We start from the raw sequence: 324779 nt of genomic DNA on the forward strand, positions 1-324779 counted from the left end.
GAGGTCGCCCCCGACCCCGCGGCCGTACGGGCCTGGGCCCAGGCCAACAAGCTGGAGGTGCCGGCGCGCGGCCGCATCCCCAAGAAGGTCTACGAGGCATTCGCCGAAGCGCAGTGAGCCGCACGCGCTGACCGGCTCTCCGTGAGCCGCGGGCCGACGGCCGGTCACCGCCCCCTCGAACGCACCGACTTGCGCTGCACCCCTCCTGGTCAGCTAGAGTCTGGAGCACGCCGAGGGGCAAGGCCGAAAAGCCCAGCTCACGGAGTACACGCGGGTGTAGTTCAGTAGTAGAACATCCCCCTTCCAGGGGGAAGGCGCAGTGTGCGATCCCTGTCACCCGCTCTGCATCACCTGCCTGACCACTGTTGTGGATCAGGTAGGGTAGTGCTCGCGCCGATCGGTGAAAGCCGGTCGGAGGCAATGCGGACGTAGCTCAGTTGGTAGAGCGCAACCTTGCCAAGGTTGAGGTCGCGAGTTCGAGCCTCGTCGTCCGCTCAGGAATCAGACCCCGGTCCACTGGACCGGGGTCTTTTCGTGGGCCCGAGCGAGTCCCTTGCGTGGGCGCGACGCGAGCGTCCGTCTGACATTTGTCATGCGGAGTGGTGACACCTCGCACTGCTGCCGGCCTCTGCCCGCGGGGAGGCTTGAGGCATGGACACGAATGAACACGTGATTGAGGTCACCGGCCTCCGGCGTGTGTACGGGGGCGGGTTCGAAGCGGTCCGTGGGATCTCCTTCCACGTCGACCGCGGTGAGATCTTCGCGCTGCTCGGCACGAACGGCGCCGGAAAGACATCGACGGTCGAGTTGCTGGAAGGGCTCACGCGCCCCGACGGCGGGCGGATCAGAGTGCTGGGCCACGATCCGCACACCGAGCGGGCCGCCGTGCGGCCGCGCACCGGCGTGATGCTCCAGGAGGGCGGCTTCCCCTCCGAGCTGACCGTCGCCGAGACCACGCGCATGTGGGCCGGCTGTGTGAGCGGCGCCCGCCCGATCAGGGAGGCGCTGGCCCTGGTCGGGCTCGCCGGGCGGGCCGAAGTCCGGGTCAAGCAGCTGTCAGGCGGCGAGCGGCGGCGCCTGGACCTGGCGCTCGCGGTCCTCGGAGAACCCGAGGTGCTGTTCCTGGACGAGCCGACCACCGGCCTGGACGCCGAGGGCCGCCGGGACACCTGGGACCTGGTGCGCGCACTGCGCGACGCCGGTACGACGGTGCTGCTGACCACGCACTACCTGGAGGAGGCGGAGAACCTCGCCGACCGGCTGGCCATCCTGCACGAGGGCCGTATCGCGGCCGCCGGGACCCCCGCCGAGGTGACCGGCGCCCAGCCGTCCCGGATCACCTTCGAACTGCCCGAGGGGTACTTCGTGGGCGACCTCCCTCCGCTCGGCGAGCTGGGTGTGTGCGGTCACGAGGTCGACGGGCGCCTCATACGGCTGCGCACCCGGGAACTGCAACGGGCGGCGACCGGGCTCCTGGTGTGGGCCGAACGGGCCCAGGTCGCGCTGCGCAGGCTGGATGTGCGGTCGGCCTCGCTGGAGGAGGCGTTCCTGGGGATCGCCCGGGAGGCGTCGGAGCGCGACGAGACCGAGGAGGTCGCGGCATGAGCGGGGCAACGGTGAAGGACTCGGCCACCCACGCGGTCGGCCGTGCGGTCACGACTCCCGCGAGCCGGATGGCCGCCCTCGCACGCGCCGAGCTGACCCTCCTCGGGCGAAGCAGGACCACGATCATCACGGCTGTGTTCATGCCGCTCGTGCTGCCGGTGAGCCTGACGCCGGTGGTCGAGGACATGAAGGTGGAGGACGCCGGGCTCAGCGCCGGCCTGGTGCTGCTGCCCTCCGCGATCGGCTTCTCGCTGCTGTTCGGGGTGTACACGGCGCTGGCGGCCATCTACACCGCCCGGCGTGAGGAACTGGTGCTGAAGCGGCTGCGTACCGGTGAGCTGCGGGACCCGGAGATCCTCGCCGGGTCGGCGCTACCCGTCCTCGCCACGGCGCTGGTGCAGTCCCTGGTGCTGGTGGCCGGCTCGGCGGTCCTGCTCGACCTACCGGCCCCCGAAGCGCCCCACCTCGCCGTCCTGGGGCTGCTGTTGGGCCTGGTGATGTGCGCGGCGCTCGCCGCCGTCACGGCGGTGGTGACCCGGAACGTGGAGAGCGCACAGGTCACCACGATGCCCATGGTGCTCGTGTCGATGAGCGGCTCCGGCGTGACCGTCCCCCTGGAACTGCTGCCCGACCGGCTCGCCTCCTTCTGCGAACTGCTGCCGCTGACCCCGGTGATCACGCTGATACGTGGCGGCTGGACCGGGAACCTGTCGGCGTACGAGACCCTGGGCGCCCTGGCGACCGCACTGGCCTGGACCCTGCTGGCGGTGTTTGCTGTACGGCGGTGGTTCCGTTGGGAACCCCGGCGCTGACCACGTGCGGATCAGGGCGGGAGCGGGAGCGGGCCCGGGTCGGGGCGGGACCGGGTAGGGCGGGAGCGGGCCCGGGTAGGGCGGCACCATGCCGGGACCGGGGTGCGGTCGGGCGGGCTGAACGATGGGGGAGAGCAACGATGTTGGGCCGCATTCGGGGGTGGCATCGGCGCCACTGGCGGGACCGCAGCAAGGCCGAGCGGGTCGAGTTGCAGACCGTGGGCACCTGGTACTTCACCACCTGGTTCTTCTCCTTCGCCTGGCTCGCGCTGCCTCTGGTGGGCGGACTCGAACAGCGTCCCGGGCCGCAGCTCGTCGGCGGGCTGCTGCTGCTGGCGAGCGCCCTTCAGTGCGCAGAGGCGAACCGGCTCACGCGGCCCGTCCTCGACCACTACCTGGGCCGCGCCCAGCTTCCGCCGCGTGCCCTGTATCCCGCGGCCGGGCTGCTGGTCCTCGGCCTGTCGCTGGCCCTGGCGCTCACCGTGGTGGGCGGCGCCGACCCGGTGACGACCAGGCTCTGCATAGGAGCCGCGCTGCTGCCCTTCGTGATGCTGTACGGGCTCGTGGTGTCCATCCGGCGGTTCCTGCGGCACTCCGCCCTGCTCGCCGTGGTCCTGATGGCCGCGTTCGGCTGGGCCGAACCGGATGTGACGGGGATCTTCATGGTGGGGTGCCTGACCGCCTTCGCGACCTGCTTCTCGCTGTTCGCCTGTCGTTGCAGCGCCTGGAACCTGGCGGTGCTGTGGGAGGCGGACCGGGCCGGGGAGGTCGAGGCCCGGCTCGCCGTCGCCGAGGAGCGGCTGCGGTTCGGACGGGACCTGCACGACGTGATGGGGCGAAATCTGGCGGTGATCGCCCTGAAGAGCGAGCTGGCCGTGCAGCTGGCCAGGCGCGGGCGGCCGGAGGCCGTGGAGCAGATGATCGAGGTCCAGCGGATAGCGCAGGATTCGCAGCGGGAGGTGCGCGCCGTCGTGCGGGGATACCGGGAGGCCGACCTCGGGATCGAACTCGCCGGGGCACAAGGGGTGTTGAGAGCGGCCGGAATCGCCTGCGAGGTGAGCGGGGAGGCCGGCGGGCTGCCCGCGGAGGTGCAGTCGGCGCTCGGCTGGGTGGTGCGGGAGACCACCACCAATGTGCTGCGGCACGGTGACGCCGGGCGGTGCTCGGTGGCGTTGCGGATGCCGGAGGGACGCGTGGTGCTGACGGTGGAGAACGACGGCGCCGGATCCTCCGCCACCGAAAACGGCGACGGGTCGGGGTTGACCGGGCTGCGGGAGCGGCTGCGGGGCGTCGACGGGACGCTGGAGGCCGGGTTCGTCGGGGCGGGCGTCTTCCGGGTCGTCGCCGAGGTTCCGTTGAGCGGAAAGGCTGCTGTGAGAGAGGTCGCTTCATGACCGTGCGGGTACTGCTCGCCGACGACGAACATCTCATCCGGGGTGCGCTGGCCGCGCTGCTCTCCCTGGAGGACGACCTGGTGATCGTCGCCGAGGCGGCCACCGGACCGGAGGCGCTGGCGATGGCGATGGCGCACCGGCCCGACGTCGCCGTCCTGGATCTGCAGATGCCGGGCACCGACGGTGTGAACGTCGCCACATCGCTGCGCGCCGAACTGCCCGACTGCCAGGCACTGATCGTCACCAGCCACGGCCGGCCCGGGCATCTCAAGCGGGCGCTCGCGGCGGGTGTGCGGGGGTTCGTCCCGAAGACGGTGAGCGCACAGCGGCTCGCGGAGATCATCCGTACCGTGCACGCCGGGAACCGGTACGTCGACCCGGAGTTGGCCGCCGACGCCATCGCCGCCGGTGACTCGCCGCTGACCTCGCGTGAGACGGAGGTGCTCGAACTCGCCGCCGACGGGGCGCCCGTCGCGGAGATCGCCGAGCGGGCCGCGCTCTCCCAGGGGACCGTGCGGAACTACCTGTCGTCGGCCGTTTCCAAGCTCGGGGCGGAGAACCGGCACGCGGCGGTGCGGCTCGCCCGGGAGCGGGGTTGGGTATAGTTGGCCTCGCGCCACGGCGCAGTGCGGACGTAGCTCAGTTGGTAGAGCGCAACCTTGCCAAGGTTGAGGTCGCGAGTTCGAGCCTCGTCGTCCGCTCCATCGCAAAGGCCCCGGTCATCGACCGGGGCCTTTCGCGTCAGGACCAGCTGATGCCCGTCAGGCGCTCGTAGGCCTCGATGTACTTCGCGCGGGTCGCGTCCACGATGTGCTGCGGCAGGGGCGGCGGGGTCTGCTCGCTCGCGCGGTCCCAGCCGGACTCGGCCGAGGTCAGCCAGTCGCGCACGAACTGCTTGTCGTACGAGGGCTGCGCGCGGCCGGGCTGCCACTGGTCGGCCGGCCAGAAGCGGGAGGAGTCCGGGGTGAGGACCTCGTCGGCGATGACCAGGTTCTCGCCCTCGAAGCCGAACTCGAACTTGGTGTCGGCGAGGATGATGCCCCGGTCGCGGGCGATGTCGCGGGCGCGGCCGTAGACGGCGAGGGTCGCCTGGCGGAGCTGGGCGGCGGTGTCGGCGCCGACCTGACGGGCCACCTCCTCGTAGGAGACGTTCTCGTCGTGCTCGCCGACGGCGGCCTTGGTGGCCGGGGTGAAGATCGGCGCGGGGAGTTCGCTGCCGTCGACCAGGCCCTCGGGAAGGGCGAGGCCGCAGACCGTGCGGGACTCCTTGTACTCGGCGAGGCCCGAGCCGGTGAGGTAGCCGCGGGCCACGCACTCGACGGGGACCATCTGGAGCGACTTGCAGACCAGGGTGCGGCCGGCCCAGTCGGCGGGGGCGCCGGCGGGCAGTTCCGTGCTCAGGACGTGGTTGGGGACCAGGTCGCGGAGCTGGTCGAACCACCACAGGGAGAGCTGGGTGAGGACACGGCCCTTGTCTGGGATCTCGGTCGGCAGCACCCAGTCGAAGGCGGAGGTGCGGTCGCTGGCGACCATCACGAGGTCGCCCGCCTCGTTCTGGTACAGCTCGCGCACCTTGCCGGTGTGCAGATGCACCAGGCCCGGCACCTGAAGGGGCTCGGGCTTTTCTACGAATCCGGACACGGTTCCTCCCCGTGGTTCTGTCCTAGTGGGTTGATTGTCCCGTACATCGGGATCGATCAAGGACAGCGGGTGGGGCGAGCGGGCGTACGGGTGTCAGTCGCGTTTGCAGATGCGGTCCAGGAGGTTGGCCGTGGCCCGTTGGACGCGGGGGTCCACATGGCCCGGACGGTCCAGGGCCGGGGACCAGGCGAAGGTGCCGGAGGCGAAGACCAGCGCGCCGGAGGGCGCCCGGTAGAGGGAGGTCTCCTGGTGGCGGAGGACGCCCTCGCTGTCGGGATACGGGGAGTGGGCGAGGAGTATGCGGTCCTCGTGCGGCGGAAGGGGGGTACGCGGGAAGTAGCGGTCGGCCTCGCCCGCGACCAGGTCCTCGATGCCGTCGCCGTCGGACGCGCCGGTCGCCTCCCACAGCCAGTGGTCGGCGTTGCGGACGATCAGCGGATGCGGCTCGGGCACCCGGCCCGCGTACTGGATGCCGACCAACTGCTGCTCGGCGCGGTCGATCTCCCGCCAGAGGACGGGCTTGCCGGGCCCCTTGCGCTTGCGGCAGGTCAGCAGGCGGCTGGGGACACCGGACGGGGAGGGGCCCAACTCCACCTGCCAGTACAGGGAGTTGGCGGACAGGAAGACCAGTGAGGTGCCGCTGTCGCGGGCGAGTTCGACGGTGCGGCGCATGCTCGTCGACCAGTACTCGTCGTGGCCGGGGAAGACCAGGCCGCGGTAGCGGGTGGGGTCGATGTGACCGGCGTGCAGGTCGCGGGCGTCGGCGTAGGCGAGGTCGTAGCCGTAGCGCTCGGCCCAGCGGATGAAGTCGTAGGCGTGGCCGACATGGAGGGGCAGGCCGGCGCCGGCGTACGGGCGGTCGAAGGAGACCGTGGTCGCGGCGTCGGCCTCGCCGAGGAGACGGCCGTCGTCGTCCCACGCGTGGTAGAGGCTGGCGCCGCTGCGACCGTCCTCGGGGTAGAGGTTGTAGGCCTGCCAGGTGACGTCGGGGAGCAGCAGGAGCAGATCGGCCGGCTGGTGGTCGCGGACCGTGAAGGGGACGTGGGAGCGGTAGCCGTCGACGGTGGTGAGGACGGCGACGTACGCGCCGACGTTCCAGTACGACGGAACCTGTAAGCGCCAGGAGAGCCACCAGTGGTGGCAGGAGACCGTGCGGTCGGCGGTCAGCGGCGGGGGCTGGACGATTCCGGAGAGGCGCGGGCTGGTGGTGATCTTGGCGGCGCCGTCGCCGTCGTAATGGCCGATGCGGTAGACGTCGACGCTGAATTCCTGGGGCGGGTCGACCGTGATGTGGAAGTCGACGGCGTCGCCGGGGGCGACCGCGCCGGTGGAGACGAAGCCCTTGATCTGGCGGCGCACGTCGTCGGCCGAGCGGGGGCCGCCGATCGAGGGCGCGGTGCGGGGGGTCGGGATGCGGGGGCCGCTCCGGGCGGGGGCGGCGTCCACGTACCAGGGGACGACCTGGCCGGTGTCGTCGAAGTACGTCTCACTGCCGCGCAGCCAGGGGACGGGGCCCTGTCCGAAGGGGTCCGTCACGGCGTGGGCCAGTGCTCCTGACTCCCACCGGCGGATGTGTTCCGGTCCTGGTCCGCGTCCCATGGTGCTCCCCTCCCGTGTGCCCCCGTGGTGGCTCGTGCGTACGCCGTACGTGACCGCCCTGCGCGTTTGTCCTATGTCGCCAGCCCTTGCCATGGGCTCGATCGGTCCCAGCACATCACATAACGCGCGCAGGTAGTCACTATTCGTTGCGAATTGGCCGAAAGTGGAATATAGAGCTCCGTTCAGGCTTGGCCGACGGGTGGGCGGGGGCCGCCGAGGGCTGCCGGGGCCGACTGGGGGCCGCCTGGGGGCCGCCGGGGATGGACCGGGACGGACGGCGCGGGCGGCGGCGGTGTTCGCCGCGCTCAGCCGAGCCGTACCGGCTTCTCCGGGCGTATCCCGAGCTCCACCAGCCAGGTGCGCAGGGGGACGGCGTCGCCGTCCTCCACGAGGCTGAGCACCCGGGAGGCCAGATCGGCCACGCGCTCACCGTCCACCAGGAGGGTCGGGCCGTCGAGCCAGTCGAGACCCGGAACGGCGCCGACGGTGTCCATCGCGGCGCAGCAGACCATCGCCGTGACGTGATCGGCCAACAGCTCGCGGTCGGTGCGCGGCGGCTGGAGCGGGAACAGGGGGAGCGCGCCCTCGTCCCAGAGGGCCATGTCGGGGCCCTGTCCGGGCGCCGGGGCGCCGGCCGGAGCGGGGGGCGCGGCCGCCGCGGCCGCGGCTTCCTCCCGCCCCAGCTCGGCACCGAGCCCGGCGGCGAGGGCCGCGCTGCGGGGGTTCGGGGGCTGGAGTTCCTCGTCATCGGCGAGGAAGCCGGACTCGACGGCTGGGACGGGCTCGACGGCTGGGACGGGCTCGACGGCTGGTACGGGGGCCGGGGCGGCGGGGGCGGGGGCTGCTGCGGGATACCCGGCGAGAGCCGGTGAGGCCGGTGATGTCGGAAGGCCGGTCGGGTCAGCGAAGCCGTCCGAGCCAGTCGGGTCGGTGAGGCCGGTGGAACCGGCGAGGCCGGTGGAACCAGCGGGGCTCTCGGAGCCGGTGGAGCCGGTGAGGCCGGTAGAGCCAGCAGGGCTCTCGGAGCCAGCCAGGCCGGTGGGGCCGGCGAGGCTCTCGGGGTCCGTGGGGTCCGTGGGGGACGGGGATGGGGTCGGGCTGGGTGCGGGGGCTGCGGGCGGGCTCGGCTCGGGCGCCGGGGTGCGGGTGGGGGCCGGGGGAGCCTGGTCGGCGGTCGGGCTCGTCGGGTGGGGTCCGTCCGCGTCGTCGGGCCTGTCCGTCGGCCTGTCCGTCAGGTGGTCCAGGACGCGGGCCAGCGTGGGGCCGCTGTGGGGGGCGCCGGACAGGGAGCCGCCGGAGAGAGGGCCGCCGGAGTGGGGGGTGCGGGTCGGGTCGCAGGTGCGGCGGACGCCGAGGGCGTCGAGGACCCGGTGGAGCCGGGCGGCGTCGGTACGCCACTTGCGGTCGACCACCTCGTCCGGGTAGTCCTCCCAGGCCACCGGCGACCAGTCCGGGCCCGGGTCCGCGGGGCCGCCGTGGAAGAGGCGGGCGGCGAGCAGCGAGGCGGCCTCGTCGATCGTGCCGGGCTCTTCGAGCAGGTCGCAGGCGGGGCGCTCGCCGAGGCGGGAGGTGAACCCCTCGGCCAGTCGGTCGCGCCGGGACAGCTCGGTGAGGGCGGCGACGACGCCCGCGTCCAGCCGGGAGGGCCAGCGCCCCATCCGCCAGGCGGGCAGCGCCACCCTCGTCAGAAGACGGTCCCAGCCGGCGTAGGCCAGGCCCACCTGCTCCTGGGCGACGATGCGCAGCCCGTAATCCACGGCCTGTGCCCGCTCGGAGGCCGCGGCGGCGACGCCCCGCTCCATCTCGCCTGCGTGGATCTGACAGCCGCGCAGCATCAGGCGCGCGACCCAGCCGATGCCCGAGCAGGCCGGGCGCAGCACGGGATACCGGTCACCGCGGTAGGCGCAGACGGCCACCGCGGCGTCCAGCCCGCGCACGAAGCGCCGGGCCGCGGCTATGTCGGGGTGCGCCGAGGGGCCCGTACCGGCGACGACGGGGGCCAGCACGGCCCGCAGCTCGCCGACGCGCATCCACCACAGGAACGGGGAACCGATGACGAGGACGGGTGCCGCCGCCGTACGGCGGTGGAGGGGGCCCTGGGAGCCGCCCGGGCCGGCTATCTCGTCACCGCCGCGGGACGGGGCCGGGCCGTGGGCCCGGTGGGTGCGGTCCTCCAGCCAGCTGTCGCAGTCCGGAGTGAGCGCTATCGCGGAGGGCGCGGGGACGTCGAGGCGGTCGGCGAGGTCGCGGACCAGCCGGTACAGATCGGGGGCCGCCTCCTCGGCGATGCCGACGGTGGGGCTGACCGCGGGGCGGGCGCGGGCGACGACCAGGGCGATGACACCGGCGGCCAGCAGTACGACGGCCGCGACGACGGACACGGCCCAGCGGGCGGCGTCCCACCCCGGGCCCACGAAGTGCCCGGTGGAACCGCCCGCCAGCAGGATCACCGCGGCGGCCGCGGGCAGCAGCGCGACGGCGAGCGCCCGGCTGCGGATGCGTAGCACCGCCATTGCCCTGGCCCGCGCGGCCTGCGCGCCCATCTCCACTCCCATACCGGTCACGACCGGACCTCACCCCCTCCCTACGGTCCCGTTTCCCCCGGCTGTCTTCGCAGTGGTCACTCCCCCACTGTGGCACCGACCACCGACATCGCAATGCCGGTGGGCCAAGTGCCGGAACGAGTACCGGAACGCTTGCGCCGCACCCTAGTTGGCGCTCCGGCCCACGTCAGCCGGATAGCTCAGCGCTCACACGATGGAATGGCTTTGGGGAAAGGTGGATGACGGTGGGCAACGATCAGGCCCCGGGTTCCATGGGTCCTCCGTACGGAGTTCCATGGTGGCCCGGGGCCTGGGAGATCCCTGCTGACGCCTGTCGTAGGCGCGCGCCTACGCGCCTGCCGCCGCCTTCGCGGCGATGTCGGTGCGGTACTGCGAACCGTCGAGCCCGATGCGCTCGACCGCCTTGTAGGCGCGCTCGCGGGCCTCGGTGAGGTTCGAGCCGGTCGCCGTGACGGACAGGACGCGCCCGCCGGCGCTGACGACCGTGTCACGGTCGGCGCCGTCGTACTTCGTCCCGGCGTGCAGGACGTACGCGTGCGGGGCGTCCTCGGCGGCCACCTCGGCCAGGCCGGAGATCGGGTCGCCGGTGCGCGGGGTGTCGGGGTAGTTGTGCGAGGCGATGACGACGGTGACGGCCGCGTCGTCGCTCCAGCGCAGGGGCGGCAGGTCGGCGAGGTCGCCGGTGGCGGCCGCCTTCAGGACGCCGGCCAGCGGGGTCTTCAGACGGGCCAGGACGACCTGCGTCTCGGGGTCGCCGAAGCGGGCGTTGAACTCGATGACCCGGACACCGCGGCTGGTGATCGCGAGGCCCGCGTAGAGCAGCCCGGAGAAGGGGGTGCCGCGGTGACGCATCTCGTCGACGGTCGGCTGCAGAACGGTCTCCAGGACCTCCTCCACCAGCTTCGGGTCGGCCCAGGGCAGCGGCGAGTAGGCGCCCATGCCGCCCGTGTTGGGGCCCTCGTCGCCGTCGAGCGCGCGCTTGAAGTCCTGGGCGGGCTGGAGCGGGACGACGCTCACCCCGTCGGTGATCGCGAAGAGGGAGACCTCCGGGCCGTCGAGGAACTCCTCGATGACGACCCTCCCCCGCTGCCCGGACGGCGCGGAAGGCGACCCCAGACAGCCGGCCGCGTGCGCCACGGCGGCCTCCAGGTCGTCGGTGACGACGACGCCCTTGCCGGCGGCCAGACCGTCGTCCTTGACGACGTACGGCGCACCGAAGGCGTCGAGGGCCTCGGCGACCTCCTCGGGGGTCGTGCAGAGGTAGGAGCGGGCCGTCGGTACGCCGGCCGCGGCCATCACGTCCTTGGCGAACGCCTTGGAGCCCTCGAGCTGCGCGGCCTCCTTCGAGGGGCCGAACACCGGGATGTCCACGGCGCGCACGGCGTCGGCGACCCCGGCGACCAGCGGCGCCTCCGGGCCTACGACGACCAGCTCGGCGCCGAGCTCGACGGCCAGCGCGGACACGGCCGCGCCGTCCAGGGCGTCGACCTGGTGCAGCTGGGCGACCTCGGCGATGCCGGCGTTGCCCGGGGCGCAGTGCAGCGCGGTGACTGCGGGGTCGAGGGACAGGGAGTGGCACAGGGCGTGTTCGCGGGCGCCGCTGCCGATGACGAGGACGTTCACGGGGGTCAGCCTAACGGGCGGGGGCGGGGGCGTTTGTGCGGGCTTCCGAAAGCCGGGAGGCGGGGATGTCGTGCGTTCCTACAGGCGACGGGCGCGGGGGACGGCTTCGCCGAGGGGACCTCCGGGTCTCCCCCTACTCGTTGGTGATCTCCTCGACCACCGTCGCTCCGAGCTCGCGCACGATCAGTTCGTAGCCGGAGAGGGCCGACTCGTTGAGGTCGGGGTCGTCGTCCTCGGGGGTGTCGTCCTCGGGGGACACCGGTTCCGGGGCGGGCGGGCGGGGCGGTGCCGGGGCGGGGGCCGCGTGGGCGGGGGCCGACGCCGACGGGGAGGCGTACTGGGCGGGGGCGCCGGGTGCGGGCGGCGCCTGGGGCGCAGGCGTGCCCGACGGGGCCGCCGCACCGCCGCCACCGCCGTAGCCACCGGGGCCGCTGTGACCCCCGGGGCCGCCGTAGCCGCTTGGCGCACCGCCGCCACCGAAGCCGCCGGTCGGCGGGGGCGCCGAGCCGCCGGACGGGTCGACGATCGCGTCGATCTTCCACTGGACGCTGAACTGCTCGGCCAGCGCCTGCCGCAGCACGTCCTCGCTGCCGCTGCTCGTGAAGTTGTCGCGGGCGCCGGCGTTGACGAAGCCGAGCTGGAGGGTCGTGCCGTCGAAGCCCGCCACGTGGGCGTTCTGGCTGAGCAGGATCCAGGTGAAGCGACGGCGGTTCTTGACCGCCTCCAGGATGTTCGGCCAGAGCATGCGGGGGTCGAGGCCACCGGCGGGGGGCGCGTACCCGCCGGGCGCGGGCGGCGCGGGGGTGGCTGCCGGGGCCGGGGCCGGGGGAGCGGCCGAGGCGGCCGGAGCGGAGACGGGGGCCGACGCCGCGGGGGGCCGGCCGCCGCCGCCCGCGGGCGCGGCCGTGGGCCAGCCGCCGGGGCGGCGCCCGCTGCCCGCCGCGGTGGCGGTGGGCCAGGCGCCGGGGGCGGGCTGGGCAGGAGCCTGCGGGCTCGTGGCCGGCGCCTCCTCCACCGGCGGGGCGGAGGCCGCGGCGACCGGAGCGGGAGCGGGTGTGTGGACCGGGGCGGCCGGAGGCTGAGCCGGCGCAGCCGCGGAGTGCGCAGGCGCGGGCGCGGGCGCGGCAGGCTCGGCTGACCGGCCCGGCGCCTGGCCGGGACCGGGACCCTGCCCCGGACCTGGACCTGGACCTGGACCCGGGCCCCGCACCGCAGCGCGGGCGGCGGCCGCACCGCTACCGGGCGGGATCGGCGCGCCCCCGGTCGTGGCGGCAACGCCGTGCGCCTCGGGCCCGGGCACGTAACCCATCGTCGGCATCGCGGGCCCGCCGGGCACCGCCCCCTGCGCACCGCCGCCCGGCGTGAAGTTCACGCCGCGCTCGATGCGGTCGAGGCGGGCCATGACGGAGCGTTCGTCGCCGTAGGCGGCGGGCAGCATCACACGCGCGCAGATCAGCTCGAGCTGCAGACGGGGCGAGGTGGCGCCCCGCATCTCGGTGAGCCCCTGGTTGACGAGGTCGGCGGCGCGGCTCAGTTCCGCGGCGCCGAAGACGCCGGCCTGGGCCTGCATGCGCTCGATCACGTCGGCGGGGGCGTCGATGAGCCCCTTGTCGGCCGCGTCCGGGACGGCGGCGAGGATGACGAGGTCCCGGAGCCGCTCCAGCAGGTCGGCGACGAAGCGGCGGGGGTCGTTGCCCCCCTCGATGATCCGGTCGACCACCTCGAAGGCGGCGGCGCCGTCACCGGTGGCGAAGGCCTCGACGACGGAGTCGAGCAGCGAGCTGTCCGTGTACCCGAGCAGTGAGGTGGCCATGGCGTACGTCACACCCGCGTCGGTCGCTCCGGCGAGCAGCTGGTCCATGACGGACATGGAGTCACGCACGGAACCGGCGCCGGAGCGCACGACGAGCGGCAGCACGCCCTCCTCGACGGGGATGGCCTCCTGCCCGCACACCTGGCCGAGGTAGTCCCGCAGCGTTCCCGGCGGCACGAGCCGGAACGGATAGTGGTGGGTCCGCGACCGGATGGTCCCGATGACCTTCTCCGGCTCCGTGGTCGCGAAGATGAACTTCAGATGCTCCGGCGGCTCCTCGACGACCTTCAGGAGCGCGTTGAAGCCGGCCGGCGTGACCATGTGGGCCTCGTCGATGATGTAGATCTTGTAGCGGCTGCGGGCGGGCCCGAAGAAGGCCTTCTCGCGCAGGTCACGGGCGTCGTCCACACCACCGTGCGAAGCCGCGTCGATCTCGATGACGTCGATGGACCCCGGGCCGTTCCGGGCGAGGTCCTTGCACGACTCGCACTCCCCGCACGGGGTCGGTGTGGGGCCCTGCTCGCAGTTCAGGCACCTGGCCAGGATCCGCGCGCTGGTGGTCTTCCCGCACCCGCGCGGCCCGCTGAACAGGTACGCGTGATTCACCCGGTTGTTCCGTAGCGCCTGCTGCAACGGACCGGTGACATGCTCCTGCCCGATGACCTCGGCGAACGACTCCGGGCGATAGCGGCGGTACAGCGCGAGAGACGACACGCATACGAGGTTATAGGCGACCGCTGACATCGGGTCCCACGCGCGGACCCGCCGCCCGGCCCCCGCCGCGAACGCAAGCGCCCCCCACGCACCCGCCAGAGCCGACCTACCCTTGCTGCCTTCCGGCCCTGGGGGAGTTCAGTCAGATAGCGCCGCGTGAGGGGCTGCGCACAGGCTACAGGATCTGAGCGGGGGGAACGAGTTCGCGAGCACTCCTCAACGTCTTGTATTGTTTGCCGCGGAGGATTCGCCTAGTGGCCTAGGGCGCACGCTTGGAAAGCGTGTTGGGGGCAACCCCTCACGAGTTCGAATCTCGTATCCTCCGCCAGTGCCTCACCGGGCACGATGTCGAAGGGCCCCACCGCAAGGTGGGGCCCTTCGTCGTTGTCCTCAGTCCTCGTTGTCCTGGTTTTTGTCCACAGCAGGTCCCGGGGTTCCCCAGATCGCATCGGCGATCTTCCGAGCGACGTCCTTGAGCATCACGTCCGGGACGTGGAGGTATCGCGCCCGCATGCGGGCCGAGGTGCCCGGTTCCCATCCCATGATCTGGTCGATGACCCGGGCCGGGACCCCGAGCAGCATGAGCACGGTGGCGGCGGTGTGCCGTGCGTCGTGAAGCCGACCGTCCCGGACCCCCGCGTCTTCCAGCAGTCGCTTCCAGTCGTGATAGTCCGTGTTCGGGCTGAGCGGGCCACCGAGCCTCTTGGTGAACACGTAGTCCGACTCGGTCCACAGGTCACCGGCGGTCTTGCGCTCACGCGCCTGGGCTTCGGCATGGGCACGGAGCATGGCGACCAGCGGGCCCGGCAGGGGCACCGCACGCCGTCCCGCCCTGGACTTGGTGTTCTTGGTCTCACGCCGGACCTGTTCCTTGTCCGGGCAGTACCCCGCCGCCGCCCGGCCGCACGGTGAGGCTTCCGGGCACCCGTGCTTGTACCTGGGACGCAGACGGTTCCGGCGCAGCTTGAGGTACTCGTTGTCCAGGTCGACGTCAGACCAGCGCAGTCCGAGCGTCTCGCCCTGCCGCAGACCGAGGGCGAGTGCCAGCATCCAGCGCGCGCTGTTCCGTCGCTTGTTGACCTCGATCAGCAGGCTCTGAACCTCTTCCAGCGAGTAGGGATCAACCTCGTCTTCCGCTTCTTCCATCCGTGGGGGCTTGGCCAGCGCGGCAGCGTTCTTCGCCGCATGGCCCCGCCGCGCGGCCTCTCCGAGGGCGGTGCGCGCGGTGCGGTGTGCCTGATGAGCCGTGGCGGGCTTGCTGCCGTTCTTCTGCATTCGGCGGTAGAGGCTTTCCAGGTGCTCGGGCTCCAAGCGATCGAGCCTGTGCTTACCGATACCGGGCACCAGGTGGACGCGAACCGCGACCTCGTAGCCGTCGTAGGTGTTCTCACTGACGGCAGGCTTGGCGATGTTCTCGACCCAGTGCAACAGCCACTTCTCGACCGCCCACGGCTTGCCAGGCTGCTGCGCCGAACCCTCGTCGCGCTGCTTCTCCAGCTTCCGGACCTCGTCCACCAATTCCTTGCGCGTCGGGCGCGTCAGGTGCCGGCGGTAGGGCGTCCCGTCGTCCTTGTAGCCCATGGGCACACGGGCGTGCCAGCGTTCGTCCTTCCCGAAGTAGATGGCCGATTCGCCGTTGGCCCGACGGGTGCGCTTCTGTTCTTCTGCCACCGGCAGACTCCTGTTTCTCGGTGTCGGGATGGGGACCGGGGCGGCGGGCTGTCCTGTCCGGGAGTGCCGCCGCCCCGGACGTCGTTAAGCGGCTCGTTTGGCCGCGCGTCGGCGAGCGACGTATTCGGCAGGCGCATCCGCGGGGACGCGCCGGAGACGACCGACGTCGATGGACTCCAGCTCTCCCGTGCGGATGAGCGCGAAGCACGTGGTCCGGCCGATGCGGAGTCGGCGGGCGGCCTCTTCGACAGTGAGGAGTACAAGCGTTGGGTCGTCGGGGGCGGTGAGGGTGCCGTGTTCGTCCAAGGCTCACTCCGATGGGGCTGAGTTCATGGGCGGATGCCGCCGCACAAACCGCAGAATCCGCAGAAAAGCCGGGAATGGGTTCTGACCTGCGGTGACGCGGTGTGCGGGTGGTGCTGGACGGTGCCCCGCAGAAACCCGCTATATTCCGCAAAAATCAGGGGCGGCCGTTGACCGGTCCCGGTGGCGAGGACGGTGCTCGGCTTTTTTGCGGAATATCGCGGGATTGTGCGGCGGGCCCTCTGGCCGGTGTGGGTCGGGGGCCCGCCGCAGGTCAGCGGGGTGTTCAGGGTTTTCTGCGGATTTTGCGGTTTGTGCGGGAGGGGTTGAGGGCGCGGCCGAGGGTCACCGGCCGCCGTCGTGCAGGGCGGGGTGTGCGCGTAGGCGGGGCGCGGGGGGCCTGCCTCGCTTTCCGGTGCGCTCGGGTTGGTAAGAGCGCAGGTATCCGTGGTCCTCCAGCAGCGCGAGGGCGGGTTCCAGGTCGGCGACGGTAGGCACCTCGCTGCGAGACAAGACGGTGAAGACGTCCCGCCGACTGACGTCCTGCCACCGGTTGTCCCTCATGGCGTCCAGCACGCTGCGGGCACGGGCCACGGTGGGGTCGGCGCCCATGGCGTCGAACACGGCGAGGGCGTGGGTGGTGTAGTACTCCCCCAGCTCGATCGCCGCCGTCATGGTGGCGGCGGTGACGGGGTGGGCGTAGCCGTTGCCGCCGTGTTCGGCGAGGTGCAGTAGCGCGGCCATGCGGGCGGTCGCGCCGGCGAGTTTCCCGGCCCAGTCGGTGATGTCGCCCAGCTTCCCGCCGCGTGCCTGGAGCTGGGGTTCGACCCGGTCCTGATAGGCAATCAGGACGGTGTCGGCTTCGGGGCTGAGCTGGATGAGTGCCGGGTCCGTCCATCCGGCGAGGGACAGGGTCAAGTCGATGACCCGTGCCTTGTATGTGGCGGCCGTCTGTTCGGGGACCGGGTCGGTGATGGTCTTGCGGTAGCCGACCGTCGACTTGGGCAGGGAGTACAGGAAGCGGCCCAGCAGTCCGCGCCCCTTGGCTCCCTTGATCTTCCCGATGGCCTGGAGCACCTCGGGTTGCACGGCCAGTCCCATGGTCAGCGCCGGGGCGTCGATGTACTCGCGGCGGGTCTGCCGGTTGACCCGGAGACGGCCCCCGGCGTGCCCTTTCAGGAAGACTTCCATGTTGGGGCTTCCCGAGTAGCGGCCGGCGATGATGTCGAAGATGCCTCCCTCGTCGCTCATCACCGACAGCCGGCCGCCCTGCTCGGCCATGAGCGAGGTGACCGTCTCGGGTGTGGAGTCGTCGGCCAGCAGCACGGGTTCGGCGGGGACGGTGAGGGTGTCGGCGGTCTGCGCGAGACCGACGGCGGTGGCCACCATCTCCTGCCGCTTGTCCGCGTCGGCGGACGCGGCCTTGGCGGCGGCCTTGTCCGCCGTCTCCTGGGCCAGCCGCGCCGTCAGCTCCGCTTCCACGATGACCGGCCGCATCGCCGCCTTGAGCTGTTCCTCGGCCTCGTACAGGGGATCCGTCAGCAGTGTGAAGACGGCTGTCTTGCGGTTGCCGGGCGGGAGCGCCACCACGGTGTAGAGGTTGGTGGGCTCACGCCAGTTGCCGCGCACCTGGACCACGGACCGGCCGCCGGCGGCCGTGGCGAGCACAGCGAGGGCGACCGATCCGGCGAGATCCACCGGGGTCTGCGTCTCTTCCGCGACGGCCGCCACGAACTCCTCCAGCCAGGTGGGGAAGACGTGGGCGGGGAACGGCGGAAGCTCGCGGCGGCCGGTGAGGGGAATGGGGTCATCCCACACGTCCGGCGTCGCGCCGTCCTCGCCGGGCGGTTCTTCCAGGGTGGGCAGTCCGGCCCACAGTTCGGCATTGTCCACAGGCTGTGCATTCATGCGGCTGCCCTCCCTTCGCTGGTGGTGTGGGGGCAGATGCCGACGATGACGCGGGCTTGCAGGGCGATGACGGCGGCACGGCCCCGGGCCCTCTCGTGGTGCCCGCACGCGCAGAGCCAGTCCGCGACGGCCACGCCCTCGCACCGGATCTCAAGGCCCGGTTGGATGCCGGTGACGGTGACCGTGCCCGGGTCAGAGCGAACAGCGATTCGGACGCCCTGACGGGCGGCATCCTTCGGTTCGCCCCCGGACGGCCATGGCGGGCCCTGGGCGGCGCCCTGACGGCCGTTTGCGGGGTTATCAGATGCATTGCTCATGCTGCACGACCTGAGACAGCCTCAAGCCCGTTGGCGACCGCGCGGCGGCCGTAGCTCTCCGGGACGCCCACCGAGACGGCGGCAGCCACGATCTCCTCCCCGATCACGTCCAGTCCGCACGGGCCCGGGCACCGGGCGTGCTGGGCGGCAAGGAAGCGGGCGACGCCGAACGCCTGTGATCCGGCACCGGATTCGGTACGGGCCCGCACCAGGGCGAGGCCGCGCTCCAGGCCGGTGCGCACGTAGCGCTCGGTGTGGCGGCACCCGGCGGCCACCGTCCGGTCCCAGGTGGCGCATGCCGGGAGAGAAGAGACCAACTCGCTGCGCGCGGGATTGGTGTCTTCCTTCACCGCAAGGGCGCGCACGGCCGTCGGCAGGTCGACCATGCGGCCGGCCCCGGGCCCGAGCCAACGGGCGTACTGCATCAGGGATTTGACGTCCACGCCCGGCCGGACGGCGTTGGACGAGCGCATGGTGCCCCGATAGATCCAGTGCTGCCCCCGGGTCGTCTGCACTGTGCGCGTGGCGGGCAGGGTCGCGCGGGCCCAGGCGACCGCCGCTGCGTTGTCCAGGTCGACCACGGTCACCCCGGCCCCGCCGGGGTGGTAGGCGACCGCCACGGCGTGACGCCATGCCGGGGCCCATGCGGGCGAGGTGAGCACGTGCGGGTCTGTGGTCGCGGCGGCCCATCCGTGGCAGGGCGCAGGGCACCGGCAGGCGCCCGCGGCTTTCATGTTGGGCCGGTCACCGCAGGCACTCTCCTTGCAGGCGCGGCAGTTCCCAAACGGAGCCTTGCCCTGCCTCAGGGGCAGTGCCGGGACGCTGGCCGCCGCGAGGGCGAGGGCCACGTGCAGGGGTTCGGGTGTGATGGTCATGCGGCGGCCCTCCCTTGCTGGGCAAGGAACTGAGTGGCGATCCATTCGGTGTAGGCGGGCGGGATGCACTCGCGGATGCCGTCACGGTTCATCCACGGCACTCCCAGCACCCGCCTGGCCAGGGCGACGCCGGAGAAGTTCCCGACGAACTGGCCGTAGTGGCCGGGCGGGACGGGTCGGCCCATCTTGGCCTGCGGCACCAGGTGCGCCGCGTGGACGGGCTGGGCGAGGGTGAAGCCGCCGCCCGGCTCGAAGAACCGGTGACGGTAGTTCTCCAGGCCGAAGATGGTGCCGCACAGCATCACCGGGCTGTTCAGCTTTGGCACCGCACCCCGCACGTTCTCCATCACCCACGGCCGCCCGGTCGACTCCAGTGCGGTGCGGGTTGGGGCAATCAGGTCCGGGTGGGCGTTGCCCTGGATGCGCTGGCACTCACTGTCGTGCTGGCACGGCGGGGACGCGTGGATGAAGTCGAACCCGGCGCCGTGTTCGCGGATGAAGGCGACCGCGTCCGCCTGAACGAAGGTGAAGGGGTAGCGGGGCTGCGGGGTGATGTCGACGCCCACGACGTCGAACCCGGCGAGGTGGTAGCCCATGGCGGCCCCGCCCTGGCAGCAGTACAGATCCAGCAGTCGCGGCCGGGGCAGCCCCCGCCCCGATCGGGTGGCCAGGGTTAAAGGACCCTCGCCGATAGTGCGCTGTTCGGTCATGCTGTAGGTCTCCTGTTCTGCTACGTCGGGATCGGAGACCGTGGGCGGCGGGCTGTCCTTGTCCGGGAGTGCTGCCGCCCACGGGCGTAACTACTGGTAGAAGCGGTTGCGCTTGATCACGGCCTTGCGGATGTTGACCGTCGTCCCGCCACCGTGACCGCGCCCGCTGAAGATCTGCACGGCGACCCATCCGCCGAAGATGACGGCGGCCAGCGTGATGAGCTGGGTGACGAGCGTGGCCAGCGCGGTGATGAACGTGGTCAGCATCAGCAGCCCCCCGCACACGGCGAGGAACCCGACGCCTCCGAGGGCGACGTTCACCGCCGTCCGGGACACGGCCGGCTTGGCGGCGAGCGGTTCGGGCTGCACGGGGTTGACGGCGTAGCCGGTGACAACCCGCCCGTCCGGCAGGACCACGGACGCGACCGCCGGGACCGTGCCGGGCTGCACCGGCACGAGAGGCGCCGCGTACGGCACGGCGGGGGCGAGGGGGGTGGGCCGGTGGACGTCCACAGCCGCCCGGACGGCGGGGTGGTGCTGGTGGTTGGTCATGGTGGGTGTGGGTCCTTCCTCAGGTCAGCGGATGCCGGCGCGACGGGTGCGGGTCCAGACGTTCCAGAGGTGGCGGCCGACCCGTATGCGGATGCCGTGGCCGTGGCAGCGGCGGCAGTCCTTGCCGCGCTTGGGCTTGCCCTTGCGGTCGTAGGTGAGGGCGTGGCCCATGCCGTCGCACTTGCGGCAGGGCCCGAACGGCTGGAGCCAGCACCGAACGCTGTAACACAACGTGACGGCGAGTAGGCAGGCGCTAGCGAGGAGCGAGAGGGCCATGAAGGGGCTCCGGGAGGGGTTTGGAGGGTTTCCGCAGGTCACCCGCTAGGTGCTAGCAGGCTGATCAGGGGCGGTTTTGGTCGCTAGCGAGGTTGCTAGGTCTAGCGACGCGGCTTGCTAGACCTAGCGACGTTTCGCGGCTACTTCTCGGCCCGCTTCTTGTTGCGCTCCGTGACGGCGTCGATGATGTGCTGACGCTCGATGCCGCGCCGGTTGGCGCCCTTGCCCGTGTCGGTCTTGCCCCACACCTGGTCCGTCTTGACGCCGTAGGGCTTGAGCGCGGCGGCCAGCTGGTCGGCCTTGGCGCGGCCCTCCAGCGCGGCCCACTCCCCGTAGACGTCCGCGTTGAGTTCGGCGAGGCGGTCGACGATGGTCTCGGACCACACCTTGTCCTCACGCCGGCCGAGGACGGCGGCGACGTCGCCGAGGATCGCGTCGGCGCCGCGCTTGCTGGTGGTCTCGCCGGCCGCGTCACCGGTCAGCGTTCCTTCCTTCTCGCGCAGGGTGCGGGCGCGGGTGAGGACGGTGTCGGCGTCGCGGCCGTCGGCGAGGTAGGTGCGCACGATCCCGGAGTCGTCCGACATGCCCTTGAGGATGCCGACGCCCTTGTGGGACTTCAGCAGCTTGGAGGCGTCCAGGCCCTCGCTGTAGGAGCCGGCGCCGAGGACGACATCGGAGACCTGCCAGGAGCCGACCCGCAGGGAGAACCGGCCCTGGTGCTGGTCACGCAGCACCGACGGGCAGGCGGTGTCGTCCGGCTTCTGCGTGGAGTTCATGACCGAGACACCGACCGCGGGCGCGACGCGGGTGAGATAGACGAGCAGCTCCAGCACCGTCTTGCCGTGCACGGGGTGCTGCAAGTACTCCTGCACCTCGTCCACGACGACCAGCGTGAGGGGCATGTTCAGCTTCCGGTCCCGGCTGATCTCCGGGGTCAGCTTGCCCTCGGGACAGATGTGCAGGGGGAGTTCGGACAGCCGGTGGTAGCGGTCCTCGACGTCCGCCTTGAGTTCCATCAGGGCGTTGATGAGGTGCTCGACGGGGTCGACGCCGTTGCGGGGCACGATGCCGAACCCGATGCGGTGCGCGACCTTGGTGAACGCGCGCCAGTCCGGCGACGCCTTCCCGTCGAACACGATCAGCCGCACGTGCGGGTCCAGCGCGGCGGCGAGCGCGATCGTGCGGGCGGAGAACGTCTTGCCCTGCCGGGGCACGGCACCGACCAGCAGCGACAGCCACAGCATCGACGCCATGACCGGGTTGCCGCGCTCGTCGACACCCCACGGGAACGGCTTCCAGAAGTCCACCCGGGTCGCCCCGAGCAGCGGCGTGCGGCCGGCCGGGACGGCGAGCGGGTCACGGTCGGCGATCCAGTACGACACCCGCCGCCCGCTCGTCTCGTCCTTGTCCAGGAAGAGTTGGGTGGGGGCGATGTCCATGCCGGAGGCGAGGCGGGAGTGCGCCTTGACGGCGTCCTCGAACGTCTTGCCGTACGGGAGGTCGACCACCACTCGCCACCCGTCGCCGTCCCGCCCGATCGGACGCGGGAAGGCAATGGACTGGCTCTTGGTGGTGAGGCTTGCCGCGTCGTGCGCGCGGACCACGATGTCGGAGGACAGCTTGCGCTTGCGGAACGTCACCTTCGCACGGTCGATGAGCGGCCGGTCCGCCGGCGCCCCGGACAGTCCGAGGGCGGTGGTCAGTGCGGCCACGGACAGCAGGACCACCCACGAGGGCGCCATGAAGTACACGACGAGCACGGCCACCAGCCCGACGAACCCGCCCACCGCCGCGATGATGCCGCGCAGGCGGACGCGGTCGTTGCGCTGCCGGGACAGCTTCAGGTACCCGCCGGCGTCCTCGGCGGCCACGGCCGCGAGGCGCAGGCCCTTGCCCTCGCTGTCGAACACCCACCGGCCGACGGCCGTCGACCAGCGCCAGGCGCCGCGGGGGCTGTAGGCGAGCAGCTTGGGCGTGTACACGCACGGCAGGCGCACGGCGTGGTAGCCGGCCACGGTGGAGTAGTGGCGGACGGCCCACTTGCGGACAGCCGTGCGCTGGTCGGGAAGCTTCACCCAGTCCGGCAGCACCGGCAGGCGGGCCTTGTCCCGCTCCTGCATCCACTCCGTCACCGACGGCGGATACACCTCGCGGGGCGGGTCGACCGGGGCGCCCTCGGCCAGTCCCTCGGCTTCCGGGTCGTCGGTGTCGGGGAGTTCGGCCTCCCACGCACCGGCCTTCACCTCTGCGGGTGCGGCCGGCGCCGGAATCACCGGGGCGGCGGGCGGGGTGGTCTTTTCCAGCGGGAACGGCAGGACGTCGGCCGTCCGCTCCTCAGGCTTGTTGTCCGGGTCGTTCGGGGGCGGGAACGTCGGGTTCTCGGTCACGATGTACTGCGCTCCTTCAAGGGAGTGGAAGGGCCCGGCCGGTTGCTGTGGAGGCGGGCGGCCGGGCCCGGCGGCGAGGTGTTCAGGGGTGGCGCTGTTCTTCGGGGTAGGCGCAGGGCACGCACATGCCGAGGGACGGCGGGATGACGTATCCGGCGTCGGTGCGGCACTCGGGGCAGGTGCGGCGGGCGGTGTTGGCCTTGGCCAGAGCCGCCCGCCGGGCGGGCGTCATCGGGCGTACCGGCTTGGCCAGGTCGACGCGGTACAGGTAGGCGACCAGCGGCCCGCGTCGGCGGCGCGGCCGTTCGAGCTGAGCGGCCACCCCTTGCCCGCCGGGACGCAGGTCACGGGCCCTCAGTTGGCGGCGGGTGGCGTAGCCGTCCGGGGCGAGGTGCCACCGGAAGACCGGCAGCGTGCTCATGCCGCGCCGCGCCGTCCGGAACGGCGACCGGCCACCGACCCCAGCAGCCGCCCGAGACGGGCCCGCCGGGGCCCGGACCGGCCGGACCGCTTGGCCGCGTACATGGCCTCATCAGCACGGCGCAGCAGCGCGGACAGGTCCTCGCCCGAGTGGTCGGCGGCCCGTACCCATCCCAGCGACACCGTGGTGTGCACGTCGGGGGCGGTGTCGACGGGGCGGGCGAGGACGCGGGCGAGGATGTGAAGCCGGTCGGGCATCGAGCCGTCGCGGTCGACGACCACGGCGGCGAACTCATCCCCACCGAGCCGCCCCACGACCCCGCCGGGGGTGGTGCCGTGGGCGAGGCGGGCGGCGACCGTGGCGAGCAGCACGTCACCGGCCGCGTGGCCGTGGGTGTCGTTGATCTGCTTGAAGTGGTCGACGTCCGCGAGCACGACCACGGCACGCGGGTCGCGCAGCAGACGGCGGGCCCGCCGGGTGAACGCATCCCGCGTCCACAGCCCGGTGAGCGGGTCACGGCGAGCGACGGTCAGCCGACTGTGCAGCCACCGGGCGTGCACCGCCCACCCGAGGGCAGGCAGGGCCGGTAAGAGCGCGGCGAGGCTGCTCACGGCGTCACCGCCGTGGCGGCGCGTTCGGCGAGCACGGCGTCACGCAGCATGCGGGCGTTCGCCGGCGAGGTGCGCAGGGCCCGGCGGATGCCCTCCCCCGTCACCTCCCCGTCCGGAAGTCCCGCCGTCGCCTTCCGTGCTTCCGCCATGAGCTGTTCGGGAGTGCGGCGGGTGCGGGTCGACTTCGCGGCGACCGGGACACGGCCCGTCGCCCGACGCGATCCGCTCGACGCGGCCGGCAGCGACCGGGCCGGGGCGATGGGGACGGGCTTCACCGCCGGCGCGACAGCGGGCATCGGCTTCATGCCGACGCCTGCCTTGCCAAGGTCGACCGGTACCGGATCGGGCACCGCAAGCCGCGTCAGCACGACCGTGGGCCCGCTCGATACGGGCAGGTCAGCGGTAGACCGTTCTCGACTGCTTGCAGTCGATTCCTCCGCATTTGTGACCGGAGTAGAGTCGAGTGCGGCCGGGGTGAACATCGACGCGAGCGCGGCATCCGCGCCGTCGGTGATCCGGTCGCGCTGGACGTCCAGCAGCCTCGATCCGAGCGCCGTGTCCCCGACCCCGACCTTGCGGGCCAGGCGCCACGACTTGCGCTCCGACCACTTCTTGACCCGATCGCTCGGGTGGTGAGCGGCACGCGCCCGGTGGTAGGCGAGGGCCTGGACGATGTCGGCGGTGCGCCGCTCGTTCTCCGCGTCGCGGCCGTCGGTGTGCACGACGATCCGGCGGGCGAGGAACGCCATGCCCTCGGCCGAGACGGACATGCCCATCGGGGTCAGCGCGTAGACGACCGTGCGGCCCGGGTCCGGGGCGGCCATCGCTCCCATGACGGCGGCGGCGGCCGGCAGCACCCACAACCCGGCCCGCACGACGCGCGGCGAGGACTGGCCCAGCATGGTCAAGCCCAGCAGGACCAGGGCGAGCACGGCCGTTGCGCCCTCACCGGCACCGAGGGCACCGAGCGCGGTCCCCTTGCCATAGGCGTGACCGATGTTGCTGTAGGTGCCGATACCGCCGACCACGCCGGTGGCGAGCATTGGTACGAACGCGGCAGCCAGCACACCGATCTGAACCCGGGTCAGGGGCTTGCGGGTCGCGTTCATGCCGCTTCCCCCGCCTCGGTGCGGTGACCGCGAGCGGCGCGCAGGAACGGCACCGTGCGGGTCAACGCGTCCGCATACAGGGCGTCCCAACCAGCGATCTCGTCACCGGCCTCCGCCTGATCCCGCAGGTCGGCGAGGACGTCACGGGCCGCGTCCTCGCGGGCGGCCCGCTCGTCGTCCGTCTCGGACTCCAACGGGCCCCGGAACAGGTCCACGTCGATGCCGATCGCCAGTTCCGCGAACTCGAAGTCGCCGTGCGCTTCCTGGCCGGCGACAAAGTTGCGCATGCGCATGGTGGATGTCTCCTCTTGCTACGTCGGGAGAGAGACCGGGCGGTGGGCTGTCCTGTCCGGGAGTGCCGCCGCACCGGAATGAGGGCCCCGCGTAATGCGGTGGGCCCAGCGCCCCGGGCGGGATTCGATCCCGCGCCCTCACGGCTAGATGCCGGGGCCGACGGTCGTCACCCGGCCGCCACGGGGACGGGGTCAACCCCCGTCAAAAAACACGCTGTTGAGTTCTCAATCAATGCGCGCTCACTTCGTACTCACCCCCTTGCGGGGGCTTTCCTCCGGGCACATCCATAGACTGGACCGGTGGACCGGTCCAGTCAAGCCCCAAGTTCGCGTGCAGATTGGCGAGTTGACTATTTGCGCTGCTCAAGCGGGATGTAAGGGAACAAAAAAGCTGGACCGGCGGACCGGTCCAGCTTCCCTAAGAGACTCTCTGGCCTACATCGCATAGGTCTCCACCTGTTCGAAGTGAGGGGAGGGTGTGACGCCTTCCTCACACACCAGCGGGCGACCCTCTTGGTCGTAAGCGGTGTGCAGGATCACGGCAACCGCCGTCGGTTCGGACAATCCAAGGTGGTGAGCTTCGGACTCATTGGCCAAGCGAACCGTAGTCACATCCGTTCCCTCGGCGGGGAAACGGCCAGTCTGACGCCGCACGTACCGAGTCGTACCCTCCGGGATCGGTGCGGTCTGAGCGAGTCGCGGCGAGGCTTCTGCGATGTCTGGCGGGAACCACGCTTCCGCATAGCTGTGCGGACTCCCGTCGGGAAGTTGGAGGACCCGGATACGTCGCAGCGTAGAGACGCCCGGGTCCATGCCGAGCACGGCCGCCACACGCGGAGGCGGTTCTGCCCAGTCCGGCTCACCCACACGCAGGAACGGCATGCCGCCGGCAATCCGGGCGGATCCTGCTCGCCGCGCCCCCGCAGGCCGCGCAACAGGCGTCTCCGCGACGACGAAGCCCGTCCCCTGCTTGGCGATGACAACGCCGTCGTTCCGCAGCACATCCAGAGCCTTGACGGTTGTCGCGCGCGACACCGACCACTGTTCGGCCAGGTCGCGCCCAGACGGCAGGGTCTCGCCGGGGCCGAACTCGCCGGCGGCAATCCGGGAACGCAGCGACTCCGCGATCTCCTCGTACTTCAGTAGCGCCATGGCTTCCCCTCTAGGGTGCTGGACTGGTCCACCGGTACACAGGATACTGCCGTTATGTCGAATCCCGAATTGGCACCCTCTGTCCTGCAGTTTTACGGCGAGACCGTTGACGAGAGCAGGCGCCTGCACCGCTCGGCGGATGGTCGCCTGGAGCTGGCTCGAACCAAGGAACTCCTGCGCCGCTTCTTGCCGCCGGCACCCGCTCGTGTGCTCGACGTAGGCGGCGGGACTGGAGTGCACGCCGAATGGCTGGTCAAGGACGGGTACGCGGTGTCTCTAGTGGACCCTGTCGCTCGCCATGTTGAGCAGGCATCCGCCATCTGCTCAGCGTCACTCGGAGACGCTCGCGCGTTGGAGGCGGGTGATGGCAGTTACGACGTCGTCCAACTACTTGGCCCGCTGTATCACCTGCCCGATGCGGATGACCGCCGCACGGCGCTCGCTGAAGCACGGCGCGTGGTCAGGCCAGGTGGACTCGTGGTCGCAGCAGCGATCAACCGCTACGCCTCCCTGTTCGAGCACGTCACGTACGCGCACTTGCACACAGAGCGCATGCAGGGGCCGGTGTCGAAAATCCTTCGCACAGCTGTACACGACGGCGATCACTTCACCCTCGCCTACTTCCACCGCGCCGAGGAACTGGCGGATGAGCTGCGGGAAGCAGGTCTCACTGAAGTGGAGGTTTTCGGCATCGAGGGTCCTGCGTGGTCACTCGTCAAGGCTGTCGAGCAGCAGCCAGGCGACGGGCCCACCGACGATTTGATCGCTTCCGCCATGGCAGCCGCGCGGATGGCTGAGCCGTACCCGGAACTGCTCGCCGCTAGCTCCCATCTACTCGCGGTGGGGCGCGCCCCGGCTAACGCCTCCGTCTAACCCGCTTGGCGGCTTGAGCACCGCCGCACAGGCGCCGGTCATGTGAGATACGTCACTTGCTAGCGGACCCGGGCCGCATCAGGGACCGCCGGGACCTCTATGCGCGGGCAACTCACCGCGCCCCGGGAAGGACACCCGCTCGTTGCAGCGTTCAGGGCTTCCCGTGCGTAACCCATATCCCATTGCGCAGCAATGGGCCCCCGACCAAGGCAGCCTCGGCACTACCAAGCACGTCGCGCCACTACGCGCCCATATCCCATTGCAACGCCATGGAATATGGGTTACGCCAGAGACGGCATCCTGTTCAGGGGTTTCCCGAACAACCCCGTTTTACAGAGAGGTTTACAATCGAAAAGGAATAGATGCCATTCCGGTTACACGACCTGAGTTCCGTGAGGCCGGTGGGGTGAACTGTCAAGGCACACTGATGCTGTGCCCGCCCTCGCTCACGGTTGCCCCTTGAGCGCGAGGGCGGGCTGACCTAGTCCCTTGGCAGAGAAAGGTCAGTAATGACATTACCCATCGAACGGGAATACCTCAGAGGCGACCCCGGACCTGCGACTCAGTCGCGACTTGTGCGACCAGGCACGTCATGGAGGAACCGCCGAACTGTGGCAGTTTTCTTCGTCGCTGGATTGGCGTCCATGGCGGGCGCGGTGGTCTTCGTGATCCCAGATCTTGCTGCTCCGATTGGAACAGCCATGGGTGTTGCGGCGACAGTCGTGCCGCTTACCCAGAGGGCCGCGAAGACGACAACACCTGCCGAGAGGTCAGCGGGGCCCGAGGCTCCATAAGACCCCTCAAACGCCTGGTGCGAAGTGTTGCGGGCGGGACACCCGCAAGCCGACTGCGGATGTCCCGCCCTACGCACAGTCCCTTGCCGCCTCTCACGGCGCACCCACCCGGCGGCGACGCGCTCAACCGCGACGTCAAGACCAGTGGAGGACTCCCGCCGGCACCCGCCCCGCCAACTGTCCGTAAGGCGGCTGGCGGGGCTGACTTAGCCGAGCACGCTAGCGATGGCCGTCCCACCACCCCACAAGAAGGCCAACCGTAATGACACCAACGTGCTGCGCGACACCTCGCGCCAGGCAACCAATGAGTGTTAGCGACCGGCGCTGCCACGCTCGAGACGTCGAAGCTTCACCCGTCTCCTCCTGGGATGCCTTCGGCTGTGTAACCGAGGAGGGTTTAGACTCGTTCACTGGAGTTCCTTGCTGTTGGCACGCAAATACCATCCAATTCGCTCTACTGAACCCTCGCCTCATCAGGTGAGCGATTTGCGTGCATCAAATAAGCGTCTCGATGCCGCAGAAGTACGTGGTGCTCAGCGATGGCTGTAAGCACCTCCGAGGCAACCGAGCTATCAGCGCATTGGGCGAGGTGATCGCCGCTGCTCGATGGGTTCTCCGAGGTTGGCCTTCGTTGTCCAGATTCGTGTCCAGTGCGCTGACGGTCACCCCCGTTCGCCAACGTACGTCTAGCGCCTCTGACCTGCGGTGCGAACGTCTACGAACGTCACCGAACGCAAAGACGCACAGTTGGCGAGCGAGCACTACAGGGTGACCGGCAGTCCGTCCCGTCCCTCATCATGACGAGCCGAGAACTCGCGGCCGTCATGAGGCAGCGCTATAGCAAGGAACCGGCAGCGCAGGACTACCTGAACCACCTGCAAGAGCTGGGCAGGGAGAAGCCGGAATTCCTCCCTCCCTAGGAGACGTGGATCCGGGAGATCATGTCACTGAAAATCAACCCATACGCCGCCCCGATTGCAGCAACCTTTAGATAGAAAAGCACCCATAGGGTAGGGAGGATAAAGTCAGGGGCGTCTCCGATATCCTCCTTGTCGACATTCTTCCCCTTATCGTTCCCCCTCTTCTCAACTTCCTTGACGCGGACCCAAATGGCGAACGTGGCTGTCTTGAAGACGAAATGAAGGAGGTCCAGGGCCAGGGCAGAGATCAGGCAGATTCCAGCCGCCAGCAGTGTGTCGTTGAGGTTGATCTTTGACGATTGCAGTCCGCCAGCCAGAAGCCACACAACGGCAATTCCAGCCAGTGCCAATTGGCGCACCTGCTGGTTTACGGCGTCGGCGGCCTTATAGTACGCATCGCGTCCCGTTTCAAGGTTCATGCCACCTACCTCCAGCCGCTTCTGGGTTTCTACCTAGGGTCCCGTTCCGCCACCATTTCCCTTTTTTGTTGTGGCGCTCTTCCTGGCCGTAGTCTTCCTGGCCGTGGATTTCTTCGCTGCAGCCTTCTTGGAGGTCGCCTTCTTGGCAGTCGTCTTTTTGGCAGTCGTCTTCTTGGCGGCAGTGCTCGTCTTCTTCGCAGCCGCCTTGGTGGTCTTCTTCGCTGGCGCCGCCTTCCTCGCCGTGGTCTTCTTCGCGGCCGCCTTGGTGGTCTTCTTGGCGGCGGCCGTCTTGACCGTCGTCGCGGCACCACCGGTCAGACTGCCCTTGGGCGCCTTCTTGACAGCGACCTCGCCACCACGCGGCAGCTTCTTCGACCCGCTCACCAGGTCCTTGAAGCCCTGGCCCGCACGGAAGCGCGGAACGGAGGTCTTCTTGACCCGAACCCGCTCGCCCGTCTGGGGGTTGCGGGCGTAACGGGCCGGCCGGTCGACCTTCTCGAACGAACCGAAACCGGTGACCGAAACCCGCTCCCCGGCGACCGTCGCGCGGACGATCGCGTCCAGAACCGCGTCGACAGCGTCAGCGGCCTGCTGACGGCCACCCAGCTTGTCGGCAATCGCTTCTACGAGCTGAGCCTTGTTCATGGCGATCCCGAGTGTTGGAAATAGGGGGATGATCTGTGGAGATGTTTCTCCGTGCGAGCCCATGCGGCGGCAAGGGGGCCCAGCAATTCCCCCTATTGGCCTATGCGGCACCAACAGAAGACGGGCGCGGCCTCCAAGCGAGGCCGCGCCCGTCTCGGCTTCCGCCCTCCTCGTTCCGTTCGACACCCTTCGTTGTCCTGGTCTTTGTCCAGTGCACTGACGGCCGCCACCGTTCACCGTCGTACGCGCACCCCATCTGACCTGCCGATTGAACCCCCACGAACGCCCCCGTACGGCCGAGCGGACAGTTGGAAAGCGTGTTGGGGGCAACCCCTCACGAGTTCGAATCTCGTATCCTCCGCCAGTGCCTCACCGGGCACGATGTCGAAGGGCCCCACCGCAAGGTGGGGCCCTTCGTCGTTGTCGAGAGGGCGGCCCCCCGCGGGAGGCCGCCCTCTTCGTTCTGCGGCGCAGACGCACAGGGGCGCTTCCGCCCCCGCGGAAGCGCCCCTGTGCGTCCCGCGCCGGCTAGTGGTCGTTGAGGTAGTAGTGCGTGGTCCCGTTGGCGTAGTCCGGGCCCAGCCAGACCGCGACGCTGATCGAGGTGTCCTCGGGGAGGTCGTAGATGCCCCCCTGCGAAGCACGTGCCGAGGCGCATGCGCCCTCTCCGCCCGAGGCGGTGAGCGTGTAGCGGATGTGATACGCGCCGCTCGGGTACTGGACGGCGATCTGGACCCGGGGTGAAAGTCCGTCGGCGTCCGTGTCGCAGACCGAGACGATGTCGCCGTACTCGGCGATGTAGGCCGTGCCACCCGGGTTGGAGTCCGAGGTGGTCCACGTGTGGTCCCAACCACCGCTGGGCGGATCGACGGTCGCCGACGCCGACGTCGCGTTGGCGAGTGCCCCGGCGGCGAGAAGAACCGTCGCGGCCAAGGCCGCAGTCTTGTGGCGCATCGTTACCCCTGTGTGTACCTGCTCGGGCAGTCCGGCGAGCCGCAGTGACGCTACGTCAGGGGGTCATACTTTTCGATCATATTTTTCACCGCGCCATCACGGGCCATCACGCCTCCGCCAGATGAGACCCACATCACAGCGCGGGGTCGGCCACCGCTCCCGCCTCCCGTCCCGGAGCACCCCGAAGACACGGTGCCCGCCTGCGTCCGCACGGGCGGGCACTGAGCCGGACGGGAAATCCGGGCCTCGCCGACCCGCCACGCACCGGATGTCGTCGCGCGCCGGAGATCCAGGGGCCGCGAAGTGCGGATCCGAAGGTAACGGTCTGTGCTGGGGTGCCGGGGGCGCTTCGCTGGGCTTGGCGGCGAAGCCCCAGGTCAGAGGCGCATGGCTGCCCGCGTTCCGGCCGAAGCGGTGATCGCCGTGCGGGTCTGTGACGAACAGCGGAGAAAGACGGCCGCTACGAGCGGCGCATCCAGGCCCATACTGGAGGCAATGACAAAGCCATCGGCACCGAAGCGTTACTTGCCCACCAGTCCCTTCAAGGCCCCGGCCGCGCCGTCCCCCAAGCACTTCGAGGTGGGCGACCAGGTCACGCACGACATGTACGGCCTCGGGCGTGTGATCGGCATCGAGGACGGAATCGCGGCACTCGTGGATTTCGGTTCGGCGCAAATGCGGATCCTGAGCCCGTACACCAAGATGAGCAAGCTGTAGGACCGCCGCTGTGCCCGGTAACGGCACGCCAGGTCCCTCCACGGCCCTGTAACGAATGGGAGACCTCTCATCGAACCGACCTCGCTGTTCTCCGCTCCGGAAGGGGCGACTCGCTATGCCACCGCGGCATCGCCGCCTCCGACGACCAACCCCTTCCAGGCCCCGGACTTCGGGGAGGACGAGATCTTCCTGATCGAGGATGCCCAGGCATCCCTCTCGGGCACGGGTGCGGCTCGGCGCCAGGCGGGCTAGTCGGCGGTCGCGCGCCGTCCCGGTTCCGCGCATGTCGAAGGGCCCCACCGTTCACTGTGGGGCCCTTCGACATGCGCGGAACCGGCGGGTCAGCGGGCGCCCTCGGCGAGCTGCGTCAGCTCGTCGAGGAACGCCTCCGCCAGCAGGCCCGCGTCCTGGCTGCCCGAGTTGGTGGCGACGCTCAGCGTGTGGCCCTTGGTGCAGCCGCCCAGCGCGAAGGTGGCCGTGTCGGCCGGGGGCACCATGGGGACGATGGTGAGGTGGCGCAGCGGTCGTCCGGCCAGGGTCTGGCCCTGCTCGCGCAGATGGACGTAGGAGCAGGCCGCCGGCGCGTACGCGGGCGCGAAGATCTTTCCGCCGGCCAGCGCCAGGGCCGCTCCGGGGATCGCCGAGAGCGTGCCCTCGACCAGCTTCTCGGCGGTGCGCCGGGGCCGGGTGACCGTGGTCAGCAGACCGGTGCACGCGGTCAGCCGGGCCGCCGGGTCGGCGAGCGTCACCGGGGCGGGGACCCGCACGTTGGCGAACGCGTTGCCGAGGAACTCGGCGCAGTCGTCGGGCCGTTCGTCGACCGGGACCGACAGCCACACCTGCCTCGCATCCGGGTCCCGGTCACCGCCGACGGAGGCGGGCGGGGAGGCAGGCGGGGAGGCGGAATCGGGATCTGAGGCCGCCAGACAGGCGCGCAGGACTCCGGAGACCGTCGCCAGGAACACCTCGTTGGTGGTCGCCGGGCGCGCGGAACCCCCCGCTCCCACGGAGACGGCCGCGCGCGCGGCCCGCAGCAGGTCGGCGCGCAGCCGTACGACGGTGTACGCGGGCTCCCGCGGGCCCCGGTGCGGCAGGGGCACCGCGCGGCCCGTGGTGAGCAGACCCGGCGGGCCGCCCCCCGTGGGGCCGGGGCGGACCGTCCGGCGCCGGGGGCCGGGCACCGCCAGGGACGCGGCGCCGTCCAGCGGCCCGCCGTCGTCGAAGAGGGCGCGCAGCAGGGTCGTCAGGGAACGGCCGTCGAGCAGGCTGTGGTGCATCCGGAACAGCAGGGAGAACTCCCCGTCCGTCGCCCCGCGCAGCAGGTGGAGGCTCCATGGCGGCCGGTCGGCCGGGAACGGGGTGTGGAACCACTGGCGGACCGCGTCCCGGAGGGTGAGGTCCGCGCTGTCGATCTGCTGGGCCAGGTCGTGGCCGTCCCGCCGCGCCCAGCGGTGCCGGCCGGTCCACCAGCCCAGGCCCGTCCGGGCGCCGCCGGGAGCTACCAGGGTCTGGGTGAGCCTGGGCAGCGCCTTCCAGCGTTCCTCGACCAACGCCCGCAGCTCGTCCAACGACGGCGGGGCGCCCGCGAGGTCCAGGGCGATCCCGGCGTTGGGCGGGCCGAACGGCCAGCGGGCCATCCCCTCTTCCATCAAGGGCAGATGCGATCCGGGCATGAGACTGCTCCTGTCGTGGGCCGTCCGTGTCGTGGGCCGGTCCTGTCGTGGGCCGGCTGCTGGGGGACGACGTCCTGTACCCCCAACGGCCGATCGGACCGGCGGTCACGTCCGCCGCGTCACCGGTCGTCCCGCCAGGTACCTCTCAGGTGTTCCGCAGGTGTCAACGCGCGGCCGTGGAGGCTCCCTGATGGGGTGACACTGCCGCAGGTTTGCGGTCACGAACGGTGTCGGTGCGCCTTTAATCGGGACTCCGCGTCCGCCGTTCGGGCGCCCCGTTCCCGAGTCCCCCGCCCCGGCTCCGTGCCGGACAGGAGTTGTGTGTCGTGCCTGGTACTCATCCGAATCCCGCGCACATCGCCGTGTTCAACGTTCCGATGCACGGGCACGTGAATCCGACCCTGGGGGTCGTCGAGGAGCTCGTCCGGCGGGGGCACCGGGTCAGCTACGCCGTCACCGAGGACTTCATGCACCAGGTGAAGGCGGCCGGTGCCGAGCCCGTGCTCTACCCGGACGCGGGGGACGGCTCGGACGCGCCGGAGGACATGGGCGAGGGGTTCGCGCGGGTCGTCGAGGTGGCGCTGGCGGCCCTGCCCGCCCTGACCCGGGCGTTCGGCAAGGACCGTCCGGACCTGGTGCTGTGCGACATCTACGCCTTCGCGGGCCTGCTGCTGGGGGCACGGTGGCAGGTGCCGACCGTCGTGGCGTCGCCCACCCACCTCGCCTACGACGGCATCGTCCCCGAGTTCTTCGGCGTGCCCGGCCTCCCGCAGCTGCCGGGCTTCGCGCGACTGGCGGCCGCCTTCGCGGACCACGGGATCGAAGCCGCGCGGATCCAGGACCTCGTACGGCCCGAACACGCCGTCGCGTTCTTCCCCCGGGCCTTCCAGCGCAGGGCGGACACCGTCGCGGCACAGCGCGTCGCGTACGTCGGACCGGCGCTCGGGGACCGCTCCTACCAGGGTTCCTGGCAGCCGCCGCGGCCCGACCTGCCCGTCCTGCTGGTCTCGCTGGGCTCCCAGTTCACCCGGCGGCCGGAGTTCTACCGGTCCTGCGTCCAGGCGTTCGCCGAGCTGCCCTGGCATGTGGTCATGTCCGTCGGCGCCGTCCCGACGGACGGGCTGGGGCCGCTGCCCGCCAACGTCGAGGTCCACTCCCACGTTCCCCAGCTGGCGGTGCTCGCGCACGCGGACGCCTTCGTCACCCACGCCGGAATGGGCGGCACGATGGAGGCCCTGCACTACGGCGTCCCGCTGGTGGCGGTCCCGCAGATGGCCGAGCAGCGGGTGAACGCCGCCCAGATCGAACGCCTCCGGCTGGGCGTCCACCTGCCGCGCGAGAGCGTCACCCCCGAGGCGCTGCGCGAGGCCGTCCTGCGCGTCTCGTCCGACCGGGACATCCGCGCGGGCCTGTCCGCCATGCGCCGGGAGATCGCGGCGGCCGGCGGGGCGGGGGCCGCGGCCGACCTGATCGAGCGGGCCCTGTAGGCCCGCAGTCCCTGTAGCCCCGGCACCGGTACCGCGTACCGGCCAGGAGGCCGGGACCCCTGTTCCGATGTTCCGAGGAGTGACATCTTGACCCTGACCCACGCCCTGGCGTCCGACATCCGCCGCCCCAGCACAGGGCGCCCGCCCCTCGAGGTGCCCGACTGCCGGCCGCACCTCTATCTCCGCCAGGTACGCATGAGCGACCTGGACTCCATGAACCATGTGAACAACGTCCGGCTGCTGGAGATGATCCAGGACGCCCACATGGACATGTTCTATCTGCGCCCCGGACTGCCCGGGCAGGAGATCCGCCCGAGGTTCGTCTACGCACGCCACGAACTCGACTACACGGAACCCCTCGTCCTGCAGCCGGAGCCGGTCACCATCACCACGACCATCGGTGACCTGCGCCGCTCGACCTTCCGCGTCACCAGCCGCGTCACCCGCGACGCCCGGGTGTTCTGCACCTGTGTGAGCACGGCCGTCGCCTACGATCCGGACGCCCGGTGCTCCCGCCGGCTCGAGGAGGAGGAACGTGCCCTCGCGGCCCGTCACGCCACTCCCGACCCGATCCGCTGACCGGCCGCCCGGCGAAGGGCGGCCCCTGTCTCAGCGCACGATCTCCACCGGCTTCGACTCGCTCACCTGGTCGGTCTCCGACACTCGTACCGTCACCTTCATCTCCCAGGTGCCGGGCATCGGCAGGTTGACCGCGTCGGCGGCCCAGTAGCCGCCCCGGTCGGTGACCTTGGCGTCGAGAGGGCCGATGTCCTGGCCGGGCAGGCTGAAGGAGATGCGCAGCTCGGGGATGCTGACGAAGCCGCCGTCGGGGCCGTAGACCACGGCCTGGAGTCCGCTGTCGCCGACCCGGCCCGGATCCAGGGTGACCTGCACCTGGCCGCTGACGCCGCGAACGCCGGGATCGCCGGAGCCGATGACGAAGGGGACGGTGGTCACGGAGGCCACGGGCAGCCCGGCGGTCTGCTCCGCCGTCGCCGCCTCGGCCGCCGCCCGGCCGGGCAGGGTGCCCGTCAGAACGGTCGTGAAGACGAGGACGACGACGGAGACGACGACCTCGGCCAGCACGGAGCGGCGCAGCGCCCGGCGTTGGGCGTCCTCGGCCGGGGTGAGGGTCGCGCCGGCCGGCGGCCGGGGCTTCTCGGGCAGCCGCGGGCCGCCCACCGGGGCGTCGACCGGGCCACCCACCGGGGCATCGACGGGGGCGTCGACGGGGGCGTCGACCGAGCCGTCCGACCGGGCTCCCGCCAGGGCCTCCGCCGCGCTTTCGGCCCGGGCGCCCACCGGCTCCGGCACCCGCGCCTCCCGTGTCTCCTGTGCCTCCCGTGTCTCCTGTGCCTCCTGCTTTTCGGCGGTCTCCACCGTCATGCTCCTCGCCGTCCTTTCCCTGGTCACCGTCCGCCGCGACCGGGCCCCCGCCAGCAGCAGCAGCGTCACCGCGGCCAGCTTGGCCAGCAGGACCCGCCCGTATGTGGTGTCCGTCAGCGCGGACACGGAGCCGAGGCCACGCCAGGACTGGTAGACGCCCGTCACCACCAGGACGGTCACCGAGAGGCCCGCCAGCTGCGAGAAACGGCCGACCACGCGCGAGGGGACGGACGCGCGGTAGAACAGGGTGAGCAGGGCCGCGAGGCCGCCCAGCCACACCGCCATCGCCAGCAGGTGCAGCACCGTGGACGTCATCGCCGCCGGGACCTGGATGCCTGCCGACGCGTGTTCGGCGGCGGCCCAGGTCAGGGCCAGGCCCACGGCCAGCGCGGCGCCGACCGCCGGCGCCACGCGGGAGGGCTGCTCCCGCTCCCCCTCGCGGAGGACCTTCCGCTGCCACAGGAGAAAGGCCGCGGCCGCCGCGAGCAGCGCGAGACGCGCCACCAGGGCCAGGCCCGGCCGGGTGCCCAGAGTGCGGGTCAGACCCGACGGGTCCAGGGCCTGCGCGGGGCCGGTGCCGGCCTCGTAGGGGCCGCGGAGCAGCAGCAGGAAGACCGTCGATCCGGCCAGCGCCCACCCGCCGGCCAGCAGCAGCCTGCGCAGCGGCCGGACGTCCGGCGGGCGGCAGACGGCGATGAAGGCGGCCGTGCCGATGAGGAGCGCCGCGGCGAGGTAGGCGAGGTAGCGGCCGATGTTGAAGAGGCCTTCGGTGGCCGGGTTCTCCACGGAGGTGCCGGGCAGGGCGGGCGGGGTCGCGGAGGGTGTGCCCACCGAGAAGGTGAAGGCGCCGGCGATCGGGTGGCTGTCCGCCGACACCACGCGCCAGGCCACCGTGAACGTGCCGGTGCCGAGCTTCGCGGGGAGCTTGATCCGCGCGGTGTCGGCGCGGCCGTCCGCGTGGCCCGCCTCGCCCGTGTCGACCCGCCGGTTGTCGGGGTCGAAGACGCGGAAGGAGTCGTCGAGCAGGCCTACGGACTCGGTGAAGGTGAGAGTGATGGCGTCGGGGGCCGTCTTGACGACGCTTCCGTCGGCGGGATCGGCACCGCGGAGGGCCGCGTGCGCCGAGGCCGGCCCGCCGCCGAGGAGGAGCAGGACCAGCACGGCGCCCAGCAGCACCAGCCCTTGAAGTCCCCTTCGGCCGCCGCCGGGTCCCCGGCTGCCGTACCGCCCACCACCGTGTCGCCCGTCATCGCGCCCTTCGCTCACGTCACCGCTCCGCCTTGCCTGAGACTCGACACTCGTGTGCTCGCAGATACGTACGCATGCACGGGGCATCCGGTTCACCACGTCGGCCGCGCCGACACCCCGCCGTCCACCACCAGGTCGTGTCCGGTGATCCAGGACGCGAGCGGCGAGGCCAGGAAGACGCAGGCGTCGCCGACGTCCTCCGGTCGGCCCAGCCGGCCGACCGCGACCGCCTCCCGCCACCGCCGCACCCCCTCGGGCCACGCCTCGGCCAGCCCCTCCCGGTCGATCAGCCCGGGCGAGACCGTGTTCACGCGGATGCCGGCCGCCCCGTACTCCTGTGCCGCCGCCCGCGCGTGCATCACGACGGCGGCTTTGGAGGCGGCGTAGTGGGCGTGGCCGGGAGCCGGCATCCCCGCCTCGACGGAGGCGATGTGCGTGATGCTTCCGCCGCGCTCCCGCATCACCTCCGCCGCCGCCTGTGTGCAGGCGAACACGCTGGTCAGGTTGGTGTCCACGACCGCCCGCCAGTCGGCCGCCGACATCCCGGGCAGGTCCTGCACCGGCTGTACGCCCGCGTTGTTCACCAGCGCGTCGAGCCGTCCGCCGCCCCACTCGGCGGCCTGGGCCACCACCCTGCGGCACTCGTCCTCGACGGTCAGGTCGGCGCCGGCCAGGACGACGGCCCGCGCCCCGGTCCCGTCGGCGATCGCCTCGGCGAGCGCGTGGGCCGCCTCCGTCCCCGTACGACAGTGCAGCGCCACCGCCGCGCCCTCCTGGGCGAACCGCAGCGCGATGCCGCGTCCGATACCGCCGCCCGCACCCGTGATCAGGGCCACCCGGCCCGCCAGCAACGTCATGGACGGCACAGTCGCGCGATGAGGGCGGCCCGGTCCGGGTGACGCGCCGTGAGGTCGGCCGCGTCGCCGTGTTCGTAGTCCCCGTAGGTGAAGCCGGGGGCCATCGTGCAGCCGAAGAAGGTCCAGGCGCCCCCGGCGGCCACCCGCGCGCCCATCCAGGTGCCGGCGTCCACGGTGAGCTGCGGCTGCTGGCCGCCGAGGAGGTCCGGGCCGAGCACCGCCGTACGGGAGGTGCCGTCGGGGGCGAGGAGCAGCAGCACGAGCGGGTCGCCGAGGTAGAAGTGCCAGACCTCGTCGGTGGGCAGGCGGTGCAGGGCCGAGAAGTCGTCGGCCGTGAGCAGCGCGACGATCGCGGAGCCTGCGGGGCGGCCGTCCGGCCCCTGCGGACCCTCCCAGGTACGGCGGAACAGGCCTCCCTCGCGGGGGATCGGCTCCAGGTCGTAGTGCGCGACGAGGTCTTCGGCGGTGAGCGGGTCTGCTTTTACCGGGTCTGTCACCCAGGGAACGCTACCTCCCGGCGCAGGAACGCCAGTTGCGCCTTCTTCTTCGGCAGGTACACGTCCGGCAGGTCGATCTCCGGCAGCGTGACGACCGGCCCCTCCTCGAAGCCCTGCCGGAGGAAGCGGGCGACCGCCTTCTCGTTGCGCACATCGGGGTCCACCACGACGCGCGGCCGGTCCAGGCCGACCAGCACGTACGACGTGAACACCCTCAGCAGCGCCGCCGACCAGCCGGGCCGCGCCCCTCGCCCGCCGGCCGGCGCGATGAGCACGTGGACGCCGATGTCCCCGGGCTCGACCGGGTAGCACTCGCCGACCCGGTCCTCGGTGGGCTCGTAGGTCTGGAGGAGGGCGACCGGGTCGCCGTCCAGCTCGGCCAGGAAGGCGTGATGGGTGTCGAGGCCGGCCATGTGGGCGTAGATCTCGGCGACCTGGTCCCGCGTCAGTCCGTTCATGCCCCAGAACGCGGCCCGCTCCTCGCTCACCCAGCCGTGGACGACGTCCGCGTCGCGCTCGGCGTCGAGGGGACGGATGCCGTAGGCGCCGAACCCGTCGATCACCTGCTCGTGCACGTGGGCGTCCCGGCTGTCCCGGACGTCGCGGCGGTCCCGGCGGTCCCGGTGGTCACTCATCGTCGCTCTCCTTCGTCAGCTGTGCCCAGTCGGTGACGACCGGGGCCAGTTCGCCCTTGAGCCACAGGGGGAGCTGGTCGTGGTGGTGGGGGTGGTCGGGCAGGCCGGACGCGCCGTACGGGACGATCCACAGGCTGTCCTCGCGGCGGGCCAGGTCCCACACGTAACGGGCGGCCGGGCCGCGCGCGGCGAGGTCGGTCCAGCCGGGCACGGCCGAGGTGCACAGCACGCAGTCGTGGTCGCCGGCGAGGGCGGGGGCCTGCCGACCGGGGTCGGGCAGTGCCTGCCAGGGGGCCAGGCGGTGGGTGTCGCCCCAGCGGGCGGCGGGCTGACCGGCGACCTCCTCGACGGCCTCCCGCACGAGTGCCGCCCGGTCGACGCCGTACAGCTCCTCGGCGCGCAGGAGGTGTTCGAGGGCGAAGCCGATGCGCGGGAGGAGCGCCAGCCAGGGGAGGAAGACCTCCGGGTAGGCGGGCGGGGTCGTGAGGGCCGCGAACGCCGGGTGGGCGGCGAGACGGCGGACCAGGGAGCTGCGCAGGGCCGCGAACCGCGCCGCGTCCTGGCTGTCGGCTTCCATCCGGCGGTCCCAGCGCAGCAGGCGGTCGCGGAGCTCGGCGGCCGGGCCGGTCAGCCCGTCGAGGGCGGACACCTGGTCCAGCACGGGCGCGGCCGAGGCCAGGTAGGTGTCCGTGTGGAGGGCCGGCATGTCGGACGCGGACCACTGCCGACGCTCGGCCAGCAGCGCCCGGATGCGGTCGGCGCGGTGCGGCGGGGCGAACTCGACGCCCAGCCCCCCGGCGGGGCCCCGCTGGTTGGCCATCACCGCGATGCCGTCGGCCAGTCCCGCGCGGGGCATCTCGTGCCAGCCGGTCCACTCGTGGCCGGGCTCCCAGGCGGGCACCAGCCGGGTTCCGTTCGCCTCGGCGCGCAGCGGCACCCGGCCCGCGACCCGGTGCAGCAGGCCGCCCTCGGTGTCGGCGGCCTGGACGACGTTGACGGGCTCGACCCAGCGGTCGAAGGCACGGTCCACGTCGGCGACCCGGCGGGCCCGGAGCAGCGGGAGGAGCGCCTGGAAGCCCAGGTCGGCGGTGACGCGGGGCGGGTGGCGCAGGGTCAGGGCGAGCGGGGTGCCGTCGTCGAGGCCTTCCGGGCCGCCCGCGATCACCGGGCCCCGCTCGGTCTCCAGCACCTCCACCTCGACGGTCTCCTCGCCCGCCACCCGTACGAGTTCGGTGTGCCGGGCGACCCGCCGCCAGGTGCCGTCCGGGCCGAGCGCCTCGACGCCCGCGCCGGTGCGCCGCAGCCGTTCGCGGTAGAGGTCCTGGTAGTCGGCCATGGCGTTGGTGATGGCCCAGGCGACCGTGCCGGTGTGACCGAAGTGGGCGATGCCGGGGACACCGGGGACGGCGAGCCCGACGACGTCGAACTCGTCGCAGGCCAGGCGGATCTGCTGGTAGACGCCGGGGTCCTCGATGAAGCGGTGCGGGTCGCCGGCGATGACCGCCTGCCCGGTGACCGTCCGCGCCCCGTCCACCAGCCAGCCGTTGCTGCCGGAGGTGCCGGGGCCGTCGGTGGCGAACAGGCCGACCGCCTCGGGGCCGAGGTGGCGGGCGGCCTCCTCGCGCCACAGCTTGGCGGGGAACCCGGCGAACAGGATGTGCGTGGCCAGCCAGACGGCGAGCGGGGTCCAGGGTTCCCAGCGGCCGGGCGCGAGGCCGACCCGGGTGAACTCGGGGGCGTCGCAGGAGGCCAGCCCCTCGTTGACACCGTCGACGTACGCCCGGACCCAGTCCGCCGTCTCCGGGTCCCGTCTCTCGAGCTCGTCGAAGCAGCGCCTGGCCGTGTCGTCGAGGCGGGCGCGGCGCACGAAGCGGTCCCAGGGGAGGGCCTCGGCGCCGAGGAAGGACGCCGAGGTGCCGCGCGCCCGGTGCCGTTCGACCTCCAGTTGCCAGGCGCGGTCGCGGGCGGTGACCGATCCCTGGAGCCGGGCGAGGGCGTGGGCGCTGTCGGCGCGCAGATGCGGGACGCCCCAGGCGTCACGGTAGATCTCGGTGGTCACCCTCTGGCCCCTTTTGGCTTTAGGTTAGGCTTGCCTAAGTAGTTGTCCCGAAATCGTACGCGAGGGGTTCAGAGGTCATGGCGCAGGGGCGGGGCTGGGAGGGCACGGTCCTCAGACTGATGCGAGCCAAGGACTTCACGCTCACCGTCACGGGCGTGGAGGAGGTCACCGGCGACTACCGCCGGCTGCGCCTCTCGGACGGCGGACTCCTCGCCGCCACCGGCGTCCACCCGACGATCTGGATCCGGCTCTGGTTCGAGAACGCGGGCCGGCCGCACCAGCGGGCCTACACCCTGGTCGACCCCGACCCGACGACCGGCGCCTTCGCCCTGGAGTTCGCGCTGCACGAGGGCGCGGCCAGCGACTGGGCACGGGCGGCCGAGGCCGGCGACACCATCGAGGCGACCGTCCAGGGCACCGGCTTCGAACCGCCCGCCCCCGCCCCCTCGCACGTCCTCGTGATCGGCGACCCGGCCTCCCTGCCCGCCATCAACTCGCTGCTCGGCGAGGGCGAGGGGGCGCTCGGCTCCGCCCCGGCGACCGTCTGGTTCGAGGGCCCGCCCGACGGCCTCGGCGGCCTCCCCTTCCGGACCGACCCCGCCCGCCACGAGATACGCCACGTGCCCCGGGCGGACTCGGGCGCCCACCTCGTCGAGCGGGTGAAGGCCGAGCTGCCCGCCCTCCTGACGGCCACCCCCGACCCGTACGTCTGGATCGCCTGCGACACCCGCACCACCAGGACGCTGTCGACCTATCTGCGCAAGGACCTGGGCGTGCCCAAGGAACGGCTGCACGCGCTGGGGTACTGGCGCGCGAGCTGACGGCCCAGGCGGGATCATCGACGCATGGACGTCACCCTTCACCTCTCCCAGGACCCCGAGGCCGACGAGCTCCTCGGGCGGTCCCCGCTCGCCGCGCTGGTCGGGATGCTGCTCGACCAGCAGGTTCCGATGGAGTGGGCGTTCAAGGGACCCCGGACGATCGCCGACCGGCTCGGCGCCGACGACCTGGACGCGCACGACATCGCCGCCCAGGACCCGGAGGCCTTCGCCGCGCTGCTCTCCGAGAAGCCGGCCGTGCACCGCTACCCCGGGTCCATGGCCAAGCGCATCCAGCAGCTCTGCCAGTACCTCGTCGAGCACTACGACGGGGACGCCGGTGCCGTCTGGAAGGACGTGAACAGCGGCGAGGAGCTGCTCGGGCGGCTCCAGGAACTGCCCGGCTTCGGCAGGCAGAAGGCACAGATCTTCCTCGCGCTGCTGGGCAAGCAGCTCGGCGTACGGCCCACCGGCTGGCGGGAGGCGGCCGGCGCCTACGGCGAGCCGAAGTCCTTCCGGTCCGTCGCCGACATCACCGGCCCGGAGTCGCTGACGAAGGTGCGCGCACACAAGCAGGAGATGAAGGCGGCCGCGAAGGCGGCGGCAAAGACGGAGAAGGCGGGCAAGGCGGCGGGCAAGGCCGCGAAGAAGTAGCGCAGCGGTCGAGGGCCCGCCGGGCCGAGTCGGCGGGCCAGCGATCGACGACCCGCCCGGCCGGGTCGCCGGGACAGCGGTCAAGGGCCCGCCCGCTCCAGTCAGCGGGACAGCGGTCGACGACCCGCCCGCTCCAGTCGGCGGGCCAGGTCGCCGGGGCAGCGGTCGAGGGCCCGCCCGGTCGGGTCGGCGGGCCAGCGCGCCTGCCCTGCGCGCCGGTCGGCGTCCTCGCCCCCGTCGGCGGCATCCGGCGGGGGCGGTCGGCGCCGTCGAGATCGTCACCGCGCCGCGCTTCCGCAGCCGGGCCTGCCTGGCGCCGCACAGGGTGGGAGCCGGTTGTCCGCCGAACGGGCGGATCCGACCCCCGGCATGCTGAATCCAGGGCGTGTCGCGGGGAGATGACCTCTCATGAGCCCCGCAGCACGCCTCCCCCGCAGCCGCACCTGGCTGCGGACGCTCGTGCTGCTGCTCGCCCTGCTGGTGCCGGGCGCGGCCATCGAGGTCTCCACGGCACCCGTCGCCGCCGCCGAGTTCGCCGAGTACGACGTCCTCGACACGGCGCTGCGACCGGCCCCCTGCGCCCACCGCCCCGCCGCCCTGCGACGCCCCGCGCCCCTGCCGGCCCCCGCGCCCGGTGTCCCCGCGGACCGGCCGCGCCGCGCGCCGCACCGGCCGTCGTACGCCCTGCACGCCCTGCGCACCGTGGTCCTGCGCTGCTGACGGACGCCGTTCCCAGGCCCGCGGCCGATCAGCCGCTCGGCGATCACGCTCACGCAAGGAACAGGCGAGGGAAAGAGTCATGCCCACAGACCCGTACGCGATCCTGCGCGCCCTGCTGCGCGCGGAGGCCGCGCGCAGCGCACCGAAACCGCAGGCGAAGGAAGCGAAACCGCGGCAGGCCCCGGAGCACCGGGACCGCTGACCGGTCGGCGGAGGCGGGCTACCGCCTCCGCCGGGCCGTGCCGAAGAGCGAGCGGGTGATCTCCCGGCCGATCTGCGTGCCGACGGAACGGGCCAGGGACTTGAACATGCCGCTGCCGACGACCTGCTCGACGACGGAGCGATCCTCCTCGGGCCGCCGCGGCTCGGATCCCCGGACCCGAGAACCCTTCGGTGACTCCGGGCGCCCGGCAGGCCGGGCCGCCAGCTTCTCGAACGCGGACTCTCTGTCCACAGCCTGTGCATACCGCTCGTGGAGCGGGGACTCCCGCACCGCCCGGTCGAGAGCGGGGCCGTCGACCGGCCCCATCAGGGACTCCGGGGCGCGCAGCCGGGTCGCGGCCACCGGCGTCGGAGCGCCCTTCTCGCTGAGGACGGTGACGACGGCCTCGCCGGTACCGAGCCCGGTGAGCAGCTCCTCCAGGTCGTAGGAGGAGTTGGGGAACGTCTTCACCGTGGCCTTGAGGGCCTTCTGGTCGTCCGGCGTGAAGGCCCGCAGCGCGTGCTGGACACGGTTGCCGAGCTGGGCGAGGACGTCACCGGGTACGTCCTTCGGGGTCTGCGTGACGAAGAACACGCCGACCCCTTTCGAGCGAATCAGCCGGACGGTCTGCGTGATGGAGTCGAGGAACGCCTTCGAGGCGTCGTTGAAGAGCAGGTGCGCCTCGTCGAAGAAGAAGACGAGCTTGGGCCGGTCGACGTCGCCGACCTCGGGCAGGTCGTGGAAGAGGTCGGCCAGCAGCCACATGAGGAAGGTCGAGAAGAGCTGCGGCTTCTCCTGGACGGCCGGCAGTTCCAGGACCGAGACGACCCCCCGGCCGTCGGAGGCCGTGCGCAGGAACTCGGCCGTGTCGAACTCCGGCTCACCGAAGAAGCTCGCCATGCCCTGGGCCTCGAAGGCGGTCAGGGAGCGCAGGATCACCCCGGCCGTGGCCGTCGACAGCCCGCCGATGCCCTTCAGCTCCGCCTTGCCCTCGTCCGAGGTGAGGAAGGCGACGACCGACCGGAGATCCTTGAGGTCGAGCAGCTCGAGGCCCTTCTGGTCGGCGTAGTGGAAGATCAGGCCGAGGGACTGTTCCTGGGTGCGGTTGAGCTGGAGCACCTTGGCGAGGAGCACCGGGCCGAAGCTGGTGATCGTGGCCCGCAGCGGGATGCCGTGGCCGAGGCCGCCGAGGGCGTAGAACTCGGCCGGGAAGCCGGTCGCCGTCCAGTTCTGGCCGACTTCCGCCGCCCGCCCGCGCACCCGGTCGTTCGCCGCTCCCGGCGCCGAGACCCCGGACAGGTCGCCCTTGACGTCGGCGAGGAAGACCGGCACGCCCTGCGCCGAGAGCTGCTCGGCGATCAGCTGGAGCGTCTTGGTCTTTCCGGTGCCGGTGGCGCCCGCGACCAGTCCGTGCCTGTTCAGCATGGGGAAGGGGATGCGGACGGGGGCCTCGGGCAGACACTTCCCGTCCCACAGCAGCGCGCCCAGGTCGAGGGCGGGCCCGGTGAACGCGTACCCGGCGGCGATGTCAGCGGCGCTCGTCGACCCACTCATCGGCAGACCCTCGTTCCGTTTTACCCCCGTTCATCACATCTTTTCCAGCGTCGCACTCCGTCTCCATGGCTGCGCCCGGAACGTATGGACCGGTAGGCTTTCCGTGTGATCTTCAAGCGCATCGGAAACGGCCGGCCGTACCCCGACCACGGCCGGGAAAGCACCCGGCAGTGGGCGGACGTCGCGCCGCGCCCGGTCCGCCTCGATCAGCTGGTGACCACCAAGCAGCAGCTCGACCTGGAAACCCTGCTCGCGGAGGACTCCACGTTCTACGGCGACCTCTTCGCGCATGTCGTGAAGTGGCAGGGCGACCTGTACCTGGAGGACGGGCTGCACCGCGCGGTGCGGGCGGCGCTCCAGCAGCGACAGGTACTGCACGCACGCGTGCTCGAGCTGGACTGACCCTCCGCCAGGAGCCCCGCACCCGCCCCGGCCGACCCTGTGGGTTGACCCTTTCGGGTGCTTTCCCGCGCCTCGATCGGTGTCGGATGATCGTTTATTCGTCACGGCCGCCCCGGCGCACTACGCTGCGCCCATGAGCATGCTGACTCCCCCCGGCATGGGTGGCAAGTACCGGATCACGGGGGACAAATATCCCCGCATGCGCCCCCATCGACGACGCGGCAGGCTTGCTGTCGGCGTCGCCGCCTGCGGCGCCGTGCTCGGCGTGGCCGGCTGGGGCACCCTTCAGCTCATCGACGTCTTCACCGGCGGCGGAGGGACGGCCACGGCCGCCGGTTCCGGCTGCTCGACGAAGACGACCAAGGCGAGCCCCGCAGCCTCCGCGTCCGCCGCCGCTGCCGTCGCGGGCTCGGCGCCCAAGCCCGCGCAGATCACCGTGAACGTCTTCAACGCCACCACCCGCAGCGGCCTCGCCAAGACCACCGCGGACGAGCTGAAGAAGCGCGGCTTCAAGATCGGCGAGGTGGGCAACGCCACCAAGCAGTACGACAAGAAGGTCGCCGGCACCGGGATACTGCTGGGCCCCGCGGCCTCGCTGAACACCTCGCTGCCGGTGCTCGCCACCCAGCTCACCACCGCCGAACGGCGCACCGACGCCGCCCGCACGGGCACGACCCTCGACCTGATCATCGGCAACCAGTTCAAGGCGCTGACCAGCCAGGCGGCCTCGGTCAAGGCGCTGACGGCCCTGGCCGCGCCGCTGCCGACGGCGACCACGAAAAAGGGCTGCTAGCAGCAGCCCTCCCCGCGGTCCGGTCGTTCTCGAGATCCACGAGCGTTCCGGCTTGCCCGACTTGCCTGGCTTGCTCAGGTCATTCGGCTCGCTCGGGTTATTCGGCCGCGCCGTACAGCCGGTCGCCCGCGTCGCCCAGGCCCGGGACGATGTAGCCGTGCTCGTTGAGGTGGTCGTCGACCGCCGCCGTGACGACGGTGACCGGGGCGCCCGCGAGCTCGCGCTCCATGAGCTCCACGCCCTCCGGGGCCGCGAGCAGCACCACGGCCGTCACGTCGTCGGCACCGCGCCGGATCAGCTCGCGGATCGCGGCGACCAGCGTGCCGCCGGTGGCCAGCATCGGGTCCAGGACGTACACCTGACGGCCGAGGAGGTTCTCCGGCATGCGCGTGGCGTACGTGGACGCCTCGAGCGTCTCCTCGTTGCGGATCATGCCCAGGAAGCCCACCTCGGCGGTCGGCAGCAGCCGGACCATGCCGTCCAGCATGCCGAGGCCCGCGCGCAGGATCGGCACGACCAGCGGGCGCGGGTGGGAGAGCTTCACGCCGGTGGTCGGGGAGACCGGCGTCTTGATGTCGACCTGTTCGGTGCGCACGTCACGCGTGGCTTCGTAGGCGAGCAGGGTGACCAGTTCGTCGGCCAGCCGGCGGAAGGTCGCGGAGTCCGTGCGCTGGTCGCGCAGCGTGGTGAGCTTGTGGGCGACCAGAGGGTGGTCGACGACGTGGAGACGCATGTCCACAACAGTAACCGGGCCGAACCCACCCGGCGTCCGCACTCACAGTGAACCTCTCCCCCTCGACTTGCCCCCGGGTTGGGCCGGTGGCTGGCGCCAAACCGCCCGTCGGAGGGAAAGTGGGAGACAGGTAAGGAGACGGACCGGGGTACCCGAAGTGGTGTGCTGATGCCTGAGCTGCCCAACCTGCCCGACAACGACTCGCCGAAAAAGGCGCGGCCGGACGAGACCGACGCCGAGCGTCGTCGGCGCCGCGCCCGGTTCCTGCGCGAGCTCGCCGAGGCCCGCGAACTGCGCGACCGGGTCCAGCCGCGCCGCGCCAAGACCGCCCGCCTGCGCCACGCGATGCGCATGCGCACCTTCCGCTGGTAGCCGCAGCCGTACGGGACTTGGGGCATACGGGGAAGATCGCCACCGTCACGGGTGTCACGTGGGGCGGGCGTGCGTGGGCGCACGGCAAAGCCGCGTACGATCCGCTGGTGGCGGCAACGAGAGCGCTGGTGAGTCACTCCCGGACGTCTTCCGGACGTGCTCATGGACGTACTCGTGGGCGTGCGATCAAAACCACCGGACACAGGGAGCCGAAGACGTCCCCTGGACGCCTTGTTTCTGCCACGATTCCGAGTGGGTGGGGCTCGGAGCCTGAGCTCTCTCCACCCGCAACCTCCGCCGGGGGGACCCCCAACCGGCACGCCTAAGACCAGTGGGAGAGTCACGGTGTACTTCGCCGCACTGCTCGCGCGCACCGAAGACGGGTGGGAAGCGAGCGACACAGAGCTCGACGATGTGGAGACCCTGTCGGATCTGGCCGAGCTGGCCCGGGAGGCCTCTCCCGACGACGACACGGTGCTCGTGCTGATCGAGCAGGAGGACTCCTGGTTCGGGGTCGTCCGCATCGACGGCGAGGAGGACCCTCGCATCTTCGTCTCCGACGCCGCCGCCGCCGCCCGCAGCTCGTACGGCGAGATCCTGCTCACCGACGAACTGCTCGGAAGGGACCCGGGTGACGACGTCGACCTGGACGCCCTCGACCTCGACGGCACCGAGGACGGTGAGAACGAGGACGCCGACGAGGACGAGGACCAGGGTGCCGTCAGCACCGTGAACGGCTCGGCCGAGGCCGTGCCGCACGGCCCGGTCGGCGACGCCGGCATCCTCGACGACCTCGGCGTCGGCGAGAAGGAGCTGAGGTCGCTGTCCGCGGACGCGGTCACCGAGATCGCCGACGCCCTGGGCGCCTCGGAGGTCCTGGAGACCGTCCGCTGACCGCACCGGGAACGGCGCCGGATCCCGTACGCGACCACTGGCGGGCCGCGATGCGGCTCGCCCTGGACGAGGCACGGCTGGCCGCCCAGGGCGGAGACGTCCCGGTCGGCGCCGTCGTGCTGGCTCCGGACGGTACGACGGTCCTCGCCAGGGGCCACAACGAACGTGAGGCAGGCGGCGATCCGACGGCCCACGCGGAGGTGCTCGCCGTCCGGCGGGCGGCCGCCGCGCTGGGCGAGTGGCGGCTGTCCGGCTGCACGCTCGTCGTGACCCTCGAACCGTGCACGATGTGCGCGGGCGCGCTCGTGCAGTCCCGGGTCGACCGGGTCGTCTACGGCGCCCGCGACGACAAGGCGGGCGCGGCCGGCTCCCTCTGGGACGTCGTCCGCGACCGACGGCTCAACCATCGCCCCGAGGTCGTCGAAGGCGTCCTCGCCGAGGAGTGCGCGGGACTTCTCACGGAGTTCTTCCGCGACCGTTGATCCACCCCCGAATACCGATTTCAAACCAGGGCCGGCCTTGCTGTAAGGTCTCCCTCGGTAGCGTGTCCGAGCGGCCGAAGGAGCTCGCCTCGAAAGCGAGTGTGGCGCAAGTCACCGAGGGTTCAAATCCCTCCGCTACCGCTGGTAGGAGAGGCGCCCGGTTCATCGAACCGGGCGCCTCTTCGGCTTCCGTCTCAGTTCCCGTCTCAGTTGGGCAGTGTAAGCGGCACTGCATCTGAGTTCACAGGAGTGGACATCGCTTCGTTGGCCGCTCTAACGAACGCGCTGTACCCATCCTTCATCTGCCTTCTAGCTTCCGCCGCTTCGGCCTGTGCGGCATCAGCTTCTGAATCGTGGCCGTCTAAGAGAGCTCTGCTCCAGTCACGCAGGTACCGCACGTGGTCCTGGTAGCCGTGCCGGACGTTCGATGCCTCGCGACGCACTTCTTCAGGCCCAAGCATCCTGATCAAAAAGTAGATTCGGTATAGGGCCAGCGTGCACGGGTCTAGAACCGCAAAATCTGGCAGGTCGGAGGGATCGGGTTCCCCGGCGAGTTGCTTCAAGATGGCGTTCATAACCTCAGCGCACTGTTCGTACGCCTTCAGGAACTCTTGGTACGCCTCCAGGCGGCGTTCCCGAAGCCAGTGCGTGTGATCAACGGCAGCCTGGTCCTGTACCTGCCTGGCAGTCGCTCTAGCTGCGGTTTCCGCACCGATGCGAGCGCCTCTCGCCGCCGCGTATCCACCGATGGCGGCCCCCCCAATCGCACCAGCAAGCCCCACGCCAGCAGCAATCAATGCCACAAGTCCTTCATCCATGGAGGCAGGATGCACATGAACGACTACGCCTCGTTACTACTTTAAGAAAACCGAGGGGGCGCCGCCCCTTGGCGGACTGCCCCCTCGTCACCTGATCTCAGTTTGTTGAAGCAGGGCTGTCAGCGAATCCGTCGCCATCGCCCCTGGGGCCCGCAGCGTCCGGTTTCCAGATCAGCCCGTCAACCTGGCGGGCAACGTCGCTCCGGACGGAGTCGACCATGTGTTGATACCTCGCGGCCATGGCGGTGGTGGACCAACCCATGAGCCCCATGACGGCCCGCTCCGAGACTCCGAGGATCAGCAGGACCGTGGCGGCGGTGTGCCGGGCGTCGTGGAGTCGGCCGTCTCGTACCTTCGCGTCGTCAAGCAGGTCCTTCCACTCGTCGTAGTCCGTCCGGGGTGATGTGCCCCGCCCGGTCGGCGTAGCGAAGAGCCATCCTTCGTCCACCCAGCCGGCGCCGGCCGCCGCGCGTTCGGTCTGCTGCTTGGCCTGGTGGGTGCGCAGCAGGTCTACTAGCTGGGAGGGCACTCCCACGGCTCGCCGTCCGGCGCGAGACTTCGTGTCGGCCGTCTCAGGGTTGGTTCGTTGACGCTGCGGGCAATACCCGGCTTTCCTGCCGCAGGTGTCCCCACACCCGTGGGCGTAGCGCGGCCGGCGGCGGCTCCGTCGGACCATGAGGACGCCCCGGTCAAGGCTCACGTCCGACCACTTGAGCCCGAGTGCTTCACCCTGGCGGAGACCGAGGGCGAGCGCGACGGCCCACCGTGCGGAGTTCCGACGATCGTCCGCCGCGTGCAACAGCCTCTGCACCTCTTCGACGGTGTACGGCTCGATCTCCTCTTCGCTGAGCCGGGGGGCCTTGGCGAGTTGGACAGGGTTCCGGGCGAGATGGCCACGCCGTACCGCCTCGTTCAGGGCGGTACGGAAGGTTCGGTGAATCTGGTGGATCGTCCCCGCCTTACGGCCGTCGGCCACCATCCGCCCGTAGAAGGTCTCGATGTACTCCGGCTTGAGCTTGTCCAACCGGTGAGCACCGAGGGCGGGGACCAGGTGCTTCCGCACGGCCACGCCGTACCCGACCATGGTGTTCTCGTTCACGGCGAGCGGGGCGATGTTCTCGACCCAGTGGGTCAGCCACGTCTTGACCGTCCAGGGTCGCCCCGCCTTCCGAATGCTCTTGGCGTCGCGCTGCTGCTCCAACTCACGGACGGCGGCGGTCACCTCGGCGCGGGTCTTGCGTTCGACGTGGCGGCGGTCCGGCTTCCCGTCGTCCCGGATGCCGACGGTCACGCGGCCGTGCCACTTGCCATCCGCGCCCTGATAGATGGACGAACGGCCGTTCGGCTGTCGGGTGCGCTTCTGTCCGCTCTTGTCTTCTGCCATGCGTGCGTACTCCTCAGGCGGCCGTGGCGGTGGTGATGGCGAGGGTGGGGTGCTGCTTCTTGCGGCGGCGGGTGACGAACTCAGGGACCGCGTCGGCGGGGACCCTGCGGAGGTGGCCGACGGTGATGGACTCAAGCTCTCCGGAGCTGACGAACCGGTAGCAGAGGGTTCGGCCGATGCGGAGGCGGCGGGCGGCCTCTTCGACGGTCAGCAGCACGAGGGTGGGGTCGAATGCGTCAGTGGGGTGGGCCGTGGCCATGGGTATGGTGCTCCTTCGGCTGCGGGAGGGAGCGGGGGCCGTCGGCCCCCTTCTGGGAAGTCCGCTACATCCGCTACGCCGCTACATCGCAGGTCAGCGGCGTGATTTGTGTAGCGGAGAGGTGTGATGTAGCGGCTACGGCCGTTTCGGGGCGTGGGGCCGTAGCCGCTACATCGGGAGTTGCCGCTACAGATTCAGGGGCTCTGAGCTGGGATGTAGCGGTGTAGCGGATGTAGCGGCGCTGGGGGGCGGGCAGTAGCGGGCCCATGCGTCTTCGAGGTCTTTGGCGAAGAAGCCTTTGAGGATTCCGCCGGCGGTGCGGATGTTGCGGGAGACGACGGGGTCGCCGTCGGCGGTGACGTAGTCGTTGAGCATCCGGGAGAGTCGTCGGTTGTCGAGCGGCTTGCCGTTGAGGTCGGCCCATGGGGCGTCGTCGAGGGCGTTGAGCCGGTCGAGGATGGCGACGGTGGGCAGGCGGTCGATGCCGATGAGGACGTGGTCGCGCAGGTCCGTGAGCAGGCGGATGCCGATGCTGCCTTTGTCGTTGGCTCGGGAGGCTTTGACCAGGGTCAGGCAGGCTTCGCGGGCCCGGCGGGGCCAGTCGCCCCCGGCGGCGTCCGCGACGGCGAGCAGGGGTTCCCACACGTCGGCCGGCCGGTCGGTGACCCCGTCGGGCATCTCCGGGAAGGCACCCGTGATGCGTTCCTGTACGGTCTCGGCCCACTTGGCGAGCCGGTCCCGGAGCTGGTTGCCTTCCCGCACGTGGATGCGGGTGCGGAAGGGTTCCACGTGCTCGTTCCGGGCCCGGCGGCGCATGCGGATGATGACCGAGCGGGTCAGGATCGTGTCGGGCAGGGAGCCGAGACCGGCGACCGCGACCGCGCAGAACGAGGGGAAGCCCTGTACTTGCTGGTTGGAGCCGTCCCCGACGCACCGGTACATCGGGCGCCCGCGTGCGTGACCGGCGTTGATGAACCCTCGGAGCTGTTCGTTGTCCCCGGCTTTGGGGCCGAAGATCGTGTCGATCTCGTCGAAGAGGATCGTGGGCCGGCCGCCGTCGATGCCGGACACGGATCGGAACAGTGCTGCGGCGGAGGCGTCCGCTGCCGCCATGGAACGCGGTACGAGGGTTTCGACCACGTCCAGCGCGCGGGACTTCCCCGAGCCCGGCTCGGGCGAGAGGAACGCGAGTCGGGGGGTGGAGTCGAACGCGTCGAGCAGGTGGGCGTGCGCGTCCCACAGGGTGACGGCGACGAACGCGGCTTCGGTGGGGAAGACGTTGAAGCGCTGGTGGAAGGCTTCCACCTCGTTGAGCAGGTCGGCGCCGTCGATGGCGTCGGTTGCGGTCATGCGGCGGTCTTCCCTTCGGTGAGCGAGGCGGGCGCCCCGGTGCAGGCGGCTTTGTGGTCGTCGTGGTCGGCGATCAGGGCAGTCACGGCGCGGGGGCCGGTGGCGGTGCGGGTGCGTCCGCACGGGCAGGCGTAGGCGGCGGTGGGGGTGTCGCCGGTCCGTTTGGACCAGCGGGCCCCGTCGTCGTGGTCGCGGTAGATGGGCGGGGCGTAGACGCGGATTCCGGGCCGCTCCGGCGTCGGGTTCTCCGCGTCGTGGCGCGCGGCGGTACCGGGGAACGGGTTCGGGCGTTGAAGGGCTGAAATGACGCCCTGCCGGGCGGCGACCTTCGGCCCGCCCACGGCCGTCGTGTCCACAGGTTGTGGAGCGGCAGACGGCGGGCGGGTGGCGGGGAGGCTCTTAGTAGGCGGTGGTGTGGTCATGCCGTCCGCCTGCTGGCCGGGTTGCGGGCGATGGACCAGTCCAGTCCGCGGGTGATGACGTCGTCGTAGTAGCGCTGCGACTGGGTGGCGTTGCCCGATGCCGCCCTACTAAGAGCCTCCTCGACCTCCCCGCGCTCGAGGTCGCCGGACGCGATCAGCCGACCAAGAGCACGCGCGGCCCGCAGCACGGTGGCGTTGCGTGTGCCGTCCGCGGCATGTGCCACGTTGTGCACCTCCCCCCGCAGTGCTGCCGCGGCGTACCCGCTCGTGCGGGTCGTGAGCGGTACCGACGCGTCCCGTGCGGGGCGCTGAGGGGGTTTCAGGGCGTCGTGCAGCCAAGCGGGCAGGACGGCGGGCGGCCGGTCGTCCAGGAGCGTGTATGAGCCGTCGGGGGTGGTGCTGCCGACGGCGACGACGTACCCGCCCCACCCCCGGGTGTCGATCTTCCTGGCCAGACGGCCCGCGGTGCTGTGGAGGCGGGTGCCAGGGGGCTGGGTGAAGTACAGGTGCTCGCCGCCGCGCGCGGTCCGCACCCGATAGGTGGCAGGCACGTCCTGTCCGGCGCGCTCGCAGAGCGCTTGGAAGTTGGCGGCGCCGTCAGGCGTTCCTTTCAGCTCTTCAGGCTTGAGGGTGTCGAGGTCGACCACGAGCAGCCCGGACGGGCCGGTTGCGATGCCGACGTTGTAGGGCTGCTGTGCCCACGCCGCGGCGAGCAGGTCCCGGTCGGTGGTGGCGCGTTCCTCCGGGGTCCGGTGTCCGTCGGTGCAGTAGCCGGTGCCGGGGCAGTACTTGTCCGCGTGGCCGGCCGGGCGCTTGTCCCGGGGCCGCAGGCAGATGATGTGCCAGTCCCGGCGTGCGGCTTCCAGCGCGCAGGCGAGCAGGCCCGGCCGGGACGGGACGGTGTCGGGGATGCCGCTCATGCAGCCACCCCCAGCGCCGTGGGGGCGAGCAGGGTGAGTGCGGTGCGGCCGATGTGTTCGGCGTAGGCGGGCGGGATGCACTCGCTGATCCCGTCCCGGCTCATCCACGGCACCCCGAGCACGCGGCGGGCGTGCGGGACGCCGGAGAAGTGCCCGACGAACTGGCCGTACCAGCCGGGCGGGACAGGGCGCCCCATCTTGGCTTGGGGCACGGTGTGGGCGGGGTGGTCCGGCTGGTCGAGGAGGAAGCCGCCGCCGGTCTCGAAGAACCGGTGCCGGTAGTTCTCAAGCCCGAACATCGTCGCGCACAGCATCACCGGGGCACGGAGCTTCGGGACGGCGCCGCCCACGTTCTCCATGACCCACGGCCGCCCGGTCGTCTCCAGCGCGGCGCGGGTGGGGCCGATCAGGTCGGGGTGGTTGTTGTTCTGAATGCGCTGGCAGTCGCTGTCGTGCTGGCACGGCGGTGAAGCGTGGATGAAGTCGAACTCAGCGCCGTGTTCGAGGACGAACGCGATCGCGTCCGCCTGCACGAACCGGAACGGGTAGCGCGGCTGAGGGTCCTTGTCCACGCCGGTCACGTCGAACCCGGCGTCGGTGTAGCCCTTTGCGGCGCCGCCCTGCTTGCAGTACAGATCCAGTAAGCGCGGCCTGCGGCCGGGCACTCGCCGGATGTCGCAGTGTTGGGTCATGCTGGGTGGTCTCCAGTCCTGTTGAAGGTGCTGGTTGGCAAGGGCGGTCCCGCTTCTTTGGCGAGAGGGAGGGACCGCCCTTGGCGTAGCTACTGGTCGGCGTTGCGATGCCAGGGTTCGCGCTGACGCGAGCAGGCGGTGAGGCCTGCGGCGTGGAGCGCTTCGGAGCCGAGACCGGTGCAGGGGCGCCGCTGCTCACTGCCATCGGGCAGCAGCCACAGAGCGATGCCGTCTCCGGGGCAGGCAGTGCATTCGTCGTGGCTGCCGCGCTGTTCGGCCGTGACGTACACGCGCGTCCTGGTGTGGTCGCGGGCGGGGAAGCGGCGGACGGATACGGCGTCGACGGAGCCGAGGACGGCTTGGGCGACGCGCGGCAGGTCCTGGGTGGCGCAGATGATGCGGATCTCGAACACGGTGCTCCTTCTTTGGGATCAGCCCTTGGAGCGGGCGAGTTTGAGGGTGATTCCGCCGAGGCCGATGGGTCCGGCGGCGCCAGCGATGACGGTGAAGGTGTGGGCGGCGGCGTCGAGCAGGAAGCAGAGGGCGGCGACCAGTCCCCAGCCGCCGGCGACGGTGGCGCCGGCGATCGCGAACGGCAGCAGTAACCGGCGCCACTCGGTGCCGTGCGGGGTCCGGTCGTTGACGACGATCACGACCGGCTGGCCGGTCGCCTGTGCGCGCTGGTAGGCGTCGGCGGGGATGTGGGGGGCGATCTGGCCGGGCGGGGTGTGCTGGCTCATTTCTGGCTCCCTCGGGGTGTGCCGCGGGCCCGCGCCGACAGGTGGCGCGGGCCCGTGCGGTGGGTGGGTGTGCTTGTCGCGTTGCTTGTCGTCCCTCTTGTCGTGCGGCTTGTCGTCTTGCTTGTCTTGTCGCTTGTCTTGTCGCTTGTCGCCTCCCAGGTCACAAGCCGGTTTTGGGGCTCCAGACCCCGGAAAGCGGCATGCCGGGAAGCGCAGGCGACAAGCGACAAGTGATCAGGCGTCGGAGGCGTGGGAGCGGTGGACGTAGCGGGCTTTGGTGCCCTCCCCGACCCGCACGCAGGTCCCGTCCTGCATCCACGTTTTCAGCCACCCCACGACCGTCTGACGGGTCGTGCCGTACGCGTCCGCGAGAGCGCGGGCGATCGCCGACGCCCCGGTGCCGGCGGGTCCGGCGGCGAGCAGCGCGGCCAGCGCGGCCTGCTGTGCGGGGCTGTCCTGCTCGCCCCGCAGCGCGGACAGGTTCAACCCGGCCGACGGGTCCGGCCCGGCGCCCTGGTCGGCTGTGTGGGGGTCGGGTGCGGTGCCGAACTGTGCGTCGATCTCCTGCCGGAAGCGGCGCAGCATCTCGTCCTCGGGCGAGCTTTGCCCGCCGCCGTCCTGGCCGCGCAGGGCGGATAGGTTCAGCCCGCCCTGCCCGGCCGGGCCTTCCTCGCTCCGGTCGTCGTCGGTGGGGGTGAGGTCGAGCATCCAGGCGGTGCGGTCGGCATCCCACCGTCGGGCGTAGGCCGGTCCGGCTGCCTTCGCGGACACGTCGTCGAGGCGGGGGTGTCGGTCGGAGGTGGCGACGGTGATCTCGCGGATCTGGTTCGGGAGGATCCGCCACGCCTTGAACAGCGCGGCAGGCGACTCCGGGGTGCCCATGAACCCGGCCCCCTTGTACGGGGCCTGCTCGACGCGCAGGCCGCGGCGGCCGGGGAACATCTTGCCCAGGTCCATGCCCTCGGTCTCGCCGCCGGTGAGGGCGACGCGTACCTTGCCTTCTCGGCGGATCATCAGGTTGCCCAGCACGCTGCCGGTGGCTCCGAGGGCGGTGAGGACGGTGCGGATGCCCATGGCGCGCAGCATCCGGATGACTTCCAGGATCTTCTTGGCGAGTTCCTTCATCTGCCGGTCGGTGCTGACCAGGATCTCGGCGCCCTCGTCGATGACCAGCAGGATCTGAGGGATCTTCGCGCTGATCGGCAGCAGGTCCGTGTTCGCCTTGGACAGCAGGTCCTGGTACGCCTTCTTGCGGTGCAGCCCGATATCCAGCGCGGCATCGAGCATCAGCACGGCCTCTTCGTGGGAGGAGGCGAGCCAGTCGATACCGGGCCGCACAGGCTTGCCGTCCTCACGGGTGATCTCCCCGTTCAGCGCGGGCAGCACCCACGGCAGGCCAGCACTGCCGGCGTTCAGGTCGATCACCCACGTGAGGACGTCTTCGGCGCGGGCGAACCCGGCCAGAATCGTGTGGACCATGTTCGTCTTGCCCGATCCGGTCGGGCCGACGACCAGCGCGCACTGCTCGCGCAGGTAGGCGGAGACGGTCTCCCCGTTGGTCCGCACCCCCCACGGCAGCCCGGTCAGCACCGACAGCGGCCCGTACTCGCTGGGGTAGGGGCAGTCCTCCTTGAGGACGTTGACGGTGGTGACGTCCAGGATGGTGCGTCCCTGGTGGATGCCGGCAGTCGCGGCGGCGGTGCAGCCGTGCGGCAGCTTGGCATCCGCAGACAGAGCAACGGAGTACTGCGCGATGCGGTCGTAGGTAATCCCGCCCTGCGGCTCCAGGTCGAGCGAGTAGCCGGCCCCGGTGGACCACATCTCCACCGCGAGGACGCGTACGGAGATCGAGCAGATCCGTTGGATCCGCTCCACCCACTCCGCGGCGATCGCCCGCCGCTCCGCGGAGAGCTCCGCAGCAATGGCCCGCCGCTCGGCTGCGATCGCCTCGTCTTCCCGCGCTTCCTCGTACAGGGCACTCGAGCGGGCGGCGGCGCCCATGCCGACGCCGATAGCAGCGAGGGAGCCGAGGGCGGCCCAGGTGAGGGGGCCGGTGGTCATGGCCCAGGTGGTCCAGCCCGCTCCGACGAGCCATGAGGCGGCGCGGGTGGCGAGGGTGCGGCCGGCGTTGCGCACCCGCAGGCCGGCGACGGTGTGACCGAGGGCCCCGGCCGCGCCGACGGCGAGTGCCCAGCCGGGGGGCATGGCGGTTGCGGCGCCGGTGGTGGCGACAGCGAACGCTCCGGTGGTGGCGGACAGGGCGCCGGTCACGGGTCCGTGACCGGCCGCCCAGTCCAGCACCGGACCACTGCTGACGTGCTGCTTCTTCGCGGTAGCGGTGGCGGTGCTGCTCATCTCAGACGTTCCAACCCTTCTCAGCTTCCGGCCCGTTGCGGGGGTCCTCGTGCCGGGCAATGTCCTGCTCATGGGCCTGCCGGAACAGCGGCCCCATGTCCTCCGCCACGGCGACGGCGCTCATCAGGGCGCCGAAGATGTCGTTGAAGCCGTCCGCGACTTCCTTCTCCAGCGGGAACTCGGAGTCGGAGCGCTCCGCGAGGATCTTCATCACGTTCGCCACCGACGTGAGGGCGGCGGGCAGGCTCTCGACCATGGCGAGGATCTCCATGGCGTTCTCGGGGTCGTACTGGTTGGCGGCCTGCTCCATCTCGGAGGCGGCCTCTTCGAACCGGAAACCGGACACGTGTTCTCCTTCACTCACCGCGGATGTGCTGGGGGTGGGAATGTCGGCGGCCGGGCGCTCCACCTGCTCGCCCAAACCGTCCGTGCCGTCCTGTGCGGCCTCCGCATCGGCGGCGGCCTCCTGCTCACGCAGGTTCTTGCGGGCGGTCTCGTCACGGGCGGCACGCTGCTCGCCCGCGGTCTGCACCATCCGCCGGTACAGGCGGCGGCCGGGGTGGACCAGGGCGGGGATGCCGAGCTTGCGACCAAGCCACGTCGACACGCAGCCCAGCAGCCCGACCGGCAGAGACAGCAGCGCAGCCAGCAGCCGACGCCCGTGGAAACGGGCCGCGGACCTGCGCAGCGCCTTGCGCGCCGCCTTGCGGGCCGGGGCCTTACGGACCTGCGCCCGCTGCGCCGTGACCGTGGCGCCGGTCTTGGCGTCCCGCTTGTTGCGCTGCTTGGTGACCGCCGCATCACGGGCCGCACGTACCTTGCGGACCGCGCCACCTGTCAGGCGGCCTGCCAGAGCAGGACGCTTGCCCAACCGGGCGGTGCCGGCCGCGGCTTTGGCGTTGCGGCGAGCGTCGGCGACCGCGCGTCGGGCGCTGGTGGTCTGCGCCCGCTGCCCGCCGCGCGAACCTGCCGCGGTCTTCTGTGCGGCCCGCAGCGCCTTGACCTGCCCGGCCCGACCCGCAGCCCCCTTGCCCGCGCTCGTCGCGTGCTTGGACGGGCTGCTGTGACCGGTCTTGCTGGGGGTCTTCGCGCTGGTCGTCATGCCGGTGCTGCGGCGGTGCTGGCCGGGCACCTTGCCCGACCGGCCACCGGAACCACCGGCACGCGAATCACCCGAACGACTCCCGGAGCTCCCGCGGGCGCCCGCTCCGTTGCTGCGCAGGCCCGTGGAGCGTGCAGCTGCACGACCGGCCGCGCGCGCCGCGGACCGGCGAGCCTCCTGGCGCGGGCTCGCCTTGCGGGAGCGGGCGGCGGCGACCGTGCCGAGCACGACCATGCCGGTCGCGGCGACGGCCGCGGCGATCGGACCGCCAGCCAGCGAGGCGGCGGCGACAGCACCGACGGTGCTGTTCGCCCCGGACAGGGCGAGCGGGCCGATGGGCCACCCGCCGGGCGTGTGATCCACCTCCTTCACGTCCTTGCCCTTGACCGCAGCGGGCGGGGTGGCGGGCGGCGGGGGCGGTGCGGCCGGGACTACTACCGGCTCAGTGCTGAGTTCCGTCATGCTGTGAGCACTCCTTCAGGGGAGTAGGGCCCGACCGGGGCCGTGAGAAGTTGCCGGTCGGGCCTGCTGAAGTGGGGTTACGCGGCGCGCTGTTCGTCAGTGGCCAGGCATGGGCCGCAGATGCCGTGTCGGGTCGACAGGCAGTAGCTGTAGGTGATGCGGCAGCGTGGGCAGGTGCGGCGGGCGAGCATTGCCAGCGCAAGCGCACCCCATTTGCGGGACGTCATCGGCCGGACCGGCTTGGCCAGGTCAAGGCGGTAGAGGTAGGCGACACGGGGCGAGCCCGCACGGCGGTTGATCACCAGCACTTGTGCGGCGACCGGCTGCCCGCCGGGCCGTAACCCGCGGGTGCGCAACTGGCGGCGGGTGGCGTATCCGTCGGGTGCCATCTGCCACGGGTAGGTGGGTATGCCGTAGCGGGCGCCGTTCGGGTCGAAGCAGCGGCTGTAGGCGGTCGGCATCAGACACCGGCCTCAACCGGTTCGCCCGCAGTGTCCTGCTCGCGGGTTTCCTGGACACGTGCGGCGACCCATCCGATCGACCAGCCGGTCTCTTCCGCGAGTTGCCGCACCGACTTCTCGCCCTCCCGGAAGGACCGGATGTACGCGCGGGCGTCGCTCTCACGCATCTTCTTGTCCAGGGTCGGAGCACTGTTCACGGCGGTGTTCACGAGACCCTTCACCGCGTTCACGGCCGGCCGCTCACCGTCCTCGCGGGCAGTCTGGGTGGCGTGCTCGCGGGCCTGCTGTTCACGCCATGAACGCTCTGCCTGCTCGCGCTGTTCACGGCGAAGTGCGTCTTCGCGCTGCTGCTCCTCGCGGCGGACGCGCTCCTCGTATTCGCGCTGCTCACGCCGTGTCTCGGCCTCGCGGTCGAGGCGTTCACGCTCCATGCGGGCGGTGTGCTCGCGCTCCGCGGCCCGCTCGGAAGCCTCCCGTTCGGCCCGCTCACGGTCCAGCTTTTCGGCGTGGTCGCGGGCCTGCTGTTCACGGTGTTCACGGGCCTGCTGTTCGCGTTCGCGCTCCGCACGCTGCTGCTGTTCACGGTCCTTGGCTTCGGCAGCCCGTGAACGCTCAATCGCCTCCACGGCCCGGTTGATCGCACGCCGGTAGGCAAGGCCTGCTTCGGCGGTGGCGATCAGCAGCAGCGGCGCTACGGAGTGCACCGCGACCCCGACCGCGTCACCATTGAGGGCGCTGTCGCCGATGTTGAGCAGCAGGGTCATGAGGCCGGTCATCCACCGCAGCACGGCCGGCCACGCGCCAGAGTTCCCGCCCAGGCGGGCCACGGTCGCATCGAGGCGGACCACGATGACCACCGCGGTATCCACCACGAGCGGCAGGATCGGCGCGGTGCGGTCCCAGCCGTCCGGGGTGACGCGCTCGACCAGGGGCGTGACGGTGAGGACGGAGAACAGCACCGCGCCGGCGGTGATGGCCCACGTCCCGGCAGAGAGTGTCTTCTCCGCAGAACGGATCTGATCCGGGGAGAGGGAGTCAAGCATTCCCGCCCCCGTCCCCCGTGCTCGCTCGCAGACTGTCGAGGGAGGGCCCGTAGGCGATCAGCTCGATCTCGGCGCCGACGTACGGGGCGAACGCTTTCAGCGTCCACGTGCTGCCGGGCTGCTTGCTGAACTGCACCTGGTCCGGATTGATGCCCAGGGCTACGCGCCAGACCTCGAACTCTCCGAGCCCCTTGTGGAGGGAGAGTTCCAGGCGCTCGGGGTAGATCGTGGAGACGCTCACGGCGGGTGCGGGCAGGTCTCCGTATTCGGCGGCCAGGGTGCGCAGCGCCCGCATCGGGACGGACAGACCGGCCAGGGTCAGCCGCTCGCTCACGCCCCGACCTCCAGGGCCGTGGCGGACTGGCGGGTCAGCTCCACTCGCGCGGTCAGCGCCCGGCGCCGGGCCCGGCGCAGCCGGCGCGCGTCCAGCTCGGACGGAACCCGGTCCAAGGTGGTGATGTAAGCGTCGATCAGCTCGATGTTCGCGAGGATGACCGGCATCTCGGTCTCGATCGCGTCCAGCTCTGCGTCCGTCGGCTCCATGAAGTCGGCGAACGCGGTAACAGCGTCCTGAACAGTAACGATGTGTTCCATGGGTCGTGTGTCCTTCCACAGGTGGACGGCCCGAACAGCGGCCCCGGTGTTCCAGCACCGGGGCCGCGCGCCGTTGAAGTCGGTAGATCCGGCTCCCCTCAGCGCTGCTCGTACGAGACGAGCAGCGGAGGCAACCGGCCCGCAGCGAAGCGCTGCGGAGGCTGGTCGTGCACTCGCATACGGGGCGCACCCGTACGCATCCGTCCTCTTACTGGCAGGGGAGGGACGGCCTCCCCGGGCACGCTGTTGAGTTCTCAATCAATCGGCACTCCCTTCGTACTCACCCCCCTCGTGCAGGGGGCTTTCCTCCGGTGCGCCTGTCCGGAGCAGCCCAAAGAGGGCCCCTCCTGTCGCACCGCTGAACTAGTTCTGCGATGCGCTGTGATGATTAAGGCACGCAGTGGAGTGGGCGTCAATAGAACTAGTTCAGAGAGTCTGAGACGCGACCAGTCGACCGTGAAACGGTCTCGGCTATCCTTCTAGGACTAGTTCTGTAACACTGGGGGCGCGTGAGTCGCACATCGAGGGAGTCAGGCATGGAGGAGACCAAGGTTCCGAAGGTTCAGCGGCTCGCCGCTGAGCTTCGGGCGAAGATTCGAGAGGGGGCGTACCCCCCGGGTTCTGCACTGCCGAAGGTCCGGGAGCTCCAGGAATCCGAAGGTGTCGCCTACCAGACCGTCCGCGACGTGTACCGGGTGCTGGAAGACGAAGGGCTGATCATTTCTCGCAGGGGTGAGGGCACCTTCGTGTCTCCCATCCTCGGGAAGATCCACCGGGACGGAACGGGTCGCTACATCAAGTCGGCCCGGGAAGAGGCCGGCGCGCGCGGTGCGTTCGCGGCTGAGATTGCCAGGCTCGGGATGACGTCGAGCGCGTCAACCGTGATCAGCCGGGAACGACCGCCGAAGCGAGTTGCTCAGATCCTGGGTATCCATCACGCCGCGAAAGCCGTCGTCAGGGCACGGGTCATGCGTGCCGATGCCACCGTTGTGCAGGTGGCAACCTCCTACTTCCCTGGCGATGCGGCGTTTGATACGCAACTCGAACAGCAGGACACCGGGGACGGTGGAAGCAAGTCTCGTCTTGCTGAGCTCGGGTACCAGCAGACCCGTATCCGGGAGTCGGTGGACGTGCGGCCTCCGAGCAAGGAAGAAGCCGAGTCGCTTGGCGTCTCAGCCGACAGGCTGGTCTACGAGATCACCCATGTCGGCCTGACCGAGAGCGGCAGGGCCGTGGAAGTCTGCGTCCACGTCATGCCCATCACGCTCTGGTCGCTCAGCTATGAGTGGCCTATCGACCAGCCCGCCGTCTGAGAGGAAAGACCGAAGTGAGCAGCAACACCGCGATCGTCCGCGACGCCACGGAGCGCTACCGCACAGCGCGTCGCGAGGCCAGCGAAAGCCGTGGGGCGTTCGAGACCGAGATCAAGCGACTCGGTGGGACTCCCCGTGTGGACACCGCGATCCGTCGGGACACTGCGCCCTCTCAGGTCGTCGAACTCCTCGGCATCGCGAGCACGGACCAGACTGTGATCCGTGCCAGGCACATGTACGACGGTGACCGCCTGGTCCAGCTTGCCGACTCGTACGTCCCTGTAGACGTGGCTGAAGCCGCAAGCATCGAGAACCCTGACCCGGGTCTTGGCGGAATCATCAGCCGGATGCGCGACGCGGGGTACGAACAGACCGAAGCAATCGAGGAGATCACGCTGTACGCGGCGACCTCGGTCGAAGCTAAGGCGTTCGGTGTCGAGGTCGGCAGCAACCTGCTTCAGATCACGCACACCGGTTACACGAAGGCCGGTCGTGCCGTTGAGGTCACCGTCCACCGCCCCAGCCCCGGTTGGGTTCTGCGCTACAGCCCGCCCATCAGCTGATCGCCAGTGCATCCGATGGCCCGTACGACAATGTGCGGGCCATCGTTGTTCCTGCGGCGCTTTCGGTTCCGCTGATTTCCGGCAGATCTTCCCCGGTGGGGCACTAGACTCGTTCGCATGGAGTCTGAGGGGAGGTGACCGTGAGCCACGAAGAGCTGCTTACAAACTCCCATGCGTTGATCGTTGCGGTGGGTTCTTACAGGCACGCAACTGAGTTGAGCTGGGCCCTAGAGACTGGGGCTGAGGACGTCGACTTTCTGACCCAGCTGTCGACGGGATCCGGCAAGTCATTCAACTACGTTGCTCTGGACTGCGTACGAGACGAAGTCCACAATAGGTTCCTCGCAGCTGGCGAGGGGCTCCGGAACGCCGCTACGCGGACCGAAAAGCGCGGTGCGGTGCGCGAATTCCTTGCAGCATTGGCAGACCTGATCTTGTGTCTGCTGCGTTTTCTGCTAAGCGCTGTGTGGCTTCTGCTGTCGCTCTCGATGAGTCGTACTGACTCAGGCTTGACGAATATTTGGAAGCCGCCGCCAATCGATGCAGCACCGCAAATCACGCCACGCGGCCCCAACTCTGCCTTCCCCGTGCTTACTCACCGGGGCGGGCATCACCGCAGCGCGCTAGGGAGCGCCGTACTAGCTGCCTGATCTACCCGCCGACCGTTTCCAGGTCGGAAGGCTCAACATCGTGTTCCAACTTCCGGACGGTACCCCGTGGGGTGCCGTGCTGGTTCTCGCCGTGCTCGGGCTGTTCGTGTTCGGGATCCGGACCATTGTGCGGGCCATGTGGCCTCAAAAGTCTGAGCACAGGAAAGAGTTGCTGCAAGAGTGGCAGCGGCAACGTGCTCGCCGCCGACGCGAGATCAACAGGCGGAGGTGACAGCCGCATCCGTCGTGGCGTGACCGGAAGGTTGTCGAACCGGCGAGCCTTCCGGTCACGTCAGCAGCGAGGGCGCAGGGGCCCGCGAGGTCTATTCGAATCCGCGCTGCTCAGCACCGTCCGTTGTCCTGGTCTTTGTCCAGTGCGCTGACGGGCGGCACCGTTCACTTTCGTACGCTCACCCCGTCTGATCTGCCCCGTGAGCCCCCACGGACGCCCCTGTACGGCCACGCGGACAGTTGAGAACCGTCGCGACGTAGGTCGCTCCGCTCACCGCGCGGGCCCGTCCCCGGACGGGCCCGCGTTCCTGTTTCTGCCCCACTCCAGCCTGGCCGGCGCCCGTGTCGCGCGCACAGCAATCAGCCACCTGATGCCAGAGGCGGGGGGCGTCGTGGCTGGGGCGGTTTACGCCAGCTTTAATGAAATGCGTCGAACCTGATAAGCGACGCTTCAGTTGCGCGATCCTGGAACTTGTTGGCTCAGGCGCGGTGCGAGTGGCTTACAGGTCGCTGCTACAGGAGAGGTAAACCAAGAGGGCTCGAATACTATGGTGGAGGCTATGGAGGAGTACCCTCAGCAGCTCTTGAAATGCATCAGGGTGACCTGGGTGTAGCCCTGCCCCTCAGGGATAACGCATTAGGAATTAAGAGCCCAGATTGGCGGCCTCCTCAGCGATCAGCAAATAGCTGCGCGCGCTACCCCGCCCTTGTGCGGCAGAAATTAATCATCCCAGCTAGAGGGCATACACAGGATCAGGCAACTCCGTAATATCTTCCGCACCCGCATCCTTAAAAGCCCTGCGTAGCTCCGCGCCGAAGATAGTGCGCGCTTCGTCCCCTGTGTCGGCTTCTACCGCCGCTGAAGCATCGAATGTGCGATCGTGCAGGGAAATTGCCAGGTGTAGTGTACTTTCACTGGAGGAGTTGAAGAATTGAAGTACGGAGTGTGCGAAACCTTGAAACTCTTCATCCGATCCACATGACGGAATGCTACCGGTTACCGCCAAGTGAAAAGTGGTCATGGATCTTCCTACTCCCCTACCCAAAGCAAGTCTGCCTGATGAGTTGCGCTCGCATATGCATGCTGTAGTAGTGGTTTTTCCCCTCATCCACCCATGACACGCATTGCTTATGGCACACGCACTTAATTGTGTATTGGCTGCATTGTTCGTCCCACTGGACGCTCCAGTCTTCGTGCTCCAGCTCCACGAGGAGGGCCTCGACGGTCAGATCAGAGTGAGGACGTGACACCGAAACCTCGCATTCGGCGTCACCGCTGGACGGTAACACCGTTCAGGCTTGGAACCAACGTGAACATTTCGCCCCAACTGCTACTATATCGGAAGCGGTTCGATTCAGCGAGCCGGCCGAACGGCCAGCTGACGGTAAGGATGCGGGTCATGGGCATGCCGAGTCCGGTCGTGGGGGAACCTGCTAAGAGGTGGAACTCGATCAAGAGACGTGGGCAACGCCTGAGGGGGCACGCATCTGTCTCTAATGCTCGAATAAGACGAGCGGCGCGGCGGATATTGCTCTATCTGATTACTCGACGGTCCAGGCGTTGGCGTCGGGCAGCAGTAACATTGCTGGCCCTGACGGTTCTGTGGACGGCTTACGCCTATCTGTCAGATGTCTGGTCTCATCGACCCGTCCAACTCGATGTCTGGAATAGCCTTACAGGCAGTGAAAAGGCGACGACTGTAGGCCAATGGCATACCTTGCTTATTCAAGCATTCTTGGCCCTAGCTGCCGTCTGCACGCTCATTTTTACTGCATCTACCTATGCACTTTCCCGTCGAGTGCAGACAACCGCGCTATTGATGCAGGCAATCGAAAGGCTGGAATCCCCAGTGGATCACGTGAAAGAGGGGGGCGTACGCAATATAGAGCAAGTTATGCGTGACTCGCGCGCCCACCATGGTCTGACTGTTGATCTCTTGGTTTCCTTCATTCAAAACGAGATACCGGAAGCTCGACGTGAGACAGGAGGAGTAAATCCCGATTCCTACTATTGGCACACCACGAGATCTGGCCAAGCTGCCCTAGAAGCAATCGCAAGGCGACCACGAGGCCGCCAGGAGGTCGAAATAGACCTAAGCAACTTGCATCTTGGGGACGCCAACCTGGAAAACGCACGACTGAATTTTGCCAACCTTGCAAAATCCCGCTTGCGGTTCCTAAAACACTCTAAACTTAAATTCGCTAATCTTATTCAAGCAAATATGTATCGAGCCAATTTGATGGAGGCGAATCTTTACAGGGCGCGCATGGATCACACTACTCTAATCGATGCGAGGCTTAAGAGAGCCTACATGCGTTGCGCCAGCCTTCACAATGCCCATCTTGAGGGTGCGAGATTGCAAGAAGTGAACCTCAAGCATGCTGCATTGCGACGTGCCCACCTGCAGGGTGCAGACATAACTGGTGCTCGATTGGCAAAGGCAGATCTACGTGGGGCGGATCTTACCGGAGTGGTCGGGGCGGAACTTAAACAGCTCAAAAAAGCGCGGATCGATGAAAGTACCATACTTCCTGACGGGTTTTCGTGGGGCGTTATGGATGGTCTTCTTCGCATCGAGTAGAGGGCCACAGCATTGAGCACGGTGTTACCTGGTTCCAACCGGAGCAGTGTTCTGCCTCTTCGCGGATCTGATGCTTCAACGGCAACGACCGCAGATCGTCCATCCGGCATGGAGGTCTGGGCCGTCCGAGGGTGGCCAGTAACGACTGACAACAACCTCGAATCCTGGCGCAGTCACTTGCACGAAGCGACCTCCTCTGGTCTGCGGAAACGTGGACCAGAGGGAGCGAGGGCGATCATTTGTCGGCGGTCATGCCGTCCCGATGTCATCCACCTGCTCGCCCTCAGCCTGGGAGGGTGAGTGAGAGTACAGGCACGGTTCGCAGGCCGCGTCTCCGGTTTTCATGGCGGGCCTCCTTGGTCGCTTGCCTTCCATGCTCCTCTCCTCCTGGGCGGACCGCAGCAGAGCTAGGGCGGTAGTTGGCTCTGGACGAGACGTGGACGAGAAGAAGGATGACTGCTCAGGCTTCTGACTGTTTTGCATAGACGGCGATTGCATGAGGTCGCTTCGGGTCCGCACAACCTCCTGCGCAACAAGTAACAGGAGCGGGAGGAGTACAGCTCGGAGGTTACTGCGTTCGAGCCGTGTGGAATGCGATGTCTGTGGGCTATGTGTGGGCCAACGGGCCAGAAGATCGGCCCGCTTGACGCATCGGTACAGGTCAGAGTGGGAATCGAACGCGACATCACGACGCTCTTGAAAAACGTCGTGGCACGAGTCGTCGTGGGCTCAAATCCCGCGCCCGCCACCCCAAGAGCGGTCCTGAGCAGGCCATATAGTCAAGGGCCGCTTTGGTGGGTGGGGGGCGATACACCGTGATTGCCCCACGTGCGCTAGGGGTACGACGACCTCATCCCTGCTTCGCTCGACTCGGGCTCCTGTTGCGAGGGGAGCCATACCCCGCCCTGGTTCTTTGTCTGCTGGATGAGGTCTCGGAGCCCGTCGGGCGTAGGTCACGGCGCGCGGCGGTGGATCATCCGGTGGCAGTTGGCGCAGATCAGAGCGAGATCGCTGAGCTTGGTTCGCCCCTCGCCGGCCTCGTGCAGGGGTACGACGTGATGGCACTCGATGTATCCGGCGCCTCGCGGGCCGTAGATCGCCTCGAAGTCGAAGCCGCATGCCTCGCAGGCGAGCCGCCGGCCTTGACGCAACACGGCATCGATCTTCCTCTTGCGCAGCCCCTTGTCCCGCTCACGGCTCCTGTGGCGACGGATCAGCAGCCTGCCTTCGGGTGCGCTGTAGTCGTCTTCCTCCTCGGCCTCCGGGGGCAGGGTCTGAAAGTCACCCGTGAGGAGGCCGTCCCGGATGCGCTGGGCCACCTCCGCCATCTCGGCCGGTCGGGTGAGGAAGTCGTTCATGACTTCGACATCGAGCGCGTTGCCGTTCGTGGGCTTGCCCCGGTAATCCGGGTGCCGGGACGTGATGTCGACCGTTTTGCGAGCTACGCCATTGGGATTCCGGAACAGCTCGTTACGTAGTTCTTCAGGGTGGATAGGCATAGTTTGCAGCAGTTCGGACAGCTCGATCACCCGCGAGTCGTTGAACTCCAACCGCTTCCAACCGTTGGCCATCGCCAGGTCGCAGGCAAGGATGATCTCGTCACGTGTCCAGTCGGGACTCCGGGACGAACGGATCACGAAGCCGAGCCGGGCGAGCCACCTGGCGGCGTGCGACCTTCCCCCGCTCAACTCATCCGACTCCAGCGCTCGGCCTTGATCGAACTTGTGAGCCACTCCGGCGATGGCCTTCGAGTCGTACGTCCGGCCGTCGTGCACGAGGAGGTATCCGGTCGCCGGCTTGTACCCGTACTCGGAGAGGAATCTGTCACGACCCCACTCCTCGTACTCCGCTATGGCCTTGAGGACACCGTCTCGGCTGATCGCACCTTTGCGCATGACGGAAGGTTAGGTGTCACCACTGACAGCCCGTTAGGTGTCCGCTCTCCTCAACCACCACCCTCGCCTGCTCCTCGGAGCCGGCCGAAGGTTGAAGCCGCACCAGCGGCGCAGCCGGGGCTTGATGGGGCAAGGAAGGTTCTGCCGTGCTTCCTCTAATGCTCGTTCACTGCCACCGCGCCAGTCAGGGCGGACTGGCGCCGTCTCAGTTTCCGTCTCATTCACCCCCGTTCCGAACCGTCCGCAGCGGTTCACGCACTGGGCGGGAGTACAGGAATGAACGAGGTTGAACAGCCTCGGATCGCGCTGTGACCAGCACGAACAGACCTCGAAAGCGAGTGTGGCGCAAGTCACCGAGGGTTCAAATCCCTCCGCTACCGCTTCTGGATGAAGGGTTCGGCTCTGTGAGCCGGGCCCTTCGTCGTGTTCTCGGCGGACTCCGGGCTTTCGCGCGGCTCGGGTCGCTTGCCCAGGTATATCCAGGCGAGGCCGCCGACGACGGGGGCGCTGAGCATGAAGCACAGCCAGAGCAGCTTCGGCACGTGCCGGACGCGCTCCCCGGGGGTGCGGACGCAGTCGAGCAGCGCTCCCAAGCACAGCACCGCTACGAGGACCATCGGGGCGACGGTCAGCGGTTCCAGGAGTCCCAGCATTTTCCTCCCCTTCCCTTCTCTTCCACTCCGTCCGGCACGCACCGGCGTTCACCTCCTCATCGGACGAGGACCCGCGAACGGTTCACGAACGCGCCGTGGACGCTCAAAAAGCGGTGTGAAAATCGCACTTACGGTTACACTCGCCGCCGTCAACAAGGCCCAGGTGGGCTCATACAGGGGAGGCCAGGTGGCGGTGAACGCCAAGAAGATCGCCGTCTACGTACTCGTGGTCTTCGTGCTCTACGTGATCATCACGGACCCGGCGAAGGCGGCGGACTACGTCCAGATAGGCTTCCAGGGCATATCGGACGCCGCCAAGGCCGTCGGCGACTTCTTCACCTGGCTCGCCGACGGGGCCGAGTAGCACGCACGGGAGTGCCCATGATCCGCCACCTGGTCCTTTTCAAGCTCAACGAGGGCGTCGAGCGCGACGACCCCCGGGTCGTGCAGGGCGAAGCGGCCTTCCGGGCACTCGGCGGCCGGATCGAGGAGCTGCGCTTCTGGGAGCTGGGCTGGAACATCAGCGACCGGCCCATCGCCTACGACTTCGCGATCAACTCGGCGGTCGAGGACGCGGACGCCCTGAAGCGGTACATCGAGCACCCGGCCCACCAGGCGGGCGTCGCCCTGTGGCGCGAGTTCGCCACCTGGGTGGTCGCCGACTACGAGTTCTGAGCCGTCCTTTCGGCAGTCCTTCTCGGCCGTACGGAGCCCTCCGCCGGAACAGCGGGGGGCTTTCGCACGTCCGGAGTAGCGGTGATCGGCTGAACTTCTCCCTCAACACGGCGTAATGGGGTGCTTGCACACAGTGCACATGTCTTGTGATGCTATGACCGCTTTTGACGGATGAGTTGACCGATGTTGACCTGACGAAGAGGTGGCGTTGACCGTGTCGGCCAGTACTGCGCCGCCTCAGGAAGAGGCACCCCCGGCACCCGCCTCCGCGCCTGCCCTGGAAGCCATCCCGGAGACCATTCCGGAGACCGTCCCGGGGGTCATTCCGGGGGGCGTTCCGGAAGCCGTCCGGGAAATCGTCCCGGGGACCGTCCCGGAGATCGTTCAGGAAGCCCCTCCGGAAGCCGCCCAGCCGCCCGAGCGGCGCCGGGGCGCCGACACCCGGGCGCTGACCCAACTGCTCTTCGGCGAGCTCAAGGAGCTCCAGCCGGGCACGCCGGAGCACAACCGGGTGCGTGGGGCGCTCATCGAGGCCAACCTCCCGCTCGTGCGCTACGCGGCCGCCCGCTTCCGCTCCCGCAACGAACCGATGGAGGACGTCGTCCAGGTCGGCACCATCGGCCTGATCAACGCCATCGACCGCTTCGACCCGGACCGGGGCGTGCAGTTCCCGACGTTCGCCATGCCGACCGTCATCGGCGAGATCAAGCGGTACTTCCGCGACAACGTCCGCACGGTCCACGTACCGCGCCGGCTGCACGAGTTGTGGGTGCAGGTCAACAGCGCGACCGAGGACCTGACGACCGCGTTCGGCCGCACTCCGACGACGGCCGAGATCGCCGAGCGGCTGCGCATCGGCGAGGACGAGGTGCTCTCCTGCATCGAGGCGGGCCGCTCGTACCACGCCACCTCGCTGGAGGCGGCCCAGGAGGGCGACGGCCTGCCGGGCCTGCTGGACCGCCTCGGCTACGAGGATCCGGCGCTGGACGGCGTGGAGCACCGCGACCTCGTGCGCCATCTGCTGGTCCAACTCCCCGAGCGCGAGCAGCGCATCCTCCTCCTGCGCTACTACAGCAACCTCACGCAGTCTCAGATCAGTGCGGAACTCGGCGTCTCCCAGATGCACGTGTCCCGGCTACTCGCGCGTAGCTTCCAGCGGCTCCGCTCGGCGAACCGCATCGAGGCGTGACGCGGAAGCCGACCGACACGTCACTCGATCAGGGCTCGGAAGCCTGAGCGAGTCGTCACCGCTGGGAGCGAATCGCTCATCCGGACCTTTCCCGACGGATCTGCGCTGAAAAACCGTCAGACCCCCTCTTTCCAGGGCTGATTCGTCACTCACATGTCGACATGTCACTACAGCGTGTTGCCGACATGTGACATTCTGCCGGAAGCGCGTTTGCCGGGGCTTCGGCGCCGGTATTCAGGTGAAGGCTGACGTTCCTCAAGCGGGAATGTTCGCCGCGACCGTCCCGCGACCCAAAGGGGGTGGCATGTCCGCAGATCAGGGCAGCTCGAAGGTGCTCACGCTCACTATGAGCGAGTCAGCGCCCAACGCGCCCGTCGAGCCCGCCGTGCTCGACGTGCTCGACGACGTCACGGCCCCCGAGGCCGCTCCGGCCCCGGTTCCCACGACCCCAGGGGCCATCGACACCCGCACCCTGTCCCGCTCCCTGTTCCTGCGACTGGCCACCCTCGCCGAGGACAGCCCCGAGCGCATGTACGTCCGGGACACCCTCATCGAGCTCAACCTCCCCCTCGTGCGCTACGCGGCGGCCCGCTTCCGCTCGCGCAACGAACCGATGGAGGACATCGTCCAGGTCGGCACCATCGGCCTGATCAAGGCGATCGACCGCTTCGACTGCGAACGGGGCGTGGAGTTCCCGACGTTCGCCATGCCGACGGTCGTGGGCGAGATCAAGCGCTTCTTCCGCGACACCTCGTGGTCGGTGCGCGTGCCCCGCCGCCTCCAGGAACTGCGCCTGGCCCTCACCAAGGCCAGCGACGAGCTGTCCCAGAAGCTGGACCGCTCCCCGACGGTCGCCGAACTCGCCGCGGTACTGGGCGTGTCCGAGGAGGACGTCGTCGACGGCCTCGCGGTCGGCAACGCCTACACGGCCTCCTCGCTGGACTCCCCGGCTCCGGAGGACGACGGCGGCGAGGGCTCCCTGGCCGACCGCCTCGGCTACGAGGACACGGCGCTGGAGGGCGTGGAGTACCGCGAGTCGCTGAAGCCGCTGCTGGCCAAGCTCCCGCCCCGCGAGCGCCGCATCATCATGCTGCGCTTCTTCGCCAACATGACCCAGTCCCAGATCGGCGAGGAGGTCGGCATCTCCCAGATGCACGTCTCCCGCCTCCTGACCCGGACCCTGGCGCAGCTGCGCGAGGGCCTGATCTCCGACTGACCGGACTCGGGCAGAGGACTTCCCTCCTGACGGAGCGTCAGTGACACTGGCGCGATGCGAAGTCCGACACGGGCACGTGGCCGCCGGGGCGCCTTATGGGGCGCGTCGGCGGCCGCCGTCGTGGTGGCGGCGGGTCTGCTGGCCGGCTGCGGGGGAGACGGGCACCCGGGCGGCTACGTCGCCATCGGCGGAGCGGGCGACACGGCGGTCCCGGATACGCGTACGGGCGACTCGACGGATCCGACGGGCGGTGTGCGGCTCGTCCCGCTGGACGACGAGAGCGGCTCTCCCGCGAACCAGACCGGCCCGGGGGCCTCGGCCGGCGAAACGGCCGGAAACGGCTCGAGGGGCACAGCGGGAGGCGGCGCCGGGTCCGGCACCCCGTCTACCGCCGCCCCGGGTGTCACAGGCGTCACGGGGGTTCCTGGCGCCTCGGAATCGCCGGGCGCCGAGGACGGCTCCTCCGCGGGCGGCACACCCCCGGACACCCCCTCACCGGCACCCACGGCCCCGCCGAGCACGGCGCCCGCCGGACCGGCCTCGCTCGCCGTGAGCGATCCCGTCCGCGCAGGTACGGATCAGCGGTGGTGCGAGGAGGTGACCCTCACGTTCCTCAACTCCGGTGGCACCGCGGTGGGTTCCGGCACGGTCACCTTCGGGACCCATGTCGTCGACACGCTCGGCATCGACTGGGCGACCCGTGAGTCGACGGCCGCGCTCCCGACGCCGATCGCCGCGGGAGCGCGCAGGGAGAAGACCTGGACGGTCTGCGTCGACGCGTGGCGGGTGCCGCTGGGCATGCACATCGAGACGCGGGACGTGTCGGTTCGGTGGGAGTGAGCGGGCGGCACCGGGCATCCATGGACCGGGCACACGAAGAGACGGGGGCGTGCGCGCCGAGCCCGCCGTGACGCACGGCGGCTGACGCGCTCGGTCACCCCGTCACCCCGTCCGGTGCGGGCGGGCGGTTACTTCAGCGCCAGCCAGGCGACCGCCGCGACGATCACGACCGCGGCGACGATGCCGACGATCAGGCCGATGCGAGGCCCGGACTGCGTGGGAGCCGGCTGGGCGGCCCGGGGGGCGCCGTCGTCGACGAACGCGCGGAACATCTGGGTGCTGCCGGCGGGGTCGTGGTTGCCCTGGGGGCCCTGCGTGTTAGCCATGGGCCGAGACACTAGCGAAAATGCGCGGGGCGGCCCAAGTGGGGGTGGAAGTCCGGACGACCGGCACCCTCCGCGCGCGACCGGCCACTTGAGGCCCGAGGCCCACCCGCCGCCCTCGTCGGCCGCCTTGCCGGGCACATCGTCGTCCATCCCGACGGCTGTCCCGCCAGCCATCCCGACGGGCACCTCGCCGGCTGCCTTGCCGGGCATCCGGAGGTCACGTCGCGGGTCGTCGGCCGGGGGAATCGCCGTGCACCCGAAGCGGCTCGGGCCCGTACCGGCCGCCCGCATGCCCGTGCCCCTGCGCCCCTGCGCCCCGGCGGTACCGACCCCGTCCGACAGCGACCGATCGCGCCCCGGACGGTGACCGCCCCGCCCTAGCGGCGACCGCCCCGCCCGGACCTGGTCTCGCAATGCCCTCACCTGCATATTTACCACCGCAATACTTGCCTTTGCCAACTTTTTGCGGGCCTCACCGGTCTTTTATTTGCCTGCAGCAACCAACCGCTCCTATGGTTGCCCTAAGCAACAACTTGGGAGGTGTGATGGCAGGGCAGGCGCAGTACGAGGAGCTGGCGCGTCAGCTCAGTGCCGTCGGGGCCGTGAAGCGTGACCTCGGGCGGATTCTGCCGCCCGACTGTTCCGCGGGCTCGGCCGGCGTGCTGGCACTCCTCGGCCGCCATGGCGACATGCGCATGAGCGCTCTCTCCGAGCTGCTCGCCGTCGACATGTCCGTGACCAGCCGACACGCCGCGCACCTCGCCGACCGGGGCTGGATCGAACGCTCCCCCGACCCGGCGGACAAGCGCTCCCGCATCCTGCACCTCACGCCCGAGGGCCACGCGATGCTCGTCGAGCTGTCCCGCCGGAGCACCGAGCTGCTGGCGGAACGGCTCGGCGACTGGACCGACGCGGAGGTCGGCCGGCTGATCGCCCTGCTGACCCGACTGCGCGCCAGCTTCGGCGAGTGCCGGACGGTCACGCACCGGCCGCCGGCCCCGCCCGCGCCGCCGCCTCCCGTTCCCGTAAGCGAACAGACACAGACCACCCGTACACCCGCACAAGCAACATAGGAAAAGGAAGCCCATGGCAACGACCACACCAGCCGGTGTGCGGGCTCACGCGAAGCACGGCGGAGGGTCCCACGGCTCCGCCGAGGCCACTCCGATGACCCACCGGCAGATCATGGAGGCCCTCTCCGGGCTGCTGCTCGGGATGTTCGTGGCGATCCTCTCGTCCACGATCGTCTCGAACGCCCTGCCGGAGATCATCGGCGACCTCGGCGGCGGCCAGTCCGCCTACACCTGGGTCGTGACCGCCACCCTGCTGTCGATGACGGCGACCACCCCGCTCTGGGGCAAGCTCGCCGACCTGTACCCCAAGAAGGCGCTCGTCCAGATAGCGCTCGTCATCTATGTGCTCGGGTCCGCGGCCGCCGGTCTCTCGCAGAACCCCGGCATGCTGATCGCCTGCCGTGTCGTGCAGGGCGTCGGCGTCGGCGGTCTGTCCGCCCTCGCGCAGATCGTCATGGCGGCGATGATCTCCCCGCGTGAGCGCGGCCGTTACTCCGGCTACCTCGGCGCGACCTTCGCCGTCGCCACCGTCGGCGGTCCGCTGCTCGGCGGTGTCATCACCGACACCAGCTGGCTCGGCTGGCGCTGGTGCTTCTACGTCGGGGTCCCCTTCGCCGTCATCGCGCTGATCGTGCTCCAGAAGACCCTGCATCTGCCCACGGTGAAGCGGGACGTGAAGGTCGACTGGGCCGGCGCGTTCTTCATCTCCGCCGCGGTGTCGCTGCTGCTGGTCTGGGTCACCTTCGCCGGTGACAAGTACGACTGGCTGTCGTGGCAGACGTACGCGATGGTCGCGGGCTCGATCGCGCTCGGGCTGATCTTCGTGCTCGTCGAGTCGAAGGCCACCGAGCCGATCATCCCGCTGCGACTCTTCCGCAACCGCACCATCACCCTGTCCTCCATCGCCTCGATGTTCGTCGGCGTCGCGATGTTCTCCGGCACGGTGTTCTTCGCCCAGTACTTCCAGCTGGCCCGGGACAAGTCCCCGACCATGTCGGGTGTCATGACGATCCCGATGATCGGCGGACTGTTCATCTCCTCCACCGTCTCCGGGCAGTTCATCACCAAGACCGGCAAGTGGAAGGTCTGGCTGGTCAGCGGTGGTGTGCTCATCACGGCGGGCCTCGGTCTGCTGGGCACCATCCGCTACGACACGGACTACTGGAAGACCGCTGTCTTCATGGCCCTGCTGGGCCTCGGCGTCGGCATGATGATGCAGAACCTGGTGCTCTCGACGCAGAACCAGGTCGAGCCGAAGGACCTCGGTTCCGCCAGCTCCACGGTCACCTTCTTCCGGTCCCTGGGCGGTGCGATGGGCGTCTCGGCGCTGGGCGCCGTCATGGCCAACCGGATCACCGACTACGCCAAGGACGGCATCACCGACCTCGGCCCCAAGTACGCCTCCCTCGCCTCCGGTTCGGACTCCTCCAGCATCCCGGACATGGACAAGCTGCCCGCGCCGCTGCGCACGGTCATGGAGAGCGCGTACGGCCACGGCATCGCGGACGTCTTCCTGATCGCGTCCGTCCTGGCGCTGCTCGCCTTCCTGATCACCCTGTTCATCAAGGAGGTCCCGCTGCGGACCAAGGGCGCGCTGGCGCAGGCGGCCTCGACGGAGGCGGAGACCGGGGCCACGGCCACGGCGTCCTCTACGGCTGCGGGTGTGGCTGCGGGTGCGGCTGCGGCTACGGCCGCGGTCACGGCTCCCGCCGAGGAGCACGTCCCCAGCTGGGCGGTCGCCGACTCGGCTGCCGAGCCCGGCCGGGAGGCCGGACCCCAGGGCACGCAGCGGCTCGCCGCCGTCGCCACGGCCGAACCCCTCCAGGCGCCCTCGGGCGGCATCCCGGTGCACGGCTTCGTCCGCGGCGCGGAGAGCGCGCCCGTCCCGCAGGCCGCCGTCACGCTGATCTCGCTCGCCGGACGCCAGCTCGGCCGTTCGGTCGCGCAGGCCGACGGCTCCTACGGGCTGGACGCGCCGGGCACGGGTTCGTACGTGCTGATCGCCTCCGCCGACGGTTTCCAGCCGCAGGCCTCCACGATCGTCGTGAACGGCGAGCCGGTCGCGTACGACATCCTGCTCAGCGGGACCAGCGGACTCAGCGGTGTCGTACGCGCCGCCGAGTCGGGTGAGGTCGTCAAGGACGCGATGGTGATCGTCACCGATGTGCGCGGCGATCTGCTGGCCACCGCGGCCACCGGTGAGCAGGGCGAGTTCTCCTTCGCCGAGCTGGTGCCGGGCGCCGTGACCGTCGCGGTGAACGCCGTCGGGTTCCGGCCGCGCGCCCTGCCCGTCGAGATCGGCGCGACGGGCGTGACCCGCGCGGAGGTCGTCCTCGACGCGGGCGCCCAGCTCCAGGGAGTCGTCCGGGCGCCGTACGGTCCGCTGGCCGACGCGCGCGTGACGCTCGTGGACGCGGCGGGCAACGTGGTCGGCACCGCCACCACCGGGGTGGACGGGGCGTACGCCTTCGCCGACCTCGACGGCGGCGAGTACACGGTCATCGCGACCGGCTACCCGCCGGTGGCCACCGCGCTGACCGTGGCGGGCGCCGGAGTCGACGGCCACGACATCGAACTCGCCCACCCCGGCGAGTAGTTCCGACTAGTTATGAATAGTTCCAACTAGTTCGGCTAGTTCCGACAGTTATCGGCTCCGGCCCGGTGCGGGCGTTCGCCCCGCACCGGGCCGGTTCCAGTTCGAGGAGTACATGAGATGGGACTGACCGCGAAGATCCGTACGCGGGACGGGTGGGCCGTGTCGCACGCGGTCGTCACGGTGACCGACACGGCGGGCGGCCAGGTGCTGCGCGCCGAGGCCGACGCGGAAGGAGCCGTACGGGACACGACCGTGCTCGCGCCGGGGGCGTACACCGTCATCGTCACGGCCGTCGGGTACGCGCCCGCGGCCGCCAGCGCGATCGTGACGGCGAGCGGCCGCGCCGAGGTGGGGACCGTGACCCTGGCCCGGCAGGGCGGCACGGAGCTGCCCCCGCCCGGGCCCTGGACCGTCGACCCGGCGCACTCCGCCGTCGGCGCGGTCGCCCAGCACCTGGGCATCTCCAGCGTGCGCGGGCGGTTCACGGAGTTCTCCGCGGCGATCGAGGTCGCCCCGGACGACATCGCCAAGTCCCGCGTCGAGGCGGTGATCCGGGCGGCCTCCATCGACACCGGCAACGCCATGCGCGACACCCACCTGCGCTCGGCGGACTTCCTGGACGTCGAGACGTACCCGGAGATCACCTACCGCTCCAGCGGTCTGACCCCGGCGGGCCCGGACCACTGGACCGTGCACGGCGAACTGTCCCTGCACGGTGTCGCCCGCCCCGTCGAACTGGACCTCGCCTACCTGGGCACCGGCTCCGACCCCTGGGGCGGCACCCGGGCGGCCTTCCGGGCCACGGCGGAGCTGCACCGTGAGGACTTCGCGATGAACTACAACCAGGTCGTCCAGGCGGGCATCGCGGCCATCGGCACGACCCTGAAGGTGGAGCTGGACGTCCAGGCGGTGCAGGGCGACGCGCTGCCCCAGGCGTAGGCACGGCAGGGTCAGCCGGAACGGGCACCGCTGCGCCTAGGCTGACTCCATGGCACCGAACATCGCGACGAACACCAAGGTCTCCCTGGACGAGTTGCTGGACTTCGTACGGCCCCGGCACCGCGCGATCCTGCTGACCCGGCGCGCCGACGGCAGCTCCCAGGCCTCGCCGCTGACCTGCGGGGTCGACGACTCGGGGCGGATCGTCGTCTCCACCTATCCCGAGCGGGCCAAGACCCGCAACGCCAAGCGGGACGACCGGGTCGGCGTCCTCGTGCTCAGCGACGACTGGAACGGGCCGTGGGTCCAGATCGACGGCACGGCCGAGGTGATCGACACGCCCGACTCCGTCGAGCCGCTCGTGGAGTACTACCGCAACATCGCCGGTGAACACCCGGACTGGGACGAGTACCGCCAGGCCATGCTGAAGCAGGGCAAGTCGATCATCCGGGTCACACCGGACCGCTGGGGCCCGATCGCCACCGGCGGCTTCCCGGCCCGCCTGGTCACCGACCAGTAGCACCTGGGCCGCCGGGCAGGAGCCTGGAACTCGTGCCAAGGACCCCACGGGGCTGCCGGGCAACGGCCCCGGGGCCGGGGAGGCGGAGCCGTGCGGTTGGCGGGCCGGAGCCCTGCGGCTGGCGGGCCGGAGCCCTGGAGCCGGCGGACCGGAGCCCTGTGGCTGCCGGATCGTTGGTGCCCTGGGGCCGACGGGCTGGGAAGTCCGGGGGTCAGCCGCGTTTCACCATGGCCTCGATGCCTGCGATCAGCAGGTCCAGCGCGAAGGTGAAGTCGCGGCTCATCATCTCCTCGACCGTGTCGCCGCCGCGGGCCGCCATGAGGGCCTTCGACTGCTCGATGATCTCGGCGGTCTGCGGGGCGCCCGCGGTCGCGGTCATCGCCTGCCGGAAATACTCGTCCGGGGTCAGACCGGTGTCGGCGACCCGCGCGAAGAAGTGGCCCTCGATCGTGCCGTAGCCGTACACGAACTGGAAGACGGCCGAGATCGCGCCGGTGATGCCGCGCGCGGGCAGGCCGGTGCGGCAGACGACCTGCTGGACCGTACGGGAGAAGACGATCGAGTTCGGGCCGATGTTGAGGTAGTTGCCGGCCAGCGGCGACAGCCACGGGTGGCGGACCAGCAGCCCCCGGTACTCCGTGGCCAGCGTGCGCAGCTGTTCACGCCAGTCCGCGTCCTCGTCCGTCGGGTCGGGCAGCGCCGTCAGCTCGCCGAACGCGGCGTCCAGGGCGAGTTCGAGCAGGTCGTCCTTGGTGTCGACGTACCAGTACACGGACATCGCCGTCACGTTCAGCTCGGCCGCCAGCCGCCGCATGGAGAACTTGGCCAGCCCCTCCGCGTCCAGCAGCCGCACGGTGGCCTGCGTGATCCGGTCCCGGTCCAGTCCGGAGGGCTGCCCCCCGCCACGGCCGCGCCGACGCGCCTTGCCTTCCAGCCACACACTGTGATGCGCGGCGCCCCTGGCGGTCTCGGCCATGGCAAGGCACCTTCCTTCCGGTAACTGGGGAAGATGCTAGGCCGCGGCCTGCCGTGGTGGCGCGGGGGACCGTCCTGACATGCGGCTCCGCCGCCCCGGCGAGCCGCTCGGGCCCGGCGCGACGGAGCCCGCTCCTCACGGGGCGGCCGCCACCGACGGCTCCTCGTCGCGCTCCGCCCGGGTCAACAGCACCGCTGCCACCACCCCGCCCAGCAGCACGGCGGCCGCCCCTATCAGGAGGCTGACCTCCAACCCGGACGAGAACGAGTCGATCACCCGGGCCTTCTCCGCCACCGAGTTCGCCGCCGCCAGCGCGACCGGCAGGGACACCGCCGCGAACCGCGCGTTCAGCACGGCGCCGAGCACGGCGACCCCCAGCCCGGTGCCGAACTCGGCCAGCGTCCCGTTGACCCCCGCGCCCACCCCCGCCTTCGCCGGCGGGATCGAACTCATGATCGCGTACGCCATCGCCGGGCTGGCGACCGATGTCCCCGCGCCGATGAGCAGCAGCCCGATCAGCATCCCCGAGTAGCCACCGGAGGCGAGCGTGGCGATGGCCGTCAGGCCCCCCGCCACCAGCGCCATCCCCACCAGCACCGACACCGGCCCACCGAGCCTGGCCATCGCCTTCGCCGACAGTCCGGTGAAGTTGAGGGCCACCACGGTCAGCGCCAGCGGCGCGGTCCGCAGGCCGGCCTCCAACGGGCCGTAGCCGAGGACGAACTGAAGCTGCTGGGTGAGCAGGAACAGCGCGCCCCCCATGCCGAAGGTGACCAGCACCGCGCCGGCGACCGCGCCCGTGAACCGTCGGTCGCGGAAGAACGCCAGGTCGAGCATGGGATACGGGATCCTCGACTCCCAGTAGGCGAACAGGGTGAGGACGACGACCGCCAGCCCCGCGCTCACCAGGACCCGCGACGACGTCCAGCCATGCGAGGGGCCGGAGATGATCGCGAAGACCAGCGAGGTCATGCCGACGGTGGACAGGAACGCGCCGAGCAGGTCGGGACGGTCACCCCGCGGGTTCTTCGTCTCGGGGACCAGGGCGACGACGGCCACCAGGCCCAGCGCCGCCACCGGCAGGTTGATCAGGAAGATCGCGCCCCACCAGAAGTGGTTGAGCACGAAGCCGCCGATGAGCGGACCGGTCGCGAAGCCCAGCGAGTTCACCGCGGCCCAGATGCCGATCGCCTTCGGCTGCTCCTCGGACACGAAGACCTGCATCACCACGGCGAGGGTGGTGGTGAACAGCAGCGCCCCGCCCACCCCCATGCCGGCCCGCGCCGCGATCAGCTGGGCGGTGGTGTCCGAGAGGCCGGCCGCCAGGGAACCGGCGCCGAACAGCGCCAGGCCCGCGACCAGCATCTTCTTGCGGCCGTAGCGGTCGGCGGCGCTGCCGGCGGTGAGCAGCAGACCGGACTGCACCAGCGAGTACGCGTTGATCATCCACTGGATGTCGGCGGTGGTCGCGTCCAGCTCCCGGGTGAGCGAGGGGATCGCGACGTTCAGGACGGTGTTGTCGAGCAGCACGGTGAGCTGCGCGAGGCAGATGACGCCGAGGATCAGCCAGCGTTGGGGGTGTCCTTGGGAGCTGCCCTGGAGGGCCTGGAGGGACGGGGACGTAGTCATGTTCTACACCGTAGAACTACCCCCATACGCTGTACAACAGAGTTGTTCGGGACATGATCGAGTCATGAGGCGGGGAGGGATACGAGGAGCGGACACGGGGAGCGGAATCGGAGAGCCGACACGGGGAGCGGACACGAGGAAGGGCGGCGACCGTGGTCACCGCCCTTGCTCACCTGCGAAACCCGCGAAGCGTCAGCCGCTCGCCTTCTGCGTCAGGTCGTAGAAGGTGGCCGAACCGACCGTCACCTTCTTGAAGTTGGCCTCGACCCAGGTGCTGATCTGCGAGGACGTGCCGCTGCTGCTGCCGCTCATGCCGCCGCCGGAGCCACTGCTGATGAAGTAGTGGATCTTGCCGTCGGTCACGTACTGCTTGAACTGCGCCAGCGTCGGGGACGGGTCGGTGCCGTTGAAGCCGCCGATCGCCATCACCGCGTCACCCGTGGCGAGCTGGTAGCTCGCGGCGTTCTGGGAGCCGATCGCGGCCGCCGCCCAGGTGTACTCGCCGGAGTCGGCCTCCAGCAGCTTCTTGGCCTCGTCGGTGACCGAGGCGCCGTTGAGCAGGCCGCCGGCGCCGCCACCGCCGCCCATGCCGCCGTCGCCGGTCTGGCCGCCGGGGCCGCCCTGCTGGTTCTGACCCTGGCCCTGCGTGCCGCCGTTGCCGTTCTGGGTGCCGCCGTTGCCGTTCTGCTGGTTCTGGCCGGGCATGCCCCCGCCGGGGAAGCCGCCGGTGCCGCCGCCCTGCTGGTTCTGGCCCTGACCCTGGTTCTGCGTGTTGCCGTTCTGGCCGCCGCCGAAGCCGCCTCGGCCACCGCCACCGCCGCCACCCGGGCCGCCGCCGCCCATCATGCTCGCGCCGGACGGACCGGCGGTCACGATGGAACCGGTGTGGCCCTCCTGGAGCGTGCTGATGGTGTACGCCGTCGGTCCGGCCAGCGCGGCCACCAGGCCCACGGAGGCCGCCGCGAGGGCGAGCTGACGGTTGATCCGGCCCGCGAAGGTCAGGCCGAGCGCGGCGGCCAGGCCGCCGATCAGCACCAGCCACTTCAGCCAGGGCAGGTAGTCGGAGGTGCGGTTGAGCAGGACGTACGACCAGGACGCCGCCGCGACGACCGACGCCGCGAGGGTGATCGAGGCCCACAGCTCGGACCGCTTCTCCCACAGCAGACCCGCGCCCATGCCGATCACGGCCGCCAGGTAGGGAGCGAGGGCCACCGTGTAGTACTGGTGGAAGATGCCCGCCATGTAGCTGAAGACGACCATGGTGATGAGCAGCGAGCCGCCCCACACCAGGAACAGACCGCGGGTCGTCGACGTCCGCTTCAGCTTCCGCGTGGCCACCAGACCACCGGCCAGCAGGATCAGCGCGGCCGGCAGCAGCCAGGAGATCTGGCCGCCGATCTCCGAGTTGAACATCCGGTCCCAGCCGGTCTCGCCCCACTGGCCGGTGCCTCCGCCGCCACCGCCGCCGCCGACGCTGCCGGTCTCCTCGCCGTTCAGACGGCCGAGACCGTTGTAGCCGAAGGTCAGCTCCAGGAAGGAGTTGTTCTGAGAGCCGCCGATGTACGGACGGGAGGAGGCCGGCCACAGCTCGACGATCGCCACCCACCAGCCGCCGGACACGATCAGCGCGCCGGTGGCGACGGCCAGCTGGCCGAACCGCTTCTTCAGGCCCACCGGGGCGCACACCGCGTACACGATCGCCAGCGGCGGCAGGATCAGGAAGGCCTGGAGGGTCTTGGCGAGGAACGCGAATCCGATCGCGACCCCGGCCCACACGAGCCACTTCGTCCGGCCGTCCTCCAGCGCGCGGGCCACCATGTAGCAGGCCACGGCCATCAGCAGGGCCAGCATCGCGTCCGGGTTGTTGAACCGGAACATCAGCGCGGCGACCGGCGTCAGCGCCAGCACGGCGCCCGCGATCAGACCGGCCACGGCACTGAACCGGCGGCGCACCGAGGCGTACACGACGGCGACCGAGCCGACGCCCATCAGCACCTCGGGAACGAGGATCGCCCACGAGTTCAGGCCGAAGAGCCTGACCGACAGCGCCATCGGCCACAGCGAGGCCGGGGGCTTGTCGACGGTGATGGCGTTGCCCGCGTCCAGCGAGCCGAAGAACAGGGCCTTCCAGCTCTGGCTGCCGGCCTGGACGGCCGCGGAGTAGAAGGAGTTGGCGTAGCCGGAGGCGCTCAGGTTGTACAGGTAGAGCAGCAGGGTGGCGGCCAGCAGGCCGAGGAAGGCCGGGCGCGCCCAGCGGGGGTCCTCGGGGCGGCCGCGCCACAGTCTGCGATGCCAGGGCTGCTTCGGCTCACCCGATTCGGGGGCCGGGACGGCCGTCTCCCGGGCGTCGGGCTCCGTGCCGGCCGGCGCCGCGGTCGGCGGCGGATCCCAGGTCGTCGTCTGGTCGAGGTCGGTGGTCATCGGGCGTCCCCCGGGTCGGTGTCATGGGGGCGGCGCACCGGCTGCATCTGCATGGTCGCGTCCCTCCAGGTGCCGTCCGCGGCTTCGCCGGCGCGGAACTGGGTGGTCGTGTCGTGGTCGTGCGGGTGCACGACGTGCCGCTGCGGCAGCGGCTGCGTCTGGTGGTGCGCCTGGGACTGTGTCTGGGGGTGGGTCTGAGGGTGCGCCTGCGGGTGGATCTGGGGGTGCGGCACGGACGGGCCGCCGGCCTGCGGAGCGCCGGTCGGGTACGTCGGTGCGGAGGCGTGGGGGAAGGAGGCGCCGGGGGCGGAGGCACGGGGGTCGGCCGTCACGCCGTTCGTCGGCTCGTCGCCCTCGCGCCGGTCGGAGAACACCCAGACGCGGAAGAGCAGGAAGCGCAGCACGGTCGCCGCGAGGTTGGCGGCGATGAGCACCGCCAGCTCGGTGGAGTGCGCGGGACTGGACGTCGCCGTGTTCAGGGCGAAGAGCGAGCCGCTGGTCAGCGCGAGGCCGATGCCGAAGACGACCAGGCCCTGGGCCTGGTGCTTGACGGCCCCGCCGCGGCCGCGGACCCCGAAGGTGAGCCGGCGGTTGGCGGCCGTGTTGGCGACGGCCGACACCAGCAGCGCCAGCGCGTTGGCGAGCTGCGATCCGCCGAACTGCCGGAACACGGTGTAGAGCAGCAGGTAGAAGAGGGTGGAGAGGCCACCCACGACACAGAAGCCGACAAGCTGGCGGGCCAGGCCCTTGGGTACGTCCATGATGTCGCGGTCGCGGGGGTCGTCGCCGAACGGCCTGGTCAGCCGGTCCAGGGAGAGCGAACCGGTGGCCAGCGCCCGGCCCACGCGCCATACCCCCTTCAGGTCGTCCGTCGCCGTCTTCACGATGTGCACCGTGGAGTTCGGGTCGTCGACCCAGTCGACCGGCACCTCGTGGATACGGAGGCCGGCACGTTCGGCAAGCACCAGCATCTCAGTGTCGAAGAACCAGCCGGTGTCTTCCACCAGGGGGAGCAGAATCTGTGCGACATCACGCCGGATCGCCTTGAAGCCGCACTGCGCGTCCGAGAAGCGGGCCTGGAGCGAGCCGCGCAGGATGAGGTTGTAGGCGCGGCTGATGAACTCCCGCTTCGGCCCGCGCACCACGCGGGAGCTACGGGCCAGCCGGGAGCCGATGGCCAGGTCCGAGTGGCCGGAGATCAGCGGTGCCACCAGCGGCAGCAGCGCGTTGAGGTCGGTGGACAGGTCCACGTCCATGTACGCGAGGATCGGGGCGTCCGAGGCCGACCAGACGGTCCGCAGCGCACGGCCGCGGCCCTTCTGCTCGAGCCGGAAGTTCCTGACCTCCGGGATGCGCGCCTCCAGCCGCTGCGCCACCAGGGGGGTGGTGTCCGTCGACGCGTTGTCCGCGATCGTGATGCGGAAGGAGTACGGGAACGTACGCGTCAGATGGTCGTGCAGTCTCCGGACGCACGGCTGGAGGTCCTTCTCCTCGTTGTAGACGGGGATCACTACGTCCAGGACAGGCGTACCGGCTGTGGCGGCCGGGAGGTGCTCCCGCGCCGGCAGGGTGCCGGGAGAAGAGTCGGTTCGCATGGCATCGACTTTCGTCAGGCGCCCTGTTGCACCCATGTGGTGGCACTGTGGTCGACCTGTGAGTCGAGTTGCCAGTTCGTTTCGGGGGAGGGCTGGGGAACGGCGGGGGCAAGAGCAGGCAAATGCACCGTAAAGACGGTCTGACCGGGCACGCTGTCCACTGTCACGGCGCCGCCGTGCGCGGTCGCCACGGCCTGCACGATGGCGAGCCCGAGACCGGTCGAACCGGTGGTGCGGGAGCGCGCCGAATCGCCGCGGGCGAAGCGTTCGAACACATGCGGGAGCAGATCGGCCGGGATGCCCTGACCGTTGTCCTGGACGTCCACGCACAGCCACGGCCCGCGCTGCTGCACGCGTGCGGTGACGGTCGTGCCGGGCGCGGTGTGCGTCCGGGCGTTGGCGAGCAGGTTGACGAGGACCTGCTGAAGCCGGGCCGCGTCGGCGGAGACGAGCGCGGGCTCGTCGGGAAGTTCGAGGCGCCAGACGTGGTCGCGTCCGGCGGCGCGGGCGTCGCTGATGGTGTCGATGACCAGGGGGACCAGGTCGGTCTGCTCGAACTGCAAGGGGCGGCCCGCGTCGAGCCGGGCGAGCAGGAGCAGGTCCTCGACGAGGAAGGTCATCCGGCCGGCCTCGGACTCGATACGCCCGAGGGCGTGCCGCGTGTCGGGCCCGACCTCTTCCCGGCCGCGCCGGGTCAGCTCGGCGTATCCCCTGATGGAGGCCAGCGGCGTACGGAGCTCGTGGCTGGCGTCCGCGACGAACTGGCGGACCCTCATCTCGCTCTCCTGGCGGGCGTGCAGGGCGCCGTGGACGTGGTTCAGCATCCGGTTGAGCGCTGCCCCGACCTGCCCGACCTCGGTGTGCGGATCGGTCTCGGACTCCGCGACACGCTCGCTGAGGTTGACCTCGCCGGTGTGCAGGGGGAGTTCGGAGACCCGGGTGGCCGTGGCGGCGACCCGGCGGAGGGGGCGGGTGGCGACATTGACCATGACGGTGCCCGCGAGGGTGGCGGCGATGAGGCCGGCGACGGTGAGGCTGATCTCGACGAGGATCAGTGTGTCGATGGTGTTGTCGACCTCCGCCGTGGGGATCGCCACGTAGAAGCCGGAGGCGTCGTTGCTGGCGTACTTGACGCGGTAGTCGCCCAGACCGGGGATCTCCACGGTGTGCATCTTTCCGTCCTGGGAGACGGAGTTGAGTACCTTGATCTGGGCTTCCGTGAGCGCCTTGTTGCCCATCGAGAAGTCCTGCGACTTCACGCCGCGCTCGGCCTCGGTGATGGTTCCGTTCACGACCTTGGCCGCGATGGTGCTGTCCGACTGGGGGCCCTTGACCAACTGCGCGAGGTCGGCCACCTGTGCGTTGCCCTGCTGGCTGGGCGTGCCGGTGCCGTTCTTCTGCTGGTCGAGCGGTCCTCCGAAGTCGCGCGGCGCCGCACGCGCCGCGACCTCACCGAGCCGGCCGTTGAGCTGGCCGTACAGGTGGTCCCGCAGCACCAGGGTCGTGACGGTGCCGATCACCGCACAGACCACGGCGATCAGGGTGACGGACACGACGACGAGCCGCGTCCGCAGGGTGCGCGGCTGTCCCGCTCGTCTCTTCTGCGCACGCGGCCGTCGTCGTCCGCTCATGACACTGCGGGCTTGATCAGGTAACCGGCCCCACGCCGGGTGTGGATCATCGGCTCGCGTCCCGCGTCGATCTTCCGGCGCAGGTAGGAGATGTACAGCTCGACGACGTTGGCCTGGCCGCCGAAGTCGTACGACCAGACGCGGTCGAGTATCTGGGCCTTGCTGAGCACGCGCCGCGGGTTGCGCATGAGGAAGCGCAGCAGCTCGAACTCGGTGGCGGTCAGATGGATGTTGTCCCCGGCCCGCGACACCTCGTGGCTGTCCTCGTCGAGGGTGAGGTCCCCGACGACGAGCACCGAGTCGGAGCGCCGGTCGGCGGCACCGGAGCGCCGGATGAGCCCACGCAGCCGCGCCACGACCTCTTCGAGGCTGAACGGCTTGGTGACGTAGTCGTCGCCGCCCGCGGTGAGACCGGCGATACGGTCCTCGACCGCGTCCTTGGCCGTCAGGAACAGCACCGGCACCTCGGGCAGTTCACGACGCAACCGCCCCAGGACGGTCAGCCCGTCCATGTCGGGGAGCATCATGTCCAGAACGACGGCGTCGGGGCGGAACTCCCGCGCGGTCTGGATGGCGCCCGTGCCGTCTCCCGCACTCCGGATCTGCCATCCCTCATAGCGCAGGGCCATGGACAGCAGTTCGGTGATCGACAGCTCGTCGTCCACCACCAGCACTCGGACGGGGCTCCCGTCCGGCCTCAGCAGTTCGGTGCGCCCCTGGGGCGAGGTCGTGGTCATGGTGAACACCTTGGCCGGGTCCCCTGAGAGCACTCTTTCACTAATCTGTGATTTCCCTGAGAAACGCACAGGCGCCTCTCAGGCAACACCTGGGAAGCCCTTGCTTTGTATCGACTTCGAAGAGCCTTATGTCCGGTACGACATGCTGTGCGGCCCTCAGGACGCGGGCTCCGTGAGAAGCGCATGGGGCGTCCGCTCGAAGCCGTGGCTGTGTTCCACCTTGGCGATGTGCAGGCAGTACCGCTCGTACCAGTGCGCCCGTCCGTACTCCTTGGCCGCCCGGTGCTCGGCCTGCTCCCGCCACTGCTCGATCCCGTCGAGATCGCGGAAGTACGCGACGGTGATCGCGAGTCCGCCGGGAGTGCGGGCCGAGTCCTCCCCCAGGAACCCCGGGATCTCCTTCACCAGTTCGCCCAGCCGCTCGGCGGTCTCGCCGTACCCGGCGTCCCCCTCGGTGCGCAGGGAGGTGAAGACCACGGCGTAGTAAGGAGGTTGGAGTGGGGCAACAGGTGCTACACGCTGTTCGCTCATGTCACCCACGATCGGCCGGGCGCCCCGCCCGGGTCCAGCCTCCTTGCCGAAAGGGATCCCACCGGGATCCAACTCTTTACCCGGCCGGCCCCTTCACCCGCCCGCGCGGCCCCTCAGAACAGCCCGTCCTGACGATGGTCCGCCTCGACCGCGAAGTGCCGTACGGGAAAGGCGGGTTCACCGCCCGCCACCGGCACCAGCCGCCACCCCCTCATCAACCTCGTGTCGAGCACGACCACCCCGTCCGACGTGGCGAGATGCAGATCGGGCCCGGCGGCCGCCACGAGCTCCCCGCTCACCGCTCCCCCGGGGACGAGCTCGCCGATCTCCCCGAGGGCCGCCGGCGCCCCGGCCAGCCCGAACGCCCCTACGTGATCGACCGGCCGGAAGGGCGCGCGCTCCAACGACTCGGGCCAGCCGCCCAGTTCCACGGCGCGCGCGTACACCTCGCGTATCTCTTCGGCCCGTTCCTCCCGCGCTACCGGCAGCGCGGCCCGCACGGCCCGCTTCTCGGCGTACGGAATCCGGTCCGGCACCCGCAGCGCGGCCCGCAGCAGTTCCTCGGTGCGCCGGGCGGCCATCAGCGGCCCGCTGCCGAGCCAGCCGAAGCAGACGGCACCCTGCTCCAGCAGCCGTACCGAGCCCCGCTCGACCGCCGTGATCCCGACCTTGACCAGACCGGGGCCGAACCAGGCGAGGTACACGCGGTACGGGCGCGGGTCGTCGGCGACCCGGTCCGCGGCGACGGAGTGCGCCCGGTCCAGCCGCGCACACTCCTCGCACCGCCCGCCCGTGCTCCTCGCCGGCACGACCACCCGCCGGGGGCAGGCGTGCCCGCGAGCCCCCGCACACTCCCGCACGCCCCCTTCCACCACCGCGAAGGAGACCCGCTTCCCCCAGGACAACGGGCTACGACGCCCCCCGTCCCACCTCAGCTCCGGCCCCTCCGCCGACCACCGCAGCCCCGCGCACTTCCATGCCTGTGCCATCACCCACCACGGTAGGCCCAGGCACTGACACCACGGACAGACCCTTGGGCGCGCGCCCCGCGAGCCGGCATCCGGCACACCCCGGATGCCCGTCCCCAGCCCACGGATCCCGGACCCGCATCCCCCACTCCGCCCTCGGCCGCACCCCCGGCGGCTTGCCCCACCCGGCGAGATGCAGCCCCCAGGTGACCAGCGCGCCCAGCCCCACGATCACGAGCCCGCCGACGAGGAGGACCCCGGAGACGGCACACACCCCCACCCCCACCACGGCGGTCCCGACGGTCGCGATGCCGACGCCGGTCCAGCCGGCGACCGTATGCCCCTCGTCGTACAGATGACCCGCCACGCTTCCCTCACCTTCTAAGAAGTTGCAGTACTGAACCTCTTAGAGGGTAAGAGAAATCGAAAGCGGATAACAAGGACCCAGCAGAAACCGACGCCCGCCAGACCTGTAGTCCCGCAGACCTCCCGTCCCGCAAACGTCCAGTCCCGCAGCACGCAGACCCGCAGCCCGCAGACCCGCAGACCCGCAGACCCGCAGACCCGCAGACCGCTGCGCCAGGAAACAAGAGAGCCCCGAGATGCCAGCCGAGCCGACACCGCCGCACAACGGCCGCCCCGCCGCCACCCCCGCGCAAGCGCTCGCGGCGATGGACGACCTCATCGCGGCCAGCATGGTCGGCCAGCAGGAGATGGCCCAGCGCCTGAGCCTGAACGTCACCGACCTGACCTGCTTCGCCTACGTCATCCAGGCCGGCGAGAACCTCCTCACCGCCGGCGACCTCGCGACCCGCGTCCACGTCACGACGGGCGCCGTGACCGGCATCCTCAACCGCCTGGAACGCGCCGGCTATGTCACCCGCCGCCCCGACCCCGAGGACCGTCGCCGGGTCCGCGTCGCCGCGATCCCCTCCGCGGTCGCCCGCGTCCACGCCCTCTACGAGCCGTACTACGCCCGCCTCGGCGCCCTCTTCGCGGACTACTCCCCCCAGGAGACCGCCGTCCTGACGGACTGGTTCACCCGCGCCACCGCCCTGGCCAACGCCTACCGGGAGGAACTCCGCCTCCACGACAGCTGATGGCGATCAGGAGGCGCGCATACGTGCGCGGCGCGGGCGGCGCGTGGCCGCTATGGGTCGAGCGCCGGAGAGTCGGCGTCTACTGCACGAGGTTCTTCTTCGGGCGGACCACGCAGAACTCGTTCCCCTCCGGATCGGCCAGCACGGTCCACGACTCGTCGCCGCTCTGCCCCACGTCCGCCCTACGAGCGCCGAGCGCGAGGATGCGCTCGATCTCGGCCTCCCGGTCCTCCGCCGCGGAGGTCAGATCCAGGTGCAGCCGGTTCTTGACGACCTTGCGATCCGACACCGGCATGAAGCAGATCCCCACCGGGGCCGTCTCATCCGCCCCGATCACCACCTCCCGCTTTCGCTCGGACAGAATCCGCCACCCCAGCACCCCAGCCCAGAACCGGGCCAGGCCGGGCAGATCATGAGCGTCGATCACGATGTGATGCAACGAAAGAGGCATGCCGGACAGTGTCCCTCTTCTCGAACCCCACGAACAGATACGAACGGAACGAGCAGATTCGAGCAGAAACGAGAGCGCAGCGGGCAAGACGCCGATCGGCCGGACTCGGTCGCTACTGACAATGACGGCGCGTGCCCTGTTTCGGTGGCAGGGTCAAGGTGATTTGCCGGACGAGTTGCTGGAAGCACGCGAGGGACGCGAGAGCGGGCAGGGAAGCCCCGGCGATACCGGTGAAGGTCTTGTCCGCCTGTGCGACGCACAGCATTATCGCGACGGAGGAGAAGAGCAGAACGATGAACCAGGAGTGCACAGCCCGGCGCTGATGCAGAGCAGTCCGGAGGATGGAGAGAGAGGCCACCATCCAGGGGCCGTACACGAGAAGAGGCCACGACGAGACCATTCCACCTCCCGTTCCGGAGGTGATGTTCTGCAGAGGCGTGTAGGCCACCATGCCGCCGAAGACGCTGACCATCGCCACGATGACGGCAACGAGTGCGACGATGACGAAGCTGCCGGTCTGCAACCACTTTCGTCGGAATTTCCCACCTCGCATCTTCCGATGCCCCGCGGAAGAGCGTGGGGTGGGCGGCAGTTGGGCGCTGATCTGCGCCAGGCTCTCCATCGGGTCGGTGAAGTCGACGCCGGATGAGGGCTCACTGCGAGGGGGCGGCACCCTGGCCGTCTGCTCGGCCGGAACCGCAGCCTCCTGCATGAGATAGGCAAGTTCCTCGACCGGGTCCCAGCCCGCGTCGGGCGGGGTCAGGGGAACCCCTGCGTGCACGCTGTCGGCAGGTCCGCCGTTCCAGCCGGTGCCCGGCCCGTAGGAGTATGCGTCGGAATACCATTCACGCCGCACAAAAGAAGGATCTACATAGTCATGATTCATAGGAATGCGCCCGTCGGGCGTGATCCACGTGACGGCCGAAGTTCTCCTGGCCGTTCCATCGCGAATCGAGATCCTCCTGGATCGCCTCCAACAGCGCAAGGAACTCGCGAAGCAGTGGCTCGGTGGTCTGATGTTCGACCCACGCGCCGCCCCCGATCGCGGCTCCCTCTACCGCAAGCCCCGAGCTTGCCGCACCGGGCGGGAAGATGTATTTCCCTACTGCCAGATCATGGACCGCAGGCAGATTATCCGTCCTCGCGTTGCGTCGAGGCAGGCCCTGAGACCTTGCTTTCGTCATATCCCCCTAACGCCGTTCCCTCTCCTCCAGATGCGCAGCAAATGAGTGACCCTGCCGTGGTGAAATACGAGGAGAGCGTTTATTAATTAATTTCTGCGTATCCCACTCCGCACTTTATGGGCCGAGCAGGTTTTCGTCTCGAGTCCTCTCGAGTAATACATAGGATTCGCCACCGGTGGACAGGGACGGCGACGGCCCGGCCCGGGCCCGCGCGTCTACACCCCGAGCACGCGTCGCACGGCGGCCAACCGCTCTCGGGCCGCGTCGAGCCACTCGGCCCGGAGGTCGATCGGACCCCGGACGGAGATCTGGGTGCCGGGCGCGTCGTGCGCCTCGACCACGTACGGGTCCTCGACGACGAAGGTGAGGTAGGCCGTGCGTCCTTCGCTCGGCCAGTCGCCGGCGAATCCGGCTCCGCTCCCACCGACTTCCGCACCGACTTCCGCATCGGCTTCCGCATCGGCTAGTAGCCGTGCTGCGGAGCAGGAGACAGCAGTCGGACGGTGACGCTCTGCCCGCCGTCGTCCAGGACGATCAGGGCGAGCGGTTCGACGTTCTCGATCACGACTCTCCCGACAGCTGCCATCAACCGCTGCTGTACTTCACTGCTGTACGCCCCGAAACGCCGAAGGCCCCGGATCTCTCCGGGGCCTTCGGTCTGTGTGCACTCGGCAGGATTCGAACCTGCGACCGGTTGTCGCCGATGGACGTGCGCCGGTTCCTGGCGGAGGTCACGTGCGCCTCACTTCTGCTCGCGCAGGGCGTGGACGCTCGCACGATCATGGGAAACCCTCGGGCACAGCACGATCACGATGACGCTCGACACTTGTGCGCACGTGATGGGGACGACCTTGCGCGCGGCATCGGATCGGATGGACGACGTGCTTGGCCCCGACGATCTCGACAATGACGAAGTGGATGAGGCCATCGGTTGAAAGCCCGGAGTAACTCCTGGCGTGCCGCACCGTTGTGGGGTTGATCAAGTCGGGTGGACGGAATCCGATGACCCGCGACAACATGGAGGCACAGATGACCACTCCTAGCGCCGCTTGGCGGACCACTGTACGTACGACGACGGTCGCCGCATTCGCAGCGGGAATCTTCATCGTGGGTGTTGCCAGCGCCCACGCTGCCGCCGCTCCGTCCCCGGCTCCCAGCTCCGATTTTCTCGGCAGCTTGACTCAGCAGCTCGGCAACATCCTGTCGGGGATCACCAGCGGAAACGCCACCAAGACGATCCTGCCTACCGGCATCCTCGGCGGCTGAGATGGTCCATCCGGGGCCTGCTCTCAATGGGGGAAGGCCCCGGACCCTCGGAATGAGACGTGATCACCCAGCGACTTCCAAGGCGCGTTGATGTCACCCGTTGATGTCAGAGGCCCCTCAGGATCTACCGGAGGGGCCTTTGGCCTGTGTGCCCTCGGCAGGATTCGAACCTGCAACCTTCTGATCCGTAGGATCGGGCGCCGCTGCGTGAGCCGCGCCCGCCGCCCCCTGCCCCCTGCCCCCTGCCCCCTGCCCCCTGCCCCCTGCCCCCTGCCCCCTGCCCCCTGCCCCCATGCTCAGGTTAGCCAGCATGCGCGTCTGTGTGCCGACGTTGCCGTCAGAACCGCCGTCAGATCTACGGCAACTCCCTGAGGTGGCCTGACACTCGCTCCGAAGCCACCGCGGATGCGGGCTCCAGAGCTTGCGTGACGGTGTGGCACGCCTGGTCGAGCTTCCCTTGGTCCAGCTGCGTACGAGCCAGCAGAACGCGTGAAACGCCCGGCCGCGCTGGTTGGTGTGGGCTTCCCTGCGCAAGGCGTCCGCGATCAACGGTTCGGCTGTCGCTGCCTCGCCCCGTCGGCCGTGAGCAATGCCGGTGTCCACGATGAGCTTCGGCTCGTCGAAGTAGGCCACCCACGACGGGTCCGGGTCGCTCGCCTGGATCTGCTCGAACTGGCGGTGCGTAGGTCGTGGAAGCGGACCTTGCGGACGCCGGCCCGGATGGACAGCGCCTCGAAGGCTCGGCGTTCGACCGCGTCGGTGATGCCCTGAGGGGTGACGGCAGCGATCCGGACGATGACGACGGCTCGGCCGCTGCCTTCGAGGCTGTCTAGCCGCTGCTAACCAATGGATCAGGCAGGAAGCGCGCGGTCAGCTGGTGTCCGAAATGCGATCACTCGTTCGCGGGACTTCGGCATATAGGGACGATTTGGCGACAAGCCTCCCGTCGGCCGCCGAGAACGGCCAGACAATCGCACCCCTCACACTAAGGAATTCGACCATGAGCTTCATCCAGACCGGCAAGGTCGATCTGAGGTCCGACGACCCCATCGAGACGAGCGGCGGTAACACCTCGACCTTCACCCGCGTCACGTTCCCCAGCCCGTTCCCGCCAGGTTCCAACGTCGTCGTCTTCCCGCTGACCCAGACCTTCAACGGTCCGGAGACGCCGGGCATCCGCGTCCACGACGTCACCAACACGGGCTTCCTCATCCGCCTGAACGAGGTGTACGCCGGCGCCGCCAAGAGCGACGGCAAGCACACCACCGAAACCATCGGCTGGCTGGCCGCGACCGTCTGACGCACACGCTCCGGCCGGGCGCGAGCATCCCCGCTTCTGCAAGCAGACCCGGCCAGAGCACTACACGCCGACTGAGACGGTTGCCGTCAATCACTGCCGTCAACGCAAAAGCCAGAGGCCCTAAGGAGTGATCCTTAGGGCCTCTGGGCACCTGTGCACTCGGCAGGATTCGAACCTGCAACCTTCTGATCCGTAGTCAGATGCTCTATCCGTTAAGCTACGAGTGCTTGTTATTCGGTTTTTCTGTCTTCGCTCCCGGCCCTTGCGGCCCGCTCGCGGCGACAGGAAGAACATTACATGACTGCCGCCGACATGTGAAATCCGTTAGCCATACCGCTTGTGAGCTGCGAAAACGCCCTTCTGGGGGGCTTCTGGGGCTCCTGGGAAACAACGAAGCCCCGGTCGGGTGGACCGGGGCTTCGGTGATCGCGCGGAGGCGGAGGGATTTGAACCCTCGATGGGATTGAAGTCCCAAACCGCATTAGCAGTGCGGCGCCATAGACCGGACTAGGCGACGCCTCCAGCACAACCGCTCGCGTATGTGCGAGTGGTGCGTGCAGATGATGACACAGTCGAGCGGCGTGTCACCAATCGGCGTCCACGGTACTAGGCAGGTGGGCCGCAGGGCAAAGCGCTTGCCGGGCGCAACGTCGTCGAGGGCGTGGCGTTAGTCCTGTCATGTTTCAGGTCACCCCGCTCCGACGGCTCGCCGTCGCCGCCGCCGCCTGTGCCGTCGTGATCGCCTCGTCCGCCACCGGGCCGGTGACCGCGTACGCCGCCGGGACGGCCGAGGCCGTCACCGCCGTCACCCCGCACACCCCGCTCACCCCCCTCTCGCCTCCGCCCGTCCGGGAGGAGGACCAGGTCTCCGGCGATCACCTCACGGTCACCGTCCGGCACACGGGCGGCCGGGCGGACGGGACGTTCGATCTGTACTGCCACCCCGACGGCGGCAGTCACCCGGACGTGGCAAGCGCCTGTAGCGCCGTGGACCGCGACACCCGGTGGGGCAGGGACGCCTTCGCGCCCGTGCCGGACGGCGGCGTCTGCACCATGCGGTACGGCGGACCGGCCACCGCCCACGTCACGGGCCGCTGGGCCGGGCGCCCAGTCGACGCGACGTACGACCGCAGCAACGGTTGCCAGATCGAGCGGTGGGACCGGCTCGTCCCGCTGCTGCCCGACCTGCGCCCGGCCGCCCGCTGACGCCTCCGGGGGCCGGGGGCCGGTGGGTGCCCGATGCCGAGGTCGAGGTCAAGGTCGAGGCGCGTTGGGGACCGACGATGTCCCTCGCGTGTTCGTGGTCGTGCGCGTACAGGTGACACGCGGCGGAAGCACCGGTTCCGTAAAGGTCGCGCGAAGGTCCCGCGAAGTCCGGGCAGGTGGCGGGGCGGGCGAGGGAGCGGTCCGTCGTGCCCTGGGACGGGCCACGACGGGTGAGGACACACGTTCTGGGTCACTTCGTCGTGCGAGCTCCCTCTCATCCGGCGCCGCCGACGGGACCCCAGCCCTTAGACTCCCTCGCGTGACACGGTGCGGGCCGGTTGGCAAGATGGCCCGAACGGTCGGCAAGGTGCGGTAACAGGGAGGAAGCGACTCGTGAGCAGCAGGCCATCCCGAGGCGCTGCTCGCCTCGCAGCCATACTCGACGCGCTCCCCGATGCGTTGGTGCTGGTCAACGCCAACGGGACAGTCGTCAACGCGAACACCATCGCGCTCGAGGCGTTCGAGACGCCGGGTACGGCTCTGGTGGGGCGCGGGCTGCTCGATCTGCTGCCGCAGTTCGACTCCAAGCTCATCCCGGGGTCCATGCGGCGGCCCGATCACATGGACCCGCGCGGGCGGACCAAGCCGACCCGGATGGTCGCGCGCCGCACCGACGGCAGCGAGTTCCCGGTCGAGGTCACCAGCGCCAACCTCGAGAACGGCCAGCAGGCCTACGACGGCTACGGCTACTCCTCCGCCTCCGACGAACTGTTGATGCTCGTCGTACGCGACCTGTCCGGGACCGTCGACACCGAGGCCGAGCTGGCGCGTTCGCAGCGGCAGACCGAGATGATCCTGCGGGCCGCGTCCGAGGGCGTCGTGGGCACCGACACCGACGGGCGGATCGTCCTCGTCAACCCGGCCGCCGCCCAGATACTGGGATACCGGGCCAGTGATCTCGGCGCCAAGGAGCTGCACACCCTCGTACTGCACTCCCGCGCCGACGGCTCGCCGTTCCCGTACGACGAGTCGCCGCTCGCCGACACCCTGCGCTCCGGGCGCAAGCACCGGGTGCGCGGGCAGGTGCTGTGGTCCAAGAGCGGGGACCGGGTCGCGGTCGATCTGACGACCGCGCCCGTGCGCGACGGCGATCAGCTCGTCGGCGCCGTCATGACCTTCACCGACCGGCGGCCCTACGACGCCCTCGCCGACGAGAAGGACGGCGTCGAGAAGCGGCACGCGGAGGAGTTGGAGAAGCTCTCCGAGGAGCACGCCTCCGACCTCACCGCGCTGCGCCAGCAGCATGTGAACGAGCTCGAGGAGCTGCGCGAGCGGCACGAGGAGGAGCTCGCGGCCGGCGAGGAGCGCTACGCCTCGCTCGGCGAGCGCGAGAAGGACCGGTACGAGGCGCTCGCCGGACGGCACGAGCAGCTGCTCACCCTGCTCGGGGCGTCCCTGCGCGGGCCCCTGGACGAACTGCGCCGCGAGCTGGCGGCACTCGCCGCGGACGACGCCGGGCAGCTCTGGCCCGAGGCCAACCAGGTGCTCCATCACTTGTCGGCCGGTTACTCGCGGATCACCACACTCATCGACAACGTGCTCGGCTACCAGCGTCTCGACACCGGGTCGGAGGTCATCGCCCGGACGAAGGTGATGCTCGACGCCGTCGTCGCCGCCGGTGTCGACGGCGCGGTGGATCTCATCGGGCCGGGACGGGTGCAGTTCGCCGTGCACGCGCCGCCCATCGAGGCCGAGGTCGACGCGCGGCTCCTCGCGACCGCGCTCGCGCACCTGGTGGCCGACGTCGCGGGCGTCGACGCCACCGGCAACGCGCCCGTCTCGGCGGGCGGTTACATGGACAACACGGTCGTGGTGGCGGCCGCCCAGCGCGGCGAGGTCGTACGCATCGAGGTGCGCGGGCCGTACGCCGGCGGCGACCCCGTGCACGAACCGATCGTGCGGGGGATCGTGCGGGCGCACGGTGGCGTCCTCCAGACGCACGAGGTGCCGGGCATGAGCGGCAGCGCGTACGTGCTGGAGGTGCCGTTGGGCGGTGGTGCGGGGGCCATGGCGGCTCCGGCGGCCATGGCTCTGCCCGCTCTCGCGGCCGGTGACGGCGCCGCCTCGGCGGCCCCCGCGGCCGCCATGGCCTCGGAGGAGGACGTTCCGGGCGAGTACGGCGCCGGTGGGCGTCGGCGGGCTCGGCGGTCCTCCGTGGACGCCTTCCTGGAGGGCGACGTCCCGGGCCCGGAGAGCGGCGCCGACGCGGATGCCGCGGTTCCGACCGGACGGCGGCGCAGGCGGGCCGGAGCTCCGGCCGCGGAGGAGACGCCGGGTGAGGTGTCGCCCGCGATGGACGAGACCGAGGGCCCCGAGGGCTCCGGCGGCACCGGACGACGGCGTGGCCGATCGGCCGAGGTCGCCGTCCTGGGCGCCGACGCGGGGATGGCCGTAGGAGTCGACGGCGGGGTGAGCGAGGGCGCCGTCGTCACCGCCGCGGAGCACGCGGCCGGGACCGCGGCCTCGGGTACGGGACTCGGCGGCACCGTTCCGCCGCAGGGCGTACCCGCGCCGGGCGGACAGCGGGCAGCACACGCGCCGGACGGCCGGCAGCCGCAGAACGCGTTGCCGCCCGCGCTGCCGGCCATCGCGGGCGCACCGGCCGGGGCCCCGTTGACGGGTCCGGGAGGCACGGCGCAGGCGGAGACGGAGGACGGTCAGCCGACGGGCAGGCGCCGGCGCGCCCTGGCCGCCGCGAACGAGCGCGCCGCAGCGCAGGAGGCGGGGCCCCGCGCGGTGTTCGCCCTGCCGCCCGCGGAGGCCGACCGCGTGCCGGACGGTTCCGTCGACATGAGTGCGGTCGCCCAGAACTCCCAAGCCGCCCAAGACGCCCAGAACTCCCAAGCCGCCCAGGTAGCCCGAGCAGTGGGGCCGATTCCGGCTCCCGGTTCGGTTCCGGGCCCGGTTCCGGTTCCGGTTCCGGGTTCCGTGCCCGGTTCGGTTCCGGCTCAGGCTCCGGCTCCGGGAGTCGTGCAGGCGCTGGGAGCGGTCCAGGTGCCCGCACAAGCACCGGTCCCCGCGCAGGCTCAGACGCCCGCGCAGGCTCAGGCGCCCCTTCACGCCCAGGCCGCCGAGGATTCCGCGATCGACCACGGGCGGCACGACGCCGTTCCGCACGACCAGGCCGACGACCACACCCCGCCCCAGCCGCACCCGACGAACGCGCCCACGGGTCGCCGTCGTCGGGCCGTCGCTCAGGCTGCGGAGGTCGCCGCCCCGGCACAGGTCCAGCCGCAGCCGCAGCCGCAGCCGCAGCAAGTAGGACAGCCCCTCGCCGCCGCGCAGCCGGGCACGGCCGCCGTGCCCCCCGTCCCTGGGCAGCAACTGCCCGGGCAGCCGACCGCAGGTCAGCCGCTCCCCGCGCCGGCGGCCCCCGGCCAAGCGGCCCCCGCCCCCGTGCCGAACGTGGCCGGACAGGGGCAGCCGCTCCCGGCCGAAGCGACCCCCGCCCCCGCGGCGACGCAGCCCGCACCGGCGGCGACGCCCAGCGGTGGCACCCCGCTGCCGCCCGAGGCCGCCGTCGGGCAGCCGCGGGCGGCGCAGCCGTTGCCCGCCGAGGCCGCGGCAGGCCGACCCATGGATCCCAACTCGACGCAGGGTCGGGCGATCAGCGTGCGGACCCTGGGGCAGGGCGTGCCCTTCACCCGGCAGGCCGCGCAGGTGCAGCAGGCCCAGCAGTTGCAGCACGCGCAGCAGGCTCAGCAGTTGCAGCAGGCTCAGCACGCACAGCAGGCTCAGGCGATGCGTCACCCGCAGCCGGGGCTGCCGTCCGCGCAGTCCACGGCCACCCCCGCGCCGCACACCCCCGGTGGTTCCGGACGGCGTCGCAAGCTGGGGACTCCGCCCGACCCGACGACGCGCCCGGAGCAGACGGCACGGCCGCACCCGTCGGCCGAGCAGCCCGTCGTGGCGCAGGTCCCGGCGCAGGCGCAGGCCGTCGTGGCCCCGGTGCCGCCGCCCGGCGCGACGCCCGCTGCCGCACCCGTGCCGAACCCCTCCCTCGCGGGTCAGTCGCGGCTCGTGCCCGGTGGGCCGGGGACCGAGGGCGCCGGACGGTCGTACGCCATAGGGGCCCCGGACGAGAACGCCGCCGAGGGGCCCGAGCCGTTGGACGGCCCGGGTGGGGCCGTCGAGGTGGCGGATCCGCCGCGGCCGCAGCCACTGGACGACGAGCTGCCGCCGGAGCCGCTGGACAACCCGCGTCGGCTGCTCGTGTGGCCGGCGCCGGACGTCAGTACGCAGCAGGCGCTCAGCGACCGCGGCTACCGGCCGGTGATCGTGCACTCGCGCGAGGAGGTCGACGCGCAGATCGCCGCCTTCCCGGCCGCGCTGTTCGTGGACCCGCTGACCGGGCCGATCACCCGTACCGCGTTGCAGTCGCTGCGCACGGCCGCGGTGGCCGCCGAGGTTCCGGTGCTGGTCACGGCCGGTCTCGGGCAGGCGACGCGCGAGGCGGCGTACGGCGCCGATCCCGCCGTCCTGCTGAAGGCGCTCGCGCCCCGTGACAGCGAGCAGCATCCGCCCCGGGTGCTGCTCATCGAGGAGCACGCCGAGATCGCCCTCGCCCTGACCTCGACGCTGGAGCGGCGCGGGATGCAGGTGGCGCGGGCGGCGAGCGACGCGGACGCCGTCACGCTCGCCGGGCAGCTGCGGCCGAACCTGGTCGTGATGGACCTGATGCAGGTGCACCGCCGCCAGTCCGGGATCCTGGACTGGCTGCGGGCGAACGGCCAGCTCAACCGCACTCCGCTGGTCGTCTACACGGCCGCCGTCGACCAGGCGGACCTGCCGCGGCTGGCGTCGGGGGAGACGGTCCTCTTCCTCGCCGAGCGGTCGACGAGTGCCGAGGTGCAGAGCAGGATCGTGGATCTGCTGGCCCGGATCGGCACCAACTAGGCCCGGATCGGCACCAACCAGGAGCCGCCCGAGCCGGACCCGACCCGTCCTACCGGGCGACCATCCGCCGCGCCGCCTCCTTGATGGAGGCGCGCAGGCGGTCGCGGTCGGCGTCCTCGGAGCCCGCCAGGATGCGGCTCATCTGCGGGACGAAGGCGGCCCAGTTGGCCATCGCGATCAGCAGGAAGAAGAGGTCGCGGGCCGGGATCGCGTCGGAGATCACTCCCCGGTCCTGTCCGTCCTGTACGGCGGCGACCTTGAGCGCGTAGTGCTTCTGGCGTTGCGCCTCGTCGGGCAGCAGTTCGGTGCTGCCGTACTCGATGCCCTCCCAGTACAGCAGGCGCAGGAGCTGGGGGTGGGCGGCGTGGTAGTCCATCAGCCGGTCGAGCCAGCCCTCGATGTCGTCCGGGTCGACCGGGACGGCGGAGGCGAGGTCCACCATGGAGCGGCCCAGGACCTGGGAGAACAGCTCGGCCTTGTTGCCGAAGTAGGCGTAGATCAACTGCTTGTTCGCCTTGGCTTCGGCGGCGATGCGGTCGATGCGGGCGCCCGCGATGCCGTAGCGGGCGAACTCCGCGACGGCGGCGTCGAAGATCCGGGCCCGGGTGGCCTCGGGATCCCTGGTGGTTGCCATGGGGCCATCGTAGCGAGGACACCTAACCAACTAGTTGGTTGACAGGGAATTGCCGCTCGCTCCAGACTGTTCCCCTGCCATTCCAACCAACTGGTTGGTTGCTAGAGACGCTCGAAGGAGCACCTCCGCCATGCCGTCCGAAGTCACAGAAGCCCGAGCAGCGGGAGAGGAAGTCGTCCCCTCGGCGGTCGCGCCCCGCCGCAAGGAGCTTCTGCTCGTCCTGATCGCGCTCTGCACCGCCGTCACGGCCGCCAACATCTACCTCGCGGCTCCGCTGCTCCCCCTCATCGCCCACGACTTCGGCTCGGCGCCCTCGGCCGTGGCCTGGATCGCCTCGGTCGCCCAGTTCGGCTACGCGGCCGGCCTGCTCGTCTTCGCCCCGCTCGGCGACCGCGTGAACCGGCGCCGACTGGTCGCCGTCCTCTCCGTGGTCACCGCGGCGGCCCTGGTCGCCGCGGCCACGGCCGCCGGGACCGGCGCGCTCGCGGCCGCCGTGCTCGTCGCCTCGGCCGCGACCGTCGTCCCGCAGCTCCTCGTGCCGCTGGTCGCCGCCCGCGCCCCCGCCGACCGGCGCGCCCGGCACGTGGCCGCCGTCATCGCCGGGCTGTTCACCGGCATCGTCGCGGCCCGCGTCCTCGGCGGGCTCGCCGGGCAGGCCTTCGGCTGGCGGGCGGTGTTCGTGGGCGCGGCCGTCCTCACCGCGGTCCTGGGCCTGCTGACCGCCGCCGCCCTCCCCTCCGAACGCCACCACCCCCGCGAGGGCCACCTGTTCACCGGTCTCACCACGATGCCGGGCCTGGTGCGGCGCTCGCCCGACCTGTGGCGGGCCTGCGTGCGGCAGGCCGGGATGTACGGGGCCTGGAGCGCCCTGTGGACCTCGCTGGCCCTGCTGCTGACGGGCGAGGAGACCTACGGCCTGTCGACCGCGACCGCCGGCCTCTTCGGCCTCTTCGGACTGGCCGCCAGCGTCGTCGCACCGCTGGCGGGCGGCCTGGTCGACCGGTTCGGCGCCGCGAAGGTCGTGCGGAACGCGTATCTGCTCGCCGCTGCCTCGGTCCCGCTGTTCTGGCTGGGCGGGCAGGTGCTCGGGGCGCTCTTCGTGGCCGCGATCGTGATCCACGCGGCGCTCGTCGCCTCCCACGTCGCCAACCAGACCCTCGCCCTGACGACGACCGCCGCCCCGGCCACCGCGAACAGCGCCTATGTCGTCGCGGGGTTCGCCGGCGGCGCGACCGCCTCGGCCCTGGCCGGCCTCGCATTCGCCCAGTTCGGCTGGGGCGGCGTCGTCACGGTGGCGGGCGCGTGGCTGGCCCTGGGCTGGACGACCACGGCCGTACGCCGGTGACGGTCGACGCCCTCTGGCGGCCGTACGACGGACGGTGACGGCCGTACGACGCTGAAGCCGGCCTGCGCCCGTGATTCCGGGCTACGACGGTGGTTCCGGCCCACGACGGTGAAAACGGCCTGCGACGGTGAAAACGGCGTACGCCGGGCAGGGGCCGCGAGGTGCCCTGCCCGGCGTACACGACACGCGTGACGCAGCCCCACGGCTGCGGCGTCCGCAGCACGGCGGGTTCAGAGTCGGGTGACGTCCAGCTCGCCCTCCGCGTACTGCCTGCGCAGCACCTTCTTGTCGAACTTGCCCACGCTCGTCTTCGGAACCGCCCCGATGATCGTCCAGCGCTCCGGGAGCTGCCACTTGGCGATCTGGCCCTCGGCGGCGAGGAAGGTGCGCAGGGCCTCGAAGTCCGTGGTGGCGCCCTCCCTGAGGACGACCGTGGCCAGCGGGCGCTCGCCCCACTTGTCGTCCGGGACGGCCACGACGGCTGCCTCGGCGACGTCGGGGTGGGACATCAGCGCGTTCTCCAGGTCCACCGACGAGATCCACTCGCCGCCGGACTTGATGACGTCCTTGGCGCGGTCGGTGAGGGTGAGGAAGCCGTCGGGGGAGATGGTGCCGACGTCGCCCGTCTTCAGCCAGCCGTCCTCGCTGAACTTGTCGGCGGGACGCAGGGGCTCGCCGTCGGGGCCGTTGTAGTAGGCGCCGGCGATCCACGCGCCGCGCACCTCCAGCTCGCCCGCGGACTCGCCGTCCCAGGGGAGGCGTTCGCCGCCGGGGCCGGTGAGGCGGCCCTCGACGCCGGCCGGGAAGCGGCCCTGGGTGAGGCGGTAGCCGAATTCCTCGTCGGTGCCGACCGCGTGGGCCGGCGGACGGGCGATGGTCCCGAGCGGGGAGGTCTCCGTCATGCCCCAGGCGTGGCAGACCCGCATGCCCAGCTCGTCGAAGGCGGTCATGAGGGAGGGCGGACAGGCCGATCCGCCGATGGTGACCTGGGTGAGGGAGGAGACGTCGCGCGGCTTGGCGGTGAGCTCGGCCAGTAGACCCTGCCAGATGGTGGGGACGGCGGCCGCGTGGGTCGGCTTCTCGCTCTCGATCATCTCGGCGAGCGGCGCGGGCTGGAGGAAGCGGTCCGGCATCAGCATGTTGACGCCGGTCATGAAGGTGGCGTGCGGCAGTCCCCAGGCGTTGACGTGGAACTGCGGGACGACGACGAGCGAGGTGTCCTGGTCGGTCAGGCCCATCGACTCGGCCATGTTCACCTGCATGGAGTGCAGGTAGATCGAACGGTGGCTGTAGACCACGCCCTTGGGGTCGCCCGTGGTCCCGGAGGTGTAACACATGGCGGCGGCCTGGCGTTCGTCCAGCTCGGGCCAGTCGAAGGTCTTCGGCTTGTCCGCGATCAGCTCCTCGTACTCGTGCACGCGCGCGTGGGCGCCATCGAGGAGCGAGCGGTCACCCGGACCCGAGACGACGATGTGCTCGATCGTGGGCAGCTTCGGCAGCAGGGGCGCGAGCAGCGGGAGCAGCGAGCCGTTGACTATGACGACCTTGTCGGCGGCGTGGTTGACGATCCACACCAGCTGCTCGGCCGGGAGGCGCAGGTTGAGGGTGTGCAGCACCGCGCCCATGGAGGGGATCGCGAAGTACGCCTCGACGTGCTCGGCGTTGTTCCACATGAGCGTCGCCACCCGGTCGTCGCCGCGGACGCCGAGGTCGTCGCGCAGGGCGTTCGCCAGCTGCACCGCCCGGGTGCCCGCCTCGGCGAAGCTGCGCCGCTGCGGCTCGCTCTCACCTGTCCAGGTGGTGATCTGGGACCGGCCGTGCACCAGCACACCGTGCTCGAGAATGCGGGTGACGGTCAGCGGTACGTCCTGCATGGTGCTCAGCACGGCGTGTCCTCCCAGGCGGCGACATTGCCTACGCGGTGGTAACGGTTGTGCTGATTCTGCGCACATACCGCGCGGTATGTCACTAGGGAGCGGTGATCGATCAGGTGACATCGGGGCCCTGATGCCCGAGCGGGCCGCGAGACCGGCCCTCGTCAGCGAGCAAGCACCAGCTCAGGGTCCTCGCGCAGCTTGCCGAGTGCCCGTGACACCGCCGACTTCACCGTGCCGACCGAGACACCGAGCACCTCGGCCGTCTGCACCTCACTGAGGTCCTCGTAGTACCTGAGGACGACCATCGCCCGCTGCCGCGCGGGCAGCTTCATGATCGCCCGCCACATGGCGTCGTGCAGCGCCTGCCGCTCCGCCGGGTCCTCCGCGCAGACGACCGAATCCGGCTCCGGCAGCTCGTCGCACACGAACTCGTCGACCTTGCGCTTGCGCCACTGCGACGTACGGGTGTTCAGCAGGGCCCGGCGGACATAGCCGTCGAGCGCCCGGTGGTCCTCGATCCGCTCCCACGCGACGTACGTCTTGGTGAGCGCGGTCTGCAGCAGGTCCTCCGCGTCGCTCGGGTTCGCGGTCAGCGACCGTGCGGTGCGCAGCAGCACCGGCTGACGGGCCCTGACGTACGACGCGAAGGACGGGTACGGAGAAGGCCGCGTCATGCCGTTCGAAGCGCTGGTGCAGACGGGTGTGGTCATGGCTCCACGCTAGGTTCGCGGCCCGCCCGGGCGGATCGGCCGCAGGTCCCGAAGCCGGATCCGTCTCAGGTTGTACGGGTGGTGCCCGCCCCACCTCCTGAAGGTGGACGAGACGGCGGCGACTACTACGGGATGACCCCTGGGTGCTCATCCTTCCGTGGCCCAGCCCGCGCCTCGGTCCACGGCTCGGTCCACGCCTCAGCCCGCGCCTCGGTCCACGGCTCACTTCACGGCTCCGTCCGTGGTCAGGACCAGGCCCGAGGTCGGCACCCCGGTCCCCGCCGTCACCAGGGTCCGGGCGGCCCCCGGCACCTGGTTCACGGACGTGCCGCGCAGTTGCCGTACGGCTTCCGCCACGCCGTTCATCCCGTGGAGGTAGGCCTCCCCGAGCTGACCGCCGTGGGTGTTCAGCGGCAGCCGGTCCTCCGCGACGAAGGCCGGCGCCTCGCCCGGGGCGCAGAAGCCGAACTCCTCCAGCTGCATCAGCACGAACGGCGTGAAATGGTCGTACAGGATCCCCACGTCGATGTCGGTCGGCGCCATTCCGGAGCTGCGCCACAGCTGGCGGGCGACCACGGACATCTCCGGCAGGCCCGTCAGGTCGTCGCGGTAGAAGCTGGTCATCTGCTCCTGGGACCGGCCGGCGCCCTGGGCGGCCGCGGTGACCACGGCAGGCGGCTGCGGCAGGTCACGGGCCCGCTCCACCGAGGTGACGACCAGCGCCTGGCCGCCGTCCGTCTCCTGGCAACAGTCCAGCAGCCTGAGCGGCTCGGCGATCCAGCGCGAGGCCGCGTGGTCGGCGCGGGTGATCGGGCGGCCGTGGAAGTACGCCGCCGGGTTCGCCGCCGCGTGCCGGCGGGCCGTGACGGCGACCGGCCCGAACGCATCCTCCGGGGTCAGCCCGTACGCGTACAGATAGCGCTGCGCCGCCATCGCCACCCAGGAGGCGGGGGTGAGCAGCCCGAACGGCAGCGACCAGCCGAGGGCCGTCCCCTCCGCCGACGGCTCGCGGTGTCGCACACCCGAGCCGAAGCGGCGCCCCGACCGCTCGTTGAAGGCGCGGTAGCAGACCACGACCTCGGCCACCCCGGCCGCGACGGCGAGCGCCGCCTGCTGCACGGTCGCGCAGGCCGCCCCGCCGCCGTAGTGGACCCGGGAGAAGAAGGACAGCTCGCCCATGCCGCAGGCCTGCGCGACGGTGATCTCCGGGCTGGTGTCCATCGTGAACGTCACCAGCCCGTCCACGTCGGCGGGCGTGAGTCCCGCGTCGGCGAGAGCCGCCCGCACCGACTCCACCGCCAGCCGCAGTTCACTGCGTCCCGAGTCCTTGGAGAACTCCGTGGCCCCGATGCCGACGATCGCCGCCCGGCCGCCGAGGGAGTCCCTCGTCCGCACGCTCACCCCGCGCCTCCCGGCGGGATCGTGGCATCGGCGGCGACGGTGAGCGTCACCGTGCCGGTGACATGCCTGCCGATCCCGTTGTCCCCGGTGACCCGCACCACGGCGGTCTCTCCGTCGACCTCCTCGACCCTGCCCCTCAACACCATGGTGTCTCCCGGGTGGTTGGGCGCCCCGAGCCGGATGGCGACCTTGCGGAGCACGGCCGTCGGGCCGAAGTGATCGGTGAGGTACCGGCCGACCAGGCCGTTGGTGGTGAGGATGTTCATGAAGATGTCGGGGGACCCCTTCAGCCGGGCCAGTTCGGGGTCGTGGTGGACGTCCTGGTAGTCCCGCGAGGCGAGGGCGCCGGCGACGATCAGGGTGCGGGTGATCGCGATCTCCAGCGGCGGCAGTTCGTCACCGGCCCTCACGCGGCCGCCTCCCCCGCGCGCGGGCGGAACACGGGCAGCACCAGATCGTCGTCGTAGGCCCGGAACTCCAGCTCCACCGGCATGCCGATCCGCACCTTGTCGTAGGGCACGTCGACCACGTTGCTGATGATGCGGACGCCCTCGGCGAGTTCGATCAGGCCGATCGCGTAGGGCGGGGAGAAGACCGGGAAGGACGGGTGGTGCATCACCACGTACGAGAAGACCGTGCCCTCGCCGCCCGCCTCGACGGCGTCCCACTCCGCCGAGCCGCAGGCGTTGCAGCCGGGGAGCCAGGGGAAGCGGAGCGTGTCACAGGCGGTGCAGCGCTGGACGAGGAGGCGGTGGCGCCGGACGCCCTCCCAGAAGCCGGCATTGTCCCGGTTGACGACGGGACGCGGCCGCAACGGTGCCTCCTGCCGGTCCAGCGCTTTCCGTTCCTGCGCCTGCCGGTCCTGCGCTCGCTGGTCCTGCGCTTTCTGGTCCTGCGGCGCCCGCCCGTCCAGCGCCCGCCGGTCCCGCGCCTTCGGTGCCCGTTCGGCCGGTGCGTACTTGAGGATGCGGAAGCGATGGGTGCCGACCAGTGCCTTCCCCACGCGTACGTCCGTCCGGGTCGTGACGAAGTAGCCGGTGCCCAGCCTGGTGGTCTTCCGCTGCGAGACCGACTCGATCACCGTGTCGAAGCCGACCTCGTCCCCGGGCCGCAGCGGGCGCAGGTACTCCTGTTCGCAGTCGGTGGCGACGACCGAGGTGCAGCCCGCCTCGTCGAGGAGGGAGAGCAGTTCGTCATAGCCCCGCGCACGCCCCTCGTGGCCGCTCAGGCCGCCCATGATCCACGCCTGGAGCATGGTCGGCGGGGCGATCGCGTCGGGGCCGGTGTACGCGGGGTTCCGGTCGCCCATCGCCTCGCACCAGTGCCGGATCATGGGCGCGTTGACGGGGTCCCGTCCGGTGCCCGCGACCGTCGCTGGGCGGCCCTCGTAGGCCTTGAGCCGCGCGTGGAGTTCGTCGTCCACGGCCGTACTCCTTCCGCGGGAAAGGCTTGCCAGGACTTACCGGGAACAGTTTCTGACTGTCCGTCAGCCAGCAGCCCCTGTCAAGGTCACTTCCGCGTACGAGAACGCCTGCGCGGCGGTACCGAAGTACCGCCGCGCGGACGCGCTGCCACCCCCAACACCCCCCACACCCCCCACAGATCCCCCCCCACCCCCCCCGGGGCCGGCGCCGGACGCCGGTCCGCTCAGGTCACCACCACAGCGGGGTGAAGGCGACCGCGACATTGCTGTTGCCCTGGTTGACCGCGGTGAACGCGGACCCGTTGACCTGCGCGGTGTTGCTCTGGTTCGAGGCGCCCGAGCCGACGGCGTTCTGCTGTGTGGTGGCCGAGTTGCCGCTGTTGTCGCGCCCGACACCGCTGCCGGTGACGCTCGCGACACCCGCGTTCGATCCGTCGTCCGCGAAGCCGCCGTTGTCCGCCACCGCGACGCCGGTGAAGAGGGCGGCTGCCAGCGGGAGGGCGGAGACGGCGGCGATGACACGGGCGGTACGGATGCTTGCCATGTTGTTCCTCCAGAACGGAAGTACGTGAGTACCCGAGGTGCTTGAAGTACGGGTTTCATCTGGGCGGTTGGCCGACCGCCCCGGCTGTTGTGACGACGTCGCGAGACCAGAGTTGCCCACCGAATCCCCGGCGAACCACCCCGGAAGCCGTGATTCGCACTCAAGCGTGATGACAAGTCGATAAACCCCTAGCACCACTTTTCCTGCCTGTGCCGCCATAACCCCCGGCAAGTCGGACACCCACCCTCCAGGCCTCACAAGAGACGAAGCGTTCCGGCACTTTTCCGCCCGATCCGGCCGCCCTCGGGCGCGTCGAAGCCCGCCCTCTTCCCTTTATCGAACATACGTACGACACTCTTTTCATGGCCACCACCGACCGGTACTCCCGGCAGGCCACCACGCTGGCCCTCGCCCACGCCCTGTCGGCCGCCGAACGCGGCCTGGCCGTCATCCCCCTGTCCCGGACGAAACTCCCGGCCCTGCGCTCCCCCCACCGCGACGCCCCCGAGCCGGCGGGGCCGCCCTGCCACGGCGAGTGCGGCCGCTCCGGTCACGGCGTGTACGACGCCTCGACCGACCCGGCCCGCATCCGCGAACTGTTCGCCGCCGCACCCTGGGCCACCGGCTACGGCATCGCCTGCGGCCTGCCCCCGCACCACCTCATCGGCGTCGACCTGGACACCAAGTCGGACACGGACTCCACCGCCGCCCTGCGCGAACTGGCCCTGCGCCACCTCTTCACCATCCCGCCCACGATCGTCGTCCTCACCCCGTCCGGCGGCCGGCACCTGTGGCTCACCGGCCCACCGGACGTCGTCGTCCCCAACTCGGCCGGCCGCCTCGCCCCCGGCATCGACATCCGGGGCGCCGGCGGCTACCTGGTCGGCCCCGGCTCCCGCACCGCCCACGGCGTCTACGCCACCGCCCCCGGCACCGCCCACCTCACCCCCGCCCCCTGCCCGCGCTCCCTCCTGCGCCTGCTGCTGCCACCGCCGCGCCCACCCCACCCGGGCCCCGGCTCGACGGCGGGCGGCGCACACGGCCGGGGCCTGGTCCAGTTCGTCCTGGCCGCCCAGGAAGGACAACGCAACACGCGGCTGTTCTGGGCGGCCTGCCGGGCCTACGAGGACGGCATCGGCCCGGAGCTGACGGAGGACCTGGTCGACGCCGCCGTACGAACCGGCCTGACGGCACGGGAGGCACGGGGGACGATCACGTCGGCGGCCCGCATGACCGCACACCGCCCCGGCCCGTGACGTCCCCCCCCCAGCGCTCCCCTGTCAGTGCGAGCGCGTCGCCGTCCGACGGCGCAGCCCGAGGACGATGCCGCAACCGGCCAGCACCAGCGCGGCGGCGACACCGCCGACGACCGGCGTACGGCTGGACCCCCCGGTCTCGGCGAGCACGGTGCCACCACCCGCGGCCGACGGCGCACCACCGCCCTGCGCAGGCGTCGGCCGCGCACTCGACGAGGCGGAGGACGATGGGGACAAGGTTGACGGTCGGTCGGACGGCGAGGCGGACGCCTCCGACGAGGCCGAGGACGAGGGCGAGGCCGAGGGACCGGCGGCCGCACAGGTCTCGTCCTGGATGACGACCAGGGGTTGGATGTCGTCGTCGACCAGGTCGCCTGCCTCGACGTGCACCCTGAACGTCACCCCGGCGTGCCACGTCTGGGGATTGAGATCGACGGTGACTCCCTGCGCCGTCGGGTGCTCGATCTTCTGGGTGTCGACGAGCCGTTGGTTGTTGATCGGCTGGTTCAGCTGGAGGTACAGGGAGACGGTGGCCGGCGTGCCGGAGGCGTCCTTGTCGGTGACTTGGATGACGCCGTGACCTTCGGCGTCACACACGGCGGCTGCGGAGAAGTCCGCGATGCTGCACGCGAGCGCCGTGTGGGCGGCACCGACGGCGAGTGCGGCCGAAGCCGCCAGAGTGCCCATGACGCGGGCCGCCCGGGCGGCGCGGGGTGAACGAGACACGCTTGTCCTTCACGGTCGATCAGAATGTGACGGGACGGCCCCTCGCGCGCCGTCCGGTCGAACCACCGAACAAGCCCCGGAGCCGCAAACCCTTGGGGCTCGCGAGCCCTTGGAGTTCCCTGTCAAAGACACATCGCCGCAGACCAAGGCGGGTTGAAGAGACAGCAATGATCGACAGTGGGGCCGGCCAAGAAACGGTCATGCCCACTGAGCCACGAGTCACCTTCACCAAAGAACCCGAAAAAAGGCGGGCCAGTGGTCAGCCCAACCACCAAGCTACCCAGACAAACTCCGCTGCTCCGGCTGCTCCGGCCGCTAGGTGCTACCGGGTGGGCCGCGGATCCGGCGGCCACCAGGGGTAGGGGTGGCCTGCCCGTCCGTTCGAAGCCCCCTGGAGGCTCCCTGTGCACACCACCGTCTTCCTGCTGCGGAGCGCGCTGGGCCTCGGTGGCGGTCTGGTGGGCCTCTGGGAACTGACCCGCCAGGCTTCGGGACCGGGCTGGAGGAAGCCGCGACTCCTCTCCGCGCTGGCGGCTCTGACACTCGCCGGACTGCTCGCCGTCTAGGGCCGGGAAACAGCGGGGCCAAAGATCGCCGGCGAACGACACCCACGAGAACGTCCCCTGACCGAGCCATCCGGTCAAGGGACGTTCACCTGCGGTGGGTGTGGGATTTGAACCCACGGTGACATCGCTGCCACGACGGTTTTCAAGATCTCTCGCCGGTCGGGGAGGCGGGACGCTCCGCAGCAGGTCAGACCGGTACGAGCACGCCTGCGGACCCGTCATCATCGTCATCGTGCCCGCTACGTGCCCCAGGCTCATGGTCGTGCCCGCTCAGCCAGGAGTCGGCCGCTTCGGCGACCTGGTCGTCGCGACCGGCGACCGGCCGGGCGTAGTGCCGGGTCGTGACGCTCGCGTTCGAATGGCCGAGGCGGTGAGCGGCGGTCATCACGCCGTACCGGTCGGCGACCCAAGTCCCGTGCGAGGCACGGAGGTCATGCGGGGTCACGTCGGTGAGTCCGGCCGCCGACACGGCCGGGTCGAAGTAGGCCTTGCGCCACTGGTTGTAGCGCATCGGCTTGCCGCCCGGGGTCGTGAACAGGAGCGCGTCATCCCCGCCGGGCAGAGTCTCCAGGTGCCGGCCGAGCCGCTTCGCCAGCGAGGGGCCGACGCGAAGCAGCCTCTTCTGATGGGACTTCGGGGTGTCGAAGACCAGGGTGCCGTTGGCTTCGGCAAGGTTCTCGTCGACCAGGACGAAGCCGCCGGACACATCGATGTCCGAGCGCCGAAGCGCGAACGCCTCTCCAACTCGCAGGCCTGCATAAGCGAGAAGCGCGATCAGATGGTCATGTGGCTTGGCTGCACTCCGCACGATCCGGGACGCTTCGAGGGGAGTGAGGATGTGCGGCTCGGTCTGCGGCATCCGGGGCAGCTTCACGCCCCGGCATGGCGTCTGCGGGATCATGTCGTTGTCGACGGCGGCCCTCATGATCTGCGACAGGACGCGGTACGCCTGCCGGATCCTGGAAGCGCTGAGCCCCTTGGTCTTCATCCCTCCGACCCACTCGGCAACAGTGATCGGCCGCAAGCTGGACAGCTCGCGGTCCCCGAGGGCGGGGTCGATCAGCGAGTTGATCAGAGACCGGTACGACGCCTGTGTCTTGTGCTTGAGCTGCGGGGACACGGCTGCGAGCCACCGGGCCGCCCAGTCGCGTACGGTCGTCTGCCCCTCGGCGGGGTCGAGCCAGTGCCCTTCCTCGATCTCGATGCGCTTGCGGGCAAGCCAGCGGTCGGCGTCCGTCGTGGTGGCGAACGTGCGATCGGCCGGGCGGAGCACTCCATCGGGCCCCGGGTATCGAGCTTGGAAGCGGCCTGAGGGGAGCTTGCGGATCCGGCCGAAGGCACGGCGGGACTTGCGCTTGCCAGCCATCAGGCAGCCCTCCTGAGCGCGTTGGGACGAAGAGTGATCGGCTGCACGGTGTTCTCGGCCACGTACGCCTCAAGAGCCCATTCCGGGATCCGCACGTGTCGGCCGATCTTCACGAAGGTGATGCGACGCTCTTCAACAAGCCGACGGGGGAACCTCACGCCGGTACCGAGCCGATCGGCGACTTCCTGCACGCTCAGCAGTCGATCCACGCTCACCACTCCCCCGCAGCCTCAAGATCGCTTATGTCAGCAAGGGCCTCACGGGCCGTCTCTCGGTTCAGTCGGATCTCCTTCGCGATCGATGCGGCGAGCCAGGATTCGCCGGGGGTGTGCCCGTGCCCGGCGTAGGACCAGTGGGCGAGCACGAGCGTGGAGCCCTCCGCATCGTCCGGGTCCTCGGGCAGCCCTCGCTCCCGACGCTCTTGCCGCGCGCGGAAGTCGGCGCGGACCTGACGCCGTTCGGCGAAGGTCGAGGAGTAGCGGCGGGACTTGGTGAGGAAGTGCCCGCGGAAGCCGAGCATGTGGGCCCAGGCCCAGAGCTTGCGGTCCGGGTAGTGCTGGTCAAGGGCATGACAGGCTCGAATCAGACGCCGAGTGTGGTCGGGCAGGTCGGGCCGCTTGTCGAGTTCGGAGAGCTCCCCGACGCGGCGGTCGACCGTGCCGGTGGACTCGGCTGCCTTGGTGGCGTACTTCGCGACGTAGGCGGCCACGGCCTGCTCGTTCAGCTCCTGGCCGTCGGTGCCTATGGCCCGTACGTCGACCTGGGCACCCCAGCGCAGGACGCGCGCCGGGTGGTCATCGGCAGGTGCCAACGGGACGGAGACCCGGGCGGCGGCATCGCGGATCGCATCCCCGAGCAGTGCCGTACTGGCCCACTCGGGCGGGGTGTCGTCGGGACCGGCCGGGCCGTCCAGCCGGACGATGGCGTGGAAGTGGATCGCCCCGCGCTTCTGGAACTCGGCGACCTTACCGAAGGAGATCCGGCAGACCTCCCGCAGCGTGGCCTGAGTGATGCCAGCGCGAGCGGCGATCTCCCGGCGGAGGTAGATCGTGAAGCGTCGCCAGAGGTCCCCGGCGTGGTTGTTCCAGAGAACGGCCCCGGCGTAGTCGTACGTGTCAGCGTCGAGCGCCGTGCCGAGTTCGGCGGCGTCCTCTGAGTGGGCGACACCGCAGCGGCAGCGACCGTTCTCGGGACGGCTGTGGACCGGCCCGAAGGAGGGCGCGGTCAGGGTGGCGAACACGCCGGGGTGGATGCGTACTCCGTCGGGGATACCCATGCGCGGGTCACCGGTGAGTCCGGCGCGTATGAGGTGGTAGGCGTCGCCCGCATACGTCCAGGCACAGGAGGGGCAGCGGGAGGCCCGCCGGTTGCCACAGGCGACCCGGAGGCGTCCGCCCGGCTCCTCGGCCGTGGAGTAGGAGTAGAGGACATCCCCGGTCCGGGCGTCACGGGTGACCGTCGTACCGGACAGGTGGATCGGGTCCGAGCATCCACCCGTACGGCGTACCTGATCGCGCCATCGGTCGAACCCGGGAGCCGAGGCGACTCGCAGCAGATCAGCCAGGGTCACGGGGTCGGTCCCCATGGAGGCCGCAGCACCGGCCACGGCCTCAGGGGCGACGGGGAACACCGTCACTCGACCACCCCCGGAGCGTCGATGATCTCGACCTCCAGGACCTTCGCGCCGCCGCAGTCGGGGCAGTAGAGCTGAAATCCGGTGGTGTCGTAGCCGCTGCCCGCGCAGGCCGGGCACTCCAGCCACTCGGTGGTGCCGAAGGCCGTGCGGCAGACGTTCGCGTCCTGGCAACGCGTCTTGCCGCACACCGCGCAGCTACGGACCGTGCGGCGAATGATCCTCAGCGCTAAGACCCCGGTCGGCCGACAGGGGTGGATCAGCGAGACAGGCATGATGGAGGCTCCCTTGGAAGAGGGGTAGGGCGGCGCATCTGCTTGGCGGTAGGGGTGCCGCCCTTCTTCAGGGAGTGTTCACCTCCCTAGGGAGATTGAAACCAAACCTCCCTAGGGATGTCAATGAGACCTGCGGAGGGACGTGGGTTCGGGAAGTGATCGGGTACGCGTTCGTGCGTCCGGAAGGGGGTGGCGGGTAGGCTGACCACCCTAGGGAGCATCGACGAGTGGAGAGAGACATGCCCGAGACTGCGCGGCAGATTGCCGACGATCTCCGGGCGCGGATCGAGTCCGGTGAGCTGGTGCCGGGCGATCGGTTGCCCGGTGAACCCTCGCTGGTGAAGACGTACGGCGTCGCCAAGATGACCGCCAACCAGGCACTCAAGATCCTCGTGAGCGAGGGTCTGGCGGTCGCACGCCCCGGATCCGGTACCTACGTCCGGGAGTTCAGGCCGATCCGCCGGGTGGCCAACGACCGTCTCTCCAAGTCCCGCCGCGAGGCCGGTCAGTCCATCTGGTCTGCCGACGTGGCCCAGCGCCCCCTGGTCACCGACGTCCGGGTCTACGAGGCCGAAGCCCCGCGCCAGATCGGACGGTTGCTGAACCTCGAGCCCGGGGCGGCTGTCATCGTGCGGAGCCGGAAGTTCGTCGTCGAGGACCGCCCGGTACAGATCGCGACCTCGTACCTCCCCGCGGATCTGGTCCGAGACACGGCGATCGCCCAGCCGAACACTGGCCCAGGAGGCAGTTACGCCCGCCTGGCCGAGCTGGGAGCGGAACCGGTCACCTTCTCCGAGGAGCTGCGGGCGAGGATGCCGAGCGAGGAAGAGCGCACCGCCCTGGCACTCGCGGCCGGCACTCCGGTCCTGGAGATCTGCCGCACCGCCTTCACCGAGGACGAGCGCCCCGTGGAGGTCAACCAGATGCTCCTGGACGCCGGTTCGTACGTCCTGGAGTACCGCCTGAGCAGCTGAGCTGTTACAGGAATCTCTACCTCATCAAGCACCCGTCGTCGCTTCGCTCCTCCGGGCGGGCGCGGGCCGCCGTCCGCGCCCGCGCTCATGTCTCCGCCCCGCTCGGCACGGCCGACGGCCCCCGCCCGCCCAAGAGGCAGGCATACGGAGCACGAGGTCAGAACAGTCGTGGCTGGGGCGGTCGGCTCCACGGCTTTAGGCAGCCACTTTGGGGGGAGCCTCGAAGATCATGGCCCCAACGTCGTGCTTTAACGGGCAGGTCCACAGACTGCCCGACGCGCCGGAAGCTTACGGGGCCATGATCACTCCCCCCAAAGCAGCTCCAGCCCAAAGCCGCTCCGCCGACCTCTCGTCCTCCGTAGGCTCGCGTTGTGATCACAGCCGAGCAAGCCAGAGAGATCTTCGACGCATTTCTTGCCCAAGCAGCGCCCTACCCCCCGGAACCGGGCGTTACTGCTGTGTCCATCAGCGCGCAGGAGCACCGCTTCGGGTGGGAGTTCCGGTATCAAAGCTCGACGTACGCGCAGACAGGCAATCTGCGAGACATGTGGCTCGGGACCGGGCCCGTCGTCGTAGACCGCCGCGACGGCCGCCTACAGGAACTTGGTGGCAGGCAGTTTGGTGACACGGTCGCTGAGTACCAGCGCATGTACGACCAAGAGACGATCACTGACGGGACGCCGTGATCCGTGCCCCTTCCGTGCCCGATCAGGCGGGGAACCACGGACAACACCGGGCGATGACGGTGTGCACAGACGACAACGGCCCCCGACCATTCATCCTGGCCAGGGGCCGTTCACCTGCGGTGGGTGTGGGATTTGAACCCACGGTGACATCGCTGCCACGACGGTTTTCAAGACCGTTCCCTTAGGCCGCTCGGGCAACCCACCCCGCGCCGTTCGTGATCGGCGGCGCGGGGACAAGAGTAACGGGTGAGCACGCGCGCGTGCGGGTCAGGCGGTGCTGAACCGGGGAGGTACGCGCGCGTGGCTCGGGTCGGCGTGGGCGTCAGCTGTCGCCCTTGCGGGAGCCGAGGGTGAGGTCGACGGTGTGGGACTTGCCGTCGCGCTCGTAGGTGATCGTGACCTTGTCGCCGGGCTGGTGCGTCCAGATCTCGCCGATGAGGGTCGGGCCGCTGTCGATCACCATGTCGTCGAGCTTGACGATGACGTCGCCGGGCTTGAGGCCGGCCTGGGCAGCCGGGCCGCCCGACTCGACCGCGGAGGCTCCGCCCTCGGCCGTGTCGGTGATCTTCGCGCCCTCGGTGGAGTCCGCCAGGGAGACGGACGCGCCGATCTTGGCGTACACCGGCTCGCCGGTCTTGATCAGCTGCTGGGCGACGTACCTGGCCTGGTTGATCGGGATGGCGAAGCCGAGGCCGATCGAGCCGGACTGGGTGGTGCCGCCGAGGCCGCCGCTGCCGGTGGACTGGATCGCGGAGTTGATGCCGATGACGTTGCCCGAGGCGTCCAGCAGCGGGCCGCCGGAGTTGCCCGGGTTGATCGAGGCGTCCGTCTGGAGGGCGCTCATGTAGGAGGCGGCGCTGCTGGTGCCGTCGCTGGAGGCCACCGGGCGGTTCTTCGCGCTGATGATGCCCGTCGTGACCGTGTTGGACAGGCCGAAGGGGGCGCCGATCGCGATCGTCGAGTCGCCGACCGCCACCTTGTCGGAGTCGCCGAGGGTGAGCGGCTTCAGGTCCGAGGGGGCGTTCTTGAGCTTGATGACGGCGACGTCGTAGCCCTGGGCGTGTCCGACGACCTCGGCGTCGTACTTCTTGCCGTCCGGGAAGGTGGCTGTCACCTTGCCGCCGTCGACCGCGTCCGCGACGACGTGGTTGTTGGTGACGATGTGGCCCTGGGTGTCGAAGACGAAGCCGGTGCCGGTGCCGCCCTCGCCGCTGCTGGACTCGGCCTCGATGGTGACCGTGCTGGGCAGCGCCTTGGCGGCCACCCCGGCGACCGTGCCCGGATCGCGCTTGACGTCGCCGCTGTTGGTGGAGGCGGAGACGGTCGTCGAGCCGGTGTCGTCGTCGTTCTTGGCCAGCGTGTAGCCGAGTCCGCCGCCCAGGCCGCCCGCGACCAGCGCGGCGACCAGGATCGCGGCGACGAGCCCGCCGCGGCCGCGGCCGGACTTGGGCGCGGGCTGCTGGTAGGAGGCGCCCCAGACGGTTCCCTCGGGGCCACCGGGGCCACCGGGGCCGCCCGGTCCACCGACTCCGCCGACTCCACCGGCGGCGACGTCGCCGTAGCCGGGGGTGCCGTACGCGTGCGTGCTCGCGCCGGCGTCGGCGTAGAGGGGCGTTGCCGGGGCCGGGTTCGGCCAGTCGTCGGCGGCGGCCGGGGCTCCCTGCGGGGCCGGGGACGCCTGCGGAGCGGCCGGCGGCGGCCAGTCGCCGTCGACCGGGGCCGACGCACCCTGGGGTGCGGTGGGCGGCGGCCAGTGGCCCTCGGGCGCGCCCGCTGGGGCGTGACCGGCTTCCGGTGCCTGCGCGGGCGCCGCCGGGAGCGGAGTCGTGGGCGCGCCGGCGTCGGGCGCGGGCGCCTGCGGGGAGGCCGAGGGAGATTCCACCGGCACGGGGGGTGCGGACGGGGCCGGGGGTACCTGGGTGCCCTCGCTCTTGCCCTCGTTCTCGGTGCTCACAGCTCTACTCCTCGATCCACGGCTGTTGTCGTCGGTCGCACTAGGTCGCACTCGGTCACGCTCGTCAACGCTTGTCGCGCTTTCGCGCGCTTTGTCGTCGACCCGGCGCGCTGAAGCTGTGCATGTGCTTTTGTACATCTCAGCTTTTCCCACGGGCCGTCAGAGCACCATAAGCGGTGGCTGTGGATCCTTGACCACTCCTTATATGGGTCATTACGCATAATAAGTGCGCATCATCGAAACATCTCAGAGGGTTCTCAGACGACAGGGCGCCGATGGCACCATGACGCGGTGACCCACGCACGGCAGCACCACATTCAAGTCGTCGCCCACCGCGGGGCTTCCGAGGAGGCCCCCGAGCACACCCTGGCCGCGTACAAGAAGGCGATCGAGGACGGTGCGGACGCCCTCGAGTGCGATGTGCGGCTGACCGCGGACGGCCATCTCGTCTGCGTGCACGACCGCCGCGTCAACCGTACGTCCAACGGCCGCGGGGCGGTCTCCGCCCTGGAGCTCGCCGACCTCGCGGCGCTGGACTTCGGCTCCTGGAAGACACGGGAGGCCCGCGAGGCCTGGCACGCGCGCGAGGAGGACCCCGACTGGGAGGTCCGGCCCGAGGACCGTGAGGAGACCTCCGTCCTGACCCTGGAGCGGCTGCTGGAGCTCGTCTCCGACGCGGGGCGCCGGGTGGAACTGGCCATCGAGACCAAGCATCCGACGCGCTGGGCCGGACAGGTGGAGGAGCGGCTGCTGGCGCTGCTGAAGCGGTTCGACCTGGACGCTCCGGCCACGGCGGCCGAGTCCCCGGTACGGATCATGAGTTTCTCGGCCCGCTCGCTGCATCGCGTGCGTGCCGCCGCGCCCACGGTACCGACGGTCTACCTGATGCAGTTCGTCTCGCCCCGGCTGCGCGACGGGCGGCTGCCCGCCGGGGTCGGGATCGCCGGCCCCTCGATGCGGATCGTGCGCAACCATCCGGCGTACATCGAGCGCCTGAAGGGGGCCGGCCACCAGGTGCACGTGTGGACCGTGAACGAGCCGGATGACGTCGATCTCTGCGTCGAGCTGGGCGTCGACGCCATCATCACCAACCGCCCGCGCGAGGTGCTGCGCCGACTGGGTCGCTGAGCCCCGACCGCCGGAGTAACAGAAGTCTCAGAAGTAACAGAAGTAACAGAAGGCGCTGACGTCACAGAAGCCCCGTCCATAACTCTTGACCTCACAGCGCCGTTACAGCATCCTCCGTTCTCAGCCATACCGTCCAAAATTAGCCACTCGCTGACAGGCCCTTCACAGGGAGTGCTCCGGCGCGTTCGGTCCGTGTTCGATCATGACGAATGCGTCGCCGGGGCCGCATTGGCCGGTTTCCGGTACAGGCCAATGGGGCATTCACACCGTGGCGTGGGGCGAAGGAGGTCTCGGGGGTGGCGTTGGTGGTGGCACAGGAGGTGCCCGCGTCGTCGAGCATGGCCGTACCCCATGGCCCTGCGGGCGTGGGGAACGCGAGACACCGCATGCGCGATCAGTTGCGCACGGGCGGGGTGTCGGAATCGGTCATCGACGACGCTGTACTGATCCTTTCCGAACTCTTGAGCAATGCGTGCAAGCACGGCAGGCCACTGGGCGACGCCCTCGCCGGGGACGGCGACGTCCGGGCCGCGTGGCGTGTCGATCCGGGTGGCCGGCTGGTGGTCGAGGTGACCGACGGCGGCGGCCCGACCCGTCCGGCCCCGGCCACCCCCTCCGTCACCGCGCACGGCGGCCGCGGGCTCAACATCATCACGGCGCTGGCCGACGACTGGGGCGTCCGGGACGACGCCCGCGGCGAGGTCACGGTGTGGGTCGTCGTCCACGCGGACGTCTACGACCCCGACGCGGGCTGCCGACGCGACGACTTCGCGTCCCGGGTCGCGGCCCCTTCGGTGGCGTCGATGCCCGGCCTGAACTTCGCGGACGCGTTCGACGACCTGGACTAGACCGGCGACGGCTCCGGAGACCGTCGGAGACGGCCTGGACCAGACCGGAGACGGCCGGAGACGGCCGGAGACGGGAACGGGGAGATCCGCAGGGCGGAGCGCGGTGATCCGTTGTCCACAGTCCCCGCGTCGTCCACAGGTTCCCGTGACGGAGCGTACGAACGGCTAGGCTCCCGCCGTACCAGACGAGCCGTACCCGGGAGACACCCAGATGGCCAAGAAGCGACCTCAGACGAAGGCCAAGCGGCCACAGCTCACCGACGCGGACATCCCGGTCGTCGGCGCGCGGGAGCCCTGCCCGTGCGGCAGCGGCCGCCGCTACAAGGCCTGTCACGGCCGGGCCGCCGCACACGCCGTGACCGAGCTGGTCCAGCGCCCCTTCGAAGGCCTGCCGGGCGAGGGCGACTGGGTGGCGCTGCGTGAGCTGGTGCCGGCCGCCACGGTCGAGCTGACGCTGAAGGGCGGTCTGCCCGAGGGCGTCCCGTCCGTCACGCTGGCCACCGTGCTGCCGATGGCCTGGCCCGCCCTGCGCCGCGACGACGGCTCCGTGCTGCTCGGCCTGCAGAACGACACGCCGTCGGGCGACATCAGCCGCGACCTGGCCGACACCCTGCGGCGGGCCCTGGAGGCGGACCCCGGCACTCCGGTACAGGCGCGCCGGGCCCCGGCCGACGGCCCGCGGATGCAGGATCTGCTCGACTCCGAAGGCGTGTTCGAGCCAGTTGTGCACAGCGGCTTCGAGTTCTGGGTCCCGGACCCGGAGAACGCCGCGCCGGAGGTGGCCGCCTCCCTGGAGCGGGCCAACGCGGCGGCGATCCCGACCGTGAAGCTGACCGGTGCGGACGCCGCGTACTGGTGCGAGACGCCGGACAAGAACCACCTGCGCTGGGTCATGCCGCACCCGGAGGAACGGCTTTTGGACGCCCTCGCGCGGCTGCACGCGGCGGGCCGTTCGAGCCTCGGGGAGGGCACGCGCCTGGTCGGCTCCTTCCGGGCGCACGGCCTGACCGTGCCGGTCTGGGACCTGCCGAGCGCGGTCACGGCGGACGACGTGGAGAAGCCGGCCGCCGAGTTCGCCGAGCGGCTCGCCACCGCCCTGGCCTCGGACGAACCGCTCTCCGCCGACGAGCGTCGCGCGCGGGGCGGCCTGACCAACCGACAGGTGACGCTCAGCTGACGCACAGGTACGAACCCCGGCCGAACTGACCGACCGGTCAGCATCCCCTGCGTCGGCGTGCGGCGTGACTCCACTCACAACTACCGTCCGCGCAGGGTGAGTCGGCGCGAGAAGCGCCGATTCGCCGGTGTCCGGAATACCGATGAAAACAAGAGATCGAATTTGCTTGGAGCAGATCTCTTGTTACCGTTCGAAGTGCCCGGTTGCTGATGCATCCCCCGTCGTCAGCAACCGGGTCTTTTCATGTCCGGCTCCGTTTACAGTGCGCAGTCGCACGTCAACTCCCCGCGTTCGCGCGGGAGTTGCTCCCGGAGCGCAGCAGCAGCGGCCTGTCGTCGGTCACTCGCGCGAACTCCGCGACCGCCGTGTACGCCGCCAGTTCGCCCCGGGTCCGCTCATGGGGTGTCTCGCAGGATTCCGGCTCGTCCTCGGCGCCCACCGCGCAGCGCGTCCGCACGGTGCGCCCCTCGGGCCCCATGAGGCTCAGGAAGGCGTCCAGGGCGCGTCCGGTGGCGTTGCGGTAGTAGGTGCGCGCCCAGCTGTCCTCACCCTGGGACAGCACGCAGGTCTGCGCCTCCACGCCGTCGGGGGAGGTGAGTTCGGGGCCGCAGCGGGCGGCGGTGGCCAGCCCCAGACCGAGCAGCAGCGGGGACCGGGAGGGCTCGACGGGCGGCGCCTTCGGATCCCTGCCGCCGGGGGCACGTGTATCGGCCACTTCGACCGCGCCGGCCGTACGCCCTTCGTCGCCGACCGGCCCCGCGGACGCCATGGCGAGGGGCAGCGCGATCACGCCTGCCACGGCGCCCCCGAGAGCGAGGAGACGAAGGTTCATGTAGCGGAAGATAGAGGGCGAACGCCGGTGTCCTGTCCGGCGCGCGCCCGACACCCCTACAACTCGGGTGCGCTCACACCCGTACGAGTGAGGGCGTCGACGACGGCGTCCACCACGGCCTCGACGTCGGGCACCCAGGGCGAGGCCGAACCGGGCAGCGGCGCGCGCTCCCACCGGATGTCGCCGCGGCCCGTCTCGGACGGGGGCAGGGCGATGTAGCCGCCCTCGCCGTGGAAGCGCAGCGAGCCGGGCACGAAGTCCTTGGCGTAGAGCAGCTCACCCAGCTGCTCCATCGTGTACGGCCGGACGAGGATCGACCAGCGGGTGGGCGAGGCGACGACCGGGCCGAGGCGGATGCCCTGCCGGTCGAGCGCCACGAGCGCGCGCGAGGCCGGGAGGGCGGGGAGGCTGACCGCGCAGGGGGCTGTGCCCCCGGTGGCCAGGACGATCGGTGCGGTCGGCCGGTTGGTCCACCACCAGCGCACCATGCGCGCTTCGGTGGTGGCCGCGAGAAGGCCGGGGTCGAAGGGGTGAGCACCGGGGACCGTGCACTCCGGGTCGGGACAGCCGCAGCGGGAACGCCCCTGCGGGTCCGCCGGCACGCCCGGGAGGACGGGCCACTGCCATTCCGTCGCGAAGGTCAGGGCCGAGTCGATCAACTCAGGTCCTCTGTCGCTGGACTGGGACAGGAGCCTGCGTCGCTTTCCGAGGATCTCGCGCATGAGCGCTCGTTCCTTTCCGTTGCACCGCTGGCAACACCGTGGGCCACATCACATCATGTGTCGATCACTTCACTGTGCGTACCTGTTGGCGCATCACACCCCTGTACGGGACAGGGGGAACCCCTCAGGGTCGAGCGGTGGCTGCTTCCGCGGCCACTCCGTCCGACTTGCATCCATCTAATGCCTGGGCGTGGCGTGGGGTGGCGAAGTCTGGCGTTTACCGTCGCGCGTATTTCTCTCCGCCTCCGCCACGGGAGGATGGGGCACGGTCGTCGATGACTATGACGCCCGGGCCGGTCACCAGGTTCCGGAAGGCTCCCTACGAGCTCCCAACGACACCTGGCCCTTACCGAGTACGTACCCATCACGACCGCTGTGACGCTCCGTGGAGCAAGCCCAGTCGACCGCAATCACCCGTTACCCGAGGCATTTTTAAGCCAACTTTACAATTACGCAAGGGAGCCGGAAGAACTGTGCCCGATTCTCCCGAAGACCCCACGGACACCAGCAATCCCAGCAGGACAATGCTGGACATCCCCTCACGAGTGCGTGTACATGTGGAGACACCGCTAGCGGCGCAGAATGACATGGGGGTTTGCGATGCTTTTGAGCAATACGCTCCGGTCCGAGAGCCGGACGCCATGAATGCCCCTCACCCTCCGAAAGTGGCTGGAATCGATTCAACGGTTCCCTCGCCCGCACACACTGTCGCGCCCGCGCCCGCCACCTCGGGCGCCCCGGCGGTCCCTGCGGCCCCCTCCGGCGCACCCGGCTCCACCGGCCCGGGCGCTCTCCTGACCGACCGGCTCGCCGGCTGGGTCTCCGATCTGACCACCCTCCACGAACTCACCGAGCGCCTGACCCGCACGGACGCCCTGCCGGACGCCCTCCAGGAACTGCTGCACGCCGGAGCCGCCCTCGTGGGCGCCCGGCGCGGTCTCGTCGTCCTCGAGCCCGCCGACCGGCTCGGGCCGGACAGCATGATCGGACTGGGCCTCGGCCGCGCCGACCTCGGCCATATCGAGACCGTGCCGCGCAGCGCCCTGTCCTTCGGTCGCATCCTCGAGGGGCTGCCCGGCGGCGAGGGGGAGATCGCCGAGCCCGACCTGTTCGCCGAGGACGGCATGGACCCCCGCCACCGCGAAGTGGCCGCCCGCCTCGGCTACGCCGCCAGCTACGCGCTGCCCCTGGAGACGGACGGCGCTCCCGGCCGCCTGGGCGCGGCCGTATGGCTCTACGACGAACCCGCGGAGCCGGACGAGCGTCAGCGCCACCTGATCGGCCTGTACGTCCGGTACGCCGCCGAGCACCTGGCGCGGCTCCTGGAGCTCGAACGCACGCGCGCGTGCATGAAGACGATGGCCGAGGAACTGCTGCCCTCCCGGCTGCCGCGCGTGCCAGGCGTCCAGCTCGCGGCCCGGCATCACAGCGGCCCGCGCGGCGGCGGCGACTGGTACGACGCGCTGCCGCTGCCGGACGCCGCGCTGGGCCTCGCCGTCGGGTCCGTCACCGGGTCTGGACCGAGCGCGGTCGCCGCGATGGGCCGACTGCGCGCCTCCTTGCGGGCGTACGCCGTGATGGAGGGCGAGGACCCCGTCGCCGTCCTGTCCGACCTGGAGCTGCTGCTGCGGCTGACCGAGCCCGCCCGGTCCGCCACCGCCCTGTTCGCCTACTGCGAACCATCCCTGCGCAAGATCACCCTGGCCGGCGCCGGGCACTGCCCGCCGCTGCTGGTCGGCGAGCGGCGCACCCAGTTCGTGGAGACCTCCGTCTCCGCCCCGCTGGGCATGCTGGCCTGCTGGGAGGCGCCGAGCGTCGAGCTGGAGGCCGAGCCGGGCGAGACGGTTCTGCTCTACACGGACGGCCTGCTGCACCGCACCGGCGACCCCGTCGACCGCGCCTTCGCCCGGCTGCACGCCGCCGCCGCCGGGGTCCCGAAGCCGCTGCGGCACGACCCGGGCGCGATCGCCGACCACGTGCTGCGCACGCTGCTGCCGGACGGGACGGCCGAGCGGGACAGCGACGAGGACGTGGTGCTGCTGGCGGCCCGCTTCGAGTGACGCTGCGGTGACATCGGGTGACCGGCCGGCAACAGGTCCGTCGGCGCTGGGCCCCCTTACGTACGTCCGTACGATGGAGGGGGTCCAGTGCCGTATCAAGGAGGATGACCGTGGCCGACGAGCTCACCCCGGCTGTGCCGGATGACGCTGCCACCGCAGCGGGCCCGGAGACCGAGTCCGAGGAGCCCATCAAGCAGCGGAAGAACGGCCTGTACCCAGGCGTCTCCGACGAGCTGGCCGAGAGCATGAAGTCCGGCTGGGCCGACACGGAACTGCGTGACCTGGAGCCGATCGCCCAGGCCGCCGAGACCGCCGCCCGCCGCGCCGCGCTCTCCGCGCGCTTCCCGGGCGAGCGCCTGGTGGTGCCCGCGGGCAACCTGAAGACCCGCTCGAACGACACGGAATACGCCTTCCGCGCCTCCGTCGAGTACGCGTACCTCACCGGCAACCAGACGGAGGACGGCGTCCTCGTGCTGGAGCCCGTCGCCGAAGGCCACAAGGCCACCATCTACCTGCTGCCGCGCTCCGACCGTGAGAACGGCGAGTTCTGGCTGTCCGGTCAGGGCGAGCTGTGGGTCGGCCGCCGGCACTCCCTCGCCGAGGCGGAGCAGCTGTACGGCATCCCGGCCTCCGACGTGCGCGCGCTGGCGGACCGGCTGCGCGAGGCCACCGGCCCGGTGCGGGTCGTGCGCGGCCACGACGCGGGCATCGAGGCGGCCCTGACCGACAAGGTCACCGCCGAGCGCGACGCCGAACTGCGCGCCTTCCTCTCCGAGGCCCGCCTCGTCAAGGACGACTTCGAGATCGGCGAGCTCCAGAAGGCCGTCGACTCGACGGTCCGCGGCTTCGAGGACGTCGTGAAGGTCCTCGACAAGGCCGAGGCGACGAGCGAGCGCTACATCGAGGGCACGTTCTTCCTCCGCGCGCGGGTGGAGGGCAACGACATCGGCTACGGCACCATCGCCGCCGCCGGTCCGCACGCCTGCACGCTGCACTGGGTGCGCAACGACGGCCCGGTCCGCTCCGGCGACCTGCTGCTGCTCGACGCGGGCGTCGAGACCCACACGTACTACACCGCCGACGTCACGCGCACGCTGCCGGTCGACGGCCGCTACAGCGAGATCCAGAAGAAGATCTACGACGCCGTGTACGACGCCCAGGAGGCCGGCATCGAGGCCGTCAGGCCCGGCGGCAAGTACCGCGACTTCCACGACGCCGCACAGCGCGTGCTGGCCGAACGGCTCGTCGAGTGGGGCCTGGTCGAGGGCCCGGTCGAGCGGGTCCTGGAGCTCGGCCTCCAGCGCCGCTGGACGCTGCACGGCACCGGTCACATGCTCGGCATGGACGTCCACGACTGCGCCGCCGCGCGCGTGGAGTCGTACGTCGACGGGACGCTGGAGCCCGGCATGGTGCTGACGGTCGAACCCGGTCTGTACTTCCAGGCCGACGACCTGACGGTGCCCGAGGAGTACCGGGGGATCGGCGTCCGGATCGAGGACGACATCCTCGTCACGCAGGACGGCAACCGGAACCTGTCGGACGGCCTGCCGCGCCGCTCCGACGAGGTCGAGGCCTGGATGGCTTCGCTGAAGGGCTGACACATCGCAGGTCGATGGCCGGGTACTGGTGGGTGCCCGGCCATTCACCTGCCCAGGAGGACTTCTGCCCGGGAGGACTTCTGCCCGGACGGACTCGTGTCCAGGGGCGCTTCTGTCGAGGGGGACTGCGTGAACGACTTCTGGTCCGGTGTCGGCGTCGACCTGCATCTGGAACCGGATGCCGCGGAAGGGCGGCGGGCCGGGCTGGAGCGGGCTCTGCGGGACGCCGTGCGGGAGGGGCGGCTGGCGCCCGGCAGCCGGCTGCCGGCCACCCGGCGGCTCGCGGCCGAGACCGGCATCTCGCGCAACACGGTGAAGGCCGCCTACGACCAGCTGGTCGCCGAGGGCTATCTGACGGCGCGGCAGGGCTCGGGCACCCGGGTCGCGGCCCTGCCGTCCGACGCCGCCGAACCGACGGGCGCCGCCGCACGCGCGCGTGAGCCGCGTTTCGACCTGCGGCCCGGGAGCCCGGACGTCGGGGCGTTCCCGGCCGCGGCGTGGCTGTGCGCGCTGCGCCGGGCCATCGCGACGGCGCCCTCACTGGCGTACGACTACGGCGACCCGCGCGGCCGCATAGAGCTGCGCACCGCCCTCTCGGGGTATCTGGGGCGGGCGCGGGGCGTCATCGCGCCGCCGGAGCGGATCGTGATCACCTCCGGGTACGTGCAGGGCCTCGCGCTCCTCACGCGCGTGCTGGGCGACGCCGGGATCGCGATGGAGGACCCGGGGCTGCCCTTCCACCGCGAGGTCGTACGACGCAACGGCGGGACCGTGACGCCGGTCGCGGTGGACGAGCGCGGGGTGCGCGTCGGGGAACTGGGCGGCGCCGGAGCCGTCGTCGTCACGCCGGCGCACCAGTACCCGACCGGTGTGACGCTGCATCCGGGACGGCGACGGGCGCTGACGGAATGGGCACGCGCGCGTGACGGGCTGATCGTCGAGGACGACTACGACGGAGAGTTCCGCTACGACCGCCAGCCGGTCGGCGCGCTCCAGGGGATGGCCCCGGGACAGGTCGTCTATCTGGGCACCGCCTCCAAGACGCTCGGGCCCGCGCTGCGGCTCGGCTGGATGGTGCTGCCGCCACAGCTGGTGGACGCGGTCGCCGACGCCAAGCTGCACAGCGACCACCACACCGAGTCCATCGGGCAGCTCGCGCTCACCGAGCTGATCCACAGCCACGCCTACGACCGGCACGTGCGCGCGTGCCGGCTGCGGTACCGCCGCCGCAGGGACCTGCTCCTGGAACGGGTGGGCGCGCGCCGGGGCGTGCGCGGGATCGCCGCCGGGCTGCACGCGCTGGTGGAGGTCGACGACGAGGCGGAGGTGCTGGCGCGCGCGGAGGGGGAGGGGCTCGCGGTGGGCCGTCTCGGCGAGCACTGGCACACTCCCGGCGCGGGACGCCCGCAAGGGCTGGTCGTGGGGTACGGGACGCCCCGGGAGCGGCTGTACCCGGAGGCGCTGGACGTGCTGACGAAGGTCCTGGGCCGGGACTGACCGGACCCGGGCCGGCCACGGATCCGCACTGGACCGGACCCGGGTCAGCCTCGGATCCGACCTGGAGCGGCCCGGATTGGACCAGCTTCACGGCCCGTGATTGGTGCTGTCGAGCGGCCCACTGCGGCTCTAGCGTCATCGGTATGTCGAAGACTCGCCCACGGCGGCTGCTCGCGCTCGCCCAGTTGAGCAACTCGGTCGGGGACGGCGCGTACTACACGACGTCGGCCCTGTACTTCACGCAGGTGATCGGTCTCGCCCCCGCGCGCGTGGGCCTCGGGCTCACCCTCGGGTGGGCGGTCGGCTCGCTGGCCGGGGTGCCGCTGGGGCGACTGGCCGACCGGCGCGGGGCGCGCGGGACGGCGGTGCTGCTGGCCCTCGCGACCGGGCTCATGGTGGCCTCGTTCACCCTCGTGCGCGGGTTCGTGCCGTTCGTGCTCGTGGCGTGCGGGTACGCGGCCGCGCAGTCGGGGCTCGCGGCGGCCCGGCAGTCCCTCCTGGCCGGGCTGGTGCCCGCCGGGGAGCGGACCGGGCTGCTCGCACGGCTCCAGGCGACGCTGAACGCGGGTCTGGCGGTGGGCGCCGGGCTCGGCGGGCTCGCGCTGCACGCCGGGACCCGGGACGCGTACCTCGCGGTGTTCGTGGTCGACGCGGTGAGCTTCCTGGTGTGCGCCTCGCTGCTCACCGGGCTGCCCCGGGTGGCCCCCGGGGCCGTCCGTCCGCGCGGGAGCGGCCTGGGTGTGCTGCGGGACCGGCCGTACGCCCTGGTGGCGCTCCTGAACACCGTGCTGCTGTTGCGGATGCCGCTGCTCAGTCTGGTGCTGCCGCTGTGGATCACCGAGCGGACCGGGGCGCCCGCCTGGCTGGTCTCCGCGCTGTTCGTGCTCAACACCGCCGTGGTGACGGTGTTCCAGGTGCGGGCGGCGCGTGGCGTGACGGGGCTGGCGAGCGCCACGCGCGCGGTGCGCCGGGCGGGCTGGGTGATGTGCGCCGCGTGCGCGGTGTTCGCCCTGTCCGCGGGTGCCTCGCCGTGGGTGGCGGCGGGCGTGCTGGTGCTGGGGTCGGTGCTTCAGGTGGTCGCGGAGATGGGGCAGTCCGCGGGCTCCTGGCAGCTCTCCTTCGACCTGGCTCCGGTCGACCGCGTCGGCGAGTACCAGGGGTTGTTCGGCACCGGCGTCACGGTGGCCCGCACCCTCGGCCCGCTGGTCCTGACCTGGCTGCTGGTCGAGTGGGGCCCGTCGGGCTGGCTGCTGCTGGGCGCGGCGATGGTCGCGGCGTCGTACGCGATGGGCCCGGCGGCCCGGAAGGCCGCGGCCGACCGGACGACCGAGCCCACGGCCGCGTTGATCCCGGCGGCTGACGGCACCACAACCGTGAGGACGCCCTGAGCACGCCCCGAGCATGCCCTGCGCACGCCCTTGGACGGCCCTGAGACGGCCCGAAGAGCGCCGAGTTCGCCGTTCGCCGTCGTCGCCTTCGTCCGGGCTCAGGCCGCCCGGGTGGGGACGGCGACGGGCAGGGCGTCCACGAAGAGTGCGCCCGCCAGGAGGCCCGCGCTGCCGCGTGGGCTCCACGCGCGCGTGTGGAGATCGGCGTCGAGGTCGGTCAGGGCCGCGCGGCCTGCCGGGGTCGCCGTACCGCCCGCCTCCAGGATGCCGCGGGCGCCGGCCTGCACATGACGCAGGCCCAGGGGGCCCGCGGTGTGCAGGAGTTCGGTGTCCTGGAGCGTGGACATGACGGTGAGCAGGGCGTCGAGTCGCGCCTCGGGCTCGTCCGCGCCGGCCGAGCGGGCCGCGGCGAGCGCGTCCAGAGCCCGTCGTACGTGCGGGAATCCGGCGCGAGCCTCGCCACGGGCGCCGGCCGCGCCGTACTTCGCCGAGACCGTCGCGCCGCGCGAGGGCCGCCGTGGAGCGGCCCGGTCGGGGTGGGCGGCGATCCGCTTGGCGGTCGCGGCGACCTCGACGCCCCGCGCGCGGGTGTCGAGGGCGGCCGCCGCGACCAGCAGGCCGAGCGTCCACAGCGCACCGCGGTGCCCGCCGCCGGCGAGGCCCACCGAGTGCTCGGTGCACCTCCCGATCGCGCCCAGCTCCGCGCGGAGCCGGGGCGTGGGTTCGCCGGTGCGGCGGGCGGCCGCGGCCATCGCCGCGAGTCCGGGTGCGAGCGCCTTGGCCGACCAGCGCAGCCCGCAGTGGTCCTTGCGGGTGACGCGGGCGGCAAGGTCACGTGGGTCGGGCAGGCCCGGCTTGGGAGCCAGGGCCAGTTGCCCCGTCAGCGCGGCCACGGCGGCCTGCGCGAGCGCCTCGTCCTCACGGCTTGTCATGTCCCGACCTTATGAGGAGGCGGAGGCCGACGGGGCGTCACTCGGCGGAGTGCCCGTCGGGGCGTCGCCGCTCGGGGGCGTGCCGCCGCCTCCGCCGCCCGCGCCGGTGTTCTCGGCGTCGGGGTCGACGCCCAGGGTGATGGACCCCTTGTAGCCCTTGGACGGGTCGGCCTTGTGCACGGCCTTCAGGGTCAGCAGGCCGCTGGAGGTGCCACCGCCGTCGTAGACCATGTCGTTGTCGAGGGTGGTGTAGCTGCCGGAGTGCTTGGAGTAGGGCTCCAGGGTGAAGATCTCCTCGGCGGCGGCGTCGGGGAAGAAGAGCTGGCCGGTGTAGTTGACCTTGCCGCCCTCGTAGGTGCCGTCCTCCTTCTGGCCGCCCGTGTGCACCTTGAGGTGGATGTGGCAGGTGCGCGGGGTGTACCAGCCCGGGAAGATCGTCTCGAACTTGACGACCCCGTTGGCGTTGGCGATCTGGTAGCCACGCAGGTAGGTGCTGTCGTTGGCGGTGGAGCCGTCCTCGCTCTCCGCCGGGGCCGAACCGCCGGGGTTGGCGGTCGTGTAGCCGGAGTAGTAGCCCCAGGCGTCGCAGTGCCAGATCTCGACGGCGGCTCCGGAGACCGGCGTGCAGCCGTCGGTGGCGTCGACGACGCTGAGGCGCAGGGTCAGCGGCACACCGTTCTTGCCCTCGGTGATGTCCTTGCGCACCAAGGCGCCGTCGAGGTAGTAGGGCCCTTCCGTGACGCTCGTCATCAGCGTCATACAGCTGCTGCCGGTCGAGGTCGAGGTGGCGGACGACGACGCGCTCGCCTCGGTGTCCGCCGCCGTGTCGGCGAAGGCCGACTGGTACCCGGCGACGGCGAGCCCGCCTGCCGCGACCGTGCCGCCGGTCACCGCGAGGGCGCGGCGCCGGGTGATGGTGGGGTCTTTGTGGTTTCCCGTCATGAACATGAAGGTAGGAACGCCACCCGTCAGCGACGTGGGGGAAGGCTGAGAGGAGCCTGTGAGTGCTGAGAAGGCTGAACTTCCGCTGCCGGAAGGGCTCCTACCGTCCCTGACCGGCCAAGATCGGCGCCTGGCGCCTCCGACGCACGGTCAGACGGCCATGAGGGGAGCGTCCTTGCGCCACTTGAGGATCTTGTCGAAACTCACCACCGCGCCGCTGCGCCCCGGCTTGTTGCCGATGTGGACGTGGTCGGCGAGTTCCTGGATGAGGTAGAGGCCGCGGCCGTGCTCGGCGTAGGTGTCGCTGTGCACCGAGCGGTCGGCGCGGGAGGTGCGCCCGCCGGCGAAACCCGGCCCCGAGTCGGCGACTTCGATGCGGCACTTCTCACCGTCGAGATAGGCGGTGACGCGGTATGCCTCCGAACAGCCGCCGCGCGCGGCACCCCCGCCGTGCTCGACGGCGTTGGCACAGGCCTCGCTCAGGGCGACGGAGAGGTCGTAGCTGACGTCGGGATCGACGCCCGCCGTCTCCATCGTGCCGAGCAGCAGGCGGCGGGCGAGCGGAACGCTCGCGGCATCACGCCGCAGATGGAGTGACCACCAGATGCTCATGCTCCAGCCTCCAGGCCGCGGCTCGACATACCGATACGTATTGCCCCTCAAGGCCCTGTGTAAGCGCGAATTCCACGTGATGCCGCCCATATGGGGGATGCCCGCGGCCCTGAAATCGGTGTATGTAGGACTCAGGGTCATCAGTTGCACCAGTCACCACAGAAGGTGATCTTCCGCATCGTACGGAATCTTGTGGACCTGCCGTATGGACGCGGTGAGGCCAGTGCGATGATGAGCCCGCCATGACTGCCCCCCACAGCGAGCGCTCAAGTCGCGATCTACGGCTGCTGCGGGCCGCGGTGTTCGCCGCGGTCTGCGTCGTGCTGGCCGCTGCCGGGCACACCATGGCCTCCTGCGCCACGGTTCCGCTGTGGACGCTGGGCGCGGGATTCCTGGGCGCCCTCGCGGTCGTGGTGCCGCTCGCCGGGCGCGAGCGGTCGCTGCCGGGCATAGCGGTGCTCCTCGCGGTCGGGCAGACCGTGCTGCACACGCTGTTCGGACTCGGCCAGCACACCGCCTCCGTCACCGCCTCCGCCTCCACCACGGCGTCGGCCATGTCCGACGCCACGCTCGTCGCCCGGGCGGCCCGGCTGGTGTGCGGGGCCACGGCGGCGGCGATCAGCCCCGCCCAGGCCCAGCGGATCCTCGTCGACGCGCGGCTCTACACGAGCGGCGGCGACGGCGCCGCCGCCGCCGGGAGCGCCGCGGACATGAGCGGGATGAGCGGCATGGGGTCCGCGCACCATCCCGCGGACGCCCTGACCACCGCCGGCACGTCGATGTCCCTGCTGCCGTCACTGCCCATGCTGCTCGGCCACGTCCTCGCGGCAGTCGCCGCCGGATGGCTGCTGCGGCGCGGCGACACGGCCGTGCTGCGGCTGCTCGCCCTGTCGGCCCACGGCGTCGCCGAGGGGGCGCTCGTACGCTCCCTGCGCGGGGCGCTCGCCCTGGTGCGCGCCCTGCTCGCCGGGCTGCCCGCAGCGCCCTGGGCGGGACCGCGCGTACCGCGCACCGCCCTGCTCGCGGCGACGCCCGCACCCCGTACCACCGCACTCCAGCACTCGGTGATCAGGCGCGGACCGCCGGACGTATCCCTTCTCGTCCTCGCTGCCTGACGCGACACCAGCACTCCACCGCACCCGGGGGGAACGGCCGCTGTCGTGCGGCACGCGCGCGTGCGCACCCTCCGTGCCCACGCCTTCCTCACCCGCAGATTCACTCAGAGTGGAGTGCTCGCTGTCATGAAGGCCTCTCGTATCGCCTCCCGCGTCGCCGCCGCCGCTGCCGTCGCCGGTTCCGCCGTGCTCGTCCTGTCCTCGCCCGCCTTCGCGCACGTCAGCGTCGCCGCCGAGGGCACCGCCGCCAAGGGCGGCTACGCGGTCGTCGACTTCAAGGTTCCCAACGAGCGGGACAACGCCTCGACCACCAAGCTCGAGGTCACCTTCCCGACCGACCACCCGCTGGCCTCCGCGATGCCGGAGCCGATCAACGGCTGGAAGATCGACGTCACCAAGTCGAAGCTCGCCAAGCCCATCGAGCTGCACGGCAAGCAGATCTCCGAGGCCGTCTCCAAGATCACCTGGACCGCCACCGGCAAGGGCATCGAGGCCGGCTACTTCCAGAAGTTCCCGGTCTCCGTCGGCGCGCTCCCCGAGGACGCCGACGAACTCGTCTTCAAGGCGGTCCAGACGTACTCCAACAAGGAGGTCGTGCGCTGGATCGAGGTCCAGGAGGACGGCGCCGAGGAGCCGGAGAACCCGGCCCCGGTGCTCGCCCTGGCCGCCGCCTCCGAGGACGAGCACTCCCACGGCACGACCGCCGAGGACGCCTCCGACGAGTCCGCCGACGACGCCAAGGCGGCCGCCTCGACGACCGAGGCGGCCTCCGACTCCGACAGCAGTGACACCACCGCCCGGGTCCTCGGCGTGGTCGGCATCGTCGTCGGCGCCGCCGGTGTGGCGTACGGCGTCCTGGCCGGCCGCCGCCGGACCACGACCGAGGCCTGAGCCCCACCCCCCGCGTCGGGCGACCGCCGTCGCCCGACGCCTGCTCCTCGACGGTGCGCACCGGGGCCGTACGCACGCCCCTGTCGTACATCCCGCCCCGTACACCCCGGTGCGCGCCGGAGTTCACACATCTGGGACATTTTTCTATGCGCAAGAAGACGTTCGCCGTGGCCGCGCTGCTCGCCGCCGCCACCCTCACCCTCTCCGCCTGCGGCAGCGGCGACAGCGGCAGCAGCCCCGTCGCCGTCGTCTCCGAGGACGGCAAGCAGCAGGCCGCGACCGTGCTCGACCAGCCGTTCACCAAGCCTGACCTGGTCCTCACCGACACCCAGGGCAAGAGCTACGACCTCCGCAAGGAGACGGCGGGCCACCCGACGCTGATCTACTTCGGCTACACCAACTGCCCGGACGTCTGCCCGCTGACGATGAACAACATCGCCGTCGCCAAGAAGCAGCTGTCCCGGGCCGAGCAGGACGAACTGCGCGTCGTGTTCGTCACCACCGACCCGGACCGCGACACCCCGGCCGCGCTCGGCGCCTGGCTCAAGGGCATCGACCCGCAGGTCGTCGGCCTGACCGGGAAGTTCGCGACCATCCAGGCCGCCGCCCGCACCCTCGGCATCTCCGTCGAGGCGCCGCACAAGGACAAGAACGGCAAGACCGTCTCCACCCACGGCACCCAGGTCGTCGCCTTCTCCCCCAAGACCGACGGGGGATACCTCCTGTACGGCGAGGACGCCACCGTCGACGACTACACCAAGGACCTCCCCAAGATCGTCAAGGGCGCGAACCCGTGAGGCGTGCGAAGCCCGCCGGGCCCGTCCGGCTGCTCGCCGTGCCCGCCGCGATCATCACCGGGGCGCTGCTGCTCACAGGGTGCGGGTCGGACTCCGACGGGCGGGCCGAACTGTCCGTCCGGGCCGCCTACATCCCGCAGCCCGTCTCCGACACCATGGCCGCCGGCTTCCTGACCATCGTCAACAAGGGCGGTACGAAGGACGAGCTGACCTCCGTGACGAGCACCGCGGCGGGCACCGTCACCCTCCATGAGACCGTCGGGTCGTCGATGGAGGAGGTCACGTCCCTGGACGTGCCCGCCCACGGTCAACTCGTGTTCAAGAGCGGCGGAAACCACCTGATGTTCGAGAAGCTGAAGAGCAAGCCGGTGCGGGGCGAGACGGTGACCGTCGAACTGCACTTCGCCGCGTCCGACCCCGTCGAGGTCGAGATGCCGGTGGAGTCCGCCACGTACACCCCGAAGACCGGCCACTGAGGGAGGGACCACCTTGACGCAGACCATCGCCCCCCGCGTCCGGACGCTCGTGCTGCTGTTCCTGGCGGTCACCGGTGCGCTCCTGGCCGGCGCCGGGCCCGCATCCGCGCACGCCGCGCTGACCGGCAGCGACCCCGCGCAGGGGGTGGTGGTCGACAAGGCGCCCACACAGGTGTCGCTGACCTTCTCCGAGACCGTCTCCATGAACGACGACTCGCTGCGCGTCCTGGACCCCAAGGGCACCCGGGTCGACACCGGCAAGCCGTCCGAGGTCAGCGGCACGACCTACGCCGTGCAACTGCACTCGGGACTGCCCGACGGCACCTACACGGTGACCTACCAGGTGGTGTCCGCCGACAGCCATCCCGTCGCCGGCGCCTACACCTTCTCCATCGGCTCCCCCTCCAAGACCAGCGTCTCGGTGTCCGACCAGGGCGCCGGCGGAGGCGTCGTCGGCTGGCTCTACGGCTTCGGCCGGTACGTGTCGTACGCCGGGTTCATCGTGATGACCGGCGGGGCCGCCTTCGTGCTCGCCTGCTGGCAGCGCGGCACCGGTGTACGGGCCCTGCAGCGGCTCGTCGTCTCCGGCTGGGTCGCGATGACCGCGGCCACCCTGTTCCTGCTTCTCCTGCGCGGCTCCTACACCAGCTCCGGCAAGGTCGGCGACATCTTCGACCTCGACCTCCTCGGGGAGGTCCTCCAGACCAAGACGGGCGCGGCCCTGGTGTCGCGGCTGCTGCTGCTCGCCGCCGCCGCGCTGTTCATCGCCGTGCTCTTCGGCGCGTACGACAAGCGCGAGGGCGAGGAGAAGCGGGACCTGACCTTCGGACTCGCCATCGGCGGAACCGTCGTGGCCGCCGGGCTCGCGGCCAGCTGGGCCATGGCCGAGCACGCCTCGACCGGCCTCCAGCCCGGCATCGCGATGCCCGTCGACGTGCTGCACCTGCTGGCGGTCGCGACCTGGCTCGGCGGGCTCACCGCACTCCTCGTCGCCCTGTACCGGGCGCCCGCCGACCGCCCCGTCGAGGCCCCCGCCGCACGCCGCTTCTCCCGGCTGGCCTACAGCAGCGTCCTCGTCGTGGTCGCCACCGGCACCTACCAGTCCTGGCGCCAGCTCGGCTCCTGGTCCGCCTTCACCGACACCCGCTACGGCCAGCTGCTGCTCGTCAAGATCGGGCTCGTGGCGCTGCTCGTCGGCGTCGCGTCGATCTCGCGGCGGTGGACGGCACGGCTGGCGGACACGACGACCAAGGAAGCGGTAGGCGCGTCCGCACCCGAGAAGGAACGCGTCACGGCGTCGGCCGCGACCGGCGACACCGCCCAGCAGACGTCCGGCGACGCCCGGCCCGGCTCCGGGGACGCCAAGCGGGCCGCGCAGCTCGCCCGGCAGCGGGCCGCCGTCGACGCCACCCGACAGAAGCGGCTACGGGATTCCGACAGCCACCGCTACGGCCTGCGCCGCTCGGTGCTCGCCGAGGCCGGCGTCGCCGTCGTGCTGCTCGCCGTCACCACCGTCCTGACGTCGACCGAGCCCGGCCGTACCGAGCAGGACGCCGCCAAGGCCGGCCGGGCCTCGTCCTCGTCCTCGTCCTCGTCCTCGTCCTCCACGGGGGACTCCGCGTCGGGCGCCCTGACCCTGGACATGTCCTTCGACACCGGCGGCACGGACGGCAAGGGCGTGGTCAGCGTCGACCTCGACCCCGCGCGCACCGGCGCCAACGAGATGCACGTCTATGTGACCCGACCCAACGGCCGCGCCTTCGACGTGCCCGAGGTCAAGGTCGCCTTCACCCTCGAAGCCAAGGACATCGGGCCACTGCCCGTCACCCCCGACCACATCACGACCGGCCACTGGTCGGCGAACGGCGTGCAGATCCCCATGGCCGGCGAGTGGGAGATCTCCGTGACCGTGCGGACCTCCGACATCGACCAGGTGACCGTCTCCAAGAACGCGCAGATCGGCTGAACCGCACCATGCCCGACCAGTCCATTCCCCAGTCCCGCCCCGAGGCCCGCCCACCCGTGGATACGGAGGAGGGCGGCCCCTCGGAGACTCCTTCCCCCGTTGAGGTCTCCGAGGGGCTCACGCGGCGCAGGCTGCTCGGCACCGCCGGTGCCACCGGGCTCGCACTCGGCGCGGCCGGCGGGGCCGTCGGCTACACGGCCGCGCCCTCGCAGGCGACACCGCTGTCCTCGATCGGCGCCGACGAGGCGATGTTCCACGTGAAACATCAGCCGGGCATCACCCAGGGCCTCCAGGCCCGCGGCCATCTCATCGCCTTCGACCTCGCGCCCGGCGCGGGCCGCAAGGAGGCCGCCGCGCTGCTGCGCCGCTGGTCGGAGACGGCCCGGCGGCTGATGGCGGGCGAGGCCACCGCCACCGACGACACCGATGTGGCCCGGGACGCCGGACCCTCCGCGCTGACGGTCACCTTCGGTTTCGGCAACAACTTCTTCACCCGCACCGGCCTGGAGAAGGAGCGTCCGGCCGCCCTGGACCCGCTCCCCGACTTCTCCTCCGACCACCTCGACAAGACGCGCAGCAACGGCGACCTGTGGGTGCAGATCGGCGCGAACGACGCCCTGGTCGCCTTCCACGCCCTGCGCGCGATCCAGAAGGACGCGGGCGCGGCGGCCAAGGTCCGCTGGCAGATGAACGGCTTCAACCGGACGCCGGGCGCCACCGCCCACCCCATGACGGCCCGCAACCTGATGGGCCAGCTGGACGGCACCCGCAATCCCAAGCCGGCCGACCCGGACTTCGACCAGCGCATCTTCGTCCCCGCGGACAGCACGAAGGACCCGGCCTGGATGGCCGACGGCTCCTATGCCGTCGTACGCCGTATCCGCATGCTCCTCGACGACTGGGAGAAGCTGTCGGGCACGGCGCAGGAGCAGGTCATCGGGCGCCGCAAGGCCGACGGGGCCGCGCTGTCCGGCGGCACCGAGACGACCGCGATGGACCTGGAGAAGACCGACGCGAACGGCGATCTGGTCGTCCCCATCAACGCGCACGCCCGCATCACCCGCCCCGACCAGAACGGCGGAGCGGCCATGCTGCGGCGGCCCTTCTCGTACCACGACGGCATCGACCCGGACGGCACCCCGGACGCGGGCCTTCTGTTCGTCTGCTGGCAGGCGGACCCGCTGCGCGGCTTCGTCACCGTGCAGCGCAAGCTGGACCGCGGCGACGCCCTGTCGAAGTACATCCGCCACGAGGCGAGCGGTCTGTTCGCGGTGCCGGGCGGGGCGGCGGAGGGCGAGTACGTGGGCCAGCGCCTGCTGGAGGCGTGAACGCCGACGGCTTCAAGCCCGAGCGCCCGAAGTCCGGGACGGGCGGCCGAGGGCGGGGAGGCCGAGGGCGGGAAGACCGAGGGCGGGAAGACCGAGGGCGGGAAGTTACGCCGCCACGGGCGGATTCATTCCTGCGTGGGGCTGTCATGAGACACGTACACCTGCTTCGGCAAGGGCCATTAGGGTGAGGTCATGCCAGCGAGCTATGCGTATCTCGGCCCCGAGGGCACCTTCACGGAGGTCGCCCTGCGCACGCTTCCGGAGTCGGCCACCCGACAGCTGATCCCGTACGTGTCGGTGCAGTCCGCGCTGGACGCGGTGCGCACCGGCGAGGCCGAGGCCGCCTTCGTGCCCATCGAGAACTCCGTCGAGGGCGGGATCACCACGACCCTGGACGAGCTGGTCGCGGGCACCCCGCTGATGATCTACCGCGAGGTGCTGCTGTCGATCACCTTCGCGCTGCTGGTCCGGCCCGGCACGAAGCTCGCTGACATCAAGACGGTCTCCGCACATCCGGCCGCGCAGCCGCAGGTCCGCAACTGGTTGAAGGCGAACCTGCCGGAAGCCGCCTGGGAGTCGGCCGCCTCGAACGCGGACGCGGCCCGGCTGGTCCAGGAGGGCCGTTACGACGCCGCCTTCGCGGGCGAGTTCGCGGCCGCCCGGTACGGGCTGACCGCCCTGGAAACCGAGATCCACGATGCCGAGAACGCCCAGACCCGGTTCGTGCTGGTGGGCAGGCCTGCCCGCCCCGCAGCACCGACCGGCGCGGACAAGACCTCCGTCGTCCTGTGGCAGCGCGACGACCACCCCGGTGGCCTGCGGGACCTGCTGGGCGAGTTCGCCACCCGGGGCGTCAACCTCATGCTGCTCCAGTCCCGCCCGACCGGCGCCGGCATCGGCAACTACTGCTTCTGCATCGACGCCGAGGGGCACATCTCCGACCGCCGGATGGCCGAAGCCCTCATGGGGCTGAAGCGGATCTGCCGTGAGGTGCGCTTCCTGGGTTCGTACCCGCGTGCGGAAGTCAGCGTGGCGGACGTGGCGGCTCCGCTGCCCGGGACCTCGGACGGGGAGTTCGTGGCGGCGGCGGACTGGGTGGCGCGCTGCCAGGACGGCCGGTTCTAGAAGCCGTTCCGGCCGGTCCCAGGAGCCGTTCCGGCCGGTCCTATCTGCACATCTTCGTTATCCACAGAAGTTATCCACAGGCCTGCTTCTCGACCTGGGGACAAGTCGACAACGAAGTGCCATCCAGTCGACAAATCGCCCTACAGCGCCCCACGGCGGCCCCCACCCTCGAGGTCACCCTTCGTCCACCTGTTTCCTTCGATCAATCCTTTGGGGCGACCCATTTCCACCCGAAAGTGGGTCGGAGCCGGGTTTGAGTATGGAATTACCTGCCCCGCACGGCCGTATCGGAATGATCAATTCCAATGTCCACAGATCTTTCGCACACCCTGTGGATAACTATTCCGGAAGTGTAGGCACCTGTGGACAACGCCTCCCCCAAGTCCCCTCTCCCGCAAGGGAATCGAGTCAACGAGGCGCCCGCACCATGCCCCGTCCCAGGGAGTGAGACACTTTATATTGACACGCTGGGCAATTCACCCATAACGCAACGTAAGCCATGATTCGGAACGGGTCGCACATGCTGCGGAATGGTGTCGTGAGCCGCAACCCCGCACGGGTAGCCTTGGCCGCGTGATTGACCTTCGCCTGCTCCGTGAGGACCCCGACCGTGCGCGCGCTTCTCAGCGTGCCCGTGGAGAGGACGTCGCGCTCGTCGACTCCCTCCTGTCCGCCGACGAGCGGCGCAGGTCGTCCGGCGTCCGCTTCGACGAGCTGCGCGCCGAGCAGAGGTCGCTCGGCAAGCTCATCCCCAAGGCCTCCGCGGACGAGAAGGCCGAGCTTCTGAAGAAGGCGAGCCAGCTCGCCGCCGACGTCAAGGTGGCCGACGCCGAGCGCGACGCCGCCGACACCGAGACCCAGGAGCTCCTCCAGCGGCTCGGCAACCTCGTGCACCCGGACGTGCCCGTGGGCGGCGAGGAGGACTTCGTCACCCTCGAGACGCACGGCGCGATCCGCGACTTCGGCGCCGAGGGCTTCGAGCCCAAGGACCACCTGGAGCTCGGCCAGATCCTCGGCGCGATCGACGTCGAGCGCGGCGCGAAGGTCTCCGGCTCCCGCTTCTACTTCCTCACCGGCGTCGGCGCCCTGCTCGAGCTGGCCCTGGTCAACGCGGCGATCGCCCAGGCCACGGCCGCCGGCTTCACGCCGATGCTCACCCCGGCCCTGGTGCGCCCCCAGTCCATGGCGGGCACCGGCTTCCTCGGCCAGGCGGCCCAGGACGTCTACCACCTCGACAAGGACGACCTCTACCTGGTCGGCACCTCCGAGGTCGCCCTCGCCGCGTACCACATGGACGAGATCATCGACGCGGACCGGCTCCCGCTGCGCTACGCGGGCTTCTCGCCCTGCTTCCGCCGCGAGGCCGGCTCGCACGGCAAGGACACCAAGGGCATCTTCCGCGTCCACCAGTTCGACAAGGTCGAGATGTTCTCGTACGTCAAGCCCGAGGACTCGCAGGCCGAGCACCAGCGCCTGCTGGCCTGGGAGAAGCAGTGGCTGTCCGCGCTGGAGCTGCCGTTCCGGGTCATCGACGTCGCCTCCGGTGACCTCGGCTCCTCGGCCGCCCGCAAGTTCGACTGCGAGGCGTGGATCCCGACCCAGGGCAAGTACCGCGAGCTGACCTCGACCTCGGACTGCACCGAGTTCCAGTCCCGCCGGCTGTCGATCCGCGTCCGCGAGGGCAAGCAGGTCCGCCCGCTGGCCACGCTCAACGGCACGCTGTGCGCCGTCCCGCGCACGATCGTCGCGATCCTGGAGAACCACCAGCAGGCCGACGGTTCCGTGTACGTGCCCGAGGTGCTGCGCCCGTACCTCGGCGGCCGGGAGATCCTGGAGCCGGTGGCCAAGTGACCGCCGCGTTCCCCTACCGCCTGATCGCGACCGACCTCGACGGGACGCTGCTGCGCTCCGACGAATCGATCTCGCAGCGCACCCGTGACGCCCTCGCCGCCGCCACCGCGGCGGGGGCCGCGCACATCGTGGTGACGGGCCGCGGGGTCCCCTGGACCCGGCACATCCTCGACGACCTCGGCTACGACGGCCTCGCGGTCTGCGGCCAGGGCGCCCAGGTCTACGACGCCGGCGCGCACCGCCTGCTGACCTCGGTGACCCTGGACCGTCAGCTCGCCGGTGTGGCGCTGGCCAAGATCGAGGCGGAGGTCGGCCCGCTGTACCTGGCGGCCAGCCGCGACGGCCTGGACGGCGATGTGCTGGTCGGCCCCGGTTACGCGGTCACCGGCGCCCTGCCGTCGACGCCGTTCACGGACGCGTCCGACCTCTGGTCCGCGCCGCTGAGCAAGATCTACATACAGCATCCCGAGTTGTCGGACGACGTGCTGGCCGCGGCGGCCCGGCGGGCGGCGGGCGGCTTCGTCACGGTCGCGATGGCGGGCGCGGGCATCGTGGAGCTGCTCCCCCTGGGCCTCTCCAAGGCCACGGGCCTCTCCCTCGCGGCCCGCCGCCTGGGCCTGAAGGCCGCCGACACGATCGCCTTCGGCGACATGCCCAACGACATCCCGATGTTCGCCTGGGCGTCCCGCGGCGTAGCCATGGCCAACGCCCACGAGGAACTGAAGGCCGTGGCCGACGAGGTGACCACCTCCAACGACGATGACGGCATCGCCGAAACCCTGGAAAGCATGATGCCCGCCTAGGCATTACGGGGGGGCTCATCCGCACCCACGCCAGTCCGAGGGTCTGGCGGAACCCCCACGAAAACGCACCGCCCGCCGCGAACCGCCGCAGGCGGCAGAAACCCGGAGACGCGACCACGGGGCCGCGCCGATCGCCGTAAGCAATCAGGGACCTACGCACGGGTCACAGACGCAACGGCCGCGCCGATCGCCGCAGCCAATCCGGACTGTACGCACGGGGGCGCAGGCGCAACAGGCAGCTGATCACCACAGGCGATCAAGGCCACAGGCGCGCGGGACGCGGACGCGGGCGCTACAGGCAGCCGATCACCGTAGGCGATCAAAGGCGCAGGGCGCGGGGCGTGGGCGCAACAGGCGGCCGATCGCCGCAGGCGATCAGGGGCGCGGGGGCGCAGGGGCGCAGGGGGGCGGGCGCGACAGGCGGCCGATCGCCGCAGGCGATCAGGGGCGCGGGGAACTGCGCGACCAGCCACGACGGACCCGCACCCGCACTCCCGCCAAGTCCCAGTGACAACGCCTCGCGGAGGATGCACGGATCGAACGTGCGCGGGGTTGCCCCCGACCACGGCTTAGCAAGCCGGTGCCTTGCCTCTCGGCCAATCCTCCGGGTGGGCGGCCCACGCGAGAGCGACATTCGCGTGCTCGAAGCGGCCGCCCCGGGCAGCTCCCCTGTACGGAACGGATTCGACGGAGGGCTAACTACTCCGGAACCCGTCCCCGGCTGCCCTGAAGGGAACTCGACGGACTGCCGTGCATGGACATCGTCGAGCTCCTCCCAGTCTGTGGCGCCGGATCCCTTCCGGCCCCGCGGGTACAACCACTGTGCCCGGGGGACGAGTTGGGCGCCACCGAATAAAACGCCCGTGCGAGGACCGAGGCCGGGCGACTGCTACCGGCGGCGCCACCTGCGTCGACGTGCCTTGCTGAAGAACCAGCCCGCGGGCGGGTCGTCGGAGCGCCAGGGCTGCGGCTCGGGCTCCTCCGCCCGCCAGCGTGCGGCGAGCATCCGGGCCCGGGCGGACGGTTCGGACGTCTCGGCGGACCGTATGAAGTCCTCGTCCAGGACGAGGTCGTTCCAGACCTCTCCCTCGGACCGCTCGCGACCGCCGCTCGACGTATCGTCGTCCGCCATCCCCGTCCTCCTGGTCCTGTCCGTTCCGCTCAGTGTGCCGGGGGGCAGGTGAAGCCACCGTCAAGGACGGGCGCCCCGCTCCGCCCCCGGCGGGGTCGGTCACTCCTCGCCGGCGAGCGTCAGCGCCCGCAGCTTCTGTCCCGCGTACCAGGTGGCCAGCACGGTCACCACGACCAACAGGACCGTCGCCGTGGTCAGTCCGACGTCCGAGGTGACGAAGTCACCGCCCGCCACCTTGTGGGCGACGGCCAGCGACCACTGCTGGATGCTGAGCGTGCGCGCACCCGGTACCAGGGAGCCGAACAGTGCCTCCCAGACGAGGGCGTAGACGAGGCCGAAGACCACCGCGTGCCGGGACACCGTGCCCAGCAGCAGGAAGACCGCCGCGTAGGCGATGGAGGAGACCAGCGCGGCCACCGTGTAGGCGACGGCGATCTGCTGGCCGTTGCCGTTGAGGATGAAGCCGGCGATGAGCGTGGGCAACGCCGAGAACACCATCGTCACCGCGACCGCCACGATCAGCTTGGTGAAGATGATCGTCGGCCGCTTCAGCGGCTTGGACAGCAGGTACACCACGGAGCCGTCGTCGATCTCCGGGCCGATCGCGCCCGTGCCCGCGATGACGCCGATGATCGGCACCATCGTGGCGAGCGCGAGCCCGCCGAGCAGGTCGGACGCCGTCTGGTCGTCGGCGCCGGCGAGGCCGCGCACCACCACGGAGATCGCGATGAGCAGCAGGGGCAGGGCGCCCAGGATGAGGGCCCGGCGACGGCCGAGCAGGGCCCGGTACGTGAGCCGGGCGACTGTGGGGTCGTACATCAGGGCCTCCTACGCCGCGACCAGGTAAGAGAACACGGACTCGAGGGACTCGTCGGACGGCGAGACCGTCAGCAGCCGGATGCCATGGTCCCTGGCGACCCTGGGCAGCAGCGCGGTGAAGCGGCCGAAGTCGACGGCCTGGATACGCAAGGCGCCCTCGGCGAGGTCGACTTCGATGCCGGACGTCGACGGGTCGGCGATCAGCGCGGCCGCGAGAGCGCGGTCGTCGCTGGAACGCACCAGGTAGCGGTGCGGGCGGTCGGTCATCAGACGGCGGATCCTGCGGAAGTCGCCGCTGGCCGCGTGCCTGCCCGCGACGACGACCTCGATGTGCCAGGCGAGTTGCTCGACCTCTTCGAGGATGTGCGACGAGAACAGCACGGTGCGGCCCTCGTCGCCCATGCGCCGCAGCAGGTCCATGAGCTGCATGCGCTGGCGCGGGTCCATGCCGTTGAAGGGCTCGTCGAGCAGCAGCAGCGACGGGTCGTGGACCAGGGCGGACGCCATCTTCACGCGCTGGCGCATGCCCTTGGAGTACGTGGAGATCTTGCGGTCCTGCGCGTACTCCATCTCGACCGTGGCCAGTGCCTTCTGCGCGGCCTTGGCGCCCAGGCCGTGCAACTCGGCGTTGGCGACGACGAATTCGCGGCCGGTGAGGAAGTCGTACATCGCCTCGCGCTCGGGGACGATGCCGATGTGCTGGTAGATCTCCTCGTTGCGCCAGACGGGCCGGCCGTCGAGGGTGACCGTGCCGGTGGAGGGGGCGAGGAAGCCGCCCATCATGTTGATGAGGGTGGACTTTCCGGCGCCGTTGGGGCCGAGCAGGCCGGTGACCCCGGGGCCGATGGTCATGGTGATGTCGTTGACGGCGACCACGTTGCCGAACCAGCGGGAGACGTGGTCGATGCTGAGCGTGGTCACAGTCCGACCCTTCGGTAGCGGCGCATCAGGAGGCCGTAGCTCGCGGCGATGAGACCGAGGACGACGAGGACGTAGACGGCGCCCTCCCCGTCGGAGGGGCCGATCCCGCCCGGGAAGGCGGAGGTGGCGCCCAGGAACGCGGACTGCACGCCGTCGATGAGGGTGACCGGCGAGAACAGGCCGATCCAGGGAATGGAACCGGTGCTGTTCTGCGCGTCGGCGATGGCCTGGAGCGTGGAGACGGCGCCGTAGGAGATGGTCAGGACGGCGATGACGGCGGCGATGCCGAAGCCGCGCCGCGGGGTCACCGAGGCGATGACCAGGCCGAGGCCGGCGAAGAGCAGCGAGAGCAGGGCCACGGAGACGAGTCCTTGAGCGAATCCCTCGGTCTGGTCGGCGAAGTCGAGCTTGGCCAGCAGCGCGCCGATGTACAGCACCAGCAGCGGGGCCGCGGTGAGGACGAAGAGCGCCGAGGCCAGCGCCGCGAACTTCGCCAGTACGTAGTCCGAGGTCTCGATGGGCCGCGAGAAGTACAGCGGCACGGTCTTGAAGCGGAGGTCGCGCGAGACGGACTGGGGCGCCTGCGAGGCGACGTACAGGCTGATGACGGCCTGCATGATGATCGCGTACCGCGTGTAGTCCACGGGAAGTTCGTGGGCCTTCGTGGCGACCGCGACGGCGACCATGATCGCCGCGGGCACGCACATCACCACGAAGAGAAGCATCGGCAGCACCTTCGACTTCACCGAGCGGCCGAGGCCGTAGGCGCCGCGCAGGGACTGCGAGTAGAGGGAGCGGCGGGCGTAGGCGCGGCCCAGACGGGGGCCGTCGTAGCTGCGGTAGCCGATGTTGTGGATACGGGTCTGGTCACCCGAGGGGGCGGTGACCGGGTGTTCAACTGCCATGGCCGACGGCCTCCTTCCGCTGCTGGTCGTTGCTGGCGTCGCTGTCCGTGAAGACCTCGGAGATGTGGTGCCTGCGCTGTTCCATGCGCACCAGGCCGAGGCCGAGGTCGGCGACCACGTCCCGGACGACGTCGTAGGTGTCCTCGCTCTGCGCGGTCAGCAGCAGGACGTGGCCGGCGCCCGGCAGGCCGCTGTTGCCGTCCAGAACCTCCACCCCGCGCGCGTGCAGCGCCTCGCGGACCGCGCGGGTGCCGTCCGGGTGGTCGTCGGTGTCGGTGACCTCGATCGCGAGGGTGGTGGTGGTCTGTGTGAAGTCGGTGGTGGAGCTGGAGCGCAGGAGCTTGCCGCCGTCGACGACCACGACGTGGTCGCAGGTGCGCTCCAGTTCGCCCAGCAGGTGGGAGGTGACCAGGACCGAGATGCCGAAGTCGGTGTGGATACGGCGGATCAGGCCCAGCATCTCGTCACGGCCGACCGGGTCGAGGCCGTTGGTCGGTTCGTCCAGGAAGACCAGCTGCGGGTCGTGGACGAGGGCCTGGGCGAGTTTCACCCGCTGCTTCATGCCGGTGGAGTAGCCGCCGATGGGGCGGTAGCGCTCCTCGTACAGGCCGACATGACGCAGGGTGTCCGCGGTGCGCTCACGCGCGGCGGTGGGCGGCAGGCCGGACATCCGGGCCATGTGCACGACGAACTCGGTGGCCGAGACGTCGGGCGGCAGGCAGTCGTGCTCCGGCATGTAGCCGACCCGCTCGCGGATGTCGGCGCCCCTGCTCGCGACGTCGAGGCCGAGCACCTCGGCTCGGCCCTCCGTGGCGGGCGACAGACCCAGAAGGATCTTGATCAATGTGGACTTGCCGGCCCCGTTGGCTCCGACGAGGCCGGTCACACCGGGCCCGACGTCCACAGAGAGCCGGTCAAGAGCGGTCACCCGGGGGAACCGCTTGCTCAGGCTTTCGGTCGCGATCACAGTCACGTCATCGAAATTAGTGACGCACGCCACGAAAATCGTCAGACCTCAGAGCCGTCTTCGCATCAGACCTCAGATGTACGGGTCCGTAGGGGATGCAGTGCCTGAGAGCTACGGGGGCGGCGACGGCGGGTTTTCCACAGGCCCCGAACCCTCCTATTGACGCGGCCTCTAACAACTGTCACATTCGGCGATGTCAAGTTACGGACACGTAGCGCAGTCGACGAGGACTGGCGGGGACGGGGTGGCATGACGACGGCACCGACGGCAGGGACACGCGAACTCTCCGCCGAGCTGCGGGGATTCAGACGGGTGCAGCGGCTGGCGTACGACTGCGCGCAGGCCGTGGCCGCCGAACTGCGACCGGGTGTGACGGAGCGCGAGGCGGCGCGGATGCAGCGGGAGTGGCTGCGCGAGCGGGGCGTGCGCGACTGGTTCCACCTGCCGTTCGCCTGGTTCGGGGACCGCACGGCGTTCACCGGCTTCCGCGTCCCGTTGCAGTTCTTCCCCACCGACCGCCGGCTGGAGCCGGGGATGCCGTTCATCCTCGACCTGGCGCCGGTGTACCAGGGGTACACGGCGGACATCGGCTACTCGGGCGCGCTCGGCGCCCATCCCGTGCAGGAGCGCCTGATGGCCGACCTGGCGGCACACCGGGAGCTGATCCTGCGCGAGGTGCGCGAGCGGCGGTCGCTGCGCGAGATCTACGCCGACGTGGACCGCCTCATGGTCCGCCAGGGCTACGCCAACCGGCACCGCGCGTATCCCTTCGGCGTGATCGCCCACAAGGTGGACCGGGTCAGGGAGCGCCGCTTCTCGCCCCGCCTGTTCGGGTTCGGCACGCAGTCCCTCAAGGGCCTGCTGTCCGACGCGCTGCACGGCCACCGGGAGGGCTGGTCGCCGCTGTGGTCGCCGTACCGCTTCTCCGACCATCCGCCGCGGCCGGGCCTGTGGGCGGTCGAACCCCACCTCGGGTTCCGGGGCACGGGCGCGAAGTTCGAGGAGATCCTCGTCGTGACCGACTCCGAGGATCCCGAGGAGAGCGCCTTCTGGCTGGACGACGACCTGCCGCACGTGCGGGGCTGGGCGAGGGCGGGAACGACGACGGACACGGCAGGGAAGGCGGAGGGGAAGTGACGTTGCCAGAGGGTGCGCGTGAGCGGCGGGTGCGGACCGGCGGGATCGAACTGTGCGTGGCCGAGCTGGGGGACCCCGGTCGGCCGACGGTCGTTCTGGTGCACGGCTATCCGGACAGCAAGGAGGTGTGGTCCGAGGTCGCGTCCCGGCTGGCGGACCGCCACGGCTTCCATGTGGTGCTGTACGACGTCCGGGGGCACGGCCGTTCCAGCGCGCCCGAGCCGCTGCGGGGCGGGTTCACCCTGGAGAAGCTCACGGACGACTTCCTGGCGGTCGTCGACGCGGTCAGCCCGGACCGGCCGGTGCACCTCGTGGGACACGACTGGGGCTCGGTGCAGTCGTGGGAGTTCGTGACCGTCGAGCGCACCAGGGGCCGCATCGCTTCCTTCACCTCGATGTCCGGGCCGTCCCTCGACCACTTCGGCCACTGGATCAACAAGCGTCTGACCAGGCCGACTCCGCGCCGGGTCGGTCAACTCCTCGGCCAGGGCGCCAAGTCCTGGTACGTGTACCTGCTGCACACCCCCGCCCTGCCCGAGCTGGCCTGGCGTGGTCCGCTCGGCAAGCGCTGGCCGGGCATCCTGCGGCGGATCGAGAAGGTACCCGTCGGCGACTACCCGACGCCGTCGCTGAGTTCGGACGCGGCGCACGGTGCCTGGCTGTACCGGGACAACGTACGGCCCCGCCTGCGTCACCCGCGTGCGGACGCGTACGCCCACGCGCCCGTGCAGCTCATCACGCCTTCGGGGGACCGGTTCCTGTCGGAGCGGTTGTACGACGAACTGGAGCACTGGGTGCCGCGGTTGACCCGGCGCACCCTCCCGGCCGGGCACTGGATCCCGCGCACCCGACCCGACCGGCTCGCCTCCTGGATCGACGACTTCGTCCTGTCGGTCGAGAAGGAGCGGGAGGCCGAGGCGGCGGGAGAGGCCCCGGGGGACGGCGTGGCCGGGCCGGTGCGCCAGGCCGCCACCGGCCGGTACGCCGAGCGCTTCGGCGGTCAGCTGGTGCTGGTCACCGGTGCGGGCAGCGGCATCGGGCGGGCCACGGCGTTCGCGTTCGCCGAAGCGGGCGCCCGGGTGATCGCCGTCGACCGGGACGCCGAGAGCGCGGCCCGCACCGCCGAGATGTCGCTTCTGATCGGCGCGCCCGAGGCCCGGGCGGAGGCGGTGGACGTCTCCGACGAGCAGGCGATGGAGAAACTCGCGGCGAAGGTCCACGCGGAACACGGTGTGGTGGACGTGCTGGTGAACAACGCGGGCATCGGACTGTCGGGCTCGTTCTTCGACACGACGCCCGAGGACTGGCGCAGGGTCCTGGACGTCAACCTGTGGGGCGTCATCCACGGTTGCCGTCTCTTCGGCCGGCAGATGGCCGAGCGGGGGCAGGGCGGCCACATCGTCAACACCGCCTCGGCGGCCGCCTACCAGCCGTCCAAGGCGCTGCCCGCCTACAGCACCTCCAAGGCGGCGGTCCTGATGCTGAGCGAGTGCCTGCGCGCGGAACTGGCCGGCCAGGACATCGGCGTCACCGCGATATGCCCCGGCCTGGTGAACACCAACATCACCGCCACGGCGACGTTCGTGGGAGTGGACGCGCAGGAGGAGCGACGCCGCCAGAAACGCTCCACGCGCGTGTACGGGCTGCGGAACTACCCGCCGGAGAAGGTCGCGGACGCCATCCTGCGGGCGGTCGCGCTCAACAAGGCGATGGTGCCGGTCACCCCGGAGGCGCGGGGCTCGTATGCGCTGTCGCGTTTCCTGCCCAGGGCGTTGCGGGCGCTGGCGCGGGTGGGACCGCCCCTGTGAGCCGCCGCACGGCCCCGCAATGCCCGCCGGCGCACTCGGCATCCACCACGGCAACGACCGTCGGGGGGCGGACGACTTGACCACCGGCCCGCCCGCCCGGCCCCCGTACCGGATAGAGACGCTCGCCCATCTCACCGGCACCACCGTCCGCACCATCCGCGCCTACCAGGACCGTGGTCTGCTCCCCCGCCCCGAGCGCCAGGGGCGGGCCAACCACTACTCCGACGCCCATCGCACCCGCCTCCACCAGATCGCCGATCTCCTCGACCGCGGCTACACCCTCGCCTCCATCAAGGAACTCCTGGACGCCCACGACACCGGCCGTGGCCTGGGCGGTGTCCTGGGGCTGGTCGCCGAGGTCGACGGTCCGTGGACCGACGAGGAGCCCTCCCGCGTCTCCCGCACCGACCTGGCCGCCCGCTTCGGCGGCACCGCCGACGACACGGCGATCGCCGACGCCGTGGCACTCGGCGTACTGGAACCCGTCCTCGGCGAGGAGGACGTCTTCCTCGTGCCCAGCCCCCAAGAGCTCGCGGTGGCGGTGGAGTTGCATGCCGCCGGGGTACCACTCGGCGCGATCACCGCCCATCTGCGGGAGTTGAGGGGGCAGGTCGAGCAGATCGCCGCCCGTTTCCTGGAGTTCACCACCGAGCACGTCTTCGCGCGCTATCTCGACGGACCGCATCGCCCGAGCGACGCGGACGCGTCCGAGGCGGCCTCGCTCGTCCGACGGCTGCGCCCGCTCGCCCGGCAGACCGTGGACGCCGAACTGGCTCGGGCCATGCGCCTGTTCGCCGGACATCACCTGCGCCGGCACCTCGGCGCGGGTGCCCCCCCGCCACCCCCGTCGGGGACGCGGACGGTCCCGGTCCCGGTGGAGACGATGCGGGCCGTGGAGAGGCTCGTTGGACCGGAGCGGGCTGCGGACTTTCTCGCGCTCGCGGCCGAACGAGAGGTGCGCGCCCGGGCCTTGGACGGTCTGGTCTCAAGTCATGGGGCGTCAGATGATCTTGAGGAAGAGAGCTGAGAGGACGGCCAGTTGTCCACAGAAACGCCAACTGGGCTGTGGATAACTACAGTTGGCTGTGGACCAAACCTCGGCCCCAAAACAAAGTGCGTGATCTGCGTCTCTCGCGTCATGCTGAGCGGATGAACGAAATGGACAGGGACGAGAGACGCACCGTGAAGGTGTCGAAGTACCTCTCGAAACACCTGCGGCACCAGCCCGAGCGGATCGGCCTCACGCTCGACGAGGCCGGCTGGGTGGAGATCGACGAGCTGATCGCGGCCTGCGCCGCGCACGGCTTCCACTTCACCCGTGACGAGCTGGACCACGTCGTCGCCGCCAACGACAAGAAGCGCTTCGCGATCGACGGCACCCGGATCCGCGCCAGCCAGGGCCACAGCGTCGAGATCGACCTCGGGCTGCCCCCGGCGACCCCGCCCGCGTACCTCTACCACGGGACCGTGAGCCGCTCCCTGGACGCGATCCGCGCCGAGGGGCTGCTGCCCATGAACCGGCACGACGTGCACCTCTCGGCCGACCGGGAGACCGCGACCCGGGTCGGGGCGCGCCGGGGCCGCCCCGTGGTCCTCGCCGTCGACGCGGGAGCCATGCACCGCGACGGCCACGTCTTCCACGTCAGCGCGAACGGGGTGTGGCTGACGAAGGCCGTGCCCTCGCGATACCTGCGCTTTCCGGAACAGCACTGAGGCGACCTAGGCGCGTCCTCCGCTGCCGCACCACGTCTCCCTTCGGCATGATCACAGGTATGGACCACCTTCCCACCACGGAGGCCGCCGTCACCGCCCTCCGGTCGATCGCCGCCCAGTACGCGCTCGAGATCGAGGTCACCCACGACATCGGCGCAGATCAGACCTCCCGCCGCACTTCCGCCGGCGTCGGCGTCACCACCGACCCGGACGGCTCGCTGCCGCACGAGGCCTACGTCGAGCTCGGCGGCCGACCGAGCGTGAGTGTGCGGCTCTACCCCGACGACGACGCCCTGATCACCGTCGACGGCGTGGAGTGCCCCGATGTCGACCGCGACGACGTCCCCGCGTTTCTCCGCTCCCTCTACGACGGCCACGCCTGGGTCAAGACCCGGCGCTTCCCGCCCGCTCACTTCCTGATGGTGCCGCTGCCGCAGGACCGCGTGCACAAGGAATTCATCCTGGTCGGCCTCAGTCCGTGGCTGAGGGGACGCGCACGGTGACCGTTTCACGTGAAACACGCTCGTCCGCATACGCTCGATGACATGAGTCTGCGCCTGAGCACCGTGATCCTCCCGTACCTCCGCTGGCACGAGGGGGGCCGTTCCACCTGGACACGGGCCGAGCAGCTCGGCTTCCACACCGCGTACACCTACGACCACCTGTCCTGGCGCACCTTCCGCGACGGCCCGTGGTTCGGCGCGATCCCGACGCTGACCGCCGCCGCGGCCGTCACCGACCGCCTGCGTCTGGGCACGCTGGTGACCTCGCCGAACTTCCGGCACCCGGTGACCCTCGCCAAGGAACTGATCTCCCTGGACGACGTCTCCGCCGGCCGGGTGACCCTGGGGATCGGCGCGGGCGGCACCGGCTTCGACGCCACCGCCCTCGGCCAGGAACCGTGGACCCCGCGCGAGCGGGCCGACCGCCTCGCCGAGTTCGTCCCGCTGCTGGACCGGTTGCTCACCGAGGACTCCGTGTCGTACGAGGGCGACCACTATTCGGCGCACGAGGCGCGCAACATTCCCGGCTGCGTCCAGCGCCCCCGGCTGCCCTTCGCGGTCGCCGCGACCGGACCGCGCGGGCTGCGGCTCGCGGCCCGGTACGGGCAGGCCTGGGTGACCACCGGCGACCCGAAGCTCTACGAGAACGGCACCCCCGAGCAGTCGGTTCAGGCCATTCGCGGCCAGGTGGAGAAGCTCACCGACGCCTGTGCCGAGATCGGACGGGACGCGCAGGAGCTGGACAAGGTCCTGCTCACCGGGTTCACCCCGGACCGCGGAGGTCCGCTGGAGTCCTTGGACGCCTTCGTCGACTTCGCCGGTCGGCACCGGGAGCTCGGCTTCACGGAGATCGTGGTCCACTGGCCCATCGCCGACTCCGTCTTCGCCGCGGACGAGAAGGTCTTCGAGCAGATCGCCATGGAGGCCCCCGCACAACTGCGCTGACCACGGCATCAGGTCATCCGCCGCCCGGCGGTGTCCTCTGTGAGCGGGCTCGCGCCCGACCGTGCGGGCATATGCGCGAGAATGGCCCGGTGACCTCAGCGACTCGACAGCCCGAGACCCCGGCCGCCGCTCTCCCGCCCCGGCTGATCGCCACCGATCTCGACGGCACTCTGCTGCGCGACGACAAGTCGGTGTCACCGCGCACGGTCGCCGCCCTCGCCGCCGCCGAGGAGGCGGGCATCGAGGTCTTCTTCGTCACCGGCCGCCCGGCCCGCTGGATGGACGTCGTCAGCGAGCACGTCCACGGGCACGGCCTGGCGATCTGCGGCAACGGCGCCGCCGTGGTCGACCTGCACGGCGGCCCCGGCGCCCACCGGTTCGTGAAGGTGCGCGAGCTGGCGCGCGAGAACGCGCTGGACGCCGTACGGCTGCTGCGGGAGGCGGCGCCCGGCACGATGTACGCCATCGAGCAGACGTACGGCTTCTACCAGGAGCCGAAGTATCCCAAGATGCACCTGGAGATACCCGACACCCTCGCGCCGGCCGAGCGACTGCTGGCGCCGGACGCGCCCGGGGCCGGTGAGCCGGTGCTGAAGATCCTCGCGTTCCACCCCACGCTCGACCCCGACGCCTTCCTCACCCTCGCCCGGCTCGCCATCGGCGACCGCGCCAACGTCACCCGCTCCAGCCCCAGCGCCCTGCTGGAGATCAGCGGCCCCGAAGTCTCCAAGGCCAGCACGCTCGCCCTGTGCTGCGCGGAACGCGGCATCTCCCACGAGGAGGTCGTCGCGTTCGGGGACATGCCGAACGACGTCGAGATGCTCACCTGGGCCGGCCGGTCGTACGCGATGGGCAACGCGCACCCGGACGTGCTCGCGGCGGCCTCCGGACATACCGTCGCCAACAACGAGGACGGGGTCGCCGTCGTCATCGAGCGGCTGATCGCCGAGCGGGAGTAGCTCTCCCTCAGGGACGTCAGCCCTGTTCCCGCTCCACCGGCAGCCACAGTTCGGCGTCGGCCTCGGTCCCGTCCGCGGACAGCCGGGTGCGCAGGATCTCCGGGCCGGGGCGGCCGCGGTACGGGTTGGACGGGAACCACTGCGTGAACACATCCCGCCACAGCTCCTGGATGGCCTGCGGGGCCGGCCCGGAGGTGGTGAAGACGGCCCAGGTGCCGGCCGGTACGGCCAGGGCGGTCGTCTCCCTGGGGGCGGTCGCGGACGTGATCACCCCTTGGTAGTAGTCGAGTTCGGTGCCCTCGGCCCGGCTCGGATCCAGGTCGTCGCAGACCGCGACGATGCCCTGTGGTTCCTGGTCCGACAGCTTCTCCAGGCGCTCCAGGACCTGCCGGTCGATCCCGCGCACGAAATCGATGATCGCCTGGTTGGGCCCCGAGTGCACCAAGGGCACTCGGGCCTTGAGGCCGACGACGGTGAAGTCCGGCCGGTCCACTATGCGATACCTCATGCTGCTGCTCCCTTCGACGGTGAGGCGGAAGGCCAGCCGGGGCTGCGAGACGAGCGCGGCGCCGGTACGGCGGGCCTCGCCCGGCCCGACGCCGTGCACGGCACGGAACGCCCGCGCGAACGCCTCACCCGAGCCATAGCCGTACCGCACCGCGATCTCCAGCAGCGAGTCCCCTCCGGCGAGCACCTCGGCGCCGGCGACGGTGAGCCGCCTGCGCCGCACGTACTCCGACAAAGGCATGCCGGCCAGCGCGGAGAACATCCGGCGCAGGTGGTACTCCGAGGTGGCCGCGCCGTGCGCCAGCGCCGTCACGTCGATCGGCTCGTCGAGGTGGCTCTCGATGTACTCCATGGCCTGGTTGAGCCGCTCCAGCACTCCGGTCTCCTTCCGCCGTCTGCGATCACCACGCTAGGCGGCGGACGTCCGGCCGGACCCGACATCCTGTGCCCGATCAAGTCGGGTGCGCGGGAGGAACCTCAGGGCCTCAGCCGACGGGCGCTCCGCGGGCCGCCAGCCAGGGCACCGGATCGAGCGCCGAGCCCGCGTCGGGCGTGACCCGCACCTCGAAGTGCAGGTGCGGGCCGGTCGAGTTGCCCGAGGTGCCCGACTGCCCGATCCACTGCCCGGTGGTCACCCCTTCGCCCTGGTCGACCGTGACGGCGGCGAGGTGGGCGTACTGCGTGTAGTAGCCGTCGGAATGCCGCACCACGACCTCGATCCCGAACGCGCCCCCGCACGACACCCGCACCACGCGGCCCGCACCGACCGCCCGCACCGGCGTCCCGATCGGCACCGCGAAGTCCTGACCGGTGTGCCGGTTCGCCCAGCGCGTGCCACCGCTGCCGAAGACCGCGGACAGGGCGTACGTCTCGACCGGTGTGACCCAGTCGCCCACGAAGTGCGTCGGCGGCTGGTCCAGGCGCACGGCACCGCGGCAGGCGCCCGCCGCCACCGAGGCGTCCGCCCGGCCCTGCAACTGCCATCGCGCCCGCTCGAGCTTGTCGTCGATGTCCTTCTTCAGCCGCGCGAGCTCCAGAGCCCGCCGCTCCACGGCCTGCCAGGCCTCGACGGCCTTCGCCTCGTCGGCGGCCAGCCGTGCCTCCGCCCGCCGGTTCCTGCCGATCGCGTTGTCGACGGCGAGGTTCGCCTGCGAGAAGACGTGCTGCCCGCGCATCAGCTTGTCGGGGTCGCCCGCCAGGACCAACTGCGCGACGACCGGCAGCCCGCCGCCGCCGCGGTACTGGGCTCGGGCGATACGGCCCAGGTCCTCGCGCAGCACGGTGATCTCCCGCCGCTCGCGGGTGAGGAGTTCCTCCGCGCGCCGGGCCTGCCCCTGCTGTTTCTCCGCCTCGCGCCGCCCCGCCTCGTACCGTTGCGTCGCCACCGCGGCGTCCTCGTACAGCCGCGCCACCTGCGCGCTGATCCGGGAGTCCGAGCCTTCGCCGGGCTCCCCCTCGGCGGCGGTGGGCCGCGTCGCGAGCAGCCCGGACACGCACAGCAGAACCGGAACGAGCAGGACACGACGGCGAGGTGAGCGCATATCAGCGATCGTGACCCGGCTGCCGGGCCCCGGTCCTGTTCAAGTCGTACGCCTGGGGGACGCCCTGCCCCTGATGGCTCAGTACGGGGCCCGCGGAGAGGGTCGCCGTGGCGTCGAGGACGACGGCGACCTGGGGCGGTCAGCGCGCCGCCGCCAACAGCTCCGTGGCCTCCTCCCGTTCGGCCATTTCTCGCAACGGTCCCTCCGCGGCCGTCAGCGCCGCGTAGGAACCCCGCTGCACGACCCGTCCCTCGTCCAGCACGACCACCTCGTCGACCGCCTCGAGACCGGCCAGCCGATGGGTGATGAGCAGGGTCGTTCGGCCCTCGGTGGCGGCCAGCAGGTCTTGGGTGAGAGCGTCGGCGGTCGGCAGGTCCAGATGCTCGGCCGGCTCGTCGAGCACCAGGACGGGGAAGTCGGCGAGCAACGCCCGGGCCAGCGCGAGCCGTTGCCGCTGCCCGCCGGACAGCCGGGCACCGTGCTCGCCGACAAGCGTGTCGAGCCCGTCGGGCAGTCCGTCGGCCCACTCCAGCAGCCGGGCTCGCGCCAACGCGTCCCGCAACTCCTCCTCGCTCGCCCTCTTCTTCGCGAGCAGCAGGTTCTCGCGGACCGAGCTGTCGAAGAGGTGCGCGTCCTGCGCACACAGCCCGACCAGCCGGCGTACGTCGTCGCCGTCCAGGGCATGCGCGTCCACCCCGCCGAGCGTGTACGAGCCCGCGCCGGTGTCCAGGAACCGCAGCAGCACCTGCGCGAGCGTGGTCTTGCCGGACCCGGAGGGCCCGACGACGGCGATCCGGCGTCCCTGCGTCAGGGTGAGGTCGACCCCGGCGAGTGCGTCCCGGCCCTGCCCGTCGTGCCGGGCGGCCAGCCCCTTGAGGACCAGCGGGAAGGGCGACGCGGGCGCCTGACGGGGCCGCTCCGGCTCACGCACGGGCTCGGGGGAGTCCAGGACCTCGAACACCCGCTCCGCGCTCCTGCCCACCCGCTGGCGGTACTGCACGGCCAGAGGAAGCCCCAGGACGGCCTCGAAGGCGGCCAGCGGGGTGAGGACGACCACGGCCATGGTCACGCCGCTCAGCCGTCCGTCGGCGACCGCCTGAGCGCCCACGAGGGCGGCGGCCGTGACGGTCAGTCCGGAGACGAGCGCGGTCAGGCCGTCGCCGAGGGCGGTGGCGGTCGCCGCGCGTGAGGCGATCCGGGTGAGCACGGAGTCGGCCGCGCGCACCCCGGCGGTACGGACGGGCAACGCGCCCGCGACCGTCAACTCGGCGGTGCCGGTGAGCAGGTCGGCCGTGCGGGTGGCGAGCACCCCTCGGGCGGGGGCGAGCCGGCGCTCGGCCCTGCGCGCCACGGCACCGGTGACCAGGGGAACGCCGACCCCGGCCGTCAGCAGCCCGGCGGCGAGCACCGCCCCGGCCTCGGGCAGCAGCCACGCCGTGAAGGCGACGGACCCGGCCGAGACGACGACGGCGGAACCGGCGGGCAGCAGCCAGCGCAGCCAGTAGTCCTGGAGGGCGTCCACATCGGCGACCAGCCTCGTCAGCAGGTCACCCCGACGGGTCGAGCGCAGCCCCGCGGGCGCCAACCGCTCCAGCCGGCGCCAGACGGCGACCCGGGTGTCGGCCAGCATCCGCAGCACGGCGTCGTGCGACACGAGCCGCTCCGCGTACCGGAACACCGCCCGCCCGATGCCGAAGGTGCGGGTCGCCGTCACGGCCACCATCAGGTACAGCACCGGTGGCTGCTGCGAGGCCCGCGAGATGAGCCATCCGGAGGTGGCCATGAGGCCCACGGCACTGCCGAGGGCAAGGCTGCCGAGCAGCAACGCGAGGGCAAGTCGGCCGCGTCGGGCGCCGGCCATGGCGCGGACCCGGGCGAGGACGCCACCGCCGGTCACGGCGGGACCCGTCCCGGGCTCGTCGGCGGCGGGCAGGGCAGCCGCCTCCTCCAGCGGGGCGGGAGTGCCCTGGGACACGGCTCCGACATGCGCGACGGTCTCGGCCTCGGTCAGCCGCACCACACGGTCCGCCACCGCCAGCAGCGCCGGCCGGTGCACGACCAGCAGGACCGTCCGCCCGGCCGCGAGGCGCCGCACGGCCGCCACCACCTCGGCCTCGGTCTCCCCGTCGAGCGCGGCCGTCGGCTCGTCCAGCAGCAGCACGGGCCGGTCCGCGAGGAACGCCCTGGCCAGCGCCAGCCGCTGCCGTTGCCCGGCGGACAGCCCGGCCCCGTCCTCGCCGAGCAGCGTGTCGGCCCCCGCGGGCAGTGCCTCGACGAACTCCAGCGCCCCCGCGTCCGCCAGCGCCCGGCGTACGGCCGCGTCCTCGGCGTCGGGACGCGCCAGCCGTACGTTCTCGTCGACGGTCCCGGCGTAGAGATGCGGGCGCTGCGGCACCCACGCGACCCGAGAGCGCCACTGCTCCAGGTCGGCCGCCGCGAGGTCGACTCCCCCGGCCAGCACCCGGCCCTCGGCCGGCCGCACGAACCCCAGCAGCGCGTTCAGCAGGGTCGACTTGCCCGCACCGCTCGGCCCGACCAGCGCGACGGTCTCACCGGGTTCGACGGTGAACGACACGTCAGTGACGGCGTCGGCGGAGCGCCCGGGATAGCGGACGGTCACGCCCTCGAAGGCCACCCCTCCCTCGGCCACCGCGACCGTGCCCGACGCCGGTACCGGCGTCTCCAGCACCTCGAAGATCTCCTCGGCGGCGGCCAGCCCCTCCGCCGCCGCGTGGTACTGCGCCCCGACCTGTCGCAGCGGGAGATACGCCTCCGGCGCCAGCACGAGGATCACCAGGCCGATGTACAGGTCCATCTCGCCGTGCACGAGCCGCATGCCGATCGTCACCGCCACCAGGGCCACCGAGAGCGTCGACAGCAACTCCAGCGCGAACGACGAGATGAAGGCGATCCGCAGCGTCCGCATGGTCGCCTGCCGGTACTCGCCGGTGATGCGCCGAATCGACTCGGCCTGCGCCTTGGCCCGCCCGAACACCTTGAGCGTGGGAAGCCCGGCGACAACGTCCAGGAAGTGCCCGGACAGCCGGGACAGCAGCCGCCACTGACGGTCCATCCGCGACTGCGTGGCCCAGCCGATCAGCACCATGAAGACCGGGATCAGGGGGAGGGTGCCGACGATGATCGCGGCGGACACCCAGTCCTCGGTCACGATCCGCGCGAGCACCGCGACCGGTACGACCACCGCCAGCCCCAGCTGCGGCAGGTAGCGCGAGAAGTAGTCGTCGAGAGCGTCCACGCCCCGCGTGGCGAGGGCGACCAGCGAACCGGTGCGCCGGTCACTGAGCCAGTTCGGACCCAACGCGGTGGCCCGCTCCAGCAGCCGCCCCCGCAGCTCCGACTTCACGGCGGCGCTGACGCGATGCGCGGCGAGTTCGGTGAGCCAGGCGACCAGCGCCCGGCCGACCGCCACAGCCATCAACAGCAGCAGGGGAGTGCGCAGTTCGGACACGGACAACCCGTACTGGAAGGCTCCCACCACGGCCTCGGCGAGGAGCATCGCCTGTGCGATGACCAGGGCTGCTCCGACGGCACCCAGACCGACGACCGCCACCAGGAAGAGGCGGGTGGCGCGGGCGTACCGCAGGAGACGCGGGTCGATCGGTTTCACGTGAAACACCCTCTTCTCAAAGAGCATGTTCCACGTGAAACACGCTCTTTCCCCATGGGGTGTGTTTCACGTGAAACACACCCCACATCAGACTCAGTGCACGGGCTCGGCGATGTGCTGCGTACCGATGCGCTTGCGGAACACCCAGTACGTCCAGCCCTGGTAGAGCAGCACGACCGGGGTGGCGATCCCCGCACACCAGGTCATGATCTTCAGGGTGTACGGGCTCGACGAGGCGTTGGTCACCGTGAGGCTCCAGTTCTCGTTGAGCGTGGACGGCATGACGTTCGGAAAGAGCGTCAGGAAGAGCATCGCCACGGCGGCCACGATGGTGACGCCGGAGAGCGCGAACGACCAGCCCTCGCGTCCCGCCTGGTTGGCCACGAGCGCCGCGACCAGGGCGCCGACCGCCACGACCAGGGCGACCAGGCTCTTGGCGTCACCACTGTCGATCTGCGTCCACAGCAGGAAGACCGAAGCGAACACGGCGGTCGCGAGCCCTACCTTCAGCGCCAGCTTCCGTGCCCGTTCCCGGATCTCGCCGACGGTCTTGAGGGCCGTGAACACCGCACCGTGGAAGGTGAACAGCGTCAGGGTCACCAGACCGCCGAGCAGCGCGTGCGGGTTGAGCAGGTCCCAGAGATTGCCCACGTACTCGAAGTCCTGGTCGATCTTGACGCCGCCCACGATGTTGCCGAAGGCGACCCCCCACAGGAACGCGGGAAGGAGTGAGGTCCAGAAGATCGCGGTCTCCCAGTTGCGCTGCCAGTTCTCCTCGGGCCGCTTCGCCCGGTACTCGAAGGCGACGCCCCGCACGATCAGACAGACCAGGATGAGCAGCAAGGGCAGGTAGAAGCCGGAGAAGAGCGTGGCGTACCACTCGGGGAAGGCGGCGAAGGTCGCGCCGCCCGCCGTGAGCAGCCACACCTCGTTGCCGTCCCAGACGGGCCCGATGGTGTTGATGAGCACCCGCCGCTCGGGCCGGTCGCGGGCGAGCAGCTTGGTGAGGATGCCGACCCCGAAGTCGAAGCCCTCCAGGAAGAAGTAGCCGGTCCACAGGACGGCGATCAGGACGAACCAGACGTCGTGCAGTTCCATGTCTGTGCAGCTCCCTCGGCCTAGTAGGAGAAGGCCATCGGCTTGTCGGCGTCCCGGGAGTCGCCGCCGATCTTCGTGGGCGGGTTGAGGTCGGCCTCGGTGAGCTCGGGCGGGCCGGCCTTCACGTACTTCACCAGCAGCTTGACCTCGATGACGGCGAGGACCGCGTAGAGCGCCGTGAAGACGATCATCGAGGTGAGGACCTCGCCCTGGGAGACTCCGGGGGAGACCGCGTCACGGGTCTGGAGGACGCCGTAGACGACCCACGGCTGGCGGCCCATCTCGGTGAAGATCCAGCCCCAGGAGTTGGCGATCAGCGGGAAGCCCAGGGTCCAGATCGCCGCCAGCCAGTAGAGCTTGGTGAGCCTGGGGCTGAGCGCCTTGTTCCTGAACAGCACCACATGCGGCACCTCGTCCTCGCCGACCCTCAGGTGCTGCGGCAGCAGGAACTTCTTGCGGGTGAGCCAGAGTCCTGCCAGGCCGATCGCGAAGGACGACATGCCGAAGCCGATCATCCAGCGGAAGCCCCAGTAGGCGACGGGGATGTTGGGCCGGTAGTCGCCGGGGCCGTACTTCTCCTGTTCGGCCTTGTTCACGTCGTTGATGCCGGGGACGTACGAGCTGAAGTCGTCGTTCGCGAGGAAGGACAGCAGGCCCGGGATCTCTATGGCGACCTTGTTGTGCCCCTCCTCGACGTCGCCGTAGGCGAAGACCGAGAACGGCGCGGGCGCCTCGCCGTCCCACAAGGCCTCGGCGGCGGCCATCTTCATCGGCTGCTGCTTGAACATGACCTTGCCCAGGGTGTCACCGCTGATGGCGGTGAGCAGGCCGGCGATGACCACGGTGATGAGGCCCAGCCGCAGCGAGGTCTTCATCACCGGGATGTGCTTCTTGCGGTACAGGTGGAAGGCGGCGATGCCGACCATGAAGGCGCCACCGGTGAGGAAGGCCGCGGACATGGTGTGGAAGACCTGGCTGAGCGCGGTGTTCTGGGTCAGCACGGCCCAGAAGTCGGTGAGTTCGGCGCGGCCCTTCTCCTTGTTGATCCGGTAGCCGACGGGGTGCTGCATCCACGAGTTGGCCGCGAGGATGAAGTACGCCGACAGGATCGTGCCGATCGAGACCATCCAGATGCAGGCCAGGTGGATCTTCTTCGGCAGCTTGTCCCAGCCGAAGATCCACAGGCCGATGAAGGTGGATTCGAAGAAGAAGGCGATCAGGGCCTCGAAGGCGAGCGGGGCGCCGAAGACGTCTCCGACGAAGCGTGAGTAGTCGGACCAGTTCATGCCGAACTGGAACTCCTGCACGATGCCGGTGACGACACCCATCGCGATGTTGATCAGGAAGAGCTTGCCCCAGAACTTCGTGGCCCTGAGGTACTTCTCGTTCTCCGTGCGCACCCAGGCGGTCTGCAGCCCGGCGGTGAGGGCCGCGAGGGAGATCGTCAGGGGGACGAAGAGGAAGTGGTAGACGGTGGTGATGCCGAACTGCCAGCGCGCCAGTGTCTCCGGCGCCAAAGCCAGGTCCACGTCGTCACTCCTTACCTCACGCTCGTGGAGCTTGTGAAAGCGTTCACATTCACAAGCTAGTATGCCGCACCGATTTTCGATAGACCAAGGGGGGTCCCCGCCTACCGGCGGAAACCCCCCTATCACCCCCGCTGACCAGCAAAAACCCGGCGCGGTGACTCGCTACAGGTCCTTGTGGAACCCTTCCGCCACCTTCAGGAAGATGTCGTTCGCCTCGTTCTCCCCGATCGTCACCCGCACACCCTCGCCCGGGAACGGCCGTACCACCACGCCCGCATGCTCACACGCCGCCGCGAAGGGAACCGTGTGCTCGCCCAGCCGCAGCCACACGAAGTTGGCCTGGGTCTCGGGCACCGTCCACCCCTGCCCGCGCAGCCCCTCGACCACCCGGAGGCGCTCGCACACCAGGGAACCGACCCGGCCGAGCAGCGCGTCCTCGGCGCGCAGCGAGGCGATCGCGGCCTCCTGCGCGAGCTGGCTCACACCGAACGGCACCGCCGTCTTGCGCAGGGCCTCCGCCACCGGCTCGTGAGCGATGGCGAAGCCGATGCGCAGGCCGGCGAGGCCGTAGGCCTTGGAGAAGGTCCGCAGGACACAGACATTGGGCCGCTTCCGGTAGAGCTCCACGCCGTCCGGCACCTCGGGGTCGCGGATGAACTCCCGGTACGCCTCGTCGAGCACGACCAGCACGTCACGTGGCACCCGGTCGAGGAACCGTTCCAGCTCGGCCCGCTTCACGACGGTGCCCGTGGGGTTGTTGGGGTTGCAGACGAAAATCAGCCGGGTCCGCTCGGTGATCGCGTCGGCCATCGCGTCCAGGTCGTGCACATCCCCCGGCGTCAGCGGCACCTGCACGGCCTTCGCACCGCTGATCTGCGTGATGATCGGGTAGGCCTCGAAGGACCGCCAGGCGTAGATCACCTCGTCGCCGGGGCCCGAGGTGGCCTGGACGAGCTGCTGGGCGACACCGACCGAGCCGGTGCCCGTGGCCAGGTGGGAGGCGGGAACGCCGAACCGATCGGACAGCTCGTTGATCAGAACCGTGCAGGCCAGGTCCGGGTAACGGTTGAAGGAGGCGGCCGCCGCCGTCACCGTCTCCATCACGCCCGGCAGCGGCGGATACGGGTTCTCGTTGGAGGACAGCTTGTAGGCCACGGGGCCGCCGCCCGCGGCCGGCTTGCCCGGCTTGTAGGTGGGGATCCCCTCCAGCTCGGCGCGCAGCTTGGGGCTCGTCTCGCTCACCGCAGTCCTCCTCGTGACCACCACCGGCTTCAATACTGCTCACCTTATGAGGATTCGGCGTGGGTGCGTACAGGTGAGCAGGGACCGACGCCTGAAACGGAGGGACCTCTGCGACTTCTGAGGACGAAGCCGCACGAAGGCGTACGCCCCTGGGGGCGCGCTGCACATATATCTACGCGCCGGTAGTGCACTCCGTGGCGCGCATCCCCCGTGCAGGTGAGTTGAGACCTCTTCGAAACATCGGGGCGTTGGCAGGCTCATCCGTGCCGACGCGTCACGTCCTGGTCTCGAGTGCGTCAACTGCCTCGATTTCCAAGGCACTTGACCCCATTTGGCCTTGCAGAAACGTGCCTGTCAACGCGTGCATATGCGTCCGCCCTACCCCACCGAATGAGCCCTACTATCGGCTCGCCATGACAGCAGCAGGGAAGCACCAGGTGAGCCGCACGGAAACCTCACGCCGAGGCAGCCGGCCGGGCCGGGCGGGCATCAGGGACGTGGCCGCCGCCGCCGGAGTCTCCATCACGACCGTCTCCGACGCCCTCAACGGCAAGGGCAGGCTCCCGGACGCCACCCGACGCCATGTCCGCGAGGTCGCCGACCGACTCGGCTACCGCCCCTCGGCGGCGGCCCGAACCCTCCGTACCGGCAAGTCGGGCCTCATCGGCCTGACCGTGACGACCTACGGGGATGAACCTTTCACCTTCACCGAGTTCGCGTACTTCGCGGAAATGGCGCGCGCCGCCACCTCGGCCGCGCTCGCCCGCGGCTACGCGCTCGTCATCCTCCCCGCGACCTCGCGCCACGACGTGTGGTCCAACGTCGCCCTGGACGGCACGGTCGTCATCGACCCCTCCGACCAGGATCCGGTGGTCAGCGAGCTGGTCCGGCAGGGTTTACCGGTCGTCTCCGACGGCCGCCCGGCCGGCACGCTCCCGGTCACCGCTTGGGTGGACAACGACCACGAAGCCGCCGTCCTCGACATCCTCGACCACCTGGCCGACGCCGGCGCCCGCCGCATCGGCCTCCTCACCGGCACCACCACGGACACATACACACACCTGTCGACCAGCGCATACCTGCAGTGGTGCGAGCGGGTCGGTCAGGACCCGGTCTACGAGGCCTACCCCGCGCACGACCCGTGCGCGGGCGCCGTGGCCGCCGACCGGCTGCTGGCCCGCCCCGACCGCCCCGACGCCGTCTACGGTCTCTTCGACCCCAACGGAACAGACCTGCTCGCCGCGGCCCGCCGCTACGGGCTGCGGGTCCCCGAGGACCTGCTGATCGTGTGCTGCAGCGAGTCCACGGTGTACGCCAACACCGAGCCGCCCGTCACGACCCTCTCGCTGAAGCCCCGCCGCATCGGCACGGCGGTGGTGCAACTCCTCATCGACGCGATCGAGGGCGAGGAGACGGACCGGCCGGTCGAGCAGGTGATACCGACCGAACTGTTCGTACGCACCTCTTCGCAGCGACGCCCCCCTCGGACCACGGTCAGCCCACCCCGGGCGCCGGAGGAGAAGTAACCCGCCGCCGCTCCCCACGACCGACGCCAAGGCGCAGGTTCCGCGGGGAGCGGCTGCTTGTGGGGGGGGGCGAGGGGTTCGCGTCAACGAAAGTTGGCGGGAGGCACGTACGGGCGGTTTACGGCGGTGCAGGAGACATCGGACGTCGCTTCGGCCACAGCCGTCTCATCGGCCTTGCGCCGACCGTCGAAATCACCCCTGTCCGGCCGATGCCGTCCCCCGATCCGTCCGACGGAGCAGCCCGCGGGGGTGGGATGCGGATGCGGGCAAGGTGCGCGCCGGGTGAGCGAGGGCTGCCGAAGCCCGGCCCAATCGGGGCGAAAGCCGCGATGAACTGGAGCCTTGCTCCGATTCACCACCCCTGGGTCATCACACGGCACGATCCGCATTCCTATGATGGACGCACGGCACCGCGGGCCGCTGCGACCAGGCAGCCCGAAGGGTGCAGATGCGGCGCGATGGTGGAGGGGTCTGATGACTCAGGGGGCCGGTCAGGGACCCGAGGTGGAGCGGACGGCGACGTTGCGCGACTTCCGGGTGCCCGCGTACGTCCATGAGACCGGTCCGTACGACGCCGGCACAGACCCGGGCAATGCCGCGCCACCGCTCGAGGAACCGCTGGAGCACCCGGACGGCTACACGCCCACCCAGCGCGACCTGCCCGTCATCAACCGGCGCGGCGACACCCTCCAGGTGATCGTCGACCCGGCGGCCGTCCAGGCCCCGCTGCCCACGACCGGTCCGGGACCGCTGTTCGTCGTCGGCGACGTCCACGGCTATCTCGACGAACTGGTGGCCGCCCTCCAGGAGAAGGGCCTGGTCGACTCCGCCGGCAACTGGTGCGCGGGCACCGCCCGGCTGTGGTTCCTCGGTGACTTCACCGACCGCGGGCCGGACGGCATCGGCGTCATCGACCTCGTCATGCGGCTGTCCGCCGAGGCCGCCGCGGCCGGCGGGTACTGCAAGGCCCTCATGGGCAACCACGAACTGTTGCTGCTCGGCGCCAAGCGCTTCGGCGACACGCCCGTCAACTCCGGCGCCGGCACCGCCACCTTCCAGGCGGCCTGGCTGCTCAACGGCGGCCAGAAGTACGACATGGACCGTCTCCAGGACCACCACCTCCAGTGGATGGCCCGCCTCGACGCGGTCGAGGAGGTCGACGGCCACCTGCTCGTCCACTCCGACACCACCGCCTACCTCGACTACGGCGACTCGATCGAGGCGGTCAACGACACCGTCCGCGAGACGATCACGCGCAACGACGCGGACGAGGTGTGGGACCTGTTCCGCAAGTTCACCAAGCGCTTCTCCTTCCGCGACGAGGGCGGCGCCGACGCCGTGCGCTCCCTTCTCGATACGTACGGCGGCACCCGGATCGTTCACGGCCACAGCCCGATTCCCTATCTGCTGGGCGAAGTCGGCTCCGAGGACGGCGAGGACAACGGCGGTCCGCACGTCGAGGGACCGCACGTCTACGCGGACGGGCTGGCCATCGCGATGGACGGCGGCGTGACGATGGCCGGAAAACTGCTGGTCCAGCAACTGCCCCTGGAAATCTGAGCGTTCCGGGGGCGGTTCCCTGGTCGGCTCCCGGGGCAGAAGTACCCCACTGTGGATCCGTCGGCGACACCGCAGGCCAGAGGCCAATTTCGGCAAACCCCCTGTCACCCCATGCCGTCACCGCTCTACCATCGGGTTATCCGTAGCAGGCTCCCCTCCGTTTCTGCCCGACGGCTCGTTGGCATGCGAGCCCCAAGCCCTACGGAGCATCGGGGGATGCAGATGAACAGCGTTCCGCAGCACCTGAACAGCGAGGACCGCCAAGAGTACGAGCGGATCCTCGACGAGGCGCTGCGCTCCGCCCCACACCACCCGGAACTGGCCGCAGTCGGACAGCGGCTCAACCCCGAACAACTGCGCACCATGGCGCTCAACGCCTCCGCACTCATCACGGTGGCCGCGGCGGCCGAGTACCAGCACTACGTGAAGGTCCGCGAGGAACTGCGCCACCCGGCGCCGTCCACCCCGTCGTCCACGTCCGAGACCGGCTCCGTGGAGCCGGGCGCGGCCGCGGTGGGGCTCGCCACCACCCTGGGGGACGCGGCCCAGGCCGCCGAAGCCGCCGGGGCGGGCGCCGTCGCCGCCGTCCTCACCCCTGTCCTCGCCGGGACCGCCGCGCTGATCTTCCTGCTCGTGGGCTACCTCCTCAGGGCGCTCGACCCCGAGCAGGCGTTCGCCCGGACCATGGTCGTCGCCGGCTGGACGTTCGGGGCAGTGGCCGTGGCCGCGATCCTCGTCGCCACCGTCGCGCTCCTGCTCACCGCTCTGCGCAACCGGCCCTCCCTGGAGGCCGGACCGTACAGCGAACTGAGCCAGGAGGTCGACCAGGCCAGGGAAGCCTGGCGAGAAGCCCTGCTGGAGCGCGGCATCCTGCCGTTCCTCCAGGAGGCCCTCGCCAGTCCCGGCGCGGCGGCCGCCCTGCACACCGAGCCGGCCCGACCGGCCCCCACCGGCCGCCTCCCGAAGATCGGCTACGACCGCCCGGGCTTCAGCAGTCCGGACGACGGCCGTTCGACGGGCCCGCGCCCGAGCTTCAGCAGCCCGGACTACACCAGCCCGGACTTCGGCGGCCCGGAGCACCAGCCGGAATAGGCACTCGGCTTGCGCCCCCGCCGACCCCGCCGAGGGGAGCGCAAGCCGTACGCCGGGCGCCGGGCCGCTCTGGTGGAGAGCCGGTGGAGAGCCGGGGTACGGGTCAGTGCTGCCCTGCCTTGCGGTGCTCAGTGCTGCCACGTGCCGGACGGACTCACGGGGCGGGCAGCCCGGAGTCGTACGTCCGGGCAGCCGGAAGTCGTATGCCCGAGCAGCCGGGAGTCGTACGCCCGGGCATCCGGGCATCCGGGCATCCGGTCAGAGGATCCCGGCGCGCCCCGCCGCGGTGATCCAGCTCGGGAACTCGGACAGCAGCCGGTCGTACAGCTCCTGGTCCGGGACGGTGCTGATGTCGTCCACGGAGAAGAACCCCACGTTGTCGACGCGGCGTCCGGGCAGCGTGTCGAACCGCTCCAGGACCCCGTAGTTGGACCGGCCGAGCCCCACGAACTGCCAGAAGATCGGCTCCTCGACCGCCGCCCGCAGCTCCCGCTCGATCAGCGCGTCGCGGTAGACGCCTCCGTCGGAGAAGAACAACACCAAGGTCGGGGCGGCCGCCGGATTCTCCCGGACATACGATCTGACCTGGGCAATCGCCTTCTGTTCCTCGTTCTGGATGCCGACCGAGCGCATGTCGACCTGCCCTGGTTCCGTCCCCTTGCGAGGCTTCTTGCCGCGCCGGAACAGACTGATCTCGCCCACCCGCACATGCAGCCGCAGCCACTCGGGGAGCTCGCCCAACCGCAGGTCGGGGAGGCGGGCGGCTTCGCTGGCGAAGGTCCAGGCCTGCATCTCGCCGTCGTCGTCGAGTTGTGCCGCCACCGCCGCCATCCGCTCCACGACGTCCGCCACCACACCCCGTGAGTACAGGAACGCCATGGACCCGGAGGCATCGAGGACGAGCACGATCCGCGCGCTGATCCCCACCGCCCCCCGCTTGCTCAGGCTGACGGCCACCTGCTCCTTGCGCAGCGACAGCCGCTTACGCACGTCGACGGGAAGCAGTTCCTCCCCCTTGGTCAGTCGGGGGCCGGACGGTGGGGGCATGGTCGGTGGGGTGCTTGTCGGTGGGGACGGCGCGGGTGGGGTGGTGGCCCGTGGGGTGACCGCAGGTGGGGTGACCGGCGGGCGATTCGGTGGGGTGACCGCCCGCTCCGGCTCGTCGTCGACCGTGATCCCGAAGTCCGTGGCCACCCCCGCCAGCCCGGAGGCGTACCCCTGTCCGACCGCCCGGAACTTCCATCGTCCCTCGCGCAGGTACAGCTCACCGGCGATGAACGCCGTCTCCGTGTCGGCCTGCATCTCGAAGCGGGCCACCTCGGAGCGCCCGTCCCCACCGAACAGTCTCAGCGTCAGGCCGGTCACCTGACCGAAGGTGCCGCCGTCGGCCGACGCGCACAGCACCACACGCGTGATGGCGCCCTCCAGCGAGCGGAGGTCCACCTGGACGGTGTCGGTCATGACACCGGCTTCGCTCCGTTTGCCGACGTGCCGCACGGCGCCGGACGCGTGCAGCGGCTGGTTGTAGAAGACGAAGTCCCCGTCGTCACGCACCCGTCCGTCCCGCGCCAGCAGCAGCGCCGAGGCATCGATGTCCGGCCCACCGGCCCCCTCGGCCCAGCTGAGTTCGACCCGTACGTCCGGCGCGTCGACCGGCAGATTGGCACCCTTGCTCAGGGATCGCGCTGTCATGAAGGCAAGTCTGCCGAGCAGACGCCCGGGGACAACCCAACGAACGCGATGGTCTCCTCCTGTCGGTCGTCGTCGAGCCGTCAGGCGGCCGCACCGCTCGGCATCGGCCCCCCGGCCGCGCTCATGGCGCTGTCCCCAGGTGTCCAGTCTCAGGGGACAGCGCCGATCCGGATACGTCAGTCGGCCAGCGGCAGATACACCCGGTTCCCGCTTGCCGCGAACTCCTTCGACTTCTCCAACATGCCCTCGGCGATCTCCTCCGCCGAGGCCCCCTCGGCCGCCCCGGCGCCGAACCGCTCGTTGATGCTCTGGCTGATCTTCATCGAGCAGAACTTCGGCCCGCACATCGAGCAGAAGTGCGCCGTCTTCGCCGGCTCCGCGGGGAGTGTCTCGTCGTGGAACTCCCGTGCGGTGTCCGGATCGAGGGCGAGGTTGAACTGGTCCTCCCAGCGGAACTCGAAGCGGGCGTCGGACAACGCGTCGTCCCATTCCTGCGCGCCGGGGTGCCCCTTGGCGAGGTCGGCCGCGTGGGCGGCGATCTTGTAGGTGATGACACCGGTCTTGACGTCGTCCCGGTTGGGCAGGCCCAGATGCTCCTTGGGCGTGACGTAGCAGAGCATGGCCGTGCCCCACCAGGCGATCATCGCGGCGCCGATACCGGAGGTGATGTGGTCGTACGCCGGCGCGACGTCCGTCGTCAGCGGGCCGAGCGTATAGAACGGAGCTTCATCACAGATCTCCTGCTGAAGGTCGATGTTCTCCTTGATCTTGTGCATCGGGACATGGCCCGGGCCTTCGATCATCGTCTGAACATGGAAACGCTTCGCGATCCGGTTGAGTTCCCCCAGCGTCCTCAACTCCGCGAACTGCGCCGCGTCGTTGGCGTCCGCGATGGACCCCGGCCGCAGCCCGTCGCCCAGCGAGTACGTGACGTCGTAGGCGGCGAGGATCTCGCAGAGTTCCTCGAAGTTCTCGTAGAGGAACGACTCCTTGTGGTGCGCGAGGCACCAGGCCGCCATGATCGAGCCGCCGCGCGACACGATGCCGGTCTTGCGGTTGGCGGTGAGCGGGACGTACGCGAGGCGGACGCCGGCGTGGACCGTCATGTAGTCCACGCCCTGCTCGGCCTGCTCGACGACGGTGTCCTTGTAGATCTCCCAGGTCAGTTCCTCGGCGCGGCCGTCGACCTTCTCCAACGCCTGGTACAGCGGCACCGTGCCAATGGGGACGGGGGAGTTGCGCAGCACCCACTCGCGCGTGGTGTGGATGTTGCGGCCGGTCGACAGGTCCATGACCGTGTCGGCGCCCCAACGGGTCGCCCAGGTCATCTTCTCGACCTCCTCCTCGATGGAGGACGTCACCGCCGAGTTGCCGATGTTGGCATTGACCTTCACCAGGAACCTCTTGCCGATGATCATCGGCTCCATCTCCGGGTGGTTGACGTTGGCCGGCAGCACGGCGCGGCCCGCCGCGATCTCCTCGCGTACCACCTCGGGAGAAACGTTCTCTCGGATGGCCACGAACTCCATCTCGGGTGTGATCTCCCCGCGGCGCGCATACGCGAGCTGGGTGACCGCCTCACCGTCCCGGCCGCGACGCGGCAGGCGCGGCCGACCCGGGAAGACCGCGTCGAGGTTGCGCAGACCGCCGCGCGGTGAGGTGTGCTTGATGCCGTCGTCCTCGGGGCGGACCGGACGGCCCGCGTACTCCTCCGTGTCGCCCCGGGCGATGATCCAGTTCTCGCGCAACGGCGACAGGCCCCTGCGAACGTCGGTCTCGACGAGCGGATCGGTGTACGGGCCGGAGGTGTCGTACAGGGCGACCGACTGCCCGTTGGTGAGATGCACCTGACGAACCGGCACCTGGAGATCGGGGCGAGCGCCCTCGACGTACCCCTTGTGCCAGCCGATGGACTTCCCGGCCTCCGAGGCGTTCACATCGACCGTGCTTTCGCCGGTCGCGTTCTGCGTGAAGGCAGGCGTGCGTGCGTCCTTGTTGGTCATGAGACCTACTCCCTACGCCGGCATTACCCGGTAACAGGTTCGGCGGTCGACGCAGCGGCTACCGCTTGCCGACGTGTCATGTGAAACATCACTCGATTCGAGAGACGTTCCACGTGAAACATCGCTAAGACGGAGGTCAGCGCCCTCTCAGCCCGGTGCTCCGAGCTCCCGCGTGTGCAAAGGTTGTCTCCACGCTAGCGTCAATTCTGGCGCGGTGAACAGAGGGCCCCTGTCGTTCTTGCGATGATCGGTCGGTGACCACGACACACCAGCCCCCGTACCCGCCGCCCGAGCCGCCCCGCCGACCCGGCTCCGGAAGCGGCCCCGGCAATGGCTCCGGCAGCGGTTCTGGCAGCGGTCCCAGAGGCGACCGCGACTTCAGAGACGGTCACGATCAGCCGCGTAGCCCCGACCGCGGGCCGGGATACGCCGGCGGACTCGGCGGGCTGAGACGCGTCGGCACTCCCGGTGGCCAAGGTTCCGGCTCCGGTCAAGGACCGGGCTCCGGTGGAGGCCCCGGGCCAGGGGCAGGGGCAGGGCCAGGCTCCCGGTCGGGGCCGGGAAACAGCCGGGGTTACGGGAACGGCCAAGGGCCCGTGCCCGGGCCCGGTCGGGGATACCCGAGCGGGCAGGGATACGGGAGCGGGCAGGGGTCCGAGAACGGCCAGGGATACGGGGACAATCAGGGGTACGGGGACGGGCCCTCGCCCGGTCAGGCGTACGGCCCCGGTCATGATGCCGGTCCTCGTCCGGGCCCGGGCCCGCGTCCTACACCCGGTGCCGGCTCTGGTTCTGGTTCTGGTTCTGGTTCTGGTGACGGATATGGCTTCGACCGGGAACACGGTCATGGGCAGAGCCACGACAGTGGTCATCGCGACGCCCCTGGCGAGGGCCACGGCGACGGGCACGGCCACGGTCACGGCCCGGGCGACAGGCACAACTCCGGTTCCGGTTCCGGTTCCGACGGCGGGCACGGGCATTCGCACAGCCACAGTCACGGCCCGGCCGCCCCCGTCTCCCAACACCTGCGCAAAATCATCGCGGCCATCATCATTCCGTTCGGGGCCGCGGTGCTCGTGGGGCTCGTGGTGCTGTGGCCCGGCGGAGCCCCTGCGCACGAACGCACCGGGGTCGGCTTCGACCGGCAGACCCAACAGGCCACGGTCACCAAGGTCGTGAGCGTGAGCTGCGCGTCGGTGAACGCCTCGGGCGACACCCCTACCGGCGACACCTCCACGGCCGAGGGCTCCTCCGCGCAGCAGCAGGCGAGCGGCACCTGCAAACGGGCCACGATCCGGGTGGACACCGGCGACGACAAGGGCCGTACGTTCACCGAGATCGTCCAACCGGACCAGTCACGGCAGCTGGAGCAGGGCGAGAAGGTCGTGGTCGCCTACGAGCCCTCCGCGCCGAAGGACCTGCAGTACTCGGTCACCGACGTGAACCGCCGCATCCCCATGGCGGTCCTGGCCATCATCTTCGCGGTCGCCGTCGTGGTCGTCGGGCGACTGCGGGGCGTCATGGCGCTGGTCGCGCTGGCCATCAGTTTCATGGTGCTGAACTTCTTCGTCCTGCCCGCGATCCTCCAGGGGTCGAACCCGCTGGCCGTGGCGGTGGTGGGGGCGAGCGCCATCATGCTGATCGCGCTGTATCTCTGTCACGGGCTCTCGGCCCGCACATCCGTCGCGGTGCTCGGCACGCTGATCTCCCTGCTGCTGATCGGCATCCTGGGCTCGGTGTTCATCGACTGGGCCGCGCTCACCGGCAACACGGACGACAACACCGGTCTGATCCACGGTCTGTACCCGTCGATCGACATGAGCGGTCTGCTGCTGGCCGGCATCATCATCGGCTCGCTCGGCGTCCTCGACGACGTGACGGTCACTCAGACCTCGGCGGTCTGGGAACTGCACGAGGCCAACCCCGCGATGGGCTGGCGCGGCCTGTACCGGGCCGGCATCCGCATCGGCCGCGACCACATCGCGTCCGTGGTCAACACGCTCGTCCTCGCCTACGCCGGTGCCGCGCTGCCGCTGTTGCTGCTCTTCTCGATCGCGCAGAGCAGCGTGGGCGCCGTCGCCAACAGCGAACTGGTCGCGGAGGAGATCGTGCGCACGCTGGTGGGCTCGATCGGCCTGGTGGCCTCCGTGCCCGTCACAACGGCCCTGGCGGCCCTGGTGGTCTCCGCCGACCGGCCGGGCCCGGCGAAGGCGCCCGTGCCGGCTCCGGAGGCGACTCCTGCGGCTCCGGCGGTGGCGACGGCCGCGGGCGGCGCCCAGGCCCGGGGCGGCCGGGGCAGGCGGCGCAAGCGCTGAGGAGGGAGGGCGCCCGAGTGCCGAGGACACCGGCACTCGGGCGCACCTCATTCTTCCCGGCAGGTCGTTGAGCGCCTGCGCCACCAGTTGAAGAAGCGTTCCTGCACAACACCGACCGCGACGAAGCGTTCCGCCACCACCCGCTTCGCCCTCACGTCAGCCGGCGCTCTGCTCCTCCGCCAGGATCCGGTCCAACGCCTCGTCCAAATGCGCGTCGAAATCGGCGAGAGCACCCTCCTGGCCCAACGGAACCAGCTTGTCGGTGCGGTCCAGGAAGGCCACGAGCGGCGCCGCCGAGGACCGGAACAGCGCCTGGTCACCGCCGACCTGAAGCCGGATCAGAACCTCCCCCAGCACATCGGGGTCCACCGGCGAGACACGGACGTCCCCTTCGCCGCACGGCCTGCCCACCCCGTCGATGAGCAGCTCGCGCCCGAAGGCCCAGGTCACCGGGGCATCACCGGGCAGATGGAAGGTGAGTCGCACGGCGTAGGGATCGCACGACTCGTAACCCAGCTCCACCGGAATGCGGAACGAGAGCTCCTCGGAGACGAGGAAGCTCATCATGACCTCTGCCTGTACTGCCTGTACGGACTCGCGCATCGCCTTACCCCGTCATTTGCCGCCGACTGGCCGGGAATGGACCTTCTGACACTGCACGCATCTTGCTGAAAGTACACAACAGATCACAAGGAGTGAGTTTTCAGATACTGATAGAGATCGCCAGCGACCCCAGCAGCCGTCCGACCTCGCTCTGAAGCTGCCGCGCCGCCGGCAGCAACCGGTCGGCGTGATGGGCGGGCAGAGAGATCGCCATCGTGGCCGCCGTGGTGCCCACGGTGATCGGAATGGCGGCGCACACCGTGCCCAGCGCGTACTCCTGTCGTTCGATGACCGGCTCCATCCGCCGCATCCGCTCCAGGCGCCGCAGCAGAGTGTGGTTGTCACGCACGGTGTACGGAGTGATCGACTGCGCGGGGTAGCGGTCCAGGTGGTCGCGGCGGGCGTCCTCGTCCAGCTGGGAGAGCAGGCACTGGCCGATGGCGTGCGCATGGCCGGTCTCACCGAAGTCCGCCCACTCCTCCACCGCCGGATTGCCCGGGGTGTCGGAAACGCACATGATCTCGATCTCGCCGTCGCGGTACCTGGCGTAGTACACGGGAACACCGATCGAATCGCGCCACTGGGCGAGGGTGTCGGCGACCGTGCTGCGACGTTTCTGCGCGGCCCCGCTCCTGCCGAGCCGCTCAGCGGCCTCACCGAGGAAGAACAGCCCCTTGTCCCGCCGCAGATAGCCCTCGTGCACGAGGGTGCGCAGCAGGTGGTAGGCCGTGGGCAGCGCAAGGCCGGTCTCGCGGGCGAGTTGTTTGGCCGGAGCCCCGCACTCGTGCTCCGCGACGGATTCCAGCAGCCGCATGGCGCGCTGGACGGAGCCGATCAGAGTGGCGGCGGGGTGCGGGTGCTCGGGGGTGGTCGTGTTCGGTGGGCGTTGCAGCGGGGGTGCGGCGGAACGCGGCCGCGCGGGGGGTGCGAACGGTTCTGCCGATGCGGTGTCAACCATGACCAAGGGTCACTTCCGAAGCGCGAGGGGGAGGTCCGTGCGGGGACACGGGAGGGGTGTGCGCCACTCGCGGGGGTTCGTCCCCACGACGAGTTCCGGACTTTAACCGTCTGCCACCGCGTACAGACGGGCTGTCAGGGAAACTTCCCCCGGCCGAGGGAACAGGCGATTCCTGTTACCGCCCACCGGCCCCCCGCATCGTCACCAGTCGCTGCGCGACGAGGAACTCGAAGTGAACTTCCTTACGACGTAGATCAGCCCGCCGACCAGCGCCACGAAGACCAGCAGCTTGAAGAGCAGGCCGATCACGAACCCGACGACGCTGGCTATCAGACCACCGAACACGACCAGGGCGATGACCGGCACCGCGACCCACTTCACCCACCACGGCATTCCCGCGAAGATCTCTCGCATCGCCCTTGTCCTCATCCTCTTCGGTCGATGTCCGGCACCCTGTCGGGCCGGACCGTTTCGATGTCCTGCCGCCGATGCTAGGTCCGAAGAGGGTGCCGACGGGGGCCTCGCACCCCTTGTCCTCCCCTGACCGAACCCCTAGGGAACCCCGAGACCGCTGGTCAACCAGCAGACGGACAACCACAGAACGGGCTCCGGACGGCCACGCTCAGGACGGCCACGCTCAGGACGTGCGCCGGACGCGGACGAGCTCAGCTCTCGGCCGGCGAGAACACGACCAGGACCCGCAGGTCCTCGCTGATGTGATGGAACTTGTGGGCGACCCCGGCCGGGACGTACACCACACTGCCTCGCGCCACCTGCGTGGTCTCCAGGCCGACGGTGATCGAGGCGCGTCCGCTCACGACGAAGTACACCTCGTCCTGGTTGTGCGGATTCTGCGGATCCTGCGCGCCGGCATCGAGCGCGTACAGCCCGACCGACATGTTCCGTTCACGCAGAAACTGGAGGTAGGCACCGTCGTTGGCGGCTCGCTCCGCCTCCAGTTCATCCAACCGGAATGCCTTCATCGACCTTGTCCGCCCTCGTCCGGTGCTCGTTCGCGATCTCTCTGCCACGATCAGACACATGAAGAATTTCGTAGTCAAGACGATCGCCAACGCAGGCGCCCTGGCGGTCGCCGTCTGGCTGCTCGACAAGATCACTCTGACCGGTGACAGCACGGGCAAGAAGATCGGCACCCTCATAGTCGTCGCACTGCTTTTCGGCCTGGTGAACTTCCTGGTCAAGCCGATCGTGAAGGTGCTGACCTTCCCCCTGTTCATCCTCACGCTCGGCCTGATCACCCTGGTGGTCAACGCCCTGATGCTGCTGCTGACCTCGTGGCTGGCCGACAAGGTCGACCTGAGCTTCCACGTGGAGGGCTTCTGGACCGCGGTCCTGGGCGGCCTGATCATTTCCGTCGTCTCCTGGGCCCTCAACGTCGTCATGCCCGACGGAGACTGAGTCCGCGATGACCTACCGCGTCTGCTTCGTCTGCACCGGCAACATCTGCCGCTCGCCGATGGCCGAGTCGGTCTTCCGCGCGCGCGTGGACGACGCCGGTCTCGAGGAACTGATCGAGGTCGACAGCGCCGGCACGGGCGACTGGCACGAGGGCGAGAACGCCGATCCGCGGACCCTCTCCGTCCTGGAGGAGCACGGATACGCCCTCGACCACACGGCCCGGCGCTTCGAGCCGTCCTGGTTCGCCCGCCTCGACCTCGTCATAGCCCTCGACTCCGGCCATCTCAAGGCCCTGCGACTCCTCGCACCCACGAAGGAGGACGCGGCGAAGATACGGCTGCTTCGGTCCTACGATCCCGCGGCAGCCGACGACCTCGACGTCCCCGACCCCTACTACGGCGGCCTGAGCGGCTTCGAGGAGTGCCTTGAGATGGTGGAGGAGGCGAGCGCCGGCCTGCTCGCCGCCGTACGAGACGACGTGGAAGGACAAATGGCATGAGCGGTTCCGCTACCGACGGAGAGCTTTCCAGAGGCGTCGGCGAAGGCACGCGCGCGGTGCGGGCGGGGCTGCCCGAGCCGGTGAAGTACGAGCCGACCCTTCCCGGGCCGGTGTTCGCGGCGCACTTCCACCTGCCGGGCGAGCCCACCGGCCCGTACACCTACGGCCGTGACGAGAACCCGACCTGGACCCACCTGGAGCACGCCATCGGCGAGCTCGAGGCGCCGGGCCGGGACGACGTGGAGACGCTCGTCTTCGCCTCCGGCATGGCCGCGATCTCATCCGTGCTGTTCTCCCAGCTGCGGGCCGGGGACGCCGTCGTACTGCCCGACGACGGCTACCAGGTGCTGCCCCTGGTGCGCGCGCAGTTGGAGGCGTACGGCATCGAGGTGCGCACCGCGCCGACCCGCGGCGACGCCCAGCTGGACGTCCTGGACGGCGCGAAGCTGCTGTGGATCGAGTCCCCCTCGAACCCCGGGCTCGACGTGTGCGACATCCGGCGGCTCGTCGAGGCTGCACACGCGCGTGGCGCTCTGGTGGCCGTGGACAACACGCTCGCCACCCCGCTCGGGCAGCGCCCGCTGGAACTCGGCGCCGACTTCTCGGTGGCCAGCGGCACCAAGCAGCTCACGGGCCACGGCGACGTCCTCCTCGGCTACGTCACCGGGCGGGTCGGTGCGCCGATGACAGCCGTACGCCGCTGGCGCAAGATCGTCGGGGCGATCCCCGGGCCCATGGAGGCCTGGCTCGCGCACCGGTCGATCGCCACCCTCCAGCTGCGCGTCGAGCGACAGAACACCACCGCCATGGCCGTGGCCGAGGCACTGCGGGGGAGGCCCGAGGTGAGCGGGCTGCGGTACCCGGGGCTGCCGGACGACCCCTCCCACAAGGTCGCCTCGCAACAGATGCGTCGCTACGGGTGCGTGATCTCCTTCACGCTGTCCACGCGCGCGCGTGCCGAGCGTTTCCTCGACGCCCTACGGCTCGTGGACGACGCGACGAGCTTCGGTGGAGTGCGGTCCACTGCGGAGCGGCGCGGGCGCTGGGGCGGGGACGCGGTGCCGGAGGGCTTCATCCGGCTGTCCGTCGGCGCCGAGGATCCCGAGGACCTGGTGGCGGATGTGCTGCGTGCGCTGGAGGAGTCGGCGCGGTGACCGCCTTACGGACGCCCCACCAGGGGCTTGCCAGGTACGACGGACGGTCCGAGCCTCCCCCCTCGTGGCTCGGACCGCCCTCGGTTCTGCGCGCGAAGAACCGCGTCCACAAGGCTAGTTGACTCTGTGTCAGTGTCCAATCACAGTAACGACTGAGACCTATCGACTTATTTATAGTTGGGCCCCGCCTCGGAGCTGGAGGAAGGCGGGTACAAGGGGAGGACGCTCCGTGGATCTGGCCTTACTGCGCACCTTCGTGACCGTGCACCGGGCCGGCTCCTTCACTCGCGCCGCCGCTCTGCTGGGGCTGTCCCAGCCGGCCGTCACCTCCCAGATCCGCACCCTGGAGCGGCAGCTGGGCCGCCCCCTGTTCCTGCGGCAGGCCCGCGGCGTGACGCCGACGAGCATCGGCGACGAGCTCGCCCACAAGGCAGCCCCCCATCTCGACGCCCTGGTCGAGATCGCCGGGACCGGCCCCGACGATTCCGCCGTGCGGACGCTGCACCTCGCCGGTCCCCCCGAATTCACCGCCGAGCGGGCCCTTCCCGCGCTCACCGAACTGTCCGGCGACGACGGCCAGGGGTTCGCCCTGCGTGCCTCATTCGGAAACGCCGAGGAGGTCCTGGAGGGCCTGGCGGCCGGCCATCACGACCTGGCCATCAGCACGGCTCGACCGCGCGGGTCGCTGCTCACGGCCACTCCGCTGTGCGACGAGGAGCACGTCCTGGTCGCCGCCCCGCAGTGGGACGAGCGGATCGATGCCGGGAGGCTGTGCCGCAAGGGCGCGTCCGCGCTGGAGAACCTCCCGGTCGTCGAGGTCCACGAGTCCCTGCCCCTGGTCTCCCGCTACTGGGCCTCCGTCTTCGACTCGCGCCCCGCCGCCTCGGGCACCGTCATCGTGCCCGACCTGCGCGCGGTCCTCGCGTGTGCTGTCTCGGGCGCCGGCCTGGCGGTCCTGCCCCGCTATCTGTGCGCGGCCGCTCTGGAGCGCGGTGACATCGTCGCGTTGCACGAGCCGACGGTGCCTCCGCTCCGGACCTACGTTCTCGTGGCACGTACGGGAACGCTGGCGACGCCGCATATCGCGCGGGCTCACGAGTGGCTGCTGGGCGCGGCCGCCGCGTGGTACTGACCCGGATTCCACGCGACGGCAAGGAATGAGCTCACCCGGTGACCTCTCGCGATGTTTCACGTGGAACCAGCCGGGCCACATTTCTCCCATGACCGTCCGACCCGTGGTCAAGCGCACCGCACGAGCCGTTCTGCTGGACGGCGACAACCTGATCCTGATCAAGCGCACCAAGCCCGGTGTGGATCCCTACTGGGTCACGCCCGGTGGCGGGGTCGAACCGGACGACGCGACCGTGGTGGACGCCTTGCACCGCGAGGTGCACGAAGAACTCGGCGCCAAGATCACCGACGTGGTGCCCTGTTTCGTCGACACCGTCGAGCACATCGGTGACGACGGGGGTGCGACCGGCGTGAAGGTGCAGCACTTCTTCGTCTGCCGTCTGGAGTCCATGGACCCGTCCCTGCGGCACGGCCCCGAGATCGAGGAACCCGCCGGCGAGTACGAGATCGTCCGCGTGCCGTTCACCCGGGTCGGGATCGCCTCCGTCCACCTCGTACCGCTGTCACTGCGGCACTACCTCGACGGCAATATCGAGGGCGTCCGCGCCATGCACGCACCCGACCTCGGCTGAGGTCCCGAGCCCGGCCCGGAGCGTCCTGTGGAGCGCCGGGTCAGCTTCCGGCTGCGACGAGTTCCTCGACCGAGTCATGGCGTATGCGCTCCGCCGGGATGCCGACGTCACGCAGGGCGTCCACCCCGCTGCGGATCATGCCGGGCGGACCGGAGACATAGGCGTCGTACTCGGCCCAGGGCCCGAAGGCGCGTATCGCGTCGGGCAACTGGAGCAGACCGTGCCGGTCGACCACCGGGCGGACCTCCAGCCAGGGGTGCGACTGCTGGAGCCGGAGCATCGTGTCGATGTCGTACAGGTCGTGGTCGCTGCGCGCTCCGTAGAAGACCTCGACCGGGCGCCGGGTGCCGTGCTCGGCGACATCCTCGACCAGCGCCTTGATGGGGGCTATGCCGGTGCCCCCGCCCAGGCAGATCAGTCCGCTGTCCCTGGTGTGGTCGACGGTCATGGAACCGGCCGGCGGACCGAGCCGGATGACGTCGCCGGGCCGGGCGCGGTGCACCAGAGCGCTGGAGACCCAGCCCGCGGGGACGGCCTTCACGTGGAAGGCCAGCAGACCGTCGGAGCGTGGCGCCGAGGCGAAGGAGTAGTGCCGCCAGATCCGCGGCCACCAAGGCGTCTCCAGGCTGGTGTACTGCCCGGCGCGGAAGGCGTAGGGCTGGTTGGGGCGGACGGTGAGGATCGCCACGTCCGGCGTTCTGAGGTCGTGCGTGACGACCTCCGCGTACCACCAGGGCGGGGCGCGCAGTTCGTCCACGGCCGCCGCGTCGATCATGACCTGGGAGATCGTGGTATAGGTCCGGACCCAGGCCGCCTCCGTCTCGGCGTTCCACATGGCGCCCGCGTACTTGCTCAGCGCGCCGATGAGGCACTCGCCGACGGCCGGGTAGTGCTCGGCCCTGGTGCCGTACTTGCGGTGACCACGGCCCAGGTTCTGGAGGTATTCGACGAGGACCGCTTTGTTGTCCATGTGCTCGGCGGCGGTGAGCAGTGCCTTGAGGAGCCGGTCCCGTTGGGCGTCCATCGCGGGCGGGAACAGCGAGCGCAGATCGGGATGGCGGACGAACAGCAGCGCATAGAAGTACGACGTGACCTTGTCGGCCACCGGGGCCACCTCGGTCATCGTCCGCCGGATGAGAACGGCGTCCGCGGACGCGTTGCCGACGGGCGTCGTCCGCTGAACGGGCACCAGGGAATCGAGGGGCGAGGCGGTGTGCTGCCGCACGGCCGAACGGGGCTCGGCAGGCACGGCCCGCTGCTCGGACATGGGCACTTCCGCGGACACCGGCCGCTGTGGCTGCTGCAGCTGCGACGGCTGCGGCTGCATGGGCGTCTGCTGCTGGGCAGGCGTCCGAGGCTCCGCGCGGCCTTGCGAGGCGCCGGGTGTCTCGGGCAGGGCCGATGCTTCGGGTGGGCCCGGTGGCCGAGGTTGCGCGGAGGGTGGCGTCTCGGCGGGGTGCCGGCTCTGGACGGGGGATCCCTGCCCGGGCGGCGACTCGGGCAGTGCGCTCGCGGGGGCGGTCACGGCGTCGGAGGTCGACGGGTCCGGGTCTGTTCGGCGCTCGGTATCCGCAGTGCCGCCCTGGAGCGCGTCGCCGTGGGAGTCGACCGCGTTCCGGCCCACCGGGCGCAGTGCGGCCAGGCGGCGGCCGTCAGAGGCTCCCTGTTCGCCCCCCGGAGGCGGCTCCGGCTGCTTGCGCGCTGTGAACCATCCGTCCCCGCCGCCGGACGTGCCATTGTCGGCCGACCTGTTGGTCGGAGCGTCCATGGTGTGCCTCGCCTCGAACATCTTTCGGTCGGTCTGCGCACTTCCTGGATCGGAAGGTGCCTGTTTCCCCCGCAGACGGCTTGTTTTTCCGCTCGGTTCCACGACCAAGGACCGCCACGGTCCATCCGTATTTCGCCTCCGCACCCACAGGTGAGGCGGGTGTGCGAGATGGGGCGGCACTCTCACCGCAGCATCCCATCCGGTCCGGGCGCCTCGGTCACATCACCGGAAATGCGGGTCTTCGATCTCTCCGTCCCGTTAGGCTGCGTTGCCCTGTTCTCGGTTCGCGCGGAATGTATGCACCGCGTCGCGCGCACTTCGTTCCGAAAGCGAACCGGAGTCGACCATACCGGCCGCCGTCCGCCGCATGAGCGCCCCCCTTCCGTCCCCGGAACTCGCTCGGCAGGCGAACCGCACGTTCTCGTCAATCAGCGGTCGTGGCACGCCAATTCATAGGCATCCCACAGATCCTTCCCCACGTAGGAGTGGGTCGCGAGGCCCGACAGATGGCGGTCCGCGTTGACCGCCACGGAGACCGGTACGACCCCGAACAGATCCTTGTCGGAGAGCGAATCACCGTAAGCGACACAGTCGTCCCGCGTCACTCCGAACTCCGCGCAGAGCCGGTCGGCGATCAGCACCTTCGCCGCCGCGGTCAGCGCTCCCGCCGGGTCCATGGGCTCAGTGAAAGGGACCGCCGGAAATCGGGATCCATAAGTCGCGTGGGCGCCCCAGCCAGTGAGTCTTTCCACGAAGAACGAGGGCGAGAGCGACACGACCGCGCAGTACTCCCCTCTGCGCCCTATCTCCGCCCAGACTTCGCGGATTCGTGCCAGCCATGGCGCCCCCTCGAACGCCGCCGTCACATGTTCCTCAGTGAGCTGCGTCCAGAGGTCATACACCTGCGCCGCGTACTCCGGCGGCCCGATCAACCCCGCCGAGATCGACTGCTCCAGCAACACCGTCTCGGCCTCCAAGCCGAGTTGACGTGAGATCTCCAACGGAGCGGACGTCCCGTACAGCAGTGTTCCGTCAAGGTCGAAAAGGTGAAGTCTCGCCATGGCCCGAGGCTAACGGGCGGACCTGACACCTCCCTGACGGGGCATTTACCGGCTGCCGTTCGTCTTGTTTCACGTGAAACACTCCGGCGCTGCCGCTGCACCGGGCGGCGGGGACATAGGCGGCGAGCGGCGAGCGATGGGGCATGGCATGACCAAAAGCACGTACGTCCCAGGGGAAACAGGTGGACGCCGACGGTGCGGGTCGGACAGCCTGACCTGCGTGCCGACTCCTTCCCTCACCGCTCTGCCCATCCGTCGTCTGACGCAACGCGATCTCACCGCCTGCGCCGACTTGTCCGAGGACCGGGGGTGGCCGCGTGAGGAGCACAAGTGGGGCCTGCTCCTCTCGGCCGGAACGGGTTACGGCATCGACGCCCCCGACGGCGGACTCGTCAGCGCCTGCGTGGTCACCGAGTACGGCCCGCACGGCCGGCCCACCCTCGGCGCCATCGGCATGGTGCTGGTCGCCGAACGGCACGCCCGGCAGGGCATCGGCCGACGGCTGATGCGGCACGTCGTCTCTCTGATGGGCGCCACCCCGCTGACTCTCCACGCCACGCCGAACGGCCGTCCGCTCTACGAGGAGCTCGGCTTCAAGACCACAGGCCGGGCGGAAATGGTGCGTGGGCGTTTCACGCCGGACGAGACGGCGTCGGACGTCGTCACGCGTGCGGCCACGGCCGAGGACCTCACCACGATCCTCCGGCTCGACGAGGAGGTCTTCGGCGCCGACCGGACGCATGTGATCGCTCGCCTGCCCGCGTTCACCGACCAGTTGCGGGTCGCCGAGGACGACGGCCGGATCATCGGTTACGCGGCCGCATGGCCCAACATGGACACCCAGGTCGTGGGCCCGCTGATCGCCAGGGACACGAAGACCGCGAAGGCCCTGCTGGCCTCGCTCGCCGCCCGCACCGACCGGCCGCTGCGCACCGACATCGACGTACGGCACGAGGAACTGCTGACGTGGGCGAAGGCACGGGGCCTGGAGCCCGTCGCCTTCAACGCCGTGATGACCTACGGGATCACCGAGTTGCCGGGCGACTGGCGTCGCCGGTTCGCTCCGCTGACGGTGGCGGCCGGCTGACGCCGGGAGACACGACGGAACGCCGGCTCCCCTGAAGGTGGGAAACCGGCGTTCGTCGTGGACGCGACAGGTCAGGCGAGCGTCTCCACGGCGGTCATGGCGAAGCCGTGGTCCTGCTCCGGCGCGCCGCCCCCGACCCCGATCGCGCCGATCAGACGGCCGTCGCGGTGCACCGGCACCCCACCCGCGATGAACAGCAGCGGCCGGTCGAGCGCGGTGGGCAGGGTGTGGAAGAGGCCGCCGGGCTGCACGGCCTCGACGAGGTCGGCGGTGGGGGCGTTCAGCTGAAGCGCCGTGTACGCCTTGCGCGTGCTCGTCTCCCCGGAGATCAGCACGGCCCGGTCGTCGCGCCGAAAGGCCAGCAGATGGCCGCCGGCGTCCAGGACGGTGACGCTGACCGTGACATCGGCGGCCTCGGCGGCACGGCGGGCGGCCGTGACGAGGGCTTCGGCGTCGTGGATGGTCAGGGGCGCGACGGTGGTGGTGCTCATGAGGGGCACTTCTCCTTGCGAGGTTGCTGAGGCTGGACGAGGTGGATCGAGGTCCGGGTGACCGGCGGGCTTCACCGCTGGACGGCCGCCTGCCGCTCGGCGCGTGTTCCACCGGCGACGACGGCACTGGGGGCGTCGGCGGCCGCACCGGAGGCCTTGTCGCGGCGCTCCAGTGCGGCCGAGAGGATTGCGAGGAGCAGGGCGCCCGCGGCGAGGGCGGCGCCGACCCAGTTCGGGGCGGTGTAGCCCGCTCCGGCGGCGATGACGAGGCCGCCGAGCCAGGCGGACAGCGCGTTGCCGAGGTTGAAGGCACCGATGTTCACCGCCGACGCCAGCGTCGGCGCGCCGTGGGCCTGATCCAGGACCCGCTTCTGGAGCGGCGGAACCGTGGCGAAGCCCAGGGCGCCGATCAGAGCGATCGTGACGGCCGCCAGGACCTTGTTGTGGGCGGTGACCGTGAAGAGCGCCAGGACGACCGCCAGGGCGCCCAGAGAGACGTACAGCATCGGCATCAACGCGCGGTCGGCGTACTTGCCGCCGACGAGGTTGCCGCCGACCATGCCGAGCCCGAAGAGGACGAGCAGCCAGGTGACGGATCCGTCGGCGAAGCCGGCCACGTGCGTCATCATCGGCGCGATGTAGGTGATGGCCGCAAAGACACCGCCGAAGCCGAGGACGGTCATCGCCATGGCGAGCAGCACCTGGGCGTTCTTGAAGGCGGCCAGCTCGTGACGCAGCTGCACTCCTTCGACCCGCGGCATCTCGGGCACGAGCTTGGCGACGCCGACCAGGCCCACGACGCCGAGCACGGCGACGACGGCGAAGGTGACGCGCCAGCCGACGCTCTGTCCGACGAGAGTGCCCAGCGGAACGCCCACGACGTTGGCGACGGTGAGGCCGGTGAACATCGTCGCGATGGCTCCAGCCTTCTTGTCCGGGGCGACCAGGTCTGCGGCGACGACCGAGCCGATGCCGAAGAAGGCTCCGTGGGCGAGTGAGGCGACCACGCGGCCGATCAGCATCACGGTGAACGAGGGGGCGACGGCGGACAGCAGGTTGCCGACGATGAACAGGCCCATCAGCATCATCAGCATCCGCTTGCGGGAGACCTTGGTGCCGAGGACCGTCATGAGCGGGGCGCCGAACATGACACCGAGCGCGTAGCCGGTCACGAGGAATCCGGCCGTGGGGATGGAGACCCCGAAGTCGCCCGCGACCTCGGGCAGCAGACCCATGATCACGAACTCGGTCGTGCCGATGCCGAAGGCCCCGATCGCGAGGGCCAGAAGCGCGAGAGGCATAGGGGGTAACACCTTCCCAGACGATTGCAGATGCGCTTAACGTGCGTCCACAATAGTTGCACACGCGGGTTATATGCAAACGCCGTATATTGCGAGGTTGCTCTATCCTGGTGTCAGCCGCTCCGGGACGGAGGAGAATCCCCAATGACTGCGACGGACCCCGCGCTCACCGCTCTCTCCCAGGGCTGGTGCGCCCTCTCCCTGCTGCACGGGAGGATCGAGGCCCACATCGAGCGCGCGCTACAGACCCGGCACGACCTGAGCGTGCGCGAGTACTCCCTGCTCGACGTGCTCAGCCGGCAGCACGACGGCACCGGGGGACATCTGCAGATGAAGCAGGTGGCCGACGCCGTCGTCCTCAGCCAGAGCGCGACCACCCGGCTGGTGACCCGGCTCGAGGACCGTGGGCTGCTCGAGCGCTACCTGTGCCCCACGGACCGCCGTGGCATCTACACCAACGTCACCGAAGCCGGTCTCAAGCTGCTCGCCGAAGCCCGCCCGACCAACGACGCCGCTCTGCGCGAGGCACTCGACGAAGCTGCCAGGAACGCCGAACTGGCTCCGCTGGTACGGGTCGTGGAGTCACTGAACGCACCTGTCGCAGCCTTGGGCACATAGGGTTGCGGGCATGGGAGATCTTGAAATACGGGCCGCCGTCGCCGAGGACATTCCCGCGATCGTCGGCATGCTCGCGGACGACCCGCTGGGTGCGCAGCGCGAGTCGCCGGACGATCTCAGTCCCTATCTGACCGCGCTGGAACGGCTCACCGCCGACCCGGACCAGCGTCTGGTCGTCGCCGTCCGCGAGGGACGCGTCGTCGGGACGCTCCAGCTGACGATCATCCCGGGCCTGTCCCGGCGCGGCTCGACCAGGTCGGTCATCGAAGGCGTGCGGGTGCACGCCGACGAGCGCGGCAGTGGCCTGGGTACACGGTTCATCGAGTGGGCGATCGAGGAATCCCGGCGCGAGAACTGCCAGTTGGTACAGCTCACCTCCGACAGCACACGCACCGACGCCCACCGCTTCTACGAGCGCCTGGGCTTCGTCGCCTCGCACGTGGGCTTCAAGCTCCAGCTCTGAAGACCGCGAAGACACCGAGCCCGAACAGAAGCGCCTTGTTTCACGTGAAACAGGGCGCTTCCTCGTCGTGGGCGGCTAGCCGATGCCGCGCCAGCCCTCCGCGTCGATGCCACCGGGCACGGCGGCCCGCTCGTCGTACGGCTGACGCGTGAACACGAACGACCCGAGGTCCAGGTGGTCCACACTCCCGTCCGGCCGCCGTACGGCCCGCAGGAGCTCTCCTGCGTAGTAGCCCTCGAGGCCGGTCCACGTGCCGTCCCCGTTCGGCCGGAATCGGGAACGCCTGCCACCGCCGGACAGCGGCCCCAGGGAGAGCATCCCGTCGGCCGTCACCCGCAGGGCGAAGGGGCTGGTCCCCCAGTGCCACTGGCCGGCCAACTCCAGGACGGCGGGGTCCACCTCCGTCAGCGGACGCCACGGCTCGGGAATCCGCGGCTCGGCCTCGGCGACGATCCGTACGAGATCGGCGGCGACCTGGGACGTCAGGAGCCCCGACGTGCAGTTGGCGAGCACCACCGCGGCCACGTCGTCCGCCACACCGATGGTGAGGGTGGCCAGAAAGCCCGGTACCGAGCCGGAGTGGCCCACGAGCAACCGGCCGTCCCGGTGCTGGATCTGCAGCCCGAGTCCATAGGCGGCTCCGTCCGCCACATCCGGCAGCCCCGCAGGTCCCGCGGGCGTCCACATCTCGCGCAGGGTCTCCGCGCTCAGGACACGGTCGTCGCCCCGCGCCAGGAAGGCGGCGAATCGCGCGAGGTCGCCGGCCGTGGACCAGAGCTGGCCCGCCGGGGCCATCCGCCCGAAGTCCTCGGCGGGCTCGGGCAGCATCACATCGGCCCAGGGATGGACCGCCCAGCCGCCTGCGGCCGGGGCCTGCGATCGGACACTCGTACGGTCGAGCCCCAGAGGTTCGAGCACTTCCCGTCGCAGCACTTCCTCCCAGGGCGCCCCACGGAGCTCTTCCACGAGAGCGCCCAGGAGTGAGTAGCCGGGGTTCGAGTAGTGGTGACGTCGGCCGGCCGGAAACGGGGCCGCCCGGTCGCCGAGGACGTCGGCGAGCTCGGGCCGCAGCGAGCCCGGGGTCCGCTCCCACCAGGGGCCGGGCGACTCGGCCGCCAACCCACCGGTATGGGCGAGCAGTTCGGCCACCGTGGCCGCGCCCGCACCAGTCCCGGCCAGGTGCTTCTCCAGCGGGTCCTCGAGGTCGAGCACTCCCTCGTCGCGCAGTCGCAGCACGAGCACAGCGGTGAAGGTCTTGGTGATCGAGCCGATGCGGTACTGCACGTTCTCGTCCGGCGCGTGTCCGTCGACCGAGGTACGCGCCCCGTGCCACACGGCCTGTCCGTCCCGTACGACCGCGGCGACCAACGACGGGGCGCGTCCCTCGGTCTGGGCCACGGCCATCCGGTGCAGCAGCGCCCGCCGGGTGCCGGGAAGCAGCTCTTCCTGAGGTGTTGTCATGGGCCCAGTCCATCCGCCCGCACGGCCTGCGTCGAGCTCATTTCGCCCAGGGCACCTGTAGGGCCCCACATCGCGTGACCTGTTGATCTCAGCTGACCGCGGACATCCAGGAACTGCTGACGTCGCCGGACTCCGCCCAGAAAGTGCTCGCCTTCCTCCCACCTGGTTGACCCTCCAGCTCGGTCACCGACGACCTCGCCCTTTCGGCGCCGAACGCTCACGCCGGACGGTTCGCGCCGGCTCAGGACTCTCACTGCATCTGGCTTCTGTGGAAGTCGGGGTGGCGTCGTCGGAGGCGGGTGAACGCGGTGGGGCTGGGGCGATGCGGGAGGAGCTCCTTGATGCGCTGGGCGCATTCACGTGGGCTTGCTGTGCTGGTGTCGCACTCCACGTCGTAGTCGCCGTGAGCGTGGACCAGGTCGTATTGGTGCTCCGCGAGGCCCGGCGGGCGGTCGCCCCGGGCCAACTCTCGGCGGGCGAGCTCGTCCAGCGGGCAGTGGACGCCGACGAACAGCACGTCCTCGGGTGGCAGCACCGTCAGGCAGTCGAGCAGCCGCCACGGCTCGCTCAGCACATGGTCGACCACGATGTCGTTGCCCACCTCGGCCATGGCCGCAATCGAGCGGTGGAAGCCCATCCTGGTCCGCCGCAGCGCGGCGTCGAGTTCCTCCGCCCCGAGCTCCCGCTTGCTGCGCATCGCGTTGAAGCTGTCGACCGCCAGGTGGAAGAAGACGCCGTCATCCAGGACGTCCAGAAGCTCCCGAGCGATGCTCGACTTCCCTGAACTGGAGGTGCCGTTGAGGAAGATGATTCGACCAGATGCCATATCGGCATGGTCACATGGTGCCCTCGCCGCTCCACGTTGAAGGGGTCCGAGGCCCTACCGGCGCCGGATCAGGTCTGCGCCATGTCCACGAAGCGCGAGTAGTGCCCCTGGAAGGCGACGGTGATGGTGGCCGTCGGGCCGTTACGGTGCTTGCCCACGATGATGTCGGCCTCGCCCGCGCGCGGGGACTCCTTCTCGTAGGCGTCCTCACGGTGCAGCAGGATCACCATGTCGGCGTCCTGCTCGATGGATCCGGACTCACGCAGGTCGGACACCATCGGCTTCTTGTCCGTGCGCTGTTCGGGACCACGGTTGAGCTGCGAGAGCGCGATCACCGGGACCTCCAACTCCTTGGCCAGCAGCTTGAGGTTACGGGACATGTCCGAGACCTCCTGCTGACGGCTTTCGGAGCGCTTGGAACCACCGGCCTGCATCAGCTGGAGATAGTCGATGATCACGAGCTTGATGTCGTTGCGCTGCTTCAGTCGGCGGCACTTGGCCCGGATCTCCATCATCGACAGGTTCGGGGAGTCGTCGATGTACAGCGGTGCGGAGGAGACCTCGGGCATCCGGCGCGCCAGACGGGTCCAGTCCTCGTCCGTCATGGTGCCGGAACGCATGTGGTGCAGGGCGACGCGGGCTTCGGCGGACAGCAGACGCATCGCGATCTCGTTGCGCCCCATTTCCAGGGAGAAGATGACGCTGGGCAGGTTGTGTTTGATCGACGCCGCGCGCGCGAAGTCCAGCGCGAGCGTCGACTTGCCCATGGCGGGACGAGCCGCGATGACGATCATCTGGCCCGGGTGCAGACCGTTGGTGAGCGAGTCGAGGTCCGTGAACCCGGTGGGCACACCCGTCATCTCGCCGCTGCGCGAGCCGATCGCCTCGATCTCGTCGAGGGCGCCCTCCATGATGTCGCCGAGCGGGAGGTAGTCCTCACTGGTGCGCTGCTCGGTGACCGCGTAGATCTCGGCCTGGGCGCGGTTGACGATCTCGTCGACGTCGTCGTCACCCGCGTATCCCATCTGCGTGATGCGGGTGCCGGCCTCGACCAGACGGCGCAGCACGGCGCGTTCGTGGACGATCTCCGCGTAGTACTCGGCGTTGGCGGCTGTCGGCACCGTCTGGACGAGAGTGTGCAGATAGGAAGCGCCACCGACCTTGTTGATCTCGCCACGCTTGGTGAGCTCGGCGGCGATCGTGATCGGGTCGGCCGGCTCGCCCTTGGCATAGACGTCCAGGACCGCCTGGTAGATCGTCTCGTGCGCGGGCTTGTAGAAGTCGTGGCCCTTGAGGACCTCGACCACGTCGGCGATGGCGTCCTTGGACAGCAGCATGCCGCCGAGGACGGATTGCTCGGCGTCGAGGTCCTGCGGCGGTACCCGCTCGAAGGTGGTGCCCCCGCCTTCCCACTCGCCGCTGTCCCGGCCGCGATCGTGCTGTTCGTCCCGACCGCGCCCCCCCTCGCCGCGTCGCCGGGCAGGAGGCAGACGATCACTGGGCCCGCTGTCGGCCCACGGGTCGTCCAAGGGCTCGGAAATGCTCAACGAGCCACCTCCTCCCGTCCGCCGAGCGGACCTCGCCATGCCTTCTTTCTACGGCACGGCACTGACAATTGAGAGCGCCAACTCCGGTTGTGACGCGTCGGTTTTATGAGGGTTTCCTCGGCCGACGGACGGAGCGGGTGCCGGACCACGGTAGGCCCGTCTGCACCGTCAGCCAATCTGGTTATCCACAGGCCATGTGGACGACGGCCCCGATGCTGTGGAGAACTCCACAAAACCTGTGCACGACCCGGTGGACAGCCTTGTGAACAAGCCCTCGACTTTTCTTGCCAAGCGTCTCTGACCTGCACTTTCCCCATCCACCGGCTGTGCAGAAGAAAAAGTTGCCCGGTAGGACCAAGATCTCTTCGAACGACACGCGAGAGGATACGCGGCGCGCGGAGAGGTAAGGGTCACACACCGACTGGATCTCTTACCTGTGGACGATTAGATTGGTGGCCATGACACAGGCTCCCGCGCCCCCCGAAGCCGTCCGACGGCAGCACGATCGAGAGATCGTCGCACTGGCCGTCCCGGCCTTCGGCGCACTCGTCGCCGAGCCACTCTTCGTCATGGCAGACAGCGCGATCGTCGGCCATCTGGGCACCGCCCAACTGGCCGGACTCGGCATCGCCTCCGCACTCCTCATGACAGCCGTCAGCGTCTTCGTCTTCCTCGCCTACGCGACCACTGCCGCCGTAGCGCGCCGCGTGGGCGCCGGTGACCTGCCGGCCGCCATCCGCCAGGGCATGGACGGCATCTGGCTGGCGCTGCTCCTCGGCGCCGCCGTGATCGCGGCCACCCTGCCCACCGCCCCGGCACTCGTGGAACTCTTCGGCGCCTCGGACACCGCCGCTCCCTACGCGACCACCTATCTGCGTATCTCGGCACTCGGTATCCCGGCCATGCTCGTCGTGCTGGCCGCGACCGGTGTCCTGCGTGGACTCCAGGACACAAGGACACCGCTCTACGTCGCCGTCGCGGGCTTCGTCGCCAACGCCGCGCTGAACGTCGGCCTCGTCTACGGCATGGGCCTCGGGATCGCCGGCTCTGCCTGGGGCACCGTGATCGCCCAATGGGGCATGGCCGTGGTCTACCTCGCCGTGGTGGTCCGCGGAGCCAGGCGTCATGGCGCGTCCCTGTGCCCTGACACCGCCGGCATCAGAGCCTCCGCCCAGGCCGGGGTTCCCCTGCTGGTCCGTACGCTCTCGCTGCGGACCATTCTGATGATCGCCACTGCCGTGGCCGCCCGTCTCGGGGACGACGACATCGCGGCGCACCAGATCGCTCTGGGCTTGTGGAGCCTGCTGGCCTTCGCCCTCGACGCCATCGCCATCGCCGGGCAAGCCATCATCGGACGGTACCTAGGTGCCGACGATGCCCAGGGCGCCCGCGACGTCTGCCGCCGCATGGTCCAGTGGGGCATCGCCGTGGGTGCCGCGCTCGGCCTGCTGGTCGTGATCGCCCGACCTCTGTTCCTTCCGCTCTTCACCAGCGACCCTGCGGTGAAGGAAGCCGCGCTGCCCGCCCTGCTCGTGGTGGCGCTCTCCCAGCCCATCTGCGGCATCGTCTTCGTACTCGACGGTGTACTGATGGGTGCGGGAGACGGCCGCTATCTCGCCTGGGCGATGGTGCTCACCCTGGCGGTCTTCACTCCGGTGGCCCTGCTGGTGCCGGTTCTCGGCGGCGGTCTGACCGCGGTGTGGGGAGCGATGGCGCTGATGATGGCGGTCAGGATGCTGACCCTCTGGCTGCGGGCCCGCTCCGGCCGCTGGATCATCACCGGCGCTACCCGCTGACCGTTTCACGTGAAACCGTCGGTCGGGTGAAACGGCCGGTCGTGCAGGACGGGCGTTTCACGTGAAACAAGCAAGCGGAAGGGGCCACACCCATGGGGTGCGGCCCCTTCTCAGCTCTTCGAGCCAAGCGCAGCGATCAGGCCGCGACGACCTCGATGCTGACCTTGGCGGCAACCTCGGGGTGCAGACGCACGGACGTCTCGTGGGCGCCCAGGGTCTTGATCGCCGAGCCGAGCTCGATGCGGCGCTTGTCGACCTCGGGGCCACCGGCAGCCTTGATCGCCGAAGCGATGTCGGCCGGGGTGACGGAACCGAAGAGACGACCGGCGTCGCCGGAGCGCACGGCCAGACGGACCTTCACGCCCTCGAGCCGGGCCTTCACGGAGTTGGCCTGCTCGATGGTCTGGATCTCGTGGATCTTGCGAGCACGACGGATCTGCTCGACGTCCTTCTCGCCACCCTTGGTCCAGCGGATAGCGAAATTCCGCGGGATCAGGTAGTTGCGAGCGTAACCGTCCTTGACGTCGACGACATCGCCGGCGGCACCGAGGCCAGAGACCTCGTGAGTGAGGATGATCTTCATTTGTCGGTCACCCTTCCCTTATCGCGCCTGGGCGGTGTACGGCAGCAGCGCCATCTCACGGCTGTTCTTGACGGCCGTGGCGACGTCACGCTGGTGCTGCGTGCAGTTGCCGGTCACGCGGCGGGCACGGATCTTGCCGCGGTCGGAAATGAACTTCCGCAGCATGTTCGTGTCCTTGTAGTCCACGTACGTGACCTTGTCCTTGCAGAAAGCGCAGACCTTCTTCTTAGGCTTGCGCACAGGCGGCTTCGCCATGGTGTTTCTCCTGTGTGATCAAGAAGTTGGGATACGACCCCCACCCTCGACTCGGTCGTGCCCGGAGACCCGGGCCCGACCGGCCTAGAAGGGGGGTTCGTCCGAGTAGCCGCCGCCGGAACCGCTGCTGCCGCCGGAGTTTCCACCCCAGCCGCCGCCACCGCTGCTGCCCTGGTTGCCGCCGGCAGGAGTGCCGGTGGCCCACGGGTCTTCGGCGGGAGCGCTGCCGCTCTGCTGAGCGCCGCCGGAGTTTCCACCCCAGGCGCCGCCCTGCTGGCCGCCACCGCCGCCGCCGTAACCACCCTGGCCGCCCTGGCCACCGCGGCCGGAGGCCTTGGTGACCTTGGCCGTGGCACTGCGCAGGCTGGCGCCGACTTCCTCGACGTCCAGTTCGTAGACCGTGCGCTTGACGCCCTCACGGTCCTCGTAGGACCGCTGCTTCAGCCGGCCCTGCACGATGACGCGCATGCCTCGCTGGAGCGACTCCGCGACGTTCTCCGCCGCCTGACGCCAGACCGAGCAGGTCAGGAACAGGCTCTCGCCGTCCTTCCACTCGTTCGTCTGGCGGTCGAAGGTGCGGGGAGTGGACGCGACACGGAACTTCGCGACCGCCGCACCGGAGGGGGTGAAGCGCAGCTCGGGGTCGTCGACAAGATTGCCGACGACCGTGATGACGGTCTCGCCTGCCATGGGGGAACCTCTCGGCGGGTTTGCTGCTGGCTGCTAGTGCTGCTACTCAGAATCCCGAGATCAGCTGAGCGGGGAAGCTCAGTGGGTCTCGGGACGGAGGACCTTGGTCCGGAGGACCGACTCGTTCAGGTTCATCTGGCGGTCGAGCTCCTTGACGACCGCAGGCTCAGCCTGAAGGTCGATGACCGAGTAGATGCCCTCAGGCTTCTTCTTGATCTCGTACGAGAGACGACGACGGCCCCAGGTGTCGACCTTCTCCACCTTTCCGTTGCCCTCACGGACAACGGAGAGGAAGTTCTCGATCAGCGGGGAGACAGCGCGCTCCTCGAGATCGGGGTCGAGGATGACCATCACTTCGTAGTGACGCATGTGGAACCCACCTCCTTTGGACTCAGCGGCCACGGTCGATCCGTGGCAGGAGGGTTGTGATGCGTACGCAACGGTATCGGCCGCCACTGACAATGGGGGTCGGCGTGCGACTTCCCCGCTCTCAGCTGGACGGACTCCTTGGCATGCCAAGGCAGACACCGGTGCAGAGGGTACAGAGTACCTGCACACACGCTTCCGGTTGAAATCCGGCGTGGATGACCGTCAGTCTGTACACGTCGGGTGTGTATGGCGCTACGATGCGCCGCCTTCCGCAGGAGGTGCCACATGGCACAGGCATTGCGACCCAATACCGCCGGATCTCTCTTCGCCACCGACGGCAAAGCCCATCCAATCCAGGACGCCCTGCTGGCAGCGACGCTGGTGCTCGGGGTGACGGCCTTCATCACGTCGTTCTTCCACAGCCTCCATCTGCTCAGCTCCTGGGCCGGACTGGTGGGAATCCTGACCGGCGCGTACGGACAGTGGATCTCCGAGACCACCCGTGAGCGCTTCGGTCTGATCCTGGGTCTCGGTGCCGCGGCCTTCGGGTTCTTCATCGGAATGGCCCACGGCGGCCTCTTCGGCGGAGTCTGGTGACCCGACCGGCGCCGGTGCCCGCACCACGGACACCGGCCGCGCCGGCAGACGCGTAGGACACCTACGAAACCGGACGGAACGCCCCGACCGCACGCAGGCCGGGGCGCAGGTTCCGTACGCCCAGTCGGGCAGCTCGCGAGGCGCAGTAGGCTTCGGCGCGAGAGCCGGAGCCCCTGTACCCATGGGGACACACCAGCCCGAGGAGCGCCCGGAATGAGCCTGACCCTGAGGACGATCAGCCGCGAGCAGCATCTGGCATACATCCAGAGCCTGCCGTCGGCGAGCCACATGCAGGTTCCGGCCTGGGCCGACGTGAAGGCCGAGTGGCGTTCGGAGAGCCTCGGATGGTTCGACGAGCGGACCGGTGAACTGGTCGGCGCGGGCCTCGTCCTCTACCGCCAGCTGCCCAAGATCAAGCGCTACCTGGCCTACCTTCCCGAGGGCCCGGTCATCAACTGGTACGCGCCGAATCTGACCGAGTGGCTCGAACCGATGCTCGCGCACCTCAAGCAACAGGGCGCGTTCTCGGTGAAGATGGGCCCGCCGGTGATCATCCGCCGCTGGGAGGCCGTCTCGATCAAGGCGGGCATCCAGAACCCGGATGTGAAGCGACTGCGCGACATCGAGGCCGACTTCATCGAGCCGCGCGCCTTCGAGGTGGCCGACAAGCTGCGCCGCATGGGCTGGCAGCAGGGCGAGGACGGCGGGGCGGGCTTCGGCGACGTCCAGCCGCGCTACGTCTACCAGGTGCCGCTGGCGAACCGTTCCCTTGAAGAGGTCCACAGGAACTTCAACCAGCTGTGGCGCCGCAACATCAAGAAGGCCGAGAAGGCCGGCGTCGAGGTCGTCCAGGGCGGTTACCACGACCTCGAGGAGTGGCAGCGGCTGTACGAGATCACGGCCGTGCGGGACCACTTCCGGCCACGCCCGCTCTCCTACTTCCAGCGCATGTGGTCGGCCCTCAACACCGAGGACCCCAACCGCATGCGGCTGTACTTCGCCCGCCACAACGGCGTGAACCTCTCGGCGGCGACGATGCTGATCGTCGGTGGCCACGTCTGGTACTCCTACGGCGCGTCCGACAACATCGGCCGTGAGTTCCGCCCCTCGAACGCGATGCAGTGGCGGATGCTGCGCGACGCCTATGCGCTCGGCGCGACCGTCTACGACCTGCGGGGCATCTCCGACTCGCTGGACGAGACCGATCACCTCTTCGGCCTGATCCAGTTCAAGGTCGGCACGGGCGGACAGGCCGCGGAGTACCTCGGCGAGTGGGACTTCCCGCTGAACAAGCTGCTCCACAAGGCCCTCGACATCTACATGTCGCGCCGCTGACGTCACGTTCAGTGATTCCATACCTCTGATACCTCTGACACCTCTGACGCGTTTCCCCACACCGCAGCCACGAGAAAGGTCCCAGGTCCGGCCATGGCGCTCACCCTCTACGTCGACACCGCGCGCTGGCGGGCGCATCACAAGCACGTGCAGGAGCAGTTCCCGGGACTCGTCCCGGTCTGCAAGGGCAACGGCTACGGCTTCGGACACGACCGGCTGGCCGAGGAGGCCACCCGGTTGGGCTCGGACGTCCTCGCCGTCGGCACGACGTACGAGGCCGCGCGCATCAAGGACTTCTTCGGCGGTGACCTCCTGGTGCTGACGCCCTACCGGCGCGGTGAGGAGCCCGTCCCGCTGCCCGACCGGGTCGTGCGCTCGGTGTCGTCGGTCGACGGCGTGTACGGCCTCGTGGGCGCTCGGGTGGTCATCGAGGTGATGTCGTCGATGAAGCGGCACGGCATCAGCGAGCAGGACCTGCCGCAGCTGCACGCCGCCATCGAGAACGTCCGGCTCGAGGGTTTCGCCATCCACCTCCCGCTGGACCGCACCGACGGCTCCGACGCCGTCGAGGAGGTCATCGGCTGGATGGACCGGCTGCGCGCGGCCCGGCTGCCGCTGCACACCATGTTCGTCAGCCACCTCAAGGGCGACGAACTCGCCCGACTGCGGCAGCAGTTCCCGCAGACCCGGTTCCGCGCCCGGATCGGCACGCGGCTGTGGTTGGGGGACCACGAGGCCACCGAGTACCACGGTGCCGTCCTCGACGTCACGCGGGTCGCCAAGGGTGACCGCTTCGGCTACCGGCAGCAGAAGGCGGCCTCCGACGGCTTCCTGGTGGTCGTGGCGGGCGGTACGTCGCACGGGGTGGGTCTGGAGGCCCCCAAGGCCCTGCACGGCGTCATGCCGCGCGCCAAGGGCGTCGCCCGGGCCGGCCTCGCCACCGTGAACCGGAACCTCTCCCCGTTCGTCTGGGGCGGCAAGCAGCGCTGGTTCGCCGAGCCGCCGCACATGCAGGTGTCCATCCTGTTCGTGCCCTCGGACGCGCCGGAGCCGCACGTCGGCGACGAACTCGTGGCCCATCTGCGGCACACCACCACCCAGTTCGACCGGATCGTGGACCGCTGAGGCGCGAACGCCGAAGAACGCAGCAACGGGGAAGGCCGTACACGCAGACACCGTGTACGGCCTTTCCCGTTGGCCCGCTGCCGGGCCCGGATGCCCCGGGCCCGGCTTGTTCGCTCAGAGCGAACTGTCGGTGGCGTCCTGTTTGCCCCAGTCCACCTGCGGCCCGTCGAAGTGGGACGCGTGCCGGGGCGGATGCGCCGCTGCGCCGAGCACGAAGACGTCTTCCGCCCCGTCGAGCACCCCGCCCGAGGGGTCGTCGTCGCCCGCCTGCCGCACCACGTCCCGCTCCGGCATCAGAATGTCGCGCACGATCACGCCGCACAGGTAGAGCGTTCCCAGCAGGTGCACGCCGATGGCCCAGTGGTAGCCGTCGGTCGGCAGGCCCTTGTGGGCGTCGCCGCTCGTCGTGTACGCGAGGTACATCCAGATGCCCAGGAAGTAGGCGACCTCGCACGCCTGCCAGATCAGGAAGTCCCGCCACTTCGGCCGGGCCAGCACCGCCAGCGGCACCAGCCACAGTACGTACTGCGGCGAGTAGACCTTGTTGGTGAGGATGAAGGCGGCCACGATCAGGAAGGCCAGCTGGGCGAAGCGGGGACGGCGGGGCGCGGTCAGCGCCAGCACGGCGATGCCCGCGGCGCACAGCACGACGAGAAGCGTGGCGAGGGTGTTGACGCTGTCGGTGGTGAGTGGATCGCTGGAGTTCTGCGCCATGATCAGCCAGAAGGAGCCGAAGTCGACGCCCCGCTCCTGGCTGAACCGGTAGAACTTCGACCACCCGTCGAAGGCGAACAGCATGACGGGCAGGTTCACCACCAGCCAGGCGACGACCGCACCGGCCAGGGCCTTGCCGAAGTCCCGCCACTTCCCCGCACGCCAGCAGAGCACGAACAGGGGACCGAGGAGAAAGACGGGATAGAGCTTGGCGGCCGTGGCGAGCCCCAGGAGGACGCCGAAGGCGAGGGACCGGCCCCGCGACCACATGAGCATCGCCGCGGCCGTCAGAGCGACCGCCAGCAGGTCCCAGTTGATGGTCGCGGTCAACGCGAACGCGGGCGCCAGGGCGACCAGCAGGCCGTCCCAGGGGCGCCGGGCGTGCGTCCGGGCCACGCAGACGGCGATGACGGCCGCGCACGCCATCAGCATCCCGGCGTTGACCATCCAGTACCACTGTTCCTGGTCCTGGATGCTGCCGCTGCCCGGCGTCAGCCAGTTGGCCACCTCCATGAACACGCCGGTCAGCACCGGGTACTCGAGGTAGTCCATGTCGCCGGGGAGCTTGTCGAAGTACGGCACGAGCCCGTCGGCGAAACCGCGCCCCTGGTAGAGATGCGGGATGTCCGAGTAGCAGGCGTGCGTGTACTGCGTGCTGGCACCGAAGAACCAGCCGCCGTTATAGCAAGGCGCCTTCTGGATCAGTCCTAGGGCGAACATCCCGATCGCCACCAGCGCGATGATCCGCACGGGAGTCCACCAGGACGTCCCGAGCAGGGCCCGGCGGCCGAGGGGACCGCCGATCAGCTCACTGCCGGCCGTGGCCACCGGGTCATCGCTGGTCGGCTTCACCGGATCCGGCTCGTGCGCGCGCGTCGGCGTCGATTCTGCACTGGGCATGAGCGACATCCTGCCGTACGGACCTAGGAAAACGCCGAGGGCCGCCCCACCTCGTTCGGTGGAGCGGCCCTCGTTTCACGTGAAACATGCGCATGTTTCACGTGAAACACCCAAGACGACGACAGTGCGGCTAGCCGCCCGGGCCTCCGAAGAAGCCACCGTTGCCGTTGCCTCTGCTGTTGCCGTCCGACTCCGTGGCTGTCGGTGTCGGAGTGGTCTCCCCTGTTCCGCCGTTCTGGTTTCCGTTGGTCGTCCCCGCGCTGGTGTCTTGACAGTCGAAGAAGTTCGAGCAGGTCTCGGTCGCCGAGGGCGAGGGCTCGATCTCCGTCTCGCTGGGAGACGCGGACGGTGACGGCGACTCCTCTTCGGTCTCGGTGACCGAAGGCGTCGGAGTCGGAGACGGCTCCGCGTTCACGATCTCACCGATCGGCTGGGGCTCCGGGAAGTCCTCCGCCTTCGTCCCCTTCAGCGCCTCGGCCATGTAGTCGTGCCAGATCTGCGCCGGGAACGATGCGCCGTGGATCTTCTCCTGGCCACCCGTTCCGAACATCTTCAGGAACGTACGGTTCTTGTTCGACTCGTCGTCGTCGTAACGGAACATGGTGACCGCGGTCGACAACTGCGGGGTGTAGCCCACGAACCAGGCCGACTTGTTGCCGTCGGTGGTACCGGTCTTGCCGGCCACCTCACGGCCGGGCAGCTGGGCGTTGGTACCGGTGCCCTTCTCGACCACGGTCTTCAGGACGTCCGTGACATTGTCGGCCACCTTCGCGGTGAACGCCTGATTCGCCTTGGCCTCGTGCGTGAAGATCTGGCCCTTCTCGCTCGTGACCTTCTCCACGGAGTACGGGTCACGCTGCTTGCCGCTGGCGGCGAAGGTGCCGTACGCACCCGCCATCCGGATCGCGCTCGGGTCGGAGATGCCGATCGAGAACGACGGGAAGCCACTGTTGGTCAGGCTGGACTCCTTCAGACCCGCGCTGACGGCGGAGTCCTTCACCTTGTCCAGACCGACGTCCATGCCGAGCTGCACGAAGGCGGAGTTCACCGACTCGCGCATCGCTTCCCGGAGGTCGATCTTGTAGTTGGGCGGAGTTCCGAGGGAGACGTTGCCGTCATTGGTCTGAAGCCACTCCTCGCCCTTCTCGTTCTTCCAGACCGAACCGTCGTAGTTCTCGATCTTGAGCTTGTTCTTGCCGCTGAACAGGCTCTCGGGCGAGACGATGGTGCGCTCGTCCTGTGCCTGCGACGACCCCAGGTCCTTGTCGCGCACACCCCAGGTCATCGCCGCCGCCAGCACGAACGGCTTGAAGGTCGAGCCGACCTGGGCACCGGTCTGGTCGGCGTTGTCGGTGAAGTGCTTGGTGGCGTCCTCACCGCCGTAGATGGCCCGGATGGCACCGGTGTCCGGTTCCACGGACGCACCGCCGAACTGGACGTGCGTGTCCGTGTCCGGGCGTTCCTTCGGCTTGATGTTGGCCTTCTGGACCTTCGTGACCGACTCCTCGAGCTCCTTGACCTTGTTCTTGTCGAAGGTCGTGTAGATCGAGTAGCCGCCCTGCTGGAGCAGGTCCTGGGTGATCCCGGTCGTCTTGCTGTTGGTGACCAGGTAACCGTTGGCGAGGTCGACGAGGTAGCCGATCTGGCCCTTCAGGTCGGTGTTCGAGCGGGGGTTCTGCCACTTGGGGAGGTCGGTGTACTTGGCCCGCACCGAGGCGTCCAGATGGCCGTACTCGACCATCTTGTCGAGGGTGTCCTGCATCTGGAGCCGGGCCCGCTTGCTGTTGGCCACGGACGTGGCGCCGACCGGGTCGACGGAGGTCGTGCCGGCGGGGTCGTAGTACGTGGCGCCCTTCAGCATGGCGGCCAGGAACGCGCACTCGCCGGGGTTGAGCTTGATCGCGTCCTTGTTGAAGTAGGCGCGGGAGGCGGCCTGGATCCCGTAGGCGTTGCGCCCGTAATACGCGGAGTTCAGGTAGCCGGCCATGATCTGGTCCTTGTCGACCTCGGCGCCCACCTTGATGGACACGAAGATCTCCTTGAACTTCCGGGAGATCGTCTGCGACTGGTCGTTCAACATGGCGTTCTTGACGTACTGCTGGGTGATCGTCGATCCACCCTGGGTCTGGCCGCCCCGGGCCATGTTGAACACGGCACGGGCGATGCCCTTGGGATCGATGCCGCTGTCGTCGTAGAAGGTCTTGTTCTCCTGCGAGATCACCGCCCAGCGCATCTCCTCCGGGATCTGCGAGAGGTCGATGTTCTGCCGGTTCGTCTCACCACCGGTGGCAACCATCTGGCTGCCGTCCTTCCAGTAGTAGACGTTGTTCTGCGCCGTCGCCGTCTTGGCGACGTCCGGGATGCCCACCATGGCGTACCCGATGCCCGCAACTGCCACCAGACTGCCCACGAAGCCGACGAACAGGCCCGCGACGAGCTTCCAGGACGGCATCCAGCGCTGCCAGCCGTACTTGCCGGCGCGCGGGTAGTCGATCAGGCGCTTACTGTCGGGCGCCGGTCGCCCTCTGCCCCGTCCGGGTCCGGGCGTGGCTCCGCGACGGCCCGCTGTGGGCTCGGCCGCTCTGCGTCGCCCGCCCGTGTCTCTCTGGGCCGCGCGCCGGGCGTCGGCCCGGCTGCCGTGCGACTGCTCCTCGCCTCCGGCCCCGTGACCCAACCCGTAGTCGGAAGGAGATCCGGTGGCGCCTCGCGGTGCCGCTCGGCGGCCGGAGGACGGACCGGACTGACCGCGTCGGGCCGCGGCACGTCCGCCTTCCTGCGACTGCGGCGGTTTGCGACGGTGCTCGCTCATCGAACGATTACTCCTCGGGCAGGCGCATCCGTGCGCGCCTGGAAAGGGCGGCTGGTTTCCTGTCCCCCCGAAGTACGGATGCGGTCGGTCGCGCATTCACCCGTACTGCACCGAGGACCTCGACGCCCCCCGGCGTCTCATGGGTCCCGGTGGTGTGCATGGCGCACAGACTACGCACCGTCAAAACCTGCCTAGCCCCGAAGTTCATCCCAAACCAGGCAACTTGCCCTCAATGAATCGGTGATGTGATCCCGTTCACCTTCTTCCCTCTTGTCGCATCCGGAAGGTCGTTCTATCGTCGTGATGTATCGAGTCGATACATCAGCGCGACATAAGGCCGAGAGGAGGCGACGATGAGCCGGCGTGCCGGGATCCTCGAGTTCGCCATCCTCGGCCTTCTCCGTGAGTCCCCGATGCATGGCTATGAGCTGCGCAAACGGCTCAATACGTCGCTGGGTGTGTTCCGTGCCTTCAGCTACGGCACGCTCTACCCCTGCCTCAAGACGCTGGTCACCAACGGCTGGTTGATCGAGGAACCGGGAAACACCCACGAGGACGCCCTCGCCGCTCCACTCGCAGGGCGTCGCGCCAAGATCGTCTACCGGTTGACGGCGGAGGGTAAGGAGCACTTCGAGGAGCTGCTCTCGCAGACGGGGCCCGACGCGTACGAGGACGAACACTTCGCCGCTCGTTTCGCCTTCTTCGGCCAGACATCGCGCGATGTTCGCATGCGCGTACTCGAGGGCCGCCGCAGCCGGCTGGAGGAGCGTCTCGAGAAGATGCGCGCCTCCCTGGCGCGCACCCGGGAGCGCCTCGACGACTACACGCTTGAGCTCCAGCGCCACGGTATGGAGTCCGTGGAGCGCGAAGTGCGCTGGCTGAACGAGCTCATCGAGAGCGAGCGGGCCGGACGGGACCTGACAGGTTCCGCCTCCGGGGAATCCGCTCAACAAAACACCACATCTGGATCGACGGGCGGCCTGCCCCGCCCCGGGGACACTCCCGGGACGGATCTGCCCGACGAAACCGCCACGTGAGCGCCCGTTCAGGGCCTCACTCGTACACACAGGGAGCAACCGGAATGGGTTCGGTTCGCGTAGCCATCGTCGGCGTGGGCAACTGCGCCGCCTCGCTGGTGCAGGGCGTCGAGTACTACAAGGACGCCGACCCGGCGTCCAAGGTCCCGGGTCTGATGCACGTGCAGTTCGGCGACTACCACGTCGGCGACGTCGAGTTCGTCGCCGCCTTCGACGTCGACGCGAAGAAGGTCGGCCTCGACCTCTCGGACGCCATCGGTGCCAGCGAGAACAACACCATCAAGATCTGCGACGTCCCGAACAAGGGCGTCACGGTCCAGCGCGGGCACACCCTGGACGGTCTCGGCAAGTACTACCGCGAGACCATCGAGGAGTCCACCGAGGCCCCGGTCGACATCGTCCAGATCCTCAAGGACCGGCAGGTCGACGTCCTGATCTGCTACCTGCCCGTCGGCTCCGAGAACGCGGCCAAGTTCTACGCCCAGGCCGCCATCGACGCCAAGGTCGCGTTCGTCAACGCCCTTCCGGTCTTCATCGCCGGCACCAAGGAGTGGGCGGACAAGTTCACCGAGGCGGGCGTCCCGATCGTCGGCGACGACATCAAATCCCAGGTCGGCGCCACCATCACCCACCGTGTGATGGCGAAGCTGTTCGAGGACCGCGGTGTCCGGCTCGAGCGCACCATGCAGCTCAACGTCGGCGGCAACATGGACTTCAAGAACATGTTGGAGCGCGACCGCCTCGAGTCCAAGAAGATCTCGAAGACGCAGGCCGTCACCTCGCAGATCCCCGACCGCGACATGGGCGAGAAGAACGTCCACATCGGTCCGTCGGACTACGTGGCCTGGCTGGACGACCGCAAGTGGGCGTACGTCCGCCTCGAGGGCCGTGCGTTCGGTGACGTCCCGCTGAACCTCGAGTACAAGCTCGAGGTCTGGGACTCCCCGAACTCCGCGGGTGTCATCATCGACGCCCTGCGCGCCGCGAAGATCGCCAAGGACCGCGGCATCGGCGGCCCGATCCTGTCGGCGTCCTCGTACTTCATGAAGTCCCCGCCGGTCCAGTACTTCGACGACGAGGCCTACGCCAACGTCGAGAAGTTCATCCGCGGTGAGGTCGAGCGCTAACTCGGCACGCACGGAAAATTCGCTCCTGCCAGGGCTGAGAAGGGTCCCCGGGTCGCCTGACCCGGGGACCCTCCCCGTATGTGAGGCTGTGCCCATGGCCGTCGTCCGTGATCTGCGCGTTCTGCTGCGCTTCGGGAACTTCCGGCGACTGCTCGCGGTGCGGCTGCTCTCCCAGTGCGCGGACGGCGTCTACCAGGTCGCGCTCGCCACCTATGTCGTCTTCTCCCCGGAGAAACAGACCTCGGCCGGCGCGATCGCCTCCGCCATGGCGGTCCTGCTGCTGCCGTACTCCCTCGTCGGCCCCTTCGCCGGTGTCCTGCTGGACCGCTGGCGCCGCCGGCAGGTCTTCCTCTACGGCAACCTGCTGCGCGCCCTGCTGGCGTCCGTGACGGCCGTCCTGATGATCAGCCATGTCCCCGACTGGCTCTTCTACGTCTCCGCGCTGTGCGTCACCGCGGTCAACCGCTTCGTCCTCGCCGGCCTCTCCGCGGCCCTGCCGCGCGTCGTCGACGACGAACGCCTGGTGATGGCCAACTCCCTCTGCCCGACCGCCGGAACGTTGGCCGCGGTCGCGGGAGGCGGTCTCGCCTTCGTCGTCCGGTTGGTGGTGGCGGACTCCGACGCCGCGGTGGTGCTGCTGGGATGCGCGCTGTATTTGTCCGCCGCGCTCGCCTCCCTGGCCATGGCCGCGGATCTGCTCGGACCCGACCGTGATCTTGTCCAGCCCCGGCTGACGAGCGCGCTCAGGGGCACCGCCAGCGGTCTCTCGGCGGGCCTGCGTCACCTGGCCGAGCCCAAGCGCAGGGAGGCCGCCTGGGCGCTCGGCGCGATCTCGCTGATGCGCTTCTCCTACGGCGCCCTGACCGTCATGGTGCTGATGCTGTGCCGGTACGCCTGGTCGTCCGACCCGGAGGACGGGCTGGCCCTGCTGGGGCTGGCCGTAGGAGTCTCCGGCGTGGGCTTCTTCGTCGCCGCGGTGGTCACTCCGTCGGCCGCGGGACGGCTGGGGCCAGCCCGCTGGATCGTCGTCTGTTCCGCGGCCGCGGCGGTCCTGGTGCTCGCCCTCATGCTGCCGTTCACCCAAGTCACCACGTTCGTCGCGGCCTTCGTGCTGGGGCTGGTCACCCAGGGCGCGAAGATCGCCACCGACACCATCGTCCAGTCGTCCGTGCAGGACGGCTTCCGCGGCCGGATCTTCTCCCTCTACGACGTCCTGTTCAACGTCGCCTTCGTCGGCGCCGCCGCTGTCGCCGCCCTGATGCTGCCGCCTGACGGACGTTCCGCCCCATTGGTGGTCACGGTTGCCGTTATCTACGGAGCAATTGCTGTCGCTATGGCCCGCTTTGAACGCCGGTAAGTGTCACATCAATGACACAGACTCCGGCTCCAGCTACAGGGTTGTCAGTGGGGGCCGGTAACTTACGTGAGTCTTACTTCGCGAGTGATTTCGCGCCACACGTCTAACGTTTTCTAGGGGGATCCCCAAGTGTCGACTCCGCCTCCCCAGGGCCAGAACCCGTTCGCGCAGCAGGGCCAGCAGCCCTACGGCCAGCCTCAGGGCCAGGCGCCGTACCCGCCGCAGCCCGGCTACCCGCAGCCGGGCGCGGCTCCCTACGGTGCGGTCCCGCCGGAGCAGCCCCGCCGCAAGGTCGGCTTCAAGCTGATCAAGAACGTCGTCATCGTTCTCGCTGTCATCGGTGTGGGCATCGGCGTCTACATATCCAACAAGGACGACGCCAACACGGCGGCGGTCGGCGACTGCATGCACCGGGGCAGCAGCAGCGACGACAACCCCGACCTCGAGGTCGTCAAGTGTGACTCCTCGCAGGCGCAGTACATCGTGCTGGCGAAGATCGAGGGCACGTACACCCAGGTCACGGCCGACAGCAAGTGCGCGGAGAAGGCCAAGGACTTCCAGTACCAGTACACCGAGAGCGGTGGCAGCAGTAACTTCCTGCTCTGCCTGAAGGACTACAAGAAGTAGGGCAGTTGCTGAGAGGGGCGGTGTTTCACGTGAAACACCGCCCCTCCGCATGTGCGCTTGTCGCGTCGCGAGGGTCATGTTTCACGTGAAACATGACCCCGTTTCACGGACTCACTCCTGCTCGGCCCACCACTCCTTGAGCGCCGCCACCGCCGCGTCGTACTCCATCGGCCCGTTCTCCAGGCGCAGTTCCAGCAGATGCTTGTACGCCTTGCCGATGGCCGGTCCGGGGCCGACACCCAGGATCTCCATGATTTGGTTGCCGTCGAGGTCGGGACGGATCGCGTCCAGCTCCTCCCGCTCCTTCAGCTGCGAGATGCGCCCCTCCAGCCCGTCGTACGCCCGCGAGAGCGCGGCCGCCCTGCGCTTGTTCCGCGTCGTGCAGTCCGAGCGGGTCAGCTTGTGCAGGCGGTCGAGGAGGGGCCCCGCGTCCCGCACATAGCGACGCACCGCGGAGTCCGTCCACTCACCCATGCCGTACCCGTGGAAGCGCAGGTGGAGTTCGACCAGCCGGGAGACGTCCTTCACCAGCTCGTTGGAGTACTTCAAAGCCGTCATGCGCTTCTTCGTCATCTTCATACCGACCACCTCGTGGTGGTGGAACGAGACGCGGCCGTCGTTCTCGAAGCGTCGGGTGCGCGGCTTGCCGATGTCGTGGAGCAGCGCGGCCAGCCGCAGCGTGAGGTCGGGGCCGTTCTCCTCCAGGGCGATCGCCTGCTCGAGGACGATCAGGGTGTGTTCGTAGACATCCTTGTGCCGGTGGTGCTCGTCACTCTCCAGCCGCAGCGCGGGCAGCTCGGGCAGCACATGGTCGGCGATGCCGGTGTCGACCAGCAGCGCCAGCCCCTTGCGCGGGTGCGCGGACAGGATCAGCTTGTTCAGCTCGTCCCGTACCCGCTCGGCCGAGACGATCTCGATACGGCCCGCCATCTCCTTCATCGCCGCGACGACCTCGGAGTCGACCTCGAAGTCGAGCTGAGCGGCGAAGCGGGCCGCACGCATCATGCGCAGCGGGTCGTCCGAGAAGGACTCCTCCGGCGTACCCGGGGTGCGCAGCACGCCCGCCGCGAGGTCGTCGAGGCCACCGTGCGGGTCGATGAACTCCTTCTCGGGAAGCGCCACGGCCATGGCGTTCACGGTGAAGTCCCGTCGAACGAGATCCTGCTCGATGGAGTCGCCGTACGACACCTCGGGCTTGCGCGAGGTGCGGTCGTAGGCCTCCGACCGGTAGGTGGTGACCTCGATCTGGAAGCATCGATCGACGTCTCCGACGCGGGCGTCCTTCTGGACCCCGACGGTGCCGAACGCGATTCCGACCTCCCACACGGCGTCCGCCCACGGCCGGACGATCTTCAGGACGTCCTCGGGTCGGGCATCCGTCGTGAAGTCCAGGTCGTTGCCGAGCCGGCCGAGCAGCGCGTCCCGGACCGAGCCGCCGACCAGGGCGAGAGAGAACCCGGCCTCCTGGAAGCGGCGGGCGAGGTCGTCGGCGACAGGGGCGACCCGCAGCAGTTCGCTGACCGCGCGGTGCTGCACCTGGCTCAGGACGCTGAGATTGTCTTCGTTGGCGTTCGGCACAACAGAAGAGGGTACGTGGCCCTGCCGACCGCAGTCTCCCCGATTCAGGGTGAGCGGACATCTCTCCCGATAGCCGGGCAAGGCAGTGTCTTACCGTCTACCTGGCCATTCGCTTCCATACGAATGGATAGCGGACGATCCGGCCGCCTTCCACGATCTTGTGGAGCAGTCCGCGGCACTTCCCCTCAGCGCGCATCGTTACCATGCGTGGACGCACATTCCGACGACCACTGACGACGACGAGGGACGGGCGAACGCGTGGCCGAGGCGGCAGACTTTCCGGGGATGACTCCCTCACCTGCCCGCCGGTGGCTGCGGCGCACCGGCGCACTGCTCGCCGGGGCGCCCCTGCTGGCCGGTCTGCTCCAGCTGCCCGCCGCCCCCGCGCAGGCCGTCGGCCAGACCTCCGCCAAGGAGGCCTCCGACGCCGGCACGGTGGCTGTCAGCGTCGACGCGCTCAGCCCCTCCGCTCCCACCGACGGGGACACCCTGACGGTCTCCGGCACGGTCACCAACAACGGCAAGCAGGCGGTCACCGATGCCCACGTGGGTCTGCGGGTGGGTTCCGCGCTCACCACCCGCTCTGCGATCGACGGGGTCGCCAAGCGCGCGGACGCCCTCTCCGGCAACGACGGCTCTGAGGTGGGCGGCAAGTACGTAGCCGAGTTCGCCAAGCTCACACCGGGCGTGTCCGAGCACTTCAGCATCTCCGTCCCGGTCGCCAAGCTCGGCCTGGACGAGGACGGTGTCTACCCGCTCGGCGTCTCCCTCGCGGGCGAGACGTCCGCGCAGTCGTGGGAGCAGGTGCTGGGCGTCCAGCGGACCTTCCTGCCGTGGCAGCCCGAGGAGGCGGACACCCCGTCCAGGACGACGGTGCTGTGGCCGCTGGTCTCCACCGTCCACATGTCGGCGGAGACCGGTTCGAACGCCCAGCAGACGCCGGTCTTCCTCAACGACGACCTCACCAAGGAGCTCTCGCCGGGCGGTCGCCTGGAGCAGCTCCTGAGCCTGGGCAAGGAGCTCGACGTCACCTGGGTGATCGACCCGGACCTGCTGGCGTCCGTCGACGCCATGACCGGCAGCTACCGGATCCGGGGCGAAGGGGACACCACCACAGCCGGCACCCACCAGGCGGTCGCCAAGCAGTGGCTCGACGATCTGCAGGACGCGGTGCTCGGCAAGGAGGTCGTCGCGCTGCCCTTCGCCGATCCCGACCTCGCCTCGCTCGCTCACAACGGCACCGGCGTCGCCGGCTCGCTGAGCCAGCTCAAGGCGGCCACCGACGTCGCCGCCACCACGGTGGAGACCGTGCTCCATGTGACCCCGAACACCGACTTCGCCTGGCCGGTGGACGGTGCCGTCGACCCGTCGATCGTCAAGGTCGCGACCTCGGCAGGCGCGGACAAGGTGATCGCACGCGGCGACAGCCTGACGGAGAACGGCGATCTCACCTACACCCCCTCCGCGGCCCGGCCCATCGGCGGCGGCACCACGGCGGTCGTCGCGGACGCGCGGCTGTCCACGGCGTTCAAGGGTGATCTGACGAATGCCTCCACGTCCACGCTGGCCGTGCAGGAGTTCCTCGCGCAGAGCCTGGCCCTGAACCTGCAGACGGGCAAGCAGCGCAGCGTCGTCGTCGCCCCGCAGCGCATGCCGACCGCGAGCCAGGCCCGGTCGCTGGCGGAGGCCGTCACCACGCTCCAGGGCGGTACCTGGTCGCAGTCCCAGCAGCTCGCGGCGGCCGCCAAGGCCAAACCCGACCCGGGCGCCACCACGAAGGTGCCGTCGAGGTCGGCGTACCCCGCCTCGCTGCGCAAGCAGGAACTGCCCCGGTCGGCCTTCGAGCAGATCGCGTACACGCAGGACAAACTCGACAACTTCAAGGTGATCCTCGCCAACGAGGCCCGGGTGGTGACCCCCTTCGGGCGGGCCATGAACCGTGAGATGTCCACGTCCTGGCGGGGCCGGAGCACCGCCGCGAGCTCGTTCCGCCAGGGTGTGCAGGCCTATCTCGACACCCTGACCGGCCAGGTCAAGCTGATCGACAAGTCGGAGACCAAGCTCTCCGGGCGAAGCGCCACGATCCCGGTGACCGTGCAGAACAACCTGGTGCAGGGCGTCGACCACCTGATCCTGCGGCTGACCTCGAAGAACCCGACCCGTCTCGAGATCTCCGACGAGGCCTACGCCGAGCAGCCGGTGACGGTCTCCGGCGGGCACACCTCGACCGTGAAGTTCACCACGTCCGCCAAGGTCAACGGCCAGACGACGGTGGTCGCCCAGCTGTATACCGAGGACGGCCAGAAGTACGGCGAAGAGGTCACCTTCGACGTGCGGGTCACCGAGATCACGGCCACGGTGATGCTGGTCATCGGCGGCGGCGTCCTGCTGCTCGTGCTGGCCGGCTTCCGCATGTACACCCAGCGCAAGCGTGCCGCGGCCCGGGAAGCAGCAGAGACCGAAGAAGAGGTCGAGGACGGCGAGGACGGCGAGGACGGCGCCGGCGAGGCGGGCGAGCCCGCCGACGGCCCGGAGAACGCCGGGAACCCCGGGAACCCTGAGAACCGTCCCGAGAAAGAGTCCGGCGGCCGAGCAGGGGCAGCCGACCCTGAGCAGCCGAGTGACGGGACACCGGACACCGCGGTGGAAAGCACCGACCCGTCCGGCACGGGTGAGAGAGTGGACCGTTGAGGATGTCGCGGCCGGTGGGCCCGGGACGATGAGGTGGGGTAACCATGAACGCGCCGTACGACGGTGACCGCGGCCAGGCCGCGGGCGGCTCGGGCCACCCCGAGGGCCCGCCGCCCGAGCATGGCCAGGTGCCGCCGCAGCACCCGGCGGACATGTACCTCCAGGACGCCTACGACCAGGACCCCTACCGGGCCCAGGACCTCACCGCGCAGGACCCGGTCGCCGAGGCGCTCTACGACCGTGCCGCGCACCCCCCGCCGCCGCCGGGCATGCATCAGCCGCAACAGCCGCTGTACGGCCGGCCCCCGCAGTCCCCGTACGCCCCCGACCCGCATGTGTGGGCCCAGACCCCGGCGCCCGAGCCGGAGGGCCCCACGCAGTACCTGCCGTACGGCGACGACCCCCGTACGACGCAGTTCGTGGGCGTGGACGACCTGGTGACGCACTCCGGGGAGGAGCAGCACCAGCCCGACGCCTTCGCCCACCTCTTCCGCGACCAGCAGCAGGGCGGCACCCGCTCCCCGGAGTCCCCGTCGGTGCCCGGCCCTGCGCCCGCTCCGGGCGGCCAGGGAGCGGTACCGGTGTATCAGGATCCCGTGCCGGCATCGTCCGCGGCGGACCAGACCATGAACCTCACGGCCACGCCGGCCGCGCCCCCCGCCGCGGCCCCTCCCGCCGCGAAGAAGGGCGGACGCGCCGGTGGCCTGCTGAAGTCCAGCGCCGTCATGGCGGCCGGCACGATGGTGTCCCGCCTCACCGGTTTCGTCCGCTCCGCGCTGATCGTCTCGGCGCTGGGCGTCGGTCTGCTCGGTGACACCTTCCAGGTCGCCTACCAGCTGCCCACGATGATCTACATCCTGACCGTCGGCGGCGGCCTCAACTCGGTCTTCGTGCCGCAGCTCGTGCGGGCCATGAAGGAGGACGAGGACGGCGGCGAGGCGTACGCCAACCGCCTGCTCACGCTGGTCATGGTGGCGCTCGGCCTGCTCACGGTCGGCGCGGTCGCCGCGGCGCCCGTCCTGATCCGCCTCCTGTCCGACTCGGTCGCCAGCGACCCTGCGGCCAACGAGGTGGGCATCACCTTCGTCCGCTACTTCCTGCCCTCGATCTTCTTCATGGGCGTCCACGTGGTGATGGGGCAGATCCTCAACGCACGCGGCAAGTTCGGCGCGATGATGTGGACGCCGGTCCTCAACAACATCGTCATCATCGTGACGCTGGGCATGTTCATCTGGGTCTACGGCACCGCCGCCGACTCCGGCATGAAGGTCACGACCATCCCGCCGGAGGGCGAGCGACTCCTCGGCATCGGGGTCCTGCTCGGCCTCGTCGTGCAGGCCCTCGCCATGATCCCGTACCTGCGTGAGACCGGTTTCCGGCTGCGGCTGCGCTTCGACTGGAAGGGCCACGGTCTCGGCAAGGCGGCGACCCTCGCCAAGTGGACCGTCCTGTTCGTCCTGGCCAACCAGGCCGGCGCGCTCGTCGTCACCCAGCTGTCCACGTCGGCGGGCAAGGACTCGCCGGTCGACGGCACCGGCTTCTCCGCCTACGCCAACGCCCAGCTGATCTGGGGCCTGCCGCAGGCCATCATCACCGTCTCCCTGATGGCCGCCCTGCTGCCCCGCATCTCCCGCTCGGCGGCCGAGGGGGACGCCGGCGCGGTCCGCGACGACATCTCGCAGGGCCTGCGCACCACGGCCGTCGCGATCGTCCCGATCGCCTTCGGCTTCCTCGCACTCGGCATCCCGATGTGCACGCTGATCTTCGGTTCGTCCGGCACCAGCGAGGCCACGAACATGGGCTTCATGCTGATGGCCTTCGGCCTCGGCCTGATCCCCTACTCCGTGCAGTACGTCGTCCTGCGCGCCTTCTACGCCTACGAGGACACCCGGACCCCCTTCTACAACACCGTCATCGTGGCCGCGGTCAACGCGAGCGCCTCGGCGATCTGTTACTTCGTCCTCCCCGCCCGCTGGGCCGTGGTCGGCATGGCGGCCTCCTACGGTCTGGCGTACGCGATCGGCGTCGGCGTCGCCTGGAACCGGCTGCGCAAGCGGCTCGGCGGCGACCTCGACGGCTCCCATGTCCTGCGGACCTACGCCCGCCTGTGCATCGCCTCCGTTCCGGCCGCCCTGATCAGCGGCGCGGCCTGCTACGGCATCGGCCACAGCCTGGGTCAGGGCGTCCTGGGCTCCTTCGCCGCGTTGCTGGCCGGCGGGGTCCTGTTGTTCGGCATCTTCTTCGTCGCCGCCCGCCGCATGCGCATCGAGGAGCTCAATTCGCTCGTCGGTATGGTCCGCGGACGCCTGGGTCGCTGAGACAGGGGGTAGGCGCACAACCATCGTCCGCCGCCGCGTGTCGTGCATAGCGGCGGACTGTGGGCACAATTGGGTTCGGCGTCACACGGCGCGCACGAGGTCGGACGCGCGCACTGAATGGGGAGGCAGGAACGACGGTGGCGGAACGGAGCACAGCTGCCGTCGACGTGGCAGACAACAGCGGCGACAAGCCGCTGACCGCAGAAGCGGACCAGTCCACGGCCGACGGGGTGGTCACGAACCGGGAGCAGGACACGGACAGCGACGAGGCACAGGGGAGCGGCGGGACGGAGAGTCCCGGAAAGGCCTCACCGCCGGAACTGCACAGCGGTCACAAGCTCGCCAGGCGCTATCGCCTCGAAGAGTGCGTCACCCGTCTGGACGGTTTCAGCAGTTGGCGTGCGGTCGACGAGAAACTCCGTCGGGCCGTGGGCGTCCACCTCCTGCCCGCGGACCACACCCGGGCCCGTTCGGTGCTGGCAGCGGCCCGCTCCTCCGCCCTGCTCGGAGATCCCCGCTTCGTCCAAGTACTGGACGCCGTCGAGGAGAACGACCTCGTCTACGTGGTCCATGAGTGGCTGCCCGACGCCACCGAGCTGACCGCGTTGCTCGCGGCCGGTCCGCTGGAGCCGCACGACGCCTACCAGATGGTGAGTCAGATCGCCTCCGCGATGGCCGCCGCCCACCGCGAAGGCCTGGCGCATCTGCGTCTGAATCCCAACGCCGTTCTGCGTACCTCCTCGGGCCAGTGGCGCATCCGCGGCCTCGCGGTGAACGCCGCCCTGCGCGGCGTCACCACCGAGACCCCTCAGCGCACGGACACCGAGGCGATCGGCGCCCTGCTGTACGCGGCGCTCACCCAGCGCTGGCCGTACGAGAACGACGCCTACGGCCTCTCCGGGCTGCCCAAGGACATCGGTCTGATCGCCCCCGACCAGGTGCGCGCCGGCGTCCACCGGGGTCTGTCGGAGCTGTCGATGCGCGCTCTCGTCAACGACGGCGCGACCGCCTCCCGACACGACGCCGCCTGCACGACGCCGGAGGAGCTGGTGAAGGCGATCGGTGAGATGCCCCGCATCCGCCCGCCGGAGCCCGCGTTCACCGCCCCGCCCGAGTACCAGCGCACGACCTACCAGCAGGGCACCTACGGCCGTCCCGCGCCGCACCCCGGCATCACCCAGCATGTGCCGACCCCGCCGCCCCCGCTGCAGAGCCGCACCGGCAAGGCGCTGAAGTGGGCGGTCTCCGCCCTCCTCATCGCCGCCCTCGGCCTGGGCAGCTGGCAGTTGGCGGACGCCCTGATGGACCAGAGCCAGTCCGACGACACCAACCAGACCCAGACGACGGACGAGGGCGACAAGAACAGCACCGCGCCCAAGCCGGTCACCACGCTCAAGATCCACGACGCCGCCGAGTACTACCCGGACGGCACCCCCCAGCACGCGGACGACGCCAAGCTCACCTACGACGGTGACAGCTCCACGTACTGGCGGTCGCGCTCCTTCGCCGACGGGCCCGTACTCGCGCCGTTCAAGAAGGGCGTGGGCATCGTCTACGACCTCGGCTCCGAGCAGAGCGTTTCGGCAGCCTCGATAGGGCTTCACTACGGCGGCAACTACACCGCCGCGAGCCTCTACGCGGCCGATTCGCTCTCGTCATCGGACTCACTCACATCCATGACGAAGATCGCCGACGCCCGGACGTCCGGACAGGAACTGAAGATCTCCGCCAAGACACCGGTGAAGACGCGGTACGTTCTCGTATGGATCACCGCCGCGCCGTACGCGCCGGGCGACCAGTACAGCGACTCCGGCTTCAAGCAGGCCATCACCGACGTGACGTTCACGGGCTGACGTCCCACCGAAAGGGGAGGGGGTCCGATGGCGGAAGGCGCCGGATATGACGGAGTGAACGACCAGGACCTCCTCACCCGCCACGTAGAGGGCGATCCCGACGCCTTCGGTGAGCTCGTGCGGCGTCACCGTGACCGACTCTGGGCGGTGGCCCTGCGCACGCTGGGAGACCGCGAGGAGGCCGCTGACGCCGTCCAGGACGCCCTCGTGTCCGCCTACCGGGCCGCCCACACCTTCCGCGGCCAGTCCGCCGTCACGACCTGGCTCCACCGCATCACGGTGAACGCCTGTCTGGACCGCGCCCGCAAAGCGGCTTCCCGCAAGACCTCGCCGGTCGACGACACCGAGCGACTTGAGCAGCTGCTCGAGCCGCACGAGTCGGCGTCCGCGCCCGCCGAACGCAACGACCTGCACCGCCAGCTCCTCGAAGCGCTCGGCACGCTCCCGCCCGACCAGCGAGCCGCCCTCGTCCTCGTGGACATGCAGGGCTACCCGGTCGCCGAGGCAGCCCGCGTGCTCGACGTGCCGACCGGGACGGTGAAGAGCCGCTGCGCCCGGGGCAGAGCCAGACTCCTGCCACTCCTCACCCATCTGCGGCCGGACGGCACCGGCGGCGACAGAGAAAAGGGCGCGGGACGGAACCGGGCGCAGGGGACATCCGTCCCACCGGCAGCGGCCCCTCAGGATGAGGGGCCGGACAACGCCGGGACAGGCGATTCAGCTGCTGTGAAGGGCGGAGGTGGGCGAGCGTGACCTCGACGACGGACACGACCGGGCACCCGGACGTCGCGGAGATCTCCGACCTCACCGAGGGCCTGCTCGCTCCCCCGCGGAGCGCCGACGTGCGTCGGCATCTGGACGCCTGCGAGCTCTGCGCGGACGTCCACGCGTCGCTCGAGGAGATCCGTGGCCTTCTGGGCACCCTCCCCGGCCCACCGCGCATGCCGGACGATGTCGCTCACCGCATCGATGCCGCGCTCGCCGCCGAGGCGCTGCTGAACGCCACGGCGCCGGAGAACGCAGACGCCTCGCCGATGGTCGGTGTGGGCACGACCGATGCCGACGCGCTCCATGTTTCACGTGAAACCACGACCGCGACGGCCCGACCCGCCGGGCGCGCCCATGCCCCCACCGGACCGGGCCGCAAGGAGCGCAAGCGGGGCGGCCGCCGCAAGATCGCTGTGCTGGGAGCAGTTCTCACCGCCGCAGCGCTGGGACTCGGTTCCGTCCTGGTGTCCTCACTCACGGACGGCGGAGGGCCGAGCAGTTCGGCTCACCAGTCGACCGCGCCGGACACCTTCTCCGCGAGCGGGCTGGAGGGGCAGGTCACCGATCTCCTCGCCAAGGCCGCGGACTCCCGTGGCGCCCACAGCCTGGGCATCCAGGGACAATCCGACGCCGCATCGCCCGGCGTCCAATCACCCAAGATCCTCCGGCAGCCCGTGGTGCCTTCGTGCGTACAGCAGGGCATCGGCCGCAGCGACGCGGCCCTCGCCACCGAGGAAGGTACATATCAGGGGACGGCCGCCCTGCTCGTGGTGCTGCCGGACGCATCCGACACCACCCGGATCGACGCCTACGTCGTGGACAAGACCTGTGTGGATCATCCCGCGTCCAGTCCGGCGAAGGTTCTGCTGACGAACTCCTACACACGTCGCTGACGACCGACGTCCGGTCTCGCTGCCGCCGCCGTGTCCCCCTTGCAACCCCTACGGTGTCGTCCCTTCGTGTGCCCGGACACACCGGGAATGCACGCCCCTTAGGATCCGTTGGGTGGGGTGAGAGTCCAAGTAGCTCCCACCGCTCAACCGATGCAGTCCAGAGACGAGGAAACAAGCCGTGAGCGACGTCCGTAACGTGATCATCATCGGCTCCGGGCCCGCCGGCTACACCGCGGCGCTGTACACCGCGCGCGCGTCGCTGAAGCCGCTCGTGTTCGAAGGAGCCGTCACCGCGGGCGGCGCACTGATGAACACCACTGAGGTGGAGAACTTCCCCGGCTTCCAGGACGGCATCATGGGCCCCGAGCTCATGGACAACATGCGTGCCCAGGCCGAGCGCTTCGGTGCCGAGCTGATCCCCGACGACATCGTCTCCGTCGACCTCACGGGCGACATCAAGACCGTCACGGACACCGCGGGCACGATCCACCGGGCCAAGGCCGTCATCGTGACCACCGGCTCCCAGCACCGCAAGCTCGGCCTGCCGAACGAGGACGCTCTCTCCGGCCGCGGTGTCTCCTGGTGCGCCACCTGTGACGGCTTCTTCTTCAAGGACCAGGACATCGCCGTGATCGGCGGCGGCGACACCGCGATGGAGGAGGCCACCTTCCTCTCCCGCTTCGCCAAGTCGGTGACGATCGTCCACCGCCGGGACACCCTGCGCGCCTCCAAGGCCATGCAGGAGCGCGCCTTCGCCGACCCGAAGATCAAGTTCGTCTGGGACAGCGAGGTCGCCGAAATCCAGGGGGACCCGAAGCTGGCCGGGCTGAAGCTACGCAACCTCAAGACGGGTGAGATCTCGGACCTCCCGGTGACCGGCCTCTTCATCGCGATCGGCCACGACCCGCGCACCGAGCTCTTCAAGGGTCAGCTGGACCTGGACGAGGAGGGCTACCTGAAGGTCGCCGCCCCCTCCACCCGGACGAACGTGACCGGTGTCTTCGCCGCCGGCGACGTGGTCGACCACACCTACCGCCAGGCGATCACCGCGGCCGGCACCGGCTGCGCCTCCGCTCTCGACGCCGAGCGCTACCTCGCCGCCCTCGCGGACGAGGAGCAGGCCGAGCCCGAGAAGACCTCCGTCTGACCCTCTCCCGCCCCACCGCACAGAATTAAGGAGCCCCCTGTGGCCGGCACCCTGAAGAATGTGACCGACGCCGACTTCGAAGAGGTCGTCCTCAAGAGCGACAAGCCCGTCCTGGTGGACTTCTGGGCCGCGTGGTGTGGCCCGTGCCGCCAGATCGCGCCCTCGCTCGAGGCCATCGCCGCCGAGCACGGTGACAAGATCGAGATCGTCAAGCTCAACATCGACGAGAACCCGGGTACGGCCGCCAAGTACGGTGTCATGTCGATCCCGACGCTGAACGTGTACCAGGACGGCGAGGTCGCCAAGACCATCGTCGGCGCCAAGCCGAAGGCCGCGCTCGTCCGCGACCTGGAGAGCTTCATCTCCGAGTGACACGCTGAGCCGTCCCGCCGACGGCTGATGTTTCACGTGAAACACGAATGGGCCAGCCCTCAGGGGCTGGCCCATTGCTTTACCGAAGTCCTCAGAGCGGACGCAGCGCCGGCTCCTTCTGAACCGCCCCCAGCAGCCTATCGAGCGCCATCTCCACGTCTTCCTTCCAGGAAAGCGTCGTCCGCAGCTCCAGCCTCAACCGAGGATGAGCGGGATGAGGACGCACCGTCTTGAAGCCCACCGCCAGGAGGTGGTCGGCCGGGAGCACACAGGCCGGCTCCTTCCAGCGTGCGTCGCCGAACGCCTCGATCGCTTTGAAGCCCCGTCGCAGCAGATCCTTGGCGACCGTCTGGACCATCACACGGCCAAGTCCCTGTCCCTGGTAGCCCGGCATGATGAACGCGGTCATCAACTGCACGGCGTCCGGCGACACAGGGCTGGTGGGAAACGCCGTCGAGCGGGGAACATAGGCGGGCGGTGCGTAGAGCACGAAGCCCACGGGAACGTCGTCCACGTAGACGACCCGGCCGCACGACCCCCAGTCCAACAGGACAGCGGAGATCCAGGACTCCTTCTCCAGAGCGGGCGTGCCCGCCTTTACCGCGGCCGCACTGCTGACGGGGTCCAGTTCCCAGAAGACACACGCCCGACAGCGCTTGGGAAGGTCTTGAAGGTTGTCCAGCGTGAGCGGTACGAGCCGACGCCCCATGAAGGCTGTTCCTCGCTTCCTTCGCTCGCAGCGTCGCGAGCGGCTGTCAGAGCGCTCCGTTCCCTGAGCAGGCTGCCGACGAAGCCGCCGACCGCGCCCAGTCCCAGCCCGGCGCTCACCAGTCCGGTCCGGCTCATCGTTCGCATGGCCCCCGCCTCCCGCTCCGAGGTACTGCCAGGTGGATGCGCCACAACCCCATCGCATCGTATCCAGGATGCGATTCCACCGATACCGCCTGAAAGCAAAGGGCGAGCCGTGTTCCGGTACACACCGGACACGGCTCGCTCACATGCCCCTCGACCGACACACGCTCGGCCGAGCGCACTCAGTCTTCCGACTCCTCGGCGTCGCCGTCCACGAGGCCCTTCTGCAGGACGGGACCTTCGCCGGGCGCGAGCGAGTCGAGGATCCGCTCCAGGTCCTCCATGGAGGCGAACTCGACGGTGATCTTGCCCTTCTTCTGCCCCAGATCGACCTTCACCCGGGTTTCGAAGCGGTCCGAGAGCCGGGTCGCGAGGTCGGTCAGCGCCGGGGAGACCCGACCTCCGGCCCTCGGCCCCTTGGCACGCTGAGCCGTCTGCGGACGCGAACCCATGAGGGTCACGATCTCCTCGACGGCCCGTACCGAGAGTCCCTCAGCCACGATGCGGTGAGCCAGCCGGTCCTGCTCCTCCGAGTCATCGACCGAGAGCAGTGCCCGGGCGTGACCGGCCGAGAGCACTCCGGCCGCGACCCGGCGCTGAACCGCCGGCGAGAGCTTCAACAGACGCAGCGTGTTGGACACCTGCGGCCGGGATCGACCGATGCGGTCCGCCAGCTGGTCGTGCGTGCAGTTGAAGTCCTTCAGCAACTGGTCGTAGGCGGCTGCCTCTTCCAGCGGGTTCAGCTGGGCCCGGTGGAGGTTCTCCAGAAGGGCGTCCAGGAGAAGCTTCTCGTCGTCCGTGGCGCGTACGATCGCCGGAATCGCCTCCAGGCCGGCCTCGCGGCAGGCCCGGAAACGCCGCTCACCCATGATGAGCTCGTAGCGCGCAGGGCCCAGCTGGCGTACGACGACCGGCTGGAGCAGTCCGACCTCCTTGATGGAGGTGATGAGCTCGTGCAGCGCGTCCTCGTCGAAGACCTCACGGGGCTGACGCGGGTTCGGCGCGATGTGGTCGAGGGGAATCTCGGCGAAGTGCACGCCGATGGGCGGCGCGGGAATCTCCACGGAGCTGTTTGCCGACAGCTCCTCTGTTTCACGTGAAACAGGCAGCAGCGCGGCCACCTTCGCCGCGGCCACCCCGCGGTCCGTCGTCAGAACCGGTACGGCTGCGGGCGACATGGAGCCTCCGCCCCCCACCGCGGCCTGAGCCGGATTCTTCTCCGTCGGGGCAGCAGGGATCAGCGCGCCAAGACCGCGGCCCAGCCCCCTCCGTCGCTCACTCACTGAATGCCCTCCACCATGTTCGCGTTGTTCTGGGCGCCGATATGGGCGTGTGTCGCGTCGTAGCTGACCCCGACACCCCGCAGCGCCAGCTCTCGTGCTGCCTCAAGGTAGGAGAGAGCACCGCTCGATCCCGGATCGTAGGTCAGCACCGTCTGTCCATAGCTCGGCGCCTCGGAGATACGGACCGAGCGGGGAATGCTCGTCCGCAGCACCTCTTCCACGAAGTGGGTGCGCACCTCCTCCGCGACCTGCGACGCGAGGCGCGTCCGGCCGTCGTACATGGTGAGCAGAATGGTCGACACGTGCAGGGTGGGATTGAGGTGTCCCCGCACCAGGTCGACGTTGCGCAGCAACTGCCCCAGACCTTCCAGCGCGTAGTACTCGCACTGGATCGGGATGAGGACCTCGGCACCGGCCACCATCGCGTTGACCGTCAGCAGGCCGAGTGACGGCGGGCAGTCGATGAGGATGTAGTCCAGCGGCTGCTCGTAGGCCTGGATCGCTCGCTGGAGGCGGCTCTCACGTGCCACCAGGGACACCAACTCGATCTCCGCGCCGGCGAGATCGATCGTGGCGGGAGCACAGAAGAGGCCTTCCACATCAGGAACGGGCTGAACGACTTCCGCAAGTGGGCGACTGTCGACCAGCACGTCATAGATGGACGGGACCTCGGCATGGTGGTCGATTCCCAGGGCGGTGGACGCGTTGCCCTGGGGGTCGAGGTCGACCACCAGGACCCGGCCACCGTGCAGGGCCAGAGACGCGGCAAGGTTGACCGTCGTCGTCGTCTTGCCCACCCCGCCCTTCTGGTTGGCGACGACGATCACACGGGTCTGCTCAGGACGTGGCAGGCCCTCGCCGGCGCGGCCCAGAGCCTCCACCGCGAGTTGGGCAGCACGACCGATCGGGGTGTCGTCCATCGGGGGCGGTGTTTCACGTGAAACATCCTCCCCAAACGACTCGGTACGGGGACCGGGGACCGGATCGGTCATCGGTCCCGCGATGTTGGCGTCGGACCGCAAGGATTCACTCTCCTCGACTTCAGGCTCGCAATGAACAGAGCCTCCCATGGCTTCGGGGTGGTGAACCAGTGAGGCCTGGTCTTCTGTGGAGAAATCCACCTCTGTGGACAACTCCCGTCTCTCATTGAGTGAACCGAGAGGCTTACGGTCGCGGGGTTCGGCTGCGGCGCGGCCGCGGCTGATGATGCCGTGGAGCAGAGAGCGACGTTTCACGTGAAACACGATGCACAGCGTCGGCGTCGGGATCCCTCGCGACACTCCGTGATGCGTAGGTTTGGCAGCTTGTGTGGAGTACGTCTCAGCGGCGCCGACGCGTTCGACTCGTACGAGCGGCCTTGGCCCGCTTGGCGGCGAATCTCACACCACCCGGGCTCTCACCGACCTCGACCCGCACCACCGTGGACAGCGGATCCACCACGCCCTCACCGACATGCAGGATCGAGGTGCCCACGGCTCCGAGCTTGCTCAGTGCGGTGGACGCGCTCTTCAGCTCCTCCTCGGCGGCGTCGCCCTTGAGGGCGAGCATCTCGCCGTAGGGGCGCAGCAGCGGGATGCCCCAGGTGGCCAGGCGGTCCAGAGGCGCCACCGCACGGGCGGTCACCACATGCACCGGTGGCATGGAGCCCATGACCTCCTCGGCACGACCACGTGCGACCGTCACATGGTCCAGGCCGAGGAGCTCGACGACTTCGGTGAGGAAGTTGGTCCGCCGCAGGAGCGGCTCCAACAGGGTGATCTTCAGGTCTTCCCGCACGAGCGCCAGTGGAATGCCGGGCAGTCCGGCACCCGAACCGACGTCGCAGACGGTCACGCCCTCGGGCACGACCTCGGAGAGCACCGCGCAGTTCAACATATGCCTCTCCCAGAGGCGGGGTACCTCTCGTGGGCCGATGAGCCCACGCTGCACGCCTGCCTCGGCCAGGAGCTCGACGTATCGGACCGCATCACCGAAGCGATCACCGAATACCTCTCGTGCCACCTCAGGCGCGGGGGGGAGCTCCGCTGCCTCCGTCACGGGGACCGTCCTTCCGTACCGCATCAGCGCTGCGAGCGCCGACCACCAGAACTACCGGGCTGACAAAGACCGGCCCCGTCTGCGCAACAGACGGGGCCGGGGACACGTACGAAACCGAATCAGTTGGGCAGGACGACGACGAAGCGCTGCGGCTCCTCGCCCTCGGACTCGCTGCGCAGCCCGGCGACCTTGACCGCGTCGTGCACGACCTTGCGCTCGAAGGGCGTCATCGGCCTCAGCTTCACCGGCTCACCGCTGTTCTTCGCGTCGGCCGCGGCCTTGGCACCCAGCTCGGAGAGCTCGGCACGCTTCTGGGCACGGTAGCCCGCGATGTCCAGCATCAGCCGACTGCGGTCGCCGGTCTCCCGGTGCACGGCCAGGCGGGTGAGTTCCTGGAGCGCCTCCAGCACCTCGCCGTCCCGGCCGACCAGCTTCAGCAGGTCACGGGGGCCCGCGTCGCTGATGATCGACACAGAGGCGCGGTCGGCCTCGACGTCCATGTCGATGTCGCCGTCGAGATCGGCAATGTCCAACAGACCCTCGAGGTAGTCCGCCGCGATCTCGCCCTCCTGCTCCAGGTGGGTCAGGGTGTCTGCACCCTCGGCGGCAGCGGAGGTGGTGCCTTCCGTCACGGGATGGGCTCCTTCTTACTTCTTGGACGGGGACTTGGGGCGCTGCGGGCCGCCCTTGCGCTGCCCGGACTGGGCCTTGCTGCGGCCTCCGCCACTGGGCTTGGTGCCGGCCTGCTTGGCCGTACCGGCGGCTCCGGAGGGCTTGGCGTCCTCCGGTTCGTCGGACTTGCTCAGCGAGACGCTCTCGCCGGCGTCCTTCGCCGTGGACTGGCGCTGGGACTTCGACTGCCGCTTGGGCTGCTGCCGCTTGGCGGCGGCCGTGCTCGTCGGCGTGCCGTCCTCTGCCTGGGCCGCGGCCTCGGCCTCGCTCTTGATCACGGTGCCGTCGGCCTGGGCGGCGAAGCCCACCTTGGTCAGACCGTTGATGAACTTGCGCTCGGCGTCGTTGCGCTCGCGGCCCTTGGCCACGATGGCCTTGACGATGGCCCGCTCGCCGCGGCTGCGGGTCTTGCCGTGGTGCGTGACGTGCTTGTACAGACGCTCCAGGTACGCGGCCTGAGCCTTGGAACCCGGGGTCGGGTTGTTGCGGATCACGTACATCTGCTGGCCCATGGTCCACACGTTGGTGGTCAGCCAGTAGACGAGCACACCGACGGGGAAGTTGATGCCGAAGACGGCGAACATGACGGGGAAGACGTACATCAGCATCTTCTGCTGCTGCATGAACGGTGTCTTCACCGAGGTGTCGACGTTCTTCGTCATGAGCTGGCGCTGCGTGAAGAACTGCGACGCCGACATCATGATGATCATGATCGCGGTGACGATGCGGACGTTGGTCAGCGAGGCGTCGAACGGCACCAGGTCCGAGGCGCTGTCCGTGAACTTCGCGGCCAACGGGGCACCGAAGATGTGCGCTTTCTGCGCGCTCGCCAGAAGGCTCTCGTTGATCACGCCAATGGTTTCACCGTTGGCGATGCCGTTGAGCACGTGGTAGAGGGCGAAGAAGAACGGGGACTGCGCCAGGATGGGAAGGCACGAGGAGAGCGGGTTGGTGCCCGTCTCCTTGTACAGCTTCATCATCTCTTCGGACTGACGCTGCTTGTCGTTCTTGTAGCGCTCCTGGATCTTCTTCATCTCGGGCTGCAGCGTCTGCATGGCCCGCGTCGCCTTGATCTGCTTCACGAAGAGCGGGATCAGGCAGATACGAATCAGGATCACCAGGGACACGATGGACAGGCCCCAGGCCCACCCGGTGTCGGGGCCGAAGATGGACCCGTACACCTTGTGGAACTGGACGATGACCCAGGAGACAGGTGTCGTGATGAAGCTGAAGAGGCTGGCAATCGTGTCCACTAATCATGCTCCTTGGGCATGGGACGGTGTCTCTGCGGCCGGGCTCGAAGGAGAAGGCGAATTCTCTTCGGTGGCCGTTTCGGCGGCGGAGGTCCCGCCCCTGCGTGCACGCCAGGCGTCACGCAACATTTCGTGCCACCGCGGGCGCTTGCGCGGCGGAACATGGTCCACGCCACCGAGCGACCACGGATTGCACCGCAGGATTCGCCAGGCGGTAAGTGCCGTTCCCTTGATCGCGCCGTGCCGGTCGATGGCCGTATAGCCGTAGTGGGAACACGACGGGTAGTACTTGCACACCGGCCCGAGCAGTGGACTGATCGTCCACTGGTAGAGCTTGATCAGAGCCAGCAGCGGGTACTTCATCGCGCGCCCCCTCCCAGTAGCCGTTGAAGGGCGGCATCCAGGTCTTGGGCCAGCTGTGCGTGATCGGCGTCGCCCGCCCCGGGCAGCGCCCGTACGACTACCAGGCTACCGGGGGGGAACAGGGTGACTCGGTCGCGCATCAGATGACGCAGTCTGCGCTTCACCTTGTTGCGCACGACAGCGCCGCCCACGGCCTTGCTCACGACGAAACCCGCACGCGTCGGGGGAGCGCTCTCCCCAGGCGCGTGCGGGTCCGTGGCACCGCTTCGAAGATGGACCACGAGGGTCGGGCGGCCGGCCCGACGACCCCGTCGTACAGCGGTCGCGAAGTCCTCGCGCCGCCTCAGCCGATGCTCGGTAGGCAGCACGACGTCATGACCTGATCAGGCTCAGGCGGACAGGTTGGTGCGACCCTTGCTGCGGCGGTTCGCGAGAATCGCGCGACCGGCACGGGTGCGCATCCGCAGGCGGAAGCCGTGGGTCTTGGCGCGACGACGGTTGTTCGGCTGGAAGGTGCGCTTGCTCACTCGGGGGCTCCAGAAATCAATCGGTGGTGGCGGGGTGCCGTCCTGGCTGTCACCGTGCGCCCACGAGGTAGCTCGCGGTTAAACGCCCGAGTGCACCGCTTCCCGATCACCGACGTGATCTGTGCCCATCGGAGGCAGGCGGCAGCAGCCATCGACAACTCGACCTGGTTACGGTACGCGCGGCTGCGCCATTCGGTCAAACCGGCGGTCACGGGAGACACTATCCACAGGCTGGGGACAACAACTTGAACCGCACCCGTCGCCCTGACTACCGTGGCTGAACTCCGATTCGTTCCTTTGTCCCTGCCCCCACCCGATATGAATCCCGACCGTCCCACAACCACACGTTCGTGGGACCCACGAGAGAGCGTGCCCTGTGGCTGACGTGCCTGCCGATCTTGCCGCAGTGTGGCCACGAGTACTGGAGCAGCTCCTCGGGGAGGGCCGTGGCCAGGGTGTCGAGGTGAAGGACGAACACTGGATCCGGCGCTGCCAGCCCCTGGCGCTGGTCGCCGACACCGCGCTGCTCGCCGTACCGAACGAGTTCGCGAAGAACGTCCTCGAAGGCCGTCTGGCCCCGATCGTCAGTGAGACGCTGAGCCGCGAGTGCGGGCGGCCGATCCGCATCGCGATCACCGTCGACGACTCCGTCGGCGAACCCCCGGCTCCGCCGGCACCCTCCGCGCAGCAGCAGTCGCGCTACGAGGAGGCCGCGCTCCCCGCCGGCCCCTACGACGGGCAGGACAACCGGTACGAAGGTCAGGGGGACGGCCGGTACGACACCGGCTACGACAAGTCGCGCGAAGGCCAGTACGAGGGCGGCTACGGCCGGCATCGCGCCGAGCAGTTGCCCCCGACGCCCGGCGACCAGCTCCCCGGCTCGCGCCCGGACCAGATGCCCACCGCCCGGCCCGCGTATCCGTCGGAGTACCAGCGTCCCGAACCCGGCGCCTGGCCCCGGCCGCAGCAGGACGAGCACAGCTGGCAGCAGCAGCGGCTCGGCTTCCCGGACCGCGACCCCTACGCGTCGCCCTCGTCGCAGGACACGTACGGCGGGCCCCCGTCCCAGGCCCCGTACGGCGCCCCGCCGCAGCAGGACTCCTACGGCCCGCCGTCGCAGGACTACCGTCCCCAGTCGATGGAGCGGCCGCCGTACGACCCCTCGCCGTACCGGCAGAAGCGCTCGGAGTACGAGCCTTCGCGCTCGGACTACGACCAGCGCGACACCGGCCGGCGTGAGCTGTCCGACCCGTCGGCGGGCCCCGGTCATCCGCACCGCGGCGGCCCGGTCGGCGCCGGTGGGCCCGGGCAGTCGGCCAAGCAGCCCTCGCCGACGCCCGGCCCCGGTGAGCCGACGGCGCGCCTGAACCCGAAGTACCTCTTCGACACGTTCGTCATCGGCGCCTCCAACCGGTTCGCGCACGCGGCCGCCGTCGCCGTCGCCGAGGCGCCCGCGAAGGCCTACAACCCCCTGTTCATCTATGGGGAGTCGGGCCTCGGCAAGACGCACCTGCTGCACGCCATCGGGCACTACGCGCGGAGCCTCTACCCGGGCACGCGCGTGCGGTACGTGAGCTCCGAGGAGTTCACCAACGAGTTCATCAACTCCATCCGCGACGGCAAGGGCGACAGCTTCCGCAAGCGGTACCGCGAGATGGACATCCTGCTCGTCGACGACATCCAGTTCCTCGCGGACAAGGAGTCGACGCAGGAGGAGTTCTTCCACACCTTCAACACGCTCCACAACGCCAACAAGCAGATCGTGCTGTCCAGCGACCGGCCGCCCAAGCAGCTGGTCACGCTGGAGGACCGGCTGCGGAACCGTTTCGAGTGGGGCCTGATCACCGACGTGCAGCCGCCCGAGCTGGAGACGCGGATCGCGATCCTCCGCAAGAAGGCGGTGCAGGAGCAGCTGAACGCCCCGCCGGAGGTGCTCGAGTTCATCGCGTCCCGGATCTCGCGCAACATCCGCGAGCTGGAGGGCGCGTTGATCCGGGTGACGGCGTTCGCGTCGCTCAACCGGCAGCCGGTGGACCTGGGCCTGACGGAGATCGTCCTGAAGGACCTGATCCCCGGTGGCGAGGACTCCGCCCCCGAGATCACCTCGACGGCCATCATGGGCGCCACGGCCGACTACTTCGGGCTGACGGTCGAGGACCTGTGCGGCACCTCGCGGGGGCGCGCGCTGGTGACGGCCCGGCAGATCGCCATGTACCTGTGCCGCGAGCTGACGGACCTCTCGCTGCCGAAGATCGGCGCGCTGTTCGGCGGCCGTGACCACACGACGGTCATGCACGCGGACCGCAAGATCCGCAATCTGATGGCCGAGCGGCGCTCCATCTACAACCAGGTGACCGAGCTGACCAACCGCATCAAGAACGGCTGACGGCACCGCAGAGCGCGCACAGACGTCGCTGAGGGCGCCCCCGGATCTCCTTCCGGGGGCGCCCTCCGTCGTTCCCGGGCCGGACGCCGGGACGGGGGCGGGGTGAAGCGCGGGACGGAGCGGGACGCGAGGGCGGGACGCGGTAGCGCGTCCAGGGCGGCCACGCGGTCGACGGCGGCCGAATCCGAGCTTGATCGCGGGCCGATCCCAGGCAGATCCCAGACTGCCCTCGGGTCGATCCAGGGCGACCCGAGGCCGACCCAAGGCTCATCCGAGGCCCATCCGAGGCCGGTCCCGCGCCGAATCGGCACCGGATCCCGGCTGAACGTCGGCCGGCAACGGTCGTCCGCCGCTCACCCGTTGTTCGATTACCGGCCGGGTTACGGCCACTCTCCACAGATTCGGTGACTTTTTCCCGTCCACACCCTGGGGACTGGGAAGTTGTCCAGACTGTGTCCACAGGCGCGCCCGGTGCGGGACCATCGGACCAGGTCACCAGGCTGTGGATTCGTGGACGAAGGATATCCACAGGCTGTGGACAAAAAAATGATCCACAGGCTGTGCACGAAGTTGTCCACCGGCAACCCACAGGCTGCGGCCCGTTGTCCCCAGCGATCTCCGGCTTCTCCACATGTCTGTCCACTGTTCGGCAACGCGACGCGCCTCCTCACCGGGTCGAGTGAAAGGCGTCACACGAAGGTGCCGGGTTGGCCTGTGGGAAACGTGGGTAAACCTGGGGACGCCGCTGGGGAGAACTCGCCTCAGCCTGTGCACGGTGTGTGCAGAACTTTCTGTTCTCCACAGAAGGCCCTAGTTGTCCACCGCCTTCGCCCACAGGGCCAGTGGATAAAATTCCGCCTCTGAGCTGCGAAAACAGGGTTATCCACCGTTTCCACAGCCCCTACTACTACTCCCAACTAGAGAGAGCGAGAAAACCGTTTAGAAGGGGGTCCTGTGCACAACTCGCTCCTCGGTGCCCGGCTGCCCCTCGTCACGACTTGACCCCGAGGGGCACCGACTGTCAGTGCGGTGCGTCAGACTGGTCCCCGTTGGTCCTGCCCCTCACCGGGGCCGACCACACCGAGACAGACGACGAAGGCCAGGCAGGGCAAGAAGCGCCGGCAACAGCAGGAGGCGGCAAGAGTGAAGATCCGGGTGGAACGCGACGTACTCGCGGAGGCCGTGGCCTGGGCGGCACGCAGCCTCCCGGCCCGTCCGCCGGCGCCTGTCCTCGCCGGCCTGCTGCTGAAGGCGGAGAACGGCCAGCTGAGCCTGTCCAGCTTCGACTACGAGGTGTCCGCGCGGGTCTCCGTGGACACCGAGGTCGAGGAGGAGGGCACGGTGCTCGTCTCCGGCCGTCTGCTCGCGGACATCTGCCGCGCCCTGCCCAACCGTCCGGTGGAGATCTCCACAGACGGTGTACGGGCGACGGTGGTCTGCGGCTCCTCGCGCTTCACCCTCCACACACTGCCTGTGGAGGAGTACCCGTCCCTGCCGCAGATGCCGAACGCGACGGGCACGGTCCCCGGCGAGGTCTTCGCCTCCGCGGCCGCCCAGGTCGCCATCGCCGCCGGCCGTGACGACACGCTGCCGGTGCTCACCGGTGTGCGCATCGAGATCGAGGGCGACACGGTCACGCTGGCCTCCACCGACCGCTACCGCTTCGCGGTCCGCGAGTTCCTGTGGAAGCCGGAGAACCCCGAGGCGTCCGCGGTCGCCCTGGTGCCCGCCAAGACGCTCCTGGACACCGCCAAGGCGCTCACGAGCGGCGACAGCGTCATCCTGGCGCTGTCCGGATCCGGCGCGGGCGAGGGCCTGATCGGTTTCGAGGGCGCGGGACGGCGTACAACGACCCGCCTGCTGGAGGGCGACCTCCCGAAGTACCGCACGCTCTTCCCGACCGAGTTCAACTCCGTCGCCGTGATCGAGACCGCCCCCTTCGTGGAGGCCGTCAAGCGTGTGGCCCTGGTCGCCGAGCGCAACACCCCGGTGCGGCTCAGCTTCGAGCAGGGCGTGCTCATCCTGGAGGCCGGCTCCAGCGACGACGCACAGGCTGTGGAGCGGGTCGACGCCCAGCTCGAGGGCGATGACATCTCGATCGCCTTCAACCCGACCTTCCTGCTGGACGGCCTGAGCGCCATCGACTCCCCGGTCGCCCAGCTGTCCTTCACGACGTCCACGAAGCCCGCGCTGCTCAGCGGCAAGCCGGCGCTGGACGCGGAGGCGGACGAGGCCTACAAGTACCTGATCATGCCGGTGCGTCTCAGCGGCTGACGCCGGTGCCGTGATCCGACCGGTCGTCCACAGGCGGTGGACGACCGGGGCGGTCCCTGGGGAGAAGCCACCGGTGAACCCCCAGGTGGGGTCGTACGTCTGAGCGCGTATGCCCACAGGTGTGCGTGACCGTCCGGGTTTAGGCTCGGACATGGGTACGAGAGTGCCCCACACGCCACACAGCGACCTAAGGAACAACTGATGGAGCTCGGTCTCATCGGCCTCGGCAAGATGGGCGGCAACATGCGCGAGCGGATCCGCCGCGCAGGCCACACCGTCGTCGGATACGACCGCAACCCGGACCTCGCCGATGTCCACAGCCTCCAAGAGCTTGTGGGCAAGCTCAAGGGCCCGCGCGTGGTCTGGGTGATGGTCCCGGCCGGCGCCGCCACGCAGTCGACCGTGGACGAGCTCGCCGATCTGCTGGAGCCGGGCGACGTCGTCGTGGACGGCGGCAACTCCCGCTGGACGGACGACGAGAAGCACGCCGGGGAGCTGGCCGCCAAGGGCATCGGCTTCGTGGACTGCGGCGTCTCCGGCGGCGTCTGGGGCCTGGAGAACGGCTACGCGCTGATGTACGGCGGCGACGCGGAGCACGTGGCCACGGTGCAGCCCGTCTTCGACGCGCTCAAGCCCGAGGGCGACTTCGGCGCGGTGCACGCCGGCAAGGTCGGCGCCGGTCACTTCGCGAAGATGGTCCACAACGGCATCGAGTACGCCATGATGCAGGCCTACGCCGAGGGCTGGGAGCTCCTGGAGAAGGTCGACTCCGTCACGGACGTGCGCGAGGTCTTCCGCTCCTGGCAGGAGGGCACGGTCATCCGGTCCTGGCTGCTCGACCTGGCCGTCAACGCCCTCGACGAGGACGAGCACCTCGACAAGCTGCGCGGCTTCGCGCAGGACTCCGGCGAGGGCCGGTGGACGGTCGAGGCCGCCATCGACAACGCCGTGCCGCTGCCCGCCATCACGGCCTCGCTGTTCGCGCGGTTCGCCTCCCGTCAGGAGGACTCGCCGCAGATGAAGATGATCGCGGCGCTGCGCAACCAGTTCGGCGGCCACGCGGTCGAGAAGAAGTAGTCCACAGGGTCGCCCCGCGATCCACAACCCTGGGGGAGGTCGGCGAACGACCATGCACGTCACGCATCTGTCGCTGGCCGACTTCCGCTCGTACGCCCGGGTCGAGGTTCCGCTCGACCCGGGCGTCACCTCCTTCGTGGGCCCCAACGGGCAGGGCAAGACGAACCTCGTCGAGGCCGTCGGCTATCTCGCCACCCTCGGCAGCCACCGGGTCGCCTCGGACGCGCCGCTGGTCCGCATGGGCGCCGAGCGCGCGATCGTCCGGGCGCAGATCCGACAGGGCGAGCGGCAGCAGCTGGTCGAGCTGGAGCTGAACCCCGGCAAGGCGAACCGGGCCCGCATCAACAGGTCCTCGCAGGTCAGGCCGCGCGATGTGCTGGGCATCGTACGGACCGTGCTGTTCGCGCCCGAGGATCTCGCGCTGATCAAGGGCGATCCCGGTGAGCGACGCCGTTTCCTCGACGAGCTGATCACCGCGCGCTCCCCGCGGATGGCGGGCGTGCGCTCGGACTACGAGCGGGTGCTCAAGCAGCGCAACACGCTCCTGAAGTCGGCCGCGCTCGCCCGACGCCACGGCGGCCGCTCCATGGACCTGTCGACCCTCGACGTGTGGGACCAGCATCTCGCGCGCGTGGGCGCCGAGCTGCTCGCCCAGCGCCTCGACCTGCTCGCCGCGCTCCAGCCCCTCGCCGACAAGGCGTACGAGCAGCTGGCGCCCGGCGGCGGTCCTGTGGCCCTGGAGTACAAGCCGTCCGCGCCCGGCGAGGCACACACGCGTGAGGACCTCTACGGGCAGCTGATGGCCGCGCTCGCGGACGTCCGCAAGCAGGAGATCGAGCGGGGCGTGACCCTGGCGGGCCCGCATCGGGACGATGTGGTTCTCAAACTCGGTCAGCTGCCCGCCAAGGGGTACGCCTCCCACGGCGAGTCCTGGTCGTACGCGCTGGCGCTGCGGCTGGCCTCGTACGACCTGCTGCGGGCCGAGGGCAACGAGCCGGTGCTGGTCCTGGACGACGTCTTCGCCGAGCTGGACGTCCGTCGGCGGGAACGGCTGGCCGAGCTGGTGGCGCCCGGTGAGCAGGTGCTGGTGACGGCGGCGGTCGACGACGACGTACCGCATGCGCTCGCGGGGGCCAGGTACGCCGTGGCCGAGGGAACGGTGGAGCGCGTATGACCGCCGACGAGCCTGCCGCGAAGGGAGGCCCCGAGCCGTCCGGCGTCGACCTCGCGCGGGTGGCGCTCAGGGCGGCCCGTGAGCAGGCACGCGCGCGTGGGGACGCGGCTCAGCAGAAGAAGCAGGCGCGGCGTGGCGGCGGTTTGCGCTCCGGCGCGCGTGCGGACGGCCGCGACCCCATGGCGCTGGGCGCGGCGATCAACCGGCTGCTCACCGAGCGCGGGTGGGAGGCGCCGGCGGCGGTGGGCGGTGTGATGGGCCGGTGGCCGGAGATCGTCGGCGAGGACGTGGCCAAGCACTGCGTGCCCGAGAAGTACGACGAGGACGAGCGGACGCTGATCGTGCGCTGTGACTCGACGGCCTGGGCGACGAACCTGCGGCTGCTCGCGCCGACGCTCGTCGCCCGCCTCAACGAGGATCTGGGGCACGGAGCGGTGCGGCTGATCAAGGTGCTCGGTCCCAGCGGCCCCGTGCGGCGATACGGCCCCCTCAGGGCCCCTGGGAGCACGGGTCCCGGGGATACCTACGGGTGACGTGCGTCACGCTTTTCAGGCCGGGAGGATCCCGTGGGGACCGCCCGGCCTTCGTCTTGTGCGGCTGCGTGCGGGTGCGAATTCGGACCTGACTCCCAAGTAGCCAAGGGTTGACGCCCGGAAGCGCTGAGTGCCTCCGTGAGCCTCTTGGAGCCCCCTTCCGTATATCGGGACCCGGAAGAGACCGGTTGAGGGCGGCACATGAGGACTCAGGTACCGGCAAACCCCCATCAGTGTCAGTGCTACCGGTAGACTGGAAGCCAATCCCGCCCCGAACGTGGGGACCGCCCGGGAGAAGCTGAGCAACGCTGATCAAGGCTTACCAACGCAACATGCCGCAGCCGCTCCGGCAACCTGCCGACGAGCCTGGCTGGTGCTGTGCCAGAAAGGGCGCTTCGTGGCCGATTCCGGCAACCCCAACGAGAACATCCCGTCCACCGACGCCGGCGCGAGCGGCGGGGCAGCCGCCTCGACCAGCGAGGTCACCACCTCGTACGACGCCAGCGCCATTACCGTCCTCGAGGGTCTGGACGCGGTCCGTAAGCGACCCGGTATGTACATCGGTTCTACCGGCGAGCGCGGTCTGCACCACCTCGTGTACGAGGTCGTCGACAACTCGGTCGACGAGGCGCTGGCCGGCCACGCGGACACCATCGACATCACGATCCTGGCCGATGGCGGTGTCCGCGTCATCGACAACGGCCGCGGTATCCCGGTGGGCATCGTGGCGTCCGAGGGCAAGCCGGCCCTCGAGGTCGTGCTGACCGTGCTGCACGCGGGCGGCAAGTTCGGCGGCGGCGGCTACGCGGTCTCCGGTGGTCTGCACGGCGTCGGCGTCTCGGTCGTGAACGCCCTGTCGAGCAAGGTCGCGGTCGAGGTCAGGACCGACGGCCACCGCTGGACGCAGGACTACAAGATGGGCGTCCCGACAGCCCCGCTCGTCAAGCAGGAGGCCACGGACGAGACCGGCACGTCGGTCACCTTCTGGGCCGACGCCGACATCTTCGAGACCACGGAGTACTCCTTCGAGACGCTGTCGCGGCGTTTCCAGGAGATGGCGTTCCTCAACAAGGGTTTGACGATCAAACTCACCGACGAGCGCGAGTCGGCGAAGGCCACCGCCGGGGCGGACGAGGCGGGTGCGGACGAGAAGGACGAGGTCAAGACCGTCACGTACCACTACGAGGGCGGCATCGTCGACTTCGTGAAGTACCTCAACTCCCGCAAGGGCGAAGCGGTGCACCCGACGGTGATCGACCTCGAGGCGGAGGACAGGGAGAAGAGCCTCTCCCTTGAAGTCGCCATGCAGTGGAACAGCGGTTACAGCGAGGGCGTGTACTCCTTCGCCAACATCATCCACACGCATGAGGGCGGTACGCACGAAGAGGGCTTCCGCTCGGCGCTGACGAACCTGGTCAACAAGTACGCGCGGGACAAGAAGCTGCTGCGCGAGAAGGACGACAACCTCACGGGCGACGACATCCGCGAGGGTCTGACCGCGATCATCTCCGTCAAGCTGAGCGAGCCCCAGTTCGAGGGCCAGACGAAGACCAAGCTGGGCAACACGGAGGCGAAGACCTTCGTCCAGAAGGCGGTCTACGAGCACCTCAACGACTGGCTGGACCGCAACCCGGTGGAGGCGGCGGACATCGTCCGCAAGGGCATCCAGGCGGCCACCGCGCGCGTGGCGGCCCGCAAGGCCCGCGACCTGACCCGCCGCAAGGGTCTGCTGGAGTCGGCGTCCCTGCCGGGCAAGCTCTCCGACTGCCAGTCGAACGACCCCACCAAGTGCGAGATCTTCATCGTCGAGGGTGACTCCGCCGGCGGTTCGGCCAAGTCCGGCCGCAACCCGCAGTACCAGGCGATCCTCCCGATCCGGGGCAAGATCCTCAACGTCGAGAAGGCGCGGATCGACAAGATCCTGCAGAACCAGGAGATCCAGGCGCTGATCTCCGCCTTCGGCACCGGTGTGCACGAGGACTTCGACATCTCCAAGCTCCGCTATCACAAGATCATCCTGATGGCGGACGCCGACGTCGACGGCCAGCACATCAACACCCTGCTGCTGACCTTCCTGTTCCGCTTCATGCGGCCGCTGGTCGAGGCCGGGCACGTGTTCCTCTCCCGCCCCCCGCTCTACAAGATCAAGTGGGGCCGGGAGGACATCGAGTACGCGTACTCCGACCGGGAGCGCGACGCGCTGCTCGAGATGGGCCGCCAGCGCGGCAAGCGCGTGCGCGAGGACTCGATCCAGCGCTTCAAGGGCCTCGGCGAGATGAACGCCGAGGAGCTGCGCATCACCACCATGGACCAGGAGCACCGCGTTCTCGGCCAGGTCACCCTCGACGACGCCGCCCAGGCCGACGACCTGTTCTCGGTCCTGATGGGCGAGGACGTCGAAGCGCGCCGCGCCTTCATCCAGCGCAACGCCAAGGACGTCCGTTTCCTCGACATCTGAGTCGGTCTCAGCTGACCGCGTCAGAAAGGATTCTCACCAGCAATGACCGACGAGAACACTCCCGTCACCCCTGAAGAGGGCGGCGACGTCGTGATGCGCATCGAGCCCGTCGGGCTCGAGACGGAGATGCAGCGCTCGTACCTCGACTACGCGATGTCCGTCATCGTCTCCCGCGCGCTGCCGGACGTCCGGGACGGCCTCAAGCCCGTCCACCGGCGCGTCCTGTACGCCATGTACGACGGCGGCTACCGGCCCGAGAAGGGCTTCTACAAGTGCGCCCGCGTCGTCGGCGACGTCATGGGCAACTACCACCCGCACGGCGACTCCTCGATCTATGACGCGCTGGTCCGCCTCGCGCAGCACTGGTCCATGCGGATGCCGCTGGTGGACTCCAACGGCAACTTCGGCTCTCCCGGCAACGACCCGGCGGCCGCCATGCGGTACACCGAGTGCAAGATGATGCCGCTGTCCATGGAGATGGTCCGCGACATCGACGAGGAGACCGTCGACTTCACGGACAACTACGACGGCCGCTCCCAGGAGCCGACCGTCCTGCCGGCCCGCTTCCCGAACCTGCTGATCAACGGTTCGGCCGGTATCGCGGTCGGCATGGCGACCAACATCCCCTCGCACAACCTGCGCGAGGTCGCGGCCGGCGCCCAGTGGTACCTGGAGAACCCGGAAGCCTCGCACGAGGAGCTGCTGGACGCCCTCATCGAGCGCATCAAGGGCCCCGACTTCCCGACCGGCGCGCTCGTCGTCGGGCGCAAGGGCATCGAGGAGGCGTACCGCACGGGCCGCGGCTCCATCACGATGCGGGCGGTCGTCGCGGTCGAGGAGATCCAGAACCGCCAGTGCCTGGTGGTCACGGAACTGCCCTACCAGGTCAACCCCGACAACCTCGCGCAGAAGATCGCCGACCTGGTGAAGGACGGCAAGGTCGGCGGCATCGCCGACGTCCGTGACGAGACGTCGTCGCGTACCGGTCAGCGTCTGGTCATCGTCCTGAAGCGGGACGCGGTCGCCAAGGTCGTCCTGAACAACCTCTACAAGCACACGGACCTGCAGTCGAATTTCGGCGCGAACATGCTCGCCCTGGTCGACGGCGTCCCGCGCACCCTGTCCCTCGACGCGTTCATCCGCCACTGGGTGACGCACCAGATCGAGGTCATCGTCCGCCGTACGCGCTTCCGGCTGCGCAAGGCCGAGGAGCGGGCGCACATCCTGCGCGGCCTGCTGAAGGCCCTGGACGCCATCGACGAGGTCATTGCGCTGATCCGGCGCAGCGACACCGTCGACATCGCGCGCACGGGCCTGATGGCGCTCCTGGAGATCGACGAGATCCAGGCCAACGCCATCCTCGAGATGCAGCTGCGCCGACTGGCCGCCCTGGAGCGCCAGAAGATCATCCAGGAGCACGACGAACTCCAGGCGAAGATCACCGAGTACAACGCGATCCTGGCCTCGCCGGTCCGTCAGCGCGGCATCGTGAGCGCGGAACTGGCCGCGATCGTCGAGAAGTACGGCGACGACCGCAAGACGATGCTGGTGCCCTACGACGGTGACATGTCCATCGAGGACCTGATCGCCGAAGAGGACATCGTCGTCACCATCTCGCGCGGCGGCTACGTCAAGCGCACGAAGACGCACGACTACCGCTCCCAGAAGCGCGGCGGCAAGGGGGTGCGCGGGGCGAAACTCAAGGAAGACGACATCGTCGACCACTTCTTCGTCTCCACCACGCACCACTGGCTGCTGTTCTTCACCAACAAGGGCCGTGTGTACCGGGCGAAGGCGTACGAGCTGCCGGACGCCGGCCGTGACGCGCGTGGTCAGCACGTCGCGAACCTGCTCGCCTTCCAGCCGGACGAGGCGATCGCCGAGATCCTCGCGATCCGCGACTACGAGGCGGCGCCCTACCTGGTCCTGGCCACCAAGGGCGGCCTGGTCAAGAAGACGCCTCTGAAGGATTACGATTCGCCGCGTGCCGGTGGTGTCATCGCGATCAACCTCCGTGAGACGGAGGACGGTTCCGACGACGAACTGATCGGAGCCGAACTCGTCTCGGCCGACGACGATCTGCTTCTGATCAGCAAGAAGGCACAGTCGATCCGGTTCACCGCCACGGACGAATCCCTGCGGCCCATGGGCCGTGCCACCTCGGGTGTCAAGGGCATGAGCTTCCGTGAGGGAGACCAGCTGCTCTCGATGAATGTTGTTCGACCCGGTACGTTCGTGTTCACTGCCACAGACGGTGGGTACGCGAAGCGGACCGCCGTCGACGAGTACCGCGTCCAGGGTCGCGGCGGCCTGGGTATCAAGGCTGCCAAGATCGTCGAGGATCGCGGCTCGCTCGTCGGCGCGCTGGTGGTCGAGGAGACCGACGAGATCCTCGCCATCACGCTGTCCGGCGGTGTGATTCGTACGCGAGTCAACGAGGTCAGGGAGACGGGCCGTGACACCATGGGCGTCCAACTGATCAACCTGGGCAAGCGCGATGCCGTCGTCGGCATCGCACGTAACGCCGAGGCGGGGCGCGAGGCGGAGGAGGTCGACGGCGAGGTCGCCGTGGACGAGCCCGCCGAGGCAGCCACGACCACCGGCACGGACGAGGGTGAGTCGCCCTCGTCCGAGTAGCACGAGGAGAGAGTCATCGTGAGCGGAGCCACGGGCGCCGGTACGTCTGCCGGTACGGGAAAGAACGGCGGCGGCCGTGGCTCCGCCGCGCCGGCGGGGGACGCGCGTACGACCGACGCGCGGGGCGCGGGGGGCGCCGACGGGCGTGCGGCGGACACCCACACGACCCAGTTGAAGGCCATCAAGCCCCCTGCGGCCGACTCGCCCTCACCCTCGACCGACACACAAGGATCGAAGGGCTCCCAGGGGGGAACCGTGACGGACACCAGAGGCACGCAGGGCAAGCAGGAGGCATCGCCGCTCCCCGGTGAGCGGCAGCCGCAGCAGCAGCCCGCCGGGCCCTACCACCCGCCGCAGGCCTACCCGACACAGGCGCCCGCGGCCGGCGCCGGTGCTGGTACCGGCGCCGTACGGCGTCCGCGGACCGGCGCCCGCACCACGCCCCGCGTGCGCAAGGCGCGGCTGCGCGTGGCGAAGGCCGACCCCTGGTCGGTGATGAAGGTCAGCTTCCTGCTCTCCATCGCCCTGGGCATCTGCACGATCGTCGCGGCCGCCGTGCTGTGGATGGTCATGGACGCGATGGGCGTCTTCTCGACGGTCGGCGGCACGGTCTCGGAGGCGACCGGCTCCAACGAGTCGAACGGCTTCGACCTCCAGTCGTTCCTGTCGCTCTCCCACGTCCTGACGTTCACGGCGATCATCGCGGTCATCGACGTGGTCCTCGCGACCGCGCTCGCCACGCTCGGCGCGTTCATCTACAACCTGTCCGCGGGCTTCGTCGGCGGCGTCGAGCTGACGCTCGCCGAGGACGAGTGACCTTTGCCGTCGTAGCGGTTCCAAACCCTGCTGTGCGTCCCGCGACTATCGATTTTGGGACTGCCCACGTCGTGCGCTAATCTTCAGGAGTCAGCGCGCGGGACACACACCGCAGAGCGCGGCGGGGCTATAGCTCAGTTGGTTAGAGCGCATCCCTGATAAGGATGAGGCCACAGGTTCAAATCCTGTTAGCCCCACCAGCACGAAGACCCCCGGTCCTATTGGGCCGGGGGTCTTCTGCGTCTCCGGGTGCCATTCGACCGGTGGGTCATGTGTGGACCGGGGGATACGGATTGACCTGGGGGCTACACGCCGTCCTGAGGACTACGGGGGTGTCCTCACGGCTGCGGGCTTGCGGGCTGCGGGCTGCGGGTGTTCCGAGGGACATGGGGTGTCCTGGGCTGTGGGTTGCCGGTGGGTCGGGGCACGAGGTGCGGTGGCGGGGCACGGCGAAGGCCCGGTGGCTCCTGGGGAGCTGCCGGGCCTGCTCGTGCGGGCTGTACGCAAGTTCGCCGTTACGTCGGGGAAGGCGGCACGTGGCGCGCCGGGCGCTCAGCGCTGGAGCGGGGTGGCCGGCTCGGCCGGGTCCGCGGACTCACAGGAGGCCGTGGTGTGCTCGGCCGCTTCCGTGTCCGGGAGGCCGCGGTGGCGACAGCTGGGCGACTTGCCGTGCGCCTCGGCGTGGATGCGTTGCTTCATCGTGGGGGGCAGGGAGCGGGCTTGGGCCCAGACCCAGGGAGCCGCTACCGGCGGCCACGCCGTCGTGTCCGTGATGGCCGCGCTCTCGCTGCTGCGCGTCGGAGTGGTCAGCGCCGCCGCCGTGGTGGCGGTCGTCGTGATGAGTCCGAGCGCCGTGCACAGCGCGAGGAAGGCGGTGACGATGGCGGTCCACAGCTTCATGACCCGGTTCTCGGGCATGGCCCCTCACTTTCGGGTTGGGCGATTTGCGTACTTTCCTCATGATGTGTATGGGCGGTGCGAAGTGGTGGACCGACGCTCGCGGCGTGGCGTTGTTCTGATGAACACCACCCGTATGGGTGCAAGGGGATCTAAAAGCGGAGAAGTAAGGATCAGATGGGATGAGGACGGGCAAACGTCACCGTCCGTGCGGGTGTGATCACCCTCCGATCGGAGTGGTGTGATCCGCTGCTAATGCGCTGCCGAGGGCGGGAGTTGAGGGGCGGACGCAGGTCACCGATCGGTCTCGGTCGGTGTGTATAGTCGGGCGCCAGAAGTCCCCTACGCCAAGGAAAGACGAGGTCGCGCGGTGAAGAAGCTTCTCCTGGTCGCACTGGCCGCCATCGGCGGGCTCCTCGTGTACCGCCAGATCCAGGCGGATCGCGCCGAGCAGGATCTGTGGACGGAGGCGACTGACTCCGTGCCCACGGGTTCCTGAGTATCGATACCGAAGACTGAACAGACCCCGGCCGCCGCTCGCGGTCGGGGTTTTGTGTTGCGGATCCCCCGGCCCGCGGTTACAGGCGGCCTTTTCGGACGCTCGTACGGAATGCGGGGGTGGCACGCGCGCGTGCGGGGGAGGATGGCCCACGTTCGGTCGAAGGCGAGGGGGCGGGGTCGATGGCCCGGCGTACGGGGCGTACGGGGCGTGGAGCGGCTGTGTGGCGGGCCGTCGAGCGGAGCGCGGTCGTAGGAGCGGTGCTCTGCGTGGCGTCGGCGGTGCTGCCGGGGCAGGTCGCCGTGGCCGCGCCGAGCGTCCCTTCGTACGCCTTCGCCGACGACGTCCGCAGCGCCCCCGCGGCGACGGGCACCACCGGTGCCGCACGTCTGGAGCCCGGCGCGACATACCGGAGTTCCCTCCAGGACGAGGAGAAGGCCTACTACCGCCTCGAACTCGACGGCACGTCGAACGTGTACGTCTCCGTCACGGCGATCCCGCGCGCGGGAGCCACGCTCTCCGCCGGGGACGGGATCAGCGTCTCTGTGCAGGACGCCGACAGCACCACGTGCTCCTCCGACTCCGTGACCGTCGGAACCGCCAGGAGCCCGCAGCCGCTCACCGCCTGGGGAGCGCGCGAACTCCTGCCGGGCAAGGGGCTGTGCCAGAAGGCCGGTACGTACTACGTCGTCGTCGAGCACACCGGCAGTGGCAGCGGTAGTGGCAGCGGTGGAGGGGAGACGGACCTCTCCGCCGCCGACCGGCTCTGGGACCTGGAGCTCGCGCCCGTCTCGGAATCGCCCCTGGCGAAGGCGGCCGCCACGAGCGTGCCGGAGGCGTGGGACTCCGCTACTCCCACGCCGCCCGGGGACGAGCCGGTAGCCGTCCGCGGCGGGGCCGGCTTCACCGAGGCGGCCGCCGTGGAGCAGGGCGTCCGGAGCGACGAGATCGTCCCCGGGCAGACCCTCTTCTACAAGGTGCCCGTCGACTGGGGGCGGCAGCTGTCCGCCACCGTCGACCTGGGCAGCGCGGACAAGACCTCCGGGTACGTGGTCGACGCTCTGGACCTGACGCTCTACAACCCGGTGCGCGCCACGGTCAAGGAGACGGGAACCGGGTACGGCGGCAGCCAGAAGTCGGTCTCGCTGCCACCGGTCCCGCCGGTCAGATACGTCAACCGGTACGCGCCGACCGACCCGACGAAGTCCCTGCGGTTCGCCGGCTCCTACTACCTCGTGGTGCACCTCGCCGCGCAGGTCGCCGAGAGCTTCGGTGAGGGGCCGTACGGGCTGACCCTGCGCGTCCGTCTCGGGGGCAGCACCCAGGCCGGTCCGGGGTACGCGCGGCAGTCGACGCCGCGCGGGTTCTTCGACGTCGGCGAGCCGGACCCCGAGCCGTCGGCCGGCGCGGGTGCGGGGAGCGCCGACGCGTCGGGTGACGGTCCGTCGGGCGGCGACCCCGCGATGAAGGCGGTCGCCGTGGGCGGCATCGGCACCGGAAGCGCGCTGCTGATGGTGCTCGGGGTATGGACGCTGACCGCCCGGCGCCGGGCGGCGGCGGCTCAGATGCGCGTCAACGCCCAGAACCCCACGGCGTAGCAGGCCAGCGCGAGGAACAGCAGCGGCAGCGCGACCTTGGCGGGCGGACCGGCGCGCCCTCGGCGGGCGGCGCGATGCCCTCGGCGCCTGCCGTGCGGCGAGACGACCTGCGGGGAAGGCGGGATCTGCGGGGTTCGCGGGGCGTGAGGGTCCTGAGCGGTGTACGAGGCGGTGGACACGTCACCGCGCTGCCCACGGGTGGGCAACACGAACGTGGGCTCGTACGGGGGCGCGGTCATGGGCCCGGGCGTCGGCGCGTAGGCGGGGGGATGCGGAGCGGAGGGCTCCGGAGGTACGGGGTAGGAGAGGGAGCCGGGCGCCGGCTGAGGGGGCGGCAGGTGGAAGCTGCCGGTGTCCGACATGGAGGGAGAGGACGCGGGGGCGGAGGTGGCCGACCGTGGCGTCGGATGTGCGGGCCGACGTGGGTCGGTAGGCGTGGAGTCCGGGTGCTGCCGTGGGTCGTCCGACACGGAGCCCGGGGCGTGGCCCGGCGCGGACGGTACGGCTCCCCCGCCCGACCACGCCGACCACGCCGATCCGGCACCGGTACCAGTACCGGCACCGGAACCAGCACTGGCACCAGCACCGGCATCGGTGCCTATGCCTACGTCGCCGCCAGTGCCCGAGTCCGTGTCGGTCCCCGCCCCCGTACCCGTGCCCGTGCTCGCGCCCGTACTCGTGCCTGTACCCGTTTCCGTGCCTGCGCGGGCTGGACCATCAGGCGCTCCGTCCGGCCGGGAGGGCAGGCCGCTTGTGCCCGGGTGGGCAGCAGCGGTGGCCGCCGTCGGCCCGGAGGGCAGGGATCCGCTGCCCGCAGGGACGGCACCGGGGGCCACTCCCGGACGGGCGGGCGGCGAACCGGTGCCCGGGTCGGCTGCCCAGGGCGGGCTGGCCGGTAGGCCCGAACGCGGTGCGGTGCCGCGACCGGCCAACTCGGGTGGGGTGTTCGGGCGCCCCGGGTCAGACGGGCCGCCCAGGCCCCCGGAAGCGGGAGGGCTGCCCAAGCCACCGGGAGCGGGCGGACTGCCCAGGCCGTCCGGTGCGGGAGGGCTACCCAGTCCCCCCGGGCCGGAAGGCGCCGCGCTCAGGCCCCCCGGATCGGAAGTCGTGCTCAGGCCCCCCGGATCGGGAGTCGTGCCCAGGCTGCCCGGCTCGGGTGGGGTGTTCACGTGGTCCGTGTCGGAGGTGGTGTGCGGGCGTGCGGTCGGGGAGTTGGGGGGCCTTGGTCGTTTCGGTGGGCCTTCGGGGCCGAAACCCGGCGGCAGGGAGCCGAGTTGGTCGAAGATCTCGATCAGCTCGTCGTCCGGGCCGGGCTCGGCCAGGAGCTCGGCGGCCGCCGCGAGCGCCTTGCGCGCCCCCGTGGCCGTACGGAAGCGTGCCTGCGGGTCCGGCTGGAGCAGAGTGGCGACCACCTGCCACAACGGCTCCGGAACGCTCTTGGGGGCGCCCGGGGTCCCGTGCTCGGCGAAGTACTGGACGAGCGCCTTGGCGTCCGGCTTGGCGCCCTCCAGCAGATACAGCGCGACCAGGCCGACGGCGAACAGGTCGGCGGGGAAGTCCGGTTCGGCGCCCATCATCTGCTCGGGCGCGAGGTAACCGGGCGTTCCGACCACGAGGTTGGTCTCGGTCAGCCGGGGTTCGCCCAGCCGCATCGCGATGCCGAAGTCGGAGAGCCTGAGGCGCGGCCGGGCGGTACCGGTGGCCTCCAGCAGGATGTTGGCCGGTTTGATGTCGCGGTGCACGACACCCTCCGCGTGGACCGCGGTGAGCCCGGAGAGCAACTGGTCGAGCAGGGTGCACACGAAGACCGGGGGCAGCGGGCCGTAGTCGCCGACGAGATGGACCAGCGAACCGCCGGCCACCAGGTCCATGGTGAACAGGACCTTGTCGTCGTCGGCGGCCCAGCTGGCGGGCGCGAGCACATGCGGGTGGTCGATCCGCAGCGCCTGCTCGCGGACGAAACGCAGCAGCGCGTGCGCGTCGCTCTGCTGGAGCACCTTGGCGGCCACGTAGCGGCGGCGGCGGTGGTCCCAGGCGCGCCAGACCGCGCCGACCCCTCCGCGGCCGATCGGGTCGGCCAGTTCGTACCGTCCGGCGAAGACCTCACCCATGGCTGTGCGTCGCTCCTCCCCCTGGTCCCGCTCGGGTCTCCCCCTCTGCTTCCCCCGCGATGAGCGATACGACCCCCGTGTGCCGCGCTGTGTCGTGATGCCCCCCGGAACCGCCGACTGCCCGGCTGCCGAACCCCCTTCGGCGACCGGGCCGAGGGCTCAGTTCTGGTGGGACTGGTAGTGCGTGACCGCGTCGGAGGTACGGCCGGCGCCGTACACCCGGAGGAACTCTGCCAGTTCCGGGTGGGTCGGGGCGAGAGTGTCGGCGGCGTCGATGATGTCGCCGGCGGCGGCCACCGAGCGCAGCAGGGACTGGATCTCGCGGACGACCCGCTTGACCGTGGGCGCACCCGAACCGCTCGTCGTCTGTGTGGTGTTGCTGAGCACCGAGCCCCCCTGGGACCGCTTGATCTCGTCCATGCGCTCGGTCGCCTCGGCGGCGCTGACGCTGCCGTCCGCGACCTGTGCCGCCAACTCCTGGAGCAGCTGCACCCGCTGTACCACCGCCGGGTTGCCGATCTTCGCCCGCTGACCGCTCATCAGCTGCGACAGCATCGGCGCCGAGAGGCCCAGTACCCCAGCGAGACGAGCCTGGTTGAGGCCAAGATCGTCGATGAGCTTACGGAAGAGCGCCCCCAGCGGCTCCCCGTACCAGTTCCGCTGGAGTTCCCGCGCTCTCGCGGTCGCTTCCTGCTGTGCGGCGTCCATTGCGTCTCCCCATCGCTTCCCCAGAAACCGCGGTTCGCTCCAGCGAACCGCGTCCGAGCATCTTACGGAGAGTGGTCATCCGCGGGGACCCCCCATCTTTTTGCGAGATACCCCGGGTGACCCGGTACTCTGGTCTGCGGCGCCCGCCGGTACGAGGTTTTCCGGCCGGACGTCTCTTGCGGGGCCTTAGCTCAGTTGGTAGAGCGCTGTCTTTGCATGGCAGATGTCAGGGGTTCGACTCCCCTAGGCTCCACCTACAAGACCCCGCCCACCTGCGGAAACGCAGGTGGGCGGGGTCTTTTTTGTGAGATACGGGCGAAGGTCGGCCGCGGGCCGCTCAGCTGCGGTCGTCGCGGTTCGCGGCCTCCTCCTCGGCCTCCTTGGCCTGTACGTCGGCGTCGAGGACCGACGGGTCGCCGCTGCCGTCCACCGAGGCCAGACCGCCCGAGGCGGGTACCTCCGTGGCCGCCGGCGGCTCGACCAGCCAGTCCGGGTTCGCCTGCTTGTCCCACCACTTCCAGGCCGCGTAGGCACCGCCGGCGACGGCACCGAGGACGATCAGTGCCTTGGCGAGCTTGCCCGCCTTGGCCCGCCGCCGGTGCTTGCGCGTCAGCTTCTCGATCTCCTTCGGCGTCACCTGGCCGCGCAGAGCGGCCAGCGCGGCGACGCCTCGGGCGGCGGCCTCGTCCTTCACGGGCCCGGCCGCGGCCACGGCCTGTTCGATCCTCGGCCGGGAGTAGTCGGCGGCCTGTCGTGCGACCAGCCGGGTGCGGGCGGCCGCTTCCTGCGCGGCCAGGTCTACCTTCGGCGGGACATGTGTCTTCGCCTGCTCCAGACGCGGGGCGACGTGGGCGTCGTACTGCACGCGGGCCTGTTCTGCGGCCAGCGACACCTTGGGCGCGAGCCGTACACGGGCCTCATGCGCGTAGAGCGCGGCCCGTTCCTTGGCCGTGTCGGCGTAGGGCGCCACCACTTCCGCGGCGTGCAGCACGCTGTCCTTCGCCGAGCCGGTCGCGGCGCGCACGCTGTCGATGCGGGTCACGGGTTCCTCCTCCTCGGTGGCGTACGGTATTTCGACTTTCCACCCTTTTACGGATCATGCCTGTCAATGGCCGTCCCGGCATGCGTGGACGGGCATACGGGTGCTGATCACATGCGATAGGGGACGGATCGGAGCAATGGCAATAGAGGGTCGACAGGGCGACAAAGCCGACGATGCCACGGATCGGCGTCGCCCGCTCCCGTCCCGGACGAGTCGGATGCTTTTCTGTACCCGTAACGACGGTTCCGATGCGGGAACGAGCCGTCGGGCTGTGTCCGCCCCTGACCGTGCGAGGATCTGAGGGTCACAGAGAGACAACGGAAGGCACACCGTGGCCGAGCACCTGTACGCCACCTTGCAGACCAACCACGGCGACATCGAGATCCGGCTGTTCCCGGACCACGCTCCGAAGACGGTCAAGAACTTCGTCGACCTCGCCACCGGCGAGCGTGAGTGGGTCAACCCGGAAACCGGCGTGCGGTCCACGGAGAAGCTGTACGACGGCACGGTCTTCCACCGGGTGATCAGTGGGTTCATGATCCAGGGCGGCGACCCGCTGGGCAACGGCACCGGCGACCCGGGCTACCAGTTCGAGGACGAGTTCCACCCCGACCTGCGCTTCGACAGGCCTTACCTGCTGGCCATGGCGAACTCCGGGCCGGCCACCAACGGCTCGCAGTTCTTCATCACCGTCTCCCCGACGGCCTGGCTGAACCGCAAGCACACGATCTTCGGCGAGGTCGTCGACCCGGCCGGTCAGAAGGTGGTGGACGCCATCGCGACGACCCGGACCAACCCGCGCACCGAGCGTCCGCTGAAGGACGTCGTCATCGAGTCGGTCGTCGTCGAGAGCCGCAAGAGCTGAGGCGACGCCCCGGCCGACCCTCGGGAACCAAACGCCCTGCTCGTCCGTAAGGATGAGCAGGGCGGTTCCTTTCCGACCACGCCGACTCCTCGGATACTCGGACACTCCGACAACGACGATGCGGACGACTTACTTGGGGGAGCCCATGGACCAGGCGCCTGGCAGCCGGCAGGACGACGCGCAGAGCGGCCTGCCCGTCTGTTACCGGCACCCCGACCGGGAGACCGGCATTCGCTGCACCCGTTGCGAGCGCCCGATCTGCCCCGAGTGCATGGTCAGCGCCTCCGTCGGTTTCCAGTGCCCCACCTGCGTCCGCGAGGGCTCCGGGACGGGTCACGCGCCCAGTGCCTCGCAGCCCCGCACGCTCGCGGGAGGCGTCGTCACCGCCGATCCCCGGCTGCTCACCAAGATCCTCATCGGGATCAACGTGGCGGTGTTCCTCGCCGTGCAGGTGCGGTCCTCGTTGCTGGACAGCCTGGTGCTGTTGGGCCAGTGGCCGCCGGCCCCCTTCAACCCGACGGAGGGTGTGGCCGAGGGCGAGTGGTACCGCATGGTCACCTCGATGTTCACACACGAGGCTCCCTGGCACCTCGCCTTCAACATGCTGAGCCTGTGGTGGCTCGGCGGCCCGCTGGAACAGGCTCTCGGCCGGGCCCGCTACCTGTCGCTCTACCTGGTCTCCGGCCTCGCGGGCAGTGCCCTGGTGTATCTGCTCGTCCCGCCCGGCACCGCGACCTTGGGCGCCTCGGGCGCGATCTTCGGCCTGTTCGGCGCGACGGTCGTCCTCATGCGCAGGCTGCGACAGGACATGCGCCCGATCATCGCCCTGCTGGTGATCAACCTGGTCATCACCTTCGGGTGGAGCGGCATCTCCTGGCAGGCCCACATCGGCGGCCTGGTCGCCGGTGTCGTCATCGGCGTCGGCATGGTCCACGCCCCCCGTGAGCGCCGGGCCCTCGTCCAGTTCGGGATCTGCGGCCTGATGCTGGCGATCGTCGTGGTGGTGACGCTCCTGAGGACCGTCCAGCTCACCTGAGCGCGCCGTTGTCCACAGTCTGTGGCGAATCTTGTGCACAACGTGCGGGAACAGCTGTGCCCCCTGCCATCGACCTGCGTTTGCACAGGTCAGGCAGGGGGCGAACACTCTTTCGAGTGAAGGTGGCAGCCGGTAGTTACGTCACACCGGCGTCAACCTTCGATGAGTTATCCACAGATCGTCTTTCTTTTCCCCATGTGGAAAACTGCTGTGGATAACTCAGGGGATAGTCCTGGGCAGAGCTACTCGCCCCGCCCCGTCCCCGCTGCTGCGACCGCTACTTCCACTGCGTGGAGACGCCGAATCCGGCCGCGATGAACCCGAAGCCCACGACGATGTTCCAGTTGTCCAGCTTGTCGATGGGCAGGGAGCCGTCGGTGACGTAGAAGACCACGATCCAGGCGAGCCCGATGAGGAACATGGCCAGCATCACCGGCGCGACCCAGGCACGGCTGTTTAGCTTGATGGCGGTCGCCTGCTTCGCCGGGGGCGGCGTGTAGTCGGCCTTCTTGCGGATACGTGACTTCGGCACGAGGGTCTCTCCTGTCGATGCGCTGCGTGGCCGCGCAGGTGCTGGATCGGGCTCGGGGGCTGCGTGCCAGGGGACTGAAGGGCTTTCCCGGGCGTCCGTTAGCGTAGTGCTTCTACGGCGCCGAAGGAGATAAGGGTACGTTGAGCAATTCTGCCGACTCCCCCCGGACGGGTACAACGGGTTCCGCCCCCGATCCCGCCCGTGTTCCCGCTCCCGAATCCGCCCTTCAGCCCTCCGCGGCCGATTCTCCGGCTTCCTCCCAGTCCACGCCTCCCGTCTCCTCGCCCGACCGGCGGGGCGGTTTCCGGCCGGTGCGGGTGCTCACCGTGGGTGTCTTCGCCCTCGCCGGCCTCCTCTTCTTCACCAGCTTCACCACGGCCAAGGGCACCAACATCCGCACGGACGCCTCCCTGCTGAGGCTGTCCGACCTCATCCAGGAACGCAGCCAGAAGAACGGCGAGCTGGACGAGACCAACGGGGTCCTGCGCGACGACGTGGAGTCGCTGGCCGAGGCCGACGACGGCAGCACCCAGGCCCAGGACGACAAGCTCGCGGGACTGGAGAAGAACGCCGGGACCCAGAAGGTCAAGGGCAAGGCCATCACGGTCACCCTCAACGACGCCCCGCCGAACGCCACCGCCAAGCTCCCCGGCTACCCGGAGCCGCAGCCCGACTACCTGGTCATCCACCAGCAGGACCTCCAGGCCGTGGTGAACGCGCTCTGGCAGGGCGGCGCCCAGGGCATCAAGGTCATGGACCAGCGGTTGATCTCCACCAGCGCCGTGCGCTGTGTGGGCAACACCCTGATCCTCCAGGGCCGCGTCTACTCGCCGCCGTACAAGATCCAGGCGGTCGGCGACCCGGAGAAGCTTCAGCAGGCGCTCGCCGAAGCCCCGGCGATCCAGAACTACATGGTCTACGTGAACGTCTACGGGCTCGGCTGGAAAGTCACCGAGGACGGGGCGGTGACTCTGCCCGGCTACTCGGGCACAGTGGATCTGCACTACGCCAAGCCTGTGGGGTAGTGGAGCAGCGGCCGCCGGGGGGCGCCTGTGTCGGTGCGGGTGATCGTCAGGACGTTCAGCGAGCTGTGCCTCACCGTCGGCACCGTCATCGTCCTCTTCGTCGTCTACGTGCTGTTCTGGACCGGTGTGCAGGCCGACCGCGTCATGGGCGACCAGATCGACGACCTCCACGACCAGTGGGCGCAGGGGACCGTGAGTCCCACGCCCAGCGCGAGCGCCACCGCCCGGCCGGCGCCGTATCGCAGCGGCAAGCCCTTCGCGGTGATGTACATCCCACGTCTTGGTTTCACGTGGAACAAGCCGGTGCTCGAGGGCACGGCGACCGGCACCCTGAAGAAGGGGCTGGGGCACTACGCGGGCAGCGCGCGGCTCGGGCAGACCGGGAACTTCTCCGTCGCCGGTCACCGCCGTACCTATGGCGACCCCTTCAAGGACTTTCCCGAGCTCAGGCGGGGGGACTCGGTGGTCCTGACGGACGGGACGACCTGGTTCACCTATCGGGTCGACAAAGGGCCTTACAAAACCGTGCCCTCGGACGTCGAGGTGATCGACGCTGTGCCACGTAAGTCGGGGTATACGCGTCCGGGCCGGTACCTGACGTTGACCACGTGCGATCCGGAATGGGGGCACAGTCACCGGCTGATCGTCTGGGCGCACCTGGACTCCACACAGCCCGTGGAGGCAGGCGAACCGAAGGCCCTGCGCCGTTAGTCTGGTGGCGTACGGCGTGAGTCAGGTGCCGTGATGCGACGGAAGGGACGGCATGTACGGCTGGATCTGGCGGCATCTGCCGGGAAACGCGTGGGTCAGGGCGCTGATCTCGATCATGCTGATCGTGGCCGTCGTGTACGCGCTGTTCCAGTACGTCTTCCCGTGGGCCGAACCGCTGCTTCCCTTCAACGATGTGACGGTGGACAACCAGTGAGCGCGCGCATCCTTGTCGTCGACAACTACGACAGTTTCGTCTTCAACCTGGTCCAGTACCTGTACCAGCTGGGCGCCGAGTGCGAGGTCCTGCGCAACGACGAGGTCTCCACGGCGCACGCCCAGGACGGGTTCGACGGAGTGCTGCTGTCCCCCGGGCCGGGTACGCCCGAGGAGGCCGGCGTCTGCATCGAGATGGTCCGGCACTGCGCGGCCACCGGTGTCCCCGTCTTCGGCGTCTGCCTGGGCATGCAGTCGATGCAGGTGGCGTACGGCGGTGTCGTGGACCGGGCGCCGGAGCTGCTGCACGGCAAGACCTCGCTGGTGGAGCACGAGGGCAGCGGCGTGTTCGCCGGCCTGCCGACCCCCTTCACGGCGACCCGCTACCACTCCCTGGCCGCCGAGCCGGCGACGGTCCCGGCCGAGCTCGAGGTCACGGCCCGTACGCACGACGGGATCATCATGGGCCTGCGCCACCGTGAACTGCCCGTCGAGGGCGTCCAGTTCCACCCCGAGTCGGTGCTGACCGAGCACGGGCACCGGATGCTGGCCAACTGGCTGGTGGAGTGCGGCGACCAGGGCGCGGTGGCGAGGTCGGCGGGGCTCGCCCCGGTGGTGGGCAGGGCCACGGCGTGACCGCGCTGCGCCCCGAGCGCGAGGACTCGTACGGCACCGCGCCGTACGAGTCGTTCGGCGGTGATGCCTACAGGGCAGGCCCTCACGCGGGGGAGCCGTACCAGCCGCCGATCGACGAGGAGACGGTGGCGCTGCGGATACCGCCGGCGTCCATGTTCGGAGGCGGCCCCATATCCGCTTCTGGCGCCTCAGCGGCCTCTCCCGCCCCTGGAACCCCGGCGGGCGGTCGAGCGGCCCGCAGAAAGGCCGCCAAGGGCCGCCATGGCCGTCACGGTGGCCCGGGCGAGGTGTCCGAGTCGTACAACGGGGCCGACGCGCCGCCGCAGGACGAGCGGCCGCTGTCACGCGTCGAGGCGCGCCGTCGGCAGCGGGCCCGCAAGCCGAGCGCCGCCGTGGTCGCCAGCCGGGCGGTCGGCGAGGTGTTCATCACCACGGGCGTGCTGATGCTGCTCTTCGTCACCTACCAGCTGTGGTGGACGAACGTGCGGGCGCACGCGCAGGCGGACCGGGAGGCCAGCAGCCTCCAGGACGACTGGGCGAACGGCAAGGGCGCCCCCGGGGTGTTCTCGCCCGGGCAGGGCTTCGCCATCCTGCACATCCCGAAGCTGGACGTGGTGGTGCCGATCGCCGAGGGCGTCAGCAACAAGAAGGTGCTCGACAAGGGCATGGTCGGGCACTACGGCGAGGACCCGCTGACGACGGCGATGCCCGACGCGAAGACCGGCAACTTCGGGCTCGCCGGCCACCGCAACACGCACGGCGAGCCGTTCCGGTACATCAACAGGCTTCAGGCGGGCGACGACATCGTCGTCGAGACGCAGGACGAGTACTTCGTCTACAAGATGACGTCCTCGCTGCCGGTGACCGCGCCCAGCAACACGAGCGTCCTCGACGCCGTGCCGCCGGACTCCGGATTCACCGGGCCGGGCCGGTACATCACCCTCACCACCTGCACCCCGGAGTTCACCAGCAAGTACCGGCTGATCGTCTGGGGCAAGATGGTCGAGGAACGGCCGCGCAGCAAGGGAAAGCCGGATGCGCTCGTCGAGTAGGCGTGCAGTCGAGTAGGGGCAGATGAACGTGGCAGCGACCACCGGCGACACCGAGCACGAAGAGCACGCGCGCGTGGACGCGTCCGATCCCGCCCCGCCGCGCCGCGGGGGCGGCCGGATCGCGGCGGCCGTCAGCGTCTTCGGCGAACTCCTCATCACGGCGGGCCTGGTGCTCGGCCTGTTCGTCGTCTACTCCCTGTGGTGGACGAACGTCGTGGCCGACCGGCACGCGCACCGGCAGGGCGACAAGGTGCGCGACAACTGGGCCCAGCAGGACAGCGGTCCCGGGGCGCTCGACACCAAGGACGGCATCGGCTTCCTGCATGTGCCCGCGATGAAGAACGGCGAGGTGCTGGTCGAGAAGGGCACCTCCTCGAAGATCCTCAACGACGGCGTCGCCGGCTACTACACCGACCCCTTCAAGGCCGTTCTCCCGACGAGCGGCAAGGAGGGCAACTTCACGCTCGCCGCCCACCGCGACGGCCACGGCGCGAAGTTCCACAACATCGACAAGCTGGAGAAGGGCGACCCGATCGTCTTCGAGACGAAGGACGACTGGTACGTCTACAAGGTGTACGCGGTCCTCCCCGAGACCTCGAAGTACAACGTCGAGGTCCTCGGCCAGATCCCCAAGGAGTCCGGCAGGAAGAAGGCCGGCCACTACATCACCCTGACGACCTGCACGCCGGTGTACACGAGCCGGTACCGGTACGTGGTGTGGGGGGAGCTGGTGCGTGTGGAGAAGGTGGACGCGGACCGGACGCCGCCGAGGGAACTGGGCTAGCCCGGGGGCTCGGACCGATCCCCTGGGCTGGCCGGGGGCTCGGACCGAGCTCGTACAAAGGCGTGGGCCCCACCGGACGTATCCGGTGGGGCCCACGCTCTTGCCGCCCGCTGTGTGCGACTGACCGTCCTCTGGGTGCGGCTAACCGCTGGTCCCGCCGAAGAAGGTGGTTCCGCCGTTGTTGCCGCCGTTGTTGCCACCGTTCTTGAAGGCGACCAGATTGACCGTCTGGCCCTTGTTGACGGTGCTGCCGGGGGCCGGGTCCGAGCTGATGACCTGGGCGTCGTCGTCCGAGTTGCCGGTGATGTTGCCGACGGTCAGACCCGCGTCCTGGAGCGCCTTCTTGGCGTCCTTGACGCTCAGGCCCTGGAGGTTGCCCGGGACCTGGGTCTGGGTGCTCTTGCCGATCTGGATCTGGACCGTGGAGCCCTTGTCGGCCTGGGAGCCGATCGCCGGGACGGTCTGGATGACCTTGCCGACCTGGTTCTGGTCCTGGGTGTCGACCTCGACGCAGTTGCCCTTGAGGTCGTTCTGCTCCATCTGCGCCTTGGCCTCGTCGCAGCTCTTGTTGGAGACGTCCGGGACGGTGGCCTTCTCCTCGGCCTTGGCGATGGTGAGGGTGATGGTGGTCCCCTTCTCCACCTCCTTGCCGAGCTTCAGGCTCTGCTCCAGGACGGTGCCCTCCTCCTCGGTGGACACCTGCTGCTTGGTCTCGACGACGAGCCCGTACTGGTCGCCTTCCAGGAGCGCCTTGGCGTCCTCCAGGCTCTTGCCGAGGACACTCGGCACGGCCACCTTCGGCGCGCCGGTCGACACGACGAGGTTGACGGTGGAGTCCTTGTCGACCTTGGTCGCGGCGTCGGGGTCCTGGTCGCAGATCTTGCCCTTGCTCTGGTCCGCGCAGGGCTTCTGGGTGACCGTTCCCAGCTTGAGGTTGCTGTTGGTCAGCTGTTTCTCGGCGTCGGCCTGGACCTGGCCGACCAGGTTGGGCACGGCCACCGACTCGTTGTTCACGCCGCCGCTGAACACCCACTTGCCGATCAGCACCGCGCCGACGAGCACCAGCACGGCGGCGACGACCAGCAGGATCGTCGAGGCGTTGGACTTCTTCTGGCGGCGCCGGTCGGGGCGGTCGTCATAGCCGTAGCCGCCGTCGTCCGGGTTCATGGGCGGCAGCATCGACGTGGCCCCGGCGTCCGCGGAGCGCATGGCCGTGGTCGCCTGGTCGTCGCCGTAGCCGCCGTAGCCGACCGAGCCCATCGCCGCCGTCGCGCCGACCGGCTGGCCGTCGAGGCAGGCCTCGATGTCCAGACGCATCTCGTCGGCGGACTGGTAGCGGTAGTTCGGGTCCTTGACCAGCGCCTTCAGGACGATGGCGTCCATCTCGGGGGTGATCTCGGGGTCGAAGACGCTCGGAGGCTGCGGCTCCTCCCGGACGTGCTGGTAGGCCACGGCCACCGGGGAGTCCCCGACGAACGGCGGGCGTACCGTCAGCAGCTCGTAGAGCAGACAGCCCGACGAGTACAGGTCGGAGCGCGCGTCGACCTGCTCGCCCTTGGCCTGCTCCGGCGAGAGGTACTGGGCCGTGCCGATGACCGCCGACGTCTGGGTCATCGTCATCCCGGAGTCGCCCATCGCGCGGGCGATGCCGAAGTCCATGACCTTGACCTGGCCGTTGCGCGTCAGCATGACGTTCGCCGGCTTGATGTCGCGGTGGACGATGCCGGCTCTGTGCGAGTACTCCAGGGCCTGGAGGATGCCGATGGTCATCTCCAGCGTCCGCTCCGGCAGCAGCTTGCGGCCGGAGTGGAGCAGCTCACGGAGCGTGGAGCCGTCGACGTACTCCATGACGATGTACGGGATCGAGACCCCGTCGATGTAGTCCTCGCCCGTGTCGTAGACCGCGACGATCGCGGGGTGGTTGAGCGAGGCGGCAGACTGGGCCTCCCGGCGGAACCGGGCCTGGAAGGAAGGGTCGCGCGCGAGGTCCGCGCGCAGCGTCTTCACCGCCACGGTGCGGCCGAGACGGGTGTCATGAGCGAGATAGACCTCCGCCATGCCACCACGACCGAGCACGTGGCCCAGCTCGTACCGGCCGCCGAGGCGACGCGGCTCTTCCATAGCTACCTACCAGCCCTCTCCGTCGGTCCCGACCGGCACACGTGTGCGGCCGGAGGCTGCCGTCCGGGCATACCGTACCCGGACGGCGCTGTGTGACCTGGCCAAGCCCGTCACCCGATACAGGACCGGTATCGCAACGTGCACCGATGTGTAGGCGACGTGATGGGGGTCACTTCTTGCTGTCGATGACTGCCTTCATCACGTTCTTCGCGATCGGACCGGCCAGACCGCCGCCGGTGATGTCGCCGCGGTCGGCGGCGCCGTCCTCGACGACGACGGCGACGGCCACCGGCGCGCTGCCGTCGGACAGCTTCGCGTAGGAGATGAACCAGGCGTACGGCTTCTCTTTGTTGTTGAGGCCGTGCTGGGCGGTACCGGTCTTGCCGCCCACGATGACGCCGTCGATCTTGGCCTTGCCGCCGGTGCCCTGCGGATCGTTGACGACCGACTCCATCATTTCCTGGAGGGCCTGTGCCGTCTTGGACGAGACGGCCTGGGACAGCTGCTGGGGCTCGGTCGTCTCCAGGGTGTCCAGGTTGGGGGCCTTGAGCTGGTCGACCATGTACGGCTTCATCAGCTTGCCGTCGTTGGCGACCGCCGAGGCGACCATGGCCATCTGGAGCGGGGTGGCCGCGTTGGAGCCCTGACCGATGCCGTCCAGGGCGTTCTGCGGCGCGTTGTCCTCGGGGTAGATCGACTTGGCGGCGCGCACCGGGGTGTCCAGCTCGGCTTCGTTGAAGCCGAACTTCCCGGCCTGCTCGATCATTTTCTCGTTGCCGACGTTGTCGGCCATCTTCGCGAAGACGGTGTTGCAGGACACCGTGAGCGCGTAGCGCAGCGTGGCGTTCTCGCACGCCCCGTGCTCGTTGGTGAGCTTGCTGGTGGACTGCGGCAGCGGGAACGGGTCCGGGGTCTGGGTCTTCTCGTCGACGCCGGAGACCTCGCCGTTCTCCAGCGCGGCGGCGGCCGTGACCACCTTGAACGTCGAGCCCGGCGGGTAGGTCTCGCGCAGCGCGCGGTTGAGCATCGGGTCGTCGGCGTCGTTCTTCTTCTGGACCGCGTTCCACGCCTCCTGGTCCGTGTCGGAGGACCCGGCGAACTTCGACGGGTCGTACGACGGCGTGGAGACCAGCGCCAGGATCTTGCCGGTGGACGGCTCGATCGCGGCGACCGCGCCCTTCTTGTCGCCCAGGCCGTTGTACGCGGCCTTCTGCGCGGCGGCGTTGAGGGTGGTGACGACGCTGCCGCCCTCCTTCTCCTTGCCCGTGATCATGTCCAGGGTGTTGCGGAAGAAGAGCCGGTCGTCGTTGCCGCTGAGGATGCCGTCCTCGAGCTTCTCCAGCTGGTTGGCGCCGAAGGCCTGCGAGGAGTAGCCGGTGACCGGCGCCCACATCGCGCCGTTGGACCAGGTGCGCTTGTACTTGTAGTCGCCGCTGGTCTCGACCGAGCCGGTGATGGCCTTGCCGTCGACGATGATGTCGCCGCGCGGGGTCGAGTACCGGGTGATGTTGACGCGGCGGTTCTTGGTGTCGCTGGCGAGAGTGTCCGCCTTGACGTACTGGAGGTAGTTGTCGCGCAGCAGCAGCGTGAGGACCAGGAGGCCGCAGAAGATCGCGATCCGGCGCAGGGGCTTGTTCATGACGGGCGGACCACCTGGGTCATCTCGGCGTCGGGGTTCGAGGCGGGGGCGGGCGCGGGGCGGCGCGCGGTGTCGCTGATGCGGATCAGGATGCCGATCAGCGCCCAGTTGGCGATGACGGAGGAACCGCCGTAGGCCAGGAAGGGCATCGTCATACCGGTGAGCGGGATGAGGCCCATCACACCGCCGGCGACGACGAACACCTGGAGGGCGAAGGCGCCGGAGAGGCCGATGGCCAGCAACTTGCCGAAGGGGTCGCGGGCGGCGAGGGCGGTGCGCACGCCGCGCTCGACGATCAGGCCGTACAGCAGCAGCAGCGCCATGATGCCGGCCAGGCCGAGCTCCTCGCCGAAGGTGGCGAGGATGAAGTCGGAGTTGGCGGCGAACTTGATCAGCTCGGAGTGGCCCTGGCCCCAGCCGGTGCCGAGGGTGCCGCCGGAGCCGAACGCCCACAGGGCCTGCATGGCCTGCTCGGAGTGGCCGACGACGCCCTGCTGGGAGAGCGTGTACTCCTTCATCGGGTCGAGCCAGGCCTGGACACGCTGCTGGACGTGGCTCTCGAACTGGGCCACGCCGACCGCGCCGGCCGCGGACATCAGCATGCCGAAGACGATCCAGCTGGTCCGCTCGGTGGCGACGTACAGCATGATGACGAACATTCCGAAGAACAGCAGCGAGGTGCCGAGGTCCGTCTCGAAGACCAGGATCAGGATCGAGATGATCCAGACGACGATGATCGGGCCGAGGTCGCGGCCGCGCGGCAGGTAGAGGCCGAGGACGCGGCGGCTGGCCAGGGCGAGCGCGTCGCGCTTCACCATCAGATAGCCGGCGAAGAAGATCGCCAGCACGATCTTGGCGAACTCACCGGGCTGGATGGAGAAACCGGCCACCGAGATCCAGATCTTGGCGCCGTAGATGTTCTGTCCGAGGCCCGGCACGAGGGGCAGCAGCAGCAGGAAGATCGCGCCGACCATCGAGATGTAGGTGTAGCGCTGGAGGACGCGGTGGTCCTTGAGGAAGACCAGCACCACGATGAACAGGGCGATGCCCATCGCCGTGTACAGCAGCTGGCGTGGCGCGGCCGTGCCGGCCTGCTCGGCCTGCTGGAGGTACTTCGACTGGTCGAGCCGCCAGATGGCGACGAGTCCGAGCCCGTTCAGCAGCGTGGCCACCGGCAGCAGCAGCGGGTCCGCGTACGGCGCGAACTTGCGCACGACGAGGTGCGCGACGCCGGCCAGCAGGCCGAGGCCGAGGCCGTAGCTCAGGAGGCCGGACGGCACCTTCTCGTTGATGGCGAGGCCCACGTTGGCGTAGGCGAAGACCGGGATCAAGACGGCGAACACCAGGAGCGCGAGCTCGGTGTTGCGCCGGCTCGGGGTGCCGATCGAGCCGATCGTGGACGTGTGGTGCGTCGGCGAGTTGGTAGTACTGCTCATCGTGTGACGGGGCCTCTCACGGCTTGCCTACTGCTCACCGCACCGCGAGACGACCTTCTGCTCTTCCTCCGAAAGGCTGGGGCCGGGGGTGGGAGTAGTGGTCGCGGGTGCGGACGGGGACGCGGTTGCCGAGGGGCTCGGCGATGCCTTGGACGTGACGGAGACGGGCGTGGTTCCCGTGGTGCCGCCGGCCTGGCCCTCGCCGGTCTTCGAACCGGTCTTGCTCGCCGTGGGGGTCTCGGCGTGCTTCTTGCATGCGGAGGCCTGGACGGCCAGTTCGTCGATCTTCTTCTGGGCGGTGGACAGGTTGCCCTCGGCGATCGTCGACTCGACCAGCTTCTGCTGGTAGTCCGGGAGGTACTTGAGTTCGATCTCGGGGTGGTCCTTCTCCACCTTCGACAGCGACACCCAGGCCAGGTCCTGGCTGATGCCGCGGTACAGCGCGACGTGCTCGCCCTTGGTGCCGACGTAATACTGCGTCTGCGTCCAGCGATAGCCGCCGTACAGGCCGCCGCCGATGACGGCGAGCGCGAGCACGCCGTAGAAGGATCTCTTCAGCCACCTACGGCCCTTGCGGGGTTTGACGAAGTCGTCGTCGGTGTAGTCGCCGAAGCCGTCGGTGGGGATGAAGCCGGTGATGTCGCCGCCGGAGCCGGGCGGGCCGAACTCGCCGCCCCCGCCGCGCCCTTGCTGTCGGCGGCCGAGGCCCGAGGCGCGTCCCGCCGGGGTCTGCATGATGTTGTTGTCGTGCAGCTGGAGCTGGTTCTCGGCGACCGCGCCGACCACGACCGGAGTGTCGGACAGCTGCCCGGCGAGGGTGTCGCCGGTGTCCAGGTCGAGGACGTCGGCGACGATGACCGTGATGTTGTCGGGGCCGCCGCCGCGCAGCGCGAGCTGGATGAGCTCCTGCACGGTCTCCTGGGGGCCCTGGTAGCTGGCGAGGGTGTCCTCGAGCGTCTGGTGCGAGACGACGCCCGACAGCCCGTCGGAGCAGATCAGATAGCGGTCGCCGGCCCGGACCTCGCGGATCGACAGATCCGGCTCCACATGCTCACCACTGCCCAACGCCCGCATCAGCAGCGACCGTTGCGGGTGGGTGGTGGCCTCTTCCTCGGTGATGCGGCCCTCGTCGACGAGGCGCTGCACCCAGGTGTGGTCCTGAGTGATCTGGGTCAGTACGCCGTCCCGCAGCAGATAGGCGCGCGAGTCCCCGACGTGCACGAGCCCGAGGCGCTGGCCGGTCCACAGCAGGGCGGTCAGGGTGGTCCCCATGCCCTCGAGCTGGGGGTCCTCCTCGACCAGCGAGCGCAACTGGTCGTTGGCGCGCTGGACGGCGGTGCCGAGCGAGGTGAGGACGTCGGAGCCGGGGACGTCGTCGTCGAGGGCGACGATGGTGGAGATGGCCTCGGAGGAGGCGACCTCACCGGCGGCGGCGCCGCCCATGCCGTCGGCGATGGCGAGCAGGCGGGGACCGGCGTAACCGGAGTCCTCGTTGCCCTCCCGGATCATGCCCTTGTGCGATCCGGCGGCGAAGCGCAGTGACAGACTCATGCGCACCTCGCCCGTCGGCTCCGGGTACAGCCGGTCGTGTCGAGCCACACTGCCCACCCTCCGGTCGGGAGCACACGGTGGCCATGGGTGCCGGCCGCCGCCGCGTGCTCGCTCCGCTCGCACTCACTCATGATGTAGCACTACTTCCGAAGCTCGATGACGGTCTTGCCGATACGGATCGGCGCGCCCAGCGGGATCGGTGTGGGAGTCGTCAGCCGCGATCGGTCGAGGTACGTGCCGTTGGTGGAGCCCAGGTCCTCGACGATCCACTGGCCGTCGCGGTCCGGGTAGATCCTGGCATGACGGCTGGAGGCGTAGTCGTCGTCCAGCACGATCGTGCTGTCGTGCGCCCGGCCCAGCGAGATGGTCTGGCCCTGGAGCGCGACGGTCGTGCCGGTGAGGGTGCCCTCGGACACCACCAGCTTGGTAGGTGCGTTGCGGCGCGTGCGGCCTGCGGCGGCGGGCTGCTGGCGCTGCTGCGGAGGCGCCTGTTGGCGCTGGGCCTGCTGGGCCCGCCCGGCCTCCCGGCGCGAACCGCGCTGAGTGACGCGCGTACCGAAGAGGTCGCTGCGGATGACCTGCACGGCCACGATGACGAACAGCCACAGTACGGCCAGAAAACCCAGCCGCATGACCGTGAGGGTCAGCTCTGACATTGCCCCCGCTTCACCCTTCGGCTTGCCGATAAATGATGGTGGTGCTGCCCACGACGATCCGCGAGCCGTCGCGGAGCGTAGCGCGGGTGGTGTGCTGCCCGTCCACCACGATGCCGTTGGTGGATCCCAGATCCTGGATCGTCGAGGGCGAACCGGTCCGGATCTCACAGTGCCGGCGGGAGACGCCGGGGTCGTCGATCCGTACGTCGGCCTCGGTGCTGCGGCCCATCACGAGCGTCCCGCGGGAGATCTGGTGGCGGGTGCCGTTGATCTCGATCCAGTGGCGGGCGCGCGATCCGGGCTGCGGGGCCCCGGCCAGGCCGCCGCCTGCCGCGCCGGGGCGCTGGGCGCCGGCAGCGGGCGGGTAGCCGTAGCCGCCGGCCCGGGGGCCGGGCGGCGGAGCGGAGGGCATGGGCGGAGCGGCGGCGCCGGCCCCGGGATACCCGGGCCCGTCGGATCCGCCGGCGCGCTGTCGGCCGCCCGCGGGCGGCTGCTCCGGCGCCTGGCTGCTGGAGGAGGCGAGCGTACGGCTGCGCACCCGGTACAAACCGGTGTCGAGGTCGTCCGCCTTCTCCAGGTTGACCTTGATCGGGCCCATGAAGGTGTAGCGCTGCTGCTTGGCGTAGTCGCGGACCATTCCGGCGAGCTCGTCGCCGAGCTGGCCGGAGTAGGGGCTGAGCCGCTCGTAGTCCGGCGTGCTCAGTTCCACGATGAAGTCGTTGGGGACGACCGTCCGGTCCCGGTTCCAGATGGTCGCGTTGTTGTCGCACTCGCGCTGGAGCGCGCCGGCGATCTCCACGGGCTGGACCTCGGACTTGAACACCTTCGCGAAGGTGCCGTTGACCAGACCCTCGAGACGCTGCTCGAACTTCTTCAGGACTCCCATGGGGCACCTCCTCCGTAGTGGCTGCTGTCCCGTGCCGTGCTCGTGCTGTCTACCTGGTACTGCTTACTGATCGTATCCACGCGCCGGTGAATCGGCTGGTTCCCCCTGTCGGCCCCGTCGACGGGTGTCGACGCCCTCGTGCGCACCTGGTTCTGCCCAGGATCGTAGAGGCGGCCGAGGACCAGTGTCCCGCACCTGACTGTGGTCCTCGTCCGGCTCCTGGGGAGACGGCCGCCTTAGGTACGAGGTTGATACGCGAACCAGTCACCGCCGAGACGTACGGGGGCCGCCGATGGCCTCCCACCTGCTCCCTGCCCCCACAGAAGGGATGTGAACGCACCCTGGACCGCGTGCTAATGTTCTGCGTGTCGGAAGGCGCAAGGCCGCAAGGCCCACAAGCTCGAAGACACACCCAATGCGCGGGTGGCGGAATAGGCAGACGCGCTGGATTCAGGTTCCAGTGCCCGCAAGGGCGTGGGGGTTCAACTCCCCCCTCGCGCACCAGTCGAAAGCCCCGTAGGTCTCGGACCTGCGGGGCTTTCGCGTATCCCGATGCATACCCCGAGACCTGTCGCGAGGGCGTGCTGTCCGGCACGGTCCGGTCCAGGCCATGATTGCTCACCGTGTGTGAGGAACATCTCAGAGCGGTGGACGGTGACGACCCGGTGGGGGCCGCCGGTCGTCGACGGGGGCCCGCGGGGAGGGTGTAGCGGGCTACACCGCGTTCACCCCGAGTGCGGCCTAGCGTGGGGTGTATGTCGCGAACGACCCCGATGACGACGACGGTCCGGCAGGCGGGACGAGCCACGGGCCGGCTGTTCATCGCCGCGATGATGACCTTCGGTACCTGTCTCTTCGTCACCGTGCTGCTCATCGCCGCCATCGGCACGCTCGTGGTCGTCGGCGCGTGGATGCTGCCCGAGGCCGTGCTGCTGATCCGCCGGATCGCCGGGGCCAAGCGCCGCCAGGTCGCCGACTGGACGGGCCACGAGATCCCCGAGGCGTACGAGCCGCTCACCGGCACCCTGCGCGAGCGGCTGCGCACGGCTGTCCACGACCCCGGCACCCGCGCCGACCTGCGCTGGATGGCCGCCCACTACGTCTACGGCTGGCTGGTGCTGCTCGCGCTGCCGCTGTGGCCCGTGGGGCTGGTCGTCGACGGGGTGTGGTGCGGGCTGCTGCGCCGGGACGCCGTCGTCCTGCCGTTGGTCGTCCGGCTCGCCGATCTCGAGGCGCGCTGGTCGGCGGACCTGCTCAAGCCGTCGCCCAAGGCGCGGCTCGCCGCTCGGGTCCGGGCGCTGACCGAGACCCGCGCCGACGCGATCGCCGCGCACGGCGCCGAACTGCGTCGCATCGAGCGCGACCTGCACGACGGCGCCCAGGCCCGCCTGGTCGCGCTGTCCATGCGGATCGGGCTCGCCCAGCGGGCCTTCGACCGTGATCCGGACTCCGCGCGCAAGCTCATGGCGGACGCGCAGGACCAGGCCGAACAGGCGCTCACGGAACTGCGGCACGTCGTCCGCGGCATCCATCCGCCGATCCTCACCGACCGCGGCCTCGCGGGAGCGGTACGGGCGCTGGCCGCCGGCAGCGGGCTGGACGTGACGGTCCGGGTGGAAGGACTCGTGGACAGCGGTGGCGGTGGCGGTGGCGGCCGTGGTGGTGGGGCGGTCGGGCCGAGCAGTGGGTCGGGCGGCTCTGATGGATCCCGTGGATACCGGGCGCCCGCCGCTGTGGAGGCCGCTGCCTACTTCGCGGTGGCGGAGGCGCTCACCAATGTCGTCAAGCACAGTGGGTCGCCGCGGGCGGCCGTCGAGTTGGTGCGGCTGCGGTACGGGCTGCGGGCCGTGGTGCGGGACGAGGGTCTCGGAGGCGCGGACGAGGACGTCGGGTCCGGCTTGCTGGGGATCCGGCGCCGGGTCGCCGCGCTTGACGGCGTGGTGAACGTGGACAGCCCCGACGGGGGACCGACGACGATCGCTGTGGAGCTGCCCTGTGTGTGGTGAAGCCTGTGCGCGAGAGGTGGTCGTGATGCGGGGAGCACGGTGGGGGTGTTCCGGCCCGGGGGTCGTGTTTCACGTGAAACATGCCCGCCGTCGTGGAGCCGCCGTCGTGGAGCCGTGGCCCACGGCGAGGGTGTGCATCGGAGGGGCTGCCCCGCCTGTGCGGACGAGGGTTTTTCCACAGCCGGGAGGTTGTCCACAGGGGCTGCCGCCGTGCCGTCGTCGGGCTGTACGGTCGCCACGAGTTGATGTTCGGCTCGTCGAGCCGACGGACGTACGTGTGCGGGGGAGGCGGTCATGGTGACCGAGGCCGGTGGTGCGGGGACAGAGATGGGCGGGGCGCGCAGGCTTCCCCGAGTGCGAGGCTTCGCCGAGTGGCCCGTCGCGCGGCCCACCGCTGGACCGGAAGCGGGGGCGGCTCCGGGGTCGCCCGAGCCGAGGTCGCCCAAGGAAGCGGGCAAGGCTCTGCGCGGCCGGGTGCCGCGTTCGGCACACGCCGCGTTCGACATGGACCCCTCCCGGCCGGACGCGGTGGCGGCGGTGGAGGAGTCCAGCCGGGGCCGCATCCCGGAGCTGGCCCCGATTCGGGTCGGCCGGATGATGGCGACGCCGTTCGCGTTCCTGCGCGGCTCCGCCGGACTCATGGCGTACGACCTGGCCCGCACCGCCATGACCGGGATCCGCGCCCAGATCTGCGGCGACGCCCACGCCGCGAACTTCGGTCTCTACGGCGACGCGCGGGGCGGCCTGGTCATCGACCTGAACGACTTCGACGAGACCGTCGACGGCCCCTGGGAGTGGGACCTCAAGCGTCTCGCCACCTCTCTGGTGCTCGCGGGCCGTGAGGCCGGCGCCGACGAGGACACCTGCCGCAGGGCCGTGCACGGCGCGGCCGGCTCCTACCGCCGCACCATGCGGCTCCTGGCGAAGCTCCCGGTGCTGGACGCGTGGAACGCCATCGCCGACGAGGAACTGGTCTCCCACACCGACGCGCACGACCTGCTGGGCACCCTGGAGCGGGTCTCGGAGAAGGCCCGGGCCAACACCAGCGGGCGGTTCGCGGCGAAGTCGACCGAGCCGACGGAGGACGGCGGCCGCCGCTTCGTCGACGCGGCGCCGGTGCTGCGTCGCGTCCCGGATGCGGAGGCATACGCGGTGGCCGCGTCCCTGGAGCACTACCTGGTCACCCTGCCCGAGGACCGCCACCCGCTGCTGGCCCGCCACGCGATCCACGACGTCGCCTTCCGCATCGTCGGCACGGGCAGCGTGGGGACGAGGTCGTATGTGGTGCTGCTGCTCGACCACCAGGGCGAGCCGCTGATCCTCCAGGTGAAGGAGGCCCGCCCCTCGGCCCTGGTCCCGCATCTGCTGGCCGCCGGCTTCGAGGTGCCGGAGGTGGAGCACGAGGGACGCCGGGTGGTGATCGGCCAGAAACGCATGCAGGTCGTCAGCGACGTACTGCTGGGCTGGACGACGGTCGACGGACTCCCCTTCCAGGTACGGCAGTTCCGCAACCGCAAGGGCAGCGTCGACCCGGCCGCGCTCGCCGCCGACCAGGTCGACGACTACGGCCGGATGACCGGCGCGCTTCTCGCCCGCGCCCACTCCCACAGCGCCGACCCCCGCCTCATCGCCGGCTACTGCGGGAAGAACGAGGATCTCGACGAGGCGATCGCCGCCTTCGCCGTCGCCTATGCCGACCGCACCGAGGCGGACCACGCGGACCTGGTGGCGGCGGTACGGGCGGGGCGGATCGCGGCGGAGACGGGCGTGTGAGGGGCGGTCGGACGGAGTCGCGGCAGGGGAAGCCCGGGCAGGGCGACCCCTGCGGGGCGGCCGGTCGGGTGGGTTCGGGGGAGCGTTGGCCTAGGCTGGTCGGGTGACGACCCCCGAAGCTGAGCAGCCCCGGCCCGAGGCACGGCTGGAGCAGGCCGTGCGGGCCGCCGAGCAGGCGTTGATCGAGTTCGAGATCGCGGTGGAGACCTTCCGCGTCGAGGTCGAGAACTTCTCGCGGCTCCACCATCAGAAACTCGGCCCGATGTACGCCCGGCTCGACGAACTGGACGCCCAGATCGCCGAGGCCAGGGCCGCCCGCACCGGTGATCCCGAGGACCGGCGCAAGGCCGCCGAGGCGCGGGCTCGGGTGTTGCCGATGCCCGGGGTCGAGGAGCTGTTCCACGGCTGGATGGACGGCGAAGGGCTGTTCCCCGAGGCCGAGGCGATGCTCACGGACCAGCCGGTCCGGCCCCCGCAGCGGGTGCGACCCAGCGAGGAGGCCCGCAAGCTGTACCGCGAGCTGGCCCGCAAGGCGCACCCGGACCTGGCACAGGAGGATGACGAGCGGGCCCGGCGCGAGGAGTTCATCACCCGCGTCAACGCGGCCTACGCCCGTGGCGAGGAAGCCCTGCTGCGTGAGCTGGCCGAGGAGTGGGCGGCCGGTCCGGCGCCCGCGGAGCGCAGCCCGAGCCCCAGCGAGGAGCTCTACGCCCGTCTTGAGTGGCTCGCTCAGCGCAAGGAGATGCTCGCGCTGGTCGCCCGGGAACTGGAGGGCGGCGCGATCGGCTCCATGCTCCGCATGGCGCCGGAGGACCCCGACCGGCTCCTGGACGAGATCGCCGACAAGCTTCTCGCGGACGTCGCCGCCCGTGAGGCGGAGCTGGCCGAGCTGGTGGGGTAGCGGACCGGTCGTGTCGTACGCCCGGTCGGGTAGCGTCGGGCACATGAGTTTCGGAGCTGGTGTGCCCACGGTCCAGGTCGGCGACCTCAAGGACGACGACTTCCTGCTCGACGTCCGAGAGGACGACGAGTGGCAGGCGGGTCATGCCGAAGGGGCACTGCACATCCCCATCAGCGAGTTCGTCGGCCGCTACGGTGAGCTGACCGAGGCGGCTCCGCAGGACGGTCGGGTCCATGTGATCTGCCGCTCCGGCGGTCGCTCGGCCCAGGTCACGATGTACCTCGTCCAGCAGGGCATCGACGCCGTGAACGTCGACGGCGGCATGCAGTTCTGGGCCGCCACGGGCCGCACGGTCGTCACGGACGAGGGAAACCCGGGCTCCGTCCTGTAAGTCGTCGGACCGGCACGTGATCGGGCGGCCGGTAGCCGTCGGGTGGCTGGCCGGTACGCCGTCGGGTGGCCGGACCGGCGGCCGGGTCGGCGGCCGCCTCGTCGGGTCGGCCGGTTCGGCTCGCCGGGGGGGTGTCAGCCGAGGGGATGGGCGGCCAGTAGGTCGCCCAGGGCCTCCTCGTGTGCCGCGGCCGGACCGAGCGACAGTTCCAGGTGCTTGGCCCAGGCGTGGTACCGGTGCAGCGGGTAGTCGACGTCGGCGCCCAAGCCTCCGTGCAGATGCTGAGCGGTCTGCACCACCCGTCGTACGCCTTCCGAGGCCCAGATCTTGGCCACGGCCACATCCCCGGAGGCCGGCAGCGCGCCCGGCGTCCCGGCGGCGATCCGCCACGCGGCCTGCCACAGCGTGACCTCCATCGCGCGCAGGTCGATGTAGCGGTCGGCCGTCTGCACGGCGACGGCCTGGAAACTGGCGATGGGGTGTCCGAACTGCTCCCGCTTGCCGGCGTACTCGCTGGTCATCGCCAGCACGCGCTCGCCCAGACCGAGCGCCTGCGCGCAGGTCCCCGTGGTCAGCAGGGCGCGCAGCCACTGCCAGGCGCCGTCGGCGGTGACGACGTCCCGGTCGGCGATCCTCGCCGATTCGAGGCGCAGTTCGCCGAGCCGCTCACCGGTGGTGGAGATCTGCTCGGCGAGCACGACCCCTTCGTGCCCGCGTGCCACGACGGCGAGGACGCTGCGGTCGTCCTCGGTGCGCGCCGGCACGACGACGAAGTCGGCGTCGTACGCCCACGGCACCACCGTCTGCACCCCGTCCAGCACCCACTCGCCACCGCCCGGCTCCCCCGGGCCGCCCACACCTTGTCCGTCGGCCGTGTCGAGCTGCCGTGCGGTCACGGCGAGTTCGGCCGGATCGTGGCCGGTGCGGCCGTTCGCGGCGACGGTGAGGACGATCTCGCCCCGGCCGGCCCGAGCGAGCAGGGACGACTTCAACCCCGGGCCGCCGTAAGCCTGTAGGGCGGCCGCTGCCGCGCTGTTCTCCAGCAGCGGTACTCGTGCCAGCACCTTCGACGCCTCGCGCAGCACCAGACAGAGCGCGATGGCGTCGAGGCCCGCCCCGCCGAACTCCTCGTCCAGCAGCAGGCTCAGCAGGTCCGCCGAGGCGAGCCTGGCCCACAGCGCGCGGTCGAAGTCGTCGGCCACGGCGCCCCTGGTGAGCGCGGGGCTCGGCACGTCGTCGGGGGCGACCCCGGCGAACACCCCCCGCGCCGCCTCCGCCGCTGCCTGCTGCTCCTCGGTGAAGGTGAAGTCCACGGCCTGTCCTCCCGACGGGTCAGCTGATCTGACGGAGCGTCAAGATAGAACAGGTTCTAGAAGAAGGGAACGGTCGGTGGGAGGGGAACGGTCGGTAAGGCGATGAGGCGGAAAGGCGGAAAGGCGGTGAAGCGGAAAGGCGGTAAGGGGCGGGCGCCCCTCGCCGCGCGCTCCTCACCGGTCGAAGTCCACCTCCACCGCCTCCGTCAGCGGATGCGACTGGCAGGCCAGCACATACCCCGAGTCCGTCTCCTCCGGTTCCAGCGCGAAGTTGCGGTCCATGCGCACCTCGCCGGAGACCAGGAAGGCCCGGCAGGTCCCGCAGACCCCGCCCTTGCAGGCGTAGGGCGCGTCCGGCCGGTTGCGCAGCACCGTCTCCAGGACCGACTCCCCGTCCCGCACGGGCCAGCTGCCGCCCCGGCCGTCGAGCCGGGCGGTCACGGTGCTGTGTGCCGGTGCCGCCACGCGCGCCGGGGGCGCCGTGACCTCCACGTGGAAGATCTCCTCGTGAATCCGGGATCGCGCGACCCCGATCTCCCGCAGCGCCTGCTCCGCGCCCTGGACGAGTCCGAACGGCCCGCACAGGAACCACCCCGCCACCTCTGTCACCGGCAGCAGCGACGGCAGCAGCCCGGTCAGCCGCTCCCGGTCCAGCCGCCCGGACGGCAGCCCGGCCTGCTGCTCCTCGCGGGAGAGCACGGTGACGAGCTGGAACCGCTCGGGGTACCTGTCCTTGAGGTCGGCGACCTCCTCCAGGAACATCGTCGAGGCGGCCGTCCGGTCGCTGCGGATGAGGCAGAACCGGGCCGCGGGCTCGCGGGCCAGCAGCGTCGAGACGATCGACAGCACCGGAGTGATCCCGCTGCCGCCGACGACCGCCGCGTACCGGCCGGGCGCTGGGGCGAGGGTGAACCGGCCGGCCGGCGTCATCACGTCCAGCTCGTCGCCGACGGCGATCTCCTTCAGCGCGTACGTCGAGAAGGCCCCGCCCTCGACCAGCCGTACGCCCACCCGCAGCGTGCGGGGCCCCGCGCCGTCGGGACCGGGCGCGGGCGAGCAGATCGAGTACGTCCGCCTGACCTCGGTCCCGTCGACCACGCGGCGCAGGGCGAGATGCTGGCCGGGCGCGTGCCGGTACTCCTCGCGCAGCGCGTCGGGGACCGTGAGGGTGAGGGTGACGGAGTCGTCGGTGAGGTGGTCCACCGCGGCCACCTGGAGCGGGTGGAAGCGGGCCATCACAACTCCTTGAAGTGGTCGAAGGGTTCACGGCAGGCGAGGCAGCGCCGCAGCGCCTTGCAGGCGGTGGAGGAGAAGCGGCTGAGCAGCTCGGTGTCGGCGGAGCCGCAGTGCGGGCAGCGGATCGGCTCCATGGCCCCGCCCGTGGCCGCGTACGCCCCTGTTCCGGTCACCGTCCCGGTCGTAGTCCCGGTGGCCGCGGGCTTCGGGGGGAGGGTCCGGGTGGGGCCCAGGGTGATGCCGACCGGTTCGGCTGTCGTCCGCACGCGTGGCGGTGCGATGCCGAACTCCCGGAGTTTGCGCCGCCCTTCGGCGGAGATGTCGTCGGTGGACCAGGCGGGGGACAGCACCGTGCGCACGGTGACCTCCCGCACCCCGTGGGCGTGCAGCGCCCGTTCGATGTCCAGGGACATCGCCTCCACCGCCGGACAGCCGGTGTAGGTGGGGGTCAGATCGACCTCTACGGCGTCCGCGTCGCGTACATGCACCGCGCGCAGCACGCCGAGCTCCCGAAGGGTGAGCACGGGCAGTTCGGGGTCGAGCACCGAACCGGCGACCTCGAGGAGTTCCGCCTCCAGCGGGGTGAGCGTCACCATGACGCGCCCGGGTGACTGCGGTGCAGGTGCTGCATCTCGGCGATCATCCGGCCGAAGGACTCGGTGTGCAGGCCCTCACGGCCCGCGCCCGCGCGCCAGGCTCCGGTGCGCGATCCCTCGGGCACGGCCAGGCCGGCCCGCCCCAGCACGCTCCGGACCGACTCCAGCCAGGCCGAGTCCAGCTCCGACCCGTCGAGGTCTAGGCCGTCCAGGGGGAGGAACATCTCCCCGGTGAACCGCCACAGTGCCGTGCAGGCCCGCTGCGTCCGCTCGTGGCTCTCCTCGGTGCCGTCGCCGAGCCGCAGCGTCCACTGTTCGGCGTGGTCGCGGTGGTAGGCGACCTCCTTGACCGCTTTCGCCGCCAGTCCCGCGAACGGGCCCTGCACGGCCGCCAGCCGCGCGTACAGAAGGTGCTGGTAGGTGGAGAAGTACAGCTGGCGGACGATGGTGTGGGCGAAGTCGCCGTTGGGCTGCTCGACCAACTGGAGGTTGCGGAAGGCGCGTTCCTCGCGCAGGTACGCCAACTCGTCCTCGTCGCCGACCATCGACAGCAGGATCCGGGCCTGGCCCAGCAGGTCGAGGGCGATGTTGGCGAGCGCGACCTCCTCCTCGAACACGGGCGCGTGGCCCATCCACTCCCCCAGGCGGTGGGAGAGCACCAGGGCGTCGTCGCCGAGGGCGAGTGCGGCGGTGTGGGTGTGCGTCGTCGTGGTCACAGGTGCTTCACCCCCTCCGGGATCTCGTAGAACGTCGGGTGCCGGTACGGCTTGTCGGCGGACGGTTCGAAGAACGGGTCCTTCTCGTCCGGCGAGGATGCCGTGATGGCGGAGGACGGCACGACCCAGATCGAGACGCCCTCGCCCCGCCGGGTGTACAGATCGCGCGCGTTGCGCAGGGCGAACTCGGCGTCCGGCGCGTGCAGGCTGCCGGCGTGGGTGTGGGAGAGGCCGCGCCGGGAGCGCACGAAGACCTCCCACAGGGGCCAGTCGGTGTTCGTCATGCCTGCTCCACTTCCGTCCCAGAGCTGTGTTTGGCCGCGTAGACGGCGGCCGCCTCTCGTACCCACGCGCCCTCGTCGTGTGCGCGCCTGCGTTGTGTCATCCGCTGCTCGTTGCAGGGGCCGTTGCCCTTGAGGACATCCTTGAACTCGGTCCAGTCGATGGCTCCGAAGTCGTGGTGTCCCCGCTCCTCGTTCCACTTGAGGTCCGGGTCGGGGAGCGTGAGGCCGAGCGAGGCCGCCTGGGGGACGCAGATGTCGACGAAGCGCCGGCGCAGTTCGTCGTTCGAGTGGCGCTTGATCTTCCAGGCCATCGACTGCGCGGAGTGCGCGGACTCGTCGTCGGGCGGGCCGAACATCATCAGCGACGGCCACCACCAGCGGTCGACCGCGTCCTGTGCCATCGCGTGCTGCTCCGGGGTGCCTTGGCTGAGGGCCAGCAGCAGCTCGTAACCCTGGCGCTGGTGGAAGGACTCCTCCTTGCAGACGCGGACCATCGCCCGGGCGTACGGGCCGTAGGAGCAGCGGCACAGGGGCACCTGGTTGGTGATCGCGGCGCCGTCCACCAGCCAGCCGATCGCGCCGACGTCCGCCCAGGTCAGCGTGGGGTAGTTGAAGATCGAGGAGTACTTCTGGCGGCCGGAGTGGAGCTTGTCGAGCAGCTCCTCGCGGCCGACGCCGAGGGTCTCGGCCGCGCTGTACAGATAGAGCCCGTGGCCCGCCTCGTCCTGCACCTTCGCCATGAGGATGGCCTTGCGGCGCAGGGAGGGCGCGCGGGTGATCCAGTTGGCCTCCGGCTGCATGCCGATGATCTCGGAGTGGGCGTGCTGGGCGATCTGGCGTACCAGCGTCGCGCGGTAGGCGTCGGGCATCCAGTCGCGTGGCTCGATGCGTTCGTCGGCGGCCACGGTGGCGTCGAAGACGCGCGCGTACGCCTCGTCGGAGCCGGTCGCTCTGTCCTGCCCGGCGTGCGGCTGTGTGCGGGCCGTCTGATGCGCGGCTGCTGTCGCCATGCGGTCCCCCTTGACCTTGGGCCTCGGCTCGGTGCCTCGGCCTCGGCTCTGCCCGAGCCTTCTCCCGACCGATCGTTCGGTCCGTGCGATTCCATGGTGGGACGGCCGTCGTAAGGTGTCAACCGCTGTGGATAACCTGCGGGCATCCCCTGTGGACAACCTGCCCCGGCCTTTCCCGGCCCGGGCGCCGCGGGGAGGGGGCTGCGCCGAACGGGTGAGGCTGAGTACCGTTCGCGATTGCGCGACGCAGCGCGAAGACGACCGGTATCGGGGAACGGGGCGGAATGGACGTGCACGACGGAGGGGCCGGCTCTCCAAAGGGGCCGAACACGTCAAGGGAAGCGGAGGCGGCGGCGGAGACGCCGCCCGCCCGGGACGCCGTTCCCCGCCCCCGAACCGAACTCTCGAGCCCCGAGCCCGCGGCCTCCCGGGCCGAAACCGCGGACTCCGGCCCTTCTCCCCAGGCCGAGCCTGCGGGCCAGGAGATTTCTCCCCGGGCTGAGCCCGCCGACTCGGAGGCTGTTCGTCGGGCCGAGCGCGCCGATCTCGTCGGTGATCCCGGGAGCGATCCCGCAGGCGACTCCGTCGATGGTCCCGGGAGCGATCCCGTCGCTGACCCCGCCGCCGGGCACGTGAGTGAGCCTCGGCGGACGGGAGCGCGTACCGGTGTGGCCGCCCTCTCCCCCCGCTACCAGGTCGGCGCCGCACTGGCACTGGCCGTCGTCGCGGTGACCGTCTGCATGCACGTCGGGATGGTGTTCCTGCACATCGCCCCGTCGAACACCGTCACCAAGGCGCACGGCAAGGCGATCGACGACTGGATATACCCCGAGTTCGAGCAGAACTGGAAGCTCTTCGCGCCGAACCCGCTTCAGCAGAACATCGCGGTCCAGGTCCGGGCCCAGGTCCGTAGCGCGGACGGCGGGTCCCGGACCACCGGCTGGTACGACCTGTCCGCGCAGGACGGCCGGGCCATCGACGGCAATCTGGTGCCGAGCCACACCCAACAGAACGAGCTGCGCCGGGCCTGGGACTTCTTCACCGCCACGCACGACAACGGCAACCGCCCCGTCGGCCTGCGCGGGGCCCTCTCCGAGACGTACCTGCGCCGCATCGTGGTGCTCCGTCTGGACCGCGGCGGCGCGGCCGGTGACGGCGGTGTCGTCGAGCGCGTCCAGGTCCGTTCGCAGACCACCAACGTGACCCCGCCGAAGTGGAGCACCGAGAAGGTGTCGACGAGCCCGGTGTACCGCGAGTTGTCCTGGTGGTCGGTGCCGGACGGCGAGACCGAGGGAGGCACGAGGTGAACCGGATCTCCCTGAAGGTGTCCGCCGCCATCGCCCGCGTCACCGGGTCGGCGCTCGCGCCGTACCAGAGCGCCGTGGTCCGGATCGGCTTCAGCGTCACCTGGCTGCTGTTCCTGCTGCGCGAATTCCCCCACCGCCAGGAGCTCTACGGCCCCGACGGCCCCTGGGACTGGGAGTTGGCCCGGCAGTTGATCGACACCAACGGCGCGTTCTCGGCCCTGATGTGGTCGGACGGACGGGGCTGGTTCGAGGCGGTGTACCTGCTCGCGCTGCTCTCCGCCGCGCTGCTGCTCCTCGGCTGGCGCACCCGCGCGATGTCGGTGCTGTTCATGGTCGGCGTGCTGTCGCTCCAGAACCGCAGTGTCTTCATGGGGGACGGCGGGGACAACGTCCTGCACCTGATGTCGATCTACCTGGTGTTCGTGCGGTGCGGCCGGGTGTGGTCGCTGGACGCGCGGCGGGCACGGCTCGCGCACGAGGCACGCGCGCGTGGGGAGCGGGTCACGGACCGAGTGGGCCCCGTCCTGTGGGTCGTGTCCGGGTTCGTCCTGGTCACGGTGACCGTGGCCGGCCGTTTCCACAGCGACTGGGTCGTTCCGGCGCTCCTGTGGGCGGCCTGGGCCGTGCAGGGCCTGTGGTGGGCCGTCGGCCGCCGCACGAAGTCGGCGGAGCCCCGGATCCTGCTCGACGTGATCGGCAACATCCTGCACAACGGCGCCCTGGTCGTGATCATGGCCGAGGCCTGTCTGATCTACGCGACGGCCGGCTGGTACAAGATCCAGGGTTCGCGCTGGCAGGACGGCACCGCCGCGTACTACCCCCTGCACCTGGACTACTTCTCGCCCTGGCCCGCGCTCGCCGATCTGCTGGCCGGCAGCGGCACGATGGTTCTGCTGGCCACCTACGGGACCGTCATCGTGCAGGTCGCCTTCCCGTTCACGCTCGCTAACCGGCGGCTGAAGAACGTCCTGCTGGCCCTGATGATGACGGAGCACGCGGTGATCGCCGTGCTGCTCGGGCTGCCGTTCTTCTCGCTGGCGATGATCGCGACGGACGCCGTCTTCCTGCCGACCACCTTCCTGCACCGGGTGGGCGGATGGGCGGCACGCGCGCGTGCCGGGATGTTCCCCGACTACGGTCGTACGGCCGCCCGGGAGGAGCCGCGGGGCGAGGAGGAGCCCGAGCACACCCGCGTAGGGTTCACGGCATGACCGATCGCGTGACCGCCGGCTCCGATCCGCTCGGCCGGTGGCGCCGGCTCGCCGACGCCTCCGTCCTGCTCGACGGCTTCCACGCCCTCAAGCACGCCGTGCGCTTCGGAGCCGAGGTCCCGGTGGCGGTCACCGCCGACCGGCGGGCGACGCTCGCCCTCGCCGACGAACTCGCCCCGGACGTGCGCGACGCGCTGGACGCGCTGCTGACGGAGGTCCCGGAAGCGACGTACGCCTCCCTGGTGCCGCGCCCGCATCCCACCGCGGTCGCCGCCCTGGCCGTACGGCCCTCGCGCGAGGCCAACCTGGAGCGGCTGGGGCACGCGCCCCGCGCGACTCCCGTCGTGGTCCTGGACAACCCGCGCAACCTCGGCAACGCGGGCGCGGTGATCCGGCTGGCCGCCGGTTTCGGGGCCACCGGGGTGGTCACCACCGGCACGCTCGACCCCTGGCATCCGACCGTGGTGCGGGGCGGGGCGGGGCTGCACTTCGCGACCGCCGTGGAGCGGCTGGCCGTCGACGAGCTGCCGGCCGGCCCGGTGTTCGCCCTCGACCCGGAGGGGGACGACCTGCGGGGCGTCAAGCTGCCGGACGACGCCCTTCTGGCCTTCGGCTCGGAGCGCAGCGGGCTCTCGGCCGAGCTGCGCGCGCGGGCCGACCACCTTCTCGCCCTGCCGATGCGCCCCCAGGTCTCCAGCTACAACCTCGCGACCAGTGTGGCCATGACGCTGTACCACTGGAGTGCCACCGGGGGCGCACCGCACGTCCCGTAGACGTCGGGACGTCGGGACGTCGAGATGCCCGGACGCCTAGGCGTCCCTGCGGACCTCCACCACCCGGAAGCGGTTCGCGACGAAGGCGCCGTCGGTGAGGGCGGCGTTGGCCGCCGGGTTGCCGCCCGAGCCGTGGAAGTCGGAGAACGCGGCCGTCTGGTTGACGTAGACGCCGCCGGTGAGGTTGAGGGACAGCTGGGCGGCCTCCTCCAGGCAGACCTCCTCGATCGCCTGCTCGACCTCTGGGTCGGTGGTGTACGCGCCGACCGTCATCGCGCCCTTCTCGCGCACCGTGCGCCGCAGCAGGGCGACCGCGTCGGCCGCGGAGTCGACGGCGACGGCGAAGGAGACCGGGCCGAAGCACTCGCCCATGTAGGCGGCCTCGTCGTCCGCCCCTTCCCAGTACTTCCGCGCCCCGTCGAGCTTGACGAGCACCGGGGTGCGCACGATCGCGTCCGGGAACTCCGGGTTGCTCACCTCGCGGGAGGCGAGGGCGACCTCTCCGAGGCCCGCGGCGGCCTCCAGGCGGGCCTTGACGTCCGGATTGACGATCGCGCCGAGCAGCGCGTTCGCGCGCGCGTCGTCGCCGAGCAGGCCGTCGACCGAGCGGGCGAGGTCGGCGACGACCTCGTCGAAGGTCTTCGCGCCGTCGTCGGTGCGGATGCCGTCGCGGGGGATCAGCAGGTTCTGCGGGGTCGTGCACATCTGGCCGCTGTACAGCGAGAGCGAGAACGCCAGGTTGGCGAGCATGCCCTTGTAGTTCGCCGTGGACTCCACGACCACCGTGTTGACGCCGGCCTTCTCGGTGTAGACCTGCGCCTGGCGGGCGTTGGCCTCCAGCCAGTCGCCGAAGGCGGTCGAGCCGGTGTAGTCGACGATCCTGATCTCGGGGCGGGTGGCCAGGGTCTTGGCGATGCCCTCGCCGGGGCGCTCGGCGGCCAGCGCGACCAGGTTCGGGTCGAAGCCCGCCTCGGCGAGCACCTCGCGGGCGACGCCCACGGTCAGCGCGAGCGGCAGCACCGCGCGCGGGTGGGGCTTGACCAGGACCGCGTTGCCGGTGGCCAGGGAGGCGAACAGGCCCGGGTAGCCGTTCCACGTCGGGAAGGTGTTGCAGCCGATGAGCAGCGCGATCCCGCGCGGGACCGCGGTGAAGCTCTTGGTCATCGCGAGCGGGTCGCGCTTGCCCTGGGGCTTGCTCCACTCCGCCGTGCCGGGCGTGCGGACCTGCTCCGCGTACGCGTACGCCACCGCCTCCAGGCCGCGGTCCTGTGCGTGCGGGCCGCCCGCCTGGAACGCCATCATGAAGGCCTGGCCGGAGGTGTGCATGACCGCGTGCGCGAACTCGTGCGTCCGGTCGCTGATCCGCTTGAGGATCTCCAGACAGACCACCGCGCGCACTTCCGGGCCCGCGTCCCGCCAGGCGCCCTGTCCGGCGCGCATGGCGGGCAGCAGCGTGTCCACGTCCGCGTGCGGGTAGGTCACGCCCAGTTCGACGCCGTACGGCGAGACCTCGCCGCCCACCCAGTCGTCGGTGCCGGGCTGGCCGAGGTCGAGGCGGGTGTGCAGCACGGCGTCGAAGGCGGCCTTGCCGGCCGCGGCGTCCAGACTGCCGTTCTCCCCGTAGGCCTTGGGGTGTTCCGGGTGCGGGGACCAGTACGCGCGGGTGCGGATCGCTTCCAGGGCCTGGTCGAGGGTGGGCCGGTGCTGGGCGATCAGAGCGTGCGCGGTCGGTTCGGCGGCGGCCATGCGGGACCAACTCCTCGTCTTGAGAACTCTCCGTCGAGCTCATGACCTGGCGGAAACCTGGGCAGGATCAGCCAGTCAGGGTTAGAGTAACCGAACGATCGGTCGGGACAAGGGGGCCTGCCGCATCTGTGGAAAACCCAGTGCGGGAGGATCGCGCACATGACAGCACTCGACCTCAGCAGCCCCGTGGCCGTCGTCGGCACCGGCACCATGGGCCAGGGCATCGCCCAGGTCGCGCTCGTCGCCGGTCACCCGGTGCGGCTGTACGACACCGTGCCCGGCCGCGCCCACGAGGCGGCCGCCGCGATCGGCGCCCGCCTGGACCGGCTCGTCGAGAAGGACCGCCTCGCCGCCACCGACCGGGACGAGGCACGTGCCCGCCTGTGGCCCGCGGAGAGCCTCACCGACCTCGCCGACTGCTCCCTGGTCGTCGAGGCCGTGGTGGAGCTGCTGGAGGCCAAGCAGGAGCTGTTCCGGCAACTGGAGGACGTCGTCGGCGAGGACTGTCTGCTCGCCACCAACACCTCGTCCCTGTCGGTGACCGCCGTCGGGGGCGCACTGCGCAACCCGGGCCGCCTGGTCGGCCTGCACTTCTTCAACCCCGCTCCGCTGCTGCCGCTGGTCGAGGTCGTCTCCGGGTACGCCACCGACGTCACGTCGGCCACGCGCGCGTACGAGACCGCCCGCTCCTGGGGGAAGACGCCGGTCGCCTGCGCCGACACCCCCGGCTTCATCGTCAACCGCATCGCGCGGCCCTTCTACGCCGAGGCGTTCGCCGTCTACGAGGCGCAGGGCGCCGACCCGGCCACCATCGACGCGATCCTGCGCGAGTCGGGCGGCTTCAAGATGGGCGCCTTCGAGCTGACCGACCTGATCGGACAGGACGTCAACGAGTCGGTCACGCACTCCGTGTGGCGGTCCTTCTTCCAGGACGTGCGCTTCACGCCCTCGCTCGCCCAGCGCCGCCTGGTCGAGTCGGGCCGTCTCGGCCGCAAGACCGGCCAGGGCTGGTACGACTACTCCGCCGGGACCGGGGCCGCGGAGGCGGCCGAACCGCACACCGCGGAGAAGGCCCAGCCGCCCGCGTACGTCGTCACCGAGGGCAACCTGGGCCCCGCCTCCGAACTGCTCGCGCTGATCCGCGAGGCGGGCATCCAGGTGCGCGAGGAGGAAGAGGACCACGGCACCCGCCTGGTGCTGCCCGGCGGCGGCCAGCTCGCCCTCGCCGACGGTCAGACCTCCGTGGAGTTCCGGGACGTCGTCTACTTCGACCTCGCCCTGGACTACCGCAAGGCCACCCGCATCGCCCTGTCCGCCTCCCAGGACACCTCCACGCAGACGATGTCCGAGGCGATCGGCCTGTTCCAGGCGCTCGGCAAGGACGTCAGCGTCATCGGTGACGTCCCGGGCATGATCGTCGCCCGTACGGTCGCGCGGATCGTCGACCTCGCGCACGACGCCGTGGCCAAGGGCGTGGCCACCGAGGAGGACATCGACACCGCGATGCGCCTGGGCGTGAACTACCCCCTCGGCCCCTTCGAGTGGAGCCGCCGGCTGGGCCGTACCTGGGCCTGCTCCCTCCTGGACGACCTGCACGAGCGCGACCCCTCGGGCCGCTACGCGCCGTCCCTCGCGCTCTACCGGCACTCCTACGCCACCGAGAAGCGGGAGGGCGCCTCGTGACCACCGCCAAGCGCGACACGTACACCCCGGAGACCCTGCTCTCCGTCGCCGTCCAGATCTTCAACGAACGCGGTTACGACGGCACCTCCATGGAGCACCTCTCCAAGGCGGCCGGCATCTCCAAGTCGTCGATCTACCACCACGTCGCCGGCAAGGAGGAACTGCTGCGGCGGGCCGTCAGCCGGGCCCTGGACGGCCTCTTCGGGATCCTCGACGAGGAGCACGCGCGCGTGGGGCACGCCTCGGAGCGCCTGGAGTACGTCGTGCGGCGCATGGTCGAGGTGCTCATCGGCGAACTGCCGTACGTGACACTGCTGCTGCGCGTGCGCGGCAACACCGACACCGAGCGGTGGGCCCTGGAGCGGCGCCGCGACTTCGACCACCGGGTCGCCGAACTGCTGAAGGCGGCCGCCGCCGAAGGGGACATACGCGCCGACATCGAGGTACGGCTCGCGACCCGGCTGGTCTTCGGGATGATCAACTCGATCGTCGAGTGGTACCGGCCGGGCGGCCGCGGGATGGTCGAGAGCGAGGTCGCCGACGCCGTCGTGCGGCTGGTCCTCGAGGGGCTGCGCACGGCCCCGTAGGGCTTCCTTGCGCTCACCCCTGGGGCTCCAGGTCCTCCTCCTCGAACACCAGCAGCGTGCGCGTGCTGAGCACCTCGGGGATCGCCTGGAGCCGGGTGAGCACCACCTCGCGCAGCGCCCTGTTGTCCGGCGTGTGCACCAGGAGCAGGACGTCGAAATCGCCCCCGACCAGGGCGATGTGGGAGGCGCCGGGCAGCAGTCTGAGCTGCTCGCGCACCGTCCGCCAGGAGTTCTGCACGATCTTCAGCGTGATGTAGGCGCTCGTGCCCTGCCCGGCGCGCTCATGGTCGACACGGGCGCCGAAACCGCGGATGACGCCGTCCTCGATGAGCCGGTTGATCCGCGCGTAGGCGTTGGCGCGCGAGACGTGGACCCGCTCGGCGACCGACCGTATCGAGGCGCGGCCGTCCGCCTGGAGCATCTGGAGGATGTCCTGATCGATGGCGTCCAGCGGACGCGGTGGCGGCGGCGGGGCACCGCCCGGCGACGGGGGGCTGCTCGGCGACGGGGCACCGGTCGGTGGCGGAGGGTTGCCCGGCGGCGGCGCGGCGCCGTTCTCCGGCCCTTCGGCCATTTGTTCAGGTGCCATGTCCCCCTGCCTCCCTGCCATGGACGTACTGCATCCATCTCAGGTTGTGGAGAACCGTTTGTCCACAGCCTGAGGGGCCCTGTAGCCAAAATGTGCCGACGACCGAACAATCGGTAGGTGAGGCGCTCGTCACAACCGACGCGCCTCCCGTAGCCGCTCCCCACGAGGAGGTGCCGTCATGACGGTCATGGAACAGCGGGGCGCGTATCGGCCGACGCCGCCGCCGGCCTGGCAGCCCCGTACCGACCCCACGCCGCTGCTGCCCGACGCGGAGCCGTACCGCGTCCTCGGCACCGACGCGGCCGCACAGGCCGACCCGGAGCTGCTGCGCCGGCTGTACGCCCAGCTGGTGCGCGGCCGCCGCTACAACGTCCAGGCCACCGCTCTCACCAAGCAGGGCAGACTCGCCGTCTACCCGTCCAGCACCGGTCAGGAGGCCTGCGAGGTCGCCGCCGCGCTGGCCCTTCAGGAGCGGGACTGGCTCTTCCCCAGCTACCGCGACACCCTCGCCGTCATCGCGCGCGGTGTGGACCCCGTCGAGGCCCTCACCCTGCTGCGCGGCGACTGGCACACCGGCTACGACCCCTACGAGCACCGTGTGGCGCCCCTGAGCACCCCGCTCGCCACCCAGCTTCCGCACGCCGTGGGCCTCGCGCACGCCGCCCGTCTCAAGGGCGACGACGTGGTCGCGCTCGCCATGGTCGGCGACGGCGGCACCAGCGAGGGCGACTTCCACGAGGCGCTGAACTTCGCCGCCGTCTGGCAGGCCCCGGTCGTCTTCCTCGTGCAGAACAACGGCTTCGCGATCTCCGTGCCGCTCGCCAAGCAGACCGCCGCCCCCTCGCTGGCCCACAAGGCCGTCGGGTACGGCATGCCGGGCCGCCTGGTCGACGGCAACGACGCGGCCGCCGTGCACGAGGTGCTGACCGACGCCGTACGGCGCGCCCGCGAGGGCGGCGGCCCCACCCTCGTGGAGGCGGTGACCTACCGCATCGAGGCGCACACCAACGCCGACGACGCCACCCGCTACCGCGGCGACGCCGAGGTCGAGACCTGGCGCGAACACGACCCGATCCAGCTGCTGGAGCGCGAACTCACCGCGCGCGGGCTGCTCGACGAGGACGCGAAGCAGTCCGCGCGGGACGCCGCCGAGGAGATGGCCGCCGACCTGCGCGCCCGCATGAACCAGGACGCGGTCCTCGACCCCATGGAACTGTTCGCCCACGTGTACGCCGAACCCACCCCCCAACTGCGGGAACAGCAGGCCCTGCTGCGGGCGGAGCTCGAGGCCGAGCACGCCGACCAGGAGGGTACGCACCGATGACCACCGTCGCCCTCAAGCCCGCCACCATGGCGCAGGCCCTCACCCGCGCACTGCGGGACGCGATGGCCGCCGACCCGTCCGTGCACGTCCTGGGCGAGGACGTGGGCACCCTCGGCGGCGTCTTCCGGGTCACCGACGGGCTCGCCCGGGAGTTCGGCGAGGACCGCTGCACGGACACCCCGCTCGCCGAGGCGGGCATCCTCGGCACGGCCGTCGGCATGGCGATGTACGGACTGCGGCCGGTCGTGGAGATGCAGTTCGACGCCTTCGCCTACCCGGCGTTCGAGCAGCTCATCAGCCATGTCGCCCGTATGCGCAACCGCACCCGCGGCCGTATGCCCCTGCCGATCACCGTCCGGGTGCCCTACGGCGGCGGCATCGGGGGCGTCGAGCACCACAGCGACTCCTCCGAGGCGTACTACATGGCGACCCCGGGCCTGCACGTCGTCACGCCCGCCACGGTCGCCGACGCCTACGGGCTGCTGCGCGCCGCCATCGCCTCCGACGACCCGGTCGTCGTCCTCGAACCCAAGCGCCTGTACTGGTCCAAGGACGCCTGGAACCCGGAGGAACCGCAGAGTGTCGAACCGATCGGCCGCGCGGTGGTGCGGCGTCCGGGCCGGAGCGCCACACTGATCACCTACGGGCCGTCGGTGCCGGTCTGCCTCGAAGCCGCCGAGGCGGCGCGCGCCGAGGGCTGGGACCTCGAGGTCGTCGACCTGCGCTCCCTGGTGCCCTTCGACGACGAGACGGTCTGCGCCTCGGTGCGGCGGACCGGCCGCGCGGTCGTCGTCCATGAGTCGGGCTCCTTCGGCGGCCCGGGCGGGGAGATCGCGGCCCGCGTCACGGAGCGCTGCTTCCACCACCTGGAGGCACCGGTCCTGCGCGTCGCCGGGTTCGACCTCCCCTACCCGCCGCCGATGCTCGAGCGCCATCACCTGCCCGGCGTCGACCGCATCCTGGACGCCGTGGCGCGGTTGCAGTGGGAGGCGGACAACTGATGGCACAGGTGCTGGAGTTCAAGCTTCCCGACCTCGGGGAGGGACTCACCGAGGCGGAGATCGTCCGCTGGCTGGTCCAGGTCGGCGATGTCGTCGCCGTCGATCAGCCGGTCGTCGAGGTCGAGACGGCCAAGGCGATGGTCGAGGTGCCCTGCCCCTACGGCGGTGTGGTCACCGCCCGCTTCGGCGAGGAGGGCACCGAGCTGCCCGTCGGCGCCCCGCTGATCACGGTCGCGGTCGGCGCGCCGGTCTCCGGCGGCCCGGAGGTTCCCGCCAAGGGCGCCAAGGGCGCCGAGGGGTCGGGCAACGTGCTCGTCGGTTACGGCACCTCGGAGGCACCCGCGCGCAGGCGCCGGGTCCGGTCGGCGCGACCGGAACCCGCCGCCTCCGTAGCCGCCGCTTCAGTGGCCGCCGCGCCCGCCCCGGTTCTCCCGGCCGCCCCGGCTCTCCCGGGCGTCCCGGCCGGGGCGACCGACCGCTCCGCGGGCCCCGTCCCCGTGATCTCCCCCCTGGTGCGCAGACTCGCCCGGGAGAACAACCTGGACCTGCGGGAGCTCACGGGCTCCGGGCCCGAAGGGCTGATCCTGCGGGCGGACGTGGAGAAGGTGCTGCGGGGAGCCGTCCCCCGGGAACAGGTGGCACAGTCGCCGTCCGGGTCCTCCGCTCCCACCGGAAGCCGCCGCGTCCCCCTCAAGGGTGTGCGGGGCGCCGTCGCCGACAAGCTCTCCCGCAGCCGGCGCGAGATCCCCGACGCGACCTGCTGGGTGGACGCCGACGCGACGGAACTGATGCGGGCCCGGGCAGCGATGAACGCGTCCGGCGGGCCGAAGATCTCCCTCCTGGCCTTGCTCGCCCGTATCTGCACCGCCGCGCTGGCCCGCTTCCCGGAGCTCAACTCCACCGTCGACCTGGCGGCCCGCGAGGTCGTCCAGTTCGACCACGTCCACCTCGGCTTCGCCGCGCAGACCGAGCGGGGACTCGTCGTGCCCGTCGTCCGCGACGCGCACGCCCGGGACGCCGAGGGACTCACCGCGGAGTTCGCCCGGCTCACCGAGGCGGCCCGGGACGGCCGTCTCACCCCCGCCGACCTGACCGGCGGCACCTTCACCTTGAACAACTACGGGGTGTTCGGAGTCGACGGCTCCACGCCGATCATCAACCACCCCGAGGCGGCCATGCTCGGAGTCGGCCGCATCATCCCCAAGCCGTGGGTGCACGAGGGCGAGCTGGCGGTGCGCCAGGTCGTCCAGCTCTCACTCACCTTCGACCACCGGGTGTGCGACGGCGGAACGGCCGGCGGCTTCCTGCGCCATGTGGCGGACTGCGTGGAACAGCCGGCGGTGTTGTTGCGCACCCTGTGATTGCGGGCCTGCTCCGGTGATTCCCGCCTTTCCCGTGATCGGGCGGGCCCGCATCCCCGGGGCGGCCCGCATACTCGGGGGGTGACCTCGAACGAGCCCGCCGCCCACGACGCCGTCGTGCTCGCCGGTGGCGGCGCCCGCCGGCTCGGCGGCGCCGACAAGCCGGGCGTGCGGGTGGGCGGGCGCGCGCTGCTCGACCGGGTGCTCGGCGCCTGCGTCGACGCGCGCACCACCGTCGTCGTCGCCGACCCCCGCCCCACCGCGCGGCGCGTGCGCTGGGCACGCGAGGACCCGCCCGGCGCGGGACCCGTCGCCGCGCTCGACGCGGGACTGCGCCACACCACGGCGGACGACGTCCTCGTCCTCTCCGCCGATCTGCCCTTCCTCGCGGCGGACACCGTACGGCGGCTGCTGACCGCCCTGCGTGCCGGTGCGGTCGAGGGCGCGCTGCTCACCGACGCCGACGGCCGTGACCAGCCGCTCGTCGCCGCGTACCGCACGGCCGCCCTGCGCCGCGAACTGGCGGTGCTCACCGCCCGCGAAGGCGGCCTCACCGGACTGCCGCTGCGCCGGCTGACCGCCGGACTCGACCTCACCCGCGTCCCCGACCCGGTCGCCTCGTTCGACTGCGACACCTGGGACGACATCGCCGCCGCCAGGGCACGTATCAGGGAGCATGACCACGTGTTGGATGAATGGATTTCCGCAGTCAAGGACGAGCTGGGCATCGATCTCGACGTCGACACCGGCGCCCTCCTCGACCTCGCCCGCGACGCCGCCCACGGGGTGGCCAGGCCCGCGGCGCCGCTGACCACCTTCCTGGTCGGCTATGCGGCCGCGCAGGCCCAGGGAGGCCCCGAAGCCGTGGCCGAGGCCGCCCGCAAGGCCGCCGCACTGGCCCTGCGCTGGGCGGATGAGGCCGGGCAGGAGAAGGCCGCGCAGGAGAAGGCCGGGCAGCGGCAGGCCGACAAGCCCGGCGGCTCCGGACCGGACGCCGGATGACCGCCCGCGGTACCCGGCAGGGCCTCGACGCCGAGGACCTCGACGTCGAGGAGGCGCTCGCCCTCGTGAAGGACGGCAACGGCACCGCCCGTCCGGCCGGCGGCCACAGCCCCGCACAGCGCGAGGGCAGCGGCCACGGCACTCCGTCCTCCCCCTCCCGCTCTTCGTCCTCCTCTTCCTCGTCCTTCCCCTCCTCCGCGTCCCCGGAGGCCGGTCACCGGGGAGAGGCTGCCGAGCACCGCCACCGGGCGACCTCCTGGCCCGAGGCCCGGACGATCGCCGCCCGCGCCGCACGGTCCGGCGCCGCCCGCCTCGCCCCCGTCTCCGTGACCCTCGGCGACGCCCTCGGCCTCGTTCTGGCCGCCCCGCTGACGGCCCTCACCGACCTGCCCTCCTTCGACACCTCGGCGATGGACGGGTGGGCGGTCGCCGGTCCCGGCCCCTGGCACGTACGGGAAGAGGGCGTGCTGGCCGGGAGCGCGACGCCCGCGCCCCTGGCCGACGGCGAGGCCGTACGGATCGCCACCGGCGCGCGGATCCCCCCGGACACCACCGCGGTACTGCGCAGCGAGCACGGCCGGACCGACGACAACGGCCGGCTGCACCCGACCCGCGAGATGCAGCACGGCCAGGACATCCGCCCGCGGGGTCAGGAGTGCCGCAACGGGGATCAGCTGCTGCGTGCCGGGGCGGTGGTGACCCCGGCCGTCCTCGGCCTCGCAGCGGCCGCCGGGTACGACACGCTGGCGGCCGTCCCCCGGCCCCGGGTCGAGGTGCTCGTCCTGGGTGACGAACTGCTCACCGAGGGCCGCCCGCACGACGGCCTCATCCGGGACGCGCTCGGTCCGATGCTGCCGCCGTGGCTGCGGGCGCTGGGCGCCGAGGTCATCTCCGTACGCCGGCTCGGCGACGACGCGAAGGCCCTGCACAAGGCCATCACCGCATCCGGCGCCGATCTCGTCGTCACCACCGGGGGCACCGCCTCGGGGCCTGTCGATCACGTGCACCCCATCCTGCGCCGACTCGACGCCGAGCTCCTCGTCGACGGCGTCAAGGTGCGCCCCGGCCACCCGATGCTGCTGGCCCGCCTCAAGGAGGACCAGCACCTCGTCGGCCTGCCCGGCAACCCCCTCGCGGCCGTCTCCGGGCTGCTCACGCTCGCCGAGCCGCTGCTGCGCACCCTCGCCGCCCGACCGGCTCCGGAGCCGTACGTGCTGCCGCTGCGGCAATCGGCGCACGGGCACCCGTACGACACCCGGCTGATCCCGGTCGTCCTGCGGGGCGACCATGCCGTGCCGCTGCACTACAACGGCCCGGCCATGCTGCGGGGTATCGCGGCGGCCGATGCCCTCGCCGTCGTACCGCCGGGCGGCGCACGCGCGGGTCAGGAGGCCGAGCTCCTCGACCTGCCGTGGGCGAGCGCCGGGATCGACGCCTGTTTCACGTGAAACGGTCCTGATTCACCCGTGTTTCACGTGAAACAGCCCGAGCGGGCTTGCCCCCGCTCGCCCCCGGTTTCACGTGAAACGTCATGCCTGCTCGGACGCCGGGACGGCTCGGCTGACCGTGATCACACGGTCCCCCAGTTGGAGACGGGTGAGCCGGGGGTCGGTGTAGTCCAGCAGTTCCTTGCCCCGGACGACGGCCACGACCAGGTCCGCGCAGCTGCGTGGCGCCTCGCCGATCTCCGCCTTGCCGACCGGCCGCTCGATGAGGTCCAGGCCGTTGCCGAGGGTCATCAGGTTCTCCAGGGTCCTGGCCACGGTTGGGCTGACCATCGAGACGCCGAGCAGCCGCCCGGCGGAGCTGGAGCTGGTGATCACGGTGTCCGCGCCGCTCTGCTTGAGCAGCGGTACGTTCTCGTCCTCCCGGGCGGCCACGACGATCGTCGCGCGCCGGTTCAGCTGTCGGGCGGTGAGGGTGACCAGGGCGGCCGTGTCGTCGCGTTGCGGGGCGACGATCACCCGCGAGGCGGTCTGGACCTCGGCCTTGAGGAGCGTCTCGGAGCGGGTGGCGTCCCCGGTCACCGACACCAGTCCGTCGTCGCCGGCGGCGAGCGCGGACTTGCGCTGGGCGTCCACGATGACGATCCGGTCCTTGGGGATGCCCTGCCCGACGAGGGTCTCCACCGCGTGGCGGCCCTTCGTGCCGTATCCGACGACCACGACGTGGTTGCTGGTGCGGGCCCGCCAGCGGTGGATGCGGACCTGTTGACGGGTGCGCTCGGTGAGCACCTCCAGGGTGGTTCCGACCAGGATGATCAGGAACACCACGCGCAGCGGTGTGATGACGAGGATGTTGATGAGCCGGGCTGTGTCACTGACCGGGGTGATGTCGCCGTAGCCGGTGGTGGAGAGCGTGACGGTGGCGTAGTAGGCGGCGTCGAGGAGGCTGACGGCGCCGTCCGAGTTGTCGTTGTATCCGGCGTGGTCGGCGTACACGATCAGTGTGGTGACGGCCAGCACCAGCAGGCCCATGGCGAGGCGCCGCAACACCTGCTGGAGCGGAGGGGCGCCGATGCGCATGGGCATCGTGATGGAACGGCCCGCCTCCGCGTCGTCGCGGGCCTCGCTGCGGGAGCGGTACCAGAGGGACCTGAAGAGGGAGAGCCTGGCCGGACCGGCCGGCGGTCGTTCGTGGTCCTTCATCGTGTGCCCCCTGTGACGGTGATCCGATCGGTGGGCACCATGGTTCCCGGCGGGCTCGTACCCGTCATGAAGCAACACGTGTCCATGAGTCCACAGATATTCATGATCCCGGAGGTCCCCTTGCGCGACCACACTGTCGTCGTCGGCTTCGGCACGAAGGGACGGTCCGCGATCCGGACGGCCTGCGCGGCGGGCCTGCGCAAGGAGCAGGTCGTGGTGATCGACCCCAGTGCCAAGGTGATCGACGCGGCGACGGCCGAGGGCTACGAGGGCGTGGTCGGGGACGCCACCCGCAGTGACGTGCTGCGGCGGGCCGAGGTGCAGCGGGCGGCGCGGATCGTCATCGCGACCCAACGGGACGACACCGCCGTGCTCGTGGCGCTGACGGCCCGCCAGCTCAATCCCGGGGCGAAGATCGTGGCGGCGGTCCGCGAGGAGGAGAACGCCCCGCTGCTCAGGCAGTCGGGCGCCGACGAGGTCATCACCAGCGCGGGTGCGGCCGGCCGGCTCCTCGGCCTGTCCGTGCTCAGTCCGGCGGCGGGCCGGGTCATGGAGGACCTCATCCAGCAGGGCGACGGGCTTGACCTCGTCGAACGGCCCGTCACCAAGGCCGAGGCGGGCCGTGGACCGCGTGAGACGGACGACCTGGTGGTGAGCGTCGTCCGCGGGCACCGCGTCCTCGCCTACGACGACCCGGCGATCGGCGTGCTGGAACCTACGGACCGGGTGGTCACGATCGTGCGGGTGGGCCCGGACCGTGCCCGGGCCCCCCTCGGGACCCCCGGCATGCCCGGGGTCCCGCCACTCCCGTCGGCCTGAGGCGCATGCCCTCGGGCGGGGCCCGCCGGTGCTACTTGCGGTTGTAGAGCCGCATCGTCACCGGCCCGAAGACCAGCACGAAAAGCCCCGCCCACCCCAGTGACCAGGCGATCTCGGCACCGGGCCAGTCACCCGCCATCAGTCCCCGCACCGCCGAGGCCAGATGGGTGACCGGGCTGTTGTTGACGAAGGCCTGGAGCCAGCCCGGCATGGTGCGGGGATCGACGAACACGTTGGACAGGAAGGTGAGCGGGAAGATCACCATCATGCTGACGCCCATCACCGACTTCTCGGTGCGCAGCAGCAGCCCGAACATCGTCCAGATCCACGAGAACGCGAACGAGAAGACGACCAGCAGGGCGATTCCGGCGACCACCCCCGCGAGCCCGCCGTCCGGCCGGTAACCGAGGACCATGCCGACGGTGAGCATCACGACGGACGCGATCGTGTAGCGCAGCGCGTCGCCCAGCAGATAGCCGACCATCGTCGAGGGCCGCCAGATCGGCAACGACCGGAAGCGGTCGAAGACGCCCTTCTCGATGTCGGTGTTCACCGAGACGCCCGTGTACATCGTGATCATCACGACCGACATCACCAGGATGCCCGGCAGCAGGAACCGGATGTACTCCTCCGGGGAGCCGGCCAGGGCGCCCCCGAACAGGTACGTGTACATCAGCACCATCATGATCGGGAACGCGGTGACGTCGAAGAGCTGCTCCGGCACGTGCTTGATCTTGAGGATCGCCCGCCAGCCGAAGGTGAGGGAGGCCGAGAGGGCGCTCGGGCGGGGCGGCCGCTCCTGCGCGACGAGCAGCGCGGCCAGCGACTCGGCGCTGACGGGGGCGAGATCCTGGACGTCCGTGCCGGTCACGGTGCTCATACCGTCACCTCGCCTTTCCGGCCGCGGGCCGGTGTACCGGCACCGTCCGGCGCCCCGGGGCCGGCGTCGCTCTGCGTGTCGTGGCCGGTGAGGGCGAGGAACACCTCGTCCAGGCTGGGCTGCCCCAGGGAGAAGTCGTCGACGACGACCCCGGCCCGGGCCAGTTCCCCGAGGGCCCGGGCGGCCTGGGCGGCGGCCGTGTCACCCGCCGCCGCGTCGAGCCGGGCGGTCAGCGCCACCGGGTCCGGCTCCCGCTGGACGTCCGCGTCCAGGGCCAACCGCAGCACCTGCTCGGCCGCGGGGCGCTGCTCGGCGTCGCGCAGTCGCAGATGGACGGAGCCGGCGCCGACGGACGCCTTCAGCTCGCCCTTCGTGCCCTCGGCGATCACCCGGCCCCGGTCGATGACGGCGATCCGGGACGCCAGCTGGTCGGCCTCGTCCAGATACTGCGTGGTCAGCAGCACGGTGGTGCCCTGTGCGACCACCGCCCGCACGATCTCCCACACCTGGTTGCGGCTGCGCGGATCGAGCCCGGTCGTCGGCTCGTCGAGGAAGAGCAGGTCGGGCGTGCTGAGGATGGACGCGGCGATGTCGATCCGGCGCCGCATGCCGCCCGAGTAGTGCTTGACCTGCTTCCCGGCCGCGTCGGTGAGCCCGAACGCGGCGAGGAGCTGCGCGGAACGCTCCCGGGCGGCCTTCTTGGCGTGCCCGAGGAGCCGGCCGAGCAGCACCAGGTTCTCGGTGCCGGTGAGGTCCTCGTCCACGGACGCGTACTGGCCGGTGAGGCTCACCCGGCCGCGCACCTCGTCGGCCTCCCGGACGACGTCGTGGCCGAAGACCCGGGCCTGGCCGCCGTCCGGCCGCAGCAGCGTGGCGAGCATCTTCACGGTGGTCGTCTTGCCGGCGCCGTTCGGGCCGAGGACGCCGTAGACCGTGCCGGTGGGGACGGCGAGGTCGACGCCGTCCACGGCCCTGGTCCCGCCGAACGTCTTCACCAGGCCTGCGGTTTCGATCGCCAGGCCGGCGGTGTGCTGGCTCATGGGGGTTCCTTCCGCGTACTCGGGCTACGTATGGGGGGACCTTTGCCGTCGCTCGAACTCATCGGTGATCGCATGCCGATTCTTCCCGGGGTCGCCGTCCCGCCGCGGATCATGATCGGGAGCGAGGAGGGGGAGGAGCAGGGGGAGGGAGTAGCGTCCCTTGCATGCATGCGATCACGATTCCCGAACCTGGTGGTCCCGAGGCGCTGGTGTGGGACGAGGTCCCCGATCCCGTACCCGGCACGGGCGAGGTCCTGGTCGAGGTGGTGGCCGGCGCCGTCAACCGGGCCGACATCCTTCAGCGGCAGGGCTTCTACGATCCGCCGCCAGGCGCCTCCCGCTACCCCGGCCTGGAGTGCTCCGGCCGGATCGTCGAGGTCGGCCCCGGCGTCTCCGGCTGGTCCGTCGGCGACGAGGTGTGCGCGCTACTCGCGGGCGGCGGATACGCCGAGAAGGTCGCCGTGCCGGCCAAACAGCTGCTGCCGGTGCCGGACGGCGTCGATCTCCGGCGGGCCGCCGCGCTCCCCGAGGTGACCTGCACCGTCTGGTCGAACGTCTTCATGATCGCCCACCTCCGTCCCGGCGAGACGCTGCTCGTGCACGGCGGCTCCAGCGGCATCGGGACCATGGCGATCCAGCTGGCCAAGGCCGTCGGCGCCAGGGTCGCCGTCACCGCGGGCACCAAGGAGAAGCTGGACCAGTGCGCCGAGCTGGGCGCGGACATCCTGATCAACTACCGCGAGCAGGACTTCGTCGCCGAGCTGAAGCAGGCCACGGACGGCGCGGGCGCCGACGTCATCCTCGACAACATGGGCGCGAAGTACCTGGACCGCAACGTCCAGGCGCTCGCCGTCAACGGCCGCCTCGCGATCATCGGTATGCAGGGGGGCAGCAAGGCCGAGCTGAACATCGGCGCCCTCCTCGGCAAGCGTGCCGCGATCAGCGCGACCTCGCTGCGGGCCCGTCCCCTGGAGGAGAAGACGGCCATCGTGGCGGCCGTGCGCGAACACGTCTGGCCGCTGCTCGCCGCCGGCCACGTCCGCCCCGTCGTCGACCGCGAGGTCCCGATGAGCGACGCGGCCGAGGCCCACCGGATCGTCGAGGCCAGCAGCCACGTCGGCAAGGTGCTGCTGGTCACGCCCGAGGGCAGGTCGGCCTAGGGGGCGGCCGCCTCAGGTGTGGCGCAGTCGCAGGGCGGCCAGGGCGAGGGCGATGCCGAGGCCGATGAGAACGAGGCCGCTGCCGAGCGGCAGGATCTGAAGGACCGGGCCGTCGGACCGCTCCGGCTGCGCCACGGCCCGCCGCACGGCGTCCCGCGGCGCACCCGAGGGCACGGGAGCGGCGGCCTCCGGCGACTCGGACGCGTCGGTGTCGTCGGAGAGGCCGTCGCCGCTCCCGTCGCCCGCGCTGTCCTCGCCCTCCGTGTCCTGGGCCTCCTCGTCCACTTCCTCGTCGGCCTCCTCCTCCGCGTGGTCGCCCACCCGCCCGGGTCGCTGGCGTCCCTCGCCCGCCCGGCTGCCGGCCCGGTCCGGCTCGGGGGAGGAGGGGGCGGGGGTGGCGGACGCCGACGCGGAGACGTACGACGCGGCGGCCGCGTACGACGAGGCGCCCCCGTAGGGCAGCACGAGCACGCCCAGCACGCCCGCTCCGACGCCCACGCCGACCCGCATAACGCACAACGCCTGCTGCCATGGAGTCACGTCCGTGACCCCCTCCCGGTGCCCAGTCGCCAAGAAAAGACGCAATAAGCCTCACATCAGGGATCTATCGCCGCATTCCGGACTCCGCCGAACGGAAACAGTGGATCACCTTTCCCGGGGGGTGCCACGGTGATGAGGTGGGGACGTGCGAGAGAATGACGGCATGGAGATGCCGAGGAACGAAAGGTCGCCGGAGAACGCCCAGAAGATCCTGGTCGTAGGTCAGGACGGCATGGCGCTCGGTGACATCGACGCTGACGACGACTCCCGTGAGATCCCGGTGACCGAGCAGGTCGAGCAGCCGGCGAAGGTCATGCGGATCGGCAGCATGATCAAGCAGCTGCTCGAGGAGGTGCGCGCGGCTCCCCTGGACGAGGCGAGCCGGGTCCGGCTGAAGGAGATCCACTCGAGCTCGGTGAAGGAGTTGGAGGACGGCCTGGCGCCGGAGCTGGTCGAGGAGCTGGAGCGGCTCTCCCTGCCGTTCAACGAGGAATCGACCCCGAGCGACGCGGAACTGCGCATCGCGCAGGCCCAGTTGGTCGGCTGGCTGGAGGGCCTCTTCCACGGCATCCAGACCACCCTCTTCGCCCAGCAGATGGCCGCGCGCGCCCAGTTGGAGCAGATGCGCCGCGCGCTGCCGCCGGGAGTGAGTCACGAGGGCGTCGACGACCCGCGCGCGGGCGGCCGTTCGGGCGGGCCGTACCTCTAAAGACGCTGGTCGGGTATCCGTAGCCGTACACACGAGAAGGGCCAGGCGTTCGGCGCCGGGCCCTTCTCCCATCACGTCACGCCATCACGTCAGGCCATGACGTCAGGCGGTCACGACGCCGGGTTGCCCGTGGAGACCTTGATCTGGATCTCCGGCATGTCCTTCGGGTCGACGTCCGTCCCGGCGGCGGGGAACTGGTCCATGACCGCCCCGTCGCCGTAGGTGTTCTCGTCGACCTTCACGATCTTGTACTGCCAGCCGGCGGCCTGGAAGCACTCCTTGACCGAGCCGATGTACTTGAACTTGAGGTTCGGCACCTGGATCTTGTCGGGGTCGTTGTACGACTCCTGCGGCTCGGAGCACTCCGTCGACTCGATCACCTTGGAGGTGTCCGGCCCCCGGTAGTCCGCCGCCTTCGTCGCCGACGGCGAGGAACTGCTGCTGCCGCCGCCCTTGGCGTCGTCGTCACCTCCGCTCACCGCGAGGCTGGCGATGAGGCCGCCGACCGCCACCACGGCGACGACGGCCGAGCCGATGAGCACCGCCTTGCTGCTCCTGCGGCCGCCGCCGCCCGAGGACACCGTGGTGGACGGCTGCGGGCTGAGGTTGTACGCGGGCGGGGTGTGCGGGGCCTGCTGGTGGCCGTAGGCCGGAGCCGGCGTCTGGTAGCCCTGCTGCGGGTAGCCGTAGGAGGCCGGCGTCGGCGTGCCGTACGGGTTCGGGGTCGGCGCGGGCTGGTAGGGCGTCTGGACGCCGCCCTGGGGCGGCGGGGTGCCCTGACCGATCGGCGGGAACACCGCGGAACCGACGCCCGCGCCGCTCGACGTCTGCGCGCCCGGGACGATGCTCGGCGGGGCCGGCTGGAAGGAGGCGGCGACCCGCAGGCACTCGTCGCGCATGGCGACAGCGGTCGGAAAGCGCTCGTTCGGGTTCTTCTTCAGCGCGCGGGCGATCAGCGCGTCGACGGCCGGCGGCAGCGCCCGGTTGATCGAGGAGGGAGCCACCGGCTCCTCCTGCACGTGCGCGTACGCGATCGCAAGCGGCGAATCGGCCTCGAACGGCAGCCGCCCGGTGACCAGTTGGAACAGCATGATGCCGACCGAGTACAGGTCGGACCGGGCGTCCACCGCACGCCCCAGCGCCTGTTCGGGCGAGAGGTACTGCGGGGTGCCGACGACCATGCCGGTCTGCGTCATCGAGGTGACCCCGGACTGCATCGCGCGCGCGATGCCGAAGTCCATCACCTTGACCACGCCGCGCTTGGTCATCATCACGTTGCCGGGCTTGATGTCGCGGTGGACGAGCCCCATCTCGTGGCTGATCTCCAGGGCCGCCAGCACGTCCGCGGTGATCTTCAGCGCCTTGTCGGCGGGCATCGCGCCCTGCTGCCGTACGTCCTCGTCGAGCACGGAGCCGAGCGGGCGGCCCTCGATGTACTCCATGACGATGTACGGAGTCGTCAGCCCCTCTACGTCGTCCTCGCCGGTGTCGAAGACGGAGACGATGTTGGTGTGCGTGAGCTTGGCCACGGCCTGGGCCTCGCGGCGGAAGCGCTCGCGGAAGGCCTGCTCGCGGCCGAGTTCGGTGTGCAGGGTCTTCACCGCGACCTGACGGTCGAGCACGGCGTCGTAGGCGAGGTGCACCGAGGCCATGCCGCCCTCGCCGAGCAAGTCGCGCAGCTGATACCGGCCGGCGGCGAGCGCCCGCCCCGCGTACCGGCCCTGCGCGCCGTCCTGGCTCATCTTCTGCGTCCCCCGTAGGCCCTCAGGCGCCGTTGACTGTCGTTGATCGAAAGTGCTATTCCCGGCCAAGTCTGCCGTAGGGCACTGACACGTCAAGCTCGGTGCCCGTTCCGTGACCCTAAGAGAAAGAAGCGTCGCGGAAGCGTTACAGGCGCCGTACGGCCGGTACACAGCATTTGCACGTCGGTACGGAGTACAGGTTTCATGGCCGGTCCGTCTCGGACCGGCGTCCGGGCCCGCCCCGGGCGATGTTCCGGGGATCGTCCCGGGCCGGAGGCTTGCGCGGAGGCTGTAGCGTGGCCGACGGAGACCGTAACAACACCGCGCGTTCCGCGGGCAGAAACGACGGCGAGGACTGATGGCACAGCAGCGCGCTCAGGGCCCGTCCGACCCCGAGGCGACTGGCGGCGGTATGTCAGATGCGCCGGAGAACTGGGGCAACGGCGGGTTGGTTGGGGACGGCCGGTACCGGCTGACCGGCAGACTCGGCCGAGGTGGCATGGCCGAGGTGTTCGCGGCCGAGGACGTACGCCTCGGACGCACCGTCGCGGTCAAGCTGCTGCGCGCCGATCTCGCCGAGGACCCCGTGTCCAAGGCCCGTTTCACGCGCGAGGCCCAGTCGGTGGCCGGCCTCAACCACCATGCGATCGTCGCCGTGTACGACTCCGGCGAGGACTTCGTGGGCGGCCAGAGCGTGCCGTACATCGTCATGGAGATCGTCGAGGGGCGCACGATCCGCGACCTGCTCCTCAACGCCGAGGCGCCGGGCCCGGAGCAGGCCCTGATCATCACCTCGGGCGTGCTGGAGGCGCTGGCCTACTCGCACCAGCACGGCATCGTGCACCGTGACATCAAGCCGGCGAACGTGATCATCACGCACAACGGCGCCGTCAAGGTGATGGACTTCGGCATCGCGCGCGCCCTGCACGGCGCGTCCACGACGATGACGCAGACCGGCATGGTCATGGGCACCCCGCAGTACCTGTCCCCGGAGCAGGCGCTCGGCAAGGCCGTCGACTACCGCTCCGACCTGTACGCGACGGGCTGCCTGCTGTACGAACTGCTCGCGCTGCGGCCGCCGTTCACCGGCGAGACGCCGCTGTCGGTGGTCTACCAGCACGTGCAGGACATCCCGGTGCCGCCGTCGCAGACCTCGGACGGGCAGTGCCCGCCGGAACTCGACGGCCTCGTCATGCGGTCCCTGGCCAAGGACCCCGACGACCGGTTCCAGACGGCGGAGGAGATGCGCGGTCTGGTCCAGTACGGGCTCCAGATGCTGTACGACCAGGGCGGCCACACCGGTACCTGGAACACCGGCCCGGTCGGCGCGCACGACGGCCGCGGCACGCCCGCCGGCGGCTTCGCGAGCACGGCCGCGCCGACGCACGGCGCCGACGCCTCCAGCACCTCGCAGATCCCGCAGCCGATCCTGCCCACCGGCTACGGCGGCGGTGACGACGGCGGCTTCGAGGGGCACGGCAACAAGGGCAGCGGCCGCGGCAAGCTGTGGATCCTCGCCGTCTTCGCGGTGATCGCCATCGCCGCGGGCGTCGCGCTCGCGCTGAACGGCCAGGGGAAGGGCAGCGGCGGCAGCGACACCTCGCCGTCGCCGTCCACCTCGCAGTCCGCGACGGGCGACACCTCCAGCGAGACGCCGAGCGACGAGGCGAGCGACACGTCCACGGACGACACCTCGGACGACAACTCCGGTTCGAACTCCGATTCGGACTGGACGCCGTCGTACTCGCCCTCGTACTCGCCGTCGTACTCCCCCTCCGCATCGGCCAGCAGCGAGCCGACGGACGAGGAGACGGAGACCCAGCCGTCGGACGATCCGACGGACACGCAGCCTTCGGACGATCCGACGGATGTGGAGCCGAGCGACCCGGCCACCGAGGGCGGCACCCTCGGCAGCATCGGAAACTGACCGAGGCACCCCTCACGTCACGACGTCACGCGCGCGTGGGCCCATGACAGGGCTCCACGCGCGCGTGTCGCGTTCCGGGGCCCGGGTCAGTCCGCGAACGCGCCGCACACCGCGTCGTACTCCCGGGTCCACCACACGGCGAGGGCCGAGGCCGCCGGGAACTGGGAGTCCGCGCGGGTGTCGCCGCGCTCGTAGTGCCAGCGCAGCATCCAGAAGTCGTTGAGGCGCTCCCACCACACCCGGTGCACGGCCGCCGCGAGTTCCAAGGGCGTGGCCCCGGCCGCGCGCCGGTACGCGCGTGCGTACTGCCTCGCCTTCGGCAGGTCGAGGGTGCCGTCGGGGCGGACGAAGAAGATCGCGGCGGCGCGGACGGCCTCCTCGGCGCGGGGCTGCACGCCCAGCCGGTCCCAGTCGACGATGGCGGCGGGGGCGTCCCCGCGGTAGAGCAGGTTGAAGGGGTGGAAGTCCCCGTGCACCCAGCCGACCGGGCCGCCGTGCGGGGGACGCCGGTCCGCGTGGCGTTCCAGCAGCGTGCGCCGTTCCAGGAGGCGGTGGCGGGCCAGCTCGTCGAAGGAGTCGGCCGGGCGGTGGCGGCGCACGCGCGCGAGGAGGTCGTCGATCAGGACGAACGTGTCGGCGGGGTCGGGGCTCGGGGCGGGCGCGGTGCTCTCGACGGGCGCGGGGCGCTCGGCGGCGGTGTGCTCGGCGGGAGCGGTGGCCGCGGCGCGGGTGCGGCGCTCGGGCGGGGTGGCACGGCGCTCAGGGGGGCGTCGTGGGTCGCGCTTCGGGTCGCGCGTCGGTGGGGCGTTCTCGGCGGTCTCTGCTTTCTCGGCGTTCTCCCCGCGCTCCCGCGGCCCGTGTTCTCCGCGCCCCGGGAGCGGGCGCTCGCCGTGGGCCGCCCGCATCACGTGTTCCAGGCTGGCGTGCACGACCCCCAGCAGTGCTCCCAGACGGCCGCACTGGCCGGGGGTGAGCTGGGAGCCGTGGCGGTGGCGGCCGTCGATCCACGGGTGGAGGGCGTAGGCGTGGCCGCCGACGACGGCGACCGTGCGTCCGTCGTGGCCGGGCAGCGGGGGAGCGACCGGGACGCCGAGGTCGGCCAGGCGCTCGGTGGCCCGGTGCTGGCGGGCGATGGAGGCGGGGTCGGCGGTGTCCGGGTCGAAGTGGTGCTTGAGGAAGTAGCGGCCTCGGGTGGTGCGCAGCCGGTAGCCGCGATTCAACAGCCCCTCGTCGACGGGCTCACAGGTGAGCGCGGTGCCGGCGGCGTACCGGCGGAGCAGGGCGCCCAGAGGGGGCGCGTGGAGTACTAAGGGGGGTACACAGGAGCGCGGCACGCGCCCGATGCTAGGGCACGATCCGAGGCTGTGAGCTGGGCGTTGTCACAGAAAGTCACTAAGTATCAATAACTGTCACAGCTGGTCGCTTCAGGTCGCCGCCAGGGCCTGCACGGTCACCACGAGGTCGGTATCAGGCAGGCGACCTCATGGTCGGCGAGTGGAAGAACAGCGACTTTTCCTACTTCGCGCACACGGCCGGTCTCCACAGACGGAGTCTTCCCGTGGACTGGGTGCGCGGGATAACGTGCCGTTGCTCCGGCCTCCTGCAAGGCTGTGACCAGGCTCTCTCCCGACTTTGCCGATTTACTTGGAAATCCAAGCAAAAACGCAGGTCAAGAGGGGTTTCACAGAAATGTGAAGCACTGGGTAACGTGATGACCGCAGGGCGCTCGCCGGGGCACCTGTCACACCTGTTCCGACCGAGTGGCACCCACCCCGTGCACGGGCGTCGGAACAGGTGAGCCGCTCCCTCAGGCCCTTCAGGGGCTGGGGGGATCCCCAGTCCCCGGCAACCCCGGGGGCCGGACCGACGGAGGAGCACACGTGACCGTGGAGAGCACTGCCGCGCGCAAGCCGCGACGCAGCGCCGGAAGCAAGGCCGGCACCACCGGCGCCGAGCGCGCCACCCGCACCACCGCCAGGAAGCCCGCCGAGCCCGAGCTCGTGCAGCTGCTGACGCCGGAGGGCAAGCGGGTCAAGAACGCGAAGAACGCGGAGTACGCCAAGTACGTCGCCGGTGTCACCCCCGAAGAGCTCCGCGGCCTGTACCGCGACATGGTGCTCACCCGTCGCTTCGACGCCGAGGCCACCGCCCTCCAGCGCCAGGGCGAGCTGGGTCTGTGGGCCTCGCTGCTCGGCCAGGAGGCCGCCCAGATCGGCTCCGGCCGGGCCCTGCGCGACGACGACTACGTCTTCCCGACCTATCGCGAGCACGGCGTCGCCTGGTGCCGCGGGGTCGACCCGACCAACCTGCTCGGCATGTTCCGGGGAGTGAACAACGGCGGCTGGGACCCCAACGGCAACAACTTCCACCTCTACACGATCGTCATCGGCTCCCAGACGCTGCACGCCACCGGCTACGCCATGGGCGTCGCCAAGGACGGCGCGGACAGCGCGGTGATCGCCTACTTCGGCGACGGCGCGAGCAGCCAGGGCGATGTGGCGGAGTCCTTCACCTTCTCCGCCGTCTACAACGCGCCGGTCGTGTTCTTCTGCCAGAACAACCAGTGGGCGATCTCCGAGCCCACCGAGAAGCAGACCCGGGTGCCGCTCTACCAGCGCGCACAGGGCTACGGCTTCCCCGGCGTCCGCGTCGACGGCAACGACGTCCTGGCCTGCCTCGCGGTCACCAGGTGGGCGCTGGACCGGGCCCGCGACGGCGAGGGCCCCACCCTCGTCGAGGCGTACACGTACCGCATGGGCGCCCACACCACCTCCGACGACCCGACGAAGTACCGGGCCGACGAGGAGCGCGAGGCCTGGGAGGCGAAGGACCCGATCCTGCGCCTGCGCCGCCACCTGGAGGCCTCAAACCACACGAACGAGGGATTCTTCGCGGAACTCGAGACGGAGAGCGAGGCGTTGGGAAGGCGAGTGCGCGAAGCGGTCCGCGCCATGCCGGACCCGGACCGTTTCGCCATCTTCGAGAACGTGTACGCGGACGGACACGCGCTCGTCGACGAGGAGCGGGCCCAGTTCGCGGCCTACCAGGCATCGTTCGCGACGGAATCTGACAGCGGCTTCGCCGCGGGTTCGGGGGGAAACTGAGATGGCGGAGACCGTGACGTCCAAGAACCTGGCCCTGGCCAAGGCGATCAACGAGTCGCTGCGCCGCGCCCTGGAGGAGGACCCCAAGGTCCTGATCATGGGTGAGGACGTCGGCAAGCTCGGCGGCGTCTTCCGGGTGACCGACGGCCTGCACAAGGACTTCGGGGAGGACCGGGTCATCGACACCCCGCTCGCCGAGTCCGGCATCGTCGGCACCGCGATCGGGCTAGCCCTGCGCGGCTACCGGCCGGTGGTGGAGATCCAGTTCGACGGCTTCGTGTTCCCGGCCTACGACCAGATCGTCACGCAGCTCGCCAAGATGCACGCGCGCTCGCTCGGCAAGGTCAAGCTGCCGGTCGTCGTCCGCATCCCCTACGGCGGCGGCATCGGCGCGGTCGAGCACCACTCGGAGTCGCCGGAAGCCCTCTTCGCGCACGTGTCGGGCCTGAAGATCGTCTCCCCGTCCAACGCGTCCGACGCGTACTGGATGATGCAGCAGGCCATCCAGAGCGACGACCCGGTGATCTTCTTCGAGCCGAAGCGGCGCTACTGGGACAAGGGCGAGGTCAACCCCGAGGCGATCCCCGGCCCGCTGCACAAGGCCCGGGTCGTCCGCGAGGGCACCGACCTGACCCTCGTCGCCTACGGCCCGATGGTGAAGCTCTGCCAGGAGGTCGCCGCCGTGGCCGCCGAGGAGGGCAAGAACCTGGAGGTCCTGGACCTGCGATCGGTGTCGCCCCTGGACTTCGACGCGATCCAGACGTCGGTCGAGAAGACCCGTCGCCTGGTCGTCGTCCATGAGGCGCCGGTGTTCTTCGGCTCCGGCGCGGAGATCGCGGCCCGGATCACCGAACGCTGCTTCTACCACCTGGAGGCCCCGGTGCTCAGGGTCGGCGGCTATCACGCCCCGTACCCGCCGGCGCGCCTGGAGGAGGAGTACCTGCCGGGCCTGGACCGGGTGCTCGACGCCGTCGACCGTGCCCTGGCGTACTGAGGAGAGGGTCGTGACGACGATGACGGAAGCGTCCGTACGCGAGTTCAAGATGCCCGACGTGGGCGAGGGGCTCACCGAGGCCGAAATCCTCAAGTGGTACGTCCAGCCCGGCGACACGGTGACGGACGGCCAGGTGGTGTGCGAGGTCGAGACGGCCAAGGCCGCCGTCGAACTGCCCATCCCCTACGACGGGGTGGTCCGCGCGCTGCACTTCCCCGAGGGCACCACGGTCGACGTGGGCATGTCGATCATTGCCGTGGACGTGGCGGGAGGGACGGGCGGCACTCCGGTCGCCGCCCCGATCGCCGAGGTACCGGCGCAGGCGCCCGCGCAGGCCGAAGCACCGCAGGCCGAAGCACCGCAGGCCGAAGCACCGCAGGCGGCCGCACCGCAGGCCGAGGCGGCGAAGCCGGTGGGTTCCGGCCGTCAGCCGGTCCTCGTCGGGTACGGCGTGGCCGCGTCCTCCACCAAGCGCCGTCCGCGCAAGGGTCCGGAGATCGCGGTCTCCCGGGTCCCGGACACGATCCAGGTGGAGCTGAACGGCCATGGCGGCGCGCCCGCCGTGAAGGAACGCCCGCTGGCCAAGCCGCCGGTGCGCAAGCTGGCCAAGGACCTCGGCGTCGATCTCGCCACGGTGGTCCCGTCCGGCCCGGACGGCATCATCACCCGCGAGGACGTCCACGCGGCGGCGGCCCCGGCAGCCCCGGCGGCCCCGGCCACGCAGGCCGCTCCGGTGGCCGAGCCGGTGCCGCAGGTGACGCAGGCTCCGGTCACGACCCCCGCGGCCGTGCCCGTGCCGTCGTACGACACGGCTCGGGAGACCCGGATCCCGGTCAAGGGCGTCCGCAAGGCGACGGCGGCGGCGATGGTCGGTTCGGCGTTCACCGCGCCGCACGTCACGGAGTTCGTGACGATCGACGTGACGCGCACGCTGAAGCTGGTCGAGGAGCTCAAGCAGGACAAGGACATGCAGGGCCTGCGGGTGAACCCGCTCCTGCTGATCGCCAGGGCCCTGCTGGTCGCCGTCAAGCGCAACCCGGAGATCAACGCGTCCTGGGACGAGGCGGCGCAGGAGATCGTGGTCAAGCACTACGTCAACCTGGGCATCGCGGCCGCGACCCCCAGGGGTCTGCTGGTCCCGAACATCAAGGACGCCCACGCCAAGACGCTGCCGCAGCTGGCGGAGTCCCTGGGCGAGCTGGTCTCGACGGCGCGGGAGGGCCGGACGTCCCCGGCCGCCATGCAGGGCGGCACGGTGACCATCACCAACGTCGGCGTCTTCGGCGTCGACACCGGCACCCCGATCCTCAACCCCGGCGAGTCCGCGATCCTCGCGATCGGTGCGATCAAGCTCCAGCCGTGGGTCCACAAGGGCAAGGTGAAGCCACGTCAGGTGACGACACTGGCGCTGAGCTTCGACCACCGGCTGGTGGACGGGGAGCTGGGATCCAAGGTGCTGGCGGATGTGGCGGCCATCCTGGAGCAGCCCAAGAAGCTGATCACCTGGAGTTAGGAGCGGCCCTGCCGACAGGGCCGCGCACCACGAAGGGCCGCACCGCGAAGGGCCGCGCACCCTGAGGGGCGCACCGCGAAGGGCCGCGCATCCCGAGGGGGCGCGGCCCGGGAGCCGGTCGTCTCAGCCCGCCGAGGCCGGATCCGGACGCAGCCAGTGTCCGTCCGTGGTCCAGCCGAGGAGCAGCCGGCCGGCGCCCTCGTCGGCCCGGCCGCCCTCGGCGACCTGGTGCAGGCCGGTCAGGGCGGGGGCCAGTCGGCCCGCCACATGGGCGGGGTGCCGGGACAGCTCCTCCGGCAGCCCGGCCAGGGTGCGGGCCCGCTCGCCGGGGGTGCACAGGGACAGATGGAACACCAGCTGCCGCCAGGCGTAGGCCACGTCCTTGATCGTGCTCAGCGGGCGCGGGTTGCCGTGCACGCGGCCGGTCAGCCGGCACACGGTGACGAAGCAGCGGCGGGCCAGGTCCGGCCAGCCCGCGGCCGGGTCGATGCCGACCCGGTGGACCAGGGTGGCCAGGTTGTGCGTGGTGAGGATCTGCGCCTGCTCGATCACCTTGCCGTTCGCGGCCACCGAGCCGCCGCCCCCGTGCCGTGACCGGGTCGAGCCGGCCTCGGCCCGCTCGACGCAGAGCTTCGCGAACCCGGGCGAGGTCCTGGCCCCGTACGACCTCGTCAGCGCCTCGCCGGTCTCGGCGATCGCCAGATTGCGGACGGCCCGGTAGTCGACGACGTAGTAGCGCTCGTACAGCGAGCCGCCGCCCAGCAACTCCGCCGCGATCCGGGCCGCCGCGAGGAACTTCGGGGTGAACGTGCCCATGAAGATGTCCGCGGCCAGCTCCTCGACCAGCGGAGCGCCCAGCTCGGCCTGGCGGGCCAGCACGGACAGTTCACGGATCAGGGAGTTGGGCAGGATCGTGCCGGGGAAGGCCTGCACGGCGAGCTCGCCGAGCTGCCGCAGCGCGACGGCCGACACCGCGCCCGCCTCGCCGTCCGTGCGCTGCCCGGCCACGGCCCGCACCCACGGCAGCTCCTCCGCCCGTACCTGCCGCTGGAGGTTGAGCAGCAGCAGCGAACGGCGGCCGGCGAACGCCCGGTGGTGGGCGGCCGCCAGCGTGCGCAGGGCCGGGTCGGGGTAGGCCTGCGCGGTGGTGGCGGCGACGAGCCGCGGCACGAGCTCGGCCAGCACCTCCGCCGAGGGCACGACCCCGCGTTCCACGAGGGTGCTCAGCGGCGCGCTCAGCGCGGCCTCGACGGGCCGCCGGACACCGGCCGGAATCGCCGCGCCCGCGGGCAGCCCCGTCTCCCGCGCCTCCTCCTCGCCCACCTCGGCGACGAGCGGCGCGACCTCGGCCACGCCCGCCTGCTGGTCGAGCCCGGACAGCCGGCGCAACACCAGCTGGGCCAGCGCGTGGTGCGAGGGCAGCGCCGCCTGCGCGGCCTGCTCCCGGCGCAGCGCGGTGAGCTCGGCGGAGCCGGGCAGCCCGCGCCGCCGCACCATGGACGTGACGGCGTGCCGCAGCAGCCCGAGCCGGCGCGCGTCCAGTTCCCGTCCGGCGACGGTCTCCTCCAGCGCCCCGCGCAGGATCGCCAGGTTCTCCTTCGGCTTGAGGTGCTTGGTGCAGTGGGTGTGGCGGGCGGCCAGGTCGCGGTAGCGGCGCAGCAGTTCGGCGCCGTGCCCGTGCCAGGCCGGGTGAGGGGTACGCGTCCCCACCAGGACCGGCTGCCCGGCGGCGGCGGTCTCCAGCCAGTGGGCGAGCAGTTCGTCGCCGAACGGCTGCCACACGGCGAGCGCCTCCCGCTGCGTCTCCACCGCCTTGCTGGTCCGCCGCCGCGCGAGGCTCTCACCGGCTTCGCCGACGGTCCACCGGTGCACCGTGCCGGCGTCGGGCGCCGGGCGGGTGGACGGGCGGGGCGTGAACCGCAGCCGTCCCGCGAACGGGGCGAGCTCCTCGACGAGTCCGAGCGCGGCTTCCGTCTCCCCGGCCCGGCCCAGCCAGGCCACGGTGAGCAGGGCGGCCTCCTCGGGGACGGTCACCTCGTACCGTCCGTCGTCGAGGAGTTCGTAGAGCCGCGCCAGCCCGTCCTCGGACAGCCAGTACGCGAACAGCGCCTGCCGGTCCCGCGGCACCCCGGCCCGGCGGGCGGCCTCGGCCTCGTACTCCGTCAGGGGCCCGCCGGCGCTCGGCGCGCCGGTGGCGAAGCCGCCCCGGAGCACCTCGGGTGTCACCCACGCGGGCAGATCCCGGACCGGGGTGCGGGAGCCGATGGTGAGCAGCCCGTTCGCCATGCCCGCCAGCACCGACCGCCACGCACGCTGTCGTTCGTCGGCGCGGCGGCGGGTGTCGGGGTCTTCGTGGCCGAGCGCGGTCCTGAACGCCCTGGCCAGTTGGCCGGCCGCGTAGCCCGGATCGGCCTCTGCGAGGTGCTGCTGGTCAGCGTCGTCGTTCATAAGCCGACATGGCGGGTGCCGCCCCCGCGCCCTCCGGGTCCCGAGCCCGGTGCTCTGCTGTTGAGCTACACGTCGATGGGCCGACGTGGCAGGTTCCGCCCCTGCGCCCTCCGGGTTAGGAGCCCGGCGCTCTGGCTACTGAGCTACACGTCGACGAGGCCCGACGGTAGACGTCGAACGGGCTTCCGGACAACCGTGTTTCGCCGCGGACAGCCTGAACACCCCTACGCCGTCAAGGCCGTCCGCTCCGTCAAGGCCGTCAGGCCGTCCGCTCCGTCAACGCCGTCAATGCCGTCAATGCCGTCAACGTCGTCTACGCCGGCACGTGCACCGTCTCCACCCGGCTCGCCACCAGCCGTTCCCGCTCGCGCCGAGCCGCGCGGCTGCGCAGCCGCAGGATCTGACTGACGCCGACGGCCTGGAGGACGAAGACGCAGGAGAAGGCGATCGTGTAGTCGTCGCCGGTCGCGTCCAGCAGCACGCCGACCGCGAAGAGCGTCGTCATCGACGCCACGAAGCCGCCCATGTTGGTGATGCCGGAGGCCGTTCCCTGGCGCTCGGGCGGGTTGGCCGGGCGGGCGAAGTCGAAGCCGAGCATGGAGGCGGGGCCGCACGCGCCCAGGACCGCGCAGAGCGCCACGAGCAGCCACATCGGCGCCCGGTCGCCGGGGTAGGCGAGCGTGGCCGCCCACATCAGGGCGGTCGCACCGACCGTGCTCAGGGCCAGCGGCAGCCGGGCCTCGTGGTGACGGGCGACGATCTGGCCGTAGACCAGGCCCACGACCATGTTGCTCAGCACCACCAGGGTCAGGAGTTCGCCGGCCGTCGCCCGTGACAGGCCCTGTGCCTCCACCAGGAACGGCAGACCCCACAGGAGCAGGAACACCATCGCCGGGAACTGGGTGGTGAAGTGCACCCACAGGCCGAGGCGGGTGCCCGGCTCCCGCCAGGACGCGGCGATCTGACGACGGACGTACGCCGCGCCCTGGTGCGGGAACGGCGCGGGCTCGTGGCCCTCGGGGTGGTCCTTCAGGAAGAGCAGCAGGAGGACCAGGACGACCACTCCCGCCAGCGCGCTGCCCGCGAAGGCCGCCGTCCAGCCGATGCCGTGCAGGAGGCGGGCCAGGACGAGGGTCGAGACCAGGTTGCCGGCCATCCCCGCCAGTCCCGCCATCTGGGCGACCATCGGTCCGCGTCGGGCCGGGAACCACCTGGTCCCGAGCCGCAGGACGCTGATGAACGTCATCGCGTCACCACAGCCGAGCAGCGCGCGTGAGGCGAGGGCCGTGCCGTAGGACGGGGAGAAGGCGAAACCGAGCTGACCGGCCGTGAACAGCACGACGCCGATGGTCAGCACCTTCTTCGTGCCGAGCCGGTCGACCAGCAGGCCCACCGGTATCTGCATGCCCGCGTAGACCAGGAGCTGGAGGATCGAGAAGGTGGACAGGGCCGAGGCGTTCACCTGGAAGCGTTCGGCGGCGTCGAGGCCGGCCACCCCCAGGGAGGTGCGGAAGATGACCGCGACGAAGTAGACCGAGACGCCGATCCCCCAGACGGCCATCGCGCGCCGTCCGCCCGGCGGATCACCCGGAAGGGTGGAGTTCACGGTGCGGTGGCCGGCGCTCATCGGACCTCCCCGCGAGCCAGGTGCGAGAACCAGCCGACGTGCCGGTGCACGATCTCGACGGCGGCTTCGGCGTCACCGGAGCGCAGCGCCTGAAGGATCTCCTCGTGTTCGCCCAGCGTCTTGGCTATCCGGTCGGGGTGGGAGTGCATCACGGCGACGCCCATCCGCAGTTGGCGGTCGCGGAGCTGGTCGTACAGCCTCGACAGGATGTCGTTGCCGCCGCTGCGGACGATCTCCGCGTGGAAGCAGCGGTCCGTGACGGCGGCGGCGGCCAGATCGCCCGCCGCGGCCTGTGCCTTCTGCTTCGCGAGCAGCTCTTCCAGCCGCTCGAGCAGCGCGGCCGACGCGGGGACCGCCTTGCGTGCCGCGTGCTCCTCCACCAACAGGCGGGTCTCCACCACGTCCGCGATCTCCTGTGCGGAGACCGGCAGGACCAGGGCGCCCTTCTTCGGGTAGAGCTTGATCAGCCCCTCCGCCTCCAGGCGCAGCAGCGCCTCCCGCACCGGAGTGCGTGAGACCCCCACGGCCTCGGCGAGCTCACCCTCGGTGAGGAGGGTGCCGCCCTCGTAGCGGCGGTCCAGGACACCCTGCTTGATGTGGGCGTACACGCGGTCGGCGGCGGGCGGTTGCTTCACGGGAGCGGGGGCGGGCGGGGCGGAGGACGGCATGCCCACAGGATAGATACAACACGTACGCAACGGGGGGCCGGTCCAGAATGCGGACCGGCGGCCGGGAGCGGTGAGGGGCGCGGGAAGTGGGGTGGGGAGCAGGGTGGGATGCGGGGTGGGGAGCGGGGCGGGCGGGGCCCGGGTAAGAGCAGGGCCAAGTAATCGGAAATTCTGCCCGGCAAGCGCACAACTTTGTGTGCTACTTACGTGTCACACACGTGCGGCCCATTTTTTTTCCCCCTTCAACTTGGCCGTACCGCAGGGGCATTCGACGTAATCGGGGTATTTCAGTTGATAACCGCCATCAAGGGCATCCGAGTCCGCAGGGCCGCAGCCGTTGCCGTCACCGCCGGCGCAGTGCTCGCGACCGGAGCCCTCACCGCGGCACCCGCACAAGCCGTTACGACGCCCACGATCGCCGCCAAGGCCGGCTACGTGATGAACAACGCGAACAGTGCCGCGCTCTACAACAAGGCCGGGACGACCAAGCTGTCCACCGGCTCCACCACGAAGATCATGACCGCCAAGGTCGTGCTGGCCCAGACGAACCTCAACCTCGACGCCAAGGTCACCATCCAGAAGGCGTACAGCGACTACATCGTGGCGAACAACGCGTCCTCCGCGCGGCTGATCGTCGGCGACAAGGTCACGGTCCGTCAGCTGCTCTACGGGCTGATGCTGCCGTCGGGTTGCGACGCCGCGTACGCCCTCGCCGACAAGTTCGGCACCGGCACGACCCGCGCCGCTCGCGTGAAGTCGTTCATCGGCAAGATGAACACCAAGGCGAAGCAGCTCGGCATGACCAGCACGCACTTCGACTCGTTCGACGGCATCGGCAACGGGTCGAACTACTCGACCGCCAAGGACCTGACGAAGCTCGCCAGCAACGCGCTGAAGAGCGCGAACTTCCGCGCGATCGTCAAGACCAAGTCGTACACGGCCAAGACGGTCACCAAGACCGGCTCCACCCGCACCATGGCGGCCTGGACCAACACCAACACGCTGCTGAGCAGCTACAGCGGCGCCATCGGCGTGAAGACGGGCTCCGGCCCGGAGGCGAAGTACTGCCTCGTCTTCGCCGCCACCCGTAACGGCAAGACCGTCGTGGGTACGGTGCTGGCCTCCACCAACGCGACGGTGCGCGCCGCCGACGCGACGAAGCTGCTGAACTACGGCTTCGCCAGGCTGGGCTGACACCCGAAGGGCCAGTAGCGCCCCAGGAAACGGGCCCGTCGTGATCGTCACGACGGGCCCGTTCTCTGTCGAGGGGGTGTGGCCGTGCGGCCGGCTACCTGGTGACCGCGAAGTTCCGCAGGATCGCCGCCGTCAGCTCCGGGTCGCCCTCCGCCTTCACCCGGTCGGCGACCGCCTCCGCCGTCACCCGCCCGCAGGCCAGCCGTACGAACGTCTCCCAGTCGAGGGTGAACGCGGCGGCCGGGCCGAGTGCCGGGGCCGTCTCCAGGGTGCCGCGGCCCTGGATGTCGACCCGGATGGTGCGCAGGAACTCGATCGGCCCGTGCACGTCGAAGACGACCGCGGAGCTGCGCGGGGCGTCGGCCTTCTCGGCGACGACCGCCGGGAGCTCGGCGAGCAGCGCGTCGCGGGCGATGTGCGCGCCGGGCGAGTCGAGGTTGCCGGGCCGGCCGAGGGCGGCGCGCAGGTCCTGCTCGTGCGCCCACACGTTGAACGCGTGCTTGCGCATGGACTCCTCGAGCGTGAGCTCGGTGCCGAGCGGGCCGCGCACCATCGTGGTGGGCTGGCGCGACTCGTTGCGCAGCTGGCGGTTGCGACGGATGACCGTGTACTCCAGCTCGGACGTCATCTCCGGCGCCGTGTGGTGGCGGCGGACGTCGACCTGCATCTCCATGTAGCGCTGGATGTCGTTGGTGACGTGGTACAGGTCGCGCGGGAGGGTGTGGATGGGGCGCGGGTCGCCGTACATCTCGCAGTCCAGCCCGATGACGTGCGACACGATGTCGCGTACCGACCAGCCGGGGCACGGGGTCCGGCGGTTCCAGTCCGCCTCCACCAGCGGCAGCACGAGCTCGGATATCGCTTCGATGGAGTGGGTCCAGGCGTCGGCGTAGGGCTGGAGGGTGGGATGCAGACTCACGGAAACGGGACCCCTCGGCGGTCGGTACTCGGGTGGGTTGTGGCGGCGTTGCCAGCGGGAGGTGGCGGTTGTCGGCAGCTGTCGGTGGTTGTCGGCGGGTGTCTCGAAACTCTCCCAGTTCTCGACTGCGCTCGAGACTGGGGGACCCCCAAGCTACGCTGCTGTGAGGCACCCCGGCAGTGCTTTCGTGTGACGATCGTAGGCCCGTGTGAACGACTCGAATGCCAGGACGGTGGTAGTGTGCGCGCCTCTCTGATCCAGATCGCTGTAGAAGAGGGCGAATCGGTCGAATCGCGGCGGATGCGGGTCGCCGAGCTGGTACGGGAACGGGCCGGTGCCGCCGACCTCGTGGTGCTGCCGGAACTGTGGACGACCGGGGCGTTCGCCTACGAGGAGTTCGCCGGCGAGGCCGAGCCCCTGGAAGGGCCGACGTACGAGGCGATGGCCAAGGCCGCCAGTGACGCGGGCGTGTGGCTGCACGCGGGCTCGATCCCGGAGCGGGCTCCGTCCGTCGACGGCTCCGCCGAGGGCCCCCTGTACAACACGTCTCTCGTCTTCACCCCCTCCGGTGAGCTGGCCGCCGTCTACCGCAAGATCCACCGCTTCGGCTTCGACAAGGGCGAGGCCGTGCTGATGGGCGCGGGCGAGGAACTGGTGACGGTCCGCCTGCCCGGGACGACCGTCGGCGTCGCCACCTGCTACGACCTCCGTTTCCCCGAACTCTTCCGCGGTCTCGTCGACGCCGGCGCCGAGACCCTCGTGATCTCCGCGGGCTGGCCGGAGCGCCGCCGGGCGCACTGGACGCTGCTGGCCCAGGCACGGGCGGTCGAGAACCAGGCGTTCGTGCTCGCTTGTGGAACGGCCGGGACGCATGCCGGAGTTCCGCAGGCGGGTCACTCGATCGTGGTGGATCCGTGGGGCGAGGTGCTGGCGGAGGCGGGCTCCGGCGAGGAGGTCCTGGAGGTCGAGTTCGACCCGTCGAGGGTCGCCACGACCCGGGAGCAGTTCCCGGCCCTCAAGGACCGGGTACTCGGACTGCGCACTCCCGAACACCGGCCCTAGCTGCTCAGGGCCTCGGTCGCTCAGTGCCCTGGTCGCTCAGGGCGCTTCCGCTCAGGGGCTTCCGCTTCGGTCTCCCACTCCCGGCCCTCGAACGTCCGGGCGCTCCTAGTCCTCGTGTTCCTTGTCGGCGAGGTGGATCACGCACACCGCCACCGCGATCAGCAGCGCCGGATCCGCGTCCTCCCGTACGACGTCGACGCCGTACGTCTCCCGCACGTGCAGCCATCGCCGGGAGACGACGGCCAGCAGCTCGCCGTCGTACTCGACCGCGAACTCCCGGTCGAGGATCTTGCCGCTGACGTCGAGTTCGGTGCGACCGTCCGCCAGCGCCACCCGGTAGTGGTTGCGCAGCAGCGACAGCCGCTTGCGCCGGATCGTGGCCAGCGGCTCGCCGTTCCGTTCGATCACCATCGTGTCCCGCAGGGCGAACATCTTCTGGTGGATGTCGATCAGGACCCGCCCATGGGTGTCCTTCAGCTCGAAGGTCTCCCGCAGCCGCATCGCCTTGCCGTCGACGAGGTACACCTTGTTGCCGTGGTCGTCCTCGATCCAGTAGTCGTCACCGAAGCCGAGGAGCCGGTCGCGTACGAGGAATCTCATGCGGTTACGGCTTCCCCGGCGGCCGGTCCGAAACGCCGCCGGTAGGCCGATGGGCTGAGTCCGGTCTCGCGTCGCACCCGTGCGCGCAGGTTCGCGGCGGTCCCCAGCCCGCTCCTGGCCGCCACCATGTCCAGCCGCTGTTCACCCCGCTCGATGAGCCGGCAGGCGAGCGCCACCCGCTCCGCCGTCAGCCAGGCGAGCGGGGTCGTGCCGAGCTGCGCCCGGAACCGCCGGTGCAGGGTCGCCGGGCTCACCGCCGCCCGCGCCGCGAGCTCCGCCACCGTCAGCGGCTCCCCCAGCCGCTCCTGCGCCCAGGCGAGCAGCGGCGCCAGCGACTCGTCGGGCACGTCCGGCACCGGGCGCTCCACGAACTGCCGCTGGCCGCCGTCGCGGTGCGCGGCGAACACCAGCCGGCGCGAGACGGCGTTGGCGATCTCCGCGCCGTGGTCGCGCCGTACGACGTACAGCCCGAGGTCGAGCGCTGCGGCGCTGCCGGCGGCGGTGAGGATGCCGCCCTCGTCGACGAAGAGGACGTCGGACTCCAGCCGCACCTTCGGGTGCAGCGCGCGGAAGGTCTCGGCCCACATCCAGTGGGTGGTGGCCCGGCGGCCGTCGAGCAGCCCGGCCTCGGCGAGCGCGAAGGTGCCGGTGCAGAAACTCATGACGCGTGCCCCGCGCGCGTGGGTGCGCCTGATGGCGTCGAGGACGGCGGGGCCGCGCGGGACGACGTTGTCGGGCCGGCCCGGCACCACGAGGGTGTCCGCCGAGTCCACCGCCTCCAGGCCCCGCCCGCCGGTCATGGTGAAGAACCCGTGGTTCATCCGCACCTCGCGCTCGGGTGTGCACAGCACGACCTCGTACAGCGGCCGGGCCGGGCCGGGGCAGCCCGAACAGCTCGGTGGCGACGCCGACCTCGAAGGGATTGGTGCCCTCGTCCACGATCACGGCGACCCGGTGCGGCGCGCCCACGGTCCGCTGAGAGGATTCTTGCGGCATGTGCGATTCCTAGCACTCGTGGGGTGGTCGGCGCATCCCGCACGCTGAGCGCATGACCACCGAACCCGTCTCCCTGGCCACCGCCCTCGCCTCGTTCACCCAGCGCTGGAGCCCGCGCATCGTCACCACCGTCAACGACTACGACGTGCGCGTCGCGAAGGTCGAGGGCGAGCATGTGTGGCACGTCCACGACGACACCGACGAGTTCTTCCTCGTCCTGGACGGCGAGCTCCACATCGCGCTGCGGGAAACGGGCGGCGAACGCACGGTCGTCCTGCCCAAGGGCTCGCTGTACACCGTCCCGCGCGGCACGGAGCACAAGCCGTTCGCGCCGGTGCCCACGGAGATCCTCGTCTTCGAGCCGACCGGCACCCTCACCGTGGGCGACCGCCACGACGACGTGCCGGACCATGTGGACGCGACGACGGGTCACGCGCTGGCGTGACCGTCGGTGGCCGACGGCACCCTTGAGCCGTGACCTGGCCAGGGCGGTCGGCCGAACAAGAACGGGCACAGGAACAGGCCCAAGCCCAGGAACAGGCCCAGGCCCAGGCCCAGGATCAAGCACAGGATCAGGCACAGGCCCAGGATCAGGCACAGGAACGAGGGTGTTCCGGTCCGCCTCACCGAGGGCGGGGCGGACCGGTCACGGTCGGTCCTGGCAGGACCGGGCGCCTGACCCGGCTCACGGTCAGACGCCGTAGCCGCCGTTGTAGCCGTCGCGCTGGTGTCGTTCCGTCTCGACCACCGTGGTCGAGGTGGGAGGCACCATCACGCGGCGGCGCCGGGCGATGCTGCTGAACGTCGTCACGCCGATCAGCCCGACGATCATCAGGATGACGCCCACCAGATCGAGATTGACGCCCTGCATGTCCCAGTCGGTCGCAAACGTGAGGATGGCTCCCACGGCGATGAGGATGATGCATCCGCCGAGGCCCATGATGTTGCCTCCTGTCCGGTGTACCGGCCACTCCGGTTCACCACCGGATCCGGGTACCCCGCGGCCCGACTCCCATGCGCGGCAGCCGACTTGCTACCCCTGCAGGAACGCCACCAGCGCGTTGGCCAGCAGGTACGGGTCGGCGTCGCCGCACAACTCCCGCGCGCTGTGCATCGACAGGATGGCCACGCCGATGTCGACCGTGCGGATGCCGTGCCGGGCCGCGGTGATCGGACCGATGGTCGTGCCGCAGGGCATGGAGTTGTTGGAGACGAAGTTCTGGAACGGCACGCCCGCCTTCTCGCAGGCGGCGGCGAAGATCGCCCGGCCCGAACCGTCGGTCGCGTACCGGTTGTTGACGTTGACCTTGAGGATCGGGCCGCCGTTGACCCGCGGGTGGTGCGTGGGGTCGTGCCGCTCCGCGTAGTTGGGATGGACGGCGTGACCGGTGTCGGACGACAGACAGACGGTGCCCGCGAAGGCTCTCGCCCGGTCCTCGTACGACCCTCCGCGCGCGAACACCGAACGCTCCAGCACGCTGCCCAGCAGCGGCCCGTCCGCGCCGGTGTCCGACTGCGAGCCGTTCTCCTCGTGGTCGAAGGCGGCCAGCACCGGGATGTACGGCAGGCCCTCGCCGCCGGTCGCCACGGCCGTCAGCGCCGCCGTACCGGCGTGCACGGACAGCAGGTTGTCCATCCGGGGGCCGACCACCAGCTCCTCGTCGCGGCCCAGGTAGGCGGGCGGTTCCACGGAGTGCGCCATCAGGTCCCAACCGGTGACCTGCCCCGCGGCCAGCCCGGCCTCCTGCTCCAGGAAGGCGATCAGGTCGCCGTCGCGCACGTCGTTCGCCAGGCCCCAGACGGGCTGGAGGTGGCGCTGCTTGTCGAGCTTGAGGCCGTCGGTGTTGACCGCCCGGTCCAGGTGGATGGCGAGTTGGGGGACCCGCAGCAGCGGACGACCGACGTCGACCAGGTGCGTCGAACCGTCCCGCAGCGTCAGCCGGCCCGCCAGGCCCAGGTCGCGGTCCAGCCAGGAGTTGAGCAGCGGACCGCCGTAGATCTCCACGGCCACCTGGCGCCAGCCGTGCGCCCCGGTGTCGGGCAGCGGCTTGACGCGCAGGTTCGGGGAGTCGGTGTGCGCGCCGATGATCCGGAACGGCGTGTGCGGCGCGGCGCCCTCGGGCACGTACCAGGCCACGATCGCGCCGCCGCGCAGCACATACCTGCCGCCGCTCCCCGCCGCGGAGGCCGCCGAGGTCTCCGAGTCCCAGGCGTCCGTCTCCGAGACCTGCCGGAACCCGGCCCTCTCCAGGCGCTCGGCCGCGTTCGCCACGGCGTGGTACGGCGACGGGCTCGCCGTCAGGAACGTCATGAGGTCGTCGGTGTGGCCGCGGTCGAAGCGGGAGGGTGCGCTCATGGGGTTCACCTTAACGACGTACGAGAGCCCGCTCCCGGTGATGGGGAGCGGGCCCTCGTGAGGACAATGTGGAGTGCTGGGCGGTTGTGCGGATGCGTCCTGGAACGCGGCCTCTGAGTGCTAGAAGGCGGCCTCGTCCAGCTCCATCAGGTCGAGCTCGACACCCGCGGCGATCTTGCGGGCCAGGGTGACGCCCGGCAGGACGTCGGCCGCGAAGAACTTCGCCGCCGCGATCTTGCCGGTGTAGAACGCCACGTCCTTCGCGGAGACGGCCTTCGTGGCGGCCGACTCCAGCTTCTCGGCGGCGATCGCGGCACCCTTGAGGAGCAGGTAGCCGACGATGACGTCACCGGAGGCGAGCAGCAGGCGGGTGGTGTTCAGGCCCACCTTGTAGATGTTCTTGACGTCCTGCTCGGTGGCCGCGAGGTCGGTCAGCATCAGGCCGACGATGGCCTCCAGCTCGACGGCCGCCTTGGCCAGGTGCTCGCGGGCGCCGGCCAGTTCCTCGCCACCGGTGCCCAGCGCCAGGAACTTCTTGATGTCCTCGGCGAGGGAGTTCAGCGCGGCGCCCTGGTTGCGGACGATCTTCCGGAAGAAGAAGTCCTGGCCCTGGATCGCCGTGGTGCCCTCGTACAGGGTGTCGATCTTGGCGTCACGGATGTACTGCTCGATCGGGTACTCCTGGAGGAACCCGGAGCCGCCGAAGGTCTGGAGCGACTGGGCGAGCTGCTCGTAGCCCTTCTCGGAGCCGTAGCCCTTGACGATCGGCAGGAGCAGGTCGTTGAGCGCGTGCTCCGTCTTCGAGTCCTCGCCGTTCGCCTCCTTCACGGCGATCGCGTCCTGGATGGAGGCCGTGTAGAGGACGAGGGCGCGCATGCCCTCCGCGTACGCCTTCTGCGTGATCAGCGAGCGGCGCACGTCGGGGTGGTGGGTGATGGTGACCTTCGGCGCGGCCTTGTCCATGAAGTTCGCCAGGTCGGGACCCTGGACGCGCTCCTTGGCGTACTCCAGGGCGTTGAGGTAGCCGGTGGAGAGCGTGGAGATCGCCTTCGTGCCGACCATCATGCGGGCGAACTCGATGATGCGGAACATCTGGCGGATGCCGTCGTGCTTGTCGCCGATCAGCCAGCCCTTGGCGGGGTGCCGGTCGCCGAACGTCATCTCGCAGGTGTTGGAGGCCTTCAGGCCCATCTTGTGCTCGACGTTGGTGGCGTAGACGCCGTTGCGCTCGCCCAGCTCACCGGTCTCGAAGTCGATGAGGTACTTGGGCACGAGGAAGAGGGACAGGCCCTTGGTGCCGGGTCCGGCGCCCTCGGGACGGGCCAGCACGTAGTGGAGGATGTTCTCCGACATATCGTGCTCACCGGACGTGATGAAGCGCTTCACGCCCTCGATGTGCCAGGAGCCGTCCTCCTGCTGGACCGCCTTGGTGCGGCCCGCGCCCACGTCCGAGCCTGCGTCCGGCTCGGTGAGGACCATCGTGGAGCCCCACTGCCGGTCGACGGCGATCTGCGCGATCTTCTTCTGGACGTCGTTGCCCTCGTCGAAGAGGATGCCGGCGAAGGCCGGGCCGGAGGAGTACATCCACACGGCCGGGTTCGCGCCGAGGATCAGCTCCGCGTACGCCCAGATCAGGGACGGCGGGGCGGTGGTGCCGCCGATCTCCTCGGGCAGGCCCAGCCGCCAGTACTCGGAGTCCATGAAGGCCTGGTAGCTCTTCTTGAAGGACGCGGGCACCGGCGCGGTGTTGGTCTCGGGGTCGAAGACCGGCGGGTTGCGGTCGGCGTCCGTGAAGGACTCCGCCAGCTCGTTCTCCGCGAGGCGGGTCAGCTCCTCGAGGATGCTTTTCGCGGTCTCGGTGTCCATCTCCCCGAACGGGCCGGTGCCGTACAGCTTGTCGCGCCCGAGCACCTCGAAGAGGTTGAACTCGATGTCGCGGAGATTCGACTTGTAGTGCCCCATGGCGACGGCTCCGTAAAGAGAGATCGGCGAGGGACTGGGATCCTCGCGCTAGTTCACGTACCAACAAGTAGCTACCGATGATGCTACCCGTCGGTAATAAGTCGCAACCCCGAACCGGCCATCTGTGACGCGTAACGCGTCCCGTACGCCTCGGAAGGGTCCCCCGTACCGCCCCGTCCGCCGGGCGCGCTCGGTACGCTTGCGCCCATGTACGGATACGGCCAGCCCATGGACGGCGGTGCTGCACAGCAGCAGTACGCCCCGCCGCAGCAGCAGATGCCCGGCGGCCACGGCGGGTACGGTCAGCAGCCGCCGCTCTACCCGGAGCCGTCCCCGCCGTCCCTCGCGGACGCGGTGCGGGCCTTCACCACCGGTCAGCTGGCCGCGGAGGACTTCCAGCAGGTCTTCGCGACCTCCAAGGTCTACTGTCCGCGCGGCGACAACCCCGGTTTCCTCGCCCTGCACAACACCCAGCAGCCGGTGATCCCGATGTTCACCTCGCTCAAGGAGCTGCGCCGGTACGCGGGCAAGGAGTCCAAGTACTTCGTGATCACCGGTTCCGAGATGATCGACCTGCTGCCCACCGGGTACGGCTTCGTCCTCGACATGGAGGGTGAGCACCGGATGGTGTTCGACGCGAAGGCGGTCGAGCAGATGGTCGAGTTCGCGATGCGGCGGATGTACGGCTGAGGGTTCCCCTCTCCCGCTTCCCTCCCCTCCTCTCCCCTCATCTCCGGTCCCCTCGCCTCCCCTCCTCTTCCTCTTCTCCCTGCTCTTCCCCTGTCTTCTCCTTCTGATCCCCGGCCGGCCCTCGGGCGTCCGGGGATCACCCCTTTCCCTTCACAGTCATGCCATAGGGTTCCCCCGCGCCGCCGCCCCCGCGTGGCCGCCTCTCCATGGGAATGTCCTCCGGGCTTCCATCGTTATGGGTGGCAGAAAGTTCAATGCTCAACTAAACTGGACGCACGTCGCCCAAGGAGGTACGGACATGCCCGCAGTGACCGTCGAGAACCCGCTGACCCTGCCGCGCGTCACCGCATCGGCCGACGCGGTCGCACGTCCCGTGCTCACCGTCACGACCGCGCCCGGCGGTTTCGAGGGTGAGGGCTTCCCGGTACGCCGTGCGTTCGCCGGGATCAACTACCGCCACCTCGACCCGTTCATCATGATGGACCAGATGGGCGAGGTGGAATACGCGCCGGGCGAGCCGAAGGGCACCCCCTGGCACCCGCACCGCGGCTTCGAGACCGTCACCTACATCATCGACGGGATCTTCGACCACCAGGACAGCCAGGGCGGCGGCGGCACCATCACCAACGGCGACACCCAGTGGATGACGGCCGGCTCGGGCCTCCTCCACATCGAGGCGCCGCCGGAGTCGCTGGTCATGTCCGGCGGTCTCTTCCACGGCCTCCAGCTGTGGGTGAACCTGCCGGCCAGGGACAAGATGATGGCGCCGAGGTACCAGGACATCCGCGGCGGACACGTCCAGCTCCTGACGACCCCGGACGGCGGCGCGCTGCTGCGTGTCATCGCGGGCGAGCTGGACGGCCACGCGGGCCCCGGCATCACCCACACCCCGATCACGATGGTCCACGCGACCGTCGCGCCGGGCGCGGAACTCACTCTTCCGTGGCGCGAGGACTTCAACGGTCTCGCGTACGTCCTGGCGGGCCGCGGTTCGGTCGGCGCCGAGCGTCGGCCGATCCACCTGGGTCAGACGGCGGTCTTCGGCGCGGGTTCCTCGCTGACGGTCCGCGCGGACGAGAAGCAGGACTCCCACACGCCTGACCTGGAGGTCGTGCTGCTGGGCGGGCAGCCGATCCGGGAGCCGATGGCCCACTACGGCCCGTTCGTGATGAACACCAAGGACGAGCTCCAGCAGGCCTTCGAGGACTTCCAGAAGGGCCGACTGGGCACGATTCCGGCGGTGCACGGGATGACGGCGGAGGGCATCTAGCCCCCGATCGGCCGACAGCCGCTACGGTGTGACAGGGCCCGAAGCCGCAACCTTGTTTTGCGACTTCGGGCCTGTCTCATGTCACCTCGCTACGGCAGTACGCAGATCGGGCTCCCGTCCGGTGCATGACCTGCATGCCGCACGCACCCCTGCTCGAACAGCAGCTCCAAGCAGTCGTGTACGCGCTTGTGCGACAGTCCCGTGTGGACGGTGATCTCTTTCACGCGGTACCTGGCCCCGCCGTGCAGCAGCGCCGGGGCCAGGTAGGCGGCCACCGTGTGAACATCCTCAGCGAAGACGAGATGCTTCGCCCTCCACTTGGCGAGGAGTTGCTGAGGCGTCAGTTCCGGAGCCGGTGAGGGCCGAGGGCGGTCGCCGGGGCGGTTGAGAGCCGCGGCGATGTCCTGAAGGCTGTGGTTGATCTGCCGCAGCAGATCGTTGTGTTCGCCGGCGTGGGCGGCCAGCTTCTCGTCCATCTGCATGTTGCGTTCTTCGAGGCGCACCAGGGCGTCGACGACCTGTTCGGGCATGACGTACGCGGTGCCGCCGGCGGTGGCGGGTTGTACGGGGGCGGGCTCCAGGGAGTAGGAGCCGTCGCGCTGGATGGTGGCGATGACTCCGGCGACCCAGGTTTTGAAGGGCTGGGCCTCCGGCTTGGTGCATCCGTTCACGAGCTGGATGAGTCCCTGGAGATTCACCATCTTCATCGACTTCTTGAGCCTGTGACCTGCAATGTTGCACGAAGCGTCGGCTGTACCGACGCTTCGTGCAAGATCGTCGAGAGATGTTGTGTGTTGTTGCGCAACACTCTGATGCAATGCATCCCGGGTGTTGGCGTAGCCGAGTTGAGCCGCCACGTCCACGGCTGGGAACCAGTGTTCTCCGTCCGGCGTGGTCAGCCTCCGTACCCTCGCCCCCGTCGCCGCGAACACGAAGTCGTTGATATCGATCGCGTCCTGCTGCGCCGCTGGCTTGTCCGGCGGCGGTGTGTTGTTCTGCTCGTACATCGAGCATCACCTCCGTCTCGGAAGGTAGGCATATGCCAGGACAACACGCTGATACAGCAAGGTTGTTCACCCTTTGGAAGCGAATGTTCGAATCTGAGCCCGGGTCACTCCCCGTCACCCGGGCGGCCGTCCGGCCAGGACAACCCCGCGCCCCCGTGATCCGCTGAACCCGTGCACCTGCTCCCGCTGCCTGTCCGTCGCCTGGCCGCCTGGTGCGCCGTGATCCTGCTCGTCGCAGGCGTCGGGTACGTCGGGATCAGGCTCTGCTCGGAGCTGCGTACGGCCGTCACGCCGGTGTTGCTCGCGCTGCTCGGGACCGCGCTGCTCAGGCCGCTGTACCGGAGGCTGGTGGAGGTGGGGGTGCCCCGGTCGGTGTCGGCGGGGCTGACGTGTGTCGCCGTCGTCGCCGTGGTCGGCGGGGCGGTGTACATCGTCGTCGCCGCGCTGATCGACAGCGGGGATCAGATCGTCGCCGCGCTCAGGTCGGCGGCGCGGGGTGTCGCCGAGCACTTCGGGGCCGCCGGGACCTCGCTCGACGACCTCGCGTCCAACGCGAAGGAGTTGCTCACCAAGTTCGGGGGGACGGCCGCCTCCAATGTGATCAGCGGGGTGAGTGTGGTCGGCGAGAGCATCGCCATGGCCGTGCTCGCGCTGTTGCTCGTCTTCTTCTTTCTGCGGGACTCGCACCGGGCGATCGGCGCGCTGCGGTCCGTCGCTCCGCGCGGTACCGGCGACACCCTGGAGGCCATGGCCCGGCGGGCCTTCCGGGCCGTGGAGGGGTTCATGCGCGGGACGACCTTCATCGCGTTCATCGACGCCGTGTGCATCACCGTCGGGCTGCTCGTCCTCGATGTGCCGGGGGCGGTCGGGCTGGGCGCCCTCGTCTTCGTCTTCGCGTACATCCCCTATCTCGGCGCGTTCCTCTCCGGGGCCGTCGCCGTGCTGGTGGCGCTCGCCGACCGGGGTTTCGTCATCGCGCTGTGGGCGTTCGGGGTGGTGCTGGCGGTGCAGGTGCTGGAGGGGCACGTGCTTCAGCCGATGATCCAGAGCCGGACCGTGCAGATGCATCCGGCGGTGGTGATGGTGGCCATCACGGCCGGGGCGTCCGTGGCCGGGATCCTGGGCATGCTGCTCGCCGTTCCCGTGACGGCCGCCGCCTTCGGGGTCCTGCATGAACTGCGGACGCGTTACGGGGCTCCGGCCGGGGGCGCCTCGCAGAGCTCGCAGAACTCGCCGAACTCGTAGAGCTCGAACCAGATGGTCTTGCCCTCACCCCGGGGCGCCACCCCCCAGGCGTCCGCGAGCAGTTCAATGAGGACGAGGCCACGCCCCGAGGAGGCCAGTTCGCCGGGGCTCCGCTTGTGGGGGAGGTCGTCGCCGGCGTCGGTGACCTCGATACGGAGCCGGCGTTCGCCGGGCGCGCCGGTGACCTCGGCGACGAGCAGCGCGTCCGCGTCGGTGTGCACGAGGACGTTCGTCAGCGTCTCGGAGACGAACAGGACCGCCGAGTCGATCTGGTCCGCGCAGGTCCAGTCGTGCAGCAGCTCGCGCAGTTGCTGCCGGGCCACGGCGATCCGTTCGGGTTCGGCCTGCGCGACCGTCAGCATCGAGCGGCGCACGGGCTGCCGGACCGGCACGGGAGCGGTGCCGGGGCCGCAGCCTCCCTCGCCCTGGCGGCACAGGAGCAGTACGGCTATGTCGTCCTCGCGGCGGTCCGCGAGGGGGCCCGTGGTGTGGTGGGAGGAAGGGCCGTGCACCGCCTGGACCAGGGCGTCTGCCAGCTCCTCCAGGTCGCCCTCGTGCGCCTCGAGGATCTTGCGGACGCGCCGCCAGCCGGTGTCGAGGTCGTGGCCGCCGGTCTCCAGCAGGCCGTCGGTGCACAGCATCAGCGCCTCGCCGGGTTCCAGGGCGAGCCGGGTGGTGGGGTAGTCGGCGTCCGGGTCGATGCCCAGGGGCAGGCCGCCGGCGGTGGCGCGGACCAGCACGGTGCCGTCGGACATCCGGATCGCGGGGTCCAGATGGCCGGCCCGGGCGGTCTCCAGGACTCCGGTCACCGGGTCGACCTCCAGGTACAGGCAGGTGGCGAAACGCGGATCGGCCCCGGCTCCGCCGTCCGGGTCGGTGAGGCCGTGGAAGAAGCCGGAGGCGCGGGAGAGGACGGCGTCGGGGCGGTGGCCCTCGGCGGCGTACGCCCGTACCGCTATGCGCAGCTGGCCCATGAGCCCCGCGGCGCGGACGTCGTGACCCTGGACGTCGCCGATGACCAGGGCGAAGCGTCCTCTGGGCAGCGGGATCATGTCGTACCAGTCGCCGCCGACCTGGAGGCCGCCGCCGGTCGGTATGTAGCGGGCGGCGAGGGTCATGCCCGGTATCTCGGGGCCGAGGGTGGGGAGCATGGAGCGCTGGAGACCGTCGGTGAGCTCGCGCTGGGTCTCCGCCGCGCCGGCGCGGGTGAGGGCCTGGGCGAGCATGCGGGCGACCGTCGTCAGCACGGACCGCTCGTCGGGGGTGAACGCCACCGGGTACGCGAAGGCGGCCATCCAGGCGCCCATCGTGTGGCCGGCCACCGTCAGCGGCAGGAACGCCCAGGAGTGACGGCCGAAGTGCGCGGCCATCGGCCAGACGAGCGGGTAGCGCTCCTTGTACTGCTCGGGGGAGGACAGATAGACGGCCCGTCCGGTGCGCACGACCTCGGCGGCCGGATAGTCCGTATGGATGGACATATGGCTGAAGGGGTCCTCGTCGCCGGACTGGTGTCCGTGGTGGCCGATGATCGTCAGCCGCTCGCCCTCCACGCCGAAGACGGCGAGTCCGTCCGGTGAGAAGCCCGGCATGGACAGCGCCGCCGCGACCCTCAGCACCTCCTCGGTGGACCGGGCCTCCGCCAGCGCCCGGCCGGCGTCCAGCAGAAACGCCTCGCGCGAGCGCCGCCAGTCGCCGGTGACGGCGGTCCGTCCCGCGGCGGTGCCCGGGGTCGGCTCGGCCACCTCCTGGAGGGTGCCGATCAGCTCGTACGCCTTCTTCACCGGGTCGAAGGACGGCTTGGAGCGGCTGCGCACCAGCCGAACGACGCGGCCCCGGTTGTCCATGATCCGGATGCGTACCTCGGCGAGGGTGCCCTCGGCGACGGCGAGCTGCACCACTCCGGTGATCTCGTTCCAGTCGACGGGGTGGAGGCGGGCCCGGGTCTGGGCCTCGGTGAGGACCGTCTCCTGCGGGGGCAGCCCGAGCAGCCGGGCTGCCTCGGCGTCGACCGTGACCAGCCCGGTGGCGGTGTCCCAGTGCCACAGACCGGTCGCGAGGGAGGCCAGGACCTCCCCCACGGCGGGCAACGGCTCGCCAGTGCGCATTGCCCCACTTTAGGAAGATGAGGCGGAGAAGTGCCACTGATCGCCGCACCCGTATTGAGGGGAGGTGATCAGTGACCGCCCGGTACGCTGGGGGTTGTTTCACGTGAAACACGCCCCCGATCCGCGAAGACTGGATGAACGACGATGCATCGGTACAGGTCCCACACCTGCGGCGAGCTCCGCGCCTCTGACGTCGGCACCGACGTCCGGCTGAGCGGCTGGCTGCACAATCGGCGCGACCTGGGCGGCATCCTCTTCATCGATCTGCGTGACCACTACGGCATCACGCAGCTCGTCGCCCGTCCGGGCACGCCCGCGTACGACGCCCTCGACAAGCTGACCAAGGAGTCGACGGTCCGCATCGACGGCAAGGTCGTCTCGCGTGGCGCGGAGAACGTCAACGCGGATCTGCCGACCGGCGAGATCGAGGTCGAGGTCGGCGAGGTCGAGCTGCTCGGCGCGGCCCAGCCGCTCCCCTTCACGATCAACGCCGAGGACGGGGTCAACGAGGAGCGGCGCCTGGAGTACCGCTTCCTGGACCTGCGCCGTGAGCGCATGCACCGCAACATCATGCTGCGTACGTCGGTCATCTCGGCGATGCGGCACAAGATGACGGCGCTGGGCTTCAACGAGATGGCGACGCCGATCCTGTCCGCGACCTCCCCCGAGGGCGCCCGCGACTTCGTCGTCCCGTCCCGTCTGCACGCGGGCCGGTTCTACGCCCTGCCGCAGGCCCCGCAGCAGTTCAAGCAGCTGCTGATGATCTCGGGCTTCGACCGCTACTTCCAGATCGCGCCCTGTTTCCGTGACGAGGACGCGCGCGCGGACCGTTCGCCGGGCGAGTTCTACCAGCTCGACGTCGAGATGAGCTTCGTCGAGCAGGAGGACGTCTTCCAGCCGATCGAGAAGCTCATGACGGAGCTGTTCGAGGAGTTCGGCGGCGGCCGTCATGTCACCTCCCCCTTCCCGCGCATCCCGTTCCGCGAGTCGATGCTGAAGTACGGCTCCGACAAGCCGGACCTGCGGGCTCAGCTGGAACTCACCGACATCACCGACATCTTCGAGGGCTCCGAGTTCAAGGCCTTCGCGGGCAAGCACGTACGCGCGCTGCCGGTGCCGGACGTCGCCGCGCAGTCCCGTAAGTTCTTCGACCAGCTCGGTGACTTCGCGGTGACGCTGGGCGCGAAGGGTCTGGCCTGGGTCCGCGTGGCCGAGGACGGCTCGCTGACCGGCCCGATCGCCAAGTTCCTGACCGAGCAGAACGTCGCCGAGCTGACCAAGCGCCTGTCGCTGGCCGCCGGCCACGCGGTGTTCTTCGGCGCGGGCGAGTTCGACGAGGTCTCGAAGATCATGGGCGCGGTGCGGGTCGAGGCCGCCAAGCGTGCCGGGCACTTCGAGGAGAACGTCTTCCGCTTCTGCTGGATCGTCGACTTCCCGATGTACGAGAAGGACGAGGAGAGCGGCAAGATCGACTTCTCGCACAACCCGTTCTCGATGCCGCAGGGCGGCCTGGAGGCCCTGGAGACCCAGGACCCGCTGGACATCCTGGGCTGGCAGTACGACATCGTCTGCAACGGCGTCGAGCTGTCCTCCGGCGCCATCCGGAACCACGAGCCGGAGATCATGCTCAAGGCGTTCGAGATCGCGGGCTACGACCGGGAGACGGTCGAGGAGAAGTTCGCCGGCATGCTGCGCGCGTTCCGCTTCGGCGCCCCGCCGCACGGCGGCATCGCGCCGGGCGTCGACCGCATCGTGATGCTGCTGGCCGATGAGCCGAACATCCGCGAGACCATCGCCTTCCCGCTCAACGGCAACGCCCAGGACCTGATGATGGGCGCGCCGACGGAGCTGGAGGAGGCCCGGCTGAGGGAGCTGCACCTGTCGGTGCGCAAGCCGCAGCCGAAGTAGCACGCACAAGCAGCAACGGCAGGCCTTTCGCGAAGTGGCCCGGAACCGACGTCGGTTCCGGGCCACTTTCGTTTTCCCCGGGAACTGACAGCCCTTCCCTATGCTGCTGACAGGTTTCGTCCCTAGCGTCCCGGCCTCATGACGGGATCTCAGAAACCACACAGCGAACAGGACTTATCACGTCGGAAGGTCGTGGTCGTGGCCGCGGGCGGCGTCGCGGTGGCGGGCCTGGGCGGCACCGCCTTCGCGGCGAGCGCCGCCGACGGGCGCGGCGGACCGGCTCGGACCGGCGCCGACACCGACGGGGAGGTCTGCTACCGCCTGACCTCGGAGACGGTCGAGGGCCCCTACTACATCGACGCCGACAAGATCCGCCGGGACGTCACGGAGGACCGGGAGGGCATCCCGCTTCTCCTCGGCCTGAAGGTGATCGACTCGGACACGTGCAAACCCGTCCGGGACGCGGCCGTCGACATCTGGCACTGCGATGCGGTGGGCGTGTACTCGGGCTACGAGGACCAGGGCAACGGCGGTGGCGGCGGGCCGGCCCCGACCGGCGAACCCCCGACCGGCGCGCCCACCGGCGCGCCCACCGGGGCGCCCCCGGGAGGCGGCCACCAGGAGCCCACGGACGACAGCCGCTACCTGCGCGGCACCTGGCGGACGGACCGGCACGGTCAGGTGACCTTCCGGACGGTCTTTCCGGGCTGGTACCGGGGCCGGTGCGTCCATATCCACGTCAAGGTGCATGTGGACGGCGAGTGGACGGACGCCGGTTACGAGGGCGGGCACGCCTGCCACACCGGCCAGTTCTTCTTCGACGAGGAGTCCGTGCTCGCCTCGGCGGTGGTGGAGCCCTACGCGAGCAACGCCGCGGAGCGCACGACCCTCACCGAGGACACGATCTACGACCAGAGCGGCACCCGGGGCGGCCTGCTGAAGCTGCGCTACGACAAGCGGGACATCGCGAGGGGCGTCCACGGGTCGATCACGGTCGGCGTGGACCCGGAGGCGACGGAGGACGGCCAAGGCGCACCGCCGCAGCCGAGCGCGTCGGCTTCACCTTCGGTCTCCGGCAGCTGACGGATTTATCCGGGCCACGCCCCCCGACCTGCGCATCGGGGGGCGTGGCTCTCTTTCATGAGTAGCGATCACCCTGGTGCTGTCGGCGACGGGCACGTTCCTGGCCACGCTGGGCTCCCCCTGGTTTCTTCGGCTACCTCAAGGACACGCCGGGGGGCACGAACGGCGGTCTGTGCACGCTGTCGGCGGCATCGCTGCCGGCGGCGGTCGCGGCGAGGTTCATCCGCGGCGCCCGCGCGGCCTCCGATCCGCTCCTGGAAACCTCACCGGAGGCGCACAGGAACCCCGAGGGGGCAGCACAGCGGCGCGTCGTCTCATAGCGGTACGCCGGCACGGGCCGACGGGGCAAGGGAGGAAGCCAGCCATGGGATCCACGGGGTTCATGATCACGCTCTCGGTGCTGCTGATCGTCGGCGCGGTGGCGGGGGTGGTGGCCCAGCGCCGCGCGGGTCGCACCCGACGTCCGGCCGGTCGTCCCGGTCGGTTCGGTCGGCCCGATCGGCCCGGTCGGTCCGGCCCACCGGGCCCCTCCGGACTGTCCGATCTGGACGCGGAGGTGGAGGCGAATCACTGGCTGATCCGGCTGGGCGGCGGTCTCGTGCCGCCGGACGCGCGGTCCTGGGCGGGTGCGGACGAGACGGCGGGCCGGGCGCTGACCGGTGCGGCGCAGTGCCATCGCGCGGCGCGGGACCGGCTGACCGGGGCCCGTACGGCGGAGGAGTACGAGGAGGTCACACGCATGGCGAAGGAAGGGCTGGAGCATCTGCGGGCGGCCCGTGCGGCACTGGGGCAACCGGCCTCGGCCGACGGTCTGCCCGCTCTCCCCCGCGCCGCCCGTGTCCCGGCAGTCGGCGGTGCCTGCGCGGTCCCGTCTCGCTAGGAGGCTTTGGCCGCGTCTGCCTCGCCGCTCTCCCTCGGTGTCGTTGCGCGGATGCCTGCCGTGCGGACGTTCGTCGTGCGGACGCCTGCGGGGCGGCGCGTGCCGACGTGGTGTCGGAGTGCGTCGCCCCGGAGCGGGATGAGTTGTGGGCTGTGGGCGGCGGGCTGCCGGCCGGTCCTTCTCCCTTACTTCGGGTCGCGGTCGAACAGCGACTTGGACCAGAAGTAGCCGAGCACGGCGAGGCCCAGGCACCAGGCGGCCGCGAGCCATCCGTTGTGGCCGATCTCGGTGCCGAGGAGCAGTCCGCGCAGGGTCTCGATGGCCGGGGTGAAGGGCTGGTACTCGGCGATCGGCTGGAACCAGCCCGGCATCGCGTCGATCGGGACGAAGGCGCTGGAGATGAGCGGCAGGAAGATCAGCGGCATGGCGTTGTTGCTGGCCGCCTCGGCGTTCGGGCTGGACAGCCCCATCCCGACCGCGATCCAGGTGAGCGCCATGGCGAAGAGCACGAGCAGTCCGAACGCGGCGATCCACTCGAGGACCGTGGCATCGGTGGACCTGAACCCGATGGCCACTCCGACGACAGCGACGAGGGCCACGCTCATCACGCACTGGATCACGCTGCCGACGACATGCCCGATGAGCACGGAACCCCGATGGATGGCCATGGTCCGGAAGCGG

General features: G+C 70.3%; 291 protein-coding genes, 14 tRNA genes, 1 other RNA gene, 5 pseudogenes and 1 riboswitch (1 of these 312 only partly in view). Of the genes and pseudogenes, 148 read left to right on the plus strand and 163 right to left on the minus strand.

The window, feature by feature from the left end:
* From ACIRPU_RS16610 to ACIRPU_RS16645, 8 genes are all read left to right on the plus strand, one after another.
* Window positions 1–117 carry the 3' end of an Lsr2 family protein gene (locus ACIRPU_RS16610; protein WP_355703566.1) on the plus strand. It extends 201 nt beyond the left edge of the window, so only the last 117 of its 318 coding nucleotides appear in the window; its start codon lies off the left edge, out of view; the stop codon is at window positions 115–117.
* Window positions 118–270: 153 nt separating this feature from the next.
* Window positions 271–342 (plus strand) — tRNA-Gly (locus ACIRPU_RS16615).
* An 80-nt stretch (window positions 343–422) separates the two neighbouring features.
* Window positions 423–495: transfer RNA gene (locus ACIRPU_RS16620), tRNA-Gly, on the plus strand.
* A 156-nt stretch (window positions 496–651) separates the two neighbouring features.
* Entirely contained in the window at window positions 652–1605 is a 954-nt protein-coding gene (locus tag ACIRPU_RS16625; RefSeq protein WP_403867327.1) for an ABC transporter ATP-binding protein, read from the plus strand.
* Complete coding sequence (locus tag ACIRPU_RS16630; protein ID WP_403867330.1) at window positions 1602–2417, plus strand: ABC transporter permease; 816 nt, start codon at window positions 1602–1604, stop codon at window positions 2415–2417. Before ACIRPU_RS16625 ends, ACIRPU_RS16630 begins: the two co-directional genes overlap by 4 nt.
* 140 nt (window positions 2418–2557) lie before the next feature.
* Window positions 2558–3811: a sensor histidine kinase gene (locus ACIRPU_RS16635; protein WP_403867333.1), complete on the plus strand. Its 1254-nt coding sequence runs from the start codon at window positions 2558–2560 to the stop codon at window positions 3809–3811.
* Window positions 3808–4416, plus strand: a complete 609-nt coding sequence (locus ACIRPU_RS16640) for a response regulator (protein ID WP_384120829.1) — start codon at window positions 3808–3810, stop codon at window positions 4414–4416. The genes ACIRPU_RS16635 and ACIRPU_RS16640 overlap by 4 nt, the downstream gene beginning before the upstream one ends.
* Before the next feature lie 23 nt (window positions 4417–4439).
* Window positions 4440–4515, plus strand: a tRNA-Gly gene (locus tag ACIRPU_RS16645).
* 37 nt (window positions 4516–4552) lie between these two features.
* Here the strand turns inward: ACIRPU_RS16645 and ACIRPU_RS16650 are convergent.
* The 6 genes from ACIRPU_RS16650 to ffs form a co-directional block, all read right to left on the minus strand.
* Window positions 4553–5452 carry a phosphoribosylaminoimidazolesuccinocarboxamide synthase gene (locus ACIRPU_RS16650; protein ID WP_403867336.1) on the minus strand — a complete coding sequence of 300 codons (900 nt, stop codon included), beginning with the start codon at window positions 5450–5452 and terminating at the stop codon, window positions 4553–4555.
* A 93-nt stretch (window positions 5453–5545) separates the two neighbouring features.
* Entirely contained in the window at window positions 5546–7051 is a 1506-nt protein-coding gene (locus ACIRPU_RS16655) for a N,N-dimethylformamidase beta subunit family domain-containing protein (protein ID WP_403867339.1), read from the minus strand.
* A gap of 305 nt (window positions 7052–7356) precedes the next feature.
* The gene (locus ACIRPU_RS16660; RefSeq protein WP_403867958.1) at window positions 7357–9606 is read right to left on the minus strand and encodes a hypothetical protein; all 2250 of its coding nucleotides are present in this window, start codon (window positions 9604–9606) and stop codon (window positions 7357–7359) included.
* Window positions 9607–9942: 336 nt separating this feature from the next.
* Window positions 9943–11238 (minus strand): phosphoribosylamine--glycine ligase, encoded by a 1296-nt coding sequence (gene purD / locus ACIRPU_RS16665; RefSeq protein ID WP_403867342.1) that lies wholly within the window; start codon window positions 11236–11238, stop codon window positions 9943–9945.
* A 133-nt stretch (window positions 11239–11371) separates the two neighbouring features.
* On the minus strand, window positions 11372–13765 hold the full coding sequence (locus ACIRPU_RS16670; protein WP_403867345.1) for a DNA polymerase III subunit gamma and tau: 2394 nt from the start codon (window positions 13763–13765) through the stop codon (window positions 11372–11374).
* A 70-nt stretch (window positions 13766–13835) separates the two neighbouring features.
* Window positions 13836–13934, minus strand: an RNA gene (gene ffs, locus ACIRPU_RS16675) — signal recognition particle sRNA small type.
* A gap of 71 nt (window positions 13935–14005) precedes the next feature.
* Here ffs and ACIRPU_RS16680 point away from each other — a divergent pair.
* Window positions 14006–14093: transfer RNA gene (locus tag ACIRPU_RS16680), tRNA-Ser, on the plus strand.
* 62 nt (window positions 14094–14155) lie between these two features.
* Here the strand turns inward: ACIRPU_RS16680 and ACIRPU_RS16685 are convergent.
* The 13 genes from ACIRPU_RS16685 to ACIRPU_RS16745 all read right to left on the minus strand — a co-directional run bounded on the left by ACIRPU_RS16685 (window position 14156) and on the right by ACIRPU_RS16745 (window position 26350).
* Window positions 14156–15436: a tyrosine-type recombinase/integrase gene (locus ACIRPU_RS16685; RefSeq protein ID WP_403867348.1), complete on the minus strand. Its 1281-nt coding sequence runs from the start codon at window positions 15434–15436 to the stop codon at window positions 14156–14158.
* An 84-nt stretch (window positions 15437–15520) separates the two neighbouring features.
* Window positions 15521–15742 (minus strand): excisionase family DNA-binding protein, encoded by a 222-nt coding sequence (locus ACIRPU_RS16690; protein WP_403867351.1) that lies wholly within the window; start codon window positions 15740–15742, stop codon window positions 15521–15523.
* A gap of 342 nt (window positions 15743–16084) precedes the next feature.
* Window positions 16085–17632, minus strand: coding sequence for a YfjI family protein (locus ACIRPU_RS16695; RefSeq protein ID WP_403867961.1), 1548 nt, complete (start codon window positions 17630–17632; stop codon window positions 16085–16087).
* A 328-nt stretch (window positions 17633–17960) separates the two neighbouring features.
* The gene (locus tag ACIRPU_RS16700) at window positions 17961–18839 is read right to left on the minus strand and encodes a DNA primase (RefSeq protein WP_403867354.1); all 879 of its coding nucleotides are present in this window, start codon (window positions 18837–18839) and stop codon (window positions 17961–17963) included.
* Complete coding sequence (locus ACIRPU_RS16705; RefSeq protein ID WP_403867964.1) at window positions 18836–19435, minus strand: SAM-dependent methyltransferase; 600 nt, start codon at window positions 19433–19435, stop codon at window positions 18836–18838. The genes ACIRPU_RS16700 and ACIRPU_RS16705 overlap by 4 nt, the downstream gene beginning before the upstream one ends.
* A gap of 204 nt (window positions 19436–19639) precedes the next feature.
* A complete protein-coding gene (locus ACIRPU_RS16710; RefSeq protein ID WP_403867357.1) occupies window positions 19640–20101 on the minus strand; it encodes a hypothetical protein in 462 nt (153 codons plus the stop codon).
* 24 nt (window positions 20102–20125) lie between these two features.
* Complete coding sequence (locus ACIRPU_RS16715) at window positions 20126–20377, minus strand: hypothetical protein (protein ID WP_403867360.1); 252 nt, start codon at window positions 20375–20377, stop codon at window positions 20126–20128.
* Between the two features lie 140 nt (window positions 20378–20517).
* Window positions 20518–22764 carry a cell division protein FtsK gene (locus ACIRPU_RS16720; protein WP_403867363.1) on the minus strand — a complete coding sequence of 749 codons (2247 nt, stop codon included), beginning with the start codon at window positions 22762–22764 and terminating at the stop codon, window positions 20518–20520.
* Window positions 22765–22846: 82 nt separating this feature from the next.
* Complete coding sequence (locus ACIRPU_RS16725) at window positions 22847–23185, minus strand: RRQRL motif-containing zinc-binding protein (RefSeq protein WP_403867366.1); 339 nt, start codon at window positions 23183–23185, stop codon at window positions 22847–22849.
* Window positions 23182–23796 (minus strand): GGDEF domain-containing protein, encoded by a 615-nt coding sequence (locus ACIRPU_RS16730; RefSeq protein WP_403867369.1) that lies wholly within the window; start codon window positions 23794–23796, stop codon window positions 23182–23184. The genes ACIRPU_RS16725 and ACIRPU_RS16730 overlap by 4 nt, the downstream gene beginning before the upstream one ends.
* Window positions 23793–24905, minus strand: a complete 1113-nt coding sequence (locus ACIRPU_RS16735) for a conjugal transfer protein (RefSeq protein WP_403867372.1) — start codon at window positions 24903–24905, stop codon at window positions 23793–23795. Before ACIRPU_RS16735 ends, ACIRPU_RS16730 begins: the two co-directional genes overlap by 4 nt.
* Window positions 24902–25192, minus strand: a complete 291-nt coding sequence (locus ACIRPU_RS16740) for a hypothetical protein (RefSeq protein ID WP_403867967.1) — start codon at window positions 25190–25192, stop codon at window positions 24902–24904. Before ACIRPU_RS16740 ends, ACIRPU_RS16735 begins: the two co-directional genes overlap by 4 nt.
* A 441-nt stretch (window positions 25193–25633) precedes the next feature.
* Window positions 25634–26350: a GntR family transcriptional regulator gene (locus tag ACIRPU_RS16745; RefSeq protein WP_403867375.1), complete on the minus strand. Its 717-nt coding sequence runs from the start codon at window positions 26348–26350 to the stop codon at window positions 25634–25636.
* Window positions 26351–26404: 54 nt separating this feature from the next.
* Between ACIRPU_RS16745 and ACIRPU_RS16750 the strand changes: the two genes are divergently transcribed.
* Window positions 26405–27223 (plus strand): class I SAM-dependent methyltransferase, encoded by an 819-nt coding sequence (locus ACIRPU_RS16750; protein WP_403867378.1) that lies wholly within the window; start codon window positions 26405–26407, stop codon window positions 27221–27223.
* A gap of 1710 nt (window positions 27224–28933) precedes the next feature.
* Here ACIRPU_RS16750 and ACIRPU_RS16755 read toward each other — a convergent pair.
* The 3 genes from ACIRPU_RS16755 to ACIRPU_RS16765 all read right to left on the minus strand — a co-directional run bounded on the left by ACIRPU_RS16755 (window position 28934) and on the right by ACIRPU_RS16765 (window position 30955).
* Window positions 28934–29356: a hypothetical protein gene (locus ACIRPU_RS16755; protein ID WP_403867381.1), complete on the minus strand. Its 423-nt coding sequence runs from the start codon at window positions 29354–29356 to the stop codon at window positions 28934–28936.
* Window positions 29357–29389: 33 nt separating this feature from the next.
* Window positions 29390–30001, minus strand: a complete 612-nt coding sequence (locus ACIRPU_RS16760; protein WP_403867385.1) for an HU family DNA-binding protein — start codon at window positions 29999–30001, stop codon at window positions 29390–29392.
* Window positions 30002–30529: 528 nt separating this feature from the next.
* The gene (locus ACIRPU_RS16765) at window positions 30530–30955 is read right to left on the minus strand and encodes a hypothetical protein (RefSeq protein ID WP_403867388.1); all 426 of its coding nucleotides are present in this window, start codon (window positions 30953–30955) and stop codon (window positions 30530–30532) included.
* A 495-nt stretch (window positions 30956–31450) separates the two neighbouring features.
* On the opposite strand from ACIRPU_RS16765, the gene ACIRPU_RS16770 reads away from it, so the two are divergent.
* Complete coding sequence (locus ACIRPU_RS16770) at window positions 31451–31672, plus strand: hypothetical protein (protein WP_028807083.1); 222 nt, start codon at window positions 31451–31453, stop codon at window positions 31670–31672.
* A 341-nt stretch (window positions 31673–32013) separates the two neighbouring features.
* Here the strand turns inward: ACIRPU_RS16770 and ACIRPU_RS16775 are convergent, their stop codons facing one another.
* A complete protein-coding gene (locus ACIRPU_RS16775) occupies window positions 32014–33345 on the minus strand; it encodes a wax ester/triacylglycerol synthase domain-containing protein (RefSeq protein WP_403867391.1) in 1332 nt (443 codons plus the stop codon).
* A 326-nt stretch (window positions 33346–33671) separates the two neighbouring features.
* Between ACIRPU_RS16775 and ACIRPU_RS16780 the strand changes: the two genes are divergently transcribed.
* Window positions 33672–34832, plus strand: a complete 1161-nt coding sequence (locus ACIRPU_RS16780) for a macrolide family glycosyltransferase (RefSeq protein ID WP_403867394.1) — start codon at window positions 33672–33674, stop codon at window positions 34830–34832.
* Between the two features lie 87 nt (window positions 34833–34919).
* Entirely contained in the window at window positions 34920–35411 is a 492-nt protein-coding gene (locus ACIRPU_RS16785) for an acyl-CoA thioesterase (RefSeq protein WP_403867397.1), read from the plus strand.
* Between the two features lie 30 nt (window positions 35412–35441).
* On the opposite strand, the gene ACIRPU_RS16790 is transcribed toward ACIRPU_RS16785, so the two are convergent.
* The 5 genes from ACIRPU_RS16790 to ACIRPU_RS16810 form a co-directional block, all read right to left on the minus strand.
* Window positions 35442–37394 (minus strand): copper resistance CopC/CopD family protein, encoded by a 1953-nt coding sequence (locus tag ACIRPU_RS16790; RefSeq protein ID WP_403867970.1) that lies wholly within the window; start codon window positions 37392–37394, stop codon window positions 35442–35444.
* Between the two features lie 164 nt (window positions 37395–37558).
* On the minus strand, window positions 37559–38323 hold the full coding sequence (locus ACIRPU_RS16795; protein ID WP_403867400.1) for an SDR family NAD(P)-dependent oxidoreductase: 765 nt from the start codon (window positions 38321–38323) through the stop codon (window positions 37559–37561).
* Window positions 38320–38820, minus strand: a complete 501-nt coding sequence (locus tag ACIRPU_RS16800) for a cupin domain-containing protein (RefSeq protein ID WP_403867403.1) — start codon at window positions 38818–38820, stop codon at window positions 38320–38322. The genes ACIRPU_RS16795 and ACIRPU_RS16800 overlap by 4 nt, the downstream gene beginning before the upstream one ends.
* The gene (locus ACIRPU_RS16805) at window positions 38817–39455 is read right to left on the minus strand and encodes a GNAT family N-acetyltransferase (RefSeq protein WP_403867406.1); all 639 of its coding nucleotides are present in this window, start codon (window positions 39453–39455) and stop codon (window positions 38817–38819) included. Before ACIRPU_RS16805 ends, ACIRPU_RS16800 begins: the two co-directional genes overlap by 4 nt.
* A complete protein-coding gene (locus ACIRPU_RS16810; RefSeq protein WP_403867408.1) occupies window positions 39448–41514 on the minus strand; it encodes a penicillin acylase family protein in 2067 nt (688 codons plus the stop codon). Before ACIRPU_RS16810 ends, ACIRPU_RS16805 begins: the two co-directional genes overlap by 8 nt.
* 77 nt (window positions 41515–41591) lie before the next feature.
* Here ACIRPU_RS16810 and ACIRPU_RS16815 point away from each other — a divergent pair, with 77 nt between their 5' ends.
* From ACIRPU_RS16815 to ACIRPU_RS16830, 4 genes are all read left to right on the plus strand, one after another.
* Window positions 41592–42335 (plus strand): siderophore-interacting protein, encoded by a 744-nt coding sequence (locus ACIRPU_RS16815; protein ID WP_403867411.1) that lies wholly within the window; start codon window positions 41592–41594, stop codon window positions 42333–42335.
* Between the two features lie 24 nt (window positions 42336–42359).
* Window positions 42360–42986: an HhH-GPD-type base excision DNA repair protein gene (locus ACIRPU_RS16820; protein WP_403867414.1), complete on the plus strand. Its 627-nt coding sequence runs from the start codon at window positions 42360–42362 to the stop codon at window positions 42984–42986.
* A gap of 408 nt (window positions 42987–43394) precedes the next feature.
* Window positions 43395–43706 (plus strand): hypothetical protein, encoded by a 312-nt coding sequence (locus ACIRPU_RS16825; protein WP_403867417.1) that lies wholly within the window; start codon window positions 43395–43397, stop codon window positions 43704–43706.
* Window positions 43707–43785: 79 nt separating this feature from the next.
* A complete protein-coding gene (locus ACIRPU_RS16830) occupies window positions 43786–43908 on the plus strand; it encodes a hypothetical protein (RefSeq protein ID WP_403867420.1) in 123 nt (40 codons plus the stop codon).
* A gap of 18 nt (window positions 43909–43926) precedes the next feature.
* Here the strand turns inward: ACIRPU_RS16830 and ACIRPU_RS16835 are convergent, their stop codons facing one another.
* The gene (locus ACIRPU_RS16835; RefSeq protein ID WP_403867422.1) at window positions 43927–45462 is read right to left on the minus strand and encodes a helicase HerA-like domain-containing protein; all 1536 of its coding nucleotides are present in this window, start codon (window positions 45460–45462) and stop codon (window positions 43927–43929) included.
* Window positions 45463–45567: 105 nt separating this feature from the next.
* Between ACIRPU_RS16835 and ACIRPU_RS16840 the strand changes: the two genes are divergently transcribed.
* Both ACIRPU_RS16840 and ACIRPU_RS16845 read left to right on the plus strand, forming a co-directional pair.
* Window positions 45568–45864: a type II toxin-antitoxin system VapB family antitoxin gene (locus ACIRPU_RS16840; RefSeq protein WP_004943146.1), complete on the plus strand. Its 297-nt coding sequence runs from the start codon at window positions 45568–45570 to the stop codon at window positions 45862–45864.
* A gap of 133 nt (window positions 45865–45997) precedes the next feature.
* Complete coding sequence (locus ACIRPU_RS16845) at window positions 45998–46657, plus strand: LytR C-terminal domain-containing protein (RefSeq protein ID WP_403867425.1); 660 nt, start codon at window positions 45998–46000, stop codon at window positions 46655–46657.
* A gap of 97 nt (window positions 46658–46754) precedes the next feature.
* Here ACIRPU_RS16845 and upp read toward each other — a convergent pair whose 3' ends face one another.
* Complete coding sequence (upp, locus tag ACIRPU_RS16850) at window positions 46755–47390, minus strand: uracil phosphoribosyltransferase (protein ID WP_385555762.1); 636 nt, start codon at window positions 47388–47390, stop codon at window positions 46755–46757.
* A gap of 168 nt (window positions 47391–47558) precedes the next feature.
* Here upp and ACIRPU_RS16855 point away from each other — a divergent pair, with 168 nt between their 5' ends.
* The 4 genes from ACIRPU_RS16855 to ACIRPU_RS16870 all read left to right on the plus strand — a co-directional run bounded on the left by ACIRPU_RS16855 (window position 47559) and on the right by ACIRPU_RS16870 (window position 49279).
* Window positions 47559–47762, plus strand: coding sequence for a hypothetical protein (locus tag ACIRPU_RS16855; protein WP_355703590.1), 204 nt, complete (start codon window positions 47559–47561; stop codon window positions 47760–47762).
* Between the two features lie 345 nt (window positions 47763–48107).
* Window positions 48108–48656, plus strand: a complete 549-nt coding sequence (locus tag ACIRPU_RS16860; protein WP_403867429.1) for a hypothetical protein — start codon at window positions 48108–48110, stop codon at window positions 48654–48656.
* Window positions 48657–48706: 50 nt separating this feature from the next.
* Window positions 48707–49138 carry a tRNA adenosine(34) deaminase TadA gene (tadA, locus tag ACIRPU_RS16865; RefSeq protein WP_403867432.1) on the plus strand — a complete coding sequence of 144 codons (432 nt, stop codon included), beginning with the start codon at window positions 48707–48709 and terminating at the stop codon, window positions 49136–49138.
* 56 nt (window positions 49139–49194) lie between these two features.
* Window positions 49195–49279: transfer RNA gene (locus ACIRPU_RS16870), tRNA-Ser, on the plus strand.
* Between the two features lie 65 nt (window positions 49280–49344).
* Here the strand turns inward: ACIRPU_RS16870 and ACIRPU_RS16875 are convergent.
* From ACIRPU_RS16875 to ACIRPU_RS16945, 15 genes are all read right to left on the minus strand, one after another.
* Window positions 49345–49956: a hypothetical protein gene (locus ACIRPU_RS16875; protein WP_403867435.1), complete on the minus strand. Its 612-nt coding sequence runs from the start codon at window positions 49954–49956 to the stop codon at window positions 49345–49347.
* A gap of 97 nt (window positions 49957–50053) precedes the next feature.
* On the minus strand, window positions 50054–51340 hold the full coding sequence (locus ACIRPU_RS16880) for a tyrosine-type recombinase/integrase (protein ID WP_403867438.1): 1287 nt from the start codon (window positions 51338–51340) through the stop codon (window positions 50054–50056).
* Between the two features lie 13 nt (window positions 51341–51353).
* A complete protein-coding gene (locus ACIRPU_RS16885) occupies window positions 51354–51599 on the minus strand; it encodes a helix-turn-helix domain-containing protein (RefSeq protein ID WP_403867441.1) in 246 nt (81 codons plus the stop codon).
* A gap of 186 nt (window positions 51600–51785) precedes the next feature.
* On the minus strand, window positions 51786–52949 hold the full coding sequence (locus ACIRPU_RS16890) for a DUF3631 domain-containing protein (RefSeq protein ID WP_403867444.1): 1164 nt from the start codon (window positions 52947–52949) through the stop codon (window positions 51786–51788).
* Window positions 52946–53305: a hypothetical protein gene (locus ACIRPU_RS16895; RefSeq protein WP_403867447.1), complete on the minus strand. Its 360-nt coding sequence runs from the start codon at window positions 53303–53305 to the stop codon at window positions 52946–52948. Before ACIRPU_RS16895 ends, ACIRPU_RS16890 begins: the two co-directional genes overlap by 4 nt.
* A gap of 62 nt (window positions 53306–53367) precedes the next feature.
* The gene (locus ACIRPU_RS16900) at window positions 53368–54291 is read right to left on the minus strand and encodes a bifunctional DNA primase/polymerase (protein ID WP_403867450.1); all 924 of its coding nucleotides are present in this window, start codon (window positions 54289–54291) and stop codon (window positions 53368–53370) included.
* The gene (locus ACIRPU_RS16905; protein WP_403867453.1) at window positions 54288–54983 is read right to left on the minus strand and encodes an SAM-dependent methyltransferase; all 696 of its coding nucleotides are present in this window, start codon (window positions 54981–54983) and stop codon (window positions 54288–54290) included. Before ACIRPU_RS16905 ends, ACIRPU_RS16900 begins: the two co-directional genes overlap by 4 nt.
* 89 nt (window positions 54984–55072) lie before the next feature.
* Entirely contained in the window at window positions 55073–55396 is a 324-nt protein-coding gene (locus ACIRPU_RS16910) for a hypothetical protein (protein WP_403867456.1), read from the minus strand.
* A gap of 18 nt (window positions 55397–55414) precedes the next feature.
* On the minus strand, window positions 55415–55723 hold the full coding sequence (locus ACIRPU_RS16915; protein ID WP_403867459.1) for a hypothetical protein: 309 nt from the start codon (window positions 55721–55723) through the stop codon (window positions 55415–55417).
* 234 nt (window positions 55724–55957) lie between these two features.
* Complete coding sequence (locus tag ACIRPU_RS16920; protein WP_403867462.1) at window positions 55958–58078, minus strand: hypothetical protein; 2121 nt, start codon at window positions 58076–58078, stop codon at window positions 55958–55960.
* 1 nt (window position 58079) lies between these two features.
* Complete coding sequence (locus ACIRPU_RS16925) at window positions 58080–59642, minus strand: hypothetical protein (RefSeq protein ID WP_403867465.1); 1563 nt, start codon at window positions 59640–59642, stop codon at window positions 58080–58082.
* 77 nt (window positions 59643–59719) lie between these two features.
* On the minus strand, window positions 59720–60103 hold the full coding sequence (locus ACIRPU_RS16930) for an RRQRL motif-containing zinc-binding protein (protein WP_403867468.1): 384 nt from the start codon (window positions 60101–60103) through the stop codon (window positions 59720–59722).
* On the minus strand, window positions 60103–61062 hold the full coding sequence (locus ACIRPU_RS16935) for a DUF2637 domain-containing protein (RefSeq protein WP_403867471.1): 960 nt from the start codon (window positions 61060–61062) through the stop codon (window positions 60103–60105). The genes ACIRPU_RS16930 and ACIRPU_RS16935 overlap by 1 nt, the downstream gene beginning before the upstream one ends.
* 76 nt (window positions 61063–61138) lie before the next feature.
* Window positions 61139–61480 (minus strand): hypothetical protein, encoded by a 342-nt coding sequence (locus tag ACIRPU_RS16940; RefSeq protein WP_403867475.1) that lies wholly within the window; start codon window positions 61478–61480, stop codon window positions 61139–61141.
* Window positions 61477–61740, minus strand: coding sequence for a DUF6284 family protein (locus ACIRPU_RS16945; RefSeq protein WP_403867478.1), 264 nt, complete (start codon window positions 61738–61740; stop codon window positions 61477–61479). The genes ACIRPU_RS16940 and ACIRPU_RS16945 overlap by 4 nt, the downstream gene beginning before the upstream one ends.
* A 536-nt stretch (window positions 61741–62276) precedes the next feature.
* Between ACIRPU_RS16945 and ACIRPU_RS16950 the strand changes: the two genes are divergently transcribed.
* Window positions 62277–63053 (plus strand): GntR family transcriptional regulator, encoded by a 777-nt coding sequence (locus ACIRPU_RS16950; RefSeq protein WP_403867481.1) that lies wholly within the window; start codon window positions 62277–62279, stop codon window positions 63051–63053.
* A 14-nt stretch (window positions 63054–63067) separates the two neighbouring features.
* Window positions 63068–63616, plus strand: a complete 549-nt coding sequence (locus ACIRPU_RS16955) for a UTRA domain-containing protein (protein WP_403867484.1) — start codon at window positions 63068–63070, stop codon at window positions 63614–63616.
* Between the two features lie 1615 nt (window positions 63617–65231).
* Here the strand turns inward: ACIRPU_RS16955 and ACIRPU_RS16960 are convergent.
* Window positions 65232–65519 (minus strand): hypothetical protein, encoded by a 288-nt coding sequence (locus tag ACIRPU_RS16960; RefSeq protein ID WP_403867487.1) that lies wholly within the window; start codon window positions 65517–65519, stop codon window positions 65232–65234.
* Window positions 65520–66080: 561 nt separating this feature from the next.
* Between ACIRPU_RS16960 and ACIRPU_RS16965 the strand changes: the two genes are divergently transcribed.
* Window positions 66081–67079, plus strand: coding sequence for a pentapeptide repeat-containing protein (locus tag ACIRPU_RS16965; protein ID WP_403867490.1), 999 nt, complete (start codon window positions 66081–66083; stop codon window positions 67077–67079).
* A gap of 953 nt (window positions 67080–68032) precedes the next feature.
* Here ACIRPU_RS16965 and ACIRPU_RS16970 read toward each other — a convergent pair.
* Complete coding sequence (locus ACIRPU_RS16970) at window positions 68033–68974, minus strand: HNH endonuclease (protein WP_403867492.1); 942 nt, start codon at window positions 68972–68974, stop codon at window positions 68033–68035.
* 374 nt (window positions 68975–69348) lie between these two features.
* The gene (locus ACIRPU_RS16975; RefSeq protein ID WP_403867495.1) at window positions 69349–69627 is read right to left on the minus strand and encodes a PLD nuclease N-terminal domain-containing protein; all 279 of its coding nucleotides are present in this window, start codon (window positions 69625–69627) and stop codon (window positions 69349–69351) included.
* Window positions 69628–69814: 187 nt separating this feature from the next.
* Here ACIRPU_RS16975 and ACIRPU_RS16980 point away from each other — a divergent pair, with 187 nt between their 5' ends.
* The 5 genes from ACIRPU_RS16980 to ACIRPU_RS17000 all read left to right on the plus strand — a co-directional run bounded on the left by ACIRPU_RS16980 (window position 69815) and on the right by ACIRPU_RS17000 (window position 73547).
* Window positions 69815–69991, plus strand: coding sequence for a hypothetical protein (locus tag ACIRPU_RS16980; RefSeq protein WP_020131312.1), 177 nt, complete (start codon window positions 69815–69817; stop codon window positions 69989–69991).
* 17 nt (window positions 69992–70008) lie between these two features.
* The gene (locus ACIRPU_RS16985; RefSeq protein WP_171398159.1) at window positions 70009–70302 is read left to right on the plus strand and encodes a Dabb family protein; all 294 of its coding nucleotides are present in this window, start codon (window positions 70009–70011) and stop codon (window positions 70300–70302) included.
* A gap of 214 nt (window positions 70303–70516) precedes the next feature.
* On the plus strand, window positions 70517–71491 hold the full coding sequence (locus tag ACIRPU_RS16990) for an RNA polymerase sigma factor SigF (protein ID WP_403867498.1): 975 nt from the start codon (window positions 70517–70519) through the stop codon (window positions 71489–71491).
* Window positions 71492–71795: 304 nt separating this feature from the next.
* Complete coding sequence (locus ACIRPU_RS16995) at window positions 71796–72707, plus strand: RNA polymerase sigma factor SigF (protein ID WP_403867501.1); 912 nt, start codon at window positions 71796–71798, stop codon at window positions 72705–72707.
* 54 nt (window positions 72708–72761) lie between these two features.
* Window positions 72762–73547: a hypothetical protein gene (locus ACIRPU_RS17000; RefSeq protein WP_403867504.1), complete on the plus strand. Its 786-nt coding sequence runs from the start codon at window positions 72762–72764 to the stop codon at window positions 73545–73547.
* A 128-nt stretch (window positions 73548–73675) separates the two neighbouring features.
* On the opposite strand, the gene ACIRPU_RS17005 is transcribed toward ACIRPU_RS17000, so the two are convergent.
* On the minus strand, window positions 73676–73873 hold the full coding sequence (locus ACIRPU_RS17005) for a hypothetical protein (protein WP_054242212.1): 198 nt from the start codon (window positions 73871–73873) through the stop codon (window positions 73676–73678).
* Between the two features lie 545 nt (window positions 73874–74418).
* Between ACIRPU_RS17005 and ACIRPU_RS17010 the strand changes: the two genes are divergently transcribed.
* The 4 genes from ACIRPU_RS17010 (at window position 74419) to ACIRPU_RS17025 (ending at window position 79001) form a co-directional block, all read left to right on the plus strand.
* Window positions 74419–74946 (plus strand): MarR family winged helix-turn-helix transcriptional regulator, encoded by a 528-nt coding sequence (locus ACIRPU_RS17010; protein WP_384113261.1) that lies wholly within the window; start codon window positions 74419–74421, stop codon window positions 74944–74946.
* Between the two features lie 13 nt (window positions 74947–74959).
* The gene (locus ACIRPU_RS17015) at window positions 74960–77542 is read left to right on the plus strand and encodes an MFS transporter (protein ID WP_403867507.1); all 2583 of its coding nucleotides are present in this window, start codon (window positions 74960–74962) and stop codon (window positions 77540–77542) included.
* A 117-nt stretch (window positions 77543–77659) separates the two neighbouring features.
* Window positions 77660–78481: a YceI family protein gene (locus ACIRPU_RS17020; RefSeq protein ID WP_403867510.1), complete on the plus strand. Its 822-nt coding sequence runs from the start codon at window positions 77660–77662 to the stop codon at window positions 78479–78481.
* 49 nt (window positions 78482–78530) lie between these two features.
* Window positions 78531–79001, plus strand: coding sequence for a PPOX class F420-dependent oxidoreductase (locus ACIRPU_RS17025; protein ID WP_384113253.1), 471 nt, complete (start codon window positions 78531–78533; stop codon window positions 78999–79001).
* A 211-nt stretch (window positions 79002–79212) separates the two neighbouring features.
* Here ACIRPU_RS17025 and ACIRPU_RS17030 read toward each other — a convergent pair whose 3' ends face one another.
* The 9 genes from ACIRPU_RS17030 to ACIRPU_RS17070 form a co-directional block, all read right to left on the minus strand.
* Window positions 79213–79977 (minus strand): TetR/AcrR family transcriptional regulator, encoded by a 765-nt coding sequence (locus ACIRPU_RS17030; RefSeq protein WP_403867513.1) that lies wholly within the window; start codon window positions 79975–79977, stop codon window positions 79213–79215.
* Between the two features lie 135 nt (window positions 79978–80112).
* Entirely contained in the window at window positions 80113–81606 is a 1494-nt protein-coding gene (locus tag ACIRPU_RS17035; RefSeq protein ID WP_403867516.1) for an MFS transporter, read from the minus strand.
* Window positions 81607–81798: 192 nt separating this feature from the next.
* On the minus strand, window positions 81799–84027 hold the full coding sequence (locus ACIRPU_RS17040) for a glycosyltransferase family 39 protein (protein WP_403867519.1): 2229 nt from the start codon (window positions 84025–84027) through the stop codon (window positions 81799–81801).
* Window positions 84024–85622, minus strand: a complete 1599-nt coding sequence (locus ACIRPU_RS17045; protein WP_403867522.1) for a glycosyltransferase — start codon at window positions 85620–85622, stop codon at window positions 84024–84026. Before ACIRPU_RS17045 ends, ACIRPU_RS17040 begins: the two co-directional genes overlap by 4 nt.
* Before the next feature lie 14 nt (window positions 85623–85636).
* Window positions 85637–87253, minus strand: a complete 1617-nt coding sequence (locus ACIRPU_RS17050) for an ATP-binding protein (RefSeq protein ID WP_403867525.1) — start codon at window positions 87251–87253, stop codon at window positions 85637–85639.
* The gene (locus tag ACIRPU_RS17055) at window positions 87250–87990 is read right to left on the minus strand and encodes a response regulator transcription factor (RefSeq protein WP_020131327.1); all 741 of its coding nucleotides are present in this window, start codon (window positions 87988–87990) and stop codon (window positions 87250–87252) included. Before ACIRPU_RS17055 ends, ACIRPU_RS17050 begins: the two co-directional genes overlap by 4 nt.
* Before the next feature lie 156 nt (window positions 87991–88146).
* Window positions 88147–88521, minus strand: a complete 375-nt coding sequence (locus ACIRPU_RS17060; protein WP_403867529.1) for an antibiotic biosynthesis monooxygenase family protein — start codon at window positions 88519–88521, stop codon at window positions 88147–88149.
* Between the two features lie 113 nt (window positions 88522–88634).
* Entirely contained in the window at window positions 88635–89510 is an 876-nt protein-coding gene (locus ACIRPU_RS17065) for a DUF2797 domain-containing protein (RefSeq protein WP_403867532.1), read from the minus strand.
* Window positions 89431–89856, minus strand: a complete 426-nt coding sequence (locus tag ACIRPU_RS17070; protein WP_403867535.1) for an HGxxPAAW family protein — start codon at window positions 89854–89856, stop codon at window positions 89431–89433. The genes ACIRPU_RS17065 and ACIRPU_RS17070 overlap by 80 nt, the downstream gene beginning before the upstream one ends.
* A gap of 235 nt (window positions 89857–90091) precedes the next feature.
* Here ACIRPU_RS17070 and ACIRPU_RS17075 point away from each other — a divergent pair, with 235 nt between their 5' ends.
* Window positions 90092–90589 carry a MarR family winged helix-turn-helix transcriptional regulator gene (locus ACIRPU_RS17075; protein ID WP_403867538.1) on the plus strand — a complete coding sequence of 166 codons (498 nt, stop codon included), beginning with the start codon at window positions 90092–90094 and terminating at the stop codon, window positions 90587–90589.
* A gap of 79 nt (window positions 90590–90668) precedes the next feature.
* On the opposite strand, the gene ACIRPU_RS17080 is transcribed toward ACIRPU_RS17075, so the two are convergent.
* The 3 genes and pseudogenes from ACIRPU_RS17080 to ACIRPU_RS17090 form a co-directional block, all read right to left on the minus strand.
* Window positions 90669–91040 (minus strand): VOC family protein, encoded by a 372-nt coding sequence (locus tag ACIRPU_RS17080; RefSeq protein ID WP_403867541.1) that lies wholly within the window; start codon window positions 91038–91040, stop codon window positions 90669–90671.
* A 112-nt stretch (window positions 91041–91152) separates the two neighbouring features.
* Window positions 91153–91926, minus strand: coding sequence for a DUF2637 domain-containing protein (locus ACIRPU_RS17085; RefSeq protein ID WP_403867543.1), 774 nt, complete (start codon window positions 91924–91926; stop codon window positions 91153–91155).
* Between the two features lie 513 nt (window positions 91927–92439).
* A pseudogene (locus ACIRPU_RS17090) lies at window positions 92440–92568 on the minus strand (DUF5959 family protein); the annotation flags it as partial.
* A gap of 468 nt (window positions 92569–93036) precedes the next feature.
* On the opposite strand from ACIRPU_RS17090, the gene ACIRPU_RS17095 reads away from it, so the two are divergent.
* Together ACIRPU_RS17095 and ACIRPU_RS17100 are read left to right on the plus strand one after the other, a co-directional pair.
* Complete coding sequence (locus ACIRPU_RS17095) at window positions 93037–93159, plus strand: hypothetical protein (RefSeq protein WP_403867546.1); 123 nt, start codon at window positions 93037–93039, stop codon at window positions 93157–93159.
* Between the two features lie 67 nt (window positions 93160–93226).
* The gene (locus tag ACIRPU_RS17100; protein WP_403867549.1) at window positions 93227–93490 is read left to right on the plus strand and encodes a hypothetical protein; all 264 of its coding nucleotides are present in this window, start codon (window positions 93227–93229) and stop codon (window positions 93488–93490) included.
* A 364-nt stretch (window positions 93491–93854) separates the two neighbouring features.
* Here ACIRPU_RS17100 and ACIRPU_RS17105 read toward each other — a convergent pair.
* A pseudogene (locus tag ACIRPU_RS17105) lies at window positions 93855–94171 on the minus strand (hypothetical protein); the annotation flags it as partial.
* An 8-nt stretch (window positions 94172–94179) separates the two neighbouring features.
* Between ACIRPU_RS17105 and ACIRPU_RS17110 the strand changes: the two are divergent.
* Together ACIRPU_RS17110 and ACIRPU_RS17115 are read left to right on the plus strand one after the other, a co-directional pair.
* A complete protein-coding gene (locus ACIRPU_RS17110; protein ID WP_403867552.1) occupies window positions 94180–94323 on the plus strand; it encodes a hypothetical protein in 144 nt (47 codons plus the stop codon).
* Between the two features lie 167 nt (window positions 94324–94490).
* A complete protein-coding gene (locus ACIRPU_RS17115; protein ID WP_326581064.1) occupies window positions 94491–94790 on the plus strand; it encodes a hypothetical protein in 300 nt (99 codons plus the stop codon).
* 154 nt (window positions 94791–94944) lie between these two features.
* Here ACIRPU_RS17115 and ACIRPU_RS17120 read toward each other — a convergent pair.
* Together ACIRPU_RS17120 and ACIRPU_RS17125 are read right to left on the minus strand one after the other, a co-directional pair.
* Window positions 94945–95017 (minus strand) — tRNA-Arg (locus ACIRPU_RS17120).
* 204 nt (window positions 95018–95221) lie between these two features.
* Window positions 95222–95312 (minus strand) — tRNA-Ser (locus ACIRPU_RS17125).
* Window positions 95313–95468: 156 nt separating this feature from the next.
* On the opposite strand from ACIRPU_RS17125, the gene ACIRPU_RS17130 reads away from it, so the two are divergent.
* On the plus strand, window positions 95469–95996 hold the full coding sequence (locus ACIRPU_RS17130) for an SSI family serine proteinase inhibitor (RefSeq protein WP_403867555.1): 528 nt from the start codon (window positions 95469–95471) through the stop codon (window positions 95994–95996).
* A 393-nt stretch (window positions 95997–96389) separates the two neighbouring features.
* Window positions 96390–100952, plus strand: a complete 4563-nt coding sequence (locus tag ACIRPU_RS17135) for a PAS domain-containing protein (RefSeq protein ID WP_403867558.1) — start codon at window positions 96390–96392, stop codon at window positions 100950–100952.
* A 49-nt stretch (window positions 100953–101001) separates the two neighbouring features.
* Here the strand turns inward: ACIRPU_RS17135 and ACIRPU_RS17140 are convergent, their stop codons facing one another.
* Window positions 101002–101586: a TetR family transcriptional regulator gene (locus ACIRPU_RS17140; protein WP_403867561.1), complete on the minus strand. Its 585-nt coding sequence runs from the start codon at window positions 101584–101586 to the stop codon at window positions 101002–101004.
* Window positions 101587–101716: 130 nt separating this feature from the next.
* Here ACIRPU_RS17140 and ACIRPU_RS17145 point away from each other — a divergent pair, with 130 nt between their 5' ends.
* Entirely contained in the window at window positions 101717–102931 is a 1215-nt protein-coding gene (locus ACIRPU_RS17145; protein WP_403867564.1) for an MFS transporter, read from the plus strand.
* A 230-nt stretch (window positions 102932–103161) separates the two neighbouring features.
* Here ACIRPU_RS17145 and ACIRPU_RS17150 read toward each other — a convergent pair whose 3' ends face one another.
* The 6 genes from ACIRPU_RS17150 to ACIRPU_RS17175 form a co-directional block, all read right to left on the minus strand.
* Window positions 103162–104817, minus strand: coding sequence for a long-chain fatty acid--CoA ligase (locus tag ACIRPU_RS17150; RefSeq protein ID WP_403867567.1), 1656 nt, complete (start codon window positions 104815–104817; stop codon window positions 103162–103164).
* A gap of 152 nt (window positions 104818–104969) precedes the next feature.
* The gene (locus tag ACIRPU_RS17155) at window positions 104970–105518 is read right to left on the minus strand and encodes a SigE family RNA polymerase sigma factor (protein WP_403867570.1); all 549 of its coding nucleotides are present in this window, start codon (window positions 105516–105518) and stop codon (window positions 104970–104972) included.
* Window positions 105519–105740: 222 nt separating this feature from the next.
* Window positions 105741–106919, minus strand: a complete 1179-nt coding sequence (locus ACIRPU_RS17160) for a lipid-transfer protein (protein WP_403867573.1) — start codon at window positions 106917–106919, stop codon at window positions 105741–105743.
* Complete coding sequence (locus ACIRPU_RS17165) at window positions 106916–107329, minus strand: MaoC family dehydratase (RefSeq protein ID WP_403867576.1); 414 nt, start codon at window positions 107327–107329, stop codon at window positions 106916–106918. The genes ACIRPU_RS17160 and ACIRPU_RS17165 overlap by 4 nt, the downstream gene beginning before the upstream one ends.
* On the minus strand, window positions 107326–108342 hold the full coding sequence (locus ACIRPU_RS17170) for a bifunctional MaoC family dehydratase N-terminal/OB-fold nucleic acid binding domain-containing protein (protein ID WP_403867579.1): 1017 nt from the start codon (window positions 108340–108342) through the stop codon (window positions 107326–107328). The genes ACIRPU_RS17165 and ACIRPU_RS17170 overlap by 4 nt, the downstream gene beginning before the upstream one ends.
* A gap of 229 nt (window positions 108343–108571) precedes the next feature.
* Window positions 108572–108886: a hypothetical protein gene (locus tag ACIRPU_RS17175; RefSeq protein WP_403867582.1), complete on the minus strand. Its 315-nt coding sequence runs from the start codon at window positions 108884–108886 to the stop codon at window positions 108572–108574.
* 362 nt (window positions 108887–109248) lie between these two features.
* On the opposite strand from ACIRPU_RS17175, the gene ACIRPU_RS17180 reads away from it, so the two are divergent.
* Complete coding sequence (locus tag ACIRPU_RS17180) at window positions 109249–110142, plus strand: bifunctional DNA primase/polymerase (RefSeq protein WP_403867585.1); 894 nt, start codon at window positions 109249–109251, stop codon at window positions 110140–110142.
* A gap of 24 nt (window positions 110143–110166) precedes the next feature.
* On the opposite strand, the gene ACIRPU_RS17185 is transcribed toward ACIRPU_RS17180, so the two are convergent.
* Window positions 110167–110868: an LAETG motif-containing sortase-dependent surface protein gene (locus tag ACIRPU_RS17185; protein WP_403867588.1), complete on the minus strand. Its 702-nt coding sequence runs from the start codon at window positions 110866–110868 to the stop codon at window positions 110167–110169.
* A gap of 404 nt (window positions 110869–111272) precedes the next feature.
* Between ACIRPU_RS17185 and ACIRPU_RS17190 the strand changes: the two genes are divergently transcribed.
* Window positions 111273–111434 carry a hypothetical protein gene (locus tag ACIRPU_RS17190; protein ID WP_403867592.1) on the plus strand — a complete coding sequence of 54 codons (162 nt, stop codon included), beginning with the start codon at window positions 111273–111275 and terminating at the stop codon, window positions 111432–111434.
* Window positions 111435–111621: 187 nt separating this feature from the next.
* On the opposite strand, the gene ACIRPU_RS17195 is transcribed toward ACIRPU_RS17190, so the two are convergent.
* From ACIRPU_RS17195 to ACIRPU_RS17210, 4 genes are read right to left on the minus strand one after another with little or no spacing between them, the layout of a single operon-like run.
* Window positions 111622–112800 (minus strand): tyrosine-type recombinase/integrase, encoded by a 1179-nt coding sequence (locus ACIRPU_RS17195; protein WP_403867595.1) that lies wholly within the window; start codon window positions 112798–112800, stop codon window positions 111622–111624.
* A complete protein-coding gene (locus tag ACIRPU_RS17200; RefSeq protein ID WP_403867598.1) occupies window positions 112800–113018 on the minus strand; it encodes an excisionase family DNA-binding protein in 219 nt (72 codons plus the stop codon). The genes ACIRPU_RS17195 and ACIRPU_RS17200 overlap by 1 nt, the downstream gene beginning before the upstream one ends.
* Window positions 113012–114385 (minus strand): replication initiator protein RepSA, encoded by a 1374-nt coding sequence (gene repSA, locus ACIRPU_RS17205; protein WP_403867973.1) that lies wholly within the window; start codon window positions 114383–114385, stop codon window positions 113012–113014. Before repSA ends, ACIRPU_RS17200 begins: the two co-directional genes overlap by 7 nt.
* Window positions 114386–114432: 47 nt before the next feature.
* Entirely contained in the window at window positions 114433–114708 is a 276-nt protein-coding gene (locus ACIRPU_RS17210; protein ID WP_403867601.1) for a hypothetical protein, read from the minus strand.
* A 239-nt stretch (window positions 114709–114947) separates the two neighbouring features.
* Between ACIRPU_RS17210 and ACIRPU_RS17215 the strand changes: the two genes are divergently transcribed.
* On the plus strand, window positions 114948–115682 hold the full coding sequence (locus ACIRPU_RS17215; protein WP_403867604.1) for a GntR family transcriptional regulator: 735 nt from the start codon (window positions 114948–114950) through the stop codon (window positions 115680–115682).
* A gap of 371 nt (window positions 115683–116053) precedes the next feature.
* Window positions 116054–116368 (plus strand): YrhB domain-containing protein, encoded by a 315-nt coding sequence (locus ACIRPU_RS17220; RefSeq protein WP_403867607.1) that lies wholly within the window; start codon window positions 116054–116056, stop codon window positions 116366–116368.
* Window positions 116369–116485: 117 nt separating this feature from the next.
* Here the strand turns inward: ACIRPU_RS17220 and ACIRPU_RS17225 are convergent.
* Both ACIRPU_RS17225 and ACIRPU_RS17230 read right to left on the minus strand, forming a co-directional pair.
* Window positions 116486–116572: transfer RNA gene (locus ACIRPU_RS17225), tRNA-Ser, on the minus strand.
* Window positions 116573–116690: 118 nt separating this feature from the next.
* A complete protein-coding gene (locus tag ACIRPU_RS17230) occupies window positions 116691–118322 on the minus strand; it encodes a S1C family serine protease (protein ID WP_403867610.1) in 1632 nt (543 codons plus the stop codon).
* Window positions 118323–118613: 291 nt separating this feature from the next.
* Here ACIRPU_RS17230 and ACIRPU_RS17235 point away from each other — a divergent pair, with 291 nt between their 5' ends.
* The 3 genes from ACIRPU_RS17235 (at window position 118614) to ACIRPU_RS17245 (ending at window position 121475) form a co-directional block, all read left to right on the plus strand.
* A complete protein-coding gene (locus tag ACIRPU_RS17235; RefSeq protein ID WP_355703628.1) occupies window positions 118614–119450 on the plus strand; it encodes a glycerophosphodiester phosphodiesterase in 837 nt (278 codons plus the stop codon).
* Between the two features lie 209 nt (window positions 119451–119659).
* Window positions 119660–120298 (plus strand): ATP-binding protein, encoded by a 639-nt coding sequence (locus tag ACIRPU_RS17240; RefSeq protein WP_355703629.1) that lies wholly within the window; start codon window positions 119660–119662, stop codon window positions 120296–120298.
* 211 nt (window positions 120299–120509) lie between these two features.
* Entirely contained in the window at window positions 120510–121475 is a 966-nt protein-coding gene (locus tag ACIRPU_RS17245) for a DUF5926 family protein (RefSeq protein ID WP_403867615.1), read from the plus strand.
* Window positions 121476–121752: 277 nt separating this feature from the next.
* Here ACIRPU_RS17245 and ACIRPU_RS17250 read toward each other — a convergent pair whose 3' ends face one another.
* Together ACIRPU_RS17250 and ACIRPU_RS17255 are read right to left on the minus strand one after the other, a co-directional pair.
* Window positions 121753–122307: a hypothetical protein gene (locus ACIRPU_RS17250; RefSeq protein ID WP_403867619.1), complete on the minus strand. Its 555-nt coding sequence runs from the start codon at window positions 122305–122307 to the stop codon at window positions 121753–121755.
* 56 nt (window positions 122308–122363) lie between these two features.
* Complete coding sequence (locus ACIRPU_RS17255; protein WP_355703632.1) at window positions 122364–123029, minus strand: bifunctional DNA primase/polymerase; 666 nt, start codon at window positions 123027–123029, stop codon at window positions 122364–122366.
* Between the two features lie 524 nt (window positions 123030–123553).
* On the opposite strand from ACIRPU_RS17255, the gene ACIRPU_RS17260 reads away from it, so the two are divergent.
* The 4 genes from ACIRPU_RS17260 (at window position 123554) to ACIRPU_RS17275 (ending at window position 129572) form a co-directional block, all read left to right on the plus strand.
* Window positions 123554–125089 carry a SpoIIE family protein phosphatase gene (locus tag ACIRPU_RS17260; protein WP_403867976.1) on the plus strand — a complete coding sequence of 512 codons (1536 nt, stop codon included), beginning with the start codon at window positions 123554–123556 and terminating at the stop codon, window positions 125087–125089.
* A gap of 104 nt (window positions 125090–125193) precedes the next feature.
* The gene (locus tag ACIRPU_RS17265; RefSeq protein WP_403867622.1) at window positions 125194–126687 is read left to right on the plus strand and encodes an aminopeptidase P family protein; all 1494 of its coding nucleotides are present in this window, start codon (window positions 125194–125196) and stop codon (window positions 126685–126687) included.
* Between the two features lie 129 nt (window positions 126688–126816).
* Window positions 126817–128184, plus strand: a complete 1368-nt coding sequence (locus ACIRPU_RS17270) for a PLP-dependent aminotransferase family protein (RefSeq protein WP_403867625.1) — start codon at window positions 126817–126819, stop codon at window positions 128182–128184.
* Window positions 128185–128327: 143 nt separating this feature from the next.
* Window positions 128328–129572 carry an MFS transporter gene (locus tag ACIRPU_RS17275; protein ID WP_403867628.1) on the plus strand — a complete coding sequence of 415 codons (1245 nt, stop codon included), beginning with the start codon at window positions 128328–128330 and terminating at the stop codon, window positions 129570–129572.
* A 98-nt stretch (window positions 129573–129670) separates the two neighbouring features.
* On the opposite strand, the gene ACIRPU_RS17280 is transcribed toward ACIRPU_RS17275, so the two are convergent.
* From ACIRPU_RS17280 to ACIRPU_RS17290, 3 genes are all read right to left on the minus strand, one after another.
* The gene (locus ACIRPU_RS17280; protein ID WP_355703636.1) at window positions 129671–130504 is read right to left on the minus strand and encodes a triphosphoribosyl-dephospho-CoA synthase; all 834 of its coding nucleotides are present in this window, start codon (window positions 130502–130504) and stop codon (window positions 129671–129673) included.
* 9 nt (window positions 130505–130513) lie between these two features.
* Window positions 130514–131446, minus strand: coding sequence for an intradiol ring-cleavage dioxygenase (locus ACIRPU_RS17285; protein ID WP_403867631.1), 933 nt, complete (start codon window positions 131444–131446; stop codon window positions 130514–130516).
* Window positions 131447–131596: 150 nt separating this feature from the next.
* Window positions 131597–132058: an ATP-binding protein gene (locus tag ACIRPU_RS17290; protein ID WP_384113113.1), complete on the minus strand. Its 462-nt coding sequence runs from the start codon at window positions 132056–132058 to the stop codon at window positions 131597–131599.
* A 242-nt stretch (window positions 132059–132300) separates the two neighbouring features.
* Here ACIRPU_RS17290 and ACIRPU_RS17295 point away from each other — a divergent pair, with 242 nt between their 5' ends.
* The 9 genes from ACIRPU_RS17295 (at window position 132301) to ACIRPU_RS17335 (ending at window position 142410) form a co-directional block, all read left to right on the plus strand.
* Complete coding sequence (locus ACIRPU_RS17295; protein WP_403867634.1) at window positions 132301–133173, plus strand: hypothetical protein; 873 nt, start codon at window positions 132301–132303, stop codon at window positions 133171–133173.
* A 126-nt stretch (window positions 133174–133299) separates the two neighbouring features.
* On the plus strand, window positions 133300–134064 hold the full coding sequence (locus tag ACIRPU_RS17300) for a YcnI family protein (RefSeq protein WP_403867637.1): 765 nt from the start codon (window positions 133300–133302) through the stop codon (window positions 134062–134064).
* A gap of 146 nt (window positions 134065–134210) precedes the next feature.
* Window positions 134211–134861 carry an SCO family protein gene (locus ACIRPU_RS17305; RefSeq protein ID WP_384112500.1) on the plus strand — a complete coding sequence of 217 codons (651 nt, stop codon included), beginning with the start codon at window positions 134211–134213 and terminating at the stop codon, window positions 134859–134861.
* Window positions 134858–135337, plus strand: coding sequence for a copper chaperone PCu(A)C (locus tag ACIRPU_RS17310; protein WP_403867640.1), 480 nt, complete (start codon window positions 134858–134860; stop codon window positions 135335–135337). The genes ACIRPU_RS17305 and ACIRPU_RS17310 overlap by 4 nt, the downstream gene beginning before the upstream one ends.
* Window positions 135338–135350: 13 nt before the next feature.
* Window positions 135351–137303 carry a copper resistance CopC/CopD family protein gene (locus tag ACIRPU_RS17315; protein WP_403867643.1) on the plus strand — a complete coding sequence of 651 codons (1953 nt, stop codon included), beginning with the start codon at window positions 135351–135353 and terminating at the stop codon, window positions 137301–137303.
* 8 nt (window positions 137304–137311) lie between these two features.
* The gene (gene efeB, locus ACIRPU_RS17320; RefSeq protein ID WP_403867646.1) at window positions 137312–138631 is read left to right on the plus strand and encodes an iron uptake transporter deferrochelatase/peroxidase subunit; all 1320 of its coding nucleotides are present in this window, start codon (window positions 137312–137314) and stop codon (window positions 138629–138631) included.
* A 192-nt stretch (window positions 138632–138823) separates the two neighbouring features.
* Window positions 138824–139756, plus strand: a complete 933-nt coding sequence (pheA, locus tag ACIRPU_RS17325) for a prephenate dehydratase (RefSeq protein ID WP_403867649.1) — start codon at window positions 138824–138826, stop codon at window positions 139754–139756.
* 573 nt (window positions 139757–140329) lie between these two features.
* Window positions 140330–141607: a serine--tRNA ligase gene (serS, locus tag ACIRPU_RS17330; protein WP_403867652.1), complete on the plus strand. Its 1278-nt coding sequence runs from the start codon at window positions 140330–140332 to the stop codon at window positions 141605–141607.
* Window positions 141604–142410 carry an HAD family hydrolase gene (locus tag ACIRPU_RS17335; RefSeq protein WP_403867655.1) on the plus strand — a complete coding sequence of 269 codons (807 nt, stop codon included), beginning with the start codon at window positions 141604–141606 and terminating at the stop codon, window positions 142408–142410. Before serS ends, ACIRPU_RS17335 begins: the two co-directional genes overlap by 4 nt.
* A gap of 521 nt (window positions 142411–142931) precedes the next feature.
* On the opposite strand, the gene ACIRPU_RS17340 is transcribed toward ACIRPU_RS17335, so the two are convergent.
* The 6 genes from ACIRPU_RS17340 to ACIRPU_RS17365 form a co-directional block, all read right to left on the minus strand.
* A tRNA-Ser gene (locus ACIRPU_RS17340) sits at window positions 142932–143016 on the minus strand.
* A gap of 283 nt (window positions 143017–143299) precedes the next feature.
* Window positions 143300–143542 carry a hypothetical protein gene (locus ACIRPU_RS17345; RefSeq protein WP_385555630.1) on the minus strand — a complete coding sequence of 81 codons (243 nt, stop codon included), beginning with the start codon at window positions 143540–143542 and terminating at the stop codon, window positions 143300–143302.
* Between the two features lie 99 nt (window positions 143543–143641).
* Window positions 143642–144361 carry an ABC transporter permease gene (locus tag ACIRPU_RS17350; RefSeq protein ID WP_355703649.1) on the minus strand — a complete coding sequence of 240 codons (720 nt, stop codon included), beginning with the start codon at window positions 144359–144361 and terminating at the stop codon, window positions 143642–143644.
* A 9-nt stretch (window positions 144362–144370) separates the two neighbouring features.
* Window positions 144371–145282, minus strand: a complete 912-nt coding sequence (locus ACIRPU_RS17355) for an ABC transporter ATP-binding protein (RefSeq protein WP_267019447.1) — start codon at window positions 145280–145282, stop codon at window positions 144371–144373.
* Window positions 145279–146187, minus strand: coding sequence for an ABC transporter permease subunit (locus ACIRPU_RS17360; RefSeq protein WP_384112475.1), 909 nt, complete (start codon window positions 146185–146187; stop codon window positions 145279–145281). The genes ACIRPU_RS17355 and ACIRPU_RS17360 overlap by 4 nt, the downstream gene beginning before the upstream one ends.
* Complete coding sequence (locus ACIRPU_RS17365) at window positions 146177–147154, minus strand: ABC transporter ATP-binding protein (protein ID WP_384112506.1); 978 nt, start codon at window positions 147152–147154, stop codon at window positions 146177–146179. Before ACIRPU_RS17365 ends, ACIRPU_RS17360 begins: the two co-directional genes overlap by 11 nt.
* A 249-nt stretch (window positions 147155–147403) precedes the next feature.
* Between ACIRPU_RS17365 and ACIRPU_RS17370 the strand changes: the two genes are divergently transcribed.
* The 7 genes from ACIRPU_RS17370 (at window position 147404) to ACIRPU_RS17400 (ending at window position 154219) form a co-directional block, all read left to right on the plus strand.
* Window positions 147404–148291: a M24 family metallopeptidase gene (locus ACIRPU_RS17370; protein WP_403867660.1), complete on the plus strand. Its 888-nt coding sequence runs from the start codon at window positions 147404–147406 to the stop codon at window positions 148289–148291.
* Window positions 148288–150099 carry an SDR family oxidoreductase gene (locus tag ACIRPU_RS17375; RefSeq protein WP_403867663.1) on the plus strand — a complete coding sequence of 604 codons (1812 nt, stop codon included), beginning with the start codon at window positions 148288–148290 and terminating at the stop codon, window positions 150097–150099. The genes ACIRPU_RS17370 and ACIRPU_RS17375 overlap by 4 nt, the downstream gene beginning before the upstream one ends.
* 19 nt (window positions 150100–150118) lie before the next feature.
* Window positions 150119–151126, plus strand: a complete 1008-nt coding sequence (locus ACIRPU_RS17380; protein WP_403867666.1) for a MerR family transcriptional regulator — start codon at window positions 150119–150121, stop codon at window positions 151124–151126.
* Between the two features lie 122 nt (window positions 151127–151248).
* A complete protein-coding gene (locus ACIRPU_RS17385) occupies window positions 151249–151812 on the plus strand; it encodes an RNA 2'-phosphotransferase (RefSeq protein WP_403867669.1) in 564 nt (187 codons plus the stop codon).
* Between the two features lie 59 nt (window positions 151813–151871).
* Window positions 151872–152315, plus strand: coding sequence for a hypothetical protein (locus tag ACIRPU_RS17390; RefSeq protein ID WP_355703655.1), 444 nt, complete (start codon window positions 151872–151874; stop codon window positions 152313–152315).
* A 42-nt stretch (window positions 152316–152357) separates the two neighbouring features.
* Window positions 152358–153260 carry an LLM class flavin-dependent oxidoreductase gene (locus tag ACIRPU_RS17395; RefSeq protein WP_403867673.1) on the plus strand — a complete coding sequence of 301 codons (903 nt, stop codon included), beginning with the start codon at window positions 152358–152360 and terminating at the stop codon, window positions 153258–153260.
* A 71-nt stretch (window positions 153261–153331) separates the two neighbouring features.
* Window positions 153332–154219, plus strand: a complete 888-nt coding sequence (locus tag ACIRPU_RS17400) for an HAD hydrolase family protein (protein ID WP_403867676.1) — start codon at window positions 153332–153334, stop codon at window positions 154217–154219.
* A 16-nt stretch (window positions 154220–154235) separates the two neighbouring features.
* Here ACIRPU_RS17400 and ACIRPU_RS17405 read toward each other — a convergent pair whose 3' ends face one another.
* From ACIRPU_RS17405 to hisC, 6 genes are all read right to left on the minus strand, one after another.
* Complete coding sequence (locus tag ACIRPU_RS17405; protein WP_403867678.1) at window positions 154236–155102, minus strand: effector binding domain-containing protein; 867 nt, start codon at window positions 155100–155102, stop codon at window positions 154236–154238.
* 109 nt (window positions 155103–155211) lie between these two features.
* The gene (locus tag ACIRPU_RS17410) at window positions 155212–156267 is read right to left on the minus strand and encodes a M23 family metallopeptidase (protein WP_403867681.1); all 1056 of its coding nucleotides are present in this window, start codon (window positions 156265–156267) and stop codon (window positions 155212–155214) included.
* Window positions 156268–156406: 139 nt separating this feature from the next.
* Window positions 156407–159895: a thiol reductant ABC exporter subunit CydD gene (cydD, locus tag ACIRPU_RS17415; RefSeq protein WP_403867684.1), complete on the minus strand. Its 3489-nt coding sequence runs from the start codon at window positions 159893–159895 to the stop codon at window positions 156407–156409.
* 93 nt (window positions 159896–159988) lie between these two features.
* On the minus strand, window positions 159989–160993 hold the full coding sequence (gene cydB / locus ACIRPU_RS17420; RefSeq protein WP_384112455.1) for a cytochrome d ubiquinol oxidase subunit II: 1005 nt from the start codon (window positions 160991–160993) through the stop codon (window positions 159989–159991).
* 20 nt (window positions 160994–161013) lie between these two features.
* Window positions 161014–162522, minus strand: coding sequence for a cytochrome ubiquinol oxidase subunit I (locus tag ACIRPU_RS17425; RefSeq protein WP_384112452.1), 1509 nt, complete (start codon window positions 162520–162522; stop codon window positions 161014–161016).
* Window positions 162523–162684: 162 nt separating this feature from the next.
* Complete coding sequence (gene hisC / locus ACIRPU_RS17430) at window positions 162685–163764, minus strand: histidinol-phosphate transaminase (RefSeq protein WP_355703663.1); 1080 nt, start codon at window positions 163762–163764, stop codon at window positions 162685–162687.
* 413 nt (window positions 163765–164177) lie between these two features.
* Here hisC and ACIRPU_RS17435 point away from each other — a divergent pair, with 413 nt between their 5' ends.
* The 3 genes from ACIRPU_RS17435 (at window position 164178) to ACIRPU_RS17445 (ending at window position 167942) form a co-directional block, all read left to right on the plus strand.
* Window positions 164178–165290 (plus strand): LacI family DNA-binding transcriptional regulator, encoded by a 1113-nt coding sequence (locus ACIRPU_RS17435; protein ID WP_355703664.1) that lies wholly within the window; start codon window positions 164178–164180, stop codon window positions 165288–165290.
* Between the two features lie 474 nt (window positions 165291–165764).
* The gene (locus ACIRPU_RS17440) at window positions 165765–166850 is read left to right on the plus strand and encodes a metallophosphoesterase (RefSeq protein ID WP_403867689.1); all 1086 of its coding nucleotides are present in this window, start codon (window positions 165765–165767) and stop codon (window positions 166848–166850) included.
* 216 nt (window positions 166851–167066) lie between these two features.
* Window positions 167067–167942, plus strand: a complete 876-nt coding sequence (locus tag ACIRPU_RS17445; RefSeq protein ID WP_403867692.1) for a hypothetical protein — start codon at window positions 167067–167069, stop codon at window positions 167940–167942.
* 258 nt (window positions 167943–168200) lie between these two features.
* On the opposite strand, the gene ACIRPU_RS17450 is transcribed toward ACIRPU_RS17445, so the two are convergent.
* Complete coding sequence (locus ACIRPU_RS17450) at window positions 168201–169634, minus strand: VWA domain-containing protein (RefSeq protein ID WP_403867695.1); 1434 nt, start codon at window positions 169632–169634, stop codon at window positions 168201–168203.
* A gap of 176 nt (window positions 169635–169810) precedes the next feature.
* Window positions 169811–171637 carry a phosphomethylpyrimidine synthase ThiC gene (thiC, locus tag ACIRPU_RS17455; RefSeq protein ID WP_403867697.1) on the minus strand — a complete coding sequence of 609 codons (1827 nt, stop codon included), beginning with the start codon at window positions 171635–171637 and terminating at the stop codon, window positions 169811–169813.
* Window positions 171630–171819, minus strand: a riboswitch (TPP riboswitch). (Overlaps the previous gene by 8 nt.)
* Window positions 171820–172233: 414 nt before the next feature.
* Here thiC and ACIRPU_RS17460 point away from each other — a divergent pair.
* Complete coding sequence (locus ACIRPU_RS17460) at window positions 172234–173952, plus strand: YibE/F family protein (protein WP_403867699.1); 1719 nt, start codon at window positions 172234–172236, stop codon at window positions 173950–173952.
* Between the two features lie 156 nt (window positions 173953–174108).
* On the opposite strand, the gene ACIRPU_RS17465 is transcribed toward ACIRPU_RS17460, so the two are convergent.
* The 4 genes from ACIRPU_RS17465 to ACIRPU_RS17480 all read right to left on the minus strand — a co-directional run bounded on the left by ACIRPU_RS17465 (window position 174109) and on the right by ACIRPU_RS17480 (window position 176496).
* The gene (locus tag ACIRPU_RS17465; protein WP_020130693.1) at window positions 174109–174555 is read right to left on the minus strand and encodes an SsgA family sporulation/cell division regulator; all 447 of its coding nucleotides are present in this window, start codon (window positions 174553–174555) and stop codon (window positions 174109–174111) included.
* A 100-nt stretch (window positions 174556–174655) separates the two neighbouring features.
* Window positions 174656–175513, minus strand: a complete 858-nt coding sequence (locus ACIRPU_RS17470) for an IclR family transcriptional regulator (protein ID WP_384112432.1) — start codon at window positions 175511–175513, stop codon at window positions 174656–174658.
* A 201-nt stretch (window positions 175514–175714) separates the two neighbouring features.
* The gene (locus ACIRPU_RS17475) at window positions 175715–175927 is read right to left on the minus strand and encodes a DUF5326 family protein (RefSeq protein WP_020130691.1); all 213 of its coding nucleotides are present in this window, start codon (window positions 175925–175927) and stop codon (window positions 175715–175717) included.
* Window positions 175928–176178: 251 nt separating this feature from the next.
* Entirely contained in the window at window positions 176179–176496 is a 318-nt protein-coding gene (locus ACIRPU_RS17480) for a cupin domain-containing protein (RefSeq protein WP_355703671.1), read from the minus strand.
* A 58-nt stretch (window positions 176497–176554) separates the two neighbouring features.
* On the opposite strand from ACIRPU_RS17480, the gene ACIRPU_RS17485 reads away from it, so the two are divergent.
* The 5 genes from ACIRPU_RS17485 (at window position 176555) to ACIRPU_RS17505 (ending at window position 180288) form a co-directional block, all read left to right on the plus strand.
* A complete protein-coding gene (locus ACIRPU_RS17485) occupies window positions 176555–176932 on the plus strand; it encodes a phage holin family protein (protein ID WP_384112427.1) in 378 nt (125 codons plus the stop codon).
* A gap of 7 nt (window positions 176933–176939) precedes the next feature.
* Window positions 176940–177431, plus strand: a complete 492-nt coding sequence (locus ACIRPU_RS17490; protein ID WP_403867704.1) for a low molecular weight protein-tyrosine-phosphatase — start codon at window positions 176940–176942, stop codon at window positions 177429–177431.
* Window positions 177428–178585: a cystathionine gamma-lyase gene (locus ACIRPU_RS17495; protein WP_403867707.1), complete on the plus strand. Its 1158-nt coding sequence runs from the start codon at window positions 177428–177430 to the stop codon at window positions 178583–178585. The genes ACIRPU_RS17490 and ACIRPU_RS17495 overlap by 4 nt, the downstream gene beginning before the upstream one ends.
* A 229-nt stretch (window positions 178586–178814) precedes the next feature.
* Window positions 178815–179717 (plus strand): LysR family transcriptional regulator, encoded by a 903-nt coding sequence (locus ACIRPU_RS17500; protein ID WP_403867710.1) that lies wholly within the window; start codon window positions 178815–178817, stop codon window positions 179715–179717.
* 88 nt (window positions 179718–179805) lie between these two features.
* The gene (locus ACIRPU_RS17505; RefSeq protein WP_171398235.1) at window positions 179806–180288 is read left to right on the plus strand and encodes an NUDIX domain-containing protein; all 483 of its coding nucleotides are present in this window, start codon (window positions 179806–179808) and stop codon (window positions 180286–180288) included.
* Window positions 180289–180328: 40 nt separating this feature from the next.
* Here ACIRPU_RS17505 and ACIRPU_RS17510 read toward each other — a convergent pair whose 3' ends face one another.
* Together ACIRPU_RS17510 and ACIRPU_RS17515 are read right to left on the minus strand one after the other, a co-directional pair.
* Window positions 180329–182077, minus strand: coding sequence for a globin domain-containing protein (locus ACIRPU_RS17510; protein WP_403867713.1), 1749 nt, complete (start codon window positions 182075–182077; stop codon window positions 180329–180331).
* Window positions 182078–182484: 407 nt separating this feature from the next.
* On the minus strand, window positions 182485–183117 hold the full coding sequence (locus tag ACIRPU_RS17515; protein ID WP_403867716.1) for an HAD family hydrolase: 633 nt from the start codon (window positions 183115–183117) through the stop codon (window positions 182485–182487).
* Window positions 183118–183337: 220 nt separating this feature from the next.
* Here ACIRPU_RS17515 and ACIRPU_RS17520 point away from each other — a divergent pair, with 220 nt between their 5' ends.
* Entirely contained in the window at window positions 183338–184204 is an 867-nt protein-coding gene (locus tag ACIRPU_RS17520; RefSeq protein WP_384112413.1) for a GNAT family N-acetyltransferase, read from the plus strand.
* 71 nt (window positions 184205–184275) lie between these two features.
* On the opposite strand, the gene ACIRPU_RS17525 is transcribed toward ACIRPU_RS17520, so the two are convergent.
* On the minus strand, window positions 184276–184695 hold the full coding sequence (locus ACIRPU_RS17525) for a heme-binding protein (protein ID WP_403867719.1): 420 nt from the start codon (window positions 184693–184695) through the stop codon (window positions 184276–184278).
* Between the two features lie 71 nt (window positions 184696–184766).
* Complete coding sequence (locus ACIRPU_RS17530; RefSeq protein ID WP_403867722.1) at window positions 184767–185996, minus strand: MFS transporter; 1230 nt, start codon at window positions 185994–185996, stop codon at window positions 184767–184769.
* A gap of 144 nt (window positions 185997–186140) precedes the next feature.
* Between ACIRPU_RS17530 and ACIRPU_RS17535 the strand changes: the two genes are divergently transcribed.
* Entirely contained in the window at window positions 186141–186614 is a 474-nt protein-coding gene (locus tag ACIRPU_RS17535; RefSeq protein ID WP_403867725.1) for a MarR family winged helix-turn-helix transcriptional regulator, read from the plus strand.
* A gap of 10 nt (window positions 186615–186624) precedes the next feature.
* A complete protein-coding gene (locus ACIRPU_RS17540; RefSeq protein ID WP_403867728.1) occupies window positions 186625–187077 on the plus strand; it encodes a GNAT family N-acetyltransferase in 453 nt (150 codons plus the stop codon).
* 75 nt (window positions 187078–187152) lie between these two features.
* Here ACIRPU_RS17540 and ACIRPU_RS17545 read toward each other — a convergent pair whose 3' ends face one another.
* The 3 genes from ACIRPU_RS17545 to dnaB form a co-directional block, all read right to left on the minus strand.
* Window positions 187153–188538 carry a serine hydrolase domain-containing protein gene (locus tag ACIRPU_RS17545; RefSeq protein ID WP_403867731.1) on the minus strand — a complete coding sequence of 462 codons (1386 nt, stop codon included), beginning with the start codon at window positions 188536–188538 and terminating at the stop codon, window positions 187153–187155.
* A gap of 250 nt (window positions 188539–188788) precedes the next feature.
* A complete protein-coding gene (locus ACIRPU_RS17550; protein WP_403867734.1) occupies window positions 188789–189364 on the minus strand; it encodes a chloramphenicol phosphotransferase CPT family protein in 576 nt (191 codons plus the stop codon).
* Between the two features lie 68 nt (window positions 189365–189432).
* Window positions 189433–190911 carry a replicative DNA helicase gene (dnaB, locus tag ACIRPU_RS17555; RefSeq protein WP_384112394.1) on the minus strand — a complete coding sequence of 493 codons (1479 nt, stop codon included), beginning with the start codon at window positions 190909–190911 and terminating at the stop codon, window positions 189433–189435.
* Window positions 190912–191369: 458 nt separating this feature from the next.
* On the opposite strand from dnaB, the gene ACIRPU_RS17560 reads away from it, so the two are divergent.
* Window positions 191370–192707, plus strand: coding sequence for an MATE family efflux transporter (locus tag ACIRPU_RS17560; RefSeq protein WP_403867737.1), 1338 nt, complete (start codon window positions 191370–191372; stop codon window positions 192705–192707).
* Between the two features lie 136 nt (window positions 192708–192843).
* Here the strand turns inward: ACIRPU_RS17560 and rplI are convergent, their stop codons facing one another.
* From rplI to rpsF, 4 genes are all read right to left on the minus strand, one after another.
* Window positions 192844–193290: a 50S ribosomal protein L9 gene (gene rplI, locus ACIRPU_RS17565; RefSeq protein WP_384112390.1), complete on the minus strand. Its 447-nt coding sequence runs from the start codon at window positions 193288–193290 to the stop codon at window positions 192844–192846.
* Between the two features lie 18 nt (window positions 193291–193308).
* Complete coding sequence (gene rpsR, locus ACIRPU_RS17570; RefSeq protein ID WP_020130672.1) at window positions 193309–193545, minus strand: 30S ribosomal protein S18; 237 nt, start codon at window positions 193543–193545, stop codon at window positions 193309–193311.
* An 84-nt stretch (window positions 193546–193629) separates the two neighbouring features.
* Window positions 193630–194235, minus strand: coding sequence for a single-stranded DNA-binding protein (locus ACIRPU_RS17575; RefSeq protein WP_355703688.1), 606 nt, complete (start codon window positions 194233–194235; stop codon window positions 193630–193632).
* A 78-nt stretch (window positions 194236–194313) separates the two neighbouring features.
* On the minus strand, window positions 194314–194604 hold the full coding sequence (rpsF, locus tag ACIRPU_RS17580) for a 30S ribosomal protein S6 (protein ID WP_006604399.1): 291 nt from the start codon (window positions 194602–194604) through the stop codon (window positions 194314–194316).
* A gap of 285 nt (window positions 194605–194889) precedes the next feature.
* Between rpsF and ACIRPU_RS17585 the strand changes: the two genes are divergently transcribed.
* From ACIRPU_RS17585 to ACIRPU_RS17595, 3 genes are all read left to right on the plus strand, one after another.
* Window positions 194890–195201 carry a hypothetical protein gene (locus ACIRPU_RS17585; RefSeq protein WP_403867741.1) on the plus strand — a complete coding sequence of 104 codons (312 nt, stop codon included), beginning with the start codon at window positions 194890–194892 and terminating at the stop codon, window positions 195199–195201.
* Window positions 195202–195414: 213 nt separating this feature from the next.
* The gene (gene femX / locus ACIRPU_RS17590; RefSeq protein ID WP_355703690.1) at window positions 195415–196536 is read left to right on the plus strand and encodes a peptidoglycan bridge formation glycyltransferase FemX; all 1122 of its coding nucleotides are present in this window, start codon (window positions 195415–195417) and stop codon (window positions 196534–196536) included.
* A gap of 93 nt (window positions 196537–196629) precedes the next feature.
* Window positions 196630–197661: an alanine racemase gene (locus ACIRPU_RS17595; protein ID WP_403867744.1), complete on the plus strand. Its 1032-nt coding sequence runs from the start codon at window positions 196630–196632 to the stop codon at window positions 197659–197661.
* A gap of 114 nt (window positions 197662–197775) precedes the next feature.
* Here ACIRPU_RS17595 and ACIRPU_RS17600 read toward each other — a convergent pair whose 3' ends face one another.
* Entirely contained in the window at window positions 197776–199275 is a 1500-nt protein-coding gene (locus ACIRPU_RS17600; RefSeq protein WP_403867747.1) for a glycosyltransferase family 87 protein, read from the minus strand.
* A gap of 130 nt (window positions 199276–199405) precedes the next feature.
* Entirely contained in the window at window positions 199406–202084 is a 2679-nt protein-coding gene (locus ACIRPU_RS17605) for a transglycosylase domain-containing protein (protein WP_403867750.1), read from the minus strand.
* Between the two features lie 353 nt (window positions 202085–202437).
* On the opposite strand from ACIRPU_RS17605, the gene ACIRPU_RS17610 reads away from it, so the two are divergent.
* The 4 genes from ACIRPU_RS17610 (at window position 202438) to ACIRPU_RS17625 (ending at window position 206232) form a co-directional block, all read left to right on the plus strand.
* Window positions 202438–203121: a helix-turn-helix transcriptional regulator gene (locus ACIRPU_RS17610; protein WP_403867752.1), complete on the plus strand. Its 684-nt coding sequence runs from the start codon at window positions 202438–202440 to the stop codon at window positions 203119–203121.
* A gap of 44 nt (window positions 203122–203165) precedes the next feature.
* Entirely contained in the window at window positions 203166–204248 is a 1083-nt protein-coding gene (locus tag ACIRPU_RS17615; RefSeq protein ID WP_384112377.1) for an inositol-3-phosphate synthase, read from the plus strand.
* A gap of 94 nt (window positions 204249–204342) precedes the next feature.
* Window positions 204343–205605 carry an MFS transporter gene (locus ACIRPU_RS17620; RefSeq protein ID WP_403867755.1) on the plus strand — a complete coding sequence of 421 codons (1263 nt, stop codon included), beginning with the start codon at window positions 204343–204345 and terminating at the stop codon, window positions 205603–205605.
* Window positions 205606–205734: 129 nt separating this feature from the next.
* Window positions 205735–206232, plus strand: a complete 498-nt coding sequence (locus tag ACIRPU_RS17625; RefSeq protein WP_403867758.1) for a hypothetical protein — start codon at window positions 205735–205737, stop codon at window positions 206230–206232.
* A gap of 111 nt (window positions 206233–206343) precedes the next feature.
* Here the strand turns inward: ACIRPU_RS17625 and ACIRPU_RS17630 are convergent, their stop codons facing one another.
* Window positions 206344–207810 (minus strand): CCA tRNA nucleotidyltransferase, encoded by a 1467-nt coding sequence (locus ACIRPU_RS17630; protein WP_403867761.1) that lies wholly within the window; start codon window positions 207808–207810, stop codon window positions 206344–206346.
* A 258-nt stretch (window positions 207811–208068) separates the two neighbouring features.
* Between ACIRPU_RS17630 and ACIRPU_RS17635 the strand changes: the two genes are divergently transcribed.
* From ACIRPU_RS17635 to trxA, 7 genes are all read left to right on the plus strand, one after another.
* Entirely contained in the window at window positions 208069–210501 is a 2433-nt protein-coding gene (locus tag ACIRPU_RS17635; RefSeq protein ID WP_403867763.1) for a DUF6049 family protein, read from the plus strand.
* Between the two features lie 44 nt (window positions 210502–210545).
* Window positions 210546–212819 (plus strand): murein biosynthesis integral membrane protein MurJ, encoded by a 2274-nt coding sequence (gene murJ / locus ACIRPU_RS17640; RefSeq protein ID WP_403867765.1) that lies wholly within the window; start codon window positions 210546–210548, stop codon window positions 212817–212819.
* A 137-nt stretch (window positions 212820–212956) separates the two neighbouring features.
* Window positions 212957–214672 carry a protein kinase family protein gene (locus ACIRPU_RS17645; protein WP_403867768.1) on the plus strand — a complete coding sequence of 572 codons (1716 nt, stop codon included), beginning with the start codon at window positions 212957–212959 and terminating at the stop codon, window positions 214670–214672.
* Between the two features lie 27 nt (window positions 214673–214699).
* Entirely contained in the window at window positions 214700–215425 is a 726-nt protein-coding gene (sigM, locus tag ACIRPU_RS17650) for an RNA polymerase sigma factor SigM (protein WP_403867771.1), read from the plus strand.
* Window positions 215422–216333: an anti-sigma factor family protein gene (locus tag ACIRPU_RS17655; protein WP_403867774.1), complete on the plus strand. Its 912-nt coding sequence runs from the start codon at window positions 215422–215424 to the stop codon at window positions 216331–216333. Before sigM ends, ACIRPU_RS17655 begins: the two co-directional genes overlap by 4 nt.
* Before the next feature lie 178 nt (window positions 216334–216511).
* The gene (gene trxB / locus ACIRPU_RS17660) at window positions 216512–217480 is read left to right on the plus strand and encodes a thioredoxin-disulfide reductase (protein WP_355703704.1); all 969 of its coding nucleotides are present in this window, start codon (window positions 216512–216514) and stop codon (window positions 217478–217480) included.
* A 39-nt stretch (window positions 217481–217519) separates the two neighbouring features.
* Window positions 217520–217852, plus strand: coding sequence for a thioredoxin (trxA, locus tag ACIRPU_RS17665; protein ID WP_355703705.1), 333 nt, complete (start codon window positions 217520–217522; stop codon window positions 217850–217852).
* A gap of 91 nt (window positions 217853–217943) precedes the next feature.
* Here the strand turns inward: trxA and ACIRPU_RS17670 are convergent, their stop codons facing one another.
* The 9 genes from ACIRPU_RS17670 to rpmH all read right to left on the minus strand — a co-directional run bounded on the left by ACIRPU_RS17670 (window position 217944) and on the right by rpmH (window position 224839).
* The gene (locus tag ACIRPU_RS17670) at window positions 217944–218561 is read right to left on the minus strand and encodes a GNAT family N-acetyltransferase (RefSeq protein WP_355703706.1); all 618 of its coding nucleotides are present in this window, start codon (window positions 218559–218561) and stop codon (window positions 217944–217946) included.
* A gap of 325 nt (window positions 218562–218886) precedes the next feature.
* On the minus strand, window positions 218887–219987 hold the full coding sequence (locus ACIRPU_RS17675) for a ParB/RepB/Spo0J family partition protein (RefSeq protein ID WP_355703707.1): 1101 nt from the start codon (window positions 219985–219987) through the stop codon (window positions 218887–218889).
* Complete coding sequence (locus ACIRPU_RS17680; protein ID WP_078615788.1) at window positions 219984–221057, minus strand: AAA family ATPase; 1074 nt, start codon at window positions 221055–221057, stop codon at window positions 219984–219986. Before ACIRPU_RS17680 ends, ACIRPU_RS17675 begins: the two co-directional genes overlap by 4 nt.
* A gap of 250 nt (window positions 221058–221307) precedes the next feature.
* Entirely contained in the window at window positions 221308–222024 is a 717-nt protein-coding gene (rsmG, locus tag ACIRPU_RS17685) for a 16S rRNA (guanine(527)-N(7))-methyltransferase RsmG (RefSeq protein ID WP_355703708.1), read from the minus strand.
* Between the two features lie 119 nt (window positions 222025–222143).
* Window positions 222144–222656, minus strand: coding sequence for a protein jag (locus ACIRPU_RS17690; protein WP_403867780.1), 513 nt, complete (start codon window positions 222654–222656; stop codon window positions 222144–222146).
* A 15-nt stretch (window positions 222657–222671) separates the two neighbouring features.
* A complete protein-coding gene (gene yidC, locus ACIRPU_RS17695; RefSeq protein ID WP_403867783.1) occupies window positions 222672–223949 on the minus strand; it encodes a membrane protein insertase YidC in 1278 nt (425 codons plus the stop codon).
* A gap of 3 nt (window positions 223950–223952) precedes the next feature.
* Entirely contained in the window at window positions 223953–224312 is a 360-nt protein-coding gene (yidD, locus tag ACIRPU_RS17700; RefSeq protein WP_355703711.1) for a membrane protein insertion efficiency factor YidD, read from the minus strand.
* Window positions 224309–224680: a ribonuclease P protein component gene (gene rnpA, locus ACIRPU_RS17705; RefSeq protein WP_078615780.1), complete on the minus strand. Its 372-nt coding sequence runs from the start codon at window positions 224678–224680 to the stop codon at window positions 224309–224311. The genes yidD and rnpA overlap by 4 nt, the downstream gene beginning before the upstream one ends.
* Before the next feature lie 21 nt (window positions 224681–224701).
* On the minus strand, window positions 224702–224839 hold the full coding sequence (gene rpmH / locus ACIRPU_RS17710; protein ID WP_020130646.1) for a 50S ribosomal protein L34: 138 nt from the start codon (window positions 224837–224839) through the stop codon (window positions 224702–224704).
* Between the two features lie 376 nt (window positions 224840–225215).
* Here rpmH and dnaA point away from each other — a divergent pair, with 376 nt between their 5' ends.
* From dnaA to ACIRPU_RS17755, 9 genes are all read left to right on the plus strand, one after another.
* Window positions 225216–227225, plus strand: a complete 2010-nt coding sequence (gene dnaA, locus ACIRPU_RS17715) for a chromosomal replication initiator protein DnaA (protein ID WP_403867788.1) — start codon at window positions 225216–225218, stop codon at window positions 227223–227225.
* 1143 nt (window positions 227226–228368) lie between these two features.
* Complete coding sequence (gene dnaN, locus ACIRPU_RS17720) at window positions 228369–229499, plus strand: DNA polymerase III subunit beta (protein WP_355703713.1); 1131 nt, start codon at window positions 228369–228371, stop codon at window positions 229497–229499.
* A 201-nt stretch (window positions 229500–229700) separates the two neighbouring features.
* Window positions 229701–230576 carry a phosphogluconate dehydrogenase (NAD(+)-dependent, decarboxylating) gene (gene gnd / locus ACIRPU_RS17725; RefSeq protein WP_403867791.1) on the plus strand — a complete coding sequence of 292 codons (876 nt, stop codon included), beginning with the start codon at window positions 229701–229703 and terminating at the stop codon, window positions 230574–230576.
* A gap of 52 nt (window positions 230577–230628) precedes the next feature.
* A complete protein-coding gene (gene recF / locus ACIRPU_RS17730; RefSeq protein ID WP_355703715.1) occupies window positions 230629–231750 on the plus strand; it encodes a DNA replication/repair protein RecF in 1122 nt (373 codons plus the stop codon).
* Window positions 231747–232283: a DciA family protein gene (locus ACIRPU_RS17735; protein ID WP_355703716.1), complete on the plus strand. Its 537-nt coding sequence runs from the start codon at window positions 231747–231749 to the stop codon at window positions 232281–232283. Before recF ends, ACIRPU_RS17735 begins: the two co-directional genes overlap by 4 nt.
* 373 nt (window positions 232284–232656) lie before the next feature.
* Window positions 232657–234741: a DNA topoisomerase (ATP-hydrolyzing) subunit B gene (gene gyrB / locus ACIRPU_RS17740; protein ID WP_403867795.1), complete on the plus strand. Its 2085-nt coding sequence runs from the start codon at window positions 232657–232659 to the stop codon at window positions 234739–234741.
* A 42-nt stretch (window positions 234742–234783) separates the two neighbouring features.
* Entirely contained in the window at window positions 234784–237378 is a 2595-nt protein-coding gene (gene gyrA, locus ACIRPU_RS17745; protein ID WP_355703718.1) for a DNA gyrase subunit A, read from the plus strand.
* Between the two features lie 18 nt (window positions 237379–237396).
* Complete coding sequence (locus ACIRPU_RS17750) at window positions 237397–238194, plus strand: DUF3566 domain-containing protein (RefSeq protein ID WP_403867799.1); 798 nt, start codon at window positions 237397–237399, stop codon at window positions 238192–238194.
* A 123-nt stretch (window positions 238195–238317) separates the two neighbouring features.
* Window positions 238318–238394: transfer RNA gene (locus ACIRPU_RS17755), tRNA-Ile, on the plus strand.
* A gap of 352 nt (window positions 238395–238746) precedes the next feature.
* Here the strand turns inward: ACIRPU_RS17755 and ACIRPU_RS17760 are convergent.
* Entirely contained in the window at window positions 238747–239112 is a 366-nt protein-coding gene (locus tag ACIRPU_RS17760) for a DUF6344 domain-containing protein (RefSeq protein WP_403867802.1), read from the minus strand.
* Between the two features lie 349 nt (window positions 239113–239461).
* Here ACIRPU_RS17760 and ACIRPU_RS17765 point away from each other — a divergent pair, with 349 nt between their 5' ends.
* Together ACIRPU_RS17765 and ACIRPU_RS17770 are read left to right on the plus strand one after the other, a co-directional pair.
* Window positions 239462–239590, plus strand: coding sequence for a DLW-39 family protein (locus ACIRPU_RS17765; protein ID WP_003999697.1), 129 nt, complete (start codon window positions 239462–239464; stop codon window positions 239588–239590).
* 221 nt (window positions 239591–239811) lie between these two features.
* Entirely contained in the window at window positions 239812–241188 is a 1377-nt protein-coding gene (locus ACIRPU_RS17770; RefSeq protein WP_403867805.1) for a hypothetical protein, read from the plus strand.
* A gap of 758 nt (window positions 241189–241946) precedes the next feature.
* Here the strand turns inward: ACIRPU_RS17770 and ACIRPU_RS17775 are convergent.
* A pseudogene (locus tag ACIRPU_RS17775) lies at window positions 241947–243299 on the minus strand (protein kinase); the annotation flags it as partial.
* Between the two features lie 159 nt (window positions 243300–243458).
* A complete protein-coding gene (locus ACIRPU_RS17780) occupies window positions 243459–244007 on the minus strand; it encodes a DNA-binding protein (protein ID WP_020130633.1) in 549 nt (182 codons plus the stop codon).
* Window positions 244008–244187: 180 nt separating this feature from the next.
* Between ACIRPU_RS17780 and ACIRPU_RS17785 the strand changes: the two genes are divergently transcribed.
* A tRNA-Ala gene (locus tag ACIRPU_RS17785) sits at window positions 244188–244260 on the plus strand.
* A gap of 84 nt (window positions 244261–244344) precedes the next feature.
* Here ACIRPU_RS17785 and ACIRPU_RS17790 read toward each other — a convergent pair.
* On the minus strand, window positions 244345–245049 hold the full coding sequence (locus tag ACIRPU_RS17790; RefSeq protein WP_403867808.1) for a DUF5324 family protein: 705 nt from the start codon (window positions 245047–245049) through the stop codon (window positions 244345–244347).
* Window positions 245050–245380: 331 nt separating this feature from the next.
* Here ACIRPU_RS17790 and ACIRPU_RS17795 point away from each other — a divergent pair, with 331 nt between their 5' ends.
* Window positions 245381–245914, plus strand: a complete 534-nt coding sequence (locus tag ACIRPU_RS17795; RefSeq protein ID WP_403867811.1) for a peptidylprolyl isomerase — start codon at window positions 245381–245383, stop codon at window positions 245912–245914.
* 145 nt (window positions 245915–246059) lie between these two features.
* The gene (locus tag ACIRPU_RS17800; RefSeq protein WP_403867813.1) at window positions 246060–246950 is read left to right on the plus strand and encodes a rhomboid family intramembrane serine protease; all 891 of its coding nucleotides are present in this window, start codon (window positions 246060–246062) and stop codon (window positions 246948–246950) included.
* Window positions 246951–247227: 277 nt separating this feature from the next.
* Here ACIRPU_RS17800 and crgA read toward each other — a convergent pair whose 3' ends face one another.
* Window positions 247228–247482 carry a cell division protein CrgA gene (gene crgA, locus ACIRPU_RS17805; protein WP_054242100.1) on the minus strand — a complete coding sequence of 85 codons (255 nt, stop codon included), beginning with the start codon at window positions 247480–247482 and terminating at the stop codon, window positions 247228–247230.
* Between the two features lie 311 nt (window positions 247483–247793).
* On the opposite strand from crgA, the gene ACIRPU_RS17810 reads away from it, so the two are divergent.
* The 6 genes from ACIRPU_RS17810 to ACIRPU_RS17835 are packed head-to-tail and all read left to right on the plus strand — an operon-like array spanning window position 247794 to window position 251903.
* Window positions 247794–248507 carry a DUF881 domain-containing protein gene (locus ACIRPU_RS17810; RefSeq protein WP_403867980.1) on the plus strand — a complete coding sequence of 238 codons (714 nt, stop codon included), beginning with the start codon at window positions 247794–247796 and terminating at the stop codon, window positions 248505–248507.
* A gap of 33 nt (window positions 248508–248540) precedes the next feature.
* Window positions 248541–249218 (plus strand): class E sortase, encoded by a 678-nt coding sequence (locus ACIRPU_RS17815; RefSeq protein WP_403867983.1) that lies wholly within the window; start codon window positions 248541–248543, stop codon window positions 249216–249218.
* A gap of 52 nt (window positions 249219–249270) precedes the next feature.
* The gene (locus tag ACIRPU_RS17820) at window positions 249271–249432 is read left to right on the plus strand and encodes a hypothetical protein (RefSeq protein ID WP_107095631.1); all 162 of its coding nucleotides are present in this window, start codon (window positions 249271–249273) and stop codon (window positions 249430–249432) included.
* Window positions 249429–250067: an aminodeoxychorismate/anthranilate synthase component II gene (locus tag ACIRPU_RS17825; RefSeq protein WP_384118072.1), complete on the plus strand. Its 639-nt coding sequence runs from the start codon at window positions 249429–249431 to the stop codon at window positions 250065–250067. Before ACIRPU_RS17820 ends, ACIRPU_RS17825 begins: the two co-directional genes overlap by 4 nt.
* Window positions 250064–251119, plus strand: a complete 1056-nt coding sequence (locus ACIRPU_RS17830) for a class E sortase (protein WP_403867817.1) — start codon at window positions 250064–250066, stop codon at window positions 251117–251119. Before ACIRPU_RS17825 ends, ACIRPU_RS17830 begins: the two co-directional genes overlap by 4 nt.
* Window positions 251120–251141: 22 nt before the next feature.
* Window positions 251142–251903 carry a class E sortase gene (locus ACIRPU_RS17835; protein ID WP_403867820.1) on the plus strand — a complete coding sequence of 254 codons (762 nt, stop codon included), beginning with the start codon at window positions 251142–251144 and terminating at the stop codon, window positions 251901–251903.
* Between the two features lie 141 nt (window positions 251904–252044).
* On the opposite strand, the gene pknB is transcribed toward ACIRPU_RS17835, so the two are convergent.
* The 6 genes from pknB to ACIRPU_RS17865 form a co-directional block, all read right to left on the minus strand.
* On the minus strand, window positions 252045–254024 hold the full coding sequence (pknB, locus tag ACIRPU_RS17840; protein WP_403867822.1) for a Stk1 family PASTA domain-containing Ser/Thr kinase: 1980 nt from the start codon (window positions 254022–254024) through the stop codon (window positions 252045–252047).
* Between the two features lie 169 nt (window positions 254025–254193).
* Entirely contained in the window at window positions 254194–255663 is a 1470-nt protein-coding gene (locus ACIRPU_RS17845) for a peptidoglycan D,D-transpeptidase FtsI family protein (RefSeq protein ID WP_403867825.1), read from the minus strand.
* Window positions 255660–257099 (minus strand): FtsW/RodA/SpoVE family cell cycle protein, encoded by a 1440-nt coding sequence (locus ACIRPU_RS17850; RefSeq protein ID WP_403867828.1) that lies wholly within the window; start codon window positions 257097–257099, stop codon window positions 255660–255662. The genes ACIRPU_RS17845 and ACIRPU_RS17850 overlap by 4 nt, the downstream gene beginning before the upstream one ends.
* A 27-nt stretch (window positions 257100–257126) precedes the next feature.
* On the minus strand, window positions 257127–258698 hold the full coding sequence (locus ACIRPU_RS17855) for a Stp1/IreP family PP2C-type Ser/Thr phosphatase (RefSeq protein WP_355707945.1): 1572 nt from the start codon (window positions 258696–258698) through the stop codon (window positions 257127–257129).
* Window positions 258699–258790: 92 nt separating this feature from the next.
* On the minus strand, window positions 258791–259306 hold the full coding sequence (locus tag ACIRPU_RS17860) for an FHA domain-containing protein (protein ID WP_093780442.1): 516 nt from the start codon (window positions 259304–259306) through the stop codon (window positions 258791–258793).
* Between the two features lie 10 nt (window positions 259307–259316).
* Entirely contained in the window at window positions 259317–260192 is an 876-nt protein-coding gene (locus ACIRPU_RS17865) for an FhaA domain-containing protein (protein WP_403867832.1), read from the minus strand.
* Window positions 260193–260609: 417 nt separating this feature from the next.
* Between ACIRPU_RS17865 and ACIRPU_RS17870 the strand changes: the two genes are divergently transcribed.
* From ACIRPU_RS17870 to ACIRPU_RS17890, 5 genes are all read left to right on the plus strand, one after another.
* A tRNA-Leu gene (locus ACIRPU_RS17870) sits at window positions 260610–260696 on the plus strand.
* 269 nt (window positions 260697–260965) lie between these two features.
* Entirely contained in the window at window positions 260966–262198 is a 1233-nt protein-coding gene (locus ACIRPU_RS17875) for a histidine kinase (protein ID WP_403867986.1), read from the plus strand.
* Window positions 262199–262492: 294 nt separating this feature from the next.
* Window positions 262493–263971, plus strand: coding sequence for a DUF2252 domain-containing protein (locus tag ACIRPU_RS17880; protein WP_403867835.1), 1479 nt, complete (start codon window positions 262493–262495; stop codon window positions 263969–263971).
* A gap of 103 nt (window positions 263972–264074) precedes the next feature.
* The gene (locus tag ACIRPU_RS17885) at window positions 264075–264872 is read left to right on the plus strand and encodes a J domain-containing protein (RefSeq protein WP_403867838.1); all 798 of its coding nucleotides are present in this window, start codon (window positions 264075–264077) and stop codon (window positions 264870–264872) included.
* A gap of 61 nt (window positions 264873–264933) precedes the next feature.
* Window positions 264934–265263 (plus strand): rhodanese-like domain-containing protein, encoded by a 330-nt coding sequence (locus tag ACIRPU_RS17890; RefSeq protein WP_384118170.1) that lies wholly within the window; start codon window positions 264934–264936, stop codon window positions 265261–265263.
* A gap of 134 nt (window positions 265264–265397) precedes the next feature.
* Here ACIRPU_RS17890 and ACIRPU_RS17895 read toward each other — a convergent pair whose 3' ends face one another.
* The 6 genes from ACIRPU_RS17895 to paaA form a co-directional block, all read right to left on the minus strand.
* Window positions 265398–266576: an acyl-CoA dehydrogenase family protein gene (locus ACIRPU_RS17895; protein ID WP_403867841.1), complete on the minus strand. Its 1179-nt coding sequence runs from the start codon at window positions 266574–266576 to the stop codon at window positions 265398–265400.
* 174 nt (window positions 266577–266750) lie between these two features.
* On the minus strand, window positions 266751–267812 hold the full coding sequence (locus ACIRPU_RS17900) for a 2Fe-2S iron-sulfur cluster-binding protein (RefSeq protein WP_403867844.1): 1062 nt from the start codon (window positions 267810–267812) through the stop codon (window positions 266751–266753).
* Window positions 267812–268408, minus strand: coding sequence for a 1,2-phenylacetyl-CoA epoxidase subunit PaaD (gene paaD, locus ACIRPU_RS17905; protein ID WP_403867847.1), 597 nt, complete (start codon window positions 268406–268408; stop codon window positions 267812–267814). Before paaD ends, ACIRPU_RS17900 begins: the two co-directional genes overlap by 1 nt.
* The gene (paaC, locus tag ACIRPU_RS17910) at window positions 268402–269124 is read right to left on the minus strand and encodes a 1,2-phenylacetyl-CoA epoxidase subunit PaaC (RefSeq protein WP_403867850.1); all 723 of its coding nucleotides are present in this window, start codon (window positions 269122–269124) and stop codon (window positions 268402–268404) included. Before paaC ends, paaD begins: the two co-directional genes overlap by 7 nt.
* Window positions 269121–269408 carry a 1,2-phenylacetyl-CoA epoxidase subunit PaaB gene (paaB, locus tag ACIRPU_RS17915; RefSeq protein ID WP_054242083.1) on the minus strand — a complete coding sequence of 96 codons (288 nt, stop codon included), beginning with the start codon at window positions 269406–269408 and terminating at the stop codon, window positions 269121–269123. The genes paaC and paaB overlap by 4 nt, the downstream gene beginning before the upstream one ends.
* Window positions 269405–270418 carry a 1,2-phenylacetyl-CoA epoxidase subunit PaaA gene (gene paaA, locus ACIRPU_RS17920; protein WP_403867853.1) on the minus strand — a complete coding sequence of 338 codons (1014 nt, stop codon included), beginning with the start codon at window positions 270416–270418 and terminating at the stop codon, window positions 269405–269407. The genes paaB and paaA overlap by 4 nt, the downstream gene beginning before the upstream one ends.
* A gap of 284 nt (window positions 270419–270702) precedes the next feature.
* On the opposite strand from paaA, the gene ACIRPU_RS17925 reads away from it, so the two are divergent.
* The 3 genes from ACIRPU_RS17925 to ACIRPU_RS17935 are packed head-to-tail and all read left to right on the plus strand — an operon-like array spanning window position 270703 to window position 273709.
* The gene (locus tag ACIRPU_RS17925; protein WP_403867856.1) at window positions 270703–271725 is read left to right on the plus strand and encodes a DUF5819 family protein; all 1023 of its coding nucleotides are present in this window, start codon (window positions 270703–270705) and stop codon (window positions 271723–271725) included.
* Window positions 271722–272936 (plus strand): HTTM domain-containing protein, encoded by a 1215-nt coding sequence (locus ACIRPU_RS17930; protein ID WP_403867859.1) that lies wholly within the window; start codon window positions 271722–271724, stop codon window positions 272934–272936. Before ACIRPU_RS17925 ends, ACIRPU_RS17930 begins: the two co-directional genes overlap by 4 nt.
* The gene (locus ACIRPU_RS17935) at window positions 272933–273709 is read left to right on the plus strand and encodes a TrmH family RNA methyltransferase (RefSeq protein ID WP_403867862.1); all 777 of its coding nucleotides are present in this window, start codon (window positions 272933–272935) and stop codon (window positions 273707–273709) included. The genes ACIRPU_RS17930 and ACIRPU_RS17935 overlap by 4 nt, the downstream gene beginning before the upstream one ends.
* A gap of 36 nt (window positions 273710–273745) precedes the next feature.
* Here the strand turns inward: ACIRPU_RS17935 and paaN are convergent, their stop codons facing one another.
* On the minus strand, window positions 273746–275455 hold the full coding sequence (gene paaN, locus ACIRPU_RS17940; protein WP_403867865.1) for a phenylacetic acid degradation protein PaaN: 1710 nt from the start codon (window positions 275453–275455) through the stop codon (window positions 273746–273748).
* A gap of 159 nt (window positions 275456–275614) precedes the next feature.
* On the opposite strand from paaN, the gene ACIRPU_RS17945 reads away from it, so the two are divergent.
* Complete coding sequence (locus tag ACIRPU_RS17945) at window positions 275615–277138, plus strand: 3-hydroxyacyl-CoA dehydrogenase (RefSeq protein WP_384118130.1); 1524 nt, start codon at window positions 275615–275617, stop codon at window positions 277136–277138.
* Window positions 277135–277725: a TetR/AcrR family transcriptional regulator gene (locus ACIRPU_RS17950; RefSeq protein ID WP_355707915.1), complete on the plus strand. Its 591-nt coding sequence runs from the start codon at window positions 277135–277137 to the stop codon at window positions 277723–277725. Before ACIRPU_RS17945 ends, ACIRPU_RS17950 begins: the two co-directional genes overlap by 4 nt.
* Before the next feature lie 13 nt (window positions 277726–277738).
* Here the strand turns inward: ACIRPU_RS17950 and ACIRPU_RS17955 are convergent, their stop codons facing one another.
* Window positions 277739–278314, minus strand: a complete 576-nt coding sequence (locus ACIRPU_RS17955; protein ID WP_403867868.1) for an Lrp/AsnC family transcriptional regulator — start codon at window positions 278312–278314, stop codon at window positions 277739–277741.
* Between the two features lie 178 nt (window positions 278315–278492).
* On the opposite strand from ACIRPU_RS17955, the gene pdhA (ACIRPU_RS17960) reads away from it, so the two are divergent.
* The 5 genes from pdhA (ACIRPU_RS17960) (at window position 278493) to ACIRPU_RS17980 (ending at window position 284450) form a co-directional block, all read left to right on the plus strand.
* Complete coding sequence (pdhA, locus tag ACIRPU_RS17960; protein ID WP_403867871.1) at window positions 278493–279638, plus strand: pyruvate dehydrogenase (acetyl-transferring) E1 component subunit alpha; 1146 nt, start codon at window positions 278493–278495, stop codon at window positions 279636–279638.
* A complete protein-coding gene (locus tag ACIRPU_RS17965; protein WP_355707909.1) occupies window positions 279635–280639 on the plus strand; it encodes an alpha-ketoacid dehydrogenase subunit beta in 1005 nt (334 codons plus the stop codon). Before pdhA (ACIRPU_RS17960) ends, ACIRPU_RS17965 begins: the two co-directional genes overlap by 4 nt.
* On the plus strand, window positions 280639–282000 hold the full coding sequence (locus tag ACIRPU_RS17970) for a dihydrolipoamide acetyltransferase family protein (protein ID WP_403867874.1): 1362 nt from the start codon (window positions 280639–280641) through the stop codon (window positions 281998–282000). The genes ACIRPU_RS17965 and ACIRPU_RS17970 overlap by 1 nt, the downstream gene beginning before the upstream one ends.
* 81 nt (window positions 282001–282081) lie before the next feature.
* Window positions 282082–283002, plus strand: a complete 921-nt coding sequence (locus ACIRPU_RS17975) for an NTP transferase domain-containing protein (protein ID WP_403867876.1) — start codon at window positions 282082–282084, stop codon at window positions 283000–283002.
* Complete coding sequence (locus tag ACIRPU_RS17980) at window positions 282999–284450, plus strand: molybdopterin molybdotransferase MoeA (RefSeq protein WP_403867879.1); 1452 nt, start codon at window positions 282999–283001, stop codon at window positions 284448–284450. Before ACIRPU_RS17975 ends, ACIRPU_RS17980 begins: the two co-directional genes overlap by 4 nt.
* 81 nt (window positions 284451–284531) lie before the next feature.
* Here the strand turns inward: ACIRPU_RS17980 and ACIRPU_RS17985 are convergent, their stop codons facing one another.
* The gene (locus ACIRPU_RS17985; protein WP_403867882.1) at window positions 284532–285650 is read right to left on the minus strand and encodes a potassium channel family protein; all 1119 of its coding nucleotides are present in this window, start codon (window positions 285648–285650) and stop codon (window positions 284532–284534) included.
* Window positions 285651–285770: 120 nt separating this feature from the next.
* Here ACIRPU_RS17985 and ACIRPU_RS17990 point away from each other — a divergent pair.
* Window positions 285771–286469: pseudogene (locus ACIRPU_RS17990) on the plus strand (potassium channel family protein); the annotation flags it as partial.
* A gap of 31 nt (window positions 286470–286500) precedes the next feature.
* Here ACIRPU_RS17990 and ACIRPU_RS17995 read toward each other — a convergent pair.
* Together ACIRPU_RS17995 and ACIRPU_RS18000 are read right to left on the minus strand one after the other, a co-directional pair.
* A complete protein-coding gene (locus ACIRPU_RS17995; protein ID WP_403867885.1) occupies window positions 286501–287349 on the minus strand; it encodes an ABC transporter permease in 849 nt (282 codons plus the stop codon).
* On the minus strand, window positions 287346–288389 hold the full coding sequence (locus ACIRPU_RS18000) for an ATP-binding cassette domain-containing protein (RefSeq protein ID WP_403867888.1): 1044 nt from the start codon (window positions 288387–288389) through the stop codon (window positions 287346–287348). Before ACIRPU_RS18000 ends, ACIRPU_RS17995 begins: the two co-directional genes overlap by 4 nt.
* 164 nt (window positions 288390–288553) lie before the next feature.
* Between ACIRPU_RS18000 and ACIRPU_RS18005 the strand changes: the two genes are divergently transcribed.
* Window positions 288554–289549 carry an NAD(P)H-quinone oxidoreductase gene (locus ACIRPU_RS18005; RefSeq protein WP_403867892.1) on the plus strand — a complete coding sequence of 332 codons (996 nt, stop codon included), beginning with the start codon at window positions 288554–288556 and terminating at the stop codon, window positions 289547–289549.
* Window positions 289550–289561: 12 nt separating this feature from the next.
* Here ACIRPU_RS18005 and ACIRPU_RS18010 read toward each other — a convergent pair whose 3' ends face one another.
* Complete coding sequence (locus ACIRPU_RS18010) at window positions 289562–290089, minus strand: hypothetical protein (RefSeq protein ID WP_403867895.1); 528 nt, start codon at window positions 290087–290089, stop codon at window positions 289562–289564.
* Window positions 290090–290252: 163 nt separating this feature from the next.
* Here ACIRPU_RS18010 and ACIRPU_RS18015 point away from each other — a divergent pair, with 163 nt between their 5' ends.
* The gene (locus ACIRPU_RS18015) at window positions 290253–290798 is read left to right on the plus strand and encodes a bacterial proteasome activator family protein (protein ID WP_355707953.1); all 546 of its coding nucleotides are present in this window, start codon (window positions 290253–290255) and stop codon (window positions 290796–290798) included.
* Window positions 290799–290908: 110 nt separating this feature from the next.
* On the opposite strand, the gene ACIRPU_RS18020 is transcribed toward ACIRPU_RS18015, so the two are convergent.
* Window positions 290909–292540 (minus strand): protein kinase domain-containing protein, encoded by a 1632-nt coding sequence (locus ACIRPU_RS18020; protein WP_384118157.1) that lies wholly within the window; start codon window positions 292538–292540, stop codon window positions 290909–290911.
* Window positions 292541–292952: 412 nt separating this feature from the next.
* Between ACIRPU_RS18020 and ACIRPU_RS18025 the strand changes: the two genes are divergently transcribed.
* The gene (locus tag ACIRPU_RS18025; RefSeq protein WP_403867898.1) at window positions 292953–294467 is read left to right on the plus strand and encodes a protein kinase; all 1515 of its coding nucleotides are present in this window, start codon (window positions 292953–292955) and stop codon (window positions 294465–294467) included.
* An 86-nt stretch (window positions 294468–294553) separates the two neighbouring features.
* Here ACIRPU_RS18025 and ACIRPU_RS18030 read toward each other — a convergent pair whose 3' ends face one another.
* Complete coding sequence (locus ACIRPU_RS18030) at window positions 294554–295801, minus strand: phosphotransferase (RefSeq protein WP_403867901.1); 1248 nt, start codon at window positions 295799–295801, stop codon at window positions 294554–294556.
* A 546-nt stretch (window positions 295802–296347) separates the two neighbouring features.
* Here ACIRPU_RS18030 and pdhA (ACIRPU_RS18035) point away from each other — a divergent pair.
* From pdhA (ACIRPU_RS18035) to ACIRPU_RS18045, 3 genes are read left to right on the plus strand one after another with little or no spacing between them, the layout of a single operon-like run.
* Window positions 296348–297571, plus strand: a complete 1224-nt coding sequence (gene pdhA, locus ACIRPU_RS18035) for a pyruvate dehydrogenase (acetyl-transferring) E1 component subunit alpha (protein ID WP_403867904.1) — start codon at window positions 296348–296350, stop codon at window positions 297569–297571.
* 1 nt (window position 297572) lies between these two features.
* Window positions 297573–298565, plus strand: a complete 993-nt coding sequence (locus ACIRPU_RS18040; protein WP_403867907.1) for an alpha-ketoacid dehydrogenase subunit beta — start codon at window positions 297573–297575, stop codon at window positions 298563–298565.
* Window positions 298566–298575: 10 nt separating this feature from the next.
* Window positions 298576–300078: a dihydrolipoamide acetyltransferase family protein gene (locus ACIRPU_RS18045; RefSeq protein WP_403867910.1), complete on the plus strand. Its 1503-nt coding sequence runs from the start codon at window positions 298576–298578 to the stop codon at window positions 300076–300078.
* A gap of 123 nt (window positions 300079–300201) precedes the next feature.
* Here the strand turns inward: ACIRPU_RS18045 and ACIRPU_RS18050 are convergent, their stop codons facing one another.
* The 5 genes from ACIRPU_RS18050 to ACIRPU_RS18070 all read right to left on the minus strand — a co-directional run bounded on the left by ACIRPU_RS18050 (window position 300202) and on the right by ACIRPU_RS18070 (window position 304821).
* A complete protein-coding gene (locus ACIRPU_RS18050; RefSeq protein ID WP_403867913.1) occupies window positions 300202–302526 on the minus strand; it encodes a hypothetical protein in 2325 nt (774 codons plus the stop codon).
* Window positions 302527–302529: 3 nt separating this feature from the next.
* A tRNA-Pro gene (locus ACIRPU_RS18055) sits at window positions 302530–302601 on the minus strand.
* A 5-nt stretch (window positions 302602–302606) separates the two neighbouring features.
* Window positions 302607–302679: transfer RNA gene (locus ACIRPU_RS18060), tRNA-Arg, on the minus strand.
* 160 nt (window positions 302680–302839) lie between these two features.
* A complete protein-coding gene (locus tag ACIRPU_RS18065; RefSeq protein ID WP_403867990.1) occupies window positions 302840–304087 on the minus strand; it encodes a nitrate/nitrite transporter in 1248 nt (415 codons plus the stop codon).
* A 62-nt stretch (window positions 304088–304149) separates the two neighbouring features.
* Window positions 304150–304821: a GntR family transcriptional regulator gene (locus tag ACIRPU_RS18070; protein ID WP_355707875.1), complete on the minus strand. Its 672-nt coding sequence runs from the start codon at window positions 304819–304821 to the stop codon at window positions 304150–304152.
* A gap of 291 nt (window positions 304822–305112) precedes the next feature.
* Between ACIRPU_RS18070 and ACIRPU_RS18075 the strand changes: the two genes are divergently transcribed.
* Window positions 305113–306015, plus strand: a complete 903-nt coding sequence (locus tag ACIRPU_RS18075; protein WP_403867916.1) for a D-alanyl-D-alanine carboxypeptidase family protein — start codon at window positions 305113–305115, stop codon at window positions 306013–306015.
* Window positions 306016–306109: 94 nt separating this feature from the next.
* On the opposite strand, the gene ACIRPU_RS18080 is transcribed toward ACIRPU_RS18075, so the two are convergent.
* The gene (locus tag ACIRPU_RS18080) at window positions 306110–306934 is read right to left on the minus strand and encodes a maleylpyruvate isomerase family mycothiol-dependent enzyme (protein ID WP_142265218.1); all 825 of its coding nucleotides are present in this window, start codon (window positions 306932–306934) and stop codon (window positions 306110–306112) included.
* Between the two features lie 240 nt (window positions 306935–307174).
* On the opposite strand from ACIRPU_RS18080, the gene ACIRPU_RS18085 reads away from it, so the two are divergent.
* A complete protein-coding gene (locus tag ACIRPU_RS18085) occupies window positions 307175–307996 on the plus strand; it encodes a carbon-nitrogen family hydrolase (RefSeq protein WP_403867919.1) in 822 nt (273 codons plus the stop codon).
* 105 nt (window positions 307997–308101) lie between these two features.
* Here the strand turns inward: ACIRPU_RS18085 and ACIRPU_RS18090 are convergent, their stop codons facing one another.
* Together ACIRPU_RS18090 and ACIRPU_RS18095 are read right to left on the minus strand one after the other, a co-directional pair.
* A complete protein-coding gene (locus ACIRPU_RS18090; RefSeq protein WP_355707868.1) occupies window positions 308102–308596 on the minus strand; it encodes an LURP-one-related family protein in 495 nt (164 codons plus the stop codon).
* Window positions 308593–309592: pseudogene (locus ACIRPU_RS18095) on the minus strand (GlxA family transcriptional regulator). Before ACIRPU_RS18095 ends, ACIRPU_RS18090 begins: the two are co-directional and overlap by 4 nt.
* Window positions 309593–309644: 52 nt before the next feature.
* Here ACIRPU_RS18095 and ACIRPU_RS18100 point away from each other — a divergent pair.
* The gene (locus tag ACIRPU_RS18100; protein WP_403867922.1) at window positions 309645–310037 is read left to right on the plus strand and encodes a cupin domain-containing protein; all 393 of its coding nucleotides are present in this window, start codon (window positions 309645–309647) and stop codon (window positions 310035–310037) included.
* Window positions 310038–310283: 246 nt separating this feature from the next.
* Here the strand turns inward: ACIRPU_RS18100 and ACIRPU_RS18105 are convergent, their stop codons facing one another.
* The 3 genes from ACIRPU_RS18105 to ACIRPU_RS18115 form a co-directional block, all read right to left on the minus strand.
* Complete coding sequence (locus tag ACIRPU_RS18105) at window positions 310284–310532, minus strand: DUF6458 family protein (protein WP_054242050.1); 249 nt, start codon at window positions 310530–310532, stop codon at window positions 310284–310286.
* 93 nt (window positions 310533–310625) lie between these two features.
* On the minus strand, window positions 310626–311948 hold the full coding sequence (locus ACIRPU_RS18110; protein ID WP_403867925.1) for a M18 family aminopeptidase: 1323 nt from the start codon (window positions 311946–311948) through the stop codon (window positions 310626–310628).
* Window positions 311949–312068: 120 nt separating this feature from the next.
* Entirely contained in the window at window positions 312069–313910 is a 1842-nt protein-coding gene (locus tag ACIRPU_RS18115) for an acyl-CoA dehydrogenase (protein ID WP_403867928.1), read from the minus strand.
* A 207-nt stretch (window positions 313911–314117) separates the two neighbouring features.
* On the opposite strand from ACIRPU_RS18115, the gene ACIRPU_RS18120 reads away from it, so the two are divergent.
* Both ACIRPU_RS18120 and ACIRPU_RS18125 read left to right on the plus strand, forming a co-directional pair.
* Window positions 314118–314600 carry an SseB family protein gene (locus ACIRPU_RS18120; RefSeq protein ID WP_028806966.1) on the plus strand — a complete coding sequence of 161 codons (483 nt, stop codon included), beginning with the start codon at window positions 314118–314120 and terminating at the stop codon, window positions 314598–314600.
* A gap of 298 nt (window positions 314601–314898) precedes the next feature.
* A complete protein-coding gene (locus tag ACIRPU_RS18125; protein ID WP_403867932.1) occupies window positions 314899–315870 on the plus strand; it encodes a pirin family protein in 972 nt (323 codons plus the stop codon).
* Window positions 315871–315959: 89 nt separating this feature from the next.
* On the opposite strand, the gene ACIRPU_RS18130 is transcribed toward ACIRPU_RS18125, so the two are convergent.
* Entirely contained in the window at window positions 315960–316877 is a 918-nt protein-coding gene (locus ACIRPU_RS18130; RefSeq protein WP_403867935.1) for a Bro-N domain-containing protein, read from the minus strand.
* Window positions 316878–317048: 171 nt separating this feature from the next.
* Here ACIRPU_RS18130 and ACIRPU_RS18135 point away from each other — a divergent pair, with 171 nt between their 5' ends.
* Window positions 317049–318122 carry an AI-2E family transporter gene (locus ACIRPU_RS18135; protein ID WP_403867938.1) on the plus strand — a complete coding sequence of 358 codons (1074 nt, stop codon included), beginning with the start codon at window positions 317049–317051 and terminating at the stop codon, window positions 318120–318122.
* On the opposite strand, the gene ACIRPU_RS18140 is transcribed toward ACIRPU_RS18135, so the two are convergent.
* Complete coding sequence (locus ACIRPU_RS18140) at window positions 318065–320227, minus strand: SpoIIE family protein phosphatase (RefSeq protein ID WP_403867941.1); 2163 nt, start codon at window positions 320225–320227, stop codon at window positions 318065–318067. The two genes, ACIRPU_RS18135 and ACIRPU_RS18140, sit on opposite strands and share 58 nt — an antisense overlap.
* A gap of 144 nt (window positions 320228–320371) precedes the next feature.
* Here ACIRPU_RS18140 and aspS point away from each other — a divergent pair, with 144 nt between their 5' ends.
* The 3 genes from aspS (at window position 320372) to ACIRPU_RS18155 (ending at window position 324098) form a co-directional block, all read left to right on the plus strand.
* Window positions 320372–322135: an aspartate--tRNA ligase gene (gene aspS / locus ACIRPU_RS18145; RefSeq protein WP_355707848.1), complete on the plus strand. Its 1764-nt coding sequence runs from the start codon at window positions 320372–320374 to the stop codon at window positions 322133–322135.
* Between the two features lie 138 nt (window positions 322136–322273).
* On the plus strand, window positions 322274–323218 hold the full coding sequence (locus ACIRPU_RS18150; RefSeq protein WP_403867944.1) for an intradiol ring-cleavage dioxygenase: 945 nt from the start codon (window positions 322274–322276) through the stop codon (window positions 323216–323218).
* Window positions 323219–323582: 364 nt separating this feature from the next.
* Window positions 323583–324098, plus strand: a complete 516-nt coding sequence (locus ACIRPU_RS18155; protein WP_403867946.1) for a hypothetical protein — start codon at window positions 323583–323585, stop codon at window positions 324096–324098.
* Between the two features lie 185 nt (window positions 324099–324283).
* On the opposite strand, the gene ACIRPU_RS18160 is transcribed toward ACIRPU_RS18155, so the two are convergent.
* Window positions 324284–324779: ABC transporter permease (locus ACIRPU_RS18160; RefSeq protein WP_403867949.1), on the minus strand; the 496-nt coding region annotated here is incomplete at its 5' end.

The organism is Streptomyces sp. NPDC102259, from assembly GCF_044766465.1.
GTDB lineage: Bacteria > Actinomycetota > Actinomycetes > Streptomycetales > Streptomycetaceae > Streptomyces.

What these genes read in the sequence shown, in the direction of transcription:
- ACIRPU_RS17040 (WP_403867519.1), bottom strand. Translation starts at nt 84,027, where the DNA reads ATGACCACCGACCTCGACCAGACGACGACCTGGGATCCGCCGCCGACC.
- ACIRPU_RS17620 (WP_403867755.1), top strand. Translation starts at nt 204,343, where the DNA reads ATGGCCGTCGTCCGTGATCTGCGCGTTCTGCTGCGCTTCGGGAACTTC.
- ACIRPU_RS17015 (WP_403867507.1), top strand. Translation starts at nt 74,960, where the DNA reads ATGGCAACGACCACACCAGCCGGTGTGCGGGCTCACGCGAAGCACGGC.
- ACIRPU_RS18115 (WP_403867928.1), bottom strand. Translation starts at nt 313,910, where the DNA reads ATGGGGCACTACAAGTCGAATCTCCGCGACATCGAGTTCAACCTCTTC.
- ACIRPU_RS16970 (WP_403867492.1), bottom strand. Translation starts at nt 68,974, where the DNA reads ATGCGCAAAGGTGCGATCAGCCGAGACGGTGTCCTCAAGGCCATAGCG.
- ACIRPU_RS17370 (WP_403867660.1), top strand. Translation starts at nt 147,404, where the DNA reads ATGACGACGGCACCGACGGCAGGGACACGCGAACTCTCCGCCGAGCTG.
- ACIRPU_RS16815 (WP_403867411.1), top strand. Translation starts at nt 41,592, where the DNA reads ATGGCGCAGGGGCGGGGCTGGGAGGGCACGGTCCTCAGACTGATGCGA.
- ACIRPU_RS17400 (WP_403867676.1), top strand. Translation starts at nt 153,332, where the DNA reads ATGCGCGAGAATGGCCCGGTGACCTCAGCGACTCGACAGCCCGAGACC.
- ACIRPU_RS16700 (WP_403867354.1), bottom strand. Translation starts at nt 18,839, where the DNA reads ATGACCATCACACCCGAACCCCTGCACGTGGCCCTCGCCCTCGCGGCG.
- ACIRPU_RS17350 (WP_355703649.1), bottom strand. Translation starts at nt 144,361, where the DNA reads ATGTACGACCCCACAGTCGCCCGGCTCACGTACCGGGCCCTGCTCGGC.
- ACIRPU_RS18015 (WP_355707953.1), top strand. Translation starts at nt 290,253, where the DNA reads ATGGAGATGCCGAGGAACGAAAGGTCGCCGGAGAACGCCCAGAAGATC.
- ACIRPU_RS17085 (WP_403867543.1), bottom strand. Translation starts at nt 91,926, where the DNA reads ATGAATCATGACTATGTAGATCCTTCTTTTGTGCGGCGTGAATGGTAT.
- ACIRPU_RS16760 (WP_403867385.1), bottom strand. Translation starts at nt 30,001, where the DNA reads ATGAACAAGGCTCAGCTCGTAGAAGCGATTGCCGACAAGCTGGGTGGC.
- ACIRPU_RS17760 (WP_403867802.1), bottom strand. Translation starts at nt 239,112, where the DNA reads ATGCCCGAGAACCGGGTCATGAAGCTGTGGACCGCCATCGTCACCGCC.
- ACIRPU_RS18025 (WP_403867898.1), top strand. Translation starts at nt 292,953, where the DNA reads ATGTCAGATGCGCCGGAGAACTGGGGCAACGGCGGGTTGGTTGGGGAC.
- gyrA (WP_355703718.1), top strand. Translation starts at nt 234,784, where the DNA reads ATGACCGACGAGAACACTCCCGTCACCCCTGAAGAGGGCGGCGACGTC.
- paaD (WP_403867847.1), bottom strand. Translation starts at nt 268,408, where the DNA reads ATGGTGACGCTCACCCCGCTGGAGGCGGAACTCCTCGAGGTCGCCGGT.
- ACIRPU_RS17860 (WP_093780442.1), bottom strand. Translation starts at nt 259,306, where the DNA reads ATGTCAGAGCTGACCCTCACGGTCATGCGGCTGGGTTTTCTGGCCGTA.
- ACIRPU_RS17445 (WP_403867692.1), top strand. Translation starts at nt 167,067, where the DNA reads ATGCAGATGAACAGCGTTCCGCAGCACCTGAACAGCGAGGACCGCCAA.
- ACIRPU_RS17035 (WP_403867516.1), bottom strand. Translation starts at nt 81,606, where the DNA reads ATGACTACGTCCCCGTCCCTCCAGGCCCTCCAGGGCAGCTCCCAAGGA.
- ACIRPU_RS17005 (WP_054242212.1), bottom strand. Translation starts at nt 73,873, where the DNA reads ATGGCTAACACGCAGGGCCCCCAGGGCAACCACGACCCCGCCGGCAGC.
- ACIRPU_RS17010 (WP_384113261.1), top strand. Translation starts at nt 74,419, where the DNA reads ATGGCAGGGCAGGCGCAGTACGAGGAGCTGGCGCGTCAGCTCAGTGCC.
- ACIRPU_RS17900 (WP_403867844.1), bottom strand. Translation starts at nt 267,812, where the DNA reads ATGGCCCGCTTCCACCCGCTCCAGGTGGCCGCGGTGGACCACCTCACC.
- ACIRPU_RS17390 (WP_355703655.1), top strand. Translation starts at nt 151,872, where the DNA reads ATGGACCACCTTCCCACCACGGAGGCCGCCGTCACCGCCCTCCGGTCG.
- yidD (WP_355703711.1), bottom strand. Translation starts at nt 224,312, where the DNA reads ATGAAGTACCCGCTGCTGGCTCTGATCAAGCTCTACCAGTGGACGATC.
- ACIRPU_RS17285 (WP_403867631.1), bottom strand. Translation starts at nt 131,446, where the DNA reads ATGACGGGAAACCACAAAGACCCCACCATCACCCGGCGCCGCGCCCTC.
- ACIRPU_RS18020 (WP_384118157.1), bottom strand. Translation starts at nt 292,540, where the DNA reads ATGAGCCAGGACGGCGCGCAGGGCCGGTACGCGGGGCGGGCGCTCGCC.
- ACIRPU_RS17240 (WP_355703629.1), top strand. Translation starts at nt 119,660, where the DNA reads ATGCGTCGCCGGGGCCGCATTGGCCGGTTTCCGGTACAGGCCAATGGG.
- aspS (WP_355707848.1), top strand. Translation starts at nt 320,372, where the DNA reads ATGCATCGGTACAGGTCCCACACCTGCGGCGAGCTCCGCGCCTCTGAC.
- ACIRPU_RS18140 (WP_403867941.1), bottom strand. Translation starts at nt 320,227, where the DNA reads ATGCGCACTGGCGAGCCGTTGCCCGCCGTGGGGGAGGTCCTGGCCTCC.
- ACIRPU_RS16655 (WP_403867339.1), bottom strand. Translation starts at nt 7,051, where the DNA reads ATGGGACGCGGACCAGGACCGGAACACATCCGCCGGTGGGAGTCAGGA.
- paaA (WP_403867853.1), bottom strand. Translation starts at nt 270,418, where the DNA reads ATGGCGACAGCAGCCGCGCATCAGACGGCCCGCACACAGCCGCACGCC.
- ACIRPU_RS16715 (WP_403867360.1), bottom strand. Translation starts at nt 20,377, where the DNA reads ATGGCCCTCTCGCTCCTCGCTAGCGCCTGCCTACTCGCCGTCACGTTG.
- ACIRPU_RS17845 (WP_403867825.1), bottom strand. Translation starts at nt 255,663, where the DNA reads ATGAACAAGCCCCTGCGCCGGATCGCGATCTTCTGCGGCCTCCTGGTC.
- ACIRPU_RS17540 (WP_403867728.1), top strand. Translation starts at nt 186,625, where the DNA reads ATGGGAGATCTTGAAATACGGGCCGCCGTCGCCGAGGACATTCCCGCG.
- ACIRPU_RS17450 (WP_403867695.1), bottom strand. Translation starts at nt 169,634, where the DNA reads ATGACAGCGCGATCCCTGAGCAAGGGTGCCAATCTGCCGGTCGACGCG.
- ACIRPU_RS17780 (WP_020130633.1), bottom strand. Translation starts at nt 244,007, where the DNA reads ATGGACGCCGCACAGCAGGAAGCGACCGCGAGAGCGCGGGAACTCCAG.
- ACIRPU_RS18110 (WP_403867925.1), bottom strand. Translation starts at nt 311,948, where the DNA reads ATGAGCGCACCCTCCCGCTTCGACCGCGGCCACACCGACGACCTCATG.
- ACIRPU_RS17300 (WP_403867637.1), top strand. Translation starts at nt 133,300, where the DNA reads ATGAAGGCCTCTCGTATCGCCTCCCGCGTCGCCGCCGCCGCTGCCGTC.
- rpsF (WP_006604399.1), bottom strand. Translation starts at nt 194,604, where the DNA reads ATGCGTCACTACGAAGTGATGGTCATCCTCGACCCCGATCTCGAGGAG.
- ACIRPU_RS17175 (WP_403867582.1), bottom strand. Translation starts at nt 108,886, where the DNA reads ATGGCAAGCATCCGTACCGCCCGTGTCATCGCCGCCGTCTCCGCCCTC.
- ACIRPU_RS17215 (WP_403867604.1), top strand. Translation starts at nt 114,948, where the DNA reads ATGCCCGAGACTGCGCGGCAGATTGCCGACGATCTCCGGGCGCGGATC.
- ACIRPU_RS17345 (WP_385555630.1), bottom strand. Translation starts at nt 143,542, where the DNA reads ATGGCGGACGACGATACGTCGAGCGGCGGTCGCGAGCGGTCCGAGGGA.
- pdhA (WP_403867871.1), top strand. Translation starts at nt 278,493, where the DNA reads ATGACGGTCATGGAACAGCGGGGCGCGTATCGGCCGACGCCGCCGCCG.
- ACIRPU_RS17560 (WP_403867737.1), top strand. Translation starts at nt 191,370, where the DNA reads ATGACACAGGCTCCCGCGCCCCCCGAAGCCGTCCGACGGCAGCACGAT.
- ACIRPU_RS16855 (WP_355703590.1), top strand. Translation starts at nt 47,559, where the DNA reads ATGCCTGAGCTGCCCAACCTGCCCGACAACGACTCGCCGAAAAAGGCG.
- ACIRPU_RS17680 (WP_078615788.1), bottom strand. Translation starts at nt 221,057, where the DNA reads ATGGGAGGCTCTGTTCATTGCGAGCCTGAAGTCGAGGAGAGTGAATCC.
- ACIRPU_RS17410 (WP_403867681.1), bottom strand. Translation starts at nt 156,267, where the DNA reads ATGCGCTCACCTCGCCGTCGTGTCCTGCTCGTTCCGGTTCTGCTGTGC.
- ACIRPU_RS17195 (WP_403867595.1), bottom strand. Translation starts at nt 112,800, where the DNA reads ATGGCTGGCAAGCGCAAGTCCCGCCGTGCCTTCGGCCGGATCCGCAAG.
- ACIRPU_RS17385 (WP_403867669.1), top strand. Translation starts at nt 151,249, where the DNA reads ATGAACGAAATGGACAGGGACGAGAGACGCACCGTGAAGGTGTCGAAG.
- ACIRPU_RS17820 (WP_107095631.1), top strand. Translation starts at nt 249,271, where the DNA reads ATGTACGGCTGGATCTGGCGGCATCTGCCGGGAAACGCGTGGGTCAGG.
- ACIRPU_RS18070 (WP_355707875.1), bottom strand. Translation starts at nt 304,821, where the DNA reads ATGCCGTCCTCCGCCCCGCCCGCCCCCGCTCCCGTGAAGCAACCGCCC.
- ACIRPU_RS17965 (WP_355707909.1), top strand. Translation starts at nt 279,635, where the DNA reads ATGACCACCGTCGCCCTCAAGCCCGCCACCATGGCGCAGGCCCTCACC.
- rpsR (WP_020130672.1), bottom strand. Translation starts at nt 193,545, where the DNA reads ATGGCGAAGCCGCCTGTGCGCAAGCCTAAGAAGAAGGTCTGCGCTTTC.
- ACIRPU_RS17530 (WP_403867722.1), bottom strand. Translation starts at nt 185,996, where the DNA reads ATGCCTCTCGCGCTTCTGGCCCTCGCGATCGGGGCCTTCGGCATCGGC.
- ACIRPU_RS18100 (WP_403867922.1), top strand. Translation starts at nt 309,645, where the DNA reads ATGACCACCGAACCCGTCTCCCTGGCCACCGCCCTCGCCTCGTTCACC.
- ACIRPU_RS17800 (WP_403867813.1), top strand. Translation starts at nt 246,060, where the DNA reads ATGGACCAGGCGCCTGGCAGCCGGCAGGACGACGCGCAGAGCGGCCTG.
- ACIRPU_RS17595 (WP_403867744.1), top strand. Translation starts at nt 196,630, where the DNA reads ATGGCGCTCACCCTCTACGTCGACACCGCGCGCTGGCGGGCGCATCAC.
- ACIRPU_RS16805 (WP_403867406.1), bottom strand. Translation starts at nt 39,455, where the DNA reads ATGAGTGACCACCGGGACCGCCGGGACCGCCGCGACGTCCGGGACAGC.
- sigM (WP_403867771.1), top strand. Translation starts at nt 214,700, where the DNA reads ATGGCGGAAGGCGCCGGATATGACGGAGTGAACGACCAGGACCTCCTC.
- femX (WP_355703690.1), top strand. Translation starts at nt 195,415, where the DNA reads ATGAGCCTGACCCTGAGGACGATCAGCCGCGAGCAGCATCTGGCATAC.
- ACIRPU_RS17260 (WP_403867976.1), top strand. Translation starts at nt 123,554, where the DNA reads ATGCTGGACATCCCCTCACGAGTGCGTGTACATGTGGAGACACCGCTA.
- ACIRPU_RS18000 (WP_403867888.1), bottom strand. Translation starts at nt 288,389, where the DNA reads ATGAGCCAGCACACCGCCGGCCTGGCGATCGAAACCGCAGGCCTGGTG.
- ACIRPU_RS18105 (WP_054242050.1), bottom strand. Translation starts at nt 310,532, where the DNA reads ATGGGCCTCGGCGGATGCATCATCCTCATCGCCGTGGGAGCCATCCTC.
- upp (WP_385555762.1), bottom strand. Translation starts at nt 47,390, where the DNA reads ATGCGTCTCCACGTCGTCGACCACCCTCTGGTCGCCCACAAGCTCACC.
- ACIRPU_RS17440 (WP_403867689.1), top strand. Translation starts at nt 165,765, where the DNA reads ATGACTCAGGGGGCCGGTCAGGGACCCGAGGTGGAGCGGACGGCGACG.
- paaB (WP_054242083.1), bottom strand. Translation starts at nt 269,408, where the DNA reads ATGACGAACACCGACTGGCCCCTGTGGGAGGTCTTCGTGCGCTCCCGG.
- ACIRPU_RS17945 (WP_384118130.1), top strand. Translation starts at nt 275,615, where the DNA reads ATGACAGCACTCGACCTCAGCAGCCCCGTGGCCGTCGTCGGCACCGGC.
- ACIRPU_RS17210 (WP_403867601.1), bottom strand. Translation starts at nt 114,708, where the DNA reads ATGCCTGTCTCGCTGATCCACCCCTGTCGGCCGACCGGGGTCTTAGCG.
- gnd (WP_403867791.1), top strand. Translation starts at nt 229,701, where the DNA reads ATGGAGCTCGGTCTCATCGGCCTCGGCAAGATGGGCGGCAACATGCGC.
- ACIRPU_RS17155 (WP_403867570.1), bottom strand. Translation starts at nt 105,518, where the DNA reads ATGACCACACCCGTCTGCACCAGCGCTTCGAACGGCATGACGCGGCCT.
- ACIRPU_RS16660 (WP_403867958.1), bottom strand. Translation starts at nt 9,606, where the DNA reads ATGGGAGTGGAGATGGGCGCGCAGGCCGCGCGGGCCAGGGCAATGGCG.
- ACIRPU_RS16710 (WP_403867357.1), bottom strand. Translation starts at nt 20,101, where the DNA reads ATGACCAACCACCAGCACCACCCCGCCGTCCGGGCGGCTGTGGACGTC.
- ACIRPU_RS17995 (WP_403867885.1), bottom strand. Translation starts at nt 287,349, where the DNA reads ATGAGCACCGTGACCGGCACGGACGTCCAGGATCTCGCCCCCGTCAGC.
- ACIRPU_RS17610 (WP_403867752.1), top strand. Translation starts at nt 202,438, where the DNA reads ATGAGCCGGCGTGCCGGGATCCTCGAGTTCGCCATCCTCGGCCTTCTC.
- ACIRPU_RS18130 (WP_403867935.1), bottom strand. Translation starts at nt 316,877, where the DNA reads ATGTACGAGCAGAACAACACACCGCCGCCGGACAAGCCAGCGGCGCAG.
- ACIRPU_RS16795 (WP_403867400.1), bottom strand. Translation starts at nt 38,323, where the DNA reads ATGACGTTGCTGGCGGGCCGGGTGGCCCTGATCACGGGTGCGGGCGGC.
- ACIRPU_RS16845 (WP_403867425.1), top strand. Translation starts at nt 45,998, where the DNA reads ATGAGCATGCTGACTCCCCCCGGCATGGGTGGCAAGTACCGGATCACG.
- ACIRPU_RS16985 (WP_171398159.1), top strand. Translation starts at nt 70,009, where the DNA reads ATGATCCGCCACCTGGTCCTTTTCAAGCTCAACGAGGGCGTCGAGCGC.
- ACIRPU_RS17050 (WP_403867525.1), bottom strand. Translation starts at nt 87,253, where the DNA reads ATGAGCGGACGACGACGGCCGCGTGCGCAGAAGAGACGAGCGGGACAG.
- ACIRPU_RS17075 (WP_403867538.1), top strand. Translation starts at nt 90,092, where the DNA reads ATGCCAGCCGAGCCGACACCGCCGCACAACGGCCGCCCCGCCGCCACC.
- ACIRPU_RS17480 (WP_355703671.1), bottom strand. Translation starts at nt 176,496, where the DNA reads ATGAAGGCATTCCGGTTGGATGAACTGGAGGCGGAGCGAGCCGCCAAC.
- ACIRPU_RS17615 (WP_384112377.1), top strand. Translation starts at nt 203,166, where the DNA reads ATGGGTTCGGTTCGCGTAGCCATCGTCGGCGTGGGCAACTGCGCCGCC.
- ACIRPU_RS16880 (WP_403867438.1), bottom strand. Translation starts at nt 51,340, where the DNA reads ATGGCAGAAGACAAGAGCGGACAGAAGCGCACCCGACAGCCGAACGGC.
- ACIRPU_RS17360 (WP_384112475.1), bottom strand. Translation starts at nt 146,187, where the DNA reads ATGGCAGTTGAACACCCGGTCACCGCCCCCTCGGGTGACCAGACCCGT.
- ACIRPU_RS18125 (WP_403867932.1), top strand. Translation starts at nt 314,899, where the DNA reads ATGCCCGCAGTGACCGTCGAGAACCCGCTGACCCTGCCGCGCGTCACC.
- ACIRPU_RS18120 (WP_028806966.1), top strand. Translation starts at nt 314,118, where the DNA reads ATGTACGGATACGGCCAGCCCATGGACGGCGGTGCTGCACAGCAGCAG.
- ACIRPU_RS18090 (WP_355707868.1), bottom strand. Translation starts at nt 308,596, where the DNA reads ATGAGATTCCTCGTACGCGACCGGCTCCTCGGCTTCGGTGACGACTAC.
- ACIRPU_RS16885 (WP_403867441.1), bottom strand. Translation starts at nt 51,599, where the DNA reads ATGGCCACGGCCCACCCCACTGACGCATTCGACCCCACCCTCGTGCTG.
- cydB (WP_384112455.1), bottom strand. Translation starts at nt 160,993, where the DNA reads ATGGAACTGCACGACGTCTGGTTCGTCCTGATCGCCGTCCTGTGGACC.
- ACIRPU_RS17495 (WP_403867707.1), top strand. Translation starts at nt 177,428, where the DNA reads ATGAGCGGTTCCGCTACCGACGGAGAGCTTTCCAGAGGCGTCGGCGAA.
- ACIRPU_RS16950 (WP_403867481.1), top strand. Translation starts at nt 62,277, where the DNA reads ATGGAGGAGACCAAGGTTCCGAAGGTTCAGCGGCTCGCCGCTGAGCTT.
- ACIRPU_RS17550 (WP_403867734.1), bottom strand. Translation starts at nt 189,364, where the DNA reads ATGGCATCTGGTCGAATCATCTTCCTCAACGGCACCTCCAGTTCAGGG.
- pknB (WP_403867822.1), bottom strand. Translation starts at nt 254,024, where the DNA reads ATGGAAGAGCCGCGTCGCCTCGGCGGCCGGTACGAGCTGGGCCACGTG.
- ACIRPU_RS16915 (WP_403867459.1), bottom strand. Translation starts at nt 55,723, where the DNA reads ATGAGCCAGCACACCCCGCCCGGCCAGATCGCCCCCCACATCCCCGCC.
- ACIRPU_RS17060 (WP_403867529.1), bottom strand. Translation starts at nt 88,521, where the DNA reads ATGAGCGAACAGCGTGTAGCACCTGTTGCCCCACTCCAACCTCCTTAC.
- ACIRPU_RS17535 (WP_403867725.1), top strand. Translation starts at nt 186,141, where the DNA reads ATGACTGCGACGGACCCCGCGCTCACCGCTCTCTCCCAGGGCTGGTGC.
- ACIRPU_RS16925 (WP_403867465.1), bottom strand. Translation starts at nt 59,642, where the DNA reads ATGACGGAACTCAGCACTGAGCCGGTAGTAGTCCCGGCCGCACCGCCC.
- ACIRPU_RS16635 (WP_403867333.1), top strand. Translation starts at nt 2,558, where the DNA reads ATGTTGGGCCGCATTCGGGGGTGGCATCGGCGCCACTGGCGGGACCGC.
- ACIRPU_RS17880 (WP_403867835.1), top strand. Translation starts at nt 262,493, where the DNA reads ATGGTGACCGAGGCCGGTGGTGCGGGGACAGAGATGGGCGGGGCGCGC.
- ACIRPU_RS17180 (WP_403867585.1), top strand. Translation starts at nt 109,249, where the DNA reads ATGGCCACCACCGACCGGTACTCCCGGCAGGCCACCACGCTGGCCCTC.
- ACIRPU_RS17470 (WP_384112432.1), bottom strand. Translation starts at nt 175,513, where the DNA reads ATGGTTGACACCGCATCGGCAGAACCGTTCGCACCCCCCGCGCGGCCG.
- ACIRPU_RS17735 (WP_355703716.1), top strand. Translation starts at nt 231,747, where the DNA reads ATGACCGCCGACGAGCCTGCCGCGAAGGGAGGCCCCGAGCCGTCCGGC.
- ACIRPU_RS17395 (WP_403867673.1), top strand. Translation starts at nt 152,358, where the DNA reads ATGAGTCTGCGCCTGAGCACCGTGATCCTCCCGTACCTCCGCTGGCAC.
- ACIRPU_RS18040 (WP_403867907.1), top strand. Translation starts at nt 297,573, where the DNA reads ATGGCGGAGACCGTGACGTCCAAGAACCTGGCCCTGGCCAAGGCGATC.
- ACIRPU_RS17515 (WP_403867716.1), bottom strand. Translation starts at nt 183,117, where the DNA reads ATGGCGAGACTTCACCTTTTCGACCTTGACGGAACACTGCTGTACGGG.
- ACIRPU_RS17600 (WP_403867747.1), bottom strand. Translation starts at nt 199,275, where the DNA reads ATGCCCAGTGCAGAATCGACGCCGACGCGCGCGCACGAGCCGGATCCG.
- tadA (WP_403867432.1), top strand. Translation starts at nt 48,707, where the DNA reads ATGCGGCTCGCCCTGGACGAGGCACGGCTGGCCGCCCAGGGCGGAGAC.
- ACIRPU_RS17130 (WP_403867555.1), top strand. Translation starts at nt 95,469, where the DNA reads ATGTTTCAGGTCACCCCGCTCCGACGGCTCGCCGTCGCCGCCGCCGCC.
- ACIRPU_RS17280 (WP_355703636.1), bottom strand. Translation starts at nt 130,504, where the DNA reads ATGACAAGCCGTGAGGACGAGGCGCTCGCGCAGGCCGCCGTGGCCGCG.
- ACIRPU_RS16750 (WP_403867378.1), top strand. Translation starts at nt 26,405, where the DNA reads ATGTCGAATCCCGAATTGGCACCCTCTGTCCTGCAGTTTTACGGCGAG.
- ACIRPU_RS16825 (WP_403867417.1), top strand. Translation starts at nt 43,395, where the DNA reads ATGAGCCCCGCAGCACGCCTCCCCCGCAGCCGCACCTGGCTGCGGACG.
- ACIRPU_RS16630 (WP_403867330.1), top strand. Translation starts at nt 1,602, where the DNA reads ATGAGCGGGGCAACGGTGAAGGACTCGGCCACCCACGCGGTCGGCCGT.
- rplI (WP_384112390.1), bottom strand. Translation starts at nt 193,290, where the DNA reads ATGAAGATCATCCTCACTCACGAGGTCTCTGGCCTCGGTGCCGCCGGC.
- ACIRPU_RS16745 (WP_403867375.1), bottom strand. Translation starts at nt 26,350, where the DNA reads ATGGCGCTACTGAAGTACGAGGAGATCGCGGAGTCGCTGCGTTCCCGG.
- ACIRPU_RS17485 (WP_384112427.1), top strand. Translation starts at nt 176,555, where the DNA reads ATGAAGAATTTCGTAGTCAAGACGATCGCCAACGCAGGCGCCCTGGCG.
- ACIRPU_RS17145 (WP_403867564.1), top strand. Translation starts at nt 101,717, where the DNA reads ATGCCGTCCGAAGTCACAGAAGCCCGAGCAGCGGGAGAGGAAGTCGTC.
- ACIRPU_RS16920 (WP_403867462.1), bottom strand. Translation starts at nt 58,078, where the DNA reads ATGAGCAGCACCGCCACCGCTACCGCGAAGAAGCAGCACGTCAGCAGT.
- ACIRPU_RS17670 (WP_355703706.1), bottom strand. Translation starts at nt 218,561, where the DNA reads ATGGGGCGTCGGCTCGTACCGCTCACGCTGGACAACCTTCAAGACCTT.
- ACIRPU_RS17295 (WP_403867634.1), top strand. Translation starts at nt 132,301, where the DNA reads ATGACTGCCCCCCACAGCGAGCGCTCAAGTCGCGATCTACGGCTGCTG.
- ACIRPU_RS17250 (WP_403867619.1), bottom strand. Translation starts at nt 122,307, where the DNA reads ATGAACCTTCGTCTCCTCGCTCTCGGGGGCGCCGTGGCAGGCGTGATC.
- ACIRPU_RS18150 (WP_403867944.1), top strand. Translation starts at nt 322,274, where the DNA reads ATGACGGGATCTCAGAAACCACACAGCGAACAGGACTTATCACGTCGG.
- ACIRPU_RS16975 (WP_403867495.1), bottom strand. Translation starts at nt 69,627, where the DNA reads ATGCTGGGACTCCTGGAACCGCTGACCGTCGCCCCGATGGTCCTCGTA.
- thiC (WP_403867697.1), bottom strand. Translation starts at nt 171,637, where the DNA reads ATGACCAACAAGGACGCACGCACGCCTGCCTTCACGCAGAACGCGACC.
- ACIRPU_RS17850 (WP_403867828.1), bottom strand. Translation starts at nt 257,099, where the DNA reads ATGAGCAGTACTACCAACTCGCCGACGCACCACACGTCCACGATCGGC.
- ACIRPU_RS17465 (WP_020130693.1), bottom strand. Translation starts at nt 174,555, where the DNA reads ATGCGCGAGTCCGTACAGGCAGTACAGGCAGAGGTCATGATGAGCTTC.
- ACIRPU_RS16735 (WP_403867372.1), bottom strand. Translation starts at nt 24,905, where the DNA reads ATGAACGCGACCCGCAAGCCCCTGACCCGGGTTCAGATCGGTGTGCTG.
- ACIRPU_RS17030 (WP_403867513.1), bottom strand. Translation starts at nt 79,977, where the DNA reads ATGGCCGAGACCGCCAGGGGCGCCGCGCATCACAGTGTGTGGCTGGAA.
- recF (WP_355703715.1), top strand. Translation starts at nt 230,629, where the DNA reads ATGCACGTCACGCATCTGTCGCTGGCCGACTTCCGCTCGTACGCCCGG.
- ACIRPU_RS17475 (WP_020130691.1), bottom strand. Translation starts at nt 175,927, where the DNA reads ATGCGAGAGATCTTCGCGGGAATGCCGTGGTGGGTGAAGTGGGTCGCG.
- ACIRPU_RS17290 (WP_384113113.1), bottom strand. Translation starts at nt 132,058, where the DNA reads ATGAGCATCTGGTGGTCACTCCATCTGCGGCGTGATGCCGCGAGCGTT.
- ACIRPU_RS17585 (WP_403867741.1), top strand. Translation starts at nt 194,890, where the DNA reads ATGGCACAGGCATTGCGACCCAATACCGCCGGATCTCTCTTCGCCACC.
- ACIRPU_RS17100 (WP_403867549.1), top strand. Translation starts at nt 93,227, where the DNA reads ATGACCCGCGACAACATGGAGGCACAGATGACCACTCCTAGCGCCGCT.
- ACIRPU_RS17020 (WP_403867510.1), top strand. Translation starts at nt 77,660, where the DNA reads ATGGGACTGACCGCGAAGATCCGTACGCGGGACGGGTGGGCCGTGTCG.
- pheA (WP_403867649.1), top strand. Translation starts at nt 138,824, where the DNA reads ATGCCAGCGAGCTATGCGTATCTCGGCCCCGAGGGCACCTTCACGGAG.
- ACIRPU_RS16875 (WP_403867435.1), bottom strand. Translation starts at nt 49,956, where the DNA reads ATGGATGAAGGACTTGTGGCATTGATTGCTGCTGGCGTGGGGCTTGCT.
- ACIRPU_RS16755 (WP_403867381.1), bottom strand. Translation starts at nt 29,356, where the DNA reads ATGAACCTTGAAACGGGACGCGATGCGTACTATAAGGCCGCCGACGCC.
- ACIRPU_RS17865 (WP_403867832.1), bottom strand. Translation starts at nt 260,192, where the DNA reads ATGGGAGTCCTGAAGAAGTTCGAGCAGCGTCTCGAGGGTCTGGTCAAC.
- ACIRPU_RS17255 (WP_355703632.1), bottom strand. Translation starts at nt 123,029, where the DNA reads ATGCGCGAGATCCTCGGAAAGCGACGCAGGCTCCTGTCCCAGTCCAGC.
- ACIRPU_RS16995 (WP_403867501.1), top strand. Translation starts at nt 71,796, where the DNA reads ATGTCCGCAGATCAGGGCAGCTCGAAGGTGCTCACGCTCACTATGAGC.
- ACIRPU_RS18005 (WP_403867892.1), top strand. Translation starts at nt 288,554, where the DNA reads ATGCATGCGATCACGATTCCCGAACCTGGTGGTCCCGAGGCGCTGGTG.
- ACIRPU_RS17875 (WP_403867986.1), top strand. Translation starts at nt 260,966, where the DNA reads ATGACGACGACGGTCCGGCAGGCGGGACGAGCCACGGGCCGGCTGTTC.
- ACIRPU_RS17265 (WP_403867622.1), top strand. Translation starts at nt 125,194, where the DNA reads ATGACCGTGGCCGACGAGCTCACCCCGGCTGTGCCGGATGACGCTGCC.
- ACIRPU_RS17980 (WP_403867879.1), top strand. Translation starts at nt 282,999, where the DNA reads ATGACCGCCCGCGGTACCCGGCAGGGCCTCGACGCCGAGGACCTCGAC.
- ACIRPU_RS16830 (WP_403867420.1), top strand. Translation starts at nt 43,786, where the DNA reads ATGCCCACAGACCCGTACGCGATCCTGCGCGCCCTGCTGCGCGCGGAG.
- ACIRPU_RS17835 (WP_403867820.1), top strand. Translation starts at nt 251,142, where the DNA reads ATGAACGTGGCAGCGACCACCGGCGACACCGAGCACGAAGAGCACGCG.
- ACIRPU_RS16890 (WP_403867444.1), bottom strand. Translation starts at nt 52,949, where the DNA reads ATGACCGCAACCGACGCCATCGACGGCGCCGACCTGCTCAACGAGGTG.
- ACIRPU_RS16930 (WP_403867468.1), bottom strand. Translation starts at nt 60,103, where the DNA reads ATGCCGACCGCCTACAGCCGCTGCTTCGACCCGAACGGCGCCCGCTAC.
- ACIRPU_RS17605 (WP_403867750.1), bottom strand. Translation starts at nt 202,084, where the DNA reads ATGAGCGAGCACCGTCGCAAACCGCCGCAGTCGCAGGAAGGCGGACGT.
- ACIRPU_RS18065 (WP_403867990.1), bottom strand. Translation starts at nt 304,087, where the DNA reads ATGGCCGTCTGGGGGATCGGCGTCTCGGTCTACTTCGTCGCGGTCATC.
- ACIRPU_RS17045 (WP_403867522.1), bottom strand. Translation starts at nt 85,622, where the DNA reads ATGCGAACCGACTCTTCTCCCGGCACCCTGCCGGCGCGGGAGCACCTC.
- ACIRPU_RS16625 (WP_403867327.1), top strand. Translation starts at nt 652, where the DNA reads ATGGACACGAATGAACACGTGATTGAGGTCACCGGCCTCCGGCGTGTG.
- ACIRPU_RS17435 (WP_355703664.1), top strand. Translation starts at nt 164,178, where the DNA reads ATGACAGCAGCAGGGAAGCACCAGGTGAGCCGCACGGAAACCTCACGC.
- ACIRPU_RS18050 (WP_403867913.1), bottom strand. Translation starts at nt 302,526, where the DNA reads ATGAACGACGACGCTGACCAGCAGCACCTCGCAGAGGCCGATCCGGGC.
- ACIRPU_RS16835 (WP_403867422.1), bottom strand. Translation starts at nt 45,462, where the DNA reads ATGAGTGGGTCGACGAGCGCCGCTGACATCGCCGCCGGGTACGCGTTC.
- ACIRPU_RS16775 (WP_403867391.1), bottom strand. Translation starts at nt 33,345, where the DNA reads ATGCCCGGATCGCATCTGCCCTTGATGGAAGAGGGGATGGCCCGCTGG.
- ACIRPU_RS17140 (WP_403867561.1), bottom strand. Translation starts at nt 101,586, where the DNA reads ATGGCAACCACCAGGGATCCCGAGGCCACCCGGGCCCGGATCTTCGAC.
- ACIRPU_RS17115 (WP_326581064.1), top strand. Translation starts at nt 94,491, where the DNA reads ATGAGCTTCATCCAGACCGGCAAGGTCGATCTGAGGTCCGACGACCCC.
- ACIRPU_RS17925 (WP_403867856.1), top strand. Translation starts at nt 270,703, where the DNA reads ATGGACGTGCACGACGGAGGGGCCGGCTCTCCAAAGGGGCCGAACACG.
- ACIRPU_RS17970 (WP_403867874.1), top strand. Translation starts at nt 280,639, where the DNA reads ATGGCACAGGTGCTGGAGTTCAAGCTTCCCGACCTCGGGGAGGGACTC.
- ACIRPU_RS16960 (WP_403867487.1), bottom strand. Translation starts at nt 65,519, where the DNA reads ATGACCACTTTTCACTTGGCGGTAACCGGTAGCATTCCGTCATGTGGA.
- ACIRPU_RS17305 (WP_384112500.1), top strand. Translation starts at nt 134,211, where the DNA reads ATGCGCAAGAAGACGTTCGCCGTGGCCGCGCTGCTCGCCGCCGCCACC.
- ACIRPU_RS17000 (WP_403867504.1), top strand. Translation starts at nt 72,762, where the DNA reads ATGCGAAGTCCGACACGGGCACGTGGCCGCCGGGGCGCCTTATGGGGC.
- ACIRPU_RS16945 (WP_403867478.1), bottom strand. Translation starts at nt 61,740, where the DNA reads ATGGAACACATCGTTACTGTTCAGGACGCTGTTACCGCGTTCGCCGAC.
- efeB (WP_403867646.1), top strand. Translation starts at nt 137,312, where the DNA reads ATGCCCGACCAGTCCATTCCCCAGTCCCGCCCCGAGGCCCGCCCACCC.
- ACIRPU_RS17935 (WP_403867862.1), top strand. Translation starts at nt 272,933, where the DNA reads ATGACCGATCGCGTGACCGCCGGCTCCGATCCGCTCGGCCGGTGGCGC.
- ACIRPU_RS17505 (WP_171398235.1), top strand. Translation starts at nt 179,806, where the DNA reads ATGACCGTCCGACCCGTGGTCAAGCGCACCGCACGAGCCGTTCTGCTG.
- ACIRPU_RS17545 (WP_403867731.1), bottom strand. Translation starts at nt 188,538, where the DNA reads ATGACAACACCTCAGGAAGAGCTGCTTCCCGGCACCCGGCGGGCGCTG.
- ACIRPU_RS17275 (WP_403867628.1), top strand. Translation starts at nt 128,328, where the DNA reads ATGTCGAAGACTCGCCCACGGCGGCTGCTCGCGCTCGCCCAGTTGAGC.
- ACIRPU_RS17510 (WP_403867713.1), bottom strand. Translation starts at nt 182,077, where the DNA reads ATGTTCGAGGCGAGGCACACCATGGACGCTCCGACCAACAGGTCGGCC.
- ACIRPU_RS16900 (WP_403867450.1), bottom strand. Translation starts at nt 54,291, where the DNA reads ATGAGCGGCATCCCCGACACCGTCCCGTCCCGGCCGGGCCTGCTCGCC.
- ACIRPU_RS17080 (WP_403867541.1), bottom strand. Translation starts at nt 91,040, where the DNA reads ATGCCTCTTTCGTTGCATCACATCGTGATCGACGCTCATGATCTGCCC.
- murJ (WP_403867765.1), top strand. Translation starts at nt 210,546, where the DNA reads ATGAACGCGCCGTACGACGGTGACCGCGGCCAGGCCGCGGGCGGCTCG.
- ACIRPU_RS16705 (WP_403867964.1), bottom strand. Translation starts at nt 19,435, where the DNA reads ATGGGCTACCACCTCGCCGGGTTCGACGTCGTGGGCGTCGACATCACC.
- ACIRPU_RS17955 (WP_403867868.1), bottom strand. Translation starts at nt 278,314, where the DNA reads ATGGCACCTGAACAAATGGCCGAAGGGCCGGAGAACGGCGCCGCGCCG.
- ACIRPU_RS17575 (WP_355703688.1), bottom strand. Translation starts at nt 194,235, where the DNA reads ATGGCAGGCGAGACCGTCATCACGGTCGTCGGCAATCTTGTCGACGAC.
- paaN (WP_403867865.1), bottom strand. Translation starts at nt 275,455, where the DNA reads ATGGCCGCCGCCGAACCGACCGCGCACGCTCTGATCGCCCAGCACCGG.
- ACIRPU_RS16765 (WP_403867388.1), bottom strand. Translation starts at nt 30,955, where the DNA reads ATGCGCCACAAGACTGCGGCCTTGGCCGCGACGGTTCTTCTCGCCGCC.
- ACIRPU_RS17055 (WP_020131327.1), bottom strand. Translation starts at nt 87,990, where the DNA reads ATGACCACGACCTCGCCCCAGGGGCGCACCGAACTGCTGAGGCCGGAC.
- ACIRPU_RS16725 (WP_403867366.1), bottom strand. Translation starts at nt 23,185, where the DNA reads ATGAGCACGCTGCCGGTCTTCCGGTGGCACCTCGCCCCGGACGGCTAC.
- ACIRPU_RS17025 (WP_384113253.1), top strand. Translation starts at nt 78,531, where the DNA reads ATGGCACCGAACATCGCGACGAACACCAAGGTCTCCCTGGACGAGTTG.
- ACIRPU_RS16905 (WP_403867453.1), bottom strand. Translation starts at nt 54,983, where the DNA reads ATGACCCAACACTGCGACATCCGGCGAGTGCCCGGCCGCAGGCCGCGC.
- ACIRPU_RS17245 (WP_403867615.1), top strand. Translation starts at nt 120,510, where the DNA reads ATGGCCAAGAAGCGACCTCAGACGAAGGCCAAGCGGCCACAGCTCACC.
- ACIRPU_RS17065 (WP_403867532.1), bottom strand. Translation starts at nt 89,510, where the DNA reads ATGGCACAGGCATGGAAGTGCGCGGGGCTGCGGTGGTCGGCGGAGGGG.
- ACIRPU_RS16820 (WP_403867414.1), top strand. Translation starts at nt 42,360, where the DNA reads ATGGACGTCACCCTTCACCTCTCCCAGGACCCCGAGGCCGACGAGCTC.
- ACIRPU_RS16770 (WP_028807083.1), top strand. Translation starts at nt 31,451, where the DNA reads ATGACAAAGCCATCGGCACCGAAGCGTTACTTGCCCACCAGTCCCTTC.
- ACIRPU_RS17095 (WP_403867546.1), top strand. Translation starts at nt 93,037, where the DNA reads ATGACGCTCGACACTTGTGCGCACGTGATGGGGACGACCTTGCGCGCG.
- ACIRPU_RS17525 (WP_403867719.1), bottom strand. Translation starts at nt 184,695, where the DNA reads ATGAGCACCACCACCGTCGCGCCCCTGACCATCCACGACGCCGAAGCC.
- repSA (WP_403867973.1), bottom strand. Translation starts at nt 114,385, where the DNA reads ATGGGGACCGACCCCGTGACCCTGGCTGATCTGCTGCGAGTCGCCTCG.
- ACIRPU_RS17380 (WP_403867666.1), top strand. Translation starts at nt 150,119, where the DNA reads ATGCCCGCCGGCGCACTCGGCATCCACCACGGCAACGACCGTCGGGGG.
- ACIRPU_RS18155 (WP_403867946.1), top strand. Translation starts at nt 323,583, where the DNA reads ATGGGATCCACGGGGTTCATGATCACGCTCTCGGTGCTGCTGATCGTC.
- ACIRPU_RS17490 (WP_403867704.1), top strand. Translation starts at nt 176,940, where the DNA reads ATGACCTACCGCGTCTGCTTCGTCTGCACCGGCAACATCTGCCGCTCG.
- ACIRPU_RS16640 (WP_384120829.1), top strand. Translation starts at nt 3,808, where the DNA reads ATGACCGTGCGGGTACTGCTCGCCGACGACGAACATCTCATCCGGGGT.
- ACIRPU_RS17985 (WP_403867882.1), bottom strand. Translation starts at nt 285,650, where the DNA reads ATGAAGGACCACGAACGACCGCCGGCCGGTCCGGCCAGGCTCTCCCTC.
- ACIRPU_RS16740 (WP_403867967.1), bottom strand. Translation starts at nt 25,192, where the DNA reads ATGCGCAACTTTGTCGCCGGCCAGGAAGCGCACGGCGACTTCGAGTTC.